Origin of the sequence: Legionella saoudiensis, from assembly GCF_001465875.1 — a bacterium.
GTDB classification, from domain to species: domain Bacteria; phylum Pseudomonadota; class Gammaproteobacteria; order Legionellales; family Legionellaceae; genus Legionella; species Legionella saoudiensis.
The window spans coordinates 634384-1095756 of sequence record NZ_LN901324.1; the positions used below are offsets into that span (position 1 = coordinate 634384).

Below are 461373 nucleotides of genomic sequence, written 5' to 3' on the forward strand. Positions count from 1 at the left end.
AAATGTGCTTGGGTATGCGAGCACTACGCAGAACATGCAGAAACTTATTTAGCTCCGCGCATAGTGCAAACCGAAATGAAAAAAGCCAAAGTATGCCATATGCCCCTGGGAGTTGTGTTTGCTATCATGCCGTGGAATTTCCCATTTTGGCAAGTATTTCGCTTTGCTGCTCCTACTATTATGGCTGGAAATGCCGCCATTTTAAAACATGCGCCTATTTCATCTGGGACTGGGAATAAAATCGAGCAGTTATTTAAAGACGCCGGTTTTCCTGAACACTTATTTCAGCATCTTATTGTTGATAATGAGGTAGCCGCACAGGTTATTGCCCACCCTAAGGTTGTGGCTGTAACGCTTACGGGAAGCGAGCGCGCAGGTAAGGCGGTTGCTTCACAGGCGGGGAAGTATTTAAAAAAGGCGGTATTGGAGCTTGGGGGAAGTGATCCTTATGTGGTGCTTGAAGATGCTGATTTGGATTTAGCCGCACGCTGTATTGTGAATTCACGCCTTAATAACTCAGGCCAAGTTTGTATTGCTGCCAAACGTATTATTGCTTTAAGTGCCATTGAAAAAAAACTTACAGAAAAGATTAGCCAGCAAATAAAATTATTTAAAATGGGTGATCCTTTGGACGCGGAAACCAAGCTTGGACCTCTCGCACGTGCTGACTTGCGTGATACAGTGCATAAACAAGTAGAAAAATCGCTTAAACAGGGTGCTAAATTATTGTGTGGTGGTATAATTCCCGAGGGTCAAGGATTTTATTATCCGCCAACGCTACTTACAAATGTAGCGCCGGGCATGCCAGCTTTTGATGAAGAGCTATTTGGGCCAGTTATTTCTGTTATTTCAACAAATAGCGAACAGGAAGCCATAGCTTATGCAAATCAAAGCCAATATGGTTTGGGCGCCGCAGTATTTACGCGTGATTTGGAAAAGGGAGAGCGTATTGCCACGCACGAAATAGATGTTGGTGTCTGTTTTGTCAATGCGATGGTTGCCTCCGATCCACGATTGCCTTTTGGTGGAATAAAACATTCAGGTTATGGGCGCGAATTGTCAAAAGAGGGCATCTTAGAATTTGTGAATACCAAAACTGTAGGAATTTGTGATTCGGAATAATTAAAATAATAGTTGCTGTAAATTAGGGGTGATTACATCGCCCCTAAAAGCAAAACTGACGGGGTAAGCAATGTCATATAAATTTGAAGAAGGTAAAGGGGTATTAATAGAGGCTATCGTTGATAGAATTAAAAATTCTATGACAGGTGAACAAGCTGAATTTTGTGCCGAATTTGCCAAGCAATTATATGGAACTGTCGCCATGGAAGACCTGAGCGCATGGGAACTAGATGATCTTTATGGCGCTGTAGCAAATTTTTGGTCACTTCTTAATGAACGTAAACCTCATGAGACCAAGATTCGCATTTATAATCCAGACTTTGAACGTCATGGTTGGCAAACAACACATACAGTAATCGAAGTTGTTTGTGATGACATGCCTTTTCTAGTTGATTCAATCCGCTTAGTTATTCATCGAATGGGCTTAGCATCTCATCTGACTATTCACATGGGCGGTATTCGTGTGAAGCGCGATCAAAATAATCATATTTCTGCTATCTTACCGCGTGATAATACAAGTGAAGAAAAAGACGTAATTCATGAAGCCCCTATATTCCTAGAAATTGATCGACAAACTGACCCTGTTGTACTCCAAGAATTACACGATCGCTGCTTGCATGCCCTTGAAGATAACCGAGTTGTTTTCGAAGACTGGGAGAAGATGCGCTCTGAAGTGCGTGAAGCGATTACCGAAATAGATAAGGTTTCAGCAGTACTTGATGCAGGTGAGGTGGCTGAAACAAAGGCATTCTTACAGTGGATAGAGGACCACCATTTTACCTTCCTGGGTATAAGAGACTATGAGTTAGTACAAAAGAGCAATGAAACTTTATTACAAGCAATTCCTGAAACTGGCCTTGGCTTGCTACGAGAAAGCGTGACTAAGTCAATGACCCGTAGCATTTCTGCGATGGCTCCGGAGGCACGTGAATTTACTTTATCGCCTCGCATTTTAGTAATGTCTAAAACCAATACCTTAGCTAGTGTTCATCGCGATGCGTACACTGATTACATTGGCATTAAACGTTTTGATGCTCAAGGTAATGTGATTGGTGAGCGCCGTATTATTGGTCTTTATACTTCAGCCGCATACCATACGAATCCTACTCAAATTCCTTTCTTGCGCCGTAAGGTGGCAGTGATTATGGAAAATTCTCAGTTGAAGCCACGTAGTCATGCAGCCAAAGTATTATTGAATATCCTGGAGACATTACCACGGGATGACTTAATTCAAGGGACAGAAGAAGAGCTTCTAGAAATAGCAATGGGTATATTTTACATGCAAGACAGAAAGCGTATTCGCTTGTTTGCACGTATGGACGTATATCGCCGCTTTGTTTCGTGCTTGGTTTATGTGCCCAAAGAGCGTGTAAATACTGAATTAAGAATGGCAATGAAGCGCATTCTGGAAACCAGTTTTAATGCTGTGGAAACTAATTATACGACTTTGTTTACTGAGTCAGTGCTTGCTCGAATTCATTTTATTATCAAAATTGATCCTGAAAACTGTCCTGATTATGATTTCAAAGAAATTGAAATGAAGCTGATTGAGGCAGGACGCTCATGGACTGATGACCTACAATATAATTTGTATGAAGCCTATGGTGAAGAACAAGCAAATAGCTTATTTGCCCGCTACCGTAGTGCGTTTCCTGCTGCTTATTGTGAAAACTTTACGGCACGAACAGCAGTTTATGATATTAAACACATCGAAATGCTGACCCCAGAAAATCCTTTAGGAATTAATTTCTATCGCGCATTAGATGAATCAGAAAATAACTTTAGATTAAAAGTGTATCATCATGACGCAACTATTCCTTTATCAGATGTGTTGCCTATCTTGGAAAATCTTGGTTTACGTGCAATTACTGAGCGGCCATATGCATTAAAATTTGATGATGGTAAAGTAACTTGGGTTAATGACTTTGCTATTCAATATAATAAAGATGGTAGTGGGATTGAGCTGGATGACATTAAAGAGTTATTCCAAAATGCTTTTGCCAAAGTATGGTTTAGTAAGGCAGAAAATGATGGTTTTAACCAATTAGTATTAGCTGCTGGTCTTGATTGGCGTGAAGTTGCTATTTTGCGTACTTATGCGAAGTACTTTAAACAAATGGGCTTTACTTTTAGCCAGGAATATATGGAAAGGGCGTTAAATAATAACGTCAACATTGCTAAAAAACTGGTGAGATTATTTGAGATACGTTGTAATCCAGCTGAAGATAATACGCTTCGTGAACATCATTTTAATGAATTGTCCGAAGAAATTTTAGTTGATTTGGATTCAGTATCGAACCTTGATGAAGATAAAATTATCAGACAATATATCCATGCGATTGCGGCCACTCTTCGCACCAACTTCTATCAAGTGGATAAACAAGGTAAGCCAAAAGATTATATTTCCATTAAATTAAACAGTAAAATAATACCTGGTTTACCAAAACCATACCCAATGTTTGAGATCTTTGTTTATTCTCCACGTCTTGAAGGGGTCCATTTACGTTGCGGAAAAGTGGCTCGCGGAGGATTACGCTGGTCAGATCGACGTGAAGATTTCCGTACGGAGATTCTTGGTTTGATGAAGGCACAGCAAGTGAAGAACTCAGTTATTGTTCCTTCTGGTGCTAAAGGCGGTTTCGTACCTAAAAACCTACCTATCAGTGGCAGTCGCGAAGACATCATGGCTGAAGGTATTGCCTGCTATCAAATCTTTATTCGTGGTTTGTTAGATGTCACTGACAACTATGTTGATGGCAACGTAGTTAAGCCAGATCATGTAGTATGCCATGACGAAGATGACCCTTATTTAGTAGTTGCAGCGGACAAAGGTACTGCAACATTCTCAGATTTAGCTAATGCGATTTCTTTAGAATATGGTTTCTGGCTAGGTGATGCATTTGCATCAGGTGGCTCTGTGGGTTATGACCATAAGAAAATGGGGATTACTGCTAAAGGCGCTTGGGAGTCCGTAAAACGCCATTTCTATGAACTAGATATGGATATTCAAAATAATGATTTTACCGTAGTTGGTATTGGTGACATGGCGGGAGATGTGTTTGGTAATGGAATGCTGTTATCAAAGCATATCAAACTCATTGGCGCCTTTAACCACATTCATATTTTTGTGGATCCCGACCCTAACGCAGAACTTAGTTTTAAAGAGCGAGAGCGTTTATTTAATTTACCTCGTTCTAATTGGACTGATTATGATAAAAAGCTCATCTCCAAAGGTGGTGGTGTGTTTAATCGTAATGCCAAATCAATTCCAGTAAGTAAAGAAATGCAAGAAGTTTTCGGCATTAAACAAACTGAAATTGAACCCAATGATTTAATTAAAACGATTCTAAAAGCGAAAGTTGATTTACTTTGGAGTGGTGGTATTGGAACTTATGTGAAAGCAAGTTCTGAATCTAATCTAAGTGTAGGGGATCGTGCTAACGATGCGACTCGGGTCAATGCGAAACAACTGCGTTGCAAGGTAATTGGTGAAGGCGGTAATTTAGGTTTAACCCAATTAGCACGTATGGAATACTCATTAGGTGGTGGGCTAGTTTATACCGACTTTATTGATAACTCAGGTGGTGTAAATTGTTCTGACAAAGAAGTAAATATTAAGATCTTACTAAATGGTATTGTCGCCGTGGGTGATTTAACGCCGAAGCAAAGAAACGAATTGCTTAGCGAAATGACTGATGACGTAGCTAAATTAGTACTTCGTGATAACTTCTTACAAACACGAGCGATTAGCTTATCCGCATCACAAGCGATGCAGGCATTGGAATTACAGGGGCGATATATTAAAGAGTTAGAGCGAACTGGTAAAATAGATCGTAATCTCGAGTTCTTACCTGACGATAAAGCATTGCAAGAACGTAAATTGATGGGGCAAGGCCTTGGACGTCCAGGAATTGCTGTATTGATGTGCTATAGCAAATCCATTTTAAAAGAGCAAATACTGGCTTCGGGAGTCCCTGAAGAAAGCTACATGGAGCAGTTCTTAATTAACTCGTTCCCCAAACAGTTGCAAGAACGGTTTAGCAAGCAAATGCAAGATCATCCACTGAAAAGGGAAATTATTGCAACTAAATTAAGTAATATCATAGTAAATGAAATGGGCTTTACCTACGTTTACAGATTACAAGATGAAACGGGTGCTCCTGTTTCTGCGATTGTTAGAGCGTATATGATTACGCGTACTGTGCTTAATTTAGAATCAATTTGGAAGCAAATTGAGGACCTTGGTACTCAGATCAGTGCAAAACGCCAAATTGAAATGATGATGTTTTATGTTCGACTTTCAAGACGTATTACTCGTTGGTTCTTGCGAACTCAGCGCAAAACAATGGATATCAGTGAGGTTGTGAAATTATATTCGCAAGGAATGAATGAATTGAAGATGTCTATTCCTTCCATTCTTAATGAAGAGCGGAGAGTACGATATGAGCAACACCATCAAGAGTTAATTCAAGAAGGTATTCCAGCGAGTTTAGCTCATGAACTTACTGTGGCTCGTGGACTGTTTTCTGCGACTGATATTATTGAAATTGCCAGTAAGCGTGATATGAAAATATCGCAAGTTGCTGAAGTTTACTTTGGTATTGGTGAGTTCCTGGATCTTGCTTGGATAAGAAAACAAATCATTATGCACCCAACTGACAATCACTGGGAGTCACTATCTAGAGAAGCATTACGCGATGACTTAGATTGGCAACAACGTCAGTTAACGGATGGGTTACTTAACTATGATGGTGCAAGCTCCGATTTACAAGAGCGTTTGACAGCTTGGGGAGATGCTCATAGGGCATTGATTGAGCGTTGGCACTTTATTTTATCGGACTTAAAAGCAAGTACAGTGTTGAACTATACTATGTTTTTCGTTGCGATAAGAGAACTGTTGGATTTAACGCAGACGACGTTGCAGTCTTATTCCGAAGTAGAAATGGCATAATAAAATTAATAAAAAATGCTGTCATGGCGAACACAGCGAAGCAACCCAGTACTGAGTCTTAACGAAGCATCGTTCTGGGTTGCTTCGCCATGGCTCGTAATGACGAAATTTACATATCTCGTGAACGCTTACTAAAAAGCCCGTTTGAAACGGGCTTTTTTATAAGTGAAAACCTAATTATAAACAATCAGGTTTTTCTTATTGAAAGGGTGCTGGCTCTAACGAGACTGCCTTTTTATGGCCCTCAAACAGTACCAAGAGCTCAATCCCTTTAAGCAAGCTCACCGCAACTAAATAATGCCCTGATCCTAGTATGGAATAATCAACTAATTCACCAAATTCTGAACCATTAGCTTCATGCACTAACTTCTGTCCAGAATAAATCTTATCGTCAGTAACGAGCGAGTAAATGCGTAATTGATGTTTTAAAGTCGATTTATAATGCATTCGAGCAATAATTTCTTGTCCTTTATAACAGCCTTTATTAAAGCTTAGGTAGGGCGTTTGATGCAAATCCAGGCGATGAGGTAAAAATAAGCCACGTGATTCTGGATAAATTTCCAGCTGTTGCTGCGCCAATCTTAAACTGTGCCAAGTTAAGGAGCCTAGTAGTTGCTGTTGCTCTGCAAAACGTTGCGTAACTGCGCTAGCAAAGGTTGATTCACCAATAAAAATGTAAAAACCTTTACCTAAATGAAAACAACAATAATCTGCACCATAGGTTAATGCATAAAGATTACTAGGGAAAAAATTAGAATCAGGCACCATATCCTGAGGGTTTTGTAAATAAAATCCAAGAACAACAAGCTCATTATTTTCTCTAAGGCTTACTCGTGAAAGCATTGCTGTTTTGTTTAAGGAATTAATCGTAGCTTCCAATAAGTCTTTAGGAAGCATTAGTTTTACTCCTTTCCAACTTAAAACGTCCATTAGGGCAAGAATACGACCTTTGAGATTACATTGAGCCCCTTGAATCATTTGTATGTCAGAAATTGAATTAACATCACACGTGAGCTGACCTTGAAGAAACTCGCAAGCTTTGGTGCCAGTAACATCAAGAATACCTAAGTATGATAGATCAAATAAATAATTTTTTCCCGGTTGGAGTGGTAACTCGGTTTCAATAGGAGAAATAGTGGTTAAGACTCTATTATTAATTAAGTGATTAAAAATTTTGTTCATCATGGATAAGCGTTTCCGATTTCAAAGCCAGTAGTGTATCATTTGCGGGTTCATTAAATCATTAAGAGATTTATAATGTTGGATGCACGTGAAAAAGCAAGATTAGCATGGCACTGTCGTCGTGGAATGCTAGAGCTGGATTTAATACTGCAACGCTTTTTAGAGCAAGGTCTTGATAAATTGTCAAAAGATGAAATTAGGGCTTTTGATTCCCTATTAAGCTGTACTGATCCTGAACTCTATGCATGGTTAATGGGACAAATGGATCCTGAGGATAATGAGTTAAAAGCAATTGTCACACTTATCCGAAATCAACATTAAACTTGGGGCATCGGAGATTTATTTCCGTTTGCTCTTGGTAGTCACTTTATTAACTGCAGGTTTAATTTTTTATTCCGGGCTTTATTTAGCTATAAAACTTATTTTGTTGGGTTTCCTTTTGAAGGCGCTTCGAGTAGATTGGCTAAATAAAAAGACCAGAAATGGCATTAAAGAAATTCAGTTTAGAACTAACAAATGGATTTTGGTTCTCAGTAATAATCAAAGCCAAGAGTACCAACACGCCCAAGTACTTGTGCATAATGTTTTATTCCAATTAATTCAATTTACCCATATAAAGCAGAAAAAGTATGTGGTTCTTTTTATTGATCAAATTTCAGAAAATCAATTAAGGCAATTACATTTGAGGCTTCTTTAGCCAGCAATGACTTTTTATTGATCAATTGGTGCTCTTTTATGATACAATAAACCCATTTTTATACCTAAAGAGAAGAACTATGGGAATTGAATCAAAACCAGATAAGACAGCTGCACATAAAGGGCTTGATAATATGTCTTATACAACATTAGATCAGATCTACCCAAAAAGTATCCCGATTCAAGTCGGTTCCTATAAAGCTTATATTGGTGGTGTTTCTGGTTGCTGGACTGCGTTTAAAGATTCGTCCTCCTATCGGATTAATGACTCCGAGCTTTTTGCTTTTTTCAGAAAAACCGATTCGAATCATGATAAAGATTCAACTTGGAAAATTCACTTAAGTATTCATCCTAATGACCTTAACAGAGCATGGGACTTAGTTTATCCCATTCTTATGGAACATGGGGTTCCATGCTTTAAAACGACACGTAATACCGTATCTCAAGTTATGTATACGGCAATGAGTAAGGCTGATACAAACTCTGGCTCTTTAACTCTTGCAGAAAAGGAGCAAGCTTTGCGTGATATCATTCGGGTAGCGAATGGAATGCAAATTACTATTTATATCCCTGAAGGAAAAGAGCGGGAGTACAATAATATTTTAGATCAAATAGAACCAATACTATACCAAGCGGGTATTCGTCCCGGAGTTATTGATAAAAGTGACAGGGCCTTGGGGATTTATAGTTCAGTACGTAATGAAGGAGTCAAATATACCTCCCACGACAAAGTATCTGGTTATAAAGCTGCTGAACTAAAGGATCCATTCCATGCTCTTAGAGTGGAGTGGAATGAGGTCAAAATAAGCTGGGGTGGCCTGGATTATGCTCGGCATGTGCACAAAGCAAAAGGACTGGTTTGGCAAATGGTTGACGCAGAAAAGAAATATAAAAGCGGAATGCAAACTAAGGAAGAGTTTTTACAGATTTATGATGTTGCTATGGAGTACTTTAAACGCTGGCATACGCTACTCAAAAAGGCGGCACCGGAAGATTTGGCAAAATTAGCTGCTCGAGATCTCGCTGAATTCCAGGAGTTAAAGAAATGGATTAATCAAGGATATGACTTTTTACCCTCAATAAAAAAACATAATGCGAAAAAGGTTAAAGAGGCAGAAGATGTTTTAGAGAAATCTCCGCGCGTCAATACGCTATCAATAAAACCTGTGCATTTGCTAAAAAGAGCTAAGGCAAAATTGGATTTAAATGAAGGTATTATTGTTAAGCCGCAAGTGACTTCAGTTGTTCCAACAGAAGCACCATTAGTTAAAAAAGAGTCTTCTGCTAAAGTTCTTCAAGAGTTAAAGGCTTTTAGAAAAGAATCATTTAAAGATCCTGTTTTAGACCGCCAATTAGAGGAGATAATTAATCAGTCTACGGTATCTAATTCCAGTAAATCATTGAAGCGAGTATTTTGGGGTATGTTTGATGGGCTTTTAATAGGAGCTGTTCTCGGAGCATTGTTAAGCCTTGCTTGTCCTCCTTGGGCTTTAGTGCTTTGCCTAAGCTTAAGTTTAGGAGGGATGACGGTAGGTGGAGTGGTTGGCAATTATAGCGAACCGAGTCAGAATGCTGAAAAACAATCCTTAACTCAGAATAAACAGGTTATGGCTAAAGAAGAGCAAGCAACTGCTCCTCATAAATCCTCAAAGAGTTTAGGCTTTTTTGATAATAATGATGCGGGAGATGACTACGAGCATTCAACTGGTTCTCAGCCAATAAATACAGCATTAGTTGTATAGAAGCGTGTCATTCTGAGCATCGCGAAGGATTTCCTAAATGGGGTATGGACATGATATGCTCCCCATTCAGAGCTCCTTCGCCGTAAACTTTAATAAGTGCCAGTCGTTGCTCACAATCAGGCTGAAAAAATATTACAAACGAATGAGCGGCCAATGTGTAAGCTTTAAAAAATCAATTAATAATCCTTCCAATTACAAATCGGCACATAATTCCTCTAAATGATATATACTAAACCATAACGGACAAATTAAAATCCAATTTCGCACAATGGAATGAAAGAAAGAGGGTGTAATGAATCGCAATGTTTCTTATAGTGACGAAGAACTCGTAAACTTAGCTCGACAAGGTAATAAGGAAGCATATAACCTGCTATTTACGCGTTATCATAATAAAGTACAGCAAATTATTTATTTTCACCTTAATGATCAATCACATGTCAATGACATAGCCCAAGAAGTATTAATTAAGGTTTTTCGTTATTTACGTTACTTCAAAGAACAAAGCCAATTTTCCACTTGGCTTTATCGTATAACGAAAAATACCATTAAAAATCATTACCGCTCAGCAAGCATTCGTACTGATTTGGAAACGGTATTTGAAGAAAATCAAACTCATTCCATGACCCATCAATCACCAGAATATGCATTAATAATTATTGAATTTAGTGAGCAATTAGAGTTAGCTATATCCATGCTGTCCGAAGAGTTACGAGCATGTTATGGAATGCATATTTTTGACGGTCAAACCTATGAGGATATTGCCAAAAAGATGGATTGTCCCATAGGAACGGTCCGTTCCCGCATATTTAGAGCCAGAAAATTATTAATGGCATCAATTGAAAATTTTGTTTAATGGCGCGAATGATCTAAAATAAGCCAAGCCAAATTACGACATAGAGGGTATCATTATGCCAGACATGTTTAAACAACGTTTAAATTATTGTGACACTCAAATTGATAAGCTCTTTCAAGGATTGATTTTAAATGAAGAAGCTACTATCCAGCTACAAGCAATTAAACGTCATTACCATAGCATGTATTTTAATGCGGGTAAAAGTGGTGAGCGTGTTATTGAAATGTATGAGCTTTTTGTTACCACTCTTCAACAAGTCAGAAATAATAAAATTACACTAAAAGAAGGTATAGACCGTATCGAGCAAAAGGCTGCAGCAAGAGAAAATGCAATTTTTTGGAATAATGGTTTTAATGGATTATCGCTAGCGTTTTTATTTCTTTTAGCAACAGCAACATATTTATCCCTCTATGTGATGATTGCTTCGTGTTTTCCCCTGCAACCGATTATTGGTTTTGCAGTTTTTGTTTTAGCGACAGAATTATTCGTTAAAAAGATGAATGAGGTGCTTAATGGATTTTTTGAGTTTGAAACTTATGCTCCGATTAAAGACGAATGCATACGGGAAGTAAGTGTTATGTCATTTTTTAAATCAGCTCCTGTAGAAACACCTTCATTGAATAGGGAGCTTAGTTTAGTTGAGAACTCTTTATAGCTTAAGTACGCTTTTTTGAAAACATTTTTCAATTCTGGCCCAGATATACTAAATAAATCATCTGCTATTAAAAAAACATATGTTAACATAGCTGCATTTACCTGAATCCTATAAGAGCTATGCTGGAAAGTGATCGCTTAATCAGTACCCAAAGTGTTGCTTCGGAAGAGGCTATTGATCGCGCTATTAGACCGTTAAGTCTTCGTGAATACATTGGCCAAGAGGCAGTGAGTTCACAAATGCAAATTTTTATTGATGCGGCGAAGAAGCGCCGAGACGCACTTGATCATGTGCTAATTTTTGGCCCCCCAGGACTTGGTAAAACAACTCTGGCTAACATTATAGCTCACGAAATGGGCGTAAATCTTCGTCAAACCTCCGGCCCCGTTATTGAGCGGGCGGGGGATATCGCAGCAATACTAACGAACCTACAGGAAAATGATGTATTGTTTATCGATGAAATTCATCGTTTAAGTCCAGTAATTGAAGAAATCCTTTATCCGGCAATGGAGGATTACAAACTGGATATTATGATTGGTGAAGGGCCTGCCGCGCGTTCAATTAAACTGGAGTTACCTCCTTTTACCTTGGTTGGGGCAACCACCCGAGCAGGTTTACTTACCTCACCATTACGCGATCGCTTTGGAATTGTTCAACGATTGGAATATTATTCTGTTGACTCTTTATCCCAGATTGTGGCACGTTCCGCTCAATTATTAAATGTTAGAACCGAGTTTGAGGGGGCACGAGAAATTGCAATGCGCTCAAGAGGAACTCCTCGGATTGCTAATCGTTTACTACGACGAGTCCGTGATTATGCGGAGGTGAAAGGTGGAGGGGTAATAAGTTTAGATATTGCTCAAAGAGCATTAGAAATGCTTGATGTCGACAAATATGGATTTGATCTAATGGACAGAAAACTTCTAATGTCCGTTATCGATCAATTTAATGGTGGCCCCGTTGGGGTGGATAGTATTGCTGCAGCTATTGGTGAAGAAAAAGGCACAATCGAGGATGTTTTAGAGCCATTTTTAATACAACAAGGATTCCTTATGCGCACACCACGAGGTAGAATAGCAACGCCTCGGGCCTATCAGCATTTTGGTTTAAGTAGCACTGTACAGGAATAATCCATGAGTCAGGAAACCATTTATCAATATAATGTACGTGTGTATACCGAAGATGTAGATTATATGGGTATTGTGTATCATGCGAATTATCTATGTTATTTTGAACGTGCTCGAACTGAGATGTTGCGCCACGAGAATTTAATCCTTAGTGAGTTAGCAAAGACAGATACCCTCTTTGCGATTACTGAGATTAATATCCGATATCTTGCGCCAGCACGATTAGATGATTTGCTAAACATTACAACTAAAGTAGGGAAATCAGGGGCTTGCAGTTTTGAGTTTGAACAAGAAATGAAGAACCAGCATGATAAATTGCTGTGTAAAGCACAAATTAAAGTGGTCTGTGTTGATGGGAATTTAAAACCGAAACGATTTCCAGGTAAATAACAGGTAATAAAGAACTAATTAAAATAAGATCTTGGTAGCGGAGACAAAAAAAGATGGGTAGTCAGGCAAATGTATTAATGTATTTTATGCAAGCAGGCTTAGTAGTTAAATCAGTGATGATGTTGCTCGCCATTGCGTCCATTACTTCTTGGACATTGATTTTTCAAAGAGCCTGGTTTTTTAATCGTAAAAAACAAATGACTGAAGCATTTAGTCGTAGATTTTGGGATAGTGGCGATTTAAGCCGACTTTATGCAGATATTGATAGCAATGCTGATGAGCGCCATGGGATGGCTGCAATTTTTCATGCCGGTTTTAAAGAATTTGTGCGTGCTAGAAAACAGGGGCAGGTGGTTCTAGAACCTATTCAGCGTGTAATGCAAATTAGCCATGCCAAAGAAGCTGAAAAATTAGAGCAACATTTACCTTTCTTTGCTTCGGTTGGTTCAATTGCACCCTACGTGGGGTTATTCGGTACAGTTTGGGGGATTATGACCTCTTTCCAAGCTTTGGGACATGCACAACAGGCAACGATTGCAATGGTTGCTCCGGGTATTTCTGAAGCCTTGGTTGCAACCGCGTTAGGATTATTCACGGCAATACCTGCAGTTATTGCATACAACCGATATTCAACTCGAGCAAATGGCTTATTAGATCGATTTGAATTATTTCAGGAAGAATTGATATCACTTATAGAACAACAAAACAGTAATACTGTAAGAGGATAAAGTTCAAAATGATCAAAGCGAAGACCAAACGTGAACGTCCCATATCTGAGATTAACGTGGTGCCTTATATTGATGTAATGTTAGTTCTACTGGTTATTTTTATGATTACAGCTCCAATGCTAAGTCAAGGTGTGACTGTGGATCTACCCAAAGCAGCCAGCCAGACTTTGGCGCCCACAGATAGAGAGCCAATTATTGTTTCAGTAAATCAAGAAGGTACTTATTTTCTTAATATTAGCAGTACACCTGCGGATCCTATTGATCCACAGGCTTTAACGGTCCGTGTCGCTGCCGAGTTAGAATTAGCAAAGCAGTCAAACCAGAAACTGAATGTATTAGTTAAGGGAGATCAAGGCGTTGCTTACGGTAAAGTAGTGCAGGCTATGGCGTTATTAAAACAAGCTGGTGCGGAACAAGTAGGGTTACTGACTGACGACACAACATCGAATCAATCAGAGGAGCAAGCATAATGAACACTAGTTATCGGAATGCTTTTTTTATAGCTATTGGCTTGCATCTTTTTCTAATTGTAATGCTCTTGTCTGATAATTCCAGCCAGCGTCCAGTATTAACTGCCGAGGCGAAAAACGAGCCAGGAATTGATCAGCCTATTGCGGCAACCCCACCGCCGCAACAGGAAGTGGTTAAAGCGGTAAGCGTTGATAACAAGCAAGTAATGGAGACGGTTAATCGTTTAAAGCAAGAGCGCGAACAACAAAAACGAGCGGAACAGAATCGCCAACGTGAACTGAATCGACAAGCAGAAGCTGCTAAGCAGCAACGTATTAAAGAGCAGCAACAGCTAGCACGCTTGAAAGAAGAAGCAAATAGAATCGCAATTGCTCGGAAAAAACAGGCAGAAGAAGAGAAAAAGCGACTTAAACAGCTTGCTGAACAAAAAGCGTTGGAAGCAAAGCGCATTGAGGAATTAAAAAAGCAAAAAGAAGAGCTGGTAAAGCAACAGCAACTTGAGGCTAAGAAACTCGATGAGCTTAATAAAAAAAAGTTGGCCGAAAAAGCGAAGGCAGAAAAGCAAAAGGCTGAACAGGCTAAAGCACAAGCCGACGCTCAGGCGGCCAAAGAATTAGCTGATAAAGAGCGTATTGCAAAAGAAAAGGCTGAGCTTGCGAAAGCGGAAGCCGAGCGCAAAAGACAAGCCCAGGCTGCTGCAGCACAAAATGCAGAGCGTGAAGCACGCATTGCAGGGGAGGTCAATAAGTATAAAGCGCTGATTGTTAATGCAATCGGTAGAAATTGGATTCTTCCTGAAAATGTAGATAGCACTTTATCCAGTCAATTTAGAATACGTTTAGCTCCTGATGGTGCGGTATTGGAAGTTACGTTAACCCGCAGCAGCGGTGATCCACTTCTTGATCGCTCAGCGCAAACAGCCATTCGTAAAGCGTCACCACTTCCTGTTCCTACAGATGCTGCGACATTTAATATGTTTCGCGATATTAGTTTAACCGTTCGTCCAGAACAAGTTAGGGGGTAAAACTCGTGATTAATCGAATTACTACATTATTTCTTTTGTTGTTTACACAACAGCTCTTTGCTCTTGATTTAGAGTTAACTCAAGGGATCAACTCGGCTTTACCTATAGCTATTAACTCTTTTGGCTCTGATCGTGGCGCCCAGGAAATAGCCCAGCTTGTTGAACATGATTTAACTTTTTCGGGGCAGTTTAAAATTGTTTCAGGTCCTCAAGGTCCAAATGCTCAATCATCAATCGCTACATTAAAGCAGTTGGGTGCTGATAGCGTAGTGACTGGACGTGTTGTGGCGGTAGGCGGTCAATATGAGGTGAGTTTTACCTTGTCTGATGCTGTAGCCAATGGTGCAACTTTATTAACAAAAACCTATAAAGTAGGTGCGAATCAGCTAAGACCTTTAGCGCATCACATTAGCGATGAAGTTTATCAAAAGCTGACTGGGGAGCGTGGTATATTCTCAACGCGTATTGCTTATATTTCGGTACAAAGATCTACTCGTGGTTCGCGTTACTCACTAGAAGTTGCTGATGCAGATGGGTATAACCCACAAAGCTTACTGGTTTCTTCGGAGCCAATTATGTCTCCTTCCTGGGCACCTGATGGACGAAGCATTTCTTATGTATCTTTTGAGAAAAAACGAGCGCAAATTTTTACGGTATCTGTAGAAACAGGACAACGCAGATTAATTACGAGCTTCCCTGGTATTAATGGTGCTCCAGCTTGGTCACCCGATGGTAGGCAATTAGCTGTAGTTTTATCAAAAAGTGGTACGCCCAAAATATACAGTGTTGATGTAGGTAGTGGGGTAATGAAACAATTAACCTTTGGTGATGCAATTGACACAGAACCCCGCTATGCCCCTGATGGTAAGAGTCTGCTCTTTACTTCCGGACGCGGCGGTTCCCCTCAAATCTATCGTTTATCTTTAGCCGATGGCCAAGTAAGCCGCGTTACTTTTGATGGTAATTATAATGCGCGCGCATCATATACACCTGATATGAAAAATATCATTATGTTGCATCGTGATGATCGGCAATTTAATATCGGTTTACAAAGTGCCAGCGGTGGTCCTGTGGTGAGTTTAACCTTTTCTGGACGCGACGAGTCTCCATCTGTTGCTCCTAACGGACGATTAGTATTGTATGCAACTCATAATCAGGATCAGGGCGTTTTAGGTATTGTTTCTTTGGATGGTCGTATCCGGATGAAGTTACCTGCGCGTGAAGGTGATGTACAAGAGCCAGCATGGTCTCCTTATTTAGGCTAAGGTTCTTAGTTATATGAAACGGATTTCTTATTTATTAATTCTTGGCTTGATGGCATTAAATTCTTATGGATGGAATATGCAAGGTCATCAAGTTGTGGCGCAAGTTGCGTATGATAATTTGACGCCACAAGCAAAGGAAATGTGTCGCAGGATCTTGAATTCACGCTCAAAAAAATCCTCTAATGCGAACTTTATTGCTGCTGCAATCTGGTTAGACCAGATTCGTTTCAAAAATGTGCACTGGTATGATACCTTTCATTATATTAATACCCCATTTGCTGAAGATGATACGACGCTTCCTTCGGTGGAAAGGAGCAATGCCATCTGGGGCATAAAGAATGCGATTGCTGCGTTATCAGCCAAAAAGTCCAGCGCTGCTGATAAACGTTTGTCCTTACTGATTTTAATCCACTTAGTTGGGGATATTCATCAGCCACTACATACCGCAACCAAAGTTAGCCATCGCTTGCCTAAAGGAGACTTAGGCGGCAATTTATTTCCTTTAGGTAACAATCGCGTTGGTTCTAATTTGCATCAATATTGGGATAATGGGGCCGGTTTTTTTATTGGACGCCGTAAGATAGGTCAAATAAAGTTTAAGGCACGATTACTAGAGCAGCGTTGGCCTTGTAATCAAATTTCTACCCTTAACAATCCAGGACAGTGGGCTAAAGCTTCTCATGAATTAGCTACAAGTCAGGCTTATCATATTTATCCCAAAGAAATACCGAGCAAACAGTACCAGCAAAGAGCGCAAAGCCTCATTCAAAAGCAGACAGCCACCGCAGGATGCCGCCTTGCTTCAGTGCTTAATGAGTTAGCAAAAAAGCCTTAATCAGTTTAATAACGGCATTAAAGAGAAAGGGGAGATAGCCAAACCCTTAATCGGGACAATGATATACTCGAAAAGCAAAAACCTGTACTAAATTTGCATTTTGTGTTAATCTGCTCGACAGGTAATTTTGCATCAGGCCTTCTACATGAAAAAATACGTTGATCAACTAGCTCACAACACGCTACAAAAGCTCAATCAGCAATTATTAGAATCTTCAAATGCAGCTTCTTTAACAGATAAAGAAATAATTCAAGTAATAACTGACGTGATTAATGGTGAGTATAAATCATGTAAAAAATCACTAAGGCTCGATTTTTATAAAAAATTATCTTTATTACTCCATTCTGATAGGTTCGCCCGGGATTCTAAATATAATGCTCTTGCAACTTATTTGCAAAATAAGGAGTTAATTGATGAGCCACAGAAAATTTTGATTGAAGTTCACAAAAATCAATCTGAAAAACCAATTCTAAACTTTTTCAAGGAAGTGTTTAGAAAACCAAGTAAGTTTACGCATGTACTCTTATATCGCATATTAGATAACCCTTTAATTACTAATCTACAACGTTATCCTGGGCCGTTTGGTAGCATTATCACATTCTTATCAGTACTGGCTCAAATTGGTATAGCAGTGGCTCTATTATTAGGCGTGCTAGGTGCTGGTATCGTAACGGGGCTTATAAGGGCCTCAAATTCCTTTATCGATTTTGTATCAAATAAAATTACAGACAATAAGTATCAGCAAATGCAAGAGCAGTATAAAACGGCCAATTTTTCAGAATACAAGAAGCAGTTTTTGGCAGAATCGAAAGAAAAAATATGTGGTGAACTGTATGCTTCTAACTACGAATTATACGACACGCTAAGTAGAATGGATGATTCAGAATTTTGGAGCTATCTCATAAACATTGAACCCATTCATGAGGACGCACCTAAGACCGTAGCTGAAGAAATAATACATAAGAAAATATTAACCAGCTCAGTATTTACATTAGATAAAATAAAATCTATTTTTTTCGCCACTCATGCAACAATTATTGATGCAGATAAGGGGATGTTGCAACGGGTCATACCATTAATCATGTTTCCATTTTTGTCAGCGAGTGTAGTCTTAGCAGACACCATTTCATTTGCCCAGAGTTGGTTTTTCGCCGCGGTAAATACTACAAACCTGGTATCATATTATTTAACTTTGATGGCATTTAATATGCCTCTTATGGGCTACGACGCCTCAGTGTCGGTATTAGAGTATTTCTTGGAGAAAGATATTGTTGGCCATGAGGTAAATACAACTAAGATTAATAAAACCCCATTATATTTATTATTTGACAAACCTGTAAATAACGCGGATTGCTCAAATTCTGTTGAGCCTGTCCATATGAGTTCACCTCTTAGCTCTTTAGTAGAAAATCAAGAGCATAATGTTGATAATCTTGGCCTTGAGAATCAAGCTTCTGGAACTGTGTTACGTTAACCGATTATAAGAAATAATAATTCTTCTTATGTAGAATGTTTGTTCGTGATTTTATTTTATGCTACTATTTGACCACTTTGTGATAAATGGTTTGTATTTGATGATAAATAAATCACTCGATCTGTTAGCCGTTCGTACAATAGAATCAATTGAGAATGATGTTTTAGCCTTGCAAGAACAAGGAATAGTTCTAAGCCCCAAAAGCGTATTAGATATTATTATTAGCCATATCAGCAGAGCTTATGCTGAGGTATCGAAAGAAGATAAAAATACATTCTATCATGAGTTATCATTTCGCTTTCAGTCAGATAAATTTAAAGGTTCTTACCCTGAGTTATATAGGTCTTTGAGTTTGCTAAAGTTAGCAGATAAGCCACGAGAGGTATTAAATAGCATTCATAAAAAGTATCACGATCGTAAACAGTTATTTAATAATCTAGTTAAAAGCAAGGCTTTAAGGACCTTGTTAGAATATACTTTAGAAAACCCGCTAACTTCGCAATTAACACGTTATACCCAGCCGTTTAATTTTTTATCAAAAGCAATGTATTTAAGCGTGCTCATTCCATTAATTATCACTATCTTTTTGGGATTTGTTGCATTAAGAACTATTGACTTGGCATTAGCGGTGGTGGATTTTTTTGTAAATATCTTAACTCCAGTTTTTGTAGGGAAGCACGATGCGCAGGAGCTCAATCGTTATCGTTCCTCACACTTTGCACAATATAGAAAGGAATACTTAGCTAATTTACGTGATGATTATATTGCCAAGACAATATGGAGTGAAGAAAAATTAGGTCACCAAGAATTACAAAATTTAAGTGATGAGCAGTTTTTTGAGTTTGTTTTAAAAAAGGAGCTTGAGGAGAAGGGCCTTTATAATGAAGCGCCAGTACGAAGAGAAAATGAAACAGATACGCAGTATCAAGAACTTCTTAATGGCTGGGCTCAAGATAAAAAGCGCTACGAGGAAGAAATATTAGCGCACCACCATAAAAAAATTAATGACAGTATTTATATCAATGGTTTGGACCGCGTGAAACGTTTATTTATGACTTTTTATAAGGCTATTAGCGAGCCGATTACTGTTTTTTCCCTATTCGTAGTGCGCCCTATACAATTGGCTTCGGCTGCATTTATTTTACCTGTTGCGGCTTTAACTGAGCTGGTTCGCTATGCTAGCTTTGCTGCTGCATTAGTAGGGATGACAGTCATGGGAGTCGCGAGTTTTCTTACTTTATCCTTGTTGAGCGGTCCATTATATGCCTATGACTTTGCTCGATACACAATACATAGATTACAACACAGCTTTGGGAAAGAGCAAAAAATGGAGACTGGTGCTGGGCTTGAATTAACGCCTAATCCAATGCAGGAGTTGTTGAAAAACAAACCGGTACAAGATAACTCGCGAACGGGCACTGAGCCTCCTCCTCACCATGACTCTCCAATTGAAGGCACATCAATGGAGCAAGAACACATAGTACAAAGTGAGCCTGGTGTATCTGGTGAGTTGGTTCTATAAAGTTGTTAACTGCTACAGTATGCCAAATTAAATTACATGTGCTATATTTTATTGGCAATTATACAAAAAAATAATAGATGTCTTTCATTAAAAGGAATTAAATTATGAATAAGATTCTTGCTAAAGCAGGTATGTTTACTTTATTAATTAGTGTTTCTATTTATGGTTGGGCTAATGCGTGTATGCCTATTGCAAGAGCGTGCATGCAGAATGGCTATCATAAAGGTGGGGAAAAGGAGCACAAAGGTTTAGTAAAAGACTGCGTTCTTCCAGTAGTAATGGGTTCTAAAACATTACCAAATACAAATTTTAGTCAGAACGAGCTTCAGGATTGCAAAGCAAAAATTGCTCAGAAAGTAAAAGGTAGAATGTAAGATTAAGGGAGTAGTGTAGGCTGGGCTGATAAGCCCAGCACGTAGTTTTCTCTATTCCCAATGCTGGGCTTGCCAGCCCAGCCTACATTAAACGTGTTTTACGCTTTTTGTAGTGATTCAATTACTGCACCTAAAAAGCGAGTTGCCTCACCTCCAGTTGCAGCTCTATGATCAAAACTAAGTGATAAGGGCAGAAGGTTATGCACCTCAACAGTCCCATTATCATTGGCAACAACACCCTTATAGAGTCTTCCTACAGCCAAAATAGCAACCATTGGCGGAACAATAATAGGGCTTGCAAATCGCCCTGCAAATTTTCCAAAATTAGAAAGCGTAATGGTGGCGCCTTTTAATTTATCAGCACCAATTTCTCGATTTGCCACAGAGGTTTTAAATTCATTAATTGTTTGGCGTAATTCTGCATCAGAACATTTTGCCGCGTCATGGATAACCGGTACAAATAATCCTTCATCATTATCCATAGCAAGGCCAAGATGTACCTCTTTAAAACATTGGCGAGCACCATGTTTCGTATCAAACCAGGCATTCATTGCAGGTTCTTTTTCCGCGGCATGAATTAGGGCGCGAATTAAACGTACAGTAATATCCGTCCCAGGTTGCCAGCTATGGATATCTGCTTCGTCAAAAATGCTAACAGGAACTACTTCGGTATGGGATTGTACCATGCTATTTAGCATTGCACGTCGCACACCACGCAGAGGCTCATACCCTACAGGCACTTGGGAGTTTTTATCTGCTTGCGCTTGCACATCATCACGGGTAATCATGCCAAACTCACCGCTGCCTTTTAAGGTGGATAAATCGACACCTAATTTTTTAGCAAGCATTTTCACGGCAGGAGTTGCTTTAACTCGAGCCTTGCCAGAATGATGTATGCCTACTACAAAATTATCTTCGCTAACTTCACTGCTTTCTTCTAAATTACCAACTACCGTACCTTTATCAGCTGGTTTTGCAGCATTTGACTCAAATGCAACCAAGGGTTCGCCTGTTTTAATCACATCACCAGGTTTACCAAATAACTTACCAATAACACCGCTTTGGGGGCAGGGAACATCAACTACTGCTTTTGCTGTTTCCATAGAAACAAGCGGTTGATCGGTTACAACTACATCACCTTCCTTGACAAACCACTCATGAATTTCAGCATCAGGTAAACCTTCACCTAAATCAGGCAGATTAAAAATATTCATTATTACTCCATTATGCTCATAACACTGTTTTTAATACGTGCAACACTCGGGATGTATTGTTTCTCTAACTGGAAGTAGGGCATGACCGTATCGTAGCCTGTGACGCGTTGAACTGGAGCCATCAGATCAGCCATTAAATTTTCCATAATAAGCGCTGAAATCTCTGCGCCTACACCACAAGTTTTTGCTCCTTCATGAACAATAACGCAACGCCCTGTTTTTTCCACAGAGGCAAGAATCGTTTCGATATCTAAGGGTTTTATTGTTGCAACATCAATGAGCTCACAGGAAATACCTTCATCTTCAAGCTGCTTCACTGCTTGTTGAGTTTCGTGCAAACTAGCACCCCAAGTAATCAGCGTTACATCATCACCCTGTTTTAATGTAAAGCACTTGCCAATAGGTAAGGCTTCTCCATTATCCTCAACGGGTTGTTTTACTAGACGATAAATACGTTTAGGCTCAAGGAAAATAACGGGATCAGGATTACGCATGGCGGCAAGCAATAAGCCGTAAGCTCTTTTCGGTGATGAGGGGATTACTACCTGTAAACCTGGAATATGGGCAAATAATGCTTCGGTACTTTCTGAATGATGCTCTGGTGCTCTAATTCCACCGCCAAAGGGCGCACGAAACACCAATGGGCAACTTAAACGGCCACGAGTACGGTTACGCATACGCGCTGCATGAGAAATGATCTGGTTCATTGCCGGATAAATAAATCCCATAAATTGGAATTCAGCTACAGGTTTTAAACCTTGTAATGACATACCAATTGCTAATCCTGCAATCATGGATTCAGCGAGTGGTGAGTCAAATACTCTTTTTTCCCCAAATTGTTCTTGTAAACCGGCTGTCGCGCGGAAAACGCCTCCATTTTTACCTACGTCTTCACCAAAAACAACCACATTTTCGTCATGGGCTAACTCATAAGCTAAGGCCTGAGTAACCGCTTCAATTAAGGTAATATCAGGCATGAGATGCTTCCTCCATAGCGATTGCACGTTGTTCCACTAAATAGTCTGGTAATTCTGCAAAATGGTAATCGAAGATGCTGCTAATTGGTTGTGGTGTTCTACTAAGGTATTCATCCACTGCTTTCTCAACTTCAGCAGCACAGTGCATTACTAATTGCTCTTCTTCTGCAGCACTCCAGAGGTTGTTTTGTACCAAGTATTCCTTGAAGCGAGCAATAGGCTCTTTGGGTTTGGCTTGCTCTACTTCCGCTGAAGGTTGATAGCGAGTCGCATCATCAGCAGTCGTGTGGTCGGATAAACGATAAGACATGGCTTCAATCAATGTGGGGCCTTCGCCACGGCGCGCTTTCTCAATAGCATCACCAATCACCTGGCGTGTTGCTAAAATATCGTTACCGTCAATTTGCAAGCCAGAAAATCCTGCCGCTATGGCTTTTTGGGCAATTGTCTCTGTGCCGGTTTGCTTGTCTCTAGGTACGGATATAGCCCATTGGTTATTGTTTACTACAAAAACAACGGGTAACTTCCAAGTACCGGCTACGTTAATAGCTTCATAGAAATCGCCTTCAGAGGTTCCACCCTCACCAATACATACTACCGCTACTCGTGGTTCATTTCGGTATTGGAACGCAAAGGCAACTCCGGTAGCATGTAAACATTGGGATGCAATAGGTACGCAAATAGGTAAATCCTGGGACTTGCAGGCAAAATCACTGCCGCGCTCATCGCCACCCCAATAAGTTAGAATCTCTGACATTTTTACGCCACGCTGAATTTGCGCTGCGTAATCACGATAATAGGGTACAAGCACATCCTCAGGCTTCATCGCATGGCCTATAGCAGTAGAAATCGCCTCTTGGCCATTAATTGGGGCATAAGTCCCCATTTTACCTGTCCTTTGTAATGCAATTGCTTTCTTATCAAAAGTTCGTGTAAGCACCATGACTCGATAAAGTTCTTTAAGCGCTTCCACGTTACTGGCAAAAGCAGGAAGTTCCCCTGCTAATTTGCCTTGTTCATTTAGAAATTGAGTATATGTAATATCAAATTGAGCAACCGTTGCCATACATGGCTCCTTGTCAACAAAGCGTTTGCATAGCATACTCACAAATTAATGTAAAAACCAGTTAATTATTTGTAGCAAATGACGAGAAATATTATAAAGCAACCAATGCTCTTGAAGCTCAATTATTTCCCTTTAATGCAAGAGTATTATCAGAAATTATGCCACTTACCTGGATTTGTGCTTTTGGAAAGTACAGACCGTTCTCAAGGACGTTATGACTTAGTAAGCGCCTACCCCTATGACCGGTTTAGAATCGACAATCAAACACAAAATATCCTCGAAGCATTATCCCAGTTACGAGAGATTTTAACCGTGCAAGCTTCAGAGGCTGACCTGCCATTTCAAGGTGGTGCAATAGGTTATATTTCTTATGATTTAGGCGCTCAGTTAGTGGGTATTAAATCGTTTTCACAATCCAGTTTAGAGACAATGCCCTTATTGGATTTAGGACTTTATGATTGGGCGATTATTGTGGATCATGAGCTCAAGAAAGTAACTTTATTTGCTGCGAATACACAGCCTTCAACCCAAGCGATTCTTGATGAGATTCTCACTTTATGGAATAGTGGGCAGAGCGAGCCAAGCAAGGCAGTGTTAACTAGTGATTTTAGTCCCTTAATTTCAAAAGATGCATACCAACAGGCATTTAACTCAATTCATCAATCCTTGGTAACCGGAAGATGTTATCAAACCAATTTAACCCAGCCATTTCATGCGAAATATGAAGGGGACAGTTGGGCTTTTTATCAAAAAGTAAGTCGTAAAAATCCAGTTCCTTTTTCGGCTTTTTTACGAATGCAAGATGCGGATATTTTGAGTTTTTCGCCTGAGCGCTTTCTCCTTTATGATGAAGGGAGATTGCTTACCTCTCCCATTAAAGGAACTATAGGGCGTTCAACAGACCCCATTGAAGATCAACGTTTAAAAAATGAATTGGAAGCAAGCGAGAAAAACAGGGCTGAAAATGTCATGATCGTTGATTTATTGCGAAACGATCTGGGTAAAATAGCGAAACCTGGCTCTGTGCATGTAACCTCTTTATGTGCTATTGAAAGCTACAATTCAGTACATCATTTAGTAAGCACTATTGAAGCTCAATGCTTAGATACAATTCACCCTTTAGACGCATTTTTATCTTGCTTTCCTGGTGGTTCAATTACTGGGGCACCTAAAATTGAATCCATGCATATTATTAGCCAAGAAGAACCTTATGCACGAGGTGTTTATTGTGGATCCATTGGCTATTTCTCCCGGCATGGATATTTTGATACAAACATTGCCATTCGAACTGTAACGGCTAAAAATAATCTATTACATCTTGCTGCGGGTGGTGGAATAGTTATTGACTCCAACTGTGAAGACGAATATCGTGAATGTTTCCTCAAAATTGCGGCGATAATTAATGGACTTAAGTGAATTCAAGGATCGTTCTCCAATTTCTGCTGCGGTGATGGTTTTGTATGAACGTGCCACAGACTCGCTTATTTTAACAAAGCGTCGAGAAAATCTGCGTGCTCATCCTGGAGAGGTCTGTTTTCCTGGTGGAACCTGGGAGGAGGGAGATCCCGATTTATATGCTACTGGATTAAGAGAGTTGTATGAGGAGCTAGGAATTGCGGGCGAACGGGTTACTTTAATAAGGGCACTAGATCCTCAGCCCACCTTATTAGGTAAGATAATTCAGCCTTGGTTTGCTCACATTGAATCGGTTAATCCTTATCAGATAAATCCCGATGAAGTAGCGCGATTAGTCATGATTCCTATGCCTTTGGTGCAATCGGCGAAAAACTATAAGGATATAATCGTTGAGCGAGGGCGCTTTCGCTTTAAAAGCTGTGAGTTTGCTTTTAATGAGGATTGGGTTTGGGGCGCTACGGCGAAGATCATGAAGCAATTGGTTGTTGATTAATAAACATATTGGAAGCGTTCACAAAATGTCTACCTTTACAGCAACGACAGCAGTTTTTTATTTAATTTTAATAGAATAGATACAGGGTGAACGCTTATAACGTATTAGGATATAGAAAAGATCGTAGCAACTGTTTTGCATTTCCTTTCAAGACAGTTGCTACATTAAATTAGTACATCTTCATCGAGCATAAGCTTGTTAAATAAATTATTTCAACGCACGACGCAAAATCTTGCCCACATTCGTTTTGGGAAGCTCATCAAAGAACTCAACGATTTTGGGAACTTTATAGGCAGTCAAATGCTCACGACAATAAGCAATTACCGCTTCCGCAGTTAAATTAGGATCTTTTCGTACAATACAGGCTTTTACACGCTCCCCTGATTCCGTATCGGGTACACCAACCACCCCAACTTCCAAAACTCCAGGGTGCATGCTAATTACCTGCTCTACTTCATTAGGGTACACATTGAATCCAGAAACCAGAAGCATGTCTTTTTTTCTATCAACCAGATAGATATAACCTTCTTCATCCATCCTACCAATATCGCCAGTTTTTAAATAACCTGATTTGGTAAAAACTAAGGCAGTTTCATCAGGGCGTTTCCAATATCCAGGTGTAACTTGAGGACCTTTAATGCAAATTTCTCCACTGGTACCAATAGGTACCTCATTTTCATTATCATCAAGTATTAAAATGTCTGTTGATGGAAGAGGTAGGCCGATGCTGCCGTTATAATCAGAAAGTGTCATTGGATTTATGGTTGCTGCAGGACTTGTTTCGGTTAGTCCATAAGCCTCCAATATACGGGACTTGGTTACTTCTCGCCAGCGTAGGGCAACACTTTTTTGTAAGGCCATTCCACCTGATAATGATAATCTTAACTTGCTGAAATCCACCTCTTTGAATTGAGGATGATTTAGTAAGCCATTGAATAAAGTATTAACTCCAGTAATGGTGGTGAAGCCGCAATTTTTTATTTCTTTAATAAAGTGCTTCATGTCCCTAGGGTTGGTAATTAATATGTTTTTTGCCCCCATTTTCATAAAGGTCAAGCAATTCGCTGTTAGGGAGAAAATATGGTACAGAGGTAAGGCAGTGACTATGACTTCTTTTTCTTCTTGTAACGCGGGAGATATCCACGCATAGGCTTGTAACAAATTAGCTACCAAATTCCCATGCGTTAAAATTGCGCCTTTAGCGACTCCGGTTGTTCCACCGGTATATTGCAGGAAAGCAATGTCATTATGATCTAAATCAACCTTATGCAAGGTCGATTGTTTTCCTTCAAGTAAGGCATAGTTAAATGCCACGGCATGTGGAATATCATAAGTAGGGACCATCTTTTTGACATATTTAACAACCGCATTAACAATAAAGCGTTTTATTGGAGGAAATAAATCGCCGATTTGCGTTATGATAACGTGTTTTATAGTTGGGGTAGAGGGTAATGCGTTTTGAACTGTTTTGGCAAAGTTAGCGACCACAACAATCGCCTCAGCGCCTGCATCATTCATTTGATGAATCACTTCATCAGTTGTATATAAAGGATTTGTATTAACTACAACATAGCCCGCCAGTAAAATACCAAAAATTGCAACGGGATATTGTAGCAGGTTAGGCATCATAATGCCGATGCGAGCTCCTTTTTCCAAATTAAGCTGTTGGAGGTAGGCTGCAAAACTGTGGCTTAGTTCTTCTAATTCAGCAAAAGTAATTTCGCAACCCAAATTGGCATAAGCGATTTTTTCTGCATGATTAGTGCATGATTCTTTGAACAAAGCGACAAGGGAAGAGTATTGACTGGGGTCAATTTCATGTGGAACGCCATTCTGATATTGTTCAAACCACCGTTTATCCACCTTAATATCCTTCTGTTATTGTTTTTCACATGTTAGTATAAACAAAAAATCTGGTTATGGATATCATACTCATGAGTGAAAATACAACACAAACTCAAGCATTTAAGCTTAAAGGCCGGCTATACACCTTCACTGTTTTACAAGTGTTAAATACGGATAGTGAAGTTTTTGCACAGCAATTGGTTGAAACTATAACAAGAGCTCCTAAGCTTTTTGACCGAACTCCAGTTGTTTTTGATCTTGCCGCAGTACATCAGTTAGAGTTTGATTTAAATGCCTTAATTCAAGCTGCACGTACTAATGGAATGATTCCCGTTGCTATTCAGGGCGGAAGTTCTTTACATGATACATTGGCTCAATGTCAGGGATTAGCTGTATTGCATGCTTCTACGACCCAAGATAAGCCAATTATTGAACGTTCTATTGAACCCTCTCAACCGCAGCAGCCTGAGGCATCCAAAACTAAATTATTAACCACGCCAGTTCGTTCCGGGCAACAATTTGTGGCTAAAAATGCTGATTTAATTGTGACTTCTTCCGTAAGCCATGGAGCTGAATTATTAGCTGACGGTTCAATCCATGTTTATGGAGCCTTGCGTGGCAGAGCTTTAGCTGGAATTTCAGGCGATAAAGAAGCACGCATTTTTTGTCAATCATTAGAAGCAGAGCTGGTATCAATTGCTGGATTTTATCGTTTAAGTGATGCCATTGAGCCGCATAATGGTCCATGCCAGATTTACTTGTTGGATGATCACATCCACATCGAGCCTTTATGATTGATGCTGTTTTTATTTCTGATCTTCATTTGCATCCGGAAGAATACGGCATTCAGGCTCATTTTGAATCCTTCCTCAAATGGGCCCTACAGCATTCAGTAAAAAATATTTATATTCTAGGTGACTTTTTTCATGCCTGGGCTGGTGATGATACTCTAAATGATTGGAGTAGCGGCATCGCAGAACAATTACATGCATTAACACGGCAAGGGATTAATTTGTTTTATATGCATGGAAATCGAGATTTTTTATTAGGCAAACGTTTTGCTCAATTGGCAGGATGGACTGTTTTAAAAGAGCCCACGATTATTCATTTAGATAATGAAAAAATAATGTTGGTACATGGCGATCGTTACTGTACTAAAGATGTGGCTCACCAACGCTTTAGGCTGCTTACTCGGAATAAAATTTTTCCGGCTTTATTTTTAAGCTTATCACCAAAATATCGCGAGCGTTTGGTAAATCAGGTACGCAGCCGTAGTCAAAACAATGTGAGTAAATCCATGGAGCAAATGGATGTGGTTACGGAGTCAGTAATTCGACATATGCAAGAGCATGGAGTTACTAAGTTGATCCACGGACATACTCATAAGCCCGGTATAACAATCTATCCGATAGGGCAAGAAGAATTTACACGTTATGTGCTTAGTGATTGGGATGACAATCCCAAGCTGTTATGTTATGATGCAAACGGGCTTTATTTTACCCATATGTGATTCTTTCGATAGGAGCTAAAGATGGTAGACGACAGAACAATACAAGATGAAATAGCTCAAAAGAAAAAAGCCATGAACGAGGATGCCAGGCGTTTAGCTCAAGATAATGCTAAGAAAGCCTCTCTAGTAGCCAGACGACACTTAGAGGAATTACGACAAGCTGCCATTGCAGAAGAGATCGAAGCGCTAAAGAAAAAAGCAGTTGTAGGTACAGACAAAGAGGGAAGACAGATTACCAAACAATCAGTTTTTGAAGATAAGCTTAAACAGGTAATGAGTTCTGAGCAAAGTTCAATCCATGACTGGAAGTCTTCTATGATGGCTTTGATTTCAGTTTTATCAGCATTTGTTGAGGCCGTAAATCAAGACATTAATGAGAAAACAGCTCCCGTTATCGTCTCATTAAAGCATGCTCTTAAAAATGGCATCATCGATATGAAGGATACTCTTTTAGATAAGCTTCGTGGTGATCCAAGAATTAATTTACCTACGTTAGCTCATCATGTAAGTATAGGTGCAGATAATAAATTAGCAGTAAAATTACGTGCTGGCGAGGAAGAAATGCATTCTCAAGACCGCGCAGCTTTAGTTGCTCGATGGCTTGATGAACGTGGATTAGAAAGAGATCCGGATCATATGGATGGATTTAGAACTAAAAATGGGCATATGCCTATATCTGCAGACGCGTTTAATAAACTAAAAGATGATCCTCAAAATGGATTGGATGCATTTTTAAACCGTGCTTCCGTAAAACTTCCTCAAGGTTTAAGAACTTTAGTTGCTTTATGGTTAAATGAACGGGGTTATGAAATCGATCCAAACAATCCGGAAGGATTTATAAGTAAAGAAGGGCATGAGCCTTTAACTACAGAACAATTTAATCAGCTAAAAAATAATCCCGATCATGGATTAAATGAGTTTTTAAATCGAGCTTCAGAAGTGCAGTACGCCGAAGAGCTTGATAATAATCCACGTCCTAATTAAGTATCTATTTAAATAAATAGCCGTCATTACCGCTAGTCTTAGCAAGGTAGTGACGGTATGTTTTTTCAGCCATATGCTGCGCTTTTCTTCTAATTTTCCAGTATCCCTTTGTGGGATGACAATCTTAAAATTATGTATTATTATAATACAAAAGGGCTTTGTTTTACCCCAAGTGTGATTTTTTAGGAGCTAAAGATGGCTGAAGATAGATCAATACAAGATGAAATAGCTCAAAAGAAAAGCGACATGGATAAGGAGGCTAGGCGTTTAGCGGAAGATAATGCAATAAAAGCATCTCAAGCGGGTAGACAACAATTAGATGACTTACGAAGAGCGGCTATAGCTGAGGAAATAGAAGCCCTAAAGAAAAAAGCCGTTTTAGGCACAGATAAAGAGGGTCGCCAGATTACGAAACAATCTGTTTTTGAAGACAAACTTAAGCAGGTAATGGGTTCTGAGCAAAGCTCAATCCATGACTGGAAGTCCTCCATGATGGCCTTGATTTCAGTCTTATCAGCCTTTGTTGAGGCAGTGAATCAAGAGGTTAATGAGAAAACAGCTCCCGTAATAGTTCCATTAAAGCATGCTCTTAAAAATGGCATTATCGATATGAAGGATACTCTTCTAGATAAGCTGCGCGGTGATCCAAGAGTTAATATGCCTACATTAGTTACTGATATTAAACTTGATGCCAATAATAAATTAGCAGTAAATATACATGCTTTTGGTAAGGACCTGGATTCAGAAGAGAAACTCCCTCAAGGCCTTAGAACTTTGACTGCCTTATGGTTGCAGGAGCAGGGGTATGTACCTGATGATGTTGGTGGATTTTTAAATAAGGAAACCCGAGAGCCTTTAACTGCAGAAACGTTTAATGAACTAAAAAATCATCCAGAGGATGGGCTCAATGCATTTTTAAATCGAAGCTCGAAAGTGCAATACAGTCAAAAAGAAGAGCTTGATAATGAAGAGGAGCCTGATGATACGCCAGTTCCTCATTAATACCTAGCAAGCTCTACTCAAATAACCACTTTTACTACCCGAGTGCGTACAAAGGTACGTGCTCAGACTAAATGCCCTTATGAGAAAACTACGCGTTTAATCCAATATCAGGTATGCCGCTATGAAAACGAAACACCGTATCGGCCGCTAAGATAAATTCATTTTCAATTGCTAGAAATTTAGCAATGCGCTTACTTACATCCCCACCGTATAAATTAGCCAAACGTAAATAATCCTCAAAATGCCTCGCCTCAGATTTAACCAGCGTACCGTAAAACTTTGCTAGGGCCTCATCTTCAAGATAAGGCATAATCGCATAAAAGCGCTCACAGGAGCGGGCTTCAATAATTGCCCCAACAATCAATTGATCGCATAAGCGCTCTGCGCCATCCTTACGGGTAACTTGCTTATGCAACATCGTAGCATAGCCTGAGGGATGTAATGGCCCAAATTTAATACCACGCTGGGTCATCACGTTCACCACTTTTTCAAAATGCAACAGTTCTTCTCGCGCTAACGGGGACATGACCTCTATAAGCTCTTTTCGTTCGGGATATTTACTCATAAAGTTAATTGCGGTCGCTGCTGCTTTTCGTTCGCAGTGGGCATGGTCAATCAGCAGTAAAGGAACTTGCTGAGCAGCATGATCTAACCATAATTGCGGTGTTTTTACTTGAAGAAAATCATTTAATATTTGTAAATCAGTATCTAATCGTTTTAACATCTGGGAAATACACTATACTTTCAAATAAATAGTCTTTATATCACATACTGTAGAATAATTAAATTGGATGAAAAATGAGCGTAGAGAAATCAGAGAATGACTTAAGCAACTGGTTTTCAACTTACGGGGTGATAACCGCTGAGCGCATATTAGGCAGATATCATATCAATTTAACGCAAATGGATTTAGTTGCAGCTGTAAAAAGTACGTTTAGTTTTTACCATAAGGTACTGCAAATCCCATTGAGAAATGTCCTTAATGGAATCGTATTACAACAGGCAAATGATTATCATGTCTATGTGCAAAAGCTTTTTATCGATTACTTATTATCCGGAGAGAACTCCAAGGATGAGACATCACCAGGGGCTAGTACGCGGGAAGCATTAGAAAATGAGCGTCAGCAACTTCTTGCTTTGGGTGAGGAGTATCATCAAAGAGAAACTGAGCATAATCAATTAATTTCAAGCAGCCAAAACTTTTTAATAAAAATTTCTGCTGAATTTAATAAGGCCTTTGATAAAGCAATAACCTCCATAGAACAAATAGCTAAAAAAGAGGGCGTTCATCAGGATAAAAATAAAATACGTAAGGCAATTAATTTTGCTTTAATAAATTGCGATTTAACTAATCCTAAATTACAAAGTGATCCCTTGCTTTTTGTCGTAAAAATGAATGAAGAACTTAATTTATCGCTAAATGATGATTTAAAAAGAAAAATCATGGAAAGTATTTCCGGGCTTACCGACATAGTTCTACAATTTGACGAAAAAACACGTGTTTTTCAAGAGCGGGTGGAAGATATGACTGTTTTAGCAAATGGGTTTAGAAGTCAGTTTTATGATACTATTTTGCGAGTTATTGAATTAATTAAAATTTTACCCGAATATAAGATTGATCAAGAACAGGATATCATCAACCGTGAATCATTATATTTTGATAAAAGCATCGGGCAGCTTGAAAAAGCTTAATGTAGGGGGCTGCAAAAGCCCTAGCATGATGTAGCGCGAAAATCATATTGCTGGCCTTGCAACAGACCAGCAAACCTCAAAACACAACCAGTGAATTTATATTAGCCATAAAGCATCTATTTCGTGTATAATAGCGCACTTTAACTATTAATTCCTATGGAGTGTGCATAATGGCAAAAGAATTAACATTATCAATTATTAAACCGGATGCTGTAGCTAAGTCTGTAATTGGTAAAATTTACACCCGTTTTGAAGACGCTGGTTTAGATATTGTTGCTGCAAAAATGGCTCGTTTATCTCGTGAACAAGCTGAAAACTTCTATGACATTCACCGCGCTCGTCCTTTCTTCAACGATTTAGTTGAATTCATGATTTCTGGTCCTGTAATGATCCAAGTATTAAAGGGTGACAATGCAGTAATGAAAAACAGAGACATCATGGGTGCTACTAACCCTAAAGAAGCAGCTCCAGGTACTATCCGTGCTGATTTCGCTGATAGTATTGATGCTAATGCAGTTCACGGTTCTGACAGCTTAGAAAATGCTGCTCGTGAAATTGCTTTCTTCTTTGAACCACACGAAATTTGTGAGCGATAAGAATTAAGGTTGGAGTAAAAATGACTGAGCAAAAAGTAAATCTATTGAATTATAATTATCAGCAAATGCGAGAACTATTGAGCTCATGGGGGGAACAACCTTACCGTGCTCAACAGCTAATCCAATGGATTCATCAAGCTGGCTTAGTCGATTTTGCTCAAATGACCAACTTAGGGAAAGCTTTGAAAGCAAAGCTTTCCCAGCTTTCTTATATTAAGCTGCCAGAAATTGTGGCTTGCCAAAAATCAAGTGATGGGACTCATAAATGGTTATTGAAACTTGATTGTGGTAACTGTATTGAAACAGTATTTATTCCTGAAGCAAACCGAGGAACCCTTTGTGTTTCATCACAGGTTGGCTGTGCTTTAAATTGCTCATTTTGCTCTACAGCAAAGCAAGGATTTAACCGTAATTTAACTACTGCAGAAATTATTGGCCAGGTTTGGCTCGCAGTAAGGGAGTTATCAGCTAATCAAGGTATCCATGATAAACGCGTAACAAACGTGGTGATGATGGGAATGGGTGAGCCTTTACTTAATTTTGATAATGTTGTTTCAGCAATGAATATTATGATGGACGATTTTGCCTATGGTCTATCAAAACGCCGTGTAACCTTGAGTACATCAGGTGTATTACCCGATTTAGAGCGTTTAAGAGAAGCTAGCCCGGTGGCGCTTGCTGTCTCGTTACATGCCCCTAATGATGAATTACGTAATGAGCTGGTGCCGATAAATAAAAAATATCCTTTGGCGCAACTTATGGCCTTATGTAAATCCTATTTCAAAGATGAGCCTAGAAGAAAAGTGACTTTTGAATATGTCATGTTAAAAGGGGTAAATGATCAACCTGAACATGCTGCTCAATTAATTAAGTTACTTAAAAATGTACCCTCAAAAGTGAATTTGATTCCCTTTAATCCATTCCCTATGGCGCATTATGAACGCTCCCCACAAGAGGCCATTGATGCGTTTAGGGATAAGTTAATTGCGCATGGAATTAATACAATTACCCGGAAAACCCGAGGCGATGACATTGATGCTGCTTGTGGCCAATTAGCAGGTGAAGTAAAAGACAGAACAAGCCGCTCTCAGCGTTGGCAAAAATTGAATTTTATGCCTAAGCCAGGATCTGAGACAAAAACGGAAGGCAGAGCAGGGTAGTATAGTTTATCCTTTGACTTTATTCACGATTAAATATTTTTAATTTACCGGTTAGCAGGTATAATGCCGATTCTTTTGAATCGTTATGTGAGCTTGGTGTTGAACACGCGTTATTCTTTCGGCATTGCTTTATGTTTGCTTTTGCAAGCATGCACGCATAATAATGGCGTAATCGAACAGAAAATACTCAAGAAGCCGGATCTTAGCCAGGCTGCTGCATATAACGTCCAATTAGGATTAGGATATTTAAAGCAAGGCGATAGGCCTAGAGCGAAAAAGAAATTATTGACGGCTTTAGAGCAAGAGCCAAAATCAGTGGATGCTCATTCTGCTATAGCTTATTATTTTGAGCAAACTAATGAGCCCGTACAAGCGAAAAAATTTTATTTAAAAGCATTGTCCTTAGCGGGTAATGCAGGGGCGCAACTAAATAATTATGGCGCTTTTTTATGTCGGCAAGGCGATTATAAACAAGCAGAGCTTTATTTTTTAAAAGCAGCTGCTGATTTGCGCTATATCAATACGGCAGGCGCTTATGAGAATGCAGGGCTTTGTGCTTTATCTGCAAATCAAGCAGAACAGGCTAAGCCTTATTTTATGAAGGCATTAGATCAGGACCCCTCAAGAAAGGTTTCTTTTTACGAGTTAGTTAAAATTGAAGCTAAGAGTGGGCATAATACAAGGGCGTACGCGTTAGTACAAAAACATGCTGATTTAGTTTTAAATGATAGGACGTTGTTGTTTTTGGCCAAGGAAGTTGCAGAAAAAGCTGGTCAATATGAAGTAGCTGCAATGTATAAACAAACTATTAAAAAAATGGATCCAAATCTCGATATAGGTGGAGCAAATAATGAGTACAATAACCACGCTTGATGATAATACAGTCGTTCATGCGATTAATCCCGGAGCACAACTTGCGAGCATACGTGAGCAAAAAGGGTATACAGTAGATTATGTTGCCGATAAATTGCATTTACGAAGCCGCATTATCGAACTAATAGAAAGTAATGAGTTCAGCTCATTGCCTGGCGCTGTTTTTACTAAAGGCTATTTACGTGCCTATGCCAAGCTATTAGATGTGTCGCCTGAGCCTTATCTCGCTGTGTTTAATGAGCGTTATGCTCCTGAGAAAAAAACGGATCGTGCTTTATGGCAACAAACGAAACGTGAAACAAATAAAGCAGAGCATTTAATTCGTTGGGTTACAATTTTATTTGCTTTAGGAGTTATGGTCGCTGTGGGCGTTTGGTGGCAAAAAAACCAAGAAAGCCAACAATTATTTTCCGAGAAAAGTGCACCTGCTGATTTATCATTAAATAATAAAGCAGTTAATGAAGTAAAATTAACAGATATCTCCAAAATGCAATCAATACTAAATCCTAAACCAGATATGTCTCCTTTGGAGAAAACAGGTGGCTGAGAAAATCCAAGCAATCCGAGGCATGAATGATATTTTGCCGGAAAAAACTGCATTATGGCGTTACATTGAGAATACGTTTATTAATTGCCTTAGCAATTATGGTTATCAGGAAATCCGTTTTCCTCTGGTAGAAAGCACACAGCTTTTTAAACGAACTATTGGCGAGGTGACCGATATCGTTGAAAAAGAAATGTATACCTTTAATGATTTAAACGGTGACAGCATAACCCTTCGACCCGAAGGCACAGCAGGCTGTGTTCGTGCATGCCTTGAGCATGGATTATTATACAATCAGCAACAAAAGCTATGGTATTTAGGCGCCATGTTTCGTCATGAGCGTCCTCAAAAAGGCCGATATAGACAATTTACCCAATTGGGGGTAGAGGCATTTGGTGTGCCTGGGGCGCAAAGTGAATTGGAGCTAATCGCTTTATGCCGCAAGTTTTGGACTGAATTAGGATTTGCTGATTTAGTACAATTACAGGTGAATACTCTTGGTGAACTTTCAGAGCGACAAAAATATAAAAATATTTTGGTTGAATACCTTAATGATCATATTGATCAGCTTGATGAAGACAGCAAAAGACGATTAACTCGTAATCCATTACGTATTTTAGACAGTAAGAATCCAGAAATGCAGCAATTAGTCGCTAATGCGCCTAAATTGATTGATGTACTTGAAGGAAAAAGCCAGGAGCATTTCCAGGCTTTTTGCGCGGGTTTGGAGGCTCTGGAAATTCCTTATGTGGTAAATCCTGTTTTGGTACGAGGCCTGGATTATTATGGGCATACAGTCTTTGAATGGGTTACAGACCGCTTAGGTAGTCAGGCGACGATTTGTGCCGGTGGACGTTATGACATTTTAGTTGAGCAATTAGGAGGTAATCCTACTCCTGCTGCAGGGTTCGCCTTAGGAGTAGAACGTATTTATCTACTAATGGAAACCTTAGAGTTATTAAAGCAAGAAGTTAAAACAAATTCTTTATTTATTATTGGCACCAGTGAAGAGGCGATCGTTAAAGGGCTTGTAATTGCTGAGTCGATTCGTGCTGCATATCCCAAGGTAGAGGTAATTGTGAATACTGCAGGCGGCAGCTTTAAGAGCCAATTTAAAAAAGCTGATAAAAGCGGGGCGCGTTTGGCTTTAGTTTTAGGTGACGATGAGCTTGCTAATCATAAGGTGAGTATTAAGGATTTACGCAATGGTATGGAACAGATTACTGTAGATCAAACTGCAGTTAATCAGTTTCTAAATGATTATTTAAAATAAATTCATTAAGGCTACGTTGAAAGTTCAGGAGAGAGTGTTATGTCAGTTTATATGACAGAAGAGGAACAGTTAGAGTCGATAAAAAAGTGGTGGAAGCGCTATGGTAATATAGTTTCCGTTATTCTATCGGTCATACTTTTTAGTATTGCCGGCTATCGATATTTAACTTGGCACCAGGATAAACTGACACAGCAAGCATCGATTGCCTATGAGCAAATGATGGTTGCTTTATCAAATAACAATACAAAGGCTGTAAAATCCTTTGCCAATGAGTTAATTAAAGACCACAGTAAGTCAGTTTATGCCGATGCAGCACACATGACTCTTACTAAAGTATATGTTTCTAAAAATAAACTCGATCAAGCTCAAAGTGAGTTACGTATCGTGGCTGATAATAGTAAATTGCGTACCTTTAAACAAATAGCGAAAATTCGCCTTGCACGTATTCTTGCAGCGAACAAGTCCTATGCTAATGCGCTAAATGAGCTAAGCAATGTTGAAGATGCTACATATTTACCCGTAATTAATGAATTGAAGGGTGATATATATGGTGCTACAGGCAAATATGAAGAAGCAATGAACTCTTATAAGCAAGCAATGGATGAGGTTAAAGTAAACGGTATGGGCAATTTGTTTTTAGAAATGAAAACCAATGAAATAGCCGTTAAAACTCAATCAATGATTTCAGATGAGAAAAAGACTCAAGCAGCATAATGAGGTTTAGTTTGATGAAAGTTAAATTAAGTATTTTAGCTCTTTGTGTAGCCATGCAAGGATGTTCAAAAGTTGATGATTATTTATTAGGTAAGGATAATACGCCTAAACCTAAAGAGTTGGCTGAATTACACGATAAAATTAAAGTCGCGCAGAGTTGGTCTGCGCCCGTAGGAAAATCGACTAAAAATAAAGAGTATTTAAGATTAAAGCCAGTGCTACGTGGAGGCATTATTTATACTGCTGATGCGAGCGGATTAGTACGCGCTGTTAATAAGCATGATGGCCAAATTCGTTGGACAACGCCGTTAAAGCATGGCCTGGTAAGTGGCCCTGCTTTAGGTAATGGCTATCTTGCTGTTGGCACCGATAATTCCTCAGTAGTTATATTAAATCAAGCTGATGGGAAGCAAGTATGGCAAAGGAAAGTTTCAAGTGAGGTATTATCGCCACCCGCAGTGACACACGGTAAAGTAATTGCCAAAACTATTGATGGGAAAGTGTATGCGTTTAATATCAAAGATGGTAAACAACTTTGGATGGCAGAGCATGGTTCACCTAATTTGATTTTAAAAGCAAGCTCTTCTCCAGTCGTTGTTGGTAGCTTAGTGCTGATCGGTTTTTCTGATGGAAAAATGGATGCTTATGACATCAATAGTGGGCGTTTAATGTGGCAACGAAGCATTGCTTATGCTTCAGGCACAAGCGATGTAGAGCAACTTGTTGACATTGATGCGGACCCAATTATTGATGGTAGTGTTGCTTATTTGGGTAGCTACCAAGGGTATATTGGTGCTTTATCGTTGAATGATGGTCAATTTATCTGGAAAAAGCCAGGCTCAGTTTATAAAAATATGCTGTTAAGTGGTAATACTTTATATGTAAGTGATAGTCATGATGTTATTTGGTCTATAAATAAACAAAGTGGCCAGGTTAATTGGAAACAAAAAGTGCTAAAAGCACGAGGACTAACAGAGCCTGCTCTTGTTGGTTCCAGTTTAGTTGTGGGCGATAAAACAGGTTACCTGCATTTTCTCGATCCTCAAAATGGTGAAATGTTGGCTCGCTATAAAGCAACAGGCGGGGTAAGTATTTCTCCTAGCGTAACAGGACGAACGCTTTATGTGCTAACTGATAATGGAATACTTAGTAAACTATCTGTGAGTTAATATAATGATTCCTGTAATTGCGCTGGTTGGGCGTCCTAATGTAGGCAAGTCAACATTGTTTAATCGATTGACTAAAACGCAAGATGCTCTTGTTGCTGATTTTCCAGGCTTAACGCGTGACAGACAATATGGTCAGGCTGTACATGACCATAAGTCTTATATAGTGGTCGACACTGGAGGGATTGGTGTTGATGACATTGAAGTTGATAGTTTGATGTCAAAGCAGTCAACGATAGCTTTAAATGAAGCAGATATCGTTCTTTTTCTTGTTGATGGGCGCTCAGGCTTAACTGGAATCGATGAAAATATTGCAGAAAATTTAAGAAAATTAAATAAAAAAGTTCATCTTGTTGTTAATAAAACAGAGGGCTTGGATGATGATGTAGCTTGCGCTGATTTCCAATCCTTAGGAATTAGTGATATTCATTCTATTTCTTCCTCACACGGCAGTGGCATTTATTCATTACTTGATGAGGTCCTTGCCCCATTTGCGCCTCATGTGGAGGCTGAAATAGGGGAAGATGATGAAATAAAAATTGCTTTTGCAGGCCGTCCAAATGTAGGAAAATCAACCCTAATTAATCGCATCTTAGGCGAAGAGCGAGTAGTTGTGTTTGATATGCCAGGCACAACCCGTGACAGCATTGCCATTCCTTTTACTCGAGATGAAAAACGCTATGTTTTAATTGACACAGCAGGTGTACGCCGCAAATCACGTATCGACGAAAAAATAGAAAAATTTTCAGTAATTAAAACCTTACAAGCGATTAAGGAATCAAACGTTTGTTTACAGCTTCTTGATGCTAATGAAGGGATTACTGATCAAGACATGAACTTGCTTGGCTTCATTATCGAATCAGGTAAAGCTTTAGTTATTGCCGTAAACAAGTGGGATGGCAAGGATGAAGAGCATAAAGAAAAAATTAAAAGTGAATTATCAAGAAGATTACATTTTGCTAGTTTTGCTAAAATCAGATTCATTTCAGCTTTACATGGCAGCGGTGTAGGCACTTTATTTAAAGATATTAATGAAGCTTATGCTTCAGCGGTTCAGTCATTTTCTACCCCAAGGCTAACTCGTTTATTACAAGATATTAGTACTAAGCACACACCACCTTGTGTCAGTGGTCGTCGTATTAAGCTTCGTTATGCGCATCTTGGCGGACATAACCCACCAGTAATTGTTATCCATGGAAATCAGCTTTCTGATTTACCGGATAGCTACAGACGTTATTTGAATAATGAGTTTACTAAACACTTGGGCTTAGTTGGAACTCCTTTGAAACTTGAATTTAAAGGTGGCTCAAATCCTTTTGCTGAAAAGAAAAATAAGTTGTCAGAACGTCAGGTAAACAAAAAAAGACGGTTAATGGCCTGGTCTAAAAAGAAAAAAGCAAAAGCCAAAAAGAAGTAATTATTTTTTTTGTGATAAGCGTCGTCATTGCTTCACTGCGGTCGCAATGATGACTATTGCCCATCCCATTGTAAGCGTTCACGCTGTTCTGTCATTGCGAACAAAGTGAAGCAACCCAGTACTGAGTCTTAACGAAGAAGCATCGTTCTGGGTTGCTTCGCCATGGCTCGCAATAACGAAATTTACATATCTCGTGAACGCGTACATCCCATTTATATTAGCTCGGTAGAGCCTAAGTACTCCTACTAGATTTCAGGAGACATTAAAATCTCATCCCAAAACTATTTAATGCGCAACGTTAATACATCACAGGGCGCATGGTTTACCGTCGCGTGAGCCGTACTTCCTAGCAAAGAGCTTAATCCAGAAACAGAATGACTACCAATAATGACCAATTGGCAATTCAATTCTTTTACTTTATTAAAGATATGCTCTTTAACTGAGCCAACTTCAACAAACTGCTGTTCTGGAGGGATATGAAGACTCTCGCCAAGTAACGACAACACGGTTTGTGCATCATCTTTAGCCGGGTTTACTAATTCGGTAAATCCAAGCCCCTGAGCTAATTGAAAACTTGCGGGTAATTCGATTACATGTAAAAGGTATAATTGGGCGTTAAGTTGTTTTGCTATTTCCACTGCTTTTTCAGCGAGATGGCTATGTTCTTTAAGCAAGTCCGTAGCAAATAATATATTAGTATACATGGCATCCCTCGCAATAAGTATGTTCTTTATTTGAAGTGTAGTCGATTTAAGGTAAGTGGTAAACGTCAGTCAAGCATGCTGCAAGCCAACAGCTTTTAATAATTTCCTTTATATTAGTTCTTCACAAAGTGCTTCTTGCTTAACTAGTTCCGTGGGAATGAACGATTGGGTTATGGTAGAAAGAGGCTGACTTTTAATAAGTTTATCTATTAACTCAATCGCACACACCTCAGTAAGCGGTTGGAGTACGAAGTCTCTTGATGTGATATAAGGATGAGGAATCGTCAAATTATTAGCTTTAATCCTTTGACTCCCATAAGTAAGTATATCAATATCAATCACTCTTGGTCCCCAACGTTTTTTGCGTACTCGACCTTGTTGTTTTTCAATTTTTTGGCATGCTCTTAATAATTGCATCGGCGCTAAGGTCGTTGTGATTTCAACCACAGCGTTGCAAAAATCTTGCTGGCCTTGTAAACCCCAAGCTTTAGTCCAGTAAAAGCGCGACACTTTGGTAAGAGATGTTGCGCGTAAGGCGCGAATCGCGCGGATAGCTTGTCGGAGTTGGCGTTCTGGTGATTTTTGATTTGAACCCAACCCCAGATAACATACATTCATTTTGCTGCAGCAGCTTTAGGTTTTCTACGACGTCTGCTTTTTTTAGCAGGCGCTCCCGCATTAAGTTCCGCCACCATTTTATTGCGTACCTCATCACTCGCTTCTTGAAAAGAGGTCCACCATTGCGCCAACTCCATTGATTCATCGCCAGCCAGTGCACGTAAAGCCATAAAATCAAAGGCGGCTCTAAAACGAGGATGTTGTAGTAAATTAAATGCTCTACCTCCTAAACGTTTTACAAAGCGGTATTGTAATAGCCATATTTCGCGAATAATTTGGGTATAGCGTTTAGGAATTGAAATGATTTTGTTTTGCTCTGCAATAACAATAGACATTGCTTTTTCAACAGCAGGTAAAGGGTCCATACCGGCGTTTTGTAATTGCTTAGAGCGTTCAATCATCGGAAACCATAAAATCACAGCAAATAAAAATGCTGGAGTTACTGGTTTGTCATCTTGTATTCTTCTATCTGTATTTTCAAGAGCAATGGCTAATAAGGCATTAACAGGATACTGGCTGTTAAATAGGGCAGTGGTTTGGGGGCATAAATGCTGGAATAAGCCATATTGCATTAGCAATTTTTGCACTGTTTCAGCATTTCCACACTGATATAACTTAGTCATTTCATCGAATAAACGAGAATTAGATACGTGAGTGATCAATGCGCTAATTTCGGGGAATGGTGCTTCTGTCTCTGGAGCCAGATTAAAATGCAGCTTGGCACTAAATCGTATAGCCCGCAGCATTCTTACTGGATCTTCAGTATAACGAGTTACTGGATCACCAATCATACGAATAAGTTTGTCTTGGACATCCTTAACACCACCAGTAAAGTCGATAATTGATGAATCAACTACGTTATAGTAGAGTGAGTTAATGGTGAAATCGCGTCGCCACGCATCTTCGTCTAGAGAGCCAAAGGTATTATCACGAACCAACATGCCGCGCTCATTGGTTTGCTGGCTTTCATCAAGAGCAGCATGACCACGGAAGGTCGCAACTTCAATGATTTCACGATGAAACAGTACATGAACTAATTTAAATCGGCGCCCAATAATACGGCCATTACGAAACAAGTTCTTAATTTGGTTAGGCGTTGCATTGGTTGCAACATCAAAATCTTTGGGGGCTTTATTGAGTAAAAGATCCCGCACACTGCCACCAACAATGTAAGCTTGAAACCCACTGCCATTTAAGCGGTTAAGCACTTTTAATGCATTACTGCTAATATCCGCTTTTGATATGGAATGCTGATTCCTTGGAATGATATAAGCTGTACTCACAGGATTTGCATGTGCCCTGTTTCTCTTAAGCAGCTTTTTGATAAATTTGATGATTGTAGTTTCTCACATAATTAGCCAAAACCAGACAATTATAGCGAAGCAAATCAATAAAGTGAATCTTTTGTATTTAGAAACAATGCTCCAAATATAAAAATTATTTCAAAACCGATGCGGGTTAATCAACGAAGTCAGTTGCAATTCATAAAAAGAACATAGTGATCCCTTTATGTTCATTTTTGTGATATTATATTTATATAAATACTCTGCATTATTTAGACAGTTTATTTAATTTAAATCCAATGCATCGGGAAGTAATTTTTATGCCATTATCAGCAATAGACCTTATTAAAGCAGTGAAAAATAGAACAGTTGTGTCTATTGACGAACCCAAAAAAAACTCAATCACTCCCAGTGAAGCACGTTTTTATTTAGATTTTGTTATTAACAAAATGAAAGAGTATGAGGACAAGAAATATCCCTCACCTCTTTATACTTATACTAAGAGCCCGCTTGCAGTCGATAATAGGTGGAAAGAAGCTACGCATATCACTTTTAGTGGGGCACCAGTTGATGAAGATAAGTATCTAAATACATTTGAAGATAATGCGCTTATCGTGCGTAAGCTTAGCATAATTGCGGGTATATTAAATGCTCTTGAGTTTGCAAATTTAAAAGACGGATTTCTTGGCATAACTAATGAAAAACAATTACAGACGATTCTTGATTTACTGGGTGAACAGTTAAATATTGGTGGCTTGCTTTTTGCTGATAAAACAAATATTAACGTCTTTATTAAAAATTTAGTTACCTCGATTTCTGCTATAACCAACACAGATCCACCACGGATTCTTAGTGATATACGCACGGCTGAGCGTTATTTTGTTGCTGATTATAAGCGGGATCAAATTCTCATTAATGAAATAAAAATGAATTCCGGGAAATCTATTTTTCAGGTAGATCAGCCACTTGGTAATCAGCTAACTGCCGATCAAAGAAGAGAGTTTATGAGTATTCACTTAGAGCCTGAGGAGAATAGGCCTTTATGGTTTAGAGGACTTTCTGCTTGGGAGCAAACCTGGTTACGTAAACATGTGCCAGTAACGCTCAATAGCTCCTGGACATATTTTGAAAGCTTAAGTCAATCCTCAGCAATGTCCCATATTCCGGGTATACAAAATGCTCGTATGAATTCTTTAGTCACTTTTGACGGTGAACATTACAAGTTATTATCACGTAGTCTAAAAACCAGCACCATGGTTCCTTATGAATTGCATGTAACCGGAAATGATAGAGACTTTTATGTAAAACAAACTGCAGAACAAGTTTTAGATTATTTACATCAGGAGGTCACTCGAGATTTTGATGAAATTTGGGCTGGTCTTGACATCACTGGACGACCTCATCCTCTTATTTTTGTGCAGTCGCTTTTAAGTGATACCGTGATTGATAGATTGGTTGCAACTGCAGATACCCGTTTTACTCGAGAGCAACGAAAGGCAATTCAAGAAATAAGTTTAAGCGGTACTTATCCAGCAGTGACTATTGTTACTGGTAATGATCCAATGAATTTCTTACGGTTTGGTGATGGCTTGTCTGGAGGGCTATCTAAAAAAATGAATCGTTGGGCACATACCGATTCAATTTTAAATTATTCGAAACAATTTATTGCATACCTCGAGCAAGAGCATATTAATAATAGGCTAAATACAGAACAAGTAGCCCGATTGGTCTTAATAAAAAACTCAAAAGAAGAAATTAGTAACCTACGCGCCGAAAACTTCGCCAGCCAGGGGGGAAGACGAAATTTTGTTGCTTTTAAAGCAGCGTATAGCAGTATTTTAGTTGAATCAATGGGAGGCATTGTTTCTACTAACTGTAAAAGTGGTAAGGATAGAACAGGGGTTGAAGAGCTCTATAAAAATGCAATGATTTATTATTATTCAATTTATGGCGTTTTACCTAAATTTGATGATGAAGGAGTTGAACGGAAAAATTTTGTGGATATTTTCGTGCTTCTTTTTAATAGTATGAAAACTCAAGAAGCTGCCGCAGGAAATACTCCTGGCTCTTTGGGGTTGAAACTTGATCCCACTATGCTCTGTTTAGATATTAAAGCGGCATTATCCGGAACGTACACTTTATCCACCTCTCTGGCAAGCTTAAATAAACCACCACTGTTTATAGAAAGTGAAACAAAATCAGTTAAATTACGGAAAGTATCTATATCCTCATTTTTGAACAAAACAAAACCTACAGACTCAGTAAAGCAACTGGAAAAAGATGTAGATGCTTATGCCCAATCGCATCCTATAGCAGAAAGGCTACTTCCTTTTACGAGTTTCAGGAGTAGCATCGTTGAGTACAGCTCTAAACCGGAAATGATACCTCACTTACGCGAGCATTTTACTGAGATTAAAGATGATATTGGTGGAACAGAGGCTTTAGCCGAGATCTTTAGTAAATTTACAGATGAAGTAAAAGGATTTATTACTAGCTTTAACCAAGCAAATCCTAAACTGAATGCGGAACAAACAAGAAGTATGAAACAACTTAGCTTGCTATTGCAAATTATTGCAAATGGACAGGAATTATTTTTTAAAAGTTATGACTTGATGAGTACCTTGCAAGTTCTTAAATACAGCACGTTAGATAAATTAAGAGCTCAATTTGAGACGCATAAACAGATACTTTTAGCTACGCAAACCAATGCAGAGACAAGCTCTAAAGCAGAGCCTAGCCCCAGGATCTCTGATAATCCGCATACCTATTTTGTTGCTTCGGGTAGTGGAAAGATACAGGATTTTATTAGGCAATATAATGAATTATCCAAAAAAGGAAATACACCCATAATTAGTCCTGCCCCTGGAGGACCGGGCTCTAAAGTGAAATGAGAAGATCCCCTTTATGGGGTATCATCCTTGGACTAAGATATCATATTATTCGTAAAAGCAGGGAATAGCGCTTCCTAAGAAGTTACATCCTAAACCATAGTGGCTCATAACTTTCTTCATCTTCTGACGCCACCATATTTTCACTTAATATATGAATGTCAGGAATATATCTTGCTGCTAAGTTATTATTATACCAGCGTTCTGTATCCCAATGGTAAAAGTCCATTACTACATAGTTTTTAGCTTTGAGTTTAATAATTCCATCGTCACGACAAAGTTCATATTCCTTTTCTCTTCCTTCAATTCTATATAAAAGTTCTGATGCTTTAAGTATATAAATGGGGTTTTCTGGAGCTAATCGTGCTGCATTTTCAAAATGAGAGCGATACTCCTCATCTAAATCAAAAAACAAAATCATATCTGCAAGAATAAAATGCGCCTTTGCAAGTACCCGTTTTTGCTCTGCATCATCCATAGGGGTTAATAACTCGATAACTCGCAGCAGTGAGGTACGGATTTGTGCAAAATTAGCTTGATGTTTTTCATGATGCCTCTTTTGCTCAGCAAAATCCCGAGAGTAGGTGGCCTCAACTTTAATCTTTGCAGTTAAATAAGTTACCTGGCTCATTAAACCTTTGGCTAATGCTTTCTGATGCCGCACTTTTTCCTCTTCTGATTTCGGAAAACACTTATCTAGTAAGCGGATTGCTTTATTGATCACTTCCAGACCTTTAGAATTGGCGCTATCCGAATTAATGAGCAGTTGAGCATAAAGTCTTTTGTGAGTATAAAATACCTCAGTATAGGTATCAGGTAATAAAGTAGCTGCTTTTTTCTTAGCATATAAGCTATTTAGGTAATTTTTTTCTGCGTTATCCCACAACTTATTTTCTCGTTCAGCAGCCCCTTGCTCATAAAGTCTTTCACCTACATCATCAAAATGTTGGGCTAAGGTTTCTAATTGAGAGGCAGGGAATTGTACTATTTCCCGATGTTTTTCAAATAATGTATAGGCTTCATCGTATTTTTCCGTTTGCACTAAAAGAATGAATGCTTTATCGGGATGATGTTCTGCTATATTGGAATCATAATGCGCAGCCAGCTCAATATTTTGTAGTGTATCTTTTTCTTTAAGGATATGTTGGGCCAGTTTCAATGCCAAAGGAGTATTTTGCTTTACATAATCCATGCGCTGCGCTGGTGTAAAGTTTTTGAATAGATATGCAAGTGCTTTATCTAAGTCTTTAAGTTTATTTATTAAATTAAAGGCTATATCAAATTCCTTGTGCTCTAGGTGATGCTCGATATATAAAATTTCATTATCATATGCAACTGGGTCAATTTGGCATGCTCGATCTAGAAGTAGCTGGGCTTTGGGCTTTGCAGAGCTGATAAAATTAACACCATAAAAGAATCTTCCTTTCTCAGCCTTAGCGGCCTTAACATAGTGTTCGGCCATTTTTTTTGCATAAAGGCTAGGTTGAGGAAAAGTATACTTGGGTTCTGCGAGATGTTTTTGTAAACCATAAAGATTGAGGCTTTGCAGCGGCTCAAGCGTTGCGATAGTTCCTTCAATTAACTGTTCATTTTGTGGGTCAAGCAAAGGGATTTCTTCTGGTAAACCCAATCTTTTTAGAGTTTGGCCGAATACATAACTTGCATATAGATATTCTGAAGTATACGGGGCAACGAGGTTATTGTAGTCTAGTATTAGCCTATGTTGGAGCGCATTCGTAGTTTGTGAATTTACCGGGCTCTTTCTGTTAATGAGAGCCAAATAATCAGCAGGTAATGGATAATGCTGTATTTGTCTAACGACAGATTGGTCATAACCACGCAGGTATCCGTAATACGCTAATTTTTCTAAACTGAATTGGATTTTTTCTGCTTGGCAGTGGTTATCAAAACCAAGCCAACCTTTAAAACTTTGAAATGCATACATAAACCAGTTGGTTGGCTCTATTACATAGCCATTGGTATAAATATATTTACTTGTTGTTAAGGACTGCCAATGCAGAAAATATTGCTTTTCATTATGTTGAAAGGGAATAATATCAGGATAATATACAAGATTACTCAATAAATATTTTGAAAGTTTAGAAAGTAAATCATAGCGGATTGACATAATAAAATGTCCTCTCAGGCGTCATTGAGTTCAAAAAGAGGTCTGATTATATGATTTTTGTTAGACAGTTTGCAATTATTCTTATCTCTTTAGGATAATTAAAGGTTTCAGATATTTATATAAGCTCTTATAAAGATTATTTTCTCAGTGTATAGTGTAAAGTCAGGTATAACAAGTAACTTAATATTATCAGAGACATAGATGGAATTTTTAGACATTATCGCCAGTTTAGTTGTCTTAGTAATCTTAGAAGTGGTTCTAGGAATAGATAATCTGGTTATTTTATCCATTCTCACCGAGAAGCTTCCCGTTCATCAACGGAAAAAAGCAAGACGCTGGGGGCTTACTTTTTCCTGGGTAACACGATTAATGTTACTGTCATTAGCAGTACATTTGATTCAGTTGACCAGACCGCTCATCACGATTAGCCAGCTTTCTCTCTCCATGCGCGATTTGTTTTTAATATTGGGAGGCGCATTTTTAATTTGGAAAGCTACGGATGAAATTCATCAGGATGTGATTACTGAAGAAGCTGATGAGGCAGGTACTAATAAAAAGGCTTCTGGCAAGGTAAGTTTTAAAGTGGTAATTTTCCAAGTAGCATTGATGGATATTATTTTCTCTTTAGACAGTGTATTGACGGCGGTAGGGCTAACCACGCGGTTTTGGGTTATGGCTTTTGCGATTACTTGCGCCATCCTGATTATGATTTTTGCTAGTGAATGGGTAAGTGCATTTATTAAAAAGCATCCAACCATTAAAATGTTGGCTTTAAGTTATTTAATTTTGATTGGAATGGTATTGGTTGCTGATGGTTTCTCCTTCTACATTCCACGTGGGTATGTTTACTTTGCTATGGGATTTTCATTAGCGGTGGAATCTTTGAATTTAATTAAACGCTCTCGAAAAAGAGGCCACAAAACTTCAGGACGTTAATTTATGTTGTATGTTAAAGCTTTTCATATTATAGCGATGGTTGCTTGGTTTTCTGGGCTATTTTATTTACCACGTTTATTTGTTTATCATGCGGACACACAAGATGAGCTCAGTATCGAGCGTTTTAAGATCATGGAACGCCGCTTATATTATGGAATTACTTGGCCTGCGGCGATACTTACTACAGTTCTTGGTCTATCGCTACTAAGTTACAACCCTAGCTACTATCTGAAAGCCGGGTGGATGCATGCGAAATTGACTTTAGTGGTAATTTTATGGGGTTATCATTTATTGTGCGGGCATTATCGAAAGGCTTTTGCTCAGAATAAAAATAAGAAAAGTTCACGTTTCTTTCGTATTTATAATGAAATGCCCACTTTATTGTTGGTGGGAATTGTCTTATTTGTGGTGGTAAAATAAATCGTCTGGTTGCCTGTAACTGAGAACTAAGTGCAAGCAACCAGACGGCGATATAATCTAAATGGATTTGAGCTTAATCCATCTCTACCATATCAAAATCTTCTTTACCCGCGCCACAATCAGGGCAAAACCAGTTTTCGGGTACATCTTCCCAACGAGTTCCTGGCTCAATGCCATCTTCAGGCCAGCCTTCGGCTTCGTCATAGATGAATCCGCAAATGACACAGATGTATTTTTTATATTCTTGCATGATTGTCAATACTCGTTTAAAAATGCGTAATTTATCGGCTGCAGGCCTAGATGTAAAGCGAAACTTTATTAGTCAAGGCTTTTTTGCCAAATTCAGTATTTGATTGTAGTATACCGACAAAAATTATGGAGACTTTTATGACCCGCTCATCCGATCTATTCCATCAGGCGCAGACGCTTATCCCTGGAGGAGTTAACTCTCCTGTACGTGCATTTAAAGGTGTAGGCGGAGACCCTATTTTCTTTAAACAAGGGAAAGGGGCTTATCTTATTGATGAAGATAATAAAGAGTATATTGATTATGTAGGTTCATGGGGTCCCCTAATTTTAGGACATTGCCACCCTGTGGTAATTGATGCAGTAACTGAAGTACTTCATAGTGGGATGAGCTTTGGTGCACCAACCGCACTTGAAGTGAAGTTAGCAGAAAAAATTATTTCCTTAATTCCATCAATTGAAAAAGTACGTATGGTGAATTCAGGTACTGAAGCTACTATGACTGCAATCCGATTGGCACGTGGGTTTACTGGTAAAAATAAGTTTATTAAGTTCAATGGATGCTATCATGGCCATAGCGATAGCTTATTAGTGAAAGCAGGCTCTGGCCTTTTAACTTTAGGTATTCCGGCAACTCCAGGTATTCCTCAAAGTGTCACAGAACATACCTTAACTGCTGATTTTAATGATTTAGAGCAGACGGCGGCTTTATTTGCAAAATATCCCAACGATATTGCGGCCATTATTTTAGAACCCGTTGCTGGAAACATGGGCTTTGTGTTACCCAAACCTAGTTTTCTAAAAGGCTTACGTGAACTATGTGATCAATATAATGCCTTACTTATTTTTGATGAGGTAATGACCGGTTTTAGAGTGGGTTTACATGGGGCTCAAGGTATTTATGGGATAACCCCTGATATTACCACTTTAGGTAAGGTGATTGGTGGGGGAATGCCTGTAGGCGCTTTAGGTGGACGAGCAGATATTATGTCTCATCTAGCTCCTGAAGGGCCAGTATATCAAGCAGGAACTCTTTCAGGTAATCCCTTAGCTATGGCGGCTGGTCTTGCGACTTTGAGTGAAATTGAAAAGCCAGGTTTTTTTGATGCATTAAGTCGTACGACCCAAAATTTAACCCAGGCATTGGCTACTGCTGCAGAAGCTGCAAAGATTCCATTGTTTACTGCATCTTTAGGAGGCATGTTTGGTTTCTGCTTTACAGAGAAAAAGCATATCGCTAATTATGCAGATATCGCTGCTTCAGATGAGATTTTGTTTAAGAAGTTTTATCATGCCATGTTAGAAAAGGGGGTTTATTTTGCTCCTTCGATGTATGAGGCAGGATTCGTATCTTTGGCTCATGGCACTCGTGAAATTGCTAGAACTCAGGAAGCTGCGGAACAGGTTTTACATGACTTAGCTTAGATTGCATTACATTCAGCCATGGCGAAGCAACCCAGATCGATGCTTCGTTAAGACTCAGTACTTGGTTGCTTCACTGTGTTCGCAATGACAGCAGTTTTTTATTTAATTTTAATAGAATACATACAGCGTGAACGCTTACCGTTTATGTTGCATGGGTGTCCGGTGCAGTGTCCTTGTAAAGGCCTCAGGATATTGCTTTTTGCAAAGCAATATCCGGGCCAATTTTTACCTGTCCAAAATTAAATTCTTAAAACACTAGACAGCTATTTTTCCCCATGTCATAGTGATTTTACGTTTTGTGCTTGAAGAGGCGAACATCTTGAATAGAAAGAAGGACTTATTTAGATCTATGCCGGAGGGGATTCTTGCCCTTTTTGCTATGCAAATTGTTTCTACTTTAAGCTTTAGTGTTCTTTATTCAACCCTGGTTTTGTACATGGAAGGTAAATTAGGGGTTCAAGTTAGTTCCGCGAATAGTGTGATGGGGGTTTTTGTCGCCTTCAATTATGGTCTGCATTTGCTTGGCGGCCTTTGGGGGGGACGTTTACTGTCTAATCGCGCCTTATTTTGTGTGGGTATGGTTCTCCAGGTTATCGGCTGTGTTTTATTATCATTCTGTGATGTGAATCTACTTTATTATGGTTTAGCAACCTTTTTAGCCGGATCAGGCTTAAACGTTACTTGCATCAATTGCATGCTGACACAACGATTTACTCCCGAAGATACGCGACGTGAATCAGCATTTTTAATGAATTATGCGGGCATGAACATTGGTTTTTTTGTGGGCTTTAGCTTAAGTGGCATATTTCAACTAAGCCAGAATTATGAACGTCTATTCTTATTTAGCAGCTTAGGTAATCTTGCCGCATTAATTATTTGCTTGTACTGCTGGAATCAATTGGCTGATCGAGAAACACAATATTCTCTAAAAGATAAAGCTGCACAGAAAAAATCAAATCTCTGGGGAATGATATTAATCCTTACTCTTCCAGTTGTGTTAAGCCAGTTATTACAAAATGCCGAATGGGCGAAAAAATTGGTTTTATTAACGGGCATGGTAATGGTATGCGTTATTATTTACCTTGCAAAGCAACAAGAAACAAAAATTGCCCAGGATAAAATGTTGGCTTTTGTTGTCTTAATGATTGTCGGGACTATTTTTTGGATGCTCTATCATGTAGCGCCTATGGGATTAACTACTTTTATTGCTCACAATGTTCAAAGACACTATGCAAACTGGATTATCCCGCCACAATGGTTTCAAAATATAAATACAGTATGCATTGTTATTGGGGGGCCTTTACTGGGCGTTACTCTGCATCAGATGCGTAAAAGAGGAGTCCAGGTAAATATCCCTACTCAATTTGCAATAGCCTTATTCTGTATTGGCGCTGCATTCATTATATTACCCATAGGTATTGCCTATGCCAATGATTTGGGTTTAGTGAATCCTTCATGGATAGTGTTATGTTATGTTTTACAAAGTATTGGTGAACTTTTAATTTCTCCGATTGGTTATGCTATGATTGGTTATTTAGCGCCTACATCGTTACAAGGTATGATGATGGGTATGTGGATGCTAACTTCGGGTATTGGCGGAACCTTATCCAGCTACAGCTCCAATTGGATGATAGCAGGACAAAGTAGTGATTCTCCATTAGCGACGAATAGCGGCTACAGTCATGTGTTTTTAATATTAGGCTTATTTGCAGTGGCTTCAGCGGTGATTTTGTTTGTGCTCATTCCTAAATTACGTGCATTAATTAAAGAAAACGGTGAGTCTGGAGCGCAAGAGCCTAAAGCTTCGGTTTCTGAACGAGTGGTTGTATGTGAGTAATCTTTTTGTACCTATTAAAACAGCAGAGCTTGATTGGCATCAGGACCTGCCTTTTTCCATCCAATATGATGATGTTTATCATTCCTCAACCAGTGGAATTGAGCAAAGTCGTTATGTATTCATTGATGGAAATAACTTAATTTCGCGATGGCAGAACGCCTCAGAGCAAAGTCAATTTACTATTGCTGAGACAGGGTTTGGTACCGGGTTAAACTTTCTATTAACCTGGAAACTCTGGGAGCAATATGCTCAAGGGCATCAGCGTTTGCATTTTATTTCTTGTGAAAAGCATCCATTATCGCGTGATGATTTAATCAGATCATTGTCTTGCTGGCCCCAATTGGAAGCGCAAGCGACCCAACTTATTGAACATTATCCCATACTAACTCCAGGCTATCATCATTTAATATTTGCTAAGGGTACAGTTCGTTTAACCTTAATGCTTGGAGATGCTCTGGAATGTTATGAACAGTTATTAATTTGCGGCGATGGAAATCTAGAGCGCTCTTTGCGCACTGCCTATGTTGATGCTTGGTATCTTGACGGCTTTGCTCCAGCCAAAAATCAAAGCATGTGGTCTGATTCTTTAATAAAGGTGATTGCGATGCTTTCACGAGAGGGCACGACTTTAGCGACCTATACGGCTGCGGGTATCGTCAAAGAAAATTTACGTAAACATGGTTTTATCGTTGAAAAGAAAAAAGGCTTCGGGCCTAAACGCCATATGATTAGTGCTTTTTTTAGTCCAAATGAATTAGTAAGCTTAAAAAAAAGACATACGCCATGGCATGTAAGTCAGCCTGAGCATTATAAAGATCGCTCCGCCCTAATTATTGGGGCAGGACTTGCAGGATGTTTTACTGCGCACTGCTTGGCTAAACGGGGCTGGAATGTTACTTTAATTGATGAACTCAATGAAGTAGGACAGGGGGCTTCTGGAAATCAACATGCCGTTTTATTTCCAAAGTTATCTGCCTATAACTCGCCGCTAACCCAATTCATGTTAACGGCATTTTTATACGCTAGTCGAGAGTATCAATCCATTTTAAGCCAAAATGACATCGGGGTGCTTAATGGCTCTCTCTTATTGGCCTATAATCAAAAAGAACACCAAGCCCAGGCAAGTCTTGCCGATTGGCTCAATAAGTATCCTTCTTTGGGGACTTTAGTTAATGCAGAGCAAGCCTCTGAGCTTGCAGGAATTCCGTTACAGCAATCTGGATTATTTATCCCTTTATCAGGCTGGGTTAACTCCCCTGAGTTATGCAAGCTTTTAGTGCAGACAGAAGGCATTACCTTAATTACAGATACTATTGCAAATGAGTTAGTATTTGATAACCGTTGGCGAGTAAATGATTACACCGCTGATGTTTTAATTTTAGCTAATGGCTACAAAGTTACCACGTTTCCGGAGACTGCATCATTACCCATCAAACCGATCCGAGGCCAGATGACGGTTATTCCTGAGACAGCAGAAACCGCGGTATTGCGAATTCCTTTATGTGCTGATGGCCATGTATTACCTGCACATGGTGGTACGCATTATCTAGGTGCTTCATATGAACTAAAAACCGATCATGCAAATCTTAAAGCGCAGGATGATTTGCTGAATTTAGATAAATTAAAACACATTGCTCCCGATGTGCCTTGGTCTTATGAGATTAAGTCTCATTGGGCAGGAGTACGCGCAACAACCACCGATTATCTACCCATAGTAGGAAGAATAGCCAATGCCGCAGCATTTAATACCTTATATGCAGGATTAGAAAGTAATTCAAAACGTTGGATTGCTAAGGCTGGACCTTATTATCCGGGTCTTTATGCGTGTACGGGATTTGGTTCTCGTGGCTTAACTACCATCCCTTTATGCGCTGAATGGTTAGCTGCACTTATCAATAACGAAATGAGTTTCCTACCTAGAAATTTACAGCAAGCGCTATCACCTGCACGTTTTTTACGCAAAGATATAGTGCGAGGTAAAGTAGTAAACTCATAAAAGTGTAGCCCGTATTAACGCAGCGTGATACTGGAGTAAGCCCACAAACGTCTGGATTACCTCCTGATCTAATTCATTTCTTTAATATTCATGGTACAATTAAATTTTTAGCAAAATGAAAAACACATGATCGATCTTCATTGTCATAGTCATTTTTCAGACGGAGCTTTAAGCCCTGCAGAGCTTATAGAGCGAGCGCAAAAACAAGGAATTCAATACTTATCTCTTACGGATCATGATACTGTCGCTGGCTATTCTGAATTAGAGCAAGCAGCGGCATCTACTTCTATTAAGATAATTAATGGCATTGAGTTGAGCACCCGTTGGAAAAAACATGATTTTCATATTTTGGGCTACCAGATTAATCATACAGATGATTTATTTGCATTAATTAAGCGCCAAGTTGAAAGCCGTGTTGAACGAGCAAAGCAGATTGGTGAGGCACTTAATGAAATTGGCGTGAGCGATGCTTACGCTAAAGCCTGTGAGTTAGCGGGACATACTCGCGTTGCTCGGCCTCATTTTGCTCGGGTATTGGTTAATGAAGGTAAAGCTAAAGATTTACAAAAAGCATTTAAACAATATTTAGTTCGTGGAAAAAAAGCCTATATTCCGACTCCTTGGTTAAGTGTGCAAGAAGCAGTAGAAGGCATTGTTGCCGCGGGTGGACAGGCGGTTATTGCGCATCCACTGAAATATGGATTGACGCGCTCTAAATTGCATGAGTTAATTGAAGATTTTAAAGAGGCTGGTGGTGTAGGTATTGAAGTGGTTTCGGGAGAAATGACAGTAACTGAAATCAACGACATGGCAGGAGTTAGCTTACGATTTAATCTATTAGCTTCTTCTGGATCTGATTTTCATGCTGATGGTATATCTCGTGTAAACCTTGGCGGTCAGAAGCAATTACCGGTAAACTGTGTGCCTATTTGGCATGAATGGAACATAAAACAGGGGACTTTATGAGTCAGTTTTTTGCATTACATCCTGATAATCCTCAAGCTCGTTTATTGAGAAAGGCTGTAACTATAATTCAAGATGGTGGTGTTATTGTTTATCCCACCGATTCGGGTTATGCATTAGGTTGTAGTTTAGGAAATAAAGCAGCGCTTGAACGAATAAGACGTCTAAGACAGTTGGATAAACATCACAATATGACTTTGGTTTGCCGTGATTTATCAGAATTAGGCACCTATGCTCGCGTTTCAAACCCTATATTTCGTCTATTAAAGTCACGAACACCTGGCTCATACACTTTTATTTTGAATGCAACTCACGAAGTTCCACGTTTAATGCTACATCCTAAGAAAAGGACGTTGGGATTAAGAGTACCAGACAACGTAATTACGCTTGCTTTGCTCGATGCCCTAGAGGCTCCTCTAATGAGTAGTACCTTGATTCTTCCTGGAGCTAAGGCGCCTTTAAGTGAGCCTGAGGCAATCAGAGATATTTTAGGTAACCAAATTGATTTAGTAATCGATGGCGGTAACTGTGGCCAAGAGCCAACTACCGTTGTTGATTTAACGGGTGATTATCCGGTAATTTTAAGGGAAGGAAAAGGAGACCCGGAGCCGTTTAGATAGTTTTGAAAACGTGCCCTCTCTTTTAATGCCCTAGCTTGTATTTAATAACAAAAAAGAGGATATTGATGTCAGCATTATTTACTTCCAATAAACGTGTTGTTTCTGGTATGCGTGTAAGTGGACGATTACATCTTGGCCACTATCATGGGGTACTCAAAAATTGGATCAAATTACAACATCAATACGATTGCTTCTTTTTTGCTGCAGATTGGCATGGTTTAACAACTCAGTATAATGAGCCTGGCTTTATGGAGAAGCACCTATGGGATATGGTTATTGATTGGCTGGCTTGTGGTGTTAACCCTGGTTTGTCACGCATATTTATCCAGTCCTGGGTGCCTGAGCATGCAGAACTTCATCTACTCTTATCTATGATTACTCCTTTAGGTTGGTTAGAGCGCGTACCTACCTTTAAAGACCAACAGGAAAAGCTAAAGGAAAAAGATCTCTCAACTTATGGTTTTTTAGGTTATCCCTTATTGCAAAGTGCCGATGTATTATTGTACCACGCAGATTATGTACCCGTGGGCGAAGATCAGGTTGCTCATATTGAGTTAACTCGGGAAATTGCACGTCGTTTTAACCATATTTATGGTAAAGAACCTAATTTTGAAGAGTTAGCAGCTGAAGCCATTAAAAAAATGGGTAAAAAAAATAGCAAAATATATAGTGAGCTACGTCGTCAGTTTCAAGAACATGGTAACCATGAATCAATTAAAACCGCGCAAGCTCTACTTGAAGATCAACCTAATTTATCGATTGGTGACAAAGAGCGCCTTTTAGGATATTTGGAAGGAAGTGGTAAGATTATTCTTACCGAGCCGCAGCCTCTGCTTTCTGCAACTTCAAAAATGCCAGGAACTGATGGGCAGAAAATGTCAAAATCTTATCATAATACCATTATGCTAAGAGAAGAGCCGGCACAAGTAGAAAAGAAAGTATTAACTATGCCCACAGATCCGGCACGGGTTAAACGGACGGATCCTGGTGAGCCTGAGAAATGCCCTGTATGGCAGTTCCATAAAATCTATTCTTCAGAAGATGTAAAAGATTGGGTGCAAACAGGCTGCCGTACGGCAGGAATTGGTTGTATTGATTGTAAACGTCCAGTAATCGATGCAATTAATAAAGAATTGCAACCGATACAAGCATCTATTACTGATTACGAATCAGATCTGGGCTCTGTAAAACGCATTGTTTCAGAGGGAAGTGAGGCTGCACGTGAAGAGGCCACTAGGACACTGAAAACGGTTAGAGAAGTGATGGGAATTGATTATTGATGGAGGCTGAATTACTCAGTAAACCGGAAGTTAAAGCGGTTGTTGATGGCAAAGAGTTTACTGAAATTCCAGATGATTTGTTCATTCCACCGGATGCACTGGAAGTTTTATTAGATTCCTTCAGTGGTCCGTTGGATTTGCTGTTATATCTTATTCGTAAGCAAAATATAGATATTTTAGATATTCCTATTGTAAGCATTACGAAGCAATATTTGCATTATATTCAATTGATGGAATACCGAAGAATGGAACTTGCGGCTGATTATTTGCTGATGGCTGCAATGTTGGCTGAGATTAAGTCACGGATGTTATTGCCTGTTACTCCAAATGGTGATGAGGAAGAAGACGAAGATCCACGCATGACCTTAGTTCGTCGACTGCAAGCCTATGAGCAGATTAAACTGGCAGCTGAATTATTAGATGGCTTACCTAGACAGAATCGAGACAATTTTGCAATCCAATTAGAGGCTCCAGAAATGGAGCTAATTAAAGTACATCCAGAGGTGGAGTTAGCGGAGTTGCTTGCAGCAATGAAAACCTTATTGCAACGTGAAGAACATATTAGTCACCATCAGATATCACGTGAAGCGATGTCGGTTCGCGACCGAATGAATGCCGTATTGTTACAATTACAAGAGCATAAATTGCTTGAGTTTAGACAGTTATTTACTTTAGAAGAAGGGCGCATGGGATTGGTTGTTTCTTTACTAGCTATACTTGAATTGGCCAGGCAATCGCTAATTATTATTACTCAACAAGAAGCATTTTCTTCCATACATCTACAGGCTGCTTAAAATGGATGAAACTGAACTAAAAAATATCGTAGAAGCTTTATTGCTCAGCTCTTCGGAACCTTTGTCTTTGGATAAATTATTAGAGGTTTTTGAGGAATGGCAAAAACCAACTAAGGAACAATTACATGGCATAATTGATTTGCTAAAAGCAGACTATGCTGCACGTGCATTTGAGCTTGTTCAAGTTGCTACGGGCTATACAATTCAAACCAAAAAACAATTTGGCCCTTGGGTTGCGCGTTTGCAGATAGAAAAGCCAGCTAAATATTCACGAGCCTTTCTTGAAACTCTAGCAATAATTGCTTACAAGCAACCCGTAACACGGGCAGATATTGAAGAGTTGCGTGGTGTGTCTGTAAATAGTCAAATTATGAAAACATTATTAGAACGGGAATGGATTCGTATTGCAGGATATAAGGATGTTGCGGGAAAACCTGCAGTTTATACAACAACGAGAGAGTTTTTAAATTATTTTAATCTTAAAAATTTAAATGAACTTCCATCCTTACCCGAAGTAATGGAAACATTAACCCTAGATAATTCTATTGAAGAGTGTACTACTGAATGAGCAGCGAACGGTTACAAAAAATATTAAGTCAAGCAGGACTTGGCTCACGCCGAGAAATGGAGCGATGGATCGAAAATGGTTGGGTGCAAGTTAATGGCAAGCCCGTAAAATTAGGGGATTCAGCAACTGGTGATGATAAAATTACGGTAAAGGGTAAGCTAATTGCTAATCCTCTTAAGGTGAAACAAAATACACGGATTTTACTTTACCATAAGCCAGTTGGTGAAATTTCAAGTCGCCATGATCCTAAATTTGAAAAAACAGTATTTGATAACTTACCTCATCTAAGACAAGGTCGTTGGGTGCAAGTAGGGCGCTTGGATTTAAATACATCCGGGTTGCTAATTTTTACTAATAATGGCGAATTAGCAAATCAGTTAATGCATCCTAGATATGGTTTAGAACGAGAGTATGCGGTGCGTGTGCATGGTCAGGTTAATCCGGAATCGTTAAAGCTTTTGCTAAAGGGCGTTGAGCTAGACGATGGTATTGCCAAATTTACACGCCTGGAATACCGTGGCGGAGAGGGAACAAACTCATGGTACCATGTAACATTAAACGAAGGCCGTAATCGTGAAGTACGCCGCTTATGGGAGTCACAAGGGGTTGAGGTGAGTCGTTTAATACGTGTTCGCTATGGCATGATTTCTATGCCGAGATCACTTGGACGTGGACAGACTTACGAACTAACGCCTAAAGAGGTAAGTGATTTCTTAGCATCATTACCTAAGGAATAAGATTATATATGCTAGGCTGAGCTGTAAAGCTCAGCATTGAAATAGAACGAATCATGTTGCTGAGGCCTTTCTGAAGGTCCTTCAGTATCTATGGTTGCCATTTAAGACAAACCTGCGCAAGAATATTTATGGTATTTGTAGAATTATAGGCGTATTTACAGCAGGCTTATTTATTGCCGCAACACCCCGTATTACGACGTCTTCGAATACGGGTTAGAATTGTTGAGGCTACGGAGAAACTAAGTGGTATAGGTGCTCTTAGCAAATGGCTTGAGCGATTCCGCAATATGCTTGTACAACTCAGGCAACCAACGTGGTTGGGCAAAAGTCGATGTTGAAGGTTTTTCATGACGCAGGTCATTCGGAGCAATAATTACCTGAATGTTATTTAAACCTACGCGGCGGGCTAGGATAAAAAGCTGGTCGATAGCTAAATCACCAATTGCTAAACAACCTACAGATAGGTTTTTGCCGTGGATAAAAATGTTATTACCTAACTGTCTTCTACCATCTTCATAACCTTTCTTTCTGTCGAAGTTGTTTGGGTAATTAATCATCATGGATAAATGCATACTACTGAATGGGTTAAAATTCACTAATTTATAAACCCCCTCAGGGATTTGCTTATCATTTTCACGTAATTTGGGGCCAAGACGTCCGCTGAATCCTGTTAGTGGGTAATTATGAACATGTGTCCAGTCTTGATCTGGATTTTTCGCCCAAAGCTCTACACGACGTTCTGATTTAAATGCAAGCAATGCAATTTCACGTGGTGGATAGCTTACTTTAGCTTTGGCAAAGTAGGATTTTAATTGAGGCTCAACACGTAAGCCATAGCGTTTTATTGCCCGATCAACCGCCTGATCCCAATCAAGCTTATGGGACATCGCAAAGCTATTCAAACTTAGCAGCATAATTGCAAAAGTAATAAAACGTTTCATAAAAATACTAAGGTGATAAATTATAGGCATGGTATCAAATAATAGTCCGTAGAACAATTCAAAAACTCCCAGGCCGGGCATGTATAATCCCTAAAAAATGCTTGGGTATCAATAACCTTACTTACTCTTTTCTGGTTTAGCTGCGTTCGTTGACAACGAATGTAACTGAGTTGTAACAAAACTGGGACTTGTTGACAAGTGACCTACAGACGCAACTAATCCATAATAATTAGGACACAAATACATCACTGTATCATCAGGCATAACTTTATAAAATACATATTTATAACCACAATAACTTGGTTTTTGAAATAGAGCAACCTGCATTACCGGTGTTCCCGGTTTTTTATTTTCAATAAATAGGGCATTAATCCATACATTGATTACAACTAAAAAGGCACCAACAACTACCATGGCATTAATAAAAGTGGCAACATAATTAAATATTGAATGACCACTACTTAAATGCAGGATGATTCGAATTAATGAGATTACTAGCACCACTAAGGTAAAGGAATAAATTGCTGCATTGGTGTAATCAAAATAGGTGCTAAAAATCTGATTCCCAGAAAATTGGAAATGAATGAGTACAGCAATAAGGCTAATCCAAAGAGCTGAAATAACATACTGAATAGCTTTTCTTTTAATTCCAATAATTAAATGCACGAGTGCAATTAGTGGAAAAAAGTATTGAATAACTTGAGCCAGCGTGTACATTAAGTTCATTTCTTAAATTAAAGCTTATTTTTCCAAGATTTACATAGTTATATCAGGATTTTAAAGCATTGGCTAGACGTATAAGAGGTCTTGCAGAATTAATTAGGTTAGCCTACTTGCCAGTAACTAATGATACTACTTAAGGTTTTAAAAGGACATGTTATTCGAGCCTCGCAAAATAAGGCATGGTTTGGTAGTTACGCCATTCGGAAGCTAAATAAGCGTCATTAGTTGCAAGCAAATAGCCTATAGTTTTTGTTTTATCAAGATAATATAGGGCTGTGTTGGATAGGCGGTAGTTTTCACTAATTCACCTGGAAGTGTGATTTTCCCTACATCAAAAGAGCTGTTAGTAAGGGCCAAATGATCTAATGGATTAATTAAATTAGGAGCATAGCCTAAGTTATTGCGTGCTTTATTAATTGGGGCCCTGGGGTGCATACTTCCAATCCATAAGGGCTTACTTGATTTAGACAAGTTATAATTTGACTCCCAAATTCTTAATTCTAAAGTTAAATTGGATTGGCTATCGGTATAAACCATACTTAAGGCAGGAGCCTTATTTTCAAATAGCTGCGTTAATAAGGGTAATTTCATATTAGTCGGTTGAGTGTTTATCCATGTTAGTAAATTAGAAAAGAAGGATTCGTTATGAGGTGTCCACCCATTTTTTGTTAGGTGTTCTTCAAGTACGGTTAGATCCCCAGCATATTCAATATTTAATAAGCTAATTCTTTTCCCAATGCGATTGAGCCTATAAATCGGTAATGCAGGTTTTTTCTGGTTCCACCAAGCCGCCTCATCAAGAACAAACTCTTTATGATAAGGAGTGTGGTTATACGATAGAGTATGAAAATTAAAATAAGTAGAAATGATGGTACCTAAAAGGGTACATACAAAAAGCGATAAAATCATATAAATCGCCTTGTTTACTGTAACTGGCTGTGTAGTCCGTCTTCGATATAATAAACAGCAAAATAAACCAATACTTGCCCCAGCAAAATAAGAAGCCAAAACATCAGTTAACCAATAATCGCCTAAATAAAGAGCTCCGAAGCCACTTAAACCAAGAATACTAAATACGAAAGTTCTGAGTGTGTTTGAGACAGGGGAATAAATCTTATTAATATAAAATAGAATAAATCCATAAAAAGCTGTCGCCACAAGAACATGTGAGGCTGGATAGGAGGAGCCAGGCATAAGGACCAGTAATCCAGGAGGTCTTGGGGTATATATAAAATGGGACAATATAAAAACTAATAAAACACTGAAAAGAATTAAACCACTGCTGTAAACGATCGCTCGATAGTTCTTGCTATAAATAAACCAGCAGCAGCTCACGATAAAAAGACAAAGTATCGTGATTGTGGAAGTAAGTTGAGTACAAAAAATAAAAAATGCGGCTAATACCAAGGAGTGGAAACTTTGAATAAATAAATGGGCCGGGGTATTTATTGCATTGAGCCATTGCCCCTGTAGTGTTAGACCTGTAAAAATTAGAAAACCGGAAAAACAAAACAACGCGATAAGAACAAGAGAGGCGGTAGTGTCGTGATTTTGCTCATTCTTTGGTGTAATGGCTCGGCATAAAGGCGAAAATAAGGATTTTCTTTTTAATCGGTTGAGCCAAAAGCTATGCAGGTTTCTTTTGAAAAAATTGCTCAATTTTACCACAAGCCATTTTATCATTAAACTCAATAACCACAGGACTCCTAGAATAATGAGAATGATAACGAATAAATGAGTCGCTGAGTCTACGGAAAGTTCATGGCTGGCAGCACCAATAACCACACCCGGCATTACGTAAAGCAAAGACCAGCCAATGGCAGATAAGAAATTGGCAATAAGAAAGCGCCACTGTGGCATATGCATTATTCCGGCAATAACAGGAATAATAGAACGTAATGGACCAACAAACCTACCAATTAGAACACTTTTGCCCCCATGCATTTCAAAAAAGTCTTTTCCATATTTAATCCAAGAGGGATATTTTTTAAAAGGCCAAATATCAGTCAATCGGTCACTATACACATAACCCAAAGCATAACTTAGGCTGTCGCCGGCGACTGCTCCGAGAATGGCTGCGGTTAGTGTCAAGTCAATACGCATAGCCCCCGCACCAGCGAGCATTCCTATCGCCGTCATCGTAACGCTTCCAGGAACAATGCTACCAATAATTGCTAAAGACTCAGCTAATGAAACTAGAAAAGTAATGAGCAAAGCCCAATGAGGGTTATGTTGTAACCAGTCTTTAAGTGGTGCTACATAATCTACGAACAAACTCATAATGGCTCATTGGCTAAATTGTTGTAGAAAATATTGCGTGAATTGTTGATTAACGTCTTCTAATGATACTTTAGGATAAAAATGACTGATTTGTGTCATTTCCATTTTAGCAAATCCACAGGGGTTTATTCCTAAAAATGGTTTTAAATCCATATCAACATTCAGTGCAATTCCATGATAAGTACAGCCATTTTTGACTCGTAAACCAATAGAGGCAATTTTCTGCTCTTTAACATAAACACCGGGAGCGCCGCAACGTATGGTCGCTTCAATATCATATTGAGCAAGGACCGCGATTAAGGTTTGCTCCAATTGGGAAACTAAGGTTCGAACACCTAGATTTCTCCGGTTTATGTCCATTAGAACGTAAGCAACTAATTGGCCTGGGCCATGATAAGTTACTTGTCCACCCCGATCAGATTGAACCACAGGAATAGAGGCGGGGTTTAAAATATGTTCAGGTTTTCCTGCTTGGCCTTGAGTATAGACAGCATGGTGTTCCAACAGCCAAAGCTCATCGTGCGTTTCAGCGTTACGATGTAAGGTGAATTCTTTCATCTGTAACCAAACATCACTGTAGTTTTGAATACCAAGCTGTCGTATTTGCATTATAGAACCATTTTAATATCGGGGTGCTTTGTTACATCTTGATAAAATGCATCAAGCATTTCCTGATTTTCTGCATAAACAACAACTGTAACTGCTAAAAAATTACCTTCTTTACTGGGCTTATGAGTAATTTTCTCTTGCTCAATCGTTGGGAAATGTTTTAGCGTTATTTCCCTAATTTCCTCAAGAAATGTTGGGGAATTTTTCCCCATTATTTTTATAGGAAAATGACAGGGAAATTCGATTAATGTTGTTTTTGTCATCTTATAACCTTAAGAGCCAAACCAGCTTCTAAATGTTAAGCGAATGGAATCTTTCATACGGGTAAAGAAGCCTCCCGACTCAACGTCTTGTAATGCATAAACAGGACGGGTAGTAATAACGTTATTATCAAATTGTACAACTAAATCGCCCACTTTATCGCCTTTTTTAATTGGAGCTTCTAAATAAGAAGGAATTTTAGTTGATACATTAAGGCGTTGATATTGACCAGTAGGGATAGTAATGAATTGATCTTCATTTAAGCCTACAGATATTTTATCTGTAGTGCCTTTGTAAAGAGGAAGCTCAGTAACCGCTTGGCCTGTTTTATAAAGTTGGTGTGTTTCAAAAAATCTAAAGCCATAGTTTAATAGTTTTTCACTATCATCAGCACGGGATGAATCACTAGGCTCACCTAAAACAACGGCTAAGAGGCGCATGTTATCGCGTTTTGCAGAAGATACTAAGCAAAAGCCGGCTTCATTTGTATGGCCTGTTTTTAAACCATCAACTTGGTTATCACGCCACAAAAGACGATTTCTATTTGGTTGGCGGATTCCATTATAGGTAAACCACTTTTGTTTATACCAATCGTAGTATTGTGGAAAATCAACAATTAAGGCTCTACCAAGAATCGCTAGATCTTTAGCAGTGGTATAGAGATTTGGATCAGGTAAACCAGTGCTGTCTGTGAAATGACTGTTTTTCATACCAAGGTTTTGCGCTTGCTGGTTCATTAGATCGGTGAATGAGTTTTCAGTTCCGCCGACATGCTCTGCCATTGCCACGCAAGCATCGTTACCTGAGTCAACAATAATTCCTTTGAGTAAGTCCTCAACAGGAACTTGCTGTCCTTCTTTAATAAACATGCGTGAGCCGCCTATCTTCCAGGCTTCTTTACTTACACGAACCAAATCAGTCAAATGTATTTGCTCATGTTGCAGGGCGTTAGAAATGACATATAAAGTCATCATTTTAGTTAAACTGGCAGGAGGCAAGCGTTCTTCGCTATTTTTCTCAGCTATAATTTTTCCACTGTTTACATCAATAAGAATGTACGCCTTAGCGTTCAGAATAGGAGCTGCTGGAGTAACTAATGGCTTATTGGTTACTGTAGGTGATGGTCTTTCCAGATCCGCATTAGGAGTTGGTCTTTCCAAGGTGTCTGAGCCATCAGCAAAAGTATTTGTTGATTGGACAAATAAAGTGATAAGAAACAGTGTAGTCAATAAAAAAGACGTTGCTCGTGTCATGTTTTTACCTGGTATGGGTTACAAAATGTCATATCTTACCACAGCCTAGTGCAAGCGACCAATTAACAGAATGAGAAATATTAAATTATTTTCATAAAAATACGCTTATTTGTTACTGGAGTACATAAAGTAATTTAGCACAATGTTTTTATTATTAGCCCATATGGTTTTTTTATAAGCCGATGCGATTTATATTAATTCTTTTTGGGCTTAATTTTGATTGTTATTGGTTTTTTTCCAGTTAATCCTTCGTAATTTCATAATCTTTCTGTATATTACAGCAAAACATTTATTTCAAATTTTGGAAATTTATGAGAAAGATACTTATTGCTGTAGCAATCTTATTAGCAGGTTGCCAAACTACAAATCAGTCTCTTAACTCTGGGGTGGCAGGAAGCAAACAGGTTGCAAAAAGTACCCCGCAGAATAGAAGCCAAGCGATTTATAATCGATATAATAACAAAGGGAATCGCTACACCCAGGCACAGGATGGTGCACCGACTAAAGGGCGAAAAATAAGCTTTAAAGAACCAGTACCTACTAAAGAACCTTTAAGTCGCTATGGAAACCCAACGGAATATTATGTTGATGGAAAAGCTTACCAGGTTATGACCAATACACGCCGATACAAAGCTCGAGGGGTGGCTTCATGGTATGGAACTAAATTTCATAAGCAACGAACTTCAAGTGGCGAACCTTATAACATGTATGTTATGTCTGCAGCCCATAAGACGCTACCATTACCGACCTATGTACGCGTAAAGAATTTAAACAATGGGAAAGTAGCTGTCGTTAAAGTAAACGATCGTGGCCCGTTTCATTCTGACCGTATAATCGATCTGTCTTATGCGGCAGCATTAAAGCTGGGAGTATTCCCTAAAGGTACTGCTCCTGTTGAGATCGAAGCATTAGCTGGTCCTGCGACTGAAGGCCGCTATTTTATCCAAGCAGGGGCTTTTGTAACGGCTACATCGGCAAAGCAGTTGAAAGCGAAATTAGATCGCTTATCTCGTTCTCCGGTAACGATTGAACATTACAAAAAACACTATATTGTTCGGGTTGGGCCATTTACTAGTAAGAACATGGCTGACAGTTTAAAACAAAAATTAGCGCGTAATGGTGTAAAAGGTTCTTTTTCTGTTTTGATTTAGCAGCGGTATATGGAATAATTAACCTAAGTCGATGTTGATCTTGAAAAAGTTATCCTGAGGAATTACTAATAAGATTTTCTGAATAGGGCGTATAAATAGTTTATAATGTTTTATGCAAATTCAGGGGATAACCTCATTGCATTTGGGATGACGTGCTTAAGTAATGTCAAAGTTTGTTTAATTTTAATGGTGAGGTGTTCGATCAATGCATGAAGGCTCTGTTTTTTACACAATATTTTTAATTTTTGCAGGAGCTGCATTTTTATCGACGCTGGTATTATATACCAAGCAATCATTATTAGTTGCCTATATTCTGCTTGGCGCCATACTTGGTCCGTGGGGGATGAGACTTGTGCCTGACGTGACTACAGTGCAACAGGTAGGGGATATAGGGATTGTGTTTCTTCTGTTCCTGTTAGGGTTGCACTTACAACCGCAAAATCTGGTGCATATGCTGAGGAAAGTCACTTGGATTGCTTTAGTTAGTTCACTTCTTTTTGCCGCACTTTCTTATTGCGTCGGGCGTTATTTTGGTCTTACTGTAACTGAATCGTGGATTTTAGGTGGAGCGATGATGTTCTCCAGTACGATCATCGGCTTAAAATTATTACCTACGACTATTTTACATCACCAGCATACAGGTGAGGTTATGATCAGCGTGTTGCTGATGCAAGACGTCATTGCAATTGTTGTATTGATTTTAATTAATGGGGCGCAAAAAACCGGAGGACTTTCCTGGGATGACTTATTCCTGGTTGGTCTTGCTTTGCCTGCATTATGTTTGTTTGCTTTTGCTGTTGAGAAACATATTTTAATTAGATTATTGGCACGATTTGATAGAACTCAAGAGTATGTCTTTTTATTGTCTATTGGTTGGTGCCTTGGATTGTCGGTATTGGCGCAATCAATAGGTCTTTCTGAAGATATTGGTGCTTTTGTTGCCGGAGTTGCTTTAGCAGCAAGTCCTATTTCTCTTTTTATTGCAGAAAGTTTAAAACCATTAAGAGACTTCTTTTTAGTAATGTTTTTCTTTTCCATTGGTGCGACATTCAATTTTGGTTTTGCAGAGCAAGTAATTGTTCCGGCACTTATTTTGTCTGCATTACTTCTGGTCGTTAAGCCTGCTTTATTTTACTTATTATTGGAAAAATCAGGTGAAAAGAAACAAGTTTCTAAAGAGGTAGGTATCCGGTTAGGACAGGCTAGCGAGTTCTCTTTGCTTGTTGCTAGTATCGCATTAAGCTCAAAACTTATTTCAGAATTAGCCTCTAACTTAATTCAAGCGACGACTATTTTAACCTTTATCGTTTCTTCCTATTTAGTTGTGCTGAAATACCCAACCCCTATAGCACTGTCTGATAAAATGCGTAAGGATTAATTATAATGAAATTATTAGTTATATTATTGTGCTTGTTCAGTGAGCGTTTTTTGGTTCATACCATTTCTTATCAGCGGTTTTATTGGTTTGATAATTATTATCAATCAATTAAAAACATGGCGGATAAGCATGGTTTTTTTAGTAACCCATGGGCCTTATTGGGGCTAATTGTATTACCGCTCATTATCGCGACAGCTTTCCTCTACTTGCTGCTTCACGGGATATTTTACGGCTTTATGGGCGTGCTTTTAAATATCATATTGTTTTTTTATTGTCTAGGTCCACAAAATGTCTTCTATCCAGTGACTCAGGCAGAAGCGGAAAATAGTAATGAACTTGCTGGCAATTATTTATCCATGGTAAACCAACAGTTATTTTCGGTGATATTTTGGTATATTGTTGCAGGGCCAATCGCTATGGTTGCTTATCGTCTAATCGCTTTATGTCGAACTATTGCTCCCGTCAGTTTCCAGGCAAATGAAGTTGCTGATCTGCTTGAATGGATACCGGCACGTTTAACTGTTCTTTTATTCTTATTGGTTGGTAATTTCCAACGTGGTTTTAAATTGTTTTCTAATTACTTTTTAGCCAAGCCTGATTTTAACAATGAAATGATCCGCGAATGTGGCTTGCAGGCGGCTCGCACTAATGATTCAGACGACGTTCCTATGCCAGTCGCAGAAGGATTGGTAGAGCATGCAATTATTGTTGCTTTAGTACTCATTGCGTTGTTTACATTGATTTCTTGGTTATAAGAGCAATATACCTGTATCGACTTCCCACGGTTTGTCCGAGTTTGCGAACACGCCGTGGCCGTTGAATAGGAAGGTCATGTGTTTTTAATTAGATGGATTCTTGGTCGATGAATTTTTTAATACGTGTTTGTTTTTGTGTACTCTTATTTAGCCTTTTAGGCTGTGTATCTAAAGCTGAGCTTAGAGGACAAGCTTTAGCTCAATGCCACGCAACATGTATGCAGCATCTTGAGTTTTGCAGACAAAATTGTGTTGATAACTGTCCTAACTGTTCTTGGAATTCAACACGCCAATCTGCCGCAAATTTTTCAAAATATGTGAATGAGCGAAAAGTTGAAGGTAAAAAGGTCATGCGTGAGTTGAATTCTTACCGCGATCCACTACAATGCCGCAAAGTTACATGTGATTGCATGTCTGATTTAATGGCATGTAAACAAAGTTGTTCTGGTGTAATCCATAAACGATTACAAGCGATACCTAATTGTGTTTAATAGTAAAAAAGAATGTCGGGGACATGTTCATGGCAAATGAAACTAATTTAGATTTGGATCCTATTGAAACGCGTGAATGGCTGGATGCCCTACAAGCTGTATTAACCAATGATGGTGCTGAGCGCGGAGCTTTTATTTTACAGCAACTTTTAAATAAGGCGAATATTGAAGGAGTAAAACTAACAAGCTCGCTCAATACGCCTTATCGCAATACGATTAAAACTTATGAAGAAAAGCCAATCCCACCTGATGAGGGAATGGCGAAACGCATCAGTGCTTTAATTCGTTGGAACGCAGTAGCAATGGTATTGCGCGCTGGAAAATATGCTGCTGAGCTGGGTGGCCATATTGCATCTTATGCTTCTTCATCCACACTTTATGAGACAGGTTTTAACCACTTTTTTAAAGGGCCTAATAGTGAAGGCGGTGGTGATTTACTTTACATTCAAGGGCACTCTTCACCAGGTATTTATGCGCGTGCATTTCTTGAGGGCCGCTTAGATGAAAATCAATTAAGCAATTTCAGACAAGAAGTGGAAGTTAATGGTTTATCTTCATACCCCCATCCTTGGTTGATGCATGATTTTTGGCAATTCCCAACAGTATCGATGGGATTAGGGCCATTACAAGCTATTTATCAAGCGCGTTTCTTAAAATATTTAGAGCATCGTGGTCTAATTAAAGAAACTGGTAGAAAAGTATGGGCGTTTTTAGGTGATGGAGAAACAGACGAGCCAGAATCTTTAGGTGCTTTAAGCATTGCCGCTCGTGAGCAATTGGATAACCTTATTTTTGTGGTGAATTGCAATTTACAACGTCTCGATGGCCCTGTTCGCGGTAACGGTAAAATCATCCAAGAACTGGAGCGTGTATTCCGGGGAGCTGGTTGGAATGTGATTAAAGTGATTTGGGGTAGTCGTTGGGATCCTTTATTCGCAGTCGATAAAGATGGCTGGTTACAAAAGCGTATGGAAGAGTGTGTTGATGGTGAATACCAAGCTTATAAAGCAAATAATGGAGCCTATGTAAGACAACATTTCTTTAATCAATATCCTGAGCTAAAGAAAATGGTTGAGCACTATTCCGATGACGATATTTGGCGCTTAAACCGTGGCGGCCATGACTCTCAAAAAGTATATGCAGCCTATGCCGAGGCCGTGGCACATAAAGGAACTCCTACCGTAATCCTTGCGAAAACAATTAAAGGTTATGGGATGGGTGCTGCAGGTGAAGGACAAAACATCACGCATCAGCAAAAGAAAATGACTGCTGATCAGTTAAAGGTCTTCAGGGACCGCTTTAATATTCCAATTAACGACGAACAAATTGCTGAGATACCATTCTACAAGCCAGCAGAGGATAGCCCAGAGATTAAATATCTTAAAAAGCAGCGTGAAGCATTAGGTGGTTATTTACCTTCACGTACAACACAGGTTGAACCATTGAAAGCTCCTGAGTTGGCTGATTTTTCCTCTATTACGAAGGGCTTGGGAGAGCGTGAGATTTCTACCACGATGGCTTTTGTTCGTATTCTTTCTGTTTTATTAAAGAATAAAGAACTTAGCTCACGAATTGTGCCTATTGTTCCAGATGAATGTAGAACATTTGGTATGGAAGGCTTGTTCCGTCAAATTGGTATTTATTCACCTGTCGGACAGCTTTACACGCCAGTAGATCATGAGCAGGTCATGTTCTATCGCGAAGCGAAAGATGGTCAAATTCTTGAAGAGGGAATTAATGAGGCCGGCGCATTCTGTTCTTGGATTGCAGCAGCGACTTCTTATAGCACCAATCAATTGGCGATGATTCCTTTCTACATTTACTATTCAATGTTTGGTTTCCAACGTATTGGTGACTTGGCTTGGGCTGCTGGTGATATGCAAGCTCGCGGTTTCTTATTAGGAGGCACCGCTGGTCGTACTACACTTGCAGGTGAGGGGTTACAACATCAAGATGGACATAGCCATATTATGGCATCAACCATTCCTAACTGTGTTTGTTATGACCCGACTTATGCTTATGAGTTAGCTGTGATCATTCAACATGGTCTATATCGTATGTATGAAAAAATGGATAACGTCTTTTATTACATTACGGTCATGAACGAAAATTACGTCCAACCTGATATGCCGGAGGGAGTTGAAGAAGGCATTATTAAGGGAATGTATTTATTGCAAGAAAGCAAAAAGAAATCAAAGCAACATGTCCAATTAATGGGATGCGGAACTATTCTTCGTGAAGTAATTAAAGCGGCTGAGCTGCTTGAAGCAGACTACTCAATCACTGCTGATATTTGGAGTGTAACCAGCTTTAATGAGTTACGTCGCGAAGGTTTAGCGGTAGAGCGATATAATGCGATGCACCCAGAGCAACAAGCACAAGAAAGTTATGTGACTACACAATTAAAAGGAAAACAGGGCCCTGTTATTGCAGCAACAGATTATATGCGTCTTTTTGCTGATCAAATTCGTCCTTTTGTTCCTAATCGTTATGTGACTTTAGGTACAGATGGTTATGGGCGAAGCGATACTCGTGAACGTTTACGTCATTTCTTTGAAGTTGATGCGAAATACATCGTTTTAGCTGCGTTAAATGCTTTAGTTGCTGAGGGCAGCATCGATAAGTCTAAAGTAGTTGATGCAATTAAGCGTTACAACATTAATCCTGACAAGCTGGATCCAGTAACTCATTAAGAGTGTTCAACGAAGGCTAGAGCTGTACGTTCTAGCCTTTATCCAGACTACATTAGAGGACAAATATGGCAAATGAAATAGAGGTAAAGATCCCTGATATAGGTGGTTCTACCCAGGTTGATGTGATTGAAATTTTGGTTAAAGTTGGCGATAAGATTGAAATAGATACGCCATTAATTACTTTGGAATCAGACAAGGCCAGTATGGAGATTCCGTCTTCGGTCGCAGGAACAGTTACCAGTCTCAAAGTTAAGGTCGGAGACAAGGTTTCTGAGGGCGATGTGATTCTTTTAGCCACAGTAGATAATGAAAGTGCATCTCCTAAAGAAGAGACTAAGCCTAGCGAACCAGCAGCGGCAGAACAAAGTTCTGAACCAAGAGCCACCCAAGACGCTTCTGCAACAACTGAAGAACAGGAAATTGAAGTAAAGATTCCTGATATTGGTGGAGCAAAAGTTGACGTTATTGAAGTAATGGTAAAGGTCGGTGAGCAGATTGCCGTTGATATGCCACTAATTACATTAGAGTCTGATAAAGCCAGCATGGAGATACCATCTCCAGTTGCAGGGACTATTACGAAGTTAAGTGTTAAAGTTGGTGACAAAGTTGCCGAAGGAGATGTAATCCTTCTGGCTAAAACTACTGCAGCCGCAAAACCCACTTCAAAAGAAGAGGCCCAACCGGCTGCTCAAGCGCCTGTTACCGCTCCTGTTCAAGCGAGTACGCCTGTAAATTCACAGCCAGCGCCTACGCCTACGGAATATAGCTCTGCTTCCGCAACATTAGTTTCTGCGGGTCCTGCGGTTCGACGTATGGCAAGAGAATTAGGAGTTAATTTAGCAGATGTAAAAGGAAGTGGGCGTAAGGGTCGCATAGGTAAGGAAGATATTCAGGCCTACGTTAAAGCGCGTTTAAGCGAACAACCTGTCTCCGGTTCTTTAGGAATTCCTGCAGCACCAGTAATTGATTTTACTCAGTTTGGCGAAATTGAGACAAAACCACTAAATAAAATTAAAAAGCTTACTGGTGTGAATGTACATCGCTCATGGATTACCATCCCGCATGTGACTCAGTTTGATTCTGCGGATATAACCGATGTAGAAGCATTTAGAAAAGAAGAAGCAGAACGTTCTAAAGATAAAGGCTATAAACTTACTTTATTAGCATTTGTTTGTGCGGTTGTGAGCAAAGCATTACGTACCTTTCCACAATTTAATGCATCTTTGGATGCAAGTGGCGCCAATTTAATTTATAAAAAATATTGCAACATTGGTATCGCGGTAGAAACACCTAATGGCCTTGTGGTGCCTGTGATTAAGAGTGTTGATAAATTAAGTATTGCGGAAATTGCTATGGAAATGGGGCGTCTAAGTGCTAAAGCTCGTGATAAGGGTTTAATGCCTGCGGATATGTCTGGAGGTTGCTTCACCATTTCTAGCCTTGGTGGCATCGGTGGTACTTCATTCACTCCTATTGTAAATAGCCCAGAAGTTGCAATTTTAGGTTTGTCTCGTTCTGAAATAAAACCAGTTTATGAAAAAGGCGCGTTTCAACCAAGACTGATGTTACCTTTATCCTTATCGTATGATCACCGCGTTATTGATGGTGCAGAAGCAGCACGTTTCACACGTTTTATTTGTGATAGCTTAAGTGATATTCGACGAATTTTGCTTTAATAACAGATTAATAAATAAAGAGGTTTTGCAATGGCTAGTAAAATAAAGACTGATGTTGTCGTATTAGGAAGTGGGCCTGGAGGATATACTGCGGCATTTAGAGCAGCTGATTTAGGAAAAAAAGTTGTTTTAGTTGAACGTTATGATTCATTAGGTGGTGTTTGTTTAAATGTAGGTTGTATTCCATCTAAAGCCTTATTACATATTGCTAAAGTTGTTGAAGAAGCTCATGAGATGGAAGATCAAGGTGTGAGCTTTGGTAAGCCAACCATGGATAATAAAAAAATGGTTGCTTGGAAAAACTCTGTTGTTAGCAAATTAACTGGTGGCTTAAAAGCACTAGCCAAGCAACGAAAAGTTGAAGTGGTTACTGGGGTAGGTAAATTTTCTGGTACTCATCAAGTTACTGTCGATACCAAAGATGGTCCTGTTGAAGTTGAGTTTGAAAATGCGATTATTGCCGTAGGTTCGGAATCAGTTAATTTACCATTCATCCCTGAAGACAAGCGCATATTCAGTTCAACTGGTGCTCTAGAGCTTGCTGATATTAAAGGCAGTTTATTAGTTCTAGGTGGGGGAATCATTGGTTTAGAAATGGCAACAGTTTATTCTGCTTTAGGAGTAGATGTGACGGTTGTGGAGTTTATGGATCAATTAATTCCGGGCGCTGACGCTGATTTAGTTAACGTGTTACAAAAACGTATGACTAAAAAAGGCGTAAAATTCCTATTAAAAACCAAAGTTACTGCGGTTGAAGCGAAGAAAGATGGTATTTACGTTTCCATGGAGGGTGAGCATAAGACGGATAAGCCACTTTGCTTCCAACAGGTTCTTGTTTCTGTAGGCAGAAAGCCTAATGGTGGAATGATCGATGCTGATAAAGCTGGAGTTAACGTTGATGAGCGTGGGTTTATCAAGGTAGATAAACAACAACGTACCAATGTTCCACATATCTTTGCAATTGGAGATGTGGTTGGACAACCGATGCTAGCGCATAAAGCAATCCCTGAAGGTAAAGTGGCTGCTGAAGTGATTGCCGGCAAGAAACACTATTTTGATCCTAATTGCATTGCCAGTGTGGCTTATACTGATCCCGAATTAGCTTGGGCTGGATTAACTGAAAAAGAAGCCAAAGAAAAAGGGATTCGTTATGAAAAAGCGACGTTTCCTTGGGTTGCTAGTGGCCGTGCCTTAAGCATGGGCCGTGAAGAAGGGATGACTAAACTGTTGTTCTGTCCTGACACGAATCGTATTCTTGGCTCAGGTATTGTTGGCGTTAACGCAGGTGATTTAATTGCTGAAACTGCATTAGCAATTGAAATGTGCTGTGATGTGGAGGATATCGCATTAACGATTCATCCTCATCCAACGTTGTCTGAGACAATTGCGCAAGCAGCTGAAGCATTTGAAGGAACGATTACCGATCTTTATATGCCGAAAAAAAAGAAAGACTAAGTACGTAGCCCGTATTAGCGCAGCGTACTTACGGGAGTTTACGCCAAACGCCCCGTATTAGAAGTTCGCCTAATACGGGACGCATTCTTTAGGAGCAAGGGATGATGTGGAATATTCGCTGTATGCACGAATCTGATATAGATAACGTTTATGCAATTGAAACCACGGTTCATATTGCCCCCTGGAGCCGTGCTATTTTAAGAGACTGTGTACTGGTAGGGTATGACTGCCTCGCTCTTGAAACTAGAATAAATGACGAGTGGGTGCTCGGTGGCTACATGATTTGTAGGCGCAGAGAACATGTTTGTCACATCTTAAATTTCTGCATCGCAAAACATTTACAATCACATGGCTATGGACGTAAGTTCTTAGAGCACGTGCTTGATTTGTTAACTAAAACTAAGGACACGCATTCGGTTATGCTTGAAGTCCGGCCTAGTAATGCCCCTGCATTGCATCTTTATAAAAGTATGGGATTTAAAGAAGCAGAAATTAAAAAGGATTATTACAAAGATCATGACAAGGTAGAGGATGCGATTCTTTTAAAGAAATTTCTAGCGTTTAGGACATTTGACTGATGAGAAAGAAAGGTACATTCTTAAAAACAAAAAATTAAGAAAAAAGTAGGCTGTCAAGACTGTTTTTTCATTATTTCTTTGTTATCATACTCGCCCCAGATACCTCATCTGTCTCTTCATATCCCTTGTGGATAACTTTTTTAATAAATCCTCATTTTAACTTTTTCAGAGCACACGCTCTTAAAAAAATCCTTTTAAACCTTAGTCTATACAATGCTTCTCTAATTTTTTTAATTATAGTGTTATCCACAAAATCTGTGGATAACCTTGTGCATAGATCTGTGAGTTATTTGAAAACCAATCACTTGTGCTCATGTGCTAATTTTAACCATCATCATTTTCGGTTCTAAGAAAACGTATCATCGTAATTTGCGCGTTTTACTATGTCTGTAAGATAGTTATTAATCTCTATAGGTATACCATTTTCCGATAAAGATTGTTTAAAAAAGCTCTTTGCAGCCTCTAAATTTTCTTGGTCGAGCACTATAAAGTCAAGAATAGTACTGCCGCTCTTAATGGTATATATAAATCTCCATTGTCGGTTTAATTTTATGTGATGATTTTTTATGAGCCAGGGTCTGGAAAGAGGAAACTCAATTTTCTTAAAGTTAATTATTCTCATTACAGAATTTATTGTACTATTTGAAAGCTTTATTTTTATTCCTCTAGTCGCTGCTAGATACTCTAATTGTGATCTATTTAAAGGGTAGGTTATATGCCATTTTACTAATGGGATCAGAATACATCGCAGGTATGTACGTTTTTTAAAATAATAATAAATGGTGGTAATTAAAAAAATAATAAAGTTTAAATTTAAGTGCATAGTAATAGGAGTTGTAGGTGCTAAAAATTATAGTATAGCTGAGTGACCTGCATAGGTTGGTTATTAATAATCTCTCATTTTTTATAAATTTAATATAAATGCTAAGTCAAGACTGTTTTTTATTTTTTTCTTTGTTATTATATCCAACCCGCTGTGCCATCTTTCCCTACCACGCTTTGTGGATAACTTTTTTAGCTACTTCTGGGCCTTCTTCCAATTAATAACTTCAACTCTTTGCTTAAATCCTTTGCTGGTGCGACTTTTATCTTCTATTCTATGATTAACGTTTTTAAGTTTTATCCACAAAATCTGTGGATAACCTTGTGTATAGTGTTGTGAATTACTTGATTAATCAGTTTGTTTTTGGCTTGTGTCAAAATTTAACATTCAAGAGGTTAAGACAGCAGAACAGAATAAGTGATATTTAATTGCCCACTATGAATTCGTGATTGACAAATTATCATGACAAATAGGCTGCGGATATGATACCCTTGCAACTTGTATTTCCTTGATTAAAAAACACATTTGTTGAGAAGAAATTCATGAGAAGAACTCGTTCCAAACCTAATCCCACGCCACAGACAGCGCAAATCGTTAATTTAAGCCATGATGGAAAAGGTGTGGCTCGTATCAATGGTAAAGCTACCTTTATTCAAGGTGCTTTACCGGGTGAAACCGTAGAATTTCAATATACCCGTGTGAAAAAGGATTTTGATGAAGGGCAATTATTATCTGTAATTGATGCATCTGCTTTACGTGTCGAGCCCAAATGCGCACATTATGCGATGTGTGGTGGTTGTTCCTTGCAACATCTAAGTGAAAAAGAGCAAATCCATTTTAAGCAAGAGCAATTAATTGATTTATTGGCTCGTTATGGCCATACTCAGCCTCAAAGTGTATTACCGCCTTTAGTCGCCAATCACTGGAATTATCGGAACAAGGCACGTTTAAGCGTACGCTATGTGGATAAGAAGCAATCGTCAATGGTGGGTTTTAGAGAGCGAAATAATCCACGATATATTGCTGAAATTACTCAGTGTCCTGTGTTAAATGCCCGATTGGATCAAGATATTATCCCCTTAAGAAATTTAATTAATTCTATGGAAGATAAATACTGCATTGCCCAAATTGAAGTGGCAGCCGGTGACGATGAGATTGGTCTTATCTTTCGTAATTTATCTACATTAACGGCGGATGATGAATTAAGGATTAAAAAGTTTGCTGAAGATTATCACTATAAGATTTTTTTACAACCAGCTGGTCCTGATAGCGTATATTGTTTTTATCCACCTAATTCAGGTGATTATTTAACTTATAGCTTACCTGACTACCAAATAACCTACTCATTTCATCCCACTGACTTTACTCAGGTGAACGCAGAGCTAAATCGCTCAATGGTAGCGCTTGCATTGGAGCTAATGGACTTAAAAAGTACAGATGTCGTGCTAGACTTATTTTGTGGACTAGGCAATTTTTCACTTCCTATGGCCAAATTTTGCTCCAAAGTATTAGGGGTTGAGGGAAGCGAAGCAATGGTTGAACGAGCCTATATGAACGCTAAATTAAACCATCTGGATAATGTAAGCTTTTATGCAGCTAATTTAGATGATGTTCAGGAGGTACAAAAACTAGTGCAGCAACCTTGCAATAAAATTTTAATAGATCCTCCTCGTTCTGGAGCCTTGGAAATTGTGAAGCAAATTGATGCATTAAACCCCGAACGTATTGTTTATGTGTCATGTAATCCCGTAACATTAGCAAGAGATACTGATATTTTAGTAAACCAAAAAGGTTATGTCTTGATTAAAGCAGGTGTTATGGATATGTTTCCTCATACTGCTCATGTTGAGTCAATCGCGTTGTTTGAAAAAGGATAATACTCATGGTTAGAGTCAAAGATACTGTTCCCCTGGCTGCGGATGGCAGCATTGATGTTAATTTATGGTTACATCAACTTGGTGCTAAAGGTTATTTGGACAGTATTGAACTCATTCGCAATGCCTGTGCTTTAAGCCAATTATCAGGGCAGGATCATGCTACCGAAACGGGGCACTCCTGTTTGCAACAAGGTTTGGAAATGGCTGATCTGCTTGCAGATCTTGAGGTTGATCCGGAAACATTAGCTGCAGCAATTATTTTTGAAAACGTTCATTATGCTGATTTATCACTTGATGATGTCGAGGAACAGTTAGGCACTAATATTGCCAAGCTGGTAAAGGGTATTGAGCGCATGAGCGCGATGCATAGCTTCCAAGCGTTGAACAAATACCCACAAAATAAACATCAAATTGATAATATCCGAAAAATGTTATTGGCGATGGTTGATGATGTTCGCGTCGTTTTAATCAAATTAGCAGAACGCTTATGCATTCTAAGGGCAACGGCGCATTTACCTGAAGAGTTATGTATTCAATTGGCTACTGAAGCCATGGAAATTTATGCCCCCTTAGCAAATCGTTTAGGAATAGGGGCTATAAAATGGGAAATGGAGGATTTGGCTTTTCGCCATTTGCATCCAGCCGATTATAAAGCCATTGCTAAGGGATTAAAAGCGAAGCGTTTGGAGCGCGATAGTTTTGTGAATGACATCGTTGCCCAATTAAATGAACAGATCAAATGCAGTGGTATTGAGCATTTTGCAGTGTATGGGCGTTCTAAGCATATTCACAGTATTTATAAAAAAATGAAGCGTAAAAACGTTGCATTGGATGAAATTTATGATGCAACAGCAGTACGGGTTTTGGTAGAAACAGATCACCAATGCTATGAAGTATTAGGAATGGTACATACTTTATGGAAGCAAATTCCAGCCGAGTTTGATGATTACATCATTAATCCTAAAGCGAATGGATATCAGTCCTTGCACACGGCTGTTGAAGGCCCTGAAGGACGAGTATTTGAAGTACAAATCAGAACCTTCCATATGCATGATTTGGCAGAAATGGGTGTGGCCGCGCATTGGAAATATAAAGAAGGTGGCGTAACTCATAAAGAAAGTCATGAGCGCAAAATTGAATGGCTACGCGATGTATTAGCATGGCATAGGGAAATGGCCAGTAATAAAGGTGTTCCTGAAAGTACAACCACAGAGTTTCTTGAGGACAGAGTTTATGTATTTACACCTGATGGTGATGTTTTAGACTTGCCCCAGGGAGTAACACCTTTAGATTTCGCTTACCATGTACATAGTGATCTGGGACATCGTTGCCGTGGTGCGCGTATTAATGGTCATATTGTGCCGCTTACTTATCAATTAAAAACAGGAGATAAGGTTGAGGTTTTAACCGGCAAGCAAATTAAACCTTCACGGGATTGGATTAATCCCCATTTAAATTATTTAAAAACATCTCGAGCCAAGGCCAAAGTATTACATTGGTTTAAGATGCAAGATTATGAGCGTAATTTGCAAGAGGGGCGCGAATTATTAGATAAGGAATTGAAATCCTTAGGGATTAAATCCGATAAGCTTAACGAAGTTGTTAGTGCGTTGCATTTTAAAAAGCTTGATGATCTGTATGCTAATTTAGGACGTGGGGATATTAAAATAGGGCAAATTATTAATAAACTTGCTCCTCCGCAAACGTCTGAAATAAACCTTGATAAGTTTGTCAGAGCTCAAGGAAAACCTGAGGTTACTGGAAGCGATTTACGTATTGAAGGGGTAGGAAATTTACTTACTTTCATGGCGCGCTGCTGTCAGCCTGTACCTGGAGACAATGTGATTGGTTACATCACAATTGGCCGAGGGGTTTCCGTACACCGTCAGGATTGTCCTAACATTATTCATGCAAGTGAGCGACAAAAACAGCGCTTTTTACAGGTAAGCTGGGGAAGCGCTACTCGTGAAAACTATGTTGTAGATATTTTGATTAAAGCCTTTAATCGTTCTGAGTTATTAAAGGATGTAACCTCATTACTGGCGAATGAGAAAGCGCATGTTTATGCATTACAAACTCAAAGTAATAAGCATGAAAACATGACGTTTATCACATTGACAGTTGATATTGATGGCTTAAGTAGTCTGTCACGACTTTTGGCGAAGTTGATGCAAATTCCCAATGTTTTAGAAGCGAGAAGGCAGGTTTAAATAAGTGTAGCCAGGTTGATTGCCCGGCTACATTAAAAAATAAACCCCGCGACTACGGCTCTTTGCTCACTTAATAAGACATTATATGTTCTGGAGGCGGCGCCAATGGACATGCATTCAATCCCAATTCGATGCTGCGATAGGGTACTGATAATGGACATAGGGGGGAATTTGCCTGTGTGTTCATGACCGATAATCACCACTTCTGGATTAAATTGCATTAACTTCTGCAAATACTGCTCATCAATGGCTTGAATATCATGAATTGCTAGATCAGTGATGACTTCTTCTTTAGAAACAATTAGACTTCGCTCATAAACAATCGAATTAATCTGAACTTGATTTTCACTGTAAGCTTGCACCGCATTTTTTTCTGCTGCTTCTAAATTAATATTCATGGTTTTCGATGATTCGTTGAGTTATAGTGGCTACGAGTATACTACAGAGGTCAATATTATGAGTCAATTTCCCCGCATTAAACGGTTACCACCTTATGTTTTTAATACGATGACCCAATTAAAAATGGAAGCACGAGCGCGCGGAGAGGATATTATTGATTTTGGCATGGGAAATCCCGATCAACCCACACCTCCTCATATTGTCAACAAGCTCATTGAAGTGGTGCAAAGACCGGATACACATCGTTATTCTATGTCCAAAGGAATACCGCGATTAAGACGCGCAATGGCATCTTGGTATCATCGTAACTATGATGTTCATTTAGATAGTGAAACCCAAATTTTAGCAACTATTGGTTCTAAAGAGGGGCTCGCGCATTTAGCTTTAGCGATTAGTGGGCCAGGTGATACGATATTAGTTCCTGATCCCGCCTATCCAATTCATACCTATGGGTTTATCATTGCTGGGGCAAACGTAAAGCAAATTCCGTTAATTGATGAAATGCAGTTTTTAGATTCAGTTGAAGAAACGATTAATAGCAGTTGGCCTAAGCCTAAAGCGCTCGTAATCAATTTTCCGGCAAACCCCAGTACTCATTGTGTTGATTACCCATTTTTTGAGAAGGTTATTGAATTAGGTAAAAAGCATGGCATTTGGATTATCCATGATATTGCTTATGCGGATATCGTATTCGATGGATATAAAGCACCTTCCATATTGCAAGTGCCTGGAGCTACAGACATTGCTATAGAAACCTATTCAATGTCTAAGTCATACAATATGCCGGGTTGGCGCGTGGGTTTTGCTTGCGGAAATACTGAATTGGTGGCAGCGTTAACGCGCATTAAATCTTATTTAGATTATGGTACGTTTACTCCGATTCAAGTTGCAGCAATTGCCGCCTTAGAAGGTTCAGACGATTGCGTTGAGGAAATTAGAGTCCTTTATGAAAAACGCCGAGATGTACTGTGTGAAGGGTTAAATGCCATCGGTTGGCAAGTTACCAAACCTAAGGCGACGATGTTTGTCTGGGCCCCCATTCCTGCTCATTATGCATCAATGGGATCGCTAGAGTTTAGCAAATACTTACTCAAAGAGGCGCAAGTTGCCGTATCTCCAGGTATTGGTTTTGGCCAACAAGGGGATGGTTTTGTTCGTTTTGGGTTGATTGAAAATAAGGGCCGTACGCGTCAAGCCTTAAGGAATTTAAAAGCCATGTTCCGTCGAGATGGATTAATCAGCGCCTAACGTTCTAGTAAGAGACATTTCATGCACCTTATTATTAATTCTGAGTGCAGTTCTATTCCTGAAGGAGTAAAACCCTTAAACTCAGAAGGAACTGCTTTACTTAATTTATTATACTGCCTTGGCTATGATCCAGCCGATCCCCCTTTAGGTGATTTGCTGCGAAAAGTTCATCAACTCGAGGGTGATTGGTTTGTTGCCAGCCCAATTTATTGGCAAGCAAGTCATAATGATGCACTCATTTTGGCAACCGGAAAGGACTTAGAGCTAAACGAGTCTGAAATTAAGCCTTGGTTTGAGCTTTTTGCAGGTTATTTTGCTGAAGAAGAGATAACTTTGCATTATCATGATGCGGAAACTTGGCTTATTCAAGACCCTAAAAAGCGCGCTCTGAAAGCAAAACCAGTATATCAGTTAGTGAATAAGTCATTGATGCCTGAGCTGGCACAATTGGATGAGCACTTATTTTGGCAGCGGTTTGTTACTGAATCGCAAATGCTTTTCGCATCAAAACCTAATTCGACTGCAGCTAATGGTTTATGGCCTTGGGGTAATGCAAAACTTACTGCCCCTAAAACAACAACAGTTTGTGCTGATGCTGCTTTTTTGCCTTTAGCAAAGCAATGCAATGCAAATGCCACTTTATACAGTCCTGAAGTAAACCTCAAAGAATACGAGATCGTTTTGATAAGTGAATATTCTATGCTTAGCTCGCAGCACCAAGAGGCACTAGCAAAGCAACCTGCTCAATGGTATTGGAATAATGTAGCATATAGTAATCATTGCGATAACTGGTTTACTCGCTTATGGAGAAAATTGATTCATGCAAATTAAGCGACGCCCTCAACCTGAACATCTATTAAACTTACCCAACACCCCCGGGGTACTAAAAAGAATCTATGCGGCACGAGGAATTACTGACGCTGCTCAGTTGGATAAACAATTACAAACCTTGCTGCCGTTTAATTTATTAAAAGGTATTGATGCTGCATGTTTACGCTTAGAGAAGGCTTTGCGTGAACAACAGCGTATTTTAATTATTGGCGATTTCGATGCAGATGGGGCTACATCAACCGCTGTTGCGATTACGGCACTCCGGGCAATGGGGGCTCAGTTCATTGATTATTTGGTTCCTAATCGTTTTGAGTTTGGCTATGGATTAACTCCGCAAATTGTAGAAGTTGCAAGTAAATGGCGTCCAGGTTTAATTATTACAGTCGATAATGGAATTGCCAGCTTTGATGGAGTAGAAAAAGCCAATCAATTAGGGATTGATGTATTAGTTACGGATCACCATTTGCCGGCAGATAAAGTGCCTGATGCCTGTGCTATTGTTAATCCCAACCAAAAGGGTTGTGCTTTTCCCAGCAAGTCAATTGCAGGCGTTGGGGTAATTTTTTACGTCATGCTCGCATTACGTCGGCATTTAGTAAACGTAGGTTGGTTTGCAGAGATGCAAATCGCTGAACCTAATATGGCGAGCTTTCTTGATTTGGTTGCTTTGGGCACTGTTGCTGATGTGGTTGGCTTGGATCAAAACAACCGAATTATGGTGAACCAAGGGATGGCTCGTATTCGTCAGGGAAATTGTCGAGATGGGATTAAAGCCCTCATTGAAGTGGCTGGACGGGAATGTTCGCGATTAAGAGAATCTGATTTAGGTTTTGCTATTGCTCCTCGATTAAATGCTGCAGGAAGGCTTGATGATATGGCCTTGGGAATTGAATGTTTGATTTCTTCTGATTTGCAGCAAGCCAGAAATTACAGCCAGCAGCTGGACGAATTAAATCAGGAACGCAAGCAAATCGAAACGGAAATGAAAGAGCAAGCCATGTTAGCTTTGGATAAATTGTCCATGAGTTCTGATTATAAAGGTACTCATTTACCTATCGCTTTATGTCTTTTTGATAAAACTTGGCATCAAGGGGTTATTGGTATTTTGGCAGGGCGAATGAAAGAACGTTATCACCGACCAGTTATTGCTTTTGCTGAGGTAGGTGATGGGGAACTAAAAGGCTCTGCTCGTTCTGTACCCGATTTGAATATTCGTGACGTATTAGCTGCGATTGATCGAGATTATCCTGGAGTGATTATTAAGTTTGGGGGCCATGCAATGGCTGCCGGTTTAAGCATTCATCCGCAGGCCTTGAATGATTTCCGTGAGGCATTAATTGCTGAGGTCGGTAAGCATCTTGATTTATCTCAATGTGAAGGGGAATTGCTTACTGATGGTCCACTTGCACCCAATGAAATGAACTTAGAAACAGCACAGTTAATTCAACAGGCAGGGCCTTGGGGGCAGCAATTTTCTGAGCCGGTTTTTGATAATATTTTTGAGGTTTTAGATCAGCGTCTCGTTGGCAAGAACCATTTAAAAATGACCTTAGTTTCTAACCAAGGCGGACAACAGGTTGATGCTATTGCTTTTAATGTAGATTTAAATGCATGGCCCAATCATCGTGCCAAGTATGTTCATATCGCTTATAAATTAGATATTAATTTTTATCAAGGAAGATCTCGTTTGCAGTTGATGATTCAAGCGATGAATGTGACCAATGAATAATTTTTTAGGGTGTAGTCTAGTTGCAAGCAACCAGATTACACTATTTTGTACAAAAATCGATAATTAAGTTATAATCACCTCTTTTTCCACTAGCCTGCAATGATATCGGACACACTGTTTTCATCTTTGGCAATTGCCCCTATGATCGACTGGACTTACAGTCATTTTCGCGTTTTCATGCGTATCCTGGCCCCACACTCTCTTTTATATACGGAAATGCAGACTACTGGAGCAATTCAGAATAACCCCCAACGCTCTTTACGATTTAACGCACAAGAACACCCCTTAGCATTACAACTTGGAGGCTCCGATCCTCAAGCTCTAGCAGTATCTGCCAAATTAGCGCAGGCAGAGGGCTATGATGAAATTAATATTAATTTAGGGTGCCCAAGTGATAAAGTAAAAGCAGGGCATTTTGGCGCTTGTTTGATGGGGCAGCCTGAGCGGGTAGTTGACTGCATCAAAGCCATGCGCGATGTAGTGACTATTCCTGTTACAGCAAAAACGAGAATTGGTATTGATGATCAAGACAGTTATCAGTTTTTCAGTGATTTCGTGCATCGCTTAGTTGAAGCGGGCAGCCAAAAAATTATTGTGCATGCCCGAAAAGCCTGGCTTAACGGGCTAAGCCCAAAACAAAATCGCACCATTCCTCCAGTTAATTATGATTTTGTCTACAAAATAAGAAAAGAAATTCCCCATATTCCGGTGGTAATTAATGGCAATATCAAAAGCTATGCAGAAATCAAAGCACATCTTGAATATGTAGATGGCGTAATGTTAGGGCGTCTGGCTTGTGATAACCCTTATGAGATAGCCAGCATACATCATGCGCTTTATCCGCAAAGCCCCATAATGTTGCGTAGCCAATTGTTTAGCCAATATAAAGATTATTTACTTACGGAATATCATCGAGGTACAGCTCTAAGTTTATTGGTAAAACCGATATTTAACTTGGTTTTTGGTTTACCAGGCGCAAGCCAGTGGAAAAAAGCATTAATGCTATTGCTGCAAACTAAAGATTTAACTCTATTAGAACAAGTAAACCATTATTTATTAGAGATAGAAGAGTCAGTAGTATTATAAAAAGACAGCACGTCATCCTGAGGTGATTCTTTTTGTAGGCTTGGGATTGCATGTGAAATTCGCGTTTCCGTGTGCGAAAATCATCCCATTTGGGTTTAAACTGGCTAAATGTCAGCTGACCCTGATGTTATTCATAGTATTTTCTTCTAATTTTTAGTACATTAACACATTTATTATTTAAAACCTTCAGAGGATTGTTTAGGCCATGCTGAATACGTTGATCAAGAAAATGTTTGGAAGCCGAAATGAGCGTACATTGCGGCGTATGGAAAAGGCAGTAATGGCTATTAATGCGTTTGAATCACAGATGCAAGCCTTGACTGATGCCGAGTTAGCACTAAAAACTGCACAGTTTAAAGCCCGTTTTAAGGATGGAGAAAGTCTTGATGAGTTATTAGCAGAAGCATTTGCTACAGTCCGGGAAGTATCTGTACGTACTTTAGGCTTACGCCATTTTGACGTGCAATTAATTGGTGGAATGGTATTGCATGAGGGAAATATTGCAGAGATGCGTACCGGGGAGGGTAAAACTCTAGTAGCAACCTTACCTGCTTATTTAAATGCAATTACCGGTCGGGGCGTGCATGTAGTCACCGTAAATGATTACCTGGCTAAACGTGATAGCCAATGGATGCGTCCTATATTTGAATTTTTAGGTCTGACGGTTGGGGTAATTTATCCTGATATGTCTCATAGTGAAAAGCAAGCGGCCTATCTTTGTGATATTGTCTATGGAACCAATAACGAATACGGTTTTGATTACCTGCGCGACAATATGGCCTTTAGCTTAACTGATAAGGTGCAGCGAGAACTCAATTTTGCAATCGTGGACGAGGTAGACTCTATTCTTATTGATGAGGCACGGACTCCTTTAATTATTTCAGGTGCTGCTGAAGATAGTTCTGAACTTTATATTAAAATTAATAAATTAATCCCTCATCTGAAAAAACAAGAAAGCGAAGAAGCAGGTGATGGCGATTATACGATTGATGAAAAGCAAAAGCAGGCACATTTAACTGATGCCGGCCATCAACACATTGAAGAGTTATTACTTAAAGCTGGTTTGCTGGAGCAAGGTGAGAGCCTCTATCATGCCAGTAATATTATGCTGATGCACCATGTTAATGCAGCATTAAAAGCGCATGCGATGTTCCATCGTGATATCGATTACATTGTAAGCGATAATCAAGTAGTTATTGTTGATGAGCACACTGGGCGTACAATGCCAGGCCGTCGTTGGTCTGAAGGTTTACACCAGGCAGTTGAGGCAAAAGAGGGTGTAGCGATTCAAAATGAAAACCAAACTTTAGCATCGATTACTTTCCAAAACTTTTTCCGTATGTACAATAAGCTCTCTGGAATGACAGGTACAGCAGATACGGAAGCCTATGAATTGCAACAAATTTATAACCTTGATGTTGTTGTGATTCCAACTAATAAGCCCATGATGCGTAAAGACGAGGCGGATCTAGTTTATTTAAATCAAGAGGATAAATTCCAAGCAGTTATTGAGGACGTGCGTGCTTGCGTTGAGCGTAAACAACCTGTCCTAGTTGGTACGGCATCAATTGAAGCTTCGGAGTTTTTAAGCCAATTACTTAATAAAGCAAAAATTAAGCATCAAGTCTTAAATGCCAAGTTTCATGAGAAAGAAGCACAAATTATTGCTGAAGCAGGGCGTCCTGGTGCGGTAACCATTGCTACGAATATGGCAGGTCGTGGAACAGACATTGTGTTAGGAGGAAGCTTATCTGCGGATTTAGCACAATTGGGTGAAGCAGCTACTGCTGAAGAAAAAGAAGAAGCCAAACGTGTATGGCAAAAGCGTCATGAAGAGGTACTTGCGTCGGGTGGTTTAAGAATTATTGGTTCTGAGCGCCATGAATCACGTCGTATTGATAATCAATTACGTGGTCGTTCTGGCCGTCAAGGGGATGTGGGGAGCAGTCGTTTTTATCTGTCGCTTGAAGATAATTTAATGCGTATTTTTGCTTCAGAACGTGTTGCATCCATGATGAGACGTCTGGGAATGAAACCTGGAGAACCAATTGAGCATAGCTTGGTAACTAAGGCGATTGAAAATGCACAACGTAAATTAGAAGGCCATCATTTTGATGTCAGAAAGCAGTTGTTGGAATACGATAATGTTGCCAATGATCAGCGGCAAGTTATTTATACCCAACGTGCTTCTATTATGGAAATGGCTGACACGGAAGAGGTGGTAACAATGATGCGCGAAGAAGTAATCAACAACCTTGTTGATACTTATATTCCACCACAAAGTTTAGAAGATCAGTGGGAGCCTAAAGCTTTAAGCGATGTTTTATCAGAAGAGTTTAAATTAAAAATTCCTTTACTTGAATGGATTGAAGAAGATCATCATATTCAACCGGAACAAATTAAAGAGCGAATTCTTGATTTGGCAGTATCGCATTATGATGCGAAAGTACAACAAGCTGGCAGACCTGTTATGGCGCAGTTTGAAAAATCAGTAATCTTACAAACTTTGGATAACCAATGGCGTGAACACTTGGCTGCAATGGATCAATTACGTCAAGGAATTCATTTACGAGGTTATGCTCAGAAAGATCCGAAGCAAGAGTATAAAAAAGAAGCCTTTTCTTTGTTTACCAGTATGCTGGATAATTTAAAATACGATGTGGTTCGTTTACTTTCTTCTGTTGAAATTCAAAGTGAGGCTGATGTTGATGCGGTTGAAGAACAGCGCCGCGCCGATCAAGTGAGTAAAATGAGCTTGAATCATGGCGAGTCATTTAATGATGATGAACGAGGTTCTCCACAGTCCCAGACATTCAGACGTCAGGAAAAGAAAATAGGACGAAATGATCCTTGCCCATGTGGTTCGGGTAAGAAATATAAATCTTGCCATGGTAGTTTGTCGTGATTCAAGTTGCTGTAGCCGTTATTGTTGATGAACAGCAGCGTATTTTAGTAACCCAACGACCCCTTCATGCATCGCATGGAGGGTATTGGGAGTTTCCTGGTGGTAAATTAGAAGCAAATGAACTTGCTGAGCAGGCGCTGATTAGAGAAATAAAGGAAGAAGTTGGCTTAGATGTGCTTAAGCATGAATTTCTTGGTGAGGTGCACCATCAGTATGCTGAACGGTCAGTGCAATTATTTATTTTCCTTGTAACGCAATTTTCTGGAAGTCCTTTTTGCATCGAAGGCCAGCTCGCGATGAAATGGATTCATCGCGATGAATTAAATCCTGATGAGTTTCCTGAAGCAAATCGGGAAGTAATGCAACTAATTCCTAAGTTAGGATAGCTTGTTGGTTTCACCGCACTTAATAAGAGGTAGACTGAGCTGTAAGCCGGTCTTAAGCTCAGTTAAAATCCAAGAACAGTGCTGCATGATCTGAAACCTCTTCTCTCATCACGCAGAATTGATTAATTTTTATTTCTGGTGAAGTCAGAATATAGTCTGCAAATTTTTCACTCTTTTTATAATAACTGGTACGTGTTGACCGTACGTTATTAATAGTAATAAGATTCCTCATGCCTTCTTCGATAATATGCATGCTTTGTGTGTTAGGTCTTAAATTAAAATCACCACATAATATTTTAGGCGTGTTAATTGTATCCATAAAATGACGAATACGCAGAGATTGTGCGATGCGATCAGGGGTGTCGCTTTTACCTCGGCCATTCCAAAGTCCATGCACATTTAAAATTGAATAGGTTTGGTTATTAGATTCACATTCAACCCATTGCATGTTTCGCGAATGATTCTCGCCAATTCCAGGATGGTATTTTTTTTGGTGAATATTAATTTCGCCTTCACTTAATATATCAATATTCTTTTTTAGTAACATGGCTATGCCGTAAACATTATCGACTGCAGGCTTAAAAATCGCATAATGGTCGGGAAGTAGTTTTTGCAGATCTGAGAAAATATTCAAACTCAATTCTCGCTCTTGGCGCGATACAACGCGATGTGCATTGTGATAGACCTCTTGCAAGCAAAAGATATCCACATCCTTATGGTGATTCATAAATTTTAATAAGGGGAGTCTTAAATGACCACCCCACAAATTTAATGTAACTAGCTTCATTAGCCTCTCATGCCTTTGATCTTATTCAATAATCATAGCTATCTAATGAAAGTAATTCTAGAGAATGTTTATATTGTTATTCCTAATTGACATTAATAGCGTTTGTGTAATTCTGCCATGAATTAAATTAGAAGTTGGCGGGAACGGGCTGATGCCATTTTTAATTCATATGTGTTGCTTTAATTCTTAGAAGCATTGTTTATCTACACTTGCTGGAGGTACTTATGGTGCAGAGCAATAATTTCTGATTTAAGTTTCTCAGTTCCTGCATCATTAATGATGATATCATCCGCATTTTTTAAACGTAGGTTCGCATCAGGCTGCGCGGCCAAAATGGATAGGGCCTGTTCTTGAGTACAATTATCTCGTTGCATGAGGCGTTCTATTTGTACCTGTTTGGGAGCTTGAATTAATAAAACCCGGTTAATATAGGGATAAGCTTTTTTATCAATTAATAAAGGAATTTCTACAATACAATAGGGGCTTGTGCTTAAATGAACCTGCTCTTTAATCTTTTGGCGAATAAGCGGGTGCAAAAGCTGTTCAAGCCAAGCTCGTTCTAGAGGATTACTGAAAATAATGGCTCTTAATGCCTTGCGGTTAAGTTCATTATCTTTGTTTAAAATCTCGCTACCATAATGCGCAACAATTTGTGTATAGGCATCTTCCCCTCGCAGAGTAAGGGCGCGCGCTATATTATCTGCATTGATTACTTGCATGCCCAATTGTGCAAATATCGTAGCTGCCGTACTTTTACCGCTAGCAATCCCACCGGTTAACCCCACACAATATACCATTAATCTAGCCCGTTTTTATTAACACAAGTAATTAAATTCACATAACAGGTTCCTGGTACGGTGCTTTTTTGGCGACAAAAGTCTTTAGCTGCCAATGCGGCATCATCGCGTAATGGATAGGGATTACTGCGCCAGACAATAGCGGTACGGTCTAAGGCGGAGCATACCCACATAGGCTCTACACTTACCCCTTGTACGAACCGTTCGCAATTATTTCTTCTTATTTTACAGGTAGCAGGTGCGGTACTTCCTTTTTTGCACATATCAAATGCAAAATTCACGGCAACCTTTCGATAAGCACTGGCTGCAATCCAGGGTTTGCCAGTTGCATCATAAGTGGTACATTGCCAAAAGTTTCCATTCAATGGTGGTTGTGAAAACGCTGAAACAGAAAAGCTAAGCAAAAATAAAAAACAGATGCGCCCATAATAATTCATTTTTTTTCTCCCTGAAGCAGGCTTTTTAATTGCTCAATGGATAGAGCTTTAGAAAAATACCACCCTTGCAATAATTGTACTCCATTCTTGAGTAAATACTCTGCTTGTTCTTTAGTTTCAACACCTTCTGCAATAATAATTAAATTTAATTTTTTAGCCAAATCGATGATGGCATCGTTAAGTAATTCGGTAATCGCCTTGGTTCCAATGGCCTGAACATATAATTTATCTATTTTTAAATAACTGAAAGGGAAATGTTGTAAGTAACTTAAACTAGCATGTCCCGTGCCATAATCATCAATTGCTAGTGAAAATCCCTTATTACACAATTCTTGCATCCTTTGCAGATAAATTTCATTTTGCGCATCAAATAAATTACGCTCTGTTACTTCAAGTAAGATTTGCGTCGATGCGATTGAATACTCTCGTTGGACCTGATAAAACTTATCAAAAAAATCGGGATCAATAAAATGTGCGGCACAAAGGTTGATTGATAAATAAAATAAAGGATTGGCTTTTAAAATATCTTGAATTTCTTTAAAGGTAATTTCAATGAGTTGCAGGGTTATGGGAATAATTAATCCGGATTCTTCAGCCTCCATAATGAACGAATCGGGCATAATAATTTCACCGTGTTTGGTTTCCCATCGCAATAGTACTTCCACACTGGTATATCGATTTAGTTTAACATTAAAAATAGGTTGATAGACAGGATAAAACTGCTTTCTTTTGATGGCTTTTCTTAGGGCCCAGGATAAAGAGGTACGTACACGGATTAAATTTATTAATAGATAATAGGAGAAAGCGGATAAAATTAAAATATTCAACGTAAGTAGAATTTGGTTGTTCCACAAATTGTTAAATAGTGTTTGAGGTGGATATATTAGCTTTACAGCGATGCCCTTCATGCTATTAAGGGTTGCACTGGCAACAATTGGTCTGACAATTAAAGGAAATTTGGAATTTATAATCTGGTTATATATATGAGATTGTTTTTCTTTACTGGGAATTTTAAGCAAAATTTTTCTATTTTTCTCATTATATAAAATGATAACGTAATGATCTTGTCCTATTGGTTTAAGTAAATCTTCAAGCATTGAGGCCATAAAAATTAATTCAATTTGGTAATGACCAATGCTCTTTTTTAATGCATAAATTGGGAAGTTATAAGTAGGTAACTCCATAGGGCCAATAATTGTTTGTGAAGCTATATCTCCATTTAAAAGGAAACTTTTATTGTAAGGTAAAGTCGAACAAATAAGGTTATGATCATTATCTTTAATCGCGATAGCTAAAATTTTAGGGTGTGCAATATTTATGTAATCTATATAGGGTAAAAGATCCTCTTTGCACTTTAAATTTTTTTTTTGAAAAATGGGTAAGGTTTGCAAGCGGGAAAAAGCTTCATTTATTAAACTATCGAGATTATTTGCCGAATTTTGGGCTGCGTTTAATACTTGCGTATAAACATTAGTAATATGATTTTGCCACATAATATGGGAGCAAATACAAAAAATTGTCAGGGTAAGTATCCCCCAAAACACTGCGAATTGCCTATAAATGTAGTGCAAAAAGGGATGCTGCAAGTGGTCCATAATAGTACGTTTTATCCATAGGCGTCCTTTATAGAGTTTAGTGTGATTTCTGCTAAATTCCCAATAATATCTTTGCTGGTATTTAAGGGAGGTAGCCAATAAAGAGTCTTTCCCATAGGGCGTATTAACGCGCCATGCTCCAATGCCCGCTCGTATATTTTATTCCCTATACGGCTTGAGGCTTCGGTTGGCTCTAAATCTGCTGCTACGAGAGCGCCTACACCGCGTACATGCGATAATCTACCGGAAACCCGAGCAATCTCCTGCATACAGGAAAACATGTAATCACCAAGTGAGCGTGCCTGTTGCAGAATATGTTCCTTATGCATGGTTTTTATCGTGGCCAATGCGGCACAAACTGCTAAGGAATGACCGCTGTAGGTATGTGAATGTAAAAATGAATGGCCAGAGGTATAGTCATTATAAAAAAGTGCAAATATGGCATTATCAATCATCACACAGCTAAGAGGGATAGAGCCCGAGGTTAAGCCTTTAGATAAGCAAATTAAATCTGGTTGAATACCCGCATGATCACAGGCCAACCATTCCCCAGTTCGGCAAAGTCCGGTCATGATTTCATCAGCAATAAGATAAATATCATTTGTTTTGGCCCATAGGGAGAGCCTTTTGAGAAAGTCGGGGCTATAACACAACATACCGCCAGCCCCTTGTACAATGGGTTCAAAAATAATGGCGCAGGTTTTTTCGGCAAGTGCATTTAATTGCTTTTCTGTTGCAGGCCAATACTCATCACAATTATTCCATAAAGGATCATTTTTTCCCGAGACATAAGGAATATGCTCAAGGAAATGGCAAGGTACGCCATAGGCTTCATAGGGTGCCTTATAAAGACCTAAATCGCTTGCTCCCATTGTGGCAAGCGTTTCCCCATGATAACCATTTTTTAGTGCGATAAATTCTTTTTTATGGCTTAAGCCTTTGATTTGATTAGCATGTATTGTTAATTTTAAAGCAATTTCAACGGCACTTGAGCCGTCACTACCAAAGAATATATGCTGTTTCTGGGTGACGTGCGCTAATTCCTCAGCCAGCTCAACTAAAGCTGGGTGCGTGGTATTAGCTGCAATAACATGCTCAAAACGATGCAGTTGATTTGTTATTGCCTCAATTATTGCCGGATGACCATGACCTAAAGATTTACACCACCAGCTTGAGATTCCATCAATTAGTGGTCCTTTATTAGTATAAAGATAACTGCCTTGGGCACGCTCAACAACAAGAGGAGGAATGGCTTCAAAATCCTTCATTTGTGCACAAGGATGCCAAACATGTTTCAGATCACGGCGAATTAATTGTTCTATGTTGACCATTTTAAAAATTTTGGTTGACAAGACGGTGTGCCACTTTATCATGTCCACTATGACAAATAATAGGGGTTAATTGTGACTCAAAACAAAAAAAAATGGTCAACATCTGAAATTACAGCGCTCTATGAGCAGTCTTTTAATGATTTATTAAATCAAGCACATAGCATTCATAGAGAAAATCATGACGCTAATGCGCTTCAGTTTGCTACCTTACTTAGTATCAAAACGGGGGCTTGCCCAGAAGATTGTGGCTATTGTTCCCAAAGCGGTCATCATCAGACACATGTGGAAAAAGAGAAGTTGATGACTGTTGAAGCAGTGCTAAAAAGTGCCCAAGAAGCAAAAGATGGTGGGGCGAAACGTTTTTGTATGGGGGCTGCCTGGCGTTGTCCACCCGATAAAGTTATGCCTCAATTACAAGAAATGATTGCTGGTGTTAAAGCTTTAGGTTTAGAAACCTGCATGACTTTAGGTATGCTCAATAAAGAGCAAGCAAGTTGTCTAAAAGAAGCTGGCCTAGATTATTATAACCATAATATTGATACTTCTCCGTCCTATTATGAAAAAGTAGTTACTACACGCAAATTTAGTGAGCGTTTAGAAACTTTAGATAATGTGCGTGAAGCGGGTATTAATGTTTGCTGTGGTGGAATTTTAGGTTTAGGTGAAACCCGCCAAGATCGCATCGAGTTTTTATTAACTTTAGCCAATATGGATACGCCACCTGAAAGTGTTCCTATTAATCGCCTAATTCCAGTTGAGGGAACACCATTGGCAAAGGCTCAGCCTGTTGAGGGTATTGAGTTAGTACGTACTATTGCTACGGCACGTATATTAATGCCTAAAAGCGTTATTCGCTTAACTGCAGGGCGTACAGAGATGAGCGATGAGTTGCAAGCTCTTTGTTATTTTGCTGGAGCAAATTCGGTGTTCATTGGCGATAAGTTATTAACGGAAGATAATCCACAGCGCGCTAAAGATAAGTTGTTATTTAGTAAGTTAGGCTTAACTGAGCTTGTTGAAGCGTAAGTTATAATTGTACTGTAGCCTAAATGAGCGCGACATAAGACGTAAGCGGTGCAGAAGTTAGGCTTGCGTCCCGTATTATGCTGCGCTAATACGGGCTACATTCTTTCAAGTAATAGAGCAAGAATGTCTTTAAACGAAAAAATAATAAACTACACGCACCAGCTTAAAGAGCAAGGCTTATTGAGGCAGCGAACGGTACTTAAATCAGAGAACTCGTCATTAGTTCACTTTGATAGTAATGATTATTTATCACTAACCTTAGATAAGCGTATTTCTGCTGCTTACCAGCAAGGGTATTCTTGTTACCCAAGTGGTAGCGGTGCCTCCATGCTTCTTAGTGGTTACCATGAAAATCATCGTGCAGTAGAGCAGACTTTTGCAAAATTATTAGCCGTAGATGAGTGTATTTTATTTTCTTCAGGCTATGCCGCAAATCTTGCCATAACTGCTTTGCTTGGCCGATTAAGGGCACATTGCTTTATCGATAAAGAATTACATGCATCGGCTTATGATGGCTTAGCCTTAGCACAAGTTGATTTTACGCGATATTTTCATAATGATTTGGCTGATTTAGCACGCAAGTTACCGAAGCATCCCACAAACTCAGCCTTGCTTACAGAAGGCATTTTTAGTATGAGCGGACAAATAGCTCCCTTATCGTCTATTTCTGCTTTATGCGTTGAAAATCAAACTGAACTACTGATTGATGAGGCTCATTCTTTTGGAGTTATTGGAGAACAAGGAAAGGGGGCTGTTGTCTACCATAAGCTAACACAAGATCAGGTTCCTTTGCGCGTCATTCCTTTTGGGAAAGCATTTGCGGCTCAAGGGGCTATAATTGCAGGAACACATACCTGGATCTCTGCTTTATTACAAGCAGGTCGTTCATTAATTTATTCAACAGCAATTAGTCCCGCATTAAGTTATGGATTACTAACTACCTTAGATGTCGTGGTTGCTGCAGATGAGCGACGCTTAAAATTAATGCAGTTGATTGGTTTGTTTCGTGAACTTATACAAGCTTCGCCTTTCGATTGGGCCGATTCATTGACCCCAATTCAGCAATTACGTTTGGGATGTCCTCATTTGGCTCTACATTATAGTCAGGAGCTTAAAAAGCAAGGCATTAGCTGTCTGGCGATTCGTCAACCCACTGTAGGTAAAAAAGCAACTGGATTACGCGTTATTTTGAATTATGAGCATACTCCAGAGCAGATTAAGATTTTATTTAGTAAGTTAAAGACCATTTATGAACATACATCTCAATAAGTACGGCTCAGGCCTCCCATTAGTTTTTTTTCATGGCTGGGGTTTTGACCAGCACATTTGGTTGAGCCTAGTGCCAGAATTACAGTCTACTTATGAGCTTATTCTTGTTGATTTACCGGGCTTTGGTGAGAGCCCCATGATGGAGTGGGCGGATTTTAAAACAAGTTTATTAGCTCAATTACCTGAGCAATTTGCTGTTGTTGGCTGGTCTATGGGCGGATTATATGGCACGCGCTTGGCTTTAGAGGTTCCACACCAAGTGACCCATTTAATCAATATCTGCTCTTCTCCACGTTTTTTGCTGGATGACTTTTGGCCTGGTGTTGCTCCGGAGGTATTCACTGAATTTTATCGTAAATTATCTCAAAACTCACAAAATACATTAAATGAATTTATTGAACTACAAACCAGTAGAACTAAATTTGAAATGGAATTAGGACGCCTACCAACTGAGGAAGGATTGGCGTCTGGACTTGAAATTTTAGATACTTGGGATTTTCGTGAGCAAATGACCCGGTTTAAGCGTCCCGCATGCTACATGTTTGGCCGCCTGGATCCGATTGTGCCGGTAAAGACAATGAGAGTAATGCAAGAGGTTTACCCACATTTTAATTATGTTTTCTTCAATCGTGCAGCACACATGCCATTTTTGTCGCATCCTGATTTATTTCTTACTGAGCTCCGAGGTTTTATCCAATGAAGCGATATTTTATTACGGGGACCGATACTGATTGCGGAAAAACCTATGTGACTGCAAACTTAGTTCGGTATTTTTCTACGTCCGCAGCAATTAAACCTGTCGCAAGTGGTTGTTTTGAACAAGAGAATCAGCCAGTAAGTATGGATGCTTTGGCGTTACAGAAGCATTGCCATTTGGGGTTGGAGGTAATTAATCCCTGGCGTTTTATGTTACCCGTTTCCCCTCATATTGCAGCGAAAGAAGAAGGGTGCTCTTTGTCGGTAACCGAGATAGCGGATTATTGTCTTAATTTGCAATTAGCAGGGATTGAACAGTTATTTATTGAAGGAGCCGGGGGCTTAATGGTTCCTTTAAATGATAAAGAAACGTGGGTGGATTTTTTAAAAATCACTCAATTTCCTGTAATTTTGGTGGTGGGTATGAAGCTGGGATGTATTAATCATGCCCTGTTAACTGTAGCTGCATTAAAAGCACAGCAGATACCGTGTATCGGATGGATTGCAAATTGTATTGATCCTGAGATGTTGGCTTTGCCAGAAAATATTGAAACATTAAAATCACTGCTTGACGTGCCTCTTTTATCAATATTGCCATTTGCAGGTATTTTCTCTGAAATTAATTTATAGATGTAAATCTCAAAAACACACCTTATTGCTACCGTCATTGAGAACGGAGTGAAGCAACCTAGAGTTCCGTGATGATGCTCTACTCATGAATGGGGAGTTGTTGTTTTGTCTATTTTCAAATAATATGTTCTTACAATTTCAATAGCTTAGAGGTGATTATGTTGACCAAGGATAAGCTTGTACATTCTGTGATGACGGCATTTTTAGTTCTTGCCACCAGTAGCGCGAATGCAACAGACGGTAATGAAGCGCCTGCAATGGAAAAATGTTATGGCATTTCTAAAATGGGTATGAATGATTGCGCTACGTCTACTGCATCATGCGCAGGCTCCGCAACTAAGGATCAGCAAAAAGATGCTTTTCTTTTTATGCCCAAAGGGCTTTGTGAAAAAATTGTAGGTGGAAGTCTCAAATCAGAATAAGGAAATAAAATGAAAAAAAGGATTGCGCAGTGGGGTACATTATTTATTAGCTTAATTACCTTCTCGGCCGTGCTGCAAGCGGAACCAGAAACCTTCACCCTAGATAACCATCATACTTATATCGCATGGAATATTAAACATTTAGGTTTTTCAACACAAACCGGTAAATGGTACGCTACAGGAACGCTTGTTATTGATAAAGAGCATCCTGAAAATAGCAAAGTTGAGGCGGATATTAATGTTGCCGATATTGTTACAGGCATTCCTGAATTAGATAAGCATTTAAAAAGTAAATTATTTTTTGATGTTGAACAATTTCCTAAAGCCTCCTTTGTGAGTAACAAAGTTAAAGTAACAGGTGAAAACAAAGCAGATGTAAGTGGTGTATTAACCTTACATGGTATAAGTAAACCTGTAGTCTTGCATGTGACCTTTAATAAGGTCGGCCTCAATCCTATCAATAATAAAATGACAGCAGGATTTACTGCCACCGCGATGATTAAACGTTCCGATTTTGGAATAAATACCTTATTACCTTCTCTTGGAGATGAAGTTGAGCTAAATATTAATGCGGAAGCGTATCAGGATAAAAAATCCGGGTAGAGAGCCCATTAAGTTGCTCCGTGTAGCCCCTCCTAATAGGGGGGCTATCACGTAGGTGTTCAAAAGGCCCTTCAAATTTTCCTTAAATTAGCCTAGGGAACGGCAATGAAAATTAAAAATACCACCACTCATTTTGGTCTTATTGCCATTTTGCTTCATTGGATTATTGCTGTACTAATTATTGGTTTATTGGCTCTAGGCTTATACATGGTGACCTTGCCCCTTAGCCTGGAAAAATTAAAACTGTACGGTTGGCATAAGGAATATGGTTTCTTGGTATTGTTTCTTACGCTATTTCGTCTTATCTGGCGTTTAAGCAATACAACACCCGAATTGGCTTTGCCTTGGTTAGAAAAAATCGCGGCGCGCAGTATGCATTGGATTTTTTATGGCTTTATGTTAGCTATGCCAATCACGGGTTGGTTAATAACCTCCGCAGCAGGCTTGCCCGCTTCTTTTTTTGGTTTGTTTTCCTTACCAAATCTTGTGGCTGCGGATCAACATAAACTGGCATTATTTGAGTGGATGCACCAATGGCTAGGCTATGCACTTATTGCTGCGATTTGCCTGCATGCGGCTGCGGCATTAAAACATCATTTTATTAATAAGGATGACATATTAAGGAGAATGCTTCGATGAAATTAAGCCCGAGATTTTTATTTATAGTCCTATTTTTCTGTTCTAGCGTTTATGCGGATGCAATACCGCAGTGGGATATTATTCCCGCAGAAAGCAGCATTAGCTTTACAGGAACACAAAATAATGCACCTGTTAGCGGAGCATTCAAATCATTTAACGGAACAATTCATGTTGATCCCACAAAACCTGAGGCTGCTGCTTTGGATTTTATTATTAACATGGACTCGCTTTCTGTTTCTTATGCCGATTTAGGAAATATATTGATTACTCCAGAATGGTTTGATATTAAGGCATTTCCAACAGCCGAGTTTAAATCAACCAAAATTCATAAAGTTGACGAGCAGCATTATACTGCTGAAGGTGTTTTAACTATTAAAAACAAATCACAACCTGTAGTTTTGAAATTTACTGCAGTGGAGTCTCCTAAAGATCATGGCGTTGTAGAAGGTTCAACAATAATTAAACGCAGTGCTTTTGGTGTGGGCTCAGGAGAATGGGCGAGTACTGATACAATCAAAGATGAGGTAACAGTTAATTTTAAAATAGCAGCATCCCGTAAAAAATAGAGCAGGGTACCATCGCTAATAAGTTCATGTTGCAGCGAAGCCCCAGGAATAGAATGAATAGCTCTAGGGGCTTTATCAAACATATCTACATTATTTAATATTGTGTATTTTTAGAAAATTGAGATCTATTGTAGATATGTATTCGCGGGTTTCTACTATAATTATTTTAATTTATCCTCTAATCTTAGAAAGAAATTTGCGCACTTTTAATGCAGGTAATATAATCATATTAATAATTCCCTCTCTAAATTAATCCAGAGAAGAAAAGGAGTTTTATATGATAATCAGAAAGTTAGCTACTGGATTAGTACTTATCTCTTCGATGGTTTTAACAAATAGCCCAAACCAATCAGCATGTTATAAAGAATTTCATGATGAGAAGGGATGGCATATGGTTTCTAAAACATGTCCTTTTACACCTGCTCGGAGTTGGCAAGAATATTACAGTGGGGCTCATACTCGGCCTACATTATAGGGCGGTATGATAATCTACCAATATATTCTCTGAGGAATTAGATTCATCAAAAAATTGCAATTCGTATCCTACTGATTGGGCAAATGCGGCCTTCATTTTTATCTGGGTACTCGTTGTTGATTCTAGTGCTAAAACATCTATTGTATCGGCAAGTGTTAATGTAGCCTCAACAAATGTGGCATTCGAATAGGTCTTTATCCAATCTTTATAGGGATTTTGCACTAATTGCGATGGAGCTAACTTTTTGGTTCCCAATTGGTAGTAAATCCAAAAGCAAGGGAAAATGCTGCAAAGCGATACGGGAAGCTCCTCGGAGTCAAGAGACTTTTCTTTAAGAAACTCAATATAGGAGGAAATAGCGACTCCTGGTTGAGATGTTTCTGTATGAGTAAAGTATTTTTTATATCGTTCCTGCATGCGTTGTTCGCCTGAAATAATATCACTATGTAAATAAGCTAGTTGTTGAGATAATTTTGGATTAACTTTGGAGGCTCTTGTGGCGATTTTTTTTAATATTAATGCATAGTGGTGCAGGTATATATAATCATCATGCAAAAAATAACCAAAAGCATCAGGATTTAAACTGCCGTCAAACAATTGTTGATTAAAAGGATGCTTATAGATTTTTTCCAAGTTTCGAGCAATAGGCGGTGTTTTTATTAAAGTCGAAACAAAATGAGTTTTTTTTAACGGTTTTGAAAAAAAAGATAGACTTTTACTGTACATAATTCACTCTTCCTTCGCTGGCATTATCCAGAGCAGGTACAAAGGGTGATTCTCAGCTAAACCGGTTGTTGGTTTAGCACCCCTGGTGATAAAAATGTGATCCTACAGTTTAAACTATAGGCTTGTCAATAAAACTTTTATGCCTGTTGCATGGGAGAAAATGGTAATTGACATGTATCTCAGTAGGTAAGAAACAGCTTTTGAAAAGTACTGCTAGGGCTCTTCTAGAGGTATTCGGGAATTAATCGAGCCCTAGTTGTAAATCCTGCTTGGAACGCCTCATGATGAATTAGGATTAAGTATGTGCGAATAGTTTGTTGGTAAGCAGCTACTTAAGCTGATTAATCATTTTTGTTACCCCATTGTTTCTTTAATTCTTGGAATTTGGTTTTCTGTTCCGGAGTTAAAATGGTATACACTTGATGTTGGATTATAATTCTATTTTTAAGCATGGCACTACGTATTTGATTGATTTGATTAATTAAACCATCCAGTTTTGTTTCGTCTATTTTATCTGCAGTTACTAAAGCATCAATTTGATTATGTAAGTCTTTTAATTGTTTGTAACTTTCTTTCATGGAGTTTTTGGATTGTTTTTTAAACTCTTTGACTTTCTCTTGCTGCTCAGCTGTCAAATTAAGTTCAGTAGTTAATTGATTGAATTTATTGCAATGTTTTTGGTTTTTATCGCAATCTGCGTAGCTTGATTGACCTAAAATTAAAGTAAGAAGTAAAGTAACTAACCAAATAAATTTTTTGTTCATAATCACATCCTTTTGATTGTTAACATCCAACTCTATAGTATATACGCAAATTAATGCCTCAATTCTTTATTAGGGATATTTAACATAATTTTTCTTTGCTGTGTTAAACCATACACTACCGCTTCATGACTTAGTTTTTGTAAATCTTGAATAAGTCTTTTGGCGGGGCTGAAATATAAATGAGCGACTTGATCATTTTTATTGAGTAAAATATTTTGGAATTTATCCACATCAAAATCATATTCTTGCTCTTCATGAAAGCAAGCCAATACATCATGTAGAAGTTGTTTTTGAGTTTCATTACGTTTTTTGAATAAGGGATTATTGTTTTTTTGAAGATTAATTTCTAAGTCTTTTTTTATACTCAAAAGGGATTGAGACAAATGTGAAGACAAAACTTCTTTCTGTGCTTTAAGTGTTTTTATTCGTGCTTCTTGTAACTGTTTTCCTGATTCTAACCAAGATGAATCATTGATTTCACCTTCATTAGCTCCAAGGAATTTCATCATTCCTAATGGATTTTCATGCAATGGGATTGAGTTCGGCGATTTAAATGCATGCTGCAATTGATAATGGTTAAATGATAGGGGTTGTACTTCATTAGTAAGCTCGGGACTATTCATTACATATTTACCAAAAAGCGCATTGGCGATTTCAACAGGGCCAGTGGTGCAAACAATAATTGATTTAAGGTAAAGATTAATTTCCTTTTTCCTATAATAGGTTAAAAATTCCTCATCATTTAAACGTAGAATCTGCCTGGTTTCAGTATACTCCTTGTTAAAAAATAAAAATTTAGCCAGATTTAGGCTTTGTTCCATCTCATTTCGGAGTCTTTGTATCGTATCTGCAGATGATTCATTTCCTTGCTTACTAAAACGCAAAAATGAATCATTATTAGCCGCTATTTGTTGAATGTAATTTCTATAACTACGTGATGAATTCAAAGGGGATAGATTTTCTTGAGTCATAAGTTCTGGTTGTTGCTTCAGATCTTTTGATTTAGCAATATAAAGTGTTTCAGAGCGGTTTCTCATGAGTCGTATTACATAACGGCTCAAAATTGTATCACTTAATTGTTTCTCCACTTGTTCATTAAAGTCATTATCATAATGCGCCAATTTTATTAGCAGATGATGATGCACCTGGTTAAGTAATTTAGCGGCTGCCAGTTCATCAACTACAGCAATAAAATCATTATTAACAAGGATAAACTCTTTGCTGCCTATTTTTAAACTACCTATATTAAGTAATAGCGGGGCATTAACCTCGACTAATTCAGGAAGAGCGGAAGTATCGATCGGGTAATCAAAATCAGAATAAGTTCCCAGTTTATAAAATGGGGATAACCATCTTAATATGTCACTGGCCACTGCGAGGTTTCCACCTTGGTTTAAGTGAGTAATTTCATCATTATAAAAATGGAATAACTTTTGCTCATTCTCAGAAACTGGCTCTGTTAGCGCTAGGCGTACGTCTATGGGTATAATTCGATGTTCTTGACAATAGTGGATTAAATCTTCAATTGCTTTACTATTAAGAAGGAATGAATCGTAAATTAAATGAATGACATCAAATAGATTTGTTTCGCGCATTTTACTTAGGCGAATTTGGTTTTCCAGATTCATAAATAGATCGCGATTATTGCTCAACCATATTTTTATGTGGCGATGTGGATTGTATCTATATGTATTCATAATTATATTTTTTTAATTAGTGTTAATTTAATTAAAGTATTAGATTGCCGAATATTCCACTTTATGTTATAAATACGGCGCTTTTTAAATACACACACGTTTCGGCACATACGTTAGGGTCCCTTGGGGTGGCGTATGGGAAATGTGGAGGCATAACCCTGGAGAAATAAAATGAATGTAAGTATGCGTGAATTGCTCGAATCGGGCGCTCATTTTGGGCACAGAACACGTTTCTGGAACCCTGAAATGGGAGAGTACATTTTTGGTGCTCGTAACAAGATCCATATCATCAATCTTGAAAGAACGATGGTTATGTTAAACGACGTAGTTAACTACGTTGGCCGTTTAGCTTCTAACAAAGCTAAAATCCTTTTTGTTGGAACTAAAAGAGCTGCACAAGAAAGCATTCGTGAACACGCGAAGCGTTGTGGCATGCCCTATGTTGATCACCGTTGGTTAGGTGGTATGTTAACCAACTACAAAACTGTTCGTCAGTCAATCTTCCGTTTGAAAGAATTAAAAGAAATGAAAGAGAAGGGACTGTTCGAAGGAATGATCAAGAAAGAAGCATTAATGCTGACCCGCGAGCTTGAGAAATTAGAGCGTGGCTTGGGTGGTATTGAAAACATGGGCGGATTGCCTGATGCATTATTTATTGTTGACGTTGGTTTTGAACACATCGCTGTTGAAGAAGCTCGTCGCTTGAAGATCCCTGTTATTGGTGTTGTTGATACAAATAACAGTCCTAAAAACATTGATTACATTATTCCTGGTAATGATGATTCTATGCGTGCAGTAGACATTTATGTTCGTTGCATTGCTGATGCTATTTTAGATGCAAAAAACAGTAATTCTGTTGGTGGACTTTCTTCTGATGCTGAGTTTGTTGAAGTTGTTGAGAAGGAAGGCAGTGCTGAAAAAGCTGGTGAATAATTAATATTATGAAGAGGGGCAAGTAGGTGTTAGAACCTGACTCAGCCCCTTTTTTCTATGCGGAGAAATAAAGATGTCAATTAGTGCAAAATTAGTCATGGAGTTACGCGAGCGCACAGGTGCTGGCATGATGGAATGTAAAAAGTTCCTGATCGCTACCAATGGGGATATTGAGGCTGCAATTACTGAAATGCGTAAAGCAGGCCAAGCAAAAGCTGATAAGAAAGCTGATCGAGTTGCTGCTGAAGGTGTGGTTATTATCGCTCGTTCTACTGATGGCCGTTCTGCAGTAATGATTGAAATCAACAGCGAAACAGACTTCGTTGCTCGTGATGAGAACTTCACTAGCTTTGCAGAGAAAGTTGCTGCGGCAGCATTGAGCAGCGCAGTTACTACAATCGAAGAGTTGTCTACTCTTACATTAGATACTGGTAGCACTGTAGAGCAAGCAAGACAAGAGCTTGTTGCTAAGATCGGTGAAAACATTAAATTGCGTCGCATCGAGCGCATGAATACTGACGGCGTTATTGGTCATTACATGCATGGCTCACGAATTGGTGTAATGGTTGCTCTGAAAAATGGCGACGAAACACTGGCGAAAGACATTGCAATGCACATCGCTGCGAGCAAGCCAATTGTTGTCAGCCGTGACCAAGTTTCTGCTGAAACAATTGAAAATGAGCGCGAAATCTTCACTGCTCAAGCTAAAGAAAGTGGCAAGCCACAAGAAATTATTGACAAAATGATTGAAGGCCGCATCAACAAGTTTGTTGATGAAGTAAGCCTGTTAGGTCAGCCTTATGTTAAAAACCCAGATATGAAAGTAGGCCAACTTTTAAAAGAAAAAAATGCCGAAGTAATTTCCTTCATTCGTTATGAAGTTGGTGAAGGTATTGAGAAGAAAGAAGACAACTTTGTTGAAGAAGTAATGGCTCAGGTTCGCTCATGATGAATCACAGTCACCTAAACCTAAAATATAAACGTATTCTACTGAAGTTTAGTGGCGAGGCCCTTATGGGCAACTCACAGTTTGGCATTGACCCTGCGGTTTTAGATACTTTAGCCAAAGACATTGCTGAACTTATTCAAATGGGTGTGGAAGTTGGATTGGTATTAGGTGGTGGTAATTTATTCCGTGGTAAAGCGCTTTTTCAAGCAGGAGTAGGACGTGTAACTGGCGACCATATGGGTATGTTAGCAACCGTTATGAATGCTTTAGCAATGCGAGACGCATTAGAGCGTATCGATTTACCTGCTCGTATTATGTCAGCTATTCCTATGATGGGAGTAGTTGACTCGTACCATAGACGTAAAGCGATTACTCATTTGCGTACCGGCCATGTAGTTATTTTTGCAGCCGGCACAGGGAATCCATTTTTCACTACAGATACCGCAGCGTGTTTAAGAGCTATTGAAATAGGCGCTGATGTGGTTTTAAAAGCGACTAAAGTAGATGGGGTTTATTCCGAAGATCCTGTTAAAAATCCTAATGCCAAGCGTTATGATTATTTAACATATAAAGAAGTATTAACTCAAGGCTTAGAAGTAATGGATTCTACGGCAATTTGTTTATGCCAAGATCAAAATATGCCATTACAAGTGTTTGACATGGCTGCTCCTAATGCACTAAAACGCATTGTAGAGGGCGAACGTGTAGGAACTATAGTTGGAGCGAATAATGATTAATGAGATTAAGCAAGACTCAGAAAGACGCATGAAAAAAACCATTGAATCCTTGCAAGCGGATATGACAAAGATTCGTACTGGAAGAGCTAATGTTGGTTTACTGGATCATGTTCAGGTTGATTATTATGGTACTCCAACACCGCTAAACCAGATCGCGAACATTACCGCAAGTGACTCACGAACCATCATGGTTACTCCTTGGGAAAAGTCTATGGTCGCTGCTGTCGAAAAAGCAATTTTGACTTCTGATTTAGGTCTTAATCCATCTACTGCGGGTGCTGCAATTCGTGTGCCTATGCCTCCATTGACGGAAGAGCGTAGAAAAGAATTGATTAAAGTAGTCCGTAATGAAGGGGAACAAGGAAAGGTTTCTATTCGTAACATTAGACGTGATGCGAATAACCAATTAAAGGACTTAGTTAAGGACAAATCTATTTCTGAAGACGATGAACGTCGTGCAGTAGAGGTAATTCAAAAGCTAACTGATAAATACATTGCTGAAGTTGATGTTTTGTTAGCGAATAAAGAAAAAGATTTAATGGAAATTTAATTCTTATTGTAGCTTGGTTGTAGGCAACTAATAGCACTTACTTAAGGGATTTTGTAGGCTGGCGCTGAGGGCAGCGAAGCCCAGCGCCGAGGCTCAATGCCACATATATGCTGTGCTTCGCGATGCTTAGCACCAGCCTACTCTTCGTGCTTGAGCTTAAGTAAGTGGCATTAGTTGTAGGAACCAGGCTACATTTTGATACTTAGTTTATTATATCAATAACTTGTCTTTTTAAATATCCTTAAGGGTTTACTTCGAATTTTAAAAATATTGGAAGTCAAGACTGTTTTTTATTTTTATCTTTGCTAAGATACATAAGTCTTTTTTCCTTGCAAATATCCTGTGGATATCATCAACTTCGTTTAATCCTTCTCATTTCATATTTTTACTTAAAACTCATTAAACCCCTTATTTTATAAGGCTTTTTAGTTATTTATCTTAATTAGGTTGACAAATATTTTATCCACAAAATCTGTGGATAACTCTGTGTATAGAATGTAAAATTTCTTGTATTATCAGCCTTAATGAGAGTGATTGAGAACTTATCAATGTGCTTTAACACATTATCTGCATAACGCTGGGCAATAAGTATTATGGAATAAAAATGACAGTAAATGATAAAGAGCAGGTTAATCCAGTATATCAGCAGGCATGTCTTCATCTATCTGGTTTAGATGATGATTGGTCGTTAATTATTGCGCGAGTTGGGCCGTGTAAGTTAGAACTTAAACTAACTGAGCATTATGAAACGTTGATTCGCGCTATTGCGCATCAACAATTGCACGGTAGGGCGGCTGATGCAATTTTAAAGCGCTTTTTGGCACTATTTCCAGAAGATAACTTTCCAGTACCGGAACGAATTTTAGCAATAGAGAATGAAGTAATAAGACAATGTGGTTTTTCAATGAGAAAGATAACAACTATAAAGGCTATCGCTGAGGCTTGCCTTCATGGGCTTGTACCTTCATTTGCTGAGGCGAATCAGTTAACCAATGAAGAATTAATTAACAAGCTTACTGTTTTGCCAGGAGTTGGACCCTGGACGGTTGAAATGCTTCTAATTTTTAATTTGGGGCGTATGGATGTGCTTCCTGTTCATGATTTCGGTATCCGAGAAGGGTATAAGCGAATGAAGTCTTTGGAAAAGCAGCCTACCCCGAAAGAATTAGCACAATTAGGTGCAAGTTGGAGCCCTTATCGGAGTATTGCTTCATGGTATTTATGGCGGGTGTAATTAGACGCAGATTTACAGCATAACGTATTAGGTAAGCGTTCATGAGCTATGTAAATTTCGTCACTGCGAGCCATGGCAAAGCAACCCAGAACGATGCTTCGCTAAGACTTAGTACTGGGTTTGCTTCACTGTGTTCGCAATGACAGTAGTTTTTTATTTTAATACAAATACATACAGCGTGAACGCTTACCATATTAGTGGGTGATATAGTTAGATTATAAGTCGCCTACATAATCCCACGACTCGACCCATATTATCTGCTTTAACTCGCCAGACATTCTTACTTGCTGAAAAAAATGCTCTTTGTTCTTATCATTGGAGGCGATGATCACCATATTGGCACTTTTTTTTATGGGAATTACTAAAGTGTGTTTAAAGTATTTTTTTACTAGTTGGAATAGGGGCCATTGTTCTCTTATATTGGCTAGATTCAAGGCTAAGAAACCACCGTCGGCGATAATTCTTTGGCAAGAGCTAAAAAATAATTCATTGTTACATTCAGGGGGATAAAAGTGAGCATTGTAAAGATCAATCATTAAATGAGTGTAAGTCTCATTGGTTTGTGCAACATAATTCATAGCATCGTCATGAATAATCGTTAAATTTTTAAGCTCTTCTGAAATGAAAAAACGCTTAGCAATATCAATTACTTCCTCGCTTTTATCAATCACTGTTAAAGAGGGTAGAGGAGGTTGCTCCCTGGATAGCATTAATGGAATTCCTGCACCGCCGAGTCCAAGTAAGCAACTTGCGCCAGGATATTGGCGCGCCATTAGGGTTAAGGCGGGTAAATAATGCAATACAGGCCTTTGTGGATGTCGCCGATTAATCACGGTTTGCAACGCAGTTGAGCCTAAGGTTAACCAACGATAAAAAAAATTTTGATAAACCTTGTATCCCGAAGGCGATTCATAAATGCATTTGCCAAACTTTGTTTTCCACATTGCGTCTATTCTGTTTGAAAGGGGTAAATGGAACCCAGTTTAAGGATCTGCGTTAATTCATCTAAAGCTTGAAAGCTTTCTGTAATTAATTGTGGATCTACTAAGTCTGCCGTACTCAATTCCGTACGATAATGCTTTAATACCCAAGCGTCTAAGGTATCTAATAGTTGGTTATTCACTAAAACGCCTTGATGCATCGCTTCAAGTTCTTGTTCCTGCAATGGAATACGTAATCTTAAACAAGCAGGTCCACCGCCATTACGCATACTTTGTTTAAGATCCATGTAATGCACGGAGTTAATGGGGTTTTGACTATTGGCAATTAACTCATCAATGCATTGCTTAACTCGTAAATTAGTTTTACATTCAATCGGTGCAACCAGCATCATTTCGTTTTTGTTGGCTAAACTAATAATCTGTGAATTAAATAGATAAGAGTCGACCGCATCTTTAACACTGAGTTGATCTTTGCTGATTTCAATAATTGATAAGGGAAAAGAGGCTTTTTCGCGTAGCTCGTTCAAAACCATTTCTTGGTTATGGAATGCCTGCTCATGGACAAGGAATACTGATTCATTCGCAACCGAAATAACATCATTGTGAAAGACACCTTGGTCAATCGCAAAAGGATTTTGACAAGCAAAAACAACCTTTTCACTAGGTAATTGATGATTACGAACGATTGCTTCAGAGGCTTCCAAAGTTTGCCGAGCAGGATACTTGCTTGGGCCTATAGGATGTGCTCCTCGATTTAATGCTTTTTTTCCATAAACAAAAAGGTGAACCCCCGATTGGGAGTGGTTTTGGCAGATACGGCTGTGGTTTGCAGCACCTTCATCACCCGTAACAGTTGAGCGGGGTAATATCGGATGATGACGAAAATAGCTCGCATCCGAAAAGATAAATTGCAGCAATTTTTGCGAAAAATCGGCTTCTTGGTGACGGTGTAGATTGCCGATCAGGTTAGCTGCGGTAAAATGAGTTTTTTGATCTAAGGTATCGATACTTGGCGAAACTGTGGCTGCATTGGCAGTCCACATACTGGATGCTGAATAACTGGCACTAAGAAGCTCGGGAGCTACTTTAAACGCCTTACTAATTTGTTCCGCAGCATTACCCTGAAAACCCAATTGTCGCAGTAGTTTAAGATTGGGACGCTGATGAGGGGGTAATACTCCCTGCTTTAATCCCATATTATGTAGCAGGCGCATTTTTTCTAATCCTTGTCGGGCGGCTGCTTGTGGATTAGCCATACTAAATGCATTATTTATCGATGCAACATTACCTGCGGCCAATCCAGCATAGTTATGGGTGGGGCCAACCAGGCCATCCATATTTAATTCATACATTGTCATTTACTAATCCAATATAATGCCAGGTAACTTTTGTGCTGGCGTTGTTAATAAAGGCTGTTCCATGCTCGCCACTGGATAAGCACAATAATCTGCCGCAAAATAGGCACTAGGCCGGTGGTTACCACTAAATCCAACGCCACCAAAAGGTAGGTTGCTTGCCGCCCCGGTTGTAGGTCTATTCCAATTGATTAATCCGGCACGTACTTCTTGATAAAAGCGTTGATAATTTGCTTCATTATCACTGAGTAAGCCCGCAGCTAAACCATAACGGGTTTTATTTGCTAAATTAATGGCCTCATCAAAATGTTTGTAGCGATGTATCTGTACTAGTGGCGCAAAAATCTCTTCATCAGGAGGGTTAGCTACTTTAGTCATATCAATAATACCTGGAGAGAGTAAGCCCGTATTTTCTGCTAATAGGCTCATGGATAACAAAGATTCACCGCCAGCTTCAAGCAGCTTTTTTTGACTTTGGAGGTGTTTTAATGCTTGAGCATGGCTAATCACAGGCCCCATGAATGGCTCAGGTTGTTGATCGTAGGGGCCTACTTTTAATGATTGGCAGGCTTTAATAAAGTTTTTTAAAAATACATCGCCTTGTGCTGAGTCAGGAACCATTACTCGTCGTGCACAGGTGCAACGTTGTCCTGCAGTAAGCATGGTAGAGAGTAGTGAATGATATACTGCCGCATTAATGTTACTAATTTCATCAATAACTAAAGGATTATTTCCCCCCATCTCTAGAGCTAGAATCACCTCAGGACGAGCACTAAACTGTTGATGGATGCGTAGGCCCGTTGGATAACTGCCTGTAAAATAAACTCCCTGAATATCTTCAGCTAAAAGTGCTTTGCCTGAGTGTGCATCACCTTGAACGCAATTGATTACGCCAGGAGGCAACCCACTATCATGCCAACATTGTATAATTAATTCCGCTACAGCAGGGGTCTGTTCGCTGGGTTTATATAGAACCGTATTCCCTGCTAAAAGTGCGGGAACAATATGACCATTACTTAAATGTGCAGGAAAATTAAAAGCTCCTAAGACAACAACAACGCCCTGAGGTTTAAAACGTAAGCAGGCATTAGCTTCGGCTGTTGCATTGTGTTTTGAAGCGGTGCGCTCTTGATAGGCTTGAATCGATATATTAATTTTAGCCACTACAGAACTTACTTCTGTTTGTGATTCCCACAGTGGTTTTCCTGTTTCTTGGGCAATCAGTAGTGCCAGTTGCTCTCGTCTTTTTTCCACTTGCTCAGCAAATTTTTGGGTGTACTGAGCGCGTTGTTCAAAGGCAAGAGCGGCCCAGGAGGGAAGTGCTTGGTGAGCGGCTTCTACCGCTACGGAAATTTCATGTTCGGTAGCACTAGCTCCCTGCCAGATTATATTACCATAGCTGGGGTTAATGGACTCCAAAGTAGAGCCATGGCTTTTTTCCCATTGCCCATTAATGTATTGACCTTTACTTTGCATCATAATTTTAGCTTCCTAAGGTGTGGTCGCAATTTGTAAAGGAGACACACGCACTACATCTCCCCGATTGACTTGCAGTAGTTCTGCGGTTTTTTTGCTGAGAATGCACGTATTTTGTTCTTTATTAACTAATGCAGTATTAATGGTGGCACGAAAATTTAATTGAGCATTGGCTAGTAAATAATTCGAGCTACTTACTTCATCACTGAGGCTGCCTACAGTAACTAAGCGGCTTAGTTTAACTGTTCTTATTTCATTTAATGGCACTTCTAGCGTAGGGCCTCCATCAAAAATATCAACGTAATTGTTATAACGAAAACCTTCTTTTAATAAAATACTCATTGCAGGTACAGTTAAAGGATGAGGCTGACCAATGACTGCCTGTGCTTCTGCTGAAAGTAATTTGACATAGATTGGATTGCGTGGCATTAAATCGGCAATAAATTGCTTATCGGTTGCCAAAGTTAGTCTATCGGCCTCTGCAAAAGGCATTTGAAAAAAATGACTGCACACATTGTCCCAGAAGGGAGATCGTCCATGTTTATCTGAAACTCCGCGCATGTCAGCAATAACAATCGGTGCAAAGCGTCCAGGAAATTGCGCCATAAAAACAAAACGTCCTTTAGAAAGCAAAAGCCCATTATTGTCCTTTCGATATTTAGGATGCAAAAAGAGAGTGCATATCTCACTACGCCCCTGGTTATCATTTACTAAACTTAATACCTCATACTCACTACGTATGTTTAGGGTGCGTGATATGCGGGTTCGTTTGGACAATTTATAAGAATAAAAGGGCGTATCATGACCTATACGAGCTTCAATGGCCGATACCCCAACTATTTCTTTGTTCTTTTGATTTTCTAAAACAAAAAGATAGTACTCACTGTTAGGATGGATTATCTTTTTTTTATACGATGCGCAAGACCAATCGAGCCGTTTTTTTAATAAAGCAATATCCTTTGGAAGCGTAGTCATCCCTATACCGCTTTGTTCTGCTAAATGATGAATTGCCTCTAAATCAGAATCAAGCGCGCTGCGAAATAGCATCATTTTTTTAAGTCCTCTAAACCACCTTGTGCCAAATCAAGCAAAAGCAAGGCACTTAGCGTTGCTCGCTCAGCTAAACTATCCAGTAAAATATATTCGTCATGACTATGAATGTTTCCGCCGCGTACTCCTAGTGTATCTAAAACAGGTAAGCCATGACGAGCTAAATTATTGCCATCGCAACAGCCCCCACTGTCTTTCCAGTCTATAGTTAAACCAAGTTCTTTTCCTAGGTGTTGTACTCGTTGAAATAAACGCTCTGTACCGGTACAGACTCGTTTAACTGGTCTACCAAAAGTTCCGTGCATTGCAAGGGAATAATCAGGGCGCTTTAATTTCTGACCAATTTTAGCAAGTTCGTTTTTCACCCACATTTCGTCCTCAGGCTGACTAATGCGGATATCGAGTTTTGCAACTGCTTTATCTGGAACAACGTTTAATGCCTCACCACCGGCAATTTTACCCACATTAATTGTAACGCCGTCACGCTTGCCATTTAAGGCATGTACCTCGCAAATTGCTTCCGCTAAATAACAAATAGCATTTCTGCCTTCAGCAAATGCTCTACCGGCATGAGCTGCTTTGCCTGTGGCAATTAACGTGTATTTAGCACTTCCTTTCCTATTTTTGGCCAAAGTACCCGTAGCAGTCATTGCTGGCTCATAAACTAAGGCAGCTTGATAGTGAGAGGCTAACTCATCAAAAAGAATGCTTGATGCCGGCGAGCCAATCTCTTCATCAGAATTAATCAGAACATCCCAGCCTAATTGCGTTGCTTGTTCCGTTTGTTCAAAGGCAGCTAATGCATGCAGCATTACGATTAATCCGCCTTTCATATCGGCAACACCGGGACCGTTAACATGGTTATCATTGATATAGGTTAGCTTTTGAAAAGTGCTATTGGCTGGATATACAGTATCCATATGTCCACTCAACAATATTCGCCGTTTTAGATGAGGACGTTTTCTAATGAATAAAACATCACCACAGTTTTGCAAGGCCTCATCCCCCGACATATTAATTACGGATAAGGAGGGTAATTTTTTTACTTCAATTGCATCGGCAATGGGTTTATAAGCATCACTTAGTGCTGTAGCGACTTGCGCTAGCCCTGGTAAATTAGTAGTTCCGGAATTAATCTCGCAAAAGTGGTGTAATTGTTGCACCATAAGTTCTTGATTATTTTTTATGGTACTTATTAGTTGTTTGTAGGGTTCCATCATGATTTTAAACTCTAAATCTTAATGTTAAACAATAGCTTAAATTGAAAGGATTCACAACTAGGGGGCTTGCCATATTCCAGTTTCCTACGGGTATGCCGCGGGAAACCAGTATAGGCTTTTCTTTTAACTTAAGGACAAGGTTTTAAACTTGCAGAGTCTTTAGGCGCTTTTTCTGCTTTCTCTCCTTTTGTTATAAGACCAAAGGTGCATAGTGCACCAATATTAATTTTAGTGTCTCGGGTTGTTGGTGTCTCGGGGACTAATTGATCGATCAATTCCAGACGTTCAATCAATTGATTTTGCCTTTCCATTAACTCTGTATGGCGCTCTAAACTTGCCTGCAATTGTTTTTTAACCGAAATCAACTCTGATTCCGCAGCGCAAATACGATCGGCGACTTGAGTAAAACTTTGCTCTTTATTTTTTACAAAACTTTCCAATCGTTTTTGGAAAACCTCGCGTTGCTGGGCATCATTAATTACGGTACTTGAAAGCGTTTGTACGGCTAATTGTAATGTTGATGTAAGCTTTCTGGTTTTTTCTAGCTCATTTTCTAATTCTTGTCTTTTAGTGGTTAATTCCTCAACTTGTGATGTTAATAACCGAGTGCATTGTTCGTGCTGGTGTTTTAAAACGTCTATTTCACTTATCGCTATATCGTATTTTTCCTGATTAAGCCCTAAATCTTTCTTTAATTCATCAGCTGTTTGTTCTAATTGTTCTTTTGTTTGGCGTAAATGTTTTTCAGTAATCATGTAGCTTGCAATTTGCACGCTAAGATCATTGGTTTCATCGGATAATCTATTGATATTAAAGGTCAACCGCTTATTTTCTTGTTGAAACTTTTCTACTTCAGTAGCAAGCTTTTGACGGATGATGTCTAAAGAGCGGATGGTTAATACCAGTACATCTGCAATCTCAAAAACACCTCTTTTTAGTTTTTCGGTAATTATTTTTGTATGTTCATAGTGATCTTCAAACACTACACCACTAGTAATATAAGCTCCCGCACTTAAACCACTTAGGGTGACAAGAAAACCAACATTAGCTGCGACGCCGATAACCAAAGTGGGACCAGAAATTAAAATTCCACCAAAAATCTTTTCCCATATGGAAAGACTACCCCAAAATTTAGTAATGGAGGTAAGTATACTTGGATTTTGTTCCAGCGAGTCAATAATGGCTTCCAGGCTGTTTCTTACTTGGATTAACAGCTCATTTGATGGAGCAATCGACTCGAGTCCTTTAGTGTTTTGATCAAAGGAATTTGGGTCTAATATAATTTTTTTTGCTGCATCAGAAAATTGCAATTGTGACAGTACTTGTTCTGCATTTGGGGAATTCAGTTTTAATCCCTTATCTGCCTGTACTACCTCTGCAAGCTTGTGTTCTGTCGTCGCCATAGCTTACTCCCTGTTGTTAAGAATTTCCCTATTATGTCTAGTTTTAATCACAAATTTAGTGAGAAGCAAGTAAAATATTAAATTTTATAAAATCTGTTAAGGACACATCATTTTGAGCACGGGAAGGAGCTGAATGTGGCATCGTATAAATTAGCTGCCACATTCAGGGGGGCTTCGTCGTAAACTCCTCAGGATAACGTCTTATACTTAAGACTTTTTAAGGCACGTCATCCCGCGCGTCGCGAGGGAGCTTATGAATAGGTACCACGTTCAGGAGGTCCTTCTTCTTGAAAGCTCCTCGAGGTGCAGTTTTTTTTGAGCGGCAATTGCATTTAAATTGATAGTTCCTTTGAGAAGAGCTCCATTTCTTTGGATAATTGTTCGCATTGCCCTGCAAAAAAGCCTTTTTTTCTAAGTGCATTACCATGGTTAATTAATGATTGAGAAAAGCCAAATGAAGGTATATATAAAAGAATCCCCAGAATCATTTCCATAATTCCTGCTACCTTAGTAAGTTTGGGATGAGCAACCCTTAGCTCTTTAGCCAACATCTCATAATTCTTGATGGATTTTTCTGATGGCATCAGGAGCAGTTCAGAAGTGCGGGACACAGTTTCAAGTAAAAGCCGTTTTCCATCGATATTTATAGCATTTAGAGTGTTTATAAGAGTAAATAAGTGATTACCCAGCTCTCTAATATTGGAATTAACTTTGGGTAACTCAAGTAGCTGTCTTCCTTGCTTTATCCGAATAGGGAGCAGTTCTTTCACGCGCAAATGGGGGCAATTCATATCACGCCAGTGAATAAGCCAGGATTTGCGGCGGTCTTTAATTAATTCCTCATAATGTGCATGTACATAAGTATCTAATGCATTCCATATAATTCTGCGGTGGAAGTTCATTCCACGTCCCTTGACCATCGCTGCCGCAGCATCTAGAGAACGTTCAAATTCATCTTTTGTGAGTGGATAATCAGTTTCAAATGATTTAAGTAGATTAAAATAAGTAGAGGAGAGGGCTCCTCGATCAATTGCATCTTTGCATGAAAAATTATAGCTCTTAGGTTTAACGGTTCTAATGATGTACTCTGTGAGTTCATATTTTATAAAATGAACCCAAACGGCTTGTTTTTGAGCGGTTGACAAAGAGTTTTCTGGAACTATTCCTTGTTTTTCAAAACTATTTTTTAATAGGGCCCTCAATATTCTTTGTTCTTCTTCTGGGCTTTGAAATAAAATTGCTCTAGCTTTAGGGCTAATAATGAAGTCAGAAACTCCACTTTGATGTAATTTACCTTCGGCAATCTCAAAAAACTCGTTAAACACGGAATCATAAGAATATTTATCATCAGTAATTTGATAATTATGTGAAGCCATTATCCCTTCATGCGCAGGAAGGGTAATAACCATTACTTTTAATTCTGATGCTTCTTCTAACTTATGAAGCGTACGGGTTAAATCTCGTTCTTTAGAACCTGCGATGTCTAAATCACTTCGATGGTAGCCCAAGTTATTAAAATAAATATGATTTATTTCTTGTGATGTTTCTTGTGCATTAATTTTTAACCAGCGTATAAAAAGGGGACTCACCCGTTCTTGACCATTGTGGCGTTGGGCTTGAGTACTAAAACGATATTCAATGGGGTCATCAGTCGTTTTATAGGGGAAATTTTTAATCGTTGGGATATTTGTAAAAAACTGTGGCTTAAAATTTCGGGAAAATAAGGAATACAGGCGATAAAATAATCCTTCCGCATCAGACGGTGATATTTCGTTCACCGAATTTTCCGCATTACTTAATTGTTTTTTTATTAAACTACTCGTATTCGTGGCTAATGGGCGAGCCTGTGACGAAAGCGCATTTATCCATCCTGCCAGTTCTTGTTCTAGGATGTGGTTATCGTTATGGTAAATTAATTTAACTAATTGATCTAAAGCCTCATTTTGCTCCTCGCTAAGAAGATTTTCTTTTTCAACTAGTTGTTCTAGAGAGGCAATGAGTGAGGAATATAAGTTTCCATAAGGAATATGTTCGTTATAAGCTTCCTCCAGATAAAGTACTAATTGTTGTAATAAAGGTAAGAGTTCGATAAGAGTATTATTTACTGCCGGTTTTAATTGAAGAAAGTAAGCATAGCAGTTACGATTGTGTACCGCATCGCTAGATAATAATGGCGTAGGGGCAGTAATAGTCATAGGTATAACTCTATTGGGCAAATATTCAACATTATATTGAAAATAAAGGCATAATGGAAGTGGGTGACCGTCTTTCTGGCTACTAGCGAATACGAATTTCGCTAAAATTTTGTTTTAAGGTACAAATTGTGAAAAATTATAATTTTCTTAATGGGTGTCATTCTGATTGGAAGAATATTTTAAGCCAGGCTTTGGAGGTTATGGACAAAAATTACTTACAACAATTGATGGATAATCCACATTGGCTCCCTGGTGCAGAACGGATTTTTGCTGCATTTAGTTTGCCTATGACGAAAACCCAATACATTTTATTTGGTGAGTCTCCTTATCCTCGTGAAGAATCAGCTAATGGCTATGCCTTTTGGGATAATGCTGTTGGTAGTTTATGGAGCCCTAAAGGATTAAGTACGCCTGTCAACCGCGCTACCTCATTACGCAACTGGATTAAAATGATGTTGGTTGCTCGTGGAGATTTGTCTATTAATAATACGTCCCAAGAGTGTATTGCACTATTGGATAAAAGCCCTCTAGTAAAAACAGCAGAACAACTGTTTCTGGGAATGATGAATAAGGGGATTTTATTGCTTAATGCCTGTTTAGTTTATAGTGAAGGTAAGGTGCCTTATCATGCGCGCCAATGGCGGCCCTTTATGCAAAGCCTTTTGAGTCAACTCGCTATTATCAAACCGAACATAGAGTTAATTTTATTAGGAAAAATTGCAGAAACAATTTCCCATAATCAATTATCCATAGGATTACGTGCGGAACATCCATATAATGTAAGCTTTATAAGCAATCCGAATGTAATTGAATTTTTTAAACCACTGGACTTAATGTCATTATGAATAAATCAACAATTAATGCCGAGGAAGTAACTAAGTTTGCTCAGCATGCGAAGCATTGGTGGAATCCTGAAGGTCCATTAAAAACTTTACATGATATTAATGGGACTCGATTAGAGTTTATTGCCCAACATGTTACATTAAAAGATGCCACCATTTTAGATGTGGGATGTGGCGGTGGGATTTTATGTGAAGCCCTGGCAAAATCAGGGGCAAAAGTCACTGGAATAGATGCCGAGCAAGACGCTATTCAAACAGCTCAAGAGCATGCGAAAGACAATAACTTATCAATTGATTATTTTTGTACTCCTGTGGAGCACTATAATGGTGCGCGTTTTGACGTAATTACCTGTATGGAGATGTTAGAACATGTAGAAAACCCGCACGTGGTTTTTGAGCATTGTAAGCGGTTACTTAAGCCTAATGGTTTTTTGTTTTTATCTACGATTAGCCGCACTTTAAAAGCTTATGCCAGTGCAATCGTTGCCGCTGAATATATATTGAATTTGCTCCCTAGGCAAACACATGATTACAGCAAGTTTATAAAACCTAGTGAGTTAATTGCCATGGCGCGAGCGTTTGATTTCAATTTAGTGGACATGAAAGGGATGGATTATAACCCTATTTTAAGAACTGCTTCTTTGGGGGCTGATGTGCGAGTGAATTATTTGGTGGCATTGCAATCCTCAGATTAAGCATTTGGGTTGGCAGAGCCTAGCATTGAACTTGAATGGATATGTAAATTTCGTGATTGCGAGCCATGGCAAAGCAACCCAGAACGCTGCTCGTTAAGACTCAGTACTGGGTTGCTTCACTTTGTTCGCCATGACAGCAGTTTTTATTTAATTTTAATAGAATAATACAGCGTAAACGCTTACGTTATGTTTGCTGGACTTTGCAGTCAGTCTGCGTGCATCTAACTAAGGTTATGCGTTTAGCTTGTGGTCTTCTCAGTATCTTTCTTCTTATTATAACGTTCCTGGAAGCGTTGATACGCATATTTAGCCTGCTCCGTTGTGACTACATCCACTTCATTTCCATAAATGTCCACACGGGCTGCGTTTTCTTTTTGACAGCTTAAATAAGCAGGAGAGGCGCTGTAATAGCTTAATGCTTCACGAAGCGCTTTTTTGCTAAAAGGAGGAGAATCCAGTCGCTCATAAAAATCAATTATGTCATCAAAGATTCCAATTTTTAGCGGTTTAATCTGGCTACCCTTTTTAAAAAAGGCACTAGGAAAGTGCTCGATTAACCAATCTATAATTTGTAGTTTATCTTTTTTTATTGCGATTTGTTGTTGCTTATCCATCATTTTGCTCTAAAGCGTTATCATTTGCCGAATAAGCTACCATATCCGAGGACAGAATCAAGCTTTGTATGCAAGTGAACCAATATTTATTGTTTAATTGTAGAACAAAAAAGACCTTATTGCTCAAGGATTTGTAAGAAATATCTCAATATGAGTGTAGAAAATAGCGGTTCTCGCTTGTGTGTAAATTTATCAGGCAAAATAAATCCTTGTTTTATAAGGGTTTTTATTAATCTTTAATAAAAAGGCATATAAAAATTAATATTTTTTTATATTTTTTGTGACTTGCACTTCGTAATCACAATTGCTAAATTCAGAACATGACTTATAGGGAAATTTAAGTCATACAAATGGATTTGAAATCAAATGGATTTGATTTGTCAGGGATGACTTATAAGGACTAAACGTTCTTATACGGATGACTGCGAAAAAAGCCAGGTTAAAACCTGGCTTTTTTATTTTATCAAATAATTTCTTAGCCGACTAGATAACCTGAGCGGGATAAGAATTTCTTATCAGGGAAGTAAGCAAAAATTACTGAACCATTTTTAATGGTATTAATTACAGGCTTTGCTAGTTTTTCAGAAATGGCAGGGCATCCCCAAGATAAACCTGCTCGCCCAGCTTTACGGATAAAGCCTGGATCCATGTACCATGCTCCATGCATTACAACACGTCTGCTGTACGCGTTGTCATTGAAACCTTTATCTAACCCTTGCAAATTTAATGAGTATCCTTTGTGACCTACGTAGGTGTCTTTAGTAATGTAAGTGCCTAAGCTGGATTGCTTGCTTGAGTTTTGGTTTGAAAAATGGGTTGCAGTATTGCCGCCAGAGTTTCTGCCATGCGCAACATAAGTATTGTATAACAAGCGCTCTGAATTGAGATCAAATACCCACATACGCTCTTTATTTGATGGTAATGAGTAATCAATTACTGTAAGTACAGGCTTCTTTACAGCACCTTTTTTATTAGCATTGGTGTATGCGGTTAGTGCGAGTTTTAATACTTTCTTATTTAACCTTGGTGCTTTAGATGCCAGGTGTTGAACTTTGGTGTTTATATCTGTTTCAGTGTTTGCAAAAGATGGCGTACTAGACGTTAAGTTACCCGTTAACAGGACGGTTGAAATTAGAGTAAATAATGTATTCATACAGCTCCCTATTTTTATAAAATCACCGTTATTGGCTCTTAAAAAAACGGTGATTATATTAACAATTGAGGCAATTGTAAAATCACAAGATCTTTCCTTGTCCATAAGGGTTAAATATTATTCTATTCAGGGGCTTAGCAAAGTAAGCTAAAAGAGTATAAAACAATTACCAGGCTTTTTGTGCAAAATACGCACTATTTTCAGGTTAATTAATAGCGCATTTTGCTTTAAATTACATAAAATAGATTATAATTTACACAACGTTTACATTGGATTTGGCACAGTTGTTGCTTTATTGATGCGACTAAAAATCATATAATGTCGCAAAACAGAGGTGAATCATTCCATTTTTTCTGGGGCTCAATTATGATCACTGTCCACTATGATGTCCCGTTGTTATTTTAGTTCGGAGAATACTATGCTTGAAAAGCAGACCATACAATTACCACAAGGTTTACGCGCTGCTATTAATCATGCTTATCGCTGTGACGAGTTATCGTTGATAACAGAGCTTTGTGATAAAGCAGATTTAGATGCGTCACAGTTAGCAGCAATTAAAGCCAGCGCTACTAAATTAGTTGAGTCCGTACGCTCCGATCGTAAAAAAAGTACAGGTATTGATTCTTTCTTAACTGAATATGCGTTATCCAGTGAAGAAGGGATTGCGTTGATGTGTTTGGCAGAAGCCTTATTACGTGTTCCTGATAGTGCAACAATAGATAATCTAATTAAAGATAAGCTTGCAGGCGGTAATTGGAAATCTCATATAGGCCAAAGCGATTCTTTTTTTGTTAATGCGACAACCTGGGCTTTAATGTTAACGGGAAAAGTATTAACACCGGAAAAGGCAGAAAACACATTAACCAAATCATTAATGAAAGTAGTTAATCGCAGTAGTGAGGCGGTAGTAAGGACTGCTGTTGATAAAGCAATGCGAATTATGAGCAAGCAGTTTGTTAAAGGCCGTACCATCAATGAAGCGTTGACTCGTGCTAAAAAGAAAGAGGCCCTGGGTTACCGTTTCTCTTATGATATGTTAGGCGAGGCCGCTTTAACTACGGTGGATGCAGCACGTTATTTTGAAGCATATCGCAATGCCATCGAAGCGATTGGCAAAGAGGCAGAGAAAAATTCCGATGTTTACCGCCGTCCAGGGATCTCAATTAAGTTATCCGCACTACATCCGCGCTATAGTGAGAGCCAATACGCCCGCGTAATGGCTGAATTGCCGCCAAAACTCTTAGCGCTGGCGCGTCTAGCCAAAGAGTATGGCATCGGCTTAACCATTGATGCTGAGGAATCCGAGCGCCTGGACTTATCGCTTGATGTGATGGAGCGCGTTTTTGTTGATGACAGCTTAGATGGCTGGAATGGTTTTGGGTTAGCAGTACAATCCTATCAAAAGAGAGCATTCTATGTATTGGACTGGGTTGCTGCCTTAGCTCGCAGCAAAAAACGCCGTATGATGGTGCGTTTAATTAAAGGTGCTTATTGGGATAGTGAAATTAAAAAATCTCAAATGCAAGGGCTTGCAGAATATCCTGTATTTACTCGAAAAGTATTTACTGATGTATCGTTCCAAGCTTGTGCTAAAAAAATACTAACGATGACGGACGCTATTTATCCTCAGTTTGCAACGCATAATGCTTATTCCGTAGCGATGATTCTAAATATCACTGGAAGTTACCGTGATTTTGAGTTTCAATGTTTGCATGGAATGGGAAATGAGCTTTATCAACAAGTCGTTCCAGCAAATTGTCATGGAATTCCTTGTCGTATTTATGCTCCAGTAGGTAGTCATGAAGACTTGCTCCCCTACTTAGTGCGTCGTCTATTAGAAAATGGGGCGAACTCGTCCTTTGTGAATCGTATCGTTGATGATAATGCGCCTATTGACTCTTTAGTAGAAGATCCTGTAGCAAAAGCACGTTCTTTGTTTGGGCGAATTAATAAAAATATTCCTCTACCTAAGGATATTTTTGCTCCACGAATAAACTCTCAAGGGATTGATTTTAGTAATCGTTCTGAACGCGCTCAATTGCAAGAAGCCTTAGCTAGCTTTGCCGGAAAACAATGGACTGCGGCACCTATCATTGTAGGAACTCCAGAACCAAGTGAGGCACAAAAAGTTCGTTCACCACAGCAGTCTGATCGTATTGTGGGTATGGTGCAAAATGCCTCCGTAAATGATGTTGAAAAAGCGTTATCAGCAGCTGTAGCTACATTTTCCACTTGGTCAGAAACACCTGTTGCAGAGCGCGCAGCCTGCTTGAATCGTTATGCTGACTTATTGCAAGAGCATGGGGCTGAGTTTTTAGCGCTTGCTTGTCTTGAAGCTGGAAAAACTCTTAATGATGGGATTGCGGAGCTGCGTGAGGCGATTGATTTTTGTCGTTATTATGCCAATTTAGCTCAGGACATTTTAGCAACGCCTACACGCTTAACTGGATACACCGGCGAGCTCAATGAGTTAGGCTTATACCCACGTGGCACAGTGTTATGCATTAGCCCTTGGAACTTCCCCTTAGCAATCTTTACAGGTCAGGTGGTTGCTGGATTGGTTACAGGTAACTGTGTTATTGCAAAACCGGCAGAACAAACCCCATTAATAGCTGCATTAGCTGTAAAATTAATGCATCAAGCTGGATTTCCTGCTGGTGCAATACAATTACTTCCTGGTGATGGTGAAACAGTAGGAGCAACTTTAGTTGCTGATAAGCGAATTAAAGCGGTCTTGTTCACTGGGTCTACAGATACCGCGAATTTAATTAATCGTACCTTAGCAACACGTGGTGGCGAAATTATTCCTTTAGTTGCGGAAACAGGCGGTCAAAACGCAATGCTGGTTGATTCTTCCGCTTTATTAGAGCAGGTCGTTGTTGATGCTGTGAATTCTGCATTTGGAAGTGCAGGGCAGCGTTGTTCCGCATTACGTGTGTTATTTGTTCAAGAAGAGGTTTATCCACGCACGGTAGCCTTATTAAAAGGAGCGATGGAAGAATTAGTTGTTGGAGAACCACAATGGCTCGTTACTGATGTGGGACCAGTAATTGATAAACCCGCTTTATCTGTGCTTAAAGCGCATGTAGATAACATGAAAAAACGTCATGAGGTAATTCATCAGTGCCGATTGGATGAGTCATTGGAGTCTGGATATTTTATGCCACCGACGGCACTGGCTCTTGATAGCATTGACTCTTTGGAGAAAGAGGTATTTGGCCCTGTATTGCATGTGGTTAAATTTAAGCGCAAAGAATTGGATAAGGTTATTGAGCAAATTAATGCGACCGGTTATGGCTTAACTTTAGGTATTCATAGCCGTATTAACGAGACGGTTGAGTACATTAGAAAACGTGTCCATGCTGGAAACTGTTATGTGAATCGTAATATGACTGGCGCTGTAGTTGGTTTGCAACCTTTTGGTGGAGAAGGCTTATCAGGTACAGGCCCCAAAGCGGGTGGGCCGAATTACTTAATTCGACTTTGTCATGAGCGTACTTATACGGTGGATACGACAGCAGCAGGTGGAAACGCGAGCTTGATGTCTTTGCCTGATTAAAATGAAGATTAGTGTAGCCTATGCTAAGACGGGCTACACTTCTTTAGTTCACGTACAACCTTCATCATCACAAAGAATGTGCAACTCGGGGTTCGAAGCATGAGCCCTTGGGTTGCTTCACTTCGCTCGCAAATGATTGTTTTCGTAAGCGTTCACGAGGTCTGTAAATTTCGTCATGGCGAGCCATGGTGAAGCAACCCAGAACGATGCTTCGTTAAGACTCAGTGCTGGGTTGCTTCACTTTGTTCGCAATGACAGCAGTTTTTATTTAATTTTAATAGAATACATACAGCGTGAACGCTTACCTATTTTCAGAGGTACTGATTAATGGCAATCGATTTACTTTACTAGAGTTGTTATTGATTGCTCCAGTTTTTCAGGAATAACAACAGGGTCTTGGACGGCAATAGCATAGAGGTCTGAAATTCCGGTGCTGTAAATGCATTCATGATAATAGATAGGTGCACTATTCATATTACTTAGAGCAGAATAAGCTGCTTCTAAGGCTGCTTCGCGGGTTGGAACGGCAAATGGCCCCATAACAAAACCCCAATTTGTATCCGTATTATATTTACTAAGCTTGTAAGCAAAATAATGGTTTGTAGTACCAAAAGCAATAGAGAAACCACCTAATTGAATTTCTTTGAGATCTGGACATACTGGATCAGAAAAAGAGGGGTTCGCAAGCACTAGAGCTGCGGCTAATAATGATAATTTAGCGCTGAATTTCATAAAAACTCCATTAATTATTATTTTTAAGTCGGGTGTTCAATATAACTAACTGCAAAAAAGCATTAGAGATGAGATCCTCAAATGAACACTTGCCTTAGCATTTTAAGCGATATACTTCCAGTAATAAACGAACATTTAGCCAGAAAGGGAATAATGAATACAGTACGTGTTTTTTTCGCAATTTGTCCGCCTGAATCTATGCAGAAACCATTAAGAGATATTTTGCAGCATTCTAAATTAGTATTTCCAAAGAAAGCTCTAAGATGGATTAGTGTGGAGCATTTACATTGTACATTACAGTTTATTAGTGCAATTCCACAAGAAGAAATACCCATACTAATCAAACATGTTAGGGACTTAGTAACAGAGCAACCTTCGTTTTGGCTGCACCTAGGTCCGCTGGAATGGTTTCCCAGTCTGGAGCATCCCAAAATTCTTTCTTTAGCTGTGGAGCCTCAAGAGACATTAAAGCTTTTAGCGGGGCGTATCAATCGGATTCTTAGCGAATTTAATTGCTCAGTGGAGGCTCGTCCATTTCGAGGGCATATGTCCATAGGAAGAGTATTAACGCATGCTTTATCCAGAGAGAAATTAAAATTGGCTAAAAATAGTACTATTTCTCCTGTTTTAATTGATAAAATTTATCTTATTGAAAGTAGGCCTGCGCAAGGAGGTCGTTTATACTGCACTTTAGCAGAGTTTAATTTAGCCTAATTAGAGGTTAATATAGAATCTTTAAACGATAAGGAACATCAATGTTAAGGTTATTATTTCTATTTGGACTTTTATTTTCTTCTTTATGTAATGCGCAAGATAAGGAAATTGCCATTACAATGGATGACTTACCCCTAGTTGCCTCGCAAATGAATACTCCAGGCAATAAGCAACGCTCAACGGAACGTTTTACACAAATCATACAAACATTCCAAAAATATAAAGTTCCAGCTACCGGCTTTGTTATTGCTGGAGCTATTGAGAAAGGGCAATGGGAGTTTCTGGAGCAGTTTCGCCAGGCGGGATTTATGCTTGGAAATCATACTTATTCGCATTATAACTTAAATCAAATAAGTGCTGAGAAATACATTGCAGATGTGGATCGCGCTGATAAGATTCTTACGCCGATTATGACGGAACCAAAATATTTTCGCTATCCCTATCTGGCTGAAGGGAATAAGAAAAATAAGCAAAAGGTTTATGATTATCTGAATGAGCATCACTACATCATTGCCCCGGTGACGATTGATAGCAAAGATTATGAGTTTAATAAAATGGCTTACGGCGTTCCTTTTCGCGCACGCGCAGCATACATCCAAAAATTAAAAGCGCGTTATTTAGCATTTATTTGGAAACAAACTCTTTTGGCAGAGAAAAAAAGCGAAGGAAAAAATGGTAAACAAATATTGCTTATTCATGCTAATTTGCTCAATAGCTATTTGTTAGGTGATGTACTAGAAATGTATCAAAAAAATGGATACAAATTTATTAGTTTAACGGATGCTTTAAAAAATCCAGCTCCAGCGCTTAATTTTCCACCTGTCCCTGAGCATAAAAATAATAAAAATGGAGCAGGTTTAGAAACACTATTAGAGGATGAGATGTCTTATATTAATTAAGGGAGGGAATCTTGTATGTTAATATTTGCAATCTGTTTATTTCTTTTAGCGGCAACTTTTGGTTTAGCTATTTTAGTCGCCATATTGCAGGATTTGCCAGCAAATAAAATGGCCCTGGCTGCGCATGGGGCAGTTGCAGGCATCGCAATTGTAACTATGTTGGCTTATTTACTCATTTATGGAGCCACCCCTTTATTGATTGCCAGCTTAATTTTATTCTTGATTGCCGCAATGGGTGGTTTAACTTTATTTTGGATGGGACGTAAGAGGGCAAGCGTCCCTAAGCTATTAGTTATTATCCATCCTTTGGTTGCTTTGGCTGGGTTAATTACCTTAGTTATTTATGTTTTGCCCTAGTATTTTCTAACTTTATCAAAAGCCGCTCTAATTATTTCACGAGCGGTTTTATAGAAGGCTCCTCTGGTTCAGCCTCTTTTAACCCATTCATCTTTTGTTTAAACTGATGAAAGGTTCCTGCAGCTTTTTCCTCATTAATACGTCCATTCTCCTGATAAACCTTCCCGCTCTTATGACGATGTGAGGCAAGCGCCTGTAATACAGGTTCTGAATCTTGAATTTTACCTCGTTCAGAAATAGGAACTTCACCAACCACGCGTTCAATCCGATTGGCTTTGCTTTTCATGCCCACCGTAAATAGACCTGACTTATCGCGGAACCCTTGAACAATATTTTTTAGTTCATCAATTGCTGGTTTATTTTTTTCTAAGGTCGCTAAAGTAGATTTCAGCTCTTCTTTAAGTTCATTTGTATCTGTGCATTGAGCCATTCTTTTTATTGTATCTGCAACAAATTTCTGCATTTGTTTGTCATTTGGGCCAAAGCGAGTTGCCTCAATTTTTTGTAGTAGATCTTTACACTCAAGCTGTTCTTTTATTTCTTTTAGGCGGGTCAAACTTTTTGTGCGAATAATCTCCTCGTTCATTGGTCCTATAAAATTATTAATCTCTCTATCTTCCAGTAGCTCTCCTTGGGCTTTGATATCACTTAACTTTACTAAGCTATCGAATTTTTGAGTTGCAATTAAATCCCTGCTAATTTCGTTCCTTATTTTTAGCAGCTCAGAGACACTAAACTCAGAAAAACCATTGGAATATTTTGCAGCAAACGCAGCATATTGGGGACTATTTGCGGACTGGAGTTGGCTCATTATTTCCATACATTCATCAATAAGTTGGGGAATTGCTGCTTTTTGCTCGAGCTCGCGTATTAAATCTATTTCCTTGTGATAGGCAACAAATTTTGCATGATTCTTTAGTGCATTTAAGCTTATATTCGACAACTTATCCCACATAATGCTTAAATCAGCTGCTATGTCAGCAGGATTGGGATTATTGTTTAATTCGTTTAATTTAACGAGGGCCCAGGTTTTTATTTCCTCAACTTGAGCCTTATAAATTTTATATTCTTCAGGAGAGCAATGAGCTTTTAAGGTCTCATCCATTGCTCTTAGGTAGTGATAGAGATCATGGACTCTCGATGTATTAAGGTTACTTTTGTGAGCAAGCACTCGAGCCTTTTCAGAAACGGCATGCAAATCTACTACAGGTTTGGCATGAAAATAGTGCACCCCATTTTCATGAGTATAACCCTCGTAAGTCATTTGCGTAGGGGGGATTAAAAACTCTTTCTCTTTTGGATATCGAGATAGAGGACCGACATATTTTCCAACAAGCCCCGTATAAGTAATGGCTACAGCACCCTTAAAGTGCAGTGCGGGTGCTAGTGCGCTACTAATAAAACCTCGTACTACCTCAGTACCACCTTCTTTAGCGATTTTAATGCGATTTTCTAATACCGTAGAACTATAAACATTTTCATAGCGAAAGGTTCCATCAACCTCTTTATTGGGAGCATGAGTAAGTGCTTGTCCGCACATTGCGCTATGTACGATGACATCCCTTATTTGAGCTGGCGTTTTATCGGAAAAGTTATAAGCTCCACGTAAAAAAGGATTCATCTGTTTAAAATATTTGGTCGAATAAACATTTAATGCTAATTTTTCAGCATAATGCATATCATTGAAGACTCCGTGTGTATCCTGTTGTTGAAAAAATTTCTCTGTAGGGTAATCACCATAGGCATTCATGGGCTTGACCATAGAGGTATTTTGGCAATAGTCCACATATTGGTCTAAATCACTTTGAGAAAAGGTTAAATGCTCCAAATTGGCATAAGCTATGATTTCCGTAAGATTATATACTTTATCTTTAAATAGGATTATGTCGCTATTATCTTCCGTTTTTTCATAGGTGAAAGGTTCTCCTGTCATTAGCCTGCGAGTTAGTTCTTCAAAGTGGAACGTATAATCTGTTTTGGGCAGGGGGCCTGGAGCTGGTCTATAATCGTGGCTTACCTGATTATTAAGTTGTTTAAATGAGTCAATGACATCGACTACATTACCTTGTTCAAAGTGAGTTGTTACATTGGGGGCAGGCATATAACTCTCGAATTAGCGCAACCTATGTATATTATATGCCCTGTATGATGGATTTTTCCACATTCGTTTCGGAAAGCTATTTATCTTTGTTCAAAATAATCCGGAGGTACCCCATAAATAGAACAGGCTAATGGGTTTGTTGATTTTTCTTCCCATTTAGGATCACTTAATACGTCAAGAGCATTTTCATATCCGGTTTTCATGCGCCGCTCAATAACCGCGCTCCCAAAATTATAATCTTTGAAGGAATGGGCAAAAGGTGAACCCCGATAAATAATATGTACTACGCTAAATCGCTTTTGATTACCTAATTGCAAAATTTGTTGTATCTGAGGATCATTTTGGGCTTCAGGGGTTAAATGTTGCCCCAAAATCGTAATTGCGGCCTGTAAATTTTGTCTGCTACTGTACACATTCGTTAGGCGGCGAGAATGACTGGCATAACGAATGTCTTTTTGTCGCTCATCTACCTGATCCATGTTGCTGGGCAATTGACCTGCTAAGCTAAAGCAATCGACAACAAAGCACAATGTATCTTCTTCAGGTAATGCATCAAGTACGGTAACTAGAGGGGTATTTGCATAGATCCCGCCATCCCAATAATAATTGTCACCTATTTTCATAGCAGGAAACCCGGGGGGGAGGGAACAACTGGCCATAATATGATCCGGAGTAATGGTCATTAATTGATTATTAAAAAAGGTCATTTCCCCTGAAGCAACATTCACCGCGCCAAGACATAGGGTGACTTCTTTTGAATTAATTCGATCAAAATCAATTACTTTTTCCAGGGTGTTGCGTAATTCTGAAGTGTCATAATAGCTTAATTTATCAGGAGTTCCTGTTGTAAATTCATTAGGAGTTAAATAACGAGGTTTAAAAAAGCCCTCTAAACCAAATAAAATAACATGCATCGCCGTAATGCTGTTATTTAAATGGCGGAAATAATCAAAAGAGCTCCAAGGGGAAAATTGATCGCTCCATAGCTTAGGAACAATCGTATCCCAAAACTCCATTAATTTTTCGATCTGCTTTTCGGGGGGATTTCCCGCCACAATAGAACTGTTAATTGCCCCAATAGATACCCCGGAAAGATAATTAGGGATATAACCCCGTTCATGAATTGCTCGATATGCCCCAACTTGATATGCCCCCAAAGCACCGCCGCCTTGAAATACACAGGCAATTCGCTTGTATGTTTGCTTTTCGTGGATTGGCTTATAAGGCATATTAATTATGCCAAGAGCTTGTTTTTGTACTTGTCCTTTAGTTTTTTTCGCCATCTTTTTTTGGTCCATCAATAATTACTATATTAAACAAGTATATACTGATTAAATGATTTTGTAGTAGGTGAAGTTTATTTGTTATATACCAAATGCGTAAAAAATTAATTTCATGGATTTATTGCCTTTTATCTTGACTATGTGAGTAAATTTGTTACTATACGCCTATTCTTTTATACATAATATTTGGAGTTCTCATGGAACTTAAGTACGAATCACCACCCATAACTGAGCAAAAACCAAATGATTTTGTTCCTATTTTCAGAACGGAATTACCCAGTTATTCTCATTTAAGCGCTATTGAAGGATTTCATGCATTTTTTGAAAATAAGTTGCCAGGATCTTGGTTGATTCGTGAAAGTAGAGTTCCAGGAATGATATCGGTTACGTTTAAAAAAGAAGATGGTAAAGTTGCCCATACTCGTTTTGCTTTTAACGGTGACAAATGGATTAAGGTAAGTGACAGTATGCGCGATAAGCATATGGGAGGCTCATTAATACTTAATTATCAGTTCTTTGATAGAGCCAATGTAAAATCAAAATTAGAATTGTTATTTGAAGCGATTTATGCACCTACTTCTTCATTTGTCTTCATTAGCGAAAAAATGATTGAACCAGTTGAAGAACAGATCACGCGACAAAAAGCTTATTACATAGACGTTGCGGGATATGTGCCAGCGAAGCAAAGGACAGATGAACATGTTATTTATGCCAACCTGTTACAGTCATTGGAAAAAGTCCAAGGAGCTATAAAAGGCTGTATTTATGTTTTAAATGCAGGACAAAAGCTTATAAATACTGAGATGAATAGCCTGGATACTATTCAAACTTCATACAGTAGAACTCAGTTATCGCATATGTTACGCAATGTGAGTAAGCCGTTTCAATCAAATGTAAAAGCTCAAGAACTTAAAGATTTATTCGAATCCTGGTTAGATGCTAATAAATTAACTTTTGACCTACTATGTCCTGTATTGCACACGCTTTTTGAAGAACCTTATTATGTTGTTGAAACAGGTATGGTTTATGATGCGGCTGCCTTATTTCATGATGGAAAATGTTTGAAGGCTTGTCCATTAACACGTACTGAAATTGAAAATAATCCGGTTCACTTTGAAGGTTATCGTAGGAAATTATACGAAACCTTAGAACTGTTTTTTGATTTAATCCAACTTCATCAAGCTAAGGTGAATTTGGCTCAAGAGAAAAAGGAAGAATCTAGTAATTTATCTCTTTTTTCCATTTTTACACCAGCAGATTCAGGGGAGGCATCATCTGCATTGAAGACGTTCTCAGAGGGTGATGCGGTCGTACAGATAGATAATTCTCAAGTGTTAGAAGCTGAGGCTAATCTGACCTCTACTAATACCCTCTAATAAGTTCTACATAAGCTACAAACGATATTTGTAGCTTATTGTATCTCTTTGAGTGTAGCCTCAGATGGAAAACACCTGGGGCTACACTTCTTCTGCTATTGGCATAATTTAGTTCGGTCGCTTTCGGTGTTATGGCAATATTTCAATAACTTTCGCCAGCCATTGCTTGTTATCCGCTCGGATAATAGTATTTTTGCGTCCATAAAGTACTTTATTTAAATCGCAAGGCATTAATGAGATAATTTCCTTGGTGCAGGCTGTTGTGAAATACTCTCGATTTTGGGTAAGTGTCTTGATGTGGTATTTTTCTAAGAGCTTACCAAAAGGAGTATTGCTATGACGTATTTCCTTAATAATCTCTTTAGGTAATGCATTAAAATTGATCTTAATGAATGCCAACTCAATGATTTGCGTTTCCCCTTTTTTTTGTGCATAGGCTGCATTATTTCTCTGCTTATGGCGATCAATTAGCATGGTAATGGTTCGAGAATAATTATTTTGAGCTACGTCAAAATGGGTGGACTGCGTTTGGATAATTGCTGTTCGTTTGTAATAGTGTTCCAGTGTTTGAGTCATTAATGGTTGGGTTAACAACAGATTATAAGGGTGAGGGAGTTTTGATTGCCCTATGTTGGTAATTGAAAGGGCTTGAGTGCTGGAGGCTGTTAGGATTAATAGCAGGCCTGAGGCGAAGAGTTTTTTTAGCATTGTGAAATTAAATCCTTGGGTAAATAGAAGATAGTGGTAGGTTGGGGCTTTTTACCCCAGCCTATGTGATACTACACTCTATTCTTTAATTTATAATACATAATTGCCAATGGCTCTTTGGCAAAATAAAGAGTCAGATATTTATTATTAGCCCAGCATATACTTTTGGTTGCTGGAGAGCCTACCGCATTAAGTCCCGCTTTTTTGGCAGCAAGCAGGGAGCGGGGAAGGTGGAATGGTTCTGTTACAATAATTATTGAATTCATATGCTCCTCATTTAATATTTTTTTAGAGAACAGCATATTTTCATAGGTTGATGTCGATTCCGACTCAAGTAAAATGTCTTTTTCAGGTACGCCGAGAAACATTGCAATTTTTTTCATTTCCTGCGCTTCATTGGCGTTATCTTCTTTATCTACTCCTCCCGAAACAAGCAGCTTAGGAGCGTAATTTGCTTTATATAATTCAACGGCATGTTCAACTCGGGCGACCAGACAGGGGTTAATTACCTGCTCGCGATTGATTTTGGAGCCGAGCACTAAAATTACATCCGCTTGTTTTTTATTGTCATGCTCTGCGTTTTTAGCAACGTAAAAAGCAAGTAGTAAATAAATGACTGCGGGAATCAAGAAGATAAGAAAACAAAAACGAGTTATTATGGTATAGTTCATCGATATTATTAAGTTAATTTTTTGCTGTATTTTTTGCGAGATTGATAATTATTGCAAGATATTCAATAAAAAAAAGGATTATCATGGCTAAAGCTATTTTCTGGCGTAACTTGCTTGTGCTTATCTTAGTTTTTTCAAGTGTTCCTGCTCCAGCAACCCAGATAAATCCGAGCAGTATCAAAAACCCAAAAGAAATTGTTGTGCTTATCCATGGGTTAATGCGTACTTCACTTAGTATGCGTCCATTAAAATCTTTTTTAGAGGGGTATGGATATCAGGTTTATTTATATAGTTATCCTTCGCCCCGTTATTCGATCCAACAGCACGGGATCCGTTTAAAGTATTTCATTGATGATTTAATTGCTCAAAATCCGGGAAAAAAAATTAATTTTATTACCCATAGCCTTGGAGGAATTATCACTCGTGAGGCGGTATCGAAATTAAAACCCAACCAAGTGAAACAAATTGGCTGCTTAATCATGTTAGCCCCTCCCAATCAGGGGTCGAAGTTGGCTAAATTATCGACAAAAATATTTCCGTTATTCACATCACCCATAAAACCTTTAGCTGAGCTAAGTTCAGAGCAATCTTCTTATGTACATCGAGTACCTGTGCCGAAAATTAAAATGGCAATAATCGCAGGAAAATATGATGCCAAAGTTCCTCCTGAATATGCGCGTCTGAATGGGCAAATGGAACCTATTGTTATTAATACAAATCATATGGTTATCATGAATAACGCAAAGGTTCGAGAGCTTATTCTCCAGTTTTTAGCGAATGGGACATTGAAAAATCAAAAAGTAAGAACATATAATTAATAGTGCAACGCACAAAATTTATACTGTTTTTGCGCTAAATCATTTGCAATTCTAGTATTCTCAACTATGTTATAACAAGGACCAGTTTGAAAAAACTGGATAAAAAACATGTGGAGATTCGCCCAAATGAATAATAACTACTATAAGATCAATGGTAGATTATCTCACACAAATAATTTTATCTTACCTCCTGATTTAATGAATTTTTTGGTAACTATGGAGCGTTTTGTACGCGATCGTCGACATGAGCTCCTTTTAGCTCGACAAAAAAGACAACTTGAGTTTGATAAAGGCGTATATCCTAATTTTTTAGAAGAAACTGCCTCTATTCGTAATGATAATTGGCGAGTAGACAATACACCGGCTGATCTGCAAGACAGAAGAGTGGAAATTACAGGCCCCGTAGACCGTAAAATGATCATTAATGCATTAAACAGTGGTGCAAAAGTATTTATGGCTGATTTTGAAGACTCCAATTCTCCGACATGGGATAACTGCGTTGATGGACAAGTTAATTTATACGATGCAGTCCGTAAAGAAATAACCTATACAGATCCGCAATCCAATAAGCATTATAAGCTCAATGACAAAACAGCAGTTCTCATTGTACGTCCAAGAGGCTGGCATTTGGACGAAACTCATGTATTAATTGATGAGAAACCCATGTCTGCATCATTATTTGATGCACTAACCTATCTTTTTCACAATGCAAAAACTTTATTAGATCAAGGTACAGGCCCTTATTTTTATTTACCCAAACTGGAGTCTCATTTAGAAGCCCGGTTGTGGAATGATGTGTTTCTTAAAGCGCAAGAGCTGCTGGGTTTACCACGTGGCTGCGTCAAGGTAACCGTGTTGATTGAAACCATTACAGCGGGATTTGAAATGGATGAAATCATTTATGAGTTGCGTGATCATATTGTTGGTTTAAATTGTGGCCGTTGGGATTATATATTTTCGTACATTAAAAAGTTCCGCAATCATAAAGAATGTTTATTACCTGACAGACAGCAGGTGACTATGACCAGTCACTTTCTTAGCTCTTATGTTAATTTATTAATTAAAACCTGTCATCGTCGAGGTGTACATGCCATGGGCGGTATGGCGGCGCAAATCCCAATTAAAGGAGATGAGCGTGCAAACCAAGAAGCTATGGAACGGGTTTATGCCGATAAACGACGAGAAGCTCTTGCTGGTCATGATGGAACCTGGGTTGCCCATCCAGGGCTTATCCCTGTAGCACTAAAAGCATTCGATGAATTAATGCCTGCAGCAAATCAATTATCAAAAATACCTGAAGTATCAATTATGGCGCAGGACTTATTAACGGCTCCCTCAGGAACGATTACTGAAACAGGTGTTCGAAACAATATTACGGTTGGATTACTTTATGTAGAGGCATGGTTAACAGGTAATGGTTGTGTTCCTATCCGTAATTTGATGGAAGATGCGGCTACTGCAGAAATTTGCAGGGCCCAGTTATGGCAATGGTTAAAATTTTCAGCTTCATTAGACAATGGAGTGGCTCTCACTGTCCCAATGCTTCATCAGTGGTTTGATGAAGAGTACAACATGATCATGCAGAGTCGTGGTACAGACAAAGCAAGTTCAGAAGCGTTAACAGATGCCAAAGCGTTAATGGAAGAAATGATATTCAAAGAAACTTTTGATGACTTTTTAACCACAAAAGCTTATTCCCATTTAATTTAGTGAAAGGATCATAGCATGAAAATCCAAGAGCAAATTGATGAATTAAAAAATGATTGGAGCAATAACTCCCGATGGAAGGGTATAACTCGTACATACAGCGCAGAAGACGTGGTTAAACTAAGGCCATCACTTAAAATTGAGTACAGTATTGCTACTCATGGTGCCGAAAAATTATGGGACATGCTGCAAAAAAATGAACTAGTAACCGCTTTAGGTTGCATGACGGGTAACCAAGCAATACAAGCGGTGCAGGCCGGATTAAAGGCTATTTATTGCTCTGGCTGGCAGGTCGCAGGGGATCAAAATAGCTCCGGGCAAATGTATCCTGATCAAAGCCTTTATCCAGTAGATTCAGTACCTAATTTGGTGCAGGCAATTAATAATGCGCTAAGACGAACTGATGAAATTCATTGTTTGGAACAAGACTATTCTATTGATTGGTTTGCCCCAATTATTGCCGATGCTGAATCAGGATTTGGTGGTAACTTAAATGCATTTGAATTAATGAAGCATATGATTCAGGCCGGTGCTGCGGCAGTGCATTTTGAAGATCAATTATCTTCCGCTAAAAAATGTGGGCATATGGGAGGTAAAGTCCTGGTTTCCACAACGGAGGCAGTGCAAAAGTTAATTGCTGCGCGTCTTGCAGCAGATGTTAAAGGCGTTCCCACATTAATTATTGCTCGTACTGATGCAAATGGAGCAAATTTAATTACGAGCGATTTTGATGAAAATGATATTACCTTCTTAACCGGAAAACGCTCTAAGGAAGGATTTTTCTATGTAAAGTCAGGATTAGAGCAGGCAATCAGTCGTGGTTTAGCTTATGCTCCTTATGCGGATCTTATTTGGTGTGAAACTTCAAAACCCAATATTGCTGAAGCAGAAGAGTTTGCGCGAGCGATTCACCACAAATTCCCAGGCAAACTATTATGTTATAACTGCTCGCCCTCATTTAATTGGCAGGCTAATTTGAGTGAAAAAGATTTACGTACATTTAGAGAGCAATTATTTGAGATGGGGTATAAGTACCAATTTATTACCCTTGCAGGTTGGCATAGTTTGAACTTAAGTATGTTTGAAATTGCTAGAGAGTATAAAAATGAAGGAATGTTTGCTTATTCACAAATGCAACAACGTGAGATGCAACAAGAGAAATATGGCTTTAGAGCAACTAAACATCAAAGTTTTGTGGGTACTGGTTATTTTGATGCAGTGCAAAATGTGATTATGCAAGGTCAAAGTGAGACAACAGCATTAAATGGTAGTACGGAAGATGAGCAATTCTCTAAGTAATCTTAACTGATTGCAAGCACACAGGATTGAGCTGGGTGCTTGCAAGTCTTATGAAAGTTAACTTAAAGTGTGCAGCCTCTCTCTAATTCAGGAGCAAATCCACTTTTAGAGGTAGTACATTTGGTAAAATGCCCCATATTTCCATAACATAATGCAGAAATAGATACTGGCATTCTATCATTTTCGATTTCTATGTTTACTCTTCCAGGCTCAACTTTCATTTGGCCCATGGAGCAATAAGATTGAAAAACTTCCAAGCGTTCAGTACTGTTTGCTTTATGTTTTTTTAACCACCGCTTGTACTCTCGTTCAAATTCAGTATCCGAGGGAGGATTGTGAATATTTGAATCAGCTAGTACTGACTGCAGTAAAAGTTGATTTCTATCATCAAGTTCCTCTCTTCCCTGAAGATGCTGGCAGATATTTTGTTTCATCTTATGCAAAAGCCTGCCTAACTCATTCGTTGCATTGATATATTCCTTAGAACTCTTATCTTGGCTCACAATACACGTATCAACACATGCTTTTAATACTTGATAATCTTCTTCTTTTATCAATTTCGTTTTAACGGCTAAAGACTTACGCGAACCTTGTAAAAGTAATTTTTCTACTTTGTCACTTTCGCTAACTGGATCATATGCTTCGCTAAATCCATGAATAGAAAAAGATTGCTGAATTTTAGTCTCCAGATTATTCAGCTTTCCTTGCAATATAGCCATCGAAGCAGGCTTATCACTAACATGTTGATGCATGGGCACCATTTGATTTTTTTGTCTATACTCAAGAGCTGTTAACCCCTTTAAGCCATTACATTGTAATGCGCTTATTTGCGTTATATTAATTTCGTGGTTGGAAACTAAAGACACAACGGATTTTACCACTTCATCGGATAAATCATTAACGCCTGCAGCCCCATGAGTATTAAGCACGATATGGCATTCGTCATATTCTGACAAAAGAGCTTGATGTAAAGGCTCTAACGCACCATCAATATTCATAAGTTTTTTTTGCTTGCCTTCAACTGCGCTCACGGCAATATCAACAACAGTATCTTCGCTAAATACAGCTCTGACCGTTTCAGCATCCTTAGTAACTTCATTATCCCATAGCAATCTTTGTTCATTTTTTGTATAATCGGAGTACGACGTATAGATATGGATACAGAGCTTTTTCATTTTACACCACGCAAAGTTAGTTACTTCTGTCTTTGATACTACTGTATGTATCATTAAGGAATCCTTAACAGCAAGTTTTTTTTTACAAGAGGTTATTGATGTATACATTAATTATAAGCAGTTTATACGATAAGTCCTTGAAGGATCAGGAAATGCTTAATCAGGAAGTAAGAGAAGATAGTCAAACTGTTCAGGAAATATTCCCTGGTAAATGTTTCGAAGTAATCGTACCCGCCGGCTCTTCATTAACAAGGAACCAATTAATAGAGCTAAAAGATGAGCTGTACAACTTGATGGCTAAGCTCAAAAATAGTAATGCTACAGAGGTAAATATTGTACTTAATACTCATGGGTCACCAGGTCAATATGATCTAGACGCATCATTTATTAACACACTAATTCAGCAACTTTCTGCAGAAGACATAAAAATTAATACGGTTTATGCGCTCATGTGTGACGGTTTTACTAAACGAAAAGCTTCTGATGGTCCTACGGCACTCTATAAAAGTAGTTTACTTTTCCAAGACGCTTCTCCTCTTAAGCCGTCTTCCATGGAAATTTTACGTGTCAAGCTTAATAATCTTGAAACGAAAATGGTACAGTATTTTCCCATTAAGGGTTTTGCATATCCTTATACACCAAGCATAGCGAAAAGTATGATTATAAAATTTCTTCGTGATGAAGATGTAAGTGCAACTGTGTACGTACGCACTATAGAGCAGAAAGAAGTCGATTACGACAATTTACTTAGCTACATTGAAATGTTACGTAATGAAAAGAGAAATCCTCAAACTCCGGCATACATTCAAGCGTCTAATGCTTTAGGTTTATTAATCCATGAAATAAAAAAACATATTGATGAGTATCTTATCGGCTATGATGAAAAATTAGATAAAGGAAGTATTCCTCTATTTGCATCAGTGCTTAATTTTGCAAAACTGGATTCTGAGGAACTGACGTTTAAACAGTTTGATAATAATTACAAGCGATGGTTAAAGGAGTTTAAGCTAACCAGCCCCACACGATTGGATCTTCTTCAAGAGTATTGTAACTATCAGAAAGGTTGTAAAAACGAGCCGACTTTATTATTAAGAGAGAATAGTCAATTTACATTGTTTTCCTGTAAGATTGATCTGCGTGATGAGCCTAAGCTAAGTGATGAACCTGTATCAGATGCTGAGCGCCAGCAAAATCCCGGCAAGAGCCACAAGTTTTAAAACTAGGCTGATTTTTGAATTTTAATGAATGTACTATTTGTTGCTTTTGCATGAGCATTTTCAATTATACGTTCAGCAAAGAACGTAGTATCTTTGCTGAATAAGACTATGCTTGAGCATCGAGTGCCATATTGGCGACTGGGTATATTAACAGAAATGGGGCTTAGCGCGCGTTCAAACTCTAAAGGCACACCAGTTTGGGGTAATAAATCTTCTGGGGCATGTTGATGATTTTCCAGGATAGGAAATAAAAGGGTATAAATTTCTTTTGGGGTTTGAACACTTAATAGCATAGGTGCTATTTCCTGAAACATTTCTTTTGCTTTTAAAACCTTATACGAAGGGGTATCTAATAAATGGTTGCTAAGGCCATAGATGCCTGGTTTGAGCTTTTTAATTTTATTCTCTATATTTGAAAAATAAATAAGCTCGCGCATGGTACCGACTAATAAGTTGAATCCATTATAATTTTCTGCTGTTGGGGCTATCTCGTGTATGTAGTCTCTGGGAGCGGGGGCATTTTTTAATAAATAATTTTTAGCTAAAAGCCCTCTTGATAAACGCTCAGGGTTATAATGGCTGGGATCTCTGTAATTAGTAATTAAGGAAAAACGTCCTTGTGTATTAACCCCAAGCCAGGTACCACCGCTTACTAAATCTTTACCTGCGAAAACTCCTGGTGCCTCGTCCCAATAATGAGCAGGGGCAGTTGCTCTATTATAGAACTCATCCCGGTTTGATAGAATCATCAGAGGATAAAGAGGATGCTGTTCAATCACTATTAATGCAAGACACATGATGCGCTCAAAAAAGGTAAATTATCTTTACTTAACTGTATAGTATATACTGAATTCAATGAAAAATTTCCACAGGTTCTACTTATGGATATTCACTCAATTATCGAAAAGCAAAGAGCATTTGCAGAGGCTGGGATTGCTAAGGATATTAATTTCCGTAAACAACAACTACGTAAACTAAAAAGCCTTATTAAAGAAAATGAACCTCTTCTTTATCAAGCAATTCACAAGGATATAAAAAAATCCCAGTTTGAAACTTATTTAACTGAATTGGCATTGATCTATCAAGAAATTGATACAGCCATTAAACAGGTTAGCAAATGGGCAAAACCTAAAAAAGTAAAAACGGATCTGGCCAACCAACCAGGAAAAAGCTTTATAATTTCTGAACCTTATGGAACTACTTTAATTATAGGAGCTTGGAATTATCCTTATCAGTTGACTTTTGTACCATTAATTGCAGCCATGGCTGCAGGCAATACAAGCATTATTAAACCAAGCGAGTTGCCGCTAAATACTTCATCTGCGATCGCTCATATTATTAACCAGCATTTTGATCCAGCCTATCTTTACGTAGTGGAAGGAGATGCCGAAATAACGCAAAAATTGTTGGCGCATCGCTTTGATAAACTATTTTTTACGGGCAGCACTACGGTAGGTCGAGTTGTGGCTAAAGCAGCGGCTGAGCATTTGACTCCTGTAACTCTAGAGCTTGGGGGAAAGAGTCCTTGTTTAGTTTTTGCTGATGCTAATTTAGAGCGTTCCGCACAACGCATTACTTGGGGTAAATTTTTAAATGCAGGCCAAACCTGTATTGCTCCTGATTACGTATTAGTTGAGGAATCAATCTATCAACCGTTCCTTGAGGCGCTTAAAAAACAAATTGAACAGATTATTGGTTTAAATCCTCTTGAGAGCGAAGGTTATGTGCGTATTATTAATCAGAAACACGTAGAGCGTTTAAAAAAACTGCTTGATCCACAAAAATTATTCGTTGGAGGGCAGGTTATTGAAGAGGAAAACTATATTGCACCAACGATTTTAAAAGACGTTCGTTTTACAGATGAAATTATGAACGAAGAAATTTTTGGTCCTATTTTACCTGTTATTCCCTTTACTGACTTATCTGCGACGCTACACGAAATAAAAATTCGTCCTCGTCCTTTATCGCTTTATGTATTTGGCAGGGATGCGGCGGTACAGCAACGAGTTTTACATGAAGTTTCTTTTGGCGGTGGCTGTATTAACGACGTATTAATGCATATTACCGGCTCACAACTTCCTTTTGGTGGAGTTGGTGAAAGCGGTATGGGAAGCTATCATGGGGAGGCTGGGTTTAAGGCATTTAGCCATTTCAAAGGCATTTTGAAAAAGCCATTTTGGTTTGAGGCGCCAATAAAGTATCAACCTTATACGGATCTTAAGTTAAAAATTATTAAGGCATTGTTTGGGTAGAGTAATAGGTTGTTTTACCAGGCATTGCGGGGGATTTACAGAAGGAGGCTATTCTATAATGGTTCACAGCGCACGCAATTTAATTAAATAAAAAGCTATTGTCATTGCGAATGAAATGAAGCAACCCAGTACTGAGTTTTAACAAAGTATCGTTCTGGGTTGCCTCGCCAAGGCAGCAATGACGAAATTCGTATTATAAGCTCCTTAAGATGACATCTTTTAGCGTAAGCTTTGCGGTCTAAATACTTAAATTATTCTCCAATTCTTCTTTATCTACGGGAAAATCAACTGTCCATGGAAGCTTAGGAGTAGGTAAAACAGTTTTAGAACAATAACGGGCCAAATCCTCCGCCGAAATATGATGAATATCAAATTCTTGCTTTAATAAATCTTCTCCATTTTCAAAATCATTAATCACAGTTAGGGTATATTGATTATTCTCTTGCTTTGAAAATTTTAATAAGTCTGATTGTTCATCCCAATACAAGGATTTACGACCTTGATCGGTAATAACACCAACTATCGTTTTGTTATCACGTATATTCAGCGGCATGGGATGAAGTTGCAGTTTAAGCATGTTGAATGCTGCAATATTTGTACTTATGGGAACTAAATCGGATTGTGTTTGATGGAACCACCCTTGGCGCGATTTTTTATCAAGGACATAAACATTGTCTATTTGGCTCACACGAAATTCCTCGCCATCTTGTAACATTGATTCCCCTGTTATAGGTACTGGGTAACGTGGTGATGAGGAGCCTAATCCGGGATCGAGTAAAAAACTTTTTTCATCAAGATTTACGACTAAAATCAAATGTGTGTGAGGAAATGCAAGCATTTCAGGTGCATTTACCCGGGCTCCTAAAAGAGCATGAGCTGCGCAAAAATTAACTTGATAGCCTATTTGAATTAGAGCATCAGCAAGTAAGGCTGCTGTTTGAAAGCAAAAACCCCCATGCTGATCATCAGAAAGTAATGAGTTGTAGTCGAAAAAAGAAATAGGGGCTCTTTGAATGAGATGGTATTGAGAAATCTTGCGTAGTTCAAAATTGGAATAGGGGAATGTTTTAACGTGCGCAAAATAAATGTCATTTAATAAATTAAGACGCTCAGTGGGCGATAAATCAATAAGTTCCTCAGGAACTGTGACCTTTATTTTTTGGAGATATCGCTCTAAATTAATTTTTTTCATGATTTATCCCTTATTCAATATGAATAGTAGCTTGTAGCATCATCTATGCATTTTTATAAATGCTCTAAGGGCAGTGCGGTTGTCTCACAAATGCTTCTTAAAATAAAACTAGAGTGAACACTACTTACGCAATTAATACGTGTTAACTGCTCTAACAAAAAAGCTTGATAAGCATTTAAATCCGGTACTATTACTTTTAACAAATAATCTGCTGATTGCCCTGTAATCAAGTAACATTGTACCACCTCGGGAAGAAAACGAATATGCTCTTCAAATTGAGCCATCACAGCGGGTTGGTGGCTGTTTAGTCCCACTAAAATTACCACTGTTAGATTTAAACCTAGTTTTTGAGGTTCAAGAAGTGCAACTTGTTTTTTAATATAACCATGCTCCTGTAGTAAGCTAACTCGACGAAGGCATGATGAAGGAGATAAAGCAACGCGCTCAGCTAACTCTTGATTACTAATCTGACAATTTAGTTGCAATGTTTCGAGTATCTTTTTATCAATTCGATCAAGTATCATTTTATTTTAAGAAGTATCATTATTATTTACTATAATAGCATTTAATTTCATTTTTTAATAAAAATTTGAAATTAAAATTCAAATAAATCATTTTTTGATTAACTTTTGAAAAAAAATTTCAATGCAAATACGATACAATGTTTATTGCTCATAGAGTATGCAAAATGTGTTTTACGTTGCTTTATTTTGAGGATGATTATGTCTGTTTCACGCGTTGTCGCCTGGTTTGTTTGGATTATCGTTTCAATTTTTTATGCCTATCAATATATATTAAGAGTAATGCCAAGCATTATGCTTAATGATATTACTACCCAGTTTCATATTAATGCGACTGAGTTTGGTCAATTTTCAGGGGTTTATTATCTTGGCTATTCCTTGCTGCATTTACCTATAGGTATTATGTTGGACCGTTTTGGTCCCCGTAAAGTAATGACTGGTTGTATTTTGCTGACCGTAATCGGGTTACTACCGATTATTTTTGCAGAGCATTGGGCTTATCCATTAATTGGCCGGGCTTTAATTGGTATTGGTTCTTCTGCGGCAATTTTAGGTGTTTTTAAAATAATTCGCATGACCTTTAATGAACGTCTTTTCCCACGAATGTTAAGTTTATCCGTTATGATAGGACTGCTTGGTGCGATTTATGGCGGTGGCCCAGTAAGTTATTTGTGTCAGTGGTTGGGTTATAAGAGTGTAGTTGAGATATTTATTGGAATGGGCCTTCTTTTGGCATTAATTACTTGGTTCATTGTACCTGATGCTAAACCCGTTCAACATGAATCGGTTCGTGCCAATGTAAAGGCTATTTTTACAAATAGTAAGATTATGATGATGTGTTTTTTTGCAGGCCTAATGCTTGGACCTCTTGAAGGATTTTCTGATGTCTGGGGACCTGTATTTTTAAAGGAGGCCTATCAATTAAATAGTGCTACAGCTACTTATCTGCCTTCAATGATTTATTTGGGAATGTGCTTTGGAGCGCCAGTATTAAGTTTTATTGCTGAAAAAACAGGTTATTACTTAGGAACGATTATCGCTTCGGGGATAATTATGTGCTTAATCTTTGCCACATTAATTACCGGCATTTTAGCAGTACCCAGTATTACCATAAGTTTTGCCCTGGTAGGAGTCTGCTGTGCTTATCAGATTTTAGCCATCTATAAAATATCAACTTATGTTCCTGAAGATCTTGCAGGTTTAGCCACCGCAATTGCGAATATGATCATTATGATCTTTGGTTATGCCTTCCATTCCACCATTGGGTTTGTAATTAATGCTTATGGAGGTGTGAATGAGCCGCAAGCTTTTGTTTATGGAATTGGAGTGATTCCTGTAACTTTGGCTGCAGGGGTAATCGGTTTTCTTATTTTGGCTTATCAAGAAAAATCTTATTCAGCTCAGGTTAGTCCAGCCTAAGTAATTTGTTTCTCGCATGGTAGCCAAACAACAATGTGGCTTTTCTGAATGTGGCAATTAATACGTGCCACATTCAGCTTTTATTCGCCAAAGTTGTAGTCACGGGCGTATTGGATTAGTGAGTCTAAAAAGTCTTTTCCTTCTTGAGATAAACCCATATCAGCAGCCATCTCGGTTTGAATGATGGAAATTATCTGATGAGGGGTTATATTCGCTTGAGCTTTAATTGCCTCAGCAATATTCATAAATAACGCCTTATCTCCATGCTTAAATAATAAGCTGCGCTCAATTACCGGTAAACGATCCGCAGGGTCACTATTTATAAGGCAGGAATATAATTGCTTCTGTAACGGGATCGCACTTTTTAGTGTTTGATAAAGATTAAGTATTAACGCTATATTTTTATTATTTACATTCGTCATATCATAACAAGGAATTCCATGTTGCACATACCAGGAGAGAATTTTACTAATGGTAGGAATATGTTTTTGATAGATCGCAAGATGTAAGGTTGAAATAAAGCCTGTATTCATTCTAGGCTCAACTCCTCGCGCCAATAATAAATCCACTAAATGGTAGTGTTGTTGACGAATCGCGTAGTCAAGTAAGCTAACACCTTGATGTAACTGTTTAAGATTAGCTCCATGATCAGCAAGTAAGGTTGCTAATGGTAAAGAGCCGTTTTCAATTACCGTTAGAAAGCAGGATAATTCTCCCGGGCTATTAGCCCGCGTTGAGGCACCATATTGGAGCAATAATTGAGCCATTTTAAAATTATTCTGTAGGCAAGCGATATAAAGAGGGCTCATTAGGGAGTTTGGTGTATTTACGGTAGAACTCAATGCGTTAGGATCTGCTCCACCATCCAATAATTGTTTCGCTAAAGGCAGGTTATTGGACCAAGTTGCCCGATGCAGTAAAGTGGTGCCATATTGGTCGGTTTCATAAACAACATTGCGATACTGGATTAGGAGCTCCAGGATCTCGGTATTTTCATTACGAAGGGCGCACATTGCAGCGGTATGATTTGCATAAAGTGGGGCAAATACAGCACCAAAAAACTCAAGAGCCTTCAGGCTTTTATCAGCAGGGGCAACTAGTTTGCGAATTGGCTTTTTAAGCCTTAGATCCACTCGGGCATTATTTTCTAATAAGTAATGCACTACTGCTGTATGACCTTTTAGTAAGGCAATAAGAATAGGAGTCATTCCAGTAGACGAACAGGCATTAATATTTGCGCCGTGCGTAATTAGAAGTTTTACCTTGTCTAATTCACCAAAATTGCAAGCAATATAAAGAGGTGTAACGTTCTCAATGGAGTGAAATAATGATTCACCAGGTTCTTTAAGCTGTATTTTTTTCCTAACAGGCTGGTTGACATCAGCTCCATGGTCAATCAGTATTTTTGCAATGCTTACGGTTGCATAATGAAGCGCTGAAAACCCTAATCCATCTCTAATATTCACTTCAGCACCACGAGCCAGCAAGTCTTCTATATTTTTCTTTGCGTTAGCTATAACTGCTAAATGCAGAGGAGATAAATAATCAGTTGGATAATCACCCGGCTCTGCCGTAGTAATTTGTGGCGCAGTTTTGTCCTCAATAAATTCATTACAAAGTTCTTCCAGCACTTTAAAATCAAAAAGAACGTCTTTATTTTGTTTAGGAATTATTACCCCTAACGGAATGTGGGTGCCTTTAGATTCATTCTTATAAACTGTATTAAGTATATAATTGGCTAAGGAATCAACCGAGGTGAAGGGCGAGGTTTTTTTTAAGTGACGTGAATTATAATAGATCCATTCATTGGAGGTTAATCGATGATAAAGAGCAAAAACCTGCCTTCCTGTACTCATTAAAATGGGGGTATGGGCTGGAAGTTTACTTAATAGCTCTATAAGTTTGGCTTTAGGCATAAGTTGATAAGATTCAAACTCAGAGCGAGCAGGGGAATTTGCATCTAAAAGGGCACCAAGTCCTAAATGCCGATTTTGGATGGATTCCAGTCTGTTAATTAGCTCATCCATGAGAGGATCATTAGGAATTTCTACACTTAATAAACAATGTCGCTCTTCGGGGCTGATGTGCAAAGAGGAAACCAATTGTTGAATTTGATCATAAAAATTTAGGCTTCTAAGGCCTGGGAATTGCGCTAAGAGCTCTTTATATTTCTCGTTAGCTCGGAGCCAATCCGGAGTTTCCTTTAGCCGCAAAACCTGCTCTAATAAGTGCTCATCCTCGTTCCAGTCATTAATACTATCGATCAAATTATAAAATTTATTCCACTGTTCGGTACTTGCATGTTCACAGAACAAAAGGGATAACCCCAGACTATAACCAGGTATTAATGTATTTGTTTGTTCTGTGCGGCCTCGATTAATCTGATAAAAATTTATTTTATCATCGATTAGCCATTCTTGATTGGGTGGGCTCATAACAGCATACATCAAAGTTACCCTTATTAAGTATAGTCAGAATTTAGCCTGTTATTGAACCAGATAGCCCCGCAAATAATCATTAAGTTTTTAAATATAACAATAAATCATCATCTATACTTGGAGTGAATATTCTCAAAAAAATAGGTGGCTCTTTTTAATTGAGCCTTAATTCGACCTACAGACTGGGATAAAAAATATGATGAATACTACTGAAGTAATTTGGCAAAATGGGGTCTTTGTGCCTTGGGCTGAAGCAAAAACGCATGTTCTCTCCCATACGCTTCATTACGGTGGTGGTGCATTTGAAGGAATACGTTTTTATAAGACAGCGCAGGGGCCTGCAATTTTCCGATTAGAAGATCACATTAATCGTCTTTTTTATTCTGCTTCAGCATTAAAAATGGTTTTAGAATATTCCAAAGAGGAAGTTATTGATGCAATTAAAAAAGTAGTTGCGATAAATAAGCTTGATGAAGGATATATACGTCCTATTGCTTTTTATGGTTATGGAAAAATGGGGGTAAATCCCATTGGTAACCCAGTCATTTTAGCGATTGCTTGTTGGCCTTGGGGAGCCTACCTTCCTCATGAAAGTGTAGATATTAAGACAAGTTGTTACATACGTATTCACCCTGATTCAACTGTAGTTGATGCCAAACTTTGTGGACATTATGTGAACAGTATTCTTGCCTCATTGGAGTTACAGGGAACTCATTATCATGAGGCCTTATTTCTTGATAGTAGTGGCTACATTACTGAGGGCTCCGGTGAAAACTTTTTCATGGTTAAAAATGATGTGATTTATACACCGAAACTGGGTGGAATCCTCTCTGGTATTACTCGAAATACCATTATGCAATTAGCGAGCAATATTGGATTTAATGTCGTTGAAAAGAATATAACCGTAGATGAGGCTTATCAGGCAGAAGAAGCCTTTTTTACTGGAACTGCCGCAGAAGTTACCGCAATCCGTTCAATTAACGACAAGCATTTAGGTCAGGAAGCTGTGGGGCGTATTACTAAATTAATCAAATCCGAGTACATGCAGCTGGTTCAAGGTAAAAACAGCCAATTTCAGGATTATTTAACTTATTTAACTATGTAATTGTTTAGCAAAGGCAGGTGCCAATGAAAACCAAAATTAGTATGTTTATAATCCTATGCCTGTTTTATTATCCCTCATACTCTTTTTACAAAAACATTTTACCCAGTGATGCATCGACGACATTAACTACTCTCTATGAAAAAAATAAGGCGATTAATCAGGGAAAGCAGGCTTCTTATATTCCTGAGCTGGCAAAGGTTGATCCTGAGTTATTTGCCATCTCAATTGTAACTGTTGACGGGCAATCGCTGTCCGTAGGTGATGCCGATACGTTGTTTTCGTTACAATCTATATCCAAGATTTTCGCTTATGCCTTGGCTTTAGCGGATAATGGTCAGGAAGTTATTTTTAATAACATAGGCCTTGAAGCAACCGGCGAGCCGTTTAACTCCATTCGTTCATTAGAACAGAATACACCACATAATCCTTTTGTTAATGTAGGCGCTATACAAACTACGAGTTACATTAAAGGAGACAATTCAAACCAGAAATGGAATCGCCTCTTATCATTTATTGGAAGCTTAAGTGATGGTAAACCTTTTTTAAGCCAAAAAATTTATGCTTCAGAATCGCAGACCAATAGACGCAATCATGCAATAGCTCAATTATTAAAATCCCGGGATATGCTTATTGGTGAACCAGATGAGGTTTTAGATCGATACACCAAGGCATGTTCAATTATGGTAAATACCAAACAGTTGGCTTTAATGGGAGCCACCTTGGCAAATCAAGGCGTTAACCCGATCACCAAACAGCAGGTTATTGCACCTGAACTTGTACGTGATGTCTTATCAGAAATGGTAATAAACGGAATTTATGAAAAAAGTGGCTCTTGGTTTGTTACTATTGGTATTCCCTCTAAAAGTGGAGTGAGCGGGGGGATTATTGCGGTTATACCCAATAAAATGGCAATCGCGGTTTATTCGCCGCGTTTGGATAAGGCAGGAACTAGTGTACGGGGGCAGGCTGTACTTAAAGCACTTTCTCGTAAGTGGAAATTGCACTTATTAGATCGCTAAAAGATTCTCCAGCAAGATATTTATGTACCTAAATATTTGTAATTAGGAATTTTCTTGACGCAAACCTGGCTGCAAACAACCAGGTTATGTTGTGCGAGTTTTTACATTCCTAATGCTAAAGGTTCTTCTTCATGCTGTTGGGCTATCGGTTTATGCTCCTTAAGATTCGTTAAGCGCTCAAGCTTTTTCACTACCTTAGGATCTAACTCTAAATCATGGCTTCGCGTCGAAGTCACTGTAGCGTTCAACATACATGCCATTTTTGCCGGTGAGCTGGGTTGTACATCTTTGTGAAATCTACGTTCTAAAGCATCCATTGCATCAGCAATAGCAGGAATTGTCTTATTCAAACCTTTTTCCTCAGACCACCAACCTAAATCACTCAGTGCATCCCGGACATAATCTCCTGCTGGCGTATGATTTTTAAGCACATAATTTAAAATCGTCATCAATGCTTCTTGAGGAGCAGTATAATCTATGGGGAGCCCTTTTTTGGTATAAGACCATAGACCAAAGAAATTTCCTTGTAACTTATCATGGTATTTTTCTCTAAATAAGTGACACAGGGTTTCAGCAGTTTGCTCTTCGGGTGCGGAAACCTGATATTTAGCCAAGCCTTTTTTATCTTGAATGAATCGCTCCATCAATAACGCATGCATGGTTGCGGTAGGATGCACATCATCCCAAAACATATGTTTACATCCCGGAGAAGTTCCCTCTGGAGTAATTTGGAAATCTTTTGAAGCAATATAAGGTTCCTTCAATTTACTTTTATCAAAATATTGAGCATATTTTGATTGCTCGCCCTGAGTAAGAACCTCTTGATAAATTTCGCTAAAAACAGATTTAATATCAAAAAGCTCAACCGTACAATTTGGATGTCTTACTTTTAATTCATTAAATTTTAATTTGAGTTGAGTATTAAAATATTCAGAGACCTCCCGTGCATTGGCACGCTCTTCCTCGGAACTGTTTTGAAAGCGTGGCGTTAATGATAAATCGGGTAAGTTACATACCACAGCGTGACTGTAACCTTGGGCCAATAAGCGCTCCAAATTATCAATGGTTCCTTTTACCGCCAGATCAGCTGCATCTTTCATCGGTTTTGAATTGGCAGTAATTAAATCATTCGCGCCTGAAAACAAAGTAATTAAAGTTTTGTCTTTTTGCTCCTGAGTTATCTCTCGCTTCTCATTATTTTTTAAAAATTGAGTAATCTGCTCGGGTAGACTGGAAACAATTAAACGAGTAAAGAATAACTTTATTGCCGTAAATGGAAAAAAAGTAGAAAGAAATTTGGTTGACCCTTTGTAATTATGAGACGTAGAGCCGCCTTGGCTATTGTTTTCCAGAAAAACCTGACCGTTGAAATGTGCTTTACGTCCACTATCAAGCGTGTAGCTATCTTGTACAAAACGGCTATAACGAGAATCGGTAATAAATTTATCTGCTAAATCATCGCTGGATTCTTGAGGGACATTATCTAAGCTAGGTGAGTAGGCGTTCCTATCGCGAGCAAGAATGGCATCCGCAGCATCTGTGTTATCGAGAATAAAACCTTTAGCCTTAGGTTTAATTATATCTTGAGCAACGAATAAGTCCTCTTCAGCCTCTTGCTCTCTTTTCTTACGCTTTACCTGAACCGATTGCTCATAAACCTCATCCCACGTAAATTTTTTACGCTTGGCAATCACATCATCACTTATGTCCGCGTTATCCAGGTTATGCCGACTAAAGCCATGAGCTGAATCTTTTTTTATTTGAGCATCATTGGCAAACTTGCTCACAAGCCTTGCTTTTAGCGCATCAGCCCAGGTATAGCCATTAGTAAATCGTTCTTTAGGAGATTTATCTAATTGAAGCATTTTCAACCATAACCATCTTGCCCATGAACCTAAGAATGAGGCCTTTTCACCCATGTTTTTGCCATCAGAAAGACTGTCACCAAAAATAACAAAGTAATTTATTTCAGGTTTTTTGGGGGCATGAGTTTTTGCATATTCGTGAGGTTGTTTCGAGATTTTCATATAGTCAAAACCTGAGCAGAATGGGTTATTGTTGAATATTTTATCCGAAAATTATTAAGGTTTTATTAGGAAAAATTTACCCGGCTTGGCTTGAATTAGGTTTTATTGGCTATACTTAAAACAAGTCTCTTGTATCTTGTTGCCATGTATGAGTAAAAAGTCAAAATGTACGGTTGGTTTCCTAGTTTCCGCCGCACAAATGGCTTATAAAATAGGAAGAAACAATGAGGTTGATCCCTCTATAAAGCAGGCAACTGAAATTGCTCAGGAAATAGAAGATAATGGGTATTCCATAGAACGTTCGATCGCCCCTATTTCAGGTAAGGGTACCGGTAAATCATCTTTAGCTGCAGTATGTCTTAAATCAGAAGATCCAGATGCGCCAATTATCATCTCATTTCGTGGTACGCAAACGTTTAGTGACGTTCTCTCTGATGGAAAGTTAACTGCTACCGGTGTCGTTGAGGAAAGCTTTCGTAATGCAGCTTTTGAATTTTATCAGCAGGTTAGAAAAGAATATCCGAATAAAGAAATTATTATTACTGGTCACTCATTAGGGGGGCATTTAGCGCAATATGTGGGGACTAAAGCTTATAATACAGACCCTGAGCTGCAGGCAAGCCAGGCCCTTCAAGTAAGAACATTTAATACCGCACCTATAAGAACCACACATAATGAGGTATTTCAACAAAACCCACAATTATATTCACAATTTGTTAACTACCGCTTATCTCCTGATATGGTAAGTAATTTGCCGATGCAGCAATATTATGGTAATACCTTTGTATTTAAGAGTGACCAAAATGCATTAATATCTCACAAGTTAGGTGTACTTAAAGATCTATTGCCAGAGCATGTTAAGGAACAAGAGATCACGGGAGTTACTCCTGCAGAAAAAAAACAAAATTTGTTAGTCGAATTATTTAAAGGGGTTGAATCCAGTTATGAGTGTCGTGTTCAAGGGCAACTTTTTTCTCATTTACGCGCCGGTAAAAAAAATCTGGAAGAAATGCAAAAAGCATTCCCTGATATACTTAATTCGATCGAAAATGGGAACCATGATGAGGCCATTTTAAAACTTGAAGGATTAAAAGATAAACTTAATGGTACCGTATCGAAGCAAATGATTGATACGTTAATACATAAAACTGTTGAGGCAAAAGTAGCTCATCAAATGCAACAGGCCGAGCAGAACTCTGTTGCACCTGAGCAACCTAAAGAAAGTTCAAAACCTATCGAGTTAAGCGCTGTAGAGCGGCAAAGGCAATTCAAAGCTGAGTTATTCAAAATGAAAAGTACTGAGGAAGCACCGAAAGATGGGCCAGCACTTGATAGCCCTGAGAATTCTCCTGCATTTAGTCCTGGATAAACCAATGGGTAATGGTCTTGAAGGATCCTATTGCTTCATCATCTCCTCCAAAATTGATATTTTCTTAACTACAAAGGAAATTTAGGTGAATCGGGTATATCTCCTGAATAATCCGCTTCCGGTGCGGTTAGGTTTGCAGCACGTTCATTCGCGTCCATTACATGAAAATCCTCTTCACTTAAAGTCGTACTCGATGTGGAAACAACGCTAATCTGCTGGCGGTACGAGCTGAGATGAGCTGAATAATTCTTAGCAACTTCTTTTAGTTGGGTATCACTTTTGATGTCTTTCCCTAATAAGTATGCCAGGAGTATGGTTCTAAAAGAGTGCAAGTCTTGTTTCGTATCCTCTCCTTCGGTAAGAAATTGTATTATCTTTGTGTCACGCTCCTCCGGATTAGATAATTTGTTTACTTGCTTAATAAATCCTTCTGCTGCCAATAATCCCGTTGAATTATGGGTACTGAAAAAATAATTACCCACAAAATTTCTATAATGATGCAATACAACACCAAAGGGATGGGCATCTTGTAGTAACAGTTTATATTTTGTGCGTTCTTCCTCTGTCTGGTAGTGAACCGGTTTAATGGTAATCATTTTTATGGGAAGTTGTCGTGCTTGAGCAACAGAATCAATTTTTTGAAGGCAACTGATGTCATCATCAGCATAAAGCACTGTTCCTAACTCCTCATCACTCATATGTGCTAAAAAATAACGAAATGCCTGCTCTTTTTGAAATGCCGCTTGCTCGTCTCGCGTAGGCTTTACCTCAGCTGCATTATAAGGCTGGCTTGCATAATCACGCCACCTTGTTTGATAAACCTGATGATCGTCTTTACTTTTCGTGGCATAAGCTGCCGTATAAAGATCTCTAAAAGCTGCTCCTGGTCCTTTACCATAGGCAACATCGGCCACCGTGAGGACGGCTTTTACCCTAATTCCTTGCCGTTGTAGCTCATCAATAATAATTTTACGTGTCATGCGCTCTACATCGGATTGGAGTTCTCTATTGTTTGGATCCGAATCGGACAAATCCATATTTGTTAAAAAATAAACCTCTTTAACGCCATAGGCCTTGAGTTCATCAACAAGCGTCTGGTTAAGTGCACGGAAACGCTCGCCCTCAGGGTTTTGGTGAGTCATTCGTAGGGTGTCATCTACATCTAAGAGTACTGTAAGAGGCATAGTGGATTTCCTTAGGTTTCCTATTTAAACCATATAACATGGTTAAATATTTTTCAAAGTTATCCTTCATCTAAAGAAAAAACTGTTTAACAAAACTTAGTACAATAAAAGTTTTTATTGAGCAAGGCTTTGTTTGTATGTATTATCTCGCGCAAATATGCATTTAATTTAAATAGATGGAGTGAGAATGGGACAACTTGCAAATAACGCTTTGCGTACAAAAAATATGATTCAATTATTAAATGATATGGGTATCAGCCTCGAGGGCACGGAGGTATCTTGTTACGATGAGTTACTTGTTTTTAAGACCGATTCCCTACAACGTAGCGAGCAACTTTCTCAAAACTTACAATCTTTATTAGCTGATGGATCAATACAACCTCAATACAGACAGTTTTCTTTGGAAGAATTACTTACTAATGAACTCGCAATGAGTACTTGCGTTGATCAGAAAAAAGAAAAAACAAACAAGCTATCCTGTAATATGGTTCTGCAGGTTTTAATCGATGACGGATTAAAATATACGCTGGATGAGGAAAAAGAACATATTGAATTTGAATTGCCCGAACCTGCCTATGCTATTTTTTTCAATATGCTGCAATATAAAAATTTGAGCATTGTGGATAATAAATTACGTTTTAATATTAGGGAATTTCTAAAATCCTATCCTAATGAGCTTATTGCGATTAATAGCGAATCACCTTTGCTTCTTATTAATGCAAGTGCTTTCGAAGATAAAAAAGTATTTTATGCGCAGAAAACTTTAGAAACGGGTGAGCTTGAAATAAAACCTTATTTTTTTGTTCCTTATGCTTCATCTCCGCCAAAATATACCTTTGTTCTAGATACGAGTGGTAGTATGGAGGAAGAGGATCGCCTAGATACTTTAAAACAAAGCGTAATTACGTTTGCAGAAGCCTTGTTCCTGTTTCAACCCCAGGCAACTATTTCCATTATTGAATTTAATACAACACATAGAACCGTTGGAAACTATACTAAAGATGAATTAGATAAGTTGCAAAGGAATGTTAATGTTTTATCTCCACATGGTTCTACTTGTCTTTATGAAGTCAGTAAAGAACAATTAGAATTATTGAGCCGCTCAGATAATCACACGAATGTTTTATTATTTACTGATGGAAAAGATCAGTCTGATTTTAAAAATTCCGAAATGCAATTAAAGAATTTAATAAAGCATGTAGACGAGAATTTGCCTTTAGTTAAAGCACGAAATAAATTTTTCGTTATCAGTTATGCTCACAAGCAAACTACTATTATAGAAAAACTTGCCGCTTTATTTAATTCATTAGTTATTAATTCACTCAGTGCCGACTTTAAAAAAGCCTTATCTGATGTGCAAAAAATGCAAGAATGGGCTGCGCAACGTGATTTATTTACCTCCCAACTTAGCATTGATAACCAAACAACTGAATACGTTCAGGCTTATGACATGTCGGGGCAGTTTGTTGCTTTGAGCCCGCAGCGCAGCACAGATGGCAAAGTTCACTTAAAGATTAAGGATGGGAGCGGTAAGGTAATTCTTGATGATCAACGTTCTCTGCTTAAAGAAGAACCGGTAAAACCGAATTCTTCTACACCATCTGTAAATGGCTTTTTTAGTGGCAGCAAAGGAGAAACATCAAGTGATTCAGTGGTTTCTACTTTGGGCTTCAACTTAGTCTAAAGAATGTAACCCGTATTATGACTTCGTCTAATACGGGCTATCCTCATTAAAACTTATGTGTAGGATGCGAATGAGTGTGGCTATGCGAGTGCTCGTGATGCTGCACTACATGCACATGAGCATGGGGATATGCATTAGGTAAAGGATATCCATGACCAGCATGGTGATGCTGAACTGGATGTCCATGCTGACCAGTATGCTGATGGCCTGAGTGTCCATGTTGGCCAGTATGTTGATGATGGCCTGAGTGTTCATGTCCGTGTTGGTAATGAAACCCATTAGGATTACCTGATACTTTTATTTCCTTAGGCATAATTAATCCTTAATTTTAATTGGTAAAACCCAGAACAATCTGGGTCTTTTAATATAGCATTGTGCGATTAGACCAGCAAATAATAGAGTGCTACCCCCAGTTCAATTAAGAATAAAACCGCTGTGGCTATAACCATGCCCGGGAAAAAATATCGTTTCCAACTTTTCTTTTTGTTAGCCCCACCTTTTACCGCTAGAGTATTAGTATTTGTTAGGCGAAAGCTGAGAATATCAATAATTGAGTCAAGAATAGATTCATAACATTGATTGTATTCTAAATGACGTAATTTGCTAAGTAATATGCATAAAGCAACAGTGGGTGAGCTGGTGGTAACTGTTAAAGAACAAGGACGATTTTTAATTACCCGCATTTCCCCAATTGATTGACCACTGCTTAGGCTGCCAATTAAATATTGATTTGTACCGGTAGATTTATAAAGATCAACACCTCCTGAAATTACAATATATAAGTAATCACTATGTTTCCCTTCCTCAAGTAAGATTTCATTTTTAGAGAAGGATGCACGATGAGATAAGCTGAGAAAGGTATTAAAATTTTTTTCAGAAAGCCCTTTTAATAATTCGCAAGCTCTTAAAAGGCTATGTTCTGCTTCAGAAAATGTATCCATGATGTTCTTCTTGTCCATTCAAGTTATTGAGTCTTTTATAATTATTTTAGCAGAGTATGGATAATATGAAGGCCTTATTGGGCGAATGTAGTTATGGGCTTACGCAATAGAAATAAAACCAATGCTCCTAGGCTACTTATTCCAAAAATAAGTATCGGCTCTAAGACACAGCCTAGGCAAGTAGCGAACAACGTATAGAGCGGAAGCAACACTAATTGCAGACCAATTTGCCAGTATTGGTGATCAGCCATTCGTTGTATAAATTCAGTTTGCAAAAAACTGCAAAGCGCTAAAAAAAACAGGATCCAGTAAAGCGTTGCGATACTAATAATCCATCCGTAAATAAGCGTTTTAAACCAATTACGTATCTGCCAATTTGGCAGTTGAATAATTAAATAACCGTAGTGATAACCCATGTAGTACGAAGCGGCAGCTCCTGAGGCTAGACCAACGATGAGACTTAAAAAACTAGAACCAGGTTGATAAAGCTGGATGAAATCTATTAGTACTGCAATTAAAGTCCCTGAGAGAAACCATAAACCTGTAAGCTGATGTTTTGTTAGTCTCATTTAATACTCTATTTCATACATTGTTCCAAGCGCTTTCTTACTTCAACCAAACCTAATTCCCGCAAACAGCGCATATTATTTTCGGGAATGACATCCGTATCCCCATAATAGGTAATAGCCTGATCGAGCATTTCTTCTCTTAAAAGATGAAGCATGGGATATGGAGAGCGATTGGTATAATTGGTAACGTCATCTGTTTTTACCCCATGAAAGCAATAGTCAGGATGAAAGGTAGCAATTTGATAAATCCCTTCATATCCTGATTTAACTAATAAGTCATTAGCTAAATCAACAAAATCCAAATAGGCAAAAAAATCATTTAGGATGTGCGGGTAAATAAGAATCGTTGTGCCGATTGCCGGGTTTGCTTGTAAATAGTTTACTTCTCCGATGAAATCAACAAGGGCATCGTTGATGGATTGGGCTGAACTAGCCTCGATTCGTGCTGAATTGTTATTCATTTCGCGTTTTGCGAAGGGGCACAAATTGAGTCCAATAACCATGGATTGAATCCATTCTACGGTCTGTTTGATATACATTTTTTGTCAATTAATAAGTATGCGAATAATGCATAGTGTATCATATTGTGCAGGAGGGAGGTGAAAGGCTGTCAAGCCTTTCACTTAGCGTATCAGTGAGCAGGGGAGATTCGAGAAACTTCGATCACAAGTAATTTAAAATAATCGTAGGTCATATAGAATTCACCCGCATCACCGACTAAACGACCCCAAGAATTACGGATTTTAAGTAATCCTTGGTGTTTTTGTCCTTTATCGTCAATAGCTACAGCAGTGTCATCATAACCAGTAATAATCATTTCATGGCCTGCTTCAACATTCTCTAGCCCTTTTATTATTTCCGGAGTAACAACCCAAGTGTCTGGGAAGTAAGTCGCTTTATGCTTCGCTAATGCACCCGCTAAACCAAGATCCGTACGAGGTAATAGTACGCCAAAAACTAATCGGTCTCCTGCATTTAATGCTTGTTTTACTTCATTTAAAGTAAGTTCAGGATTCTTTTGCTGCAATACATCAAACCAGTTTACCTGATTGCCAAAAATTAATTCACGCATCGCAATATACTGTGCTGGATCCATAACTAAGTCAGGATTATGGGGTGAATAAGTTGGGTATTGTGTGTAACCGCCACAGCCTATGGTGCGTTCTTTTTGTTTATTAATAATTCCAAATTGTTGAATTTGGCCAAGCACTTGTTCTGCGTAGCTACCATCCCAACCACTTAGGCCGTAGCCGAATTTTTCTAAATAACTTCCTAATTGTAAATTACAAACCTGGCTGATGTAGTCACCTTTAGCAAGGGCTGCATCAAGAGCACCTGTTACTGCAAAAGTAACACAAGTACCGTGAACCCCTTGATCTAATACAGGGACATTATTCATACCTAATTGGACTTTTTCAGGGAATGCCGATGCTTCTACTTTTAACGTGGTTTTAGAATAAGTTAGAGCTTGCGCCTGGTCAATTAAATTTCTTTTTGCCTCGTCTGAAAGCTCAACGCGTAATAATTGAATTACCTTTTCATTCGTTTCTTTATTGATAATTCCATATTGAGCTGAGGGATTGGTATTCGTTTGTTTTAATGTTTGTTTTATTGAACCAACGACAGTAACATCTCCAGAAAAAACATTACCGGTCATTGAAAATGCAAGGATAGAGGCTTGCATTAATGTGCATGTCATTTGTTTAAACTGCATGATAGCCCTTATGTCTAGAAAATAAACTGGGGAATTATTGATCAGTTTGCTTATTTTTGTCAACGTCGATGGGCTGTGCGGTCGTATTAGGGGCTTCCTTAATCCAAAAAGTCATAACTCCTAAAGCGATTAAAAGTTGGGCGCTATAGTATAGAAGCATAACGAATAGGGTAACATTCTCGAATCCAGCAAATTGCCCTAATGCCAAAATACAATCTGAAATTAAAAATAAGGTGGCACCACCTCCAATCAATAGCACATATTGATTAACCTGGTAGGAGCAAAATAACATCATGCTAAGTAAGCTGATATAAATGGTTACTGCAATCTTTATGTCACCTAAATAAGGCCATATATAGTTAATAAATGTGAGGATTAGGAGTAGCATTGGTAAAAATGCAAGGATTCGTTTTTTTTGAAAATGTCCTTTTTTTAAAAATAAACAAATATAGGAACAATGCGCTGCCATAAATGCCAATATCCCCATTGATAATGCATTAGAGCCTGGAAAGGTTAAACTAATATCGCCTAATGCTGAAAAGCCTAATGCAAGTCCTAAAAATAATTTTTCTATAGGTTGTTTTGAGGGAATTTGAGTGATAAGTAGCATCAGAAGAAGGATGGGAATTGGCTTTAATAGGGTTGTCCACGGATAATGAATAAATGGAAGTAGCAATAGATAAAGCACCATGAATAGCAAAATAAGTGCTAGGTTTATTTTAAAATATCGTCCTGACATAAAATTCCCACGTTGTTTGATATGCATTCATTAGGTAGTGCTGTACCACCGCCCCTGGGTTGCTTCATCACTACGTTTTTCCCATGACGGGGTTCTATTTAGTATGCGAAATTTGAGGACATCACGTCAATCCTACAATTCCTATTCCTCATACGTTCTATTAATACCATCATTGCGAATGATATGAAGCAGCCCATAGCTTTTCTCACCAGCATTTTAAATGAAAGATTTTTTTGCTCACCGTCATTGCGAATGAAATGAAGCAACCCAGGGTATTGGGCATCGATCTCTGTGGCCATGCTCTCAAATCATCATGCATTTTTAAAGCATTAATTTTTTAACTAAACCTTATTAGCATATCTTTTTTGTTTATTTAAATAAAATATGATTTAATTGCATCCTTTGTGATCCATAAAGAGCCTAATTATGAAAAAATTAATCTTTCTACTATGTCTGATGTGCTTTATCTCCGTAGGTCATACAAGCAAATTGAGTAAGTTTTTTAAAGACTTAGATAAAGAGGATCGAGCTCGTCAAGAACGTGAATGGCAAAAAGATATGAATTTCGGCGATTTTTCATTCCGTCTAGATAAGCGATACATTGATGATCGTGGACAGCATTGCCGTGATTATAAATTTAGAGCACGCAGTAATCCTTACCGCCATGGTTATTATACGGTCTGTGAGGAACGTTAACATCAGGATGAAAGGGCATGCGCACGATATTGGTATTCATGACTAACATGCCCTAAACTAACTGAATGCTTGGGACAATAAGGATTAAAGGAGTATTATTATGATGTTTAAAACGGAAGTTGCGCATGCAAAAAAACAAAACATGCAAGCGATTAGCAAAGCAATTCATAGCTTAGAAGTCATTGATTACATTGCAGTTTCCAAATTACTTCCTCAATTACTTGCAGAAGGCAAACTCAAATTAGATACCTCCGCTTATAAACCTGAAGATCTTACTAAAAATACAGGGGTAGGTAGACACCTCATTTACGACCATAAAGATCCAGACAACCCCTTTTCCATATGGGTATTTGTCTTTCTACGCAAACAAAAAACATCAATTCATGATCACAAATACAAAGGAACCGTAACGGTTCTTGAGGGACCAATAACGGAAAAATTTTACTTACCCACAGGTGAACATACCGCCGCGTTGAATCAATGTGTGGAGCGTGAACAATTTGATACCAATTGGGATGATTTAACTGGTAGTTTTGTACATCAACTTAAGTGTAGAAAAACATCGTGCGCAGAGATCAGCATGACTTTGCATATTTATAATATGCCAGCGTACCAGTGCCTCGATGTGGAAAATAGAAATTTAAATGTGATTTATAGTAAAGATAAAACCAAGAAAAACACCTGTGACTCCAATAATGAAGACAATAGCATGCAAACTGAAAGCAACTCCACTTCAGCATCTTTCAGTTAAATAGTACAAATATGGCATTACAATGAATGAGCTCCGGAATGATGCAGCACTCGATGTATCGTTCCGGAGTAAAGCTAGCTAAATTTAGACTTTTTGCCTTTTCTCAACGTAAATCTTGGTTATTTCAGCGCCAATAAAAAAGATTTGCGCTGAATAATGAACCCAAATCAAAAGTACAATAATTGAGCTTGTTGCGCCAAATACCGAATCAAGGTGAGCTTTTTTTAAATAAAAACCAATAATGAGGGTACCCACATTAAACATCAGTGAAGTAATTATGGCACCCACCCATATATTATCCCATTTAAGCTCAATATCAGGTAAGTTTTTAAACATTAGTGCAAATAATAAAGTCACAAATAGAAATGAAATTAGATAACTAATGATTAATTCAATATAGATACTTACCCCCATAAAATGCGTCATATAACCACTTAAAATAGCCAAAAAAGCACTTAACGCTAGAGAGGTGAATAATAGCAAAGCGGAAATTAATACCATGATAAATGAAAAAAAGCGTCGCTTAAGTGTATCCAGCCAAGCTCTGTCTGGGGAAGAATACACACCCCAAATCATATTTAATCCTTCTTGGATTGCACTAAACGCTCGTGAGGCACTTAATAACAAAATAATAATACCGAAAACCCGTGCCAATAATGCGGTAGAAGGCTGATTGACATTTTTTATCATCTCCTGGATTTGCAAAGCCGCTTGCTCACCTAAAAAGGAATTAAGCTTACCAAATATTTGCCCCTGAGCAGCCTCCTCGCCAAATAATGCTCCGGTTATTGCAATGCAGATTAATAAAAGTGGGGCCAGCGAGAATAAGGTATAATAAGCCAGAGCCGCAGCAAGACTCGATATGCGGTCTTGCCGCCAACTTTTCAGCACTTCGTTGATCAAACTGAATTTTAAGATCATCAAAATTTTCATTTACACCACTCAAAATGAACCGAACTTCGCGCCCAGTAAAATAACGGTAACGAGTGCAAGAATAGGACCAATGATTCCCACAATAATAACATCCAGATAACTCTTACGATGCGTCGATTGACATACGGCAAGGAGAGTAACAATCGCACCATTATGAGGCAGAGTATCCAACGTCCCCGACGAAATAACTGCTACGCGGTGCAATAAGGCTGGTTCAATTCCATATTGCTGTGCCAAATTTAAATAAGTGCCTCCAAGAGATTCAAGAGCGATGGACAGTCCGCCTGATGCAGAGCCAGTCACAGCAGAAAGAATATTAGTTGCTGCCGCAAGAGAAACTAAAGGACCCCCACCAAGCCCTAAAACCCAATCACGTACCACAGTAAATGCAGGCAGGGCGGCAATTACGGCACCAAAGCCAACTAAACTTGCAACAGTTAAAACGGGCAAAACGGAGGCATTTGCACCAGCATCCATGCTTTCTCGCAAGTTAGGAAGACGTTTCCGATTGATAAGAATTAAAATAAATATCGCTGAGGCCAGCGCGATCACAATAGACCATACGCCACCAACCACTGAGTATGAAGTTGCTCCCCATTCTTCTTTTGCTAAAAATGAAAAGTCGAGGCGTGGAAGGATGAATAGGGCCATTAAAAAATTGACACAAATCACAATAAACATAGGCAATAGGGCAAGTGTAATTGAAGGGGCGCTCTGGCTGGGCATTCCATGAGTGATTTCCGCAGTATCAAATTCATGGTCTGTTGTGGCTCGACCGCGAATAAGTTGGTTATTCGCTATACTGTTCATATCTAGGAAAGTGTCATCACCAAATGGTTCATTTTTACGCATGGCTTCAGCCTCAGCACGCTTAAGCCACCACATGCCAAAAGCGAGCATCACTACAGAGGCAATAATCCCAAGGCCGGGTGCGGCAAATAGTGTGGTACCCAAAAAAGGCATGGGAATGGCATTTTGTATCGAGGGTGTGCCAGGTAATGCCGACATAGTAAAGGTGGATGTACCTAGAACTATTGCGGCAGGCATTAATCTGCGTGGGATCATGGCTGCTTTAAATAAGGATTCAGCCATTGGGGCAAGGACAAAAAAAACTACAAACAAACTCACCCCACCATAAGTGGCTAAGGCACCGGCTAATACAACCGCCAGCAGCGCATGTTTCGTTCCCAACCGCTGAGTCATAAAAGTTGCAATTGTTGAGACGGAACCACTGTCCTCCATTAATTTACCGAATAGGGCGCCTAACAAAAATAAGGGAAAGAATTGAGCAATAAAACGCGCCGCACCATTCATAAAGGTCTGTGTCCAATGAGCGAGTAAAGGCTCCCCAGAAATAAATGCAGCGATTAAAGCTGCACCAGGCGCAAGAAGAAGTACGCTCCAACCTCGAAATGCGAAAATGATAAGTAGGGTAAGAGCGATTAAAATTCCGAGTACGCCCATGAATTAGACTCCCTCAAGTAACTCATCGAGATCAAATGAGGAACGCTTCCCGAGATCAGCGGCATGGTTTATAAAGAATTCTTCGGCTGAACGTCGTCCTTCGTCTCTAAGCATGAGTAAAAATTCCCATTCCGCATTCAGCTTGGATGAATAACCAAGTTCAACCATAATCTCACTGCTGACACGGTGAATTCGCATACCTGCCCATTTTCCCCCTTCGCAATCAGCAGGAAGGGCCAATTGCCGTAATAGAGCAATCATGCGAAGTTCTTTGAGTAATACCGCATTAAATGAAACTTCGTTCAAACGATTAAGTATGTCTCGTGCTGATTTAGGAAAGTCAGGGCGAGTTACAGGATTTATTTGAACTAAAATTGTATCTTGTGATTTACATTCACGTATAAGAGGGGTGATGGTTGGATTGCCTGAATATCCACCATCCCAGTAATGCTCACCATTAATTTCTACTGCTTTGAATACTGTAGGAAGACAAGCTGATGCCAGCAGCACCTCAGGTGTAATTTCATTATTGCGAAAAACTCTTCCTCTGCCGGTACTTACATTGGTTGCTGTAATAAACAATTTAATTGAACTGTCTGGCAGGCGTTTAAAATCAATGGATTGAGTTAAAATTTCGCGTAATGGGTTCACCCCTAATGGATTAAGATCATAGGGAGAAAACAGTCGCGCGAAAATATCCATAGCGATAAAAAAAGGAGAGTGATCAAGAGACCATTTCCCTAACATTACATCAAGAGGACCTCGTTGGAGGAAACTAAACCGAGCCGCATCAGAGACTCGTTTCCAGAATAACTCGAGTGCCTCACGAGCCCCTTGGGGACCATCTTTAGCATAACCATCGGCAAGAACGACTGCATTCATTGCACCTGCAGAAGTGCCAGAAATACCATCGATTTGTAGATCCTCTTCTAATAAACGATCTAACACACCCCAGGTAAACGCACCATGAGCACCACCACCTTGCAGTGCTAAGTCAACCAGTCTTTCAGTCATAGTAAATGACATCCTTTTCGTTGATTATTAGGTTGAGAGAATCCTTCCTCTCTACCATTATGGCATACAATAGTACAGATTTTAAATGCCGTAGTTTTTAGAAGTCTGGTTGCAAGCACCAGGTTAAGGCATAAATAGTGTGGCCTGTGGAGGTTTTTTTATTCCCTCCACCAAAGCTGAAATAAAAGGGGCAATACTTAATTCCTTGCACTCCAGCAATTTAGATTTTAATTTTTCATTCGTGGGTGCATGGAACATCTCGTACTCATTATGTTTATAACAATGAACTAACCATTGAAGTTCGCTTTGAGTGACGGAAGAAAAAAATATTGATTTGAGTTTGGAGGGTGCTTTTAATAAGCGACTTTTTTCACTTAAATGATCCGCTAAATTATTGCGTAGCCGTTCAATTAATGATGGTGCAGCATTATGCGCCAGAGCACGTTGATATACCAAAAGACTAATGCTTGAATTCATTAATGCGATAAGTCGATCTTGTATATTTTCTTCTAAGGTTAAAAACCTTGCAAAGAATGGAGTCTTTGTAAGCCAACTCTCACTTTGGGCTGCAATGTGTAAGCGTAACAGATACACCTCGCAGTCATTATCTGAAGGGCTAGTTAGACACAATTGCCTTAATGCAGTAAAAAATTCCAGAACAGCATCCGATAAAGGACGGTTTCTACGTTCCTTAGCTCCCATTTGTATAATAAAGCGCTCCAGCAAAACAAGCACACCCGGATCTGGTTTCTTATCAAAATGAGAAAATAAACCTTCTGTACAAAAGGGAATATCACGGAATTTTTTTATTAATTCAGTTTTTTTCATCGAGTCGTGATTATTTCTGAATTCAATAATATCCTTAAAGGGATTTCGAGCACCAAAGAGGCTCAATAAAAGGGGGCTTAAAGCAAAAAAATCACTGGCTTCAGAATAGACTCCATCAAGAACTTCAAGCGCAAGATGCTCAGGAGTCCCTTGAGGGATTTGGTATGTATCCGTTATCCGTTTTGCAAAATCAAAATCCAAATATAAAGCGTCCAGTTTGCGTATTTGTTTCCCAGCAATTAGTAACTCTTGCTCTCTTATTTTTATATTATTACCCGTAATATCTCCATGCACGATGGGCAAGCCGCTGAGATTATTATAATGCAGGTGATTAAGACCCTGGATTAATTGCCATGCAAGATCCACCGCCTGGAAAAAACTAAGTTGTTTTATTGGTGAATCACTTTTCAATTCTGGGGCAATATGAAATCCTTTAATGTACTCCATAATAAGCACATCTCGATTTTCTATAGTTAAAACAGCAATCTCAGAAGCATCATAGTATTGATAGCCAGAAGGTCTTTGTTCTCCATCATAGATCTTGATTGCAACAGGCTCCTCTTTATTAATCACTAACTTCTCTTTTTCAATACGCGTGGGAATTAAATCAGAAGCCATTGGCTGTACTAAAGAGCAAGGGTATCCCATATAGACTTGATGACCTAATTCTTCACTGAAGTCGCTGCAATAGTATGAAATTATACCGTTAGCCTGTTTGACTGGAAACAAAGTATAGGGTAGTGACTTGTCGTCCTTTTCTAAATCTCCCATGAGATTGGCGCCTTAAATTAAGTTAGTGGTTGCAATTATAACATTTTACTATTTGAAGATAACGATTTGTATCAAAAAACACCATTTTTCTTGGCGTAAGATTAACGTACTATACTTTAAATTAAGCAATATGGGTATATAAAAGCCAATATTAATTATTTATGGAGCTTAAACTTTTCATTTTTTTTACAAGCTGTTTAATAGTTCCTTAATTATAAAGGCATAAAGTAGTTTGTGAACGAAGCAGATTTATAGAGCTTCATATTATTAATTCTTTAGAGGACATTAATATGTTATCTACAAGCGAAGCAATACGCACATTAGATGAAGACAAAACCCGCCGTATTATAGAACTTTATCTAAGAGCTCGATTCAAAGCACGATTCGATCCCGCTTGGCTTGACACGATGGATAACTATGCGCCTTTAGCAACCGCACTTAGATTTTTTGATAAATTAGGAAATGATAACTTAAAACTTGCAGCAATTGGCAGCAGTAATGCAACAACACGAGACGATCATAAAGAGCAATTTGCGATACTGCAAAATATATTAGATGATGTAGTTCCTTTGACCGATGGTATCCCACCGGTAGCTGAAGAATTTAATGAGAAAAAGGCTATTCTTTGGAGCTTGGAACTTAATCAACATTTAGAAAGTCGCTCCTTACGCGATTTGCATGCACAGAATAGTAATTTAGGAATTGTTGAAAAATTATTAAATGGAGACTTAGGACAAGAAGAGTGGCTTGGTGAAGTTGATTTAGAGCGCATGCTCATTAAATTAGGGGTCAAAGACCGCACCCATATTACACGCTTAAATGCAGAAGACATCGGCATGATATTGCACTTTGAGCGAATCAAACATGGCTCTTCGACAGCCCCATATACCATTCCTTTATTAATTAACTGCGGTAGCAGTTCTTTACGCAGCCAGGGCTCACATTGGACTTATGCTATGGTTTCAGTGAACCCCACAACCAACTCGGTTACCATTAATTATCACGACTCAATGCCTCTTAGAGGTTCAGAGCGCGATGTACTTACAGCTGCTATTAATTATTCAGATGGCCCATACCGAGCATTTCCCTCCTATGCAACACAAACAGTCAACACCACCTCTAGTGGTCAACAACGAGATGGTTGGAGTTGTGGATACCGTGCATTAAAAGGTTTAATCACCTCTCATGGATTCCCAGTGATGCCAGGAAATGTAAATCAAGGAGCTACCTGGCTTAAGCTTACTAATGCAGCAAATACGTCTACAGCTCTAAGAGATGTAGTATATGATGAGCTGTTAGATGGGGTAGAAATTGATAACCAATATGCTGAAGAAATGGAGCTTGAGCCCTCGATGATTACATCAACGAGTGAAAAATCTCTCAAACTTGATAGTAAATTTACTCAGCATTACCGAGAGTTGCTTGGTCATGGAACAACTCGTCTCGGTGCCTCAGAAAATTTTGCCGAAGAATATAGAAAAATAAGTATCCTGCTCAAAACGATACGCGTTTCCACCGGCAGGACATCTGCTCTAAAGGATTTAAAGCAAGGTTTAAATGAGGTCATAACGAATAATGAGTTATCTTCCGATGAAAAACTATTTGCGATTCTCGATGTTATGGGGACTGAATATTCAAAAATTATAAAATCATTTGGTGGTGCAAATAGTGAGTTAGGCAGCTACATTAAAGGGTTTTGTGACAAGCACATGGGTGTAGTATTAGGAGAGGACCCACTTTACCGATTTAAAAAAGATGGTTTAATGAGCCGAATGCTAGATAACCAGACTGGAATAAAATCTGAAAAGAGAGAAACGGAGTCTTTATTGCCCCCAGTTAAAAAGAAAACAACGGGTACAGGTGTATCTCATAGTGCGCCAACAATAAGAACAACTGAAATTGTAGAGTCCAGAGTAACTCCTTCGGAAGGTTCCATAGACAAAAAAGGAGCGCGCATTAATCAGCCTGCATTACGGGAACATGAAAAGGACGCACGTATAGGTACCATGTTTGGCCTCTCGCAATTTTGTTATGGCCAAAAACCTTCTGGTGTTGAACCTGGATTTAGAGCCATTGATTTAAATGAGGAGTTTTTCAAAGAGCTAACCAAAATTTTAGCTAAAATTCCTTCCGATGATCCCCATAATCTTGCTCGATTAGGCGCAAACCTAGGAAAAGTCGATGATTTAAAGCGAAAACAGGAAATTTTTGCGCTTTTTATTAATGCTCATACTCCTAAACCCTATGGTGAAAGCACCGTACTTAGTCCTGGAATTCAATGGCTTTGTAAAGAAATCAAAGATGCAGTCGGAAATAATCATAATTTACAAGCCTGGATGTACAAGCTTGATTATGCAGAAGGGCAAAAAGAACGAATTAAAGCCAATAAGGAGGCAATAAGGGAGTTTGTAGGAACACGTTTAGCCGGTATTTTTAGTGAGCAAAACCAAAAACAAGAGCTTGCCTGGGTAAATAACAAAGACGGTGGAGCGCATGCCTTATTAGCCTGCGGTTGGAAAAATGGTTTACGTGAGCTTACTGAATTCCTTTGTAATGGAAAAGAGCCTGATTACCGTGGGGTATTGGTTGAAAATAAAGATGCTCCGATAAAACGTTCCATGCTCATTCCTGGCTTGGCAAAAAACTTAATTTTTGGTGTTGCTATTGGGGATCGAGATGGTATTGGTAAAAATGCCCAAAATAAAGGTTTTGCCGATGGCGCATTCTATGGATTTGACTATGGTAAGCCTTATGAAGGTGATGGGGTATGTAATAGCTTGAAAGATGATTTTTCATTTGATGATTTTTACGCTAAAGCGCCTGAGTTCCTTAGAAGAGAAACAAAAGTCGGTGTAGCACGGCACCGAATGTACCGAAATTATAGTGTGTTTTATGATACACCCTTATCCGAGCGGATGGTTGGTTTGCATTTATTAAGAAAAATGATCACTGGGGAAAATCCTGATGAAGAAGTGATTAAAAGCTATCCTGGTTTAAGGCAAGAACTACATCGTATTCAAGAAAATACACCAACTCCCAAGGCCTTATTAAAACAATTAGATCTCATTAGACATAATTGTAGTAATCCAAAAACTATGGCCTTACTTGAGGCTCATATAACAGATGTAGGTTCAGGAAAATTGTCAAATTTTGATTTGTATTTTTATAAAATCAAAACAGACATTATGGAGATGGCTGTAAAAAGTGATATGTCTTATGAGGAGCTTGCTGACTACATCAAATTTATCGATAAAATGGCAGAGCAAGCTCATACAAATAATGCGCGGATCTTACAAACCTTTGCGCAAAGAATACCACTCACTCGACAAGAGCTTGACTTATTAGAACACATAGAAAAAGTGTGCTCTCCTACCTCAATCATGTCTCCAGATGGTGAGATCTTTTTGAATAGGTTACGCTTTGAACCACAAAAAGGCCGAATTCCTTTTCAATTAAAACATGAGGACAATGGAACTTATACCTTGAGCACTACCAATAAAAACATTACTAAGATGTTAGAAAAAGAGTTGGGTTTAGCTCGTCCGAATGTTTCTAAAGGAGGAGTGAGTTATACGCTGTCTCAAGAGCAATTAAGTAAGTTAATGGTCATTGTTGAACAAAAGTACAATGAAAAAGTACAAGAGCAGCTTGTTCAACCTACCTATAAGGCAACTGTATTAAAGCGTGCTTTATCCATGATAAACATTGATAATACGCCTGAAACACCTAGAGCTGGATTTGCGATTAAATGGGAACCAAATGGTGTTTTATCGATTCGACTTGAAGCAAAAACAGCTGAGCAGGCAGAGGAAATAAATAAAATTTTTAGCCTGCGCTTGGCTTTAAATAAACCTGAGATTCTGAATATAAATCCAGAATCTTTACCAAAGCTTAGAGCCAAGATTGATTTAATTTACACTCGTGATGACTATGAAAGCCGTAGCAGCTTGAAGTCCAGTGTTGAGGATGTCGGTATAGAACTTAGCTCTATAATGAAAAAACCTTCCGACTCTGGTTCCGAAAAATGGAAGGCGCTACATCAAAAAGAGCATGTACTAACACCTACTGAGCAACTAATGAAACGATTTGAGACATTAGTTACTAAAACCGAGGTGGTAGCACAAATTAGAGATATCTTGGTTGAAGCACATCCAGATGTTGTGGAACGACTACTGCAATACAACGATAAAACTTTGAGCAACGAAGATAATCTCAAGGCGATTATTCAAGATCGATTAGGAGATATTAAAGAAATATCCGATGAAATAGTTATAACACCAACTACATCTACTGATGTTCGACCAGGAATGCAGTAGAAAATAAAAAACTAATATTATCCTGCGGCATTAGCAACGAAGGAGCACTAGATGAAGAATACAGACTTCACTGGAGCTCCTTCGTTAAGCTCGGGATTTTATATCCCTAAAAAAAGAATGCATGTTACTTTATGGTAATGCCTTAAATCCCACCTGACCACATTGACCATTATAAAAATAGTTATATGAATATAAGGGTCTCCTGCCAGTGTTAATAAAAATCATTCCCGTTGCCGTGGAATTAATCCATTGAACACTCACTGGAGTGGGGCTATCACTTGGTGGAGTGCCATCAACCGTTGTAAAATTATAACTCATTGCAGGCATACTTAAGGGTCCCATTAAAACAGACATATCAATTCCCGCTGGCACATAATTATTGACTCCATAAGTGCCCTCTGGCCATTGAGCTTTGGGTAAATCGATGAACATGGAATCGATTCCAACATCAAGCAATGCGGTTCCACAGAATTGATTTGGCACTGGAAAGCCTGGAAAACTATAACAACCTGCTTGTGCGTTAAAATCACCGGGGACTGCGGTATTAGGCGTTAAATTGACCACATCGTAATTGTTTGCAGTTGAGGTAATACCTAAAATTAAGCTATTAGGTCTGGTGCTTGCATCTCCAGGGGTAAGATAATAGCCAGGGCTCATATCTGTTCCATTACTCGCATTTGTTATATGCAGGAAGGCATTTGCCGTTGGCGAATTAAACAGGTCATTAGTAGTGGTGCTATTGCGGTTAAAGCCAACCCCGATGTAATGTAAATCCGGTGTCGGAGGAGTGGTGTGGCATGATTTATCAGCAGGTCCTACGCAATAAGCTTTATCAATTCCTAGCACCATGATGGGCTGGGTTTGTACCGTGCCATGGTCCGTTTTGATGCGTACTGGGGCCAAGTAATAATTGCCTGAATAGGTATTACCACTACTGTCATAATATTTAACGCCAGGAGCGCCTGGACCAATCACATTCCCATTATGAGGTAACTCTTTAGTGGGGACAACAACGCCTAAAGAGCCCGTATCAATTGTATAGCCAGTAAAGGTGCCTGCAGAATCATTTTGGTCATAGCCAACATCCGCCTTTATTTTTAAAGCATAAGGCAATGTTTGTGACAGAGGTATGTGATAGCTCGTAATACCATAAGTACAAGTGGGTGGTGTGTTTTTCTTTAACACCTGGGTTACTCCAAGAGCAGCCCCATTATTCGTGCTATCGCTAATCCAGGCATTAATTGAGATATTATTCGGGAATGCCTGCCCACTATAGGTAAATGTGACGGTCCCTGTGCTCGTCGTAGTTGAAGTAGGCCAAATCACTCCACTGGGTGCTCCATAAACATCAACATGGATTGGATTATTTACAGAAGGTATCAATGGCTTACCCTTAGAATTACACATGGTCATACTAATGGTAAACTGCTGGACTTGATTGGCAGTATTACCTGTTGGATTATTTACCTTGGTCACTGAAGGGGTGAAATTAACTACACTAGGCTGACATGTTGGTGGTGTGATTGGAATAATTGCCGCTGCCGTATTGCTTACGGAAAATAAACAATAGCCATTACTATTTTGGCTACAGCCTGAAAGAGCATAACCTGGGGTATTTATTTTAATCCCAGCAAAAGGGTAGCTGCGGTTTGGTATGTTTGTAAGTATGCTCAGTGTTAATGCAGAGACATTATAATTTTGACATGATAATGCGCCTTTTCCATTTAAACACAAGGTAATACTTAGATTTGCAGGGGTCCCATCCGCAGAAACCTTAAAAAAGGAATTGTTCACAGAAAAAGCGCTGTGATAACCCAACAGTAATAAGACAACACTAAAACTCCTTAAATATTTTATCATAAATTATCCATATACTATGTGTTTCTTAATGGAGAACCAGTTATAACTAGCTCTCCTCATGCTGCTTCGTAACTTCATGTTAAACAAAGAAAAAGCGCGTTCTATCATAGGTTACATTCGTCGTGGGCGTCAATGAGGAGGGCTGCTGGAATTAATTCGGCTTATGGTGATATTTCATGTTTCCACGAGTTAGCGCGGTGCACGACTGGATTAAGCAAATCGTACCCAATAGCTAATTTATAGAACAACACCTTTTGAACAAAAAAACACTCCGTTGAATTATGCTATAATTATAAGGTGACTGAAATGATTTAAAAATCAAATTCTTAGCTTGTATAATTGGAGTATTTGAAATGGACAGATCACGTTTTTTAGCCAAAGCCATGGGTATTTATCTGTTGATAGTCAGCCTATCTATATTTATCAATATGCATTCTTTTGTAAACTTAGTTAATGAGATGACAAAGAATGAACCCCTTTTGTTCGTGACTGGTTTTTTTACGTTAATTATTGGTATTTTACTCGTATTAAGCCACAACATTTGGCAATGGGATTGGCGAGTACTTATTACAGTAATTGCGTGGCTGACCTTACTTAAAGGCGCTAGCCTCATTTTGCATCCAGCGATGTTGTATACCTATACGGCCACAATCAATTATATTACAGCAGCAATTGATGTAATCCTTGGGGTTATATTGTGCTACTTTGGCTTTAAGCACTCTTAATTAAAGAGTGAACTAATAAGTACCCAGTGCACCTCGGATCCCTGGGCTTAATAAAGTTAAAAAAAACTGGAAAAATAATTTATGGGTTACATGGTTTTCCTTTAGCTCTTATGCAGCGGGTCTTATCGTGCGATGGCACTTTCTTTTTAACATTAAAAATGGAGCGCCGTTAAAGTGCTCCATTTAGATTATAAACTATTGGTTTCTTGGAGGGGCAATTGTTCTTCAAGGGAGGTGATAGCTTCCTTTCTGAACAAGCTTAAATAAGTAATTGATTCTTTTTTAGCTGGCATGGGGTAAATCCAGCTTTTGCCATATTTAAAATGCATCGAATTAAACGCCTTCTCTTCTTGCTCAGGAGTTATTTCTGAATGTTGTCCTCGAGATACTGATTTTTGGTATTCTTCATGAAGTCTATGTCTTATACAGTCCATTGTATAGCTAGAATCTTCTGCGATTGCTTGATGACCAAGATCAACTAAATGTTGAATTTCTTCGTTTTCAGTGATATCCGGAGTGCCTTTAATTGCGGTAATAATTCCTCTTAATGGCATTCTTAACGCCCAGGTCAATGGGCTGGCAATAACTTGAGTAGAACCTCTAACAATACTAGATAAGCCATCAATAAGCCAAGAAGAAGACCGGCCCAAGTTTAATTTCATATTATTAGAAAAATTACTCCAAGAGCCGGAATTAAACGCATATCTTACTGTGTTACCGAGGAAAAAAAGAGGGGTTGCAACTAAATTTGCAAGACCTCGAAGCACATTTTTAAGTCCTCTAAGTGGTTGTGCCATATCCATTAAGAATTCATGCGATGATTTATATGGTTTAAACGTATACTGGATGTCATTAATCATAGATGCAATGGGTTGCATAGCCCCAATAAACTGATCTGTCCAATACTCGCGCGGGGTTTCATTGTATCGACGTGTATACGGTGCAGTGCTTATATAGCGAAGAGTAGCGTTTTCTACAGGATAAAGTCGTGCATCTATAAAACGAGCAAATGGAAAATCTTTTTTTACAAGATATTCAAATAAAGATTCATATCCACCGTTAATTTTTTTCATTTCATTATCCTATCAAATTAATGTGCGCAAATTATACACTTTTTATCCTTAAGAAAATATTAAAAATAAAATATAGCCTTACGTTACTAGGATTTACTAGAAAGTGCATCTTAAAAATAGACTTGAAGAGTCCGTCAATAAGCTTACGATTTATGTTCCTTATAATTTTATGACTTATCCAAGGGTTTTGGCGTGATTTGAAATGGGGAGGGTGCTTTATAGCCCTCTGTGGGTTCATTTCCTTCAAAATCTACAGTTGATTCTGGATTGTTGCGCCTGGAGTTTTCTAGTTCGCTTTTGTATTGTTGCGTTGTTCCTCGAACAGTCACTAATAACGCGAGCTCCCTTGTTTCTCTCAATGGTTTGGGTGGAGAGGCAAGACAAGACCCTACATACACATTGATTCGAGCAGTATCAGACTCCTCATTTTCTTTCCATCCAGGTTCAACATTTCTAGAAAATCCGAATTTTTTAAAAAACCAGTCAAGCCCATGACCCAATTTAACTTCAGGGGCTATAATTACATCAGCCAAAACGTGTCCATACCCATGTCCATAGCCATTTTTCGTATCATCGCCATTGGCAAAATAGATAACTGCTGATTTTTCTTTTACATCTATGGCCACCCATCCACGCCATTGATTCATATCTCCTGAATGAAAAGCCGTTGTAACCTCGCCTGCATCATCAAGTTGCAGACCTAAACCCAATCCCCACGCCAAGTGTTGTCTATCTTCTTCTGGAACACCCATATCAATGGCCCATTGGTCCTCTGTCAGTAATATTTGCGGTCTAAATGCTTCTTGCAACGGATTAGTATGACCTGTGATATGAGTTATCTGGGAAAGCGCCTTATTTGATAACCTTTCAATGAATTCACCTACGGCCTCGTGGGAAAATGAGTGATGTAACTCTTGAAGCTGCGAACCAATGCTATCTAATTCTATTTCTTGAACGGTACCTTTTTGTTTGTTGTAATAGAAAAAACCGGTTTCAGTCAGAATATAGCGTGAACATGCTGAGGTTTTTTGATTTTCCGGGGTTGGGACAACGGACATTCTTGCGAAACTACAGTCTTTCTCTTGCATCCAAGCTGCAGTAAGCAGGGCATAATCTCTAGCGGTGGTGTGTAAGCTGTTCGCTGCATGTGGAATCAATCCACTTTTAGTTGGTGGTAAAAAGCTACTATTGTTCATTTTTAGCGGTATGAATACTTCCTCTTTTGCAAGTAGTTCAAGGGGGGCTGTTTGGATTTCAATGGCTTTTTGTAAATAGTATAAAGCGGCGTTTCCATAAGCATATTGAGCACCTAATTCAAAATCCATTCTAGGAGCACCATTGATAGGGATACCTGTTGTATGGGATAAAACCATACGAGGAGTTATTTGTTTTGCTTTTTGAATAAACGTATCGCTCACGGCTCTATCAGGGGTATCACCAGGATTGAACACCTGGTTATAGAATTCTTTTAGTTTACTCTCTTCATTTGGAAGAATTTCAGAAATAGGTGTATCCAAATCAAATACCTTGCCATCAGTTGTTAATAACTTTTTATCCGCGATTAGCTTAAGAACTAAATAGGAAAATACGGGCTTACTCAGTGAGGCTGCGCCAAAAACAGTTTGTTCCTCTACGGATATCCCGGGAGTATCTGCATGCACATCTGTTTTTCCTATTGGCAACGTTTTAATTGGAATGGTCTCTTGTAAGTTAAGATAGGCAATGGATACACCAGGTATCTCGCCTTTTTCCATTCTCTCTTCAATTACTTTTTTGGTTGGTCTTGGCATAGACACTTACCCTATTCATAGTGTTTATTAATTATATTGTATTATTTGTGGTCATTGAAAAGCATTTGATTTCGAAAATACCTTCATTCTCAAATCGCAACTGGAAGTCCAGATGAGGTTAGATAATCATCACCAGGCGTCTCGGGTCTAAACAAATTGACATCTTGTCGATGAAGCCGGATGTTAAATCGGGGAATTAAGCTAAGATTAGTTGAATCTCATGTTATCTGATTTAGTAGTTACCTGTCTCGCTAGTGTTTGGTGGGCTAAAAGAAATGCTCAGGTCATATCAGCAGCTATTAATCGAGTTTAATCAAACCACCCACCATTAGGTCTTAGAGTTCTCGCTAAAGCCTTGTTTGATGAGCGGTTTGAACAATTAATTGGGCTGATAATATAATCCTTGCTCAAGAGACTCTCTAAGTCCAGCAAGTGCATCTGCTTTTGCTCCACATCGAAACCTGGTTACTTCACCTGGAATAAAAAGAACCCAAAGCATTAACTAAATTAGTCCTATTCTCGATAGATAGCTCAGTCATCCATGGCATAAAATTATTACTCGTATCGATAAAAGACACCTCTCGATTACCCGCATAACACTGCACCTTTTTCATGAGCTGCGAGCCAACACCTTGAAATCGACGGGTAGGGCATACAAATAAATGATTTAAAAACACCTCATCCTCATAATCGCTAAATAAAGCAAAACCAATAATTTCCTTTTTTGACAATGCAATTATTGCAAACTTATGGGAATACTCACCACCAAAACTCAGCACGTATTGAGAAAGCTCCAATTTACTAATACGAACGCCGCTTTCTTGCACAACACTCCATGTATCATCCAACAATTCGTTAGTTAAATAACGCAGGCTAGGTTTAGAGCGAGAAAACCTGGAGTCATCGAAAAATTTACCCATCGGACTTATCTCCGTTGATTTGCACAAAGTGTATTCATATCAGCCCATATTTAAAATATACAGAGTAAGTTTATATTAATAAATATGTACACTTTTAATATTAGTTAACTTTTGTAGGTCTATAATTATACATACTGGTCATTGTTTACCCTGTGTGTGGAATATGCCTATCCTAGCAGAACAAATACTTCATAAAGCGCAATCAGAATTTACAAAAGAAAAAGTGCAACATCCCGATCTTAAAACAACTAAATTAAAAGCAGATAATAATGGTAATCTAAAAGGCCCTTTCAAAAAACTCATTGACGACTTACAACTAGCAAAATATCCCAGTCCGCCATTTACCTGCCAACAGCAATCTATAGAAATTGACGGTAAAACCATACCTGTTACCTATATTAAAACCGAAGGACAGATAAACTTATCCAGCGAGCAACTGCATGAGGTGAGTGTCAATTCACTTTTGTTAAGAAAAGTAGCCTTAGCCGCAACACTAGAAGCCTATGCAGCCCAGCATGTAACAGGAAAAAGCCAACTAAAAGCGATTCGTGCTCAAATAGAACAACTAGTAAACGAATCAATTCAAGAAGCAATAAAACAAGCTGAGAACCCTAAACAAAAAGTGAATACCTATGATGAAACCAATGAGTTCATCAATAAACTAGGTACCATTTTAAATAACAATACGCAGATTAAAAAACATGATGAAGCAGTTAGGATTATCAAAGGCTATGAGCGTTATGTTCTTTCTGAGATGAATGCTGGAAGGGTTATCATTAATGAAAGTACTGTAACTACGAGCAAAGGTAAAAAGAATCTTATTCAAATGGATATTCCTTTGGACGCCCAATTAACTGAGGCACAGAAAAAAGAATACCTCCGAGTACTAGATTCTAAAAAACCTGAATGGTTTCAAAAACTAAAACCAGAAGAGCAACGCTGGTATCAGGAACGAGTGAAAAGGGCGACTAAGTCTGCTGATGGTTGGACTAAATTTGCGCAGGAAGTCTATGGGACTTCTGCGATGCAGCAAGCGCTTGAAATGAAAAATGCCAGGAAAAACTATTTTTTTATTGATGGAACATTACAAAGTGAAAGTACAAAAAATGCTACACTCAATGCGATTGAGGTACCTAAAAAAGAACGCCAACAGATAACTATTCACAATGCGGAACAATTAATAGAAAACCAGATACAAAATGCTGAAGCGCGATTTAGAGCACATTGGGGATTAAGTCCTGACGCAAAATTACCCGGTAAAATAATGATTGCAAGCCAAAGCTTGCTAAGCCCATTATTGGGTCTTGCTGATGATAAGATGATCAATGCGCAAAAGGCAGCAGTTGAGCATTTAGCTAAAGATCCTCGATATAAAGATAAATATCAAATTGTCTTTGGTAATGATGCCGTTAATATTTTCCGTAAAGCTCAGGCAATCGATTGGAAATATACAAATGAGGTAATGGATTATTCAAGAACCCTAATAACAAACCTTCAACAGGCTGGGGTTGATAACAATCATCCTCAGATGAAGTTAATGACTGCAGCCTTAGCTGAATTAGAAGCATTAAAAAGATCTCCTGATTTGGGTGATCGTAATAAAGCAGCCTTCAAAACAGCACTTACCTCCATTCTGATTGAGGCTGCTGGGGGTAAGGTCAGTACCAATTGTAAAAGTGGTAAAGACCGTACAGGCCTTGAAGAGCTATATCATAATGCAATGCTAACTTATTACAGTTTATATAATGAATTGCCCAGCTATAACGATGGTCCAGAAAAAAGAGAACAATTTATTGAAATTTTTTCTCATTTATTCAATACATTAAAGATCCATGAGTCAGCATCTGGAAACACTATTGGCGCATTTGGTATTAAAGACAGTGCAAAAATGCTTTGTTCTGATATCGCTAAAGCATTGGGTGCTAACTATACCATGAGTAACAGCAGGGCCAATATAAACAAAACTGAAGAGGCTTTTGTTAAAAAAGTTCTTAAAAAATTTGATCAAGATAAAGCGGTTGTTGAGGCTGATGTATTTACCGATTTTGCCTTGGAAAAACTACAGCATCGTAAACATGAGCTGGAGCAAAAATCTGGCAAAAAAGAGAAAATTGCTGTCTTGGATCAATTAATTTCAGACATAAAAAAAGGCAAAGAATTAATCCCTGCTTTAAATGAATTTTTATCTAATGAGAAAAATAAGCGTACTTTTGCATCTAAAACGGGATTAGGCCAAGATCAAACCATTAAATTAGTTAAAAAAATTATTAATGAATATGAAAATAACAACAAATTAATTGAGGAAAGAAAGCAATACCAAAAAAGAGAACAAGAATTATCAAAAGCACCTGGAGTTAATACGAAGCAACCAGACCCCCGGCCTGAAATTCCAGCTATGCAAAATCCACGAAGCAGTATTCAGCAGGCTCCAAAATCCGCACCACCACAACAACAAACCGTACAAGCACAGCAATCTGGGCCCATACAACAAGCAGAGCATGCGCAAAAAACTGCTCGAGCTCCTAATCAAGAACGGCTCGATTTCGAGAAAAACCACCTAAAACAATTGCAAACTGAGTTAGCGAAAGTACAAGCCGAAATGGAGACAAAGAAGCGCCAACTTGACGAAATAAGAGAAAAATTAAGTATTGATAGAGGCGAATTAGAGCTTGCATCCACGGCGTTACTTAAAGAAAAAGAAACCGCCAATCAGATGGATATAAAACTAACCCAAGAAATTGAACTGTTAGACCATCTTCATACAGCTCTTCAAGTACAAAAAGATGAACTTCATCAATTAGAAAGTGATTTAGAACAAGTTTCTTCCATATCAGAGCAAGTAAATACTCAAAAAACGAATCTCCAGCAGCTAACAGCGGAACATCAACAAGAAAATAATCAACTTGAACTCCTTATTCAATTGCAGCAAGAAAAGGGAACTCTTGATAAGCTAAAGCAAGAACATAATACAGAAGCATCAAAGTTAGAATCCGACGAGATATTACTTAAAAATCAAGAAGATAAAAAGCAATCTTTAGAATCTAAAAAATCTCAAATGACGGGCGAGCTCAATAAAATTCAAGAAGAGAGCACACAGCAGGAAAAAAATACATCGTTTATAACCAGAATTGTTAATGCAATTACGTCCTTTTTCAAGTCCATTTTTGGTTCCGCTTCAAACAAAGCCGAAAATAATCTGGCAGCACAAAAGAGCAAAGAAATTGAACAATTACAAGCTGAGATTAACCAATTAGATAATAGTATCGAACAACAGAAAAAAGCCGTTCACAGCCAAATGGTTAAAGTAAGTGATTTAGAAACACGTATTAAAGAACAAACCAGCAAAATGCAGCCAATCCAAGATAAGGTAGGCGTTAATAGTGATTTAAACGAAGAAATAGACAAACAAACCAAAAAAGTTGAAAAATTAGTAATCGAAGTCATGGAAACGGAACAAGATATTGCTCAATTAAAAAAAGCAGAAGCCAATAACCAGATTAAAGTCCAAGAGCTTACAGAAAGTATTAACCACCAAAAAGAAGTTATCAGCAATACCCATGTGATAATTGATGGAAAAGAACAAGCCATTAAAGAACAACAACAGAATTTAAATACTCGATTAGGTTCCATACGAGAAATGGAACTCCAAGTTGGCGAGAAACAACAATCCGTAGAGAAAGATAGATTATCACTGCATGCTTGTGAACATGCTATTCACCAAAATGGAACGCAACAACGTCATCTGCAAAATAAAATCATAAAACAGGAAAAGAAAATTCACCAAGAAGAAAAACAAAACCAAGATAACACACATAAAAGCGATAAACATGTTCATATTGAACGTTCAATGTCTCTAAAGCAAAAGCTCCAAGACTCAAAAATGCTAGAGCATAACGAACTACACATTAATCAGCCTGTGGTGAGAGTGAAGTGATTAACCCAAGATGTATTCTTAAGTCTGATTATTTTGATAATCAGACTTTGTGTAATAATAGTAGGGAGAATCCCACTAATAAGTGCAACTAACTCGTCTAGTTAGTTGCACGCTAAATAAGACCACATTCTTGCAAGGTTTATTCCATTTCACCTCCTCAATATATCCATCATACTCGAATTTTTTTCTTCTAAAGACATTTCACCATTTCACTTTCCATATGGCAGAAAATATTTTTATCTAAAAATAGATAAAAAACACAACTAGTTAATATTTTGTTAATGTTTACGATTTATTATTTTGATCATAATTTTATATATAAGGTCAAATTATGGGTAAAGTAATTCTTATACATGCTAATTGTAAAAATCCTACTGCAAAAGGCGATTTTGCTTTTGCAGGTAATATGGCAAAGGACATTGTTCACGAACTGGCCAATCAGGGAATAACGGATATCGATGTCGTTTTAGTGAGTACACTTGATGGGATACATCGATTTTCAAGTATGTATGGAGCTCCTGTGAGTGATCGCGTATCGGTAGAAGGTACTAGTATTGCCCTGTCTTCTTTGGAAACGTTTGATGCGGTTGACAATACAGTCGTAGCATTTATTGATGCCAACCGTTGTAAGCATGCTCCAACAGATATTATCAAACGAGTTCTTTCCCCTGATAGTAAATTCTTATTTGTGGGGAATGTAAATCAGATGGCTTTTGCAGATTTGTTTACACAATCTCTCTACCGCATGCAAGCGAAGATAGATCAAGCAAAACTCTATGATTCTTTTGATGATGGCGATATGTTGATTGGAAGTGCTGGTCTTGGGTCGGATCGTCTAGGTATCCCCTCGATTACCAAAGCAGAAGATTTACCTACATTATCAAGTTCTGATCAGGCAAAGGTCCCCACAGGGAATTATGGATTTATGTATCTTGCTGCAGTAGATCCTTCTAAAGATTACAAATTAATTGCACAATACATTAAATTAAGTGATCAAGACAAATACATCCTTGTTGGGCAGTTCACCAATAAAAAATATGAAATCGAATATGCTTATGATCATGATATGACCTTAACTACGTCCAAACCTCTGCCGGCAATTGAATACCACCAGTCATTACCAAACGGCGTGATGCGCCAAACGGTCGCCCACGCGAGCGGTTCATTGGTTTTGTCAACTGGTGTTACAAGTACTTTGGAAGCAATGCGGGACAAAAAGTTACCTTATTATCAAGATATGGATAATAATACAGAATTTGTTGCAGCTTATTTAATTGCAGTGAAGTCAATAGTGTCTAGTGATACATCCTTATTTGGAGCAATCCCCCAGATGATTATTGAACTGTCTAGCTTACTTTTTGCTAACAAACCATTAAGCAGTAAGGATATGGAGCGCACCGATACCTTGTTAAAGTTGGATTCTGTTAGCTCAAGATTAGTGAACACAAATCAAGCAATTATCGATAAATCAAGCGGTAAAATCGCACCTAGGCTCCTTAGTTTTCTTGGTGAATCACGAAAAACAAATGATTCAGTACAACTTGCTCACGTGTGTGCCTCATTACGTAAAACAGGTGAAACAGGCAGTCCAGTACATGATCAGGCTTTAAGAAGAGCTGCGACTTGGGGACGTTTATTTGAGCTTAAGGTAGTTATTAAATCCATGTCTAAATCGGCTCTGGATAAAACTGATCCTACTTATGAGCGTTCTGCACTGCAATGGGCTGTTGCTAACAAAAATTTTGATTGTGCTCGCGCATTGGTAAAGGCAGGCGCTTCTTTAGACCTTCAGGACAAAGATGGTCAAACTGCATTGCATAAAGCAGTGAAACTAGGTGATCGACAAATGATTAAAATGCTTATAGATGCTGGTGCTTCGATAGATATTCCAGACCGCTCATACCATAGCCCTAAAGATTGTGCTCCGGATAGCGGCATTTTATTATTTATTAATGATTGTCATTCTCATATGAGAAGTCAAACCCTGTAAGCATCATGTAACCCATACAGTATAATCAAGATTGGATGACCTATTGTCAATCCAATCTTGATTAACTGTCGATGGCGGCGCAACCCCGTGATTGATATTGCCCATCTTGATCAATCGACTCACCAGCGCGAAGTGGATAGCTATATCCACATGCTGCATTGAACTAGAATTATCTCAGCTAAGTAAAGCAATTAGACGATAAAGAAAGATAAGTGTAATATTAAAGAATATTATTGGTATCAATAAATTAAGAGATTAAAATGCAGCGCATATTCTCCCTACTAATCTTAATCCTTGCTGGATTAATTCTAGTCCTTTATGGGCATGAATCAATCACTTCTTATTTGCAAAACTGGATACATCCCAAACCCAAACAACTTTGGTTTTGTCCTGCCCCTGACCAAGTGGTAGCTAACCAATCAAACCCGGGTGCTTTTACTGTTAATGGATTGGATTGGGTCATTGATTACCATGGTTGGACGATTCCAGAAAAAATAGGTTTCATGCAAGTGCTAATCACAGAAGATTACAATGTAAGTTGCTATTACCGTTGGAGTAACCCTAAAGAACCTGGGACTAATTTATGGATGACGGTTAAACTATCTCCATTAGTTACTCAGACAATTAGCACTTATGGCTCCTATTGGCAACAAGATAAGTCTTCCAGTATTTGTTCTGCAGGGATTAATGCTTGCGCTTTTGAAATAAAATAATCAGGTGGTTGAGCTTAACAGTCAACCCCCCTTCCTAATCTCAAATAATTTTCCCTACCTCTCTTTTTATGCTAAAAATAAATCATTAACGTGTAATGAAGGAATCTGTATGAGTCTAACGGAAGAGATGGTCCTTGAGTATTTAAAAGATACAAATCTTTTAACAGAAATTAATAATCATGATGTTAAAGATGAATTGGGATGTAAAACTGGGCAGATGCCGCTAACTATAAATGTATGCAAAGAATTAATTGATGGCTTGATTAACCAGGATACTGACGAGGAAGAGCTCAACGAGCAAGAGAAAGAGTCCTTAATTCGATTACGTGATGCTCTTGAAAGTTTACCTACGTCCATAAGCTTTCAATCGATTTATTCAATGATCATGGGGATGGATAGCCTACAAAAAGAATTGCTTGAATCGGTTAATGACTACCTACAGAATATTCTGGAATTTAATGAGCATAAGTTATTACTAAAGGCTGTTGTGTTAGTGCTTAAAATTTTAGAGTATGATTTAAGCAAAAAACCTGGACCGATCGTTGTGGGCTATGGATTTTTTACGAAGGAAATTTTGTCTGATGACGATAGAAAAGAAAATCATGCCATTGTAAGTGAACTTCTGAACCGAATTATTGAGCAATTTAATACACTCTATGAGGTCAGCTCTACATCTGCCAGTGCCGTCTAAAAGCTACAGTGCCAGTGATGACGCATTCCAAAGTTTCGTACATCACTGGGTTGCTTCACTTCGTTCGCAATGACACAGTTTTATTAAGATGACTTTGCGTCATTGAGAACGTTGTGGTGTTGTGAAGCAACTCAGGATTTAGCTCGTTACTTCAATTTTTTGGGAAAATCATAGTTACAATTTCGTTGCGTTATACACACTTTGTTCGGGTTCTACTAATCCATGAAAAATTAATCTGATTGCGCATACAAGCCGCAAGATGTAGGTTCGAAAGCTGCTGGCTACCATGCAACCAATTGATTTACCTAAAAGTATTCCCTACTAAGGATAAAAAGACGTATGATACCAATATCTTTTAGTAAATACGGACATTAAATGATGAAAAAAACACTATTAATAATGCTTCTATCAGGAATAATAGCGGCATCATGTACCAAACAAGATGTAATCACTGATGATGCTGGCGGGTTACATTATACAACTCCTTATCAAGATGATACGCGAGGAAGAAACGTCTTTCCCAAAACCTGGGATGTTAAAGGGAAAAAATTATTTGTATTTGATCCTAAAAAATACGCCTGGGCTGCGTATGATGCACAAGGTAATCGAGTGATGACTGGCAGTGCTTCGGGTGGAATGAACTACTGTGATGACATCAAAGAAGCATGCAAAACGGTAACAGGAACGTTTACTGTTTTTAATAAAAAAGGGCCCGATTGTAAATCAAATGAATACCCTATTGCTAAAGATGGGCATGTGATTGGTGGAGCTAAAATGCCCTATTGCATGCACTTCCATGATGGCTACGCTATTCATGCAGCTTATGAAGTTCCCAGAGCAAATTCTAGTCATGGCTGCATCCGCGTGCTGCCTGGTGCTGCGAAGTGGTTAAATGAGCACTTCATTGATGTAGGGACCAGAGTATTAGTTCTTCCCTATGCATAAAATGCAATACATATTTCATAAGCATTTTGCTGCGAAATGGCAGGAGCAGTCCTAATTTGGGCTCGAAATATAATTCGAGTTTCGCATCCCTGATTAGGACTTGCCTTCATCAAGCTACAGTTGATTACGTAAGCGCTTAAATTTCTTGCATTTTATTCTTGTAACTCTCAAAATCGCTTTTTTATCCTACCCCCTAATAAGGAGATGCCATGCAGGGATTGTTTGAATTTTTTTTTGGACCTCGCAGACCCTCAATTACCCATACCGGCACAGATGATATTGAATTAGATGAAATTGCTAATGATACGAATTTTATTCGAAAAGGCAGTGGCTTAACTACTGTCAATGGTACTGTTGGATATAATGTTAAAATAGATATTTCAGAAGGTGACGTAATTATTAGAGGCAACATTGGCGGTAAATGCCTGATTTGTAAAGATGGAAATGGGGCATTAACGATTGATGGCGATGTAGCAAGAGATTTAAAATTAACCCTTTATGGTCAAGGGACAGTTTATTTTACCCGCAAACCTCATGCGGATGTTATAAACTCTATTCGTAGAGAAAGCGTTAATGCTCAAATTTATTGTGCAGGTAGGCTTCTGCTGGCACCAAACCCAAGCTATGTTCATCATAATATGGGTCGCTCTACTGAAACACGAGTTGTTGAAGTTGAGCGTATTGTAGAACGAGTAGTAGTACGAAACGTGCCCGTGCCCTCGCCTTCACAGCAAGCTTTTGAGGATAAGTACGATAAAGATACTCAAATTTATATTGATGGACAGCGAAAATATGAAACCATTGCTGCTCGTATCGAAAAGTTAGGTACGTTAAGCCCTGAAGAAGAGCGGCTACTCGCGGTATTTACCGATCCGATTACATTGGATTATTTCAATGATGTTCCTGTTTGCTATAAAGAAAAATATTATAACTTGTCTACCTTGTTACAAATAGGGATGGATCCTATGTCACGAGAGGCATTAATGCTCTATAAAATTAACCCTGCTCGTACTTTAGTGAATAATTTTGAAGAAATAATGGATAAGATTCAAATAAATCGCAAGGAAGCTGTTGCGAACTCTGAATCTGTGGAAGAAGAATCTAACTTTCGTCCATAAATGGTAACTTAATCCATATTGCTAATGACGCTGCCTGTAAGAGGCCACAGCATCGTGGCCTTTTTAAAGCTTCCGATAAATTATGGGCGCTTGAGAAAATTCTCTGTCGTTAGTAGGCCCTACTAAAAAATTAGATTTGTTCAAATTTAATACTTGAAAAAACAAACCATCAGCCTATATTTAAATCAGAATGGATTTTATTAAGGCAGTGGTATGATGTTACCCTTATTGAAACAACAAAGCGTTTCACCTTTTAGCACCACAAGAACTCAAATCAAACAAGTTAATGCCCTGGTACAAAAAATCAACAAATATCAGCAAAAAAATCTACCTCGGAAGGCATTGCGTTATGTGGACAAGCTAGCATCATACATACAGAAACTTGATGAGGAAGACAAGATAAAGCCTGCGATAAAAGCATGGGTAGAACAAAACTCACTTGATGAGCTTAGAAAAAGCCTCAGTAATGCAAATAAGCAGCATGAACTACAACAACAAGTAAAACAGCTAACCGAAAAAGCAAAATTATCAAGCATTTACCGAATGGAACACAGCCCTTCAACTTATCCTGACCTGATGGGTAACAAACTAAAAACCGTTGATGAAAAATTAGAATTCCAATCATTAAATGCGGAGAATAATCCAGCAATCGTAGTTACTAATCCAGACACACATATGACTTTTACAGTTCGTTTCTTTCGCATGTTAAATACAGAGGGCAAACATCTTTCTCCAAAAGAAATTCGCGAGCAGTGCAGTAAAGACATGCCACAAATTCCTGCCCCTTTAGCGATGGAGCGAATTACTAAAGAAGGCAATGATGAATTATATTTTGAATACAGCCAGTTCTATCCCGAAGGTAATTTAAAAAACTTTTTTGAAAATTTACGTGCACAAAAAGATCAAGACATTATTAGCGAGCTAACATTCGATAAAACCTTATTGGACTGTAGCAAGCAATTGATGGAGTTTCTCGTCTCGCTAAATGAGCGTAAAGTTTGGTATACCGATATGAAACCAAGTAACATTTTATTAAATGACGGAAAAATTATCCTTAGTGATATTAAAGGCTTATTGGCAAGTCAGTCATGTAAAACTCAAAGCAATATGATCAACTCCACTAAGGGCTACTATTCCTCAAGTGTTTTCTTCAATGATCATTCGGTTAATCTTGAATTATTACAGTGTCAAACCCTAGCGGCAACAATTTATCAGTTAACTTGTGGCGAGCTACCAGAGCCACATGGGGACATTAACACTTGGAAAAATACTTATGATTTTAGCCATCCAGGATTTCAAAGTGAGCATGGACAATTCATAAAGAGCATTATTGAGCTCCTTTCTGCCAACATCCCCATTCCTATGGAAAAAGCTTTGGCTCGAGTAAAAGAGCAACTGGCGCAAATGGAAAATAATCCGCCACAAAATGAAGCTGAGGAAGGCAATGAGCTACCCGTTGAACATAAACTCCATGAAAAACAGGGTCAACGATATATGAAATTATAACAAAACTATGGCTTGGAAGGTGCAGCCCAATCCGTGAAGTGGAATTGATTGGAGCTCGGTCCCCCAAGCGGGGTTTCCATGTGTTGGGGATAACTAACTAACCCCCTTCCAACCAAGTTCTACCGGTCTGGAGAAATGCTCCTCAGGGACTTTTTCCTGGATACGTTCTAAGGCACGTGACATAGTAATTGAATGTTTACATAAGGCCAAAATTGGGACTTGCTTGGCTTGTTGATCGCCTGTTGGTGTCAAAGTATTCGTATTTTGGCAAATGATACGTAATAGCTTCTGCATTCCCGTACTACGAATTGGTTCTTGCTTAGGTTGCGTTGTTTCTAAGGCATGCAGGATGTATTGGCAACGCAATGCTGCGTGATCATACGATGGGGCCTGCTCCACTTGCTGCGAAAGTAATGCGCGGAGCGCATGCTTTTCCATCAAGTGGTTTAGCCATTGTTTTGCTGCCTGTGAGTTACTCAAAGGATTATTAATAGTCTTTGTATCAGTCCATGCTTGCTTATCTAAAAGTTCATTTACAAAAGCATTCATGGTGACATTAACCCAATCACGCAAAGGATTTTCTACGGAGCATGCCTCCAATAAATTTATTGCCTGGCTATAAAATTGGTTAAAAGCCTGAGTTTTATCGGTGCCGTTTAAACAGTTTTCATAAAGACGTACAAGTTCATCTAAATCGGCATAATAAGATGAGGTAAGTTGTCGCTTCGCTTCTGCAATGATAGCTGCTACAGCCTCCATAGATAATAGCCGATGCTGCCATTCGCGTTGTTTAAATTGAGTGAATTTTAAATGTTCTTGAGCCTTAATGCTATGTATGAGCTCCGCCTGCTTAGAAACATCTGCCAAATCTTGGATGCGTTGTTGTATAGCTGGGGATGAGATCTCTCGATAGCAGCGGGAACAATCTAAAAGAAAATCCCTTTGGACCTTATCCAATTCATAGTCATTCAAGATCTTAATTTCCTGACTTGAAGGATTAGATATGAGTTCAAGCACAATTGCCTTTATGCTATTTGGCAATTTAGAAACAATATGCTCCAATGTGTCTTTATTCAAAGAAAGGTGGTATTGCTTAATAAATTCACTAAACAGTATTTCTAATGACCATTGAATATCAAGAGCATTATTTATCCATGTTTGTATTTTCCGTAATTGCTTTTCCTGTGCTTTTAATTTTTTTATAGCTGTTCCATGAAAACGGTACTGTTCAATATCTCGTTTTTGCGCTTCAGGATTACTTGTATAATAATGAACCAAAGCTGTTAAAGCCTTGTCTTGTGGATTTTTTAATTTATGTTTATCAACAACTGTTTTAATAATCGCAGGAGTACCTTGTTGCCTATTCGGCGCGGTCAAACATTCATATAAGGCATAAACAAGTACGCGGTCAATTTGCAAAGGATATTGGTTAAGAATATTGTGTAAAGCTTTATCATCGCCCGCCTCAATTACTGGCTCAAATAATTCATTCCATGTAGTTAAATCCAAGGGAAAAGCTGCCTGCAAAACCTCCGTATAACGCGCTTCTGTTGTTAGCTTACTGGATAATAAAGACGGATGAAGCTTCCTTACATATTGCAACACCAGATTAATTAATTGCTCAGTTGACGGTGTATGAGCATAGGAGTTAGCCCTGAGTCGTAATAAATGGTCCCGAATAGTCATCATTGCATCAATACGCACACTCGGCTCATTACTACCAGCAGACGAAATGGCCAAAGCATGATTTACTTTACGTTGCGATGTTCCTGGGGCAAACCATCCATAATAAATAGCTCTTGGAAGGCTTGTTAGCGCATGATTTGCGCCAAGCGCTGCGCCATAAAAAAAGCCGCCAATACCTGCTAATACGCTCCAAAACACTTTGTGTTGTTCTTGCCGATGGAATGTTGTAGTACTCTGAATATAAGCTTGGGAAAAAGGTTGTGTTATTATACTAAAAATAGATTTGTTACGGCGAATAAGCGGTAATAATGCCCCTATCGTTTTACTTAGCTTATCTAATAATACCTCTCGCGTTGATGGCTGGATAATCTGCTCACCATCTATGCCACGGAAGCCTGAGTAAAAATTAGTTTTATGACGTCGACTATAAAAATCGCGAAATACCTCCGGGGATGGACGTTGGTATTTTAATGCGTCATGCATCAATCCGGGTGAAACCTTAGGTGAAATATTCGCTTGGGTTTGCTGACTAAGCATTGCAAAATAATCTTTGATTGCGGCCTTCTTTAATAAGGGAGTAACATGAAGACGCGCTTGCTCAGCAACTTCCTTCGCCATTTCATCGCTGGGGACAGGATAGAAAAAACGTGTTAGTTCCGCAAGATAATGCACCGTACGCTCATACTGTTGGCGATTTTCTCTATTTTCATGAGTTAATAAAGGTTTTAATGTCGTTAATTCGCGAATTAAACGCTCACAGGTGGCTCTACTTTGCGGGTTAAATACTTTAGGGGAGCGAGTTAATTCAGCAAAATAATAGTGTAAATCAGCATCATCTTTGCTTAAAGCATAAAGACTATGAATTAACTCTTTAAATAAAGAAAAAAATGCTTCCTGGCAAACCTCTGCCTTCCGATCAGCGCCATGCACCATACGATCAAAATCATTCCACTTATTTCGGACTGTGGTATTCATCCCCAAAGGCAAGGCAGGTGTCTTGCACTCCATAGACGGTAAAAATTGAGATAAAATGGAAAAATAGTATTCTTTAAATGTAGGGCAATAAGTCATTAATCGCGATGATTGCAACATGCGTACTACAAATGAAGCGCAAAGCTCTACTTGTTTGAAATGAGCATCAAAATTTTTGGGAACAACCCCAATAAAAGGCACCGATACGTGCTCACTTTCACGTATAATTTGCCCGTAAAAAGTATCAGGGATAAACTCGTCTGCACCTATTGGATTATAAACGCTATGACCTCGGATGCTACTTGAGGCAGCTTGAGCATATTGCAATTGTAAAGGCCATAATGGATTTTCCGCCGAAAGCGACTGCAAGCCATCACCAGAGCCCACATCTCGTGGAAAAGACTCCACTACTAAAGAGCCGGCTTGTCGGAACATAGGGGTCTGCTTAAAGTCCCCCTTTTTGGTTTTAAAATAAGTACCTTGTGAGTCAGGTTGATAAAAGGAATCAATTTGCGGTATGCCTTCATCCGTGTAGTTAAGGACAAAATGCCTTCGGTACTTAACATAGGCAGCATTTTCAAAATAATGCGGTTCTGGGAACAATGTGGTCATAATATTATCGACCAAAGCACTGTATAAAGTATTACCGTATTCTGAGGGCTGTAACTGGGTCATGTACTCAAAGCTTGATAATAATGCTTCAAGCTCATAGCGTGCTCCAATAGTTGCATTCATATGTGCTTCAGCCGGGCCTTGGCGATGTAGGCTCAAATTTCTGAAATGTGTGGCCCATTCTGAATCATTAAAGCGAAATGCATCAGTCCCTGCTTCGTTAGATTCATTAACAACACCACCCCAATTAGCACCGATTCCTAATGCTTGTCCACGATTAAATTGAAACGCTTGTAAAAAACGCATTAAGTAACGGCTAATTACCACCAAGTTGGCATCATGAATGAACGTTTCACCTAACTCACATTGCTCTCGCAAAATGCCCAGAATCATGTCTTCATTTAAAGTACTTAATGTTGTTTGCTGACGTAGGAATGGACTAACGTAGCATTCATAAGAAGAAGCCTGCAACATCATAAATTCAACGCCAAGACGCTGTAATACAATCTGCAACCAATCAAAAAACTCATCATTCAGTGGTATATCAAGTTGTTGAGATAATTGACGTCGAATAGCACTCTTCCATTGCCTCCACGGTAAAAATTCCGGTACTTGCTTCGTTAATGCATCAGCATGCCCGCCAGGTTTAAAGGCAAATCCATTAATCAATAAATAATCACTAGATTCAATAAGCCCTGCTTCATTAAATTTGTAATTAAAATTTTCTGAAAAAGGCTTTTCCTTTACACTTCTATTTGAAGATATAGGCAGATTAATCTCAACAACCGGCTGTTTAGACAATGGCTTGTGTTCTTTGACTACTAGGGGCTCTGCATGAGGAATAGGTGATAATAAGTAAGAAAAAGTTTCCAAAAATTCATCAATTGGTGCAGAGGACCAAGGTGTCATTGCCTTTAGTAATTGCCACAGACTATGAGGATTACAACCCATATGATGATTAGCAATAGCAAGCAAGAGTGCTTGATATGCCTCATCCAGGGCGACAGGATCAAGCTCTGACTTATTTAGGTGATACGTTTCAATAAGCTGATTAAATTGTTCAACCTTGCGATTGATTTTCTGACTATGAATAGGATACTCGCCCACAAAGCTGGGCAAGCGGTATTTGAATGCGGCATTGGGGTTGCATGCGGATTTCTGCAATTGACTCACCAATGCTAAAGCTTGCTCAATGGGTGATTGCTCAATAGGCGATGCCTGATATTGCTGCTGTAAGTAATTATGTAATTCATGAATGCATTCATCATCACTTAACATCGCCAGCAAAAAGTACGCTTGCGCGAGTGTATCCTCGTTTAACTGCTCACGCATTACACGTGGCAGTTTTATCCGGAGCTGTTCCAATAATTTAGATTCGTCAATGGAGCCCTCTTCCGTACTTAATGCTTGATACTTTGGCATATCGGTTACCTTAATCCCAATCCATTAACCTCTTCTACATTCTCTTCGTGCTGGACTTGGATCAAGCCCATATCCGTTTTGAATGCATCACGTGTAGGCTCTTTTCTTCTACCAGAGCCATGGATGATAATGTTATTTATTTTGACTTGTTTATAACGCTGGTATACCTCTTCAAAGACATGCTCATACAATGCTTGCGCTTTAGTACTACGCTCGTCCTCAGGCAGTGCGGTGTGTAAGCTTCTCAATAAAGTAGACCCAGGCTTTTTGGCCTCATCAATAAACCGACGCAGTATTCCTTGAGCATCATCATCATTTGCAAATTGCTTTAAAAAGCGTAAATCAGTTCTAGGTTCATCATCATAGGCACCAAACAATGAATGATAGCTGGATAAAGAAATGCCGCCAAAATGAAGTCGTTGCACTAAATCTTCTTGGGCTTGCATATTTTGGTTTGATGACAATAAACCAATAATAATCCGATAAAAAGCTTTCAAGCCCCTGGTATGACCTCGCGCCTCCTCTTCATCATCTAACATTGCCAAGCCTTCAATTTGCTCATCCACTACTCGTTTCAGGCGCTCTTGAACAGTTAATGTTGAGCGAGTATGAGAGCTCTGATCTAGTGTTTGGAATGCGGCCAGCATGTTAATCAGTACTGCCCCTGTCCCTGCGCTAGAACCTACGCTAGGATCTTCAACACTATTTTTAGATAAGCCATTAGGATTAGATGAATCATTGCTTTCTAAACGCAAGGCAATATGAGAATCACGATGTAGGCTAAGAATTTCCAAGATTTTAATGAGTTCAATTGTAGTATCCAAGCCAATTAAACTGCTTTGCGCTAAAACCTTCGCCACATTGGTAACTGTGCCTGCTACTGCATCTGTGAAAAAGCCTATAGGCTGAAGTGTATCGGAACATCCTTCGCTGGACTTTTCACTTTCATGAGTTTGCACAGGATGCAAATGTTGATCGGTAGAATGAGCCTGCTTGTGAGACCAGTTAGCTGAACCATTTGACATTACAGGCAAGGCTAAGGAGCCACCTGTTAACCATAATGATCCTTCTGCCAGATAATGCAATGCCTCTGCCACGGAAAACAAGAGCGTTCTTTGTAGCGTATGCATTTCAAGACCACGTTGCTCAGTATCCATATTATTTTTAACAGCATGATGTAAAGCCATCGCAATTCTCATTAGAGAAACCCCACTATGAGATAAGGTTAGACGTAGCGCGCTTATGGCATGAATTGCGCTACTACCCTGTTGCGAATGACTGTCCCATGCAATCTGTTCACGGGATTGAGCAGACTCATCTTTGCTTGGCACTTCATTAATTTTTTGAGAAAGTTCCTGAGCGCGATTTTTATCAATTAAGCTCAATGAGCGACAAACGCTGAGCATTTCATCACAAATCAGCAAAATAGCACTTACAGACCAATAAAGTGCTGCTGTATGACTACCTGCTGAATGATGTGTGGATAATAAGGAGCCGTCTTTTTGCGAACTACCCTGATCCATAACTTTACCCATTTCCTCCATCATATTTCGGGTTGATGCCTGGATCATGTTTAATGCCTGGGTTAAGCCCGGAAGGGTTTCCATTAATGCTTCATTTTTTTGCGCATCATTTGTCTTAATCCCTGCTTTGCTTGCTTTAGTAGCGATTAAACTGGGGTTAGTAAATATGCTATGAGTCATTAAAAGAGAGGCGAGGCCTGATTGAGAAACCGTATTTAATTGGCTTGCCATGTCTTGATTTAGCCCAGGAATAACATGCTGGCCATTTTCCTGTTCAACACGATCAAGTACTGCTTTGATCATGGCCTCTGAGTTATTCAGAACATTCGGCTTCGCTAAATCTACAAGAGCATTGATACTGCCAGAGCTTTCTTCTTGATTTATTTGTTGTTGATTCAGCAATTGACGTACTGCATCAGCAAGTTGTGATACATTGCTTAATAGCACCGACATCGAACGGCTGGAAATAACCTCACTACTTTCTACTGTGGTTTCAATTACAGATGGGCCTTTTAGGTTATCAGCACAAAGACGTAAAATATTGGACAAGGAGCTTAAATTGGAATGAAGGCTATTGATGCGATCCACGCCTCCTGAAGGCCCTTGAGCCGTTGCCTCAACAAGAGCCCTTTTTAACCGCCCTTCGGACATGACTAAAGATGTTTTATTAAGTGCACGTGAGGATTTTACGAATAATGATAAGGCAATCAGGCGAATTAATACCGTGTTTATTGGAGAAGTAATACTTTGATTAGATAATAAGTTAGAAGCATTATCCATATTGGATAATTCTTCATCGAGTTCTAAAGATCGTACTTTAGATTGTTGACTATCACTTTGCTGAGTTGCTTTGGAAACGTTAGTGCTGGCAATATATATATTTTTTTTACCGTCTTCGCTTACTGATTCCTCAGTTACAAAATGACTCATTGCACTCGTTTCTTTGAGCGTTTGGCCAATAAGATCAGTTCCTAGAGCACTGATAGTAGGTATTGCCCCTGTAATACCGATACTTGCGCCGGCCAAAGTCGAAGCAAATTGTGCATGGGTGCTGGCATGGGAATTATTTCTTGGGAATTCATGCTTTAATTCCTCTATCACCTTCTCACCCTGTTTGCCAATAGCTTCCGTTACACTCTGCATGCTTTGAGATGAGCCTTGTGCATTTGCTTTAAATGTGGATGTTTTTTGGAATGCATCCTGCACTTTGTCCATTGGAATTTCTAAATGTGATAAACCATTCCCGGTATGTTTCACTACTGTGGAGATATCGCTAGGAATCTGGGCTATGTGGCTAGCACCACTATAAATACTTAATAAAACATTTCGAACAATAAAGGCAACAGAATTATTCGTTGCAATCAAACCATCTTTCACTTCCGGTAAATAAGTTTCTAAAACAGAATTATCTTGTTTGGGCTGATCCTCAAATAAAGCTTTTAATGCGTTTAATAAAGAATCCCGCTGACCACTATTTGCTGAAAGAATGGCACTGGCCTTTTGTGCCGCTAATGCAGATTGAGAAAGCCCTCCACCAAAGCCTGAAACTGTAGCGGTTGCTAAACCTGGCACCACTGCAGTGGTTACACTAGAACTACCAGATAGATTCTGATAATAATTTTTAGGCATAATTAAGTCCCTTAATTCCTTTATATGAAGGCCGGCAATTTATAGAATAGTTTTTTTATTGTCAATGAAGTTATTGATCATTTTGATAAAAATATTTTCTTAATCAAAGGGGTTATGAGCGGGTATTTTCAAAATTACGCCATGACACTAAGAACCCTGGTTGCAAGCAACCTGGGTTTCTTTTTGGCTGATTTTTTATATCACTAAATCCATTTATTTCGAGGAAGCATTCATTTTTTCAAAATAACTAGTCATCAGATTCCGATAATTGGGAATATAGTTAGAGAATAAATTACCTAATCCTTCGATGTCATTGCGCCAATCACGATGAAGTTCGCAAGCCATACCAAACCAGGTCATCAATTGAACGCCTGCAGCCTGCATTCGTAACCAAGCACTATGGCGCGTAACGTCATTGAACGTACCTGAGGCGTCGGTGACAACGAATACCTCAAACCCCTCCTCTATTGCTGAAAGTGCTGGGAAGGCTACGCAGACTTCAGTGACTACACCGGCGATAATTAATTGCTTTTTGCCAGTAGCTTTTACCGCTTTAACAAAATCCGGATTATCCCAGGCATTGATATTGCCGGGACGTGGAATGTAGGCAGCGTCGGGATGCATTTCTTTCAATTCGGGTACAAGAGGACCATTGGGACCTTGTTCAAAGCTCGTGGTTAACACAGTAGGTAATTTAAAGTACTTACCACAGGCAGAAACAGCAAGAACATTATTCTTAAACTCATTAGGTGAAAAATCTTGAACTAGAGAGATAAGTCCAGATTGATGATCTACCAATAACAAAGCACAGTCTTCTTTATCCAGGCGTCTATATTGAAATTTGTTATTCATTTAAATCTCCATATTTAAATATTCCTCCTGGAATTATAGACTGGATATACTAGAAAAATACGTAGCCCGTATTACGCTATGGTAATCGGGCTATATGTTTTAATTTAATTTAGCACTACTACCAAGATTATGTTGCGATTCCTGGATGTTTTCACTACCTCTTTTCGGCACTGGCTTTCGTGTTTCTTTAAACTGTCCGAATAGACCAAAAGCGTTAAGTTCAGTTATCGTTTCCTTAGCAGATCCCGGTTCACGATATTTCCATTCATAAGATGGGTAATGCGGTAAACTATGCGAAACTGGTGACGTGCAGATTCTATCAGCACCTAATTCAGCGCCATGGCCATATTTTTGCGCGTAATTTATTAATTTCATAACAGCAGGTTTAACTGCACAACAATCTTTGCAGCATGGCCGTGTACCTGCATAGTTTTCATCTCGGACTCGCTCGGGAATAACTACATCCACTGCAGCAGATTCTAGGCCTAAAATACGATTATGATAGGTAACTGAATCAATATCCTCATCATCTGATTCTGAGGTATTCATGGGTTCTTGATCCAACGAGAGATGCATAGTCATTTTTTCATGACGGTCATAGTCTTTACCCGGTTTATGGTTTCGAACCTCATCATCGTTATAAGTTTGAGGATTACTTACAGTTTTATTATGTTTATGCTCCGTATTGCCATAACCATAGGCTTCTGTATTATTAAAGGGATAAAAACCGCAATTAGTAATCCCATCTACAGTGAAATGCTCACCGAACTCATAGTAGAGCTTAACTAATAAAGAACCAAAATACTTTTCTGCACAGGGTTTTGTTGTATTAACACGCTGGTTATTTATTAGTAATTTCAGGGTATCATTGTAATTTTGGATATCACCATAAACAAGCTCATAATGGGTTGTTGATTCTTTATTAAGCTTATCAATAAAGGCATCAAGATGTTTCATAATACCACTTCTTCCAGGCTTATATTTATGTCCTGAAAGCGCAACATAACACACATCAGATTTTGCTTGAGTAGGTATTGATACAGAAGTCGAGACAAAGCTGATGCACGCTGGGGATGAATCATTTCCAGCATATTTGTTCTGCTGATGTGAATCATAATGATATTGCTGTACAGCCTCGCAATTTTTTGCATCGCTCCAAAACTTACGCATAAAGTTCATAGCATCCTGTTCACTTTGTACCGATTGGTGAAAATAATAGGATGGATTGGAGGTGAGATTACCTAATCCTTGACTATGTCTTAAGCTATTATCTAAAGATTTGACATGTGAATTCTTTAAGATATTAAATGCTAATCGATCGTATTTATCCCTTCCCGATGGCTTATTTTCATTATTTGCCACCTGTTTGCTCTTTGATTTTTCAGGAACAGATACCGATAAATCATTATGCTTCTCTTTTTTCTTAGGACTATCCTTAACACTTATCTCGCTTTGTTTACGCTTTAGCGGATTAGGCTCAGAGAAAAGATTATCTAAATTAGGCGCCTGTATCTCAATACTTGAAGTTTCGGATTGGCTCGTTAACTGCAGCGTCTGCCCACGCAAAAATGTCTTTTCTAACTTGGCCTTATTTTTTCGTGGGGCCGCAGTGGGCAAAATATCTTTTTTTTCAATATCAGGCGTATTTTGGTTTAAATAAGTAACACAAAATTGGCGTTGTTTATCGGAAATGAGCCCAGTCGCATGAAGTTGAGAGATTATATATACATCCCGAGTATATGACTTAGGCTTTTTGTCATCATACGATTTGCATTCAGAAATATCCGGAGGATAATTATTAGTTCCTTCAGCAATAAATACTTTTAAACAGTTTTCATAGATTGTTTGGCTTTTTTGAAGAAAATCTTTCCGGGATATTTTCCCATCCCTCCAGGATTTATTTAATTCTTGTTGTGCTTTTCGATATTCAGCATGAGCCTGGGCATGCATTCTTACAGCAATAAAGCCTGTTTGTTTTACCGGGAATGATAAATTGGCAGGAGCTTCTCTATGTTCGAAACAATCCTGAAACGCATTTTGACACTGCTCCCAATTTTCCTGACTTTGACGTTTATAATCATCCCAATCAATTAAATCAGCATAATGCATAGCATTTAGTCTTTTTTGTGTATTTATGTAGGTAAATTCAGCTTGTTCAATTCGAGCAGCATCATGATTGAGACTTAAAAAGCTTTTATTTTCCTGAAGATATTGACGCCTTTTTGCGGAAAAATATTGATTAAGACTTGCTAGTTTTTCACTTTTTGATTGATTATCAAAATTAGGAATTTCTTCAAAAACTTTCATTATAGGCTATCATTCTAAGGAAAATTAACAGGGGAGACAGTATAAAAGTGAAACATTAAGGAAATATTAAGAGAGCAGTATCTAAATAAATCTTTCCCTTTCACGCTCTACTCAAAAACACGGCTACCGTGTTCATAAAAAGTTAAATTTGACAAAAAATAATATCTCTTATTGCTTTTCATGCTAAAATTTAGCTCCATTTCTTAAGGTAACTAAGGGTTGATAGTTCATCATGACAAAAAGAAAAGTAGCCGAAGTGAAGCAGACTCAAGACTTCCCTCGCAAAAAGACTCGATATGATATCGAAGCAATAAACGAACTCTATGAGTCAGGGCTACTTCTTGCAAAACAAAGACACTTCACAGAGGCACTTAATAATTTAGAAAAAGCATATGAAATGTGCATCGCCTCGGAGCAAGATATTGATGACTCAGATTCTAATGATATTGATGGGTATTTTTCTGAAAAATACATTAGGGAAGACGAACTCTTAGATGATGGCGAGGAGAGCGAAGATGTAAATTATGAATTCAAAAAAATAGCAGCCCTAAGTGCCTTTAGATTAAGTGGACTCTTTTATGCTTTGTTTATAACGGAACCTAATCAAAAAATATTTCACCATTTATCCAATTATACAAATGAAAGTGCACAACGTTTGCAAACACTAATCGCTCATACAAGGACAACCGAACTTGAAAGAGAAGACTATATTTACTATCTTGCGTCACTCCATGAAAACTTTGCTTTTGTCTGTAATAAATTAAATCGATTCGAAGAGGAAGCAAGAGCTCACTTGACGAGTTCAGCCTATTACTTACAAATAAATCAGCTACCTCAAGCGATCCGGCAAGCTCACCTCGCCTGTAGTCCATTAACTCTGCTATCAAAATATGATGAAGCCATAATTGCCTTAGAGAAAGTCTATAAAATTTACCAACAAGCGCTAAAAGACGATTGCCAGGAAGTTATTGAGCACTATGCAGATAAAATATTAGGGATTCTACGAGAATTATGTAACACCTTATTGAATACCTCTAAATACGAGTTAGCTGCTCAATACCTTGAAGAGCTTTATCAACATGCTGTGGCAACCAAAACCAATACTGAGATTGCTGAAATAGCTTTAATAAGTGCTCAGGTGCTGGAGCGTATTCTAGATCAAAGTTCAGCAAATGATATAATTCAAAAAGCCTGGTATTGGGCAGATAAAGCCGAACACCATTATAGGCAAGCTTTGACTGATACTTCTTTTAATGCAGAAACACAACGAGGTCTTGTAAAAGCTTTATTTATTAAAGGCGCTTTAATAGAGGAATATCATATCCAAGCTTCTACAGAAGAACTTTATCGCGAAGCTCAATCAATTTGCGCATTAATTAATGATGAGAAAAATCTGGCTTTAGCTAAAATTAACCTTGGAAAATGTATACAACGTTCGCCTAAAGGTATAGAAGAATCAATTCAACTATTTCAAAGTGTTTATTATGAGCAGGCTCATAAAGCCGAAACCGATGACTTGATGGATGGACTTTCATTGGAAGCTGGTCTTGCGGCTTATTATTTGGGAATTAGTTATTTAAAACAAACACCACCTCAATATGAACAGGCAGCCATTTTTTTCCGAGAGGCGTTTAATTATTTACCTTTTTCAGAAGCAGCAGATTTTTCTTTTGAAGCGCTTGCATTAGCAGTTTTATTGTCATTAAAAGGTCCTACTACGAATTTAAAAAAATCCTGGAATCTACTTTTAGAACATCGAGAAGAGTTTAATGATGACGATATAGGCTGGGCATTATGGTTAGGTTGTGCTTTTGTTGAGTTGTCGAATGAAGCTGTTGCTAAAGTGCTCCCAGATCCTGATGCAATAAGCCATTTGCAAGAAGTAATTGGTCTTTATGATGACTATATAGATCTGGAATATACGGGTAACGATGAGATGATAATCGTTTTATCTCAAATCTTAGCCAGGCATATTGGGGACGGCTATAAGTTACTTAATGATCCAGTTCGCGCTGAAGAGTATTATTCCTATTCGGAACAATTTATCAGCCGGTGCACTTCGCAGGAAGCTTTTCTGGCTCGTATAGAGCTGATGCAATCGCGAAATGGCCATCAAAACATAAGCTATGAAGACATCCAAAAACTAAAAGAACTCCAAAAAAGCTACCATATTAATGAAGATAGAGCTCCTGAGTTTAATTTAAATAAAGGAAACAATTTTCATTACCGTGTAAACAAAGTATGTGAGGCACAACGTCCTTACCAGTGCCAACACTTCTTTTTCCAGCTGACACGAACTCAGGAGCGTGAAGATTTGACTGACCTGGAGTTTAAATTCAGCCCTTAATAGCAGGCAAAAACACCCCTATTGTTGTTCAACAAAAATGAGGATACCTCAGGTTTATATTTTTCTATATGACAACATTATGAGTATATTTAAACCATCACTGCTATACTGGAGTTAATGAGTATCAGGAGTGATTAGATGTTTCAAATAACTAATAATAATTTTAATGAGCAAGTGGAAGCTATAGCAAATGGGGCAAAAGTCGGTACGATTATTGACTTCAATTTAAAATTCCCCTTAAGCGCAGAACAACTAGCTGCATTAGAAAGAGCGTTGAAACAAAATGCGGAAAAACAATGGGGTTTCCATATAAGCCGAGAAATGGCTTTAGATGTACGTGTTCAATTACTTCAATCTTTACCTAACTTATGCTCTCAAATTAGTTATTTACAGGTTAACTCCCCACCACTTACCGAACGTGATATTGCCGCACTAGAGAATATTATTACTGAAAATAAATCCCCATTACATCTACAAATTGTTCTCGATAAAACATTCCCTACAAATGGATTTTTAAATTTTTTAAAAAACATTCAATCTAGCCAAACCCTGACTCAATTAGGGATTTATAACTCTCTTCTTTCTAATAAAGAGACAGTCCAATTAATAAGTGCTGTTGCACGTTTTATAAAAAATAATACCTCATTACATCAACTAGATTTTTACGATATAGAGTTGAATGAATCAGGTACGAAGCTCATTATTGAGGCGCTGACGCACAATTACTCGATACAGCAAATCTTTACTACTGAAGTTGTAGAGCCTGTAGAAGAGCTACTAGCACGTAATAGAGCTTTATCCCCTATTTTCCAATACCTAAAGGATGATTTAGATAAGAATAACTTTTATCCTGTTCCAAAAAGCTTTCATGAATATGTGACATTACTAACAGATGATGAGCGCACAGTCCTTATTCATCAATTGGAACGCAGTAAACATAATTTAGCCCCAATGGCTTGTGCTTATTTGCTCTTTCCCGAAACAAGCTTTTATAATTTAATAGCAAGCTACATCGATGCCTCTGCCCCAGAAGATGAAGCAAGAAGCCATGCAGCAATTACTTTTCTTCTTCAAGCATCCTCGAACCCTCAATTTAAAGTGCTTGCTGAAACATTACTCTATCATTTCAAAGTGGGCTCACCCTTTGAATCTGTAAAAAATAGGCTAAGCACTGTCTTTTTACATCCTGATGAGCAATACATCAAAATGAACTTATCCTCTGGTGATCTCATGGATGATCGTATTCCTACAGCAATGCCTGCAATTCCAGTAGGCCCAGTAGGCTTCTTTTCACAGAACAGAAATACACCAAGAGACAATGCGGCTGATAATGCTGAAGAAAACGATCAAAGTTATGAGTCAACATCACCCGGCTCTTAACATCACTACGCTGAGGATGATCTCTTAATTTAAGAGGTATTTACTACACATTGAATTAATGCTTCTTATTTATGATAATTAAGGCTTATGCATGATGCACCTCAGTAAACTACAAAATGCCCTTAAAAACTCGCACTACATATACAATTTTTGAAGCATTAACTACCTTGAAAAAAGGAGTACTCCTTTTTTTATTGTCAGAATCTTTGAATATAAGCCAAGAAGACATTATTGGTGTTTCCGGAGATAAACATCCAAAGGTTTCGTTTAATAAACAAGGTTTTGCTAAAATTCTTAACAAAAATCAGGGCGCAGCATTTTTTGAAAAAAATCCGGCAATGCAGTCAATTAAAGTAATCGATTTAAACAAACTACTACAGGCATTATCTTCCCAAAAAGTAATCCCTAAATTTCCCTATTTTTTTTCTATTATTGAAGAAAGCCAATATGAAAATATAGAGGCCATTATTGAAGATTATGAACTAGTTGATCGCTGTAAAAACATGCAATGCATGTGGCAACAATGGGGAACTATTGCTTTGCCTCATCTTATTTCCTCACATCAAGCATTACAAAGAATCTTGGCTGCAAAAATGAAGTGCCCGCTAGCCCATCACTTAGAGATAAATACATTAAGAAATGGATTAAGCATTGAATATCAATGTGAAATTTATTCTAATCATTTGTATGGAGCCAAATTGTTAGACATTTGGCACGACTATTTAATAAGCACCTCACCGCAAAGCAGGCATCCGAAAAATTTTTTAAGCTGGTTAACCAAACAGCCACTAACGAAATTACAAAAATATGGAATAAATCATTTAGATGAACTTCCTAAAGTAAATTACATGAAGTCTTCTAGTCAACGAATGCCTTGGCTACTGCATTTAAAACCAGGCAATATTGTTGAAGGTACTAGTTTACCTAAACCTATAGTTCAGGAAGAGCTGCTTGAAATCATTTATGCCTTGGGCTTTTTAGAAAATAATTTAGAATTCTTAGGCGGGGTAAAAAAGAGAGGAACGATTAATCACTCCAGTTTTTTTGGCGGAGAACCAACCCAAGGGGCGGGAAAAATAATATTAAAGAGTAAGTTAGATAAAACCAATAATCTTTATTGGGTCATTCATAAAATGGATAATAATAGTGGCCATATAAAACCTACTGACCAAATGACCATAAAAATATTAGAAAAGCTGGTGCACCTGGGTTTAGATTTAAAGACGATTGCTTGGAACTCTAAATGGGGCACTGTAGGCCAATATGATGAAAACGCATTGATTGCGCTGAAACGTCTAAAGCATGATTTTTCTTATGTGAAAATCTTCGATACACCCCGTACAACTAGCTCAAAACGTCTGGAAAAAATTGCCCTATTTGCACGACTTGGTGCAGTAAAGAATTTGTATTGTTACCTCTCAGTTAGAAAACACAAAATAAGCATCAATGAAGTGATAACTACGTCTTTGTTTGTAATGCAAACCATGAAAAATCATCTACTTTTTTATGAGCAAGATGTGCTTACACATAAAGAAAAGCCTCAAACTGCCAGCAAATTAGCAGAGCAGGCAATTTTGCTCTTGAATAATATCGGGATATCATGCCCTGAATTTGAGGAGGAATTAGCGCAGATTAGCCTCCAATATAAAAACCGCTCCTCCCTAAAACTACCCCTTAATGAAATTCAAGAAAGTAACTGCATCGAAAAAAAAGAGCATTTTCATTATAATGGACTATGATATTATTACATTTTTAATGAAAGGAATTCCTATGCCCCAACAAACAGCTTTAGTTTCTGGATTTGCCCGTTCATTTGTATCTGGAAATGCTATTTCGGGTGGATTAGTTTGGCCTCTTGGGGCGAAAGAGAAAGGTGTATACACCGATTCAGAAGGGAAATTTTCCATTGAATGGCCTATTGGCCAACCCATTACCTTAGTTTTTGAAAAGCCTGGCTCTTATTGGACTGGATACAAAACAACACAATCAGCCACGCTTATTGTGCCGCCTGAAGGCATAAATGATAAAAACTACTTAAAGAATGTATCATTTCAAGTTCCATCAGAAATGGCCTATTCATTTATTCAATGGGCTACTGGATTTACTCCCACTCCAGGTAAAGGCCATGTCGCAGCAACAGTTACCCCGCCTAATATGACCTTAGACGATATTCCTCAAGGTGTTGAAGGTGTTAAGGTAAGACTCTCACCGGCAGTTGAATCAACACCGTTTTACTTTGGTATTTTTCCATTGACACATAAAACAAATCCTTTTGATAGATCATTAACAAGCACTTCATTGGATGGAGGAATTCTATTTGCCAATGTCCCACCAGGTGAATATGAATTGTATGCTGAAAAAGAAGGTTATGTGTTCTCTTCGGTACATATTAATGTTCGCGCTGATGTGTTGATTAATGCAAGCCCTCCTAATGGACCTACGCAAATCATTGAGCCCGTCAATACAGAAAGCGCGTTGGTTAAAGAAAATACTCTTGCTAAAACGAATGTAGCGACTAATAATTATAGTTTTTTTAAGCCTGCTGTTGTGGGGTTAGCCGTGGCTGCGAGTGCCTGTGTTGCGCATGCGGTAATTAGCAGTATGTAATTGCTTATCCATTTTGAGAGCACTTGTCTGGCATTTGCGCGCACATTTATTCCTGTATGGTATGTAAGCATCAATAGTGCTTACATACAGAGATTTTACTGCAATTTATCATAGCGACGTAACACATACGCTCCTATATTACGAGCAATTTCCTCTTCTGCAAAAAAAACTTTTCCCTCTATGTCACCTTGCAATAATTTCGCTTCTTTTTCATCATGCATACGTACTACAAAATCTACTTCAGGATTTAATTTTTGTGCATTCCCAATCATTTTCCGTCCATCGATGGTGTTTGCGATAAGAATCATCAACATACTTGCATGCCTCACCTGTGCTTGCTCCAATACAAAAGGGTCTGCTGCATCACCATAAATGGCAATGACTCCTTCAGCCCGAAGTTTGGCAATTAATTCACGATTATTATCTACTACCACATAAGGGATATCTTTTTGGGTTAATAACTGAGCCACCCGCTCACCTACTCGGCCATAGCCAACTAAAACCACTTGCTTATGCCGATATTTATCTGGGGTACTAACAGGTAATTGAGCCAATATATCATCTGAGTGCTCAAGAAAAGCCGACCATTTTGAATACTTCTTCGTCCATTTTTTAATTGGTTCTATTAAACGAAAAATTAAGGGGTTTAAAGCAATAGAAATGAGCGCTCCGGCAAGGATAAAACTTCGCGCTTCTACTGGTAATACGCCAAAACGTACCCCAAGTTCTGCGAGAATAAAAGAAAACTCCCCGATTTGCGCAAGGCTTGCCGAGACAATTAAGGCTGTATAAAACGGATAACGAAAAAGAAGGACTAGAACAAAAGCCGCAAAGGATTTTCCCAAAATAATAATGCAGATTACCTCAAAGATTTTTAAAGGATCTCGAACTAATACCATTGGGTTAAATAACATTCCTACAGAGACAAAAAACAACACCGCAAATACATCTCTTAAAGGCAATGAGTCTTCGGCTGCTCGATGACTAAAGGAGGATTCCCGCAAAACCATTCCAGCAAAAAAAGCACCTAAGGCGAATGAAACGCCAAAAAGCATCGATGCAATATATGCAATACTGATTGCTGCCGCAATAATGCATAAAGTAAATAATTCACGTGAGCCGGTACTGGCCACATGCCATAGTACTATAGGAAAAATACGCTTGCCTACTACAAGCATTAAAAGAATAAAGGCCGCAACTTTTGCCAGAGTAATACTTAAAACAACGCCAAAAGGATGGGCGTTATCGATTTGCCCTACAGAGCCACCAAGCCAAAAAGAAAAAGGTGGGAGCAAGACCAGTACGACAACCATAACCAAATCTTCAACCAAGAGCCAGCCGACCGCAATATGCCCATTAATCGACTCGATAGCTCCTCGCTCTTCCAAAGCACGCAATAAAACTACGGTACTTGCTACAGATAAAGACAAGCCAAAGATTAATGAGCTTCCATAGCTCCAACCCCACAAAATAGCTACCGCAGCCCCTAATAAGGTGGCAACCACTATTTGCACGATTGCTCCCGGTATGGCAATTGCTCTCACTTTCAATAAATCATTAAGCGAAAAATGAAGCCCTACACCAAACATTAATAACATAATACCCAGCTCAGCTAACTCCTGGGCAATATTTACATCCGCAAAAATACCGGGCGTAAACGGGCCAATCATAATTCCTGCCATTAGATAGCCAACTAAGGTAGGAAGCTTTAATTTAAGAGCAAAAAATCCAAACATAACCGCTAAGGCGAAAGCAAATGCAACCGTAGTTATTAATGGTAACGAGTGATGCATACTTACTCCCTATAAGATAGTGCAATCCCCTGATCTTTGATTAGTATTAACCTCTTCTTCCTTTATTTTTAAGTCCATAAATTGAGTTTTATATTGAGAAGATATGTTCGTTGTATTCATCGTTGTTTTGAGGTTTTCAGCTATCGGAGTCAATTCGCCACTTAAGGCTTTTCTGGTGAATTCTAGCGCTTCTCTATAAAGAATATCCTCGTTAGGTGAGCGACCTTGGTAATATGGCTTGTCTATAATATCGGTCCTTAAAAAATTAAGATCCTTCTGCCGATTGGCAAACACAGTTTTCACATTAGACATATCTATAAAGTGTATCGTATAACGATGTATTTCATTTTTTTTGCATAATTGTTTTAAATAAGTTTCCATACCTAAAGCAAGATGTGTGTCAAAAATAGAACCAGGAGGCTCTTCACGAACACTGTCACAAGGGGTGCCTAGTTCAAAATGAATCGGGTTATTTTCAGAATAATAACTTTTTAGTCTGTGTAACCATTCTTTAAAATTTTCATTAAAACCATTATCTTTATTTTCCATGGTCGAACGCAAATGATAAAATCCATATACTTGCTGCGTTTTCGCATAAAAAGAGGTGCATCCGCCAAAACCGGCAGTAAAAATCTCCTTATTTGCATCGAGAGGCTCTATTGCTCCAAGTCCATCCATTTCGACTTCTACACGTTCCCGCATAACGTTGCTTCCTTGATAGGCAAGTTGTTATATTATAGATTATATATCCATATCGTAATTATATTTGCATAACTGTTCCAACTAAGAGCACTATGCTACAATTGCTCACATTAATTCAATTTATGCCTGTTTATGCCTCCTCTAAGCCCTGCTCCTTTTTTGGTTGTTAAAAAGAAAGACCAGTCTTTTTTTTCTCTGGATACAACACCACAGTACTCTTGGAGCACACAAGCTGGAGGGGTTGAGCAAGACACGAGTCTTCATTTATATAGACTTTTACTTAAAAACTGGCGACAAAACGCTGGCTTTGTACAATTGGCTAGTAAAGTTCCTATTGTTCCAAAAAGAATAAAGAAAGACAGTAAAACAGCTCCTTCTCTACCAAGAGGAACATTTACGCATAAAATATTTTTAGAAGATTTTGATGATTTAAATATTAGTCATTGGCCAGATCTTGCCTTTGCCTTCGGTACTATATTGTCTGACATCGTTCGCTATATCCGCCTAGGGGAGCCTGTTAGTATTAATTTCAGGGAAGTTTTTCTGGTTTCTAAAGGCGAACAGCCTCCTGCACAGTACCGACCAAATGTCGATATATTAGTTCATAGCGCTGCAGACTATAGTAAAGCAACCAATCGACTTTCTTACCAGCTCGGAAAATACCTTCTTAATGAATTTAAATTTAATCTTCCTAAGGCTAAATCTAATAGTTTTATTTGGAGTGACTATAAAACACCTTTAAAAGATTATAATTATTTCGATTCTGCTTTAATGGGCTATCTTTCTTTATATTACCAACGGAATTACCACTCTACGGAACACCCTGTTATCGCGTTTTCTAACCCCGTTGCAATTGATGAATTACTGCCATTCTTTCAGCATTTAACAGCAAATCGTTCTCATGAATTAATTCTTATCCTTAAAGGACCTCAATATGAGGATGAACAGGAAAGGCAAAGAGCTTATGAGGAATTAGTCCAGGTAATTGCTAAGAGCAAATGCAATTTTATAGTGCATATTTTTTTAATTACCAAAGAGAATCTCAATTGCAACTTGCTCGATTTAAAACCTAAATCCCCGGAGAAAACAGATGGACTGCACCCACTAGCCCATGATGCAGGCTATTATTTTTCCTCAACAAAAGCCATGTCCTCTATTTATCGAGCGATTCAGAGTCATAACCAGGTAAATGATACCTGGTTAAATCGCTTACAACAGCGCACCACTAAAATAAAGACTCTTGGGGCATACATTCGTGCTCAAGAGGTAAGCAAAAATGTACGTCGTTCAAAAACATTAACTCGAGAGCAATTAAAATCTAAAGTTCAATTATCGATTACCCATCAACAAAGCATCGCTCAGCAAGAAGAACTAAGCCAAACGCAGACAGTTAATGAACAAGTTCAGGAACAATTAGAGCTGGATGTCAATCAGCAGCAAAATTTTACCTTTGAGCGGGAGCTAAATTGGGATTTTAAAATAACATTGGATGGCTTTTGCAAAAAATTAGAGGCTTTTGCAAAAAAAAATCTGCCCAAAATCGCTGAACACGAACAAGTATTAGAGCAAGCAGGTTACCTTACCCAGTTTTATCTGAAAAAATACAGTAAACTCCATTTTTATCAGCAATTAGCGAATGATTCTACCTTTCGTTTACGAGTCGCTGCGCGTTTTTTTGGTCATGCCTTAATTGCAGATGAAAATGATAAAGACAAACTAATCAAGGTTCGGCTGCCTCATTACCCAATAGACGCAATGGAAGAATTCATTGCAGATGATTTAATCAATGGGGTTCATCTCTTCTTAGATGGTTTACCTGCTAAAGAATGTATCATCAAGGACTCCTTTTTCTATGGACGAACTTTATGCGGGCTTAACCGTAACCACACTGCAGTGCGTTTTTTTAATCCACCCCAAATTTTCTCTAAATTATCTTATCAATCTCAATTACAAACGGATAAGCGCACCAATAATGTTGAATCGAGCGGATTTCAAGATCCCTTAATTTATTCTGTCTTACTGCCTGAGGAGCTACTATCTACTGTTGATATAGACTTACAACATGAATTGGTACAAAAGGCAGAACAATTACTAAACTTATTTAAACCCCATCCTCCACTTAATGAAAAAGAGATTCTAACACTAGAATCACACTTTTTAAGTTTAGTTCGTTTTTTCTTTCCCAATAATATTGCTGATATTACTCATTTAGAGCAATTTATTTCCCAATTTCCAGAACATAATGAAGATAATTTAAAAATTTTACTGCACCTTGTTATTAGCAAGCATAAAAATGGATTGGATGCATTCTTTCAGTTGCTGTCGTTCTTAAACGCCTATTCTCTGTCAGATTATTTTTATAAAATCCATTTCCAATATGCTTTAAATGTTTCCTCCGTAAATCGGATACTCCATACCTACACCTCTAATCCCTTATTAAAACTTGCATCGAAAATTCCAGAGGGAAAACCATTGAATGAATGGCCTGACTTTGAGTTGTTTGCCCTTCATTTCTTGGTGTTTACTGCAAAAAATGGGCTAGCTCTTGATTATAATGAACTCGCACTGCTGGAACGATTTTGGCAGCGTGTTTATGCAAAATTCTTATTATATAGTGGCAATCAAGAAGCAGAAACTCAAAAGCTTATGCATCAGCTTACTCAACAACTTATTCATCATGATGGCTTATCAATTGCACCAATTTCTGAACTTAAAACATTCTACGAAGGCTTAGAAGCCCTACTTGATCACGCAATAGCGCAGAATTCTTTAAAAGAACAAATTGATGAAATACGAGATATTTCGTTAGTATACACTGATGCTCCTTATGCTTGGGAATGGAACGGTTTTAATGTGCTCAGCGCAGAAATGCAAATCTATTCTGCAGCCATTAATCCTTTGACCAAATCCTACGCCATATCTCATAAAGAATTAGAGCAAGCGATGATTGCTCACAAGGTGGGTGATAAGCCGCTTAAAACCATGCTGTTTCGTTTTTTGGGAACCCAGAGCCTCCGTGAGAATCTTGCATTTTATCGCCACTTGCACCAAACCACGACGCAAACCAATGACGAAATCTCTGCCTATATTTCGGAGTTGCTGTGCGCATATCATGCACTTACTTATACTGGAAATGGATATGGCAGCAACATTACGCAAGAAGTATTTAAAGAAAATTTTAATCGTTTTTTAAGTAAGCACCATTTAAATAATGGCTTATCAGATATCCAACTCTCTGCTGGCATTACCCGTTTTTTCATTCATCTAAACGAACAGTCAACAGACGAGCACAAGGGAATACAAAGCTTATGGAGCATTTGGAGAACTCATCAAGTTGATGCATTTAAAATAAGTAACACACCAATTCCCAGCGTTTTTTTAAGAAAGTTTGACGCAAAAAAATTAGGTAATTTTTTATTTTCGCAAAGAGAGAATCTGGAAAAAGCACTTCCTGAATTAAATAACAATCCGAAAAGTATAAGAGCTATTATCAATCAATGGGTTGAGGAGTTTAATATACCCGCAACGCACAAAAAAATTGTCTTCGCTTATTTAAAAAAGCTTTATCCTGGATTTAATCTCGCGATTCTTTTGCGTAATTTGCCACAAATTAACAATTTTTTAGAATCAATAACTTCTATTTCACATAACAATCCCAAAAGCTTTATTTATTTAACACTTGATATTCTGATTGAAAAAAATACCAATACGGATGCCTTACTGTGTTTTACTCAACTTTTTGCTGAGGAGCTCTCAAAGCATCAGAACCATGCCATTACCGATAAAAAAGCATCTAGCTTGCTTTTAGCACTAGCGAAAAAATCACATATTTACTGTTGCCTTCCTGAGAAGAAACCCTTAATTAGGGTGCTTTTGGAATCTTTTTTTAACACTGATAATGTCGATAGCCCACTATTTCTTGTAGACCTAGCCGAAAAATTACTACCGCTAAGTACTAATGAGGCCGAAAAAGTATTTACTACCTTAAGCCAAATGGCAAAAAATAATGATGGACTTGCTTTTTTAAATACCCACACTTATCTAAGCATGGTGCAATTAAAGGAATTATCCCTATTCTTCACCAAGGTTAAATCGCACTCCTTAGCCATAAATCTTATGCAGGACTTATTCAAACAGGATATGGCTTACGATCTGAGCATATTGAATGCGATTTTAAAAGATAAACCCAGTGAAGAAGTCGAATGCTTGTTAAAGCTAGCTCATAGCATTTGTCAGTACACGGAAGAACCTCTAGTAAATGAATTACGCAAGTTAATGAATAAGCCTTTGCCTGAATTAAAAAAACTAGTCCAGCTTCATCAAGTGCAATTTATTAGCGCATCAGAAATTTTAACTTTATTAGACACCCCGTCTTTAAACGAAGCAATAGCTCACCTTAAACGTCAAAAATCTGAGGAAAATCGACAACGTTTTGAATATAACCCTCAGTTTGTCAAAGAGAAAATTGCGGGCATTAAATTAAAATCTCATGAAACGAATGAGAATTTGCCTTTAAGCCAAGAAGAACAAGACCGCTTATGGGCTGATTATCAATTATTAATGTCCTATATGGTTGAAAAACCATTTAAATTCGAATCATCAGGAATCATAAAAGAATGCACCATACATGATTTAGATGAAGCTGATTTTCCAATTCTATTTAAAACATTACAAGAGCGCATCGCTAAAGGCGAAGACCGTCATCATAATCAATTACTTTTAATTGCCTTAAGTGCCGAAGCACTTTACCAGAGTACGAAAAAGTTTCCTCGCTGTACTCAAATACTCACTTTATTAAAACGCCTGCGCTATTCTGAAAATTTAATTCATGAGCTTAAAACGGGTGAAGGAAAGAGTATTGTGGGCGCCATGCATGGTGCTTGGCTTTGTGGATTAGGACATACTGTCGATATAGCTACAGAAAACGACGAATTAGCTCGTAATGCCTTAGAAAAATTTGGACCATTTTATCAATACTTAGGGATTGCTCATGGAAAAGATATCCTTGCTGCACAAAGCATCCATTCTGAATACATTGTTAATGGCATAAATTATTCGACAGCATCAAATATTGCTCTTTTCCGTGCACGCATGGCTTTAGAAAAGAAACCCCTGCCTAAAAACCCTGCCTTAGTATGTGATGAAATTGATGCCATATTAACAAGCACCATCCAGTTTCGCCTGGCTGCAACCTTAGATCCATTATTAAATGATACCAAAAAATGGACCCAGATTTATCAGATAGTACTTGAGTTTGTAAAAGAGAATGAACTTTTTATAAATAACCCATGCAGTGATCAAGAAGACATTTTAAATTTAAAAAATTATTTTATTGCCAAAAATCCCGATAAAGAGTTCCTTGAGTTTACAAATAAAATTTCAGATGAGTTGCTTAATATCTTAATCGAATCATCAATGGTGGCTCACGAATTAGAGGAAAAAGTTGATTACTATGTGGTTGAAACTATCGGTACTTCTGAGAAACGATATTATGCGGCACCGATTATTGCCAGTACCAAAAGACCCGATCCCAAAGTAAGCTATTCAGAATACGTGCAACAGTTATTACATACCTTACTTAATAACAAAAAACCGCCACCTGCTCATCCTTTTGTTGTTGAGCCATGTACAGAAACATTATTGGCCATCAGTGCTAAGAATTTTTTTGATTATTATCGCTTAAATGATGGACCTATTGTAGGGTTAACAGGAACCTCAGGCGCTCGTGTTGAGCTGGTCGAGTTCTATGAGGAACAAGGATTAGTTGCATTTAAGTATCCAACCTTCTATCCGGATCTTGCTGAAGATTTAGGCCTGGTCACCGCATTTGGACCCGAAGATCATCAGAAAAAAATTCATGAATGGATTGAGGCTTATAAGCGAGAAAACCCTTCTCAACCAATTCTATTAATCACTCCATCACCTCAAGCCACAGAAAATATATGGGGCTATTTAAAAACCAGAACCCAATGGTCGTTGCAATGTTTTCATGGCTATGCAGAAACTGGAAAGTCAGAGGAAAATGTCATTTATACTGCAGGTAAGGAGGATTTTCTTACTTTAGCTAATCAAAGCTTAGCACGAGGGGCAGATATTGATCCGGAGCATGAACAGGGACTATTAGTTATTAATACCTGTACTGATTTAACTGCCAGCGAGTTAGAGCAAATTGAAGGCAGAGCAGCACGCAACGGTAAGGCTGGGCGATATGCTTCAGTTATTGATGCACAAAAAATTGGTAGCCCTACTGATTCAGCACAAGCTTTAGCGGAAGCATTCCAAGCCCACCAACATCAGATTAGTTTAGCACAACAGCAGGAGCGATCAAAAATGCGTCTATTGGAAGACGCGCGCTATTTCATGATTAATGAGTATATCCTTAAACTTCGTGAAACAGCGGATAAAATTTTGATGCGCCAGTATGGGGAAGGCGCATCAATTACCGAACAACAAAACTTTCTGAAAACCTTAAATATACTGAATCAGAATGCAGAGAAACATTATGAACAGCTATTAAAAACCCATAAACTACTTGATAGCAATGCGGCTCATGAGTTTTTAACCGCACGAATTGGCGACCAAAATAATGTGCTTAATAAGTGGATTCCGCAAGATAGATTTAATTCCATACAATTTATTGAACCATCAATCCCTCTTGAAGTATTTACAGCCGCGGCTCCGCAATTACAGGGTGCTCCGATTAGTCAACTAAGTGCCTTAGCCAGTATTTTTTCTCGTAAATGGAGCGTAGATGGTCATCAGAAAACAATGCACCATATTCATGCATTAGAGGAGGTTTGCGAGCTTTTTGATCCCTATTTAAAAAAGAAATGCAGCTTTAAACAGGCGCTGGGGCAAGCATTAGAACGAAAAGGAACACTTCAGCGAGAGTTTATTGACGACCAAATTCACGTTATTAAATCGACTATTAACGAACTTATTTCCTATGCTCAAACCATTCCGCTAATTGGCTATTTAGTGCCTGCTGAGCGTATTAAAACCTTTTTTGCAAATTATCTAGATACAACTAAAAAACAAATTCTTGAGAAGAAATGGGATGAAATTAATTTACCAATTATTGATTTTTCGGGTGTAAATACTTGGTTTAGCGGGATTAGCACAGCGCTTACAATTAGCTCAGTACTTATGGGAGGGCCAATTCCTTATATTATAAAAAGTTTTATAATACCTACCATTTTTGGTTGGATAAAAAATAAACTAAAGAGCAGCTTTGCGGATTCTGAATCACTTGTAGCACAAATATTAATAGGACTTGATGATATTGGTAATGACTTGTCAAAGATGATTAAAGCACTTACCGAAATTACTAATGAAACAGAAATCAAAATAGGCTGGTTTTTGGATAACTTTGGCCCACTTGCAAAAAACAAAGCCCTGGTATTAGCCTTATCAAAATATTTAGAGTTATTAGGGAAAAAGGAGTTGTGTCCCCTAGTGTCCGTAATTCCTGAGGTATTAAATCTTTTAGAATCCTATCGCGAGCAGCAACCCGACGCACTTCTTAACGTAGATGCACTCATGGTATTTTTATCCTACGCCGCTCGTTCTGAACCCATTTTAAATGCCTTAAATAATACTCCGTATAAAACTAGTTTGCAGCGAGCCTCTCAGCTAAACCCAAATTTCCTCAACCAAATTAGCAACCTGTCTTTTGCTGAATTTCTAAATTTATTAAAAGTAATTGCTCATCCCAATTTCTTTGTTTTATTAGAAAAACTTCCGCCAGATACCTCTTATGAACAATTATGTCAATGGCTCGAAAAGATACCAGAAGATTTGCCCATTGATTGCCAGCATGCATTAAAAGAGTTCTTAAACTATCAGCAAGATCCAGAGCGTGTTGCTGAAGAAAGCAAACAAGACTTACAGAATTTACGCACGAAATTTAATTTAACCATGGAGCGGTTTACTGAGGGACTAGAGCGATTAAAGCCTAAGTTGTTGGTAAAACCTGAGGAACCAACACCTATACCAGAACCTCCAGTCTTACAAGTTGATCAACCGCAAAAAAGCTTTTGGGGTATGCAGCAAATAATTATGTGCTCAGCAGCTCTGGTAATTCTGGCGTGTAGTGTAGTCTATCTTTCAATTAGCCTTGCACTTACCGGCGTATTTCTTATGGGTTGGATGGCATATCCATACCTAGAACAACAAATTTCTAGCTATCTTAGCTCGAGGCAGAATATAGCTTCTCAAGAACCGTCTGGAAGTCTGACCCCATTGGCTTTGCTTAACCATAGCCCGGCTAAAGCTGTAAATACAAGCCCAGAAAAAAACAAAGCATCAACGATGCAAGAGAAATTGCCTAAGCTTATAGATTCGAAAGATTTATTTTTTACACCGGCTCTTCCAGAAAGTCCTTCCACAAAAAACCAAAACGTGGAACGAAGCCGCATCATAGCAGGGCTTTAAAGCTATGATCTTATTTGCTTACGATAAGGTTTACATTTCCTGTCTCATCTCCTCCTCACACAATAGTTCACCGTAGGATCAATGCCCTCTTCTCATTACAGTTTTGCCCCTGCAAATTAATCACATTGATGAAAGAAAGTCTTCGTTAAGAAAGTGTAAGGAATGCAAATTGTGTTCAATATTAATCATCATTGTGCTAAATTAATATTAGAGTAATTTACTGAATCGAGAGAAGTTATGGGTGGGCAACTGTATCTGAATGATGGACAACCTCCTAGTCGATCCAATGTGTGTGTTTCTGGTTATGAACGAGGTACACCGAATTTTGCATTAAGTAATTTTGATGACAATAAACGCAGAGGTTATGACTTTTATGATTCTGGTATGAAGCAAATAGTACATTTTCCAACCTCTGAGCATTATTTGCATTTTCAAAAGATACACCCTGACCATAGAGCAGCACATTATGCTAAATGGCAGAGTGCTAGCCCAGGAGAAATTCTTTCAGGAATAAGAGCCAAAAATAGCAAATTTTTTATTCCAAATGATCAACATGCTTATATGAATTATAATCCCCATACACGCGATTACGAATTTAATAAACAAAAATGGGACCAGGATAAAATTACAGTGCAAATGCAGATTAACGCTGCAAAATACCAACAATCATCTGAGTTTAGAGCAAGTATCCAGCATTCGATTGATCTAGGAACAGCATTAGGTGATGGCAATGGACCAGCCACCATTATCGAAGACACAAGTAGTTTGGCTAATGGTAAACAACCAGAGGAAGAATGGGGAACCGGTCCTGCTGGAAAGGGCAAAAATATTCTTGGGAACACGCAAACCGCCTTTGCCCAAATGGTTCAAGACGGTTTGGTGCCAACAGGTGTTCCTAAATTGGAAGACTTCCGGTCCCCTCAAATAAAAGCAATGTATAAAAAGGCTGATGATCAGTATCAAGGTGGTGTGCAAGAAGTATTAAGCAAAGTACGCGAACGTTCTGGTCATGACAAGGGTTTTGGGCAACCAGATACCTCTAATTTACATGGCTCACTTGTACAAACAGCAGATATTGTTAATGGTAAAATCGCAGCAAAGCAATTTTTACCTAGCCCAGGTCCTCAGCATCACGCTGCCCCACAACATCCAGGGCCTCAACATAAGGCACCTCAAGGACCTCAAGCCCCTAAAGCAACATCCCAAATACCGCATCAATATTGTGTAGAAAATAAAGATAGTACTAAACGCCTTCTTATCAATAACGAAAAAATTGTAGGGTATCAGTTTAAAAGACCTCCAAGTGATCGATGGGAAAATACCGGAACTCCAGAGCGCTTGAATGACATAAAAAATGCATTTAATAATGGTGGCAAATATTATGTAACCTTTGATGGTGGTAATAAACGTCTGGGTATTGATAATAATAAGGTTGTAGAACGCCAGTATAAAGATGTATCTACAGGCTGGAAATGGCAAGATAGCTCCAGAAAGGACTTGTTTGCGCATTTAGAAAATACATTTAATCGCTTACATCAAGCCTCACCACCACGCCATCATCAAGCGAATCAACAGAAAGTGGATGATCATTATACAAGCAAAAATGGTAATCAACGCCTGCTTATCAAAGATGATAAAGTTGTAGGATATCAGTATAAAGACACAACTACTCGCGGACAGTGGAAAGATAGTGGGGACAAAACCAGATTTACGGCCTTAGAAAATAAATATATTCTGTCTAAAATACCTCACCAATATTGTGTGGAGAGTAACGGAGGCAATCAACGTCTGATTATCAATAATAATAAAGTTGAAGGGTACCTGTTTAGAAAAGATCCGTCTTCCCCCTGGCAAACCGGAAAAAAAGAAGACATGAAGGGGTTAGAAAATGCCTTTAATAATGGAGGCAAATATTTTGTTGCCAGTGATGGAGGTAATCAACGTCTGCTTATCAATAATAATAAAGTTGAGGGGCACATGTTTAGAAAAGATCCGGCTTCTCCCTGGCAGACTGGAGGTAAAAAGGATATGCAGGGGTTAGAGCAGGCATTTAAGGACTCTAAAGCAGCAACTCATGCACCTCTACACCATGCGCATTATAATAACGGCAGTAAGCCTTCTAGCGCCCAAGAGAATATGGATGTTGTTTCGAAATATTACGCTCATGCGACTAAGTCCAACGATGACAACCGTTTCCATCTTTTTGATGTAAGCTCAGAACATTTTCATGATATGAAAGGGGATTTTTTAAAGACAAAAATATTAAGTGAATTTCACAAGGAACTTTCAAAATGTACTGATGTAAAGAAATTTGATGCAATGGTAAATTCTATAGTCAATAATAACGAAGCTTACGACATATTAAAAACCGGACAAGGGATTATAACAAAAATAACTGGAGGTGAAACCAGTTCCGTAACTGCATTCAAGGAAATGGTCAAGGATCTCAGATCGAAATTGCCTGATTCAGACGATGATCAGGACAAAATTGTTCCTGTATATTAAGACAATTCTCGTGCCGTACAGCTCTCTGTAGCTGGGCTAGCAACCCAGCCTACTTTTATGGTACAGCAAAATGCCACCCCATTGCTTTGGATAGCCCTTCCAGCATAATTTCTCCACGTATGCTATTTCCTTTGGAGTTAACCCGAGGGCTGAGAACAGCAATGCCAGCTTTACCAGGAACAGTTGCTATCGTATAGCCTGATACCCCGCTTTTAGCAGGCATTCCCGTTTTCACCATGTGCGTACCTGTTTCATCATATAAACCGCAAGTAGCCATAATAGCAACGGTAATTTTGCACGTTTCAGCAGAAATAATTTGCTCACCACTTAGAGGATCCTTTCCCCCATTGGCCAATAAGCTAGGTAGATACAGCATTTGCTCTAACATTGCCTCATAAGAGCATAAAGCAAAATAAAGGTCTAAGGTTTGATGAACCTCAGCGCCAAGGTTATTTCTACTTTTTAATAAATACGCGAGTGAGCGATTGCGATTCCCTGTCCGTTTTTCCGAAGCAAAAACTAAAGGATTAATATTTAAACGTTCTTTAAATAATTTTTGCACCCAATGTTCCAGCCATCGGAATTGTTGCTCACCTGTACCTGGTATGCGTGAACATAGAGTAATTGCTCCTGCATTAAGCATGGGATTTGAGGGTTTAGGGCCAAACTGTTCCAAACGAGTAATGGAAGCAAAATCATCGCCGGACGGCTCAACCTTAACCCATTCAAATAATTGCTCCTCGCCAAATTCTTCGAGCAAGCCAATCAAAGGGATCATTTTAGCAGTGCTTTGTAAGGTGACCGGGTGAAGAGTACTATTGCTATAAGAGATTGCTGGCTCTCCGATTGCTTGTACGGCAATTGCGGTTAATTCTTGATTTACATTAGCAAGTTCAGGAATGTAATCCGCTGTCTTGCCTTCTTTATTTAATTCAGCCGCTTGCGCGAGCTCTTGTAACAAATTAATTGTAAGTGACTTCGATGACATAGGGTTACTAGCTTGAAAAAGTGTCTATTATGGTAGATTTAGCACAGTAAAACAAATATTTTGTTTCTAAATTCTTTTTTATTTCAACTTGCTCTTTACTTAAACCACTCGCAGAACGAGCTATACTTAATTCGTAGTATTTTACTTTTCAATAAAAAAGAGTGATAAGGAGGTACATCATGTTAGGATGGGCACTAACCTTTTTTATTATCGCACTTATCGCTGCAGCATTTGGATTTGGAGGTATTGCTGTAGCTGCTGCAGGAATTGCAAAAATTTTATTCTTTTTATTCTTGGTCATTTTCTTGGTATTTTTAGTTATGGGTTTGATGGGAAGAAGACCTCCTCCACCCGTATAATTTTCCATGTATAATTGGGATAAAAGCTTTTGGCTTTTATCCCAATTTTATTTTACATATTAAGGACAATAACGATGGAATACAGACAACTTGGAAAGTCCGGCTTTAAAATCCCCGTATTAAGCTTTGGAACAGCTACATTTGGTGGAGGAAATGAATTCTTTAAATCCTGGGGTAGTTCTGGAGCAAAAGAAGCAAGACGCCTTGTAGATTTATGCCTTGATGCAGGAGCAAATCTTTTTGATTCTGCAGACATTTACTCTGATGGATTAGCTGAAGAGATTTTAGGTAAAGCGATATCTGGTAAACGAGACCGAGTTCTCATATCGACTAAAGCTACTTTCCGTTTAGGTAAAGGAGCCAATGATCTGGGCTCTTCTCGCATTCATTTATTAAAATCATGCGATGCGCAACTTAAACGATTAAAAACAGATTATATTGATTTGTATCAAATGCATGGCTTTGACCCCCTAACTCCAGTTGAGGAAGTCCTAAGAACTTTAGAAACTCTGATACAAAGTGGCAAAGTACGTTACATAGGCTGCTCTAATTTTTCAGGCTGGCATTTGATGAAATCGCTTGCCTTAGCTGATGCGATTGGAACAAACCGCTATATAGCGCATCAGGTTTATTATTCCCTTATTGGCCGAGATTATGAGCATGAATTGATGCCTCTAGCTTTAGATCAAGGTGTAGGCGCACTGATTTGGAGTCCTTTAGGCTGGGGGCGTTTAACCGGAAAAATACAACGTAATAAGCCCTTACCCCCAGTGAGTAGGCTTCATAATAGCTCTACAGAAGCAGGCCCACCGGTTTTTGAAGAGAAGTTATATGACATTGTTGATGTATTAATGCAGCTTGCGGCAGAAACAGGAAAAACGGTACCACAAATTGCATTAAACTGGCTTTTACAGAAACCCAGTGTTTGTAGTGTGATTATTGGCGCTAGAACAGAGGAACAACTGCAACAAAATTTAGGCTCTGTTGGTTGGAACTTAACAAGCGAGCAGGTAAAAAGACTTGATGAGGTTAGTACGCAAACCCTTCCATATCCTTATTGGCATCAAACGCAATTTCAGTCCGATAGAATGGAAATTAAAAAATAAACCATTCATGCATTAATGGTTGCAAAATGCAACTCGTCGTCGTTTGAAACAAGTGAGATAACCCGGGTTCCGTGCCTCGCTCCTGGGTTGCTTCGTCGCTACGCTTCTCACAAGGATAGGAATCAAGTTTCTAACTTAAAAACCCGTCATTGCGAACAAAGTGAAGCAACCCAGGGATTTGCTCCGGCCCTTGCCTGCTTCACTTTGTTCCTTTAAGCAATGACAGCATATAAATTAACTGAAAGGCATTATTCTTTATAGTTTTATGAGGTGCTACCTATCGCTTAGCAAATTGTTTAAGGATATGCTTCGGTAGTAAAAGCCAGTAACGGCCCTTATTCTTCATATGCTCACCCCAAAATGCGGCCATTTTTCCTGAGCCCCAATAAATATCACCTCGCATAAAGCCACGGATTGCTCCGCCCGTGTCTTGAGCGATCATCAAACGTTGGAGACGCTTTTCTTCATCCTGATCCTTTTCTGGACGTGTTGTGCTCAGCCAAAGTGGTGCACCTAAAGGAATCCATTTTTTATCAACAGCTAACGAATAACCTGGCGTAAGAGCCATTCCTTGGGCCCCTAGAGCCATCGGTTTCTTTAATGACTCGAAAAACACAAAAGACTTGTTTTGATGCATAATCTCTTTTGCTTTTTGCGGATGCGCTTCTAAATAACGAATGATCGCTTCTTTAGATGCATTATCTCTTGTCATAATCCCTTTATTTATAAGGATCTTAGCCACTGAAGTATAAGGAGCACCATTTTCTCCAGCATAACCAAGATAAATACTCTTACCATCGGGTAATAAAATAACCCCAGAACCTTCAATTTCTAAAAATAACCGTTCAATAGGACTATGGATCCAAGCAATAACCGGAGCCTTTTTCTTAAGTGCTCCATTATCAATTTGTGCACGCGTCTTATTACGCCCTCCACGTTTAGGTAAACCATAAATCGGCGTACTGTATTTAGAAGTTTTCTTTAAGCCACCCTTAATTTGGGGCATGTAATAACCCGTAAATAAACCCTTAACCGGCTTTTTTTGTTCAAATTTAATCGGATGGAACCATTTTTCAAAAAATGTGCGGGCAATATCTTCTGAAACTGTTTCAATCGCCACTGCCGCCTTACATGCAGGATGCCAATCCCCAGCTTTTAGCTTAATATGCTGAGAACCAATAGGATGTGACGGTTCTTTTTTTAAAAAGGTTTTACAAGATAATTGAAATGCTAATAAGGACTTTTTAACATCCGCAGTATCCCATCCAGGTAGCTCTTCAAAAGATACCGAGGATAAAGCTAGATTACTGCTAATCTTACGCTTTACTTTTATAGGCTTTTCCGGAGGTTTTTTTGGGGCTTCAACCTCACTTTTTTTAGCGAGTTCTTTAGCCTTAGCTAATTGAGCAGCTACTTGCTTAGAAACCATCCCAGACGCTGCATCTGCAATTAGTTTTACTGTTTTTGCAGAAGGCTTCGGTGTCTTCTTGCTCTTTGATAGCTTACTTACAGGGCTAACTTTTGCAATAGATTCTTGTTTGGGCTCATGAGGTTTTTTGTAATGCAGCAATCCCCAAGTGCACGAAACAAGGCCAATAATAATGGTTGTACAAATTAATTTCTTATTCATAGCGGGAACAATTTTACACAGTATGAAATTAAAATCAACATTAAGGCGATTTAAACTAAACCAATCGCGCTTATTATGCAAGACCTTTTCTTTCGATTAGAGCATATTTTAATCCCTGTAACTCACCAATTATCGTCCATAAAATAATCTATTTGCCTTTATTTAATGTTTATTTAGCTGGTTGAGTCGAGCAATGGTTTCTGTCTTAGTAGCCCTAGTGCTTCTAGGATTCCTTCATAAATAAATAGCCTTTAACTATGGGAGGATTGCGGGTTAAAAACCCAAAAAAACCAAAAGCTTTATCTTAAAAACGCAAATGATTAAAATTTGTACTATATTTTTAAAGTGTAAGCATTAAAAGAATTACACTCATGGAGGAAAATAATGAAAAAACTAATCATAACATCATCAGCTTTACTTGCGGTTTTGAGTTTGTCCGGTTGTAATACAATGAATACTGCCGGCGAAACTGTGGGAAATGGCGTACGTTATACAACCAATACCGTAGGTAACGGCGTACGATACGGCGTTAACACCGTAGGTAATGGGGTAAAATATGGTGTTAATACTGTAGGCCAAGGTGTCGGATTTGTAGCACATACCGGTGCTGCTGTAGGTCAAGGGGTAGGTAATGTGGTTGGTACTGGTGTTGGATTTGTAACCGGAAGACCTACCTATCAGAACAAAGTTGTTTATCACAATGGCCACCGATACGTAGTACGAAATGGCAGATATGTTCTAATCAGATAATTCTTACCTTAAGAGCCCTTCTTCATCAGATTTATTTAAGAAGGGCTAACTATTCAGATCAGCAAGGCCACACCCCTTACATAATCCTTTAATTTCAATAGTAATATTACTGATAGAAAATTCAATTTGATTCGCAGCACTGTACGCAGGATTAATATCAGTAGCGCAATCAAGTTCTTGCACAAAATCGCAATGGTTACAAATAAGAAATTGAGTCTGCCCTACATGATGCTCATGCAAACAAACGACATAAGATTTAAGACTATCAATACAATGAATAAATCCCTCTTCATGCCAAAATTGAATAGCTCTATATACCGTTTGCGGCTTCGGGTTTTTTACTTCCTGAGAAAGCTTTTCTAGGATTTCATAAGCACCTAAAGGCTTATTTTCAGTCACTAATATTTTAAGCACTCGCTCTCGTGGCTCAGTATATCGATAGCCATTATTAACACAATGCTTATAAGCTTTATCCAGCAAACTATAGTTCATCAATTTGTCTCAGCCACTAATCCTAAGTTAATCATACCATGCTCATTTTTAATAAAAAAATCCTACGGGTAAGCATGATGTCACCCTAGATTATTACATATTTGACAAAATAATAAACAAAAATTTTTGTTTTTAGGCTTATTTTAGTTGGTTAGAGGTAAACCACTATCGAACCATTATTGACCAAAATACGTAGTTATTATTCTATACTAGGATAAGGAAGCTGAAAATACTTAAAACCAGGGGACTCAACATCTACGTAAGAAGATTTTTCTATGTTTATTGATGAATTGGCCAGTACGTACATGGCTCTTGAAAAAATTAAGCCTTTGCTTAATAAAGTTTCACAAAAGCAAAAGAGTGCCCTGCAGCAAATGAACCAAAATGTGGTGATTACTGATTTAGTCGTAAGAACCCCTTTTGCCCCCTACGGAGAGGCGAATTCCTCAGCTAATGAACCTGAAGAGCCTCCCATAAAACGTCTTCAAACTTATATTGCGACTTTATTTTCCCTTGCTAATGAGCATCATGGTGCAATAAATTGTGATGGAGAGGCCGGCAGTTATCAGATAAAACCAGATAAAAAAAATAACGTCACTCGTCTTTCTACCCATGAATTTTCTTTTTATACGGAACAGGCATTAACGCTTAGCGAATTTCAATTAATTTTAAGTAATATAGAAAAAATGGCCCGGAAGTTAACCCCTAACGTTCATATCTTATTAAGTTCCTTTGCAGTAAATAGCCCAGACGGTACCTTATTAAATATGTCGGTTTTTATCGAGGGAGGCAATCCTCCTGAACTTCATGTTTTTTCTAAAAATACGGCCTCTAAAAATGACATTAATTATATGGGAATCAGTTCCTTATTTTCACAGCAACAAGAGGAGCAAGTAAGTTTTCATGCAGATAAAATTAGCGGAAAAAATGGCTTCATTGTTTCGACAGGTAGTGTTTTTGAGGTAAAAACCTATGGAGGAGCTCGCTACACTCAAGCTATTGATATCTGTCTGGACCATGGGTTACAGCATAGTAAGGAACTGCTTATTCGCCGGATAATGGAAAATGCAGATGAAGTTTTACCCAGCCAAATAGAGCATTGTGTCTCATCGAATAGCATTGAACTCTATAATGACAGCATAATTTCCGATTATTGTGTACATATTGATCCCTCCATATCAATGCAAAGTTATGGTGCACAATTCGGCACAACAGTACTTAGCAGCAAAATGATGAAATGCATCCTACCTAAGGAATACCCGCAAATGAAGATCTTTGAAAAAAAATGGGGTTATCAAGTTGAAAATCCTCCTTTTGGTTCAGACTGTTATATTGAGGTGCTCAAAGAGCGCTCTGCAGCTAAATATGTTCCCGAATTACAGGCGGCCATTGAGCAACATAACCAAGAAGTACAAGCCAAACAATTAGCCACTTTAAAACAAGAATATTTAGGATCTAAAGCAAAAGTCGTTCAGCACATTGAGCAAAGCAATTATTTTATGCAGCAAATAGAGGAGCTAGAAAAGAGTATGCTTAAACGCTGTAAGCCAAATCTTTTGCAAGAACTGTTAAAAACGGAGGAATACAAATACAAACTAGAGGCAAAAGACATAGTATCTAGCTGCATCAAGCTGATGAAAGATGCAATCCATGATAAAGGTAACCTCAGCGTGTTCTTAGTACGGGCATGGAAAAAAGACTTTACCGGCCAAATAGATGCACTTACTCCTTTCAGTATTCAATCCTCATTGAAAAAGGCATTAAAAAAAGAGCTAGATGATGCAATTGATAAATTATCCAAAGATCTTGGCTGCAATTTTGAACCACCTCGCCCATGAACTATGATATAATCTTGTTTTTCCTTACTTACACCAGCAATGAACTTTAAATCCTTCTTTTTGGGGATACTCGTCTGTAGCCAAAGTTTTGCCACAGCAAAATTTATTCCCGCAGCCCCACTTCCGGCCCCTGGTTATGCACTAAATGGCGCGGCCTTATGTGCAACGGCTAAAGAAACTCTTGCCTATTTAAATAAAGGACAACACTATGATCCTCAAGTAATTCATGAGGGCAAGGTCTTTAAGATACCTCTTTATCGAGTCAAACAAACTTTAAGTTTTATTTGTCAAAACCAAACTAAATTAAATGATCCAGCTTTTGTGAAGCAGCATTTTGATTTTGTTCGTTGGTATCCAGATCAAGCACAAGCTAACCCTCTTAAAAATCAAAAAGTCCTGCTTGCTCATTTGCCTCAAGATAAAATTTTAATGACCAAATACTACGTTCATCGCGCCCAAGCGGTGTCTAAGCCTAATCCAGCATATCCTGTTGCCTTATATGCACTTCCGCAAGATGAAGCGTCTTTATCACTTGAGGAGGCCGACGCCAAACCTGGATTAACACGTTTTCATTATGGAAAACAGGCCATTATAAAAGGGGCTTTAACGAATAAAAATGTTCCAGTATTAGCTTATTTAAAACGTGCTGATTTGGAAGCAGCTTTACTGCAAGGTACTGTCGTGGTCGAATTTGTGGACCAAGGGCATAAAACCAAAGTGTTTAATGTACATCGTTGCAATAATATTGCCTATGATAAAGCAAAATCTCCTTACCAACAGGAGCGCTATTGGTACTTCAAACAAGTTAATGGCATTAAAGGCTATGGTAAAGACGCGGATCATAAAATTACCGTAAATAGCGAAGTAACCTTTGCGGCTGATCTTGAGCAGTTTGGTCTGGGTAAATTACTTATGGTGCAATATCAAGACCCATCAGGAAAGCAAATCACTCGAGCTGGTATCTTCGCTGATACAGGGGGGGCGTTTAAAAATAACCAATATCAAGTTGATTTTTTGACAGGGACATATGCAGGTAATGAAGCATTCTATAAGGCTAACCGCCATTTACCTGATTATGTAAGGGCTTATTTTATGGTGTTAAAAAACTAATATGAAAAATTCTCTATTTTGTTTATATTTTATCAGTGCATTTGCACATGCTTTCTCTTGCGATAAGCCGCAAGTAATCCATCAAGCCCCTATTCAATTCGATAAAGAACGTATTGCATTAACTCAACAATACCAAGAAGCTCATTACGGAATTCATTCGAAATCAATTAAGATTGAGCCCAAAATGATTGTGTTGCATTGGACCTGCATCTCTAGTTTGAAAGCCACTTTTCGCGTATTTAACTCCCCTACCTTTCCGCAAAATTCTCCGCGTACTAAGGACTTACCGGGAATGCTAAATGTATCTAGCCATTTTGTCGTGGATCGCGATGGCAGCATTTATCAATTGATGCCTGATAATTGGATGGCTCGTCATGTAATTGGCCTTAATCACAATGCTATTGGCATTGAGAATATAGGTGGAATTGACGGTAAAGATGATCTGACTGACGCCCAGGTTAAAGCTAATGCCTTTTTAGTCTGTCATTTAAAGAAAAAGTACCCGCAAATAGAATATGTTATTGGACATAATGATTATTTAGGATTTAAAAATACCCCACTTTGGCTGGAATTGGATCCAAATTATCAAACGGATAAAGAAGATCCTGGCCCTACTTTCCTGAATAAGGTTAGAGCACTAGTGAGAACATTTAAGACCCCAACTTATTGGCGTACTTATGTTAAGAGCTAATGCTTATAAGGTAACCCATCCAATGGCATGAAAACAAAGGCTACCTAAACCCTCTAACACCAGCCAATCCCTCTCCACCTGGTACTCCCACGGTGAGCAATCCGCCTGTTGTGGAATCAAAAACAGGAGCAGATGCAGCCCCAATGCCCCAAGAGGTTCCAGAAACAGCTTGAGTAGCTGCAGGAGTTCCTACTCCTGTAATCAGTAAAGCCAAATTAGCCACAGCAACTGTAGGAGCAAAATAATGAACTGGCCCCGTTGCCGTGTTCGCGGGCACAGGTGTACTTATAGTTGAGTCATAAACTATGGTGCTCGTCGAACCGATAATTGTCCGCAATGGAGTTACTGCCACCGAACTTATTCCCGTACATTGGTAGGTGGAATGAGCTTTTTTGGCATCCCATTTTACAATAAGTGAGCCATTAAAATTTAACATTTGCTGTGTGGAACAAACACCAATATGGTCCGAAACCTGAACGAGTATACTTGTGGCTGTGGAACCCACATTTACCCCATTGGACAAACCATTAATAATCATCACTTGTCCCGAAGTAACAGCGCAAAATGCGGTGCCAGAGAAAAATACATAAAAAACCATAACTAACTTAATAAAATGACCCCATTGTTTATCCATAATCAATCCTCTCTTTGTCCAGTCACATAAGGTAAAACACCATAGAGCCTTGCGGTTTGCTCCGCTTGAAATCCAGCCAATCCCTTCCCACCAGGAACCCCTACGACCGCTAATGCGCCATTATTAACATTAAAAACAGGCGTTGATGCAGCATTAATTCCCCAAGTTGATCCAGAAACAGCCTGGTTAGAGCTTGGATAACCGGAGCCTGTAACCAAAAGAACTAAATTAGATACTGGAGTAGTTGGAGCCAGGTAAGTAGTTGCTCCACTTGCAGCAGGTGCAGGAATAGTCGTAGTCGTTGTTGAATCATAGACAATAGTATAAACAGAGCCAACCCGATTCTTTAATGGAGTTACCTTAACAGAGACAATACCCGTACATTGAATTGCCGAATGCGTTTTTGTAGAATCCCACTTAACGATTGTCGTACCATTATAAGCCAAGGTTCGCGCGGTAGCACAAAAGCCCAGAGCATCCGAAACTTGAACAATAATACTTGAAGCAGTAGTTCCAGTCCCTGAACTCGTTTCATTAGCTAAACCATTAATAATGGTAACCTGTCCTGAGCTAATGGTGCTAAACGCAGGTTTAGAGGCAAAGAATGCCAATAAAATAGCTAATTTAACAGATTTTTGTATTTTTATATCCATATTGAAATTATCCTTAAATTCCATGCGAATGAGCACAAATTAAAAGTCTAGCAGTAGAAGATAGCTGTTTACAAAAGGATAGATATCTATTTGACGTGGGCCTGGTTGCTTGCACTAGGTTACGTCATAGAATAATTAAAAATTAGCGATTTTACTTTCTTGATAAACCTCAGAAATACGACTCCCATCCCACATATAACGAAGATGGCAACCTTGTCTTGGTAAAGTTAATGCCGGAGGCCTAAAAATTGCCATACATAACCCCTCAGCGTTTCTAATGCTTGGATAAATTAATCCCCAATGTTTTTCATCATAGATCTTCTTTCCAAAAGCCTGGCTTTTATCGTAAAAAAAAGGGTCCGGATTTAATAACTCACGATATTCATGACTTCTTAAATCAATTAATGGCTTGGTAATTTTTGCTATATATTCACGCATGGTAATTGCACAGGGCTTTTCTTGTGATGCGCGATAAAATCGCTCTCGGTGAAATACCGTCTCTTTTATGGCGGTTTCTAATGAGCACGCAGCATAATAAATACCGTAACTTCCATCAGTAAATCGCGAGGGCTGGCCAATGTGGGTAAATGCAGCCATTAGTGGCGTTGAACCTGGCCCCCCTATCCAATCTTCCTTTGGGATTAAATTAATTCGGCCTAATTCAGCCTGAATACGCTCGTTCGTTAATCCTTCAAGAAGAGCGATTTGTTCAAGTTCTTCCTCGGTGTCGGCCCAATCAAACAAAGATACAGGAGGAAATTTTGAAGGAATAAGTCGATGCACATTTTTTTCATAATTAATTGAGTGCAATTAATATCCCCGCCAAAAATCCAAAAATTTCCGCACTTCCGCAAGACGAACGATTCCCCCCTCAAGCATGTACTCTTTGGGCGTTAAACCATGAAACGGTGGCAGGGTATTCTTACGATTAATCCATGTTCTCGCTTGCTCGGCATCATCAAATAAGATACGCAAATCCTTATAAATTCCTAAAAGATATGAAACCCGCTCTTTCTGATCCCGGCTTAGCTTCGACCGATGAGAGGTATAGGTTGAGCGCGGCATATCTCCCATAAGGATACGCGCCTCCGACTCTTTCAGGTCAAAACGCTCAACCAGATTAAACAAAGACTTCCACACCACTTCATCAGGGATTGTATTGATGGGGCTTGTACTGGCATGCATATCAATCACCTAGTCTATTACTCTATTAATATAAATAATAGACCATATGGAGACAAATGTCTATAAAAAGACATTTTTAAGCGATTTTGGACAAGCCTTTTGTCTATAATCCATTGGAATGCAAACTAATCCAATCCTCATTAAGCAAGTTAAATAATTCTTCAGGCTGAATATCGGAAGTATCTTGATATTTTAGCCATTCATTAATCACAAAACGTTGGTACGCTGAATCCAAAGCATAAACTCCATTTTTGATTTCCGGACTTTTAAAATACTCTGATGCCTGTAATACTGCTGCCAAAACCAATGAGCGTGTTAATTGAATATCATTTGCCGGGACAGACTCCCCTGAGTGATCAAAATTAACCGGAAAACCACCGCGTAAAAGATGAATAGTGGCTCCTAATTCAGTCTGATAGTCAATATCGTCCAAAGGCTCATGTTGTTTCGGCGAATACTGATTAATCATGTGCAGCAAAGATAGATATTCTTTATCTTCAGAAGAACAGCTAATTAGCACTTTATTTGAAGAGGACAAACGAAATTGTTCCAAGCGCCCTTCGGAGATATCGCGCCCACTGCAACCAAAAATGTAATCAGACTCAGCAATAAGCGCTGTAAGATCATGAGTGCAAAGAATATTGGGCTTTCCTTGAATCGGCCGCAATTTTTCTGGATTAATGTCATGAACAATCAACTTACAACCCAATGAACGTAATCGATTAGCCACGGCTTCACCAATAGAGCCTAGCCCGACCACCCCAAAAATAAAGTCGTTTATATTTTCAGGTAAATAAGAAACTATTTTATTCACCACCGCTTCGGCAATTAAAGGGGATTCAAGAAACCGCTTTGCGGCGCTATTTGCCACATCAATGATTGGGATAGGCGGAATTCCATGCTTTTCACTATTAATAAACCCGGCAGTAGTTTTTTCTATTCCAAGAATCTTATACTGTTTTAATGACATTAGCGGAACAAAAGCAATGGCATGCCCGCCATGGTCCAGAATTAAGACTTCTTCTACATCTTCCCTTTTAATATGCTCTACCATAGCGGCCCATAACCAATTTATATCTCGAATAAAACTATAGGAGTAACGACCAATATTCGTTTGCAGGGAACAAGGTTGATAATGAACGCCCTTGTTAATTAAGGCGGCAACAACCGCTTCACATTCAGAATAGCGCTTGCCAAGAATAAATATATTTTTAGGTTTAGCGCCTAGCCTTATCAAAGCATCGATTACATTAATAGAGGTTTGTAGTGGGTGGTGTACATAATAAATGGCTGTTTTTTTAAAAATATCTCTTTTTCCATCAATAAATGCCTTTTCTAATAAAGCATCCATTACGGGCAAATTAATCTCAGGAAGCGATAACGAGTCAATTGATGCATTGGTATTGTTTAATAGATTTTTATTAGAAAAACTCATATCCATAATCCCCACTTGCCCCATTTTTTAAACAAAGATTTCGTATAATTATTATACTTACGCAGCATTATTTAATCAAACTCCAGATGAAGGTGCAAAGAGTTCTCTATGAGGATTCAGATTGAGAGTCGGTCAACCATTGGCTATTATTTAGTCATACCATTCAGAAAATAGCATGTGTGATTTCACCCAAGGAGAAATACAGTGCCTCATGATCCGGCCATAAAAAAATTACTCCAACGAGTCAAGGAATTGGAACTCGCCATTAAGGTGCAACAAAATAAAATCAGTCAACTGGATTCGGAAAATTTTCAATTAAAAAACCTCATCGATAATCTTCCAGGTGATATTTATTGGAAAGATAAAAATGGCATTTGGTCCGGTGTAAACAAACGAGGAGCGCAAAGTTTAAACCAAATGGGCTTTATTACAGACCGCTCTGAGGTAATTGGCAAATCAGATTATCAGCTATTTAGCAAAGAAACTGCTGATGAATATCGCAAAAATGACCTTGAAGTCATGAGCAAAAAAATTGAAATCACCCGCGAAGAAATCAACAAACTGCCCAATGGTGAAACAATGGTGCAACTTTCTGCAAAAAGACCGTTATGGGACAAGGAGGGCAATGTCGTGGGCGTTGTGGGTAATACCATTGATATTTCCTATCTAAAAAAAATAGAGGCCGAGTTAAAAACTGCTATTGAAAAATCAGAAATTGCTAATAAAGCCAAAACGGAGTTTCTAGAAAACATGCGTCATGACATCCGCACACCATTAACAGGTATTGTTGGTTTTGCAGATATATTGAAACTGGAATCTGATAATGCACAAATTAAAGAATATGCCGAAAACTTAGTTGCCTCCAGCCATGCGTTACTTGATCTATTAGACGAAGTGCTGGAAGCAATCCGCGTAAGCTCAGGAGAAATCCCCAAGCTTAAGAAAAAGTTTGATTTAAAAAAATCCTTAGAACAAATAATTAACTTAAACCGCGCCAAAGCAGCGCAAAAAAAACTGGAACTAACTCTAAACTTTGACCCCTCAATTCCTGAACATTTAATTGGCGATAAAATTCGTATCCATCGAGTTGTTCTGGAACTTATCGCTAACGCCTTAAACTTTACTAATAACGGTTTTGTTCGACTCAATGCAGAGCTAGCCAAACGAAACAACAGAGAGTTAATCATCAAGCTTATTGTCGAAGATTCAGGAATAGGTGTCCCTCTAGAGCGACAGCAAGAAATTTATGTACAATTCACTCGCTTGACCCCTTCATACCAAGGAATTTATAAGGGCGCAGGCCTTGGCCTTTCTGTAGTAAAGCAGTTTATTGATGAGTTGGGTGGAGAAATTTATCTGGAAAGTGAACCAAGGAAAGGCTCTAAGTTTACTTGCATTATTCCTTTACAAGAACCCTTACTTAATGATGATCTAGGGCTTGACGAGGAGTTCGAACCTCTGAAAAAGCCAAGTTACACCGAAGAACTTAAAAGGCCTTATAGTGATTTAAATACCAATAAGTTCCGCGTTTTGGTTGTAGAAGACAATCCCATTGCGCAAACTGTGGCCAAATCTATTCTCGGTAAGCTAAATTGTCATACCGACATTGCAGAATCAGGAAGGCGAGCGGTTGCCCTATGGAAAAGCAGATCCTATGATTTAATCTTTATGGACATCGGCTTACCCGATTTAGATGGCTATGAGGTAACGCATCAAATTCGGGTGCATGAATTGCCACGAAAAACCCACACGCCAATTATTGCTCTAACGGCGCATGTTGGCGATGAAAACAAAAAACGTTGTATTGAGGCCGGCATGAATGCGGTGCTGACTAAACCTCTGACCCTAAAAAACTGCTCAGACATTCTTGATGCATTCATACCAGGACACCAAAAGAAAGAAGACGAATCCCAAACAACACAATATTTAACTGATTTACCCGATAGTATGGAACATTTATTTAATTTAACCGAGTTTCCACTATTAGATATTGAAGAAGGCATTAAAACTACAGGCAATCAATCCATATTAGCTGAAATGCTAAACCTATTGATTCATGATTCACTTCCTAAAGATTTGCAACTTATGGAGGAAGCCCATCAAGTACAGGATTGGGAAACAACCCAGCAACTGGCTCATAAAATTAAAGGCGGGGCAATTTATGTAGGTACCGTAAAAATGAAAATAGCCTGTCAATACCTTGAGCGCTACTGGAAAACAGGGCATTCGGAGCTACTGGAAGAACTGTATCAACAAGCAGTTACGGTGATTCGAGAAAGTATAAAGGAAGTAGCTCACTGGCTTAACGGGCATTGATATGCCCTAGTTTCCTTAGTATGAAGTCTACAAATCTTTAAACTCATCACTAGATGCAAAAGGATCTGCAGGCTCACCTGGAATCTTTCTTGATTCATTCGCCCATTCGCCTAGATCAATTAATTTACACCGCTCAGAGCAAAAAGGCTTAAATTTATTTTCTGGCCGCCATGTATCAGGCTTATCGCAGGTAGGACACTTAATTTTCTCTGGATTTTTCATAACTAAATATTAGCTTATTTTAGAAACATATAGTATATATCAAGCCACATAGTTCGTCATTAATGGCGAATAAATCTCAAATAGTAATTTATATTTTACTATTTAATATGTAACAATTGGCAAAAGAAATTTAGGATATGTAACCGCAAATGGACTTTACCAAGCTTTTTATTAATTTTGGATTTTCAATCAGTTTAATTATAAATGCCCTTTTATTTATTCCTCAAATCGTTTCCATTTGGAGACATCAATCAGTACAAGGAGTTTCCTTACTCACCTTCGCAGGATTTAATGTTATCCAGTTTTTTACTGTATGCCATGGATTAATCGAAGGAGATCATTTACTTGCCGCAGGCTACATTTTAAGCTTAATTACTTGCGGTGCTGTTACATTCCTGATCATTTATTTTCGGTACACCAAAAAAATTAAAGAGCATAGACACGCATGAACTCTCTTATTGAACGCAACGTTACTATATTGGCCTTGCTTCCTTATTCTAATGAAGCGGAGCTTTTGCATAAAAAACAAAAGCTTGATAATTTGTATTTTTTAAACGCTATTATAGCACTTGCAATTAACGCACTTGAGTCTTTTTTACAAGGACAGCTCTCCGCTTTTGATGCTCAAGTAGGAGAAAACCTATGCCAAATTAGGGCTTATAAAATTTTGCACCTCAGTTATAAATGGCTACATACTGAAAGTGCTTTAAATCAGTTCAAAGAAGAGCTTGAGAAAATAAAAGCCTATAAAGCTCATCTCAACGAGCTAATTACACAATGGGAAAATGCCGTAAAATATTCTGTTGCTTATACCAAACATTTAGATGCTGCAGAAAAGATTTCTCTTTTTTTAAATCGGCACCAATTACTCATTTCCTTCCATAGTGAGATTGTATTTATCATACTATCCTGGTTTTTAACCCACTTTAATGTGCGTGACGATCATATTCCTATTGCCATCAACTTAGAGTATATTGCTCAAGAATTTAAGATCTCAAAATACAGAGCAAAACGGCTTACACACAAGTACCAACAGTTAATTTGTAAATTAGGATGCGATTTTATTATCAATATTAGCCAAGCACTTCCGGAGGCATGGCGTCTGGGAGAACTGTTACCGCAAGTATGCAAAATTGCTGATGAAAATCGTGCGGTGCTCCCCTGCTATATTAGCAGTGAAGTTATTTTCCATCATAATATTTTACAAAAAATACCTATGATTTTAATTACTAAGCGCTATGACAGCCAACAAAATCTAATCGATATTATTTACTTTTTAGTTGAAGGTAATGAGCTACAGCAATACCGACTAGTCCAGCAAATTGATTTAATCATGCCCTATTGTCTTGTGGTTAAGGGCTTAGTGCTTAACGCAACAGAAACCATTAAATCCTATATTCAACGCATTATGCAAATTAGCCCTTTACAAATCATCTTAGCCAATACAGCAAGTCATCCTCAGTACTCGGGTAAACGACTGCATGATTTGCGCGAAGACCCTTATCGTGATTTAGATACAAATGAGCTGACGGAAATGCACAAGGCTCGTTTTAATGAGATGAAAAAGGTAGCATTAGCCCAAGGGTGTTCTAAAGAAAACCAGACAACTTTTTTTCTAAAACATATTTATGCAAGCCAGTTAAAGTCAGAGCTAGAGTATCTCGAATCTAAATACGTCAATATGGCTTTTAACGCCTATGATGTCCAACAACTTAGTGATAGTCATGTTAATTAAAAAACAAAAAGTGATGAAAAAACGATTTGATTTGTACAGTCAGGTCATAGAACGGATGCCAGTGCATATTTATTGGAAAGATAAGCACTTTAATTATATTGATTGCAATAAAGTCCTGGCAGCCTATTTAGGACTTGCCTCAACTCAAGAAATTATTGGCCGCTCAGATTATGATTTTTTTTGTGTGGAAGAGGCAAACAAAATCCGCGAAAATGATAAACAAGTATTAATTTTAGGTAATATCTGCGTTTTTGATGAAGAAATTTCTGATAATTTAGGACAAAAAACCGCGTATCTGACTCAAAAAATTCCCCTATTTAACTCTTCAGGCGAAATTATTGGTTTAGCCGGAATTTCTATAAATATCACTCGACGAAAAGCCCAAGAAGAAAAAGCCCATGCGGATAAAGAAGCAACAGAACATCGACTTTTTCATATATTAAATAATTTACCTGGGCACGTCTATTGGAAAAACAAAGACTCTATTTACCAAGGATGCAATCTTGCTCAAGCACAATCTGCCGGTTTCCTAAATCCCGAACAAATGATTGGAAAATCTGATTTTGATATGCCATGGAGCCATGAGGCAGAATCTTTGCGGGAGATGGATCTTTGTGTAATGCAGCGAAAAGACGTAATTACTCGTGAAGAAGCATCGAAACTTGCAAATTCAGATAAGATATCCATATTTTTATCAAAAAAAGCCCCCTTGCTTAACATTAATGGAGAAGTTGATGGGGTTCTTGGAATTTCATTCGATATTAGCGATCGGAAAAAAATGGAAGAAGAACTTGCCAAATCACAAATTGCCGCAGAGGCTGCAAACTTAGCAAAAACTGAATTTTTACGTAACATGGAACATCAGTTAAGAACGCCTTTTAGTGGAATTTATAGCTTAATTGAATTCCTGGCATCAAAAGAAACCGACCCAGAAAAGAAAATGTATCTAAAAACTGTTCATGAGTCTGCCAAAGAGTTCGTGGATTTATTAAATGATATTCTTGAGTTTACCCGCAATGAGGCAGGAAGCTCCCCTGTTCTAGAAATGAAATTTAATCTCTATGAAACCCTAACGCAAGTAACCAAGTTAGAGCAAGCAACCGCTTTGGCCAAAGGAATTGAGCTGAATTTAGATTATCCCAAATCACTCCCAGGAATAGTTCTGGGAGACCCTTATCGCATTAAACGCTTAATGATGAACCTAATTAGTAATGCAATCAAGTTTACAGAACATGGCCATGTCTCTTGCCAGGTTCGCCTGGGTGAGAAAATAGATTCACGCCATTGGATTCTACAGCTTATCGTTTCCGATACTGGAATAGGCATTTCAGAAGAAAAGCAATTGCTGATTTATGAAAAATTCTTCCGTTTATTTCCTGCGAACCAAAACAAATACAAGGGTGCGGGGTTAGGATTATATGTAGTAAAACAAATTATTCATGAGCTTGAGGGAGAAATTGAAGTCCAAAGCGAACTTAATAAAGGCACTACGTTTATTTGCACATTACCTTTTAAAACTCCCTTGCTTTTTAATGCTAACCATTAAAGTCTTTTCTTGAAAATTAGATTATTCTCAGCAAAAATTAACATGACGTAGGGGTATGATGTCCCTATCTTAATAGAATTTGAACTATTGGATTTATTACAAGGCAAACAATGCTCAACCCTATTCGAATACTGATCGTCGAAGATACACGAATTGCGCAACTTGTTGTAAAAGCATATATGACTCATTTGGGATGTATAGTCGATATTGCCGAAGACGGAAAGTCAGCCATTGAAAATACCACTCAAACTCGCTATGACCTCATTTTAATGGATATTGGTTTGGGGGATGGCCCCAATGGTTTTGAGGTTACTCAATATATAAAAACGCACAATGCGTTAAATAAAGATACCCCCATAATTGCTCTAACCTCCCATGGTGATTCGGACATCAGGCAGAAAGCCGCAGATGCAGGTATGATTTTATTTTTACGTAAGCCGTTCACTACTGCTTATGCACAACAAGTCATGGATTATTTAAAAAGCCACTCCTTAGCAAAATAAATGCACATTACATACTGTCCACCAAAAGAATTTAGCAATTACTCTAGTTACCCTAAGTAAAAATGTGGTATTTTTATCTGTAAAATTAAAGAGATGGCTTTTGCTTAAAAATCAGTAAAGAATATCTGCCCACAAATTTATAAAATTAATATGGATGATTTTAGTATGAAAAAAAATGCACTTGTTTTAGCGTTATCAACAAGCTTTTTAATTGGTAATGCTTTCGCAGGAACTATGGGACCCGTAAAACCAAGTTGGGGATGGCTGGGAGAGTTTAGTGTTGGTCCTGCTTGGCAAAGTGGCGGTAAGACTCAAACGTTCTACCTGGATCCGAATATCGAAAAAACATATGCTGCTGATAAAACCACACAAGCACTTGCTGATTTCGGGGTTCTGTTAGGCGCACAATATAACTTAAATCCAACGCTCATTTCGCAATTTGGTCTAGCTGTAGGAGTAACTACAGACACAAGACTTTCTGGTGAAATCTGGGATGATGCTGATCCCCAATTTAATAACTACCTTTACCGTTATAAACTCCAACATACTCATCTCGCCGTAAAGGGTAAATTACTTGCCGATATGGGATATGTAGTAATGCCCTGGGTTAGTGGAAGCATCGGTGTAGGGTTTAATCGTGCATATGCGTTCAATAATGTTCCAGTTATTGAAGAGGCCGTTAAAAACCCTAACTTCACTGATCACACCAAAACCAGCTTTACTTATACGGTAGGTGCCGGCATTCAACATTCATTCACTGATCACTTGCAAGTAGGTATTGGTTATGAATTTGCTGATTGGGGTAAAAGCTCCTTAGGAAGAGCTGCAGGCCAAACAATGAACAAAGGCATTTCATTAAACCATTTATATACTAATGGATTTTTAGTCAATTTTACCTATGTAAGATAATCCCTCAAATCATAGCCTGAACAGAGTTTACTCTATCAGGCTATGAGAAACCCACCGCCTAGCTCAAATAGGCACAAAAATAAACGCTTTAGGGAAGAGTAACCATGTTAAGGAAGATTTTTTGTGGTAGTGTAGTTTCTTTACTTTTAAGCAGCCCTTCTATGGCTGGATTCTACATTGGAGCAGGTATTGGCCCCGAGTATGCTCAATTTACTCAAAAGAGTCATGTTTATGATACCCATGCCAATTTTAATGTCATCGATGAGCAAAATTTTTCGGGTGCCGGTATTTTTGGTACTTTTTTAGGTGGGTACTCCTGGACACGTAGCTGGTTTTATTTAGCGGGGGAAGCTAATTTTAACCCCAGTTCACTTCAATATAGACTCGTCAATAAGGAATACATTCATAAAAACTTTGAGAAATCCTCATTCACAATTCACTACAGTGAAGGCATAAGTGCCCTGCCAGGAGTGTTATTAACAAAGGATGCCGTTGTTTATGGACGAATTGGTTATGCAAACGGCCATGTAGAGCTTCACAATTCAGACCCAACCATACGTAGCTCAAAGGCAAATCGTAATGGTATTCGTTATGGTGTGGGAATGCGTTATAACCTTTCAAGCCAATGGTCATTAATGGCTGATTATAGCCAAACCAACTATGAAAAATTCCATAGTATCGTTTTTGAACCTAACGGCGGAGTCCTTAAAAACTCACGAATATATCCAGTTTCAGCACAGTTTGCTTTCGGTTTTATTTATAATTTTGAAAAACCAGCAGTTTTTGTGAAATAGAGAAGCTCGCTAAAAAAATCTGGTACTTTAAGTCCCAGATTTTTTTATTATTTTATAAAAATAAAATATTTTATTACTATTAATTTTCCCACACGTCTTTTCCCTAGAGAATCTTGTTCTAAAATTTAATTAATAAAGCAAAAAACGGACGCAGCATTCATGCTAATTTTTAAAGGAGTATTAACATGCTCAACTTAGATACCGACATGATTTGCAACATTCTTGATAAAATGCGCCAATTTCAAGCCAAGGAAGAGGTTACATTTCCAGAGGTCACTGATGATATGGATGCGTATTATGTTCTCGCTGATCATGACAGTGATCCTGTTTATGACGAAACAATCAATATTATTAATAACTTACGCCCAGACCAGCAAGCAACATTAGTTGCCTTAATGTATTTGGGACGAGAGGACTTTGAAGTAAGTGAGTGGGATAATGCGGTTGAACTCGCAAGCCAAGAATTAACCGATCACACAGGTCAGTATCTTTTATCGAGGCCCTTAGTCGCAGATAATATTGAAAATGGGTTAAATGCATTAGGGATTTCTTGTTCAGAATAAACACCCGAATTTAACCGGTTACATTATTATCACTTTAAATAACGTGGTATAGTGCGAAGAACGCTATTACCTATAAAACAAAATGCACGAAATTATTATTTATCACAATTCCAGATGTTCTAAATCGAGAGAAACCTTAGCGTTATTACAAGAAAAAGGCTATGAGTTCACGATTATTGAATACTTAAAAACCCCTCTTACTAAAGAACAATTAAATGATTTAAAAGCCCATTTTACTCTTCAAGAATTTGTTCGCACTAATGAGCCTGTTTTTAAAAATTTAGGATTATCTCTAGAGAACGAAGAACAATTAATGCAAGCTATGGTAACAGAGCCTGTGCTCATGCAACGACCTATTGTCACCTATAAAGGCAAAGCCATAATTGGGCGTCCTCCTGAAAAGGTATTGCAACTATTTATCTAATGTCGCATGGCTTCAAGCAATTAAGTACGCATATTTATGAGGCCCTTCGCGGCCTCATAAACCTTACTTAAAAACAGGCATCAAATCCTCATCCATAGGCGGAGCAGAAGGCACCACAGGCTGAGCAGTACTCGTTAATTCATTAAGTGCAAAAGTAAGCGATGCATGAATAGTTTCCAATTTATTAAGTAATCGCTGCAAAATTGAAACTGAGGCGGTGATTGGCTTATTTAGACCCAGTTGTGTCAGCCCATACTCAAGTGCCATTCCACCCAACAGCGGGACGCTGGCAAAGAAAATAGAGCCGGTAGCAAATCCAAGTAAAGCCGAGCCAGCCAAACTTGCTTCGGTACTGTTTTGCGATAAAGTATGAGTGAGGGTTGGACGTGGTTGATTCAGAACCCCTCGGTGCTTTTCTAAACAACTAGAAATAGCATTTTGTAAAAGTGTAATTAAAATAAGAATATTACTAATTTCTATTTTACGCTCAGACACGACGGGCAGTGCATCAAACTGGATGATAATTTCATTCAATTGCTCGCACAGATTAGTAATAATTATACTTTTTTTATAGCTGGGATTTCCTGCATTATTATCCACCAGCTCATTCAATTCTTTCTTTTTATTCCTTAATTCATTCAGTAATGGATACAGATCACGCAATTCTTTAACACTTTTAAAATGACTTTGTCTTTTAAAAAACATACATCTTCCTTGAGTTAAACCAAATCTCTATACTGACTTTGAATAAAAGCAAAGCAATAGTCAAGCCCGCAAAAACTTGACGATCTCAGGGTTATGTGTGAGTCTTTAAATATAAACCCCAGGGAGAAAAAAATGCTGGTACAAGTGTTAATAAATATATGTTGGGCCCTATCATTCACTTTTTTTGGAGCAATTCTAGGTACTGGGCTAATGCTTATGGTATCAACCATTGTTCCTAAAATTATTAATAAAAATACCCCTCACATGGATGAAGCAAAAGAAATTTTGCGAGGAAATACCGCAGTTGCCGAATATTTTGGCCGCGTAATTTCTTCCGTAATTATTGGGATTAGTATCATTATTGCCGCTTCCGTTCTTGGAGGATTGATTGCCGGGTTGCATGGTTGAGCCTAATAGAATGAGATCGTTTCTTTTAGTACTGACCATTCTATGTACATTTAGCCTTAACGGGTGGAGCCGTGGTGGTGGCGGTTGTTTTGAGCAAGGAACCTTAATTGCCACGCCCCAGGGCGAGCGTGCAATTGAAACACTGCATCCTGGCGATTGGGTTTGGAGTAATATTGCGGGAAAACATCAAAAGGCTAAAGTCGTTGCTACCAGTCAAGTAACCCCGCAAAACTATCTGGAGTTACAACTCCCTACAGGTCTTATTCATGTTACTGAAGAACATCTTTTTGCTATAAAACCTGGAGAGTTTCGTCGCGCCGGGAACCTAAAATCTGGAGATAAAATCATTATCTGGCAGGCTCATCAATGGCGTCACTTAACCATTAGTCACATCAAACAAATCAAAGCTCAAAAGCCCGCTTTTAACTTATTAGTCGACTCGGGTGCTACTTATTTTGCAAATGGGGTTCTCGTTCATAACAAAGGCTGTTTTTTACCCAACACCCCTATTTTACTCGCTAATGGCCAGAGCAAGGCAATTAACCGCATTAAGCCTGGAGACAATGTTCAAGCCTATGAAGTAAATGGCGCTCTGGTTCCTGCCAAAGTCAAGCACGTCCTAACCCATCAGGTAAGCTCCTACTATGTGATTGGCACAACAACCACAACCATTAAAGTAACCGGCGAGCATCCGTTTTATGTGGGTAATGGTCGGTTTAAAACAGTAGAAACACTAAAGTCTGGTGATTTAATTTATGCATTTGCTGGGAATAAATTAAAGTTTGAACCAATTACCTTTATTAAGACAATTAATGCAAAAACTACCGTCTATAATTTACAAACGGAAGAGCCACATACTTATTTTGCTGCAGGCATTGCAGTTCATAATAAAGGAGGCGGCGGTGGCCATGGAGGTGGTTTCAGCCATGGAGGCGGTGGCGTTAGATTTGGCTCCAATGGAAATGATGATGATTGGTCATTTTTCCTCTTCATTTTTGCAGGCGTTATAATATGGGGCATAATTAAAAGCGTTCGTGAGAATGGAGTCAATCTTGATTACAATTACTCACGAAATACTATTGAGCGCAAATCTGAAAAAACATTAAAATTGCTAACCTTCCTTTCCAAACAAGATAAAACGGTTGATCCTAATGAGCTAAAACGACTGGTGCATTTAAGATTTTTTTCTCTCCAGGATTGTTGGATGAGAAGACATTATGCCCCCATGAAAGAGTTCTTGATGCCGGATCTGTTCCAGCAGCACAGCGCACAAATTTCCGGAATGATCCGTAATCATGAAATTAACCGAATTGATCGCCTGCAAATTTTAAATATTGATTTAGTGAATGTCCGCTATACAGAAAAACCCAATCAACGAGAGTTTACTGCATTAATCACCGCTTCAGCACGTGACTTTTATGTTGATGACCGTACGAGACAATATCTTCGTGGCGATGAGAGCCCTGCCACATTTCAGGAATTTTGGACGTTCCAACTTCAAAATAACACTTGGCTGTTACGTGAAATTGAACAATCTCGCGAATCCGACTATTTAAAAGAAGAAAACTTTTGTGAGTTCTTTACTGATGCGCAAATTGAAAAAATTTATCAAGATAAGGTAGATAAGTTAGGCTCAGCCGGTCCTTGGCTTGCAAAAGATGTGGAAGAAAAATCTAATAAAGTAGATCGCATGCTTAACTTCCTAGTTCAAAGCAACAAAATCTGGGATAAACAAGCCATGCTCAATCGGGTGCGCTTGGTATTTACGAATGTTCATTTGGCTTTTGAAGCCGGAGAACTTAGTGCGACAACTCAAGCAGAATTATATCCAGAGCTGGTTGAACAATTTAATGAGTCGATTACCTCTTGGAAAGCATTGGGAAAAACCATTGAATACCGTAACTTTTGCGTACGTAAGGTAGAAATACTTCTTGTAAAAAGCTTTGATAATAAAGTAAAAAATGAATTTACCGCCCGGGTAAGCGCTCACGCTCAACGCATCCAACAACAAAATGGCAACATAATAAGCAGAGATGAGGACGTGACTCCCTTTGAAGAATATTGGACGTTTGGGCTTTTAGATGGAGAGTGGAAACTTAAAGAAGTAATGCCTAAAACAAGTAAAAACGAAGTCATTAGCGCAGAAAATCTTGAGGAAGGTAGCTCCCCTGATCTAGTCAAATGGTATTATACGAAAAAACGTGCCATTTAACGTGCCATTTAAAGCATACTGGGCGAGTTTTTTGGCCACATTATAAACATTGTTATTAATTTTTATTTCCTATATGATCCCGGCCCTTACAAAAAGAGATGAGATCTAACATTATGAGGCTTGATGAACTATTAAGTACAATTACTGCACAATGGAAGCGGCAAATCTTTAATATCAACATACGCGTTGCACATCTGATTAATGGAAAATCAATGAATCCCATTCAGGCAAATGCATTAATAAAAGAGTACGAAACGCTTTATAGCCATTTTGTTAAGCTCACTTATGACAGTACATCAAGTTGCCAAGAACGCATTCTTAGAGCGGATGTAGAAAGTTATCTTCATACTCTAAAAAAAGAAGCTATACACGCCATAAGTGTAATCAATGCCTATTGTAATACCAATACTATTCGTCAAAATAATGCAACTCTTCCCCAACCGAGTGAGCCGCGCGTAGCACCACCAGTGCAGAAACATCGAATTTCATTAACACAAACAAAAAGCTCCACCTCAAGAACACAGGAACATATAAGTTCGCAAGGACAAAAATATTATTTCTTTCAACCGACACAAAGTACCAATCCTGTACTCCTGGATAATCTTTCACAACCAATACCACTGACACCCAAAACTGTTGCAGCAGTACCTATGCCTACATTTGAAGAGCAATATGAGGCGGGAGAGATTTTCCCCCATGATCCGGAGAAATACCCTCAATATTATATCTGTAACTTTTAGAGGAAACCTGGAGCACAGAAGCCTTGACTACGCTGTCAAGGCTATAGGCTCCAATTTAGTGAATTGGTAAAGAGGCTGCTTGCTTTCCCCAGTCCACCGCATTTATAAGTTCAATCCAACGCTCTGAAGACCAATTGTTAGAACCAATAAGGCATTTATCCTTAGCTTCCCCAATTAATTGCTTAAGCTGTTTAAATTGCTCTTCCTCTAAATTATTAAGATCATTATATTGCAATGAAATCGTCTTCAATGGTAATGAGTCAAAAAGTATACGTAATGCTTGCCAATGTTCAGTAGAAAAACCAGGCGCATTCAATAGATTGCCATCAATAGCTAATTCGACAAGCTTTTCGGCCCCGTGAAGTGCTGTGGTAAATGCCTCTAAGCAAGAAAGAGTAAGAAGCCCAAAATTATTTTTTTTTAAAATAAGATGGGCGACCTGAGAATCATGAACCATCTTCCCTAATGCCGCCATTTGCTCAACAGACATTGACGGAAATGGCGAATCTGATAAATCCAGGTATTCTATTTTTTCTTTACGCAATGTCACTGCATAAGCGCTCATCTCATCGCACGTGTATAAATGAATATCTTTAGGCTTTTTTAATTTAGTAAACATAGTTATTTGCCTAGTCTATAAAGCTATCCATTCAAGCATAAACTAAGTAAACTTGTAAATTATTTTGATGCAATTACTTTATTTAAATAAGCCTACCATCCATCATCATTCCCCCAATTATTGATATTTCCGCCATAACCCTCATTGTGCTTCTGATAATCACGTGAACCATGATGGTAGTCATCATTATGTTGATGATGTTGATAGCCATGATGTGAGTGATGGTCGTGATGATCATGGTGATGGCTCCCATGATTGGTAAAACCTCGATGCGGTGGTGGACCACCTCGAAAGCCACCTCCGGGATGAGCAAATGCAAAGGAGCAGGCCAACAAACATAATAAAGAAATAGAGACGCATACATGTCTTTTCATTTTGTTCCCTTATTAAATGAATTTAAAACAAGAATTAGCGTACAGATATAAAAATAAGCGTAGCACACAATTTTAATGTGAGGTTGGAACAAGAAGATTGCCATACCACTAGGTGTATTTTTTACAAATTTGTCTCAGCATGAGAGAGTAATTTCTTATAAAAAAATGCTCTACCAGTCCACATATTTTTCGTATATTCTCTAAATCTAGGAATAAGTAAATATTAGGGATTAATAATGAAAGTTGCCGAATTACAGGGACTAATTGAGAAAATAAAAGCTCAGCGCACAGTGGGAGACTCCTCCACCCAAAGCATGGATTTATTCGCGCCAATAAATAGAATACTAGACCCATTAAATCCTGAAACCGAGCTCACTCACCACATACTGGAAGCTCCTTTCCTTAAAATAACCGATGCATTATATGAGGAGCTGACGAAAGATCAATCGTTGTTAACTGAATTATTGGCTTTAATTATTAAGTGCAGTAGATTAATAGGATATGCAGACGTAAAGACTCTTAATACTTATCCTCAATTCACTTTAATAGATACAATTAGTAAAAAAAGACCGCAAGAAAAAGAAAAATTAGGAAATATAATTTTTTTCCTAAGGATGGCTTTTTATCTTATTCAGAAACATTGCAGCCCAGAACAATTGGTACTAATGCCCTTTTTAATTTATTTCCGCGAATCCACAACCGATGAAGAGCGACGTTCAGAACTTGCTATTTTTAATTGGCTTTTTCATCAAAAAGCAAAGTGCCTTACCTTTTTTAGCCAGCATGAAGGTTATATAAATATGAGATCACTGCAAATGATTCATACATTATCGAATCTTATTAAATTAATTCCCACAACCTATACTCAATTTATCAGGAAAACACAAAGTTATGATTTGTTATGGAGCCTAGAACAAGATAATCCTATTTCCAAAAATACACTTGTAGATGATACATATGAGCTCTTAGAAAAAAAATTCTTCACTCAAGCACAGCAAGATTATAATGCCAGCCTGGATTTTGCAAACAGCATAAAGACACAATTACCCAAGGAAGCTAATAATGAATCATTTATTGTTTATTTAGCACTTTATTTATTTTGTTTAAATCAATACAAACAATTACGGCACACAGATCCCAATGACCGATATAGTTTAATCTCCCTTTCTAAACAAACAAAAGAAGATGCAGTTGACAAAAAACAATTAGAGCTTCGCGGAGTTCCTGTCCAATATAGCTTTTTTGAAGGCTTCGCAATAAAAGAAGGACGCCTGGGAAAATTAATCGCTTCTTTTGAGGAGCAATCATCTTATAGCCACCGTTTAACTTCTTAAATAAATCATAGGGCATCTACATCTGCTGCCCCATGGTTGTATAAAAACTCCTGATACAAAAAATTGTCTATACTTAAATCAAGCGATTTAGTATGAGTACATGTTATGTCACCAAATCCATTTGCGAAACTAGTTCAATCCCCCTTAAAACCCGCCATGAAACAACTGCAACAATATGTTGGTGAATATGCCGGTGCTGTAGATGGCTTGCGTGTAGCCGGTGCAGGTAGAGGAGATTATACGGATGCTCATAGAGCACGAGACATGCAAAAGCTGGTAAATGCAGCTGAAAAAATTAAAATGTTAGATTTAAGCGAAAAAGAGTTTGAAAAAGGTTTACAAGGCTTGCCCTCTGATCAGAAAGCTATTTTTCGTGCCTATTATAACCATGATTATTTAGAAATAAAAAATGGAAATATGAGCCCCCAAAAACTCTTTCAAGAGCTGCACATAAAACTCCCCGTTCCTGAACCCATTTTAGATGACTCAGTCTTAATGAAAAAACTACAAAGCGTTGTAAGTGCCTATAATGCAGCGGAGAATAAATTAAGGGTAGGTGAATTTACTTCTAGTTATACTGATACTGAGCGTGCACAAGACTTACAAAAGTTAGTAAATGCTGCCGAACAGGTGAAAAGATTACAGAGTTGGATACCGGAGCAACAATTTAAGAATGCAATTGCAGCCATACCTGATGCTGATAATAAAAGAATGTTTAATATATACTTGTCTGATATGGGAAAAATTGCTAGCGGAGAAAAAAATCCAAGCAAGCTTGTTAATAATTTAGGAATAAAATTACCTCTTCCAAATCATAATGTACCTATGTCTCCTCCCCCTACTCAACTCAAAGCCGAAGCACCAAAGGTGACTGAGCCCCAGCCTGAGAAACCTGAAGAGCCTAAAAAAGAAGGTTTCTTTAGTAGATTAAAAAATAAAATTTCAGATTTGGCTTCTGGTTTTGCAAACTACATGAAAGAGCATCCCGTGCGAGGAGGGCTTTTAATTGCAGGAGCGGTACTAGGTATCGGAATCATAGTAGCAGCTTCAGTCTTTACCGGTGGCGCAGCGGGAGCTGCCGCGGTAGGTGGATTTGCTGCATTAATGGGCACTGGTGGTAGCGCATTAGTTAGTGGGGTTTTGTTCGGTACTGCGGTGACTGCATCCAGTGCCATAGCCTTAGCCTATGATGTAAATAAAGAAATTACCAAGGAACAAGCGCATGCAAATCTACAGGCACGACTTGCTGCTGCAAATGCTACACCCCCCATGCCCGAGCAACCTAAAGGTGAGCCCACTAAACCCGCATGGAAGTGTGGAGTAAAACCAGCACATGAGGATTTGCTTCATAATATAAATAATGGCGAGAAAATTGAGGCAAATAAAGCTGCAACTTTAGAGTCAAAAGAGAACCTGCATGCATCTAAAGGCCCAATAGCACCCCCTATAGATAATCTAGCTGATGATGTAGAGTCTGAAGAGGATACGGAACATCCTCGTATGTAAATTAAAGCGGTTCTTTATTCTCAAGATAGTCTCTTGCTATTGGGAGGCATGTCCTCCCAAGCACCAGCACAGAAGCCCTGGTATCTATGGAATGATCTTGCCCTGAATTGTCGGACACCCTGCTAAGAGAGTAAAATCAAAAGCAGAGGTGAATAATGAATAATAATAAACCAGAAAAGCAGTTAGCCAGAAAAAAATATAGTCCCCAATTTAAAGATCAGGCCCTTGAACGAATAGCGCAAGATGGAGTTCGTCAGGTGGCAAAAGATCTTGGTCTATCAGAACCCTTACTCTACTCCTGGAAAGCCCAACAGAAAAAAGGTGGGGACTCTCTTGAGAATCAAAAGCTACAGCAAGCAGAAATGGCTCGTTTGAAGCGGGAAAATGCACTGTTAACAGAAGAAAATGCGTTTCTAAAAAAGGCGGCTGCGTACTTCGCGAAGGAATCAAAGTGAGGTACGCCACGATTAAGGAGCATTCAGGTCAATTTTCCCTTCGTTTAATGTGTCGCCTACTTTCTGTATCGGTCAGCGGATATTATGATTGGCGGGAACGAAAACCCTCCCGTCGCGACATAACTAATCAAGTATTAGCTAAAAAAATTAAAGCTATTTTTGATGAGGAAAAATCACGCGCTGGAGCCGTCAGGATTGCTAAACGATTAAACAATGAAGGCGAGCCAGTGAGTAGGCATCGAGTGGCTAAAATCATGCGTTCAAATGGCTGGCGTGCACGTGCGGCGAAGAAATTTAAAGCGACAACCAATAGTAGCCATCAACTACCTGTCGCGCCGAATTTATTGCAGCAAAATTTCTTGGCACATCAACCTAATGAAAAATGGGTGAGCGACATCACCTATGTTTGGACTGAGGAAGGATGGCTTTACCTTGCAGTTGTTATGGATTTGTATTCCCGCAAGGTCGTTGGATGGGCTCTTTCTGAACGAATGACAAAGCAATTAGTAATTGATGCTCTTCAAATGGCTATATGGAGTCGAAAACCAACTAAAGGACTTGTTCTGCATTCAGACAGGGGAAGCCAATATTGCTCTTACGAGTATCAACAACTTTTAACACAGCATGGTATTGTGTGCAGCATGAGTAAGCGTGGTGATTGCTATGATAACGCTGCTATGGAAAGCTGGAATCATAGTTTCAAAGTAGAAGCGATTCATGGGGAGAAATTTGTAACACGTGCAATTGCCAAAAATCATGTGTTTGAATACATCGAAATATACTACAATCGTAAACGACTTCACTCAATGATCGGGTATAAATCCCCTGAGTTATTTGAAGTTAAAATGGTAGCTTAGTTAGGTGTCCGTTTTTTCTAGGCAAGATCAGAAATTAATTCCTGAAGCTTTTCGTCGTAAATGACTTGGGGTATGTATCGTACCGATCACACAGACTAACCTATTTTACATTACAGCTAACGGTACAGCGTTCTTTATATTTACTATTCCTTAACTGTACATTACCTCCCACTTTTATATAATGAAATTCCTTAGCAAATTTTGCTCACTTAAGGAGTAATTATGTTAAAAAAATCAGTCATAGCAGCTCTTTCACTAATAAGCATATCTTCTGCTTATGCTGGAGACATTGATTTAAGTTGTATGGTTCAGGTAGCAGTAGCCTCTCCTCCGGTAATGCCGAAAGAAAATGTTGCCTTTAATGTTGCCAATGAATATGGGTTTAGCAAATCAGTTACTCTAAACGGAACAAGTGGCCCACAGTATATTGAAAATGTTCCTTGTAGTGAGCATCCCTTATTTATTACTGCAACACCTTACGAAACGCCATCTAATACGCTGTTAAATCAATCAGGCGTAGGAATTGCAAAGCTTAAAGCTGGTCCAATTTTTCTTGGCTTTCCAGGAAACAGTGTTTCTGTCGTATTCCCCTATGATTTCACTACAAACGAATAAAATTTCGACTGAATCTAAATCCATTTATTTAAATTAAATAAAAAACGGTCCTTATTTTGCAGCAAAGCAAATCAGTACTGAGTTTGAACAAAGCTTTGTTCTGAATTGCTAGCTGCATTCAATTGCCTACTCACTGAGGAGCGTTTGCCATTAATCAATAAGCCGCATTAAATCAACTAATAAATCTTTCGTAGTGATTGGATAATAAAAATAAGCTTGCACCCTCGCCTCTGGATTAATAAGCAAAATCTCAGTCCCATGACTCATTGGGCTTGCAGACACTGTAATATGCAATTGTTTCTGTAATGAATTAATTACCGATATTGGCCCTCGAAGTGCAATAAAATGCTCATTAAACTGATGCACAAATTGATTAAGCTCCTGTACCGAGTCATATTCGGGATCTACAGAAATAAAAATAACTTGGGGTCTTTGAGCTGGTGGTAATTGTTCATAAGTCTGATTCAACATAGACATCGTCAGCGGACATACCATCTTACAGCGGCTAAAACCAAAAAAAATTAGGGTCCAGTGCCCTTTTAACTGTGTTTCAGAAAATAAATTTCCTTGATTGTCAGTAAGTTCGAATTTGGGTACTGGTTCAGGTTGATTCATATACACCCCATGTTCTAAGCGAACAGGGCTATGATAAATAACAAAGTAGGCGATAAGAACCGTAATAAGAAATAAATAAAACAAAATTATCTTAGTTATCTTCTTCATTTTACCTAATCCTAAACCGTTATAATGCAAATTTTTGAATGAAAATCTTTCGTAAACCCCTCAGACGACGTACTTTAAAAATACCGTGCTAGAATTAAATAGAATGAACTATATAGAACTAGATTAAAACATAAAGAGCATTAAGGAAAATGTATACGGAATTTTTTCAACAAAATGCCTTACCAATAGATCAGTTTAAAGGAGTATACGATTCAAGATTAGTTATTTTATCGTATCTAGTCGCAGTAATGGCATCATATATTGCTCTTGATTTAACCGGTCGATTACGGGATCACAATAATACCAAAAAAGACACATGGCTCTGGTTAATCGGTGGAGCAATTGCTATGGGCTCAGGAATTTGGTCCATGCATTTTATTGGCATGCTTTCCTTTAGCATTCCAGGCATTACCTTACAATATAATGTGTATTGGACCATACTTTCATTGTGTGTCGCAATATTTGCCTCGGGTTTCGCTTTATTTTTATTAAAAAAATCAATAATTAATGTTATTCATCTTATGGCTGGTGGATTTATTTTAGGCCTAGCCATCGCATCAATGCATTATACTGGCATGACTGCCCTACTAATTTCCTTAAATATTAGCTACTTACCCAGTTTGTTTTTATTGTCCATTCTGGTGGCTATTATAGCATCAGAAGCTGCAATTTGGTTTGCCTTAAAAAGTAATACGGTTGTGGTCGCCTTAAGAAATCGGATTAAAATTTTATCCGCCCTGATCATGGGCTTGGCAATTAGTGGAATGCATTATACGGGTATGGCCGCCTCGGTTTTTAGTCCGTTGTGTACTCCCGTTATTAACACAGATGAAGCGTCAGGAATACCCCCAACCGTCTTATCAATTATTATTGCCGCCGCCACATTTATAATACTAGGGATAGCCTTTTGGGCTTCCAATTATAAAGAAGCGAAAAACCAACACCAATTTGAAGAAGCACGTGAACTTGGTATGGCAGAAATGTCCGTATCGGTTTTACATAATGTAGGCAATGTAATCAATTCCATAAATATTTCGATTGAGACATTACTTGCCAAAAGAAATGCTACTCCCTTAAAAGCGTTGCAAAAATTAGCAGATTTATTTAATGCCCATAAAGAGGATTTACCCCAATTTCTTAGTCAAGACTCCAGGGGCTCGCATATACCAGCCTATATTAGTGCATTAGCATTATGCTGGGAAAGCGAACATACGCAGGAAGTTAAGGAACTAGAGGAAATGACTAAAAATATCGCACTAATCAAAAATATTATTAATACTCAACAAACAGCCTTTAAAAACGAGCGCTTTGAACAAATTATTTCCCTCAATGAGCTTATTGATGAAACACTTTTACTCTCAGGGACTTATTTAAATAAAGAAATTCGTGTTGTAAAAGAATATGGCGATATTAAGCCCATTGTGATTGATAAAACAAAACTATTTCAAATATTAAATAATATTATTTCTAATGCAAAGGAGGCATTAGTAGATTCAACCAATACTCCTAAGGTACTAACAATTAGAACTAAACTAATAACTAAAGATAAAATTGAAATTCAAATTTCTGAAAATGGAATTGGTATTTCAAAAGATCACTTATCTAAAATTTTTATTTTTGGCTTTACAACCAAAAAATCGGGGCATGGTTTTGGACTCCATGCATCTGCTGTTGCGGTTAAGGAATTAGGTGGTGATATTCATGTGTCCAGTGAAGGACATGAACAAGGTTCAACCTTCACCATTTATTTACCCAACAGTAAAGCAAGCATATTAAAATAGGAGTTTTGTTATGAATAAGCAAATAGATTTTCGAATCTTAATTATTGATGATAATCCTGCTATTCATCAAGACTTTCAAAAAATACTAAAAACAGAACCTTCAAATGCTCACCTTAATAAGCTAAATCAGCTCATTTTTGGCGAGGAAATGACTCTAGAGCCTGATTTTAATTCAAATAACCTACCTAACTTTCAAATAGACTGCGTATCTCAAGGCCAGGAAGGCATTGAATGTATTCAGCAGGCATTGAACGAAGGAGAACCTTATGCCTTGGCCTTTGTTGATATACGTATGCCCCCGGGTTTAGACGGGGTGCAAACGATCAAGCAAATTTGGGCATTAGATTCAGAAATACAAATTGTAATTTGCACTGCTTATTCAGACTATAGCTGGGAAGAAACGGTAAAAGCATTAGGTTTGAGGGATAATCTATTAATTCTTAAAAAACCATTTGATAGTGTCGCAGTTCGTCAGTTAGCTTGCTCATTAACCAAAAAATGGCGTTTAATGCAAGAATCTAAACATCGTGAAGAAATTTTAGAAAAAACCGTAAAAGATCGTACTGATTCTCTCCAAAAAACCTTATCTATGCTTGAATATCAGGCAACTCATGACAGCTTAACTAATTTGCCCAACCGTGTACTACTTGTGGAGCGCATAAAACAGGAAATTGCTCGCGCGCAGCAGAATAACTCAGGCTTCCTATTAGTTTTTATCGATTTGGATCGATTTAAGTTAATTAATGATAGCTTTAACCATGAAACAGGCGATATCTTACTTAAACGAGTCGCCGAACGTTTATCAAATATTACCCGCAAAGAAGATATGATCGCGCGTTTAAGTGGTGATGAGTTCATTTTTATTGCTGTTCCATCCAATGGAAAGCAAATTGATGACATCGCAGATGTGGCCCAAAGAATTTTAAATGTCCTCAATAAAACGATGCGTATAGCTCATCGGGAACTTATGGTTTCAGCCAGTCTTGGGATTAGTATTTATCCCCAAGATGGCTCCACTGTTGAAGAGCTTTTACGACATGCTGATTTAGCTATGTATCGAGCAAAAGCATTAGGCGGCAATCAGTTTCAGTTATATGCCAATGAATTGCAGGAAAAATGTATGGTTCTTTTAGAAAAAGAAACTGACCTGCGCCAAGCATTATTGGAAAATGAATTTTTTATAGAGTATCAACCCCAATATGATACCAAAAATCATAAATTAATCGGTGTAGAGGCATTAATTCGCTGGAATCATCCCAAACACGGCATTCGCTTACCCATGGACTTTATACCGCTTGCCGAGGAAACTGGCCTTATTGTTCCCATTGGCGAATGGCTGATTACTACTGCCTGCCGTCAAAATAAAGAGTGGCAAGATAAAGGTATTGCTCCATTCCCTATCGCAGTAAACATTGCCACCAAGCAATTTATGCAACCCAATTTTATTTCGATGATAAAAAAAATCCTAACCGAAACGAAGTTAGAGGCTAAATATCTTGAGGTAGAGATTACTGAAAATGTTCTGATTAACTCCAGCAGCGTAATTTATGCTATTCGTCAATTAAAACAAATGGGTGTAAATATTGTGCTTGATGATTTTGGTACTGGGAATTCTGGATTTAATTATCTCCATCATCTACCCATTGATCAATTAAAAATCGATCAATCTTTTGTCCAAAATATAAACAGCAGCCGCTCTGATGAAATAATTATTCAAGCAATTATAAATATGGCTAACAGCTTAAAATTAGATGTAATTGCCGAGGGAATTGAAACCTTAGGGCAACTTAGGTTTCTTGAATCACATTCATGTTATAAAGTTCAAGGTTTTTATTTTAATCAGCCTATGTCAGCGAATCAGCTTGAAAAGTTAATTTTGGCGTTCCCAGATAATATTCCCTCGATGTGAATAAAACATCGCTCTAAGGGGTTACAGTATGCTGGGCAAGCCCAGCATACATGGCCTAACCCTAATAATTCTTAAGAACCGCCTGCGCAGTGCCAGGCAGCAATAAGGCACCATTAGTGGGATCATATGTTGGCGGCGCATTTTCACTAACGGTTACCTGATTCAAATAATAATTCGTATTTATACTCACAGGATTAGGTGCAGAATAAACTGTCCCACTAGGACTAACAACTGGAGTAACAACAATATTTGTGATAGGTGCAATACAAGCCAGACCAACTCCAGCCCATACCGTTATTCGCCCTTGATAAGGAAGTGTTGTTGTATAGCAAGGTGTAGTAGGACCATTTTCAAAAGAAAATGTGACCGGAGTAGCTACGGAGCCATTTGCCCCTAACAGGTTAACTACATCAATCCTTTGAATAGGCGCATTTCCTGCCAAAAGGCTATGCGAAAAAACTAATCCTAATAGTGTATGGCTGAGAATCCCTTTTCTCTTCATAATATATCCCTCAAAACAAAATTAAACAGACGCCGCAGCTTGAGTAGGTACACCAAAGCAATTATTTACATTAAATGGATTGCTTTGATCTAAATTCGTAAACACAAGGTAACCAGTGGTTGGATTGGTGAAAAAACCGGTAATGACTGCGATATTATGTCCAGCAATTAACTGATCTTGTATTACATAATTTCCGTTTAAGCTATATGAGGTAACGGTACTTGTCGTATCGCTAAAGGAGCTGCCTAATAAAACATACTGAAAGGGATAGCTGGTGTCGATGTAACAAACAACATTATAAGTCACTGAAGGAATCAAGCCAGCAAGCGAAACTTTTGTACTGGTTCCCGCAGCCACATTTCCGCCTCCACTTAAACTCACTACAGAACTTGTTGGCGCAGCATTGCTGCTCATAGCCCATAAAAAAAATAAAGCAGCAATGCCCCTTCTACCCTTATTCATGTAAACTCCTCCTGGAAAACTGCCTTTTTGTAAATAGTGTAAATATTTAACTAACTATTTCCTGTTTTCATTATCTGGTTTATAATCGACCAGCCATAATGACTGGCCCATAGTCCTTACCACATCGTACAGTATAAAACTATTTGACTCTTTTCAATATTAATGAGATTTGTTTATGGGAAAATCACAAATCAGCCACATAAAGCAGGCTTTTTTCAATCACACCTGGAATAATGATATAGGGTTTTCTTTTACGCAAGAAGACTTTAATTTGAACCAGTTGCAAAATGAGTTTTCCTCTTTATACCAAATACTCAGTTCGAATAAAACGTTTTGGGCAAACCATGTTGAAGTGGTGCTTTATGTCAGCTTTGTCTGTGATTTAATGATTCACTATTATGAAATAGACTATCAACCCACTGAAATAGAAAAACTAAAAAAACAAAAAAAGGAAATTGAGTCCTACATCCAAGGTCATTCCCTGTCTCAGGAAAGCGCATCCAGCAACAATACTTTTTTTATCTTCTTATTAGAACAAATAAAAAATAATTTTGATGAATCAGGGGTTATTGGTGATCCTTTAACCACCATACGCCAAAAAGTAGGTAAATTAAATACCAATCGCTCTAAATTTGGTTACAGCCGCGCCCTGGCTATGCAATTATTGGCTTATCTGGAACATAGTGCGTTTTTTGAATTAATCCAGGAAATGAACGACATTCTCGGCAATCAATATGGTTTTGTAGATGGCATCAATCTTTTAAATCAGTCCCGAGAGGCATTAGCCGCATTAGGTATTATTTTATTTGCTTTTCGCTTTATCATTAACCTCATTATTGGTATTAAACAAATAATACAGGCTTCAATTGAGAAGGAACTATCGGTTTCTAAAGTTTTAAAACAAGAACTGGAGAAACGTGGCTTTACGATGGCAAGTGATTTAGTGTGGTCTTTGGTTGGTTTATTAACTACGTACCCTAATTTTTTCCATGTACCCATTTCATCAGTATCGCCCATAATTCTTGCATTTTTAATTTTTGATGCACTTTTACTGTTAACCCAATGGCTTTACGATGCCTCTAATTATAGAAAACAAATACAGGAATTAACTGAGCAAAAAATCGGGGCTGAGCCTCTTGAGCTTCTCGTGATTCAACGACAACTGGATTTGTTAAAAGATGAATGGGAAGCTCAATGCTCTTATTATGCGATTAATATTTTAGGCGCCCACATCTTAGCCATTAGCTTTGCAGCAACACTGATTTATACGGGCCCATTGGCCATAGCCGCTGTTGCTTTATTTAGTATGTTAGGTAATGCTTTGTATAATACCGCAGAAGAATATAAAAAGTACAAAAAAGCTCAAATTGCAGTAGCTCGTGAACTTACCAATGGAGAAATCCTAAATGATGAGCATCATCAGAAATTAATAAGTTTGCTTCGCGAGGAACGTGATGAAGCTCATGCTGAGTTATGGAACACACTAACATTTAACTTTGGTGGAATCGCATTTATTATTACCGCCACCGTGGTTTGCTGGCCGGTAGCCCTAGCAGTTACTATAGGCTATATTGGACATCAACTAAATAAATCCTATCAAAAACAGCTCCATCTTCATGATAAAGATGGAGTTGCTCATGATCTTTATCGCTTTATAAGCGTAGATAATTATGAAGAAGAAACTTCTGTGGGTTTTAAAATAACAAACTAATGGATTTGCTACGCACATAGCTTCCGAATTTCACTACGTTACTCCTGGCCCCATTAGATATAAGGCTGTAATAATACGGTTCCCTCCTTACTCTATCCCCATTCTCCGATTTGCTATAATTAACAAAAAGGAGGTTATTATGAACAGAAATACTCAGCCAACTAGAAAAAAAGCGCATACTAATCAACCTGATACTACTAGTAAAGCAAAACAAAAAGCACGTGAGGAAGAATTAGAGGGAGAATTAGAGGGAGAATTAGAGGGAGAATTAGAGGAAGAATTAGATGAAACTTTAAAAGAAACTTTTCCCGCCAGTGATGCTACGGCTAAATATTAGAGCCAGGCGCCAAGAAACTCCTAAGCATGTCATCCTGAGGAATTTACGACGAAGGAGCATACAGAAGATTCCTCTCGATGCTCTGGATGACATGCCTCTTATCATAACCCGCCCTTTATTTCGGATAGTTTCCAGTCATTATGATTAAAATCCATAACAAATTGAAAAAAAATTATGGACTCTTTTCTAAAATACGGGATAATTTAGCGCAAATAAATAAATGCTGATGAGCCCCCTCCTGACATGGAGAAAAATATCTCAGGTTAAAGGAGTTAAAGATGCCGAAAACATATTCTCAGCTAGCTTCAGAGCTAAATTTAACACCACTTTATGAAAGTGAAGCACAGCTTATTGCGCTTAGAGACTGGTGCGCCAATCATTTTTTAGATGATTTCAGCAAGCCTAAAACCACTGAGCCCAAAGATGAATATCAATTGTTACAAAAACTAGCAGAAGAATACTTAGACTATTTTCCTCTGCACAGCAGTGATATTAATACCCCAAATAGTAAACTTGCGGGCTATACCCCTCTTCAATGGGCTATCGTTAAAGGCTATAAAGAGTTTTTAAAACAACATATAGACAACGTAGATCCAGTCAATGAACGAACCCCATTACATCTGGCCGCAAGTTATGGGAATTTATTCGTTGTGCAATTTTTACTAAATAATGGCGCAGAAAGTACTCCTGATCGGGGAGGAGCATATCCCCTCCATTTAGCCTTATCTTTAAATATTATTGAACAAAAACCTTCTTTAAAAAGCTTAAGCTTATTAAAGCGAGCAGAAGTTTATCGCACATTAAAGCTAGCCAAACCTGAAATAGTCCAAAAAACGGACTCTGAAGGACGAAATGTTGCACATCATATGGTCGTGTATGGCTTCAATAAGTTATTGAGTGACTTGGTTGCCGCAAAAAGTAAACTTCTTCTCGCAAGAGATTTATTGGGGCTTACGCCTGCTCATTTGGCAATTCATACAGGGCAAACATCCAGCCTAATTTTGTTACTCAAGGATGAACGAATTGTAAATTTATCTGATGAAAAAGGAACCTTATTACATTATGCTGCAGATGCCGGTTCAAAAGAGGACATTATTGCTTGTTTAAAAGCAGGTATCAACGAGCATAAACTTGATACAAGCAAACGAACAGCAGCTATGCGCGCTGTTCTTATAGGCAACGATAAAGCACTCTCTGGTTTTAATATAGAACATTTATCTGCAGAACGAATTGGGGAAAATGAATTAACCCTGTTACACCTGGCGGTAAAAAACAATATAGAACCCTCTCAAAAATGGTTATTAGAGAACACTAACCTTGAAAATGTGCCCGATAAAAAAGGAAGGCTTCCTGAAACCTATAATTCAGAAGATAGTATTCTCACGTCAAAGATGTCTCCTTAACAGTACAGAAACTTCTCTCCCGTATTGGAACCTCATCCAATACGGGCTACAGACATATTAAGCCATTAACAAACCCAATAAAACACAGTATTATGCTGCCCTAAATTAAAAAACTAGAGGTATGGCAATGAATTCCATCAGAAAAATAATTAGTAGTTTTATATTTATGGGCAGATGGATTCAATTACCCTTATATTTAGGGCTTATTTGTATTCTAGCTGCTTATGTTTATCGTTTTTTATGCGAACTGACTGAATTAATCATCCACATTAATAAAGCCGATGATACCCTCATCATGTTGGGCGTATTGGACTTAATTGACGTGGTGATGATTGCTAACTTACTCATTATGGTTATTTTAGGTGGCTATGAAACATTCATCTCTCCCTTAAGACTAGACTCTCATCCGGACCAGCCTGAATGGCTAGGGCATTTAGATGCAGGAGGAATGAAGGTTAAATTAGCACTTGCATTGATAGGGATTTCCTCTATTCATCTATTACGAACCTTTATTGATCCTACGAAATTAGATAATTATGGCATTATGTGGCAAGTAGTTATCCACTTAACACTTATTGTTTCTGCACTTGCCATCGCATTTACGAATAAAATACTTAGCCAAACGGCTGTTCCCCATGCGGTTGGTGATGAGCTACATTAAGATATTGAATAAAAAAGATTGTTGACTATAGACTCAGTTACTGTACATTTAAGACTAGCAATTTAATGGCTAAACCTAGAGTATGTGGGCTCACCGAATACCTAAAACCAACATACTCTAACCACGATATTGCTTTATCCAGAAAATGATTTTTTTAACAATACAGGAGTAATATATATGTTTAAAGCAAAATTAGCTGCGTTTACCAGCGCCTTAATTCTTGCTGGAACTACTTTTGCTGGTTCAGAAGTATGTCCTGATCTCAGTGCGATTCAAGCCGAAGGTTTTTCAATGTCAATGCAAGTTTATGGTGTTTATGCTGCTTACCAAATCAGCGATTTTGGCACTGATGAAAATTGGGGTTTCGTAATGGCGCCTGTTGCAGCTGATTCTGAGGAAGAAGCCGTAGAAAATGCAAACGACATCTTAAACAGTATGACTGCCCCTGGCGTTCTAATCGATAATGGTATTTGTAATTATGATACGGGAGTACCGGATGTATATGCGGTAGCAATTCAAGATGAATTCCCAACTCCATTAAAATTAAGACAGCATATTCCTCACTAATATAGTCTTATAAGAATGCAATGGCGACGTAGGCTGGGTTCTATAGCCCAGCAAACATATCGTACTACTCCCAATGCTGGGCTTAACCAGCCCAGTCTATGTCTTAGCGCCAACTTGTGCAAATAATTTGATTGCTTTTTGGCATTCAAATAACGATTGAATTACATTGTTTTCGAGACAATGCTCAAAAAGCGATACCCTGCCCCAAAATGAAAATACCGCTCAAAATTGCGACTCATTTCGAGCTGATTTAAATAGGAAGACTCTACATGATTGAAATTGATTACACTTTACTTAGCGAAGAGGCTTTAGATAATTTAATTATTGAGGTAATTACTCGCCAGGGCACCGATTATGGGGCGTATGAACTGGCGATTCAGACTAAGAAAAAACAACTGCTCCATAACCTCCAATCTGGTAAGGCCATTATTGTATTTTCCTCCCAGGAGAATGCGTGCGACATTATTTCCCAGGAAGATTTTCGAAACTTTATGAAAGTGTATGATTGAATTGGTGTTTGTGCACAGCGACAATATACCTTGAAACTAATAGGTTCAAGTTCGACATCCTGTCGAAATGACGGGCGCCATGAACTTTCTATAGAAGCTTAAAGAGAACCCCTTTACAGGCAATAAGGTTAACACTTTATTTATTCATGTTTTCCTTAATAGAAAGAACTCAATAAATAATCCAATAATCATTTAATTAACAATCGGTGCAACCTATAGCTTTTAGATTTTACCAAATAAGCTGTTTAATCTTCCAATTTTAATCAAAACTAAGGATCAACAGTGAATTCAAGTATCTCAAAAATCACCTATCTCTCCTGGTCAGCACTTTTTGGCGGCGCAGTGGCCGGTGTAGGATTAAATTTTTTATTCAATTTATTAGCCCTGACATTGGGACTGGCCTGTTTTACGGTAACGGCATCGGGAGAAACTCTATTCTCTTTTTGGGGTTTATTTGGTTTTATACTTTTATCACTCTGTGCGATGTTTGGAACGGGATGGATTGCAGGGGCATTATCTCCTAAAATATTTAAGAATAATTGTTGGGGATTAGTATTGGGATTTCTTTCTTGGTGTATTTTATTAATTTTCACTGTTATTTTAATCACCAATATGATCCAATATACTTCATTTCATACCAATTTCACCTCCAACTTAGTAGAGGTTAAAATAAAAAGTAATGCTCCTATGTTAACAGGAACCGTAGCTCACAATATAAACAAGTCGCCTCTAAGTTTTAATATCGAAACAAATAAAAAAATTATTACCCTTAATGCATTCTTGACGTTTCTTTTATTTTTACTAGGTGCAATATCAAGCTCTATTGGGGGTTATATAGGATATAAGCTCTTTCCTGATTTGAGGGAATAATAACTAGCTTAAATTCCCTACATGTTCTTTTTTTATGAGAATAGCTCTTTATTATTAAGAGAACAAATCTTTTACACTAGAACTGATCGTGTGCATTAGTAATTGTTATTTTTTTAGTCATACGTAATCGCTGTTTTCACTTGCCTCAATACGCACCAAACAGCATACGGGATGGGCGAATCTCCACTGAGCCAGCGTCTAACCGTTTGATCACTGGTATTAATTCTGCGAGAAAACTCAACGCCTGATAAGCCTATAAAAAAATAAATCTGTTCTATAATTAGCTTGGATGTTTTTAATGCAACTTTAACCGCGAGGTATAAAATGGATTTAAGTAAACGTATCGAACCCAAAACCTGGGCTTTTGTAGAAAAAATCAAACAAGCTGGTGGGAAACCACTTTATGATCTTCCTGTCGAGGAAGGTAGAGCGATATTTGATAAATTGCAGGAATTATCTACTGATAAGCCCGCGGTTGATATTGATGATCACGTAATTAAGCACGGAGCTAAAGGTGATCTTAACATTCGTATTGTCCGCCCTAAAGGTGCTAAAGAAGCTTTACCAGTGATCATGTTTTATCATGGCGCGGGTTGGGTTTTTGGTGACTATCAAACACACGGTCGGCTTGTACGCGAATTATCTGTAGGCTCCCATGCTGCTGTTGTATTTGTACAATACAGCTTAGCTCCTGAAGCCCAATACCCTACGCAAATTGAGCAAGGCTATACCGCAATGAAGTATGTTGCTGAACATGGTAAGGAACTAAATCTGGATACCTCACGCTTGACCGTTGCCGGTGATAGTGTTGGTGGAAATATGGCAATTGCAATGACTCTGCTGGCGAAAGAACGAGGTGGCCCAAGAATTGACTATCAAGTGCTTATATATCCTGTAACTGATGCCAATTTTGAAAATGGTTCGTATACTGAGTTTGCTGAAGGTCCATGGCTTACCAAAAAAGCAATGCAATGGTTCTGGGATAATTATTTACCTGATAAAGAGCGCAGAAAAGAAATCACTGCTTCTCCTTTGCAAGCAACTGTTGAACAATTAAAAGACCTGCCTCCTGCCTTGGTTATCAATGGCGAGTGTGATGTCTTACGTGATGAGGGTGAGGCCTATGAGCATAAGCTCAATGCGGCTGGAGTTCCTGTAACTGGAATTCGTCATCATGGTACGATTCATGACTTTTTGATGCTCAACGATTTAGCAGATACCCCTGCTTGCCGTAATGCAATCGAAACCATTAATGCCCATTTGCGCTCTGTGTTTGCGAAAAAGCATTAAGGATATAGACGTCATCTCGAGTGTAGCGAAAGATCTCCTGCCGGCAGCATTGTGCCACACACAGAAGAACCTTCGTCGTAAACTCCTCAGGATGACGTTTTTTTGTTTGCGCTTTAGATTAACCGTCATCTCGAGTGCAGCGAGAGATCTCCTGCCGGCAGCATTGTGCCACACTCAGAAGATCCTTCGTCGTAAGCTCCTCAGGATGACGTGTTTTGTGCGCTTTAGATTAACCGTCATCTCGAGTGCAAGCGAGAGATCTCCTGCCGGCAGCATTGTGCCACACTCAGAAGATCCTTCGTCGTAAACTCCTCAGGATGACGTGTTTTTGTTTGCGCTTTAGATTAACCGTCATCTCGAGTGCAGCCAGAGATCTCCTGCCGGCAGCATTGTGCCACACTCAGAAGATCCTTCGTCGTAAGCTCCTCAGGATGACGTGTTTTGTGCGCTTTAGATTAACCGTCATCTCGAGTGCAGCAAGAGATTTCCTGCCGGCAGCATTGCGCCACACCCAGAAGACCCTTCGTCGTCAACTCCTCAGGATGACGTTTTTTTTGTTTGCGCTTTAGATTAACCGTCATCTCGAGTGTAGCGAGAGATCTCCTGCCGACAGCATTGTGCCACAGTCAGAGATCCTTCGTCGTCAACTCCTCAGGATGACGTGTTTTTTTTCTTGACCTTAGCCACATCATAAATCGTAATTGGCTCTTGAATCCCTTTAACTTTAACGCGTAAATGTCCATTTGTTTCAATATTTTTTCCCACTTCAGAATACGTCGCCTCAGAAATTAAAATTTGCCCACCCAAGCTTAATCCCTGGATACGGGAAGATAAATTAACTGAAGAACCTATTGCGCTGTATTGCATGCGTTTCTTAGATCCAATATTACCCACAATGGCATTTCCAGTATTAATCCCTATCCCCATATCTAATAGCGGTAAGTGTTTTTTCGCATTTTCTCGATTAAATTTTTTAAGCTCCTTCTGCATATCTAAAGCACAATTTATAGCACGCAATGAATCATTTTCTGTCGCATAAGGCGCACCAAACAATACCATAATCGCATCACCAATAAAGGCATCAACAGTACCTTTATGCCGCTCAATAACTCGCACCATTCGAGTAAAATACGCATTCAAAAGTGCAACGAGTTGAGCTGCCGGAACTTGTTCTGATAAGGAGGTGAAATTTCTTAGATCGCTAAATAAAATAGAAACTTTAGTTTCATTACCACCTAATTTATGTCGCATGGGAGAGGCCAAAATGGTATTTACTACCTCATCCGACATATAGAAGCTAAAGGTTTTGCGAATTAAATCATTACGCATCTCTAATTGTTTTCTAATTTTATGCAATACTTGATTTGAATAACGCAAGGAAAGCTCATCCTTAGCGATATTAGCCAAGTTCAGCAACAACTCCAGCTGATCTGGCTTAAGCTCTTTAGGAGTGGTATCAGCCAAACAAAAAGTCCCTACATTATAACCATCAGGAGAAGTAAGAGGTACACCTGCATAAAACCGGATAAATGGGGAATTCCGCACGAAAGGATTATTTACAAAGCGATGATCCAAAGTTAAGTCTTGGATAATTAAGGGTTCATTCTTTTTAATAGTCTCATTACAAAAGGCAACTTCTCGCGGAGTTTCTTTCTCTTTTAAACCATGCAATGATTTAAACCACTGCCTTTTTTCATCTAAAAAAGCAATATAACAAATTGGCGCCTTCAATAAATTAACAGCCAAACGCACTAAACGGTCATAGCTCTCTTCATTATGGGTATCCATGATATGCAAAGCATTTAAGGCGTTGACTCTTTGTTGCTCCAATTGGTCTTTGCTCAATAATTTTTTTGCCATAGCCATTGTTAATCACCCCGACTCATACGTACATCATGCCTCTAAATCAAGTATAGACTATCGCAAATTTCAACTATACTTACTGTACATTTCGTAATAGAGTGAGAAGAATGCTTGGCTGGCATATGCAACGACATAAGGAAAGCATCTCATTTAAGCTTAATGATGCTCTAAAAATTGTTTTACAAGACAACAAACCACCTTTTGCCTCTCATTTAAGCCTTATGCAAAATAATAGCCGAATAATTGATATTTCCATTTCAACAGATAATTATAACGCATTAAAAAATGAGTTGCGCAAACCTGAATGTACTGCTGACTCATTATTAGTCTTATTACATCATTTAAACTTAACAAAATTTGCTTCTGAGGTACAAAATGAACTTCAGCATACCCCTCAAGGCCCTACCTGCACATGAAACTCTAATCTAAATAAACTCCAGCCATCTCCGCAATTTAAACAGTTGCAATAAATAGATTGATCTTATATTGTGTCACCGGGATTAAAATGTAACTAAAAAGGAGTTGTTATGCCCAAGCTGAGTGACTATAAGGTTTTGGATTTTCTTACCCCCAGCGTTACCCTCACATTCGATTTGACCAAAGAGCCTATACAGACGAAAGCGCTACTTATGGTTGAACGAAATCCGAATACCTCATCAGAGGTCACCGATCTGCATTTAGATTGTGAAAATATAAAATTAATCAGCCTTGCATTAAGTGGAAAGCAACTTCAGCCTGGTGATTACGAGCTAAAAGACAATGTATTAATTATTAAAAACGTCCCTCAAGAAGGCCCTTTTTATATTGAAGCCATTTCTATGTTAGGCCAAAATACAGATTTGTTTGGCTTATATAAAACAGAAGGTACTATCTTAGTTAAAGCAGAAACTGAAGGTTTACGTCGTGTATTTCCCTGCATCGACAGACCTGACAATTTAGTAGAGTATGTTACCTCCATTATCGCAGACAAAAACCAATACCCTACCCTGCTTTCTAATGGCGTTCTTACAGAACAAGAAAGCGATGATAATCAAACCCATTTCGTTACATGGAAAGACCCTATTGCCAAACCTAGTTATCTTTTTGCTATGGTTGCAGGTGATTTAACGCGCTCTGCTACAACATATACAACGAAAAAAGGTCGAGAAATACCTATTGAATTTTATCTCCCCAAAAGCGAGATTGAAAAATGTGATTTTGCTAAAAACGTACTGAAAGGTGCAATGAAATATGATGAAGAGCGGTTTAATTTAGAGTACCTCCCTGGATTATTGAAAATTGCCGGGGTGAATAAGTATGCCTCTGGAGCATCGGAGCCAACAGGCTTAATCTTATTTAATACGGCAAATTTATTAGCGACTCAAGCAAGTCGAACTGATACTGATTTCATCCGCGTTCTTGATGTAGTAGCCCATGAATATTTTCATACCTGGACTGGTAATTTAGTAACTATTCGTGATTGGTTTAACCTGGCATATAAAGAAGGATTAACCACACTAAGAGCATCGTTATTCCTAGAGCATTGTTTAGGAGTGGATTTAGATCGCATGTTTGATGGCAGAAGTCTTGATGAACGTGCACCAAGACCGGAATCTTACACCGAAGTGCGAAGCTTATACACCACCGCAGCCTATGAAAAAGGGGCTGAAATTTTCCGTATGATGATGAATGCTATGGGTGAAAAGACATTTAATAAGTGCTTATCTGTCTTTTTACATGAAAACAAAGGCAAAGCCATTACATTAGAAAACATCATTGATTCATTAAGTAGCCAATCGGGTGTTGAACTTCGCCCCTTCTTAAACTGGTTCTCTGCTTCTGGGACACCTAAAGTGATAGTAACTGATGAATACAACCCAGAAACCCAAACTTATAAAATAAAATGCGTCATTCATGATGGCAAAGGCCGTCCAATTCCAGTGAATCTCATGTTATTCAGCAATAATGGTACTCCGCTTTCTCAAGAAGAAGTACTTATGCTGGACAAACCTGAAATGGAATTCGAATACACAAATATTAATGAACGGCCAACCCCCTCATTACTGCGTGGGTTTTCAGCACCAATACATTTAGAATATGAATACAGTAATGCGCAATTACTTTTGTTAATGCACTACGATGGGGATATTTATAATAAATGTAAAGCAGCCAAATTGCTAATTACCAATATGGTTCGTGATTATTGTGCAGGTAAGGAGCTTGAATTTAGCTCTGACTTTATTGTCGCATACATGAACTTATTACTTAATAACCAGCAAAAAGCCTGGGTGTTAGCTGAGTTGTTAGCCCTTCCCTCAGAAGAGGCATTGGTTGCCAGCCTACCAAATGCTGATTTTGAAAAAATTGCTGAAGCGCGTCAACTAATTCAAAAAGAATTGGGAATAACTTTAAAATCAGATTTGCTAGGAATGCTTAATGAGCTCACTACCCCTGTTAAAGCAGATGACAATGCGGTTTTTGATATCCATGCCGCGGGTAATCGCCGCCTTAAAGCAGTGTGTTACTCCTATTTGCTTGCAGCAGATCCCAAAGAAACACAAAAAGCATTAGTTAAGCAATTTAAGAGCGCTTTAGGTGAAAATATGACTGATACTGTTTCCGCATTAAGTATGTTAGTTAACAGCAACTACAGTCAACTGAATGAATTATTAGAAGATTTTTACGCCTATTGGAAGCATGATATTGATGCCATTAACTATTGGTTTAATTTGCAAGCAGCGGCTCATTCTGTAACTGTGGTAAATCGAGTAGCTGAACTCTTAAAGCATGAAGCTTTTGATATCACCAATCCTAATAAAGTAAATGCGTTATTAGGTGTATTTATCAAAAATCCTTATGGCTTCCATGATGCATCTGGAGCAGGTTATGAATTAGTTGCCTCCACTATTTTAAAATTAGAGCAATTTAATCCAAGCTTAGCTGCAAACCTCACTGAAAAATTTAATAGCTGGATGAAGGTAGAGCCCAAACGTCAGAAATTAATGTTGGATTGCTTGTCTCATATTTATGAAAAGGCATCTACGGATGATGTGAGAAACATAGCAAAAAAGGAATTAGAGAAGGCTAACGTTACATTACCTTCTCCAAAACCTCGCCTTATTCTCGATCCGCAACGAATTATTTGGGACTTTTTTGCAGATAAAACATCAGCTCAGACTAAAGGGGTAAGCTCTAGGGATAAACCTAGTCCATCAGAAGAAAAAGGGGTAAGCCCAGGGGATGAGCCTAGTCCATCAGAAGAAGATGATGTATCAGGGTTATTCGATGATATATTGAATAGCAGAAATGCTTTATAAATATAATGTTGGGCCATAGGCCCAACCTCAAATTAAATAAACTTATTCATGATCTGGATGCACAACAAAAATTCCAGGTGCGTTACGTAAATACTCGTTGTAATCCATTCCATAACCAAAAATGAAATGGTCTTCTATTTGTAACCCGACAAAATCTGCGGCTTGCAAACCATTTTCAACACGCTTACGGTACTTATCTACTAATACTGCACTGTATACTTTTTTTGCACCCAATTGATTAATTTCATTAATAATGGCAGCAAGAGTGATTCCCCCATCAAGAATGTCATCAACTACCAAAACCGTTCTTCCTGCCAAATTAACAGATGGTTTTACTTTCCAATGAATATCACCACCAACAGTTGCACCACGGTAACGAGTTGCGTGCACATAATCAACTTCTAAAGGAAAATCTAAACGAGGCAATAAATTACCTAAAAGAACTAATCCGCCAACCATAACACATAACAACACAGGATTTTCATCCTGCAATTCCTTATGAATGTTAATCGCCATACGATCTAGAGCTGCCTCAACTTCATTAGTTGTAAACAAGCAAGTAGATTTTTCATATACTTCTTTAATTTTACTAGGAATAGTCATTTATGTGTCTCTCGGTAAAGATAGGGTTATGTGTTAGAGCTTGCTTAAGTTTCGACTGCCTCAATGCTAACGAAAAGTAACAGCCTCTATTCTTTAGTTTTTCCTTTTCCAGGAAATGGACTGACGGTACTACCATAGGCAGGATTATCCTTAACTTTAGCTATTCCTTGCTTTTCTACCTCATCAATACGATAAATTGATGGCATGGGGATGTACGTGCGTTTTACACCATTAAACTCCAATTTTAAACGCTCTTCAGAAGGGTCAACCACGAGGGTAGTCTGCTCTCCAAATACTAGCTCCTCAACTTCCAGAAAGCCAAATAAGTCACTCTCCTTAATCGATCGAGCATATATTTCATAAATTGCCTCTTGATTAGCAAAAGTAATTCTGAATAAAGTTTTCTTTTTCATAAAATGAGCCTGTTCTGAACGCTAGGCAAATTATACAAAAATACGAATGTTTTGGGTATAGCTCAATCCACGTATCTGTTATTTTTCACTTAGTAGAAGTTAAAGTAACCGGTTGCAGCGACGGTTGATAATCATTAATGGGTTGAGATAAGGACCTCAATGTTAATGATGGATGAATTACTTGATATTTTTGCGCAATATAACAATAAAAGCCTGACGGATAGGGCCAAAGCATTTTACCGATTTCATCTAAAAACGTGAGCTTTTTAATCAATCCCGTACTATTTACAGGAGGAATATAACAAAAATTACTTAAAGAAACCTGTCTATAACCTCGCTGAATAAACATGCGATTCAAATTGAAGGGGGTGCGCATTTTTATATTATGATCATTATAACAATTCAATAAACCGCACTTTATAGCCCCGCCCCACAGACTCCACGGGTTAATACAAAATAAAATAACATGCCCCATAGGTTTTAGCACCCGATCAATCTCATCGATTAAACTAGAACTCGTATTAAAAGGCTCTAAACTTAATGGAGCAACAATACAATCAATGCTATTTGCATTTAAGGGCAAATGATTTAATTCACTTTCGATGTGAATATGATGCGATAAGGCGAACGGGGATACAATCCATTGGTGGGGAAAATCCAGCTTTTTTAACCACAGATTATCACCACAATTCCCTAGCTGGACTAAGGTATCACCATAGACATGAAGGCCAATTGCCTCCAAATTAATGGAAAATTCATGCGCAGCAAAAAGACCAAGCGGTGATTGAAACCATTTATTCAATGCACGATAGTATTTTTTTTGCTGTTTAATCAACAAAGTAATGCCTTTTAAAAAGGTTAATCCTGAATTAAACTACAATACAACGAGTTTCACCCGCAAACAATCCATTTTCTTTTTTTATATAAAAAAATGGTTAGGAATCGATTAATGGAGTTTAATAATATAACAGGGCAACAATTTGCCTTGGAAAAACATTTAGGCAAATTAGAAACCATAGCCTATTCCAGTCAGGCTTCTACAGAAAAAATCTCTTTAGCTCAATATCTTATTAAAAATAGCATCTTATCTGCCTTAGAGATTGCCCATGCCTTAGCCCAAAGCTTTAGGGTCCCAATAATGGATCTAGATAGCATTGAACTCAGTACCCTGCCCTTATCATTAGTAGATGAAAAACTAATACTTCGCCATTCCATGCTTCCTTTATTTTGCCGTGGAGGCTATTTGTATTTAGCAACCGAAGATCCAGGTAATCATAATGCCTTAAAAGAATTTCAATTTCATACTGGGTTGAATACTCAGGCAATTGCAGTAGAAGCAAACAAATTGGCTGTCTTGCTAACTCAGGTATCAAACCTTAAACAGCATCGGGAATTAGCTGCATATGAAGGACCTATTCATCATAATGACCAATATGAGTTCAGCATCAATCCGCTAGAGAATGAAGATGCTCCGATTGTACAATTTGTTAATCAAATTTTATTTAAAGCCATTCAGCAAGGCGCATCCGACATCCATTTTGAGCCGTTTGAAAAAGAATACCGCATCCGTTATCGACATGATGGGATTCTACATGAAGTAGCCAGCCCACCAGCCAATCTCTCTGCCCGAATTACCGCACGGATTAAGATCATGGCCAAATTAGACATTTCAGAACGGCGCCTTCCTCAAGATGGTAGTTTCAAAATCAATCGCCCCAATAAACATTCTATAGATTTTCGTGTCAGCACCTGCCCAACCACAAATGGGGAAAAGGTGGTTATCAGAATTTTAGATTTGGATACGGCAAAATTGCACATTGAAACCCTAGGATTTAATCCCCAACAACATAAATATTTTATGCAGGCACTAAAACGTCCTCAAGGAATGATTTTGGTGACAGGCCCTACAGGCAGTGGAAAAACAGTAAGCCTGTATGCTGCATTAAATCTGCTAAACACCAAAGAAGTAAATATATCTACCGTAGAAGATCCGGTGGAAATTAAAATCCTGGGAATTAATCAAGTTAATATCAACCCTAAAGTTGGGCTCAATTTTTCCAATGTCTTACGTTCTTTTCTTCGCCAAGACCCAGATATTATTATGGTTGGCGAAGTTCGCGATTTAGAAACCGCTGAAATTGCCATTAAAGCGGCACAGACAGGACATTTGGTCTTATCTACATTACATACCAACAGCGCTGTGGAGTCTTTGACACGTTTAGTTAATATGGGAATTCCAAGCTTTAATATTGTAAGCTCGATAACGCTTATTATTGCACAACGTTTAGCACGAACGCTTTGTGAATACTGCAAAATACCGCAAACTGATGTGAATACTTCTAATTTATTGGCCTTAGGCTTGAATGAAACGGTACAACTTTATAAGCCGGTAGGTTGCAGTCAATGCACTGATGGCTACCGAGGCAGAATAGGATTATTTGAAGTATTGCCTATGACGAATGCCCTAACCGAACACATTATGGCTGGGGCTAATGCCTTAGAAATTCTAAAAGTAGCACAACATGAAGGTCTGACCAGCATTTATCAATCAGGTCTTGAAAAAGTACAACAAGGAATAACCACCCTAGAGGAGGTCAATCGGGTAACCGTTGAATAAGTATGTTTCAGATGCAAAAAAAGGGCGACTCCCTACCAATATACCGCTTTACAGGTAAAAATATATTAGGGCAAAAAATCTCCGGAACTATTCAAGCACAAAACTTAACACTCGCTAAAATTGAGTTGCGCAAGCGAGGGATTATTATTAATAAAGTGGTTCCAAAACGAGGCTTTCTTATTTTTAATCAATTAAAAAATAAATTAAGCTCGGCAGACATAGCGCTATTTAGCCGCCAGCTCGCAACAATGATTGAATCAGGAATTCCCTTAATGCATGCGCTTGATATTGTCGCCAAAGGGCAAATGAATACCCATCTACAAATTTTAATTAATGAAATCAAGCAGGATATTGCTTCCGGTTTAACATTATCTGAAGCGTTAATGAAACATTCCCTTTATTTTAATAATTTATTTTGCAACTTAGTCAAAGCAGGTGAGCAATCAGGCACGCTGGATATTATGCTCAATAAGATTGCCAGCTATAAAGAGAAAATTGAATCTATAAAGAAGAAAATTAAAAAAGCGGTAAGTTATCCAATTGCCATTATAAGCGTCGCGCTTATTGTCACTATGGGGTTACTGATGTTTGTTGTTCCACAGTTTGAAACCTTATTTCAATCATTTGGCGCTGATCTACCAGCCCTAACCTTGATGGTGGTTAAAATATCTCAATTTGTTCAGTCCTGCTGGTATTGTATCTTTGCTTCTTTGGGATTGAGCATATATGCATTTATTTATGCCCTAAAACATTCAGAAACCTTCATATTAACTATTGATAAAATACTATTAAAAATACCTATTATTGGTTCAATAATAAAAAAGACTGTTATCGCCCGCTTTTCAAGAACCTTATCCATTACTTTTGCAGCCGGCCTGCCCTTAGTTGATGGCCTTAAATCAGCCGCAGGTGCTACTGGAAACACCATGTATTCTAAAGCAATAGAATATATAAAGAATGAAGTTTTCACTGGGATTCCCATGAATAAGGCCATGGAAAATACCCGCCTCTTCCCTAACATGGTCATGCAAATGATTGCGGTTGGAGAGGAATCTGGGGCATTAGAAAAAATGTTAAGTAAAATTGCAGACTTTTATGAGGAAGATGTAGATAATTCAATGGATCTGTTAAGTAGTTTAATAGAACCAATTATCATGTCCCTCATTGGGGTTCTTGTGGGTGGATTAATTGTGGCGATGTATATGCCTTTATTTAAACTGGGCACGGTAATTTAGAGGAAAATAAAATGATGCATGAACTCATCACCACCCACACCTGGTTCCTTTATGTGACCATTGCCTTATTTTCACTTGCGGTTGGTAGCTTACTTAATGTGGTAATTTACCGTTTACCTATTATGCTCAAAAACGAATGGTTGCAGGAATATAATGAGTTAATGGGCATTAAAAGTGAAGAAAAAACCTCGCTTAATTTGTTTTTGCCCCGCTCATTTTGCCCCTCATGTAAAACCATGGTTAGTGCTTGGCAAAACATCCCCATACTCAGCTTTTTAATACTCAAAGGTCGTTGCTATTACTGCAAAGCGCCCATTTCTCTTCGCTACCCATTAATTGAGCTGGGTACGATGCTATTATCACTTTACGCCTGTTGGCATTTTGGCTTTACTTGGCAATTGGTCTTTGCGCTAAGTGCCATATGGCTTTTAATCAGTTTGTTTTTTATCGATTTAGATCACCAATTGCTGCCCGATAGTTTAACCTTAAGTTTGTTATGGTTAGGCTTAATCGCGAATACGCAAAACCTATTTACCACGCTCCCTGACGCTGTGCTTAGTGCTGCTGGCGCATACTTAATTTTATGGCTTTTAATTAAATTATTTTATTTAGTTACCGGTAAAATTGGGATGGGGAATGGCGACTTTAAATTAGTTGCCGCATTCGGTGCGTGGTTTGGCTGGAAATTATTGCCACTGCTGCTCTTGTTTTCTTCAATGTCCGGTACAATAATTGGGCTCTTATATTTATACTTGAACGATAAATCAAAAGACACTACAATCGCATTTGGCCCTTTTTTATGCATTTCAGGATTAGCCGTATTATTTTGGGGACAAGAACTATTACATTGGTATTTGCATTTGTGGTTCTAGAGGCTGTCACAGGAGGAGGAAGACGTTGTATCAAATTATTTTGTTTGATTTAGATGATACCTTAATTGATTTTTCGGCTGCGGAACAAATTGGTATCCGTAAAATTCATGCTCAGTTTTATCCAACCATCAACTATTCGCTCTTCGAATACCACTTTAAAAAACTAAATAATGAACTCTGGTCACGAGTTGGCGCTCAAGAAAATGGACTTATGCCGAGTGAGGTGCGATTTTTACGTTTTAAACAATTAAACGAAACCATAGAGTGCATGTTCTCTTCTCAAGAAATAGCCGATGCCTATGAGCATTATTTACTTGAACATATTGAATGGATCCCTGAGGTTAAGAAAACCATTGAATTTTTACATCAAAAAGGTCATATTTTAGGTATTATTACCAACGGCTTCACTGAATCCCAGCTAAGAAAAAAAGAAAAATTTGCACTTGAAAATTGGTTTGACTGCTTTGTGATTTCTGATGATGTGGGTTTCGCTAAGCCCCACAAGGAAATTTTCCACGTTGCCTTACAAAAACTCTCTACTACCCATAATCAATCCATACATAGTTATAACAAAAACTCCATCCTAATGGTTGGTGATTCCCTTATTAGTGATGGGCATGGGGCTAAAAACTTTGGAATTAACTATTGCCATGTACATCAAAGCCCTCCATCAACTATGAGCTTAGAGGCAACCTTGACTTATCACATCAACTCAGTAGCCCATTTGCCAAACTGCATTGGTTATGAAACAGAATATAAGCTTTTTTTAAATTCTTTATAGGATACGTCATCCTTAATACAGAGAGGGAGCTCAATAATAATGTTTTTTAGGCCCCCTGAGCTATTTACATATAAACTTTAAATGGAATAAAAATGACTGGTTTTTCAAATGATTTGCAAAAAATAGCCCATAACGACCCTGCTTTTAAACATCTAGAGCCAAGCGAGCGCATTTCTGATGCAGGGGTTCAGAGTTTAGCTGCAGCTTTAGTGAATAACAGTTCATTACTTCGCATAGATCTGTGGGATCAAGACATCAGTGATGTAAATCTTGGCGATTTAACTAAAACATTGGAAACTCATAAAAAATTATCTTCACTTAATTTGGGTAAAAATCAAATTACTGAACTTGGGGCATCATATATTGGCGAGTTAATAGAAAAAAATAATGTGCTTATATCTCTTATCCTTAAAAAAAATCCCTTCGGTAGCGAAGGAGCTAAAGCAATAGCCAAAGGATTAAAAGTAAATTCACAACTTAGCTCACTCCACCTAGAAAATACTGAAATTGATGATCATGGCGCTCGTGCTTTGTTTGAAGCATTAGAAGAGAATACGGCACTTAGCTTTTTTGATTTAAGTAATAATAAAATTAGCAATCAGTCCGTTCCGTACATCATACGCATGCTAGGAAAAAACAGCACCTTAAGTTCATTATATCTTAAAGGTAATTCCATTAGTCAGGAAAACTTAATCGAAATTGAACTCTTATTAAACCGTAATCAAAAAATCTATAACATAGCGCAAAGAGCAATCGAAGCCATTAAACGTTTACCAGTAAACATGCCCGACTGGGAAAAAGAAGGAGCGTTTGATCATTTTAATGAGGTTCTGAAATTAAAAGAGCAAGCACAATTTGAAATTGAAACAATTTTTCCAGAATCTAAGCTAGTCTCTAAAATTGAGGAGGTATGGGCGGGAAAGCAAATTGCCATTATGCTTGCGAACCCTCAAAATTTGCAGTTAAGTGCCATTATCGAGCTTTTTGATTCATTAAATCCAAAACAAAAGCAATATCCTAAAAATCAAGAATGGCTCGAATCTCTTATTTTTCAATATTTTTCAAGCATACAACCTAATAGCGAATACACTTATAAAAAATTGTTGCATTATATTTTACAAACCTCAATTAGTACTGATGTACAACGACTTATGGATCTCTGCGTCTTCCATCATTTTAATCCTGAGGTAAAACATATCCTAAAACCCGAGCCAATACAGTTAGTCTGTTCATTAATTAATAATCGAGAAACGCTTAAAACATTACAACAAGAAATCCCTAATATTGAGAAACTAATTTTAAACATTGTTTCTCGCTTTTATGCAGAGGAGCACTCGACCAAAGAAGTAGAAATCAATACGCAAGTCATTGGAATGCTATTAGAATTGCCTCATAAAGATTTAGAGAAAAATACGGAACAGAATGCCGCCCTGCTTCGTAGCCTCAATCTTTTCTTCTGCGGAAATCCCAATGCCGCTAATAGCTATTACGCTCTATGGAATCACTTATCACCTGAGAATACATTATCCCCTAAAAACTTAGCTACAGAAGCAGTTGCTAAGAAATTTTTAATTAAAAAATATAATAAAACGGTTCTGCAAACTAGTCCAAACCATTATCAGAGTAGATTTTTTATTCAACAAGATGTAGGTCAACTGAAAAAGCACGATGCTGGTATAAAAGAGGAACAAAATGATGAACAGGTTCCAGAACAAAATGATGAACAGGTTCCAGAACAAAATGATGAACAGGTTCCAGAACAAAACGATGAACAGGTTCCAGAACAAAACGATGAACAGGTTCCAGAACAAAACGATGAACAGGTTCCAGAGCAAAACGATGAACAGGTTCCAGAACAAAACGATGAACAGGTTCCAGAACAAAACGATGAACAGGTTCCAGAACAAAACGATGAACAGGTTCCAGAGCAACATGATGAACAGGTTCCAGAGCAACATGATGAGCAGGTTCCAGAGCAACATGATGAGCAGATGGAAGAAAATTTTGCCTCCATGAAGCTAAACTAGTTCACTCCATAGAGCAAAGCACATTGATAAATTCTGCAACAAGCCCTGCTTAACTGATAATACCGGAAGTTTTACACCCTATGCACAGAGTTATCCACAGTTTTTGTGGATAACTAACAACGTGCTTAAAGTAAAAAAACACCTTAAAATCCTTATTAAATAAGGAAGTTAGGAAGCTAACAAAAAATTTCAGCTTTTTAGAGTGATTGTTTTAAACAGAGATATCCACAGGGACTTGAGAAAGGGCAGAGCTGCCAATTCGGGTATCTTATCAAAGAAAAAAATAAAAAACAGTCTTGACTTAGTAAATTTTAAAAAAAAAATTTACTTTAATAAATAAAGAACTTTTTGTCTCCTTAAAGGTAACTAAGCGAACCAGAAGCTTAGAGTACCAACCCCCAAAGGCTTCCTTGCATTTAAGATGATATCGGGTTCTTACCTTAATTGACCTGAAACTCGCAGCTGATGCGCAACAATGCGCGTTAAATAATCAAATTCAATATTAACCTGTTTCCCCGGCTTTAACTCATCTAAAGTGGTATTTGCCAAAGTATGTGGAACAAGCATTAATTTAATACTTCTATCCCCTACTGAATTAATGGTTAAACTAACTCCTTCAACCGTAATGCTGCCTTTAGGAAGCAAGTAGGCCATTGCGCCCTCCTCAAAGCCGGCTAATTCAACCTCAAGATATTCCTCAAATCGGTTAACAGCGCGCACGGTGGCAATGGCATCCACATGACCACTAACATAATGTCCGCCAAAACGTGTTGAAGAAAGCATGGCCCGCTCCAAATTAACCAAGTCTCCTGCCGCCATATCAGCCAATGTGGTAACATTTAAAGTCTCTGGAGAAACATCAAACTGTAACTCATTATTTTCCGTAGGTAATAAAGTTAAACAAACACCATTTACAGCAATACTTTCTCCCACCTGCAATTGCTCAAATGCAGAGGAAATAATAAGACGATGCGCATTGCCCTTAGGAAGGTTGCTTAGAATTATCCCTTTTTGCTCGATTATTCCAGTAAACATCAAGTTCTCGCTAATTCAAAAAATATATGAATAGTCTAATCACTTTTTCTAATTTGCCAAGTTATTTTTTAATGCTGATTGTGTAAATTTTTACCTATCAATATCTGACATATTATTTTTATCCCAACGTTTTACGATACCAGCATCCAGATCAAATAAGTCAAGTGCTCTACCTATGCTGTGATTAATTATGTCATCGACTGTTTCAGGCTTGTTATAAAATGCAGGCACTACCGGACAAACAATAGCACCCTGTTGGGTTACAGAAACCATGTTTTGTAAATGACCTAAATGTAGAGGCGATTCCCGAGTCATTAAGACCAGCTTTCTTCGTTCCTTTAAAATAACATCCGCTGCCCGACCGATTAAATTGGAGCTAATACCATGAGCAATTTCTGCAAGCGTTTTCATTGAGCAAGGAGCAATAATCATTCCTAAAGTTTTGTATGAACCACTAGCGATACTCGCACCAATATCACTCCAGGGATAATAAACATCTGCCATTGCTTTTAACTCAGAAACAGTTAAATTCGTTTCATATTCTCGAATTAATTGTGCAGACTTACTAATAATTAAATGTGTTTCAACTGGAAGCTTTTTTAATATTTCTAATAATCTTATCCCATAAATGATACCCGAAGCACCGCTAATACCTACAATAATACGTGACTTTGATTCCATAATTTGGCCTTAAATTCGTTTTTTGTAGTATAGAATAGAAATATTAGACAAAGAAGACGAAAGAGAAACCATGAGAAATATATGATATAAACATATATCTCGTATTAACAAGGAAAACTCTATGTTCAACCATTCTTTGGTCGCCTCTCCCCAAAACCCTTTTTGGCAATTTTCCTTAGCAGTTTATAATGATGTCGAGATACGAGAGGCTTGTCATGATTTTCAGGATATTAATTCTGCAAATGTCAATTTAATTCTGTTTGCTTATTGGCTTGGTTATGCCGTAGAAGACATCAGCCATGATGAGTTCACCCATGCATGCAATTGTGTGGCACTCTGGAATAAAGAAATAACTAAACCTCTTCGCAAAATACGTATTTTATTAAAAGACATAAGCAATAATGACTGGGCAAAACGTTATTACTCCCAGATTTTAACGGATGAAATCATTTCAGAGTCTTACCAACAAGAACTATTATATAATCAAATCAAGCATCGCATAAAAGAAAGAGCAACGCAAAATAACACATTGTCTTATCAATACCTATCCTGGCTTTTTAACAATATGGGCCAAGAGCTTCATGAATCACTTAAAATAAGAATCGAGTATTTTATCCAAATAATGGGTAATAGATTAGATTGCATACAAAAACCATAGAGCGACATCTAATGGCAGACAACACAAAAACCATACACATAAAACAAAAACAAATAAATCTGTATTTTTAATAATCCCTTAAGACTTTCTTGATAAGATATCGCTCTAACTACTGTTTGTTCTTAGACGCCGAGGTATAAGCAATGAAAGCTAATCATGGGGTTACTCAGTTCACCATCAATTATATTTGCTCCTGTTTGCTAGTTTGCCAAATTTCAACAACAAAAGACCTAGGTGAGCGGTTTGAGAACTTAATTGAGCAAATTAATCAAAATCCTGATATTTTTAAAGGCTTATCAGTCAAACAAGTGCAGCATATATTAAAAGTGGCTATTAATGTCTATAACGAAATAAATGCATTAAAAATTCGTTTTGACCCTGAAGTAATAAAACAATGGTCATCTCAAAATGATGAGCCTGTGCCTCATACCTTAGTGCAGATTCCTACGAATGATGATTTATCCCGTGTTACACGTAGTTATGATCGTTTATCCCAAGCACACAAAATAAAAAAGGTGGTGCAAACAAGTATTCCCAGTTTATTAGAAAAAGTTGATCATGCTGTTTTTTCTCATATCATTATTGGCACTGGCGATACCGGGACAACCCTTTGGCTAGAAAAATATAAAGAGCATCATGAGACTACCGCAAGTTTATTAGCCGAAGCAAAGCTTCCACCCGTATTAATGATTGGTAATAGCACTGGTAGCTGGAAACATAACTATACTCTTGCACAGCCACATAATATTCTAGAGCGTGCACAAACCAGAGAAAATCCATCGGCTTATTTATCAACGGCCTACTATTTAAATAATCCTTATGCTAATGGACGCCACGTATTTCAATCAAATCAAGTGAATCTGGCAAATACACAAGCCCCCTTAGTGCATGCTACTGTACTAAAAATAGAGAAAAAGGAGAATCATTTAAATGATTGGGCCGATGATACTTTAAGCCAAAATTATCGTGTATTGGTCGAGGTCGCAGGTAAGGTAAAAACACTCTACACAAGTGAACTTAATATCTGTACAGGCCTTGGCCCTGCACGAAATGCGATTGCCGGTAAACTACTTTCTAATGAAGAGTTTAAGCGATTAAATACCTGGAGTGAAACAAAGAAATTTACTCCTATTGTAGATGGTAACCAATTCATTTTAACGGGTACCGAAGAGCAAGGCACAGGACCAAGAACTATTGTCATTTATGGCGGTGGTGGCACTGCAGCAGCAGTCTATAGAAAAGGTTTTTTTGGCAATGATATTCGTACTGAGGGTCGTGAGTTTAGTCCAAAGAACCAAGCCAATACGGTATTTTGGATCGCCAAGCAATTTGACAAAGCAGGTACTGGTAAATTAGCGACTACTGCCTTAAAAACTGCAAAAGAGCGTGATGAATTAGTACAAGGTGAACTTGTGGAAATTACGCAAAAGTCTAATGGAAAGTTAGTCCTCCTATTCCAAAAAATGGATAATCCCAGCGAAACCTTCGAAAAGGAATGTGACCAGCTAGTCTATTCCATTGGCCAAGATGACAGCGCCATGAAACAAATCTATGCAGAAATTGAACCTACCTTAACACCAATATTTGATGAGTATGGAATGATACTTAATGTGAGTTCACCTGATGGCAAAGTAGTCTTCTTTGGGGCTGCAGCCATGGCTATTCGTGAAACTGAATATTCAGCAGAAACCTGGAAATGGTTACACAAAGAAAACATTGGCGGCGATGTAGGGCCTGGCTCAATGCCTCCTTCTCGCGCACAAATTAAGCGTTATAATTTTTTAAATGGAATTCAACCAGAAAGTATAAATGCCAATATGGATAGCCAACATTTAATTATTCAATATCTTGAAAAGGCCGGAGCTGATCATAGCAATATCATGAACTTTATTAAGGATCTGCTCGAAGCACGTAAGCACAGTACCGCGGGTTGTAAACGTGATGTACTTAACCAATTATTGATAACTCATAATCTACAGGAGCTTATTGACATTCAAGGCCATGGGCATTTAGTTCATAAATCATTGGTAGTAATTCCTAGCGTTGAAGTACCACAAACTAAGTCGGCGCATTCGCTTTTATCTTGGTTAAATAAAAATAAAAAGAAAACGAACGATGCGAATGTTCTCCTTTCTACTGTTGATGCGCCAGGGACGAGCATGGACGATACTTTAAAAGAAACTAGACAAGCCTTATCAACTACAATCAAAATATACTCATAAATTAGTAGAATCTCCTGAACAGAGTTCAATAACTCATTCAGGAGCCATTCTTAGCATATATAGGATTTGCAATATGAGAGTACCCCCTAGGTTTTATCAATTAAGTAAACCTGACGAAGTATATAAAAAAGAACTCTATCAGACATGGGAAAAAAGCAACAAGGAAAAAAATCCTCGACTAATAGAAGCACTAATCGAAGAATATGATACAGAAGTATTATTTAAATTAGCCTTTGCTGATCCTGAATTTGATGCGCTGTGTAAATCACCTAATTTGGAGCCTCATTGGGTTAATCTATGGCGTTTGTGTGGCACTAACCCCCGAGAAGAAGCAGAAGAAAATCATAAACCTATCCAAGAATATTCCCCCATGTTTACAGTTTCATCCTGCTTTGAGCTATTAAAAGGCTATTATTTATATCAAGCCTATCTCTCTTTAATTGAGGAGGCAGGTGATGAATTATCGGAAGCAGAGCTAGAGGAGGCTAAGAAGCTATTAATGGCAGCAGCCGATTGCGGCTCTTTTTTTGCTATGAATGCTTTATGTCGGGAAGGACTTTTGCGATTGAAAAAATCCTTTAACACGGATGTAGCATTACTTGTTTTACACTATGCAGAGCTAGCCGCCGAGCTGTATTTGTCCCCTGGATATTTGCTCCTAGGCTCAGTATGCCAAGAGCTCATACGCTATCAAAATAACAGCAACTGGACTCCCATTCAGTTTACCCAATTGGCCTTTAAATCCTATGCGATTGCAAAATACATAGAACCAATATCTGGTCCTATGCTCAATAATGCCTTTCAAGGGCAAACGTTAGAGCAGGCTAGTAATGGCGCATTCTCAACTTTTTTTGGGGCGCAACAACGGATGCAAAAGCATTTAAGATTAGACCCTATGGAAATAACTCAGTTGAGTACTATTGCCAAAAATGAAGCCACCGTAATTGAAGCCCGTTATACACATGAGATAGAGAGACTCAAGCAAAATAAAGATGATAAAGATGCTGAACAATACCCTAGGTTTTCTATGTAACAAACGAAACCAGCCTTAATGGCACCGCAATGTAATCCGGAGTCAGAAGCAGGGTAATGAATTATAACTAAGATCGAAGCACAGAACTCTGGTGGCTTCACATTGTTCGCAATGACAAGTGGAGAATTTCAATTTTGGAAATTAATCTATTCATTGTAAGGAAGGCAATGACGAAGCAACCCAGAGGCAGGCATTGGACACTGAATTGCTTCACTTTTATCCCAATGGCACCAGAAAGCTCAGCTCAACTGTTTACATTTCAACCGGATAGTTTGAATCAATCCATCCCTGCAATCCAGTATCGAGCGAATACACCTCAGAGTACCCCATTTTTTGTAAGCTTTCAGCAACCAAAGCACAACGAAACCCTCCACTACAATAAACAATTATTTGTTCCTGTAGATTAGGAATCTTTTTCTCAATATCGCGTTCAATAATTCCGCGCCCTAAATGAATAGCTGTAGGAATATGCCCACTAGCCCATTCATGATCCTCACGTACATCAATCACATGCATTTTCTCATGATTATCTAATTTTTCTTTTAAGCTCTGGGGACTAATTTCCTTAATATGCTTTTTAGATTCAGCTACGAGTGCTAAAAATCCTGGTGCATGCTGTTTCATTTGTTATTCCTTATGTTTCAACCAGTTTCTTATTGTAGACCAAAAAGCGGCAATGAAAATAACTACAGTAAATAATAAAACCGCTATAACCATTTGAACAATTGCGAAATTCAAGGCATCACGAGCGACAAACCAACTGGCTACCGAGCCGGATATGACTAAAAGCAATTTGATAATCCATTCAACCATTATTTTTACTCCAGAACAACAGCATTACGCTGTCGAATTACCCTTAATCAATAATACCGGAATATCAGTAAGGCGAAGCACTTTCTCAGCCACGCTACCAAGAAATAATCGGCTAAACCCTCGACGCCCATGACTTCCAACCACTATCACATTAGCATTTAATTCCAATGCTTGTGCAATAATTATTTCAGCAACACGTTCATGAACTGATCTTAATTCGATTAATATCGTCGCATATTCTACTGAATGATGCTTGGCGAGAACCTTTTTGGCGCTGGTTAATATTTTTTTACCTTCTTTTCGAATTAACTCTATTTGTGTACAGCAATCAATACAAAGGCCACCGCGATAAACATAGCTTTCATCTGCTACGTGAAGAATATATAACTTAGCATGATTTTTTTCTGCTAAATTTACTGCTGCATGCAAGGCATCCCGGGCTATATCGCTACCATCGATTGCAACCAAAATTACCTTATACATAATATCGCTCCCTGCCTCCTACTTTAATTCGATTAAAGAAAAGAATCCAAATCAAAAGTAGAATACTTATTCAATGCTTTACCGTGGCTCACTAAAAAAGCATCTGCCGTTTTACGCCCTTCTTTAAAAAGCATGCGTAAGAAATCCCATTCGGCATTGAGCTTGGAAGAATAGCCCAATTTGACCATTTTCGCGCTGGTAATTCGATGGATACGCATTTTTGCCCAACGATCCCGCTCACCAGAGTCCGGGTTAATGGTTTTACGTAATAAGGCGATCATCCGCAATTCCTTCATCAGCGTTGCATTAAAAGCAACCTCATTAAGGCGGTTGAGAATGTCACGAGCAGTTTTCGGTGTTCCTGGACGCTCTACAGGATTAATTTGCACCAGAACCGTATCACTGGATTCGCATTCTTGCACCAAGGGTGTTATGGTGGGGTTGCCGGTGTATCCTCCATCCCAATAAGCTTCCCCATCAATTTCTATAGCTTGAAACATTAAGGGCAAGCATGCTGAGGCCAATAAAACATCCGCATTAATTTCTTTGTTTTTAAATACTTTACCACGACCAGTACGCACATTGGTTGCCGTAATAAATAATTTGATGGGGGATTGCGTTAATAAGGAAAAGTCAATACTCTCAGCCAATATATCACGCAGTGGATTTAACGCGATTGGATTAAGATCATAAGGCGAAAACACCTGACTGGCCATTTGAAAAGTAAGAAAAGAAGGAGAATAATCCATAGTCCACTTCCCAGAAACTATGTCCAACCATCCTCTTTGTAAAGGGCTAAAACGTGCAGCCTCAGAAACTCGATACCAAAACGCCCGCAAGGCCCTACGCGCCCCTTCTGCGCCATTTCGCGTAAAGCCGCAGGCCATAACCGCAGCATTCATTGAACCGGCTGAAGTCCCTGAAATTCCCTCTATCCTCACCCGAGGCTCTTCAAGCAAGCGGTCAAGAACACCCCATGTATAGGCCCCATGAGCACCGCCACCTTGTAATGCTAAATCAATAAGAACAGGCTTCCCTCGTGTCTTGGATCCTTGCGATTTTTTATCCATTAATAGCCGCACCTAAAGACATACCTATAGGTAAGTTTAGCAGTCTTTTGTGTGAACGTTGGTGTTCACACGGAAGCAGCTAGCCTTGAATGCAGAATCAGCATTTCCTTACATAAGCCATCAACTCTCCAACTGAACCAGCAAATCTCGAGCATCAGAAAGCCCGTGGTCATCGACTGCCCTTACCACAAACTTTCCTGGTCTGGCATGCCATAAAAATGATTTTCCTGCCTTGGTCTTAGCGACAAAGGTTTCATTAATAAACCAATACACGTAAGCAATCCCAGCATCAGTAACTGCCGTAAAGGGAATCGTATTATTTTGTTGCGAATTCGCACGAACGATATAACTAATACCCGCTTGCGGTGAGGTAATTTGGGGGGTAATCCCTATATTACCTGATAAGCTACAATCTGCTTCAAAAAATGGTGGTATATGTCGCTGTATCCCTGCTCGTTTAAAAATCTGTAATAAATCAGAAGGCCAAAACTCAAAAACCTCAAAGCGTGTATTTTCATCAATATGACAGGTACGCAGGCCATTTTTGCTATTAATCGCCACCTCACGATAAATGGTGTCCGTTTTTATAGGAGATTTTCCTGGAATAAACCAGGTCCATTCCCTATCCTTGCAAAAACGGGTAGGTAACATTCCCGAAGCGCTGCATACTTCAATCTTTTTCAGGTTCATATGCTCTGGATGCTTCTCTAAAGCCTTCAAAGGACCACGCTCTTGTTTCAGAGCATCCACCAATTCAAAAAATAAAGGAGCGGCAATGTCTTTCCCAATAAAAGCAGGATTTGCCTTATTATCAAAATTTCCCACCCAAACCGCCAAAGCATAGGGGCCAAAAACCCCAACACTCCACGCGTCTCGATATCCCGAAGAAGTTCCAGTTTTCCAGGCGACGGGTAATTGCGACCAGCTCCTGTAATTTACGTCTTGATGTGGTGTACTTTGTAACATATCCAAAACCAAATAACTTGCTTCAGAACTTAATAATCGTTGTCCCTTAGGCCTAGTTTCACTTTGTAACAGACGCGTAGGGTACCAAACCCCATCATTAGCCAACATGGCATAGAAACCAATCAACTCGCGCATGGTCAATTCCACCCCACCCAGGTTTAACGATAAACCATAATATGATTCGGAACGTAAATGGCTTACCTGTCCTTGCTCTAGCAACTGATGCAATGAGGGCTTATTTAATAGGCTTGAAAGGTAAATAGCAGGAATATTACGACTTAAAACTAAAGCATCCCGTGCTTTAATTGGCCCCATAAAGTCATAATCAAAATTTTCTGGATTATAGCCATTAAAACTATGAGGCACATCTTTTAGAACCGTATTGGGATGAATCAGGCCTTGATCTAAGGCCAATCCATAAATAAAAGGTTTTAAAGCAGACCCGGGAGAGCGCTTGGTTTCAGTACCATTAATCTGCCCCCCAATTTCCCGATTGAAAAAATCAGCAGATCCCATAAGGCCTTTAACTCCCATATCGCGAGTATCCACTAATAAAACGGCAGCGTTTTGCACCCCTAACCCTTTTTTTCTCGCTAAATAGCTTCGTGTAATTCGTTCGATAATAATCTGTGAGCGCGAATCTAACGTGGTCACAATATCTTGCTGCTTAGAAACCTCAGACAAAACTTTATTAACAAAATGTGGCGCAGCAAAAGGTAGAGAGCGGTTAGTTTGCATCACTAAAGGCAAATCAAACATTACCTTTTTATTCTTATCCTCCGGATGTTGCTCTAACCAGCGTTCAAATAAATGTGCTCTAATTTTTTTCAGATCCTGATTATTTGGCGTTCTTTTTCCAGGATTTTGCGGAATAATACTTAAGGTTAATGCTTGAGGTAAGCTGAGTTTATCTACTGTAGTACCAAAATAAACTAAACTTGCTGCACCAACACCTTCGATATTACCACCATAAGGGGCCAAATTTAGGTATGCCTCTAAAATCTCATCTTTGCTGTAATGCATCTCAATCTGAATTGCACGAAGAATCTGCCAAAGCTTTCCTGTTATTTTCTTGGAATTAATTCCATAGTGCATCCGCGCTACTTGCATACTAATTGTTGATGCGCCTACCCGCCGAGATTTGACGGCATAAGTTTGCCAAATTGCCTTTGCTGTAGCTAAGGGATTAATTCCATAGTGAAAACGGAAATACTGATCTTCTTGTAATAAGGTTGCATCGACTAATTGTTTAGAAATATGAGATAACGGAGTAAACAAGCGGTACTTCTCATCCCTACTCAAAGTCAGCCTTAATAATTGATGATGATCATCATAAACAGCCTTAGAAAAACTGGTGCCATCCAATAAAACCGGTTTGGGCAAAAAAAATAATAGCGCAAACCCACTGACAAACAGCAAAACAAGGATTATGCTTAAGCGTTTTAAATTTTTTTTCATGTTCGCTATTATGCACCAAAAAGAGTAAAATGGCGCCAATTTTGAAAAGAATTTATAAAAGGAAATAAAGCCCTTTGGCATTGCCAATTAGTCTAAAGAGTTGTCATTCCGGAGCAGACGGGAATAACAAATAAATTTGCTAATGGCACACGAAAACAGATATAGGCAATATTCCTCTTAAAAAATACCCGTCGAGCCAAGGCTCGCTTAACAGCCAGGATATATTATGAGCAAAAAAATATTCAATGCTTTCTCTGCTGTGTTTGGCAAATTAAATTGGAATAGCCCTCCCTGGCTGAGCTATCTAAAAAATAAATCGCAAACCTCTCCCAAAACATTCTGGGGAGGAAGTGTACTTGCTCTGCTCGTACTCTGTGCTGCAGGGTATGCTGCCTATTGGTATAAAAATCTGCCTCAGCCAATATACACCACCGCTGAAATTACGCCACCTGCCATTACTCCTAATGAGGAAACCTTGGTTCCAGGGAATCTAGTTATTGATTTTGGGGTAAAAAATAAGAATGGCTTTATTAATAAATCCGTTGCTCCTTTAAGCTTAGTTGGCCAAACCGTAACTAAAGGTATTGAAATATCCCCAACAATTCAAGGAACCTGGAACTGGAGCACTGACAGCCAATTAACATTTGTTCCTACCGAAGACTGGCCTGCAGGACAAAAATATACGATTAGGTTTGCGCCTGACTTTTTTGCGCCAACAGCCAATATGGAATCACATACTTACTCCTTCTCGACTTTGCCTTTCACTGCCAAAATTGCCGAATTCAAGTTATACCAAGATCCCGTCCATGTCGAAGTGCGAAAAGCTGTAGCCACAATTGAGTTTAACTTTCCCGTTAACCCTGAAAGCCTGGAAAAAAATACTGTCTTAGCATTCCAGTCTCAAGGAAAAACAGGCAATGCCACCCAATCGCTGCCCTTTTCCTACACCTATGATCAGCACAAACGAGTTGCTTACTTAAATTCAGATACCATTAACATTGAAGATGTGGCTCGTTTTTTACGCTTAACTCTGAATAAGAATGTTAGTTCATTAACTAAATCGGCAACATTACACAAAGAATTATCTGATAAAATACTCATTCCTGATACTCATGGATTCCTTAAGGTAACTTCCGCTTCAGCCTCAATTGTTCGTAATGAAAAAGACCGTCCTGAACAAATTCTCACAGTTGAAACGACTTTAGGTATTAATGAAAGCGAGTTTAATAAATCAGTACATTTTTACTTATTACCCAAAAATCGTCCTGCTACCGCAGCAGAGCCTGCAAAAGAGAATTATCAATGGCTCAATCCTGGAGAGATAACTCCAGATATATTAGCTTTAGCCACTCCATTGAACAAAGAGGCACTGCCGACTGAGCAAAATTATTCTACCTTGCATAGCTTTAAATTTAAGGCACAAACGCCCAGTTACATCTATGTTAAAATTGATAAGGGCATGAAAGGATTTGGCAACTTCAGCCTAAATGACGCATACACCGCAGTAATACCTGTGCCAGTACTTCCTAGAGAAATCAGTTTCTTACATAAAGGTTCTTTATTGGCCTTAGGTGGTGAAAAGAAGCTATCTGTATTAGTACGTGGTGTATCCGCAGTTAAATTCGACTTTGCACGGGTGCTGCCTGACAATGTAAATCAACTGGTCACACAAACCCAAGGTGACTTCAATAATCCCTACTTTATTAACCCATCATTTAATCAGCAAAACATCAGTAAAATTTCTAGTGACATTCAGCAATTTGATACTTCTGACTTAGCAAAGCAGCAATATACTGCTCTAGACTTTAGCAAGTACCTGGCTACAGAAGCGAATACCTCGGGGCCTCAAGGATTATTCCTTCTACAGGCAACGGAATGGGACACCGCTCATAATTCACCGCTGGATGTCAAAGCAAGTCGTTTAATCCTTATTACCGATCTTGCTCTCCTAGTTAAAGACAATAATAATGGCAGTCACGATGTGTTCGTAAACTCCATTACTCAAGGAGGACCTGTAGCTAACGCCACCGTAACAGTTTTAGGTAAAAATGGCCTACCTATTTTATCTCGGGTTACAGATGCTCAAGGGCGTGCCAACTTTCCTACTTTAAAAGATTTCATCGAAGATAGAGAGCCTACTGTATACCTTGCTCAACTAAATAATGATGTTTCATTTATTCCATTTAATAATACGAATCGTCAGCTCAATTTTTCTAAATTTGACATCGGCGGGCTTTATACTTATTACAGTCAAGACATGCAAAGTTTAACAGCCTATCTATTCTCCGACCGTGGTATTTACAGGCCAGGAGATACGGCCCATATTGGCATGATTGTGAAACAAACTTTTGCTCAAACTCAACCCGCAGGCTTACCTCTACAGGTTACCATTGTTGATCCGCGCGGCACTACCGTTAAAGATGAAAAAATTACCTTAAATGATTTAGGCTATATGGATCTTGATTTTGCTACTAATGCAAATTCACCTACGGGTCAATACACGGTGAATTTATTCTTAGTTAAGGATGATCATCCACAAAATTTATTAGGTTCAACTACTCTGAAAGTTTCTGAGTTTTTACCCGATAGAATGCGCATTACTACCAGCTTAACACCTAAGCCTGCTGCAGGCTGGAGTTCTCCAGCAAACCTAAAAGGTGAAGTAAGCCTGTGGAATCTTTATGGAGCTCCTGCGGCAAATAGAACAATAAGCGGAAAAATTTTGTTGGTACCGCAAAAAGTACAATTCTCCAAATTTCCCGACTATGTCTTTGCTGACCCCTTAATCGATCCCAAAAAACCTGCTAAGGTATTTACTGAAGCTTTAGCCAATACCAAAACCAATGATAAAGGCGAAGCTGAATTTGATTTAAATCTTGGGCGTTTTGAACAAGCAACTTATCAACTTACCTTTTTTGCTGAAGGCTTTGAAGCCGATGGCGGGCGAAGTGTAACTAGTCAGGTCCAAACACTAGTTAGCCCCCTGCCTTATTTTGTAGGCTATAAAGCAGATGGTGATCTTTCATTTATCAAACAAAATACTGCACGTGCAGTAAGCTATATTGCCGTAAACCCTGAACTAAATAACATCGATGTAAGTGACTTAAAAATACAGTTAATTTCCTTACATCCGGTTACAACTCTAGTTAAAAAGGCTGATGGTACCTACCAATATCAATCCATCATCCAATCCAGTATTGTCAGCACCACCCCGTTTACGATTAGTAAGCAAGGTACAAGCTATACCCTCCCTACTCAAACCATTGGTGATTATTCTTTAAGTGTTCTTGGAAAAAATGATACCGTACTTAGTCAATTAAAATTTAGTATTGTTGGGGCAAGCCAACAGCCTTTAGCAAAAAATGCTGAATTATCTATTAAGTTAAATAAAATTGAATATCATGCCAATGATGATATAGAAATTCAGATCACCGCTCCCTATACCGGTTCTGGATTAATCACCATCGAGCGAGATAAAGTCTATGCCGCTCAGTGGTTTAAAACTGATACCACCAATTCCGTACAAACCATTCGTATCCCTGCTGATTTTCAAGGAAATGGGTACATTAACGTAGCCTTTATTCGTGATTGGAACTCTCCTGAGCTCTTCATTAGTCCTTTAAGCTACAGTATTGCTCCTTTCTCTGTAAATCATGATAATCATAATGTAAAAATTGACTTAAAGACGGCAACAGTTTCTCATCCTGGAGAACCGTTAACTATTGAATACAGCACAGATAAACCAGGAAAAATCATTGTCTTTGCCGTAGATCAAGGCATTTTACAGGTAGCTCGCTATACAACTCCTGACCCACTGGCCTTCTTCTTTCAAAAGCAAGCACTCGAAGTATTAACAGAACAAACAGTGGATCAGATTATTCCTCAGTTTATTCAATCGCGTGAGCTATCTGCGATTGGGGGGGATAATGGCGAAGATAATATGGCAAGCCGTCTTAACCCGTTCAAGCGTAAAACTGATCTGCCTGTAGCGTTCTGGTCAGGCCTTCAAGATGCAGACACGACTCCACGTCAGCTTGTTTATCAGGTTCCAGATTATTTTAACGGCAGTATTAAAGTAATGGCTGTGGCCGTATCAACGGATTCAGTTGGCTCTAAAGACACCACTGCAGAAATTCGCGGTGATTTTATCATTAATCCTAACGTGCCAACCTTTGTGGCTCCTGGTGACGAGTTTGAAATATCCTCATCTATTGCCAATAACATTAAAGGTTCTGGCGAGCACACTTCAGTCGGCGTAGATTTAACTACCTCTCCGGAAGTGGAAGTGATTGGGGCTTCCTCTCAAACCTTAGAGATTGCGGAAGGTAAAGAACAAACTGTTCGTTTTAAATTAAGAGCCAAGTCATTATTAGGTTCAGCCACTGTTGGATTTAAGGCAACCGCAGCAGATAAATCCAGTAGCATGAGTGCTACCTTGAGTGTCAGACCAGCAACACCTTTAATGACTTATATTGATAGTGGTAAATCTAAAGAGAACCAAAAAACTTTAGATATTATACAAACCTTTTATCCTGAGTACCGCAATGTCAATGCAACACTCTCTACCAGCCCATTAATTCTGGTATTTGGTCTGCAACGATACCTGGATAATTACCCTTATGGCTGTACGGAGCAATTGACCAGTAAGGTTATGCCTTTATTAGCAATGAATAGCCAAACAGGTTTTGCCAGTGAAACTAAGGAAATCACCAGTAAAATAAATGCGACTGTACAAATGTTAAGCCAGCGCCAAATGTCTAGCGGTGGATTCAGCTACTGGCCAGGACTGGGTGATAACCAAGGAAATGATTTTGCTTCGGTTTATGCAATGCATTTCTTAACTGAGGCAAGAGCTCAAGGATTTACCGTACCTAATGATCTCTTCTTTAATGGCATTAACTACTTAAAAACACTGGCAAGTCAAAATGTTGCTGATTTGGACGCAGCACGAATTCAGGCTTATGCAATCTATATTTTGACACGTAATGAAATTGTGACAACAAATTACATTACGAATTTACAATTGTATTTAGAGCAAAACTACGCGAAGCAGTGGAGGAATGACCTTACCGCAGTTTATCTTGCAGGTGCCTATCAATTGCTACAAAGTCACGAAGAAGCAAATCAACTGATTGGCCAATACAAACCGCAACTTAATCTGTCTTCTGATACCGACTTTTATGACAGCAATATTGCCGATGCACAATATCTTTATATTGTGGCTAAGCATTTTCCCAATCTATTGCCTCAGGTGAGTGATACGGTGTTAATGCGCTTAATTCAAGCCATCAATAATAATGAAATTAATACAGTATTGTCAGGCTATGTCAGCCTGGCTTTGGGAGCTTATCCTCAAAATACTGCAATTAATGCATCCTCTAGCTTATCTATGACCAAAATATTGGCCAATAAGGAGCAAGTTCCTGTACCGGTTAATAATGCTAACTACCAAAAAGCTTCTCTAGGTACAGACACGAAGCAAATTCGCTTTGAAAATCCCGGTAAAGAGCTGTTCTTTTATCAGCTCATCCAATCAGGATTTAACACTATTCTACCTAAAGAGGCTGAAAAATCAGGTATTGAAATCTTTAGAGAATATCGCGATGCTCAGGGTCATGCTATTACGACAACTACATTAGGTAGTGAAATTGTAGTTCACATTCAAGTTCGCTCTTTAGAGGCAGATTATTTAACCAATATTGCCATTGAAGACTTGCTGCCAGGTGGATTTGAAGTGGTACATGACTCCGTAAAACTCAATAATATGGATTATTTCGATATACGCGAAGATCGAGTTAATTTCTTTGGAGGGTTAAGTAGTACCGCAACGGAATTAGTTTATAAAATTAAAGCGGTAAATATTGGCAAATATACCGTTCCTCCAGTATTTGCTGAATCAATGTATGATCCAAATACTTTTGCTCGTGGAGCTGCTTCGGTAATTACAGTAACACCTGGAAAATAAAAAAAGTTACCTGATTGCCTGCAATCAGGTTTTCCTTTGGTTAATAAACAATTTACAAAATTAATGAAGTCCTGGTTGCACGCAATCAGGGCTACACCGAAAAAAGCCTCCATTCTTTTCATTTATTAGTCTACACTTTATAGTGTACTTGTATATTATACAGGCGATCTGATAAGGACGTTGACATAAACCACTTATACGAGGTTAACATGAAAAAAATGGAATCAATTAAACTTGCGACACCTAATGATCTTGCCCCCAAAGATCGGCGCATAATTGCCCAAGTAATTAACCCACTTGTAGCAGACACTTTTGCCTTGTATGTTAAAACCAAGAATTATCATTGGCATATGTCTGGCCGTCATTTCCGTGATTACCATTTATTACTTGATGAGCAAAGCGATCAGATTTTTGCAATGATTGACGTATTAGCTGAGCGTGTACGCAAGCTAGGTGAAGAAACCATTCATTCAATCGGTCAAATTAAAGAATTACAACATGTTAAAGACGTTAATTCAGTACTCTCTGCTGAAGAAATGTTGCATGATTTGATGCTGGAAAATAAAAACTTTTTAGCCCGCATGCGTGAGGCTCACGAAACTTGCAGCGACAAAAATGATGTAGCAACAACAAGTCTTTTAGAAAATTATATTGACGAGACTGAACGAAGAGTTTGGTTCCTATTTGAAACTGTAGGTTCATAAAAATTGGCGTAGCGCAGGGAAGTTTAAAATTTAAAATTGAGTTTTAATCTGCCATTATTCCTTGCGAAGAGCGTCGTGATGAAGCAACCCAGGAGTTCGAATTATAGGGAGTCCTGGGCTCTTCGCTTCGTCCATAATGACGAATCTAAACAATACCTACAACCAAAACGTTCGCACAAAAATATACAATAGAGTCATTCCAATAATAGGGATAATTACAAATCCTAAAAAAACATGGACTTGAATTCTATTCTCTGCTGATGCACGGTAAAATTTTTTAAATCGTTTAAATAAAGACATTTTATCACTCCCAAATTCCTGCTCATCTTATTTTTATGAGAAAAACATACTCTGTAGCCCGTATTAGCGCTGCGTCTTTCAGCGCGCCAAGCTTCCAATCAACTCATGCCTCTCGTTTAAATGCATCCGGGTATTTATCCCCTTTAACTGCATTTGCAGGAATCAATCGCTCTAATAATTGCAAATCCTCTTCCGATAATGCCACCTCAAGCGCTCCTAAATTATCCTCCAGATAATTTAAACGCTTTGTTCCTGGAATTGGGATAATCTTACTGGGTTGAGCCAAAATCCAAGCCAAAGCTAACTGGCTTAAACTGCATTGTTTTGCCGCTGCAAGCTCTTTCAATTTTCCAATAATCATTTGATTTTTTTCAAAATTTCCTTCTTGGAAACGGGGTAACAGATGGCGAAAATCATCAGCAGCTAATTGAGACATATTGGCTATGGCACCTGTTAAAAAACCTCGACCTAAAGGGCTATAAGCCACAAAACCAATTCCCAGCTCCTGGCAAGTAGGTATAATTTCATGTTCTGGATTTCGTTCCCATAATGAATATTCCGTTTGTACCGCAGCAATAGGATGAACTTGGGCAGCTCGTCGAATGGTATCAGGTTTTACCTCAGAAATACCAATATAGCGAATCTTACCTTCCTTTACTAACTCAGCCATGGCAGAGATAGAGTCCTCTATAGGAGTTTGCTTATCCACCCGATGTAAATAATATAAATCAATGGCCTCCGTTCCCAAGCGCGTTAAACTAGCTTCACAGGCTTTTTTAATATAAGCAGGCGAACCATTAATAATGTAGTCTCGTGGCCCACCCTGCTCTTGTTTAGTAAATCCCACTTTTGTTGCCAAAATAATACGATCACGCTTCCCTTTTATGGCCTTAGCAATGAGCTCCTCATTATGACCCCAGCCATACATATCAGCCGTATCCAGAAGACTTACCCCTAACTCTAGCGCTCGGTGAATGACTTGCATAGATTGTATGTCATCTACAGGTCCATAGGATATCGACATTCCCATACAACCAAGCCCTATAGGGCTCACCCAAGGCCCATTTTTGCCTATCTGTCTTTGTTCCATAACGAATATCCTAATATTTAAAAAACAACTATTCCACCAGAAATTGCAGAAACACGAGGTCCGGGCAAAATAAATCCAGAAACATTTAAGGGGTCAACCGCAGCAACAGAAACCGGCTCATGTTCTATTTCTTTATTTTTAAAGGCGCGTAACGACTCAACAGCATAGGGTAAAGCAAATTGCTCGCCTAAAAATCCTTTCACAAAACGCCCACCCCTTATTTCGCCTCGCTCTTCCAGAGTTTTTAATACCGCATGCAACTCACGCCAGCGGGGAATATTTTTTTCACGGATCAGAAGATCACGGAAAACCACCCCATAGCGTTTAAGTAAAATCCAACAGACTGCCTCTACCTGCTCTGGTGTAAATGAGCCTACATTTTTTTTCAATAAAAACCAACGACCTGAACTGTACAAATGAGGATTGATCCTGCGCCTTTTTTTAATTAAGCGTCGCTTAGGATCAATTAATGAGCGTAAATTATCAAAAAGATCGGCCGTTGCAAGCCCTGCAGCAACTAATTCCCATAACCCCATTTCTACTTCAGACTTAAGATGATGCACCTCTTCCGTAATGTCCATAAAAAAGGATGCACCGTGCTGCAACAAATAAAAATAAATATCCTTAGCAATGTGACTTAAACCAGCTAAAGCCTCTTCGTCTAAACCCTTCTTGATCTCATTCATCCAAGAAGAATCTTTACGTAAGAAAAAAGTTACCGGCGCAATGCTGGTTGGTACTACGCGTTTGGGGTCATTATCAGCAGTCTCTGAGGTAGTAGATAAACGCCCCCACCCGACAATACCCATCATACATAATTTATCCAATAGTGAGGAATCATAATTTTTCACACGCTTTGAAAAAATAAGTGGCTCCCAGGCCTTAGCCGGAATTTCAAAACCTTGCAATTGTTCAATAATAGCCAGTAAACCTTGCTCACCTTGTAACTGTGTTCCTGGGGCAATATGCTGCCAAGTTAATAACCAGCGAACAAATTGCTCTGCGGTTATGGGTTCAATTTCCTGGCGCAACTTAGCTAAAGTTAAACGATGAATTCGCGCCAATAAACGACGCTCACACCATTCTTGCTGCAACGATTCACCGGTATAGCTACCCCGTAAAATAAGCCCGGAAGCCTCAAGGCGAACTAATACTTGCTGAATAGTGGGCTCGGGTAACGCTAAAGATTGACTTAATAAGAACGCAGTAGTAGGCCCTACATGATATATCCAGCCTTGAACTAAATGAAAAATTCCTTCATCGCGCTCTAAAGGGTTATTTTCTATGTCCTGTAGGGTATGTTGAATCAATGCATCAGGAAAAATCAGGGTAAAGGTTTTTGCCTTATCTACTGCGAACCAAAATACCCGATTCCCAACAAAGGCAATACCGGCTCGACCGGAAGCCACTAGTTCATCCATAAACTTTTGCCATAAATTAGTAGCCGCAAGGTAGGGTTCATAATTTGCAGGAAAAGCAATTACGCTCTGCAATAAATCCTGTAGTTCATCGGCATTGCGAACATCAGGCCAAGCCTGTTGCCGCACCTCATTAATTACCTCCGGATCAAGCTTTCCTAACTTACTAGCCAAGCTCGCAGGCAAAGTCTGCCTCATTTCCACTGCCCATGAACGCCGCTCCTCTAAAGGTGCATCATCTAAAAAGGCATAGGGGTTAGCATTTAAAATTTCATGGGCAAAAACCGAGGGTACAGTGGTATCAACAGCAATGCATTGAATCTCTTTATTTTTTATTTTAGTTAAAAGCTCCAAAAGGCCATCAATATTCAAAGCTTCCGTTAACGAATCCTTCATTGCTTCATTAATTAAGGGATGATCGGGTAATTCAATGTCATCAATATCTACATTATCCTGGCACGCCACTGCAGCCGGAAAAACGGCCGCTAACAAATCCTCTGCTCGCATACGCATGAGATAAGGCGGAACTTTGCGTCCATTACTAAAACGCACTAAAGCTAAGGCTCTGCCCGCATCCCAACGCCAACGAGTGGGAAACAAGGGAGATTGCAATACTGCTTTTTCCACTATACCTCTGGCAGTCTGGGGACTGAGGAATGCAAATACATCTGCTAAAGGAAAGCTATGCTGCTCCGTCAAAGAAATATTAATGCCATTATCTGTAGCGGCTGCTTGTAATTCTACGTTAAAAGAACGACAAAAACATTTTCTTAATGCTAACCCCCAGGCCTTATTAATACGTGCCCCAAAAGGAGCATGAATCACCAATTGCATTCCTCCTGACTCATCAAAAAAGCGCTCTGCGATAATTCGTTGCTGGGTAGGGACGGCGCCAAGCAAGGCACGGCCTTGTAAAATATAGTCAATAATTTGTTGCGCTCCGAGCTCATCAACATGACAAGTATTGATAAGCCATTGCTTCATTTCTAACAATGAATCCTCTGAACTCGTTAAATTAGAACTAAGCCATTCACGCAAATTAGAAACACGCAATGAAAGCTCCGCGGTACGTTCCGGAGCCTCTCCGCGCCAGAATGGCACGGTGGGCGAAGCGCCATGGGCATCTTCGACAAAAACTTGCCCTTTCGTGTTTTCAATCCGGTTAATTCTCCAGGAAGTACTTCCAAGTAGAATAATGTCACCTCGATGACTTTCTACAGCAAAATCCTCGTCTAGAGTGCCCACCACGCCTCCAGACTCTTCTGCTTTTACTGTAAATAAACCATTATCCGGAATAGAGCCGCCACTGGTTATGGCAATTAAACGACTACCTCGGCGCGCTTTCAATAGATGGTTTACCCTGTCATGGAACAGATAAGCGCCATAGCGACCACGCATCCCAGAAATTCCTTCACTTAGCATCTGAACCACTGCATCAAACTGCTTCCGTGATAAGTCCTTATAATGAAATGCCCTACGCATTAAAGAAAATAGCTCATCCGCTTGCCAATCCTCAGTGGCACAGGTGGCAACAATTTGCTGTGCTAAGATGTCCATTGGTTGTTGGGGGATAACTAACTGGTCTAAATCCCCTTCCAAAATAGCATTTACAATCGCTGCGCACTCGAATAACTCATCACGCGTAGTAGCAAAAATACGGCCCTTTGAAATCGCACCACGCCAATGGCCTGCTCGCCCCACTCGTTGTAACATTACAGCAATGGAGCGTGGAGAACCCAGTTGACATACTAAATCTACTGAGCCAATATCAATTCCTAATTCTAAGGATGCTGTTGCCACCAAGGCTTTCAGCTCGCCATTTTTTAATCGCGTTTCTGCAGACAAGCGTAACTTTTTGGATAAGCTTCCATGATGTGCGACGACTAAATCTTTCCCTAGACGCTCTGCTAGATGATGGGCTGCGCGTTCCGCGACCCGGCGTGTATTAGCAAAAATTAAGGTTGAACGGTTTTGTTGCGCCAATTCAGCAATGCGATCGTAAATTTCATCCCAAATTTGATTAGAGGCCACTGAGCCTAGCTCGCTGCGTGGGATTTCTACATGAAGCTCTACATGCTTGGCATGTCCTATATTGATAATTGCGGGTTGAGATCGATTGTTACCTACTAAAAAATTAGCGACTAAATCCAGGGGTTTTTGAGTTGCCGATAAACCTATACGTAAGGGTGGATGGAAGGTTAAGGCTTCCAAGCGCTCTAGTGATAAAGCCAAATGCGCCCCACGTTTATCATCAGCTAGGGCATGAATTTCATCGACAATAACCGTTTTAATAGTACGTAAAATTTCCCGGCTTTTGCCTGCCGTGAGCAAAATATAAAGGGATTCAGGAGTTGTGACCAAAACATGAGGTGGATGTTTGAGCATTGCTTGACGCTCTTTGGGAGATGTGTCGCCAGTACGCACGAGCACATTAATTTCAGCCATGATTAAACCTTGCTTTTTAGCAAGAGTCATAATTTCTTCTAAAGGCCCCATTAGGTTTTTTTGTACGTCATTGCCTAACGCTTTTAATGGAGAAATATAAAGCACTTCCGTTTCGTGATGTAGCTGGCCGCTAAGCGCTTGACGCACTAGTTGATCAATACACGCTAAAAAAGCGGCAAAAGTTTTTCCCGAGCCGGTTGGGGCCGAAATGAGAGTATTACGCCCCGAGCGAATGAAGGGCCACCCTTGTTTTTGCGGTTCTGTTGCTGAGCCAAATTTTTCTAAGAACCACTCTTGTACTATTGGATGGGCCCATGCAAGACTGTTATCAATATTCACAGAAATCAACCCTGGATGAGTCATTAGAAAAATGGAATTATCCAGTTAAGTATATCACATGTACTGGTTTGGGTCGTAGCTAGCTGAATTGGGAGCCTCTTATTGCCCCGTTTAGTGCAAAAAGATAAAACAATCATAAGCGTTCACGAAAAGTTGCTGCTGGTTGATCGAGGCTCGAAACTCTGGGTTGCTTCACTTCGTTCGCAATGACGGGTACCCTATTTAACCTCCATCAATCAACGAATTTTAATTGGGGTAATCGCGCAATTCTAATCCGTCATTGCCAGAAACGTAGTGACAAAGCCACCCAGGGTGCGTGGCATAGAGCCTGAATTACTGCCCATAGCACATCAATGACGGGGGCAATTAAACATATCTCGCGAAATTAATTCCGCTTGTAAGCAACCAGGCTTAAGCCTTATTTTCTTTTATCTGATTTTGATTTATCAGCATGCTTTTTCATTTTATCTTGATTATGAGAAGCATGTTGCTGGTCATGGCGGCGAGCATCTTGTGATTCATTCTTGAATTTATTGTCTTTGGACATTTCCTTTCTCCATAAGATAAATAAGGTTAAATTTTTTACTACAGACTTAAATTTAGCCCTTCCTGTTAAAAAAAGCAAATATTGGCAATGGATAGATATTATATAAATTTACATTTCATTTAATAAAAGCTTAATTTTTATCCAATATAATTTGCACACAATATGAACAATCGGCATTACTAAACACCATGAAAAGAAAACTTGAATCACATAGCTATGAAAAAAATTATTATAAAGAAACAGACGGCAAAATTTTATTAATTGAAGATAAGGGTCAACAGAAAAAAATCGATAGTTTTATGAGAGCGCATAATACTACGCCAGCAAATACCGCGGTTGAAGCAGGTTATTCAACCTATGGTTTTTATGGCAAAAAAATTTCCATAAATACTTCTATGTTAAAAAAACGAAGAATGAAAGCCTGTAGCGAACTTTCTAGAAACGATCAGGCGCCTACCTTACCTGTCTCTTGCTTAGCTTCTACAGAACATGTTATTGCGATGGGAAATGATGTAACCAATTTCGAGTCAGAATTCGAGCCCAAAACGAAGCTCAATGTAATGTATTTGATTCAGCTATCCTGTGATAATACAAAAAATAAGCAAAAAATAATGCAGTCAATACTTGATACCCTTCATTTGCATGATGATACATTAAACAAGCATAATGTAAAAATTACTTATAACAGTAAAAAAGAAGTTTTTGAAATTAGAGTAGGTACACAGGTTGCTGATATTCAATTAATTATTCAAGCATTAAATACTAAAAAGGAATTTAATATCATTGACTGTGAGTTTAAAGATATCGGATTAAACCAAGGCGTTTGTCTTGTAAAGAGAGATGCATCTAATCCCATTCATGCCATGGTAAACATAGCCAATTCGGAACGAAAAAAAGGATTCCTTGAGCGAGATGCAGGGACCACATCAGGTAGATTGGCAGCAGCTTATCAAGATAGTCGTTGGGTATATAACTTTTTCACTAGCTTAAAAGATATGCGCGAAAAAACTCATTATCCCCAAAATACTTTTGCTATAAAAATCTATAAAGATGAAGAAAGTTGTATGGAAAATCGATTAAAAGCATAATTAAAGGCGCAGGCTTGCCCTGCGCCCTGTGTGATCATTAATTTATTTATTAAATTTCGACCACTATCTTGCCTATAGCCTTTCCAGACTCCATTAATTTATGCGCCTCACCTATATTTTCTAAAGAAAATTGATGTAAATCAATAAGCGGCTTTAAATCGCCGTTATCTACTAAAGTGGCAATGGCCTTTAGAATCCTGCCATGGCGTTCACGCTGAATATTATTTAATAAGGGCAATAATATAAATACGGCATGAAAACTTGCAGAGCGCGCATGTAAGGGGGTTAAATCATGGGGCATTTTGGCTTGAATGCTAATCACATTTCCATACATGGCGACTGCAGCGATTGATTTATCTATATTATCACCACCCACCGTGTCAAAAACCACATCAAAGCCTTTCCCATCCGTCAAGCGCGCTACATAATCCTCAACCGACTCTTTTTTGTAATCGATTGTTTCTTTTGCGCCTAAAGCCCTGGCTATTTCTGATTTGGTAGGAGAAGAAACTGTTGCATATACCTCCGCCCCAGCCCATTTAGCCAACTGGATTGCAATGTGCCCAACGCCGCCAGTGCCTGCGTGAATTAATACCTTTTGTCCAAAAGTAACTCTAACTTTTTCAAATAAAGCTTCCCAAACAGTAATGGATACTAAAGGCAATGCCGCTGCTTGTAACATGTCTATCGATTTAGGCTTATTCGCGATTAAGCGTGCATCCACCAGCATATACTCAGCCAAAGCACCCGCCTCATTGGTAAAGCCACCCGCAAAGCCATAAACTTCATCCCCCACCGAGAATGCCGTAACGCCCTCCCCAACCTCCTCTATCACGCCAGCCATATCCCCATGCAAAATTGCCGGAAATGCAGGAGCAATCTGCCCATACGCCCCTGAGCGCACCTTACAATCGACAGGATTGACACTCGTTGCTTTAACGCGAACTAATACATAACCTGCTTTAACTTCAGGAATAGAAACTTCCTCTGTTTTAAAAACGGAATAGTCACCAAAAGATGATATAGTTTGTGCTTTCATAGCGCTCCTAAAATAGTAACTTAAGTGGTTAATTCTTCATGAATTTTTATATGGGCATGAGGTTGGCGCTCTTTAAAATGCTTACGGCAAGTAGACGAGTATACGTTATTTCCACCAATTAACACCTGCTCGCCCTCAGTAATCGCTTCTCCCTGCTCATTGAGTCGCAAAATCATAGTCGCTTTACGCCCGCAATGACAAATTGTTTTAATTTCAATAAGCTCATCAGCCCAAGCAAGTAAGTATTGGCTGCCTTCAAATAACTCACCACGAAAATCAGTGCGCAAGCCATAAGCTAAAACAGGAATATTTAATTTATCGCTAATTTCTGTTAATTGATAAACTTGATCACGCGTTAAAAATTGCGCTTCATCAATTAAAATACATGCATACTTTTGTTGTAAACTTAGTACCAATTTATATAAATCATCAGAAGCGTTAAAAATAAGCGCCTCCTCAGATAAGCCAATACGTGAATGAACGATACCTGATTGGTAACGATCATCAATTGCCGGGGTAAACAGTAAAGTTTGCATTCCACGCTCGCGATAATTATAACTCGATTGTAAGAGTACAGTGCTTTTCCCTGCATTCATCGCTGCAAAATAAAAATAGAGTTTTGCCATCTTTGTTTTTGTTTTTTTGACCAGGAAATTATTATATCATTACCTCTCAAGTACACGACATGATTTTAAAGGAATGCAATTTATGAAAATCATTATTGGTGGTGGAACAGGATTAGTTGGGCGCTCCTTAATTGCCGAATTATTGGCTGCTCAACATGATTTATGGGTTGTTGGCCGCGATAAAGAGAAGATTAATAAAGCATTTAATAATCATGTTCAAGCAATTACCTGGAATGAAGTACCGCTATTAAATCCTGAAGAATTTGATGCGATAATTAATCTCACAGGTGAAAATATTTCAGATCATCGCTGGTCTTCTAAAATCAAAAATAGATTATTATCCAGCCGCATTGACTCCACCAAACAATTTGTTCTATGGGCTAAAAATGCTTCGAAAAAGCCTCATTTATATAATGCCAGTGCTATTGGTATTTATGGATTACAAAAAAAACTAGTCAATTCCTCTGAAGCTTATACCGAAGAAAGTAATCTTAACTCGCAAGAAAACAGTTTTTCCAATCATTTGGTTAGCCAATGGGAACAAACGGCACTTCAAGGAACACAATACGAAATACCCGTGACCATTATGCGCTTTGGTGTCGTGCTCAAACAAGGCGAAGGTATGTTAAAAAAGCTGGAACTACCTGCGCGTTTTGGAATGGGGGCTGTGATTGGTACAGGAAAGCAACCCCTTGCTTGGATTGATCATAGTGATTTAGTCAATGCCATTTTGTTTCTTATCGCTCATCCTGAAATTACCGGGCCCGTAAACTTAGTAGCCCCCGAATTAGTCTCGCAAAAAACATTTAATAAAACCCTTGCGGAAGTATTAAAAAAACCCACATTTCTTCATATCCCTGCATGGCTAATTCAGTTACTTTTAGGTCAGATGGGTACTGAGTTACTTTTATCAGGGCAATCCGTTATTCCTGGGCGACTTACAAAAAACCAATTTGATTTTAAATACCCTACTTTATTATATGCTTTAACAAAAGAATTTAAAAAATCACAAAAAGAAAACTAATGACACGTTGTCATCATCATGCGATCAGATTGAATAATTTTAAACCTTGATATACCATAGCCGATTACTTTTATTCTATTTGAAGAAATTGATTATGATGAAACGTGATCGCAAATATGTAAATGGCTATGATGATGAATATGATGTACTGATTCCTGGAGAATCCCATACCAAAATAACAAGATCGGGATATAGCCAAGATCCTCATGCCAGGCGGTCTTCCTCGGAAGTTATTGAAACTCTAAGAAACAATCCTTTTTTTAAATTTCAACATCACTTATACGTTTTATCAAAAAATAAAAAACCGGGTAATGAAACCACCGAAGTCTATAGGAATGTAGACGAGCTTTTCGACTCATTGAAGATGCAGTCAATCACTTTAAAGACTGGGAGACAAACTCAAGATCCTGAAGTGCTTGCTGAAAAAATTCGCAGACATCAATTAAAACTTCTAGAAAGCAAAGATGCCGCAGTTTTATCAAAGATTCTATGCACATCAAGCGGAGCAACCTGAACGAAATACCAACAGCAGTATGAGCTTAACCTAACGTTTGGTGCATCTGCACAAATTCTATTCCCGCATAAGCAGGAATCATACGCTTAAAACCATAAGAAGAAGATGAATTATGACTAAAAATAAACGTGACTATGAAAATGACGACGAATATGGCGCCCGACAAAACAAAAGAAGGAAAACTGGATCTAGTACTGAATTAGACTCCAGGCACATATCCGCATTAGGTGATGATGAAAATTTCAAGGAAAATCCCTTTGAGCAACTTCGCGAACGCTTATATATTTTATCTGAAGATAAAAGATTACAAAGCCATTTCTATCAGGAAGAACACGATAAGTTTTGCCGCTATGTAGATGATGTTTTTCGCTCATTCGCAGATGCAATCCCCTATTTTGATGAATGGATAAAGCAAAAAGAAGCAATTGATGGCAATCGGTTAGAGATTAACAAAACACTTTCTTATTTAATTTTTAATTTAGGGCAGCTTTCGCAAGCTTCAAATACCCCATTACCAGCTAAAGAATTATCCATTATTCTTAACTACTTAGAAAAAGAAACTACAGATGAGGCTATTATAATAGCAAGAGTGCTTGAAGGACTTGCCCTACTCGCCAAAAATAAACATATTCAGCTTAATGACTCAATTTCAACCTCTATCTTAGAAAATCTTATCAGCCAAGTACTCCAATTCCAACATATAAGTGACGCCTCGATGATTTTTTGTCTTGTTGGTCTTAAAGAGTTAGCGGTATCTACTTACCTGACAGTACCGATTAAAACAGAGGTAATAAATCAAATCTTGCAACGGCTTGGTTCTACTAATACACCATACGATGATGCAATAGCCCGAATAATCAACTTCTTAGCACACATTGCAAAAGCTAACCGCCTCACAATGCCACTTGATATTTCTTTAATACAGCCAATTATCGAAAAACTTAATAACTTAATTAGTCGCTCTGAAAGTAATGTGTTCAAAAAACCCTTCGGCTTACAATTGCTATTAAGTAACAAACAACTTTATGGGACTTTCGATGCTCATGCCATTCAGACACTATTATTGCATTGTTGGGCCAAGGAACCAGCAATAGAAACTATCAGCTGGATTCATTCTGTTTTATCTCAATTAGTCCTAGGTAATCATATGCGAGGAACTATTGATTTTTTCCGATTCATTATTGTTTTTCAGCAAATCAAACTCCCCCCCTTAGTGATTGCCCATATCATTTCAACTGCTGGCCTATTGGCACAAAAAGGATTCTTGAAAGAGACCATTGCGCCACAATTACTACAAAAACTTATTGATAGATTTCTGCAAACACTCTACCCAAATCCACATCACGTGGGTTTAATTTTTACAGCGCTTGTCTTCTTAGTGCAAACCAATAATCTAGATATTAAAAAAATTAACGGATTAGACGTCATCCTGCATAAGACATTGTTTTCTAGAATAGATTCCCCATATGCTCAAAATATACTGTTTGGACTGGTGGAGCTTAGAGCATTCCTACGCTGTCAGCCTGAGCAATTACGGCAATTATTACATCCACTTTTTGAGAGCAAAGCATCCATACAGTCTCAAGAGTTTATTAAGTATTGCCATTGGTTTGTTCAGTTGCAGGAAGTGTATGGTATTGAGCCGCTAAACAGCTATTTTGAAAGTATGCTATCTTTGAGCAAATTTTCATTTAATGACTTTAATGAAGAAGAGCAAGAACAACTGCATAAAAATCTTAATCTATTAGAGCGCAACCCTAACTGCAACTGGGCTAAATCGCTACGAGCTAAATTAGGAATCCCTGCGACGCGAAGAGAAGCAGAACCAATACAGCCAGAGCGGGAGGTTGTAATGGCTGAATCCGACTCTGTTCGACATCAAGCACCACAGGCAAGGCCCGTTACTGAAACAACAATTCAGAATGGCCAATCAACAAGAACAATACGCCCGATTAGAACTACTGTGCCTGGAGCACCAAGAAGGCCCGCTCAAAATATACAAAGACCATCTACACTAAGAGCACCTCTTACTCAAGCACCTTCACGTAATGAGTCGGTGGATCGCCCTGAAAGCTGGCGAATTGCGTATAGGAACAATGCCTTATTTAAAGCAATTGCTGATAAAAATATGCATCAACTTGCCGTTTTGCTGGACATAAACTTTCCAATTCGCCCTCATTCTTTTTCCGGTTCTTCTACATCAAGCACCCGCACTAATAAGCCTGGTTCTCTAGCGCTGAGTAAGGAACAATTGGCAGCGAATACAGCAGTTGCTCAACTATTGGAGGAAACAGAAGAGCAGGCATTACGTATCTTGATAAGCCAAGCGACCGCATCCTATTTTGAACTGCTTTTACGTGCATGCTCCAACCATGCACGTTATCAATTGGCAATTAATAACTCGTTGCAACCTATTCTTCTTTATTTACCTATTCAAGAACTAGAACGTTATATATCTGACTTAATTAGCCTAGAACTTTATACAGACAGCGAAGCCTTAATACGCCTTACTAGAAACCTGGGGGCCCGAGCAGCAAACCATCCAGAACAGCGAGAGCAGATTAGTGTATTACAAACGCAACTTTTTGATAGAGCTATTGAGTTTCATCGTCTTCGTGATCACCGTAAAGTACTTAGGGCTTTAATTACTGAAAAGGAGGTAACTCTACAAATAAACGCGGCTAGAGCTCAACTAACACAAGAGCGCCCTAGTCAACCAGTAATACGTCCGGTCGAAGTCGCAAGACCAGCTCCATTGATGCCTCAGCGTATGTTTACACCTAGGCCCCAACGTCTGGTGGTAAATAATCGATATCATTATGAAACTGAGGACATGAACCGGATTATGCGTCTGCGTCTCAACACGCTACATCAGCAACTTAATATTCCGAAAATAACAGTTTTAACCACTGCGGATATGAGAGATAACGCTAGAGGAAATAGAGTATTGGATGTTTTAAATCAATATTTTGATGGTGATGAAGGACGCCTAGCCCTAAATAGCCAAGAAGAGCAAAATATCATTATTCCTATTATACATAATCATCACTGGGTGGGTATTCGAATACAAATCAAACATGGGCAAGCGCCACAGGTTACTTATTATAATAATGTTCTCAATTATGAATATGACGAGGAATTGCAGGGCAATATACTAATGGAAGTAGCCCAAGCCTTACGAAATCATAACCAGGCATTGATGCGCCCTACATTAAATCATTATGATAAAGCATTAATCCAGGATGACGCGTCCAGTTGTGGTCCAATGTTAATTGAAAGCATATATTGTCATTTTAAGAACACTTATTGGCAAGACGGTACACCGGAGGAGCTTGCGGAGGTTATTCGCCGGCGACACTTGAGACTTCTTTACGAAGAAGATCCACAGTTTTATCGCAGGTTTTATGCACAACAAGCAAATCAACCTGAGCAGAATAATACTATGGCAGGTACATCCTTGTAGCTTGATTAAATTTAGTTCAGGATTAGACCCATAAAAAGACGTCATCCCTCCACGATGCTCGGGATGACGTGCCTTACAAAAGCCTAAAGCCAGACCATTGGGCCCATAGCCCAAATTACAGGTCCAAAGGCATTATGGCTTAGCTAGGAAAATTTCTTCCCTTATTAAGTAACCCATGTCCTTTGTCATGCATGGGGCTTACTTTTGAAGCAGCATGGCCATGTTCTTTATGTTCTACTTGATGATGTTTGGCTTTCTCATCAGCAGCATGTGGTTCTTGCTTTGCAGTATGTGCAGTATGTGCTGCAGTATTAGTATGCGACATGGATGGCTTGCTGTGCTGAACTGCAGGTTTAGCAGCCTTTTTTGCACTCGTCTTCTCGCCTGCTTTCGCAACAGTTTTGGTGCTTGCTTTAGCAGCAGATTTAGTATGAGCAGCAGTTTTCTTAGCAGCAGCAGGTTTAGTAGCTTTTTTTTCTGTTTTTTTAGCTGTTGAACTTGCTTGCTTCGCTGTTGGAGCTGCTTGCTTTACTGTTGAAGTTACTTGTCTTGCTGTTGAAGTTGCTTGTTTTGCTACTTCTCTCGCAGTATCTTCAGTGCGATGAGACACTTTTATCCAATGGTTTTCCAAAATATTAAAAGTATTACGCATATAATCAAGAGCCATATGACTGTTACGAATAAACATATTCATATTTTTCTCTAATAATTCCTCTGGTTTTTTTATGTTAAAAAGCTCACCAGGTTTCATATAAGAAAAGCCTTGCATCGTTTTGATATTCAGTTCCATTAATTTTTGTAATGGAAATTCCATATTACTAAATATTTTTTGATCAAAGTGAATGTTTTTCATTATTTCTCCCTATGCGGCAGTGCACAACACAAGATTAGTAATCCTGAATCAATTTGTCAAATCTAATAAACAATGAATATTATTTTTAATATCCTCTGTGATTCGATCGGTTTGAGGTTGTGAAAATAATCCCCATCGTTTCGTTACCAGGTAATTAACTCCTACTGCAACCCCATATCCTACGACTAAAAGCCCAATAACCGCTGCAAGCTCACTGATTATCCATTGAAGATCGCGATTATCTTGAAGTAAAGGCCGATACATATCTATTTTATCGAAACAACGTTTACTGTATAGAGGGATAAGCAGAGGATCCGGGTTTTCCATAAACTGATTGGTGTATTTAGCAAGTTTTTCATGCAGTTTTTTAACTTGAATTGCGACGTCAGTAAAACCACGTGCCATTAAGTCCTCTTCCTTTCTAGCCAGATCAAGTAATAATTTATTAATTAATTTAAGCCGGTATTCATAATGATGAAGTTTTGCTTTTGAAAAAGCTTGAATTGATTCTAATCGATACATTGGGCGTGCAACTTTTGCAAACAGTTCAATCGCGTCATCCAATGAAAAGCGGATCTTAGGATCCTCTTGCAATAAGCCATTTAAACAGTTTCTAATAATTGCCTCATCACTTTTAAACAGATTGGCACCGGAGCATGAGAATAAATGTTTATTTCTAGTCATTTTCTTAGTCTCAGGCCAGGACCAGGATTTTCTATTATTTAAATAATAATTTGCATAAGAATCACCCCAAACATAACTCAATATTCTTCCTACAGCATAAGCATCTGACTTTTCCGAATAATGCACCGGATTAAGAAAGGATTCTGGTGAGCGGTAGGCTGGAGTTCCTACAATACGCGCATCATTCTCGTCCATTGACATCGCTCGTCCATAATCAATAATAGCGATTCTCGGAGGGCTTTTTTCCATATCAATAAGCATGTTTAACGGCTTTAAATCTCGATGCACGATTCGCTTATCAGTGACTTGTGACTTTACCGCATGTAAAATAGCAAAAGTGATGTCTAATCGTTCTTTTACTGTTAACCTGCCATGACGACCTTTATGCCAAAGAAGCTCTTCTAGAGTACATCCTTCTGCTTTGTCCATAAGCAAATAGCTTTTTTTACTATTATCCTCAAAAACAAAAACCGGGGGCTTCACTTGAAGATACCCTGCGCGTTTTAAAAATTGATATTCTAGCTCAACTAATGCTTTTCGCTCATGATGCATATGATCTTCAATTTTTATAACTTCCTTCGCATTACGATTTAAAACGGGCTTTTGTGCTTTAAACTGTATAGAGCCTAAGATAGGGTATACAGCCCCATAAAATCCTCTTCCCAGTGGAGCTTGTGTAATATCAAAAATTGCAAATTGCTCTTCTGTTTTATCTGATTTCAACAAGGAATGTGTAAAGCAAAATTGATACTTAACATTTTGGTGCGTATGCTCGTAATAGTGTTCCTTATTCCATAAAGTACCTATTTGTGCATTTCTAAAAAATTCACCTAAGACCTCCAGACACTGAAAATCAAAAAGAGTGGACTCCATTTCCAAGGGGTTTACCGTAATTATCTTAGAGTAAGTCATAAAAATAATATGGAATAGATTGAAATAATGTGTGTGATTGTACAGCGATTATAATTTGATGCTAATCAGGAAAAACTGCAAGGATAATTTGGTATTAATCGTTAAAAATCGATGGCTTTTTTCTGAAGCTTTCATGTAGGATGAGTAAGCAAATTTAAAATCTTACGGAGGAGTTTAATCATGGGCAAAGTAAATGCTAAGGGAATGGAAGAAGTCAAAAGGGAAAAAGAAGAGCATGAAGCAAATTTACAACGATTTATGTCCCAACCATTTAACCCATCTAATAAAGAGCAATTAGACGCATTGAAAAAGCGCATTGATGATTTTGAGTTTACTCTGAATCAGATGTATCTATTTCAAGGTATGAATACTGGGCTTCAGGGATGGGGAATATTAACAGCGGCCAGAATGTTCTTGCCTCTGCCAGAGTTTGCCAACTATTTCTTATCTGCTTTTCTTTACCTAGGCGCGGCAGGATATATTCTGCAAAAATTTAGTACTACCGATTTTTATAACCAATTGCAAGAAATGAAAGAAATTTACAATTGGGCCTTAAAAGATGGTAAAGATATTTATGATGGGAAAACCAATAATACAGAGAAATTAAATACTCCTGAAATGCAACGTTTAATTACTCTATTGGCCCCTTTATGCTCTCTTCAATTTATGCTGGCTTGGCCAAAAGTTACTGCCGAAGAAGAAGCCAAAACAGGTTTTGGTGCAGTATTTGCTGTGGGACAAAATCTTTATGGCCGGTTCTTCGCTTCGACTCCTGATATTTCGGATAAATTAAAACCTCTGCAAATTCAGGTGGAAAACGAAGCCTTATCCATTGGTGCTTTAGCCGGTTTTGAGCAATCTTTACGCTATTTCGCCACTAGTCCTTATTGCCGCGATTTATTGAAAGCGAAAATTCAGCAGCCCGTAGAGTATGTTAAAGAGATGATTCCCGAAGTAATTACTTCCAGTTTTTCTCATCCCAAAATGGCTTAAAGCGCGCTTGTAAAGTAAAGCATGCTAAGCATGCTTTACTTGGATTAGAATGGCAACTTGGAAATGCCATTCCATACTATTTGCTTATAAGGAACGTAAATTCCTAACTCCCATAATTACCTCGTGCTCAACTTCTTCATCATCAAGACATAACTCCTGACGTCTAATGAGCTCAAGCCGCTCATAAGTGCTTTTTACATCATTCGCTGATTCTACTCTAATTCGATTACTTCCAAAAACAGAAGCACCAGGAACGTGTGGGAGCAACGCCAAAGACTGAACTGGAGAGCCTGTGCTTTGGCAAAGCCTTGCAGCAAAGAGCAGTCCTTTTTTAATCCATTGCTCTGCAACGTCTAGAGCGATAAATAATTGGGAAAAAGTCTCTTTAAGCATATCTTGCACTGCTGAATAACTGGTGTTACAACGAACTAGATCACTATTATGGCTTAACTTAAACAATCGTTGATAAATAAATCCGCGAGCAACGTCTTCTTCATGTGCAGAAATAGCATCATCCCTAGACAAGTCATATTCGTAATCAAAGCATCGTGAAATTAAATCAACTAACTTAGCTTCATAATTTAAATCTAATGCTACTTGTTTAAAAATAGTTGATGAACGAAAGCTATAAGTTGAATCACCAGACCAGCCCACTTCATTATGCTAATAGATTATTAAGAAACCATTAAGAGCATATTTTTTCAGTAAATCGACTTCTTAGATAAAAGCCTCTAGGTAATGTTTTTACCTTATTCCCCTCCTGATCAAATCCATAACAAAGTGATTTGCCACTCGCGCCCTTCGGTCTGACTTGCAGATACTCACCCACACTGGCATCCAAGGTTTCAAGATAACCAGTGCTAATTTGTTGTGTTAAATAATTCCAATCAGCAGCCAAAGTTGCCTTATCTGCAACACTCGGTGACCATAAAAACCCTTGACCAATTCGTCTTTGTGAGTAGGGAATACTAGTATTACCTTCAACAGGCACCCAAAGCACCCGTTTTAATTTGGCATAGCATTGGGATGTATTCCATTCTTGCTGATGAATCGTCAATAAAGGAATCGAGGTAATAAAGGTAGATTCAGTAGGCTTTCCAGATGCGGCTATAGGTAAAGTTTTAAGTTCGATACCTAAATCTTGAAAATCAGGCAAAGATTGATTAAATGCATTCGCGCCTAAAGCAAGCTCAATCACCTGCCCTATCCAGCCTTTACGTCGGTCTGGATTTTCAGGAATTGTTAAGCCCAAGCTCAAGCTTAGTTGGGCAAAACTTAGGCCAACTAGATTTGAACAACGTTGAATTAATTCTGCCTCGGATGCAGGAGGACTAATTCTTTGTAACAAGTTGTCCATGACCTTCTTTAATTTCTATGGCAAGTGGTTCCACGGGTGGTTTAACATTTGCCGCTTTAAATTGAGCCGTAATCGCAAAGAGCACTTTTGATTGTACTTCAAAGCGTGAATGCAACTGCACATTAACATAGTAGCGCGCCTCAAACTCAATAAGTGCTTCATCGATTTTCTTGAGAAATACTTGCGCCGGAGGATCAGGTACAATTTCAGGAATAATTGCTAAGACATCGAGAATTAATTGCTGAATCATTACCGGGTCATCCGCACGGCTTACCTTAATTGGAACAACTGAACGTACAATACCATCCTGATGAGTCCAGTTAGTAAATGGCTTGTTAAATGTTTCTGCATTCGGAATTAATATTTCCATGTTATCCCAAGACGAAACACGCATGCAGCGGATACCAATGTGTTTTACTTGGCCTTCATGCTCACCAATCGTAATTAAATCCCCTTCCCGCACCGGCCGTTCAATCAACAGCATCAAGCCACCAACAATATTGCTGGCAAAATCGCGCAAACCAAAACCCATACCAACAGCAAGTCCCCCAATAATCATGGACATTCCGCTAAAATCAAAGCCCCAAACATGCAAAGTAACAAACCCACCAATGAGTACTACTGCATATTGGCTGAAGACAGAAAGACTATTGCGGATACCCACGTCTTTAGTGTTTTTAAATAACCAACGGTAACAAAACTCACGTGTCCATTTTGCTGCCCAGAAGAAAATGGCCAATAAAATTAAAAAGGCCAGCGTGCTGGCTACGGTAATATGAATCCCTGGCACATTGACAATAGTGGATTGCACCAGACGTTCTAAACTAATGATAACCCATGAATCAGAATTCCAGCCAAATAAGTGACACAGCATACTAAAGCTGAAAAAAAGCATTCCTATACGTAAAATACTATCAATAGGCTTTAAAAAGACTTCGATCCACAACCAACCATTGCGTAAGGAAGAAATCATCCATTCCGAGAAGAGCTCAAGCGCATCAAAAAGTAATCCACGAGCGATAATATAAGTAACCAATACGATAAGTGCGTTGGCCTGATATTGACTCATCGTCCATGCTAGATTAATGAAGCCTGATAAACCAATTACCGCGGTAGAGAATACAGTAATAGGCACCAAAATAATTAACAAAGAGATTGCATTTAGCACATAACGTCTCTTGTTTTTTAGTAATGGGTGGATCAAATAGCGTACCATCTCCCGGCTTTTCCAACCCACTACAGATACCGCCAAGAGGAACAACATAAATAAACGGTTAAATATGTCTTGAAGCAATAAGGATAAAGGCAATAAATGACCAATAGTCATCAGCGCAGTAGTCCATCCTCCAAACAATAAAAGCCACTTTAAACGATAGTAAAGTTTGACATCTTTACCTGAGGAATCAGACAGTGTCTCTAATAAAACCAAACGCGGGATTAAAATGGCAACGCGAAAGGTAAACCATACCGCAATAAGCTTCAGAACGAGCTGGTAATTAGAAAAAGAAATATGCGTCACATAGAATACCATCATCAGCATTGCAGTGAGACATAGATAAGGGATATTTCTTTGTACTAGCACCAGAAACCCATCGAGGAGATAGCCTGCTAAACGAGAACGTTCCTTATCGCTGCGCAACATTTTTAAAAAGCGATTTAACATAAAGAACAGGCCTGCAATTAATGCCAGCCCTCCCCAGAACATCGTCAGAGCTAATGGGGTTAACCATAAGTAGCTGTCATAAACTTTCAGACTTAAGGTTTCTATATATCCATAAAACAAGCCAGGAATCGCCGCGATTTTTTTAACGATAATTGGCCAACTATTGATATTGTATTCAGCCAATGTCTGTCTTGAAGAAATTAATTGTTTTAATTGTGCCTGATAATCAGCTAATTTTTTTAGGGTTTCTTGTTTTTGAAGTCCAATCTCATTGAGGCGTTGCGTTAGCGTACCCAACAACGTTTTTACTGCCTTTTTTAGTTCCGGTGTTTTTATACTACTCATTTCGGAATTCAAAAAAGCACTGATTTGCTGCAGTGACTTTGCAATTTTATTATATTGGTTCACTGCATCTTTATAAATATCAGTGACTAATTGTAAATTTTTACTGTCAGGGCTTTTAAGATAAATCATATCCGCCCGAACCACCATTTTTTGTGCACTTAAGGCATTCAATTCATATTGAATTGTTGCAATGTTTTGATTGTTAATTAACAAGCGTGTTTCATAATCGGCATCATTAGCGACGAGTACCGCTGCTTTTTTACCATTGGTCCTTGCCAGATCATTTTGATATAGCTTATTTAAATCCTGATTTAATTTATCTTTTATGGCTTTAATTTGCAGTAGTTTTTGCTCTAAAACATAGTTGGCATGCCATAATTGTAAATGTTTCCCTTCTTCTGTAAGTACTTCATGGAATTCTTTCGCAAGGGCTAAATTATCATTAATTAGCTGAGTCGCTTGCTTATTAATCGCCAGCAATACCTCCACCTTAGCCACCCGCTCTTCAATGGTAACTCCTTCTTTGACTATGGGTAATTGCTGTAAATGTTTTAAGCGTTGATTGAGATTGTTTTGTTCTATATTTTGTTGCTCTAAAAATCCATTTAAACTATCAATTTTAGCTACAGTCATCTTGAGTATTGAGGATACTTGTGCCAGTTTCGCTTGATAGTCTTTTTCATCTTTAGGCTGCAGGTGTTGTTTCCCCTCTTTAATTGCGGCGATAAGGTGATTTTTTTCCTGTGCTAAATATTCACTAAAATTCGCAGGCTTTTGCACAGGTGCTGCAGCAGATGTAGATTTTTTGGGTGCAGGCTCAGGTTTCGCTAAAGAATAGCTGGAATAGCATAGCGAAAAGAATAATAAAAAAAAGGCACAACACCAACAAGCAACGCTGGTGTTGTGACGAAACATACTATTTTGTCGATTTAGTTGGAGCAAGTCTTATTCCTAATTCATTAAGCTGTGCACTATTAGCCGGTGATGGTGCACTGGTTAAAAGACAGGAAGCCGTTTGAGTTTTAGGAAATGCGATTACGTCTCTAATTGAAGTAGAATCCGTAAGCAACATCGCTAAACGATCGATACCTAAGGCGATACCACCATGTGGCGGAGCCCCGTATTGTAAGGCATCAAGTAAAAAGCCAAACTTCTCTTGAGCTTCTTGTTCATTAATTCCAAGCAAATTAAATACAGCTTTCTGTAAATCGGACTGATGAATACGAATGGATCCACCACCAATTTCATAGCCGTTTATTACTATATCATAAGCTTTAGCTAAAGTGTGAGTAGGATTTGCACATAATGACTCCGGAGACAACTCTTTTGGCGAGGTGAACGGATGGTGCATCGCTTGTAACCTATTGTTTTCATGGTCCATTTCAAACATTGGCCAATCAACAATCCATAAAAGCTCCCATTTATCACTAAGCAGCTTTCTATCATGGCCTAACTTGATACGTAACGCGCCCATTGCCTCATTTACGATATGAGTCTTGTCTGAACCAAAGAACACAACGTCTCCGGTTTCTGCTTCCACTCGGTTAAGGATTCCTTGAACAATTTCTTCCGAAAGGAACTTAAGAATGGGTGATTGTAAACCTTCCATCCCTTTGCTGCGGTCATTAACTTTGATGTAAGCCAAGCCTTTAGCACCGTAAATACCTACAAAACTACCGTAATCATCCAGCTCTTTTCTACTTAACTCATTGCCTTTAGGAAGCTTTAATGCCACAACCCTTGAGTCTGCATCATTAGCCGCGGTAGAAAATACTTTAAAATCACATGTTTTAACCAGATCAGCAACATCCACCAACTCCAGTGGGTTACGCATGTCCGGCTTATCACTACCAAAACGGCGCATTGCTTCAGAGTAGGCCATTCTGGGTAACTTTTCCGGTAAATCAACATTAAGGATTTCTTTGAATACTAGTTTTAACAAGCCTTCAATTAAATTTTGAATGTCCATTTCGTCAATAAAGGACATCTCGATATCAAGCTGAGTAAATTCAGGTTGGCGGTCAGCGCGCAAATCTTCGTCACGGAAACAACGAACAATTTGATAATACTTATCAAAACCCGACACCATCAATAATTGCTTAAACAACTGCGGTGATTGCGGTAATGCATAAAACTCACCAGGGTGCACACGTGATGGAACCAAATAGTCGCGCGCGCCTTCAGGGGTTGCCTTGGTCAACATAGGGGTTTCGATATCGAGAAAGCCTTGTTGGTTTAAATAGTTGCGTATGCAGGTGTTTAGTTGATGTCTTAACTGCAATTTTGCCTGCATTGAAGGACGGCGCAAATCAATGTAGCGGTATTTATAACGTAAGTCTTCATTTACTGTTTGGAAATCATCAGGTAAAAATGGCGGTGTAGGCGATTGATTTAGAATTTCTAGCTTAGTACCTAGAACTTCGACTCGGCCTGTTGCCATGGCCTCATTAATCATGCCCTCAGGTCGATTGCGTACAACTCCAGTAATGGCTACAACAAACTCAGAACGCAGCTTTTCTGCAACTGCAAAAATCTCCTGATTTTCTGGTTCATATACCACTTGCAGTAAGCCTGTACGATCGCGGATATCTAGAAATATAACCCCTCCATGATCACGTCGATGATGTACCCATCCACACACAGTAACTTCTTTACCTAAACTAGATTCATCCACTCCCAAACAGTAGTGTGTACGCATAAAAACCGCCTATATAAATTTTATTAAGATTTGGAACCATTACCAAAAATTCTGAAATACTGCCTAGTCCGTGCTGGTCGATTTAGTATCGGAATCAGCTTTTGCAGGAGTAGTTTCTTTACTTGTAGAAGTAGTTGGCGAAGTACTGCTTTTGTCTTTGAAATCAGTAGCATACCAACCCGTTCCTTTTAACTGGAAACCTGCTGCAGAAATCAATTTAATTACTGTATTCTTTCCACATTCTGGACATTGCTTGACAGGTTCATCACTGATTTTTTGCATTAAATCAAAATGATGATGACAATTTGTACATTGATATTCATAAATTGGCATCGAAAACAACTCCATTAACTTCAGTTTAATAAATTCAACCTTTAATTATAGCCAAGTCAAACGGGATGGACAATATACTTTAAATCCCTGACTCACCATTTTGAACATAGTAAGGTAACGCCTTCCACTTATAATTTAAAAAACATTTTCCGTCTATATAAAAATGCTGCAAAAAGAAAATTTATAAAAAGAAAGAGTAAAGAATAAAATAACGAAGCATTTTCCTGGCTGAAGCTACCAAATAAATATTCAGAAATAGCGACACGTATATTATCAGAAGCTCCATTGACCATAGTTACCTTGAATACAGCTTGTAATTTAAGCAACAACACATGGATAATAAAAATAAGAAGCGCATTCATGCCAAAAATTTTAAAGGGTAAAGCACATTTACTGTACCCTAATATATCGATTATATAAAAGCACAAAGCAAAGCCACAAAGGGAAACTCCTCCTACCCATAAAACAAAAGAGCTCGTCCATAAATTCTTATTAATTGGAAAGCTATAGCCCCAAAACCAGCCTAATAAAAGAAAAATACATCCCGCCAATACCATTAAGGTGCACTTTTTTTGCTTCGTGTATGAGGTAAGGAGCAAGCTTCCCGTTAATAGACCCAGTAAGGTGGTCGCAATTGCTGGGATAGTACTTAATAAGCCCTCTGGATCAAAATTTTTGTAGTAATGAGGTGGTGATAAAAGCTTTTGATCAATATAAAGCACCCAATTATTCGTCATACTTAAGGGAGCCCCTACTCCTCCGGGTACGGGTATAAAAACCATCAGATACCAATAGCCTACAAGTAGGGCAACAAAGAAAATAGCTTGCGTCCTGACAGAAGTATTTAAGTAGATAAGAGAACACAAAAAATAACAAATCGCGATACGCTGTAGGATTCCATAAATGCGAATGGTTGAATCAAAATGCAAAGGAAATGCATTTAAAAAAAGTCCAAATAAGAAGAGTAACACACTGCGTTTAAAAATATTTTTATAAACTTCCAAAGGCACTTTGGCGTTAGCCGCTTGCTGCCTTTTTAAGCTAATGACCGTTGTTACCCCAACGATGAATAAAAAAGAAGGAAAGACCAAATCGGCCAAAGTACAACCATTCCAAGCCGCATGGTCAAGTAAAGGGTAAGCTTCGTGGGTTCCCTGGCTGTTCACTAAAACCATTAATGCCATAGTTAAACCACGAAAGACGTCTAAAGATAATATACGTTCGGAGTTGCCATTCATGAAGGTTTGTTTCACCATTATAAGGGGTAATAGTTTTCAGGGATGCTTCAAAATCTACTCTCCCCGTGCAGGTTGAAACAACACGAGGGACGTAACGTTGTATTTGCAAGAACTATTACTAAATAATGTCATCATAGCATATGCTAAATGCTCTTCAAACCACGCACAGGCACATCCAAATGATAAACATAATGCTTGATAATCTGCTCTGCTTGTTCACTGGTTAGGGGTTTACTAATCGCCCCTTCCATAAAATAATGCCGGCAATCGTATTTAACCACATCAGCCTCATAACCGGTTAAGGCAATAATTGGCACGTGAAATTTCGTGTCTTTTTCTTTTTGTCTTAATTGCTTCGCTACTATATAGCCTGAGGAGTCCTCCAAGCCAATATCCATCAAGACTAAGTCATATTTGCCAGGCTGAAATAACTTAAGGGCGTTATCTGCCGTTTCAGCAATATCCACATGGCAATTTAAGGAAGTAAGCAAGGCTTTTTCAACATTTTGGGCAATGACATTATCCTCAACCATTAGTACTGTCGGTAAGTGCCCTTCTTTTATCGCTGTTTGTGTCTCTTGCTCTGCATCTTCAACTACGGGTGTTGAGGCGGCAAGTTCTTTGCTCATACTTACATCCGTTAAGATTACGACTAAACCTATAATCTCTTTTTGCAGATCAAAGATTGGCACCCGCGACGAATGAAAATAAAATACTTTACCATTTTGGTTCTGAATGGGCTCTTCTTCGATGTGATGTTGTGACTCCCCAGAAAAAAGCACCTTCATATCTTCTAATTTTAAAGCCTCGATCCGCGCTTCATCCCAATGGGCAAACTCAACCATTTTTTGATAAGGAGTGCCATCAAAGTCCTTTAGCTTCTTCAAACCCAATAAATCGCGAAAATTACTATTGCAGCCCTTCAAATTACATTCCATATCAACCCAATAAACAATATTAGGCATTGCGTTGATAATTTCCATGTAATAATGGTTAATGGCCTCAATTTCATCTTGTCTGTAAACATTTTTGCCGTGGGGGGACATGCAATAGCTCCGCTTATTGTGTTTGCATGTAAAGTATAGTACAGATTAACTAGTTCAAATTAAAAATGAAGGAGTTAATTAATAATATAAAGAAGAGGTAGCAAACTACCTCTTGGAGAATAAGTGATTACTCACCAGCACAGCCTTTGCAGCCTTTGCAACCAGCCTCGCCTTTACAGCCTTTGCAGCCTTTGCATCCATTGTCACCTGCACAACCTTTGCACGCTTTACAGCTAGCTGCTGGAGTAGCGGCTTCATCAGCATAAGCAACAGAAACTACAGGTGCAGCTAATACGGTTAACAGAGCAGCTACAGCCATTGTTGTTTTTTTCATAATATGACTTTCCCTTGGTGGTTAATGAGCATTTAAACTCACTCAAGATATTAGCAAAGAATTTATGAAGTTTCTTCTTATTTGTATAAAAATAAGTCCTTTATTGGTTGATTTCAATTCATCCTGGCTCAACAACAGACTGTAGTTTAAGAAACCTCACTTTTTGATGCACGTAACAAAAATCGATCCAGCATTTTTGTACTTAAGATCCGTTTTAAAAAAATTAACAAATGCGCAGGAAAAGTAACCGGATATTTTGCACGAGGATTCTTTGATTCAATTGCATGAATCAACTTATGAATGACAGCTTCCGGTGTTTTGGTAAAAAATGACTTAGAACCCGTTTGTTTATGCGCCGCAATAAGCTTGCTATATTGTGCATTAAAATAACTTTTTTCAGGATGAAGAGTCGTGAGTGTGCCTTCAACACAATTATCACGAAAACGGCTCTCAATAGGGCCTGGCTCAATCGTAATTACTTTGATTCCCGACGATTTAAGCTCCAACCTCAACGTATCACTTAAGCCCTCGACAGCATACTTCGAAGCATTGTATGCGCCGCGAAATGGAAGGCTAATAATGCCAAGAATCGAACTAATATTAATTATTCGTCCCTCTCCCTGTTGCCGCATTACCGGAATTGCCAGTGCGCTAAGCTCCAATAATCCAAAAACATTTGTCTCAAATTGCTGACGTAATGTCTCACGAGATACATCCTCCAATGCACCAACCTGACCATAACCGGCATTATTTATTAAAACATCGAGGCGACCGTCTGTTTTAACCAGTACTTCAGCAAAGGCGGTTTTGATTGACTCCGAGTCATTTACATCTAAAAGAACGGTATCTAATCCTAAAGCGATAAGGTGTTGCTGATCTTCCTTCTTTCTACACGAAGCAATTACTTGATATCCTTTTTTCTGTAACGCTTGTGCCGCATCTAAGCCAATGCCACTAGAGCAACCTGTAATTAATATTGTTTTTTTATTCATAATTAAAATCGCCTGTGAAAAAATTAATCATTTAATTTTATAGTCTATAATTCTCATAGAATAACAAAAAAGGACCTCTATCATGGAACGAGCAAAAACTAAAAACAGTAGTGCATTATCAATACTTCTTTTTTCTTTTGTACTCATAATTGGCGGAGGACTATACAACACTGCTAAAGCTGAAACCTTGCCAGCATCTCCCTTAGCTGGCCAACAACTTGCCTATTTTGTAGGCTATCATACTAATGCTCCTGTCTACATCGGGCCTCGTGTTCATCATCACCGAAGCGTTCGCTGGACAGGCTGGAGATATGTGGGTCGTGGTTGCCGTCAAAATTGCTTAGTAGATCGTTGGAGTGGTCGTGTTATACGATGCAATCGTGTTTGCCGTAGATAATAGTTAACGAGTATTCGGTCCCGCCTAGGCTGGGGCTGTAAGCGCACTTAGTTCGAGTTACTCCAATGCTGGGCTTTTCAGCCCAGCCTACATCCAGGCACTATTCTTAAGCAAAATAATCAATTACTCCCTGGGGCTTAGTCTTATTTTTTACCGGCGTAAACAGCGCCTCTTCTTCTGCCTCACCTAAATAAACAACCTCTTCTTGAGAGGAACCTTCATGTTGTTTCGCAAATTGACGAGCACCTTCATCTGAATTTACATTAAACTCAGATAAATTAAGTCCTTGCTCTGCCATCATGGTATGCAACCGAGAAACCGACTGATCAATCATTTCACGAACTTGTTGACTATGACTGATGATGCTTACTGATGCGGAATCATTAATCATTTTAATACTTATCTCAATAGGTCCTAATTCTTCAGGGTGTATTTTAATGGTTGCATTTTTAATCCCTTGCTGCCCTAACCACATGACTTGTTCAGAAAATTGCTTTGACCACTGCGGATCGTCTATATCCATGGGAATAGAAAGAGTATTTTGCATGGAGCTGCGCTCTGCCTGTTTTGCGCTAAGTACTGAATTATCTCCCCCGCTATTAACCACATGATTCGCTAAGGGACGCTCTACAATTCCGGGATGCTCTAACGAATTGGCCTCAGGTTGAGATACCGTAAACTCCGAAATTTGTTCGACCTTGGCGCGAGGTATATTTTCAGCCTCAAGATCAGACGAGTGAAAATATTCAATATCTTCGTCTTTAGACGATAAATCATGTTGGCTTTTAGAGTTTGCCAGGGTCACCAGCGATGCATTTTTGTTGGACAACATGCCACGAGCGCCTGAAAGCTGGCTATCCCCAACTAAGACACCACCTACCTCATCTTGCTCATTTATCTCAAAGTTTTGCAAACTTATGTCATCACTCTCAACCTGAGTTAATCTTGACTCAGAATTCAACTGGCTCAATTGCAAGTGCGTCTTAGTTTCCGTTTCTATCTGGCTATTATCATGTAAATCCAAGGCAAATAAAGTAGGGGAAGTTTCTATAGAAGGTTGCTCGTCTATAAATGCCTGTGTTCCGACACTAAGCGTCTCAGAAAATTCGGTAGCCGGCATTGGTTGTGCTTCTGCAGTAATAGTGCTGGAATTGCGCTCTGATTGATAGTATTCAGAATTTATCCAGGTTATGGCAACATTTTCTTCTAAATTAGTACGATTCAATGCCTCAGGATTAAGGCCTTTATCGCTATTTGTGGCTGCTGTGCTTGTTGCAGTCTCTGACTTAATAAAATTTATCGAATTAGACTTTGTTGACTCTTTGGGAGTTTCCTCTGCAAACTCAGGTGAAATCTGTGCTAATAAAAATAAGAATGTATTAGGATCTATTGAGTTATCATCGTCTTGTGACTCTTCTTGAACTGCAATTATCTGTTCCGGTTCAATATTCTCTTGGCTATTAAGCATAAATAATGAACTTAAAGCTATATTATTTAAATCCAGCATCCAACACTCCTTTGTTACTACCTATCCCGTAGCACTATCCTTGTTCACTGCAAACAAACTGCAAAGACAATTAAGACCATGTTAATAAATATTACTTGAGCGTAAAACTTTGTAAAGAGATCTATTCGCTTTCAGCTAGAGATGATACTCTTTTTTTATCAAAAAGATAGGAGGAATTACGGATGGCTTATTCTTTATTTAATCATATTCCGACTCGCAAACAGGTGGAGCTGAAAATCAGCGAAGCAAAACAGCTTCTCATAAAGAACTCCATTGACGATAATGAAGTCTTTTTCTTAATGCTGGACCAAAGAATTAGTGATTTTACCACCGCGCTCGATTCCAAAAGCTTATCCCAATCCGATAAAACTGACGTTTTATTACAGTACAACCGATTTGCCAAAACGCTTTACAATTGTTTCAATCATCCGACTAAAGCACAAGCCCATATAGAGAGTTATTTTAAGCAAATTTATTATCCTGTTGGAGTTGATCAATACTATGAACCGGGGCCTGTTAAATATTATGGTTCTATAGCGGGTACAACGCTGGGTGCCGCACTGATTCTGGCCTCAATGGCAGCTTTTGCATTTAGCCCATTAACCGCAGCAGTCCTGCTCCCCATAGGTATTACTATTTTAACACCCAGTCTGTTTGCTTTATGCGTGCCTGAAATGCTTGACCCGACCCAGAAAAAAATCGAAGAACGTCTGATTTTTGACACTGGGGTAAGTATTTTACAAAATCAACCCAATGTGGAAAACGATCCGTTAATCTATCCAGAGCGCCAGAGCGTCTCGGTATAAAAAAAGCACACCTTGAGTTACAGAAAAACTGTAGCTCAAACAAAACCTCGCTCCTGGTTTTTAAAGTCCTACATTTTCTTTGTTTTCATGATGTCGTCACATGAAAAATTCTAAAATTTAAGCTATGATTCAACTTTTAATTCCAGGAGTTTTTTTTATGAAAGTTGGCCACGACAGTCTATCCACGAAGTGTCAATTGCATGTAGATGGAAAAACCTATAACTACTACAGCTTAAAAGAAGCTGAAAATAAAAATTTAAAAGGGGTTAGCCGCCTTCCCTACTCTCTTAAAGTACTTCTTGAAAACCTGTTACGTTTTGAAGATAACAACACCGTAACAACCAAAGACATTGAGGCGATTGCTGCATGGTTAGATAAAAAAACTTCTCAACATGAAATTGCATTCCGACCAGCTCGTGTATTGATGCAAGACTTTACTGGAGTGCCAGCTGTTGTTGACTTAGCTGCTATGCGTGCAGCAATTGTGAAAATGGGTGGTAATCCCGATAAGATTTCTCCATTATCTCCTGTTGATTTGGTAATTGACCACTCTGTTATGGTTGATAAATTTGGTACTAGCGATTCATTAACCATTAATACTGAAATTGAAATGGAACGTAACAACGAACGCTATGAGTTTTTACGTTGGGGCCAAAAAGCATTTAATAATTTCCAAGTTGTTCCTCCTGGAACCGGTATTTGCCATCAAGTAAACCTTGAGTATTTAGGTAAAACTGTATGGAGCAGCACTGACGAAGGCGAATTATACGCTTATCCTGATACCTTGGTGGGTACCGACTCGCATACAACAATGATCAATGGCTTAGGCGTTTTAGGATGGGGTGTTGGTGGTATTGAAGCAGAAGCTGCTATGTTAGGCCAGCCTGTATCCATGTTGATTCCTGAAGTTATTGGCTTCAAATTATACGGTAAGATGCATGAGGGCATCACAGCAACCGACCTAGTACTCACCGTAACTCAAATGTTGAGAAAGAAAGGTGTTGTGGGCAAGTTTGTTGAGTTCTATGGCCCAGGTTTAAGTGATTTACCCCTTGCAGACCGTGCAACAATTTCCAACATGGCTCCAGAATATGGCGCTACTTGTGGATTCTTCCCTGTAGATAAAGAAACCATTCGTTACCTGGAATTAACTGGTCGTGACGCCCATACTATCGCTTTAGTTGAAGCCTATGCAAAAGCTCAAGGCATGTGGTATGACAAAGACAGTGAAGATCCCGTATTTACGGACACCTTAGAATTGGATTTGGGCTCGATTGAACCGTCTTTAGCTGGTCCAAAACGTCCACAGGATAAAGTAAACTTACATACATTGCCGGTTGAGTTCGCTGCTTTCTTAAAAGAAGCAGGTAAAGAGCAAGAGAAAGACCAGGCTTTCCCAGTAAAAGGCCATGATTTTGAAATGAAGCACGGTAATGTAGTTATTGCTGCTATTACCAGTTGTACTAACACGTCAAACCCAAGCGTACTTATGGCTGCAGGTCTTGTTGCTAAAAAAGCGGTTGAAAAAGGCTTACAACGCAAACCTTGGGTTAAATCATCATTAGCCCCTGGCTCCAAAGTGGTTACCGATTACCTCAAGCACGCGGGTTTGCAATCCTACCTGGATCAATTAGGCTTTAACTTGGTAGGTTATGGATGTACAACTTGTATTGGTAACTCAGGACCTCTTCCTGATGCAATTTCCCATTCCATTAGTGATAATGATTTGGTTGTTGCCTCAGTATTATCTGGAAACCGTAACTTTGAGGGTCGTGTGCATCCGCAAGTAAGAACAAACTGGTTAGCTTCACCCCCATTAGTTGTTGCTTATGCACTTTGTGGAACTACCTGCATTGACTTAAGCAAAGAACCAATTGGCAAAGACAATAATGGAAATGACGTATTTCTTAAAGACATTTGGCCAACCAATGAAGAAATTGCATCTGAAGTTGCTAAGGTTACTGGCGGTATGTTCCGTAAAGAATATGCCGAAGTATTCAAAGGTGATGAGCACTGGCAAGCAATCAAGACCAGTACTGGAAAAACCTACGAATGGAATGCGGATTCAACATACATTCAACATCCACCATTCTTTGAGAATTTAAAAGCGACTCCAGATCCTATTAAGCCAATTAAACAAGCTTATGTATTGGCCCTTTTTGGTGATTCCATTACTACTGACCATATTTCTCCTGCGGGCTCAATTAAAGCCAACTCACCTGCTGGCCTATACCTAAAGTCTAAAGGTGTGAGCGAGAAAGAGTTCAACTCTTATGGTTCACGTCGTGGTAACCATGAAGTAATGATGCGTGGAACTTTTGCGAACATTCGTATTCGTAATGAAATGACCCCAGGTCAAGAAGGCGGTATCACTCGCTATATTCCTACTGGTGAGGTAATGCCAATCTATGATGCTGCGATGCTTTATCAAAAAGATCATCACGACTTAGTTGTCATTGCAGGAAAAGAATACGGTACCGGTTCATCAAGAGACTGGGCTGCAAAAGGCACAAACTTGCTTGGTGTTAAAGCAGTAATTACCGAAAGCTTCGAGCGTATTCACCGTTCTAACTTAATTGGTATGGGTGTATTACCATTACAGTTTACTCAAGATATGACGCGTAAAACTCTTGAGTTGACTGGTGATGAGCGCATCAGTATTGATGTTTCTGAGTCATTAGCCCCTGGCGCTATGGTCAATGTGACAATAGAACGTGCTAATGGTAAGAGCGAACAAATTCAAGCACTGTGCCGTATTGATACTGCTGACGAATTGGAATACTACAAAAATGGTGGAATTCTGCAGTATGTATTAAGAAACATCGCTTAAGGGAAACCTGACAAGCAACGAATGGTGCTTACCTTAAGATATTATGTGGCCTGGAGCTCGTATTAGCGCAAGCATAATACGGCTCCAAGCCTTATTCATACATAGCTCCCCGTATTACGCGCTAATATGAGTTACAGCTTGTGTGCAAGCTGCAGTTTTCTCTAAGTAAGTGTCCATATTGCTTGCAATCAGGTTACATATATTTGGATTGGGTATCGCCATAAATCCGAAGGTATTTTTCAATGTATGTCTATGTTTTTCTCCCCTGGTTATTGTCTTAGCTACCCCCCACTGCTATACTGCGCGACTGCTTATTTACTATAAATTCAGATAGGTGCGTGGAGAAATTTTGCTTTCTTAATCCTTAATTAGGATAGCTTTTGTACCCAAGTAACCTAATGATTTGTTTGTATGGATTAATCATGAGTCAACCAAAAAAGGTTTTGAGCGTTTTTTCCTTGGTAATGATTAACGTAATCGCTGTTGATAGCTTGCGTACCTTACCAATTAGCGCCAAACTAGGTTTATCACTAGTTTCTTACTATGTGATTGCTGCATTTGCCTTTTTTATTCCTGTTGCTCTTGTTGCTGCGGAACTAGCCACCGCTTATCCTAATACAGGCGGGTTGTACGTTTGGGTTAGAGAAGCATTTGGTAAACGCGCTGGATTTATTACTATTTGGTTGCAATGGATTTATAACGTGGTTTGGTATCCCACCATACTTGCTTTTATTGCCGCTACCTTGTCTTATTTAATTGCTCCTGAACTTGCAAACAATAAATTTTACTTATTAGGCACCGTTGTGGGACTCTTTTGGCTGTTTACCTTCTTAAACTGTTTTGGCATGAAGGTATCTAGTATTGTAAGCATTATAGGAGCGACTATAGGCACGGTTCTTCCCATGCTTTTAATTATTGGTTTAGCCGTCTTATGGGCACTTGAAGGGAAGCCAATGGCAGTTGATTATCCCTCATCATGGTTCCCAAATTTTGAGTCCTTAGGAAATCTTTCTTTATTTGCTGCCGTTTTATTTGGCTTAATCGGTATGGAAATGTCTGCAGTGCATGCCGAAGAAGTAAAAAACCCTCAGCGCGACTACCCTAGAGCCTTGCTATACTCTACTATTTTAATCATTTCTACTCTCTCATTAGGCTCACTGGCTATTGTGGTTGTGGTTCCTAATGACAACCTAAGCGTTGTGTCAGGCCTGATCGATGCCTATGCTGTTTTCTTTAAATCCTACCATATGCCCTGGATGACTTCGGTAATTGCCATACTAATCATTCTTGGTGGTTTAAGTGGAGTTTCCGCGTGGATTATCGGCCCTACCAAAGGTCTGCTTGTTTCTGCTCGTGATGGTTCTTTACCAGCACGATTTGCCCGCACCAATAAATATGGAGCGCCAACCACCATTCTATTCACCCAAGCAATCATCGTTACCATTTTAAGTACCGTTTTTATTTTATTAAACTCAATCAATGCAGCCTACTGGATGCTGAGTGATTTAAGTGCACAAATGGCCTTATTGGTTTATGTAATTATGTTTGCTGCAGCGATTAGGCTTAGATACTCAAGACCGGATCAACCAGGAGCGTATAAAATACCTGGTGGAAATAAAATGATGTGGTTTATCTCTGGATTGGGTATTGTCTGCTGTCTCAGCGCCATGTTAGTAGGCTTTGCGCCCCCATCGCAAATTCCTATCGGAGATGTATTCCTATTTGAATCATTTCTGGTAGGAGGTTTGATTTTATTTGTTTTGCTTCCGTGGTTTTTTGCTAAAAAGCATTGAGAATAATATTTCTTATCCTTCTGCACAGTATTGATCTACACTCCTACGCCACGGGGGCGTAGGAGGAGATATGGCCAGGCAGTCCTTATAGGATCTTTTTAGGCTATATGCCAAGATTAAGATTACTATGCTCCTGTGGCGCTTCAGTAGGAACTTTAATATCTTGCAGGCGTTGCTTGAACGAAGACATCATCGTTTCTTCCTGTGTTGGCCCTGTAAAGAAGGAAACAAACTTTTTAATCAATTTAACAAACGGATTATCTGAGTTTTTATGTAACACTTCTTGGCATCTATCACTTAAACCATAACTTTTGACATCAGCCAAACGCTCTGAAGGTTCTTTGGAACTTTCCTGTAACATTAACTGCATTTTAGAGATTTCCGCTAGTTTTTCCTTCTTAATTGATGCTGATGTTTCTTTATTTGTAGCATAAGTTTTCATCTCATTAAGACTATCGTGTACTTTAATGATCGCATCATAGTGTGGAACGTGTACTAAAAAGGCTTGTACTTCTGCATTACGTCTTTGCAAATTCTGCATCCGTTCACGTTCAGGGATATTGGTTGTATCCGCGAGAATACTTTGGTATTTCTTCAATTGATTGATTTTTTCTTCTCGTCCGGGATTACCTGGATTTGCTTGATTAATACGCTCCTCTTCCTCAATCGCCTGACTTATTACTTTTAATGACTGATTAAGTAAAGTACATAGATTTTTTACACTTTCATTTTTATTACACACACTAGCCCAATGAGCTTTAGAGGTTTCTGCAATTTGAGCTTCGGTTTTATCATCTACCGGTAAATCCGCAATTATTTGAGACTTTTTAGACATAAAGTCAGGGGTTACCTGTTGGATAAACGCAGTAGTATATGGGCCTAACTCTCCTTGCATTTGATTCGCCAGAGTAACGTTTAAATGATTATCAAAAAGCTGCCCTTTATAGGCATCGCCAACCAAATAATGATTGGCGCTTCTTAATACATTTTGCTCTGATGAGGCGCTTAATTTATCTAGCGCCGTGTTTAAACGCTCAGCGGGTTCTATAGAATCATCCGCTAAACCTTCTTGAACAGAAGAAATTGCTTTTAGTCGCTTCTCTTTTTCCTGCAGAGGCATTGACTCCAACACCATCTTCTCTTTCAACTCATTCAGTACATCGTAAATATTAATAATCGGATCATAATTTACTGCTTGCGCTAAAGCCTCTTCTGCATGAGCATTAATTTGATTAATAAAACTGACTTTATCTGCTTGTCTACTTAAATCTAAATTCGTTAGCTGCTCCTTTACCTGCATTAAAATAGCCAATTTTGCTGTTCGACAAGGGTTAGTATCGGTAAATGCTTTTTCTTCCTCAATCAATTTATTGATTTTATTTAATGTCTTATTTAATTTAGAAAAAGACTCTTGTAATTCCATACTTCGTTCCAGCACAAGTGGCACAATAGTGCCTACTGAGGAAGCTATCTTCTCGCCCATATTTTTATCGAAATCAATCTTACTAAGCGCTACTATTTTTGCTTGCTTATAATCAGATTGTATTTCTTTAAGAAATGTCTCAGCATAAAAACCAAGAGATTCCCCTGCTGATTTTGTAACGGCTTCCTGAACCTGTTGCTCAAACAATATCGCTTTGAATGGTTCTTTTTGCTCTCTGATAATTATTTCAGAAACACTATCAATTCGTTGGTTAATTACAGCTTCCATATCCTGGTTAATATCAATTCCCTCAAGTATTTCGTCTTTTTTCTTGGCAATTTCAGGTAAAATATGCTTGAAAAAGGCTTCTGCCTGAGAACCATATTGAGCTTCTAATGCACTTTTTAAATTGGCATTTACATAATTACTAAAGAGCTTCTCTTTAAATGCTGCAATTTTTTCAGGGCCTATAACTTCTTGTTGTTCCTTAATCATATCCTTAAGATGACTAATGCGCTCATCACATAACTTTATTTTTAATGCTTTTGCGTCCTCAAGCCCTTTAATTAATTCCTTCAATTTAGGAGCTGCGGCAACGATTTGTTTCCCCTGTGTTTTAAAATCCTCAGGCTCCTGTAATTCTCTCAAATAGTAGTTAAAATCATACGCATAATCTATCTTGCTAAGATAAGGTTGAAGTTCTGCATAATATTCCAAAAACTTTCTTTGATCTTCTTCGGATTCAAAGTTAGATTCGATAACTAAAAGCTGGAATTTTTCAAACGTAGTGGTTGGTTTAAGTAGCTGATCTTGTACAGCAAGCACTTGTCCCAGTCGTTGCTGTAATTGCCATTCATTAGTAGCATTCTCAATAAAATCTGCTGTGAATTGCGGATCAATTGCAACCAATAAATGTTGTATTGAATCATAAGCAACTTCTGCTTTTCCCTTGAGCCATGGAAAATCACTGGTAAATGCAGAGCTTGGCTCTTCACATTCAGCTTTAATATACGCCAAAGTATCAAAAGCTTCGCATCCGTTGGCAAATACGTCATAATTAGCACTTATGAGTGTTCCTCGCGCATCATTCGCCAGGTTCGTGGCTTCGATATCATTTTTGCGTTTTTCCTCTCTGGCCAACCGTTTTTGTGTATCAGAAAGATCAAGGAGTAATATCAATCCGTCTTGGTCTTTTTCAAACTCAGTAGACACATTCACAATAAGCGACTCATAAAACCTATCAAAGCGCTCCTTAACAGTATCCGAGTAAGTTCCAGGTCTTAAGCCTAAATGGAACTCGGCACTATCCGCAGCTTCCATGAAGATAGCGCCAAATTCAGAGCGGATTTCTTTCAAACGTGCAATCGCTAAATCATGACTTAAAGCACCAATTTCTGAAAGCTGCATTTGGAGTTTGGCAATAGTATTTAATACTTTCTTTGCTGAGCCTGGACCAAATGACAAACCATCTAAACCATCAACAAAACCTTTAATTTGCTTATTTATCTGCTCCTCTGAAGCTAAAGAAGCTTCCTCTACACCTTTTAAGCGATTAAGGGCTACTGGCAATTGATATAATTTTTCGGCAATTAACTGCACGTAGTATGAGTTTGGTACAGGAGCCTGCACAGGATTAACCGCAGGAGCCTGTTCAACCTCTTGCACAACTTCCGTAGTAGCAACTGTCTCAGATGGAGGCACTCTATCGGCTAAACCTCTTTCTACAATTTTTTGTTGGTCTTTCCAGGCCTGTACCACATCAATTTGAGGACGCTCATTAGAGGCAGTCAAATATTTTTCACTTTTCTCCATAGGCTCTTTTACGTAATCACCCAGGAGAGGAATATTTTTTATAGGCTCAAGTAAATCTAGCCCTTCTTGAAGGATTGCCTTGAGGCCAGGGTTTCCTGCAGCTTCAAGCAAGTGGAACTTACTGCTATTAATATTTTGCAGTAAGGCGCTAAAAGCTCCCCACAAATGCCAAGCACGTTTGAGTGTGCCAGTAGAGTCAGCCGTTTTATTTAATGCCTCCAGCTCTTTCAAACCCACTCGCATATAATGCAATGAGTTGATTAACTGTTTGTACATTACCACTTCTTCACTATCTTTATAAATCGTATAAGGCAAATGTTTTGGATCCAAATCAAGTTCATCCGTGCCTTCTTTTTTAGGTAACAGCTTCCATACCTCAGGTGATAAATTCTCTTTAAGGTAATTTTGGAATTTAACCTGCAAAAAATTATCCACAGATTGGGAAAGCTTTAATTCACTAAGCATTCCAAACAATGTTCTCTTACCTACTTCCTCACCTTTCGTTGTCAGCGGTTCGGCGGTAACTTCTTTCTCTTTTTGTGCTTGCTCTTTTTCAAGATAAGCTTTTCTATCTTGTTTGGCATTTGTTTCTAACGTTTTTAACTTGTCATCAATCAAGTTAGCTTGTGCGAGCACATGAGCTAGACGCAAAGGAGGATTTTTAGGATCCTGCGCCGTTGGCGAATTTAAAATAGCCACTAAATGGTTATTAAGTTGCTCATATGAAGAGCCCATTGCAACCAATTGAGGTTGAAACTTTTTATATTGAACACGCAAAAACTCCTTATCTTGTTCAGTTAAGGACTTATATAAGGGCTCATCATTTACAGAAATTCTTGGTGGCACACCTTGCTGCGCGTATTTGTTTAGATAATCGAAGAATTGTTTTGCGCCTTCACGAGCATGCTCTAATTGAGTAACATGATTAGCAGCGATAATAACTCTTTGATGATAATATTCGGCTGGGTTTCCATCTACAAAGCCAAAAACATGAGGCACATAAGGCTGCACCGTTGCGCTTAACTCTGTTTTCTGCTTATTAGCCTTATAAGCAACTTCTTCAGCATGACTCATTGTATTGTCAATAAGTTTGGCTTTAAAACCTGCCTGCGCTTTACTCTGCTCAATATGCTCCATTACATTATCTTTGCAGGCTAATACTTTAGAAAAATGATTAGAGCCATACAATTGCTTGTATTCAGAGCTCCATAATCTGGAGACAATATTAGTTCCAACGGGCAAGGTTAGCGCATCCACTATAAGTTTATCAATATCAGGGTGCATGGCTGCAAAATGGGATTGGAACTGTTTGTAATCAGCTAAAAGGGCCTCTCGCTCTGATTGAGAGACATTAGCTAAACTCCATTTGCATAGGGCTTGATTGATGCTGCTATACGCATTAAGTCGGTCAAAGAAACGCGTTGCGGCATTTTTGGCGGTATTATCTTGCTCCTCATACCGTGCTTCGTTCAATCGGGTAACTTGATTCGCTTTTCGCTTCTCAACAAAGCGTTCATCCATCATAACTGTTAAGCCCTCAATTGGCTTTATTTTTTCCCCTACATCCAATTGAGTCTTATCCCCGGCCAAATAACGCACTATGGTTCCCAAAGTTGAGTCCATGTATTCAGTGGCCGTATCTAATACCCCCGCTGCTTTTGCAATGGCTTCAACTTGTGTCGCTAATTGAGTGTAATATGTATTCATTTGCTGTAAAACCGGATCCGTTAAGGTTCCTGGTTTTAAGCTCATTCCTTCCTCAATCTTTTCCAGCTCAGCAAGTAACTGAGGCAATAAATCATGTTTAATTTCATTAAGCTTATCAGCAGCATCCAAATAAGCTTGTTTTGTTAAAGGAGCAGCTGTATTTACCAGATCTGCACTATGAGCGACTAACTTGCGTATGATCCCGATATAACTAGGTAGTCCCAAGAGACCGCCTTTAGTACTTAATTTTTCAAAATACTCTTTGGTTTCATTAGCTTTTTGGATCATGGCCTGTTGGTAGGCTTCAGGACTGGTAATGGACTTATTAGCAATGCCTGAGGCACCTGTTGCCACAAGCTTTTGCAATGCTTCGAAGCGGCGAGGAAGCTCAAAAATAAACGTACTTAAATTTTCCAGGCTTTGCTCTTTAGTCTGCTTAGCATGAGGAAACTGTTGTATTACACCTGCAATAAGTGCTCCGGCACTTTCTTCAGGTTTTGATGGGGTAAATTGTTCTAAAGCATTAGCAGCTAAAGCCATTTTTGGCATCAGCTCTTTAATATGTGGTGCAACGATCTCTTGGATATCAGAATTACTGTGGTTAATTAGTTCTAAAGCAGCTGCTATTTCATGAACTGCATTATATCCCGCTTTAGCTAAATCTTTATAAATACCTATTTTGTATCTATTTCGTTTAATATCAAGATTTTCAATTCGGGATAGTGCTTTTTCTACATTTTCCAATGCATTAAGCAATTTTTTAATCACCGCAACTTGAGAGGGGTCTGTAGATGAAATCTTAAAGGGAGCTTTTTCATCTTCTTTAATAAAATAAGTAGCTAGTTCAGGAGAAAAATACTCACCCTTGGTGATCGCGCTAAGAATATTTGTTCTTATATCCTTACAAGTCTTTGCAATCTTCAAATCTTCTTTAAACCGGATAATATATTTTTCGAGGTCTCGATGATTCATAATGCTACCTAAGAAATGAATAACTATAATATATAATAGTCGAAAAAGAGGACAATTTGACCTAGAGGGCTTAGAACTTAGCAGAATCTTAACAATTAAATCACCTTTAAGAAACCCAAATATTCAGTTTGTTTTATTTTAATACAGAAAAAGATGCTGAAAAAATCTTTCCAAACAAAACTAAGCCATTTCCTGCTGAGCACTCTTCCTTTATATCGCCCATAAAAATAATAAATATATGTCTTATTTTCTAAATTTAGGGTGACTCTCATTAGCAGCATCATCGTGACGATCATCATCTTTGCCAAAAAATGAGCTGATAAATCCAGTGATAAAACTTAAAGGACTACTTGATAATGTAGGTTCCACTTCTTTTTGCTGCTGTTGCTTTGCCAAACGAAACTGAAATAGCTTTAGTTGCTCTTTAAATTCTGTAAAGAGGACAACCTCGCTTATAGTCAATGGCTGCCCCTCCTCATCCCTATTGTTAGAGTGATGCAGATAATTGCTCAAAGAATCCCGATCGTACACTTTCCCCTTCGATGTAATCACCGGGTTTTTAATCAATTCATGACTTATCGGGCATAAAAATAAAAGCGGCCTTTCTGGAAGCACTTCTTGATTGACCACCTCTCTAACTCGCTGAATAAAAGCATCTTTCTCTTTTAGATAATTCTCTTTCTGTTGTTTAAACTCTTTAATAATCTCTAATAATTCAGAAAAGTCCTTAAGATTCTTTGTCTTCAATTCAGTACGCGTTTGCGGATCTTCCTGTTTTGTCTCTAAATGCTTAAGGATAAACTTCTTATCATAAACTTTTCCCTGTGGAGTAATAACTGGCTGTTCCATGAAATCACCACTAATAGGGCAAATAAGCATGGATGGTAACTCTTCAGGATGAGTAGCTTTAGCTTCTTGGGCTGCCTCTTGCAAATAGCGTGCTTTGTATGGCATTAGATCACTCTTAGGCCTAAAAGACATAATAACATACCTTATACTAAGCATTCACAGGTATGTGATATGCTGCTTTGTGACAATTAATTATCCGTTAAGTTTAATTTAAGTTTTATCTATTGTCTATTTTTTATCCTTATCCAACAAACAATTTATTGAATGTTTGGCAATCATGTATTCTTCATTTGTAGGAATAATACCAATATAAATAGCGCTATCAGACGAGCTTATTATCGAGTTATTGCTTAGATTCGCTTCCTCATCTAAATGCACCCCAAGCCAATGCAAGCGCTCACAAACCTTTTTTCTCACTACTGCTGAATTTTCACCAATCCCAGCAGTGAAAATAATCGCATCACATCCTTGCAATATGGGCAGTAAGCAGCCCACCTCCTGGGCCACCCGATAACAAAATAAATCAACCGCTTCGACCGCTCGTGGATCAGGATTAAGCTCTAAATCCTGGATATCTGAACTAATTCCAGAAACACCCAGTAAGCCTGACTTATAGTATAAAAGATCGCTAATCTCTTTTGCCGTATACATTTTTTCTTGCAATAAATACAACAGTACTCCAGGATCAATGGTTCCGCAACGAGATCCCATCATCAAGCCATCTAAGGCAGTAAATCCCATAGACGTCGCCTTACTTTTACCCTGAAACATCGCACAAAGGCTCGCTCCATTACCTAAGTGCGCCACAATGACTTTAGGACCGATATTTTTAGGTAATACCGATGCAATGTATTCATAAGAGATCCCATGAAAGCCATAACGAATAATCCCTTCTTCCGTCAATTCTCGTGGAATAGCAAATAAACTTGCCAATTTTTCTTGGGTACGATGGAAGCTCGTATCAAAACAAGCAATTTGGGGTAAGGTAGGATACAGCGTACTAACCGTCTTGATTGCTGTCACATTCAGAGGTTGATGCAACGGGGCTAACGGCGTTAATGAATCGATTTGCGCCGTGATTTTATCATCAATCAAACAGGGTTCATAAAAAATATTTCCTCCATGCACTATACGATGTCCCACTGCGCTTAAAACAAAACGATGAGGTAAACCGCTAAACCAATCAAATAAGTGCGCTAAGGAAGGTTCATATCCAGGAAATGATACATGCTCATTGACAATTTGCCCATGTTGCGGACTATAAGCAACAAATTGTGGCTTATCAAATATAGCCCCTATTTTCCCCTGATAAAGCATCTTTAAATCGGCGCAGGTAAACAAGGCAAATTTAATGCTGGAAGAACCTGCATTCAGAACCAAAATCGCCTTATCCATGTTATTTAACTCCATCCGCTCTTCTGCGAACATAGAGTAGTCCCATAATGCAGGATGCTTTACGTGATAATTCGTCACTTCCACGGCTTGTAAGGATTATCGGAACCCGTGCCCCCATGACGATTCCTGCTGCCTCAATTCCGGAAAGGTAAGTCATTTGTTTATACAACATATTTCCAGATTCAACATCGGGTACTACTAAAATATCGGCTTGTCCTGCAACGGGTGAATAAATTCCTTTCTCCCGTGCGGAATCCATAGAAATAGCATTATCAAATGCTAAAGGTCCATCCAGAACCCCTCCTTTAATCTGCCCCCGTTCAGCCATTTTACATAATGCAGTGGCATCCAAGGTGGAGGGAATTTTTTCATTAACTGTTTCTACCGCAGAAAGAATGGCAACATTCGGTACACCAAAACCTAAGGTGTTAAACAACTCAATTGCATTTTGTACAATGTCACATTTATCTTTTAAATTGGGGAATAAATTAATTGCTGCATCAGTTAAAAAGATTGGTTTGGGGTAATTAGGCACATCCATACAAAACACATGGCTCATACGTCGCGCCGTGCGTAAGCCACTGTCCTTACTCACAATAGGCAGCATCAACTCATCCGTATGCAGCTTGCCTTTCATAATAGCCTCTACTAAACCTTTTTGGGCCATTTGTACTGCTTTTTCTGCAGCTTCAGTGCTATGCATTGTCGGAACAATCTCATAGTCGGAAATATCTAAATTAGCCTCCTGTGCCGCATCTAAAATTTTTTGTTTAGGACCAATTAAAATGGGAGTAATGATACCTTCTTGAGCCGCAGCAACTGCCCCAGTTAACGAAAGAACATCCACAGGGTGAACTATTGCGGTAATTAGCGGCTTATATTGGTTCTTAACCGCCATTAAATTATGATACCAATGCGCCTTTTTTTCCTTAATTTCAACATCTGGTAAGATAACTCGCTCTCTTTTTATTTTTTCTGTAGGTGCAATAACTTTCGCATGACCGCTAATTACAGTTTTTCCATGTTGGTTTACACAAGTACAATCCAATATCACAATATTTTTGGCTGCCAGTTTATCAGTAACCGTCAAAATTACGCTGATACTATCACCAATCGCTACTGGCGATTCGAATTTCAAGGTTTGCTCTAAGTAGATAGTCCCAGGCCCTGGTAGCTCAGTCCCTAAAACAGTAGACAATAATGAGGCGCCCCACATACCATGGCCGATAATTTTATGGAACATGGCATTTTTAGCGTATTCAGCATCAACATGGGCAGGATTTACATCTCCGGATATCAAAGCAAAAAGCTCAATATCTTTTTGCGTTAATGTACGCTTTAAGGAAGCTGAATCCCCAATAGCAATCTCATCAAAAACTCTATTTTCAATGTAGCTCATCCTTCTCGTCCTTATAAAAGGGATTCAAAATAGTAATTATCTATATTTTATTAATTTTGGTACATAAGCACTAATTGTCAACAATAAGTAAAATTTCATTATTTGGGCATTGTGAGCAATAAAGTGCTACATTTTAAGGTAGTTTATGGATAAAGGATAAGCTCGATGTATGCGATGATTTTGGAAAAACCTTTGCAGAAATTAGTGTATAAAAAAGTAGCTAAGCCAATTCCAGCTGCCAATCAAGTTTTAATTAAAGTAAGGGCTTGCGGGATTTGTAGAACAGATTTACATGTTGTTGACGGTGAATTAACTAATCCTAAATTACCGCTTATCCCCGGGCACCAAATTGTAGGTACGATTGAACAACTAGGTTCTGAAGTAACTGAACTTCAAATTGGCCAAAGAATTGGTGTTCCCTGGTTGGGAGGGAGCTGTGGAACCTGCCAATTTTGTTTAACGGGACGCGAAAACCTTTGTAATCGTGCTCGTTTTACAGGCTATCAAATTGATGGCGGTTTTGCAGAGTACTGTGTTGCCAATCAGAGCTTTTGTTTTCCCATACCGGAGGGATACTCAGATTATCAAGCCGCCCCCCTCTTTTGCGCTGGATTAATTGGCTATCGTGCTCTATTAAAAACTGCGAAAGCTGAGCATTTAGGTTTATATGGCTTTGGTGCAGCAGCGCACATACTTATTCAGGTTGCACGCAAGCAAGGAAGAAGTGTTTATGCATTTACCAGCCCTGGGGATTATGCGGCTCAAGAGTTTGCCTATCAATTAGGTGCTACTTGGGCTGGCGATTCAAATCAGACCCCACCCCATCTTCTTGACGCTGCTATTATTTTTGCTCCTGTTGGCGCCTTAGTTCCCATCGCCTTAAGTCATACGATCAAGGGGGGAGTTGTGGTGTGCGCAGGAATTCACATGAGTGATATTCCTAGCTTTCCTTATGATATTCTTTGGGGGGAGCGTACATTATGCTCTATCGCTAATTTAACCCGTGCTGACGGTAAAGAGTTTTTATCTTTAGCACCGACCATTCCGGTAACGACTGAAGTTCATAGTTACCCCTTAATTAAAACCAATGAGGCACTTGATGACTTGCGCAATGGACGTTTCACCGGTGCAGCAGTAATTACGATTGAATAAGCTTATTTTATTTAGTCTGCTTGGTGCAACAAATGATGACTTACTTAAGTTTTCTGAGCATACCATTCTCAGGAGTTCAAGAAAAGAACTCCTGATGAGGGCAGGCATCCATTCCTGGGGACATTGAATCATTATTGATTCAGCATAATACCACCCACTACTACAGCAGCACTAACTGATGCGGCGAGTATAGTTCCTTTGTTATTCCATAAGGTATTGAAAAAGGAATACCCTGTGTTTTGAGGTGTTGCCGTATGCTCCACACTTACTTCGTTTATCACTTCTTTTTGCTTCTTCACTTGGCCACTAAGAAATGGGCATTGAGTAAAAATTTGTGTTGATAGGCGGTCTTTAACAACCCCTTTATCAACTGGAAAAACGGTTGCACGCTCAATAGATTCAGAAGCAATTTCCAACTCTTGAGCTAAATGTGGATTTAAACAAGCAATTAACGGCTCTAATCCTGCATTAATCCCTCTTGAATGTTCCGATTGAGCACTAGTTAGCGGTGACTTTTGCAACATGGTACCCGCGATGAATAAAACCTTTAGATTTGCACTAAGTCCAAGCAATTCTTCTTGGGTTAGTCCCTCTAAAACCTCTTGGGTGCTCACGCCAGGTTTTGCAAATTGAGCCAGGAGGCTTTGCAACTTATCAAGACCTAGACCTTGACGCAATACCTGAACTAATTTATTACAATACTCAAATTGTAGGCCACAAATTGGCTTATTATCTGCCTGTGGCACTTTTGCAGCTTCCTCGAACAGATCATCTAAAAGTTTTTGGCCTTTTTCCTGACCAAGACATTTAACAAGCAACGATAAAAGGCATGCTAAGGCATCCTTATTTACAAAAGCCTCCGGCAACAATTGCTCAAGAATCATTTGCTCAGCAACTAATTCAGCGGTTGATAAAATAGCCGCAACATGTCCACCAGTTGAAAAGGAAGGAGCAACTAATGCACCATTAACCTTATTATCAATTAATTCATCGGCTTGAGAGATAATTGGCGAATCATCGTATTCTCTGAATATAGGTTCATTGTTGTTGTCTTTTAAATTAAAAGCATAAGCAATGCCTTTTAAGTTATTTAAAGTCACTTCAAATGGATTAGTAAAGCGTAAAGGTAATACACTGCGTTTACTTTTGGGTTGGCTTACTCTTAAGGGCTGTACCATTTCATCTTGCAAGGCACCGGTAAGAAAATCATCGATAACCGAAGGATCTTTTTGCACTAAATCATTAACACGCTTATTCATAGCCAAGAGTGAGCCATCAAGTAAAGGACGAGGATCAAAATTATATTTTTGTAAATAATCAAAAATCACATACATCGCGTTAAAGGCTTGATTCTGTCTAAAAAGGCCCAGGCCATTAGTGTTCTTTAAATATCCAGATTGTAAAATTTGCTGTTGTCTTTTACTCTTTTCATAAAACCCACCCTCAGCAATGGCCGAAACACGAATGATTTCCTCAGTAATACCCTGAGGTAAGATTTCTCCAGTTTCTGCATGTACTATCCATCCTAAAGGTGCATAATCTTTATTATTTAAACCAATCGCCAAACCGTTTTCTTCTTGAGTGTAAGCATTTTTATCATCCAAAACATATGATAATTTACTAATTTCACCTGTAGTAGCAGATAAACCTTGCTCATCAAAAACTTGTTGATAAGGAAGTCCTGATGTAGTTAAGCGCTGCGCCAGAAAAGCTCGGTCGTTGCTACTCATTCCAGGAGGGCAGGCCAAATAAATAAAGCCTTGCTTTTTCAACTCAAACTTCATCGCACGCCCAACATTCCACACCGGCGCATGCAAAATATCCCAAAGACCCTGTTCTCCATAAACACCAGCTTTATTCACATGAAGTAGAGGCTGAGCCCGTTCGTTTAATACTTTGGAGCGCCCTAAAGGTTGATGGCTTAAAAACTCAAGTATATTTTCGGTAGATTGCACATCTTCTTTGAAGAAAACAGCTGAGTCGTCTCCTCCTTTCGCGGGGCGCTCCACCGGGTTTTCGGCATAATTACTGCGGGTCAATTGTTGTAATAAGCCACCCCGCTGCCCTTGGCCTAAATGAAAACGAATCAATAGCGCGCCTATATTTTTAAAGCGTTCAGTAAACGCCTGAAGTGGAGTTAAACTAGAATCATCCGCAATATAGGAGCCATTGCTAAATGATGAATCAATAAATCGGGCACCATGATATGATAAATTTACTCCATCATAATCATTTTTACCTTCTAGCATTTGCTCATAAATTGTTGGCATAATTCACTCACTCGTTAACTTAAGACGTCGTCACTTTTGTAAAAAAATAAGCGTGACAAATAAAATCGATATGTATTATATCTGAACAATATTAAGGAAAAATTAAATACCGCCTTGCTCTTTGGCTGATGATTTGGGATTATTTGGCAACTGAATAAAGTAAAAAGGATTTTTTATGTTTCAACAAGCGATCGTCCGCACCCCGGCAGCTAGTTTAATTCATGGATTGACCTCTGCCTCACACTTAGGCCAGCCCAATTATGCAAAAGCACTTGAACAACATCAAAATTACATTGAGGCGCTGATTCATTGTGGTCTTGAAGTCACCGTTTTACCCGCTTTAGAACAATATCCTGATTCCTGTTTTGTAGAAGACCCAGCCTTACTCACAGAAAAAGTAGCTATTCTCACCTACCCAGGGGCTCCCTCCCGCCAAGGTGAAGTGGCCTTTATTGAACCAGCTATCCAAGCCTTTTATAAAGAGCGAATGCGGCAAATAGAAATGCCTGGAACGGTTGAGGCTGGGGATGTATTACGCATCAATGATCATTTTTATATTGGCTTATCACAACGCACTAATGCCCAGGGTGCGTATCAATTAGCTGCGATTCTAGACCAGTACGGTTACAGCAGCTCCGTCATTGAATTGAAACATTTCCTGCATTTAAAAACCGGGGTTTCTTATCTAGGGAATAATCATATATTGGTCAATGGTGAATTAATTAGCCACCCCGCATTTAAAGATTACGAGCAAATCATCATTGCCGATAACGAAGCCTATGCGGCAAATTGCATCTGCATTAATGGTACAGTCATTATGGCTGCAGGTTTTGATTATTCTTTAAAAACAGTACAAAGCTATGGGTTTCAGGTGATCACCCTTGATATGAGTGAATTCCAAAAAATTGATGGTGGATTAAGCTGCCTTTCTTTGAGATTTTGATGGCTAAGCGACCGCTCACTGCACTGGGTTTAACGCTAATTACGGTAGGCTCAGTAGACAGTATTCGGAATCTGCCCATTGCAGCACTTGTGGGGCCAGACTTATTTTTATATTTTGTTCTGGCCTTACTTTTCTTTTTATTGCCCTGCGCACTTATTGCTACCTGGTTTGTCAAACAATCCCCTGAAGGGATTTACGGTTGGGTGAAAGCAAGCTTAGGCAAACATATGGGCTTTTTAGCGATTTGGTTTCAATGGATGCAAAACTGCTTATTTATCCCACATTTTTAAGTTTTATCGCTGGGGCTTTTCTTTATTGTATTGATCCGCAGTTAACTCAACAAAAAAGCCTTCTTTTTATTACCATTAACGGTCTTATTTGGAGCTTAACCTGGTTCAATATCAGAGGCATTAATTTATCACATCGCATAACTATTTTATGTACTTTATGCGGTTTAATAATCCCGTTTGTCCTTATCTTGGCTATTGGCATTTTATGGCTTATAATGCACCCACAATCAATTCATCTTAGCATTCCCGCACATCAGGAAACATGGACCTCATTAACGGCCATTATCTTGTCATTTTGTGGCATTGAAGTTGCAGCGGTACATGCTCATGACAGCACCCCAGGAGCGTTTACAAAAGCCATCATGCTTTCTGTATTAATTATCTTTGCGACCATGCTTTTTGGCTCATTAACTTTAGCGATGCTCCTCTCGCCACAACAACTTAATTTTATTAGCGGCATTCCTGAACTATTCAAACTTTTTTTTAATCAAATTCATCTTGAGCGATTTAGCATACTCATTAATGCTCTTATCGTCATTGGCTGTATAGGCTGTGCGAATAGTTGGTTGAATTCTCCCTTAAAGGGGCTTTTATTTGCAAGCAAAGATATTTCTCAAGAGGAATCAAGCCCGTCTAAAACAACTCAGCTTTTATGCATACAAGCCTGTGGCGTATCATTGATTAGCACTTTATTTCTTATACTTCCTTCGATTAACACCTCTTATTGGCTTATGATTACCCTAGCAACCCAAATGTATTTGCTTATGTATGCACTCATGTTTATTGGGGCAATCCGATTATCATGGAACCAAGGAGCATGGCAACGATGGGGTATTTTATTCTCTTCGCTAATGGGCTTAATTGGTATTGGAATCGTACTCATTGTAAGCTTCGCCCAACCCCCTGCATTCAGACAGGATTCTCAGCTATTTTATAGTCTATTACTTATTCTATGCTTGCTCCTAATGGCTGGAACAGCGTTTTTTGGAAAAAAACTCCTTTACTATTCTTCCCAACCTCGCAGTTTAAAAAACTGGCGTTTGAAAAAAGCGACAGAAAATTCTTTGTTCTAATTAACATAAAAGTGAGACAAGATGTATATTCCACTAACAGAACCCCTATCTCCAAGATACATTTACATTAACCCTGATACCAATAAAATGCACCTGCTGGTCCCCATTGTTGGAGGAGAAGAAATCTCTACCGATAATACATGTAAAGCCATCACTGTCTTACGCAATTTTTTTGATGGAGGGGCACAGAATGAATTAATTACTTATAAAAACTCGCTACTCTTTGATCTTAAGTTACTTGGAGAAAACCATCCTGCATATCCTCCTAAAAAGACTCGTTTAGAACAAATAGAACTTTATATACAAGCCATTTCAGCCATGCAAAACCATTATAGCCAAGCGATTAATGCCTTATTGGAAAAAGCATCCAATTTATATGCTATTCAATTGCGACCAAGAGAGCCCGATCCGCTTTCTAAGGTAATTAATCCATTATTTACTGTTGAGCGAAGAAATGATGCGACAGGAACCCCGCTTTCGGCTTTGTACAATGCCATGTATGAAGCCTATCCGTATATTGAAACAGCGCAAGTTAATTTGCAGAGCTTCTTAATCCAAAAGGTATTAGAGACTTTACCTGCCAACCCCAATTTTGCACACATTCAAGAAGCGTTAACAACCCAATGCTTAATCTTATTGGGCCATTCTATTGATTTTACTCGACGTTCAAATAGCGAGCAGGTTACCCAAGCGACAATCGATGTCTATATGAATTTTAATAATAATGCAACACCTCAGGACTATATTGAAGCGCTACTGGCTGCTTGCGCACCTTATCTGTGGAATGACCTACCAATTCCTCCTTTTTATGGTGTTCTGGCTCGCCAAGAAAAAGCTGAGCGGACAGAGCGCTTATCCATACTCACTCAATTCTTTTTAGCTATTCTTAATGTTTATTGTAAAATCAAAGGCATTAGTAATAAAAATTTTGGCGCCGTTCTTGATAAAGATCCCGAATTGAGCCGGGAGCTGGTTAAGATGATTTGCAATGCGTTAATTAAAGAAAAAGATGTTGAACAAGAAATTTGTACCTTTTTAAATGTCAATATCAACAAATTCAACTTATTAACCTTCTTAGATCACAATGATTTAATTGAAGTAAAGCAAAAATTTACCCTTACTTATCATACGGTTACTGCCATTAACGAAAATCCTCACATGGATGATTTTATGATTTTAAATAGCGAAGCCCAAGGAGAGTCTTGTAGGTTTGTAACTCACCAAGGCGCTATTTGTGTGAATTTTGCAGAAATTATAGATTCCGCCCTTCCAAATCAAAACTATTTTTCGAGTATTCGTGCGGATTTTTTAGGACATTCAGCAAAGATTCCGCACAAAAATGAATGGATTTCCAGCGTAGCCGACATAGAACTTGAGCCTCTACTTGTAAATATGACCGATGACCTATTTACACAGTTGCCAGAAGCTATCAAAGAAGCGTGCCGTGCTCATCCAACTTTTCAAATGCGTCAATTTTTGCATGATGTTGCTCAGGGCAAACAGTTTGAAGCTAATGCGCTTTTAACCCAGAATGCAACCAATGCCCAGAATATACTCCAAACTCCAGGCGTATTTGCCGATTACTCAGGGCGTATATTTAATTGTACTGCCTATGAATACGCCTATTGGGCAAAGGATACCCATATGCGCCGCATGCTTGAGCAACATATGGATGAGAATACTAAAGCCTTCTTATCAGCTCGTATTGAGGCAATCGAGCGTATTGATCCGGAAACTGGAAGTGCGATGGGGTTAGTGTATCAACAACATGGTAACCTTCATCGCTCCGCCCATTTTGACTTTATGCCTTTAAGGCTGGCACTTCATCATTTCAGTGCAGGCGCTAATCAATGGTTTTTCTCTGCCCATGGCTTGATCGCATTACGAAATGCCTGGATAGCTATTGGCAAGGCGCAACGCGATGTTCCAGCCCATGTCGCCCAAGAGTATTGCCGAGCCAATCGCTCGTTTGTTCCAACACCTCAATTTAAGGAGAGTGATTTACCACGTAATTTAACATTTTATAATGAAAAAACGGGACAGGTTGAATCCTGGTTTCCTTTAACCTCATCTCAAGAAGGGCTTGGCTATACCTTTGCGATAACACGCGGCCAAGGTAATTGTAAAGGTTGTGGATTCGAAGGTGGAATAGGTTGTGCTCAAGATTTAGCGGCATTAATTCATCTTGATGAGATAAGAACAGGAGAGCTTATGGAATCGCGTATTTCTTTAAACACAATGACTAGTTCATTGAATATGATGTTGTAGATTAGAGGAAGCTCGGCGAAAAACGTCAATCCGAGCAACGCGAAGGAGCTTCTAAATGTGCGTGCATTAATTCCTGTGATATTCAGGGACTCCTTAGCGTAACCCCATAGGGCGTGACGTCTTCATTATTTAGCACTCATCCACGAACCGTGTAAACCATGCGGAATTCTGCGGGGGATTTTTATCCGGGCTAAAGGCTCTTGTGTCATTTGCCGTGCATCCAAAATAACACATTCACTTTGTTTATTAACACTATCATAAACAAACAGCAGCAAATACCCATCATCCTCCGCTCTTTGTATTGCTGATGGAGCAAAAACTGCCTCGCCAATTTCTACTGTACTTCCAAATTCATGAACCTCTGAGCTTTGTTGCAGTACATCATATTTAATCAAGGCATTAAAAGCACGAGGATTTTTATTATTAGCCGTTTTGGTTGGCGTATACACATAACGATGCATTAGACTATTACACTCATCTCGAATACGGGGAAACTCGACCATTCGATCATCCAACTGGCTATGGTTCACTGTATTTTTCTCCAAATGTATCCGAGTTCGATAAAACCTCGGCGGTAGTCCTTCCCAAGCGAGGTCTTCCGTTAAGAGAACCATTTTTTCATGACGAACATACTCAATAGTCAACTCGGGGCCTTTCTCATAAGCATTAGCAAAATGAAAAACAAAAAAAGGCTCGGTGTCAAACCAACGTATACGACCATCAGCCCGAGACATAACTCCGATACGACTTCCTAATTCAGGCTGCCAGCCTAATACTTCACCTCCCCGCATCATCTGCTGAACATCAAAAATAACTGGGCAATCGAAAATGACGACGTACTTTTGTGTTAACACAAAATCATGAAGCATCGAGGAATGAGGCTTATCAATATCCCACTTTTGTAAGGGTTTGCCGTCTTTGTCAAAACGATATACCGTTAAATAAGGAGGCGTAAGTGCGTAATTAATACCCCATAATTCCCCACTTAATGGATCAAGCCTCATATGAGCACAAAGGTTTATTGGGGCTTCATCAACATAAGGTGCCCATTCCCCTAATGTCTCTAGCTCCTTATTTATTCTGTAGGCTGGAAAGCTTTCACTTAAAGCAAGATAGTGAGTGCCATGCCGTATCACATGAATAAATGCTCCGTTTTTAAATGCAACAGGCTCATCTTCAGGCTCCGCCCATTGCGGATCCATAGGCTGAGGCCGCAAGACACCACCATATAAAGCCTTCCCAGCCTGCCGCTCCTTAAGCAATGATTTAGTTTGAACAAAACGATTACGATAAGCAGCCTTTCCCTCAGCTATATACACTGCATGAATCATTCCATCCCCATCATAAGGGTAAGTATAAGATAGAGGGGAGAATTGAGGGTTAGGCCCGTTGCGCATATAAGTACCTGCTAACTCAGCTGGAATTTCACCAATAATCTCTAAGTTAGAACAATCCAGCTCATCTAAAACTGGGGCAAAATTGTTAGCAAGAAAGGGGTTCAGGGATTCCTTATTCATGAATGCACTTATATAAATTTCGTTATAATTTTTAATATAGCATGGAGGAAGTGTCCCTAAACCATTTGCAGCGTAAATTTAAAGAACATTTGACATTGCATCCACATTAAGGGTAGTATCCCTTAATATCAAATTAATTCTACACACTGAAAAATAAATGACCAATCTTCAACAACAACAAGTTTTTGTAAACAGCCCTGCTGCGTTGTTGTCTATTGCTATTTCTTCTGTTGTGATTTCTGTGGTCGTCGTCATTCTCTATCTCTCCCTGCCCTAGAGTTATGTCCTTGATTATTCGACCTCTCTAGGGAGGAAGCCGAATAATCAACCAACTAGAGATTAACTATTTAGAGGAGGCGCCATGGAATCCACATGTGATGCACAAACACTGAACACCACAAAAACAAAAACAAATACAACTCGTGCAGTTCTCGTTATTCTTTTATGCTCTGCCTTTTTATTTTATAAATACGTGCTGCAAAACTTCCCCAGTGTTATGGCTCCTCAATTAATGGATGCATTTAACTTACACGGCTTAGGGCTTGGTGTACTTTCCGGGGTTTATTTTTGGACTTATCTCATTGTTCCTTTATTTGTGGGTATTATCCTGGATCATTACGGAACACGTTGGGTAACCTCTGCTGCCATTCTATGTTGTGCTCTCGGTACCTTTGTTTTTGCTCAAGCAGAACATTTAAATAGTGCCATTTGGGGGCGCGCACTCATCGGTGTTGGCGTATCCTTTGCTAGTATTGCTTATTTTAAGCTCGCTGCGGTATGGTTTGATAAAAAATATTACGCCCTACTGACTTCCCTATTGGTTGCTTCGGGAATGATCGGAGCAGTTTGCGGGCAAATGCCGCTTGCCTGGCTTGTTAACCAAATTGGCTGGCGTGGAAGTTTATCAAATTTAGCCTGGATAGGAGTTGCCTTAGCCGCCTTATTCCTGCTCATTGTTAAAGATAAACCTAGTGCAGGAACTGCCACTACAGCAAACACTGAAAGCCAACATTTATGGCGTGACATTCTCTCCATTGTAAAAAACAAACAAAACTGGTTATTAACTGCATACAGTGGTTTGGCATTCTCTCCAATTGTGATTTTCTGTGGTTTGTGGGGTAATCCATTTCTACAAAAAGCATATAATCTGGATGCCTTGGTTGCCCCCAGCCTTATTTCAATGGTGTTTATCGGCTTAGCAATTTCATGTCCTTTATTCGCGCTTTTTGCCAATCGTGTACGTAATCGTTGTGCCTTTATGATGTACAGCACTCTGATTTCTGCCTTATGCATCACGTTAGTAATCTACGCGCATCCTATGCCGCTTTGGCTACTTAGCTTTCTCTTGTTTATGTTTGGCTTTAGTTTAGGCGCATTTCCAATTGTGTTTGTAATTGGTAAAGAGCTAAATCCATTGCATTTAGCAGGAACAGCTACTTCGTTAATCAATGCTAGTGACGCGTTTTTAGATGCAATAGCTGAGCCTGCAATTGGCAGCTTGTTGGATATGTTTAGCACCGGAGCTTCGCATGATTTCTCCTTGTCTAGCTATCATATTGCGCTGGCCGTTTTGCCTTTATTCCAAATCATTGGTGCCCTGATGTTGAAATGGGTTAAAGATGAGCATAGAGCGGCTCATTAGAAACGGTAACCTGGTTGCTTGGCAACCAGGTTTTCTTTAAAACAGCTAAATGCAAATCAAAAACACAGCGTAATATAGACTATTCCGCACCCGCCTCAACATAAACCCAGGCAAATGTCCCCGAAACAAGTTGAACCTTAATTCGCTTATAATCAGCCACTTCATACGTATCTGCTTGCGCTAATTCCTCGGGAGTTAAATCAAAAACCATACCCGCTACTTTATCCGACATGCGTCCAGTATAGCGAATCACCGGATGATCCGGCTCTCCGCTAATAGCCACCGCCTTAGGGTTGCTAATGGTTAATAAAAACAATTCAAACTCAAGCAAGCTATCTGGCACACCATCCAACTTGCGGCCGAAAGTGGCTAATTGTACTGCTTCGTACTGCAAGGTTCCGTAAGAAAATAATTTTTCCATTTACTGGGTTACCTCTCTACTGCTGTGTTCTAAATAATACTCATCAACAGTTAACAGTATTTTTTCTTCTAAGGCCTTAGCTTTGGCATTAGATTTACCAACTCCATTACTAATAATAGAAAATACAAAAGACTTAGCATTAGGATTAATAATAAAACCAGATAAAGATGAAAGATCATGCATTGAACCTGTTTTTGCAAATACTTTTTTATTAAGAATGCTGTCTTTCATACGTCCTTGCAAAGTTCCAGAAACTCCGGCTTGCGGCAAGGCATTAAGCAATGCGGATTGCAGATTTTTATCCTGGTAAAGCTGCGTTAATAAGTCAACAAATTGCTCTGCTGCGATTAAATTATAACGAGTACCCTCACCATCAGCTAATTCCATCTGCTTTACATCCAAATGCGTATGTTCGGAAATAATTTTTTTCATTGCGAACATCGCTTCTTTATGCGTACCTTTCCCAGTTAACAAATAACCCAACTTCCGGCTAATGTTATTAGCATATAGATTATCGGATTTCTGCAGCATGTGTTTAAGTAATTTAGGTAAATCACCCGACTGATAACTTGCAATTACTTGCGCATCTGCCGGGGTAATACCTGTAATAATTTTACCTTTAAGGGTAATTCCTTCCTTTTTTAAGGTGTTTTGGATTACTTGTTTAGCGAATAAAACAGGATCAGGTATAGCAAACTCAAGCAGTTTGGGATTTTTATCCTGAACTGTACAGCCATATAAACGCAAGGTATTATTGGCCTTAATTTCAACATGTAAACTGCAATGGTTTTTCTCTTCCTCTTTGCTCACTGTGGTTACTTCATTAATCAAAGTTAATGCGTTAATTGCAGGCTTCGCATTGGCTTTTGAGCTGGCTTTTGGTTTAAGCCGCGCAGCTCCTCCTAAGGAAGGGGAACTAATTAATTCATAACGCTCCGCATTTTCATTTAATACAACTGCAGTATCCGGTGCAGTATAACCCCAGCCTAAATCGTCATAAGAATCACCACTTAGATAATAAGGTGCCGGATACTGGCTGTCATCGATAACAATATTACCTTGAATAACTTTGCTGTTATTTTTTTTCAAATTTGCCACTAACGCGGCGAGATTATCCGCTGTAAGTGAAGGAGACCCCGTAAAGGTAAGATAGTAATTAGACCCTTTCTGGGATAAAGTCGTTGAAAAGCGAAAATCCGGCTTTAAATAATATAGGGCTGCGGCTGCTGTAAAAAGCTTAGTGCTGCTTGCTGGGCTTAATAATTTATTTGCATTGCGACTATAAATGATCTCTCCTGTTTGCGCATCTTTAATCATGACCCCTACCGTTGCTCTAGGCAATTGCTGGTCGATGATTTCATCAATTTTTGCGGTTAATGGCTGCGCAAATAGAGTCTGATTGAAAAGAGCTACGGCACTGATCCACATGTAGTTAAAATAGCGCACTGAAATTCCCCTTTAATGCATGACGATTGGGCATATAGCTTCTCTGATTCTGCAATGAAGTGCAAGTGATGATACTCAAATCATCACTTCATTCTTTTTTATATCAATAACTTCATCTAGTTCAGTAGCTACATGCTTATGATTCACAGGCTTTAATAAGGCCTGTGACAAACCAAGAATAAATAAGCTCAAGGGGAAAATACAAATTAAGTCAAAAGGAAAGCGAAGTAATCCTACTCCCCCAAAAGAGCCTAAATAAGATACTAAAAGCATAATTCCCATATACAAGAAGAACCATCCCATGAGTAGACCATTATCAAAAGACCCTTTTCGATGCGCTATAAAATACAGAATTAAACCAAGCAATAAAGCCACATCAAGTTTCCAGATAATTGCAAAACCACACCAGTACAGCATTAAATTACAAAAATAAAACGCAATATGAGAGCAAATCAATGCCCCATATAATTTGAATGGTCGTGGTGTTTCCGGTTGCAATTTACGCATGGCTAATAAGCAAATCGGCCCAATACTGTAAGAAAGAATACTAGCAGAAGAAAGGAACGCTACCAGTTTCTGCCATCCAGGAAAGGGTAAAAAGGACAACATGCCAACAATTAAATTGGCATATAAGGCAATGTAAGGAATTTTATGACGATTTACTTTTAAAAATATTTTAGGTAAATGCCCATTTTGTGCCATTCCATACAAAATACGAGAGGTTGCTGCCGCATAAACTAAAGCTGTACCAAAGGGGGAAAAAGAAGCATCGATCATGAGTAAGGTGGCAACCACACCCAACCCTAAAAGCAGAGCTAATCCAACCAAAGGACCACTGTCCCCAGGATAAGATAATCCTGACCAGCCATGACTTAAATAGTGTTGTGGAATAGCTACAATAAAACTTAATTGCAAGAGAAAATATAAAATAAAACCTATTAGGACTGCACCTAAAATCGCAATTGGAATGCTACGCTGCGGGTTTTTAACTTCGCCCGCAAGCATCAACCCATTTTGGAACCCCGTAAATGCAAAAACCACTCCTCCTTCAGAAAGTGCGGCAAAAATAGCAACCCAACTGCTCTTATCAGATACATTCACGGAAACATTACTCATTGAGGGAGCAATGTAAAAGAAAGAAGCAATGGCAATGCTGGGTAATATGAATTTTATAATGCTGGCATATTTATTACATTCAGCCAGTAATTTAATTCCGTAAGAATTTAAAAACACAACAAAGAGCATGATGGCCACAGCGGCAACATAACCATAAGCTGAAAGCTGTAAAGTGACAGAGTGACCTGCGACTAATATAGGAAAAAAGTGGCTGGCGTATTGAAGAATAGCTTGAATTTCAATCGGAGTCATTACCACGTAAGAAAGCCATGAAGTCCATGCAAATAAGAATCCAACTTCGTTTCCATGAGTAAATGTCGGGTAATTAGACATCCCCCCAGAAATCGGAAACATGGTACCTAGTTCGCAAAGGGGCAATGCAATAAACAACATAAAAAAAGTAGCAATAACCCAAGAAATTAATGAATTGCTACCTGCAATTTGAGCACTAATGTATGGGCTAAATAACCATCCAGACCCTACCATTCCACCAGCCGCAGCAATTAAAACATTTGTTGTTGAGATGTCACGTCTTAACATGAAATTTCCTTATTTTTCAGGGTTCTTCAGCTTACCTTTTTCTCATCATAACACTTTATTATAGAAAGCCAAGCCATGGTGGGCTTTGTGAAGGAATATACGGCGTATAAAACTAATTAAGAATAATTACATAATAATACGGCCGGTGAGGTTGTTTTACCTCATAGTACAAAAAAATATAAAATCAAGCTGTTCTTTCATTTTATTTTTTGTTAGTATACCGAAAAGATTTTTATCTAGCTCTAATTTCTCCTGTGGATAATTTTCATAAGACACTTCCTCCTCCATTATCCAATAAAAATTAAAACAAATTACAATCCTGTGTATATAAGCATTGGAGTGTTATTTTTCATAAAAAGATATCCACAAAATCTGTGGATAATTCTGTTAACAGATCCTGAAAAAGCTCTTAACCTCTACTTTTCGGCTCATGTACGCAAATCAAACAAGCTGTTATTGGATACCAAACCAACCGCCAGTATCTCCACCAGCCCAACATAAATTATTACTACATCCTTTAATTTTTTCAGTGCATAGCTCTTTTAATTGATCTGATTTACTAATATCGATATTTTGATAACCCTCTGGCTTGCAAATACGTATCATATACTTGCCAGGCACGCGAATTTGCCCCATAACTGAAATCGTTGGAGAAACCATATAGAGCCCAGGAGAATGGGAATAGCATGCAATATAACATCCAGGATTGCTTGTATAAGTATTATCTGTAGGTAATAGCACTTGAACTGCTCCTGGATAAGAATGATTAACAACGCCTGCGCCTTTGATTACGTATACCGGATAAGGGGATGGTAATAACGTGTTGTTTGGCCCTGAAAGGTCAAGTGCATCAGCCTGGGCGAGCATGCAAAGACATAAACCACCTAGCATTATTCGTTTCATCATGAGCTCCTGAGCGTACGTAGGCTTTATAAAGTATAGGTTAAATTGGCTTTTTATTATTTTACAGGGCAGTATTTCAATATTATTCTTGACAGATTCAAAGCATGGGGACCCTGGGTTGCTTACTTTGTTTGCAATGACGAGGAATTTAATTGATATCTCAATTATTGTAAGAAACATAACGACAAGCAAGCCAGAGGCTCAAGACGGAGCCCTGAGTTTGCTTTAATTGATCAAATATGGAGCTCTTAGTTAGCCATATCCCTGTAGCGGGGACATTCTGCTCCCACTACAGTTCCTTTCATCCAGGCTACATCAGGTTAGAGAGAAATAAATGTCCTCATCGTGGAGCGGACATTGGAGGTTCATAACTTTGATCATTTTGTGCTCTTGCATCAGCAGAACGAGCTAATGCCCCTTCTAATTTATCTCTGATCTTATTATCTGCATCGCTATCTTTATGCGCATGCTGTTTTAAATATTCTTTTGCCAAATTAGTCAAATCAGGATCCTTAGGATTTTTTGCCATAGCAGCAACCAGCTCATCAGCTTTATCCGATCTCATTCCATCACTGAATTTTTTATAATCTGATTTAGCATTCTGATGGTCCTGAGCACTTAATTTATCAAAACCACCCTTTTCTACTGCCTTCTGGCATAAAAGAATACCATGAATATTGGAGCGTGGATTAGCAATTGTACAGTTATCGCGTTTTTGCCCTTGTTGATCGATCTCATGTATTGGGTCTTTATTACCTGCAACATTATGAATTTTTGTCATTATGGCATCATGGGATTGGCCATTAGCATGTCCATTCAACATCGAGTTAATAAATTTGCTATCAACCTTACTCAAATCATCAATGCGGTAAATTTGCGTACCAGGCTTATCTGCCCCAACACCACGGTTTGTAAAAACCATGTATCCGGATTTAGAACCGGGGCCATCTGGAACTACCGAGAGCCCCATAGCATGCCCCTCACAAGAAACAGGGATGGTGGTAATTTTACCTTGGCTAATACGCTCAGCTATTTTCTCACCAGCTTGAGGTGAGTTTTGAGCTGTACTCGCAGAAAATCCTGCTGTTTTCTCAGAAAAGTTAAACGCTTCAGAAATTTCTTTAAATTTAGGTTCTCGTTCAGCATACTTCGCAACAGATTGCGACATCACCTTATAAGAAGGACCTACGTCAGCTAACTGAGAGAAAGTACCATCCTTACTGGTCATTTCAATCCCTAAAGTAAGTCCGAAATTTTTAACCGGATGGAGTTTATCGTCTTTGGCAGTAGGCCGTTGTAAGCCGGCATCTGCAGCCGCCTTACTATCCAACGCCATTTCAAAGGCTGCGCGTTCAACAGGACCAACCTCTGCGCCATAATCCATCATCTGGTTGGCTTTGTTAAAATCTTGCTGTTGGAATGCTTGCTGTAGAGGACTTTGTCCAAATTTATTTTGTGCAAAATTTAATGCATGTTGCAGATTATCAAATCCAGCTTGTCTCGCTGCTTCTTCGAGTTCTGCTTTTAAACGCTCGGCGCTCAGCATCTCTGAAAATAGCCTATTCATTTGCGCAAAAAAATTATCATTATCAATTTTCATGCGCGTCATGATTTCTTGCTGCTCAGCCATTTTTTGCTGTTTTTTAGTATCACTTTCTTGCTGAGGATACAGTTTGCTGAGCATGTCTATAATTTCTAGCGGATTTAAGGGCATATCAAATCACCTATACTATTTTCATTTAAGTATATCACAGCGCAACGTCAGTATGAGCAATTGCATCAGCGGTATATTATCCACCTTTTCGATGTTGCATAATTTCAGAGAAAAACTCGGGTTTGTTAAGCCCCATGGCTGCGAAAATTTGTGGCACTCTATCCCAAGAGCCCTCTTGTTCAATACTTGCCACAATTAAATCAAAACCCGCTTTTTTATCGGCTGCAGTTCCCCAACCATTAATAAAGCACAAACCTTTCAATCTTTTCGCTTCAATATGACCTAAATTTACCGCGGCAGATAAATAGGCATGAGCCTCATCATAAAGGCGCTGACAGTTTTTACTATTTGATTCGCTTTTAAAAACACCTTCTATTTCCAATTGCTCTCTAAATTTCGCCTCTTCTAAAATCATTTTCCCTAATAGATAATTAGCTTGTGCGTCATCAATACTTGTTGCCGCTCTCAGGCATTCTTCATACATAATGCGCGCGAAAGGGAACTTCTTGCTGCCCTGCATCTTTTTATAGATTTCAGCTAATTCAAAATAATAAGCAATTTCTTTTTTGAGCACATCATCACCCGGTTGATTATTTACCCGGTTTGCTTGCATTGCTTTTATCTTTTTTACAATTCTTTTAATTTTCCATTGATTAAACATAAAAAACTCCTGTCATCCTTCTTTGCTAGGAAGTTGATTGAATTAAATATTGCAACAAAAATATAAGCACCACGATTACAATCATTAACGCAAGAATTTTGCCTCCAAAGCTTGCAGATTCTTTAATTTGCTTTTGTAATTCACCTGGCTGCTTTTCCGGCTCTTCTTCTGGATTAATTTCGGGGCCATACATCTGCTGATCAAAGTATCTAGAAATAAAATAAGAAATTATCCCGGTGATGACACAGGGTATGAAAAACATGAGCCAAATAATCGTTTTGCTTCCTGCGGAAGTGTACTGATAATCATCCTGGTATTTTGCCAAAAGTTCTAAAATAAAATCGGGAATATTATAACTCCATTCAAATAGAAAATAGGGCAAAATATATAGACTAAAAAAGAACAAGCCCAAACTGATAGTTAGGCAAATCATTCCAAAAATAAATAACTTATCGTGACCACCAAAGCGTTTTTGTTCCATAGCCACCTTCAAATTATAATTCTCCATTTAAATTATAAGATAGCAGATGCATATAAATATGTACACTTGCTGGAGATATTAACCAATTCATTTTAAAATAAATTAATCTCTACTCGCTTTAAAGGTAACTAATGAAACGCCATGTTTTTATGCTCTCTGATGGAACAGGAATCACTGCAGAAACACTTGGAAACAGCTTGATTAGCCAGTTTGACAATATTTCCTTCGAACGCCTGACCATTCCCTACATTGATTCATTGGAAAAAGCTGAAAAAGTAGTGCTGCAAATTAATAAGGCTTATGAGGAGCATGGCAGTAAACCCTTAGTCTTTATGACCCTTGTTAATCGAGAAATACGTAGCCATTTTTTTAAAGAAGCTAAAGCCTGTGTTTTTGACTTGTTTAATACCTTTATTGCCCCTCTGGAATATGAATTGAATGAAAAATCATCGTATACCGTAGGTCGGACACATGGTGTGGTAGATAACCAGTTATATCTTCATCGACTGGAGGCCATTGATTTCGCCCTGTCTCACGATGATGGCGTTAAAACACGGGGTTATGAGAAAGCCGATATTATCCTCATTGGGGTTTCACGCTGCGGTAAAACGCCAAGCTGCTTGTATATGGCATTGCAATATGGAATTTTAGCAGCCAACTACCCATTTACCGAGGAGGAAATGATTGGCTTTAAGTTACCCGAGGTACTAAAACCCTATAAACATAAACTCTTTGGCCTAACCATTGATGTGCCTCGCTTACAACAAATTCGTTCAGAGCGCCGACCTAATAGTAAATATGCTTCTGCAGATCAATGCCGTCTGGAGGTAGCGGAGGTTGAAGCAATGTATCAAAAAGAAAAGATACCTTACATTAATTCAACGAAGTATTCTATTGAAGAAATTTCAACCAAAATATTGGCCGCAGCGGGTTTACAACGCAAGATTTAAAAATGCCATTGCCACAGATATAAAATTTAGCAACTTAAAGCATCCATCATCTTCAAAAGAATCCCCAGGATTACGTGCTTCGGACTCCTGGGTTGCTTCGTCCCTACGTTTCTAATAATAATAGATAGATTGAGCATAGGTTTTTCACCCCATTCCATCATTGCGAACGGGAGTGAAGCAACCTAGAGTTCGAAGTGCAGAACTCTAGGTTACTTACCGCTATGTTTCTTAGATCATTAATCCTAATTAACTCGTACCTCTATAGCTTCCACATCGCCATGAAATCGTCAACTTTCATAGCAGCTAAAGTATTGGTATCGCTCATAGCCTTTGTTATTTTTTCTACACGGTCAGCAGCAAATTGAGTGCTCAGGTTTTTTTTGAATTTAGACAATAAAACCGGAATTCCCTCTTCACGTCTGCGCTTATGGCCAATAGGATATTCAACAGTGATCAATTCACTTTCACTACCATCGTTAAACACCAATTTGATGCTATTGGCAATCGAACGTTTTTCCGGATCATGATATTCACGTGAAAAACGCTCATTTTCCGTTACATGCATCTTCGCACGTAACGCATCAATGCGTGGGTCTGCTGCAACATCATCTTCATAATGCTCTGCGGTTAAATCACCAAATAGCAAGCCGATAGCAACCATATACTGTAAACAATGATCTCGATCCGCTGGATTATGAAGCGCACCCTGCTTACTAATAATACGAATTGCTGATTCATGAGTAACTAATTCAATCCGCGCAATATCATCAAATCGCTCTTTTACCATGGGATGTAATGCCACCGCACATTCAACTGCTGTTTGTGCATGAAACTCCGCTGGATAAGATAATTTAAACAGCACATTTTCCATTACATAACTACCATATGGGCGCTGGAATTTAAATGGCTTCTTCCCAAATAAAACATCATAAAAGCCCCAGGTAGGTGCACTTAAAGCACTGGGGTACCCCATTTCACCATGCTTGGCAATTAAAGCCAGGCGCACAGCACGTGATGTGGCATCCCCGGCAGCCCATGATTTACGAGAACCAGCATTGGGAGCATGCCTGTAGGTTCTCAAGCTTTGACCATCAACAAAAACCTGAGATAAAGTTCTTAACATCATGTCTCTATCCGCGCCAAACAACAAAGCAGCAACCGCAGCGCTAGCAACTTTAACTAAAATCACATGATCTAAACCAACACGGTTGAAACTGTTTTCCAGAGCTAAACAGCCTTGAATTTCATGCGCCTTAATCATCGCCGTAAGAACATCCTGCATTAGGATAGGTGCCTTACCTTGAGCACAATTTTGTCGGCACATATAATCCGCAACCGCAAGAATAGCGCCCAGATTATCCGATGGATGCCCCCATTCTGCCGCCAGCCAAGTATCGTTAAAATCCAACCAGCGGATCATCGCTCCAATATTAAACGCGGCTTGTACCGGATCCAGCTCAAAAGATGTTCCGGGAACGCGTGCCCCTCCCGCCAAAGTAGCGCCAGGAACAACAGGCCCCATTAATTTAGTGCATTCAGGAAAGTTAAGCGCCAGAATGCCACAACCTAAAGTGTCCATTAAACACAAACGGGCGGTTTCATAAGCGACAACGCTATCAATCTTTTTGTTTGACACATAATCAGCAATATCAATAATCACCTGATCGTAATCAGGCTTCACATTATCTTCTACATAACCGCTCATATTAACCTCTAGTATTAATTGCAGGAAATTCTTTAGGTTCAGGACCAATGTACTTTGATGAAGGACGAATTAGTTTATTATTCGCACGTTGTTCAAATACATGAGCTGCCCATCCAGTAATGCGCGACATTACGAAAATTGGCGTGAATAAAAAAGTAGGAATTCCACAGTAATGGTACGCAGAAGCACTATAGAAATCGAGATTGGGAAATAATTTCTTTTCTTCCCACATGACTTCCTCAATACGCTCAGAAACATTATATAAATCAAGCTGTTGCTTTTCTTCGCCCAAACGGAAGGACCATTTCTTAATAATGTCAGAACGTGGGTCACTGGTTGTATAAACTCGATGACCAAAGCCCATAACCAACTCTTTATTCTCCAGCATTTTTTTCAAACCAGCCTCAGCCTCATCAGGAGTTTTAAAACGCTCAATGACTCCCATTGCTGCCTCATTCGCTCCTCCATGTAAAGGCCCGCGCAAGGTACCAATAGCACTAACAATGGCTGAATAGAAATCTGAAAGTGTGGCAGCGGTCACCCGTGCTGCAAAAGTTGATGCATTAAACTCGTGTTCCGCATATAAAATTAAGGAAACATTCATCATGTCTACATCAAGCTGGCTTGGCTTGCGGCCATGCAATAATGCCAGGAAATGCCCACCCGTGGTTGGCTCCTCACTTAAACCGGATATTTCTTTATTTTTAAAATGAAAGTTATACCAGTAACAGATCATGCCTGGAAATAAAGCAAGCAGGCGATCGGCAATTTGATGTTCCTCAGAAAAATTATGTTCCGGTTCAATGTTCCCTAAGAATGAACAGGCTGTTCTTAATACATCCATTGGGTGCGTATCTTTAGGAATCATTTTTAAAACTGCTTTTAATGCTTCTGGCAAAGTACGTAGACCTACAATTTTTTTTGTATAAGCATCTAACTCGCTCTGTGTTGGCAACTTACCATAAAGTAATAAGTAAGCAACTTCTTCAAACGTAGCATACTCTGCTAAATCATTAATGGAATAGCCTCTATAATTCAAACCATTTCCCAGGCCAACTGTTGCAATAGCCGACTCACCAGCAATAACTCCGGCTAAACCACCGCTTTTAACACTCATTGTCTTCTTCCTCCATCAATTGGTCTAGTTTTTGTTCATAAAGGTGATAACCAAGAACTCCATATAATTCTTCGCGAGTTTGCATTTTACTCAGCATCGATTGTTGTGTGCCCTGCTGAATAATTGACTGATAAGTAGTTAACGCAGCTTGAGACATCGCTCTAAACGCACTCAGTGGATATAAAATTAAAGAGACTCCCGCAGCAGCTAGTTCTTCGCGAGTAAATAACGGGGTCTTACCAAATTCAGTAATATTGGCAAGAATGGGCACTTGAACTGCGCGATTAAATGTTTGATATTCATCCAAAGTAGCCATTGCTTCTGGAAAAATCATATCTGCGCCTAATTCAACGCAAAGCTGGGCTCGCTCAATTGCCGCATTCATCCCTTCAACAGCATAAGAATCTGTTCGCGCCATAATTACAAAATCAGGATCTAGGCGAGCATCAACTGCAGCTTTAATGCGATCCCCCATTTCTTTCATAGAAACAATGGCTTTATTTGGTCGATGTCCACACCGTTTTGCAAGAACCTGATCTTCAATATGAATTGCGGCCACACCGGTTTTTTCCATAAGTTTAATGGTTCGCGCAATGTTAAATGCATGCCCCCAACCTGTATCTACATCTACAAGAAGTGGTAAAGGGCAGGCTTCGGTAATACGACGGGCATCTTCAAGAACTTCAGCTAAGCTGGTCATTCCCAAATCAGGTATTCCATAAGAAGCATTGGCTACACCTGCGCCTGAAAGATAAATTGCCTGCGCACCGGAGGACTGGGCCAACATAGCAGAATAGGCATTTATTGTACCGAGCACTTGTAAAGGCTTATTATCTTGTACAGCCTGTCTAAATGCTTTACCCATAGAACGAGCCATTAACGATCACTCCTTGATTTTTAAGGATTATCATTATGCGCTCATCGTTGAATAAATCAAGACATGGAAGCAGCTCAAATTAAATCATACAGTTTAGCTGTCCAGAATCTCCTACTTGCAAAATGTAAGCTTTCTGCACTATATTTATAGTTTTAGAATTAGCCTTTTTTTATCGATAATATATGTTTGAGGATGACCAACAAGCGATGACTCACCACGTCAAGCTTTCACGTAAATTAATCACTGCACGCAACGACAAGCAAGCCGCTTTTCTTGATTCTATTGATCGGAACGCCATTACGTTCGCTGTTGGTCCTGCAGGAACGGGTAAAACTTATCTTGCCGTATCTAAAGCAATTCAATGCTTTGAAAAAGGTGAAGTGCAACGTCTTATTTTTGTACGGCCTGCGGTCGAGGCTGGGGAAAAACTGGGCTTTTTGCCTGGTGATTTAGTGGAAAAAGTATTGCCTTATTTAAGACCCATTTATGATGCCTTATATGAAATGATTGGTTTTAAAGAAACCCAAAAGCTCATTCAAAGTGACATCATTGAAGTATTACCCCTGGCATTTATGCGTGGACGTACATTAAATGAATCCTTTATCATCCTTGATGAAGCTCAAAATACCACCATAATGCAAATGAAAATGTTTTTAACACGTATGGGTTTTGGCTCTAAGACAGTGATTACCGGCGACATGACCCAAGTAGACTTGCCTCGAGGTATTGATTCAGGACTTGCCCATGCAGTAGGATTATTCAAAAAAATCCCAGAGATAAGTATTCATACCTTCACAAGTCGTGAGGTGGTGCGACATCCTCTGGTATCAAAAATTGTTGATTGCTATGATCGTAACTCAACAGGAAAAACTAAATAATTTTATTATGACTTATTACATTGATATTCAAAATGCAACCGATGCGCCTCTGGCAATGGATGAGGCCCAAATAACGCGTTTAGCTTCACTGGCATTAAGAGATTACAAAAAAGAAGCAGAAGTAACTGTTCGCTTTGTTACTCCAGAAGAAATCACGCAATTAAATCGTACATACAGGAAACAAGATAAGCCAACAAATGTCCTGGCCTTTCCAAGTGAATTACCTCCGGAAATTCAACTGGATTTCCCCTTGCTAGGCGATATAATTATTTGCCCCGAGGTATTACTTGCTGAAAGCGAGGAACTCCATAAAACATTAGATGCTCATTGGAGTCTAATACTGATTCATGGAATCCTACACTTATTAGGCTATGATCATATTAAGGATGAAGATGCAGCCGTAATGCAGGCAATAGAAATCAAATTGCTAGCTGAATTAGGTTATACTAATCCTTACGATGCAGAGGGTAATCAACTTGACTAAAGAGGAAGAAAGCGGTTCATGGTTCGCGCGCTTGAAGCATTTTTTACAAGGCGAACCACAAAATCAAGAAGAGCTCGTTAGTTTATTGAGAGACGCTCAAATTCGCTCCCTTATCAATTCAGAAACATTAGCAATGATTGAGGGTGCTATTCTTTTCTCGCAAATGCGTGTTCGAGACATTATGTTGCCGAAAAACCAAATGGTTTGTTTCAAGCAAGATGATGAGTTTAATGATATTATCAAAACAGTGACCCAAACAGGGCATTCTCGCTTTCCGGTAACCGACGAAAATGGAGAAGAAGTCATCGGCATATTGCATGCTAAAGACTTACTACGTTATCAGGCTGATAACAGCAACTCCTTTGATTTACTTGATATTTGTAGGCAAGTGACCTTTGTTCCCGAAAGCAGGCGTCTTGATAGTCTGCTTAGCGAGTTCCGTAGTAATAAAAATCATATGGCAATCGTTGTAGATGAATACGGTGAAGTTTCAGGATTTGTTACTATTGAAGATATAATTGAGCAAATTATTGGAGACATCGAAGACGAATTCGATATCGACGAAGATGCTTATATTAAAGCTCATGACAATGGACATTATATTGTCAAAGCACATACCCCAATTGACGAATTTAATGAACAACTCAATACTAATTTTAGCGATGAAACCTATGATACAATCGGTGGAATTGTGATGAACAGTTTTGGTTACTTACCTACACGTGGAGAAACCATAACTATTGGTTCTTTGGAATTTAAAATTATTAATGCAGATGCACGCCGAATTAAGCTTATAGAGTGCATTGAGAAACGCTCTTAAACCAAGGCATATCATGAATGGAAATATACTTGTTATCGATGATGATACGGAATTAACTGATTTGCTGGCCCAATACTTAGAGCCAGAAGGCTATCATGCCATCTGTGTGCATGATGGTGAAAGTGGCGTCAAAAAAGCGTTAAACCAACCTTTTGATGCCATTATTCTGGATGTAATGCTTCCTAAGTTAAATGGTTTTGAGGTATTAAAATCGATTCGCGAGCATCTTGAAACCCCGGTACTGATGTTAACTGCTCGTGGTGACGACATTGATCGCATTGTTGGCCTGGAAATTGGGGCGGATGACTATTTACCCAAACCTTGCAACCCACGCGAGTTGGTTGCCAGGTTGCGCGCTATTTTAAGACGTACCCAAAAAATACCTGCTTCCAAACCAGTAATCGAGCATCATAACATTGTGGTCGATTGCTCTAAACGCCACGTTACTATGGCGGGACATTACCTTGAATTAACTAATGCAGAATTCAATATTCTTGAAATGTTAATTAAATCACCTGGGCAAGCCTTTTCTAAAGAAGAGCTGACGGAATATGCTTTGGGAAGAAAATACACTGCCTACGACCGCAGTATCGATGTGCACATAAGTAATTTAAGAAACAAATTAGGCGATAATCCGCAGGGCGAACCCATAGTAAAAACAGTACGAGGTTTTGGATATTTATTTAATGCGTAGTTTATACTGGAAAATTTTCTTATCTTTCTGGTTAGCAACCATTCTTATTATTATCACTACCGCTTGGGTTATTAGCCATGTAGCTCAAAAGTCCTCCTTACCTGCCCAAGAACAGCTTTTTATGGATAGCTATGCGAATGCCGCAGTGGCTACTTTTGAATCAGGTGAACATACTGCATTATTAAAATGGTTAAATAAAATTGGCATTTCTCGTCACATGACTATGTTCCTAATTTCGAGTACCGGCGAAATTATTGGCACAGAGGCTCCTCCTGAAAATGTAAAAAAAGTTGCGGAAAACTTACTTAAGGATCAATTAAGTGAAGGCATTTTAAAATCAGGGAAGCTCATTGTCAGCCATGAAATTTTATCCACATCAGGCAAATTCTATCGCCTGGCTGCGGTGAGCGAAAAACCTATTTCTCATTTTGTTGGTATTCCCTGGGCAGGTCTTGCAATACGGCTCATTTTAGCCACATTTATTAGTGGTTTGATTTGCTACTTGCTCTCGCGCTACCTAACCCTACCTTTACGCTCATTAGGTATGGCGGCAAAGTCTATTGCCAAAGGCCAACTAAATACTCGTGTTGGGCAATTAAAGGGGCACCATAAAGACGAAATTGCGCAGTTGAGTGATGAGTTTGATCGCATGGCAGAACAGCTTGAAGCATTAGTTAACTCGAAAGAACGTCTACTTCAGGATATTTCCCATGAGTTAAGATCTCCCCTAGCACGCTTGCAAATTGCGATTGAATTAGGAAGAAATAAAACCAATCAACTCGCAGAAACAGAGTTTAACCGTATGGAACTCGAATGTTCCCGATTAAATGCATTAATTACCGAAGTGTTAGATTTCGCACGTCTGGATAAGTCCACTACGGAGTTGCATCTATCCCTGGTTGACATGCCTGCACTATTAAAAAGCGTGGTTCAAGATGCTAATTATGAATGTAATCATGAGACAAATCGAGTAATTGCAGAATCATTAGAGCCCTGTCAATTATTTGTTGATCAACGCTTAATTCATCGCGCAATTGAAAATATCGTGCGCAATGCCTTGCATTACACTCCCGATACCGAACAAATACGTGTCTCGTTATATCATGATGAAAATAAAGAATGGGTATATATTGATATTAGTGATAAAGGACCTGGCGTTCCTGAGGAACAGCTAGAAAAAATATTTAATCCTTTTTATCGTGTTGATACTGCCCGCGAGAAAAAAACGGGCGGATATGGTTTAGGTTTAGCCATTGCATTTCGTGCCATTCAGTTACATCAAGGCAGCATTAGCGCCGAGAACAACCCTGATGGCGGTTTGCTAGTGCGAATCAAACTAAAAGCAAACTCAATTAATTAACCTAAATTTATTATAGGTTGACTATTTTTAAACCCCTGATTAAAAAAAGGATTAACTTCTTCCAAAGAGAACAAGCCAAACAGAAAGAAGAGGATACAGCTGACGCTGCAAAAATAAAAATATTGCTTATGCTGACAGCATCAAGGCCACGATAATTAGGCTATACTGCTTTTATATGCACTGGACTTCCTTGTCCAATTAAGATACAATGTGCAAGACATAGAGCAATCGGAATAATAACCTGTATGGCGACTACCAAATATTTAGAAAAAACGAGTGGCCCTCTTTTCTTTACCGGCTTTATAGCATCGAAGCTTCAATACGTGCCCTTTGCCGCTGCCGCTGCTGCTTTCCGATTTCTGTCATTAGGTCTATATCTTGTTGCGTATAGCTTCTGGTTTGCCGCAAGCTATAACCAACCTGAGCACGAACGAGCTCATAAAGAGTGGTATGGTTTTGCTCAAATTAAAGAACAATTTCTGTTTTCATCATTAGCTGGCTTTATCGCAACCGCTGTAAGTGTTGCCGCTATTTTCGTACCTGCCCTATTTCCGCCAGCAGCCTGGCTTTTTGTTCTAGGAAACACCCTATGGACTATAGGTGAATACCATAAACTGAATAACCCACCTAAAGACCAGGATTTTTCCTACTCACAGCAAGAAGCTTATACATCCTATGCTTTATCTACATCAATTATCAGTGTGATCAGTGCCATTTCCGCTACGATAATGTTTTTCTTTCCACCAATTACCATGGCTCTTTCTATATTCACCATTCTTGTTTGTGCAGGTTTTGGTGTTTTAGCTTGTGAGTATTTATTAGACTACAATTTTGGTGACCATCCGACAACCTTTACCTCATCAGCTGATGCAATGGAAAAGGGTTTAGGCGCAAGCATAACACCCCAAAATGACCTCACGAATACCAAGGAACCAGTACATACCAAACAAATCTTCCAAGATGCATCTCCTGGGGTGCCAGAGAATTTAAATCAAGTAGTTGATGAGAACAGAGATTTAAACCATCTAGCCATAAAATAACTTCTGCTCTATAATCTAGCCTTTTCAATTTTATTCAGGCAAGAGATAAATGGACCCAGTAGTTGCGAAAATGATTTCCAAAGCCCATGATGTACTTGCGCACTCGTATGCGCCCTACTCTAAGTTTACTGTGGCGTGCTGTATTCGTACTGAAAATGATAATTTTTATACAGGAACCAATGTTGAAAATGGCTCCTACAGTTTAACCGTTTGCGCAGAAACATCTGCTATTTCAGCAATGGTTACGGCCGGAGAACAGCGCATTAAAAGTATGGTCGTACTCGCTGGAACAAATACGTTATGTTCTCCTTGTGGCGCATGCCGTCAAAGGATTCATGAGTTTTCAGCACCGGATACAATGATACATCTTTGTACTAAAGATTCAGTCATTCGGAGTATTACCGTAAAAGAACTCTTGCCCTTAGCTTTTGATTTTAACCCCTAATAGGATAATTTGTATGATGAACACTGCAGCAAAGCAGAGCTATCCCCATTTAGCAGCGGACTATATTAAAAAACTACATCCTTCATTCAAAGCAACCGTTGCTGTTGTTTTAGGCTCAGGTTTAGGCCAATTTGCTGATGAGTTACAAGACTCTGTTCGTATTAGTTTTAACGATCTACCTGGATTTCCTAAAATCACCGTACATGGCCATGGCGGAAATTTAATTTTAGGGTATTGGAACGGTGTGGGTGTTGTTTGCTTGCAAGGAAGAGCTCATACCTATGAAGGCCTAGAAAATTATGAAACAGTAAAAACTTATGTCCGCACCTTAAAGCTCTTAGGATGTACATATTTTATTGCTACAAATGCGTCTGGCTCCTTAAGAGAAGACGTTGGGCCAGGTGAGCTAATGTTAATCAATGACCATATTAACTTGCAACCACATAATCCCTTAATTGGTCCTAATGAGGAGGAATTTGGTCCGCGATTCTATCCTCTAGACAATGCTTATGATAAAACCATGCGTCAAGACTTACACGCCATGGCGAAAAAACTATCAATTAAGCTTGCAGAAGGTGTTTATATTTCCGTATTAGGTCCTCATTATGAAACGGCAGCCGAAATTAGAGCCTTTAAAGTTTTAGGCGCAGATGCAGTTGGAATGTCTACAGTGCCAGAAGTCCTCGTAGCGAATCATTGTGGCATGCAGGTAGCCGTTATTGCCACTATTACTAACCTGGCTACAGGCTTAGCTCAAACAGCCCACAGCCATGATGCGGTTGTTGAAATGGCTGCTAATGCCGCTAAACAACTTAATAGACTGCTAAAAGAATACATTGCAGGACTCAAGTGATTTTAGAATCATCATTAAATGAGGTTATCGAATTATTACTCAGCGCTCAAGGTCAACCTGTAATTAGTGCTGAGTGCTTAATTCGTACACTTGACCTCACCTTATTAGATGAACAGGCCTCTGTTGACTCTCTGGCTCAATTAAAGCGCAATGCCTGTACAAGCCAGGTTGCGGCCGTATGTGTCTATAGTAAACATCTGTCACTATTTCCCCAGCTTGGTACTATTGAGTTAGCTACCGTGGTTAATTTTCCAGAAGGTAACCAGGAACTTAATTCTGTTTTAGAGTCAATATATAGAGCTATAGAACTTAATGCCACAGAAATAGATTACGTACTGCCCTATCAATCATATTTGGAAGGTAGAAAGGATAAGGCATTAACTCAGTGCCAGGCCGTTATCGACTTATGCAGGAAAGAGAATCGCACCTTAAAAATAATACTGGAAACCGGGGCTTTTTCTGAACTCCAACGTATTTATGAGGTAAGTCATCAGTTAATTGATCTTGGCTGTAATTTTCTAAAAACATCCACCGGAAAAATACCCCAGGGAGCCTCTTTACCTGCTGTATTCACAGTTCTAACGGCTATAAAAGATTCAAATTCACACTGTGGTATTAAAATATCAGGTGGAGTAAAAACGCCAATCCAGGCTATTAATTACGCAAAACTAGCCGAATTAATTATAAGAAAACCTATCGATAAAAGTTGGTTTCGTATTGGTGCAAGTAGCCTATTGACCGAATTAAACAATTCCTTGCTAAGATGACAGGCTCTCAAAAGCTTAAGTGAGCGCTATTATTTTATAAAAAATACTCCATCACCAAGCCATAAATACTGAGTGCCTTTAATAGCAATAAATGGTTAAATTCGCTAGAATGCCCTAGCAATCAATGAGCAATTCTTGGAGTATATTTACCATGAAAAATAATTCCCTAGTTAAGTTTCTTTTAGTGGCTGTTTTAGGACTGGCCTTAAGCAGTTGTAAAACCACACCTCCTGGAGAATATGATGCTAATGAAGTAGGCAAAATTAAAAAAGTTATTCCCGGCACTATTATCTCCAAGCGTACAGTTAATTTGCACCGACAAAGTGCTGCAAAAAGTTCATCAAGTGGAGACTTTGTTGATAATGGATACAATCAGACACGTGGAGTTGAGTACGTTATTAAATTAAAATCTGGTGGTATAATTTCTGTTGTTCAATCCGAAGATCTGAACTTAAAAAATAAGCAAAAGATTTTGGTAATTTACGGCAAACACACCCGTGTAGTTGCTGATAATGGAAGTGAAACATTTTAACTTCCAAGTAGTTTAAAGATGTCATCCATCCATTAGCAAGGGATGACATCTTTTTGGATACTTACCTTAGTTCAAATTGCGTAGGCTGATTCTCAGAAAACTGGCTTAGTGCTTTCGCTAAAACAAAATTATCATACTTTGACTTTAATAATTCAGCGATAAGAGTGGATTGTTTCCCAGCTATCCCTTCTTCTTTTATTGCCTTCGTAATAAAAAGAATAAACTGATTAAATAGCGCATCTAATTGCTCTGGCTTCGTACTCAAATAGGTTTCAACTTCCCGAATATTATCTTTAATTGCATTAACGAAAATCTCATGCGCATTTATAGCCTGAGACACCATAGAAGTGGCGAAATGCTTATTATCATTAATCATTCGTGGATTATGCCGATAAAGAGATTTCATTCTACTAATAGCGACTTGGTGTTGAGGGTTTAATTTTAAAACTGCACTATAAAGTGAATAAGCAGTTATAGGAAGATTTTTAAAAGGTAAGTCTTTGCTTTTATAGTAAAAATCAGAAAAAACTGATAATAAATTTGCTAAGAATCCAGTATTATTGTAATTTTCAGCAATATGAAACATCGCTTTCTTAAAGGCTTTATGGTGGCCCAGAGGAGTCACTGTTGTAGTTTGGGCTGCCCGAGCTGACGGCACAAAAAATGTGTTGGCGAACAATGAAGTAGTTGGCACAACGTGTGCAGATACTTCCGATGCTTCCAACTGCATAGGCGTTGCCGTTGGCCTATTTCGTTCAAGTGTAGAATCCATCGGCACTACATCTGATGTATAAAAGGGCTCTTCTAAATCCATAACATCAACTTTTCTGAATTTTGCCTGGCTATCCATTGCAACATCAGGAACTTCCGTAGAAGTAGCCATGTGGAGCTCTTCCTCCTCTTCGTCGATAATAATTCGCCTACGTTTTTCTATTTTTTTAGGGATTTTTACTTCTTCATTATCCACTGGCAAACGAGCCATTAGTTTGCGAAGATCGGCGATTAGCTCGCTCTCTTCATCTATATCCGTAGTAACTTTTATTAACACATTACATTGCCTAGCAAGTTCATGAGCGGCTGAATCATTGTTTTCAACAGCAACTAAAAGCTCATACCCTAGCAGTTCTAATTTATATTGAGCAGATAGCTCTAGCTCATGCACAGAGTTATTTTGGATGTAGTTCGTGATTCGCGTAAGAATGCGTTTGTTTTTCTCGCAATGAAAGGCGCGTTCTAAAAGATTTAAATAGCCGATATGTAATTCAGCTTCAATCTCCTCACCCGCCTTATCAAAATTATCCATGGCGCGTTTTAGCCAAGTTAAAGCGATTAAAAATTGTTTTTCTGTCGGGGTCTTTTTAGCCCTATCAAGCCAATCGATTAACCTATCACTAACCGCCTCAGCAGCCAGAGCAACAGCAGAATAAACCATATTCAATCGTTCAGGAGTAGTCTGAGAACCGGTAAATCGTTGAATACTAGTATTATCACAAACCACCTGTAGCTCTTGAAGAGCGCTGCTAATCTCCTTCCATGCTTGAGTTATTTCGGGATAATTTAATTTGCCTTTAAGCGAAGCTCTAAGCAGATCTGTGGCACAAACAACCACATCGCTAAGTACATATGCCAATGCATCGTTAAAGGCTCTATTGGCAGTAAAATTTCGCTGAGCTGCAATTTGCTGCAGATTCTCGAGGCCTTTTTTATAGTATTTTAATGCCGCTGCAAAATCATGTTCATTATATTTAATATCGCCATTGACCTGCTCTTTACTACCAAAGTAATACGTCATGATAAATAAATACTCAAAAAAAGAAAGCATCCTACCATATGACCTACTTCTGATCAATTAAGTATTTAACACAAAGTACTGACTTAGATATATTTGTAAGATTACAAAACAGTTGCTAATGCAAGCCACATGAATGCGCCATAATAAACGCTAATGATAAATGCTCTGAAGCATTGCGATCGCTCACGTTTGCGTATTAATTTCTGCTGATACAGCAAAACCATGCCCGCTGCAAACCAAAAACCATAAAAACCAATGCTGTTTACCTTGTTGCTTAATGCCCAGTAAAACCATAAACCATGTAATAAACATTGCAAAAGGCCAATAATAAAACGATCATAACTGGCAAAATAGATCGCAGTAGATTTTACACCTATGCGTAAATCATCTTCCTTGTCAGTCATCGCATACATCGTGTCATAAGCCACAATCCAAGCAAAGTTCAACAGAAATAATAAAGTACATTCAGCATTTAAGGGTACATTAGAAGCCATATAAGCCATGGGAATACCCATGGAAAAGGCTAAGCCAAGAATGAACTGTGGTGCGCTTAAAAATCGCTTACAAAACGGATAAAGAATTGAAATGAATAAAGCAATCACGCCTAAATACCAACAAGCCAATGGTAAACTTAGTAAGATAAACAATGCAGCAAACAGTAAGATAAATAAGACGCCCAGGGCCTCTTTTAGGCTTATTTCTCCCGAGGTTAATGGACGTAATTTTGTTCGTGCAACGTGTTTATCAATATTGCGATCCGCAATATCATTCATCACACAGCCAGCAGCACGCATTAATAAGGTACCGGTTAAAAATAAAACAAATAACTTCAATGAGGGCATCCCTTTGTTTGCTAGCCATAAAGCCCAGGCCGTAGGAAACCAAAGCAATAAAATTCCTACTGGCTTATCAAAACGCATAAGCCGCCAGTATGCAGTCCACTTCATGGAGTAATCTCCCCTAATTCAGGAAACATAATTTCTACTAAATAAAATGATTCTTTTTCCATAAATAAAAATTCAGCGATACGAACCCAAAGAACATCTCTAATGGTTGGAATGTATTTTTTAACCCAATAAAACTCCACACATTGATCATCTACAGGATAATTAATGGAATTAATACGTTTTACTTGCGCCATATTAAAAATCAAATTTTTAACTGACTCTTTACGTAAGCGGCCAAAAAACTCGGTATCTAAATCATAACAACGTTGAGGAATGATAGTTCGTGCATACCAATAAGGTACATTATAGCTCTTCATGAGGATTTCCCGTTGAAAAACGGAGGCATCACGCACATCAAGCAAACTTTTAGACCAAAAATCGGTTCTCACCCATTGCTGAGACAATAACTCAATTTGAGCATCCCCTTGCGTATCACGTAATTTATCAGTTAAGGAGTGTTTATAATTCACCCACTCTAAAAACTTTCTAGAGCACTCGGCTTTCAGTGAAAAGATAAGGCGTGTATTAATTGGCATGAATTTAGATCAGCTATATGGTGATTCGTCATCATTTTACCAAAATTAATGATTTAGCGACAAGTTATTGATTCTCTTATTCACTTTAAGTTGCAATTTATCTTTCTAACCAATGCTTTTTGGTGAAATACTTTTCAAGAAAGGTCACATAGTGTAAAGTATGCTCAATCCTATAACACAAAGATAACCAATGCCACAAATCATCGATCCCAGGAATCTTTCCCAGCAAAATGCCAAAAAACTTCAGGCTTTTTTTGATTCCCAACTAAAGCGAGGGATAAAGGTTTGGCAAAAAGGGCAAATTTATATTTTTGCAGATGGATCTAGTTTTGAATTTTCATCCGATGTAATTTGGCGTCAGCGTAAAGAAGGAAAAAGTGGGGTTCGTTATGAATTTATAAGTGAGCGTCTCTTGGGTAAAGGAGCATTTGGGGAAGTTTATGAGATCGAGGGTACCTTCGCCCTCAATAATGATTCTTTTCAATTTAAAGAGCAAGGAGCTAAGGGAAAGAAAAGAGCTGTAAAAATACAATTTCACAATACTTTTTTACCGAAACAAGTAGTTTTGCGGGAATACGATTTATCCACGAAGACCACTCATCTTGCTGTTAAAAAACCCACATTAGGAGGTTGGAAAAATAATTCTGCAAGTTTTACGGTACTAAACAAACTCCCTGGTCGAGAGCTAGCTTCTATTCTTCAAGATGATTTAGCCGGTACGCAAATTTTAACAGTGAATGACCGTATTGAGTTAAGTAAAGCCTTGTTAAAGGTCTTGAAGGAACAGGTAACTGATAAAGGTATTATCCATAGAGATATAAAGCCAGAAAACATTTTAGTAGATATGAGCACCAAACCATTTTCTCTAAACATTATTGATTTTGGTCTCAGTACAGCGGCAGCCTCCCCTGATGGGGAATATCCTGGAACACCTCTTTATAAAGCGCCAGAAATATGGGATGAAACGTCGCAAAGCTGTAAAGCTGATGTTTTTTCTATGGCACGAGTTATTGCCGAATTATGGAATGATAAGACTCTTTCAATGCTGATGACAGTTGGCACCTATTCCTATGCTAAAACTAACGCCCATCAAGTGGATTTAAATACTTTATTTTCCGATATTAAAGACTTAGATGAGGAAAATAGCTCTATTATTCGAGCTGCACTTAAAGGAATGTTCCATCCCCATAGTAACCAACGTTTTTCCATTGATGAGGCTATAGAGCATTTTTCTCATGTTCATACCTCCGAAGAAAAAGCCAATAATGCCATTCTTACTAAAGCTTATCCTCAAAGTATGAATCGAATAGAGGCTGCCCTGACCCAAGTAAAAATTTTGAAAAAGCAAGAAGAGGCCTTAATAAAAAGAGGACATGGTAAGGTAGCTAAGACCCTCAATCATTTGATTGCTGAGATTCAAGACAAAATGGAAAAACTAAAATATATGTCTATTATGGAATATAATCAAAACGTTGAATCATATACTAAGCATTGCCAAACATTAATAAATACAAATAAAGAGATTTTTGCTCATCATAGAAATGTTAACTATATCTTAGCAAATATTGCATTAGCGATTGCAGGGCTTGGGGTACTATATCTGACCGCAGGTTTAATGAATCTAGCAGTTACCAAAGGTAATAACTTTTTGTTTTTTAAAGAAACCAAAACCTGTTCATTAGTTAGTAAAATGAAAGAAAATTTGGATGAAATGGAGGAATCGATACAGCAAGAACACATTTCGTCAGTGATTGAGCTCAACCTCTGAGTATATCATCCGTTTAGTTTGGGGCACTTTCGTAAGCATTCACGAGATATTTAAATTTCGTCATTGCAAACCATGGCGAAGCAACCCAGAACAATGCTTCGTTAAGACTCAGTACTGGGTTGCTTCACTTTGTTCGCAATGACAGAAGTGAACGTTTACTCACTTTCTCTAACTCTACCCAGGCGATTCAAAATAATTTCTGTGCGCTTATCATAATCTCTACTCGTCAGAATAAAACGACCATTACACATCGCATTAGCCGGATTATTAGAAAAAATAATCCTATTTCCAGGACGCGCACCAATCCATGACAACTGCCAACCTGGATGATGCCATTGCCATTGATATAATTGTTCTATTTTATTGCTCTTTCTCGTAAACAGTTGTATCCCATTGGCCCAATTTAAAGAGTCATCTATAGGTGCAAGGTAAACGGTACTATTTAAAATAAGCGTTTGAGTTTTCGCATACTGTATTGAGTTTTTTAATTCATCAATGAATGTTTGCCGCTCATTTTTATGTAAAAAATAGGAATAAGATGCAATTGCAATTAGAGATAAGCCAAGAAATAACATCATGGTGATTAACAATTCAAGTAATGTAAATCCCTTTAACTTCATGATATAGAATTTAGGATACCAACTGCTTAATTTCACTAAGAACCTTAAAAACCGTTCTTTTTTCCCGGGGATTGCTTAGCACGTAATCCAAATCCAGGGTATTAAAGAGGATGGATTGCTCCTGGGTAAACACTTGTTCCTGGCTTACACCAAATACCAAGGTTGCCAAGGAGGCACAAGCCATGTCACGAGGCTGCAATCCTATTTTTTGGGCAGAAATAACAGTAAACTCGTCATCATTCAAATTCAGATACTCTATCATCTGCTGTAACAAGAATTCCGCTTTCACACTTAGCGTTGAGGAAACAAATACAGCCAGCTTTACTGCATTGGAGAGCACTTGAGCTTGTTCTTGCTCCTCTCTCTTAATCCAAGGTCTAATTCCAATTTGGTTTAGATAGTAAAGCGTCAGGCTACTGTACATAAATTAGACTCATACAAAAAATTTAGTATATCTTGAAATACATGTTCAGTCAGTACATTCACACATTAAAACCCGTTAAATGTGGCACCTCATCCGAAAAATCCTCATAATCTTCACAATATTCTCCATTAACAACTCTTTGCAAAGGTTCATCTCCTCTGCTTAATGAGTTCAATAAGCCAGTCGCCACAGAGGCTGAGTAGTTATTTAACACATTTAATACTCGCAAGCTTTGGACAAACGATAAATCCCAATGCGCATAAAATTCATTTCGGTATATAGGACGATTACTTTTAAATACCGTGGCCACCGCTGTAAATGCATCATAAACCTCTTGTCGCGGGTTGTCTTGTAATTCCTTAAGTAAATTAATCACTATATGGAGCATGATATTAATTGGCTGCTTTAACTTCATTAAATATTCAAGACTTACAAAAGGAGTTTGTAGCGTAAAAGCATGCCTGGCTTGCTCAAAAAGACGTTTATCGGCATTATCTTTTAATAAATCTGAGCTTAACATTAGAAAAATTGGATACACAGCAAGCAGCACTTTATGATGTTCATTATGCATTGCAGGTCGCGGTTCTTGAGGTATTGCATTACCAAAGAATGTTAGGGAGTTGTCCTCTACGAGCTTTTCATTTTTTGGCGAAGCCTGGACTTTGGGATGAAAATATAAGGCCCTTAATTCATGAATTTGACTTATTATTCCTGACTTATTAGGTAGGTTTGCCTCCAGTGCGATATGACTAATTTGCTCAAACCAATGAAAATCCCCACGGTAGCAGCAATAAGATAATAAATCGCCAATACAAGTAAACTTAGAGTACATGTACTCATCATTTTCAAAACCTTCCTCTTCACTACAGATATAGCGTGCTTTTAAATGACTCATTGTTGCTTCATATCCTGCCTGAATCATTTTATTCCTATTTTCTTCATCAACCGTAAAGGATGTAGTAGAAACATTATTCACATTAATCACAATTGATTGAGATGAATATTTACGTAATTTTAAACGATCTTGCTCCCAGCCACTTGCAGGATCATCCACACCGGTAAGTACTCGATAGCCCCAATTCATGAAAAAATGTTCTTTATAAACCCGCTCTACCATACGATCTATTGCAGTTCGCTCCGTTCCATTATCAAACTGAACAGCCAAAACCTTTAAATTATTGCCATATTCTGATTCCAGCAAAGTGGAATGATCATCGAAGAATGCCTCTGTTGGAAAGTTAGTTAAAATTCCTCCATCGTTGTGTTCATCACCATCTAAGACTGTAGAACGATAAACGATGGGAAAGCTTGCGGAAATTTTAACTGCTTCACTTACTTCAAAATCAGGTGAATGCTTTAATGAAAAATAACGTGTTTTTCCTAGTCGTTTATTGGTTGCAGTTACCACAAGCTCTTGGCCCAAACCACAATCTGGAACGGTCTGTCTTATTGCCTCAAGTGTTGCAAAAGTAATTTTTCCTTGCGGATATGGAATATTATATTTGGAAACAATTTGGTTTAATTTATAAGTAATTGCATAATCAAGAGCTGTCTTTAACGAATGCGGATCAGACATACCATTCATATCAATGTCAAAATGAACTAAATGCTCCTGTTTGAAGTTTTGGAAAAACTCAGTGATTTCATTTGCGGTATAGCCTAAATAACAAAGTAAGGCCATAATCGCTCCAGCAGAGCTCCCGGCAAATTTTGTAGGATGAATTTGTGCCTCATTGAGTGCCTTCCAAAAGCCCACATGCCCGTAAATCTTAGCCCCACCGCCACAGTAAACAATATTATCAATATTGGGGCGCTTTTCTTTAACCAAAATTTCATGGGTCTTGCTATAGTATTCAATTTGTACAGTATCGTCCTGATATAAAGAAACTAAATGATTGCCCTTAACCACACTACTTTTCGTTTTACTTGCCTCTGCAGCACCTGGAATTATCCAACTCCATAAGCGCACATACCATGGCTGGTGCGCTAAGTAGCGTTGCATGCTTCGATAATCATACATTTGGGCCAAACGCTCTTGCATATTCGAAACATAGACGGAATGGGGGTGGGGATTTTTGCAAATTGGTTCAAAATCTAAGGCTTGTATGTCTTTATGAATTAACTGATCAACAAGCTGTTCAGTAATAAAGACTCTCTTCGTATTACCTAATGGGTCTTTTTGTGAATCGTTTGGGTCATGGTATTTGGTATCATTACCAGGGACCAGAAACTGATCAAAACCAATTAAAATGCCATGTTTACCATGACACATTTCCACACCAACTAATTGGTAGTTTAAAGAAATATTTAAGTCCGCTATTTTCCAATATTCAGAATAGCGCTTATTGATCCAGCTTTTGATAATTCCCCACCAGTTCAAAAATGCTTCTGCAGTAAAACCACGATACTCATTAACTGTTGCCCCTCTAAAATGGGCTCGTGTCTTATCTTTTTGATGTGGCTCCAAAAGCCATTGGGTAAACAACTTTCTTTTTTCTTCACTCAAACGAGTAAAGTCAAACATTATATTTTCACTATCAAAAAGATAGCTTGCTAAGGAAATTTTATTATCTGGGGGCAATCCATTAATTTGTAAGCGGCCTAATTGAGCGGTGATAATAATTTTCTTTAATAAGTCCAGATTTTTAGGGTATTTGGTGTCTGATTCTAGTAGTTGGCTTATTACATGTTGTGGTGTCATCACTTAGCTCCCGAGTATGAAAGTCCTTTCCATAAACATCTGGATAATCTTTTGTGTTTTGGCTCCTGATAATTAATTTTTATATTTATCAATCCCTTCCTGGGAATTCTAAATACAACGCGGCAAAGAATAACGTAAAATTCTTAAGGCTCATGATTGTGTTATAAATTTCGTCATTGCGAGCAACCCAATGCGAGTTTAACGCATTATCGCTCTTGAGTTGTATGCTGCGTTCGCATGAAGACTCATAAACTTTTATAAAATACAATTAACATGATTTTGTGTAATGCGTCAAACTTATTCATTCATAGATTCGCTAGGGTATTTCTGCATTACTCATACACAATCGCTAAAGGAAACATTCAATTTAAAAGACAAAGCGGCATTAACACATAAGTCGTTCAAATTAAAGTCATAATAAACCCTTAATAATCATTGTGTATACTTATCCATATCATCTGCTATCACTCAGGATGCTTATAAATATGAAAGTATTATTTTATACAAGGTTTGAAAGTAACACAGGTGGAGACGAAGCCTTATTAAATATATTTCGATTTTATATGTTGAAAAATACTCCTTCAGGTAGCGAAATTCACTTGTGTCTAAGTTACGATGAGGCATCAGCAGAAAGAGCGCAGCGAGTTAAAAAAAGTTGGGAAGACTTTTTATCGGATAAAGGATTAAATGGAACAGTTTGGTTATTTTTGACTAAAGAAAGTAGTCTTGAAAAAAGTATTCCAGGGATAAGAAATAAATATATTGAGTACAAAAAAATAGATAATAACACTGTAAAAACATTAGACTCCTCTGTGCACTGGTATATTAATGAAACAAGCAAGGATACGTATTATCTACAAAGGCCTAAAAGCTCTCGAGTAGAATTATCTAAAAAAGGCGAGCATTCGCTAATGTTAAAAGAAAAACCTTGCTATTTTTCTAGAGAGAAGTCCGAAATATCTACAGACTATCCTTTATTTGTTCTAGAAGAAAGTGAAGCTAAAACTGAACTAGTTTATTATAAAGACCTAACCGATAGTTCACCTGAGATTTTTCCCTTAGAAAGTATTCCTGAAAAATTTAATCCAATATTAAACGAAGCCAAGAAAAAGAGGAGTAGCGTATTAAAATTATCTGAGCCTAATTTTAAAACAATAACCACTTATATTGCATTTATTCCTAAAGAAGTGCTTATAAGCGCTCAAGAGCTGAATTTAATCGAAGACCATTTAACGCTCCCTGAGGAAGTACTCCAAGAGCAAGCTAAATGGAATGATTTTCTTAACCTAACCCGCTCATTGGATGCGTTTATATTTGCCGGTTGGGCTCATTTGCAGAGTCCTGTAACAGCAAGACATTTAAAAATCCAATTCGAACTTCCAGCTCATTGCAAAATATTACTTAGTTGTGTTCCTGGTATGAGTATTAATGGGTTTGGCTTTGTAACTGGGTTAAAAAATTTTACTAACTATCAAAATATACATGTTCTCCAAACAGGGGTTACAGGTAACGGGGGCTTTCCCATGCTCCCATCATTAACTCCCGAAAAAATACTCGATGCAAAAACAAGAGAAGAATGGATAAACCATATTGGAGACCAATTCTCATCCCATATAGACTCCACCGGTAAGGAGCGTTCAGACCAACTAATTGTTATTTATTGTAGTAAAGATGGCCCAGGCGAAAAAGGCGGGGCATTTTTACAAAAAATCTTACTGACTGTGGGAAACCCAGAGGACTGGCCAGTTCTTTTGGTCGGAGCCAATCCTCAGAGTAAGCAATATCTCGAGTGGAAATTTCAATGTGAAGCGCGTTCATTCCCCATGTATTATTGTGGGCGCACCCAAAGTTCCGCAGTATTAATGCGTGGTTTACGTGATGCCCAATTTGCCATGGCAACAGGTTCATACTCAATATTAGAAGCACGTTATCTAGGTATTGAGCACTGTGAATACTTAGGGCCACCTCACATGCGAATTTTAGATACGATGCTGTCTGTAATAAACTCAGAAAATATAAAACAGGCATTCATTGAGGGTGAACGAGCTGGTGGGGAATTAAGTAAATATTTATCTTCAGACTACAACAGTAACTTTTTTGCCCAGGAATCCGCATGGAGTTACACAAACGGATCTGAGTTTATTCGGTTTATTGAGGAAGCTCAAATGAAAAAGCTTCCTAATGAAGATATTGAGAGCTCTAGTCTGGAGGATAATCATGAAATCGCTCCAACAAATATAACTTATCGCACTGTCTAAGATGAACGCGATTAACGATTGTAGGACTTATTTTCATAATTAGCACACAAATGCTAAAATTAAGTCATATATTGCATTTATTTTATTAAAAAGGATAAAGAACCATGACTAGAGAAAAAAAACCTCTTTTTTTTAAGTCAGAACAAAATATTTCTGGAGAAAAAATAAATACTAATGAGCTAGCGCAAGTAATATCTCACTATATAAATACTATAAGCTCTGGAGACTATGACTTTAAGATACCTAAAGCTAAAGATAATTTTACAGACCAACAAAAAGCACACTTTATTAAAAAACTGTTAAACAATTCTTCTTTAAATTTTCAGCTATCAGAGGTGCCTGATTTAATTGAAACGAACCTGCTTAATATTGCGAATCTAGCCGCATCATTGAAACTTTTTGAAGCAATATCTCCTCTGGAAGATAGTTCTGCTAAGTTAGTAGCATCGAACAAAATAGGAATAGCACCATTTATTCAAGTGGGTATGCCCGGTCCCCTCATCATTTACGCCGATTTACTCGAAAAATCTCATCGATTGGGCGCTGATAAGATCACGTTAATTGGTCTACTGACTGAGCAACTCGAAAAACTTTCACTTCATGCACATACTTTTACTAAATTAGGACAAGTCGCATTTAAAAGCCTATTTGAGCGTTGGACTTTCATGTTAAATGCGCTGGATAAAAAGCAACAAGCTATGTTAACTCAACAATTGACCGAGTTCGAAAGCATTAACAAAACACTTATGAATACGCATTTAGGAATTAATTTTACATTTATTGATAAATGCATCGCGACCATCTGGAGCAATTTAGATATTGACCTTGGTAAAGAAATACTTAAAGAGGAAAATTCTGTTGAATCTACCAATAATATCGGTCTTTAATTAATGAGAAGCTACGTCTTGGGAGTTTTTACTAGATAAGCGTGCACGAGATATGTAAATTTCGTCATCGCGAGCCATGGCGAAACAACCCAGAACGCTGCTTCGTTAAGACTCAGTACTGGGTTGCTTCACTTTGTTCGCAATGACAGCAATTTTTTATTAATAGAATACATACAGCGTGAACGCTTACTTTACTAGGCAGCAGCTTAGCGAGAGCTTATCAAAAATTAAAAATCCAGATTGCGCCTCGCTCTTATTGAAAATCGCAAGCAATACTCTCTACTTTCTAACACTCTCCAGAATAGCAGTAATCACTTTTTCAGGCTCGCTTGCTCCCGTAATGGGGCGACCAACAACTAAATAATCACTGCCTGCAGCTATTGCCTCAGAGGGTGTCATAATCCGTGTTTGATCATTTTTAGCATCAGTTGTCAGTCTTATTCCCGGTGTTACCGTAATAAAATCTGCTCCGCAGGTCTTTTTAATTTCTTCTACCTCATGTGCAGAACTTACAACACCATCTAAACCGGATTCTTTAGCTAAACGCGCTAAGTTTTTAACATGTTCGATTACAGGAATAGTTATTCCTACTGAAGCTAAATCCATTTGACTAAAACTAGTTAATACAGTTACTGCAATCAAAATGGGCCTATTTGCACCATAAGACTCTAGAGCTTGTCTGGCTGAGAGCATCATGTTCATTCCACCAGAGGCATGAACATTCATCATCCAAACCCCTAAATCTGCACCAGCCTTACAGGCATTAGCTACAGTATTAGGAATATCATGAAATTTTAAATCCAAAAAAACTTTAAATTGCCGATCCACTAATTGCCGTACAAAGTGAGTCCCAAAGAGAGTAAACAACTCGCTACCAACTTTTAAGGAGCACTCTTTAGGGTTTAACTTATCAACTAAATTAAAAGCATCCTGCTCCCGATTGAAATCCAATGCAACAATTAATGGAGAGGACATTAGGCCATAACCTCTTCTTCTTGACGCATTAATGCTTTTTTAACTGCCTCAACCACTTTAATTTGCTCAGCTTCCTGTAAGTAAGGATGCATAGGTAAGCTTATTACACGATGACTTGCTTTCTCTGCATGCGGAAAATCTCCCGCTGAATAACCTAAATAAGCCATCGCAGCCTGTAAATGCAATGGTGAGGGGTAATGGACTGCTGTTGGAACTCCTGCAGCCTGCATTGCTTGTTGAAATTCATCACGGTTGTCCACTTCAATGGTGTATTGAGCGTAGACACTGGTGTTATGGCTATGGACAAAGGGGGTTTTTGCCAATGGAGAAAGCATCTGATCATAGCGTTTCGCGACTTTTTGACGCATGATAATTTCATCTGGAAATAACTTCATTTTTTCAAGCAAGATTGCAGCTTGAATTGTATCCATACGACCATTGATGCCAATACGGCTATGGCAATAGCGTGCATTCTGGCCATGAATACGAACTTCAATTAATTTCTGAGCTATTTTATCGTCATTCGTAAAGCAAGCTCCAGAATCACCATAACCACCTAAAGGCTTTGATGGGAAAAAGCTAGTACAACCAATTGTTGATAAGGCACAAGAACGCTTACCTTTATAGGTAGCACCAAAGCTTTGTGCCGCATCTTCAATTACAGCAATACCGTATTTATCTGCGATTGCATTAATTGCATCATGATCAGCACACTGGCCATATAAACCAACAGGCATAATTGCTTTAGTTTTGCTTGTAATTGCCGCTTCCAGCTTTTTTGGATCCAGGTTATAAGTTAATGGATCGATATCAACAAATACAGGTTTCGCATGGCAAAGACTGATCACTTCAGAAGTTGCAAAGAAACTGAAAGGGCTTGTAATAACTTCATCACCTGGTTGAATGTCTAATGCCATTAATGCCATTAATAACGCATCAGTTCCACTTGAATTCACAATAGCGTGCTTAACGCCAACAAAATTCGCTAATTGCTCTTCTAATTGGGCGATTTCGGGTCCCATGATGTATTGCCCATGGTTCAATACATTTCTTATGCTATTTAAAACTTCGTGCTCAATTAAAGAATACTGTGTTTTCAAATCGATAAATTGCATCATAATCTCTTCATATAGTGTATAAACGTTAATCGTATCGCCTTGATAGGTTTATCCTTACGTTATCAAAACGTTACCACTAATACCCTTCTAAGCCATGCACCGGCTTCATTCTTCCCCAGTTTTTACAACTAGGACAATGCCAATGCAGATGTTTGCCACCAAAACCACAATGGCTACATCGATACACTGGTTTGTTATCTAAAAACTTGCTTGTAATATCATAAAGCATTTGTAATTTGTCGCGCACTTTTCCATGAGCTGATTCAAGGTGCCAATTAATTAAGTGGTTTAAACCTCGTATTGATGGATGTTTGCTCAAATTATCCGCTACAAAATCAATAGCGGCATCCATGTTCTTATGCTGCCTTAAGTAGTCAGCAATCACAAAAATTACTGAAGCTCTTGGATGATGCTCCAAAGTGTCCTTAAGATAATTAATACAATCTCCCATGGAATCCAGTTCCATATGGCATTGAACTAATGGCTCAATAATTTCAGTTAAAAAATCTGCGTCTTGTTGCGGAACTCGTTTTAAAGAACGAATTGCATGCTTATAGCGCCCTTCTTTCATTTCCAGTCCCGCATGCATTAGACTTGCGCGTACTGAACCTGAATCAACATTCATTGCTTGTTTAATGCAATAAGCTGCGCGATCAATGGCATTAGCCTTCAACGCTTGATTCGCCATTTCACAATAATAATGTGCTGCTTGCATATGAAAACTGGTGCCCGTAGAAATCTCCAGTTTTTTAATAATATCTAATGCTTTTTCCCAGGCTTTTTCTTGCTGGTATATTGCCAATAAACCATGCAGGCTTCGCGTCTCTTTTGACCCGCCTAATTCAACAACTTCTAAAAAGATCCGCTCTGCACGATCAAAGAGTCCCGCACTCATATAATCTTGCCCTAAAGCCATTAATGACTCTTTTCTTTGCTGAATACTGAGTTGTGGTCTGGCAATTAAATTTTGATGAATACGAATGGCTCGATCTACCTCACCACGGCGTCTAAATAAACTTCCCAATGCCAAATGGGTTTCCACTGTATCGCTATCAACTTCTAATAATTTAATAAAAATATCAACTGCTTTATCGGATTGCTCATTTAATAGATAATTCAAACCCACAACATATTCACGAGACAAGCGATTATAAAGATTGGGATCGGGCTTCGATTTATTGCGGTTTGCTACCCACCAGCCTGACCATGCAGCAGCAGGCAATAGTAATGGCCACAAATCAATCATTTAATATTCCCCTCTCGCTTTTTTATTAAGTTCCATCATAATAAAATTAATGTTGATCTTGTAAAGGTATTGAACGCAGATTTTTAATTTCTTTTTCTGTCAACTTTAATTGGTTCCTTATTCTAAGGCACTCAGCCTTTAAACGCCAATAGCGTCCAATAAATAGAATAAATCCAATCAAGATCCCGATTCCTAACATTATGGTTATTAGAACCGATATAGGCATAGATACTGTATTAAAATAAAAATTAACATCCACAGAAGCAGCATTTAACGCTGCAAAACTAACGCCAATAATAATAAGCAGTATATAAATAACCAGCATTACTATGCGCATAATTGTTCCTTTTTTGTTGGTTGAGCTCTCTTGCTCAACAATCAATTTCTGCAATAAGTACAGCTTAACTTATTCGCACCGTAGTTGAGTACATACCCCGACTTACGTTGCTGGACTTTATTTATACGTAAGTGTTTACGTAATGGCGTCTGCATTCACCCTGATGTAGGCTGGGCTATAAAGCCAGCATCGAAGATAAGCACAAACAATTGCTGGGCTTTATAGCCCAGCCTACTAAGCATTTACAGGGTATATAAACTCCTTATTGCGAGCCTTGCGCCGTAATGACAGTAGCTCTTTGCAATTTAAACATACCTTGTAAAAACTTACATTAATTCTTCGGAAAAAATAAAAAGCGTAGATAAATCTACGCTTTTTAACTTATTACTTAAGAAGGAAACTACTCCCCTTCTTTGCTTGCCATTTTCTCTTTAAGCAAATCGCCTAAAGTAGTTGTAGAAGCACCTTCTGTTCTAGAATACTTCTTAATAGCATCAGCTTCATCTTGAGCATCTTTCGCTTTCACAGAAAGAGAAATTGAACGGTTTTTGCGGTCAACATTGATGATTTTCGCTTCGATTTCATCACCTTCTTTGACAACAGTTGTTGCATCGTCAACACGCTCGTCAGACAATTCGCTAGCACGGATTGTACCAACAATATCATCAGCCAACGAAACCGTAACAGTTTTTGCATCTACTGCTGTTACTTTACCTTTAACGATGGCACCTTTAGTAAACTCGTCAACATAGCTAGTGAAGTTATCACCTTCTAATTGTTTCAAGCCTAAAGAAATACGCTCACGCTCTGGATCAATTGCAAGGATAACAGCTTCTAATTCTTGACCTTTCTTAAACTGTTTCACTGCTTCTTCGCCAGGAACAGTCCAGGAAATATCAGATAGATGAACTAAACCATCAATCTCACCATCTAATCCGATGAAAATACCGAAGTCAGTAATAGAACGAATCTTACCAGTTACTTTTTGGCCTTTAGAGTGCGTAGCAGCAAATTGTTGCCATGGATTGCCAACGCATTGTTTCATACCTAAAGAAATACGACGGCGCTCTTCATCAATTTCAAGAACCATTACATCAACGATATCGCCCATAGACACAACTTTGCTTGGGTGAACGTTTTTGTTAGTCCAATCCATTTCAGACATGTGAACTAGACCTTCAACGCCTTCTTCAATTTCAACAAAGCAACCGTAATCAGTAATGTTAGTAACTTTACCTTGTAATTTCTTATGTAAAGGATAACGCTCAACCAGGTCAACCCAGGGATCGTTTCCTAATTGTTTCATACCTAAAGAAACACGATTTCTTTCGCTATCAAAACTTAATACTTTAACTTTAACGTCTTGACCAACTGACAATACTTCACTTGGGTGCTTCACACGCTTCCAAGAAATATCAGTGATATGGAGCAAGCCATCTATGCCGCCCAAGTCAATGAATGCACCGTAGTCAGTAAGGTTCTTAACGATACCATGAAGCTCTTGGCCATCATGTAATGATTCAAGCAAGGCTTGTCTGTCAGCACTGCTTTCCTCTTCAACAACTGCACGTCGAGAAACAACAATGTTATTGCGCTTTAAGTCCATCTTAATTACTTTGAACTCTAGCTCTTTGCCTTCCAGGTAAGAAGGATCTCTTACAGGTCTAACATCTACTAATGAACCAGGTAAGAATGCGCGGATTGTACCAATTTCAACGGTGAAACCACCTTTAACTTTACCGGAAATAAGACCAGTAACAGTTTCGTTGTTTTCGTGAGACTTAGATAGTTTGCGCCATGCTTCTTGACGTTTTGCTTTTTCTCTTGAAAGGAGCGTTTCGCCGTAGCCATCTTCAACTGAATCCAATGCTACTTCGACAGTATCGCCTAGGCTAACTTCCAGTGCTCCGTCTTTGTCGTAAAACTCTTCTACGGCAACAATACCTTCGGACTTAAGTCCAGCATTTAAAATGACATAATCATCATCAATACCTATAACTTTAGCAGTGATAATGGCACCAGGATAAAATTGAGCACCAGCAATACTTTGCTCAAACAATTCTTTGAAACTTTCAGACATGTTAATAAACTCTTTAGTAAAAAAATGAAAGCATGAGTCCCACTCAGCCTTCCCCCCTAAAACTGAGCTCGTCTTCGTCCTTACCGTCTTATTAATCACTAAGATAGCAAACGAGAACAGGCCCTTACTTAAACATTATTCAAACGTTCATCTATTAATTTTAATACAGTATTGAACACTTGTACAATGGTTAATCTTGTTGTATCAATTTGCACTGCATCCTCTGCAGGCTTCAATGGTGCGTGAGTACGTGCAGTATCCCTTGTATCACGTTTAACCAATTCTTCTACAACCTGCGCGAGGCTAACATTATTTCCTTTTTCTTTCAACTGTAAATACCGTCTATTTGCTCTTTCTTGTTCATCTGCATACAAAAAGATCTTTAAAACAGCATCAGGAAATACCACTGTGCCCATATCACGCCCATCAGTAACTAAACCAGGAAGCTGTGCAAAATCACGTTGACGCTCTAATAATGCTAAGCGTACCTCTGGAATTGCAGCAATTTTTGAAGCATCTTGCCCACACTGTTCGCTGCGAATAGCCGTACTTACATCTTCATTATTTAAAATAACCAAGGATATGTTCTCCTCAGAAGATTCAAAACGTAAATTTAAGGTACGTGCTAGTTCTGTAATTTGATTGACGTCCTGGAAATCAATATTATTTTTCCGAATGGCATAAGCTAAAACTCGATAAATCGCACCACTATCGAGCATATTCCATTGTAAATGCTTGGCAAGCAAATGGCATAAAGTCCCTTTACCAGTCCCACTGGGACCATCAAGAGTAATTACGGGGATTTTTTTATCGTACATGTTCAGCTACTTCCTCTAATTGAAGTTGAAGTTCTTTTGCTGTTGCAACAAATAATGGGAATGAAGTGGCCACATTGGCACAATTTTCCACAATTACTGGTGCTGAGGCGACTGCTCCTGCAATTGCAAAAGACATCGCGATACGATGATCACCTAAACTATCCACTGTCCCGCCTTGTAGTTTACCTCCTTCTATTAAAGCACCATCTTCTAGCGCTTGGGCTTTAATTCCTAATTGATTTAATCCCTCAATCATCGCAGCAATGCGATCACTCTCTTTGAAGCGTAGTTCTTTTGCGCCGTGTAACGTAGTTTGGCCCTGAGCACATGCCGCAGCAATAAAAATAATAGGAAATTCATCGATTGCTAACGGAACAAGTGTCGGTGAAATATCTATGCCCTGCAAAGAAGAGTATTGCACACGAATATCCGCGACCTGCTCTTCTCCCTGCTGGCGCTGATTTAAAAGAGTAATATTTGCACCCATCTCTAAAAGAATATGTAAAATGCCTGTACGTGTCTCATTAATGCCTACATTACGAATAATAAGATCGGAATCCGGAATAATCGTTGCAGCAACAATAAAGAAGGCTGCAGAAGAAATATCACCAGGGACAAAAATCTCTGTAGCCATGCACTCACTTTTTGAATCAAGGGTGATGGAGTTATCTTTACGAGATATTGGATAGGAAAAACTTTCTAACATGAGTTCCGTATGATTACGACTAATACCCGTTTCAGTAACCGTTGTTTCCCCTTCTGCATAAAGGCCAGCTAGTAAAATGCAAGACTTCACTTGGGCGCTCGCCTCAGGCATTACATAATTAATACCCTTCAGCTTTTTTCCCCCTTTAATGCGAATCGGCGGTTTGCCATCAACTGTAGATATATCTGCTCCCATTTGCATTAAAGGCTTACTAATACGCAGCATAGGACGTTTCATCAAACTTTCATCACCAATTAGCTCGCTATCAAAGTCCTGAGCGGCCAATAATCCAGCCAATAAACGCATGCTCGTACCAGAATTTCCACAATCAATGACCTGTTCAGGCTTCTTTAACCCATGTTTGCCTACACCATAAATAATAACTTGTTGCTCATCAGGACCTTCAATTTGTACCCCCATGGCTTGAAAAGCACGAAGGGTAGCCATGCAATCCTCACCATCAAGGAACCCATTAATGATGGTAGTCCCTTTGGCAAGAGCACCAAATATTATAGAGCGATGAGAAATTGATTTATCTCCAGGAACACGGATTTCACCGGTTATTGCATGCGATGGCTTACTAAGTAAATTAATTCTTTTCACGAGCAGTTTTTCCTTGCAAATTCAGACATAAACTCAATTAACGCATCCACACCAGACATTGGCATAGCATTATAAAGACTAGCACGAATCCCACCTACAAAACGGTGCCCTTTTAAGGCACTTAAACCATACAGTTGTGCTTGATGTATAAATTGCTCCTCAAGGGAAGGATTCTTTAATGAGAAACAGATATTCATAATTGAGCGTGCTTCTTTATCTACATGAGTAGTATAAAAATCATTTGCATCTAAATACTGATATAATTTAGCTGCTTTCTTACAATTTATTTCATACAGAGCATCAATCCCGCCCTGCGCTTTTACCCAATCAAACATTTTGGCCGCTAAATAACAATTAAAAACCGGCGGTGTTGCATACAGAGAATGCTGCTCCGTTTGGAACTTATAATCAAACATCGTAGGGACAGTTGGATTGGGAACTTTTGCTAATAAATCATCACGAATAATTACTACTGTTAAACCTGCATTGGCAATATTTTTTTGAGCACCTGCAAAAACCAACCCGTAATCGCGAATATTTATGGGCTCACTGAGTAAGCAGGAAGTCATGTCCGCAACTAGGGTAAGCCCATTAATCCTTGGCACAAATGGAAAACGAACCCCATTGATGGTTTCGTTGGGCGTGTAATACAAATAACTGGTATTTTCCTTTAATTCCCAACACTTAGGCTCGGGAATGGATTTGTAGCCATTTGCCTCATCGCTTGCTACACAATATGCTTTTTTTAATCGTTGCGCCTCAAGAAGTGCGATATGCGACCAAATTCCCGTATCCAAGTAACCCGCTTGTTCATCTGGATGCAAAAAATTCATTGGAATCATGGCAAACTGCGTGCGCGCAGCACCACCTAAAAATAGAACATGATAGTTTTTTGGTATTCCTAAGAGGTATCTTAGTGTGTGCTCAGCATGTTCTAAAAGAGACATGAATTCTGGAGTTCGATGGCCAATCTCTAAGATGGACATCCCCGTATTATTCCAATCAAGAAGTTCTTCCTGAGCCTCTTTTAACAGAGGCTCAGGAAGCATTGCAGGACCTGCACCGAAATTATAGGTCCTGGCTGTCATCATGATCATCGTTGTTTTCGATTTCTAATGAACTGCCCTCATCAAGATTATCCTCTAGATCTTCAGGACCTTCACCTAAATCTTCAATTTTTTGCATACCAACAACTGACTCTCCAGAGCTGACATTAATTAAACGAACACCTTGGGTATTTCTACCGATAATTGATAATTCATTAACTCGGAAACGGACTAAAGTTCCTTTATCAGTAATCAACATCGCTTCGTCATTATCATTCACCTGAACAGAACGAACAACCTTACCATTACGCTCGGTTACTTGAATGGAAATAACGCCCTGACCACCACGTCCAGAAACACGATACTCTTCAATAGCGGTACGTTTTCCATAACCATTTTCGGTTGCAGTTAGGATGGTTCCATTAGGATGAGCAACAATTAACGAAATTACAGATTGATCCTCTTCAATACGAATACCGCGCACTCCACGAGCAGTCCGTCCAGTAGGTCTTACTTTAGATTCGTCAAAGCGAATGACCTTACCTGTATCTGTAAATAACATGATGTCCTTCGTACCATCCGTAATGTCAACACCAACCAAGCGATCATTTTCCTCTAAATCGATCGCGATAATTCCATTAGAACGTGGCCGGCTAAAGGCATCCAGTGGAACCTTTTTCACAGTACCATTACGTGTTGCCATAAAGACATAAAAACCTTCCTGATAGGCTCGAACGGGCAACATGGCATTAATTTCCTCGCCTTCTGCCAAGGGAAGAATGTTAATAATTGGTCGGCCTCGTGAAATACGGCTTGCTAAAGGCAGCTGATAAGCCTTCAACCAGTACAACTTACCGTGGTTTGAGAAACACAGCAAAGTATCATGAGTGCTGGCAATCACTAAACGTGAAACAAAATCTTCATCTTTAACATTTGTTGCTGATTTACCTTTACCGCCACGGCGTTGTGCTTGATAAGCGCTTAAAGGCTGATATTTCACATAGCCTTGATGCGATAAAGTAACTACCACATCTTCTTCAGTGATTAAATCTTCAATCGTTAAGTCTTCTTGCGACGCTGTAATTTCTGTGCGTCGCTCATCGCCAAATTGAACTTTAATATCAATTAATTCATCACGAATCACTTGCATTAATCGTTCAGGAGAAGCCAAGATGTCGAGTAATTCTTTAATTAACTTTAATAACTCTTCAAATTCATTAAGAATTTTGTCTTGTTCTAAAGCTGTCAAACGATGTAAACGTAACTCAAGAATCGCTTGCGCCTGAGCTTCTGATAACTTATAGCCTGTAACATTTAAGCCAAATTCGTCAGGTAAATCATCTGGTCTAGATGCATCAGAACCGGCACGCTCCAGCATTGATTTAACCATACCAGGCTGCCACTCCCTGGCTAATAAGGAAGCTTTTGCATCTTGTGGAGTTGGCGACTGTTTAATCAACGCGATCATCTCATCGATATTAGCTAACGCAATACCTAAACCTTCTAATAAATGAGCACGAGCCCTTGCCTTTTTCAAATCAAATAAGGTTCTACGAGTGACTACTTCGCGACGGTGCCTGATGAAGTATTCAAGAATTTCTTTTAAGTTTAATGTGCGTGGTTGACCATCGACCAGGGCCACCATGTTAATACCAAATACGTTTTGCATTTGGGTATGAGCAAATAAGTTGTTGAGAATAACATCTGCAACTTCGTTACGTTTCAGCTCGATAACAACCCGCATGCCCTGCTTATCCGACTCATCACGAAGCCCAGAAATCCCTTCGATTTTCTTATCACGCACTAATTCAGCAATACGCTCCACTAAGCGCGCTTTGTTTACCTGATAAGGTAACTCATGAATAATAATAGCTTGGCGCCCAGTATCTTCATCCGTTTCGATTTCGGTGCGAGCACGAATAACTACCCGTCCTTTACCCGTCCGATAACCTTGGATAATTCCCGCTCTACCATTAATAATCGCGGCAGTTGGAAAATCTGGTCCAGGAATAATTTCCATGATTTCATCCAGACTTAATTCAGGATTATCAACCAGAGCAACACAGGCATTAATTACTTCAGTTAAATTATGCGGAGGAATATTCGTTGCCATCCCAACGGCAATACCTGAAGAACCGTTCACTAATAAATTAGGTACACGTGAAGGTAAAACTAATGGAGCAAACTCAGTCTCGTCATAGTTTGGGCTAAAATCTACAGTTTCTTTTTCTAAGTCAGCAAGTAAAGCGTGTGCTACTTTTGACATTCTTACTTCGGTATAACGCATTGCCGCAGGGGAATCACCATCAACCGACCCGAAGTTACCTTGACCATCTACCAAAAGATAACGCATTGAAAATGGTTGAGCCATACGTACAATCGTATCGTAAACTGCTGTGTCACCATGTGGGTGGTATTTACCGATAACATCCCCTACCACACGAGCAGATTTCTTGTAGGGCTTGTTCCAATCATTCCCTAATTCACTCATTGCATAAAGCACACGACGGTGAACGGGTTTTAATCCATCACGCACGTCAGGCAAAGCCCGACCTACGATAACGCTCATCGCATAATCCAAATAGGATTGCTTTAATTCGTCTTCAATATTAACTGGCAAGACTTCTTTAGCTAGATAAACCATGGTCTGGATGTATCCTTATGATAAATTCTGCGGTAAAGGATAACATACCGTAGGAGGTAATTGAATCAAGGCTCTGAAAAAATGTAAGGGCATACCATTACTTGTAGATAGGCGACAAACATTTAAAGAATTAAAACGATTTTTATGTTGCCTTAAGCGACCACGGTAAATACCAAGAACATAATTTACTTTTACCCAGGATAGCTAATTTTCAGGCAAATCCAGGCCGCTAAAAATGAAAATATATCCATCGCTTTTTAGACTCTTTTTTTAAAGAAAATAAGGAATTTCCTTAATAAAATAAATTAATTACCCTTTTCCCTGTCATTATTTAGAAATCTCGACCATAATATTGGATTAGTAGGTTTAAATTGACTGCACGTGCTAATTTTGTATATAGTGCCGCGCACAATGAAAAATTAAGATGCTTAGAAACAGGAGAAGCAATGACTAATAAAACAGCAAAACTTAGCATTGAAGGCCACGAGACATTAGAATTACCAATTTATACACCTACTATGGGTAATGATGTTATTGATATTACTCAATTAGGTTCAAGTGGTGTCTTTACCTTCGATCAGGGTTTTCTTTCTACAGCATCTTGTGAATCTAAAATCACTTACATTGATGGTGATAACGGTATTTTGCTGTACAGAGGATATCCAATTGAGCAACTAGCAGAAAAGAAAGATTTCCTTGATGTGTGTTATCTCTTGCTGAATGGTGAATTACCCAATACAGCAGAGAAAAAAGACTTTGTGGGTTTAATTAATAACCACACAATGGTACATCAACAAATGTATCAATTCTTAAACGGTTTCCGACGTGATGCGCATCCAATGGCAATCATGGTAGGAATGGTTGGTGCTTTATCTGCATTTTACCATGACACCATGGACTTAAATAATGCCCAAGACCGTTTTATTTCTGCAATTCGCCTTGTTGCCAAAATGCCTACGTTAGCAGCTATGAGTTATAAATACTCCACTGGTTTGCCTTACATGTACCCCAAAAACAAAATGTCTTATGCAGAAAACTTTTTACATATGATGTTTGGCGTACCTTCTGAAGAAATTACTCCAGATCCAGTATTAGTTAGAGCATTAGATACTATTTTTATATTGCACGCGGATCATGAACAAAATGCTTCTACATCCACAGTTCGCTTGGCTGGTTCAACTGGCGCGAATCCTTTTGCATGTATTTCTGCTGGTATTGGGGCTTTATGGGGCCCCGCTCATGGTGGCGCAAATGAAGCATGTTTGAATATGCTTAAAGAGATTGGTGATGTAAGCCGTATTGATCATTATATTAAACGTGCTAAAGATAAAAACGATCCATTCCGATTAATGGGCTTTGGTCATCGCGTGTACAAGAGTTATGATCCAAGAGCTAAAGTAATGCGTCAAACATGTTACGATGTTTTAGAAGCGGTTGGTGCGAAAGACGAACCCTTATTTAAACTAGCAATGGAGTTAGAGCGTATTGCTCTTGAAGATGATTACTTCATTGAAAAGAAACTTTATCCAAACGTTGATTTCTATTCAGGCTTAACATTAAGCGCTATAGGTATTCCAACTAACATGTTTACTGTGATCTTTGCTTTGGCAAGAACTGTAGGTTGGATGAGCCACTGGATGGAAATGGTTGCTACTAAATCAAGAATTGGTAGACCTCGCCAGCTTTATACAGGTGAAACAACACGAGATGTACCTTAGTTTAGTAACCCGATTCAGCACCTAAGCCGTCATCCTGAGACGTTGACGGCGAAGGATCTCCTGACGGTGGCACGAAAGTTAATATGGCCATCGTCAGGAGATCCCTCGCAAGACTCGGGATGACGAACTTCTCCGTTAGCTCAGTTCCCTCTTAACGCCTCTTTGATATGCATAGTTTAGCTAATGCTTGCTGCCAACCCTGATAATCTTTCTCCACGATTTCTTTAGCACGTTCAGGATAAAAACATTGCTCAATAGCCCAAGTAGCGCGCACCTCATCAAGTGATTTAAATACTCCACAACCTAATGCCGCTAACAAGGCAGCTCCTTTCGCTGTTGTTTCTATATCTTTGGGCTTTTGCACCTGTAATTGGCATTGATCTGCTAAAAACTGTAAAAACCAACGATTCGCGGCCATCCCGCCATCTACACATAATAAAGATAAATCGAGAATACTATCTTCACGCATGCAAGCGAGAACGTCTCGTGTTTGATAGCAAACTCCTTCTAAAGCAGCCCGAGCGAAATGGGCTCGCGTATTGGAAAGGGATAAACCAAACATCGCAGCACCGGGCTCGGATAACCAATGCGGTGCACCTAAACCTGTAAAGGCAGAAACTAAATAAACACCGCCATTGCTCTCCAAAGAGCAGGCCAAGGCTTCTGTTTCTTCGGCATTGCTAATAATCTTCATCTCATCACGTAACCACTTCACTGTAGTCCCTGCGTGATAAAGACTACCTTCTAAACCATAAATGGTTTCACCTTTAATTTTATATGCAATGGTTGTTAGTAATTTATGTTGTGAAAAAACCGGCTTAGGTCCGGTATTAAGCAATAAAAATCCTCCTGTTCCATAAGTCGCTTTCACCATCCCAGAGGTAAAACAAGCTTGTCCTACTAGTGCTGCTTGCTGGTCTCCAGCCACTCCGGTAATCGGTAATTCAATGCCTAGCCATTGTTTATCAATAACGCCAAAATGACTATCACTAGCATAAACCTCAGGAAGTACTGATTCAGGAATTGCAAACAGTGTTAATAATGCCTTATCCCATTGTTCTGTTTTAATATTAAAAAGCATCGTTCTTGAAGCATTCGTGACATCAGTCAAATGCCTATGTTCTTTAGTCAAACGCCAAATAAGAAAGCTATCAATGGTGCCAAATGCCAAATCGCCCTTCTCAGCAAGTTGTTTCGCTTGGGTATTATTTTTTAATAACCAATTAAGTTTAGTTGCTGAAAAATAAGGGTCTGGAAGTAAACCTGTTTTTTCTTGGATTATCGATGCTTCTGAGGCAAAGGTCTGACAATACTCTGCTGTTCTACGGTCCTGCCAAACAATGGCTGGGGCTAAGCAAGCGCCAGTATTTTTGTCCCAGATAACGGTGGTTTCCCTTTGATTAGTAATACCACAAGCAAGAATCGCATCTGGAGGTACTTGAGCAACCACATCACGTAACGCAGACAATGTTTTACGCCATATTTCCTCAGGATCATGCTCTACCCAACCTGCTTCAGGATAATATTGTGTTAATGAATACTGGCTGCTAGCGATTAACTCGCCGCTTAGGGTATAAATCATAGCACGTGTACTGCTGGTTCCTTGATCAATTGCAAGAAGATAGTTCATGGTCTTGGCATTCCTTGTTTTTTATTACTAGGTTATAGTTAATAAGTGTAATCTTTTTTTATGGAGACCAAAACATGGATCAGGTTTTTGATGTTGCAATTATCGGTGGCGGCATCAACGGTTGCGGTTGTGCTGCTGATGCTGCTTTAAGAGGCCTCTCTGTTGTCCTTATAGAACAAGATGATTTGGCCTCTAAAACTTCATCCAACAGTACTAAGCTTGTTCATGGAGGCTTAAGGTATTTAGAAAATTACGAGTTTGCTTTAGTAAAAAAAGCATTGACCGAACGGCAGCGTCTTTTTGATTTAGCTCCTCATCTGGTACATGCTCAGCCTTTGGTATTACCCTATGAAAAGCACATGCGTCCCTCCTGGTTTTTACGTTTAGGCTTATTTTTGTATGATCATTTAAGCAGTAAAAATCGCTTACCGAAATGCAAGAGTATCAATAGAAAAAATAAAGCTCAGTACTTTGCCCCATTAAAAAATGAACTAGAACGAGGTTTTTTATTCTACGATGGTGCTGCCGATGATGCCCGCTTAACTATTGCTAATGCGTTGCAGGCAAAACGTCATGGCGCAAGCATTCATACCCGATCCACCGTCATTAAAACTCAGGTCATTAATAATTTATGGTATGTAACCATACAGCCGCAATCAGGTCCAGTGTATACCATCCAGGCGAAAACTTTGATAAATGCTGCAGGCCCCTGGGTTAAATCAGTGGAACAACTCACACAAATTCCAGATCAGCAGCAAATTAGTTTAGTTAAAGGCAGTCATATACTTGTACCTAAGTTATATGAAGGGGAGCATGCTTATTTTTTACAGCATGAGGACAAACGAGTTATTTTTGTTATTCCCTATCACGGTCATAGCATGATAGGCACTACGGATGTGCCTCTAAATGAGCGATTAGCACAGATCCACATTAGTGACGAAGAAATTAATTATTTAATTACATTAGTAAATTCATATTTCAAAACTAAAATATCAGCCAATGATATTGTATATACCTGGAGTGGCGTTCGTGCTCTGTTAGCCAATGAAGGCAAGGAAGCTCGCGCTTTAAGTCGAGATTATAATTATAACTTTCAACTAACACCTGCCCCAATAATTACTATTTACGGAGGAAAAATAACCACTTACAGGCAATTGGCCGAAGAGGCTATCAATCAATTTAGTACTATTTTTCCCGATCTAAAACCATCCATTACGGCTAATACCCCTCTACCTGGTGCGACATTTGGTACCATGGATTTTGAGCAGTATGTTCAATATGCACAGAAGAAGTATTTCTGGATGGATAAAGAATTATTGCAACGTTATTTACATACTTATGGGAGTTGCATGGAAAAATTCCTATCCCTGAGTACCAGCGAAAAATCTCTAGGAAAAAATTATGGCTCAGGTTTATATCAAGCTGAAGTAGACTACTTAATATTAGAAGAATGGGCTCGCGGCAGCGAGGATGTCCTGAAGCGACGTACTAAACTGGATTTAGTAATGGATGCAGCCAGGAAAAAAGAACTGGCTGCTTACATTGAAAGTATTATTTCTTATCATCCTCTTCAAACTGAGCCTTTATTGCACTAACATCAGCGGCAAGAGCCTGTTCAACCAACTCATGTAAGGTTGAAGCAGGCATACTGCCTGCATTAGAGTAAATGACAATACCTTCCTTAAATACCATCAAATGTGGAATAGAACGGATTTCAAAGAAATCAGCCAATTCTTGTTCCGCTTCAATATTTACTTTAGCAAATTTAATATGCGGATATTGATCCGAAACTTGCTCATAGATTGTAGCAAACTGCTTGCAGGGAGCACACCAACCAGCCCAAAAATCAACAAATACAATTTTGTTTTCATTAATTAATGCTTCAAAAGCGGCACTCACTACATTTTCGCTTGGCATAAATCTTCCTTAGCTTCTATAGAGTTTATAATTTCATGAAATACATCATCAACATTACCACTACCAGAAACGCTATGGAAGGCTGGTGCATCATGGTCACCACTTTCTGCCCATGTTTTATAATAATTAATTAATGGCGCTGTTTGTTTTCGGTATACTTCCAAACGTTTTTTTACGGTTTCTTCTTTATCATCTTCACGCTGAATTAGCGGTTCGCCCGTGATATCATCCAAACCTTCTTGCTTCGGAGGCTGATTCACAATATGGTAAACACGGCCAGAAGGCTGGTGGATACGACGACCACTGATTCGACGGATAATTTCATTATCATCTACATCGATTTCAATAACGTGATCCAAATGGACTCCTGCTTGCTTTAATGCATCTGCTTGTACTAAAGTTCGGGGAAAACCATCGAATAAGAAGCCATTTTTACAGTCGCCCTGCTTTAAACGCTCTTTGACTAAACCAATAATAATGTCATCAGAGACAAGACCACCTGCTTCCATTACCTTTTTAGCGCTTAAACCTAATGGGGTACCTTGCGCAATAGCTGCACGCAACATATCTCCGGTTGAGATTTGCGGGATTTTATAGCGCTCAATTATTCGTAAAGCCTGGGTCCCTTTTCCGGCCCCTGGACCACCCAAAAGCATTAATCGCATCAAAAAACTCCTTAGGACATATCTCAGTTCGATTCCTCTGAGTATACATCACTTTTATACGTTTATACCCAAGACTTCTGGAAATCTTAGGTCTCATTTAGATTCTGCTTCAAAAAAAGCAAATTCACCATAACTTAAAACCAGTAACGCCTCTCTAAACTTCCCCGGCAAGAATTCAATTGCATCGCATAAAGTTGCGAACGGGCCTTAACTTTACGAGCTACCGGCATTAACCATGCTTTCCTCAAATAGGATTTGCGCATATAGCCACCTACCCCTTCATGATAAGCGAGATAAAGATTATAGGCGTCCGCACGATTGACTCCCGCACGACGATTAGCCTGATTAGCGTACCAACCAATAAAATCTACCCCATCGGCAAAATTATGACGAGAAGATAAGAATCCGCCATTATTTTGTTTGTATTCTTTCCATGTACCATGCAACGCTTGAGCATAGCCTGTGGCCGTTGTAGGCCTTTTCCAGGGAATAAACCCGAGCAATCTCTTACGCGGTGGCTTTGCGTGCGCATCAAACTTAGACTCTTGATGAATAATGGCCATTTGTACAGGAACTGGTACTTTCCATCTGTACTCAACATCTTTAGCATGCGTATACCATTTTGGATATTCTCTAAATATATTACAGACATTATTCAAATCTGAAGGAGGTCGGCTAACGCAGGCAGTAAGCGCTGCAACAAATAAAGGCAGCAAAACAAGTTTTAACTTCTTAAATTGAAACAAAGATTCCATAAACGATCAAATAAGAAAAAGGAAGATATTAGCAAATTTAATTCGCACAATCTATGTAATTATAAATTAAATCGCTGTTGCCTGCTTTAGGTTGCATGATACTATTTGCTTTTGTGATTCCCTAAAATAATAAGTAACTTTCATGACCATTCTGGTATTTGATATTGAAACTATTCCAGATATTGAATCTGGACGTAAGCTATATGATTTGCATAATCTATCGGATGAAGATACAGCACAAGCAATGTTTGCCTTAAGACGTGCGAAGGTAGGTAATGATTTTCTTCCTCACTACTTACAACGGATATGTACTATTTCATTAGTTCTTAGCCAGGGCTCCACTATTAAAGTTTGGTCTCTAGGTGATGAACAATCTGATGAAAAAGAATTAATTACCCGTTTTTTTGCAGGAATTGACAAACATACTCCTACGCTAATCAGTTGGAACGGTAGTGGATTTGATTTACCCGTACTGCATTATCGTGCACTACTCCATGGTATTCCCGCACCAACCTATTGGGAGTCAGGGGAAAATAATCAGGCCTTTCGCTGGAATAATTACCTAAGCCGTTTTCATTATCGTCATATGGATCTTATGGACCTTATTGCGGGTTATCAAAATAAAGCCTTTGCGCCCCTAGATGAAATATCCAGCATGTTAGGCTTTCCCGGGAAAATGGGCATGAGTGGCTCTAAGGTATGGGAGCAGTATTTTGCAGGAGACATAAAAAGTATTCGTAATTATTGTGAAACCGATGTGCTCAATACTTTTTGTGTGTTTCTGCGCTTTGAATTGATCCGTGGGGTAATCAATCAAGATGAGTACCACAACTCAATTGAGCGCTTGAAGTTGTATTTAAGTTCGGAGAGTGATAAAGCGCATTTACAAGAATTTTTAGGAAATATGGCTTAATTTTTATCGTTAAAATACTTCTTCAACCGGTGAGAGAGGTGAATGTTGTCATTGCTGCGCTGCAATAACAAATATTTTACTGCAAAAATGCCACTTCTCATTCACCGGCTTTTCACTGAAATAGGCGCTAAATAGATAACTTCTGTTTTTTAGATTGGAATTTCTTTTAATTTGATGCAGGTTTTCTAATTTACAAAATAAGACAAGCACTTACAGCTACACGCAGCTTGAAAATGGTAATAATATAAGAATCCGTCTTCACACATTGATCTGCTGATTAGAATAGAGTACACTATCATTTAGTTCATTAAATAATCATTTAGTCTTGATATATACCATTTCAAAAATGCGCATAACGCGATGAAAAACATCAATGACTTAAAGCAAAAATAGTAGCAGCATTTAAAAACAAGGTTTATTTTATGTCCGAACCCTTAATTTCCATCACTAAAAAGCAGGCTATTTTATTTGCTGGCTTTCTTGTCTTGTATGAGTTCTTAACGTACATCGCTAATGATATGATTATGCCAGGCATGATTAGCGTTACCCATGCATTTAACGCCCCTGAATCTGCCGTGGCAACCTCACTTACTATTTATGTTCTTGGTGGAGCGAGCTTACAGATATTTTTAGGGCCAATATCGGATGCCTACGGGCGTCGTCCTATGATGCTGCTTGGTGCCTGCTTATTTTTTATTTTTACTTTATTCATTGCCTGCTCCAACTCAATGAACCAATTTATGATTGCTCGCTTCTTTGAGGGCATGGGGCTTTGTTTTATTGGTGTTATTGGCTATGCAACCATTCAAGAAATTTTCGAAGAAATGGATGCAATTCGCCTTATTTCAATTATGGCTAATGCCACGATTCTTGCACCACTCTTAGGGCCGCTCTTAGGGGCTATAGTCATCCATTATATGTCCTGGCGTTATATCTTTATTTCTATCGCGCTATTTGCTTTGGTGGCCTTATGGGGATTATGGCGTTATATGCCCGAGCCTATTGGACAAAAGAAAAAAAATGGAGAACTTACACCCAAAACCAAATTCTCGGCGAAGAAGGTTTTTGCTAATTACAAATCCTTGATGACTAATAAAGTATTTGTTATGGGAACTTTAGCCATTGGCACTGTGGGTATACCCAGTCTTGCTTGGATTGCTTTAGCCCCCATTATTTTAACTGTCGAGGGGAAACTGACTGTAATTCAATACGGGCTTTGGCAGCTACCTGTATTTGGCGCCACAATTATAGGTAACTGGTTTTTACATCGCCTAACCTATAAACTTGAAATTAAAAAAATCATTTACTTAGGCTGTGCGATTATGACCATAGGTGCGGTATTAATGTCCGCGCTGCCTTATCTGTATGGGAATGACTATCACTATCTGATGCCTGGAATCATTATTTATTTCTTTGCATTAAGTGTGATTAATGCCCCGTTGAACAGATTCTGCCTCTTTGTTACTTCGGTAAGTAAAGGTACCGTCTCTGCATTAGTGAGTCTAAGTGTTATGGTTATTGGCGCTCTGGGAACTGAGACGGCAAATATTATCTACAAAACACATAATAGTCTGCACTTTGCCCTGTATTGTAATGCAATGCAACTTGTATTCTTCACCTTTGTAGGTTTGGCATTTTGGATGCATAAATCGGTAGAAGATGAGAAGGTGTCAGGGAAGAATAAGTCCGACTGAATTGACGAACTTTCCGACATTTTTTCAAAGACACGTCATCCCGAGCACCGCGAGGGAACTTCTGAATGTGTCCGGGAATGGATTCGTGCTTTATTCAGGAGTTCCTTCGTCGTAAACTCCTCAGGATGACGTGCTTTCCGACAGTTTTTCAGGAGACACGTCATCCCGAGCACCGCGAGGGAACTTCTGAATGTGCCTGAGAATGGATTCGTGCTTTATTCCGGAGTTCCTTCGTCGTAACTCCTCAGGATGACGTACTTTCCGACAGTTTTTCAGGAGACACGTCATCCCGAGCACCGCGAGGGAACTCCTGAATGTGTCCGGGAATGGATTCATGATCCCATCCAAGGAGTTCCTCATCGTATAAACTCCTCGGATGACGTGCTTTTAGCTTTCTGGCGTTACGTAAGCTTAATACGCGCACATTAATGCAAGCAGACAGGCTACGCTTGCGGCAACTTATTGTTGTTTTGCCGGATGAGATTCTTTAAGTAAAAACGTAGCGATCAACAAGCTTGCTAAGAAACATAAAGGCATAACCAATAATGCTGTTTGATAACCTGAGATACTGTATACATATACCCCGTTCACCACATGCCCAGAATCAGTATGCTGTAAAATATATCCTACCAAAGGTTGAAATATCGCACCGCCAATCAATACAGAGAGATTATTAAAACCTGATGCAGTCCCTACATATTCAGCCGTGTTATTTTCTTTTACTACAGCAAAACTTACTGTTTGACCACCTGCACCTAAGCCTAAGACAAATAAAACTACTGGAGCCCAGCTATAAGTAAGGCCTGGCAAGTAAAGAAGAATTAACGTAGCAACTAACCCTAAAACGGCACTAATAATTAACGCAATGCGCCGACTCTCAATCTTATCACTAAGCCAGCCTAACAATGGACTACCAATTCCAATTCCAATCCAAATCATACTGCATAAGTAGGAAGCAGCAACTAGACTAATTTGGAATTTTTCTTGAAGAAAAGGAACTCCCCATAAGGCCGCGAATACGGCAATAGGCGTCCAAATTGCAAAGGCATAGCTGCCAATAATCCAAGTATGTGCATGCTTACATACTGCAACTAACCGTTTCCATTCATCGCGAAGATAATGCTCTGGGGTTTTCTGATTTTGTTGATTTGGGTAATCGCGAATATACATCCAGAAAAATGCCGCTAGAATAAAACCGACAAAGGCTAATATAAAGCTTGCATTTCGCCAACCAACTCCTTGAATTAAATAAGCTAAAGGCGCTTCACCAAATATTGCGCCAACAGAACTCATTAATTGGGCAATACCTGCTAAAATAGCGAAATAATGCGGAGGAAACCAACGTGATAACAGCACGAGGACTCCAATAAATGAAAATGCAGAACCAATTCCAATAAGAAAACGTCCAATACATGCAGTAAATACGCTATCTGTAGAGGCGAAAAACGCAGAACCGAGAGCACATAAAAGAATAGCGACCGTCATTAGCTTTCTTGGCCCATAGCGATCGTATAAAACCCCTGCTGGTAATTGAGTAGGTGCATAGGCATAAAAGTAAAAAGCTGAGATAAAGCCAAACCCTTCTCCAGTAACCCCAAAGGTTTTCATCATGGGTTCAGCCATAACGCTAGGCGCTACTTGCAAAATAAATTCATATAGATAAAAGGATGCCGCTAAGAAAAAGATAAAGTACGCTGTTGTTAAATTACCATGCTCTTTTGGGTGTGTGTTCTCAGTGTAATATGCGCTCAATTTCAAGTCACTCCGTTGTGAATCGCTCATTTAAGCTTATAGCGATTTACTTTGTCAATATGATTTTGTTAGATTTATAGGGGAATGTCCATTGCAATCTGATTTGAGTGTCTCTTAAACAGGTTACATTATTTTAATGAACCACTGCTTGGGTAGATTGCACCTAAAATGGCAGGTTTTTTCGAACCGGTAATAGCGCCTAGATCCAATGGTTGCTGATTTATTGTTTGTGCCGCCAACCAAGCAAACAACATGGCCTCTAAATAATCGGGGCTGATTCCTGCATCTGCAACACTTTTGACAACGATTTCTGGTAGTAACTCTTGAATCATTTGCTTCAGCGCAAGATTATGTGTTCCCCCTCCACATAGAAATAAATCTTTTACCTCTTTTGGTGCGTCAATTAGTGCATCGGCGATAGGTTTTGCTGTAAATGCTAATAAGGTTTTCTGCACATCTACAGCTTTATAATCCGGCTTTAAATGTGTTTCTAACCAAGATAATGAAAAATATTCCTTACCTATACTCTTAGGCGCAGTTAATTGGATAAAAGAATCAGCTAATAATGCATCCAGCAATGGTTGAATAACCATTCCCTGCTGCGCCCAAGCACCATTCGCATCGAAGGACTTACCTTGATGTTTGGCAATCCAGGCATCCATTAAACAATTCCCCGGACCAACATCCCAGCCGCGCGTGGGTTTATTCGCATTAATAAAAGTAATATTAGCAATTCCACCAATATTAACTAAAGCAACATTTGCGAACTGTTTGCTGAATAGTTCTTGGTGATATAGAGGTGCAAAAGGAGCGCCCTGCCCTCCATTAACTAAATCGCGTGTGCGAAAATCTGCAATAACGGTAATTCCAGTCAGTGAAGAAATAGTATGCCCACAACCTAACTGCCATGTATAAGGGATGCTGCTTTCAGTATTATGGCACACCGTTTGTCCGTGGCTGCCTAGTGCGCAAATATCTCTAGCGCTCAATGCCGCCTCATGTAAAACCTCATTAGCAGCCTGAGCAAAATCGCGACCAATTAGAGTATTCAATTGGCATATCGAGGCTAAACTTAAATCAGAACCATCGAGTAGCTTATTTAGTCCGTTCATTACCTCTTTACTGTATTCTTTGGTAATGCCGCAAATTAATTTATTTGAGGGAATATCAACAATTGCTGCGTCGATACCATCCATGCTGGTCCCTGACATTAATCCTATAAATAGAGTCATTGGTTTCTCACTGAGCAAGTTGGACCCTTAGCCCAACATTTGAATTTTGATATGGCTCGATGGCTTCTTAGGCCATGGCCCAATCCACAAACTTATGCTAACTTAAAACATTTATAAAAATTTTGTGTAGTAATCTTAGCAACCTCTTCATAACTAATACCACGTAACTGTGCTATCGCCTCAGCCACATGCTTTACCAAAGCAGGATGATTTTGTTTACCGCGATAAGGTACTGGTGCTAAATATGGCGAATCCGTTTCAATAAGTATTCGATCTAAAGGTACTTGGCGTGCAACTTCCTGCAATGCAGTTGCATTTTTAAAGGTTACAATACCTGAAAATGAAATGTAAAAATTCAGATCAATCGATTGCATTGCAATGTCCAAACTTTCAGCAAAACAATGCATTACCCCACCTATATTCTGGGCATTTTCTTCAGCCATTAATTTTATAGTGTCTTCCGCTGCCTGACGAGTATGAATAATTAATGGCTTGGAAGTAATTAAGGACGCTTTAATGTGCTCACGAAAACGATCTCGCTGTTCTTCCTGTGCTTCTTCAGTGTGGGTTCGGTAATAATCAAGACCTGTTTCACCAATAGCAATACAGGCAGGATTTGCTGCTAAATCACAAAGCATTTGTGCGGTAACTGGCTTATCCATTTCGGTATTAGGATGAACGCCAACAGAGATATTAATATTAGAGTATTCAGCAGCTAGCTTTTCCAATGCCGGATAATCGGTTAACTCCACACAAACACTAAGAAAATGCTGCACATCATTCTCTTTAGCTTGGGCTAATACATTGGCGATATCCTGATTAAACTCAGTGAGATCCAAAAAATTTAAATGGCAGTGTGAATCAACTAGCATAAATTGATAACCTCAATTGATTAAAGTGTGACTAGAACCTGTCTGTGATTTTAAAATTTCTGTTAAATAGATTTCTATTTTACTACGTAAATCACAACCATGCTCATTGATAAGTTGCAATCCAACTCCCGGAAGTTGGCTCGATTGAGCTTCTAAAGGAGTAACCCAAACAACCTTTACATCAACACAGTAAGGCTTGTTCTCATTCATTAAATTTACAACTAAACTTAACTCTGTACCTAACTCATAGAGATGCTGCGTATGAATAAATAGGCCTCCACCTTTAACGAAAGGCATATACGCTGAATGTAAAGAAGAAAGATTATCAAATATACAATTAATTTGCTGCATCCTGTCCACCCTATAAATCGAGTAATAAATCTTCCAAAGCCAACGTCGCATTTACATTCAAGTTATGGCTTAGTTTGCGGCGTAATAAATTTATTTTATCAATTTGAGAAAAAATAATGATAGGGCTTAGCAAGCAGGACAACTGCTGTAACTGCTGAGTAGCCGGCCCCGTTAATATTGGTTTATTAATCCACATATTCTGAATTTGTGCATAAACCAGATAAAGAAACCATAATATGGTATTTAATTCAAATTCAGCCCATTGGGGGACCACAATACAGGGATGGGTTTTCTTCTCAATAACTGCAATTAGTCCCTCTAAAATAGTTTCTGCCTGATTAATAATCTGCGCTTGTTCAGACTCTTGCGGATAATGCGCGCCAAGAGTGAGAAGATTTGTAGCCGATAAATCCATAGGTAGAGCAAAATGAAAAACCTGGCAACGGCTTAAAACTGTAGGAAGCACCGTACTTAACTGCTGAGCCATTAGCAAAAATAAGGTATGGGCTGCCGGTTCTTCTAAAATCTTTAACAGGGCGTTCGCTGCAGCAGTATTCATTCTATCCGCTGATTCAATAATAATTAAACGGTGAGCAGATCTTTGTGGCGTTAAATAAGAATAGCTTTGCAGCTCGCGGATTTGATCAATTTTTATTGGCCCTCCTGTTTTTTGCGGCTTAATCCATTCAATATCCGGATGCTCACCATGAAATGCCATCTGGCAATCGCTGCATTTTTGGCATGGTTTGCTGGAGGAGGCTTTGCATAAAACCAGCATGGTAAATTGCACGGTAAAATCAGCTAAAGACCGGTCCATAGCCCCAACAAAGAGCATAGATTGGGGATTGCGCCCTTGCTCCCAGGCTAACCGCAAATGTTCCCATTGAGATCGATATATGCTCATATCCTATTACCGATAAAAGTCTGCAATGCATCTTGAATTGCCTGCTGTACAACGGGCAAAGGACGACTGGCATCAATCATTATCGCATTAGGATTTTTTTGTACATGGTGCAAATAGCTTGCATGAACCCGGTTAAAAAAGTCGATGGATTGTTGTTCTATGCGATCAAAGGCGCCGCGCGAACGAACTCGCTGCATTCCCTCTTCCGGGCTAATGTCCAAATACAAAATTAAATCCGGTTTAAAGCCGCCCAATGCAAAGGAGGACAAGTGCTCTATCATATCTTGATCTAAACCCCTACCACCTCCTTGGTAGGCCATAGTAGACAATTCGAAGCGATCAGCAATAACCCAAGTGCCTTGCTTTAAAGCAGGCTTAATTACTTGCTCCAGTAATTGTATTCTCGCGGTGTACAAGAGTAACAGCTCACTTTTGTCATCTAACACGTCTTTATATTCGGGATTTTTAATCAGATCACGCAGTACTTCACCAATAAAGGTGCCGCCTGGCTCACGAGTAGTAATAATATTAATGCCTAACTGAGTTAAAAATTCAATGATTGTGTTTACTGCAGTCGACTTTCCAGCCCCTTCCAGGCCTTCAATAACAATTAACTTCCCCACTGAGGATAACATTAAGAACCCTTGCGTTGATATTGATTGATTGCTTGTCTTTGTTGCTCATAGGTTTCAGAAAATTGATGACTACCATCACCTTTCGCAACAAAATATAAATAATTAGATAATTGAGGATGCGCCGTAGCCTCTAGTGCTTCTTTACTGACCATTGCTATAGGCGTTGGAGGTAAGCCGCGATAGCGGTAGGAGTTGTAAGGTGAGTCAACCTGCATGTCCTGATGCGATAATTTACCTGTGTACGCATTCCCTAAACCATAGATCACTGTAGGGTCCATTTGCAATGGCATATGTTTATTTAAGCGATTAACAACAACCCCAGAAATCAATTGGCGCTCTTGGGGAATTGCTGATTCTTTTTCAATGATAGAGGCGGCTATAAGTAATTCATAAGGACTTTTATAGGGTAAATTGGGCGCTCTATTAGCCCAAACCTTATTAAGATAGTTTTGTAGATTACGATGCGCCTGCTCTAATAATTTCTTACTGCTACTCCCACCTTGATATTGGTAGGTATCAGCTAAAATTAATCCTTCCGCACTCGTATGCTCTCCTTTAATTAAAGACCAATCTTCCGGATGGTAATCCAGATAACTTGCTTTTGCCAAATCCTGTGCGATTTTCTGCTGGGTAGTGCCCGCAATAACCGTAAAGTTTTGTGTTAAAACATCACCGGCAACAACACGATAAAGCAGCTCTAGTGCGGTTTCACCCGGTTTGATTTGGTAGACACCAGCCTTTAGCTTTTGGGAAAGTCCTGTAAAACGAATAATCAGCAGTAGAGGCCTACGACACTGAAGTAAATTATTATCTTTTAATGTTTGTACGAATTGTGATGCAGAAGTTGCCCGACTCAAGTTAATAACTTTCGCGGGATCTTGTTTAGAAATAAGGGGAGTTCCTACAATGCAATAGAAATTCCAGCATAAAAAAGCAAAAGACACAAAAAACAACATTACTATCGAAAGAATTAGTTTTTTGTGTCTTGAAAAGGCCATTTAGATTCGCTTGAAAATTAAGCTACCGTTCGTTCCACCAAAGCCCAACGAATTACTTAGTACATAATTAATAGTACGTTTTTGAGCTTTATGGGGTACATAGTTCAAATCACAGCCTTCATCAGGCTTATCCAGATTAATCGTTGGTGGAGCCACCTGATCTTGGATTGCCATAATACTGATGATTGCTTCCACAGCACCTGCAGCACCTAATAAATGACCAGTCATTGATTTGCTTGAGCTTACCGCTAAATCATAAGCATGTTCTTTAAATACACGCTTGATTGCTTTTGTTTCGCCCAAATCATTTAAATAGGTAGAGGTTCCATGAGCATTAATATAGTCAATCTGTTGTGGATCGATTTGAGCATCACGAATTGCCGCTTCCATTGCGCGAGTTGCACCATCCGCATCCTCATCAGGAGCAGTAATATGATAGGCATCGCCAGACATACCAAAACCAACTAGTTCGGCATAAATTTTTGCACCACGCGCTTTAGCATGTTCGTATTCTTCTAATACAAGAACACCGGCACCTTCTCCCATCACAAAACCATCGCGGTCTTTATCAAATGGTCTGGATGCTTTTTCTGGTTCATCATTTCGTTTAGATAAAGAGCGAACAGCCGAAAAACCGGCCAGGCATAATGGGGTCAGCGTACTTTCCGCGCCGCCACAAACCATAACATCAGCGTCACCGCAGGCAATCATTCGTCCTGCCAAACCGATATTGTGGGTACCCGTAGTACAAGCAGTTACCACAGAAATATTCGGCCCTTTAAGATGATGGCGAATAGAAATCTGTCCTGCAACCAGGTTAATAATCCCGGCAGGAATAAAAAACGGAGAAACTTTACGTGGTCCACCGGCAACAAGTTTATCTTGGTTATTGGTTATGGTTTGTACACCACCAATTCCGGAACCCACAGCAACACCTGCACGGTATTGTAACTCACTGTCGTCAAGGTTCAGCCCAGAATCACGTATTGCCTCATCTGCTGCAGCAACACCAAACTGGGTGAACCCATCCATTTTGCGAGCCTCTTTCAATGGCATGTAGTCTTCAATGTTAAAATTCTTAACTTTAGCCCAGATTCGTGTACTGTATTCAGCAGTATCAAAATCCTCTACTACAGTTACTCCACTAACACCAGCTACAATATTCTGCCAAGTATCTTTCACATTTAGTCCGACAGGAGTAAGCATACCCATGCCTGTGACAACTACACGCCGCTTATTCAATCAAGACTCCTCGAAGAATTATGCTTCTTCTTTATCTAAATTAGATTCAATATAATCAATTGCTTCTTGAATCGTAGTAATTTTTTCAGCTTTCTCATCAGGAATTTCAGTTTCAAATTCTTCTTCAAGAGCCATAACCAATTCTACTGTGTCTAGAGAATCAGCTCCCAGATCATCAACGAATGACGCATCATTTTTTAGATCTTCTTCTTTAACGCCTAATTGTTCAACAACAATCTTGCGTACACGATCTTCAACAGTACTCATAACTTAATTTTCCTCTTTCGGTTGATAGAAACTTTTTATTATTCCAGATAATTAACACCACTCCTATTTAACTTTAACCTCTTAATATTTTGTCTAAAAAACCCTCAAAAGGTCAAAGTTAAATAGGAGGGTATAGTTTATTCATTTATACAGATAACGCAAGTGCATTTAATCCATATACATGCCGCCATTAACATGAATTGTGCTACCTGTAATATATTTAGCATCATCTGAAGCTAAAAATGCAACTGCATTGGCAATATCTTCTGGCTGACCTAACTTGCGCAAAGCGATGCGCTTCATCATTTCATCTTTTACCATATCAGGTAAAGAGGTAGTCATATCGGTATCAATAAAACCTGGTGCAACTACATTTACAGTGATGTTTCTGCTGCCAATTTCTTGCGCTAAAGATTTAGAAAAGCCCACAATACCTGCTTTCGCTGCGGTGTAATTTACTTGTCCTGTATTTCCACTTGAACCAACAACAGAACCGATTGAGATAATCCTACCCCAACGTGCCCTAAACATCGACTTTATACAAATTTTAGACATTCTGTATATAGAATTCAAATTTGTATCAATAACTTTAAACCACTCATCATCATCCATGCGTAATAATAGATTATCTGCGGTTATTCCTGCATTATTAACTAAAATTGCTGGTGCATGACTTGCTTGAGCCAAAGAATCTACAACCTGTTCTATTTGCTCACTATTAGTCACATCAAGGACCAAGCCCTTTCCATTTAAGTTTTCTTTTTCAAAATACTCAGTGATGAGCTCTGCACCTTTTTCAGTGGTTGCTGTGCCATAAACAAAAGCCCCTCTTTGGGCTAGCTTAATAGCAATCGCTTGGCCTATCCCGCGGCTTGCACCAGTTACTAAGGCAACTTTACCTTCTAAATTATGCATGGATGTTCCTTAAAATAAAAAAAGCTTCAAGCAAATAGTTAACCTATGTGGCATAAATGACATCTTAGGCTAATTGTTCAGCCACTTGCTCCAGACTAATGGTATCGTAAATGCTAATCGTATTGAAACTTCTATCAATTCGTTTAATTAACCCATTGAGCACTTTGCCTGGGCCACATTCCAAAATCAGCTCAACACCTTGACTTTTAAAGAGTTGAATCGTCTCGACCCAACGCACTGGGCTATAAAGTTGCTCTTTTAAGCGATCTCTTATTTGCTCTGCTGATTCATAAACACTTAAATCAACGTTACTTATTACATTAATGTTCGGTTTTTTAAAATTAACCTCAGCTAAATATTCAGCAAAAGATTCAGCTGCATCAGTTAATAAAGGACAATGACAGGGGACGCTGACAGGAATTACTTTAGCTAATCGAGCACCAGCATCCTCTGCCAATGCGATCATACGATTAACCGCTGCCGTATGCCCTGCAACAACAATTTGCTCAGGAGAGTTATAATTCGCTGGAGTAACCAAATCATGAGCCCGACTGGCTTCTTGACATAATAATTTTACTTGCTCATCATTAAAGCCAATAATTGCAGCCATTGCCCCCGCTCCCAAAGGAACAGCCTGTTGCATTACCTGGCCACGGCGCGCAACCAAACGGACACCATCACTAAGGGTTAAGGCCCCAGCGCAAACTAATGCAGGGTATTCACCTAAACTATGGCCGGCCATAAATTGGGGTGTAGCAAGATTTTCTTGTTCTAATAAGCGATAAACAGCTACATCCGCAGTCAGCATCGCGACCTGAGTATATTCTGTTTGGTTAAGGCGCTCTGCAGGCCCCTGCTGAATGAGCTGCCATAAATCATAGCCCACAGCTTCAGAAGCTTCTGCAAAAGTATCTACAATAATAGGATATTGTAATTCAAAGTCAGCCAACATCCCTACTGATTGTGATCCTTGTCCAGGAAAAACGAACGCTGTTTTCACCATAATTAAATCAACTCCCATCTATAGTAATTTAAATAAGGCCCAGCAAAAAACACCGGTCTTATTTAAATGACAAAAAGATAAAATTATTAATAACGAATCACCATTGCGCCCCAGGTCATTCCGGCGCCAAAAGCTTCAATCAAAAATAAATCATCTTTTTGAATTTGATTGTTTCGGATGGAATGATCAAGAGCCAACGGAATAGAAGCTGCCGAAGTATTACCATGATTACCAATGGTAACAATAACTTGCGACATAGGAAGCTCTAATTTTTTAGCGATAGCTTGAATAATACGCTGATTAGCCTGATGAGGAACTAACCATTTAATATCTGACTTTTTTAATTGGGAAAGTTCTAAAACCTCATCGACAACATTACCCATAATATTAACGGCAAGTTTGAATACATCATTGCCTTTCATGGAAATTACCGAACGCTCTTCTTTAAGGGAATTATTGGGAAGATCTAAGAACTTCTCCCTATCATAAGAAGAATGCAGCACGCTTCCGATAACCCCTTGGCGAGTACTTGCACTTAACACAACAGCACCTGCCCCATCACCAAACAAAACACAGGTGGCGCGGTCATTCCAGTCAAGAGCGTGAGACATACGCTCACTACCAATTACTAAAATATTATTTGCTGCCCCTGAGCTAATATATTGCTTTGCTATATCCATGACATAAACAAAGCCGCTGCATGCAGCACTAACATCAAAGGCAGGAATTGGATTTTTAATTTTTAAAGCGTGTTGCACTGCACAAGCGACACTTGGGAAAAAATTATCGGGAGTACACGTCGCCACAATAATTAAATCGATTAGGTCCGCATCGAGATTTGCTGCAAGTAACGCTTGCTCGGCAGCTTTAGCTGCCATATATGAAGTGGTTTCATGACCTTGAGCAATACTGCGATTACGAATACCAGTTCTTGAAGCAATCCATTCGTCACTGGTATCGATCATTGATTCCAGTTCAACGTTAGAAAGCTGTTTCTCCGGAATATAGCTCCCAGTACCACTAATTACAGCATATTTCATAAAAGCAACCCTTGATTCATAAAGTCGTTTATACGAGCACGAACTAAATCAATGACATCATTCTTTACTTCAAGAACAGCTTGCTCTATTGCATGTTGAAAACCTACTTCATTGGTTCCGCCATGGCTCTTAACGACAATACCATTTAGCCCTAATAAACTGGCACCATTGTAACGCGAAGGATCCAATCGACTTTTTAATGGTTTTAATACAGGCATCGCAATTAAACCAATTAACTTGGTCAATATGTTGCGTGTAAATGACTCCTTGAATAGCCCTAGGAAAAGTCGAGCCAAACCTTCACTCGCTTTTAAGGCAACATTGCCAACAAATCCATCACAAACAACTAAATCAATCTCACCTGTGTAAAAATCATCACCTTCCACATATCCAACATAGTTCATAACAGAACATTCTTCAAGCATATGCGCGGTTCGTTTGACTTGATCATTGCCTTTGATTTCTTCAACGCCAATGTTTAATACGCCAATTTTAGGGTTTTCTTTATTTGAAACTGCTTGTACTAAGGCTGACCCCATAACTGCGAACTGAAACAAATGTTCAGCACAGGAATCTACGTTTGCGCCTAAATCAATAACCCAGGTTCGTCCTTTCATTGTTGGAAGTTCAGAAACGATCGCAGGCCTATCAATACCAGGTAACGTTTTTAATACATAACGTGCAGTAGCCATTAACGCACCGGTATTTCCAGCACTAACACATGCATGTGCTATACCTTCTTTTACCAAGTTAATCGCTACACGCATGGACGAATCTTTTTTATTGCGCAAAGCAGATGAAGGCAATTCATCCATAGCAACAACCTCAGAGGCGTGAACTATAGAAAATTGCTTCGACGAGGAAACGCCTAATTTTTTTAAATGAGCATCAATCTTGTCGTGAACACCAACAAGAATTAGCTTTAAATTAGGATTACTGTTCGCTGCGCGCACACAGGCAGGAATCACTACACTCAAGCCATGATCCCCACCCATCGCATCTATTGCAATGGTGATATTTTTCAAGAAATATTACTCTTCGTCTGATTCGTAAGCAGTGTCCGCATCAAGAATCTTTTTGCCACGATAGTATCCATCTGGAGTCATGTGATGACGTAGATGAGTTTCACCAGTAGTAGAATCAACAGATAAAGTAGGTGCTGTTAACGCATCGTGCGAACGACGCATATCACGACGTGAACGTGATTTTTTATTTTGTTGTACGGCCATTGTATTACTCCTAAACAATTTGCTTTCATAAAGCGGGAATATTACCCATATTTTAACATCAATCCAAGTATTTATTGAATAAAATATTAAGATTCCCCGTTTTTTTCGGTTAAAAATTGATTTATTTCCTTACTACAATCCTCAGTTTCCGGATGAAATTGAGGGGCGTAGAGATGTAATTCATCAATTATGAGATCATCCAAACTTACTTGTAAGTTAGGCGCTACAACGCATTCATAATGTTCCAATAGCTCTTCTGCACGCTCATCAGTACGGCATGCGGCAATAATCGTACTGTTATCATAAGGATAACTAAACTCATCCAGACAGCGCTGGCATTGCAGCTTAAGTTCCCCATTGACATGTAGATGAATTAAATAAAAATCTTCCTTAGTCTCAACATGATAGCTGGCATTTAACACACAAGGTGTGGCCACAAAACGCGGTAAGCGTTCGCTAAGCGTTACTGTTTTACTTTGTTGTCCTTGCTTGACTAGTTCTTGTAAATAAAGCATTTTTTTGGATTCCTTTGTGTGTTGCATTATGGCATCACTTTCACCTAAGCTACTTTTATGACATAATGTTCTGTTTACAATCTGCACTTTTTAGTGCCAACCCACTATTACACATTAATATAAGCGGTATCTGGATTTTATGAAAGAAAAAGTTATTGTTGGAATGTCTGGAGGAGTTGATTCTTCTGTTGCTGCCTGGTTATTAAAAGAACAAGGGTACCAGGTTGAAGGATTATTCATGAAAAATTGGGAACAAGACGATACAGACACGTTTTGTCCTGCAGCCCAAGATCTCGCTGATGCACAAGCAGTATGCAATCAATTAGATATTCCACTGCATAGTGTTAATTTTGCTGAACAATACTGGGATCGAGTGTTTACCCATTTTTTAAGTGAATATGAAAAAGGAAGAACACCCAATCCTGATGTCCTCTGCAATAAAGAAATTAAATTTAATGCCTTTTTAAATTATGCCTTGGAGCTTGGCGCCGATTATATTGCTACAGGCCATTATGCTCGGAATAAGATTGAAGGGAATGTAGGCCATCTCTATAAAGCCAAAGACCGTGATAAAGATCAAACCTATTTTTTACATGCGGTAGAGCCTGAAGCCCTGGGGAAAACATTATTCCCTATTGGTGATTATACAAAACCAGAAATTAGAGAGTTTGCTACCCAATTAGGCCTCGTGACTCAAGCTAAAAAAGACTCCACAGGGATCTGCTTTATTGGCGAGCGACGTTTCAAAAGCTTTTTAAAAGAATTTATTCTGGCAAAACCTGGAGAAATGAAAAGTACAGACGGTACGGTATTGGGTAAGCATGATGGCCTTATGTTTTATACTCTGGGCCAACGCCAGGGGTTAGGCATTGGTGGCATGCATAGCTCATCGGATGAACCTTGGTATGTAGTGGATAAAGATGTAGCAACAAATACTTTGTATGTAGCTCAGGGAAGCCAGCATCCGATGTTGTATTCACAAGGTCTTATTTGCGGACCAATCCATTGGTTGGCGGAATGCAGTAATGAATTACCCCTTACATGCTATGCAAAAACCAGATACAGACAACCTGAGCAAGGCTGCATGATTTCTCCTCCAGATAATGGGCAGCATTATGTAATGTTTTCAAGTCCTCAAAGGGCAGTAACACCCGGACAATACGTGGTTTTTTATGATAAAAACCAATGCCTGGGAGGAGCAACTATTGAACAGATTATTAGGTAGCTAAAATCTAGGTATAATATATATTTTATAAATGAACAATCGGAGTTATCACCATGGCTGCTATAGATGTATCCCCAACTACCAGCGACATTCATTTTTCTGTAAATGCCGCAGATAAAGTAGCTGAATTAATTCGAGAGGAAAATAATTCTAATCTGAACTTACGTGTTTCTATTACCGGCGGCGGCTGTTCCGGATTTCAGTATGGCTTTAGTTTTGATGAAGAAATTAATGAAGATGACACCGTGGTTATTCAACAATGCTCTGATGGTACCTCTTCGGTAAAACTTCTTGTTGACTCAATGAGTTACCAATATCTCCATGAAGCAGAGATTGATTATATTCAAGGTATTCAAGGAGAACAATTTGTGATTCGTAATCCTAATGCGAAAACTACTTGTGGTTGTGGCTCTTCGTTTAGTATGGATGAGGACGAATAATCTGCTTCCCCTTTAAAATAACAAACCTGGTTGCTTGCAACCAGGTTTACCCCAAACAAGTCTCTTAATAAGGCTTGATCACCACTTTAGTGCCAATCTTCATAAAGTTCTGACTTAACCATTTCGCATCGCTAGGCAATAAACGTACGCAGCCGTGACTTGCGTTGTAATGAGGGACTTCATAAGAACCATGAATTGCATAATTCTTACTAAAATACATGCAATATGGCATTGGAGCCCCACCCCGTCCTACAGGGTAACGACTGGAACGACATCCTGGTCCGCCTTTGCTCCAGATACGAAAAACACCCGTTGGCGTTTTACAACCACGATGAATATCTGGACAATATTTTCTGCCCGCAGAACCTCTTCCAGTGCGAACGACCTGACCATGTTCATTAATCGCTTTCCAACTTAATGTATTCGGATTAAAAATAAAGGTATTTCCTGCAGAATGTGCCGAACACAAAGGAAGCATAAAAAATACCAATAAAGTCAGGGGTAGAAAGCGAGGTGCTAATACAGCAGATTGTTTTTCCATAATTGTTCCTTTTTTTCCATCTCAGCATATGTAAGTACATGTCTTATCTTTACTTACTGCATATCACAATAAAGATAAGAAATTACCTTAACTTTAGTTTAGTCCAAATAAAATACAAAATAAATTATTTTACGGCAAAATGCGATTATTTGTTCTACTATATTAATTGAGGGAAACAGATTAAGGATAATAGACTATGCAAAAACAATCACTTATAGCAGTCTCTATTTTATTGGGAAGCAGTATTGCCTGTGCGGATACTACGCCCAGTGCTACAACAACAACTACAACAACCACAGCACCGGCTGCTACACCTGCTGCTCCGGCTACAGCACCCGCTGCTGCGACACCAGCAACACCTGCAGCGCCAGAAGCAGCAACTGATTCATCTGATGTTACTTCTGAAATGACTAAGGATGCATGGCTAAAGACTATTGGCCCTATGCTTCCAACATTAATCTGTAAAGGTTTTATTAATGATCCAGACTTAAAACAACGTCTTGAGACAATTAAAATGACTTATGATCAATGTGTTAGTGTAATTCCTGAAAGTGTTGATAAATGTCAAAACCAACTTTATGCATCAATTCCGGCAAAAATCAGCAATACTGACGCATCTACTTGGGGAAAAACGTTAGGTGAGTGTATTGGTAAAGATTTTGCAATGAAATATCTGATCAAATAATTCTTATTTTCTAAGAACCTGAATAGATTTGCTCTATTCAGGTTTTTTCTCAAATTCCTGCCTATTATTAGCACGAAGGATTAATGCTCGCTTAAGAATCCCTTGGTATAATCGATGCTCATTTAAACGATTTTAGTTTAACGGTTTAAGGATCTTTTATGGGCAAATACGTTAACCAACTCGATTCACGCATTCAATTAACAGATAAAGCAGCATATCGGCGAGAACAATACCAATCCTATATGACCGGCCCGGAATGGCGCAACGTGGAAATGGCCGAAGAATATGGCAAACTACTTCGCGAAAATAAGTCGATGTTCCAATTTCCTTACTTCCGGCAAATCTTTGATTTATGGAAAGTAGTATTTAACTCCTATTCCGCTGCCCGCAAATACGACAGCATCAGTACAATATTATTCTCTGAATACATGATAATGGACCTATTTGTTGCTACATTCACCACAATGGAGCTACTCCCTAAAGGAATTATTTCTCTCTTACTTTATCCCTTTTTAAAGAAAGACAATGCATCGGAAATGCAGCAACATTTAGCAACGACTTTTGAACACTATGCGGCGAACTTACAAACTATACCCTTCTATGATCATAAGTACAGCGAGATGCGAGCTGATTTAGCTGAAAAATATCGTCAATGTGAGCATAAAACTTGGGTAGATTGGTTCTCTTGGACGGTAGTCTCCTGTGAGCTATGGGCTAGAAAATGGATTTCGAAACCATTAAGCTACTGGTATCACCAGGAAAACAATGAAGTGCCACCTTCCACTGATATATTAGTCAAATTCAATGCTCAAGACATTGATAACCCTGAAGAAGCCAAACGTCTATTCCAAGAGCAATTGGCACAAGTAGAACAAGAGCATGCGGTCCATATAGTTGATACCCATATTTATGCTAAAGACTCCCCTAAGACTAAAGACGGTCAGACTTATACCTCAGTATATGCTCGCCTTAGTGCCCCACGCTACGCAGCATTCCAACCTGTTGTTAGAGCGCTTGGAGAACAGGGCATTGAGTTACGTAAAATTGCAGGGCAAGATCGCGTGCAAGTTAAATGCATCATTGATACAGATAGCGCTGATAAACTTTTAGCGAAAAAAGAAGCCTTAAATCAGACCAAAAAAATAAAAACCCTCTATAGCTATGGGGATCATATCCACAGCAACCGCGAAATATGCCTCTTTGATGCTCCCGTTAGAAATCTACATAAGACACTTAAACGTTTAGAGAAACAAGACGACGTAAAAGTAAGTTTTATACATAATTTTTAAGGAAAATTAAAATGTCTGTATTAAATAATCTAATGAAAAAGCTACCTAGACTGGGATATTTTAACGAAATTCCAGCCGGAATGATTGATAAAATATATCGTGACAAAGCAACAAGCTTTGTTGGAAAAGCCTTTCAGTTTATCCAAAAGCGAGTAATTTTTGCCTTAGGTTTTGTCCCTCTATCATTAATTGATATGGTTGTTAGCAGCTTTATCGCCAGTATTTATTCGTTTCGGGCATTCTTCACTACCGAGGATACTCAAGAAGCTCGTTTAGAACAAATGAAAATCTATGCGAGTAATTTTAGTAAAAACCTATATGCTCTACTGGCTTCGCCCTTTGGTTTCATTAGTCCCAAATTAGTTAGTTTGTACTTTGTTCCTGACGCCAAACAAACAGGGGTCAGCGCAGGTGGCGATTATCATCACGCGCGTAACGCGGTTTTGGAATCACCAGAAACCATCGAAGATTTACAAGCACTTGTTAAAAACGCAGCCCGAGAAGGTAAAAAAATAATGCCTATAGGAGCTGGCTTTAGTCAAGGCAAACAATTTCTTCCTGAAGGAGATGAAAACTTAATTGTCGTGGATTTAAGCAAATTCAATACTGTTGAAATTCATTCTAAGGAAAAACAAGCTATTGTTGGAGCAGGTGCAATCTGGTCTGATATTAAACAGGAAGCAAACAAATTTAAGTTGGCTTTAAAAGTAATGCAGGCTTCTGATGTATTTTCTGTGGGTGGTTCCCTAGGCACTAACATTCATGGCTGGAATATTCATGATGGTATGCTTTCCACGGTCGTAACTTCTATTACAATTATTAACGCTGAGGGTGAATTAGAAACCCTTACTCCCGAAGACCAAAAGTTCCATAATGTTACCGGTGGATTGGGGCTCTATGGCATTATTGTTTCAGCGACCATTAACCTTACGGATAACGAGCTCCTTAAAGAGAAAGGGGTTGCAATTGAACCGGAACAATATGTTCAACATTTTCGTGAGAATGTAATAACTGATCCCAATACCCGCATGCACTTATATCGTTTATCACTCGACCCGAATAACTTATTAGGCACAGGTGTTGCAGTAAGTTATGTGAAAGAGGATGACAGTAAACCAGTTCAAGATAATTTACGCCCTGAAGCAGAGCATGGCACACGGCTTGATCGCATCATGATTAACATGGCTCGCCACTCTCCGTGGGCTCGGCAAAAATATTGGAATATGGAAAGTGCTCGTTTGCTTGCCAATGATGGGGAGGCAATGAGCGTAAATAAAATTATGCAGCCGCCTATTAATGCGATGTTTAATTCATCAAAAAGCGAAACCGAATGGCTGCAAGAGTTTTTCTTACCGGAGGAAAACTTGGCTGATTTCCTTAAAGAGTTAGGTGCCTTACTACAAGAGAATGATGTTGCCTTACTGAATGCTTCAGTACGCTTTGTTAAGCAAAATGATCGCTCACCTATGTCGTATGCGCATGATGGCGACCGCTTTGCAGTGGTGCTTTGCTTTAACCAATCACTAGAAGAAAAAGCAATCATCAAAGCCCGTAAATGGATACGTCAAGCACAACACCTCACTGTTGAAAAAGGTGGCTCCTATTACCTTCCTTATCAACATATTTCGAATCCCGAGGATTTTCATGCAGCATATCCGCACGTTGATGAGGCATTGATTGCAAAGGATGAGGCGGATCCTGATCATTTATTTGTTAGTGGTTTTTATCAACGATTTATGGAGCCAAAACCAGAGACTACAAATCACTTTAAAGTGATTATGGCAAATGAAGCAACTAAAGCCAAATTTGCTGGATTTTTGAAGAATGTATTACATCGTCTAGATAGTGATAAGTTCTTCGCCTTGTTAGAAGACATTCTGCAATACAACGACAGCCATGAAGAAATTTACCAGGAATTAGCACGCCGTTTGCCGGAAATTGCGCCAGGCACCCTAGGTGATTTACTACGTATTCTTGACTCATTATCAGCAATCAAAACTGATCTTGGCGAGCAAGCGCACAGCTTACTCCCTCAAGAGATGAAAACCATTGATGGCCTTGTTGAAATTGGTTATCCGGGTCGTTTCGTTAATGGATTTAAACAACATTACAAAATTACTGGTGAAGTTGTTGCCGTCTATGAACAACAATCCATTACAGATTACATCCAAACAGGTTTCCCTCGTCCTTATGATCGCTTCGAGCAATTAGATTACAGCAATCCTAATTTAGCTAAGCTTAAGGATAATAGCGCTGATGTAATTACCTGTTATGTGGGTCTACACCATTTTGGAGATGAGGAATTAGAGCATTTCTTAGAGGAAGTGAAACGTGTTCTTCGACCAAATGGCCGTTTCTTACTCGTAGATCATGATGTTACAGATGAAGAAACCATGAGCATGGCTCATATGGCACATACAGTCTTTAATATCGCTACAGGGGTATCTCTGCAAGAAGAAATGACAGAAACACGTAAGTTCCATTCGATGACCTATTGGAGACAAAAATTACAAGAGCATGGCCTAGGCTATACGGTTGATGGCCCCGATGTTCCACTTGTTCGTAACGGCGACCCGTCACGTAATCGTATGGTGAGTTTTGCCAAGCCCGGACCGATGAATCAATTAAACCCAGTAATAGTAACTGAGCCGGCTAATGATGCGGAAGTAGAACGCCGACAAACTCAGGTGATGGTACCTGATTATCGTAATCCAAGCACTCATTCGAATGCGCAAACGATGCGTCGCGAAGGGGTATTTAAAGCGAATGATACGGAGCCATCATCTAAAGTTGTTAATGAATCAACGATGACTTTGGTGTGATAGAAAAAGTGTGCCCGGTTAAATAAATAGTTTAGCTGGGCACATAAATAAGCCCTCTCCCGCGCTCAAATACTATTCATGCGGGTGAGGCAGCCTTTAAAGCCAACTGCTTAGCTTGCTCACCTCTGAAAAGAGAGCTCAACTAAACTTCATCCCAATAATTCACCCCAGACTTTTTACTCAAAAACTCAATAAAACTCTGATGCGATTCAATCTCATCAGCTAAAGCCTGTATCACGATGGGGTTTGCTAAACGCAGTGCTGCAATTTCTTGCACCTGCACTTCTTTCTTACTGTTAGTCTCTTCAACCTCACCAAACAAGCTACTCTGTCCACCGGTTAATGCCAGATAAACAAAAGCCAAAATCTCCGCATCGAGTAATGCGCCGTGAAATTCTCGATTAAAATGATCAATACCAAAACGCTTACACAAGGCATCCAAGCTATTACGTTGACCGGGAAATTTATCTCGCGCATAAGTTAGCGTGTCAAATACATCACAATATTCTTCTAAACTTTTTTTCCATTGCACATGTTTTAATTCAGAATTCAAAAAGCCTACGTCGAACGCGGCGTTATGAATAATTAATTCCGAACCACCAATAAATTGTAAAAAATCAGAAACAATCTCCGAAAATAAGGGCTTATCTTTCAAAAAGTCATCACTAATTCCATGCACACGAAAGGCGCCTTCATCAACCAAACGCTCTGGGTTAAGATAAACATGGAAATGTTTTCCAGTTAATTTTCGATCAAATAATTCCACACAGCCAATTTCGATGACGCGATGGCCCTGCTCATGGCCAATTCCGGTGGTTTCTGTATCTAATACAACTTGTCGCATTATTACTCACTTAATTCTTCAATACCTTGGTTGGCTAATGCATCAACCAATTCATTTTCCGCATGCCCTGAGTGTCCTTTGACCCAATGCCACTTTATTTGATGGCGTGAGGCCAATTCGTCTAAAAGAGCCCAAAGATCTGCATTTTTTACGGGCTCTTTTTTGGAGTTGCGCCAGCCATTTTTTTTCCAGCCGTGCATCCAACTCATCATTCCTTGTCGTAAGTATTGAGAGTCAGTATACAAATCGACCTCACAAGGTCGGGTGAGCGCCTCCAGCCCTTTAATTGCGGCCATTAGCTCCATGCGGTTATTGGTCGTATGTGCCTCTCCTCCATGTAAAGTTTTCTCTTTGCCTTTATAGCGAAGCAAGACACCCCAACCACCAGGTCCAGGGTTCCCTTTACATGCCCCATCGGTATAAATTTCTATACTCACTCAATCCTCATTGATTAACTTAATGCCCGTTTATATTTCAGACCGAGAGAACTTCTCGTGCAAAATCATTTCTTTTACCGCAGCAATATCTGGGGCAAAATAACGATCATAGTCATAAGGAGCTACTTCCGCTCGCACCGTATTATACACATCCTCCAACAAGGGTGAAGTTTTTAACGGTTTATGAAACTCAATTCCTTGGCAGGCGGCTAGCATCTCGATCGCTAAAATAGTCGCAGTATTATCGTTCATTTCATGTAAACGTCGTGCAGCACTCGTTGCCATGGATACATGATCTTCCTGATTAGCTGATGTGGGTAAGCTATCAACTGAATGGGGATGGGCTAAAGCCTTGTTGTCACTAGCACATGCTGCTGCCGTCACATGAGCAATCATAAAGCCTGAATTTAAACCGCTTTCTTTAATTAAAAATGCAGGTAACTCACTGAAATTCTTATCAATTAATAAGGCAATGCGACGCTCCGCATTCGCTCCAATTTCCGCAATAGCTAAAGCTAAATTATCTGCAGCCATTGCAACGATTTCTCCATGGAAATTACCGCCTGAAAGTATATCTCCCTGTTCGCTAAACACCAAAGGATTATCGGAAATGGCATTAGCTTCAACCTGTAAGGTGTCTCGGACAAAGCTAATTTGATGTAAGGCTGCGCCCATAATCTGGGGTTGGCAACGTAGTGAATAAGGGTCTTGGACGCGGGAACAATCACGATGCGATTCACGGATTTGGCTACCTGCTAATAATTCTCGATATAATGCAGCAACTTCACGTTGTGCTTGATGGCCTCGTGCCTTATGAATACGATCGTCAAAAGGTACATCACTTCCACGTGCGGCATCAACGGATAAAGCCCCAGTAATTAGAGCCACCTCAAATAAGTTCTCTGTTACAAATAAAGCTTTTATTGCAATAGCGGCGGAAACTTGCAAACCGTTAAGTAAGGCCAAGCCTTCTTTAGCTTCCAACTCCAGTGGTTTAAGCCCTGCTATTTTTAGCCCTTCCTCGGCACTAATCAGTTTCCCTTGATGTCGTACTTCACCCACTCCAAGTAAAGGTAAAGCCATATGAGCTAAAGGCGCTAAATCACCCGAAGCCCCAACTGAACCTTTAGCTGGAATACAGGGGTACACTTGGTGATTGAATAGTGTCAATAAGGCTTCGATTAATTCCAGGCGTACTCCTGAATAACCTTGAGCTAAATTGTTAATTTTAAGCAGCATAATCATGGCAACAATATCATCTGCCAATAATTCGCCTGTGCCGCAGGCATGTGACAACACGATGTTGCGTTGTAATTGTTTTAACTTTTCTGTGGGAATTGTTTGATTTGCCAGGGAACCAAAACCCGTATTAATACCATAAACTGTTTTCTTATCCTGAATAACTTTTTTTACGGTTTGATGAGAAGTATTAATCACTTCAAATGCATGGCTTGCAAGAGAACAGGGTAATTGATTACTCAAAATTTGTTTGATTGAGTGTAAGGTTAATTGTCCCGGTTCCAGGATAAAATGTTCAGACATAAACTAACTCCTTTTTACAACTTAATGAGGCTTGCCCTCACTACCATATTTGTAGGTTGGGTCCCTGACCCAACCTACGTCCTATTCCACCATAGGCAACCACAGCCCATTTTCTTTTGCACATTTTTTTGCAAGCTCATAGCCTGCATCAGCATGACGCATCACTCCAGTAGCGGGATCATTATGCAGCACACGGGCTAACCGCAAAGCCGCCTTCTCTGTTCCATCAGCAACAATAACAACACCAGCATGCTGAGAGAACCCCATGCCAACACCACCTCCATGATGAAGGCTTACCCAAGTGGCACCACTTGCACAATTTAATAGAGCATTTAATAAAGGCCAATCAGATACAGCATCACTTCCATCCATCATGCCTTCAGTTTCACGATTAGGACTTGCAACGGAACCCGAATCCAAATGATCACGACCAATGACAATTGGTGCCTTAACCGCACCACTTTTCACCATCTCATTAAAAGCCAAGGCCAGACGGGCTCTATCTTTTAAGCCCACCCAACAAATACGCGCAGGCAAACCCTGGAAGGCAATTTTTTCTTTAGCCATATCCAGCCAACGATGTAAGTGTTTATTATCAGGAATTAATTTCTTCACCATTTCATCTGTCGCATAAATGTCCTTTGGATCTCCTGACAAGGCAACCCAACGAAATGGTCCAATGCCTTCACAAAACAGTGGGCGAATATATGTTGGCACAAAGCCTTCGAAGTCAAAGGCATGTTGCTCGCCGGCCTCAAGAGCCATTTGGCGAATGTTGTTGCCGTAATCAAAAACCGGAATTCCTCGCTTATGAAACTCAAGCATTGCATGTACTTGAATAGCCATGGATTTTTTAGCCGCTTGTACCACTTCATCAGGGGCCATTTGCCGCATTTTTTCTGCATACTCCAAAGTCCAACCTGCAGGCAGGTACCCATTAAGCGGATCATGAGCACTGGTTTGATCAGTTACTAATGAAGGAGTGGCGCCGCGCGCAACCAGCTCTGGAAAAACTTCAGCCGCATTTCCTAAAATCGCTACAGATAAAGGCTTCTTCTGCGCACAAGATTCATTAATCCAAGCCAAAGCCTCGTCTAAATTACTAGTATATTTGTCTAAGTAACGGGTTTTCAAACGCTTTTCAATACGCGATAAATCACACTCTACCGCTAATACACTCGCACCAGCCATTGTTCCAGCCAAGGGTTGCGCCCCACCCATGCCACCTAGACCTGCAGTAAGAATCCATCGGCCAGACAGGTCACCCTGATAATGCTTACTGGCAGCAGACACAAAAGTTTCATAAGTGCCTTGCACTATTCCCTGTGAACCGATGTAAATCCAACTTCCGGCAGTCATTTGACCATACATCATTAAGCCCTTTTTATCGAGCTCATTGAAATGCTCCCAAGTTGCCCAACGAGGAACCAAATTTGAATTCGCGATCAACACGCGTGGTGCGTCTTCATGAGTGGTAAATACACCTACAGGCTTACCTGATTGAATCAATAATGTTTGATTTACATCTAATGATTTGAGTACTTCTTCAATTTTTTCAAAGCAATCCCAATTGCGTGCAGCTTTTCCCAAGCCACCATAAACAATTAGTGAGTCAGGATTTTCCGCAACCTCAGGATCCAAATTATTATGCAGCATACGCAATGCTGCTTCAGCTAACCAATTTTTGGCCTGCTTTTCTGTACCGTGATTTGCCCTTATTATCCGCTTAGACTTGTTCGCATCCATAAAGCTTGCTCCATAGCTAAAAAATTAGATGAATCATACACTAGAGCGCATTCAGCGCATAGGGTTTGATAATCATGCTCATGATCGCGGCGCCATATTAAGACTCCATGCTTTATGCCATGTAGGCGTCTAAATTATGCTATGATATACTTAGCGCAATCTTGATTAATTGTGAATATATAAAGTGCAGAATCATTCAGAAAAACACCCTAAATCTCTGGGGATTTACTTTGCTACGGAGATGTGGGAGCGTTATGGTTTTTATGTCGTACAATCACTTTTAGCACTCTATTTAGCCTTACATTTTAAATGGCCTGATAAACAAATTTATGCACTGGTTGGCTCATTCACAGCCCTGACCTATCTCTCTCCAGTGGTTGGTGGATGGATTGCAGATAAATTAATCGGCCAAAAAAGAGCGGTTCTCTTAGGAGCAATCGTACTTTTTACCAGTTATTGTCTCCTTTCCTCTGTGGATAGTGTAAGCATCCTCACAGCCTCACTCGCCGGCATTGCCGTAGGAACAGGGTTATTAAAGCCCAACATCTCCTCTTTGCTAGGCAATGAGTATTTACAGGGATCGGCTCGACGTGAAAGTGGCTTTACCATTTTTTATATGGGAATCACCTCCGGTATTATTTTAGGTACGACCTTACCAAGTATTCTCAATGAGTATTTTGGCTGGGCTGCTTCCTTTACTAGTGCGGCAATAGGTATGGTCATTGCCTTTTTAGTGTTTTCTTTTGGCATTAAAAAATACCAAATTAAAGACTATAATCCTTTTGTATTTCAAACTAAAAAAATAGCTATTGCCTTCCTATTGATTGTATTTCTTTGGGCTTTATCGTTTTATATTTTAAACTCTCCCCAATTAGCGAATCTGATCTTTGGATTAGTGGTTTTATTCTCTGCAGGCTATATTAGCTATGCAGTTAGTGGCGAAAATGCCAATCAATCACGACAAACATTGGTGATTGGTTTATTGTGCATTATTTCCGTTGTATTTTGGTCCTTCTATTTCCAAATGTTTATGTCGTTAACTCTATTCATCTCCCGTGTGGTAGAGCCAACTTTTTGCGGTATTCAATTCCCTGCCCCCTATTATGTGACTATTCAAAGTATTGGAATGCTCGTGATAGGTTATTTTTTAGCGAAAAGAAATCAACAACTCAATTTAATAGAGCGTGGCCTCAGCATTGGCAAAAAATTCTTACTCGCTATTTTTATCACCACCGCAGCCTATGCAGTGATTGTTTTAGTCACTAATTTTACGGAACGTACGGCATTATTGTTTCCCTTATTGATTATCCCTGCTTATTTAATGTTTTCATTAGCTGAATTATTGCTCTCGCCTGTGGGCTTATCGGCAATAACCTTACTTGCTGATAAAAATAAAGTAAGCACGATGATGGGGATATTCTTTGTTTCTTTAGGAATCGGTGGTTTTCTTTCTGGAAAATTGGCCTCTTTAACTTCAATTCCTACAGGCGAGACCAATATCGCAGTGCTAAAGTCGCTTTATGCAGCAGCCTTTACTCAACAATTAGGAATCCTTTTTATTGCAGCAATTGGTTGTTTGGTTTTATTTGCTGTAATTAAGTTTTTATTAACGCGCGTAAAACTTACTGATTAAGTTACTCATGCCAAGTGAAGTAATCCCTCTCTGGATGCTTCACTTCATTCGCAATGAGAGTTAACAAGGCTTATTCTGCAACATAACCCTTTTTATATCAAAAAAATACTGCTATCATCCACGATTTTTTGATAGAAGATACCTTGCTTATGTCTGATCAACATCCAATGCTAGCTAAACTCTTACATGCGCTTGAAGATATTCAAGCTACCGATATTAAAGTAATCGATGTGCGCAAACAAACCACAATCACGGATTATATGCTTATTGCTTCCGGACGTGCCTCCCGTCACGTTAAGGCGATTGGTCAAAAAGTTATGGAAGATATGAAATTAGCTGGTTTACCCGCATTACATTGCACAGGACTTGAAACTGGTGACTGGGTTCTTATTGATTTTGGTGATTTTATTGTCCATGTTATGCAACCTGAAAGCAGACAATTTTATAATCTAGAAGGACTTTGGGAAGAACAACCCAAAAGTTGATTACTATGTTAAAAATCACCGTAATTACTTTGGGCAATAAAATGCCCGATTGGGTTACTCAAGGAAGTAACGATTATGCTAAACGATTTAATGACGGTATTCAGTTAAAAATAATTGAAATCCCCCTTATTCGCCGTAGTAAGTCCTCTGATCTTACACGCATCATGGAAAAAGAATCTGCGTTAATTAAAGAGGCGCTTCCTACTGGCGCACGAATTATTGCTTTAGAAATTGAAGGCAAATCGTTCAGTAGCGAAGAATTAGCACAAAAAATAACTCAACTACAGCAAATTTCCAGCCATTTATGTTTTCTAATTGGCGGCCCGGAGGGTTTATCACAGGAAGTACTTAAGTTATGTAATGAGCGGTGGTCTTTATCAAAACTCACCTTGCCCCACCCTCTAGTTCGAATCATTTTGTTAGAAACATTATATCGAGCTTGGTCGATTATGAATAATCATCCTTATCATAAATAACTTCAAACTAAAAAAATCCCGAAGAATATGATGATGGAGCTCCTGAAGAGGCACAATATTACTCATAAGCTACCCAAGACCTAGAAATGTAAACCTGGCCAATGGCAAAAAGCTAGATTTTAATATACTATGCACCCTTTTGAACCTCGTTAACTGACTGTATGCGATGCGGCTAAATCACTCATTTAATAATTATCAATCCGAATCACAGAATCAACGTTTTAGACTTAATTTGCTCGTTGCATTTATAATTATTTTGTCTTTAATTCTGGTGTTAAGACTTGCTTACCTGCAAATCTCTGAATTTAGAAAATACCAAACCTTATCTTTAAAGAACCAAATGAGCATTACCCCCATTGCCCCACCACGAGGAGTGATTCTTGATAGAAATGGCGTATTATTAGCTGAGAATATCCCTGTTTATGTTCTTGAGATAATTCCTGAACATGTGAAAGACATCAATAAAACCATTAAACAATTACGTAAATTACTTCCTTCGATTACTGAAGATGATGAAATAAGCTTTAATCGAGCGCGCAAACAAAATCGCTCCTTTATGCCAATTCCCATTAAATTAAAATTAACTCAAGAAGAAGTTGCTCTGTTTGCAATTAATCAATATCACTTTCCAGGTGTTAGTATTAAAGCACGCTTAATGCGCCATTATCCGCTTGGCGAAATAACTGCCCATGTTTTAGGTTATGTTGGCCGTATTAATCTCCAAGAGTTAAAAACCGTAGATCCAACTAATTATCGAGCCACTAACTTTATTGGAAAAGCTGGAATTGAAAAATATTACGAAGATATTTTGCATGGGACTGTGGGATATCAGATGGTAGAAACTGATGTAAGTGGGCGAACCTTACGCGTAATTGACAAGATGAATCCACACTCAGGCGCTAAACTTTATTTAAGTATTGATATTCGCTTACAAAAAGCAGCTTATGAAGCCCTGCAAGGTAAACGCGGGGCAGCGGTAGTAATTAATTCTAAAAACGGCGAAGTATTAGCTATGGTAAGTTCGCCAAGTTTTGATCCTAATATTTTTGTTAGTGGAGTGAGCTCCAAGGACTATAAAGCTCTATCGAATACGCTTCAAAGACCTTTGTTTAATCGAGCCGTACGTGGTGTTTATCCTCCCGCATCGACAATTAAACCCTTTGTAGGGCTAGCTGGGCTGGATAAAGGATTTATCACGACCTCAAGTACAATTTACGATCCAGGCAAATACAAACTGCCTAATTCTAGCCATATTTATCGAGACTGGAAAAAAGGTGGCCACGGAATGATTAACTTTAAGCGCTCCATCACCGTATCCTGCGATACATTTTATTATCAGCTAGGTAATAAAATGGGCATATCTAATATTGAAGATATGTTAGTTAAGTTTGGTCTAGGCCATTTAAGCCATATTGATCTATATGAAGAGGCATCAGGTATTGTGCCAAGCCTTCGCTGGAAAAAGCAAACGAAGGGAGTCACTTGGTACCCTGGTGATACATTAATTACTTCAATTGGGCAAGGCTTTATGCTGGCTACTCCCTTGCAAATTGCTAATGCTACAGCTTCACTAAGCCAGCGTGGTCAGCGTTTCCGCCCTCACTTACTGACAAAAACAGTAAACAGTGATACTGGTAAAGCAAAACATTATAAGCTTATTGAAGAATATCCAATTTATCTTAAAGATGAAGCCAATTGGGATATTGTTAAAGAGGCCATGCACAGCGTCCTTACCAGTAATGAAGGGACAGGCTATCGATTTGGTCGCAATCCACCTTACCCTGTAGCAGGTAAAACAGGCACAGCGCAAGTCTTTAGCGGTCGACAATATGAAAAGGCTAAATATGAAGATATCCCTGAAGCCTTACGTGATAATTCACTCTTTATTGCATTTACTCCAGTAGATAAGCCAGAGATTGCCATAGCCGTTGTGGTTGAAAATGATTTTACGGCCTCTGTGGTTGCCCGCAAGATACTAGATACTTATTACGAACTTTATCCGATGAAAACAACTCATGAACAGAAGACACAATAAACCCGTTTATCGGTTTACTACAAAATCACTTCATTTGGACCTTCCACTATTAGGTCTTTTACTGCTTTTAATTAGCTTAGGCCTTTTAATTCTTTATAGTGCATCTAACGCGAATATGAGCATGATTTTACGCCAATCCATGCGTTTGGTTTTTGCCACATTAATTATGATTGTCTTGGGATTTATCCCCCCTCATAAATACAAAATATGGACTCCCTGGATTTACAGTGTTGGTTTAGGTTTACTCATTGCAGTAATGTTGATGGGTAAAATTGGTAAAGGGGCGCAGCGATGGCTGGAATTAGGATTGTTCCGTTTTCAACCTTCTGAAATCATGAAATTAGCCGTACCGATGATGGCAGCTTGGTATTTTGACCGTCAAACTCGCCCTAGTAGTTTGAAGTCAATTTCTGTTGCAGGCATTATTATCGGTATCCCTGCCTTGCTCATTGCCAAGCAGCCCGATTTAGGCACGGCGATTATGGTAGCAGCGGCTGGTTTTTGCGTTATATTTCTTGCAGGTATTCGCTTTAAAGTAATTTTAATGTTGATCCTGTTAATTGGTGCAGCAATCCCCGCAGTTTGGCATGTGATGCATGATTACCAGAAACAACGTGTTTATACCCTGCTCGATCCAGAACAAGATCCATTGGGCTCAGGGTATCACATTATTCAATCCAAAATTGCTATTGGTTCTGGAGGTCTGGTTGGAAAAGGTTGGCTCCAAGGAAGCCAATCGCATCTAAACTTTCTACCTGAGCATGCCACAGACTTCATTTTTGCTGTAAGTGGCGAAGAATTTGGCTTTGCAGGCGGATTTGCGATTATTGCCCTAATTGTCTTAATTTCGTTAAGAAGTCTTAATATTGCCTCCAATGCACAAACCACTTATACGCGACTTCTTGCAGCAAGTCTTGCCATGTCATTTTTTATGTCGGGCTTTGTGAACATAGGTATGGTTATGGGAATTATCCCGGTTGTGGGTATTCCTTTGCCTTTAGTGAGTTATGGTGGAACTGCAATGGTAACCTTTCTCGCAGGCTTTGGGGTATTAATGTCGATTAGCTCACATAAGATTTTATTTAATTGTTTGCGCTAAATTCATTCACATGAAGTTGTTAGATCGAAGCCCAAAACTTTGGGTGGCTTCACTTGCGTTCGCAATGACGGATAAAGCATACCTACTCAGGAAACCAATGCATAGCATATTTAAACTCAGTCACTATTGCTCAAATATTAACCGTGTCATTGCGAGAAACGTAGTGCCGAAGCAACCCAGGGTGTTGGCACTGGGCTTAGATTATTGCCATTGGCACCCTCATGATGACAGTGAAACATATCTGGGGAAATTAATCCCGCTTGAAGTACAGGCTAGGCTAATAAAGCGGCTACCGGTGCATAACTGCGACGATGAATCACGCAAGGCCCTAACCGCACCAAAGCCTCTCGATGCGTGACTGTAGGGTATCCCTTATGGTCAGCAAAACCATAACCAGGATATAGAGCATCAAGCGCCTCCATTTCTTCATCACGCAATACTTTTGCAAGTATGGATGCAGCGCTTATTTCCGGAATCAGCGCATCCCCTTGAACAATCGCATGGCAAGGAATGCTTAGTTTCGGAGCATGTGCCCCATCAACCAAAACTTCATCAGGTTTAATCGGCAGCGCCTCTACCGCTCGCTGCATGGCAAGCAAAGTAGCCTGATGAATATTCAAAGAGTCAATTTCATCAACCTCTGCACGCCCATAAGCAAATGCCAAAGCCTGCTCCTGTATTTGCAACGATAATAACTTACGCTTCTTAGCACTTAATTTTTTTGAATCAGCAAGTCCCTCAATAGGCTCCTTTAAAATAACTGCAGCAGTGACTACTGCCCCAGCCAAAGGCCCGCGCCCCACTTCATCTACCCCGGCAATTAATCTCGTTTTATTCATTATTATTCCAAGTGCCTTAAAAATGGCCCTAATGATACATAGACACGAGCCATTTGGAAATGTTCTTTTAATGATTAAAATTGATTTATCTTTCAGGAAATGCGATCATCGCGCACAAATAATTAGCAAATGAGCATTGTATGAATAAAATTCGCTGCGCCGTAGTCGGTGTTGGTTATCTAGGGCGTTTTCATGCCCAAAAATATCAATTGATTCCTCATGCCGAGTTAGTTGCCGTATGCGACTTACATGAAGAAACAGCAAAGAAAGTCGGCTTGGAGCTCAATGTTCCTGCTTATACTAATTACCGTGACTTATTTGGTAAAGTTGATGCTGTAAGTATTGCCGCGACAACCAGCATGCATTATGAACTAGCTAAAGCCTTTTTAGAGCAAGGCATCCATGTATTGCTAGAAAAACCCATTACTGAAACCACTGCCCAAGCTGAAGAATTAATTCAGTTAGCAAAAAAACATCAAGCGAAACTGCAAATAGGACATCTTGAGCGTTTTAATTCTGTTCGCATGGCTTTAGATAATTATTTAGAAAAGCCTTTATTCATTGAAGCAGAGCGTCTGGCCCCCTTTACCCCTCGCGGTGCAGATGTCAACGTAATACTGGACTTAATGATTCATGATATTGATTTAATTCAAAATATGGTAAAAAGTCCTATTGTATCAATTCTAGCCCAAGGAACACCAATATTAACTAAGGCCATTGATATCGCTCATGTACGCCTTACCTTCGCAAATCACTGTGTGGCGAACCTTACTGCAAGCCGAGTCAGTTTCAATACGTCGAGAAAAACTAAAATACTTCAAGAAGATTGTTTCTTATCCATTGACTATCAAAGTAAGCATCTTTCGGTATTTAAAAAAGGTACTGGGGAAATGTTTCCTGGAGTTCCTGATATTGTCCATGAACAAAAGGAGCTTGAAAAAGGCGATGCCTTATTTGAAGAAATTAAAGCCTTTTTAAAATGCATCGATGAAAACAGTACGCCTTTGGTTACTGGTGAAGATGGACTGGCAGCGCTACATACTGCAGAGCAAGTTACGTCACTAATTCATAATAATCTTATGGAACGTCATGCAAAAAGCTAAACGAATTGTGATTATTGCAGGTGAAGAGTCTGGCGATGTTCATGCCTCTGCACTGATTAGACAACTAAAAGCAAACTATTCCAATATAGAAATAACGGGTATTGGTGGTAAGCACATGCACGAGGCAGGAGTCGAATTAATTTCAGATTTGGCTCGTTATGGAGTTACTGGAATCACTGAGGTCATTCGCCACCTCAAAGTTATTCGCCAAGCATTTCAGGCGATTAAAAAGCATTTACAGCAGCAAAAACCTGATTTGCTTATTTTAGTTGATTATCCAGGTTTTAATTTACGACTAGCTAAATACGCAAAACGTAAATTAGGAATTAAAATTCTTTATTATATTAGCCCGCAAATTTGGGCGTGGAAAGCAAAGCGTATTCATCTGATTAAAGAATGCGTTGATCGAATGGCTGTTATTTTACCCTTCGAAAAAACTATTTATGAAAACGCTAAAGTTCCTGTAAATTTCGTTGGACATCCCTTAGTTGAAAAAATTAATGCTGTTGGTGATCGTACTTCTCAGCGAAAAATATTAAATATTCCGGTAGATGCTAAAATTTTTGGCTTACTCCCTGGAAGCCGTCATAATGAAATTGAGCGTCACATGCCTATACTTCGAGATACTGCCGAACGGTTGCATCGGCAATATCCTGATTGGCAATTTGTTGTCCCTATCGCAGAAACTATTGATTCAGAAAAAATTACTCACTATTTTGCAAACAGTAATCTACCGATAACCTTTGTAAAAGGCCAAGCCTTAAGTTGTATGGCTGCAGCAGATTTTGTTATTGTTGCCTCAGGGACCGCATCATTAGAATGTGCTTTATTAAAAAAACCCATGTGTATTATTTATAAATCCTCATTTATTACTTATATATTGGCAGCCAAGCTCATTAAAGTTAAGTTTCTCGGTCTATGCAATCTTCTCTCTAATAAAATGATAGTTCCTGAGTTTCTGCAATATGATTGTAATGTTGACGAGTTAACGCACTATGTGACTCAATTTTTTAACGATGAGTCTCGTCAAGTAAAAATGCTCGAACAGTTAGATAAACTTCGAAACTCATTGTCATCGGAAGAGTCCGATTGCTCTCTATTCAATCTAGTAGAGAGTGAATTGTTCGAAAAAAATGCATGTTTTTAGCTTGAAAATATAGAATATCAATTATCCTTCATGTACAATCAATGTTGCTTTCATTGCATATGTTAGCAATTGGACTGTTGTTGATTTAATTAATAATAAGGAAGTTAAGATGAATGTCATTGAAACACCTGAAGCTACCCAGTCAATTATCAAACAAGACCAAGGTCTCCAGGATTTAGTTTATAATCTGGTTACTCGTTTTCTCTCAGAAAATAAAAACAAAAATATTGACGATCTTTATGACATGATTTTGTCTGAAGTTGAACCTCCATTATTACAAGCTGTAATGGAAAAACGTCGTGGTAATCAGCTGCAAGCAGCTAAAATGTTAGGTATTAGCCGCGGTACAATTAGAAAGAAATTACAAAGATATTTCGGAACAAAGTACTTCCGTTTAACTGATGAATAAGAAGTTAATATCCTGACTCTGTTTCTTTTTCAGAGAAAGAAAACAGCACTTAATGAAAGGTCCGATTATTGGACCTTTCTTATATCCAGATGAACTATTTGTTGACTACTTAATATGATTGTATAAAATACATCCTGAGAATATTGGGAGTGCTACTATGCTATCTGATGATAAGATTATCGAATTAATTCATAAAAAAACCTACGCTTATCTAAGCCTGGCAAGTTATTCTACCCTGCGCCAGCATTGTCTGGAGCAGCAAGCACTTGCAACTATCTTAGAACAGGTTAAAATCCATATAGTCCAACTGGCTGAACATGAAAAAAGAACATACATTAGCCAGCAAATGCTCCTGGCTTGTGCACGACAGCATGAGCAAGATATCGAAGAAAATAAGCGCGATACAAAAGAAGCAGAAATAGAAAGACTCCAATGCGCCAAATTAAATAGAGAACTTACTTCTATGGCTGATGAGCTTGAATTTCTGCGGCAAGAAAAAAACAAACAAGAGGAGCTTCTTAATAATCTGAAGCCATTAATAAATATTCTATCGGAACAAATTAACCAATATAAAACAAATCAATCCTCTTATGAACATAACCAGCCTCCTGGCGTGGTACGTAACTATATAAATAATGAACCTCCAAATAAAAGCCCAGCTCACTTTCATGAGCATGAAAATACAAATCAGGTCGATGGCCACTCTCATCTATATCCAACACTCACCAATAAAGCACCAATTACCGTACTCTCCTCCATACCTGCTGAAGCACAAAGCCAATTAATATTACAAAAAGATCTAATGGAAACTCAGTATAAGGTTGCCTTGGAAAAGCTAACAGATTGCAGCAATAAAATTGAAAAACTAATTCAAAGAATAGGGGCTGCGAATCACAAACTTAACTATGAGATTCCTCAAATAGCACAAGCTCGTATGCAACGCCAGAGTGAGCGTGAATTGCGTGAACGCGCGCGTATAAACAAAGAACCGATCCAGGCACAACTTTCAGCTAAAAACTACACATCATTACTTAAGCTCATGCGAGAATTTAATGTTCAAAAAGATGCTGAAAGCGAACAAACATTAGAGAAAGCAGCAAAATTTTCTTATAAGGAATACATTTTTTGTCTTCTTAATGCCATAAATGATAAAAAACTTCTTTTAAATTTTGGCGAAATGGCCGCTTTAGAACAGATTGCACGGTATATGCATGAAAGTCTTAACGTTGCGAGTGAAATTCAAGAAAGGCAGTTAGCATTAACGACTGAACAGCACGTTAAACGAAATGGAGAAAATCTCCTCAGTGAATGTGAGGAAGAACTGCTTAACCTGCAACGTGCTAACCCCATGCTCACAAATCAAAATTCACGCTTTGATGAAGACAATAAAAGACTTACCCAAACAATTAGCGAACGTCTGCAAGATAGAAACCAACTTCTCAAAATTGGTGCAGGCATACTCCTGCTAACACTTATAACCGCCCTTCTAGCCTTTATTGGCGGCCTGGAACTTATATTTTTTACTCCTTCAGCATTATGTGCAGCTGCAACTTTGGGACTATTCGTTACTTCGTTAATTTATACTGCCCAGAATAATTCGGATAAATACCAATTCAAGCAAAACCAAATTAGTATCGAAATGAATTCACAAAAAATATCCACCCAAACTTTGCAAATCATTACTTTAGAAAAAACGACTATACCCGAACTAAAAATAACGATAAATAATACTCTTTTAAAAATAGAGAGAATAAAGCAAGAGATTGCCGATTTACAAAAAAAACGACAACTTTTCATAAGCAGAGCAGAGGGAGTTAATACCATAAGCAACATTTATCCTACACCAAGCTCATCCACAACATCGGAGCTAGATGATTGCCTATTTAGTGATTCATATGACAGTAAGTCAGAAACAGACGAACTTAATTTTCGGTTCTAACCCAGTATTTTCACAAACTATAAAATGGATTATTAGATAACCTAAAAATCTGTAATCGTTCATGATATATGTAAATTTCGTCATTGCGAACCATGGCGAAACAATCAGTACGTTACTTCATTAAGACTCAGTACTGGGTTGCTTCAATTTGTTCGCAATGACAGCAGTTTTTTATTTAATTTTAATAGAATACATACAGCGTGAAGGCTTACAAAATCTGATTGCAAGCCACTGACTCTTCCAGTCTTGTTATCCCTCCTTACGTCACGCATATTGTTTGCGAGACGTAGGAGGATATGGGGCAAGAGACAGTTGCAAGCAACCAGACATATTTAAGATAAAACTAACAGTTTATTGACTCGACCAATAAAATCAGCTGGATTATCTAATTGGCCACCCTCAGCCAAAACTGCTTGTTCAAACAGCATGGTTACCCATAACTCAAAAAGGCTATCATCCTGAATATCATGTAAGCGTTTTATTAAGGCATGTTCTGGGTTAATTTCAAAGACAGGTTTACTTTCTGGGATCTGTTGTCCGGCAGCCTGAAGAATACGCTGCATTTCCAGGTTCATATCTTGTTCATCAGCGACAATACATGCAGGAGAATCAGTTAAACGGTTCGTTAATAAAACATCTTTAACTTTGCTATCCAGAACCTTTTTAATATGCTTCAACATAGGCTCTAAAGTTTTTTCTTGCTCTTTGATTTGCTCTTCAGACTCATCACCTAGCTCTATCTTACCTTTAGAAATAGATTGCAGCTTTTTACCTTCAAACTCACTCAGGTAACCAACCAACCACTCATCAATACGGTCGCTGAGTAATAGCACCTCAATTCCTTTCTTATTAAATATTTCCAGATGTGGGCTATGCTTGGCCGCGTTGTAGCTTGATGCAGTGATATAATAAATCTTATCTTGCCCTTCTTTCATACGGCTAACGTATTCTTCAAGGGTCACCTCTTGTTTTTCAGAAGCGGATTTTGTCGTCGCAAAACGCAATAATTTAGCAATCGCGTCACGATTTGCATAATCTTCAACAGGGCCTTCTTTTAGTACTAAACCAAATTCATTCCAGAATTTCTGATAGGTTTCTTTATCTTGGGTGCTCATTTTTTCGAGCATTGATAAAACACGCTTAGTACATGCCGCACGTATACTTTCAACTTGCTTATTGTCTTGTAAAATTTCTCGCGATACGTTCAGCGGTAAATCACTGGCATCAACAATCCCTTTGATAAAGCGTAAATATCTTGGCAAGAATTGTGTCGCGTCATCCATAATAAAAACGCGTTTTACATAAAGCTTCAAACCATGTTTGCTCTCATGTTGCCATAAGTCGTAAGGCGCATGAGCAGGAATGTATAATAATGAAATATAATCATTTTTACCTTCTACATGATTATGGGACCAAGTTAATGGATCTTGGAAGTCATGAGAAATATGTTTATAAAGTAACTTATAATCTTCATCAGTAATTTCTGATTTTTGCATTGTCCAAAGCGCAGTAGCCTTATTCACTGTTTCGAGCTCATTGCTTTCTTTATTCTCTTCGCCACGTTTTTTCATCACAATTGGCCAGCAAATATGGTCTGAGTATTTGCTTATGATGTTACGAATGCGCCAATCACTGAGGAACTCATCATCCTCAGCCTTAATATGCAGAGTAATTTCAGTACCGCGCGTTGCTTTGGTTTCAGAAGCGATGGAGAATTCGCCTTCACCATTGGATTCCCAAACAATACCCTCCTCGGGTTTTAGGCCAGCACGTCGGCTTTTAACAGTAACTTTATCAGCTACAATAAATGCGGAATAAAATCCAACTCCAAATTGTCCAATTAACTGTGAATCTTTCGCATTTTCTCCGGTTAATTGGCTCATGAATTCTTTAGTACCAGATTTAGCAATAGTACCTAAATTAGCAACCGCCTCATCCCAGCTTAAGCCAATACCGTTATCGGTAATTGTTATGGTTTTCAATTTCTCATTAACATCAATACTGATCTTTAAATCAGAATCATTTTCAAACAAAGAACTATCAGATAAAGCTAAAAATCTTAATTTATCTAAGGCATCTGAAGCATTAGAAATTAGCTCTCTTAAAAAGATTTCTTTGTTGCTATAAAGTGAATGCACTACTAAGTGCAACATTTGCTTCACTTCAGTTTGAAAGCCCATTGTTTGCTGCTTACCGACCATCTAAAATCTCCTATATGTACTTGTTATTTTGGTCATATAAGGCTTTATTTCAAAATTTCAAGGGTCAATAAACAAAATTAGGCATTGTTAGGGTCCCGCCTGAATGGATAATGAGCACATTTCCTTTAAGTGCATTGCGTTCAATAACCTTTCTTGCTTCATAAAATAATTTTGCCGCATAAATTGGATCAGCCAAAATCCCCTCTTCTCGCGCCAAACGCTTGATTTCGTTTTTTATAGTCTGATTAACTGAACCAAAGGCTTTCGCTGTAGTTGGATAAAAACAGTCATAATTTATAGGGTCAAAATTAAGCCATGAATTTAATTTAGATTTAAAAGCTTCCTCATCATCCGCAAGTAACAACACATGCACTTGTGCTCGATGCTCTAACAGTGATAATCCTTTTATTAGGGCTGCAGCGGAAAAGCCTGTTCCTGCATCAATAAAAATATGCTGAAAATGACTGTTTAAATGGACTTCATTTTCTCGAATATCTTGGGCAAGACTCATTGCTCCATCCATAGCTTGAGGCACACTGGCCCCCTCCAGCAAAACGAAGCCAGGCTCATCCAATGTGCTTAAGTAATTTTGGGCCAGTTCATTTACCTGCGTCCAATCTTCACGAGTTACCCAAATAATTTCTTGTTCCTCTAAAAAAAGAGAACTCAATTTAAAGTTACCAGTTCGTTCTAACTTCCAAGGTTTAATAAGAAATGCGGTAACCTTTAAATTAAACTCTCGCGCTAATTGTAATGCGGCCAGCAAATTGTTGGACTGAGGACCTGCAATAATGAGTAAATGTTTAATTCCTTGCTTAATAAGATAGGGCATTAGTGCCGCATATTTACGTAATTTAGAGCCGCTAATGCCACAGCCTAACTCATCGTCTCTTTTGGCATAGCAAGTAACATCTTGCTTTGGGAAATGATTTAAAAGATGAGTACGGCTTGATAAATTCCACATAAGGCTTAGCGGCGAACAAAATCAAAATGTGTTGCTGAAGAGTTAGCTTGGTGGAATTCATAACCTAACTCATTAAATTGTTTAATTCCTTCAAGAGTATCAATTTGATGCTCCATTAAATATTTTGCCATTACCCCACGTGCCTTTTTAGCATGAATGCCAATCATTTTAAGCTGATTATTTTTATGCTCGTAGAAATTTATGGTAATAACAGGATAGTTTAATTTTTTTTCATTTACTGCTTTAAAATATTCAGTCGAGGCAAGGTTGATTACTGCCGGATTTTTCTGGGATGCCAACTGCTGATTCAGGGTTTCAGCAATGGTGCTCTGCCAAAAATCATATAATGATTTACCGGCAGGGTTTGTTAGGCGTACCCCCATTTCCAGTCGATAGGGTTGAATGCTATCTAAGGGATTTAATAAGCCGTAAAGCCCGGACAAAATTCGCAAATGAGATTGAGCATAAGTCACTGTTTCAGGCTTCCAAGTATCGGCCTGTAACCCTTGATAAACATCACCTTGAAATAAAAATAATGCTGGGTAAGCATGGGGGGAATGTCCATCAAAAACAAACTCTTGGTAGCGCGCAAAATTCAAGGTAGCTAAGTCTTTAGATAAATCCATTAACGCAGCAATGTCCTCAACTGATTTGGACTTCATTAATTCAACTAAAGTCCTAGTTTGTTCTGGAAATAATGGCTTTGAAATGTTTCCAGAATAGGGTTTTTCGGTTTTTAATAATTTTTTTGCTGGCGATAATAAAATTAGCATTTTTAGTACCTGGATGTAATAAACTAAGATTTGATCCTACGTGACCAGACTTAACACGAACGATATTTGCTGGGCTTACACCCAGCCTATGCCCTATTACAAGCTGTAATACAACTCAAACTCATATGGGTGAGTTAAGCTTCTGATTTTAGAAATTTCTTCTCTTTTCATGTTGATGTAGTTATTAATAAAATCACGAGAAAACACATCACCTTGTAATAAGAATTCATGATCAGCTGCCAAGCTATCTATAGCTTGCTCCAGTGAGGCGCTCACTGTAGGTACGTCGACTAACTCTTCTGGTGGTAAATCATAAAGATCTTTATCCATAGGTTGACCTGGATGAATCTTGTTTTGAATACCATCTAAGCCAGCCATCATCATCGCTGAAAATGCAAGATAGGGGTTCGCAGTAGGATCAGGGAAACGCACTTCAATACGGCGGGCCTTAGGACTACTTACATGAGGAATACGAATTGCCGCAGAACGGTTCCTTGCCGAATAAGCTAATAACACCGGAGCTTCAAAACCAGGAACAAGACGTTTGTAGCTGTTTGTTGATGGGTTTGTAAATGCATTTAATGCACGTGCATGCTTAATGATACCGCCAATGTAATACAAGGCCATTTCAGAAAGTCCGGCATATTGATCGCCAGAGAATAAGTTTTGCCCATCTTTAGCTAAAGACTGGTGGCAATGCATACCACTTCCATTATCCCCTACTAGAGGTTTAGGCATAAACGTAGCAGTTTTCCCATAATTGTGAGCTACATTATGAATTACATATTTTAAAATCTGTAATCGGTCCGCTTTATCGGTTAATGAGCTAAAACGAGTTGCTAATTCGCATTGATTTGCTGTTGCTACTTCGTGATGATGTGCTTCCACTACTTCACCAAGTGACTCAAGCGTTAAGCACATAGCAGAACGGATGTCATGTGATGAATCAACTGGTGGAACAGGGAAATAACCACCTTTTATTGAAGGACGATGACCAATATTTCCACCCTCCATCTCTTTAGATGAACTCCACTCAGCCTCTTCCGAATCAATTTTATAAAAAGATCCAGAAATACTTGTTTGCCATTGCACGCTATCGAATATAAAGAACTCTGGCTCTGGTCCAAAGAATGCCTGGTCTGCAATACCTGTAGATTGTAAATAAGCTTCTGCACGTTTTGCCAAGGATCTGGGGCAACGCTCATAGCCCATCATTGTTTTAGGATCGACCACATCACAACGGATAAATAAAGTATTATCTTGAAAGAAGGGATCAAATTTAATTGTTTCCATATCGGGAATTAAGGCTAAATCTGATTGATGAATTTTTTGCCAACCTTTGAATGAAGAGCCATCAATCATTTTACCATTTTCAATTAAATCATCATCCACACAAGAAATAGGAACAGTAATGTGCTGCTCTTTTCCTCGTATGTCTGTAAATCGTAGATCTATAAACTTGGCATCATGTTCCTTAATTGCCTCAAGTAGTGCTTTTTTGCTCATTTATCATTCTCCAGGATAGTCTGAACATAGTGTACCTTAAGTGACTTATTAAACCCAATAGATTAGACTCTATAGTTTTACATTAGTTAAACCATAAAATAATGGGTGCTTATCAATATCAAGCGTTAAAAAAAAATGGCAGCACAAGTAAAGGAGTGCTGGAAGCCGACTCAGAACGCCATGCACGCCAATTATTACGTGATCAAGGATTGATTCCCACCCATATTCAGGTGCTAACCCAACAACGATCCGGTAGTAGTGGCAGCAGCAAGGGCAAAATCTCAGCCGCCGATCTTTCCCTATTTACTCGCCAGTTAGCTACCTTATTAGCCGCAGGAATTCCTGTTGAAGAATCCTTGCGCGGAGTCAGTGAACAAACTGAAAAAGATAAAGTGCGCGAGCTTATTATCGGAGTACGAGCCAAAGTATTGGAAGGTTATGGTTTAGCGCAGGCAATGTCCCAATACCCTCAGGCATTTCCTGAATTATACCGCTCTACGGTAGGTGCTGGAGAGCAAACAGGGCACCTCGATGTAGTCCTGGAAAAACTTGCAGATTATACGGAAAACCAACAACAAACTCGCCAGAAAGTCCAACAAGCGTTGATCTATCCAGCGATTATGATTCTCGTTTCTATAGGCATTATTTCCTTTTTGCTAAGCTTTGTGGTTCCTAAAATTATTGAGGTATTCACCAGTAGCGGACAAACCCTACCCGGGATGACTGAGGTATTAATTAGTATCAGCAATTTCGTAAAATCCTATGGTTTATACGCGTTACTTGGCGTTATTTTGATTCTTTATGCCTTTAAGAAAAGCCTGAACAATATAAAGGTTAAAACTGTTTGGCATCGTTTGCTGCTTAAATTACCCATTGTTTCCTATTTAGTAAAAACCATTAACGTCGCTCGCTACATTCACACTTTCGGTATTTTATTTGCCGCAGGGGTCAGCGTTTTGGAAACCATGCGCGTTTCTGCAAGTCTGGTAACAAACTTAGTAATGAGACAAGCTTTCGATGCAGCAACTATTAAGGTACGTGAGGGCTCAGGAATAAGTGAAGCCCTTAGAGAAACAGGCTTTATTAGTCCTATGGCCATCCATTTAATATCCAGTGGAGAAAAAAGCGGACAACTTTCATCAATGATGGAACGTTCTGCCAGTCACTTAGATAATGAAGTAAAACGTCTTATTGATACCTCATTAACCTTATTAGAGCCTTTAGTTATCTTATTGATGGGAGCAGTTGTTCTATTTATCGTTTTAGCAACATTATTACCTATTTTCTCGATGGAACAATTGATAACATAGAAAAGGATTTTCACTCAATTTAGCCTTTATTAAATAGCAGGAGTAACATGAACAGACAAAAAGGTTTTTCCTTAATTGAAATTATGGTGGTTGTGGTCATTTTAGGTATTTTGGCCTCCATTGTTGTACCCAAAATTATGGGTCGTCCGGATGAAGCTCGCCGAGTCAAAGCAAAACAAGACGTTCTCGCGATTCAAAATGCCCTGGATTTATATAAATTGGATAATGGCAATTACCCAACCACGGACCAAGGTTTAATGGCATTAGTAGAAAAGCCAACGTCTAATCCCATTCCTCATAATTGGAAACAATATTTAAAATCACTTCCTAAAGATCCATGGAATAGAGATTACCTTTATTTGAATCCTGGTCAGCATGGTGATGTAGACGTCTTTACCTATGGAGCTGAAGGCCAACCCGGCGGTACTGGCATCAATGCAGAAATTGGTAACTGGGATGAGAAATAATCGAGGTTTCACCCTTATTGAAATTATGATCGTCATTGTGATTATAGGCATTACCGTTGGTTTTGCCTTAATCGCATTTGGTGATTTCGGTGAAAGTAAGCGCATTCAATTTGCTGCAGAGCAATTAGTAAACACGATGCGCCTTGCCCAACAACAAGCTATTTTAGAAACAAGCACCTTAGGCTTGCGCATTGATAGTAAGAGTTACCAGGTTCTGCAATTACAAGGTTCTCAATGGAGCCCCATGTCGAATAAGGGAATTTTTAAGATAATTAATTTTCCACATAATACCTTAATTACATTGAATGCATCTCATCGCACCACTATAGGAACTCCTCCCATTATCATCACGGCCTCGGGTGATATGACGCCTTTTACTATAAGTTTTGGTAGTACGAAGGAAGGTCAGCTTGTAGTCCTTACTGGCACTCGTAATGGAGATTTGAAACTTAAGGCGGCGAATACCAAATGAGAATGCACCGCAAAGCTTCTGGGTTTACCTTAATTGAGGTTTTGTTAGCGCTTACCATTATTGCGGTAGCATTAACGGCATTGCTGAAAGCAATTGCTCAGAACGTAGAACATACACAACGTATTAAAGAAAAAACCATCAGCCATTGGGTCGCAATGCAAGGTATTGCTATGGTGCAATTAGGCCTATTGCAAATTAACCAAAGTCAGGAAACCACTCAGGATACAACGATGCTGGGTGAACATTGGTATTGGCGTGCAAAAATCAGTACGACCCCAGTAAAAACCATACAACTTATCACTATATCCGTTAGTACGGAAAAAGCTGGACCATTTCGAGAGGAATTGCACGCATTTAGGTACGCGCCATGAACAAAGAATCAGGATTTACACTCATTGAAATTTTAATTGCCTTAGCAGTGTTCGCGATTATGGCTTCAATTACTTCCTCTACTTTATATTATGCCTTTAATACCCGCACTCGTGTTAATGAGCAAAGTGAACGCCTAAGCTCCTTACAACTTGCAATGAGCATCGTTCAGCAAGATATTAGCCAAACAGCCGAACGTGCAATTCGTGGAAATGACATGCGGTTATTCCCCATCTTTATTGGCCGTCCGGATTATTTAGAGTTCACCCGAGATGGTGATGTAAATCCTGGAGGTTTAGAAAAACGCAGCACCCTCAAACGAGTCGCGTTGGTTTGCGAAAATGGCACATTGCTGCGCCGAACTTGGGATAGTTTAGATCCATTTGATAGGAATACCTATGCGGATAAAGTGCTTCTTACCCACTTGAGTGATTGTCATTTTGGTTATTTAAACCAGAGTTTACAGGTATTTCCTGAATGGCGAACTGATGCGGTGAATCAGGATCAAAATAAAGAATCATTACCTAAGGCAGTGCAGGTAAATCTTAATGTGAAAAAGCTAGGTGAGCTTAATTTATTATTTATCATTCCTGGAGCACTTTATGCCAGCAGTTAATTTATCCCCTAAGTTGTCGGCACGAATGACTCTATCAAAATCACGTGGTGGTGCTTTGCTAACTGCCTTGTTCATTATGACCTTGGTAGCTATTGTGGCAACTGCTATGAGCTCGAGGCTGCAAGTTGATATTTACCGCACGCGTCTTATTATCAATCACGATAAACTGTATTTTGCCTCTCAAGCAGTCGCTTTTTGGGCAATGAGTGAGCTAGGAGATGCTAAGAAAAAATTTGCTGTTGCCGATGTTGAAGGGATGGTCCTTTCCTACCCTAAAAATATGAGTACAATTTACCCTTCCGTCACTCTAAGTGGTGGAATTTATGATTTACAAGGCCGCTTTAACCTCAATAATCTATCGAATAAAAAATATATATTAGGTTTTGTTAATTTTATTGGTGCCACGGCAGCGCAGATGACTGCGACTGAAAAAATGGGGTTGGCTTTAGCAATTAATAATTGGGTATCCCCTTATGATCTTGGGGTTGGCGAAGATAGCTTTCTTTCTTATTACCTCCATCAAAAACCCCCTTATCACCCCAGCCGTCAATTAATGACCAGTAGCTCTGAGCTTCGTTTAATTAAAGATGTAAGCCCGAAAATCTTTTTGGCATTACAACCCTATGTTACCGCATTGCCTGATTTAACCGCCATCAATATTAATACTGCTTCCAAACAAGTCCTAATGTCACTAAACAATACGATGAATGAACAAAGAGTTAATGAGTTACTTGAACTTCGGGGAAAAAATGGTTTTAAGCGTATAGAAAAGGCAAATGATTTATTAAAAAAAATGAATGTCGCTAACGACCAAGTTACTCTGGAAAGTGCTTATTTTCTTAGTGTGGCCCATGCATCCATAGAAAATTTTAACTTTACGGTATATACCTTGCTTAAAAGAAATCGCGATAAAAAAGGAAAAATAACAGTCAGTATCCTTCGTGAAAGTTTTAATGTTTTTTAAAGTTCAAAATAGCAATAAGGCAACACACCAAGCTGCTTTTTGTTAAAGAAGGCTTCCCTCACCTTAAAAATGCCTCATTTTTTATCGCGCCGCCCAAATTTATGTAAGTTACTTTTTTTATTGAATAAATTGACAAAATAAAACACGTCACGCTAAACTCCCGCCCCCTCAAGGTAAATACTTGAGAACAAAAGCAAAATAAATAATGCAACAAGACTTCTCATATTTACGATATTAAAATTTATTAAATTTTTATATTTTAAATATTAATTTTTAACTGAAAGGACATCATGACTTCCCAATCAATTAATTTACTTGAAATGGTCCAAAAATGCCCTTCCTTATTGGAAACATTTTCTGTTGAAGAATTAAGTCTCTTATTTAGCTCCAGCCAAGAGTGGCAAAATTTCATCAAAGAGTACTACCACGGCTCCTGGCTTTTAACGGCTATTAATCCTAATGCAGCAATACCATACAAAACGGACAATCTAATAATACTGAGAGAAGTCGAGAGGGAACATTTAGCTAATTACCTCCATAAGCTTAATAGCCTAAACCTACCTACGGAGCGGCTCCCCTGGTTAACTAATTATGCCCCAGCATTTATTAAGTGGATGCAGCAATGTGCCTATTTAAAACATTACCCTCTCATTAATGAGTTACTCCAGCTTGTACGCAAATCTCCCCAAAAAATCACCCTTACAAATAAGGTTTTTTCAAGTCCTTGGTGTTCGAGTTTTACCCTGGATTCACCTTGGCCAGAGAATGAGGGTTCTACAGTACCTTTTTATTGGTTACTTATTCAATATAATCAAATAGACTTACTAAAAAAACGTAGAGCTCTCGAACCACAAATTTCCATTGACTTAAATATAACGCCGTGCGACGACAATCATCAAGATCATGGGATCACCTTAGCTTGGCTGCTTGCCCGAGTTAACCGGATTAATTTACTGGAAAAGTTTAGAGGCCTGCAACCAGACCTAGTCATTGATTTAAATGCAGCACCAACTAACCCTGAGCATTCCTGCTATGGAATCACCCTGGCTTGGTGGCTTGTTGCAAACAATCAAATTGATTATCTGAAATATCTTAGAAACTTACAGCCACAATCACGCGTTGATTTAAGTGGAGCGCCAATGCAACATAATGGTCAGTATTATGGGATCCCCGTAGCCTGGTGGCTTGCTTCTCATGATATAGAGCTATTACAAGAGCTTATAGCCGAACAACCCCACACAATCTTCGATTTGAATATCTTCCCTCCTGATCCCGATAGCCCGGATCATGGCATAACCCTAGGTTGGATGCTTGCCGGCCATAATAAAATTGATTTATTACAAACACTTGGGGGTCGTCATCTTGAAACGGTCCTTGATCTAAATGCTAAACCAACCCAATCTCGTCACCTTCATCATGGAATTACGCTAGCTTGGTGGCTTGCTAAACACAATCGAATCGAGTTATTAAAAGCGCTTATTAACCAACAACATGAAGTCGTTAATTTAAATGCAGCCCCCACTCACCTCGATAATGAAGACCATGGGATTACTTTGGCTTGGTGGCTAGTCAAACACAATCAAATCGAGTTATTGCAAACACTCAGAGCCCAGCAACCACAGGCAGCAATTGACTTAAGAGCAGCCCCTACTAATTCGGATAATGAAGACCATGGAGTTACTCTGGAGCAAATGCTTGGAGACAGGCAATTAAATCCATTGCCATCCTTCGCGCAAACAACTTTTTCCTTCTTCAACTCGACAACAAACCGTACAGATAATAACTTAGCGAATGATAAGCCTGAATCTGAAGATGCGGAAATGAGCCCGTGAGGTTTGGTCTGACACAGCTTGCCGCTGAGTAACTTCTTTATGTTATTTCCAAAAATAATCAAGGCCCTCCTTTGCAGATACAAGCCAGATGCTGGAGAGCCTTCACTCCTCTGGACACGTTTTATCTGTCTTAAAAGAAGTGCAAATCTAAAGGGCCTTATGTAAAATTTTTATACTACACTTTGATAAATATCTTACATAACGCAAATCATTTGCTCTGGAGAACTAATGACGACGTATGTATTCCCAGGACAGGGCTCTCAATCTTTAGGAATGGGAAAGGACTTATTTAAGGATTTTATCCAGCTAACTAAAGAGGCCGATGAAATTCTGGGATATTCCCTTACCCAATTATGCTTGGAAGATCCGCAAAAAGTACTCAATAATACCCTATATACCCAACCAGCACTATTTACTGTAAACGTCCTATCCTTCTTAAAAAAGCTACAGGAAAATGATAAACAACCCGACTTTCTTATGGGGCATAGTTTGGGAGAATACAACGCGCTATTTGCTTCAGGAGTATTTGATTTTGCGACTGGACTACGAATTGTTAAAAAACGTGGGGAATTAATGAGTGCTGTAAATAATGGTTCTATGGCAGCCATTATTGGCAAAAAAGAAGAAGAAGTTGAGCAAATTTTGCACGAAAATCATTTAACAGCACTGTCAATTGCTAGTTACAACTCCTACACCCAAATTGTCATCTCAGGCCCCAAGCAACTAATTGATCAAGCAGGAGAGATTTTTAAAAATTATAAGAGAACCCTCTATATTCCACTTAATGTAAGTGGTGCTTTCCACTCATCAGAAATGAACGATGCCAGAAACCAATTTGCTGAGTTTTTACAGCAGTTTAACTTTTCAGCCCCTAAAACGCCTGTAATCGCAAACATTAACGCCATGCCGTACAAGGAGAGCAATATCCGTCAAAATTTAACAGAACAAATAAGCCATCCTGTACGTTGGACTCAGGGAGTTGAATACTTACTTGCCTTAGGGGAGCATGATTTTGAAGAGATTGGCCCCGGCGTAGTGTTACGTGGTTTAATTAATCGAATTAAAAACAATCAATAAATCTTTCCTCTTATCTAAAAATAATCCCTTTTCCCCTACCAGCGGGATTGATGTATCTAAACAACTTCCATCTCCAGTCTATAATTTATATATATTGCTCAATTTATAATCACATCTCTATTAATCTATAAAGTGAGACTTATTATGAAAACTTTATACGAGCCAACTGGAAACGGAAGATCAAGCCAACCGAAACTACACAGCGATATCTGCCGATGTGCTTTATGCATGAAAAGTAAAATACCTGACAATATTGCGCAGGAGCATACGAAAGGTTTAAAAGCAACCATGGTTGATAGGCGAGATCCGGATGTAGAAGGCAGCAAACCTTTAATGAAAGCAACTCAAGCCCATGCCATACTGAAAGCAGGAACAACTATTAATATGCTGGAAGCAACAGGAATTCCTGAAGAGCTTTTGCCTGATCGAAGTGGCAGCATTCATATAACTGCCCCCCAAGAGCTAACAATAAAAGCATCATGGAAAAACAAAAGTGAAGAAACAGCCAAAAGTGGGCGTAATGCCAGTGTTTTTGGCAATTTAGGCGTTTTGCTAATTCCTCCTAGTGTAAAAATCGTTGATATTCCTAAAATGAGTGCATTAGCTGTGCCTGCCAAATTTCTAGAAAAATATGGAGCCGAGCTTATCCCGCTTAGTGAATCGTTTACTTTGGATGCTGTAGACGATGAGGAGCTAGAAAATCTCTATCTCGTTCAATACGATTGGGATCCCGATTACATTCAAAATTATGTTATGAAACTGCAAGGGGGTGGCGGTTTATTTGTAGAAACTCATCCCTTCCCTCATGTGTTCACACCCTTATCTCCTGACTGTAAGGGGGCATTAATTTTAGGCGTCGATCGACATGACGGCTCTTTTGATTTTGCTGCCTTTGAAATACCATTTGGATATACCATGAAGATTGGCAGTAATGTGATTCATGGAGACTCCTTTTTTGTTGGTCCTTATGCTATCGCCTTAACTGAAACAGAACTAGCGGACTCAGTAATTTTAAAACAAGAAACCCCTGAGCGTAATGTACAGCAAGTTATTCAAAGCTCTGTTCATACATTCTCCCTACCCTTATTAATGGAACACCGCTTATCTAGCGAAGTTAACGAGCGAATGCAAAAATTAAATAATGAGCTGATGGTTAAGAAAATTCGCCATGAAGGCGCAAAAGGAAAAGGACTGAGTTTTTTCCAACATTTACCCGGAGAGGTGTTATCCGAGGTGAGAGATCTCTCTGCTGAGGCGCAAGAAGCTTATGATCAGCGATATGGATTAGTACCTTATATTTCGAAATAACTTCAAAAATATAGGGATATGAGGCATAAACAGCGAGGGATATTCTGTGAAACACGTATTAATTCGTGCTCTATCCAGACTCCTTCGCCCTAAGCTCCTGTATTTTTAATACCTATTTGGTTATTATCATCGCAATGATTTGGATACATCCCAGTACGAACTATTTTTTATCTTCTTCATCCTTTGGCGGCTCAGGTGTAAACTTCTTCACTAATTTATCAGCCTCTTTTAAATCCTGCTCGGATAATTTACCTTTTAACTGCTTTAGTTCTTTAACCGCTGTAGGGTATTTACCATTGGATGCTAACTTATACCAGGCATAAGCGGTAACCCAGTTCTTTTCTACCCCAAGGCCTGCCAAATACATATACCCTAACTTTGCCTGCCCCATCGGATTACCTTGAGCAGCAGATTTTGTAAACCAATAAGCAGCCTGTTCGTAATCTTTATCTATTCCAGTTCCGGTCAATAATAATTGGCCTAGTTGGGCTTGAGCATCAGCTTCTCCTGCTTGAGCGGCAACTTGATACCAATAAGCAGCCTTTTGCGCATCTGCCTCAACGCCAAGTCCATTGAGATAATAATAAGCTAAATAGTCTGCTGCTTTAGTATGACCTTGATTCGCAGCCTGGGAAAACCAATAAAAAGCGGAGCTATCATCTGCGGCCACACCGGCTTGTTGCCCTGTATAAAGTAACCCGAGGCTGTACTGCGCTCGCGCATCTCCTTGCTCTCCTGCTTTTTGATACCAATAAAGAGCCTGATTTACATTTTTCTCTGTACCAATACCCATAATATAAGCATAGGCAAGATTGACTTGAGCCTTGACATAGCCTTGTTGGGCGGATTTTTTAAACCATAATAATGCAGTTTTAAAGTTCTGTTTAACACCATCCCCTGTAGAATACATTAATCCTACGTTACGTTGCGCCACCGGATTGCCTTGCTGCGCAGCCTTCATATACCATTTGAACGCTTCGCCAAAATTCTGCTTCACACCTTCGCCTAAATCATATAAAAATCCTAGACTTAATTGAGCTAATGCATAATTTTTATCTGCTGATTTTTGATACCAGGTTAATGCTTCGGTGGGGTTTTTATTAATTCCCTGCCCATATTGGTACATACGCCCTACTAAATACATTGCTTCGGCCTTCCCATCGCGGGCTGCTTTCATCAAATGAGGATAGGCAGTCGTATAATCTCCATTTTCAAAGGCTGTAAAGCCAACAATCTCATCTGCATACGCAACATTAATCATTAATAACATTGCGAGAATTAGATTGCGCATACCGACTCCATTCATGTCCTTATATATTAAAATAGTAGAGTATTGAACCAACAAAGCAAGTTTTTATACTAACAATGATTTATGCGCGATGGGAGGTGAGGATTTAACATAGAAAAGAAAATCTAAATATTGAGGGACGAAATAACGAAGCAGCTTAGAAGCCCGTGGCACAGAACCCTGGGTTGTTTCTCTACGTTCGCAATTGCGAGGAACGTAGTGACGAAGCAACCCATGAGTTGGTAGCACCGAACCTTGGATTGCCTCACTTCTTTAAGCCTTAGCTTATTTTCCAGCAAGCATCATTTTGCCAATTAAGATGGAGCCACAGCGTGTCGCAATGTTAGGATTAATATCACTACCCACCGCAAGAATAGACTGGAACATTTCTTTTAAATTACCTGCAATAGTAACCTCATCAACAGGAAATTGAATTTCGCCATTTTCTACCCAATAACCACTCGCTCCTCGTGAATAATCACCAGTAACTCCATTAACACCCTGTCCCATTAGCTCCGTAACTAATAAGCCAGTCCCCATCCTTTTCATCAAGTCAGAAAGATCACCTGCAGTAGGGTCAATAGTTAAATTATGAACACCATCACTATTGGCTGTAGTTTTTAACCCCAAACGACGTGCCGAATAACTTCCTAACACATACTGCTTTACTCGGCCCTTTTCAATAATATGATTTGGACGAGTTGGAACCCCCTCCCCATCAAAAGGTGAGCTGCCTAAGGCTCCTGGCAAGTGCGGCTGCTCGTAAACATTAATGAACTCAGGAAAAATTTGTTGGCCAATTGAATCTAATAGGAATGTATTTTTGCGATATAAGTTAGAACCGCTAATCGCATTAATTAAGCTGCCAAATAATCCACTAGATACACGTGAGGAAAAAATAACAGGTACTGTTTGTGTTTCAACCTGCTTAGCCCCTAAACGGCTTAAAGCGCGCTCTACCGCATTGCGCGCAATAAGGTGGGGGTCAATAAGATCTTTAGCATTTCGCACTGTTGTATAATCATAGTCCCTTTGCATTTCTTCACCGTCTGCAGCAATGAGTGAGCAACTTAAACTATGGCGAGTGCTGTGAATAAAACCTGAACCCCCATTAGTATTCGCAAAACCATGATGTGATTCATAGCTCGAAACATTCACACCATCGGAATTGGTAATGCGCTTATCTAAAGATAGAGCATGTGATTCACACTTCATCGCTAACTCAATAGCTTGCTCTGGGTTAATGTCCCAAGGATGGTATAAATCCAAATCCGGATATTCGGTAGTCATTAATTCCTTATCAGCCAAACCAAAACACGGATCTTCAGCGCTAACACGAGCAATATCACAAGCAGCCTTAACCATAGCATGTAACGCAGCCGGTGAAATATCAGTGCTGCTTGCCCCCCCTTTACGTTGACCAATATAAACCGTTAGACCAACACCTTTATCTTCGCTAAATGCTACTGTCTCTACTGCGCCCATACGTACATCGACAGAAAAACCGCGATCATTATTCACGGCCACCGCAGCATCCGTTGCGCCCTCTTTTTTAGCAAGCTCCAGCACGTCATTCATCAATTGAGTTAATTCTATTGTTGACTTATGTACTTCACTATTGTTATGTTGCGTTCTAATTTGCATAAAAAATTCCATGGTGTTGAATGATGCAAATAAGGATACAATAACATGTCTTCGCAAACCAATAATTATGCTGAAAACAAATCATTTTTGTTTTATTTGCTGTTTTTTCTGGCCAGCCTGTTGACTCCAGTTTACGCGTATTCGGCAGGAAATTGGCAAGAATTAAGCCCTGGTATTGAATATAAAGACCTTGCGGGAGGGTTGCTCGCGCCCTGGTCTCATATTTATGCATTTCGCATTGATCTTAACAAAAATAAGCTGGCGATTGTCAGCGCTAAATCCCTATCGCTCAAAAATGCGTCAGCAGATCAGTTTGCTGTACACAGCCAAGCCTTGCTCAGCATTAATGGCGGTTTTTTTGATCACCTATTTAATCCTCTAGGATTAAGAATTAATGATTATCGCCTGGAAAACCCTCTAAAACGCATCAGTTGGTGGGGAGTCTTCTATGTTAAACAAAATAAAGCTTATATTTCTAGCCTGAATCGTTTCCGTTATGATGATGCAATTAGCTTTGCTATGCAAAGTGGGCCTCGATTACTGGTTAAAGGCAGAATTCCTTCATTGAAACCAGGAGAAGCTGATCGCTCAGCCTTAGGCATTACCGCCAAAGGAAAGGTTATTATTCTCGTTTCAACCAATGCCGCCATGTCTACTAACAAATTAGCGCGTTTGCTAAAAGCCCCTCCTTTATCTTGTGTTGATGCCATCAACCTCGATGGTGGAAGTTCAAGTCAGCTTTATGCTCATATTGGCTCATTTAAACTCAACGTCCATAGTTTTTCGAATGTTAGTGATGCAATTATCGTAAAAAAAGCATAGAATCGCCGCCCTTGTGTAAGATCGTAGCCTGGATGGAGCGAAGCGCAATCCGGGATCCGCAGTGGTCCCGATTACGCCTAAGGGGATAAATTTGTACAGCAATAAAAAAATATAAAAACACACAAGTTATCCACAATATACTCCCAATTTATTCTATTGACCCCTACATGAAAACACATTATCTTGTATCTAAGGCGCGAAAAATATCTACATATTGGGTTTTCTGCTATAATCTAATTAATAGTGAATAAAATTCGCTCGACAACTGATAACAACCATACGAGGTGGAGAAAAAATGTCCGCAATTCTTGATCCGGTAAATGATGTGCCGCTAACGAGTCAACTGGAATTGACAGCTAATGCTCCAGGTGTGCTTAAAACAATTAAACGTAACGGCAAAGTCGTGAATTACGATGACTCTAAAATTAAAGTTGCGATTACCAAAGCATTTATCGCCAATGAAGGTGGTACAGCTCCTACTTCAGATCGTATTCATGAACAGATTGAAGAATTAACTCGTCAAATTACCCAAGCATTTAAGCGCCGCTTACCTACTGGTGGTGCAATTCATATTGAAGATATTCAGGATCAAGTTGAATTAGCGCTGATGCGCAGTGGTCATTACAAAGTTGCTCGTGCCTATGTACTTTATCGCGAAGAACACCGTCTTGCGCGCCAGGCGGAACTTAAACAACAAGCTAGCGATAATAAAACACTATTAATTACTATGCCTGATGGGGAATTAAGACCATTAGACATGGAGCGTGTGAATACAATTGTTAACGAATCGTGCCGCGACTTGGCCCATGTTACTGCAGAACCAGTAATTAAAGATGCAATGCGCAATCTTTATAATCAAGCGAAATTTGAAGACGTACATAAAGCCTTAATTATGGCAGCTCGTACTCTAATTGAAAAAGAACCCAACTACACCTATGTAAGTGCTCGTTTGTTATTAGATACTTTGCGTATGGAAGCACTCAGCAAATTAAACATTAAAGGAGATGCTACCTTTGACGAAATGGCAACCCTTTATCCAGACTACTTTAAGACTTATATTGGTCATGGTATCCATCAAGGTCTACTTGATGCCAAAATGGCTGACTTTGACTTAGATAAACTAGGTAAAGCCTTATTACCTCAGCGTGATATGCAATTTACCTATTTAAGCCTGCAAACATTATATGACCGCTATTTCCTACATGAGCATGGCGTACGTTATGAATTACCACAGGCCTTTTTCATGCGTGTTGCTATGGGTCTTGCAATGCGTGAACAAAATAAAGAAGAAAAAGCGATTGAGTTCTACTTGTTACTTTCTTCTTTTGACTACATGTCTTCAACGCCAACGCTGTTTAACTCAGGTACTGTTCGCCCACAATTATCTAGCTGTTATTTAACAACAGTGCCCGATCATTTAGATGGTATTTACAGTGCAATTAAAGACAATGCCCTACTTTCAAAATTTGCCGGCGGATTGGGTAACGACTGGACTCCGGTGCGTGCTATGGGTTCTCACATTAAAGGAACCAATGGTAAATCCCAGGGGGTTGTTCCTTTCTTAAACGTTGCCGATGCTACAGCCGTTGCGGTAAACCAAGGTGGTAAGCGTAAAGGTGCTGTGTGTGCGTACTTAGAATGCTGGCATAAAGACGTAGAAGAGTTTCTCGATCTAAGAAAAAATACTGGGGACGACCGTCGCCGTACTCATGATATGAATACTGCAATTTGGATCCCAGATTTATTCATGATGCGTGTTCGTGAAGAAGGAGAATGGACGTTATTCTCTCCTGATGAAGTACCCGAGCTCCACGATTGCTATGGTAAAGAATTTGAAGCGCTATATAAAGAGTATGAAGCCAAAGCACGTCAAGGCATCATTAAAAACAGCAAAACGCTTCCTGCTGTGAAATTATGGCGCCGAATGCTTTCCATGCTGTTTGAAACAGGCCATCCATGGATGACCTTTAAAGATCCATGTAACTTACGTTCACCACAGCAGCATGCGGGTGTGGTTCACAGCTCGAATTTATGTACTGAAATTACCCTGAACACTTCTGAAGAAGAAATTGCAGTATGTAACCTGGGTAGTGTTAACTTACCAGCGCACATTAAGAATGGTCAGTTAGATAAAGAGAAATTAAAACGTACGATCACCACCGCGATTCGTATGTTGGATAACGTAATCGATATCAACTACTACTCAGTACCTCAAGCACGTAACTCAAACTTGAAGCATAGACCAATTGGTTTAGGTTTAATGGGCTTCCAAGATGCCTTATACGAGCTAAAAATTGATTACGCATCTCAAGCAGCCGTTGAATTTGCTGACTCATCTATGGAGTTAATCAGCTACTATGCAATTGAAGCGTCTTGCGACTTAGCCAAAGAACGCGGTAGCTATTCAAGTTATGAAGGTTCGCTATGGAGCAAAGGTATTCTGCCTATTGATTCCATTAATTTATTGCAACAAGCTCGAAGTAAATACCTAGAGCAAGACCGTTCACAACGACTGGATTGGGAATCATTACGCATTAAAGTACGTACTCAAGGTATGCGTAACTCAAATGTGATGGCAATTGCCCCTACAGCTACAATTTCCAATATTTGTGGTGTAGCGCAATCTATTGAGCCTACGTACCAAAACTTATATGTGAAATCAAACCTTTCCGGAGAGTTTACTGTAATCAACCCATATCTGGTTGCTGACTTAAAGGCACTGGATCTTTGGGATGAAGTAATGGTTAACGACCTAAAATATTACAATGGTAGCGTACAGCCAATCAGCCGTATTCCTGCTGAATTGAAAACACGCTATGCAACTTCATTTGAAATTGACCCAATGTGGTTAGTGGATGCAGCCTCTCGTCGCCAAAAATGGATCGATCAAGCGCAATCACTCAATATCTACATGGCTCAGCCTTCTGGTAAAAAGCTGGATCAACTGTACATGCATGCTTGGATACGTGGATTAAAGACTACTTATTACTTACGTAGTTTAGGTGCAACAAATGCTGAAAAATCCACCATTACTGATGGCGCGTTAAATGCGGTTAAAATTATCAGTGATGAACAGCCAAAAGTATGTTCCATACTCGATCCAGACTGTGAAGCCTGCCAATAATTAGGAGAATATGAATGCAAAACTTAGATACACAAAAAACAGCTCCTACTGTAGGTGCAACAGGCTATGAATCTCTTGAAATGGGTGCTGCTCGCATCCATGTAGATGACAAGCAAATTATTAATTGCCGTGCGGACTTAAACCAGCTAGTCCCATTTAAATATAAATGGGCCTGGGATAAGTACCTTGCTGCTTGTGCAAACCATTGGATGCCCAATGAAATTAACATGAGCGCTGACGTGGCTTTATGGAAAGATCCTAATGGTCTTACAGAAGATGAACGTTTGATTATCAAACGTAACCTAGGGTTTTTCTCTACCGCAGACTCTTTGGTTGCCAATAACCTGGTGCTAGCAGTATATCGCCATATCACTAACCCGGAATGCCGCCAATATCTATTGCGTCAAGCCTTCGAAGAGGCATTGCATACCCATGCGTATCAATACGTGATTGAAAGTTTAGGACTTGATGAAGCCGAAGTCTTCAACATGTACCGTGAAATTCCATCAGTGGCCACAAAAGCATCTTGGGCTCTACCCTTTACTCAAAGTTTAGGAGATGAAACCTTCCATACGGGAACGATTGAAAATGATCAGCGCTTGCTAAGAGACTTGATCGCGTTCTATGTGATTTTCGAAGGTATTTTCTTCTATGTTGGCTTTACGCAAATTCTTTCTATGGGTCGTCGTAACAAAATGGTAGGAACCTCAGAACAGTTCCAATACATTTTACGTGATGAGTCCATGCACATGAACTTTGGTATTGATGTGATTAACCAAATTAAAATTGAAAACCCACATCTATGGACGCCAGAGTTTAAAGAAGAAATTATTCAACTGATTCGCCATGGCGTTGAATTAGAATATCAATACGCGAAAGACACTATGCCCCATGGTATCTTAGGCATGAACGCAGAAATGTTTGAAGAATACCTACATTTCATTGCAAACCGTCGCCTAAGCCAAATCGGTTTACCAGAGCAATATCCTGGTGCTGAAAATCCATTCCCATGGATGAGCGAAATGTTGGATTTGAAAAAAGAGAAAAACTTCTTTGAAACCCGCGTTATTGAATACCAAGCTGGCGGAACCCTAAGCTGGGATGACGACGAGTAATCCCCATTGTAACCTGGTTGCTGTGCAACCAGGTTTCCGAAAACGAAAACTATAACAATATGTATCCGGGTTATCAGCAACTAGGCTATCCATTAACATCATTGCATAAACACTTACCAAATTATACTTCCCTTTTGCTTACACAACTGTTACATTTCTAAACGGATTAATTACACAAGAGGTGAAAAAATGGCAAAACCGTTACGCCAACAGCATCAAACCAATAATTATTTCCTACTGCAATGCATGGCAGGAATCACGGCAGCAGCATTAGCAGCCACAGCAATCGCAGCCCTTGCCGTTCTAAAATTTGGCGCTACAGCAGCAACAGCCGCAGGCTTAGCAGCAACCAATATGATGTTTGCATCCACATTTGCCGCAGCCAGCCCAATCCTTCCAATGTTTATTATGGGGGCAATTGGAGCTGTTTTCCTCTTAGCATTGCTCGGAAGTTGTGGTGGCAATAGTAATACAACAGTACGAGTCGTTCCAAACGGCCCAACTTATGGTGGCTGGGGAAGCAGCTTCTGGAGTCGTCCCACAGTTCATGTACATCATACCGGACACCACCATGGTGGACGAGTGCATCATGATGGAAGACAACATGTGGACGTACCCAATGGACCACTTAATGGATTCCCACCTTCTAATGGAAACGTACATCACCATCCTGGTGGAAATATGTCTGGTCATTTTCCCAGTGGAAATACGCATAGCCATGGCGGGCCGGGCGTGGTAGTGCATAATCAACATGGAACAACCCATAATCATAGAATGTAAATCCATTTATCTAATGCCTGTTCGATAATAATCGTCCCTGGCACAAATGATTTTGGGAATCGAGCAAAAATAAACCATCATTGCGAGTGCAGCGAAGCAACCCAGCTGAGTTTTAACAGTGTATAGCGCCGGCGTTGCTCCACTAAACTTGCAATGATACATTTACATAACTCAGAGTGATGCGTTCTAATTACATCAAGCCCATGATTTTTTGCCTCACCTGCTCACGCGCATGCCTACCAGTAGAAAAGTCTTTATTATCCTTCTCCACCACAAACTGCACAAAATAAATGGTGCGTTTTTCTTTCTGAGCCCAGCCAACAAACCAACCCACTTGCTTATCTAACTGTTTCGAACCATCATCATTCAAATAATAACCCGAACCAGTTTTACCAAATAACTTCCAATTTCCTGGCAATTCTTCTGCCAATAAAATCTTTTTGGTCATTGCGATCGCATGGGCACTCACAGGTAGCTTTCCCTGCTCTAAGTGGGTTATAAACGCCATTTGCTGTTGCGGGGAAATGCGCAACGAGCTGGATAACCAGGCACGGGTTAATCCATTATTTGCACCTTTATCCCCTGATACATCCTCATTCCCATAATTAAACGATTGCACATACTGCTTAAATCGCTCCATTCCCAGCTTTTGCGTAATAACCTGACTGTACCAAACACAGCTATTTTTTATCCAAGTCGTTGGATTCTGTGGCTGTTTCCAGACATCTAAATAATCAGCATACCCTTCTTTAAAAGGCCATTCCGGATGATGAGCATCAATTAAAATCCCCTCATTAAAGCCCATCAAGCTAATTGCTATTTTAAAAGTTGAACAAGGAGCCTGGTGCAGCGAACAAGCCCCCTCTTGCTGCACTATCTTTCCATTTTCCTGAGCA

General features: G+C 38.9%; 383 protein-coding genes, 1 pseudogene and 1 riboswitch (2 of these 385 cut by a window edge). Of the genes and pseudogenes, 211 read left to right on the top strand and 173 right to left on the bottom strand.

Translation table 11 applies throughout. The annotated features are described in order from the left end of the window. Together BN3124_RS11770 and BN3124_RS11775 are read left to right on the top strand one after the other, a co-directional pair. Positions 1-1122: the 3' portion of an NAD-dependent succinate-semialdehyde dehydrogenase gene (locus tag BN3124_RS11770; protein WP_058534986.1), read on the top strand. It extends 255 nt beyond the left edge of the window; only the last 1122 of its 1377 coding nucleotides appear in the window; the start codon falls outside the window, past its left edge; its stop codon occupies positions 1120-1122. A gap of 70 nt (positions 1123-1192) precedes the next feature. After that, on the top strand, positions 1193-6073 hold the full coding sequence (locus tag BN3124_RS11775) for an NAD-glutamate dehydrogenase (protein WP_058534987.1): 4881 nt from the start codon (positions 1193-1195) through the stop codon (positions 6071-6073). A gap of 198 nt (positions 6074-6271) precedes the next feature. Here the strand turns inward: BN3124_RS11775 and ygfZ are convergent, their stop codons facing one another. After that, the gene (gene ygfZ / locus BN3124_RS11780; RefSeq protein WP_058535888.1) at positions 6272-7255 is read right to left on the bottom strand and encodes a CAF17-like 4Fe-4S cluster assembly/insertion protein YgfZ; all 984 of its coding nucleotides are present in this window, start codon (positions 7253-7255) and stop codon (positions 6272-6274) included. Between the two features lie 78 nt (positions 7256-7333). Between ygfZ and BN3124_RS11785 the strand changes: the two genes are divergently transcribed. The 15 genes from BN3124_RS11785 to BN3124_RS11855 all read left to right on the top strand — a co-directional run bounded on the left by BN3124_RS11785 (position 7334) and on the right by BN3124_RS11855 (position 20411). Beyond that, entirely contained in the window at positions 7334-7576 is a 243-nt protein-coding gene (locus BN3124_RS11785; protein ID WP_196398939.1) for an FAD assembly factor SdhE, read from the top strand. Beyond that, positions 7548-7952, top strand: a complete 405-nt coding sequence (locus BN3124_RS11790; RefSeq protein ID WP_058534989.1) for a hypothetical protein — start codon at positions 7548-7550, stop codon at positions 7950-7952. The genes BN3124_RS11785 and BN3124_RS11790 overlap by 29 nt, the downstream gene beginning before the upstream one ends. 79 nt (positions 7953-8031) lie before the next feature. Next, complete coding sequence (locus tag BN3124_RS11795) at positions 8032-9693, top strand: hypothetical protein (protein WP_058534990.1); 1662 nt, start codon at positions 8032-8034, stop codon at positions 9691-9693. A gap of 292 nt (positions 9694-9985) precedes the next feature. Next, positions 9986-10546 (top strand): sigma-70 family RNA polymerase sigma factor, encoded by a 561-nt coding sequence (locus tag BN3124_RS11800; RefSeq protein WP_058534991.1) that lies wholly within the window; start codon positions 9986-9988, stop codon positions 10544-10546. A gap of 55 nt (positions 10547-10601) precedes the next feature. Beyond that, entirely contained in the window at positions 10602-11201 is a 600-nt protein-coding gene (locus BN3124_RS11805) for a DUF5638 domain-containing protein (RefSeq protein WP_058534992.1), read from the top strand. Positions 11202-11320: 119 nt separating this feature from the next. Further along, complete coding sequence (gene ruvB / locus BN3124_RS11810; RefSeq protein WP_058534993.1) at positions 11321-12331, top strand: Holliday junction branch migration DNA helicase RuvB; 1011 nt, start codon at positions 11321-11323, stop codon at positions 12329-12331. A gap of 3 nt (positions 12332-12334) precedes the next feature. Beyond that, positions 12335-12718: a YbgC/FadM family acyl-CoA thioesterase gene (locus BN3124_RS11815; RefSeq protein ID WP_058534994.1), complete on the top strand. Its 384-nt coding sequence runs from the start codon at positions 12335-12337 to the stop codon at positions 12716-12718. 53 nt (positions 12719-12771) lie between these two features. Beyond that, on the top strand, positions 12772-13446 hold the full coding sequence (gene tolQ, locus BN3124_RS11820; RefSeq protein WP_058534995.1) for a protein TolQ: 675 nt from the start codon (positions 12772-12774) through the stop codon (positions 13444-13446). Between the two features lie 8 nt (positions 13447-13454). Then, positions 13455-13916 (top strand): protein TolR, encoded by a 462-nt coding sequence (gene tolR, locus BN3124_RS11825; RefSeq protein ID WP_058534996.1) that lies wholly within the window; start codon positions 13455-13457, stop codon positions 13914-13916. Then, positions 13916-14941: a cell envelope integrity protein TolA gene (tolA, locus tag BN3124_RS11830; protein WP_058534997.1), complete on the top strand. Its 1026-nt coding sequence runs from the start codon at positions 13916-13918 to the stop codon at positions 14939-14941. The genes tolR and tolA overlap by 1 nt, the downstream gene beginning before the upstream one ends. 5 nt (positions 14942-14946) lie before the next feature. After that, positions 14947-16206, top strand: a complete 1260-nt coding sequence (tolB, locus tag BN3124_RS11835) for a Tol-Pal system beta propeller repeat protein TolB (protein ID WP_058534998.1) — start codon at positions 14947-14949, stop codon at positions 16204-16206. A gap of 13 nt (positions 16207-16219) precedes the next feature. Continuing rightward, positions 16220-17041: a S1/P1 nuclease gene (locus tag BN3124_RS11840; RefSeq protein WP_058534999.1), complete on the top strand. Its 822-nt coding sequence runs from the start codon at positions 16220-16222 to the stop codon at positions 17039-17041. Positions 17042-17186: 145 nt separating this feature from the next. Continuing rightward, entirely contained in the window at positions 17187-18515 is a 1329-nt protein-coding gene (locus BN3124_RS11845; protein WP_058535000.1) for a hypothetical protein, read from the top strand. 100 nt (positions 18516-18615) lie between these two features. Continuing rightward, on the top strand, positions 18616-20037 hold the full coding sequence (locus tag BN3124_RS11850) for a hypothetical protein (protein WP_058535001.1): 1422 nt from the start codon (positions 18616-18618) through the stop codon (positions 20035-20037). A gap of 104 nt (positions 20038-20141) precedes the next feature. Then, complete coding sequence (locus tag BN3124_RS11855; protein WP_058535002.1) at positions 20142-20411, top strand: hypothetical protein; 270 nt, start codon at positions 20142-20144, stop codon at positions 20409-20411. A gap of 98 nt (positions 20412-20509) precedes the next feature. On the opposite strand, the gene BN3124_RS11860 is transcribed toward BN3124_RS11855, so the two are convergent. From BN3124_RS11860 to pdhA, 3 genes are read right to left on the bottom strand one after another with little or no spacing between them, the layout of a single operon-like run. Continuing rightward, positions 20510-21625, bottom strand: coding sequence for a dihydrolipoamide acetyltransferase family protein (locus BN3124_RS11860; RefSeq protein WP_058535003.1), 1116 nt, complete (start codon positions 21623-21625; stop codon positions 20510-20512). A gap of 2 nt (positions 21626-21627) precedes the next feature. Next, positions 21628-22602 (bottom strand): alpha-ketoacid dehydrogenase subunit beta, encoded by a 975-nt coding sequence (locus BN3124_RS11865; RefSeq protein WP_058535004.1) that lies wholly within the window; start codon positions 22600-22602, stop codon positions 21628-21630. Then, positions 22595-23668, bottom strand: a complete 1074-nt coding sequence (gene pdhA / locus BN3124_RS11870; RefSeq protein WP_058535005.1) for a pyruvate dehydrogenase (acetyl-transferring) E1 component subunit alpha — start codon at positions 23666-23668, stop codon at positions 22595-22597. Before pdhA ends, BN3124_RS11865 begins: the two co-directional genes overlap by 8 nt. A 78-nt stretch (positions 23669-23746) precedes the next feature. Here pdhA and pabB point away from each other — a divergent pair, with 78 nt between their 5' ends. Both pabB and BN3124_RS11880 read left to right on the top strand, forming a co-directional pair. Continuing rightward, on the top strand, positions 23747-25084 hold the full coding sequence (gene pabB / locus BN3124_RS11875) for an aminodeoxychorismate synthase component I (protein ID WP_407927389.1): 1338 nt from the start codon (positions 23747-23749) through the stop codon (positions 25082-25084). After that, positions 25071-25577, top strand: coding sequence for an NUDIX hydrolase (locus tag BN3124_RS11880; RefSeq protein WP_058535006.1), 507 nt, complete (start codon positions 25071-25073; stop codon positions 25575-25577). Before pabB ends, BN3124_RS11880 begins: the two co-directional genes overlap by 14 nt. A gap of 207 nt (positions 25578-25784) precedes the next feature. Here the strand turns inward: BN3124_RS11880 and BN3124_RS11885 are convergent, their stop codons facing one another. Next, a complete protein-coding gene (locus BN3124_RS11885) occupies positions 25785-27440 on the bottom strand; it encodes an AMP-binding protein (protein ID WP_058535007.1) in 1656 nt (551 codons plus the stop codon). A 71-nt stretch (positions 27441-27511) separates the two neighbouring features. Between BN3124_RS11885 and minC the strand changes: the two genes are divergently transcribed. The 4 genes from minC (at position 27512) to BN3124_RS11905 (ending at position 30918) form a co-directional block, all read left to right on the top strand. After that, complete coding sequence (minC, locus tag BN3124_RS11890) at positions 27512-28216, top strand: septum site-determining protein MinC (protein ID WP_058535008.1); 705 nt, start codon at positions 27512-27514, stop codon at positions 28214-28216. Beyond that, positions 28213-28932, top strand: coding sequence for a UDP-2,3-diacylglucosamine diphosphatase (locus BN3124_RS11895; RefSeq protein WP_058535009.1), 720 nt, complete (start codon positions 28213-28215; stop codon positions 28930-28932). The genes minC and BN3124_RS11895 overlap by 4 nt, the downstream gene beginning before the upstream one ends. 21 nt (positions 28933-28953) lie before the next feature. Beyond that, a complete protein-coding gene (locus BN3124_RS11900; RefSeq protein WP_058535010.1) occupies positions 28954-29916 on the top strand; it encodes a hypothetical protein in 963 nt (320 codons plus the stop codon). Between the two features lie 195 nt (positions 29917-30111). Beyond that, positions 30112-30918 (top strand): hypothetical protein, encoded by an 807-nt coding sequence (locus tag BN3124_RS11905; protein ID WP_058535011.1) that lies wholly within the window; start codon positions 30112-30114, stop codon positions 30916-30918. Positions 30919-31006: 88 nt separating this feature from the next. On the opposite strand, the gene miaE is transcribed toward BN3124_RS11905, so the two are convergent. Beyond that, positions 31007-31642, bottom strand: a complete 636-nt coding sequence (miaE, locus tag BN3124_RS11910; protein ID WP_058535012.1) for a MiaE family protein — start codon at positions 31640-31642, stop codon at positions 31007-31009. Positions 31643-31716: 74 nt separating this feature from the next. On the opposite strand from miaE, the gene BN3124_RS11915 reads away from it, so the two are divergent. The 9 genes from BN3124_RS11915 to der all read left to right on the top strand — a co-directional run bounded on the left by BN3124_RS11915 (position 31717) and on the right by der (position 40353). Further along, positions 31717-32610 (top strand): hypothetical protein, encoded by an 894-nt coding sequence (locus tag BN3124_RS11915; RefSeq protein WP_058535013.1) that lies wholly within the window; start codon positions 31717-31719, stop codon positions 32608-32610. A gap of 170 nt (positions 32611-32780) precedes the next feature. Continuing rightward, complete coding sequence (gene ndk / locus BN3124_RS11920; protein WP_058535014.1) at positions 32781-33206, top strand: nucleoside-diphosphate kinase; 426 nt, start codon at positions 32781-32783, stop codon at positions 33204-33206. Positions 33207-33226: 20 nt separating this feature from the next. After that, a complete protein-coding gene (rlmN, locus tag BN3124_RS11925; protein ID WP_058535015.1) occupies positions 33227-34366 on the top strand; it encodes a dual-specificity RNA methyltransferase RlmN in 1140 nt (379 codons plus the stop codon). Between the two features lie 63 nt (positions 34367-34429). Then, entirely contained in the window at positions 34430-35239 is an 810-nt protein-coding gene (gene pilW, locus BN3124_RS11930; protein WP_058535016.1) for a type IV pilus biogenesis/stability protein PilW, read from the top strand. Further along, the gene (locus BN3124_RS11935) at positions 35217-35786 is read left to right on the top strand and encodes a helix-turn-helix domain-containing protein (RefSeq protein WP_058535017.1); all 570 of its coding nucleotides are present in this window, start codon (positions 35217-35219) and stop codon (positions 35784-35786) included. Before pilW ends, BN3124_RS11935 begins: the two co-directional genes overlap by 23 nt. Further along, positions 35779-37056, top strand: a complete 1278-nt coding sequence (gene hisS / locus BN3124_RS11940) for a histidine--tRNA ligase (RefSeq protein ID WP_058535018.1) — start codon at positions 35779-35781, stop codon at positions 37054-37056. Before BN3124_RS11935 ends, hisS begins: the two co-directional genes overlap by 8 nt. Before the next feature lie 39 nt (positions 37057-37095). Beyond that, the gene (locus BN3124_RS11945; protein ID WP_058535019.1) at positions 37096-37770 is read left to right on the top strand and encodes a YfgM family protein; all 675 of its coding nucleotides are present in this window, start codon (positions 37096-37098) and stop codon (positions 37768-37770) included. A gap of 14 nt (positions 37771-37784) precedes the next feature. Then, positions 37785-38939: an outer membrane protein assembly factor BamB gene (bamB, locus tag BN3124_RS11950; protein WP_058535020.1), complete on the top strand. Its 1155-nt coding sequence runs from the start codon at positions 37785-37787 to the stop codon at positions 38937-38939. Positions 38940-38943: 4 nt separating this feature from the next. After that, positions 38944-40353: a ribosome biogenesis GTPase Der gene (gene der / locus BN3124_RS11955; protein ID WP_058535021.1), complete on the top strand. Its 1410-nt coding sequence runs from the start codon at positions 38944-38946 to the stop codon at positions 40351-40353. A 281-nt stretch (positions 40354-40634) separates the two neighbouring features. Here the strand turns inward: der and BN3124_RS11960 are convergent, their stop codons facing one another. The 3 genes from BN3124_RS11960 to pcnB form a co-directional block, all read right to left on the bottom strand. Then, positions 40635-41057 (bottom strand): universal stress protein, encoded by a 423-nt coding sequence (locus BN3124_RS11960; protein ID WP_058535022.1) that lies wholly within the window; start codon positions 41055-41057, stop codon positions 40635-40637. Between the two features lie 108 nt (positions 41058-41165). After that, positions 41166-41675: a 2-amino-4-hydroxy-6-hydroxymethyldihydropteridine diphosphokinase gene (gene folK, locus BN3124_RS11965; protein ID WP_058535023.1), complete on the bottom strand. Its 510-nt coding sequence runs from the start codon at positions 41673-41675 to the stop codon at positions 41166-41168. Beyond that, a complete protein-coding gene (gene pcnB, locus BN3124_RS11970; protein WP_058535024.1) occupies positions 41672-42991 on the bottom strand; it encodes a polynucleotide adenylyltransferase PcnB in 1320 nt (439 codons plus the stop codon). The genes folK and pcnB overlap by 4 nt, the downstream gene beginning before the upstream one ends. Positions 42992-43278: 287 nt before the next feature. On the opposite strand from pcnB, the gene BN3124_RS11975 reads away from it, so the two are divergent. Beyond that, positions 43279-45849 carry a hypothetical protein gene (locus tag BN3124_RS11975; protein WP_058535025.1) on the top strand — a complete coding sequence of 857 codons (2571 nt, stop codon included), beginning with the start codon at positions 43279-43281 and terminating at the stop codon, positions 45847-45849. Between the two features lie 82 nt (positions 45850-45931). On the opposite strand, the gene BN3124_RS11980 is transcribed toward BN3124_RS11975, so the two are convergent. Further along, positions 45932-47974 (bottom strand): hypothetical protein, encoded by a 2043-nt coding sequence (locus BN3124_RS11980; protein WP_058535026.1) that lies wholly within the window; start codon positions 47972-47974, stop codon positions 45932-45934. Positions 47975-48175: 201 nt separating this feature from the next. On the opposite strand from BN3124_RS11980, the gene BN3124_RS11985 reads away from it, so the two are divergent. Both BN3124_RS11985 and hemJ read left to right on the top strand, forming a co-directional pair. Further along, positions 48176-48910 carry a TerC family protein gene (locus BN3124_RS11985; protein WP_058535027.1) on the top strand — a complete coding sequence of 245 codons (735 nt, stop codon included), beginning with the start codon at positions 48176-48178 and terminating at the stop codon, positions 48908-48910. A 3-nt stretch (positions 48911-48913) separates the two neighbouring features. Next, positions 48914-49330: a protoporphyrinogen oxidase HemJ gene (hemJ, locus tag BN3124_RS11990; protein WP_058535028.1), complete on the top strand. Its 417-nt coding sequence runs from the start codon at positions 48914-48916 to the stop codon at positions 49328-49330. A gap of 73 nt (positions 49331-49403) precedes the next feature. Here the strand turns inward: hemJ and BN3124_RS11995 are convergent, their stop codons facing one another. Beyond that, complete coding sequence (locus BN3124_RS11995) at positions 49404-49580, bottom strand: rubredoxin (RefSeq protein WP_058535029.1); 177 nt, start codon at positions 49578-49580, stop codon at positions 49404-49406. A gap of 137 nt (positions 49581-49717) precedes the next feature. On the opposite strand from BN3124_RS11995, the gene hemL reads away from it, so the two are divergent. From hemL to rluB, 9 genes are all read left to right on the top strand, one after another. Further along, positions 49718-51001 carry a glutamate-1-semialdehyde 2,1-aminomutase gene (hemL, locus tag BN3124_RS12000; protein WP_058535030.1) on the top strand — a complete coding sequence of 428 codons (1284 nt, stop codon included), beginning with the start codon at positions 49718-49720 and terminating at the stop codon, positions 50999-51001. A gap of 349 nt (positions 51002-51350) precedes the next feature. Further along, positions 51351-52838: a peptide MFS transporter gene (locus tag BN3124_RS12005; protein WP_058535031.1), complete on the top strand. Its 1488-nt coding sequence runs from the start codon at positions 51351-51353 to the stop codon at positions 52836-52838. Continuing rightward, positions 52831-54834, top strand: a complete 2004-nt coding sequence (mnmC, locus tag BN3124_RS12010; RefSeq protein WP_058535032.1) for a bifunctional tRNA (5-methylaminomethyl-2-thiouridine)(34)-methyltransferase MnmC2/FAD-dependent 5-carboxymethylaminomethyl-2-thiouridine(34) oxidoreductase MnmC1 — start codon at positions 52831-52833, stop codon at positions 54832-54834. Before BN3124_RS12005 ends, mnmC begins: the two co-directional genes overlap by 8 nt. A gap of 126 nt (positions 54835-54960) precedes the next feature. Continuing rightward, on the top strand, positions 54961-55800 hold the full coding sequence (locus tag BN3124_RS12015) for a PHP domain-containing protein (RefSeq protein WP_058535033.1): 840 nt from the start codon (positions 54961-54963) through the stop codon (positions 55798-55800). Beyond that, positions 55797-56417 (top strand): L-threonylcarbamoyladenylate synthase, encoded by a 621-nt coding sequence (locus tag BN3124_RS12020; RefSeq protein WP_058535034.1) that lies wholly within the window; start codon positions 55797-55799, stop codon positions 56415-56417. Before BN3124_RS12015 ends, BN3124_RS12020 begins: the two co-directional genes overlap by 4 nt. A gap of 65 nt (positions 56418-56482) precedes the next feature. After that, the gene (locus tag BN3124_RS12025) at positions 56483-57697 is read left to right on the top strand and encodes a tryptophan--tRNA ligase (protein WP_058535035.1); all 1215 of its coding nucleotides are present in this window, start codon (positions 56483-56485) and stop codon (positions 57695-57697) included. After that, positions 57697-58491: a segregation and condensation protein A gene (locus tag BN3124_RS12030; RefSeq protein WP_058535036.1), complete on the top strand. Its 795-nt coding sequence runs from the start codon at positions 57697-57699 to the stop codon at positions 58489-58491. The genes BN3124_RS12025 and BN3124_RS12030 overlap by 1 nt, the downstream gene beginning before the upstream one ends. Before the next feature lies 1 nt (position 58492). Next, positions 58493-59059, top strand: a complete 567-nt coding sequence (gene scpB, locus BN3124_RS12035) for an SMC-Scp complex subunit ScpB (RefSeq protein ID WP_058535037.1) — start codon at positions 58493-58495, stop codon at positions 59057-59059. Beyond that, positions 59056-59796, top strand: a complete 741-nt coding sequence (gene rluB, locus BN3124_RS12040) for a 23S rRNA pseudouridine(2605) synthase RluB (RefSeq protein ID WP_058535038.1) — start codon at positions 59056-59058, stop codon at positions 59794-59796. The genes scpB and rluB overlap by 4 nt, the downstream gene beginning before the upstream one ends. Positions 59797-60035: 239 nt before the next feature. Here the strand turns inward: rluB and BN3124_RS12045 are convergent, their stop codons facing one another. The 6 genes from BN3124_RS12045 to BN3124_RS12070 all read right to left on the bottom strand — a co-directional run bounded on the left by BN3124_RS12045 (position 60036) and on the right by BN3124_RS12070 (position 65863). Then, the gene (locus BN3124_RS12045; RefSeq protein ID WP_407927398.1) at positions 60036-60710 is read right to left on the bottom strand and encodes a L,D-transpeptidase family protein; all 675 of its coding nucleotides are present in this window, start codon (positions 60708-60710) and stop codon (positions 60036-60038) included. Positions 60711-60854: 144 nt separating this feature from the next. Further along, the gene (locus BN3124_RS12050) at positions 60855-61454 is read right to left on the bottom strand and encodes a hypothetical protein (protein WP_058535039.1); all 600 of its coding nucleotides are present in this window, start codon (positions 61452-61454) and stop codon (positions 60855-60857) included. 246 nt (positions 61455-61700) lie between these two features. Next, positions 61701-63740, bottom strand: coding sequence for a bifunctional DedA family/phosphatase PAP2 family protein (locus BN3124_RS12055; RefSeq protein ID WP_058535040.1), 2040 nt, complete (start codon positions 63738-63740; stop codon positions 61701-61703). 6 nt (positions 63741-63746) lie between these two features. After that, positions 63747-64349, bottom strand: a complete 603-nt coding sequence (lipB, locus tag BN3124_RS12060) for a lipoyl(octanoyl) transferase LipB (RefSeq protein ID WP_058535041.1) — start codon at positions 64347-64349, stop codon at positions 63747-63749. Next, positions 64349-64612 (bottom strand): HP0495 family protein, encoded by a 264-nt coding sequence (locus BN3124_RS12065; protein WP_058535042.1) that lies wholly within the window; start codon positions 64610-64612, stop codon positions 64349-64351. The genes lipB and BN3124_RS12065 overlap by 1 nt, the downstream gene beginning before the upstream one ends. Before the next feature lie 9 nt (positions 64613-64621). Then, positions 64622-65863: a D-alanyl-D-alanine carboxypeptidase family protein gene (locus BN3124_RS12070; protein WP_058535043.1), complete on the bottom strand. Its 1242-nt coding sequence runs from the start codon at positions 65861-65863 to the stop codon at positions 64622-64624. Positions 65864-66174: 311 nt separating this feature from the next. On the opposite strand from BN3124_RS12070, the gene BN3124_RS12075 reads away from it, so the two are divergent. The 10 genes from BN3124_RS12075 (at position 66175) to relA (ending at position 80950) form a co-directional block, all read left to right on the top strand. Beyond that, positions 66175-67014 carry a septal ring lytic transglycosylase RlpA family protein gene (locus BN3124_RS12075; protein WP_058535044.1) on the top strand — a complete coding sequence of 280 codons (840 nt, stop codon included), beginning with the start codon at positions 66175-66177 and terminating at the stop codon, positions 67012-67014. 205 nt (positions 67015-67219) lie between these two features. Beyond that, entirely contained in the window at positions 67220-68392 is a 1173-nt protein-coding gene (locus BN3124_RS12080; RefSeq protein WP_058535045.1) for a cation:proton antiporter, read from the top strand. 5 nt (positions 68393-68397) lie between these two features. Further along, entirely contained in the window at positions 68398-69147 is a 750-nt protein-coding gene (ampE, locus tag BN3124_RS12085) for a regulatory signaling modulator protein AmpE (RefSeq protein ID WP_058535046.1), read from the top strand. 107 nt (positions 69148-69254) lie between these two features. After that, positions 69255-69638: a hypothetical protein gene (locus BN3124_RS12090; protein ID WP_058535047.1), complete on the top strand. Its 384-nt coding sequence runs from the start codon at positions 69255-69257 to the stop codon at positions 69636-69638. A gap of 29 nt (positions 69639-69667) precedes the next feature. Further along, entirely contained in the window at positions 69668-72331 is a 2664-nt protein-coding gene (aceE, locus tag BN3124_RS12095; RefSeq protein ID WP_058535048.1) for a pyruvate dehydrogenase (acetyl-transferring), homodimeric type, read from the top strand. Positions 72332-72396: 65 nt separating this feature from the next. Further along, positions 72397-74007, top strand: coding sequence for a dihydrolipoyllysine-residue acetyltransferase (aceF, locus tag BN3124_RS12100; RefSeq protein WP_058535049.1), 1611 nt, complete (start codon positions 72397-72399; stop codon positions 74005-74007). A 30-nt stretch (positions 74008-74037) separates the two neighbouring features. Further along, positions 74038-75462 (top strand): dihydrolipoyl dehydrogenase, encoded by a 1425-nt coding sequence (lpdA, locus tag BN3124_RS12105; RefSeq protein WP_058535050.1) that lies wholly within the window; start codon positions 74038-74040, stop codon positions 75460-75462. Positions 75463-75563: 101 nt separating this feature from the next. Beyond that, the gene (gene rimI, locus BN3124_RS12110) at positions 75564-76040 is read left to right on the top strand and encodes a ribosomal protein S18-alanine N-acetyltransferase (RefSeq protein WP_058535051.1); all 477 of its coding nucleotides are present in this window, start codon (positions 75564-75566) and stop codon (positions 76038-76040) included. 1365 nt (positions 76041-77405) lie between these two features. Next, positions 77406-78740, top strand: coding sequence for a 23S rRNA (uracil(1939)-C(5))-methyltransferase RlmD (rlmD, locus tag BN3124_RS12120; RefSeq protein WP_058535053.1), 1335 nt, complete (start codon positions 77406-77408; stop codon positions 78738-78740). 5 nt (positions 78741-78745) lie between these two features. Continuing rightward, positions 78746-80950 (top strand): GTP diphosphokinase, encoded by a 2205-nt coding sequence (gene relA / locus BN3124_RS12125; RefSeq protein ID WP_058535054.1) that lies wholly within the window; start codon positions 78746-78748, stop codon positions 80948-80950. Between the two features lie 32 nt (positions 80951-80982). On the opposite strand, the gene BN3124_RS12130 is transcribed toward relA, so the two are convergent. Next, positions 80983-81348: an Mth938-like domain-containing protein gene (locus BN3124_RS12130; protein ID WP_058535055.1), complete on the bottom strand. Its 366-nt coding sequence runs from the start codon at positions 81346-81348 to the stop codon at positions 80983-80985. Positions 81349-81406: 58 nt separating this feature from the next. Here BN3124_RS12130 and alaC point away from each other — a divergent pair, with 58 nt between their 5' ends. The 6 genes from alaC (at position 81407) to mutT (ending at position 89534) form a co-directional block, all read left to right on the top strand. Next, positions 81407-82597: an alanine transaminase gene (alaC, locus tag BN3124_RS12135; protein WP_058535056.1), complete on the top strand. Its 1191-nt coding sequence runs from the start codon at positions 81407-81409 to the stop codon at positions 82595-82597. Between the two features lie 21 nt (positions 82598-82618). Then, on the top strand, positions 82619-83428 hold the full coding sequence (locus BN3124_RS12140; protein ID WP_058535057.1) for a hypothetical protein: 810 nt from the start codon (positions 82619-82621) through the stop codon (positions 83426-83428). Beyond that, positions 83418-85157, top strand: a complete 1740-nt coding sequence (gene recJ / locus BN3124_RS12145; protein WP_058535058.1) for a single-stranded-DNA-specific exonuclease RecJ — start codon at positions 83418-83420, stop codon at positions 85155-85157. The genes BN3124_RS12140 and recJ overlap by 11 nt, the downstream gene beginning before the upstream one ends. Positions 85158-85259: 102 nt before the next feature. Next, positions 85260-86243: a tRNA dihydrouridine(20/20a) synthase DusA gene (gene dusA, locus BN3124_RS12150; protein WP_196398941.1), complete on the top strand. Its 984-nt coding sequence runs from the start codon at positions 85260-85262 to the stop codon at positions 86241-86243. Positions 86244-86448: 205 nt separating this feature from the next. Beyond that, a complete protein-coding gene (secA, locus tag BN3124_RS12155) occupies positions 86449-89148 on the top strand; it encodes a preprotein translocase subunit SecA (RefSeq protein ID WP_058535060.1) in 2700 nt (899 codons plus the stop codon). After that, positions 89148-89534: an 8-oxo-dGTP diphosphatase MutT gene (mutT, locus tag BN3124_RS12160; protein ID WP_058535891.1), complete on the top strand. Its 387-nt coding sequence runs from the start codon at positions 89148-89150 to the stop codon at positions 89532-89534. Before secA ends, mutT begins: the two co-directional genes overlap by 1 nt. A gap of 58 nt (positions 89535-89592) precedes the next feature. Here mutT and BN3124_RS12165 read toward each other — a convergent pair whose 3' ends face one another. The 5 genes from BN3124_RS12165 to bioA form a co-directional block, all read right to left on the bottom strand. After that, on the bottom strand, positions 89593-90321 hold the full coding sequence (locus tag BN3124_RS12165; RefSeq protein ID WP_058535061.1) for an endonuclease/exonuclease/phosphatase family protein: 729 nt from the start codon (positions 90319-90321) through the stop codon (positions 89593-89595). Between the two features lie 203 nt (positions 90322-90524). Then, the gene (coaE, locus tag BN3124_RS12170; protein WP_058535062.1) at positions 90525-91118 is read right to left on the bottom strand and encodes a dephospho-CoA kinase; all 594 of its coding nucleotides are present in this window, start codon (positions 91116-91118) and stop codon (positions 90525-90527) included. After that, positions 91118-91555 (bottom strand): hypothetical protein, encoded by a 438-nt coding sequence (locus BN3124_RS12175; RefSeq protein WP_058535063.1) that lies wholly within the window; start codon positions 91553-91555, stop codon positions 91118-91120. The genes coaE and BN3124_RS12175 overlap by 1 nt, the downstream gene beginning before the upstream one ends. Further along, positions 91552-93048: an EAL domain-containing protein gene (locus BN3124_RS12180; RefSeq protein WP_230849136.1), complete on the bottom strand. Its 1497-nt coding sequence runs from the start codon at positions 93046-93048 to the stop codon at positions 91552-91554. Before BN3124_RS12180 ends, BN3124_RS12175 begins: the two co-directional genes overlap by 4 nt. Before the next feature lie 113 nt (positions 93049-93161). Continuing rightward, positions 93162-94481 (bottom strand): adenosylmethionine--8-amino-7-oxononanoate transaminase, encoded by a 1320-nt coding sequence (bioA, locus tag BN3124_RS12185; protein ID WP_058535892.1) that lies wholly within the window; start codon positions 94479-94481, stop codon positions 93162-93164. A gap of 72 nt (positions 94482-94553) precedes the next feature. Here bioA and bioB point away from each other — a divergent pair, with 72 nt between their 5' ends. The 9 genes from bioB (at position 94554) to BN3124_RS12230 (ending at position 100807) form a co-directional block, all read left to right on the top strand. After that, on the top strand, positions 94554-95507 hold the full coding sequence (gene bioB, locus BN3124_RS12190) for a biotin synthase BioB (protein ID WP_058535065.1): 954 nt from the start codon (positions 94554-94556) through the stop codon (positions 95505-95507). Positions 95508-95630: 123 nt separating this feature from the next. After that, complete coding sequence (locus BN3124_RS12195) at positions 95631-96776, top strand: aminotransferase class I/II-fold pyridoxal phosphate-dependent enzyme (RefSeq protein ID WP_058535066.1); 1146 nt, start codon at positions 95631-95633, stop codon at positions 96774-96776. Next, positions 96757-97476 (top strand): alpha/beta fold hydrolase, encoded by a 720-nt coding sequence (locus BN3124_RS12200; RefSeq protein ID WP_058535067.1) that lies wholly within the window; start codon positions 96757-96759, stop codon positions 97474-97476. The genes BN3124_RS12195 and BN3124_RS12200 overlap by 20 nt, the downstream gene beginning before the upstream one ends. Continuing rightward, entirely contained in the window at positions 97473-98102 is a 630-nt protein-coding gene (gene bioD, locus BN3124_RS12205) for a dethiobiotin synthase (RefSeq protein ID WP_058535068.1), read from the top strand. Before BN3124_RS12200 ends, bioD begins: the two co-directional genes overlap by 4 nt. A gap of 158 nt (positions 98103-98260) precedes the next feature. Next, complete coding sequence (locus BN3124_RS12210) at positions 98261-98524, top strand: BufA1 family periplasmic bufferin-type metallophore (RefSeq protein WP_058535069.1); 264 nt, start codon at positions 98261-98263, stop codon at positions 98522-98524. A 9-nt stretch (positions 98525-98533) separates the two neighbouring features. Beyond that, a complete protein-coding gene (locus BN3124_RS12215; RefSeq protein WP_058535070.1) occupies positions 98534-99127 on the top strand; it encodes a YceI family protein in 594 nt (197 codons plus the stop codon). Positions 99128-99232: 105 nt separating this feature from the next. Then, the gene (locus BN3124_RS12220) at positions 99233-99766 is read left to right on the top strand and encodes a cytochrome b (RefSeq protein ID WP_058535071.1); all 534 of its coding nucleotides are present in this window, start codon (positions 99233-99235) and stop codon (positions 99764-99766) included. Continuing rightward, positions 99763-100332 carry a YceI family protein gene (locus BN3124_RS12225; protein WP_058535072.1) on the top strand — a complete coding sequence of 190 codons (570 nt, stop codon included), beginning with the start codon at positions 99763-99765 and terminating at the stop codon, positions 100330-100332. The genes BN3124_RS12220 and BN3124_RS12225 overlap by 4 nt, the downstream gene beginning before the upstream one ends. A 277-nt stretch (positions 100333-100609) precedes the next feature. After that, entirely contained in the window at positions 100610-100807 is a 198-nt protein-coding gene (locus BN3124_RS12230) for a hypothetical protein (RefSeq protein ID WP_058535073.1), read from the top strand. Here the strand turns inward: BN3124_RS12230 and BN3124_RS12235 are convergent. From BN3124_RS12235 to BN3124_RS12245, 3 genes are all read right to left on the bottom strand, one after another. After that, positions 100802-101533: a TenA family protein gene (locus BN3124_RS12235; protein ID WP_058535074.1), complete on the bottom strand. Its 732-nt coding sequence runs from the start codon at positions 101531-101533 to the stop codon at positions 100802-100804. The genes BN3124_RS12230 and BN3124_RS12235 overlap by 6 nt on opposite strands. Then, positions 101525-101627, bottom strand: a riboswitch (TPP riboswitch). It overlaps the preceding gene by 9 nt. A gap of 247 nt (positions 101628-101874) precedes the next feature. Further along, positions 101875-102297 (bottom strand): Spy/CpxP family protein refolding chaperone, encoded by a 423-nt coding sequence (locus BN3124_RS12240; protein ID WP_058535075.1) that lies wholly within the window; start codon positions 102295-102297, stop codon positions 101875-101877. Between the two features lie 50 nt (positions 102298-102347). Then, positions 102348-103994, bottom strand: a complete 1647-nt coding sequence (locus BN3124_RS12245) for a glycosyltransferase family 88 protein (protein ID WP_078061551.1) — start codon at positions 103992-103994, stop codon at positions 102348-102350. Positions 103995-104165: 171 nt separating this feature from the next. Here BN3124_RS12245 and rpsB point away from each other — a divergent pair, with 171 nt between their 5' ends. The 5 genes from rpsB (at position 104166) to BN3124_RS12270 (ending at position 108397) form a co-directional block, all read left to right on the top strand. Continuing rightward, positions 104166-104927 carry a 30S ribosomal protein S2 gene (gene rpsB, locus BN3124_RS12250; protein ID WP_058535077.1) on the top strand — a complete coding sequence of 254 codons (762 nt, stop codon included), beginning with the start codon at positions 104166-104168 and terminating at the stop codon, positions 104925-104927. 73 nt (positions 104928-105000) lie between these two features. After that, positions 105001-105876, top strand: coding sequence for a translation elongation factor Ts (gene tsf / locus BN3124_RS12255; protein WP_058535078.1), 876 nt, complete (start codon positions 105001-105003; stop codon positions 105874-105876). Next, positions 105873-106613: a UMP kinase gene (gene pyrH, locus BN3124_RS12260; protein WP_058535079.1), complete on the top strand. Its 741-nt coding sequence runs from the start codon at positions 105873-105875 to the stop codon at positions 106611-106613. The genes tsf and pyrH overlap by 4 nt, the downstream gene beginning before the upstream one ends. Then, entirely contained in the window at positions 106606-107163 is a 558-nt protein-coding gene (frr, locus tag BN3124_RS12265; protein WP_058535080.1) for a ribosome recycling factor, read from the top strand. The genes pyrH and frr overlap by 8 nt, the downstream gene beginning before the upstream one ends. A 604-nt stretch (positions 107164-107767) precedes the next feature. Continuing rightward, the gene (locus tag BN3124_RS12270; RefSeq protein ID WP_058535081.1) at positions 107768-108397 is read left to right on the top strand and encodes a DNA-3-methyladenine glycosylase family protein; all 630 of its coding nucleotides are present in this window, start codon (positions 107768-107770) and stop codon (positions 108395-108397) included. A gap of 215 nt (positions 108398-108612) precedes the next feature. Here BN3124_RS12270 and BN3124_RS12275 read toward each other — a convergent pair whose 3' ends face one another. From BN3124_RS12275 to BN3124_RS12305, 7 genes are all read right to left on the bottom strand, one after another. Beyond that, positions 108613-109341, bottom strand: a complete 729-nt coding sequence (locus BN3124_RS12275; protein WP_058535082.1) for a spermidine synthase — start codon at positions 109339-109341, stop codon at positions 108613-108615. Positions 109342-109346: 5 nt separating this feature from the next. Next, positions 109347-110696 carry an N-succinylarginine dihydrolase gene (gene astB / locus BN3124_RS12280; RefSeq protein ID WP_058535083.1) on the bottom strand — a complete coding sequence of 450 codons (1350 nt, stop codon included), beginning with the start codon at positions 110694-110696 and terminating at the stop codon, positions 109347-109349. 3 nt (positions 110697-110699) lie between these two features. Further along, entirely contained in the window at positions 110700-112172 is a 1473-nt protein-coding gene (gene astD, locus BN3124_RS12285; RefSeq protein ID WP_058535084.1) for a succinylglutamate-semialdehyde dehydrogenase, read from the bottom strand. 12 nt (positions 112173-112184) lie between these two features. Continuing rightward, on the bottom strand, positions 112185-113219 hold the full coding sequence (gene astA / locus BN3124_RS12290) for an arginine N-succinyltransferase (protein ID WP_058535085.1): 1035 nt from the start codon (positions 113217-113219) through the stop codon (positions 112185-112187). Then, on the bottom strand, positions 113216-114439 hold the full coding sequence (locus BN3124_RS12295; protein ID WP_078061552.1) for a hydrolase: 1224 nt from the start codon (positions 114437-114439) through the stop codon (positions 113216-113218). Before BN3124_RS12295 ends, astA begins: the two co-directional genes overlap by 4 nt. Before the next feature lie 128 nt (positions 114440-114567). After that, entirely contained in the window at positions 114568-115842 is a 1275-nt protein-coding gene (locus BN3124_RS12300) for a LegC2/C7 family Dot/Icm T4SS effector (protein WP_058535086.1), read from the bottom strand. Positions 115843-116174: 332 nt separating this feature from the next. After that, entirely contained in the window at positions 116175-118037 is a 1863-nt protein-coding gene (locus BN3124_RS12305; protein WP_058535087.1) for a hypothetical protein, read from the bottom strand. A gap of 128 nt (positions 118038-118165) precedes the next feature. On the opposite strand from BN3124_RS12305, the gene BN3124_RS12310 reads away from it, so the two are divergent. Both BN3124_RS12310 and ubiG read left to right on the top strand, forming a co-directional pair. Then, positions 118166-118882 carry a uracil-DNA glycosylase family protein gene (locus BN3124_RS12310; RefSeq protein ID WP_149865261.1) on the top strand — a complete coding sequence of 239 codons (717 nt, stop codon included), beginning with the start codon at positions 118166-118168 and terminating at the stop codon, positions 118880-118882. After that, a complete protein-coding gene (gene ubiG, locus BN3124_RS12315; protein WP_058535089.1) occupies positions 118879-119574 on the top strand; it encodes a bifunctional 2-polyprenyl-6-hydroxyphenol methylase/3-demethylubiquinol 3-O-methyltransferase UbiG in 696 nt (231 codons plus the stop codon). Before BN3124_RS12310 ends, ubiG begins: the two co-directional genes overlap by 4 nt. Positions 119575-119813: 239 nt before the next feature. Here the strand turns inward: ubiG and BN3124_RS12320 are convergent, their stop codons facing one another. Together BN3124_RS12320 and BN3124_RS12325 are read right to left on the bottom strand one after the other, a co-directional pair. Then, entirely contained in the window at positions 119814-120188 is a 375-nt protein-coding gene (locus BN3124_RS12320) for a ProQ/FinO family protein (protein ID WP_058535090.1), read from the bottom strand. Between the two features lie 475 nt (positions 120189-120663). After that, positions 120664-121341 (bottom strand): murein L,D-transpeptidase catalytic domain family protein, encoded by a 678-nt coding sequence (locus BN3124_RS12325; protein WP_058535091.1) that lies wholly within the window; start codon positions 121339-121341, stop codon positions 120664-120666. 418 nt (positions 121342-121759) lie between these two features. Between BN3124_RS12325 and putA the strand changes: the two genes are divergently transcribed. After that, a complete protein-coding gene (gene putA, locus BN3124_RS12330) occupies positions 121760-124900 on the top strand; it encodes a bifunctional proline dehydrogenase/L-glutamate gamma-semialdehyde dehydrogenase PutA (RefSeq protein WP_058535092.1) in 3141 nt (1046 codons plus the stop codon). A 339-nt stretch (positions 124901-125239) separates the two neighbouring features. Here the strand turns inward: putA and BN3124_RS12335 are convergent, their stop codons facing one another. After that, a complete protein-coding gene (locus tag BN3124_RS12335; protein ID WP_058535093.1) occupies positions 125240-125632 on the bottom strand; it encodes a DUF4949 domain-containing protein in 393 nt (130 codons plus the stop codon). Between the two features lie 153 nt (positions 125633-125785). On the opposite strand from BN3124_RS12335, the gene thpR reads away from it, so the two are divergent. Genes thpR through BN3124_RS12350 form a run of 3 tightly spaced genes read left to right on the top strand, consistent with a single transcriptional unit; the run spans position 125786 to position 127602 of the window. Further along, positions 125786-126346 (top strand): RNA 2',3'-cyclic phosphodiesterase, encoded by a 561-nt coding sequence (gene thpR / locus BN3124_RS12340; protein WP_058535094.1) that lies wholly within the window; start codon positions 125786-125788, stop codon positions 126344-126346. A gap of 41 nt (positions 126347-126387) precedes the next feature. Then, on the top strand, positions 126388-127245 hold the full coding sequence (locus BN3124_RS12345; protein WP_058535095.1) for a polysaccharide deacetylase family protein: 858 nt from the start codon (positions 126388-126390) through the stop codon (positions 127243-127245). A gap of 15 nt (positions 127246-127260) precedes the next feature. Further along, positions 127261-127602, top strand: coding sequence for a hypothetical protein (locus BN3124_RS12350; protein WP_058535096.1), 342 nt, complete (start codon positions 127261-127263; stop codon positions 127600-127602). Positions 127603-127633: 31 nt separating this feature from the next. Here BN3124_RS12350 and BN3124_RS12355 read toward each other — a convergent pair whose 3' ends face one another. Beyond that, entirely contained in the window at positions 127634-129703 is a 2070-nt protein-coding gene (locus BN3124_RS12355) for a hypothetical protein (RefSeq protein WP_058535097.1), read from the bottom strand. An 80-nt stretch (positions 129704-129783) separates the two neighbouring features. Beyond that, positions 129784-130986: a patatin-like phospholipase family protein gene (locus BN3124_RS12360; protein ID WP_058535098.1), complete on the bottom strand. Its 1203-nt coding sequence runs from the start codon at positions 130984-130986 to the stop codon at positions 129784-129786. Positions 130987-131183: 197 nt separating this feature from the next. Between BN3124_RS12360 and BN3124_RS12365 the strand changes: the two genes are divergently transcribed. Further along, positions 131184-132362, top strand: a complete 1179-nt coding sequence (locus BN3124_RS12365; protein ID WP_058535099.1) for a hypothetical protein — start codon at positions 131184-131186, stop codon at positions 132360-132362. Between the two features lie 129 nt (positions 132363-132491). On the opposite strand, the gene BN3124_RS12370 is transcribed toward BN3124_RS12365, so the two are convergent. Together BN3124_RS12370 and BN3124_RS12375 are read right to left on the bottom strand one after the other, a co-directional pair. Then, a complete protein-coding gene (locus tag BN3124_RS12370; protein ID WP_058535100.1) occupies positions 132492-133070 on the bottom strand; it encodes a hypothetical protein in 579 nt (192 codons plus the stop codon). 71 nt (positions 133071-133141) lie between these two features. Then, the gene (locus tag BN3124_RS12375) at positions 133142-133741 is read right to left on the bottom strand and encodes a YdcF family protein (RefSeq protein WP_058535101.1); all 600 of its coding nucleotides are present in this window, start codon (positions 133739-133741) and stop codon (positions 133142-133144) included. A gap of 83 nt (positions 133742-133824) precedes the next feature. Here BN3124_RS12375 and BN3124_RS12380 point away from each other — a divergent pair, with 83 nt between their 5' ends. The 3 genes from BN3124_RS12380 (at position 133825) to aceA (ending at position 137565) form a co-directional block, all read left to right on the top strand. Further along, positions 133825-134559 carry an esterase/lipase family protein gene (locus tag BN3124_RS12380; protein ID WP_058535102.1) on the top strand — a complete coding sequence of 245 codons (735 nt, stop codon included), beginning with the start codon at positions 133825-133827 and terminating at the stop codon, positions 134557-134559. Between the two features lie 126 nt (positions 134560-134685). Beyond that, on the top strand, positions 134686-136269 hold the full coding sequence (aceB, locus tag BN3124_RS12385) for a malate synthase A (RefSeq protein ID WP_058535894.1): 1584 nt from the start codon (positions 134686-134688) through the stop codon (positions 136267-136269). 15 nt (positions 136270-136284) lie between these two features. Continuing rightward, on the top strand, positions 136285-137565 hold the full coding sequence (gene aceA / locus BN3124_RS12390) for an isocitrate lyase (protein ID WP_058535103.1): 1281 nt from the start codon (positions 136285-136287) through the stop codon (positions 137563-137565). Between the two features lie 62 nt (positions 137566-137627). On the opposite strand, the gene BN3124_RS12395 is transcribed toward aceA, so the two are convergent. Beyond that, entirely contained in the window at positions 137628-138740 is a 1113-nt protein-coding gene (locus BN3124_RS12395; RefSeq protein ID WP_196398927.1) for a hypothetical protein, read from the bottom strand. A gap of 98 nt (positions 138741-138838) precedes the next feature. Here BN3124_RS12395 and BN3124_RS12400 point away from each other — a divergent pair, with 98 nt between their 5' ends. Continuing rightward, positions 138839-139957, top strand: a complete 1119-nt coding sequence (locus BN3124_RS12400; RefSeq protein WP_058535105.1) for a hypothetical protein — start codon at positions 138839-138841, stop codon at positions 139955-139957. 2 nt (positions 139958-139959) lie between these two features. On the opposite strand, the gene BN3124_RS12405 is transcribed toward BN3124_RS12400, so the two are convergent. Then, positions 139960-140754, bottom strand: a complete 795-nt coding sequence (locus BN3124_RS12405; protein WP_058535106.1) for an NRDE family protein — start codon at positions 140752-140754, stop codon at positions 139960-139962. An 84-nt stretch (positions 140755-140838) separates the two neighbouring features. On the opposite strand from BN3124_RS12405, the gene BN3124_RS12410 reads away from it, so the two are divergent. Then, entirely contained in the window at positions 140839-142209 is a 1371-nt protein-coding gene (locus BN3124_RS12410; protein WP_058535107.1) for an aldehyde dehydrogenase, read from the top strand. 238 nt (positions 142210-142447) lie between these two features. On the opposite strand, the gene BN3124_RS12415 is transcribed toward BN3124_RS12410, so the two are convergent. Together BN3124_RS12415 and BN3124_RS12420 are read right to left on the bottom strand one after the other, a co-directional pair. Beyond that, complete coding sequence (locus BN3124_RS12415; protein WP_058535108.1) at positions 142448-143401, bottom strand: arylamine N-acetyltransferase; 954 nt, start codon at positions 143399-143401, stop codon at positions 142448-142450. 53 nt (positions 143402-143454) lie between these two features. After that, positions 143455-143925 (bottom strand): Lrp/AsnC family transcriptional regulator, encoded by a 471-nt coding sequence (locus BN3124_RS12420; RefSeq protein WP_058535109.1) that lies wholly within the window; start codon positions 143923-143925, stop codon positions 143455-143457. A gap of 198 nt (positions 143926-144123) precedes the next feature. On the opposite strand from BN3124_RS12420, the gene BN3124_RS12425 reads away from it, so the two are divergent. After that, positions 144124-145341, top strand: coding sequence for an MFS transporter (locus BN3124_RS12425; protein WP_058535110.1), 1218 nt, complete (start codon positions 144124-144126; stop codon positions 145339-145341). 80 nt (positions 145342-145421) lie between these two features. Here the strand turns inward: BN3124_RS12425 and BN3124_RS12430 are convergent, their stop codons facing one another. Next, positions 145422-147788 carry an ankyrin repeat domain-containing protein gene (locus tag BN3124_RS12430; RefSeq protein ID WP_058535111.1) on the bottom strand — a complete coding sequence of 789 codons (2367 nt, stop codon included), beginning with the start codon at positions 147786-147788 and terminating at the stop codon, positions 145422-145424. A gap of 187 nt (positions 147789-147975) precedes the next feature. Between BN3124_RS12430 and BN3124_RS12435 the strand changes: the two genes are divergently transcribed. Both BN3124_RS12435 and glsA (BN3124_RS12440) read left to right on the top strand, forming a co-directional pair. After that, positions 147976-148884, top strand: a complete 909-nt coding sequence (locus BN3124_RS12435; protein ID WP_058535112.1) for a branched-chain amino acid transaminase — start codon at positions 147976-147978, stop codon at positions 148882-148884. A gap of 23 nt (positions 148885-148907) precedes the next feature. Continuing rightward, a complete protein-coding gene (gene glsA / locus BN3124_RS12440; RefSeq protein WP_230849137.1) occupies positions 148908-149903 on the top strand; it encodes a glutaminase A in 996 nt (331 codons plus the stop codon). Between the two features lie 101 nt (positions 149904-150004). On the opposite strand, the gene BN3124_RS12445 is transcribed toward glsA (BN3124_RS12440), so the two are convergent. Then, positions 150005-151930, bottom strand: coding sequence for an SGNH/GDSL hydrolase family protein (locus BN3124_RS12445; protein ID WP_058535113.1), 1926 nt, complete (start codon positions 151928-151930; stop codon positions 150005-150007). A 148-nt stretch (positions 151931-152078) separates the two neighbouring features. Here BN3124_RS12445 and BN3124_RS12450 point away from each other — a divergent pair, with 148 nt between their 5' ends. After that, positions 152079-153299 (top strand): lipase family protein, encoded by a 1221-nt coding sequence (locus BN3124_RS12450; RefSeq protein WP_058535114.1) that lies wholly within the window; start codon positions 152079-152081, stop codon positions 153297-153299. A 68-nt stretch (positions 153300-153367) separates the two neighbouring features. On the opposite strand, the gene BN3124_RS12455 is transcribed toward BN3124_RS12450, so the two are convergent. Further along, on the bottom strand, positions 153368-154483 hold the full coding sequence (locus BN3124_RS12455; protein WP_058535115.1) for a hypothetical protein: 1116 nt from the start codon (positions 154481-154483) through the stop codon (positions 153368-153370). Positions 154484-154670: 187 nt separating this feature from the next. Here BN3124_RS12455 and BN3124_RS12460 point away from each other — a divergent pair, with 187 nt between their 5' ends. Further along, a complete protein-coding gene (locus tag BN3124_RS12460; protein WP_058535116.1) occupies positions 154671-156167 on the top strand; it encodes a VWA domain-containing protein in 1497 nt (498 codons plus the stop codon). Positions 156168-156213: 46 nt separating this feature from the next. Here the strand turns inward: BN3124_RS12460 and BN3124_RS12465 are convergent, their stop codons facing one another. The 6 genes from BN3124_RS12465 to BN3124_RS12490 all read right to left on the bottom strand — a co-directional run bounded on the left by BN3124_RS12465 (position 156214) and on the right by BN3124_RS12490 (position 160130). Then, positions 156214-156480 (bottom strand): hypothetical protein, encoded by a 267-nt coding sequence (locus tag BN3124_RS12465; RefSeq protein ID WP_058535117.1) that lies wholly within the window; start codon positions 156478-156480, stop codon positions 156214-156216. 67 nt (positions 156481-156547) lie between these two features. Next, positions 156548-157108: a Crp/Fnr family transcriptional regulator gene (locus BN3124_RS12470; protein WP_058535118.1), complete on the bottom strand. Its 561-nt coding sequence runs from the start codon at positions 157106-157108 to the stop codon at positions 156548-156550. A gap of 74 nt (positions 157109-157182) precedes the next feature. Next, positions 157183-157677: a hypothetical protein gene (locus tag BN3124_RS12475; protein ID WP_058535119.1), complete on the bottom strand. Its 495-nt coding sequence runs from the start codon at positions 157675-157677 to the stop codon at positions 157183-157185. Positions 157678-157685: 8 nt separating this feature from the next. Continuing rightward, positions 157686-158216, bottom strand: a complete 531-nt coding sequence (locus BN3124_RS12480; RefSeq protein ID WP_058535120.1) for a DUF1415 domain-containing protein — start codon at positions 158214-158216, stop codon at positions 157686-157688. Positions 158217-158308: 92 nt separating this feature from the next. Then, positions 158309-159391 (bottom strand): C1 family peptidase, encoded by a 1083-nt coding sequence (locus tag BN3124_RS12485; protein ID WP_058535121.1) that lies wholly within the window; start codon positions 159389-159391, stop codon positions 158309-158311. A 34-nt stretch (positions 159392-159425) separates the two neighbouring features. Beyond that, entirely contained in the window at positions 159426-160130 is a 705-nt protein-coding gene (locus tag BN3124_RS12490; protein WP_196398928.1) for a lysoplasmalogenase, read from the bottom strand. A gap of 426 nt (positions 160131-160556) precedes the next feature. On the opposite strand from BN3124_RS12490, the gene BN3124_RS12495 reads away from it, so the two are divergent. Beyond that, a complete protein-coding gene (locus BN3124_RS12495) occupies positions 160557-160826 on the top strand; it encodes a hypothetical protein (protein ID WP_058535123.1) in 270 nt (89 codons plus the stop codon). Between the two features lie 100 nt (positions 160827-160926). Next, on the top strand, positions 160927-161577 hold the full coding sequence (locus BN3124_RS12500; protein WP_196398929.1) for a cupin domain-containing protein: 651 nt from the start codon (positions 160927-160929) through the stop codon (positions 161575-161577). An 84-nt stretch (positions 161578-161661) separates the two neighbouring features. Here BN3124_RS12500 and BN3124_RS12505 read toward each other — a convergent pair whose 3' ends face one another. The 4 genes from BN3124_RS12505 to BN3124_RS12520 form a co-directional block, all read right to left on the bottom strand. Beyond that, positions 161662-162498, bottom strand: a complete 837-nt coding sequence (locus tag BN3124_RS12505; protein ID WP_058535896.1) for a YihY/virulence factor BrkB family protein — start codon at positions 162496-162498, stop codon at positions 161662-161664. A gap of 21 nt (positions 162499-162519) precedes the next feature. Further along, positions 162520-163974 (bottom strand): GntP family permease, encoded by a 1455-nt coding sequence (locus tag BN3124_RS12510; RefSeq protein WP_058535124.1) that lies wholly within the window; start codon positions 163972-163974, stop codon positions 162520-162522. A gap of 3 nt (positions 163975-163977) precedes the next feature. Then, entirely contained in the window at positions 163978-164988 is a 1011-nt protein-coding gene (locus tag BN3124_RS12515; RefSeq protein ID WP_230849138.1) for a patatin-like phospholipase family protein, read from the bottom strand. A 123-nt stretch (positions 164989-165111) separates the two neighbouring features. Continuing rightward, on the bottom strand, positions 165112-166587 hold the full coding sequence (locus BN3124_RS12520) for a protein kinase domain-containing protein (protein ID WP_058535126.1): 1476 nt from the start codon (positions 166585-166587) through the stop codon (positions 165112-165114). A gap of 290 nt (positions 166588-166877) precedes the next feature. On the opposite strand from BN3124_RS12520, the gene BN3124_RS12525 reads away from it, so the two are divergent. Continuing rightward, positions 166878-170903: a hypothetical protein gene (locus tag BN3124_RS12525; RefSeq protein WP_058535127.1), complete on the top strand. Its 4026-nt coding sequence runs from the start codon at positions 166878-166880 to the stop codon at positions 170901-170903. A 129-nt stretch (positions 170904-171032) separates the two neighbouring features. Here the strand turns inward: BN3124_RS12525 and BN3124_RS12530 are convergent, their stop codons facing one another. Further along, the gene (locus BN3124_RS12530; protein ID WP_058535128.1) at positions 171033-172763 is read right to left on the bottom strand and encodes a hypothetical protein; all 1731 of its coding nucleotides are present in this window, start codon (positions 172761-172763) and stop codon (positions 171033-171035) included. Between the two features lie 353 nt (positions 172764-173116). On the opposite strand from BN3124_RS12530, the gene BN3124_RS12535 reads away from it, so the two are divergent. Then, positions 173117-173488 carry a hypothetical protein gene (locus BN3124_RS12535; RefSeq protein WP_058535129.1) on the top strand — a complete coding sequence of 124 codons (372 nt, stop codon included), beginning with the start codon at positions 173117-173119 and terminating at the stop codon, positions 173486-173488. Between the two features lie 188 nt (positions 173489-173676). Here BN3124_RS12535 and BN3124_RS12540 read toward each other — a convergent pair whose 3' ends face one another. The 3 genes from BN3124_RS12540 to BN3124_RS12550 all read right to left on the bottom strand — a co-directional run bounded on the left by BN3124_RS12540 (position 173677) and on the right by BN3124_RS12550 (position 177271). Continuing rightward, positions 173677-174561, bottom strand: coding sequence for a hypothetical protein (locus tag BN3124_RS12540; RefSeq protein ID WP_058535130.1), 885 nt, complete (start codon positions 174559-174561; stop codon positions 173677-173679). 167 nt (positions 174562-174728) lie between these two features. Continuing rightward, a complete protein-coding gene (locus tag BN3124_RS12545; RefSeq protein ID WP_058535131.1) occupies positions 174729-176351 on the bottom strand; it encodes a serine hydrolase domain-containing protein in 1623 nt (540 codons plus the stop codon). A 470-nt stretch (positions 176352-176821) separates the two neighbouring features. Then, positions 176822-177271 carry a GNAT family N-acetyltransferase gene (locus BN3124_RS12550; RefSeq protein ID WP_058535132.1) on the bottom strand — a complete coding sequence of 150 codons (450 nt, stop codon included), beginning with the start codon at positions 177269-177271 and terminating at the stop codon, positions 176822-176824. A 163-nt stretch (positions 177272-177434) separates the two neighbouring features. Here BN3124_RS12550 and BN3124_RS12555 point away from each other — a divergent pair, with 163 nt between their 5' ends. The 7 genes from BN3124_RS12555 to BN3124_RS12585 all read left to right on the top strand — a co-directional run bounded on the left by BN3124_RS12555 (position 177435) and on the right by BN3124_RS12585 (position 188168). Then, positions 177435-181205: a hypothetical protein gene (locus BN3124_RS12555; protein ID WP_058535133.1), complete on the top strand. Its 3771-nt coding sequence runs from the start codon at positions 177435-177437 to the stop codon at positions 181203-181205. A 331-nt stretch (positions 181206-181536) separates the two neighbouring features. Further along, the gene (gene ankY, locus BN3124_RS12560; protein ID WP_058535134.1) at positions 181537-183195 is read left to right on the top strand and encodes a Dot/Icm T4SS effector AnkY/LegA9; all 1659 of its coding nucleotides are present in this window, start codon (positions 181537-181539) and stop codon (positions 183193-183195) included. Positions 183196-183455: 260 nt separating this feature from the next. Continuing rightward, entirely contained in the window at positions 183456-183908 is a 453-nt protein-coding gene (locus tag BN3124_RS12565; RefSeq protein ID WP_058535135.1) for a hypothetical protein, read from the top strand. A gap of 109 nt (positions 183909-184017) precedes the next feature. After that, positions 184018-184599 (top strand): hypothetical protein, encoded by a 582-nt coding sequence (locus BN3124_RS12570; protein WP_058535136.1) that lies wholly within the window; start codon positions 184018-184020, stop codon positions 184597-184599. Positions 184600-184977: 378 nt separating this feature from the next. Then, on the top strand, positions 184978-185544 hold the full coding sequence (locus BN3124_RS12575) for a L,D-transpeptidase (RefSeq protein ID WP_058535897.1): 567 nt from the start codon (positions 184978-184980) through the stop codon (positions 185542-185544). A gap of 209 nt (positions 185545-185753) precedes the next feature. After that, complete coding sequence (locus tag BN3124_RS12580) at positions 185754-186662, top strand: DUF4097 family beta strand repeat-containing protein (RefSeq protein ID WP_058535137.1); 909 nt, start codon at positions 185754-185756, stop codon at positions 186660-186662. Positions 186663-186875: 213 nt separating this feature from the next. Further along, positions 186876-188168 (top strand): protein kinase family protein, encoded by a 1293-nt coding sequence (locus BN3124_RS12585; protein ID WP_149865264.1) that lies wholly within the window; start codon positions 186876-186878, stop codon positions 188166-188168. 93 nt (positions 188169-188261) lie between these two features. Here BN3124_RS12585 and BN3124_RS12590 read toward each other — a convergent pair whose 3' ends face one another. From BN3124_RS12590 to BN3124_RS12610, 4 genes are all read right to left on the bottom strand, one after another. Continuing rightward, positions 188262-192860 carry a hypothetical protein gene (locus BN3124_RS12590; RefSeq protein ID WP_230849139.1) on the bottom strand — a complete coding sequence of 1533 codons (4599 nt, stop codon included), beginning with the start codon at positions 192858-192860 and terminating at the stop codon, positions 188262-188264. 5 nt (positions 192861-192865) lie between these two features. Beyond that, complete coding sequence (locus tag BN3124_RS17405; protein WP_230849140.1) at positions 192866-196012, bottom strand: hypothetical protein; 3147 nt, start codon at positions 196010-196012, stop codon at positions 192866-192868. A gap of 213 nt (positions 196013-196225) precedes the next feature. Next, positions 196226-196864 (bottom strand): isochorismate family cysteine hydrolase YcaC, encoded by a 639-nt coding sequence (gene ycaC / locus BN3124_RS12605; protein ID WP_058535139.1) that lies wholly within the window; start codon positions 196862-196864, stop codon positions 196226-196228. 99 nt (positions 196865-196963) lie between these two features. Continuing rightward, entirely contained in the window at positions 196964-199171 is a 2208-nt protein-coding gene (locus tag BN3124_RS12610) for a hypothetical protein (protein ID WP_058535140.1), read from the bottom strand. Positions 199172-199403: 232 nt separating this feature from the next. Here BN3124_RS12610 and BN3124_RS12615 point away from each other — a divergent pair, with 232 nt between their 5' ends. The 4 genes from BN3124_RS12615 (at position 199404) to BN3124_RS12630 (ending at position 205505) form a co-directional block, all read left to right on the top strand. Next, positions 199404-201518, top strand: coding sequence for a hypothetical protein (locus tag BN3124_RS12615; RefSeq protein ID WP_058535141.1), 2115 nt, complete (start codon positions 199404-199406; stop codon positions 201516-201518). Between the two features lie 138 nt (positions 201519-201656). After that, positions 201657-202898 (top strand): leucine-rich repeat domain-containing protein, encoded by a 1242-nt coding sequence (locus BN3124_RS12620; protein ID WP_058535142.1) that lies wholly within the window; start codon positions 201657-201659, stop codon positions 202896-202898. Between the two features lie 116 nt (positions 202899-203014). Further along, entirely contained in the window at positions 203015-204637 is a 1623-nt protein-coding gene (locus BN3124_RS12625; RefSeq protein WP_058535143.1) for a hypothetical protein, read from the top strand. 31 nt (positions 204638-204668) lie between these two features. Next, entirely contained in the window at positions 204669-205505 is an 837-nt protein-coding gene (locus BN3124_RS12630; RefSeq protein ID WP_058535900.1) for a peptidase associated/transthyretin-like domain-containing protein, read from the top strand. Between the two features lie 95 nt (positions 205506-205600). On the opposite strand, the gene ybaL is transcribed toward BN3124_RS12630, so the two are convergent. After that, on the bottom strand, positions 205601-207298 hold the full coding sequence (gene ybaL, locus BN3124_RS12635; protein ID WP_058535144.1) for a cation:proton antiporter domain-containing protein: 1698 nt from the start codon (positions 207296-207298) through the stop codon (positions 205601-205603). Positions 207299-207307: 9 nt separating this feature from the next. Continuing rightward, entirely contained in the window at positions 207308-207976 is a 669-nt protein-coding gene (locus BN3124_RS12640; protein ID WP_149865265.1) for a hypothetical protein, read from the bottom strand. A gap of 156 nt (positions 207977-208132) precedes the next feature. Here BN3124_RS12640 and BN3124_RS12645 point away from each other — a divergent pair, with 156 nt between their 5' ends. Together BN3124_RS12645 and BN3124_RS12650 are read left to right on the top strand one after the other, a co-directional pair. Next, positions 208133-216433 (top strand): preprotein translocase subunit SecA, encoded by an 8301-nt coding sequence (locus BN3124_RS12645; RefSeq protein WP_058535146.1) that lies wholly within the window; start codon positions 208133-208135, stop codon positions 216431-216433. Between the two features lie 237 nt (positions 216434-216670). Further along, positions 216671-218938 carry a hypothetical protein gene (locus BN3124_RS12650; protein WP_058535147.1) on the top strand — a complete coding sequence of 756 codons (2268 nt, stop codon included), beginning with the start codon at positions 216671-216673 and terminating at the stop codon, positions 218936-218938. Between the two features lie 55 nt (positions 218939-218993). Here BN3124_RS12650 and glsA (BN3124_RS12655) read toward each other — a convergent pair whose 3' ends face one another. After that, positions 218994-219926 carry a glutaminase A gene (glsA, locus tag BN3124_RS12655; protein WP_058535148.1) on the bottom strand — a complete coding sequence of 311 codons (933 nt, stop codon included), beginning with the start codon at positions 219924-219926 and terminating at the stop codon, positions 218994-218996. A 179-nt stretch (positions 219927-220105) separates the two neighbouring features. Between glsA (BN3124_RS12655) and BN3124_RS12660 the strand changes: the two genes are divergently transcribed. Both BN3124_RS12660 and BN3124_RS12665 read left to right on the top strand, forming a co-directional pair. Then, positions 220106-220285, top strand: coding sequence for a DUF1328 family protein (locus tag BN3124_RS12660; protein ID WP_058535149.1), 180 nt, complete (start codon positions 220106-220108; stop codon positions 220283-220285). A gap of 74 nt (positions 220286-220359) precedes the next feature. Further along, positions 220360-221391, top strand: a complete 1032-nt coding sequence (locus tag BN3124_RS12665; RefSeq protein WP_058535150.1) for an aldo/keto reductase — start codon at positions 220360-220362, stop codon at positions 221389-221391. A gap of 277 nt (positions 221392-221668) precedes the next feature. On the opposite strand, the gene mltA is transcribed toward BN3124_RS12665, so the two are convergent. After that, entirely contained in the window at positions 221669-223021 is a 1353-nt protein-coding gene (mltA, locus tag BN3124_RS12670) for a murein transglycosylase A (protein ID WP_058535901.1), read from the bottom strand. Between the two features lie 384 nt (positions 223022-223405). On the opposite strand from mltA, the gene BN3124_RS12675 reads away from it, so the two are divergent. Then, positions 223406-223771, top strand: a complete 366-nt coding sequence (locus BN3124_RS12675) for a hypothetical protein (protein WP_058535151.1) — start codon at positions 223406-223408, stop codon at positions 223769-223771. A gap of 45 nt (positions 223772-223816) precedes the next feature. On the opposite strand, the gene BN3124_RS12680 is transcribed toward BN3124_RS12675, so the two are convergent. Next, a complete protein-coding gene (locus tag BN3124_RS12680) occupies positions 223817-224263 on the bottom strand; it encodes a Fur family transcriptional regulator (protein ID WP_058535152.1) in 447 nt (148 codons plus the stop codon). Positions 224264-224538: 275 nt separating this feature from the next. Between BN3124_RS12680 and BN3124_RS12685 the strand changes: the two genes are divergently transcribed. The 3 genes from BN3124_RS12685 to BN3124_RS12695 are packed head-to-tail and all read left to right on the top strand — an operon-like array spanning position 224539 to position 227902. Then, a complete protein-coding gene (locus BN3124_RS12685) occupies positions 224539-226101 on the top strand; it encodes a hypothetical protein (RefSeq protein ID WP_058535153.1) in 1563 nt (520 codons plus the stop codon). Positions 226102-226140: 39 nt separating this feature from the next. Then, positions 226141-227211, top strand: coding sequence for a hypothetical protein (locus BN3124_RS12690; RefSeq protein WP_058535154.1), 1071 nt, complete (start codon positions 226141-226143; stop codon positions 227209-227211). Position 227212: 1 nt separating this feature from the next. Next, positions 227213-227902: an N-acetylmuramoyl-L-alanine amidase gene (locus tag BN3124_RS12695; RefSeq protein WP_058535155.1), complete on the top strand. Its 690-nt coding sequence runs from the start codon at positions 227213-227215 to the stop codon at positions 227900-227902. Between the two features lie 40 nt (positions 227903-227942). Here the strand turns inward: BN3124_RS12695 and BN3124_RS12700 are convergent, their stop codons facing one another. The 5 genes from BN3124_RS12700 to BN3124_RS12720 all read right to left on the bottom strand — a co-directional run bounded on the left by BN3124_RS12700 (position 227943) and on the right by BN3124_RS12720 (position 231809). After that, positions 227943-228536 carry a hypothetical protein gene (locus BN3124_RS12700; RefSeq protein ID WP_058535156.1) on the bottom strand — a complete coding sequence of 198 codons (594 nt, stop codon included), beginning with the start codon at positions 228534-228536 and terminating at the stop codon, positions 227943-227945. A gap of 2 nt (positions 228537-228538) precedes the next feature. Beyond that, entirely contained in the window at positions 228539-229189 is a 651-nt protein-coding gene (locus tag BN3124_RS12705) for a hypothetical protein (RefSeq protein WP_058535157.1), read from the bottom strand. A 135-nt stretch (positions 229190-229324) separates the two neighbouring features. Continuing rightward, positions 229325-229999, bottom strand: coding sequence for an RES family NAD+ phosphorylase (locus tag BN3124_RS12710; RefSeq protein WP_058535158.1), 675 nt, complete (start codon positions 229997-229999; stop codon positions 229325-229327). Further along, the gene (locus tag BN3124_RS12715; protein ID WP_058535159.1) at positions 230000-230374 is read right to left on the bottom strand and encodes an MbcA/ParS/Xre antitoxin family protein; all 375 of its coding nucleotides are present in this window, start codon (positions 230372-230374) and stop codon (positions 230000-230002) included. A gap of 103 nt (positions 230375-230477) precedes the next feature. After that, a complete protein-coding gene (locus tag BN3124_RS12720; RefSeq protein WP_058535160.1) occupies positions 230478-231809 on the bottom strand; it encodes an NAD(P)-dependent oxidoreductase in 1332 nt (443 codons plus the stop codon). A 204-nt stretch (positions 231810-232013) separates the two neighbouring features. On the opposite strand from BN3124_RS12720, the gene BN3124_RS12725 reads away from it, so the two are divergent. Next, on the top strand, positions 232014-234125 hold the full coding sequence (locus tag BN3124_RS12725; protein WP_078061556.1) for a response regulator: 2112 nt from the start codon (positions 232014-232016) through the stop codon (positions 234123-234125). Between the two features lie 27 nt (positions 234126-234152). Here the strand turns inward: BN3124_RS12725 and yacG are convergent, their stop codons facing one another. Then, entirely contained in the window at positions 234153-234347 is a 195-nt protein-coding gene (gene yacG, locus BN3124_RS12730) for a DNA gyrase inhibitor YacG (protein WP_058535161.1), read from the bottom strand. Positions 234348-234496: 149 nt separating this feature from the next. Between yacG and BN3124_RS12735 the strand changes: the two genes are divergently transcribed. The 8 genes from BN3124_RS12735 (at position 234497) to arsC (ending at position 240821) form a co-directional block, all read left to right on the top strand. Then, entirely contained in the window at positions 234497-234796 is a 300-nt protein-coding gene (locus BN3124_RS12735) for a PQ-loop domain-containing transporter (protein ID WP_058535162.1), read from the top strand. After that, complete coding sequence (locus BN3124_RS12740; protein WP_058535163.1) at positions 234793-236082, top strand: hypothetical protein; 1290 nt, start codon at positions 234793-234795, stop codon at positions 236080-236082. Before BN3124_RS12735 ends, BN3124_RS12740 begins: the two co-directional genes overlap by 4 nt. Continuing rightward, positions 236072-237628, top strand: coding sequence for a PAS domain-containing sensor histidine kinase (locus tag BN3124_RS12745; protein WP_058535164.1), 1557 nt, complete (start codon positions 236072-236074; stop codon positions 237626-237628). Before BN3124_RS12740 ends, BN3124_RS12745 begins: the two co-directional genes overlap by 11 nt. Positions 237629-237738: 110 nt before the next feature. Continuing rightward, positions 237739-238131 (top strand): response regulator, encoded by a 393-nt coding sequence (locus tag BN3124_RS12750; protein WP_058535165.1) that lies wholly within the window; start codon positions 237739-237741, stop codon positions 238129-238131. Positions 238132-238296: 165 nt separating this feature from the next. Next, positions 238297-239040 carry an outer membrane protein gene (locus BN3124_RS12755; RefSeq protein WP_058535166.1) on the top strand — a complete coding sequence of 248 codons (744 nt, stop codon included), beginning with the start codon at positions 238297-238299 and terminating at the stop codon, positions 239038-239040. Between the two features lie 104 nt (positions 239041-239144). Then, positions 239145-239834, top strand: a complete 690-nt coding sequence (locus BN3124_RS12760; RefSeq protein ID WP_058535167.1) for an outer membrane protein — start codon at positions 239145-239147, stop codon at positions 239832-239834. A 185-nt stretch (positions 239835-240019) separates the two neighbouring features. After that, positions 240020-240397, top strand: a complete 378-nt coding sequence (locus BN3124_RS12765) for a DUF3775 domain-containing protein (protein WP_058535168.1) — start codon at positions 240020-240022, stop codon at positions 240395-240397. A gap of 82 nt (positions 240398-240479) precedes the next feature. Continuing rightward, positions 240480-240821 carry an arsenate reductase (glutaredoxin) gene (arsC, locus tag BN3124_RS12770; RefSeq protein WP_058535169.1) on the top strand — a complete coding sequence of 114 codons (342 nt, stop codon included), beginning with the start codon at positions 240480-240482 and terminating at the stop codon, positions 240819-240821. 63 nt (positions 240822-240884) lie between these two features. On the opposite strand, the gene BN3124_RS12775 is transcribed toward arsC, so the two are convergent. Continuing rightward, the gene (locus BN3124_RS12775; protein ID WP_058535170.1) at positions 240885-241526 is read right to left on the bottom strand and encodes a hypothetical protein; all 642 of its coding nucleotides are present in this window, start codon (positions 241524-241526) and stop codon (positions 240885-240887) included. A gap of 132 nt (positions 241527-241658) precedes the next feature. Here BN3124_RS12775 and BN3124_RS12780 point away from each other — a divergent pair, with 132 nt between their 5' ends. The 3 genes from BN3124_RS12780 (at position 241659) to BN3124_RS12790 (ending at position 244886) form a co-directional block, all read left to right on the top strand. After that, a complete protein-coding gene (locus BN3124_RS12780) occupies positions 241659-241934 on the top strand; it encodes a hypothetical protein (RefSeq protein ID WP_058535171.1) in 276 nt (91 codons plus the stop codon). A 10-nt stretch (positions 241935-241944) separates the two neighbouring features. Continuing rightward, positions 241945-244146: a polymorphic toxin-type HINT domain-containing protein gene (locus BN3124_RS12785; RefSeq protein ID WP_196398930.1), complete on the top strand. Its 2202-nt coding sequence runs from the start codon at positions 241945-241947 to the stop codon at positions 244144-244146. A 113-nt stretch (positions 244147-244259) separates the two neighbouring features. After that, entirely contained in the window at positions 244260-244886 is a 627-nt protein-coding gene (locus tag BN3124_RS12790) for a hypothetical protein (protein ID WP_058535173.1), read from the top strand. 55 nt (positions 244887-244941) lie between these two features. Here the strand turns inward: BN3124_RS12790 and BN3124_RS12795 are convergent, their stop codons facing one another. Beyond that, on the bottom strand, positions 244942-245505 hold the full coding sequence (locus BN3124_RS12795; RefSeq protein WP_058535174.1) for a hypothetical protein: 564 nt from the start codon (positions 245503-245505) through the stop codon (positions 244942-244944). A 92-nt stretch (positions 245506-245597) separates the two neighbouring features. Further along, positions 245598-245879 carry a hypothetical protein gene (locus BN3124_RS12800; RefSeq protein ID WP_058535175.1) on the bottom strand — a complete coding sequence of 94 codons (282 nt, stop codon included), beginning with the start codon at positions 245877-245879 and terminating at the stop codon, positions 245598-245600. Positions 245880-246115: 236 nt separating this feature from the next. Here BN3124_RS12800 and BN3124_RS12805 point away from each other — a divergent pair, with 236 nt between their 5' ends. The 4 genes from BN3124_RS12805 (at position 246116) to BN3124_RS12825 (ending at position 250646) form a co-directional block, all read left to right on the top strand. Further along, positions 246116-247213 (top strand): hypothetical protein, encoded by a 1098-nt coding sequence (locus tag BN3124_RS12805; protein WP_058535176.1) that lies wholly within the window; start codon positions 246116-246118, stop codon positions 247211-247213. 105 nt (positions 247214-247318) lie between these two features. Further along, positions 247319-248719, top strand: coding sequence for a hypothetical protein (locus BN3124_RS12810; RefSeq protein WP_058535177.1), 1401 nt, complete (start codon positions 247319-247321; stop codon positions 248717-248719). A 155-nt stretch (positions 248720-248874) separates the two neighbouring features. Next, positions 248875-250031 (top strand): IS3 family transposase gene (locus BN3124_RS12820; RefSeq protein WP_149865194.1). Its coding sequence is split into 2 segments (ribosomal slippage): positions 248875-249124 and positions 249124-250031, totalling 1158 coding nucleotides; the frame shifts between segments, so codons are not numbered across the junction. Positions 250032-250253: 222 nt separating this feature from the next. Next, entirely contained in the window at positions 250254-250646 is a 393-nt protein-coding gene (locus BN3124_RS12825) for a hypothetical protein (protein WP_058535178.1), read from the top strand. 150 nt (positions 250647-250796) lie between these two features. On the opposite strand, the gene BN3124_RS12830 is transcribed toward BN3124_RS12825, so the two are convergent. Continuing rightward, on the bottom strand, positions 250797-251369 hold the full coding sequence (locus BN3124_RS12830) for an SCO family protein (protein ID WP_058535179.1): 573 nt from the start codon (positions 251367-251369) through the stop codon (positions 250797-250799). A gap of 149 nt (positions 251370-251518) precedes the next feature. Here BN3124_RS12830 and BN3124_RS12835 point away from each other — a divergent pair, with 149 nt between their 5' ends. Then, complete coding sequence (locus tag BN3124_RS12835) at positions 251519-253150, top strand: MHYT domain-containing protein (RefSeq protein WP_058535180.1); 1632 nt, start codon at positions 251519-251521, stop codon at positions 253148-253150. Between the two features lie 10 nt (positions 253151-253160). Continuing rightward, positions 253161-255059 (top strand): two-component system response regulator, encoded by a 1899-nt coding sequence (locus tag BN3124_RS12840; protein WP_078061558.1) that lies wholly within the window; start codon positions 253161-253163, stop codon positions 255057-255059. A gap of 61 nt (positions 255060-255120) precedes the next feature. Here BN3124_RS12840 and BN3124_RS12845 read toward each other — a convergent pair whose 3' ends face one another. Both BN3124_RS12845 and BN3124_RS12850 read right to left on the bottom strand, forming a co-directional pair. Then, a complete protein-coding gene (locus BN3124_RS12845; RefSeq protein ID WP_058535181.1) occupies positions 255121-255561 on the bottom strand; it encodes a hypothetical protein in 441 nt (146 codons plus the stop codon). Positions 255562-255582: 21 nt separating this feature from the next. After that, the gene (locus BN3124_RS12850; protein WP_058535182.1) at positions 255583-256023 is read right to left on the bottom strand and encodes a hypothetical protein; all 441 of its coding nucleotides are present in this window, start codon (positions 256021-256023) and stop codon (positions 255583-255585) included. A gap of 175 nt (positions 256024-256198) precedes the next feature. On the opposite strand from BN3124_RS12850, the gene BN3124_RS12855 reads away from it, so the two are divergent. From BN3124_RS12855 to BN3124_RS12890, 8 genes are all read left to right on the top strand, one after another. Next, a complete protein-coding gene (locus BN3124_RS12855) occupies positions 256199-257734 on the top strand; it encodes a hypothetical protein (protein ID WP_058535183.1) in 1536 nt (511 codons plus the stop codon). A 139-nt stretch (positions 257735-257873) separates the two neighbouring features. After that, the gene (locus tag BN3124_RS12860; protein WP_058535184.1) at positions 257874-258071 is read left to right on the top strand and encodes a hypothetical protein; all 198 of its coding nucleotides are present in this window, start codon (positions 257874-257876) and stop codon (positions 258069-258071) included. A gap of 278 nt (positions 258072-258349) precedes the next feature. Then, a complete protein-coding gene (locus BN3124_RS12865; protein WP_058535185.1) occupies positions 258350-259474 on the top strand; it encodes an ankyrin repeat domain-containing protein in 1125 nt (374 codons plus the stop codon). Positions 259475-259601: 127 nt separating this feature from the next. Next, the gene (locus tag BN3124_RS12870) at positions 259602-260135 is read left to right on the top strand and encodes a TIGR00645 family protein (protein ID WP_058535186.1); all 534 of its coding nucleotides are present in this window, start codon (positions 259602-259604) and stop codon (positions 260133-260135) included. 177 nt (positions 260136-260312) lie between these two features. Beyond that, the gene (locus tag BN3124_RS12875; protein ID WP_058535187.1) at positions 260313-260702 is read left to right on the top strand and encodes a DUF4949 domain-containing protein; all 390 of its coding nucleotides are present in this window, start codon (positions 260313-260315) and stop codon (positions 260700-260702) included. A gap of 269 nt (positions 260703-260971) precedes the next feature. Next, on the top strand, positions 260972-261211 hold the full coding sequence (locus tag BN3124_RS12880) for a YheU family protein (RefSeq protein WP_058535188.1): 240 nt from the start codon (positions 260972-260974) through the stop codon (positions 261209-261211). A 282-nt stretch (positions 261212-261493) separates the two neighbouring features. Next, positions 261494-262081, top strand: coding sequence for a hypothetical protein (locus BN3124_RS12885; RefSeq protein ID WP_058535189.1), 588 nt, complete (start codon positions 261494-261496; stop codon positions 262079-262081). A 324-nt stretch (positions 262082-262405) separates the two neighbouring features. Beyond that, a complete protein-coding gene (locus tag BN3124_RS12890; protein WP_058535190.1) occupies positions 262406-263371 on the top strand; it encodes an alpha/beta hydrolase in 966 nt (321 codons plus the stop codon). Positions 263372-264022: 651 nt separating this feature from the next. On the opposite strand, the gene BN3124_RS12895 is transcribed toward BN3124_RS12890, so the two are convergent. After that, the gene (locus tag BN3124_RS12895) at positions 264023-265237 is read right to left on the bottom strand and encodes an adenylate/guanylate cyclase domain-containing protein (RefSeq protein WP_149865266.1); all 1215 of its coding nucleotides are present in this window, start codon (positions 265235-265237) and stop codon (positions 264023-264025) included. Positions 265238-265341: 104 nt separating this feature from the next. Between BN3124_RS12895 and BN3124_RS12900 the strand changes: the two genes are divergently transcribed. Then, on the top strand, positions 265342-265650 hold the full coding sequence (locus BN3124_RS12900; RefSeq protein WP_058535191.1) for a hypothetical protein: 309 nt from the start codon (positions 265342-265344) through the stop codon (positions 265648-265650). Positions 265651-265761: 111 nt separating this feature from the next. Further along, positions 265762-268530, top strand: a complete 2769-nt coding sequence (gene pepN, locus BN3124_RS12905; protein WP_058535192.1) for an aminopeptidase N — start codon at positions 265762-265764, stop codon at positions 268528-268530. 42 nt (positions 268531-268572) lie between these two features. Here the strand turns inward: pepN and BN3124_RS12910 are convergent, their stop codons facing one another. The 3 genes from BN3124_RS12910 to BN3124_RS12920 form a co-directional block, all read right to left on the bottom strand. Then, entirely contained in the window at positions 268573-269133 is a 561-nt protein-coding gene (locus tag BN3124_RS12910; protein WP_058535193.1) for a hypoxanthine-guanine phosphoribosyltransferase, read from the bottom strand. Between the two features lie 86 nt (positions 269134-269219). Next, positions 269220-269546: a DUF1820 family protein gene (locus BN3124_RS12915; RefSeq protein ID WP_058535194.1), complete on the bottom strand. Its 327-nt coding sequence runs from the start codon at positions 269544-269546 to the stop codon at positions 269220-269222. An 85-nt stretch (positions 269547-269631) separates the two neighbouring features. Next, entirely contained in the window at positions 269632-270384 is a 753-nt protein-coding gene (locus tag BN3124_RS12920) for a methyltransferase domain-containing protein (RefSeq protein WP_058535195.1), read from the bottom strand. Positions 270385-270495: 111 nt separating this feature from the next. Between BN3124_RS12920 and pilB the strand changes: the two genes are divergently transcribed. The 5 genes from pilB (at position 270496) to BN3124_RS17015 (ending at position 277078) form a co-directional block, all read left to right on the top strand. After that, positions 270496-272163 carry a type IV-A pilus assembly ATPase PilB gene (pilB, locus tag BN3124_RS12925; protein WP_230849141.1) on the top strand — a complete coding sequence of 556 codons (1668 nt, stop codon included), beginning with the start codon at positions 270496-270498 and terminating at the stop codon, positions 272161-272163. 11 nt (positions 272164-272174) lie between these two features. Further along, complete coding sequence (locus BN3124_RS12930) at positions 272175-273398, top strand: type II secretion system F family protein (protein WP_058535904.1); 1224 nt, start codon at positions 272175-272177, stop codon at positions 273396-273398. Positions 273399-273409: 11 nt separating this feature from the next. After that, positions 273410-274270, top strand: a complete 861-nt coding sequence (locus tag BN3124_RS12935) for a prepilin peptidase (protein ID WP_058535197.1) — start codon at positions 273410-273412, stop codon at positions 274268-274270. Positions 274271-274295: 25 nt separating this feature from the next. Beyond that, complete coding sequence (locus BN3124_RS12940) at positions 274296-275051, top strand: HAD family hydrolase (protein ID WP_058535198.1); 756 nt, start codon at positions 274296-274298, stop codon at positions 275049-275051. A 92-nt stretch (positions 275052-275143) separates the two neighbouring features. Then, positions 275144-277078 carry a hypothetical protein gene (locus BN3124_RS17015; RefSeq protein ID WP_058535199.1) on the top strand — a complete coding sequence of 645 codons (1935 nt, stop codon included), beginning with the start codon at positions 275144-275146 and terminating at the stop codon, positions 277076-277078. Between the two features lie 435 nt (positions 277079-277513). On the opposite strand, the gene BN3124_RS12950 is transcribed toward BN3124_RS17015, so the two are convergent. Together BN3124_RS12950 and BN3124_RS12955 are read right to left on the bottom strand one after the other, a co-directional pair. Continuing rightward, positions 277514-278113, bottom strand: coding sequence for a riboflavin synthase (locus BN3124_RS12950; RefSeq protein WP_058535200.1), 600 nt, complete (start codon positions 278111-278113; stop codon positions 277514-277516). Positions 278114-278203: 90 nt separating this feature from the next. Beyond that, on the bottom strand, positions 278204-278794 hold the full coding sequence (locus BN3124_RS12955) for a UbiX family flavin prenyltransferase (RefSeq protein WP_058535201.1): 591 nt from the start codon (positions 278792-278794) through the stop codon (positions 278204-278206). A 121-nt stretch (positions 278795-278915) separates the two neighbouring features. Here BN3124_RS12955 and BN3124_RS12960 point away from each other — a divergent pair, with 121 nt between their 5' ends. The 3 genes from BN3124_RS12960 to BN3124_RS12970 all read left to right on the top strand — a co-directional run bounded on the left by BN3124_RS12960 (position 278916) and on the right by BN3124_RS12970 (position 282707). Then, entirely contained in the window at positions 278916-279452 is a 537-nt protein-coding gene (locus BN3124_RS12960) for a TIGR02444 family protein (protein WP_058535202.1), read from the top strand. Between the two features lie 143 nt (positions 279453-279595). Then, a complete protein-coding gene (locus BN3124_RS12965) occupies positions 279596-281674 on the top strand; it encodes a hypothetical protein (RefSeq protein ID WP_058535203.1) in 2079 nt (692 codons plus the stop codon). A 73-nt stretch (positions 281675-281747) separates the two neighbouring features. After that, a complete protein-coding gene (locus BN3124_RS12970) occupies positions 281748-282707 on the top strand; it encodes a DUF5630 domain-containing protein (protein WP_058535204.1) in 960 nt (319 codons plus the stop codon). Positions 282708-282959: 252 nt separating this feature from the next. On the opposite strand, the gene BN3124_RS12975 is transcribed toward BN3124_RS12970, so the two are convergent. The 5 genes from BN3124_RS12975 to pbpC form a co-directional block, all read right to left on the bottom strand. Continuing rightward, positions 282960-283331 (bottom strand): rhodanese-like domain-containing protein, encoded by a 372-nt coding sequence (locus BN3124_RS12975; protein ID WP_058535205.1) that lies wholly within the window; start codon positions 283329-283331, stop codon positions 282960-282962. A 3-nt stretch (positions 283332-283334) separates the two neighbouring features. Next, entirely contained in the window at positions 283335-283520 is a 186-nt protein-coding gene (locus tag BN3124_RS12980; RefSeq protein ID WP_058535206.1) for a hypothetical protein, read from the bottom strand. A gap of 24 nt (positions 283521-283544) precedes the next feature. Next, positions 283545-284003, bottom strand: coding sequence for a universal stress protein (locus tag BN3124_RS12985; protein ID WP_058535207.1), 459 nt, complete (start codon positions 284001-284003; stop codon positions 283545-283547). Positions 284004-284035: 32 nt separating this feature from the next. Beyond that, positions 284036-285073, bottom strand: a complete 1038-nt coding sequence (locus tag BN3124_RS12990; protein WP_058535208.1) for a patatin-like phospholipase family protein — start codon at positions 285071-285073, stop codon at positions 284036-284038. A 120-nt stretch (positions 285074-285193) separates the two neighbouring features. Continuing rightward, positions 285194-287497, bottom strand: a complete 2304-nt coding sequence (pbpC, locus tag BN3124_RS12995) for a penicillin-binding protein 1C (protein WP_058535209.1) — start codon at positions 287495-287497, stop codon at positions 285194-285196. 226 nt (positions 287498-287723) lie between these two features. Here pbpC and BN3124_RS13000 point away from each other — a divergent pair, with 226 nt between their 5' ends. Together BN3124_RS13000 and BN3124_RS13005 are read left to right on the top strand one after the other, a co-directional pair. Further along, positions 287724-293462 (top strand): alpha-2-macroglobulin, encoded by a 5739-nt coding sequence (locus tag BN3124_RS13000; protein ID WP_058535210.1) that lies wholly within the window; start codon positions 287724-287726, stop codon positions 293460-293462. Positions 293463-293671: 209 nt separating this feature from the next. After that, on the top strand, positions 293672-294166 hold the full coding sequence (locus BN3124_RS13005) for a Dps family protein (RefSeq protein WP_058535211.1): 495 nt from the start codon (positions 293672-293674) through the stop codon (positions 294164-294166). 403 nt (positions 294167-294569) lie between these two features. Here the strand turns inward: BN3124_RS13005 and BN3124_RS13010 are convergent, their stop codons facing one another. The 3 genes from BN3124_RS13010 to BN3124_RS17465 form a co-directional block, all read right to left on the bottom strand. After that, the gene (locus BN3124_RS13010; RefSeq protein ID WP_058535212.1) at positions 294570-295556 is read right to left on the bottom strand and encodes an aldo/keto reductase; all 987 of its coding nucleotides are present in this window, start codon (positions 295554-295556) and stop codon (positions 294570-294572) included. A gap of 17 nt (positions 295557-295573) precedes the next feature. Continuing rightward, positions 295574-299758: a DEAD/DEAH box helicase gene (locus tag BN3124_RS13015; RefSeq protein ID WP_058535905.1), complete on the bottom strand. Its 4185-nt coding sequence runs from the start codon at positions 299756-299758 to the stop codon at positions 295574-295576. Between the two features lie 418 nt (positions 299759-300176). Then, positions 300177-300305, bottom strand: a complete 129-nt coding sequence (locus BN3124_RS17465; protein ID WP_269057628.1) for a hypothetical protein — start codon at positions 300303-300305, stop codon at positions 300177-300179. 188 nt (positions 300306-300493) lie between these two features. Here BN3124_RS17465 and BN3124_RS13020 point away from each other — a divergent pair, with 188 nt between their 5' ends. Further along, positions 300494-301393 (top strand): hypothetical protein, encoded by a 900-nt coding sequence (locus tag BN3124_RS13020; RefSeq protein WP_058535213.1) that lies wholly within the window; start codon positions 300494-300496, stop codon positions 301391-301393. 49 nt (positions 301394-301442) lie between these two features. Here BN3124_RS13020 and BN3124_RS13025 read toward each other — a convergent pair whose 3' ends face one another. Next, positions 301443-302432, bottom strand: coding sequence for a zinc-dependent alcohol dehydrogenase family protein (locus tag BN3124_RS13025; RefSeq protein WP_058535214.1), 990 nt, complete (start codon positions 302430-302432; stop codon positions 301443-301445). Between the two features lie 20 nt (positions 302433-302452). Continuing rightward, entirely contained in the window at positions 302453-303058 is a 606-nt protein-coding gene (locus tag BN3124_RS13030) for a thymidine kinase (protein ID WP_058535215.1), read from the bottom strand. Between the two features lie 82 nt (positions 303059-303140). On the opposite strand from BN3124_RS13030, the gene BN3124_RS13035 reads away from it, so the two are divergent. The 3 genes from BN3124_RS13035 (at position 303141) to BN3124_RS13045 (ending at position 308059) form a co-directional block, all read left to right on the top strand. Further along, on the top strand, positions 303141-304082 hold the full coding sequence (locus BN3124_RS13035; RefSeq protein WP_058535216.1) for a TIGR01777 family oxidoreductase: 942 nt from the start codon (positions 303141-303143) through the stop codon (positions 304080-304082). A 94-nt stretch (positions 304083-304176) separates the two neighbouring features. Next, the gene (locus BN3124_RS13040) at positions 304177-304596 is read left to right on the top strand and encodes a hypothetical protein (protein WP_149865268.1); all 420 of its coding nucleotides are present in this window, start codon (positions 304177-304179) and stop codon (positions 304594-304596) included. 112 nt (positions 304597-304708) lie between these two features. Next, positions 304709-308059 carry a Ulp1 family isopeptidase gene (locus tag BN3124_RS13045; RefSeq protein WP_058535218.1) on the top strand — a complete coding sequence of 1117 codons (3351 nt, stop codon included), beginning with the start codon at positions 304709-304711 and terminating at the stop codon, positions 308057-308059. A gap of 139 nt (positions 308060-308198) precedes the next feature. Here the strand turns inward: BN3124_RS13045 and BN3124_RS13050 are convergent, their stop codons facing one another. Both BN3124_RS13050 and legK1 (BN3124_RS13055) read right to left on the bottom strand, forming a co-directional pair. Beyond that, the gene (locus BN3124_RS13050) at positions 308199-308912 is read right to left on the bottom strand and encodes a hypothetical protein (protein ID WP_058535219.1); all 714 of its coding nucleotides are present in this window, start codon (positions 308910-308912) and stop codon (positions 308199-308201) included. Positions 308913-308960: 48 nt separating this feature from the next. Next, positions 308961-310508, bottom strand: a complete 1548-nt coding sequence (legK1, locus tag BN3124_RS13055; protein ID WP_078061559.1) for a Dot/Icm T4SS effector kinase LegK1 — start codon at positions 310506-310508, stop codon at positions 308961-308963. Between the two features lie 180 nt (positions 310509-310688). Between legK1 (BN3124_RS13055) and BN3124_RS13060 the strand changes: the two genes are divergently transcribed. After that, complete coding sequence (locus tag BN3124_RS13060) at positions 310689-311501, top strand: hypothetical protein (RefSeq protein ID WP_058535221.1); 813 nt, start codon at positions 310689-310691, stop codon at positions 311499-311501. A gap of 84 nt (positions 311502-311585) precedes the next feature. Here BN3124_RS13060 and BN3124_RS13065 read toward each other — a convergent pair whose 3' ends face one another. The 9 genes from BN3124_RS13065 to BN3124_RS13105 all read right to left on the bottom strand — a co-directional run bounded on the left by BN3124_RS13065 (position 311586) and on the right by BN3124_RS13105 (position 321507). Continuing rightward, positions 311586-312155, bottom strand: coding sequence for a SidE phosphodiesterase domain-containing protein (locus tag BN3124_RS13065; protein WP_058535222.1), 570 nt, complete (start codon positions 312153-312155; stop codon positions 311586-311588). Between the two features lie 31 nt (positions 312156-312186). Next, on the bottom strand, positions 312187-312858 hold the full coding sequence (gene mutH, locus BN3124_RS13070) for a DNA mismatch repair endonuclease MutH (RefSeq protein WP_058535223.1): 672 nt from the start codon (positions 312856-312858) through the stop codon (positions 312187-312189). Continuing rightward, complete coding sequence (locus tag BN3124_RS13075) at positions 312833-315781, bottom strand: mechanosensitive ion channel family protein (RefSeq protein ID WP_078061560.1); 2949 nt, start codon at positions 315779-315781, stop codon at positions 312833-312835. Before BN3124_RS13075 ends, mutH begins: the two co-directional genes overlap by 26 nt. Before the next feature lies 1 nt (position 315782). After that, positions 315783-317564 carry an aspartate--tRNA ligase gene (gene aspS / locus BN3124_RS13080; protein ID WP_058535225.1) on the bottom strand — a complete coding sequence of 594 codons (1782 nt, stop codon included), beginning with the start codon at positions 317562-317564 and terminating at the stop codon, positions 315783-315785. Positions 317565-317627: 63 nt separating this feature from the next. After that, positions 317628-317897, bottom strand: a complete 270-nt coding sequence (locus tag BN3124_RS13085) for an FmdB family zinc ribbon protein (protein ID WP_058535226.1) — start codon at positions 317895-317897, stop codon at positions 317628-317630. Positions 317898-318025: 128 nt separating this feature from the next. Next, positions 318026-319135, bottom strand: coding sequence for an acyltransferase family protein (locus BN3124_RS13090; protein WP_058535227.1), 1110 nt, complete (start codon positions 319133-319135; stop codon positions 318026-318028). 143 nt (positions 319136-319278) lie between these two features. After that, on the bottom strand, positions 319279-320181 hold the full coding sequence (locus tag BN3124_RS13095) for a response regulator (protein WP_058535228.1): 903 nt from the start codon (positions 320179-320181) through the stop codon (positions 319279-319281). Between the two features lie 127 nt (positions 320182-320308). Next, a complete protein-coding gene (locus BN3124_RS17410) occupies positions 320309-320515 on the bottom strand; it encodes a hypothetical protein (protein WP_058535229.1) in 207 nt (68 codons plus the stop codon). A 146-nt stretch (positions 320516-320661) separates the two neighbouring features. Beyond that, positions 320662-321507: an SDR family NAD(P)-dependent oxidoreductase gene (locus tag BN3124_RS13105; RefSeq protein WP_058535230.1), complete on the bottom strand. Its 846-nt coding sequence runs from the start codon at positions 321505-321507 to the stop codon at positions 320662-320664. An 82-nt stretch (positions 321508-321589) separates the two neighbouring features. Between BN3124_RS13105 and BN3124_RS13110 the strand changes: the two genes are divergently transcribed. Continuing rightward, positions 321590-321904, top strand: coding sequence for a hypothetical protein (locus tag BN3124_RS13110; RefSeq protein ID WP_058535231.1), 315 nt, complete (start codon positions 321590-321592; stop codon positions 321902-321904). A gap of 106 nt (positions 321905-322010) precedes the next feature. On the opposite strand, the gene BN3124_RS13115 is transcribed toward BN3124_RS13110, so the two are convergent. Then, positions 322011-323411 (bottom strand): flagellar hook-length control protein FliK, encoded by a 1401-nt coding sequence (locus BN3124_RS13115; protein ID WP_058535232.1) that lies wholly within the window; start codon positions 323409-323411, stop codon positions 322011-322013. 182 nt (positions 323412-323593) lie between these two features. Here BN3124_RS13115 and BN3124_RS13120 point away from each other — a divergent pair, with 182 nt between their 5' ends. The 3 genes from BN3124_RS13120 (at position 323594) to BN3124_RS13130 (ending at position 328840) form a co-directional block, all read left to right on the top strand. Then, positions 323594-324217, top strand: coding sequence for a lpg1689 family Dot/Icm T4SS effector (locus BN3124_RS13120; protein ID WP_058535233.1), 624 nt, complete (start codon positions 323594-323596; stop codon positions 324215-324217). A gap of 157 nt (positions 324218-324374) precedes the next feature. Next, on the top strand, positions 324375-327047 hold the full coding sequence (acnA, locus tag BN3124_RS13125; protein WP_058535234.1) for an aconitate hydratase AcnA: 2673 nt from the start codon (positions 324375-324377) through the stop codon (positions 327045-327047). Between the two features lie 422 nt (positions 327048-327469). Continuing rightward, positions 327470-328840, top strand: a complete 1371-nt coding sequence (locus BN3124_RS13130) for an amino acid permease (RefSeq protein ID WP_058535235.1) — start codon at positions 327470-327472, stop codon at positions 328838-328840. A 103-nt stretch (positions 328841-328943) separates the two neighbouring features. On the opposite strand, the gene BN3124_RS13135 is transcribed toward BN3124_RS13130, so the two are convergent. The 4 genes from BN3124_RS13135 to BN3124_RS13150 form a co-directional block, all read right to left on the bottom strand. Next, complete coding sequence (locus BN3124_RS13135) at positions 328944-334754, bottom strand: hypothetical protein (RefSeq protein WP_058535236.1); 5811 nt, start codon at positions 334752-334754, stop codon at positions 328944-328946. 243 nt (positions 334755-334997) lie between these two features. Beyond that, positions 334998-335708 (bottom strand): U-box domain-containing protein, encoded by a 711-nt coding sequence (locus BN3124_RS13140; protein WP_058535237.1) that lies wholly within the window; start codon positions 335706-335708, stop codon positions 334998-335000. 123 nt (positions 335709-335831) lie between these two features. Further along, positions 335832-337031, bottom strand: a complete 1200-nt coding sequence (locus BN3124_RS13145; RefSeq protein WP_230849142.1) for an acetate/propionate family kinase — start codon at positions 337029-337031, stop codon at positions 335832-335834. Then, positions 337000-338397, bottom strand: a complete 1398-nt coding sequence (locus BN3124_RS13150) for a bifunctional enoyl-CoA hydratase/phosphate acetyltransferase (RefSeq protein ID WP_058535238.1) — start codon at positions 338395-338397, stop codon at positions 337000-337002. Before BN3124_RS13150 ends, BN3124_RS13145 begins: the two co-directional genes overlap by 32 nt. A 165-nt stretch (positions 338398-338562) precedes the next feature. Here BN3124_RS13150 and BN3124_RS13155 point away from each other — a divergent pair, with 165 nt between their 5' ends. After that, positions 338563-339549 (top strand): zinc-dependent alcohol dehydrogenase family protein, encoded by a 987-nt coding sequence (locus BN3124_RS13155; protein ID WP_058535239.1) that lies wholly within the window; start codon positions 338563-338565, stop codon positions 339547-339549. Between the two features lie 131 nt (positions 339550-339680). Here the strand turns inward: BN3124_RS13155 and ceg17 are convergent, their stop codons facing one another. Further along, the gene (gene ceg17, locus BN3124_RS13160; protein ID WP_058535240.1) at positions 339681-341819 is read right to left on the bottom strand and encodes a Dot/Icm T4SS effector Ceg17; all 2139 of its coding nucleotides are present in this window, start codon (positions 341817-341819) and stop codon (positions 339681-339683) included. A 175-nt stretch (positions 341820-341994) separates the two neighbouring features. Between ceg17 and BN3124_RS13165 the strand changes: the two genes are divergently transcribed. From BN3124_RS13165 to BN3124_RS13175, 3 genes and pseudogenes are all read left to right on the top strand, one after another. After that, the gene (locus BN3124_RS13165) at positions 341995-342762 is read left to right on the top strand and encodes a dimethylarginine dimethylaminohydrolase family protein (protein ID WP_058535241.1); all 768 of its coding nucleotides are present in this window, start codon (positions 341995-341997) and stop codon (positions 342760-342762) included. After that, positions 342762-344125: pseudogene (locus BN3124_RS13170) on the top strand (APC family permease). The gene BN3124_RS13165 and the pseudogene BN3124_RS13170 overlap by 1 nt, the downstream one beginning before the upstream one ends. A 21-nt stretch (positions 344126-344146) precedes the next feature. Continuing rightward, positions 344147-346393, top strand: a complete 2247-nt coding sequence (locus BN3124_RS13175; RefSeq protein WP_058535242.1) for a hypothetical protein — start codon at positions 344147-344149, stop codon at positions 346391-346393. Positions 346394-346518: 125 nt separating this feature from the next. Here BN3124_RS13175 and BN3124_RS13180 read toward each other — a convergent pair whose 3' ends face one another. Further along, positions 346519-347910 carry a carotenoid oxygenase family protein gene (locus BN3124_RS13180; protein ID WP_058535243.1) on the bottom strand — a complete coding sequence of 464 codons (1392 nt, stop codon included), beginning with the start codon at positions 347908-347910 and terminating at the stop codon, positions 346519-346521. Between the two features lie 361 nt (positions 347911-348271). Between BN3124_RS13180 and BN3124_RS13185 the strand changes: the two genes are divergently transcribed. Beyond that, the gene (locus tag BN3124_RS13185; RefSeq protein ID WP_058535244.1) at positions 348272-349552 is read left to right on the top strand and encodes an MFS transporter; all 1281 of its coding nucleotides are present in this window, start codon (positions 348272-348274) and stop codon (positions 349550-349552) included. Between the two features lie 79 nt (positions 349553-349631). On the opposite strand, the gene BN3124_RS13190 is transcribed toward BN3124_RS13185, so the two are convergent. The 7 genes from BN3124_RS13190 to BN3124_RS13220 form a co-directional block, all read right to left on the bottom strand. After that, complete coding sequence (locus tag BN3124_RS13190; protein ID WP_058535245.1) at positions 349632-349973, bottom strand: gamma-glutamylcyclotransferase family protein; 342 nt, start codon at positions 349971-349973, stop codon at positions 349632-349634. Further along, the gene (dacB, locus tag BN3124_RS13195; RefSeq protein WP_058535246.1) at positions 349974-351419 is read right to left on the bottom strand and encodes a D-alanyl-D-alanine carboxypeptidase/D-alanyl-D-alanine endopeptidase; all 1446 of its coding nucleotides are present in this window, start codon (positions 351417-351419) and stop codon (positions 349974-349976) included. A 75-nt stretch (positions 351420-351494) separates the two neighbouring features. After that, positions 351495-353075 carry an APC family permease gene (locus tag BN3124_RS13200; RefSeq protein ID WP_058535247.1) on the bottom strand — a complete coding sequence of 527 codons (1581 nt, stop codon included), beginning with the start codon at positions 353073-353075 and terminating at the stop codon, positions 351495-351497. 453 nt (positions 353076-353528) lie between these two features. After that, positions 353529-353981 (bottom strand): hypothetical protein, encoded by a 453-nt coding sequence (locus tag BN3124_RS13205; RefSeq protein ID WP_230849143.1) that lies wholly within the window; start codon positions 353979-353981, stop codon positions 353529-353531. Between the two features lie 337 nt (positions 353982-354318). Further along, a complete protein-coding gene (ankD, locus tag BN3124_RS13210; RefSeq protein WP_058535249.1) occupies positions 354319-355692 on the bottom strand; it encodes a Dot/Icm T4SS effector AnkD/LegA15 in 1374 nt (457 codons plus the stop codon). Between the two features lie 76 nt (positions 355693-355768). Beyond that, complete coding sequence (locus tag BN3124_RS13215) at positions 355769-356353, bottom strand: hypothetical protein (RefSeq protein WP_058535250.1); 585 nt, start codon at positions 356351-356353, stop codon at positions 355769-355771. A 25-nt stretch (positions 356354-356378) separates the two neighbouring features. After that, positions 356379-356834: a hypothetical protein gene (locus BN3124_RS13220; protein WP_058535251.1), complete on the bottom strand. Its 456-nt coding sequence runs from the start codon at positions 356832-356834 to the stop codon at positions 356379-356381. A gap of 131 nt (positions 356835-356965) precedes the next feature. Between BN3124_RS13220 and ppsR the strand changes: the two genes are divergently transcribed. Next, positions 356966-357784 carry a posphoenolpyruvate synthetase regulatory kinase/phosphorylase PpsR gene (gene ppsR / locus BN3124_RS13225; RefSeq protein WP_058535252.1) on the top strand — a complete coding sequence of 273 codons (819 nt, stop codon included), beginning with the start codon at positions 356966-356968 and terminating at the stop codon, positions 357782-357784. A gap of 259 nt (positions 357785-358043) precedes the next feature. Here the strand turns inward: ppsR and BN3124_RS13230 are convergent, their stop codons facing one another. From BN3124_RS13230 to prpB, 3 genes are read right to left on the bottom strand one after another with little or no spacing between them, the layout of a single operon-like run. Further along, positions 358044-359489, bottom strand: coding sequence for a bifunctional 2-methylcitrate dehydratase/aconitate hydratase (locus BN3124_RS13230; protein ID WP_058535253.1), 1446 nt, complete (start codon positions 359487-359489; stop codon positions 358044-358046). 1 nt (position 359490) lies between these two features. Next, positions 359491-360606 carry a bifunctional 2-methylcitrate synthase/citrate synthase gene (gene prpC, locus BN3124_RS13235; RefSeq protein WP_058535254.1) on the bottom strand — a complete coding sequence of 372 codons (1116 nt, stop codon included), beginning with the start codon at positions 360604-360606 and terminating at the stop codon, positions 359491-359493. Further along, positions 360596-361483, bottom strand: coding sequence for a methylisocitrate lyase (gene prpB / locus BN3124_RS13240; RefSeq protein WP_058535255.1), 888 nt, complete (start codon positions 361481-361483; stop codon positions 360596-360598). The genes prpC and prpB overlap by 11 nt, the downstream gene beginning before the upstream one ends. A gap of 182 nt (positions 361484-361665) precedes the next feature. Here prpB and BN3124_RS13245 point away from each other — a divergent pair, with 182 nt between their 5' ends. From BN3124_RS13245 to BN3124_RS13290, 10 genes are all read left to right on the top strand, one after another. Beyond that, positions 361666-362361 (top strand): PhoH family protein, encoded by a 696-nt coding sequence (locus BN3124_RS13245; protein ID WP_230849144.1) that lies wholly within the window; start codon positions 361666-361668, stop codon positions 362359-362361. 7 nt (positions 362362-362368) lie between these two features. Further along, positions 362369-362845: an rRNA maturation RNase YbeY gene (ybeY, locus tag BN3124_RS13250; protein ID WP_058535907.1), complete on the top strand. Its 477-nt coding sequence runs from the start codon at positions 362369-362371 to the stop codon at positions 362843-362845. Next, positions 362820-363665 (top strand): HlyC/CorC family transporter, encoded by an 846-nt coding sequence (locus tag BN3124_RS13255; protein WP_149865269.1) that lies wholly within the window; start codon positions 362820-362822, stop codon positions 363663-363665. Before ybeY ends, BN3124_RS13255 begins: the two co-directional genes overlap by 26 nt. Before the next feature lie 13 nt (positions 363666-363678). Beyond that, the gene (cpxR, locus tag BN3124_RS13260) at positions 363679-364359 is read left to right on the top strand and encodes a two-component system response regulator CpxR (protein ID WP_058535257.1); all 681 of its coding nucleotides are present in this window, start codon (positions 363679-363681) and stop codon (positions 364357-364359) included. After that, complete coding sequence (cpxA, locus tag BN3124_RS13265; protein ID WP_058535258.1) at positions 364352-365719, top strand: two-component system sensor histidine kinase CpxA; 1368 nt, start codon at positions 364352-364354, stop codon at positions 365717-365719. The genes cpxR and cpxA overlap by 8 nt, the downstream gene beginning before the upstream one ends. Before the next feature lie 245 nt (positions 365720-365964). Continuing rightward, entirely contained in the window at positions 365965-366759 is a 795-nt protein-coding gene (locus tag BN3124_RS13270) for a hypothetical protein (RefSeq protein ID WP_058535259.1), read from the top strand. Between the two features lie 49 nt (positions 366760-366808). Beyond that, a complete protein-coding gene (gene cdd, locus BN3124_RS13275; protein ID WP_058535260.1) occupies positions 366809-367204 on the top strand; it encodes a cytidine deaminase in 396 nt (131 codons plus the stop codon). Between the two features lie 13 nt (positions 367205-367217). Continuing rightward, on the top strand, positions 367218-368057 hold the full coding sequence (locus BN3124_RS13280) for a purine-nucleoside phosphorylase (protein WP_058535261.1): 840 nt from the start codon (positions 367218-367220) through the stop codon (positions 368055-368057). Then, positions 368054-368824 carry a deoxyribose-phosphate aldolase gene (gene deoC, locus BN3124_RS13285; RefSeq protein WP_058535262.1) on the top strand — a complete coding sequence of 257 codons (771 nt, stop codon included), beginning with the start codon at positions 368054-368056 and terminating at the stop codon, positions 368822-368824. Before BN3124_RS13280 ends, deoC begins: the two co-directional genes overlap by 4 nt. A 151-nt stretch (positions 368825-368975) precedes the next feature. Further along, positions 368976-369356, top strand: coding sequence for a metallophosphoesterase family protein (locus tag BN3124_RS13290; protein ID WP_058535263.1), 381 nt, complete (start codon positions 368976-368978; stop codon positions 369354-369356). A 61-nt stretch (positions 369357-369417) separates the two neighbouring features. Here the strand turns inward: BN3124_RS13290 and BN3124_RS13295 are convergent, their stop codons facing one another. The 3 genes from BN3124_RS13295 to BN3124_RS13305 all read right to left on the bottom strand — a co-directional run bounded on the left by BN3124_RS13295 (position 369418) and on the right by BN3124_RS13305 (position 372631). Then, positions 369418-371148 (bottom strand): hypothetical protein, encoded by a 1731-nt coding sequence (locus BN3124_RS13295; protein WP_058535264.1) that lies wholly within the window; start codon positions 371146-371148, stop codon positions 369418-369420. 101 nt (positions 371149-371249) lie between these two features. Then, positions 371250-372095 (bottom strand): 4-hydroxybenzoate octaprenyltransferase, encoded by an 846-nt coding sequence (ubiA, locus tag BN3124_RS13300; RefSeq protein WP_078061562.1) that lies wholly within the window; start codon positions 372093-372095, stop codon positions 371250-371252. Then, a complete protein-coding gene (locus BN3124_RS13305) occupies positions 372092-372631 on the bottom strand; it encodes a chorismate--pyruvate lyase family protein (protein WP_058535265.1) in 540 nt (179 codons plus the stop codon). Before BN3124_RS13305 ends, ubiA begins: the two co-directional genes overlap by 4 nt. 190 nt (positions 372632-372821) lie before the next feature. Here BN3124_RS13305 and legK1 (BN3124_RS13310) point away from each other — a divergent pair, with 190 nt between their 5' ends. After that, positions 372822-374399, top strand: coding sequence for a Dot/Icm T4SS effector kinase LegK1 (gene legK1 / locus BN3124_RS13310; RefSeq protein ID WP_058535266.1), 1578 nt, complete (start codon positions 372822-372824; stop codon positions 374397-374399). Positions 374400-374554: 155 nt separating this feature from the next. Here legK1 (BN3124_RS13310) and BN3124_RS13315 read toward each other — a convergent pair whose 3' ends face one another. The 3 genes from BN3124_RS13315 to vpdC are packed head-to-tail and all read right to left on the bottom strand — an operon-like array spanning position 374555 to position 378144. Further along, entirely contained in the window at positions 374555-375055 is a 501-nt protein-coding gene (locus BN3124_RS13315) for a GspH/FimT family pseudopilin (protein WP_230849145.1), read from the bottom strand. Next, positions 375030-375443 carry a DNA polymerase III subunit psi gene (locus BN3124_RS13320; RefSeq protein ID WP_058535268.1) on the bottom strand — a complete coding sequence of 138 codons (414 nt, stop codon included), beginning with the start codon at positions 375441-375443 and terminating at the stop codon, positions 375030-375032. Before BN3124_RS13320 ends, BN3124_RS13315 begins: the two co-directional genes overlap by 26 nt. A 58-nt stretch (positions 375444-375501) precedes the next feature. Beyond that, on the bottom strand, positions 375502-378144 hold the full coding sequence (vpdC, locus tag BN3124_RS13325; RefSeq protein ID WP_058535269.1) for a Dot/Icm T4SS effector VpdC: 2643 nt from the start codon (positions 378142-378144) through the stop codon (positions 375502-375504). 485 nt (positions 378145-378629) lie between these two features. Here vpdC and BN3124_RS13330 point away from each other — a divergent pair, with 485 nt between their 5' ends. Both BN3124_RS13330 and BN3124_RS13335 read left to right on the top strand, forming a co-directional pair. Then, positions 378630-380402 (top strand): hypothetical protein, encoded by a 1773-nt coding sequence (locus BN3124_RS13330; RefSeq protein ID WP_058535270.1) that lies wholly within the window; start codon positions 378630-378632, stop codon positions 380400-380402. Between the two features lie 104 nt (positions 380403-380506). After that, positions 380507-381289 (top strand): hypothetical protein, encoded by a 783-nt coding sequence (locus tag BN3124_RS13335; RefSeq protein ID WP_058535271.1) that lies wholly within the window; start codon positions 380507-380509, stop codon positions 381287-381289. 279 nt (positions 381290-381568) lie between these two features. Here BN3124_RS13335 and pyrF read toward each other — a convergent pair whose 3' ends face one another. From pyrF to gyrA, 9 genes are all read right to left on the bottom strand, one after another. Further along, a complete protein-coding gene (gene pyrF, locus BN3124_RS13340) occupies positions 381569-382264 on the bottom strand; it encodes an orotidine-5'-phosphate decarboxylase (protein WP_058535272.1) in 696 nt (231 codons plus the stop codon). Beyond that, on the bottom strand, positions 382264-383379 hold the full coding sequence (locus BN3124_RS13345; RefSeq protein ID WP_058535909.1) for a DegT/DnrJ/EryC1/StrS family aminotransferase: 1116 nt from the start codon (positions 383377-383379) through the stop codon (positions 382264-382266). Before BN3124_RS13345 ends, pyrF begins: the two co-directional genes overlap by 1 nt. Before the next feature lie 79 nt (positions 383380-383458). After that, positions 383459-384628, bottom strand: coding sequence for a lipopolysaccharide assembly protein LapB (lapB, locus tag BN3124_RS13350; RefSeq protein ID WP_058535273.1), 1170 nt, complete (start codon positions 384626-384628; stop codon positions 383459-383461). Between the two features lie 46 nt (positions 384629-384674). Further along, positions 384675-384965 (bottom strand): lipopolysaccharide assembly protein LapA domain-containing protein, encoded by a 291-nt coding sequence (locus BN3124_RS13355; RefSeq protein WP_058535274.1) that lies wholly within the window; start codon positions 384963-384965, stop codon positions 384675-384677. A gap of 400 nt (positions 384966-385365) precedes the next feature. Then, a complete protein-coding gene (gene rpsA / locus BN3124_RS13360; RefSeq protein WP_058535275.1) occupies positions 385366-387045 on the bottom strand; it encodes a 30S ribosomal protein S1 in 1680 nt (559 codons plus the stop codon). Positions 387046-387173: 128 nt separating this feature from the next. Next, positions 387174-387863, bottom strand: a complete 690-nt coding sequence (gene cmk, locus BN3124_RS13365) for a (d)CMP kinase (protein WP_058535276.1) — start codon at positions 387861-387863, stop codon at positions 387174-387176. After that, positions 387853-389163 carry a 3-phosphoshikimate 1-carboxyvinyltransferase gene (gene aroA, locus BN3124_RS13370; RefSeq protein ID WP_230849164.1) on the bottom strand — a complete coding sequence of 437 codons (1311 nt, stop codon included), beginning with the start codon at positions 389161-389163 and terminating at the stop codon, positions 387853-387855. The genes cmk and aroA overlap by 11 nt, the downstream gene beginning before the upstream one ends. A gap of 5 nt (positions 389164-389168) precedes the next feature. Continuing rightward, on the bottom strand, positions 389169-390260 hold the full coding sequence (gene serC, locus BN3124_RS13375) for a 3-phosphoserine/phosphohydroxythreonine transaminase (RefSeq protein ID WP_058535278.1): 1092 nt from the start codon (positions 390258-390260) through the stop codon (positions 389169-389171). Further along, positions 390241-392862 carry a DNA gyrase subunit A gene (gyrA, locus tag BN3124_RS13380; protein WP_058535279.1) on the bottom strand — a complete coding sequence of 874 codons (2622 nt, stop codon included), beginning with the start codon at positions 392860-392862 and terminating at the stop codon, positions 390241-390243. The genes serC and gyrA overlap by 20 nt, the downstream gene beginning before the upstream one ends. Positions 392863-393308: 446 nt before the next feature. Between gyrA and gltA the strand changes: the two genes are divergently transcribed. Continuing rightward, on the top strand, positions 393309-394580 hold the full coding sequence (gene gltA / locus BN3124_RS13385; protein WP_058535280.1) for a citrate synthase: 1272 nt from the start codon (positions 393309-393311) through the stop codon (positions 394578-394580). Between the two features lie 151 nt (positions 394581-394731). On the opposite strand, the gene glpK is transcribed toward gltA, so the two are convergent. Next, complete coding sequence (gene glpK / locus BN3124_RS13390) at positions 394732-396210, bottom strand: glycerol kinase GlpK (protein WP_058535281.1); 1479 nt, start codon at positions 396208-396210, stop codon at positions 394732-394734. Between the two features lie 74 nt (positions 396211-396284). Between glpK and glpD the strand changes: the two genes are divergently transcribed. Beyond that, on the top strand, positions 396285-397805 hold the full coding sequence (glpD, locus tag BN3124_RS13395; RefSeq protein ID WP_058535282.1) for a glycerol-3-phosphate dehydrogenase: 1521 nt from the start codon (positions 396285-396287) through the stop codon (positions 397803-397805). Here the strand turns inward: glpD and BN3124_RS13400 are convergent. The 3 genes from BN3124_RS13400 to BN3124_RS13410 all read right to left on the bottom strand — a co-directional run bounded on the left by BN3124_RS13400 (position 397762) and on the right by BN3124_RS13410 (position 399547). Next, entirely contained in the window at positions 397762-398127 is a 366-nt protein-coding gene (locus tag BN3124_RS13400) for a thioredoxin family protein (RefSeq protein WP_058535283.1), read from the bottom strand. The genes glpD and BN3124_RS13400 overlap by 44 nt on opposite strands. Beyond that, complete coding sequence (gene adk, locus BN3124_RS13405; protein WP_058535284.1) at positions 398109-398792, bottom strand: adenylate kinase; 684 nt, start codon at positions 398790-398792, stop codon at positions 398109-398111. The genes BN3124_RS13400 and adk overlap by 19 nt, the downstream gene beginning before the upstream one ends. A 134-nt stretch (positions 398793-398926) precedes the next feature. Then, positions 398927-399547, bottom strand: a complete 621-nt coding sequence (locus BN3124_RS13410; protein ID WP_058535285.1) for a transglycosylase SLT domain-containing protein — start codon at positions 399545-399547, stop codon at positions 398927-398929. A 142-nt stretch (positions 399548-399689) separates the two neighbouring features. Here BN3124_RS13410 and BN3124_RS13415 point away from each other — a divergent pair, with 142 nt between their 5' ends. Together BN3124_RS13415 and BN3124_RS13420 are read left to right on the top strand one after the other, a co-directional pair. Beyond that, a complete protein-coding gene (locus BN3124_RS13415; RefSeq protein ID WP_058535286.1) occupies positions 399690-400460 on the top strand; it encodes a 3'-5' exonuclease in 771 nt (256 codons plus the stop codon). Positions 400461-400882: 422 nt separating this feature from the next. After that, positions 400883-402154, top strand: a complete 1272-nt coding sequence (locus BN3124_RS13420; RefSeq protein WP_058535287.1) for an MFS transporter — start codon at positions 400883-400885, stop codon at positions 402152-402154. 459 nt (positions 402155-402613) lie between these two features. Here BN3124_RS13420 and BN3124_RS13425 read toward each other — a convergent pair whose 3' ends face one another. From BN3124_RS13425 to BN3124_RS13495, 15 genes are all read right to left on the bottom strand, one after another. Then, positions 402614-403906, bottom strand: a complete 1293-nt coding sequence (locus tag BN3124_RS13425) for an MFS transporter (RefSeq protein WP_058535910.1) — start codon at positions 403904-403906, stop codon at positions 402614-402616. 128 nt (positions 403907-404034) lie between these two features. Continuing rightward, a complete protein-coding gene (locus BN3124_RS13430) occupies positions 404035-405138 on the bottom strand; it encodes an anhydro-N-acetylmuramic acid kinase (RefSeq protein ID WP_058535288.1) in 1104 nt (367 codons plus the stop codon). Between the two features lie 92 nt (positions 405139-405230). Beyond that, complete coding sequence (locus tag BN3124_RS13435) at positions 405231-406010, bottom strand: TatD family hydrolase (RefSeq protein ID WP_058535289.1); 780 nt, start codon at positions 406008-406010, stop codon at positions 405231-405233. Between the two features lie 12 nt (positions 406011-406022). Next, positions 406023-406361 carry a PilZ domain-containing protein gene (locus BN3124_RS13440; protein WP_058535290.1) on the bottom strand — a complete coding sequence of 113 codons (339 nt, stop codon included), beginning with the start codon at positions 406359-406361 and terminating at the stop codon, positions 406023-406025. A gap of 10 nt (positions 406362-406371) precedes the next feature. Beyond that, the gene (locus BN3124_RS13445) at positions 406372-407265 is read right to left on the bottom strand and encodes a DNA polymerase III subunit delta' (RefSeq protein ID WP_058535291.1); all 894 of its coding nucleotides are present in this window, start codon (positions 407263-407265) and stop codon (positions 406372-406374) included. Continuing rightward, a complete protein-coding gene (gene tmk, locus BN3124_RS13450; RefSeq protein ID WP_058535292.1) occupies positions 407262-407900 on the bottom strand; it encodes a dTMP kinase in 639 nt (212 codons plus the stop codon). The genes BN3124_RS13445 and tmk overlap by 4 nt, the downstream gene beginning before the upstream one ends. Further along, positions 407900-408898 carry an endolytic transglycosylase MltG gene (gene mltG / locus BN3124_RS13455; RefSeq protein ID WP_058535293.1) on the bottom strand — a complete coding sequence of 333 codons (999 nt, stop codon included), beginning with the start codon at positions 408896-408898 and terminating at the stop codon, positions 407900-407902. Before mltG ends, tmk begins: the two co-directional genes overlap by 1 nt. Further along, positions 408899-410140, bottom strand: a complete 1242-nt coding sequence (gene fabF, locus BN3124_RS13460; RefSeq protein ID WP_058535294.1) for a beta-ketoacyl-ACP synthase II — start codon at positions 410138-410140, stop codon at positions 408899-408901. 18 nt (positions 410141-410158) lie between these two features. Further along, positions 410159-410407 carry an acyl carrier protein gene (gene acpP / locus BN3124_RS13465; protein ID WP_006871648.1) on the bottom strand — a complete coding sequence of 83 codons (249 nt, stop codon included), beginning with the start codon at positions 410405-410407 and terminating at the stop codon, positions 410159-410161. Between the two features lie 168 nt (positions 410408-410575). Beyond that, entirely contained in the window at positions 410576-411322 is a 747-nt protein-coding gene (gene fabG / locus BN3124_RS13470) for a 3-oxoacyl-ACP reductase FabG (RefSeq protein WP_058535295.1), read from the bottom strand. Between the two features lie 64 nt (positions 411323-411386). Then, on the bottom strand, positions 411387-412325 hold the full coding sequence (gene fabD / locus BN3124_RS13475) for an ACP S-malonyltransferase (RefSeq protein WP_058535296.1): 939 nt from the start codon (positions 412323-412325) through the stop codon (positions 411387-411389). A gap of 86 nt (positions 412326-412411) precedes the next feature. Then, complete coding sequence (locus BN3124_RS13480; protein WP_058535297.1) at positions 412412-413365, bottom strand: beta-ketoacyl-ACP synthase III; 954 nt, start codon at positions 413363-413365, stop codon at positions 412412-412414. After that, positions 413362-414390 carry a phosphate acyltransferase PlsX gene (gene plsX, locus BN3124_RS13485; protein WP_058535298.1) on the bottom strand — a complete coding sequence of 343 codons (1029 nt, stop codon included), beginning with the start codon at positions 414388-414390 and terminating at the stop codon, positions 413362-413364. The genes BN3124_RS13480 and plsX overlap by 4 nt, the downstream gene beginning before the upstream one ends. A 6-nt stretch (positions 414391-414396) precedes the next feature. Beyond that, entirely contained in the window at positions 414397-414594 is a 198-nt protein-coding gene (rpmF, locus tag BN3124_RS13490; protein WP_058535299.1) for a 50S ribosomal protein L32, read from the bottom strand. A gap of 86 nt (positions 414595-414680) precedes the next feature. Next, positions 414681-415109 (bottom strand): YceD family protein, encoded by a 429-nt coding sequence (locus BN3124_RS13495; RefSeq protein WP_058535300.1) that lies wholly within the window; start codon positions 415107-415109, stop codon positions 414681-414683. Positions 415110-415248: 139 nt separating this feature from the next. Between BN3124_RS13495 and mnmA the strand changes: the two genes are divergently transcribed. Next, entirely contained in the window at positions 415249-416334 is a 1086-nt protein-coding gene (gene mnmA, locus BN3124_RS13500) for a tRNA 2-thiouridine(34) synthase MnmA (RefSeq protein WP_058535301.1), read from the top strand. A 53-nt stretch (positions 416335-416387) separates the two neighbouring features. Continuing rightward, positions 416388-416774: an iron-sulfur cluster insertion protein ErpA gene (erpA, locus tag BN3124_RS13505; protein ID WP_058535302.1), complete on the top strand. Its 387-nt coding sequence runs from the start codon at positions 416388-416390 to the stop codon at positions 416772-416774. Between the two features lie 64 nt (positions 416775-416838). Here the strand turns inward: erpA and BN3124_RS13510 are convergent, their stop codons facing one another. Next, positions 416839-417315, bottom strand: a complete 477-nt coding sequence (locus BN3124_RS13510) for a L,D-transpeptidase (protein ID WP_058535303.1) — start codon at positions 417313-417315, stop codon at positions 416839-416841. A 196-nt stretch (positions 417316-417511) separates the two neighbouring features. Here BN3124_RS13510 and BN3124_RS13515 point away from each other — a divergent pair, with 196 nt between their 5' ends. The 3 genes from BN3124_RS13515 to BN3124_RS13525 all read left to right on the top strand — a co-directional run bounded on the left by BN3124_RS13515 (position 417512) and on the right by BN3124_RS13525 (position 422111). Beyond that, a complete protein-coding gene (locus BN3124_RS13515) occupies positions 417512-418000 on the top strand; it encodes a hypothetical protein (RefSeq protein ID WP_149865271.1) in 489 nt (162 codons plus the stop codon). A 158-nt stretch (positions 418001-418158) separates the two neighbouring features. Then, positions 418159-419289, top strand: coding sequence for a hypothetical protein (locus BN3124_RS13520; RefSeq protein ID WP_058535304.1), 1131 nt, complete (start codon positions 418159-418161; stop codon positions 419287-419289). 11 nt (positions 419290-419300) lie between these two features. Further along, complete coding sequence (locus tag BN3124_RS13525) at positions 419301-422111, top strand: FAD-binding protein (RefSeq protein WP_058535305.1); 2811 nt, start codon at positions 419301-419303, stop codon at positions 422109-422111. A gap of 142 nt (positions 422112-422253) precedes the next feature. Here the strand turns inward: BN3124_RS13525 and dnaQ are convergent, their stop codons facing one another. The 4 genes from dnaQ to hutU all read right to left on the bottom strand — a co-directional run bounded on the left by dnaQ (position 422254) and on the right by hutU (position 426680). Further along, positions 422254-422955, bottom strand: coding sequence for a DNA polymerase III subunit epsilon (gene dnaQ / locus BN3124_RS13530; RefSeq protein ID WP_058535306.1), 702 nt, complete (start codon positions 422953-422955; stop codon positions 422254-422256). A 2-nt stretch (positions 422956-422957) separates the two neighbouring features. Further along, complete coding sequence (rnhA, locus tag BN3124_RS13535) at positions 422958-423392, bottom strand: ribonuclease HI (protein ID WP_058535307.1); 435 nt, start codon at positions 423390-423392, stop codon at positions 422958-422960. A 30-nt stretch (positions 423393-423422) separates the two neighbouring features. Then, positions 423423-424934: a histidine ammonia-lyase gene (hutH, locus tag BN3124_RS13540; protein WP_058535308.1), complete on the bottom strand. Its 1512-nt coding sequence runs from the start codon at positions 424932-424934 to the stop codon at positions 423423-423425. Positions 424935-425015: 81 nt separating this feature from the next. Then, positions 425016-426680 carry a urocanate hydratase gene (gene hutU / locus BN3124_RS13545; protein WP_058535309.1) on the bottom strand — a complete coding sequence of 555 codons (1665 nt, stop codon included), beginning with the start codon at positions 426678-426680 and terminating at the stop codon, positions 425016-425018. 184 nt (positions 426681-426864) lie between these two features. Between hutU and BN3124_RS13550 the strand changes: the two genes are divergently transcribed. From BN3124_RS13550 to rodA, 5 genes are all read left to right on the top strand, one after another. After that, positions 426865-428313, top strand: a complete 1449-nt coding sequence (locus tag BN3124_RS13550) for a peptide MFS transporter (protein WP_078061564.1) — start codon at positions 426865-426867, stop codon at positions 428311-428313. A 149-nt stretch (positions 428314-428462) separates the two neighbouring features. Next, positions 428463-428798: a ribosome silencing factor gene (rsfS, locus tag BN3124_RS13555; protein WP_058535311.1), complete on the top strand. Its 336-nt coding sequence runs from the start codon at positions 428463-428465 to the stop codon at positions 428796-428798. 5 nt (positions 428799-428803) lie between these two features. Continuing rightward, the gene (gene rlmH, locus BN3124_RS13560) at positions 428804-429274 is read left to right on the top strand and encodes a 23S rRNA (pseudouridine(1915)-N(3))-methyltransferase RlmH (RefSeq protein ID WP_058535312.1); all 471 of its coding nucleotides are present in this window, start codon (positions 428804-428806) and stop codon (positions 429272-429274) included. 166 nt (positions 429275-429440) lie between these two features. Then, the gene (mrdA, locus tag BN3124_RS13565) at positions 429441-431309 is read left to right on the top strand and encodes a penicillin-binding protein 2 (protein WP_058535313.1); all 1869 of its coding nucleotides are present in this window, start codon (positions 429441-429443) and stop codon (positions 431307-431309) included. After that, positions 431290-432408 carry a rod shape-determining protein RodA gene (rodA, locus tag BN3124_RS13570; protein ID WP_058535314.1) on the top strand — a complete coding sequence of 373 codons (1119 nt, stop codon included), beginning with the start codon at positions 431290-431292 and terminating at the stop codon, positions 432406-432408. Before mrdA ends, rodA begins: the two co-directional genes overlap by 20 nt. Before the next feature lie 272 nt (positions 432409-432680). Here rodA and rnhB read toward each other — a convergent pair whose 3' ends face one another. Further along, entirely contained in the window at positions 432681-433247 is a 567-nt protein-coding gene (gene rnhB / locus BN3124_RS13575; protein WP_058535315.1) for a ribonuclease HII, read from the bottom strand. Between the two features lie 140 nt (positions 433248-433387). Between rnhB and BN3124_RS13580 the strand changes: the two genes are divergently transcribed. The 4 genes from BN3124_RS13580 to BN3124_RS13595 all read left to right on the top strand — a co-directional run bounded on the left by BN3124_RS13580 (position 433388) and on the right by BN3124_RS13595 (position 437845). Beyond that, positions 433388-434350 (top strand): Gfo/Idh/MocA family protein, encoded by a 963-nt coding sequence (locus tag BN3124_RS13580; RefSeq protein ID WP_058535316.1) that lies wholly within the window; start codon positions 433388-433390, stop codon positions 434348-434350. Beyond that, the gene (gene lpxB / locus BN3124_RS13585) at positions 434337-435497 is read left to right on the top strand and encodes a lipid-A-disaccharide synthase (RefSeq protein ID WP_058535317.1); all 1161 of its coding nucleotides are present in this window, start codon (positions 434337-434339) and stop codon (positions 435495-435497) included. The genes BN3124_RS13580 and lpxB overlap by 14 nt, the downstream gene beginning before the upstream one ends. Positions 435498-435606: 109 nt before the next feature. Then, complete coding sequence (locus BN3124_RS13590; protein WP_058535318.1) at positions 435607-435906, top strand: helix-turn-helix domain-containing protein; 300 nt, start codon at positions 435607-435609, stop codon at positions 435904-435906. A 157-nt stretch (positions 435907-436063) separates the two neighbouring features. Then, positions 436064-437845, top strand: coding sequence for a DUF4200 domain-containing protein (locus BN3124_RS13595; protein ID WP_058535319.1), 1782 nt, complete (start codon positions 436064-436066; stop codon positions 437843-437845). Positions 437846-438177: 332 nt separating this feature from the next. On the opposite strand, the gene htpG is transcribed toward BN3124_RS13595, so the two are convergent. From htpG to glnA, 4 genes are all read right to left on the bottom strand, one after another. After that, positions 438178-440046, bottom strand: coding sequence for a molecular chaperone HtpG (gene htpG, locus BN3124_RS13600; protein WP_058535320.1), 1869 nt, complete (start codon positions 440044-440046; stop codon positions 438178-438180). Between the two features lie 64 nt (positions 440047-440110). Continuing rightward, complete coding sequence (locus BN3124_RS13605; RefSeq protein ID WP_058535321.1) at positions 440111-441010, bottom strand: pyridoxal-phosphate dependent enzyme; 900 nt, start codon at positions 441008-441010, stop codon at positions 440111-440113. A 5-nt stretch (positions 441011-441015) separates the two neighbouring features. Continuing rightward, positions 441016-441783, bottom strand: coding sequence for a peroxide stress protein YaaA (yaaA, locus tag BN3124_RS13610; RefSeq protein WP_058535322.1), 768 nt, complete (start codon positions 441781-441783; stop codon positions 441016-441018). Between the two features lie 96 nt (positions 441784-441879). Further along, complete coding sequence (glnA, locus tag BN3124_RS13615) at positions 441880-443289, bottom strand: type I glutamate--ammonia ligase (RefSeq protein ID WP_058535323.1); 1410 nt, start codon at positions 443287-443289, stop codon at positions 441880-441882. 101 nt (positions 443290-443390) lie between these two features. Between glnA and lspF the strand changes: the two genes are divergently transcribed. The 9 genes from lspF to BN3124_RS13660 all read left to right on the top strand — a co-directional run bounded on the left by lspF (position 443391) and on the right by BN3124_RS13660 (position 451704). After that, positions 443391-444599, top strand: coding sequence for a GspF family T2SS innner membrane protein variant LspF (lspF, locus tag BN3124_RS13620; protein WP_058535324.1), 1209 nt, complete (start codon positions 443391-443393; stop codon positions 444597-444599). A 47-nt stretch (positions 444600-444646) separates the two neighbouring features. Then, the gene (gene lspG, locus BN3124_RS13625; RefSeq protein WP_058535325.1) at positions 444647-445066 is read left to right on the top strand and encodes a GspG family T2SS major pseudopilin variant LspG; all 420 of its coding nucleotides are present in this window, start codon (positions 444647-444649) and stop codon (positions 445064-445066) included. Further along, positions 445056-445538 carry a type II secretion system minor pseudopilin GspH gene (gene gspH, locus BN3124_RS13630; RefSeq protein ID WP_058535326.1) on the top strand — a complete coding sequence of 161 codons (483 nt, stop codon included), beginning with the start codon at positions 445056-445058 and terminating at the stop codon, positions 445536-445538. Before lspG ends, gspH begins: the two co-directional genes overlap by 11 nt. Further along, positions 445535-445909, top strand: coding sequence for a GspI family T2SS minor pseudopilin variant LspI (lspI, locus tag BN3124_RS13635; protein WP_058535327.1), 375 nt, complete (start codon positions 445535-445537; stop codon positions 445907-445909). The genes gspH and lspI overlap by 4 nt, the downstream gene beginning before the upstream one ends. Further along, entirely contained in the window at positions 445906-446523 is a 618-nt protein-coding gene (gene lspJ / locus BN3124_RS13640) for a GspJ family T2SS minor pseudopilin variant LspJ (RefSeq protein WP_058535328.1), read from the top strand. Before lspI ends, lspJ begins: the two co-directional genes overlap by 4 nt. Next, positions 446510-447487: a type II secretion system minor pseudopilin GspK gene (gene gspK / locus BN3124_RS13645; protein WP_058535329.1), complete on the top strand. Its 978-nt coding sequence runs from the start codon at positions 446510-446512 to the stop codon at positions 447485-447487. Before lspJ ends, gspK begins: the two co-directional genes overlap by 14 nt. 290 nt (positions 447488-447777) lie before the next feature. Further along, entirely contained in the window at positions 447778-449319 is a 1542-nt protein-coding gene (locus BN3124_RS13650) for a hypothetical protein (protein WP_058535330.1), read from the top strand. A 228-nt stretch (positions 449320-449547) separates the two neighbouring features. Further along, entirely contained in the window at positions 449548-450396 is an 849-nt protein-coding gene (gene fabD / locus BN3124_RS13655) for an ACP S-malonyltransferase (protein WP_058535331.1), read from the top strand. A gap of 144 nt (positions 450397-450540) precedes the next feature. Beyond that, positions 450541-451704 (top strand): hypothetical protein, encoded by a 1164-nt coding sequence (locus BN3124_RS13660; RefSeq protein WP_058535332.1) that lies wholly within the window; start codon positions 450541-450543, stop codon positions 451702-451704. 160 nt (positions 451705-451864) lie between these two features. Here BN3124_RS13660 and BN3124_RS13665 read toward each other — a convergent pair whose 3' ends face one another. Together BN3124_RS13665 and pmbA are read right to left on the bottom strand one after the other, a co-directional pair. Then, positions 451865-452995, bottom strand: coding sequence for a tetratricopeptide repeat protein (locus tag BN3124_RS13665; protein WP_058535333.1), 1131 nt, complete (start codon positions 452993-452995; stop codon positions 451865-451867). A gap of 282 nt (positions 452996-453277) precedes the next feature. Further along, positions 453278-454636, bottom strand: a complete 1359-nt coding sequence (gene pmbA, locus BN3124_RS13670) for a metalloprotease PmbA (RefSeq protein ID WP_058535334.1) — start codon at positions 454634-454636, stop codon at positions 453278-453280. Between the two features lie 45 nt (positions 454637-454681). Between pmbA and BN3124_RS13675 the strand changes: the two genes are divergently transcribed. From BN3124_RS13675 to BN3124_RS13690, 4 genes are all read left to right on the top strand, one after another. Continuing rightward, the gene (locus BN3124_RS13675) at positions 454682-455458 is read left to right on the top strand and encodes a phosphodiester glycosidase family protein (protein WP_058535335.1); all 777 of its coding nucleotides are present in this window, start codon (positions 454682-454684) and stop codon (positions 455456-455458) included. Between the two features lie 295 nt (positions 455459-455753). Continuing rightward, positions 455754-458582 (top strand): ribonucleoside-diphosphate reductase subunit alpha, encoded by a 2829-nt coding sequence (locus BN3124_RS13680; RefSeq protein WP_058535336.1) that lies wholly within the window; start codon positions 455754-455756, stop codon positions 458580-458582. Positions 458583-458596: 14 nt separating this feature from the next. After that, the gene (locus tag BN3124_RS13685; RefSeq protein ID WP_058535337.1) at positions 458597-459697 is read left to right on the top strand and encodes a ribonucleotide-diphosphate reductase subunit beta; all 1101 of its coding nucleotides are present in this window, start codon (positions 458597-458599) and stop codon (positions 459695-459697) included. A 189-nt stretch (positions 459698-459886) separates the two neighbouring features. Further along, positions 459887-460477, top strand: coding sequence for a hypothetical protein (locus BN3124_RS13690; RefSeq protein ID WP_058535338.1), 591 nt, complete (start codon positions 459887-459889; stop codon positions 460475-460477). Between the two features lie 190 nt (positions 460478-460667). Here the strand turns inward: BN3124_RS13690 and blaOXA are convergent, their stop codons facing one another. After that, a protein-coding gene (gene blaOXA / locus BN3124_RS13695; protein WP_058535339.1) for a class D beta-lactamase crosses the window boundary here: on the bottom strand, positions 460668-461373 show its 3' portion. 77 nt of this gene lie beyond the right edge of the window; 706 of the gene's 783 nt are visible here — the last part of the coding sequence; its start codon lies off the right edge, out of view; the stop codon is at positions 460668-460670.

Coding starts and splice junctions, on each gene's coding strand:
- BN3124_RS11775 (WP_058534987.1), top strand. CDS start 1,193: ATGTCATATAAATTTGAAGAAGGTAAAGGGGTATTAATAGAGGCTATC.
- ygfZ (WP_058535888.1), bottom strand. CDS start 7,255: ATGAACAAAATTTTTAATCACTTAATTAATAATAGAGTCTTAACCACT.
- BN3124_RS11795 (WP_058534990.1), top strand. CDS start 8,032: ATGGGAATTGAATCAAAACCAGATAAGACAGCTGCACATAAAGGGCTT.
- BN3124_RS11800 (WP_058534991.1), top strand. CDS start 9,986: ATGAATCGCAATGTTTCTTATAGTGACGAAGAACTCGTAAACTTAGCT.
- BN3124_RS11805 (WP_058534992.1), top strand. CDS start 10,602: ATGCCAGACATGTTTAAACAACGTTTAAATTATTGTGACACTCAAATT.
- ruvB (WP_058534993.1), top strand. CDS start 11,321: ATGCTGGAAAGTGATCGCTTAATCAGTACCCAAAGTGTTGCTTCGGAA.
- BN3124_RS11815 (WP_058534994.1), top strand. CDS start 12,335: ATGAGTCAGGAAACCATTTATCAATATAATGTACGTGTGTATACCGAA.
- tolQ (WP_058534995.1), top strand. CDS start 12,772: ATGGGTAGTCAGGCAAATGTATTAATGTATTTTATGCAAGCAGGCTTA.
- tolR (WP_058534996.1), top strand. CDS start 13,455: ATGATCAAAGCGAAGACCAAACGTGAACGTCCCATATCTGAGATTAAC.
- tolA (WP_058534997.1), top strand. CDS start 13,916: ATGAACACTAGTTATCGGAATGCTTTTTTTATAGCTATTGGCTTGCAT.
- BN3124_RS11840 (WP_058534999.1), top strand. CDS start 16,220: ATGAAACGGATTTCTTATTTATTAATTCTTGGCTTGATGGCATTAAAT.
- BN3124_RS11845 (WP_058535000.1), top strand. CDS start 17,187: ATGAAAAAATACGTTGATCAACTAGCTCACAACACGCTACAAAAGCTC.
- BN3124_RS11850 (WP_058535001.1), top strand. CDS start 18,616: ATGATAAATAAATCACTCGATCTGTTAGCCGTTCGTACAATAGAATCA.
- BN3124_RS11855 (WP_058535002.1), top strand. CDS start 20,142: ATGAATAAGATTCTTGCTAAAGCAGGTATGTTTACTTTATTAATTAGT.
- BN3124_RS11860 (WP_058535003.1), bottom strand. CDS start 21,625: ATGAATATTTTTAATCTGCCTGATTTAGGTGAAGGTTTACCTGATGCT.
- BN3124_RS11865 (WP_058535004.1), bottom strand. CDS start 22,602: ATGCCTGATATTACCTTAATTGAAGCGGTTACTCAGGCCTTAGCTTAT.
- pdhA (WP_058535005.1), bottom strand. CDS start 23,668: ATGGCAACGGTTGCTCAATTTGATATTACATATACTCAATTTCTAAAT.
- pabB (WP_407927389.1), top strand. CDS start 23,747: ATGACGAGAAATATTATAAAGCAACCAATGCTCTTGAAGCTCAATTAT.
- BN3124_RS11880 (WP_058535006.1), top strand. CDS start 25,071: ATGGACTTAAGTGAATTCAAGGATCGTTCTCCAATTTCTGCTGCGGTG.
- minC (WP_058535008.1), top strand. CDS start 27,512: ATGAGTGAAAATACAACACAAACTCAAGCATTTAAGCTTAAAGGCCGG.
- BN3124_RS11895 (WP_058535009.1), top strand. CDS start 28,213: ATGATTGATGCTGTTTTTATTTCTGATCTTCATTTGCATCCGGAAGAA.
- BN3124_RS11900 (WP_058535010.1), top strand. CDS start 28,954: ATGGTAGACGACAGAACAATACAAGATGAAATAGCTCAAAAGAAAAAA.
- BN3124_RS11905 (WP_058535011.1), top strand. CDS start 30,112: ATGGCTGAAGATAGATCAATACAAGATGAAATAGCTCAAAAGAAAAGC.
- miaE (WP_058535012.1), bottom strand. CDS start 31,642: ATGTTAAAACGATTAGATACTGATTTACAAATATTAAATGATTTTCTT.
- BN3124_RS11915 (WP_058535013.1), top strand. CDS start 31,717: ATGAGCGTAGAGAAATCAGAGAATGACTTAAGCAACTGGTTTTCAACT.
- ndk (WP_058535014.1), top strand. CDS start 32,781: ATGGCAAAAGAATTAACATTATCAATTATTAAACCGGATGCTGTAGCT.
- rlmN (WP_058535015.1), top strand. CDS start 33,227: ATGACTGAGCAAAAAGTAAATCTATTGAATTATAATTATCAGCAAATG.
- pilW (WP_058535016.1), top strand. CDS start 34,430: ATGCCGATTCTTTTGAATCGTTATGTGAGCTTGGTGTTGAACACGCGT.
- BN3124_RS11935 (WP_058535017.1), top strand. CDS start 35,217: ATGAGTACAATAACCACGCTTGATGATAATACAGTCGTTCATGCGATT.
- BN3124_RS11945 (WP_058535019.1), top strand. CDS start 37,096: ATGTCAGTTTATATGACAGAAGAGGAACAGTTAGAGTCGATAAAAAAG.
- bamB (WP_058535020.1), top strand. CDS start 37,785: ATGAAAGTTAAATTAAGTATTTTAGCTCTTTGTGTAGCCATGCAAGGA.
- der (WP_058535021.1), top strand. CDS start 38,944: ATGATTCCTGTAATTGCGCTGGTTGGGCGTCCTAATGTAGGCAAGTCA.
- BN3124_RS11960 (WP_058535022.1), bottom strand. CDS start 41,057: ATGTATACTAATATATTATTTGCTACGGACTTGCTTAAAGAACATAGC.
- folK (WP_058535023.1), bottom strand. CDS start 41,675: ATGAATGTATGTTATCTGGGGTTGGGTTCAAATCAAAAATCACCAGAA.
- BN3124_RS11975 (WP_058535025.1), top strand. CDS start 43,279: ATGCCATTATCAGCAATAGACCTTATTAAAGCAGTGAAAAATAGAACA.
- BN3124_RS11980 (WP_058535026.1), bottom strand. CDS start 47,974: ATGTCAATCCGCTATGATTTACTTTCTAAACTTTCAAAATATTTATTG.
- BN3124_RS11985 (WP_058535027.1), top strand. CDS start 48,176: ATGGAATTTTTAGACATTATCGCCAGTTTAGTTGTCTTAGTAATCTTA.
- hemJ (WP_058535028.1), top strand. CDS start 48,914: ATGTTGTATGTTAAAGCTTTTCATATTATAGCGATGGTTGCTTGGTTT.
- BN3124_RS11995 (WP_058535029.1), bottom strand. CDS start 49,580: ATGCAAGAATATAAAAAATACATCTGTGTCATTTGCGGATTCATCTAT.
- hemL (WP_058535030.1), top strand. CDS start 49,718: ATGACCCGCTCATCCGATCTATTCCATCAGGCGCAGACGCTTATCCCT.
- BN3124_RS12005 (WP_058535031.1), top strand. CDS start 51,351: ATGCCGGAGGGGATTCTTGCCCTTTTTGCTATGCAAATTGTTTCTACT.
- BN3124_RS12015 (WP_058535033.1), top strand. CDS start 54,961: ATGATCGATCTTCATTGTCATAGTCATTTTTCAGACGGAGCTTTAAGC.
- BN3124_RS12020 (WP_058535034.1), top strand. CDS start 55,797: ATGAGTCAGTTTTTTGCATTACATCCTGATAATCCTCAAGCTCGTTTA.
- BN3124_RS12025 (WP_058535035.1), top strand. CDS start 56,483: ATGTCAGCATTATTTACTTCCAATAAACGTGTTGTTTCTGGTATGCGT.
- BN3124_RS12030 (WP_058535036.1), top strand. CDS start 57,697: ATGGAGGCTGAATTACTCAGTAAACCGGAAGTTAAAGCGGTTGTTGAT.
- scpB (WP_058535037.1), top strand. CDS start 58,493: ATGGATGAAACTGAACTAAAAAATATCGTAGAAGCTTTATTGCTCAGC.
- rluB (WP_058535038.1), top strand. CDS start 59,056: ATGAGCAGCGAACGGTTACAAAAAATATTAAGTCAAGCAGGACTTGGC.
- BN3124_RS12045 (WP_407927398.1), bottom strand. CDS start 60,710: ATGCTGCTAAGTTTGAATAGCTTTGCGATGTCCCATAAGCTTGATTGG.
- BN3124_RS12050 (WP_058535039.1), bottom strand. CDS start 61,454: ATGTACACGCTGGCTCAAGTTATTCAATACTTTTTTCCACTAATTGCA.
- BN3124_RS12055 (WP_058535040.1), bottom strand. CDS start 63,740: ATGAGTTTGTTCGTAGATTATGTAGCACCACTTAAAGACTGGTTACAA.
- lipB (WP_058535041.1), bottom strand. CDS start 64,349: ATGCAAATACGACAGCTTGGTATTCAAAACTACAGTGATGTTTGGTTA.
- BN3124_RS12065 (WP_058535042.1), bottom strand. CDS start 64,612: ATGACAAAAACAACATTAATCGAATTTCCCTGTCATTTTCCTATAAAA.
- BN3124_RS12070 (WP_058535043.1), bottom strand. CDS start 65,863: ATGACACGAGCAACGTCTTTTTTATTGACTACACTGTTTCTTATCACT.
- BN3124_RS12075 (WP_058535044.1), top strand. CDS start 66,175: ATGAGAAAGATACTTATTGCTGTAGCAATCTTATTAGCAGGTTGCCAA.
- BN3124_RS12080 (WP_058535045.1), top strand. CDS start 67,220: ATGCATGAAGGCTCTGTTTTTTACACAATATTTTTAATTTTTGCAGGA.
- ampE (WP_058535046.1), top strand. CDS start 68,398: ATGAAATTATTAGTTATATTATTGTGCTTGTTCAGTGAGCGTTTTTTG.
- BN3124_RS12090 (WP_058535047.1), top strand. CDS start 69,255: ATGAATTTTTTAATACGTGTTTGTTTTTGTGTACTCTTATTTAGCCTT.
- aceE (WP_058535048.1), top strand. CDS start 69,668: ATGGCAAATGAAACTAATTTAGATTTGGATCCTATTGAAACGCGTGAA.
- aceF (WP_058535049.1), top strand. CDS start 72,397: ATGGCAAATGAAATAGAGGTAAAGATCCCTGATATAGGTGGTTCTACC.
- lpdA (WP_058535050.1), top strand. CDS start 74,038: ATGGCTAGTAAAATAAAGACTGATGTTGTCGTATTAGGAAGTGGGCCT.
- rimI (WP_058535051.1), top strand. CDS start 75,564: ATGATGTGGAATATTCGCTGTATGCACGAATCTGATATAGATAACGTT.
- rlmD (WP_058535053.1), top strand. CDS start 77,406: ATGAGAAGAACTCGTTCCAAACCTAATCCCACGCCACAGACAGCGCAA.
- relA (WP_058535054.1), top strand. CDS start 78,746: ATGGTTAGAGTCAAAGATACTGTTCCCCTGGCTGCGGATGGCAGCATT.
- BN3124_RS12130 (WP_058535055.1), bottom strand. CDS start 81,348: ATGAATATTAATTTAGAAGCAGCAGAAAAAAATGCGGTGCAAGCTTAC.
- alaC (WP_058535056.1), top strand. CDS start 81,407: ATGAGTCAATTTCCCCGCATTAAACGGTTACCACCTTATGTTTTTAAT.
- BN3124_RS12140 (WP_058535057.1), top strand. CDS start 82,619: ATGCACCTTATTATTAATTCTGAGTGCAGTTCTATTCCTGAAGGAGTA.
- recJ (WP_058535058.1), top strand. CDS start 83,418: ATGCAAATTAAGCGACGCCCTCAACCTGAACATCTATTAAACTTACCC.
- secA (WP_058535060.1), top strand. CDS start 86,449: ATGCTGAATACGTTGATCAAGAAAATGTTTGGAAGCCGAAATGAGCGT.
- BN3124_RS12165 (WP_058535061.1), bottom strand. CDS start 90,321: ATGAAGCTAGTTACATTAAATTTGTGGGGTGGTCATTTAAGACTCCCC.
- coaE (WP_058535062.1), bottom strand. CDS start 91,118: ATGGTATATTGTGTGGGGTTAACCGGTGGGATTGCTAGCGGTAAAAGT.
- BN3124_RS12175 (WP_058535063.1), bottom strand. CDS start 91,555: ATGAATTATTATGGGCGCATCTGTTTTTTATTTTTGCTTAGCTTTTCT.
- BN3124_RS12180 (WP_230849136.1), bottom strand. CDS start 93,048: ATGTGGCAAAATCATATTACTAATGTTTATACGCAAGTATTAAACGCA.
- bioA (WP_058535892.1), bottom strand. CDS start 94,481: ATGGTCAACATAGAACAATTAATTCGCCGTGATCTGAAACATGTTTGG.
- BN3124_RS12195 (WP_058535066.1), top strand. CDS start 95,631: ATGTCTTTAAACGAAAAAATAATAAACTACACGCACCAGCTTAAAGAG.
- BN3124_RS12200 (WP_058535067.1), top strand. CDS start 96,757: ATGAACATACATCTCAATAAGTACGGCTCAGGCCTCCCATTAGTTTTT.
- bioD (WP_058535068.1), top strand. CDS start 97,473: ATGAAGCGATATTTTATTACGGGGACCGATACTGATTGCGGAAAAACC.
- BN3124_RS12210 (WP_058535069.1), top strand. CDS start 98,261: ATGTTGACCAAGGATAAGCTTGTACATTCTGTGATGACGGCATTTTTA.
- BN3124_RS12215 (WP_058535070.1), top strand. CDS start 98,534: ATGAAAAAAAGGATTGCGCAGTGGGGTACATTATTTATTAGCTTAATT.
- BN3124_RS12220 (WP_058535071.1), top strand. CDS start 99,233: ATGAAAATTAAAAATACCACCACTCATTTTGGTCTTATTGCCATTTTG.
- BN3124_RS12225 (WP_058535072.1), top strand. CDS start 99,763: ATGAAATTAAGCCCGAGATTTTTATTTATAGTCCTATTTTTCTGTTCT.
- BN3124_RS12230 (WP_058535073.1), top strand. CDS start 100,610: ATGATAATCAGAAAGTTAGCTACTGGATTAGTACTTATCTCTTCGATG.
- BN3124_RS12235 (WP_058535074.1), bottom strand. CDS start 101,533: ATGTACAGTAAAAGTCTATCTTTTTTTTCAAAACCGTTAAAAAAAACT.
- BN3124_RS12240 (WP_058535075.1), bottom strand. CDS start 102,297: ATGAACAAAAAATTTATTTGGTTAGTTACTTTACTTCTTACTTTAATT.
- BN3124_RS12245 (WP_078061551.1), bottom strand. CDS start 103,994: ATGAATACATATAGATACAATCCACATCGCCACATAAAAATATGGTTG.
- rpsB (WP_058535077.1), top strand. CDS start 104,166: ATGAATGTAAGTATGCGTGAATTGCTCGAATCGGGCGCTCATTTTGGG.
- tsf (WP_058535078.1), top strand. CDS start 105,001: ATGTCAATTAGTGCAAAATTAGTCATGGAGTTACGCGAGCGCACAGGT.
- pyrH (WP_058535079.1), top strand. CDS start 105,873: ATGATGAATCACAGTCACCTAAACCTAAAATATAAACGTATTCTACTG.
- frr (WP_058535080.1), top strand. CDS start 106,606: ATGATTAATGAGATTAAGCAAGACTCAGAAAGACGCATGAAAAAAACC.
- BN3124_RS12270 (WP_058535081.1), top strand. CDS start 107,768: ATGACAGTAAATGATAAAGAGCAGGTTAATCCAGTATATCAGCAGGCA.
- BN3124_RS12275 (WP_058535082.1), bottom strand. CDS start 109,341: ATGTGGAAAACAAAGTTTGGCAAATGCATTTATGAATCGCCTTCGGGA.
- astB (WP_058535083.1), bottom strand. CDS start 110,696: ATGACAATGTATGAATTAAATATGGATGGCCTGGTTGGCCCCACCCAT.
- astD (WP_058535084.1), bottom strand. CDS start 112,172: ATGATGCAAAGTAAAGGTCAATACATTAATGGGCAATGGGAAAAAAGC.
- astA (WP_058535085.1), bottom strand. CDS start 113,219: ATGATGCTATTTCGCAGCGCGCTTGATTCTGATTTAGAGGCAATTCAT.
- BN3124_RS12295 (WP_078061552.1), bottom strand. CDS start 114,439: ATGATGGAACCCTACAAACAACTAATAAGTACCATAAAAAATAATCAA.
- BN3124_RS12300 (WP_058535086.1), bottom strand. CDS start 115,842: ATGGCGACGACAGAACACAAGCTTGCAGAGGTAGTACAGGCAGATAAG.
- BN3124_RS12305 (WP_058535087.1), bottom strand. CDS start 118,037: ATGACTATTACTGCCCCTACGCCATTATTATCTAGCGATGCGGTACAC.
- ubiG (WP_058535089.1), top strand. CDS start 118,879: ATGAATAAATCAACAATTAATGCCGAGGAAGTAACTAAGTTTGCTCAG.
- BN3124_RS12320 (WP_058535090.1), bottom strand. CDS start 120,188: ATGGATAAGCAACAACAAATCGCAATAAAAAAAGATAAACTACAAATT.
- BN3124_RS12325 (WP_058535091.1), bottom strand. CDS start 121,341: ATGAATACATTATTTACTCTAATTTCAACCGTCCTGTTAACGGGTAAC.
- putA (WP_058535092.1), top strand. CDS start 121,760: ATGCTTGAAAAGCAGACCATACAATTACCACAAGGTTTACGCGCTGCT.
- BN3124_RS12335 (WP_058535093.1), bottom strand. CDS start 125,632: ATGAAATTCAGCGCTAAATTATCATTATTAGCCGCAGCTCTAGTGCTT.
- thpR (WP_058535094.1), top strand. CDS start 125,786: ATGAATACAGTACGTGTTTTTTTCGCAATTTGTCCGCCTGAATCTATG.
- BN3124_RS12345 (WP_058535095.1), top strand. CDS start 126,388: ATGTTAAGGTTATTATTTCTATTTGGACTTTTATTTTCTTCTTTATGT.
- BN3124_RS12350 (WP_058535096.1), top strand. CDS start 127,261: ATGTTAATATTTGCAATCTGTTTATTTCTTTTAGCGGCAACTTTTGGT.
- BN3124_RS12355 (WP_058535097.1), bottom strand. CDS start 129,703: ATGCCTGCCCCCAATGTAACAACTCACTTTGAACAAGGTAATGTAGTC.
- BN3124_RS12360 (WP_058535098.1), bottom strand. CDS start 130,986: ATGGCGAAAAAAACTAAAGGACAAGTACAAAAACAAGCTCTTGGCATA.
- BN3124_RS12365 (WP_058535099.1), top strand. CDS start 131,184: ATGGAACTTAAGTACGAATCACCACCCATAACTGAGCAAAAACCAAAT.
- BN3124_RS12370 (WP_058535100.1), bottom strand. CDS start 133,070: ATGCTAAAAAAACTCTTCGCCTCAGGCCTGCTATTAATCCTAACAGCC.
- BN3124_RS12375 (WP_058535101.1), bottom strand. CDS start 133,741: ATGAACTATACCATAATAACTCGTTTTTGTTTTCTTATCTTCTTGATT.
- BN3124_RS12380 (WP_058535102.1), top strand. CDS start 133,825: ATGGCTAAAGCTATTTTCTGGCGTAACTTGCTTGTGCTTATCTTAGTT.
- aceB (WP_058535894.1), top strand. CDS start 134,686: ATGAATAATAACTACTATAAGATCAATGGTAGATTATCTCACACAAAT.
- aceA (WP_058535103.1), top strand. CDS start 136,285: ATGAAAATCCAAGAGCAAATTGATGAATTAAAAAATGATTGGAGCAAT.
- BN3124_RS12395 (WP_196398927.1), bottom strand. CDS start 138,740: ATGAAAAAGCTCTGTATCCATATCTATACGTCGTACTCCGATTATACA.
- BN3124_RS12400 (WP_058535105.1), top strand. CDS start 138,839: ATGTATACATTAATTATAAGCAGTTTATACGATAAGTCCTTGAAGGAT.
- BN3124_RS12405 (WP_058535106.1), bottom strand. CDS start 140,754: ATGTGTCTTGCATTAATAGTGATTGAACAGCATCCTCTTTATCCTCTG.
- BN3124_RS12410 (WP_058535107.1), top strand. CDS start 140,839: ATGGATATTCACTCAATTATCGAAAAGCAAAGAGCATTTGCAGAGGCT.
- BN3124_RS12415 (WP_058535108.1), bottom strand. CDS start 143,401: ATGAAAAAAATTAATTTAGAGCGATATCTCCAAAAAATAAAGGTCACA.
- BN3124_RS12420 (WP_058535109.1), bottom strand. CDS start 143,925: ATGATACTTGATCGAATTGATAAAAAGATACTCGAAACATTGCAACTA.
- BN3124_RS12425 (WP_058535110.1), top strand. CDS start 144,124: ATGTCTGTTTCACGCGTTGTCGCCTGGTTTGTTTGGATTATCGTTTCA.
- BN3124_RS12430 (WP_058535111.1), bottom strand. CDS start 147,788: ATGTATGCTGTTATGAGCCCACCCAATCAAGAATGGCTAATCGATGAT.
- BN3124_RS12435 (WP_058535112.1), top strand. CDS start 147,976: ATGATGAATACTACTGAAGTAATTTGGCAAAATGGGGTCTTTGTGCCT.
- glsA (WP_230849137.1), top strand. CDS start 148,908: ATGAAAACCAAAATTAGTATGTTTATAATCCTATGCCTGTTTTATTAT.
- BN3124_RS12445 (WP_058535113.1), bottom strand. CDS start 151,930: ATGAAAATCTCGAAACAACCTCACGAATATGCAAAAACTCATGCCCCC.
- BN3124_RS12450 (WP_058535114.1), top strand. CDS start 152,079: ATGAGTAAAAAGTCAAAATGTACGGTTGGTTTCCTAGTTTCCGCCGCA.
- BN3124_RS12455 (WP_058535115.1), bottom strand. CDS start 154,483: ATGCCTCTTACAGTACTCTTAGATGTAGATGACACCCTACGAATGACT.
- BN3124_RS12460 (WP_058535116.1), top strand. CDS start 154,671: ATGGGACAACTTGCAAATAACGCTTTGCGTACAAAAAATATGATTCAA.
- BN3124_RS12465 (WP_058535117.1), bottom strand. CDS start 156,480: ATGCCTAAGGAAATAAAAGTATCAGGTAATCCTAATGGGTTTCATTAC.
- BN3124_RS12470 (WP_058535118.1), bottom strand. CDS start 157,108: ATGGATACATTTTCTGAAGCAGAACATAGCCTTTTAAGAGCTTGCGAA.
- BN3124_RS12475 (WP_058535119.1), bottom strand. CDS start 157,677: ATGAGACTAACAAAACATCAGCTTACAGGTTTATGGTTTCTCTCAGGG.
- BN3124_RS12480 (WP_058535120.1), bottom strand. CDS start 158,216: ATGTATATCAAACAGACCGTAGAATGGATTCAATCCATGGTTATTGGA.
- BN3124_RS12485 (WP_058535121.1), bottom strand. CDS start 159,391: ATGCAGTTTAAACAAATGACATGCACATTAATGCAAGCCTCTATCCTT.
- BN3124_RS12490 (WP_196398928.1), bottom strand. CDS start 160,130: ATGTCAGGACGATATTTTAAAATAAACCTAGCACTTATTTTGCTATTC.
- BN3124_RS12495 (WP_058535123.1), top strand. CDS start 160,557: ATGAAAAAATTAATCTTTCTACTATGTCTGATGTGCTTTATCTCCGTA.
- BN3124_RS12500 (WP_196398929.1), top strand. CDS start 160,927: ATGATGTTTAAAACGGAAGTTGCGCATGCAAAAAAACAAAACATGCAA.
- BN3124_RS12505 (WP_058535896.1), bottom strand. CDS start 162,498: ATGATCTTAAAATTCAGTTTGATCAACGAAGTGCTGAAAAGTTGGCGG.
- BN3124_RS12510 (WP_058535124.1), bottom strand. CDS start 163,974: ATGGGCGTACTCGGAATTTTAATCGCTCTTACCCTACTTATCATTTTC.
- BN3124_RS12515 (WP_230849138.1), bottom strand. CDS start 164,988: ATGACTGAAAGACTGGTTGACTTAGCACTGCAAGGTGGTGGTGCTCAT.
- BN3124_RS12520 (WP_058535126.1), bottom strand. CDS start 166,587: ATGGGAGATTTAGAAAAGGACGACAAGTCACTACCCTATACTTTGTTT.
- BN3124_RS12525 (WP_058535127.1), top strand. CDS start 166,878: ATGTTATCTACAAGCGAAGCAATACGCACATTAGATGAAGACAAAACC.
- BN3124_RS12530 (WP_058535128.1), bottom strand. CDS start 172,763: ATGATAAAATATTTAAGGAGTTTTAGTGTTGTCTTATTACTGTTGGGT.
- BN3124_RS12535 (WP_058535129.1), top strand. CDS start 173,117: ATGGACAGATCACGTTTTTTAGCCAAAGCCATGGGTATTTATCTGTTG.
- BN3124_RS12540 (WP_058535130.1), bottom strand. CDS start 174,561: ATGAAAAAAATTAACGGTGGATATGAATCTTTATTTGAATATCTTGTA.
- BN3124_RS12545 (WP_058535131.1), bottom strand. CDS start 176,351: ATGCCAAGACCAACCAAAAAAGTAATTGAAGAGAGAATGGAAAAAGGC.
- BN3124_RS12550 (WP_058535132.1), bottom strand. CDS start 177,271: ATGGGTAAATTTTTCGATGACTCCAGGTTTTCTCGCTCTAAACCTAGC.
- BN3124_RS12555 (WP_058535133.1), top strand. CDS start 177,435: ATGCCTATCCTAGCAGAACAAATACTTCATAAAGCGCAATCAGAATTT.
- ankY (WP_058535134.1), top strand. CDS start 181,537: ATGGGTAAAGTAATTCTTATACATGCTAATTGTAAAAATCCTACTGCA.
- BN3124_RS12565 (WP_058535135.1), top strand. CDS start 183,456: ATGCAGCGCATATTCTCCCTACTAATCTTAATCCTTGCTGGATTAATT.
- BN3124_RS12570 (WP_058535136.1), top strand. CDS start 184,018: ATGAGTCTAACGGAAGAGATGGTCCTTGAGTATTTAAAAGATACAAAT.
- BN3124_RS12575 (WP_058535897.1), top strand. CDS start 184,978: ATGAAAAAAACACTATTAATAATGCTTCTATCAGGAATAATAGCGGCA.
- BN3124_RS12580 (WP_058535137.1), top strand. CDS start 185,754: ATGCAGGGATTGTTTGAATTTTTTTTTGGACCTCGCAGACCCTCAATT.
- BN3124_RS12585 (WP_149865264.1), top strand. CDS start 186,876: ATGATGTTACCCTTATTGAAACAACAAAGCGTTTCACCTTTTAGCACC.
- BN3124_RS12590 (WP_230849139.1), bottom strand. CDS start 192,860: ATGCCAAAGTATCAAGCATTAAGTACGGAAGAGGGCTCCATTGACGAA.
- BN3124_RS17405 (WP_230849140.1), bottom strand. CDS start 196,012: ATGCCTAAAAATTATTATCAGAATCTATCTGGTAGTTCTAGTGTAACC.
- ycaC (WP_058535139.1), bottom strand. CDS start 196,864: ATGAATAACAAATTTCAATATAGACGCCTGGATAAAGAAGACTGTGCT.
- BN3124_RS12610 (WP_058535140.1), bottom strand. CDS start 199,171: ATGAAAGTTTTTGAAGAAATTCCTAATTTTGATAATCAATCAAAAAGT.
- BN3124_RS12615 (WP_058535141.1), top strand. CDS start 199,404: ATGACAAAAAGAAAAGTAGCCGAAGTGAAGCAGACTCAAGACTTCCCT.
- BN3124_RS12620 (WP_058535142.1), top strand. CDS start 201,657: ATGTTTCAAATAACTAATAATAATTTTAATGAGCAAGTGGAAGCTATA.
- BN3124_RS12625 (WP_058535143.1), top strand. CDS start 203,015: ATGCCCTTAAAAACTCGCACTACATATACAATTTTTGAAGCATTAACT.
- BN3124_RS12630 (WP_058535900.1), top strand. CDS start 204,669: ATGCCCCAACAAACAGCTTTAGTTTCTGGATTTGCCCGTTCATTTGTA.
- ybaL (WP_058535144.1), bottom strand. CDS start 207,298: ATGCATCACTCGTTACCATTAATAACTACGGTTGCATTTGCTTTCGCC.
- BN3124_RS12640 (WP_149865265.1), bottom strand. CDS start 207,976: ATGGATGGACTTGGAGCAATAGAGCCTCTCGATGCAAATAAGGAGATT.
- BN3124_RS12645 (WP_058535146.1), top strand. CDS start 208,133: ATGCCTCCTCTAAGCCCTGCTCCTTTTTTGGTTGTTAAAAAGAAAGAC.
- BN3124_RS12650 (WP_058535147.1), top strand. CDS start 216,671: ATGGGTGGGCAACTGTATCTGAATGATGGACAACCTCCTAGTCGATCC.
- glsA (WP_058535148.1), bottom strand. CDS start 219,926: ATGTCATCGAAGTCACTTACAATTAATTTGTTACAAGAGCTCGCGCAA.
- BN3124_RS12660 (WP_058535149.1), top strand. CDS start 220,106: ATGTTAGGATGGGCACTAACCTTTTTTATTATCGCACTTATCGCTGCA.
- BN3124_RS12665 (WP_058535150.1), top strand. CDS start 220,360: ATGGAATACAGACAACTTGGAAAGTCCGGCTTTAAAATCCCCGTATTA.
- mltA (WP_058535901.1), bottom strand. CDS start 223,021: ATGAATAAGAAATTAATTTGTACAACCATTATTATTGGCCTTGTTTCG.
- BN3124_RS12675 (WP_058535151.1), top strand. CDS start 223,406: ATGAAAAAACTAATCATAACATCATCAGCTTTACTTGCGGTTTTGAGT.
- BN3124_RS12680 (WP_058535152.1), bottom strand. CDS start 224,263: ATGAACTATAGTTTGCTGGATAAAGCTTATAAGCATTGTGTTAATAAT.
- BN3124_RS12685 (WP_058535153.1), top strand. CDS start 224,539: ATGTTTATTGATGAATTGGCCAGTACGTACATGGCTCTTGAAAAAATT.
- BN3124_RS12690 (WP_058535154.1), top strand. CDS start 226,141: ATGAACTTTAAATCCTTCTTTTTGGGGATACTCGTCTGTAGCCAAAGT.
- BN3124_RS12695 (WP_058535155.1), top strand. CDS start 227,213: ATGAAAAATTCTCTATTTTGTTTATATTTTATCAGTGCATTTGCACAT.
- BN3124_RS12700 (WP_058535156.1), bottom strand. CDS start 228,536: ATGGATAAACAATGGGGTCATTTTATTAAGTTAGTTATGGTTTTTTAT.
- BN3124_RS12705 (WP_058535157.1), bottom strand. CDS start 229,189: ATGGATATAAAAATACAAAAATCTGTTAAATTAGCTATTTTATTGGCA.
- BN3124_RS12715 (WP_058535159.1), bottom strand. CDS start 230,374: ATGCATGCCAGTACAAGCCCCATCAATACAATCCCTGATGAAGTGGTG.
- BN3124_RS12720 (WP_058535160.1), bottom strand. CDS start 231,809: ATGAGTTTTTCTAATAAAAATCTATTAAACAATACCAATGCATCAATT.
- yacG (WP_058535161.1), bottom strand. CDS start 234,347: ATGAAAAATCCAGAGAAAATTAAGTGTCCTACCTGCGATAAGCCTGAT.
- BN3124_RS12735 (WP_058535162.1), top strand. CDS start 234,497: ATGGACTTTACCAAGCTTTTTATTAATTTTGGATTTTCAATCAGTTTA.
- BN3124_RS12740 (WP_058535163.1), top strand. CDS start 234,793: ATGAACTCTCTTATTGAACGCAACGTTACTATATTGGCCTTGCTTCCT.
- BN3124_RS12745 (WP_058535164.1), top strand. CDS start 236,072: ATGTTAATTAAAAAACAAAAAGTGATGAAAAAACGATTTGATTTGTAC.
- BN3124_RS12750 (WP_058535165.1), top strand. CDS start 237,739: ATGCTCAACCCTATTCGAATACTGATCGTCGAAGATACACGAATTGCG.
- BN3124_RS12755 (WP_058535166.1), top strand. CDS start 238,297: ATGAAAAAAAATGCACTTGTTTTAGCGTTATCAACAAGCTTTTTAATT.
- BN3124_RS12760 (WP_058535167.1), top strand. CDS start 239,145: ATGTTAAGGAAGATTTTTTGTGGTAGTGTAGTTTCTTTACTTTTAAGC.
- BN3124_RS12765 (WP_058535168.1), top strand. CDS start 240,020: ATGCTCAACTTAGATACCGACATGATTTGCAACATTCTTGATAAAATG.
- arsC (WP_058535169.1), top strand. CDS start 240,480: ATGCACGAAATTATTATTTATCACAATTCCAGATGTTCTAAATCGAGA.
- BN3124_RS12775 (WP_058535170.1), bottom strand. CDS start 241,526: ATGTTTTTTAAAAGACAAAGTCATTTTAAAAGTGTTAAAGAATTGCGT.
- BN3124_RS12780 (WP_058535171.1), top strand. CDS start 241,659: ATGCTGGTACAAGTGTTAATAAATATATGTTGGGCCCTATCATTCACT.
- BN3124_RS12785 (WP_196398930.1), top strand. CDS start 241,945: ATGAGATCGTTTCTTTTAGTACTGACCATTCTATGTACATTTAGCCTT.
- BN3124_RS12790 (WP_058535173.1), top strand. CDS start 244,260: ATGAGGCTTGATGAACTATTAAGTACAATTACTGCACAATGGAAGCGG.
- BN3124_RS12795 (WP_058535174.1), bottom strand. CDS start 245,505: ATGTTTACTAAATTAAAAAAGCCTAAAGATATTCATTTATACACGTGC.
- BN3124_RS12800 (WP_058535175.1), bottom strand. CDS start 245,879: ATGAAAAGACATGTATGCGTCTCTATTTCTTTATTATGTTTGTTGGCC.
- BN3124_RS12805 (WP_058535176.1), top strand. CDS start 246,116: ATGAAAGTTGCCGAATTACAGGGACTAATTGAGAAAATAAAAGCTCAG.
- BN3124_RS12810 (WP_058535177.1), top strand. CDS start 247,319: ATGTCACCAAATCCATTTGCGAAACTAGTTCAATCCCCCTTAAAACCC.
- BN3124_RS12825 (WP_058535178.1), top strand. CDS start 250,254: ATGTTAAAAAAATCAGTCATAGCAGCTCTTTCACTAATAAGCATATCT.
- BN3124_RS12830 (WP_058535179.1), bottom strand. CDS start 251,369: ATGAAGAAGATAACTAAGATAATTTTGTTTTATTTATTTCTTATTACG.
- BN3124_RS12835 (WP_058535180.1), top strand. CDS start 251,519: ATGTATACGGAATTTTTTCAACAAAATGCCTTACCAATAGATCAGTTT.
- BN3124_RS12840 (WP_078061558.1), top strand. CDS start 253,161: ATGAATAAGCAAATAGATTTTCGAATCTTAATTATTGATGATAATCCT.
- BN3124_RS12845 (WP_058535181.1), bottom strand. CDS start 255,561: ATGAAGAGAAAAGGGATTCTCAGCCATACACTATTAGGATTAGTTTTT.
- BN3124_RS12850 (WP_058535182.1), bottom strand. CDS start 256,023: ATGAATAAGGGTAGAAGGGGCATTGCTGCTTTATTTTTTTTATGGGCT.
- BN3124_RS12855 (WP_058535183.1), top strand. CDS start 256,199: ATGGGAAAATCACAAATCAGCCACATAAAGCAGGCTTTTTTCAATCAC.
- BN3124_RS12860 (WP_058535184.1), top strand. CDS start 257,874: ATGAACAGAAATACTCAGCCAACTAGAAAAAAAGCGCATACTAATCAA.
- BN3124_RS12865 (WP_058535185.1), top strand. CDS start 258,350: ATGCCGAAAACATATTCTCAGCTAGCTTCAGAGCTAAATTTAACACCA.
- BN3124_RS12870 (WP_058535186.1), top strand. CDS start 259,602: ATGAATTCCATCAGAAAAATAATTAGTAGTTTTATATTTATGGGCAGA.
- BN3124_RS12875 (WP_058535187.1), top strand. CDS start 260,313: ATGTTTAAAGCAAAATTAGCTGCGTTTACCAGCGCCTTAATTCTTGCT.
- BN3124_RS12880 (WP_058535188.1), top strand. CDS start 260,972: ATGATTGAAATTGATTACACTTTACTTAGCGAAGAGGCTTTAGATAAT.
- BN3124_RS12890 (WP_058535190.1), top strand. CDS start 262,406: ATGGATTTAAGTAAACGTATCGAACCCAAAACCTGGGCTTTTGTAGAA.
- BN3124_RS12895 (WP_149865266.1), bottom strand. CDS start 265,237: ATGGCTATGGCAAAAAAATTATTGAGCAAAGACCAATTGGAGCAACAA.
- BN3124_RS12900 (WP_058535191.1), top strand. CDS start 265,342: ATGCTTGGCTGGCATATGCAACGACATAAGGAAAGCATCTCATTTAAG.
- pepN (WP_058535192.1), top strand. CDS start 265,762: ATGCCCAAGCTGAGTGACTATAAGGTTTTGGATTTTCTTACCCCCAGC.
- BN3124_RS12910 (WP_058535193.1), bottom strand. CDS start 269,133: ATGACTATTCCTAGTAAAATTAAAGAAGTATATGAAAAATCTACTTGC.
- BN3124_RS12915 (WP_058535194.1), bottom strand. CDS start 269,546: ATGAAAAAGAAAACTTTATTCAGAATTACTTTTGCTAATCAAGAGGCA.
- pilB (WP_230849141.1), top strand. CDS start 270,496: ATGGAGTTTAATAATATAACAGGGCAACAATTTGCCTTGGAAAAACAT.
- BN3124_RS12930 (WP_058535904.1), top strand. CDS start 272,175: ATGCAAAAAAAGGGCGACTCCCTACCAATATACCGCTTTACAGGTAAA.
- BN3124_RS12935 (WP_058535197.1), top strand. CDS start 273,410: ATGATGCATGAACTCATCACCACCCACACCTGGTTCCTTTATGTGACC.
- BN3124_RS17015 (WP_058535199.1), top strand. CDS start 275,144: ATGACTGGTTTTTCAAATGATTTGCAAAAAATAGCCCATAACGACCCT.
- BN3124_RS12950 (WP_058535200.1), bottom strand. CDS start 278,113: ATGTTTACTGGAATAATCGAGCAAAAAGGGATAATTCTAAGCAACCTT.
- BN3124_RS12955 (WP_058535201.1), bottom strand. CDS start 278,794: ATGGAATCAAAGTCACGTATTATTGTAGGTATTAGCGGTGCTTCGGGT.
- BN3124_RS12960 (WP_058535202.1), top strand. CDS start 278,916: ATGTTCAACCATTCTTTGGTCGCCTCTCCCCAAAACCCTTTTTGGCAA.
- BN3124_RS12965 (WP_058535203.1), top strand. CDS start 279,596: ATGAAAGCTAATCATGGGGTTACTCAGTTCACCATCAATTATATTTGC.
- BN3124_RS12970 (WP_058535204.1), top strand. CDS start 281,748: ATGAGAGTACCCCCTAGGTTTTATCAATTAAGTAAACCTGACGAAGTA.
- BN3124_RS12975 (WP_058535205.1), bottom strand. CDS start 283,331: ATGAAACAGCATGCACCAGGATTTTTAGCACTCGTAGCTGAATCTAAA.
- BN3124_RS12980 (WP_058535206.1), bottom strand. CDS start 283,520: ATGGTTGAATGGATTATCAAATTGCTTTTAGTCATATCCGGCTCGGTA.
- BN3124_RS12985 (WP_058535207.1), bottom strand. CDS start 284,003: ATGTATAAGGTAATTTTGGTTGCAATCGATGGTAGCGATATAGCCCGG.
- BN3124_RS12990 (WP_058535208.1), bottom strand. CDS start 285,073: ATGGATAAAAAATCGCAAGGATCCAAGACACGAGGGAAGCCTGTTCTT.
- pbpC (WP_058535209.1), bottom strand. CDS start 287,497: ATGAAAAAAAATTTAAAACGCTTAAGCATAATCCTTGTTTTGCTGTTT.
- BN3124_RS13000 (WP_058535210.1), top strand. CDS start 287,724: ATGAGCAAAAAAATATTCAATGCTTTCTCTGCTGTGTTTGGCAAATTA.
- BN3124_RS13005 (WP_058535211.1), top strand. CDS start 293,672: ATGAAAAAAATGGAATCAATTAAACTTGCGACACCTAATGATCTTGCC.
- BN3124_RS13010 (WP_058535212.1), bottom strand. CDS start 295,556: ATGGAACAAAGACAGATAGGCAAAAATGGGCCTTGGGTGAGCCCTATA.
- BN3124_RS17465 (WP_269057628.1), bottom strand. CDS start 300,305: ATGTCCAAAGACAATAAATTCAAGAATGAATCACAAGATGCTCGCCGC.
- BN3124_RS13020 (WP_058535213.1), top strand. CDS start 300,494: ATGAAAAGAAAACTTGAATCACATAGCTATGAAAAAAATTATTATAAA.
- BN3124_RS13025 (WP_058535214.1), bottom strand. CDS start 302,432: ATGAAAGCACAAACTATATCATCTTTTGGTGACTATTCCGTTTTTAAA.
- BN3124_RS13030 (WP_058535215.1), bottom strand. CDS start 303,058: ATGGCAAAACTCTATTTTTATTTTGCAGCGATGAATGCAGGGAAAAGC.
- BN3124_RS13035 (WP_058535216.1), top strand. CDS start 303,141: ATGAAAATCATTATTGGTGGTGGAACAGGATTAGTTGGGCGCTCCTTA.
- BN3124_RS13040 (WP_149865268.1), top strand. CDS start 304,177: ATGATGAAACGTGATCGCAAATATGTAAATGGCTATGATGATGAATAT.
- BN3124_RS13045 (WP_058535218.1), top strand. CDS start 304,709: ATGACTAAAAATAAACGTGACTATGAAAATGACGACGAATATGGCGCC.
- BN3124_RS13050 (WP_058535219.1), bottom strand. CDS start 308,912: ATGAAAAACATTCACTTTGATCAAAAAATATTTAGTAATATGGAATTT.
- legK1 (WP_078061559.1), bottom strand. CDS start 310,508: ATGACTTACTCTAAGATAATTACGGTAAACCCCTTGGAAATGGAGTCC.
- BN3124_RS13060 (WP_058535221.1), top strand. CDS start 310,689: ATGGGCAAAGTAAATGCTAAGGGAATGGAAGAAGTCAAAAGGGAAAAA.
- mutH (WP_058535223.1), bottom strand. CDS start 312,858: ATGGACAACTTGTTACAAAGAATTAGTCCTCCTGCATCCGAGGCAGAA.
- BN3124_RS13075 (WP_078061560.1), bottom strand. CDS start 315,781: ATGTTTCGTCACAACACCAGCGTTGCTTGTTGGTGTTGTGCCTTTTTT.
- aspS (WP_058535225.1), bottom strand. CDS start 317,564: ATGCGTACACACTACTGTTTGGGAGTGGATGAATCTAGTTTAGGTAAA.
- BN3124_RS13085 (WP_058535226.1), bottom strand. CDS start 317,897: ATGCCAATTTATGAATATCAATGTACAAATTGTCATCATCATTTTGAT.
- BN3124_RS13090 (WP_058535227.1), bottom strand. CDS start 319,135: ATGAATGGCAACTCCGAACGTATATTATCTTTAGACGTCTTTCGTGGT.
- BN3124_RS13095 (WP_058535228.1), bottom strand. CDS start 320,181: ATGTCCCCCCACGGCAAAAATGTTTACAGACAAGATGAAATTGAGGCC.
- BN3124_RS17410 (WP_058535229.1), bottom strand. CDS start 320,515: ATGAAAAAAACAACAATGGCTGTAGCTGCTCTGTTAACCGTATTAGCT.
- BN3124_RS13105 (WP_058535230.1), bottom strand. CDS start 321,507: ATGAATAAAAAAACAATATTAATTACAGGTTGCTCTAGTGGCATTGGC.
- BN3124_RS13110 (WP_058535231.1), top strand. CDS start 321,590: ATGGAACGAGCAAAAACTAAAAACAGTAGTGCATTATCAATACTTCTT.
- BN3124_RS13115 (WP_058535232.1), bottom strand. CDS start 323,411: ATGCTGGATTTAAATAATATAGCTTTAAGTTCATTATTTATGCTTAAT.
- BN3124_RS13120 (WP_058535233.1), top strand. CDS start 323,594: ATGGCTTATTCTTTATTTAATCATATTCCGACTCGCAAACAGGTGGAG.
- acnA (WP_058535234.1), top strand. CDS start 324,375: ATGAAAGTTGGCCACGACAGTCTATCCACGAAGTGTCAATTGCATGTA.
- BN3124_RS13130 (WP_058535235.1), top strand. CDS start 327,470: ATGAGTCAACCAAAAAAGGTTTTGAGCGTTTTTTCCTTGGTAATGATT.
- BN3124_RS13135 (WP_058535236.1), bottom strand. CDS start 334,754: ATGAATCATCGAGACCTCGAAAAATATATTATCCGGTTTAAAGAAGAT.
- BN3124_RS13140 (WP_058535237.1), bottom strand. CDS start 335,708: ATGCCATACAAAGCACGCTATTTGCAAGAGGCAGCCCAAGAAGCTAAA.
- BN3124_RS13145 (WP_230849142.1), bottom strand. CDS start 337,031: ATGTTCGCAGAAGAGCGGATGGAGTTAAATAACATGGATAAGGCGATT.
- BN3124_RS13150 (WP_058535238.1), bottom strand. CDS start 338,397: ATGAGCTACATTGAAAATAGAGTTTTTGATGAGATTGCTATTGGGGAT.
- BN3124_RS13155 (WP_058535239.1), top strand. CDS start 338,563: ATGTATGCGATGATTTTGGAAAAACCTTTGCAGAAATTAGTGTATAAA.
- ceg17 (WP_058535240.1), bottom strand. CDS start 341,819: ATGCCAACAATTTATGAGCAAATGCTAGAAGGTAAAAATGATTATGAT.
- BN3124_RS13165 (WP_058535241.1), top strand. CDS start 341,995: ATGTTTCAACAAGCGATCGTCCGCACCCCGGCAGCTAGTTTAATTCAT.
- BN3124_RS13175 (WP_058535242.1), top strand. CDS start 344,147: ATGTATATTCCACTAACAGAACCCCTATCTCCAAGATACATTTACATT.
- BN3124_RS13180 (WP_058535243.1), bottom strand. CDS start 347,910: ATGAATAAGGAATCCCTGAACCCCTTTCTTGCTAACAATTTTGCCCCA.
- BN3124_RS13185 (WP_058535244.1), top strand. CDS start 348,272: ATGGAATCCACATGTGATGCACAAACACTGAACACCACAAAAACAAAA.
- BN3124_RS13190 (WP_058535245.1), bottom strand. CDS start 349,973: ATGGAAAAATTATTTTCTTACGGAACCTTGCAGTACGAAGCAGTACAA.
- BN3124_RS13200 (WP_058535247.1), bottom strand. CDS start 353,075: ATGTTAAGACGTGACATCTCAACAACAAATGTTTTAATTGCTGCGGCT.
- BN3124_RS13205 (WP_230849143.1), bottom strand. CDS start 353,981: ATGATGAAACGAATAATGCTAGGTGGTTTATGTCTTTGCATGCTCGCC.
- ankD (WP_058535249.1), bottom strand. CDS start 355,692: ATGCCCTTAAATCCGCTAGAAATTATAGACATGCTCAGCAAACTGTAT.
- BN3124_RS13215 (WP_058535250.1), bottom strand. CDS start 356,353: ATGTTTAATCAATGGAAAATTAAAAGAATTGTAAAAAAGATAAAAGCA.
- BN3124_RS13220 (WP_058535251.1), bottom strand. CDS start 356,834: ATGGAACAAAAACGCTTTGGTGGTCACGATAAGTTATTTATTTTTGGA.
- ppsR (WP_058535252.1), top strand. CDS start 356,966: ATGAAACGCCATGTTTTTATGCTCTCTGATGGAACAGGAATCACTGCA.
- BN3124_RS13230 (WP_058535253.1), bottom strand. CDS start 359,489: ATGAGCGGTTATGTAGAAGATAATGTGAAGCCTGATTACGATCAGGTG.
- prpC (WP_058535254.1), bottom strand. CDS start 360,606: ATGAGTGTTAAAAGCGGTGGTTTAGCCGGAGTTATTGCTGGTGAGTCG.
- prpB (WP_058535255.1), bottom strand. CDS start 361,483: ATGGCTCGTTCTATGGGTAAAGCATTTAGACAGGCTGTACAAGATAAT.
- BN3124_RS13245 (WP_230849144.1), top strand. CDS start 361,666: ATGTTTGAGGATGACCAACAAGCGATGACTCACCACGTCAAGCTTTCA.
- ybeY (WP_058535907.1), top strand. CDS start 362,369: ATGACTTATTACATTGATATTCAAAATGCAACCGATGCGCCTCTGGCA.
- BN3124_RS13255 (WP_149865269.1), top strand. CDS start 362,820: ATGCAGAGGGTAATCAACTTGACTAAAGAGGAAGAAAGCGGTTCATGG.
- cpxR (WP_058535257.1), top strand. CDS start 363,679: ATGAATGGAAATATACTTGTTATCGATGATGATACGGAATTAACTGAT.
- cpxA (WP_058535258.1), top strand. CDS start 364,352: ATGCGTAGTTTATACTGGAAAATTTTCTTATCTTTCTGGTTAGCAACC.
- BN3124_RS13270 (WP_058535259.1), top strand. CDS start 365,965: ATGGCGACTACCAAATATTTAGAAAAAACGAGTGGCCCTCTTTTCTTT.
- cdd (WP_058535260.1), top strand. CDS start 366,809: ATGGACCCAGTAGTTGCGAAAATGATTTCCAAAGCCCATGATGTACTT.
- BN3124_RS13280 (WP_058535261.1), top strand. CDS start 367,218: ATGATGAACACTGCAGCAAAGCAGAGCTATCCCCATTTAGCAGCGGAC.
- BN3124_RS13290 (WP_058535263.1), top strand. CDS start 368,976: ATGAAAAATAATTCCCTAGTTAAGTTTCTTTTAGTGGCTGTTTTAGGA.
- BN3124_RS13295 (WP_058535264.1), bottom strand. CDS start 371,148: ATGACGTATTACTTTGGTAGTAAAGAGCAGGTCAATGGCGATATTAAA.
- ubiA (WP_078061562.1), bottom strand. CDS start 372,095: ATGAAGTGGACTGCATACTGGCGGCTTATGCGTTTTGATAAGCCAGTA.
- BN3124_RS13305 (WP_058535265.1), bottom strand. CDS start 372,631: ATGCCAATTAATACACGCCTTATCTTTTCACTGAAAGCCGAGTGCTCT.
- legK1 (WP_058535266.1), top strand. CDS start 372,822: ATGCCACAAATCATCGATCCCAGGAATCTTTCCCAGCAAAATGCCAAA.
- BN3124_RS13320 (WP_058535268.1), bottom strand. CDS start 375,443: ATGTACAGTAGCCTGACGCTTTACTATCTAAACCAAATTGGAATTAGA.
- vpdC (WP_058535269.1), bottom strand. CDS start 378,144: ATGACACCACAACATGTAATAAGCCAACTACTAGAATCAGACACCAAA.
- BN3124_RS13330 (WP_058535270.1), top strand. CDS start 378,630: ATGAAAGTATTATTTTATACAAGGTTTGAAAGTAACACAGGTGGAGAC.
- BN3124_RS13335 (WP_058535271.1), top strand. CDS start 380,507: ATGACTAGAGAAAAAAAACCTCTTTTTTTTAAGTCAGAACAAAATATT.
- pyrF (WP_058535272.1), bottom strand. CDS start 382,264: ATGTCCTCTCCATTAATTGTTGCATTGGATTTCAATCGGGAGCAGGAT.
- BN3124_RS13345 (WP_058535909.1), bottom strand. CDS start 383,379: ATGCAATTTATCGATTTGAAAACACAGTATTCTTTAATTGAGCACGAA.
- lapB (WP_058535273.1), bottom strand. CDS start 384,628: ATGATTGATTTGTGGCCATTACTATTGCCTGCTGCTGCATGGTCAGGC.
- BN3124_RS13355 (WP_058535274.1), bottom strand. CDS start 384,965: ATGCGCATAGTAATGCTGGTTATTTATATACTGCTTATTATTATTGGC.
- rpsA (WP_058535275.1), bottom strand. CDS start 387,045: ATGTCTGAAAGTTTCAAAGAATTGTTTGAGCAAAGTATTGCTGGTGCT.
- cmk (WP_058535276.1), bottom strand. CDS start 387,863: ATGTACGATAAAAAAATCCCCGTAATTACTCTTGATGGTCCCAGTGGG.
- serC (WP_058535278.1), bottom strand. CDS start 390,260: ATGACAGCCAGGACCTATAATTTCGGTGCAGGTCCTGCAATGCTTCCT.
- gyrA (WP_058535279.1), bottom strand. CDS start 392,862: ATGGTTTATCTAGCTAAAGAAGTCTTGCCAGTTAATATTGAAGACGAA.
- gltA (WP_058535280.1), top strand. CDS start 393,309: ATGACTAATAAAACAGCAAAACTTAGCATTGAAGGCCACGAGACATTA.
- glpK (WP_058535281.1), bottom strand. CDS start 396,210: ATGAACTATCTTCTTGCAATTGATCAAGGAACCAGCAGTACACGTGCT.
- glpD (WP_058535282.1), top strand. CDS start 396,285: ATGGATCAGGTTTTTGATGTTGCAATTATCGGTGGCGGCATCAACGGT.
- BN3124_RS13400 (WP_058535283.1), bottom strand. CDS start 398,127: ATGCCAAGCGAAAATGTAGTGAGTGCCGCTTTTGAAGCATTAATTAAT.
- adk (WP_058535284.1), bottom strand. CDS start 398,792: ATGCGATTAATGCTTTTGGGTGGTCCAGGGGCCGGAAAAGGGACCCAG.
- BN3124_RS13410 (WP_058535285.1), bottom strand. CDS start 399,547: ATGGAATCTTTGTTTCAATTTAAGAAGTTAAAACTTGTTTTGCTGCCT.
- BN3124_RS13415 (WP_058535286.1), top strand. CDS start 399,690: ATGACCATTCTGGTATTTGATATTGAAACTATTCCAGATATTGAATCT.
- BN3124_RS13420 (WP_058535287.1), top strand. CDS start 400,883: ATGTCCGAACCCTTAATTTCCATCACTAAAAAGCAGGCTATTTTATTT.
- BN3124_RS13430 (WP_058535288.1), bottom strand. CDS start 405,138: ATGACTCTATTTATAGGATTAATGTCAGGGACCAGCATGGATGGTATC.
- BN3124_RS13435 (WP_058535289.1), bottom strand. CDS start 406,010: ATGCTAGTTGATTCACACTGCCATTTAAATTTTTTGGATCTCACTGAG.
- BN3124_RS13440 (WP_058535290.1), bottom strand. CDS start 406,361: ATGCAGCAAATTAATTGTATATTTGATAATCTTTCTTCTTTACATTCA.
- BN3124_RS13445 (WP_058535291.1), bottom strand. CDS start 407,265: ATGAGCATATATCGATCTCAATGGGAACATTTGCGGTTAGCCTGGGAG.
- tmk (WP_058535292.1), bottom strand. CDS start 407,900: ATGTTATCCTCAGTGGGGAAGTTAATTGTTATTGAAGGCCTGGAAGGG.
- mltG (WP_058535293.1), bottom strand. CDS start 408,898: ATGGCCTTTTCAAGACACAAAAAACTAATTCTTTCGATAGTAATGTTG.
- acpP (WP_006871648.1), bottom strand. CDS start 410,407: ATGAGTACTGTTGAAGATCGTGTACGCAAGATTGTTGTTGAACAATTA.
- fabG (WP_058535295.1), bottom strand. CDS start 411,322: ATGCATAATTTAGAAGGTAAAGTTGCCTTAGTAACTGGTGCAAGCCGC.
- fabD (WP_058535296.1), bottom strand. CDS start 412,325: ATGGTGAAAACAGCGTTCGTTTTTCCTGGACAAGGATCACAATCAGTA.
- BN3124_RS13480 (WP_058535297.1), bottom strand. CDS start 413,365: ATGAAATATGCTGTAATTAGTGGTACTGGGAGCTATATTCCGGAGAAA.
- rpmF (WP_058535299.1), bottom strand. CDS start 414,594: ATGGCCGTACAACAAAATAAAAAATCACGTTCACGTCGTGATATGCGT.
- BN3124_RS13495 (WP_058535300.1), bottom strand. CDS start 415,109: ATGCTTTATTTACAAGAACTAGTCAAGCAAGGACAACAAAGTAAAACA.
- mnmA (WP_058535301.1), top strand. CDS start 415,249: ATGAAAGAAAAAGTTATTGTTGGAATGTCTGGAGGAGTTGATTCTTCT.
- erpA (WP_058535302.1), top strand. CDS start 416,388: ATGGCTGCTATAGATGTATCCCCAACTACCAGCGACATTCATTTTTCT.
- BN3124_RS13510 (WP_058535303.1), bottom strand. CDS start 417,315: ATGGAAAAACAATCTGCTGTATTAGCACCTCGCTTTCTACCCCTGACT.
- BN3124_RS13515 (WP_149865271.1), top strand. CDS start 417,512: ATGCAAAAACAATCACTTATAGCAGTCTCTATTTTATTGGGAAGCAGT.
- BN3124_RS13520 (WP_058535304.1), top strand. CDS start 418,159: ATGGGCAAATACGTTAACCAACTCGATTCACGCATTCAATTAACAGAT.
- BN3124_RS13525 (WP_058535305.1), top strand. CDS start 419,301: ATGTCTGTATTAAATAATCTAATGAAAAAGCTACCTAGACTGGGATAT.
- dnaQ (WP_058535306.1), bottom strand. CDS start 422,955: ATGCGACAAGTTGTATTAGATACAGAAACCACCGGAATTGGCCATGAG.
- hutH (WP_058535308.1), bottom strand. CDS start 424,934: ATGTCTGAACATTTTATCCTGGAACCGGGACAATTAACCTTACACTCA.
- hutU (WP_058535309.1), bottom strand. CDS start 426,680: ATGGATGCGAACAAGTCTAAGCGGATAATAAGGGCAAATCACGGTACA.
- rsfS (WP_058535311.1), top strand. CDS start 428,463: ATGTCTGATCAACATCCAATGCTAGCTAAACTCTTACATGCGCTTGAA.
- rlmH (WP_058535312.1), top strand. CDS start 428,804: ATGTTAAAAATCACCGTAATTACTTTGGGCAATAAAATGCCCGATTGG.
- mrdA (WP_058535313.1), top strand. CDS start 429,441: ATGCGGCTAAATCACTCATTTAATAATTATCAATCCGAATCACAGAAT.
- rodA (WP_058535314.1), top strand. CDS start 431,290: ATGAACAGAAGACACAATAAACCCGTTTATCGGTTTACTACAAAATCA.
- rnhB (WP_058535315.1), bottom strand. CDS start 433,247: ATGAATAAAACGAGATTAATTGCCGGGGTAGATGAAGTGGGGCGCGGG.
- BN3124_RS13580 (WP_058535316.1), top strand. CDS start 433,388: ATGAATAAAATTCGCTGCGCCGTAGTCGGTGTTGGTTATCTAGGGCGT.
- lpxB (WP_058535317.1), top strand. CDS start 434,337: ATGCAAAAAGCTAAACGAATTGTGATTATTGCAGGTGAAGAGTCTGGC.
- BN3124_RS13590 (WP_058535318.1), top strand. CDS start 435,607: ATGAATGTCATTGAAACACCTGAAGCTACCCAGTCAATTATCAAACAA.
- BN3124_RS13595 (WP_058535319.1), top strand. CDS start 436,064: ATGCTATCTGATGATAAGATTATCGAATTAATTCATAAAAAAACCTAC.
- htpG (WP_058535320.1), bottom strand. CDS start 440,046: ATGGTCGGTAAGCAGCAAACAATGGGCTTTCAAACTGAAGTGAAGCAA.
- BN3124_RS13605 (WP_058535321.1), bottom strand. CDS start 441,010: ATGTGGAATTTATCAAGCCGTACTCATCTTTTAAATCATTTCCCAAAG.
- yaaA (WP_058535322.1), bottom strand. CDS start 441,783: ATGCTAATTTTATTATCGCCAGCAAAAAAATTATTAAAAACCGAAAAA.
- glnA (WP_058535323.1), bottom strand. CDS start 443,289: ATGAGCAAAAAAGCACTACTTGAGGCAATTAAGGAACATGATGCCAAG.
- lspF (WP_058535324.1), top strand. CDS start 443,391: ATGGGTGCTTATCAATATCAAGCGTTAAAAAAAAATGGCAGCACAAGT.
- lspG (WP_058535325.1), top strand. CDS start 444,647: ATGAACAGACAAAAAGGTTTTTCCTTAATTGAAATTATGGTGGTTGTG.
- gspH (WP_058535326.1), top strand. CDS start 445,056: ATGAGAAATAATCGAGGTTTCACCCTTATTGAAATTATGATCGTCATT.
- lspI (WP_058535327.1), top strand. CDS start 445,535: ATGAGAATGCACCGCAAAGCTTCTGGGTTTACCTTAATTGAGGTTTTG.
- lspJ (WP_058535328.1), top strand. CDS start 445,906: ATGAACAAAGAATCAGGATTTACACTCATTGAAATTTTAATTGCCTTA.
- gspK (WP_058535329.1), top strand. CDS start 446,510: ATGCCAGCAGTTAATTTATCCCCTAAGTTGTCGGCACGAATGACTCTA.
- BN3124_RS13650 (WP_058535330.1), top strand. CDS start 447,778: ATGACTTCCCAATCAATTAATTTACTTGAAATGGTCCAAAAATGCCCT.
- fabD (WP_058535331.1), top strand. CDS start 449,548: ATGACGACGTATGTATTCCCAGGACAGGGCTCTCAATCTTTAGGAATG.
- BN3124_RS13660 (WP_058535332.1), top strand. CDS start 450,541: ATGAAAACTTTATACGAGCCAACTGGAAACGGAAGATCAAGCCAACCG.
- BN3124_RS13665 (WP_058535333.1), bottom strand. CDS start 452,995: ATGCGCAATCTAATTCTCGCAATGTTATTAATGATTAATGTTGCGTAT.
- pmbA (WP_058535334.1), bottom strand. CDS start 454,636: ATGCAAATTAGAACGCAACATAACAATAGTGAAGTACATAAGTCAACA.
- BN3124_RS13675 (WP_058535335.1), top strand. CDS start 454,682: ATGTCTTCGCAAACCAATAATTATGCTGAAAACAAATCATTTTTGTTT.
- BN3124_RS13680 (WP_058535336.1), top strand. CDS start 455,754: ATGTCCGCAATTCTTGATCCGGTAAATGATGTGCCGCTAACGAGTCAA.
- BN3124_RS13685 (WP_058535337.1), top strand. CDS start 458,597: ATGCAAAACTTAGATACACAAAAAACAGCTCCTACTGTAGGTGCAACA.
- BN3124_RS13690 (WP_058535338.1), top strand. CDS start 459,887: ATGGCAAAACCGTTACGCCAACAGCATCAAACCAATAATTATTTCCTA.